Source organism: Amycolatopsis sp. WAC 04169 (assembly GCF_003947535.1).
Taxonomy (GTDB): domain Bacteria; phylum Actinomycetota; class Actinomycetes; order Mycobacteriales; family Pseudonocardiaceae; genus Amycolatopsis; species Amycolatopsis keratiniphila.
The window spans coordinates 56,606-510,882 of the sequence record NZ_QHJI01000005.1 but is presented as its reverse complement, the minus strand read 5'-3'; the positions used below and the strand labels follow the sequence as shown (position 1 = coordinate 510,882).

The following is a 454,277-nucleotide window of genomic DNA, read 5'->3' as shown; positions in this document are numbered from 1 at the left end:
TCGGGATTCAGGAAGTCGTGGACGGCGAACCCCTCGCGCAGGAATTCGGGATTGGACACGACCGCGACGTCGGCGCGGTCGATCAGCGCCGAGACGTGGGCCGCCGTGCCGACCGGGACCGTCGACTTGTTCACCACGACGCATCCGTGCGGCAGCAGATCCCGCACCTCGGTCACGACGGATTCCAGCGCGGTCAGATCCGCCGCGCCGGTCGGACCCATCGGCGTCGGCACGCAGAGGATCACGATGTCCGCGCCCGCCGCCGCCGCGCTCGCGCCGAGCACGAACTCCAGCCGCCCGGACGCCAGCCCGTCCACCACGAGTTCGCAGATTCCCGGTTCCCTGATGGTCGCCTCGCCGCGCCGCAACGCGTCGACCTTCTCCTGGTCGACGTCCGCGCAGACGACGTGGTGTCCCAAGGACGAAAGGCACGCGGCCGTGGTCAGCCCCACGTAGCCCGCGCCGATCACGGCGACCGTGACCCCCGATGTTGCACCCATTCTCTTACCCTCCAGTTTCGATGCCGCCGGGCGGCGCGGAGTCGCCCCGCCCGGCGGCATCGCGAGATACGGATTTGGTGTTCAGCCGGAAAAGCCGTGTGTCACTTGGCGTGCGGGATGGCGCGGATCCCCTCGTACGGGGTCTCCTTGCCGAGGTAGTCCACCGTTTCGAACAGACCGATCGCGTGCATCGGGTACCGGGCGCCCGCTTCCGCCGCGAAGACACAGGGAAGGATCTGCTTCCGCTCGGACGCGGCGGCCTGGCCGCCCTTCCGGATGTGCTTGTGGGTGTGGATCAGGATCGGCATGTAGCCGCCGCCGAGGAACGAACCCGACTGCAGGACCGCACCGCCGACGCAGTCGATCACGCAGCCCTTGCCCAGGATCGCGTCGCGGCCCTGGTAGTAGTACGACGGCGTGGCGAGCGTGCCGTGCTCCACATGGAACACACCCGCCGAGAGGCCGATGATCGAGCGGCCGCAGGTGCGCAGCACCGAGCGGTAGAAGTCGACCAGGATCGGCCGGACGGTCGTGTCCGGAAGCGAGAACTCACCGCACATCAGGGTGATGCGCACCAGTTCCGCGAGCGTGAGGCCGGAGCCGTGCTCGCCGGGGAACTCCTGGTCCCACGGCACCAGGTAGTCCGACGGCGCCACCATCGTCGTCCCGACGTCCTCCAGGATCAGCCGTTCCGCGTCGCCGACCTCCTCCGCCGGCACGACGCCGTTCGCGAGGACACGCACGGCGAGCAGATGCCTGCTCTCCAGCGTCTTCGCCCGGCTGGCGGCGATCAGCAGGTTGAGCCTGCCGGTCACGGTTTCCGGGATGTCGAAGAGGTGGTCGATACCGTCGGTGGGGACGGCGATCTTCGCCTGCAGGCCGCGTTTGGGCAGCGGCTCGTAGGAATCGACGACGTCCTGGAGGGCGCCGGTGAACTCGCCCGCACCGACCTGCACGAGCCTTTCCGCGGCCAGCGCGCGGTAGTCGAACGGGATCGACGTCGACGTCGACAGCACGACGTCGGCGAGCAGGGCGCGATAGCGGTCGTCGTCCAAAGAGGACGCCGCCAGTTCCAGGGACAGGTAAGGGGATTCGTCGCCGGGCCCGTGGATCCAGCTCGCGGTGTAGGGCGCCTCGAACCGGCACGCCTTCGCGAACAACGCGCGGGCGGCGTCGTCGTTCTTGACCTGGCCGGTGACCTCGGCCAGCGCCACGTCGCGCTCCGCGACCTCGGGCAGCATGTCCTTGGCCGGCCGCAACAGTGTCGAAAGATCCTCGATGCTTCGCGTCATGCTTCGCTCCCAATTCGTGCGTACTTCTCGGTTTCCGTTGTCTGCGGGAAGGTTCCGGTGAACATCGCCGAACCCAGCGCGGCGAGGAACCGGTGCTCCGCGGGGCGGACCACCGTGGTGCCCTCGTCGAGGTGCCGCAAAAGGTCCAGCTGCGTCAGAAGCGCCTCCTTGAAATGATTGACGGCGATGAGGAAATGGCCTGCCGGTGCCGTGTCCCGGACGTGGACCGCGTGGATGTTCTTGTAATCGGGGTCCGCGCCGAAGAGGGGCTCGAAGACCAGCGTGGCGTGTTTCCCGGACTGGAGCTCCACGTCCGCGAAGCGGTACCGGAACTCGGAGCCGTACGGGATGGCCGCCGGGGTGATGAAGTTCCTCGAAACGCTTTCGGGGAAAGCGAATCCGGCCAGTTCGGGGAAGGCGATGGCGCCGGTCGACGACGTGTAGAGCTCGACGTCGGGCAGGCCCGGGGCCGCGGTCCGCACCCGCATCTCCGCCGTCACCGAGGAGGGCACCGTGCGCAGATAGGCCCGGTACTGATCGGCGGGGAGGAGCGAACGCAGAACGCTCAACATGTGGAAGCCCTCGTAGCCGGCTTCGCCGTACTGGGTGTCGACGAACCTGCCGTTCGCGACGTCGAGTTCCCGGTTCTTGGTGAATTCGATGGTGATCTTCCGGATGGGATCGGACTCGCGGAGCTCCCGCACTGACGCCGCGAAGCGCTGCACGGCTTCGCTGTGCGAATACACGTCGTTGACGATGATCCGGGCGCGAGGATGGCGCCGGACCGTGCGGCCGAGACCCGCGAGGTCCTCCGGGTAGCAGGCCGGTTTCTCCAGCAGGACACGGGCATCGGGCTGCCGCCGCAGGATCTCGTCGACGACCGCGAGATGGGTCGCCGTCGGGGTGGCGACCACCCAGGCGTCGACCGACGCCGGATCCGGCACCTGGGCGACCCGCACCCAGTCGGCCCCGTCGCCGATGTCCACGGTGCGGATCCGGTGTCCCGCTTGGCCGTAACAAGCGGCGTACAGCGATCCGATCTTGCCGAGCCCGACGATGACGATCGTCTTCTCAGCCAGCGACGGTGCCGACACGGGCTTCTCCTTCCCGTGCTCGGATGGCGTGGCGGGCGGCGGACGTACCCGCCGCCCGGCCGAGCACGGCGCCCGCCATCAGGCCGGTGCCGCCCGGATAGCCCTGGTCGTAAAGGCCGCCGACGATCACGCCCGCGGCGTAGAGGCCGCTGATCGGCTCGCCGCCGCCGCGCACTTCGGCGTCCGGGGTCACCGAGAGCCCGCCGTAGGTGAAGGTGAGCCCACAGACCACCGGGACGAACAGGTACGGCGGGGTGTCGAGCCGCTTTTCGTCCTGGTCCGCGTGCAGCCGCTCGATCTCGGCGGTCAGGTTCGCGGCGTCGATCCCGAGCCGCCGGGCGCCTTCCTCGATGGAGGAGACGGTCACCGACGCGGGATCGCCGACATAGCCCTTGGGGAGCGCACCCGCCGAGACGACCTTGTCGTCGAAGATCTGGAAGGCCGTCCTCCCCGGCTGCTCCTGGATCTTCTGGCCCAGCGTGACGTAGGTGAGGTTGCTGTAGCCGCCGGATTCGTCGAAGAACCGGCGTCCCTCCCGGTTGACCACGACGCCCAGCGGATAGGCGTACCGGGCGAGACCGTGGGATTTGTGCATCTGCCCCGGCAGCATGTGGTCGGGCAGCTCGATGCCCTGCGGTGTGGTGTGGCACTTTTCCCAGTTGCCCGCCGTGTCCGCGCCGAGTCCGACGGCCGCCGTCAGGGGAGCGCCTTCGTTGAAGGGGACCCCGCGCAGCTTCACATCCCGCCAGGCCTCGCCGAGGTGACGTTCACGCAGCCGGTCGTTCGCCTCGAAGCCCGCCGACGCCAGCACGAGCGCGTCGGCGATCGCCGGGAACGCGGGACCGGAACCGTGGAGCAGGTACCGGCCGTCGGCGGTCCTCTCGAAGCCGGTGACCGCGCTGTCGTAGGAGACCGCTCCGCCGAGCCGTTCGAACCGGTCGAAGTTCCGGTCCTGCAGGCTCTGGCCGCCGCCGTCGAGGACGATCGGCACGTCACCGGGAAGCGGCGTCGGTCTCGGCGCCCAGCGCTGCCCGAAGTCGCGCATCCAGGCGATCGTGTCCGTCGAACGGCGGATGATCGACTCGATGAGCGCGACGTCCACCTGGTCGCCGGACACGCGCAACCAGTCTTCGAGGTACTGCTCGTCGCTGTAGCCGGAGCGGCCGGACAGAATCTCCTCGACCCGGTCCTTGTCCGCCTGCCGCAGCAGTCCGGCGATGAAAGGGCTTCCCTGCCAGGAGAAACGCATGGTCCTGGTCAGGGAACTGTTCCCGCCGCGCAGTTCTTTCGGCGCGGCTTCGAAGACGCCGACCGAGGTCGCGCCCGCCTGCAATGCGGCTATCCCCGCGCAGAGCCCCGCATTACCCCCGCCGACGACGGCTACCTGCCATTCGGCCGTATCATTTTGACCGTTTCGCATCAACAACGCTCCACAATCCGGTGTTCGCCATTCAGGGACGACCGCGTTCGAACAGGACCGATCCATATCGCCGGAGGACAGCGCGAATGCTTATGTCGACGCACGGTCATCGGGCGAATACAGATTTGGTCCGTGAACAAGTGGTCTGCTGCTGGATTCGCAGCTTTCGTTCCTCGCGTGTGCTCAGACAGGCGGCGCACGAGGATGATTCTTCGGAATCGGTGGCCGACGCCGGATTCAGGCGGCGGCAGACGTCATCCGGTCTTCAGTACAGAGATTTCAGTGGACGCCTTCCGAGATGAACCAGGTGTTTCCGCCGGGTTCACCGTCGCCCTCGACGATGGTCGTACGGATTCCTCTGGTTTGCTCATTTTCTCCGACCCGGCATTCCCGGGCCTCCCCAGTCTTGGCCGGCTTGGTGACCGGCTGAGGCCAGCCTGACTTCCTGACCAGCGCAGGGGCAACCTTCGGGTAGTTCGGCCTTGTTCGAAATCGTTCGAGTGGCCCGAACAGCAGATTCCGGCGCCGCTGAATGGCGGTATCGCGGCTCAGATCGCCTCAGTCAATCTAGAGCGATGATCGTTGAAGAGGGGGACGGCGACGGGGAGTCGCCGACGACGGTTCACCCACCGGACTCCACGGCTTCACCGGCTGAGTTCACGGCGGCACTGCGTGTATTGAGAACGTGGTCCGGATTGACTTATCGGCAGCTGGCCGGACGGGCTAAAGAACTCGGGGGAACACTTCCGGCGAGCACGGTCGCGACCACCCTCGGCCGCACCACACTGCCGCGCGAGTCGTTCGTGGAGACGTTCACGCGCGCGTGCGGGTTGAACGACGAAGAAGTACGGCGGTGGCTCGACTCCCGGACACGGATCGCGATGGGGGCTCCGCCGCGGCCGGCCGACGAGACGAAAGTGGAAGCCGTCGCGCCGCCGGAACCCGAAGCGGCACCCCGCCGCCGGCGCTGGCGGGCGCCGATGATCGTGGCCGCGTTCATGAGCGTCGTCCTCGTCGGGACCTTGGGCTATCTGACGCGCTCCTTCGGGGCGTCCTCCAAGCCGAAGGAGACCGCGGTCGTGGTGCCCGGGCTGGACGTGCGGGAGGTGGGCAGCTGGGTGCGGATCCGGCCCGCGCGCTCACCCGAGTTCTGCCTGGCCGAAGGGACGGACCGGACCCGCCTCTACCCCGGCAAGATCGTCGCCCAGCAGATCTGTGGCGGTGACGCGTCGCCGCATCTGTTCCTCGACCCCGTCGGGGAGGAGAACGCCGTGCAGATCCAGTGGCACCATCCGGAGACCGGGGTCGGCTGTGTCACGGTGGTGAACCAAGGCCTGGGACACGACCTGCTCGAACCCCGCGACGACTGCGACGACGATGGTATGGACCAGCTGTTCACCATCGGCTCGGCCGGTCCGGCGGAACCGGGGCGGTTCGTCATCCGGCCCGCCGGCACCAGCCAGTGCCTCGGCCTGCGCGATCTGGACACCGTGGCGGGGACCGAGGTCGTGCGGGAACGCTGTTCGGGGGCGCCGGACCAGACGTTTCTCATCGATTTGATTCCCCCTCCGTGAGTGCCTGGCCGGGTCTCGTGAGTGGTTAGGACGGTTCTAACCGTCTTTCTCACTCACGAGGATTTGGCGAAGCCGGGAACCGAAGACGACCTTTCGACGACTTGTGGGGCTGAATCGTGCGGCCCGGCGAGCGGAGAGAGATGCACTGGTACGAGGACGACGACCTGTGGGTCGGCTTCGCGGACGTGATGTTCCCGCCCAGCCGGGCCGAGGAGGCCGAACGCCTGACGGCCACGTCGCCGCTGCTCGAAGTCGCCGACGGCGCGAGAGTGCTCGACCTGGCGTGCGGACCGGCGATCCACGTCGTGCCGCTGGCCAGGAGGGGCGCCGACGTGACCGGCGTCGACCTCAGCCCGGCGATGCTCGAACGCGCGCGTGAGGCCTGTGAGAACGCGGGAGTCGCCGCGAAGCTGATCCAGGCCGACATGCTCGAATACACCGAACCCGGCGCGTACGACCTGATCATCAACATGTACACGTCGTTCGGCTACTTCACCGACCCCGGCGACAACCTCACGGTGCTGCGCAACGCCCACGCCAGCCTCGCGCCCGGCGGCAGGCTCCTGATCGACGTGCTCGGCAAGGAGGTGCTGGCCGGCTGGATCGGCAGGCCGAAGGCGGTCGACGTCGACGGCGGGACGGTGTTCATGCGCGACACCATCCTCGACGACTGGACCCGTCTCGAAACCGAGTGGACCCTGGTTCGCGGCGGCGAGGCGAAGCAGGCGTCGATCGTCTCCTTCCTCTACAGCGCCGCGGAACTGAAGGCGCTGTTCGAGACGGCGGGCTTCACCGGCGTCGAATGCTTCGGCGACTTCGACGGCTCGCCGTACGACAACCACGCGCGCCGCCTGATCGTGCGTGGTGAACGTGCCTGAGCCGCTCCGCCTGTTCGCGGAACCGGACGACGCTGGGTCCGACGAAAGAGCCGCGCGGCCACTCCGGCTCACCGGTCCGGTGCTCCTGCTTTCGGTCGCGCTCGCGCTGTCGCTGATCGCGGGCATCGCGCTCGGCCCGTCGAACGTCGCGCTCGCGGATGTCCTGCGCTACCTGGGAAAGGCGATCACCGGCGGCACCATCAGCGGCGACGAGGTCACCGGGTATTCGATCGTCTGGCAGGTCCGCACGCCGCGGGTGCTGCTGGCGGCCGTGGTCGGCGCGGGACTCGCGGTGGTCGGGGTGGCCGTGCAGGCGCTGGTCCGCAACGCCCTCGCCGACCCGTTCGTGCTGGGGATCTCGTCGGGCGCCTCGGTCGGTGCCGCGGCCGTCGTGGTGTTCGGCCTGTTCGCCGGGCTCGGCGTGCTGGCGCTGTCGACGGCCGCGTTCCTCGGCGCGCTCGGCGCGACCGCGCTGGTGTATCTGGCCGCCCGCAGCAGATTCGGCCTGACGCCGTTGCGTCTCGTGCTCACCGGGGTCGCGCTCACGTATGCCTTCCAGGCCGTGATGAGCGTGCTCGTGTACCTCTCGCCGAACGGTCAGGCCGCGCAGACCGTGCTGTTCTGGCTGCTCGGCAGCCTCGGCTCCGCGACGTGGGCGTCACTGCCGCTGGCCGCGCTCGGCGTGGCGGTCGCGGTCGCGGTCCTGCTGCGCTACGGCACCGCGCTCGACGTCCTGTCCATGGGCGACGAGACCGCGATGAGCCTCGGCACCGACGCCGCCGCCTTGCGCCGCTGGCTCTTCCTGCTCACCGCGGTCGTCACCGGGTTGCTCGTGGCGGTCAGCGGTTCGATCGGCTTCGTCGGGCTGGTCCTGCCGCATGTGGTGCGGATGATCGCCGGTTCCGGGCATCGCCGGGTGCTGGCGCTCGCGCCGCTGGTGGGCGCGGTCTTCCTGGTGTGGGTCGATCTGCTGGCCCGCACGCTCGTCGCCCCCGAGGAACTGCCGCTCGGCGTGATCACCGCGCTGATCGGCGTTCCGGTGTTCCTCGTCGTGATGCGGCGCCGCGGCTACGCGTTCGGAGGCCGCTGATGCTGTCGCTGCGCGAACTTTCCGTCGAGGTGGCCGGGACGACGTTGCTCCGTGAGCTGCGTTTGGACGTCGGCTTGGGCGAGGTCGTCGGCCTCCTCGGCCCCAACGGCAGCGGCAAGTCGACCGCGTTGCGCTGTGTCTACCGCGCGCTGGCCCCGTCCGGCGGCGCCGTCCTCCTCGACGGGACCGACATCTCGGGGCAGGGCCTGCGCGACACCGCCCGCCGGATCGCCGCCCTCACCCAGGACAGCCGGGCGGATCTCGACTTCACCGTCGAAGAGGTCGTCGCGCTCGGCCGGTCGCCGCATCAGCGCGGCAACCTCCGGCTTTCGGCCCGTGAGCGCGCGCTGTGCCGGGAAGCGTTGCGGCGGATGGACATCACCCATCTCGCGCAGCGCAGTGTGCTGACGCTTTCGGGCGGCGAACGGCAGCGGGTGCTGGTGGCGAGGGCGCTCGTGCAGGAACCGGAGGTACTGGTCCTCGACGAGCCGACCAACCATCTCGACGTCCGTCACCAGGTGGAACTGCTGAAATTCCTGCGCGACTGCGGGCTCACCGTGCTCGTCGCACTGCACGATCTCAACCTCGCCGCCGCCGTCTGCCACCGGATCGCGTTGCTGCGCGCCGGATCGCTCGCCGCCTGCGGCACGCCGGCCGAGGTGCTCACACCGGAAACGGTCCACGCCGTGTTCGGCGTCGAGGTCACCCCGGTGACCCATCCCGTGACCGGCGCGCTCCAACTGCTCTACGACCTTCCCGCCGACGAAACCGAGGGGATCTCACGATGAAGCCGTCCAGGGTGACCGCGCTCTTCGCCGCGGCACTGCTCCTGAGCGCCTGCGGTGCCCAGGTCGAGGCAGGTCCGGCCGCACAGGCACAGGCCACGGTGACCAACTGCGGCGCGCAGGTCACCTTCCCGGCGCCGCAACGTCCGGTGGCCTACGACGTTTCCGGCGCCGAGAAGCTGTTCGCGCTCGGGCTCGCCGGCCGGATGCGCGGCTACGTGATGAATTCGCTCGGCGACCCGTCGATCGCGGGTTCGCCGTGGAAGGACGACTACGCCAAGGTCGAACGGCTCGGCACCTCGCGGGTCACCCGCGAGATCCTGGTGAACGCCAAGGCGGATTGGGTGATCGCGGGCTGGAACTCCGGATTCAGCGAGGAACGCGGCATCACGCCGAAACTGCTGGAGCAGGTCGGCATCCGCAGCTACCTGCACACCGAGACCTGCTGGGAGTATCCCACCGCGAAGTCGGAGGTGACGCCGCTCGAAGCGCTCTACACCGACCTGCGCAACCTCGGTGACATCTTCGGCGTCCGTCAGCGGGCCGACGAACTGGTCGCGGAACTCAAGGGACGCTTCGACAAGGTCCGCGCCGGAGCGCCGAAATCGCCGCCCGCCAAGGTGTTCGTCTACGATTCCGGCACCGATCAGCCCTTCACCGCCGGAAAACACGCCGCTCCCAACGACATCATCGACGCCGCGGGCGGCACGAACGTCTTCCGCGAGTTGCGGGACGGCTGGGGCAGTGTCGGCTGGGAAGCGGTGGTGAAGGCCGAGCCCGAGGTAATCGTCGTGGTGGACTACGCCGACCGGCCCGCGCAGGACAAGATCGCGTTCGTGAAATCGTCGCCGCAGCTGAAGAACACGCCCGCCGTGCGCGACAACCGATTCCACGTCATCTCCTACGGTGACCTCGTGAGCGGACCGCGCAACGCGGCGGGTGCCGAATCGCTGGCCGCGTACCTGCGCTCGATCGGCCGGTGACCGCGATGTCCGCGCTGGTCCACGAACACGTCACCGACGCGATCAAGACGCCGTCGCTGATCCGGCTCGAACCGAACGTCGTGCTGATCCGCTTCGAAACGCTGAAGGTCTACGCCGCGCTCGGCGCCGTGCGGTCGTTGCTCGCCGACGGATCCGTCCGAAAAGGACAGACGCTGATCGACAGCTCCAGCGGGATCTACGCGCTCGCGCTGGCGATGGCCTGCCACCGCTACGGCCTGCGCTGCCATATCGTCGCGTCCACCACCGTCGACCTCACGATGCGTTCGCAGCTGGAGATCCTCGGCGCGACGGTGGATCAGATGCCGCCGTCGGACGATCTCCGCCTCGACCAGCGCCGCCGGGTCGCGCGCGTGCGCGAACTCCTGGACCGGCATCCGGACATGCACTGGATGCGCCAGTACCACGATCCCGTGCACTACCTGGGTTATGCCGAGGTCGCCGACCTCGTCGCCCGCGCCCTGCCGTCCGGGCCGCTCACCGTCGTCGGCAGCGTGGGCACCGGCGCGTCGACCGGCGGGATCGCCCGCTCGTTGCGCGAACGCGATCCGGACGTCCGGCTGACGGGCGTCCAGCCCTTCGGCAGTGTCACCTTCGGCAGCGAACGGTTCACCGATCCGGACGCGATCATCGCGGGGATCGGCTCGGCCATCCCGTTCGACAACGTCGACCACGAGCTGTACGACCGGATCCACTGGCTGGATTTCGTGCACGCCATGGCCGCGACCGTCGGCCTGATGCGTGAGCACGCCGTGTTCGCCGGGTTGTCCACCGGTGCCGCGTATCTCGTCGCGGGCTGGGAGGCGGCGCGGAATCCGGACCGGACGCATGTGGTGATCGGCGCCGACACCGGGCACCGTTACACGGCAAGGGTCTTCTCCCGGCATCGGGAGGCGGTCGACCCGGCTTCGCTCGCGCCGCGCGAGATCGCGTCGCTGGACGACCTCGCCCTGCCGTGGGCCACGATGGACTGGCGGCGCCGCCGCTTCGGGAAACCCTCGCTGCCGTTGTACCGGAAGGAGCGGGCGTCGTGACCGTCGTCCTGTTGGAAGCACTCACCTTCGGCCTGGGCAGGCTGGCCGACGCGGCGGCGGAGGCCGGGCGGAAACTGGTGCTGTTCACCGGAAACCGCGACATCTATCGCTACGAACTCGGCATGCTCGGGCCGGACAGGGTCGAGGTCGTCGACATCGACACCACCGACATCGAGGCCTGCGAAGCCGCCCTGCGCGCCATCCCGGACCTCGCCGGGATCATCAACTCGACGGACACCTGGGCGTTGCCGGGCGCGGAACTCACCGCCCGGCTCGGCCTGCCCGGTCCGGACGCGGCGGCCGTCCGGGTACTGCGAGACAAGGGCGCGGTGCGTGATCTGCTGTACGAACACGGGCTCACCCGCGGCAGGCCGGTGCCCGTGATGGTCGCCGAGGAGCTCGGATTTCCCTTGGTGGTCAAGGACTCTTCGGGAACGTCGTCACGTGGCGTGTGGCTCGTCCGCGATCAGGCGGAACTCGACCGGGCGCGGCTGGCGGCGAAGGAAACGCCGCTCAAGGGGCACCTGATCGCCGAACCGTATTTCGCCGGGCCGCTCTACAGTGCGGAAACCGTGACCTGGCAGGGAAGGACACGGCTGCTCGGGATCCTCTCCCGTCAGCTGTCGCCGGAACCCGTCCGGCGGGAGGAAGCCGCGGCGTTCCCGGTGGCCTTCCCCGAAGCCGAGTACGCCGGGCTCGCCGACTGGATCGGCCGTGTGCTCAAGGCCGCCGGACACGAGCAGGGCTTCGCGCACACCGAATTCGTGCTCACCGCCGACGGCCCGGAGGTCGTCGAGATCAACATCCGGATCGGCGGGGCGATGCTCGGCGAGGCGTTGTGCCGGTCGTTGGGCACCAACGTCTACTCCGCGATGATCGCCATGGCGCTGGGCGAGGAGCCCGCCCTGCTCACCCAGCGGATCGGTGGAGGGCCGGGGATCGGGTTCGTCCTGGCGTACCCGGCCGCGGAAGGCGTGCTGAAGGGCTGGTCGGGACTCGACAGGCTGCCCGGTCTGCCCGGCGCGCCGGAGTGGTACCCGACGGCGAGCCCCGGCGACGAGATCCGGCATCTCACCGATCAGCGTTCGTGCACCGGGATCGTCCTCGCCGAAGGGCCGACGGCGGAACTGGCGCTGCATCGCGCGCTCGCCGCGGCGGGCGGGATCACGCCGGAGCTCGATTCTTGAGAGGTCTCTCAGATGGATAGTCCTACTTTCTGTTGTGGAAAGTCTGACTATCCATCTGGAGGGAACTGTGGGCGAAGCAGTGGGCAGGCGCGCGGTGCTCGGGGGCGCGGCGGCGGCCGGTGTCGCGATGCTGGCGGCGAACACGGCCACGGCGGGGGAAGACCGGCGGCGGTTCGCGGGCAAGGTCGTGATCGTCACCGGGGCGACGTCGGGAATCGGCCGTGCGGCGGCCATCGCCTTCGCCGCCGCCGGGGCCAAGGTCGGTTTCTGTGGCAGGCGGGAAGAACTCGGCCGCGGGGTCGAACGGGAGATCCGCCGCGCGGGCGGGGAGGCGACCTATTTCCGGGCTGATGTCCGGGTCCCCGAACAGGTGCAGGCCTTCGTGGACGGCGTCGCCCGCCGGTACGGCGGGCTCGACATCGCGTTCAACAACGCCGGGATCCACCTCGGCAAGCCGCTGCACGAGATCTCCGTCGACGAATGGGAGGACGTGCAGCGCACCAACGCGCGGGGCGTGTTCCTCGCGATCAAGTACGAGGTGCCGCATCTGCTGAAGGCGGGCGGCGGGGTGATCGTCTGCACCGCTTCGGCGCAGGCCGACCAGACCAGGCCGGGGCACGCCGCCTACACGTCGAGCAAACGCGCCGTGCAGGGTCTCGTGCGCGCGGCGGCGCTGGACTACGGCGCGAAGGGCATCCGGGTACTGTCGATCGATCCGGGCACGACCGACACCCGGCTGGTGCGGCCGCCGGGTATTCCGGACGATTCGTGGGCACAGTTCAAGAAGGCTTGGGGGCCGTTGAACGTCCATGGCCTGCCGCGGATGGGGGAGGCCGGTGAGATCGCTTCGGCCGTCCTTGCTTTGGCGTCGTCGGATTTCGGCTACCTGACGGGGGCTTCGGTTCTGGTCGACGGTGGGTTGAACGCCGGGCGGCCGATGGTGATGCCGCCCGGTTTCACTCCGCCCGCCTGAATGGTGCGGTGAGGCAAAGGTGAGCCGTGTCGCGAACGGGCCCGAAAAGCCTTAAGCGGGCGAGCACTTCTTGGCCTCCGCGGCGGCGGCCATCAGCTCCTGCGTGTCGATTTTGAGCGCCGGCATGAGGTCGGGGGTTTCCGTGATCGGTTTCTGCGTGGCGTCCATCGCCTTGATCGCAGCGTCCATGGCGGCGTCGTTCCCCGACTTCTCCAACTGCTGCTTGCCCGCGGTCGCCGCGTCCCTCGCGGCGGCGTATTGGTCCACAAGGGACTTCCTTACCGCGTCGCCGCCGGGAATCGGCGACGGGGGCAGCGCGGTCAGGTCGTCGACGACCTTGCCCGCGAGTCCCGCGCGGACCCCGAGTTCTTCCTTCAGCGCGCCGCGGGTGACCTCCGTGCCCGATCGCTGCTTACTCGCGTAGTCGTTGGAAGCCTTCATATAGCCGTACACCGCGCCGCATACTCCGTCGAGCCAGGCGACGGTCTTGGCGTCCGGCCCGGTGGGCGCCGAGGACGACGGGGTGGCGGTGACCGTCGCGGGAGCCGGCGGTGGCTCCCCGGAACAGGCCGTCGTCACGAACAGGGTCAGGGCGATGAGCAAGAGTTTCGTCTTCATGGTTCCCCTCCGGGGTGTACACGCGCCGGAGGGGCGGAGGGTTGCCTTGGCGGTCACCGCCGGAAGTCACTCAGCCGCAGCCGCCCATGATGCGGGCCAGTTCGGCGGGCCGCAGCGGGGGCTCCGGTAGCGGGTTCGCGGCGGGCGCCCGCATCCCGTCGAACAGCAGCGCGAGGTGGCGTCGCCAGACCTCCGGCCGGACGGTCGCGGTCGCTTCCACGGTGCGCGCGATGCCCCAGGTCACGAAGGCCATGTCCTCGAGGGTGAAGTCGTCGCGCAGGGCGCCGCTTTCCTTGGCGCGTTCGACGATCCGGGTCATGAGTTCGTAGCCGCGTTCGAGGTCTTCTGCCTGCGGTGGCCGCGTCGAGGCCAGTTCGTTGTAGCCGCGGTCGGCGGCCTGCAGTTCGCAGACCCGTTCGACGAACGACGTCAAGCCGATCCAGGCGTCGTCGAGGGAGAGCGCGTGTTCGGCCAGTTTCGCGACGGTCTCGGTCCGGTCGGCGAACACGGCGTTCACCAGATCCGCCCGCTGCGGGAAGTGGTTGTACAGCGTGCCGATGCTGACGCCCGCGGTCCTGGCGATCTCTTCGAGCGCGACGTCGAGGCCGCGCTCGGCGTAGAGCCCCCGGGCCGCCTCGATCAGCAGGTCGCGGTTGCGCTGAGCGTCCTTCCGCAGGGGTTTGGTCATGACGGCATCGTAGCCAAGTTGAAGGCATCCTCAAGTTACGGGTATAAGTTGAGGAAGACCTCAACTTAACTCTGGAGGACATATGACCAAGACACTCGCGATCTTCGGCGCCGGACCGGTGCTGGGGCTCTCGCTCGCCCGCCGGTTCGGCCGCGAGGGCTTCCGGATCGCCCTCGTCGCGCGCACCACCGAGAACCTCGACGCGCTCGTCGCCGAACTCGCCCGCGACGGCATCGAGGCGAGCAAGTTCGTCGCCGATGTCTACGAGCCGGCCCAGATCGCGTCCGCCGTCACCGCCATCGGCCGGATCGACGCGGTCGCGTTCAACCCCGGCGGCGGGACCATGGGCGAGGGCATCGTGCCGGTGCTCGACGTGGATCCGGAGAACCTCCGGCTCATCCTCGACCGGTTCCTGGTGTCCGCGGTGGCACTCGTGCGGGCCGTCCTGCCGGACATGACCGAGCGCGGCGACGGCGCGATCCTGTTCACCGCCGGGCAATCCGGGCTGTACCCGGCGCCCTTCCTCGGCAACGTCGGGATGGCGCAGGCAGCGCTGCGGAACTACTTCCACAACCTGAACGCGGTGCTCGCGGAGAAGGGGATCTACGCCGGGGCCGTCAACGTCGGCGCGCTCATCGAGGGCAGCGTGCCGCACCGGGCACTCACGGCGAGCCCGATGGACTTCGAGCCCGAGGTGATCCACCCGGACGTCTTCGCCGACGCCTTCTGGAAGCTCTACTCGACGCGCGAAGCTCCCGAAGCACTGGTCGGGTCTTTCGGGAGGTGACCGTCATCCCCACGGGGTACGGCCGGATGTACCACTGTGGACGGATGTGTGCGCCCGCCCCCGTGCCCACAATCGGGGAAACGGACAAGGGAGGCCCCGGTGGGGAAGACGATCGTCGACATCAGCCCGTCGCTGGACGGATACGTGGCGGGCGAAGGCGTCGGTGTGGACGCGCCGTTCGGCACCGCGGGACAGCGGCTCACCGCGTGGAGCATGGAGGATCCGGACGACGTCGACAAGGCGGCGGCCCGGGTGATGTTCGAGAACACCGGCGCGTTCGTCATCGGCAGGACACTGTTCGACGTCGGCATCGGGCTGTGGGGAGAGGACGGGACCTGGGGGATGCCGGTGTACGTCGTCACCCATCGGCCGGGACCCGATCTGGTGAAGGGACCGACCCGGTTCTCGTTCGTCGCCGGGGTCGAGGAGGCGCTCCGGCGGGCACACGAAACGGCGGCCGGGCGTGACGTCGTGATCGCGGGCGGGGCTTCGGTCGTCCAGCAGGCGCTCGCCGGTGGCCACGTCGACGAACTGCGGCTGCACCTGGTGCCGGAGATGGTCGGCGGCGGCACCCGCTTGTTCGAGGGCGTGAGTCCCGCGTCCCTCGTCCAGGTGAGCGCGGCCGCGGGCAGGGGCGCGGTCCATGTGACCTACCGGGTCTAGTTCACCGGCCGGGCTCGGGTGGGCTGACCAGGCCGTGTTGATAGGCCATGGCGACCAGCTGAGCCCGGTCGCGCGCGCCGAGTTTGCTCAGCGCGCGGCTGACGTGGGTCTTGGTCGTCGCCATGCTGATGAACAACCGGGCGGTGATCTCCGCGTTGCTCAGCCCTTCGGCGACGAGCGCGACGACTTCCCGTTCCCGCACGGTGAGTTCGGCGAACACCGTGTCGTCCACCGTCGCCCGCGCGGGGGTGACGAGCCGCGCGATCAGCCTGCGGGTCAGCCCGGGGGCCAGCAGCTCCTCACCACCCGCCACCACCCGGATGCCGTGCAGGAGCTGGGCGGGCGCGGTGTTCTTGAGCAGGAAGCCGCTCGCGCCCGCGGTGATGCCCGCGACCGCGTACTCCTCGGTGTCGAAAGTGGTGAGGATGAGGACGCGCACCGCCGACAGTTCCGGATTCGCGGTGATGCGCCGGATACCCTCGATCCCGTCGGTGCCGGGCATCTGCACGTCCATCAGGACCACGTCGGGGCGGAGCCGCTCGGCGAGGGCGGCCGCGGTGGCCCCGTCTCCGGCCTCGCCGACGACCTCCATGTCGTCCTCGGATTCCACCAGCACGCGGAAACCCGCCCGGACCAGGGACTGGTCGTCGGCGATCAGCACCCGGATCGGCATCAGCGGTCCACTGCCGGCGTGGGGAGCGTGGCCGTGACCTCGAACGTGTCCCCGGTCCGCGTCGCGTGCAGGGTGCCCCCCAAATCCGTGGCCCGCGAGCGCAGTCCGGTGATCCCGTTGCCACCAGCCGGAGACGGGGCGCTTTCGCCCGCTCCGTCGTTGCGAACCCCGATCTCCAGCACGTCGTCACCATAGAGCAGGGAGACCCGGATCGACGTCGGCCGCGCGTGCCGCCGCGCGTTGGTCAGCGCTTCCTGCACGGTCCGGAACGCGGCCAGGTCCACCTTCGGCGGCAAGGAGCGGCGTTCGCCCCGCACCACCAGTTCCACCTGGACGCCGGTCGCCCTCGTCACGTCCAGCAGGGTGTCCAGCCGGGCGAGGCCGCCGCGGTCGGCCGCGGTCCCGTCGACGCGAAGCATGCCGAGCAACGCTTGGACTTCGGCCAGCCCCTCGTCGCTGATCGTCTTGATGGTGCGCAGTGCCGCGGCACCCTGATCGGGGTTCCGTTCCAGCACATGGGTCGCGACGCCCGCCTGCACGCTGATCGTCACCATGGTGTGGCCGACCACGTCGTGCAGTTCGCGGGCGATCTCCAGCCGCTGTTCGGTTTCCCGCAACCGGAGCCGCAGTGCCTCTTCCCGTGCGCCCTTGGCGTACGCGCGGTGGTAGTGGACGGCGGAACCGAGCGCCACCGCGGCCAGTTCCAGCGAAAGCGCGTTCACCGCCCGGTCGTCGAACCACGCCACGTCAAGGGTTCCGTGCACCACGACGGTGGACACCGCGGCGGTGACCGCCCAGGCCGCCGCGCCGAGCCGCCAGCCGCGTTCGGCCGCGACGGTGTAGCAGGCGAACAGTGCCGCCACCGTGATCAGCCTGCCGGGGCAGTCGAGGACGAACCACGCCGCGACGACCGCGTTGACGGCCACCAGCACCCCGAACGGGAAGATCCGGCGTGCGGTGATCAGCGCGGCCAGCAGGACGAGCAGGACGGCACCGGACGGGCCGAGCGTTCCTTCCGGCCCGCTCGGCCCGATCCGCGTCACCGCCGAGACGGCCACGAGCGCCGCGACGCCGATCCCGGTCGCGGTCTCGGCGGTCGTGGGTCGTCTCACGCTCATCAGGACCTTTGTGATGTCAGGCAACGCGCACCAGGGCACGTGCGCCGCGCAGCGCCAGCGGTTCCCCGGTGCGCAGGTCGCGCACCCAGGTGACCAGCGCGTACTCGCCGGGAGGGAGCGCCGTGGTGAGTATCGCCGAACGCCATGGCGACAGCGGCACGACCCCCGTCGGCCGTCCGGTGAACGGGCTCGGCCCGGTGCGGGCGAAGAAGGCGTCGAGGTCGGCGAGCGCGGTCCCCGGCCGCACCGGCAGCAGCATGGCTTCGGTGAACTGGCCGGACGCGTTGAGCACGAACACCGGCGCACCGGAGGCGAGGGTATGCGGCGCGAGGAATCCGTTGTCGGTCGCGATGATCGCCGCCGTCGCCTTGGTCGCGTTCGGCGACGTCCCCGGGCCGATCCGCAGCGGCCGGATCCGCGAGAGGAAGTCCGGCTCGGCGACGTCGCGGAAATCCACCAGGTGGTAGTCACCCGGGGACACGGCGATCTCGGCCGCCGCCGGGACGGTGATCACGGCGACGCCGCCGAACATCTCCGCGTCGGCGGTGACCGCCCTGCCACCCGCCATCACGTCGGCGGGGTCGTCGGACATCGCCTGTTTCAGGTGCCGCGCATAGGTTTCGAGCGCGACTCCCGGGCGCAGCCGCACCAGGCCCACCCACGCGCCCGCCGGATCTTCCGACCGCACCGCCAGGGTGAGGACGCCCGCACGGACGGTCGATGGTGCGGCGAAACCCGCTTGGGTGACGGTGAGATCGAGTCCGCCCGGCTCGGCCAGCGCGGGGGAACCGGTCAGGAAAGCGGTGACGGCGATCGCCGTCGTGACGAGTTTTCTCATGGTGCAGACTCTGGCCGAGCCCGCCCCGCCGCGCGTCCGCCCTTGACGGGCAACGGGTCTACCGCACCGGGATGACGTACCGCGCGGGTCGGATTTCCCGGATTACCGTTCCCGGCCGACGCGCCGGGCGCCCGCTCGCCGAGATCATCGCGGCATGGACCGACGTTCCTTCTTGAAGCTCGGCGCGCTCGTGGCCGCCGGTACCGTCGTCGCGGGCTGTTCGTCGGGGACCGCTCATCGGCCCGGAGCGTTCGCCAATCGCCTGCGGATACCGCCGCTGCTGTCGCCGGACCTGGACGCCTCCGGCATCCGCCGGTTCGAGCTCACCCTCCGCACGGGAAGTACCGAACTGATCCCGGGCCTGCGGGCGAGCACGTGGGGCATCAACGGCGATTACCTCGGCCCGACGCTGCGCATGCGCCGCGGTGACCGGGTGGCGATGGCCGTCACCAACCGGATCGGCGAGCCGACCACCCTGCACTGGCACGGGATGCGCCTGCCGGCGCGGATGGACGGCGGTCCACATCAGACGGTCGCTCCGGACGCGACCTGGCGTCCGGAGTGGACGATCGACCAGCCCGCCGCCACCGGCTGGTACCACCCGCATCCGCACGAACAGACCGCCCGCCACGTCTATCGCGGCCTGGCGGGGATGATCCAGATCGTCGACCCCGAGGCGGACGCTGCCGGTCTGCCGTCGGACTACGGCGTGGACGACATCCCCCTGATCCTCCAGGACAAGCGGCTCGACTCGGACGGACAGCTCGTGGAGGACTTCGACGGCACCTTCGGGCTGATCGGCGACACGATCCTGGTCAACGGCACGTTCGATCCGTTCGTCGAGGTACTCGCCGGCCGGACCCGGTTCCGGGTCTTGAACGCGTCGAACGCCCGGATCTACTTCCTCGAATTCGCCGACGGCCGCGAGTTCCACGTGATCGGCACCGACGGCGGTCTCCTGCCCGGACCGGCGGCCGTCCGGCGCGCGGTGCTCAGCCCCGGCGAACGGCTGGAGATCGTCGCCTCCTTCTCCTCTGGGGAGCAGGTGGTCCTCCGAAGCGTCGGCGAGCGCACCGACGCGGCGACGGACATCGAGGAGGGCGACTTCGATCTGCTCAAGATCATCGCGGCGGGCCCGCGACGGGACGTGTCACCGTTGCCCGCGCGGCTCTCCTCGGCCGCTTTGCCCGAGGCGCCGCCCGGAGCCCGGGTCCGGCGCATGACGCTGACCGGTTCGGAGATCAACGGCAAGGACATGGACATGACGCGGATCGACGAGGTCGTCGCGGCGGGCGCGCGTGAGATCTGGGAGATCCACAACACGACCTACACGCACAACTTCCACATCCATGAGGTCGCGTTCCGGGTACTGGAGATCAACGGCGCGCCGCCGCCCGCCTATCTGAGCGGCCCCAAGGACACCGTCTACGTGCCGAAGCAGGCCACCGTGAAACTCGCCGTCGAATTCGGGCGCCACGCGGATCCGGCGGCGCCCTACATGTACCACTGCCACATCCTGCGTCACGAGGACAAAGGGATGATGGGCCAGTTCGTCATCGTCGCCCCCGGCACCGAAGACCGCGTGTCACGGTTGCTTCCGATGCCGGGCCACGACCACGGCGGTTGAGCTACTTCTCGATGGCGTAGGCCTCGATCTCGACCTTCATCTTCGGGTCGAGCAACGCCGAGACCTCGACCATGGTGGCCGCGGGCAACACGTCGCCGAAGGCTTCCCGGTGCGCCCGTGCCACCAGGTCGGCGTCCTTGATGTCGGTGACGTAGGTGACCGTGCGGACCACCGCGACCAGGCTCGAACCGGCGTCCCGCAGCGCGGTCTCGATGATCGAAAGCACGGCCACGGCCTGCTCGTACGCGTCGCCCGAGCGGGCGGGTTCACGCGCCGTGGTCCCGGAAACGTGGATGTGCTCGCCGACGCGCACCGCCCGGCTGTAGCCGAAGACCGTCTCGTAGTCGCCGCCGGAGGAGATGTTCACCCGTTCAGTCATGACCCGAACGAAAGCACAGGCGGCCCTGTCCCGGAACACCGGTACAGGGCCGCCTGCCCCTTACTGCTCTTCCTTGTCCTCAGGCGGTGTCTCTTTTGTGGCGGGCGGGATGGCCTTCGTCAACTCGACGATGGTCTTCCCCGCCATGCCCGACGCGCCGTAGGTCGGGTCGCTGAGGATTTTGAGCCCCTTTTCGAGCTTGTCGAGCGCGTCCGCCGCCTTCGGGAACCTCGTTTTCAGGTCGCCGATCGGGAAGCTGTTCCAGTAGTCGTACCTTTCCAAGATCTTCTTGGCGTCGGGATGCCCCTCCAGCTCCTTCGCCAGCTTCTCGCGCACCACCCTCGGGGGTATGTCGCTGAGCTTCTCCGGTTTGGGCTTCGGAGCGTCGGGCGTCGCGTCCGGAGTGCTGTCGCCCGGCTTCGGGGGCGGGCCTTCGATCGGCTTCTTGCCACCGGGCATCGGTGTCCCGCCACCGGGCTTCGGCTTGGGCAGGGTGATCTTGCCGCCGCCGAGGGTCAGCTTGACGACGTCGTCGGCCGCGCCGCGGGTCTTCGCCAGGATCTTGAGCATCTCGGCGAGCTTCTTGGCGACGTCGGCGATCTGCTTGGCGATCTTGGCGATCGCCACCGCGACCGTGCTCATGATGGAGGTGATCGCCGCGATGATCGAACCGCCGAAGGTGACCGGCGCCAGCGCCACCGCGACGATCGCCGCCTTGAGGATGCCTGCCAGCGTCATGGCGATGATGTCGCGGACGATGCCGCGGACCGCGCCGATGACCGCGCCGGCGATCCCCATCTGCTTGCCCGCGAATTCGATGTATCCGGCGAGCGCCTCGATCTGGGCGGCGACGCCTTCCATGTCGGCGCGGAAGGTGTCGGCGGCCTCGCCCGTCCACTTCTCCGCGAACTTGGCGGTGGCGGCGGCGTGGTCCTTCGCCCACTCCCGCACCTCCGCGCCCTCTTTGTAGATCGCGGTCTTGGCCGCCTCGATGCCCTTCGGGTCTCCCAGCAGGAAGTCCAACGGCCAGCGGAAGATGACGATGTGCTCGATCAGCCAGCCGATCCCGGCGGTGAGCAGCGAGCCGATCGGATCGGCGACCATGCCGAGGATCTCGATCGCCATCCCCGCCGAGGCCAGTCCGATGCTGAGGCTGTCCCCTTCGTCGACGGCCTTCTTCAGCGAGAACGCGGAATCGAAGAAGCCCGCGCCCGTGGTGTCGCCGCTGCCCGCGAGGAAGCTGTTCTTCTCGTCCTTGAAGTCGCTGGCCTTGGTGCCGGTGTTGTTCCCGAAATCGTTGCGGTGGTACTCGTCGCTCACTTGACCTTCACCTCGTCGATCCCCTTGCCGGCTTCGGTGATCAGCCTCTCGGTCTCCTCCTCGTTGGCGTTGTACTGCTTCGCCGCCTCGCGCACCCTGTCCGAGAACTCCTGCACGTTCTCCGAGTACTTGTTCAGCTGGTCCCGCGCCTTCCCGCAGTGCATGCTCGCGCCGGCGCCGTAGATCTGGCCGCCGAAAATGCCGAAGATGCCGGGGTCCGCCACGCAACTGCCCACCATGTCGGCGCTCTTGCGCAGCGCGTCCTCGAGCCTGCCGAGGTGACCGGTGAACTCGGTCAGGTCCTCCGTCTTGACACCGAATCCGGTCACCAGGGGCTCATTTCATCGTCGTCGGGGGAGGCAGGCCGCCGGGTTCGCGGCGCCGGGGGGTTCGGCGGCCGCACGGGACGGCCGGGCTGCGGCGGGCCCGCCTGCGGGGGTGGCGGCGGCCGGTACCCCGCCTGAGGACGCGGCGGCTCGTTGTGCGCCTCGGGCGCCCACTTGTCCTGTTCCGGGTTGTCCGGCGTCTCGTCCTCGACCTTGGGCAGGAAGGTGCGGACCAACTGGGCGGCTTCGTCTTCGCCGTTGATCTCGGTGTAGGACTCGGTGACCTTCTCGACGGTCTTGCGCTGGGCCTGGCGCACCGTCTGCATGACCAGCGAGGAGAGCCGCGCGGGCCCCAGCGAGGTGGCCCGGTTGCCGAACTCGATGGCGCTCAGCGAACCGTTGGCCTCGACCGTCACCGTCACCGAGCCGTCGGGGGAGGTCACCGTGGACGCCGAGGCGGTGAACGCGGCCGTCAGTGCTTGGGCCTTTTCCTCGAGTTTCCTGGCCTCTCGCTCCAGAAGGAGTGCGAAGTCCTCACCTGCGTCGAAATTGGGTTGCATGCGTCGCCTTGGCTCGATGGGCTGGGTCGCGATTCGGGGGAAATTGCGAGAGGTCGCGAGGTGCGATCGCCCGTATCGTTACCACCGGACGTGCACCGGGACAAGCCTGATGATCAGAGAGTGCCCGAAAGTGCCTCCGGGGTGGCGGATCGGGGCAGGCGAGGGAAAACGGCGGGTGAGGTTCGCCCAGGCGTCACCGGTGCTCGGCGGCCTTCTTGAGGTCCTTCAGCCAGATTTCGAGGCCCTGTCCGAGCATCGCGGTGGAGCCGGGCACGTCCTTGTCGACCTGCGGGCCGGTGTGGCTCTCCTCGGTGCGGACGATGACGCCACCGGGCACCTTGACGAAGTTCCAGACGTGGACGCCGTCGATGTGCATGCCGCCGGGGCCGTCGAGCGGGCCGGTCCAGCGGATGCATTTGCCGAGCTGGAGTTGCCGGACGGTGGAAACGATGGTCACGTCACCGGGCGGGTAGGGCATGCCGGGCGGGACGGGGATGGTCCACTGGAAGCGGGAATGCTTGCGCAGCGGGCCGTCGTCCAGCCGCTTCATGGTGACGGGGATGACCGGGTTCTGCCAGGACGGCCAGGCTTCCACGTCGGTCTGCAGGTTCCAGATCGTGCGCAGCGGCGCCTTGATGAAGGTCTCGGTGCGGTAGTGCACCTTGGCCGATCGGTCGATGCCTTTTCCTTGGCAGGTAAGCGAAGTCGGTTTGGTGTGGTGGGCGGGGGCGGCCTGGGCCGGCGCCGTGACGCCGAGGACGCCCGCGATGGCCAGCGGGATGGTGAGCAGGGCCGCGCGCTTTCCGAACATGGTGCTTCTCCTTCGCTCGTTGTTATCGCTTGTTGCGATAGTTAGAGGCTATAGCTGTGCCGCTGTGAGCGTCAAGGTGAAGGTGAGAACCTCTAACCGAACGGGCAGAGGTCCGTGAAGGGCCCCGGGATCGGGGCGACGCCGACTGTGTGGATTTTGGGGCGTTGGATGACCAGAAATCCACACAGTCCCGGCGTGACAGGTCCGGTCATGAGGGGGTGTGTGGAAATAGAGACGTTGAACGTCCCTATTTCCACACACCTCTCAACGAGACGTCACAGCCATTCCGCATCGGTCGCGATACGGATCGCGTGCACCCGGTTGCGGGCGTTGAGCTTCGTGACGATCGCCGCCAGATAGTTCCGGACCGTGCCCGGCGACAGGAACAACTCGGCCGCGATGTCGGCGACGGTGCGCCCGCGCGCGGTCACCCGGAGGATCTCGATCTCGCGGGTGGTCAGCGGGCAGTCGTCGGTTTCCCAGGCGGCGAGCGCCAATTCGCTGTCGATCACCCGGCGGCCGATCGCGACCGAGCGCACCGCGTTGGCCAGTTTGTCCGACGGCGCGTCCTTGAGCAGGAAGCCGTTGACCTTCGCGTCCAGCGCGCGCCGGACCGTGCCGGGGCGGCCGAGGCTGGTGAGGATCAGCGTATGGCAGCCGGGCAGGCTTTCGCGGATCTCCATGGCCGCGGTCAAACCGTCCTTGCCCGGCAGGTCTATGTCGAGGATCGCGACATCGGGCCGGACGGATTTCGCCGTCGGAAGGATCTGGTCACCCGCGGCGACTTGGGCGACCACTTCGATATCGGATTCCATGTTCAGCAGGGCGACGAGCGCCCCGCGAACCATGTGCATATCTTCGGCAAGCAGCACTTTGATCACCACGAAGCACCTCGCACCCCAGTTCAGTGGCTCCGTCGCCATCCTACGGGATTCGCAGTGCTCAGAGCACGTCCATCTCTCGCGGCCAGTCGACGGGTTCCCTGCTGAGGCCGAGCAACTCGAATTCCGAACGCCCCCAATCGATCCGCACCCGGATCGCCAGCGCGGGCGCGACGGTCAACAGGAAGCAGCCGGGGCCGCCGCCGACTTTGAAAACACCGTAGGTCAGGAAAGCGGATCCGTCGCAGACGGCGAACAACGCGGTGAAAACCGTCGCGCGTTCGCTTTCCGGAATCGGATCCAGGCATTCCAGCCCGCCGGTCAGTACCAGCCGCACCGCCATCCGTGCCTCCTCGCCGCACCGGCTTCCAGCTTGGCCGCCGCCGAGGGCATGGGGCGTCTCGGATCCTGCGCCGAACGCGATGAAGGGGACGCCCCGCGCGGGACGTCCCCTTCATCGAAGAGCCTGCTGTCAGCCGGCTTGCTGGTAGCGCTTGAGGTACTCGCCGGTCAGTGAGCTTTCCGCGGTGAGGAGCTTCTCGGGCGGGCCGGTGAAGACGATCTCGCCGCCGTTCTTGCCGCCGCCGGGCCCGAGGTCGATGATCCAGTCCGCCTGTTCGATCACCGCCAGGTTGTGCTCGATCACCACCACCGTGTTGCCCGCGTCGACCATGCCGTTGAGCAGACCGAGCAGCATGTCGATGTCGGTCATGTGCAGACCGGTGGTCGGCTCGTCGAGGATGTAGACGTTGCCGCCGCCGGAAAGCCGGTCCGCCAGCTTGATCCGCTGACGTTCACCGCCGGACAGCGTGCTCAGCGCCTGGCCCAGCCCGAGATACCCGAGCCCGGTCTCGATCAGCGCGTTCACCTTCGCCAGCACCGGGGCCTCGGTGAAGTACTCCGCCGCCTGTTCCGCGGACAGCTCCAGCACGTCGGCGATCGACTTGCCCCGCAGCTTGTGCGCGAGCACCTCGTCCTTGAACCGGCGCCCGTCACAGCTCTCGCAGTGCGTGGTGATCGGGTCCATATAGGACACTTCGGTGATCAGCACGCCACGGCCCTGGCATTCCTCGCAAGCGCCCTGGGAGTTGAAGCTGAACAACGCCGCGTTCGCGCCGCTCGCCTTCGCGAAGAGCTTGCGCACCGGGTCCATCAGGCCGAGGTACGTCGCCGGAGTCGAGCGGGACGATGCCGCGATCGGCGTCTGGTCAACGAAGATCGCGTCCGGATGCGCCTCGCGGAAGACACCGGAGATCAACGAGCTCTTGCCCGAACCCGCGACACCGGTGACGGCGGTGAGCACACCGGTCGGGATGTCGACCGACACGTTCTTCAGGTTGTGCAGCGAAGCCCGCTTGATCGACAGCTTCCCCTTGGCCCGCCGAGGATCCTCCTTGACGACACCCGAACGCGCCAGCCCGGCCCCGGTCAACGTCTTGCCGGCGCGCAGCTGCCGGTACGTCCCCTGGAAGACGACCTCGCCGCCGTGCACGCCCGCGCGCGGCCCGATCTCGACGATGTGATCGGCGATCTCGATGACGTCCGGGTCGTGTTCGACCACGAGGATCGTGTTCCCCTTGTCCCGCAACGCCCGCAGCAGATCGTTGAGCCGCCCGACATCGCGGGGGTGCAGGCCGACACTGGGCTCGTCGAAGATGTAGGTCAGCCCGGTGAGGTCGCTGCCCAAGTGCTTGACCAGCTTGAGCCGCTGCCCTTCACCACCGGACAGCGACGTCGTCGCCCGGTCCAGCGAAAGGTAGCCGAGGCCGATCGCCTCGATGCGTTCGAGCGCGGCCAGCACGCCCTGCGCCATCGCGGCGGTCTGCTTGTCCTTGATGGACTTGATCAGCTCGATCAGATCGGTGATCTGCAGCTCGCACCACTGCGCGATGTTCTTGCCGGCCAGCTTGGTCGCCAGTGCCGCCTCGCTCAGCCGTCCGCCGCGGCAGGCCGGACAAGGCCCCTCGGTGATGAACTTCTCCGCCTGGGCGCGGGTCTTCTCGCTCATCGACCCGGTGTCACGCTTGAGATGGCGGCGGGTGAAGTTCGCGACCAGGCCCTCGAACGTCAGGGTCTGCGTCTTGCCGTTCTTGAAGGTGAGCTGGACCTTGCCCTCTTTGCCGTGCAGGAGGGTGTCCATCTCCTTCGCGGTGTACTTGTTGAGCTTCTTGGCCGGGTTGATGGCGTCGTGGTTGGCGTAGAACTGCCAGCCGGGGCTGCCGACCGGATAGCCCGGCACCAGGATCGCGCCCTCGTCGAGCGACTTCGTCATGTCGAGCATCAGCTCGGGGTCCGGGCGCAGCGCACGGCCGATGCCCTCGCAGTCGGGGCACATCCCGTTGGGGTCGTTGAACGAATACAGCGAAGGATTGCCCGCGCTGGGTTTTCCCTGACGCGAGAACAACACCCGCAGCAACGGGTGGATGTCGGCGACCGTGCCGACCGTCGAGCGCGCGTTCCCGCCGAGCGGGCGCTGGTCGACGATCACCGGGGTGGTCAGGTTTTCGATGCTGTCCACGTGCGGGCGTTCGTGCTTGGGCAGCTGGTTGCGGATGAACCAGGGGAAGGTGGCGTTCAGCTGACGCTGCGCCTCGACGGCGATCGTGTCGAACACGACGGAAGACTTCCCGGAACCCGAAACCCCGACGAAAACCGTGATCTGGTTCTTCGGGAGTTCGAGTGAGACGTCCTTCAGGTTGTTCTCGTGAGCGCCGGTGACGCGGATTCCCTCACCCGCCGGTTGCTTGGTCTTGCGGGCTGCGGCAGTCACAGAATTTCCTTTCCTCGCCGGTGCGCGTCAATGATCGCGCCTGCTCACCAGTATCGCAGCGCCGCCGAATGCCCGGTAGTCGATTCGTGTGTGATCGGGCCATGATCTCGTCACGACGGAACAGTGAAATTTTCATGGTCCCCGTGAATTCAGGCGCGGGTGTAGACGGCGCCGATGACGCCGGTTTTCAGCGCGTTCGCGCGGGTGAGCTTCAGCGGGATCTCCTTGCCCGTGCCGTCGAACAGTTTCGCGCCCTCGCCGGCCACCAGTGGCATGATGTTGAGCGCCAGTTCGTCCAGGAGTCCTTCGGCGAGCAGCCATTGGACGAGTTTCGGGCTGCCGGGCACCCGGATCGTCTTGCCGGGGCCTTCCTTCAGCCGGGTGATCTCGCCGGCGATGTCACCGGTGATCAGGCTCGTGTCCGGCCAGGTCAGCGAGGCTTCGTCCAACGTCGAAGAAACGACGTATTTGTGCGTGCCGTTGAGGAACGCCGCCATCGGGTTGCTGTCACCCTGCGGCTTCCACATCTCTTCGAAGGCGAGGTACGTGTCCTTGCCCATCAGAATGGCGTCCGAAGCGGCGAGGCTCTCGGCGATGCCTTCGCTCATCTCGTCGGACCAGTACTGCCCCATCCAGCGATCGGGCCGTTCGGCCACCCCGTCCAGGGACATGAACAATCCCGCGGCGATTTCACGCATGACGAACTCCTTCGTTGTCCTTCAGGCCTGTGTTCAGGCCGCGGGCCGATCTTCCCACCGCCGCGCGCGACGCTCCAAAGGATCGAGCACACCGGAAGAAGTCCAGCGGACCGGCAGCGCGGACAATGCGCGCATCGTCGGGGAGACGGTCCATTCCAGGGAATCTTCGGGTACGGCGAGGCAGAGTTCCGGCGCACGACGGGAAAGCGCGCGCAGCGCCGACTGGATCTCGACCCGCGCGAGGTGGGCGCCGATGCAATGGTGCGTCCCGTGCCCGAACGACAGATGCCTGCCGTTCCGGTCCATCGCGAACCGGTCCGGATCGGCGAAGACCTCTTCGTCGCGGTTGACCACCGGCAGCAGCGCGGTCATCAGATCGCCGGGCTCGATCCGGGTGCCCGCGATGGTGACCTCCTCCGTCGCGACCCGTGTCATGCTGAAGTTCACCGCGGGGCTGTACCGGAGCGTTTCCTCGACGGCCGCGTCCAGCAGCGCCGGGTCCGCGTCCAGCGAGGCCAGCAGGCCCGGCCGCGAGATCAGGCAGAACACCGCGTTGGCGATCTGCGCGGCCGCCAGCGCGTGCCCGTCGAAGAACAGCGACGCCGCCAGCCCGGTCAGTTCCGTTTCGTCGAGCGCCCCCGAGCGGTGTGCCTCGATGAGCTCGGCCATCAGCCCGGACGGCGGGTCTTCGGTGTCGGCGAGCATCATCGCGACCTCGTCGTGCAACAGCAGTTCGCCCTGGTAGACGGCGGATCGCGGGGAGCCCGGCTTGCCGAGCCGCGCGTTCGCGCGTTTGCGGACGGCTTCGCGCCGCGACGGCGGCACACCCAGCAGCTCGGCCTGCGCGGTGAAGGTCAGCGGGGCGCAGAAGTCGGCGATCAGATCCGCGGTGGGATCCGTGTCGATCAGCCTGTCGAGCAGCCCGACGGCGGTGGTTTCGACGTAGTCGCGCAGCTGCTCCGCACGGCGGGCGGAGAACGCGCCGCCGATCAGCTTCCGGATCCGGGTGTGCCTCGGCGGGTCCAGGTCGGTCACCGACATCCGGGTGGCCGGACCGCGCGGATGGGTCGTCTCGGCCAGCACGGCCCGGCTGAACCGCTTGTCGCGCAGGAAATCGCGCGTTTCGGAATAGCCGCTCACCAGCCATTCACGGCGCCCGTCGCGCTGTCGTGAACCGAACGGGCAACCGTCGGGGATGTCGTCCCCGACGAGCTGCCGTCGCTGCCGCCCTTCGGCGAAGTCCGAGCCTCCGCGACCCCCTGTTACGTCGCCCATCGGGTCCATCCTCCGATCATCGATTCCGTGCGGGCACGCGCAGCGCGAGCAGGCAGACCGCGACCGAGGCCACGGACAACGCCGCGATGGCGACCCGCAGGTCGGTGTGCCCGGCGATCTGGCCGACCACCGCCGGGCCGAGTAAGAGGCCGACACTGGCCAGTGACGCCGCCGAGCCGATCACCGCGCCGCGGTCCTCCGCGGTCGCGCCGCGCCCGATCAGCCCGTAGACGGTGGGCGTCGACACCGAGATCGCACCGCCGACCACGGCGGTGCCGAGCAGGCCGTGCACCGGCGCGTCGGCCATCGACAGCATCAGCACGCCCACCCCGGAAAGAGCGCCGGAAGTGAGCAGTACCAGGCGATCCGACACGCGGCCGGACAGCCAGTGCCCGCCGAACCGGCCCAGCGCCATACCGGCGGCGAAGATGCCGGGCGCGGCCGCGGAGATCCCGACCGGCGCACGGGTGATGTCGGCGAGGAACACCGCGCTCCATTGCTGGACGCCGCTTTCCACGACCATCGCCAGCGCCGCCAGCAGGCACAGCAGCAGGACCGCCGGGCCGAGCCGCAGGCGCCGTCCCGGTTCGCGCCCCTGCCGCACCAGCCGCCCCGGCACGGAATTCCGTGCCGCGATCGCACCGAGCACGACCAGTGCCGAAAGCGTCAGCGCGATCACTTCGGCCGGCACTCCCGCGGTCCGGGCCGCCCCGGTGCCGAGGCTGCACGTCAACAGGCCGATGCTGAACAACGCGTGCGCGCGATTCATCACGCGGGGCCCGTCGCCCGCTTCGGCGGACGCCGCCAGCGCGACCACGACGACATTGCAGGCACCCGAACCGAATCCGAACAATCCCAGGGTCAGGAACAGGGCCGGAACGGATCCGGCCAATGCCGGTGTCGGCGCGATGAGCGCGAATCCGGCGAAGGTCGCGACCGCCACCGGGCGGCCGAACCGGTCGAGCAGGCGGCCGATCGCGAACATCGCCGGCATCGCGGCGAGCGCGCCGATCAGCAGCGCGGCGCCCAATTGCGCTTCACCGGCGCCGGTGGCGTGGCGGACGTCCGGCAGCATCGAAAGGTACGGGCCCCACAATGCGCCGTACGCGGCGAATCCCGCGAAGACCGTGCTGGTCCGCGGGGCTGCGGTGACGACGGCGACCATGAGACGTGACGGTCCTTCCCGTGCTGATCTGCGGTATTTCGCCGAGAGGCGGACATTCGCAGGTTAGCAGCGGTATTCGGGAACGGGCCACGATTATTTACCGCATTTATGGAGAAGGACGCCGGGGCGTCCGTCGGTATTCTCGGCGAAGGTGCGGTTTTTTCACGATGGGACAATCATCCCAAAAATGAAGAATTCATACCCGGAAGGTTAACCATTCACTGCTCCCACGCCGCACTTCCTCGCATGATGTAACCGCACGAGAGTGTCTCCGTTGTGAGGAACAGGAAGGTAGTGCGTCATGTTGCAGAACGTCGAACCCGCGACCGCGTCGAGGGCCGGCCCGCGGGGGACCGAGACTGAATTCGCGATCCACGCCGAAGGGCTGGTGAAACGGTTCGGCGAGACGACCGCGCTCGACGGGGTCGACTTGACCGTCCGTTCGGGCACCGTGCTCGGGGTGCTCGGCCCGAACGGCGCCGGGAAGACCACCACGGTCCGGGTCCTGTCCACGCTGGTGACACCGGACGAGGGCCACGCCACCGTGGCCGGGTACGACATCGAGAAGGACGCCCACCAGGTGCGGCAGCTGATCGGCTTGACCGGTCAGTACGCGTCGGTGGACGAAAGCCTGACCGGTGTCGAAAACCTATTGCTGATCGGACGGCTGCTCGGCCTCTCGCGGCGGGCGGCCAAGGCCCGCGCGCACGAGCTCCTGGAGCGGTTCTCCCTCACCGAGGCGGGTGGCCGCGCGGCGAAGGGTTACTCGGGCGGTATGCGCCGTCGGCTCGACCTGGCCGCCAGCCTGGTCGGGGACGCGCGACTGCTGTTCCTGGACGAGCCCACCACCGGTCTCGACCCGCGCAGCAGGCTCGAGCTGTGGGACGTCGTACGCGGCCTGGTCGCCGACGGCGTCACGGTGCTGCTGACCACGCAGTACCTGGAGGAGGCCGACGCGCTCGCCGACGAGATCGTGGTCGTCGATCACGGCAAGGTGATCGCCAAGGGCACCCCGGACGAGCTCAAGGCCAGCACCGGCGCCCAGCGCCTGACGGTGCGCGGCGCCCAGGCGGGCGACCTCGAGAAGGTCGTGCGGCTGGTCGGCGAGATCGCCGGCGCGACGCCGGACGTCTCGGGCCAGGTCGTCAGCGTCCCGGTCACCGACCCGGCGGCCCTGCCCGGCGCGGTCCGGCGGCTGGAGGAGGCGGGCATCGTCATCGGCGAGCTGTCCCTGCGCAGCTCCAGCCTGGACGAGGTGTTCCTGAGCCTCACCGGGCGTCCGGCCGAGGAGCCCGCCGAAGAGACCGAGGAGGAGATCCGATGACCGCCGCGACCACGACGCTGCCGCCGCGGCAGTTGTCGGCCAGGGTCGGGTTCTTCCAGGGCATCTCGCAGATGTTCACGCTGGCCTGGCGCAGCACCGTTTCGGTCAAGCACGAGCCGAAGCAGCTGGCCGACATCAGTTTCCAGCCGATCATCTTCACGCTGCTGTTCACCTTCGTGTTCGGTGGCGCGATCTCCGGTGACCGGAGCGCGTACCTGCAGTTCATGATCCCCGGCATGCTGGTGATGAGCATGCTGTTCGCGACCATCAACGTCGGTATCGGCCTCAACACCGACCTGTCCCAGGGCGTGTTCGACCGGTTCCGTTCGCTGCCGATCGCGCGCTGGGCGCCGCTGGCCGGCCGGATCATCGGCGACCAGTTCAAGCAGGTCTGGTCCGTGCTGCTGGTGGTCGGTGTCGGGCTGCTGCTCGGCTTCCGGCCGGAGAAGGGTTTCCTCGGCGTGCTCGCGGCCGGGTTGCTGCTGCTGGTGTTCGCGATCGCGTTCTCCTGGGTGCCCACCCTGGTGGGTGTCGCCGCCGATCAGGCGGAGAAGGTCCAGGTGTTCGCGTTCGCGGTGATCCTGCCGCTGAACTTCGTCAGCGGGGTGTTCGCGCCGGTCGAGACGATGCCGTCCTGGCTGCAGGCGTTCGCCGAGGTCAGCCCGGTGGCGATCCTGCTCGAGGCGTGCCGCGGACTGATGAACGGTGGCGACGACGTCACCTCGGCGGTGATCTGGTCCCTGGTCTGGGCGGCCGTTATCGCGATCGTGTTCGGGGCGCTTTCGGTCCGTGCCCTGAAGAAGCGGATCTGACCAAACGCCGCTCGATCACCGGAGCCGTGACGCGTGCGCGCGCCACGGCTCCGGTGTTTCGGGGGCACTGCCCGGGGAGCGCCGATGGACGAGCTGGACTACAACACCTGCAACGCCACCTTCCGCAGCCTCACCGACCAGCAGCGGCTGATGGTCGAGGAGACGTCGAGGCTGATCGGTGCGGACGCCGATCTCGAACTGACGTCGTACGGCTGCGGGTTCGGCATGTTCGAACTGGAGCTCATCGCGCGCGTGCCGCGGAGAACGGTGTGGTTCCAGGGCGTCGACACCAACGGCGAAGCGGTCGAACGACTGCGCGCGACACTGGCGGAGCTCCCGAAGGTGCGGGGCCATCGTGTCCTGACGGCGAGCATGGCGGACGTCGCCGACCTCCGGATCACGCCGACCGAGTACGGCCTGTTCGTCCAGTCGCTGTGCTATCTCGGCGCGGACGAGGGCATGGCGGTGCTGAAGGAGGCGCGCAACCGGCACCGGCGGCTGGTCGTCGCGGTGCCCCCGCTGAACCGGCTGAACGGCCCCTTCGCGGAATCCCTTGCGCGGCAGGGCATCGTGCGGCCGTTGTTCGCGCGGACACTGGCGGAGGAACTGACGCGGTTCGGCGTCGAGTTCCGGTCCGCCACGGTGGGCGCGGAGATCACGGTGCCGGTTTCCGAGCCGGCGCACCGTCTTCTGGAGTTCCTGACCTTCGCGCGGCATCAGCCCTGGCGCGGCGGGACCGGGCGGGCCGAGCTGCTCGACGCGGTCGCCGGGCTGGGCACGGTTACCGCGGGGTGCGTGCGGATTCCGCATCCGGTCGAGGTTTTCAGCATCGGCTAGGTGCGCGGTGCCGGCCATCGGTGGTGGTGAAGGCCTCCTTCCCTACTTTCAGGGTAGGGAAGGAGGCCTTCACGGACTCACCTTGCGCAACCCCGCCCACCGCGCAGCCGTAACCCGAAGCACGACCCACCGGACAGGGCGGAACCCGGGCCCTGAGGAGGGGAGGCCCGGGTTCCGAATGGGGGAGGGGCTCAGACAGTGCCCGGCTTCGGCAGCTGCTGCTTGGCCGGAGTGTTCTGATAGGACGCCAGCTGCCACGCGCCGTCCCGCTTGACGACGGTCCACGAGGCGCGGATCGACTGGGAGTCCGCGACCTCGGTCTCGCCGGGGCCGAGCACCCCGCCCTGCGTGATCAGGACGCCGGAGTCCGGGGTGAAGAAGCGGATCTCCAGCGGACGCCCGGTGACCTGCGTGCCCTTGTAGTTGCCCGCGAACGATTCCACCAGGAACGCCCGGATGTCGTCGCGGCCCTTCTTGAACACACCGGGAAGGATCATCGTGCCGTCCTCGGTGAAGACGCCGGCGAAGGCGTCGGCGTCGTGGTACGCCCACGCGGCGATCACCTTCTGGGTCAGCGCCGCGATCGCCGCCTGGTCGGCGGCCGTGCCGGTTTCGGTCGTGGTCATCGGAGGATCCTCCTAGATGTAGAGGGTGTTGGGCTCGAGCCCGCAGAGCACGCGGCCGTACAGCTCGGTGTTGGTGTTGGGGTGCATCAGCGCGTGGAGGTTGACCGCGGCGACGTCGCGGGCGATGCGCTGGATCGGGATGCCGTGGTAGATCGACGAGCCACCGGAGGCGGACGCGAGGATGTCGATGCCCTCCTTGGCGCGGCGGACCACGGCGCCGAGGTCGGCCCGCGCGATCGCGCGTTCTTCGAGTTTCCACGGGGTGCCGTCCTCGGTCTTCGTGTCGACCAAAGTGGACAGACGGTGCGCGTGGAACCCGGCCTCGTCGATCTTCAGCGCCGCTTCGGCCACCTGGTGGTGCGTGATCGGGGCCTCGCGCTGGGAATCGTAGGCGGTGTAAGTGATCTTGCGGTCCGGCAGGCGCTTGAGGAAGGTGTCCTGCGCGCTCCGCGCCATCCCGACCAGCGTGCCCACCGAAGACGCCGAGGCGACCGGGAGCAGCGGCGCCCGGTAGATCGAGGACGACGCCCCGCCCTGGCCTTCGAGCACCGCCGGCAGCGGGAGCACCCGCTCCGCGGGGATGAAGACGTCCTGGGCCACGGTCGAAACGCTGCCGGTGCCGCGCAGGCCCGAGGTGTCCCAGTCGTCCACGATCAGCAGGTCCGAGATCGGCACCAGCGCCATGATCGGGTACGGCTCGCCCTCCGGCGGCACGAGGATCGCGATGATCTCCTGCCACTGCGCGTGCAGGGCCCCGCTGATGAAGCCCCATTTGCCGTTCACCACGACCCCGCCGTCGACCGGCGCTGCCATCGCGGACGGGCTCAGCGTGCCGCAGACGCGCACGTCCGGGGTGGCGAACACCTCGTCCTGCACCGCCTCCGGGAACTGGCAGGCCATCCAGGTCGGGATCCAGTACACCGAGGCCACCCAGGACGTCGAGCCGTCGGCCCGGCCGATCTCGGTGGCGACGTCGACCAGGGTGCGGGTGTCGGCCTCGTAGCCGCCGTAACGCTTGGGGCGGCGCAGCTTGAAGACGCCGGCCTCGGCCAGTGCTTCGATGGATTCCTCGTGTACCCGCCGGTTCTGTTCCTGCCAGGCCGAGTGCTTCTTCAATGCGGGTGCCAGTTCGGCCACGCGGCGAACCAGTTCCTCCCGCGTCGGAACATCGGTGCTCGACACCTTGACCTCCTAGATCGTCGACTGGTCCAGCTTCGCAGCGGGCGGACGCCGGGTCGTCTTCCCGTTTGCCGGTGCGTCAGGCTGCCGCACGTTCGGAGGTGCGGCCGACGAAATCCACCACGTTCCGGCCGTCGCGGCGGGCGAACCAGGTCGCCAGCGGCGCCGCCATCGCGGTCGAGACCAGCGCCATGATCACCAGCATGGTGAACAACGTCGGGGACAGCACGCCGAGGTCGAGCCCGATGTTGAGCACCACCAGTTCGGTCAGGCCGCGGCAGTTCATCAGCGCGCCCACCTGCAGCGACCGGTTCCAGTTCTCGCCGACCGCCCGCGCGGCCAGCGCCGAGCCGCCGAACTTGCCGGCGACGGCCACGAGCAGGATCGCGGCGCACCAGAGCCACGCACCAACGCCGGAAAGCAGGCCGAGGTCGGTGCGCAATCCGCTGTAGGCGAAGAACAGCGGCAGCATCAACGCCGTCGTCAGACCGCCCGCCTTGTCGTGCAGCCAGGTCGCCATCGGGTTGTCCCGGGGGAACACCACGCCGAACACGAACGCGCCGAACATCGCGTGCACGCCGATCCACTCGGTCGCCATGGCGCACAGCAGCACCCCGACGACCGAAAGCGGCGCGACCCGGTGCAGCCGCGCCGCCGAAGCCCCGGCCACGAACTTCCGCAGCAGCGGCCGGACCACCAGGCCGAGCAACGCGACGAACACCGCGGTCAGCACGACCGTCAGCACCACCCCGACCAGTGACGACGCCGTGGTCAGCGCGATCACCAGCGCCAGCAGGCTCCACGCGGTCACGTCGTCGACCACGGCGCAGGTCAGCGCCACCACGCCGATCTCGCTGCGGAAGAGCCCGATCTCGTGCAGGATCCGCACCAGCACCGGCAACGCCGTGATGCTCATCGACACCCCGAAGAACAGTGCGAACGGCAGGAATCCGCCGCCTGTCCCGAACCGGGTGTAGGCGAGCATCGCGAGCCCGACGCCGAGCAGGAACGGCAGCGCGATGCTGACGTGACTGACGACCAGCGCGAGCCGTCCGCGGCCGCGCAGCAGCCTGGTGTTCAGCTCCAGCCCGGCGAGGAACACGAAGAAGATAACGCCGAGCTGCGCCACGACATTCAGTTGCGGTACCACCGCCTTCGGGAGCAGCACGGCCGCGCCCGAAGGCCACAACGCGCCGAGCACCGACGGGCCGAGCAGGATGCCCGCGGTGATCTCACCGATCACCGCGGGCTGCCCGATCCGCTGGGCGAGCCACCCCACCACCTTGCAGGCACCGATCACCACGGTGATCGCCAGCAGCAGCTGCACCAGCGAAGGTCCGGTCGCCTCCTTCGCGGTGGCCGCCCCGGCGCCGCCTTCGCCCTGCCCCAGCAGGACGATCGCGGCCACGACGGGGACCACGACCAGTCCTATGTAGACCAACAGCGCCCGGCGGCCGGGACGGCGTTCGATCTCCACCATGTCCCTTCCGCTCAGGGTTCGGTGACGTTCGCGACCAGATCGTCGAGGTTGATCTTCAACAGCGGGTGCTTGCCCGACAGCCCGGAGATCAGCGTGACGAAGTCGGTGCTGGGGGCGTGGAGCTGCTCCGGGTCGACGATTTCCTGCGCGAGGTCGTAGTAGTACTCCTTGTACTTCGTCCGGTCGTAGAACCGCTCGACGAAGTTGCGGATCTCGTCGAAGAAGGCCCGGTAGTTCCCGGCGTACCGGTCGAGCGCCTTCTCCTCGATGGCCGGGTGCTCCAGGATCCGGTTGACCACTTTGGACAGTGAGCTGCCCGCCAGCGTGGCCAGCGCGACCCCGGTGGAGAACAGCGGGTCGACGAACGCGGCCGCGTCACCGACGAGCACCCAGCCGTCGCCGTAGAAGGTTTCGTTGGTGTAGGACCAGTCCCGCGCCGTCCGGTACCCGGCGTGCTGACGGGCGTTGGCCAGCAGCCCCTTGAGCCGGGTGGTCTTGTCCCGCTCGCGCAGGAAGAGCTGCTCCAGCGACTGGTCGTCGGCGTTCGCGAGATCCGACTTGGTCACGTAGCCGACGCTCATCGTGCCCTTGTCGATCGGGATGCCCCAGAACCAGCCGTCGGCGGTGCCTTCGATGAGGATGTTGGTCCACTCGTCACCGGGCAGCCGGTCGCAGTTGTCGTAGTAGGTCCAGACCGCGACGTTGCGGAGCTCGTTGTGCCAGGTGATGTCGCTGAACTTCCGGCCGATCACCCGCGACTGGCCGGACGCGTCGACGACGAGCGACGCGCTGGCCTCGTAGTCGCCGGCCGAGCCCCGCAGGGTGAACCGGACGCCGGTGACGCGGCCGGTGTCGGACTGGATCACGTCCTTGACCGTCGTCTCCTCGACGACGTACGCGCCGAGCTCACGGGCGCGGTCGAGGATCAGCGTGTCCAGGTCGGCGCGGCGCGTGTGGTAGGCGTAGGTGCCTTCCGCGGCCTTCATGAACGAGAAGTTCCATGGCACGTCCCGGTTTCCCCACACCAGGCTGCCGCCGTACTTGCGCTCGAAACCGCGTGCCTCCATACGGTCGAGCAGGTCCAGCTCCTGCAACGGGCGCATGCCGACCGGGATCAGGGATTCGCCGATGTGGTAGCGGGGAAAGCGTTCGCGTTCGAGGACCAGGACCGTACGCCCCTCCTTCGCGAGGAGACCGGCGCAGGTCGCGCCCGCCGGGCCGCCGCCGATGACGATGACGTCGAACCGCTCGGGCATACCGTGGAGCGTGGCTGACATGAGAAACCCTTCCTGGGCCGATGGAGGAGTGGAGGCGCTCACGCGCGCCGGATGCCGATGTGCGGCTCGTAGCTCAGGTACAGCCCGTTGATCGCCTTCTCGGGCTTCTCCGGAGCCTGCTTGTGCTCGTGGACGCGGTTGAGGTTGTCCAGCGGGTTGTGCTTGCCGCTCTCCTCGCCGAACAGGTGGCCCTGGATCCGGCGGTAGACCTCTTCGGTGTCCTCGAGGTCGGCGATACCGGTGACGAACCGGTCGAACGCCGCCTGCACGTCCATCCCTTCCCAGTCCTTTTCGGACAGTTGCTGTGCGCGGAAGAAGTGGTGCTCCTTGCCGCGGTAGCTCTCGTAGAAGGTGGACACCAGCACCAGCAGCCGCTCGTAGGCGCGGCGGTAGACGACCTCGTAGAAGTCCCAGGCCTCGCGTTCGCCGATCTCGCCGCGGATGACGCTGCTGATCGCGGCGGTGCCGATCAGGGCGCTGTAGGTGCCCAGGTGCACACCGGTCGACAGCAGCGGGTCGAGGAAGCAGGCTGCGTCGCCGGCGAGCAGGAAACCGGGGCCCTGGAACCGCTCGGCCGCGTACGAATAGTCCTGCTCGACCTTGACCTCGGTGACCTGCTCGGCCTCGATGAGCAGCTGCTGTATCGCCGGACAGTCGCCGATCGCCTTGTGGTACACCGGATCCACGCCGCCGAGTTCGTTGCGCGCGGCGTTGAAGGAATCCCTTCCGGTGACCAGCCCGACGCTCATCGTGCCGTCGGGCAGCGGGATCCCCCAGAACCACCCGTCGCCGACCGAGGCGACGGTGATCGCGCCGCTCGGCCCGCGGTCGAGCTGCTTCGCGTCCTTCCAGTACGACCAGGCGGCGACGTTGCGGAAGACGTTGTGGAACTTGCGGTTCTTCAGGTACTTGGTGGCCATCACGCCGCCGCGGCCGGAGGCGTCGACGAGGTAGTCGAACTCGATCCGCCCGCTGTTGGCCGGGTTCTTCGCCTCGGCCCAGTGCGCCGCGACGGGGCGGTCGCCGTCGAAGTCGAGCTTCTTCACCGCGATGCCCTCGGTGACGTCGACGCCGACCTCGCGCGCGTGGTCGAGGAGGATCTTGTCGAAGTCGGCGCGGATGACCTGCCACGCGCTGGTGCTGCCGTCGCGGCCGTGCGGCCGGAAGCGCACCTCCCATTCCTCGGGACCCCAGAAGTAGTAGGCGCCGCCCTTGGGCTGGAACCCGGCCGCGGCGATCTTGTCCCAGACCCCGAGCCGCTCCAGGATCGGACGGCACGAAGGCAGCAGCGATTCGCCGATGTGATAGCGCGGGAAGTGATCCCGCTCGAGAAGAGTGACCTCGAAGCCCTCTTTGGCCAGAAGCCCGGCCGCGGTGGAGCCCGCCGGTCCACCGCCGATCACGAGGATCTGGGTCGTTGCGCGCATGACACCTCTCCAACTACGCCGACAGCCGGAATTACCTGCCCGAAGCTAACAACCGCGAATGGAGATCCACTCAAGAACCGGTTGCCCTGCAACGCTTTCCCGGAAAAGCAGTCGAAGAGACGCTGCCGGCCGGAAGGCGGACGACGATTCTTCCCGTGTCGGACTCCGACGGCCCGGCCGAAGACCTAATGGAGGAATCCCGCGATGGGCGAATACCTTGGCGAACGCGCCGTCGTGCTCGGCGGCGGCATGGCCGGCCTGCTGACCGCCCGCGTACTTTCGGAACGCTACCGCTCCGTCGTGATCGTCGAGCGTGACACGATCGTCGGCGTCACCGGCACCCGCCGCGGTGTGCCGCAGGCGCATCACGCGCACGCGCTGCTCGCACGCGGCCAGCAGATCCTCGAAGACCTCTTCCCCGGCCTGCAGGCCGAGCTGACCGCCGACGGCATCCCCAGCGGTGACCTGTCCGGCAGCCTGCGCTGGTACTTCAACGGGAAACGCCTGCAGCAGAAGAAGTCCGGCCTGCTCAGCGTGTCCGCGACCCGCCCGGAGCTCGAAGAGCACGTACGCGGCCGCGTCGTCGCATTGCCGAACGTCGAGGTCCGCGAGCGCACGGTGATCCAGTCGCTGGTCGCGACCGGCGACCACGCGCGCGTCACCGGTGTCCGCGTGACCGGTGAGGACGCCGAGCCCGAGACGCTGCTCGCCGACCTCATCGTCGACGCCACCGGCCGCGGCAGCCGTTCGTCGGTGTGGCTGGAGGAACTCGGCTACGAGCGCCCGGCCGAGGAGAAGATCAAGATCGACCTCGCCTACACCTCGCGGCTGTTCGAGCTGGACACCGACCCGTTCGGCGACGACCTGGCGATCAACCCGGTCGCCTCGCCCGCCAATCCGCGTGGCGCGTTCTTCGTGAACCTGCCGGGGAACGTGGCCTTGCTGTCGCAGACCGGACTGCTCGGGGATCACCCGCCGCGTGACGCCAAGGGTTTCCTCGAATTCGCCAAGACGCTGGACGCGCCCGAGATCTATCGGGCCGTGCGCAACGCGAAGCCGATCAGCGAGATCGCCAGCTTCAAGGTACCCGCCAGCGTCCGGCGCCGGTTCGACAAGCTGCGCCGCTTCCCCGAGGGCCTGCTCGTGATCGGGGACGGCGTCTGCGCGTTCAACCCGGTGTACGGCCAGGGCATGACCGTCGCGGCCATGGAGGCCGCCCAATTGGCCACGCATCTCGACGCGGGCGGCGTGCGGCCGTTGCGGTTCTTCAAGGAGATCAGCCCGATCATCGACGTGCCGTGGGACATCTCGGCGGGCGGCGACCTCGCCTTCCCCGGTGTCGAGGGCCCGCGGCCGCTGAAGGTCAAGATGGGCAACGCCTACATGGCGAAGCTGCACTCCGCGGCGACCGTCGACGGCCGGTTCACCGAGGCGTTCTTCCGGGCCGCCGGCCTGGTCGACCCGCCGACCGCGCTGATGCGGCCGAGCCTGGTGGTCGGCGTGCTGCGCACCGCGCGGCGCGTCAAGGCGGCGCCGCTCACCCCCACGGCCACGATCGGTCAGGCCCCGCCCGCGTCCGACGACCTCGCGGCCTGAGCACCAAGGAGCCATGGTCATGAACGAACCCGTCGGCAAACGCGCGGTGGTGATCGGCGGCAGCGTCGCCGGCACCCTGGCGGCGAGAGTGCTTTCCGAGTTCTATCGCGAGGTCGTGGTCGTCGACCGCGACGAGGTGCTGGGCGTGGACAAGCCGCGGCGCGGCACCCCGCACACCTGGCACGCGCACGGACTGCACGCGCGCGGCTACTTCATCCTCGAAGAGCTCTTCCCGAACCTGCTCGGCGAACTGCGGGACTCCGGGATCCCGGTCGGCGATCTCGCGCGGATGAAGTGGTACTTCAACGGGAAGCAGGTGGAACCGGCCGACAGCGGGCTGCCGTCGATCACCGCGCTGCGCCCGGTGCTGGAGCATCATCTGCGCGAGCGCACCGCGGCACTGCCGAACGTCACCTACCGCGAACGCACCGACGTCCACGGCCTACTCGCCACGCGCGCGGGCAACCGGATCGTCGGGGTCCGCGTGCAGGCGCGCGACGGTTCGGCGGAGGAACGGCTCGGCGCGGACCTGGTCGTCGACGCCTCCGGACGCGGTTCGCGGACGCCGGTGTGGCTGGAGGAACTGGGTTTCGAACGGCCGTCCGAGGAACGCGTGAAGATCGGGCTGGCCTACACCACCCGGATGTTCCGCAAACGGCCGGAGATGTTCGACGGCTGGCAGTCGATCAACCCGGTCGCCTCGCCCGAGCATCCGCGGGGCGCGTTCTTCGGGCAGGTGAACGAGAACGAGTGCATCCTTTCGCTCACCGGGATCCTCGGCGACCACCCGCCGACCGACGCGCGCGGCTACCTCGACTACGTGAAGTCGTTGCCCGCACCGGAGATCTACGAAGCGGTGAAGGACGCCCAGCCGTTGATCGAGCCGGTGACGTTCAAGTTCCCGGCGAGCTCGCGGCGGCGTTACGAACGGCTCAAGCGGTTCCCGGAGCGGCTGTTCGTGCTCGGGGACGCGTTCTGCAGCTTCAACCCGGTGTACGGCCAGGGCATGACGGTCGCGTCGATGGAGGCCATGGCGCTGCGTGCGCATCTTTCGCGACGGTCCGAACCGGACTCGCGGCGGTTCCTGCGCGAGATCGGCAAGGTCGTCGACAACCCGTGGGAGATCTCGACCAGTGGTGACCTCGACTTCCCCGGTGCGGAAGGGAAGCGGACGCTGAAGGTCAAGATGGGCAACGCGTACATGGCGAAACTCCAGTACGCGGCGACGATCGATCCGGACGTCACGGCGGCGTTCATGCGGGTGGCCGGGCTGGTCGATCCGCCCACCGCGCTGATGAAACCGGGCCTGATGCTGAAGGTGCTGCGGGCCAACCGGCGGCGTCCCGCCCCTCGGGCGACGGTGACCGAGCTGCCGCGGGCCGACCGGGAATCGCGCGCCGCCTGAACAACCTCGTGAGCGGTAAGGACGGTTAGAACCGTCCTTACCGCTCACGAGGTTTCTTTTTCTTTCCTCCGCAAACAGCGAGATGCGTCGGCCTGCTCTTCCGGCTGATCATTGAGGTGTCAATGACCATTTCCCTGGCGGTGGGAGAGAAATTCATGCGCAAGTTCAAGAGGGTCATGACCGCGCTGGCCGCGGTCGCGGCGGTGGTACTGCTGGGGGGAACGGCGACGGGGGCGGCGGCGAACACGGGGTGGAGGCATTCGGACGCGGCGCTCGCCCGGTCCCTGCCGGGCGGGTTCCAGAGCTCCTACGCCGACGTCAACGGTGTCCGTCTGCATTACGTGGCAGGTGGTTCCGGCAGCCCGGTGGTGCTGCTTCCCGGCTGGCCGCAGACCTGGTGGGCGTTCCACAAGGTGATGCCGGCGCTGGCCGAGCGCCATCGCGTGATCGCCGTCGACCTGCGGGGGATGGGCGGATCGTCGAAGCCGCAGTCGGGCTACGACAAGGAGACGCTGGCCGCCGACATCCACGCGCTGCTCGCCAAGCTCGGGTACGCCAAGGCGGATCTGGTCGGTCACGACATCGGCGCGATGGTCGCGCACAGCTATGGGATCAAGTACCCGCAGGCGGTCGGGAAACTGGCGCTGATGGACGTGGTCGCGCCCGACAAGAGCCTCTACCAGCTGCCCTTGCTGCCCAGCGCGCACGGCCAGTTCTCGCCGTGGTGGTGGACGTTCAACCAGCTCCAGGGCCTGCCGGAACAGCTGGTCTCGGGCCGCTCACGGTACATCGTGGACGCGATGATCGACCAGCTCTCGGTGGTTCCGTCGGCGGTGGACGACTTCGACCGGAGCGTCTACGCGCGGGCCTATTACACGCGTGAGGCCGTCCGGGCCGGGAACGGCTGGTACCGGACGCTGAACCAGGACATCGCGGCCGGCTCGGCGTACGGGAAGCTGACCATGCCGGTGCTGGGCCTCGCCGGGGAGTTCAACCACCAGTACTTCGTCCAGGTGATGCCGTCGAAGGCGGTGGATCCGCAGGTGGTCAAGATCGCCGGGGCGGGGCATTACCTTTCCGAGGAACAGCCCGCTCAGGTCATCGGCGCGCTGACGAAGTTCCTGGGCTGAGCCTTCTTTCGGGGCAGTATTGGAGGCGTCCGGGAAGAGCCGCCGATGGGATTCTGCGAAAAGGAAAAGTCCTGGAATTCCCAGCCTATCGGGAAAAGGTGGCTAAAATGAAGGTTGGTGTTACCGGTGGCACCGGGTTCATCGGGCGCTACGTCTGCGAGGAACTCGCCGCACGAGGGCATACGCCGGTCGTGTTCGACCATCGCGGCGAGGGGGACGGCGGGCCGTGGGAGGTCATGCTGGGCGACATCCGCGACGCGACGGCGCTGACCGAGCTCGCCGCGCACTGCGACGGGATCATCCACCTGGCGGCCGTGCTGGGCACCCAGGAGACGATCACCAATCCGCGGCCCGCGGTGGAGACCAACGTCATGGGCGGCCTGAACTTCCTCGAGGCCGTCGCCCAGTACGACCTGCCCGGCGTGTACATCTGCGTCGGCAACCACTGGATGAACAACAGCTATTCGATTTCGAAGACGACGGTCGAGCGGTTCGTCCGCATGTTCAACGCCGACCGCGGCACCCGCGTGAACTGCGTCCGCGCGGTGAACGCCTACGGCCCGCGCCAGAAGGCCGCGCCGCCGTTCGCCGCGGGGAAGGTCCGCAAGATCACCCCGGCGCTGATCTGCCGGGCGCTGTCCGGGATGCCGGTGGAGCTCTACGGCGGCGGACGGCAGATCTCGGACATGGTGTGGGTCGGCGACGTCGCCCGCACGCTGGTGGCCTCCCTGGAGGCCGCCGCCGAGGGACGGGTGCTGGAGCACACGGTCGAGATCGGGCCGGCCGATTCGGTCACCATCCGCGAGGTGGCGGAGCTGGTGATCGACCTGTGCGAGCAGCGCGGTCACTCGCGGGTGGGCATCACCGACCTGCCGATGCGGCCCGGTGAGACGCCGAATACGCCGGTCACGGCGGACGTCTCGACCCTGCTCACGGTCGGCATCGAGCCGGAATCCCTTGTCACGCTGGAAGAAGGCATGGCGAAGACGGTGGACTGGTACCTGGAGCACCGCGGTACCGCCTGGGACGTCCCTGGGCCCGGTCTTCGGGCTGCCTGAGCGCCTGGCGCCTTGCCGCGAAAGCCACTTTCGCAACGTTCAACGTTGCGAAAGTGGCTTTCGCAACGTCCAGGACCCTGAAGCGCGTGAAGGCCCCCTTCCCTCGGCTCAGCCGAGGCAAGGGGGCCTTCACGCGCAAACCGTCAGGGCTTGTGCGCCTTCAGGATCAGCGAGACACCGCGCCGCGAGCGGGTCGGCAGGTAACGCTCGGCCGTGACGATCGCGGTCAGGGCCCGGTTGACCAGCCAAGGAGTGTGCTCGTTGAGCTCGTTGCCGCGCGCCGTGCGCCGCCGCAGCGCCACCACCGGCCGCAGCAGGACGTTCCAGCTCCACAGCTCCTCGACGACGAAGCCGGCGTCCTCCATGACCTTCCGCAGCGAAGCCCGGTCGTACCGCCGCACGTGGTGCACCGCGACGTCGTGCGCCGACCACAGGTCCATTCCGGACGGGACGCTGATCAGCGCGGAGCCGCCGGGCCGCAGTACCCGGAACAGCTCCGCCGCGGCCTGGTCGTCCTCCTGGATGTGTTCGAGGATCTCGAACGCCACCACCAGATCGAACGACGAGGACGGCAGCGGCAGGTCACGGGCGTCGGCGTGGATCGCGTCGAGACCGCGTGAGCGCGCGATCTCGACGGCGTTCTCGTCGTAGTCCGTGGCGACGACGTCCCAGCCGCGCGAGCGCAGCACCCGCGTGTTGCCGCCGCCCGCCGCGCCGATGTCGAGCGCGCGGCCGGGCGGCCCGAGCCGCTTCAGTTCGTCGGCGAGCAGATGCCGCTTTTCCCGGAACCACCAGTGGCGGTCCTCCATCTCGGTGATCCGGGCGACGTCCTCCGTCTTCACCGGCTCTCCTTCCGATGCCGGGCGAAGACCCAGCGGTCGAGGGCCACGAACCGCAGCAGCGTCATCAGCCCGTAGGCGACGATGAGCACGAGCAGTTCGACGACCGGCCCCGAGCCGGGGGCGATCAGATGCAGCCCGGTCACGGCCAGTGTGGTCAGCAGATACGTGGTGGCGAACAGGATCGCGGCCCGGGTGTGCAGGCCGAGCCGGTGCCCGCCGCCGCGGTTGAACGTCCAGCGCCGGTTCGCCTCGGTGTTGGCCACGCCGACGAGCACCAGCGCGACCAGGTTCGCCCCCGCCGGCGTCAGCGGGACACGCAACGGGAGGTACAGAAGCGTGTACAGCACTGTCGAGATCACGCCGATCACCGCGAACCCGAGGAACTTCGCCAGGGTCGCGGCCCGCGGCTCGGCCAGTACGGCGTCCGGATGGGTGGCGCGCAACTGCGGGATCTCCGGCACGTCCACCCGTCCTTTCCCGGCGGCGATCGCCCGGCCCACGCGGACCAGGCCCTTCAGGTTCCCCATCGCGGTCTGGGTGACCTTGACCCGCGAATCGACGTCCTCGACCCAGTCCAGCGGCACCTCGTGCACCCGCAGGCCGTTGTGCTCGGCCAGCATCAGCATCTCGGTGTCGAAGAACCAGTGGTCGTCCTCGACCGCCTCCAGCAGCCCGGCCACCGCGTCGCGCCGGGCCGCCTTGAAGCCGGCGGACGTGTCGGTGCTGCGCAGCCCGAACACATGCCGCGTGATCGCGTTGTAGGTACGGGACACGATCTCGCGTTTGAGGCTGCGGCGGATGCGCGAGCCGCGGCCGAGCCGGGTCCCGATGGTGATCTCGCAGTGCCCGCTGACCAGCGGTGCGATCAGGGGGAGCAGGCTTTCCAGGCCGGTCGAGAGGTCGACGTCCATGTAGGCGACGATGTCGGCGGTACTCGACCCCCACGTCGCCTTGATCGCCGCGCCCCGGCCGCGGACCGGGATCCGCCGCGCGGAGATACGCGGATTCCGCTCGGCCAGTTCGGTGGCGATCTCCCAGGTCCGGTCGGTACTGCCGTTGTCGGCGATGGTGATCGACCAGGGGAACGGGAAATCGTCGCCGAGGTACGCGCTCAGCGTGGTGATGCAGCCCAGCAGGGCGCGTTCCTCGTTGAGCACCGGGATCACGATCTCGACGGTCGCCGTCGTGCGGCCTCCCGGAACGACGCGGGGTGCCGCGGTGAGTTCAGCCGTCATGGGGCATCACGCTCCCGGCTTGCAGTCGAACAGGGCGGAGGTGAAGCCCATCCACGGGTTGGCGGTGTAGGCGGGCGGCGGGATCCGCACGCAGTTGCGCACCACCCAGTCCTTGCGCGCCAGTGCGGTCGGGCTGTCGTAGGCGAACCCGCCGAACAGGACGTACCTCAGCTGTCCACTGTGGACGGCGTCGGCGAGGCCGTCGGCGGTCGGCATCGGCATGGTGCCGACGAAGCCGCCCATCGGCATCACGGACAGGCCCGCCCGGATGTAGGGAGAGGCACCGGTGCCGCCGACCGTCGCCAGATCGAAGCGCTCGCCGCGCTTGTTGGCCTTGAGGAAACCGAGAAGCTTCGGGTCGGCGTCGGAGGGCATCATCTGGAACATGATCGGCGGGGGCAGTGGCATGGCCTGGCCGCCGGCCGCGCCGGGCTTCGGGCCGCCCGCCATCAGCTTGGTGAGGTCGATGCCGGTGGAGAGCGCGTTCGGGTTCGGTCCGGCGAGGGGGTTGAAGTTCTGGAACATCGCCGTGCGCGGATCCGTCGGCGTCTGGAAGGTGGGCGCCGCCCAGGCGACCGGCCCGGCCAGCAGCGCGACCCCGGCGACGGCGCCGGTCACGACGGCGAACTTCCCGGTGCGGCGCACGAGCACCAGCACCGCGGCGGCGACGGCGGCGATCGCGACGACGGGACGCAGCCACGGCACGTAGTCGCTGGAGCGGCTCATCAGCACGAACGCCCAGGCGCCGGTGGCGAGCAGGCCGACCGGCAGGGCCCACGCGAAGCGGCGATCCGTCCAGGCGAGGTGCAGGCCTGCCGCGGCGATCGCGGCGATGGCGGGCGCCAGGATGCTCGTGTAGTACGGGTGGATGCTCTGCGAGAAGCTGAGCGCACCGGCGAAGAGGACGAGCCAGCCACCCCACAGCAGCCAGCCCGCGCGCGCCTTGTCGGTGCGCGGCGCGCGGCCCGCGGCGACCAGGCCGACGACGACCAGCAGCACGGCCAGCGGCAGCAGCCACGAGATCTGGCCGCCGATCAGGTCGTTGAACAGCCGGAAGACGCCGGTGTCGCCGCCCTGGTCGACCGGCGTGACCTTGCCGTCGGGCAGGACGGGCAGCTCGGCCGACTTCCCGGCCTTCGCGGCGTCCGCGCGGTCGAAGAGGTTGTAGGACCAGACCATCTGCCACACCGAGTTCGAGGTGCTGCCGTCCATGTACGGGCGGGAACCCGCCGGGGTCAGCCCGACGATCAGCATCCAGATCGACGACACCGCGGCGGTGACCGCTCCGGCGCCGAGCAGGTGCAGCACCCGTCGTCCCGGCGAGGCCGGCGCGGCGACGAGGTAGACGATCCCGAGCACCGGGAGGATGGCCAGTGCCATGGCGAGCTTGATGTGGAAGCCGACGCCGACGAGCGCGGCGGTGAGCAGCAGCCAGCGCGGGGACGCCTTCTCCAGCGCGCGCCAGAAGGCGTAGGTCGCGACGAGCAGCGTCAGGATCAGCGTCGAGTCGGGCAGGTTGACCCGGGTGCCCGCGATCGTGATCGGGGTCGCGGCGAGCAGCACCGCGGCCAGCGCGGCGGGCGCGTGCCCGGCCCAGCGGCGCACGAGCACGAACAGCACGTACACCGAGACGGCTCCGGCGATGACGCCGGGCAGCAGCAGCGCCCAGGTCTCGTAACCGAAGACACGGACGGAAAGCGCCTGGAGCCAGAGCGCGCCGGGTGCCTTGTCGACACTCATGAACCCGGCGGGATCGTAGGCGCCGTAAAGGAAGTTGTGCCAGTTCGCGGACATGCTGCGCACCGCGGCGGCGTACGCGTAGTGCGCGGCGTTCCCGCCGATACCCCACCCGTAGGCGACGCCGGCGACGAGCGCGCTCAGGACGGCGATGCGCTTGGCGGCCAGTGCCGACAGCCCCGTCTTGGTCTTCTTCTTCGGCGTCCGCGCGGGCGGGGCGGCGCCCCGTGGCGGGGCGCTCGTGACCGGGGTGCCTAGGTCTTGGGACACGTTCTACTCCCTTCCCAGGAATAGGAGATGACGCGGCTCACGGACGTGAGATACGCACCGCGAATTCGTGATCGTCTCAAAAAGTGTCGCACCACGGTTTCGCGCGCGTCTTATCCCAGCCTGCTGGTTTTCGGCCGAACGGTCCTTTGAGGACAGTTCTCAGCGCAGGCGGACGGGAAGGGATTCGAGGCCGTGCATCACCATGCTGACGCGCCAGCGGAGACTCTCCGCGGGGACGGCCGCGCGCAGTTCCGGGAATCGCGTGAGCAGGGCCGAAAGCGCGATCCCGCCTTCGAGCCGGGCCATCGGCGCGCCGAGGCAGTGGTGGATGCCGTGTCCGAAGGCGAGCTGCGGATTGTCCGCGCGGTCGAGCGCCAAGGCGTCCGCGCCGGGGAACCGGGCGGGATCGCGGTTGGCGGCCAGCAAGGACACGATGACCAGCGAACCGGCCGGGATCGTCACGCCGCCGAGCTCGACTTCCTCGTTGGCGTAACGCATCGCCGCGTGCACAGGGCTCTCGTAACGCAGGAATTCCTCGACCGCGGCGGGCATCCCGTCCGGGTTCGCGCGCAACGCGGCGAGCTGTGCCGGGTTCTCGAGCAGGGCGAGGGTGGCGTTGCCGATGAGGTGGACGGTGGTCTCGTGCCCGGCGATGAGCAGGAGGAAGACCATCGACGTCAGCTCGTGTTCGGTGAGCCGGTCTTCGCCGTCGTGCACCGTGACGAGCGCCGAGAGCAGGTCGGTGCCGGGGTTCGCGCGTTTCTCGGCGAGGAGTTTCCTGACATAGCGCAGCATTTCGGCGGCGGTCGCGTCGAGTTCGTCGACGGGCAGCGCGCTGGCGGTGAGGATCTCGGTCCAGCCGTGGAAGGCGCCCGCCTCGTCGTCGGGCACGCCGAGCATCTCCGTGAGGATGCGGATCGGCAGCGGAAGGGCGAGCGCCTTGATCAGGTCGACCTCGTCGAAATCGGCGACGGCGTCGAGGAGTTCGGCCGTGATGGCCTCGATTCTGGGGCGCAGCTGGGCGATCCGGCGCACGGTGAACGCGGCGGACACCAGCTTCCTGAGCCTGGTGTGATCCGGCGGATCGAGGTTCAGCATATGCGTGTTCATGCCGAGCCGGACGTCCTCGGACAGCCCGCGCCGATCGCCGACGGCGCCCGTGCGCCCGCTCAGCCCGGGATGCGCGAGTGCCTGGCGGACCTCGGCGTAGCCGCTCACCAGCCAGCCGGCGGTGCCGGAGGAAAGGGTGATCCTGCGGACCGGGCCGCTTTCGCGCAGTGCGGCGTAGGCGGCGTGCCTTTCTGGCGCGCCCCCGAACAGGAAATCGGAGCTGGAAGAGGTCACCGAATCAGGTTCCCGTGCGCGCCGCCGTGCCTTCTTCTCCTGACTTGCCCGCCGCCTATGAATAACGCACGAAGCGCGCGAGTTTATTGCACCTTTTTTCTTACGGCCTACTCGAAAACTGCTCGAAGAAATGGTTGACGATCTACGTTCGATGATCGTAACGTTGTTACCAGGACGCCGGGGGGCAACGGAACCCGCGCCTGGTGAAGTCGGAAAATTCCCAGCAATGAATCGGAGTTGATTACTGTGTCCGCAAAGCTTGCCGCCAAGTTCGCCGGTTCCGCCATCGCCGCTCTCGGCCTGATGGCCGTCGTCGCGCCGGGCGCCTCGGCCGCCGCGGCCGTGACGGTGACGCCGTCGTCGGGGCTCTCGGACGGTGCGGTGGTCCAGGTGACCGGAACCGGGCTGACGCCGGGTGCGACCTATCGCGTCGGCGAGTGCGCCCAGGACGCGACGGGCCAGTTCCCTTGCAGCCCTTCGCAGCAGTCGCTGGTCGCTGACGCGGCCGGCAAGATCTCGGCCTCGGTCACCGTGCAGAAGAACTTCACCGGCGTGCTGCCCGACGGCAGCAGCTACGGCGCGGTGGACTGCACGGCCATCACCTGCGTCGTCGGCCTCGGTGACGCCGCCGGCAACGGCGGCGGCGTGATCATCAGCTTCAGCTGACGCCGACGCGAAAGCGGCGATGAAGGAATTGGGACGTCGCGTGTCCCAATTCCTTCATCGCCGGGTAAGCCTACTTCAGATGTCGCGATCGCGGAACTCGCGTGTTTCGCCTCCAATCACGCGAGTTCCGGCTTCAATCACGCGAATCACGCCGACGAGCACGGAACCTCAGAGCGTTTCCGCGAGCAGCCCCCGCTTACGCAGCAGCGGCATGACACCTTCCCCGAAGGTATATGCCTCTTCGAGATGCGGCTGAGCGGAAAGGATCAGGTGGTCGAGACCGAGCGCGTGGTACTCCTCGATCCGCTCGGCCACTTCCTCGTGGCTGCCCACCAGCGCCGTGCCGACGCCGGGGCGCACCAGGCCGTAGCCCGCCCAGACGTTGGGGTGGATCTCCAGCGAGTCGGTGCGGCCGGCGTGCAGGGCCGCCATCCGCCGCTGGCCCTCGGATTCGGTGGCGGCGAAGCGTTCCTGCGCCTGCCGGATCCGGGCCGGGTCCATTCCGGCGAGCAGCTGGTCGGCCACCTTCCAGGCTTCGGCGGAGGTGTCGCGGCTGATCACGTGGAAGCGCGAGCCGAAGCGCAGCGAACGCCCCAGTGCTTCCGCTCGTTCCCGCGATCGGGCGAGGTGCGAGGCCATCGCCGACGGCGTCTCGCCCCACATCAGCAGCACGTCCGCCTGCGCGGCCGCGACCTCCAGCGCGGCCGACGAAGAACCGCCGAGGAACAGGGTCGGCCGCACCGGATGCGGCCGCGCGACCATCCCGGCCTTCAACGTGTAATGCGTGCCCGAGAAGTCGAACCGCGAACCCGGCCAAGCCTGCCGGAAGACGTCCATGAACTCGCCGGTGCGCGCGTACCGCTGGTCGTGGTCGAGCCAGTCGCCGTAGCGGCGCTGCTCGTCGGGGTCCCCGCCGGTCACGATGTTCAGCAGCAGCCGCGAATCGGAGACGCGCTGGAAGGTCGCCGCGGTCTGCGCGGCCAACAGCGGCGAGATGAACCCCGGCCGCAGCGCGATCATGAACTTCACCGACCGCGTCGCACCCACGAGTGCCGAGGCGACCACCCACGGGTCCTCGCAGAACAACCCGAACGGTGTAAGCATCCCGGTGAACCCGAAGCGGTCCGCGGCGAGCGCGACCTGCGTCAGGTATTCGAGGTCCGGTTCGCGGCGGGCGCCGGGGGCCGCGACACCGTCGGCGGTCTTGGCGATCTCCCGTCCGTCGCCGTGTGACGGCAGGAACCAGTGCAGTTGCAGGCTCATGAGTGCTCTCCGAACAGTGAGTGCGCGATCGCTTCCAAACCTCCCGAGGCGAGTTCCGCCTCCAGCCACAGCGCGCGCCGGAACCAGCGGTGCAGCGGGAACTCCCAGGTGACGCCCATTCCGCCGCAGACCTGGATCGCCGTCTCGCAGACGGAGACCGCCGCGCGGCTCGCGGCGTGGGCGGCGCACGCGACCGCTTCGGTGCTGGGGGTGACAGCGGCGCGGTAGGCCAGCGAACGCGCGAGCTCGACCTCGGCGTAACCGTCGGCGAGCTGCTGGCTCACCGCCTGGAACGACCCGATGGGGCGATCGAACTGCGACCGCGTGTTCGCGTGGTCGACGGCGATCGCCAGCGCCCGGTCGGCGACGCCGATGGCCTCGCCCGCGAGCAGCGTGGTCGCCCGGCTCCGGATCGCGGCGAGCAGCGGCGTGGCGGCAGCCGGCCCGGCCAGCAGCCTGCCCTCGGCACCGGCCAGCGCGACGTCCGACGTGGCCCGGAGCGGATCGACGCCGTCGCGCGCGGAAAGCGAAACAGCAGCCGGGTCGACGCCGAACAGTGCCACCCCGGCCGGAGTGCGGGCAGCGACCACGATCTCGGCGGCGACGTCGGCGTGCAGGACGGCCTGCACCGCGCCGTCCAGCCGCCAGCCGTCGTCGCGGCGGGTCGCGCGGCAGGTGCCGGAGCCGTCGGCGAGCGTCGCCGGGTCGGGGAGTCCGACTCCCGCGGCGCGGTACACCGGCAAGGCGAGCCCGGCCGTGGCGAACCAGGGCACCGGATGCAGGACGCGCCCGCCCTCCTCGGCCAGCAGGACGAGTTCGGCCAGGCCGAGGTCCGGATCCAGCCAGCCCTGCCGGACCAGCTCCGGCCAGGCGGCGAGGTCCTGCCCGCCCTCGTCGGCCAGCGACGCGATCCGCTCGAAGCCGTACGTGTCCTCGAGGTAGGTGCGGGCAGCCGCCTTGAGCCCGGCTTGATCCTCGGTCAACGCGAAGTCCATCGGTCGCCCCTCCCTGTATTGGTGAACCCGCGTCCGCGATCGACGTCGGCAGGGCGCGGCTCGGTCTTCCACCTCACGAGGGCCGGCACGGCGCCCTGCCACCGCGATAGCGGGGCCTTCGGCCGGGCGGGTTCACGCGTTTGGTCACTTCTCTCGTCCATCTTCAGCTCCGCCAACTGGCTCTAACGTGATTTCGGCAGGCCCAGGACCCGTTCCGCGACGATGCCGCGAAGGATCTCCGACGTCCCGCCCTCGATGCTGTTGGCCCGGCTGCGCAACCGCTGGTGCTGCCAATAGCCGCCCCAGAAGGCGTCGGTCCCGTCGGCCGCCGCGCCCGCGCCGAGCAGCCGCAGCGCGAGCGCGCTCACCCGCTGGTTCGCCTGCGACCAGCGCAGTTTCAGGATCGAGCTCTCCGGTCCCGGCTCACCGGTCCGTTCCATCGCGGCCAGCGCGCGGTAGCCGGTGAACCGCAGGCCCTGCAGGTCGACGTACAGCTCGGCGATCTCGGCGCGGACGCGGGGGTCGGCGCCGCAAGCCTTGGCGGTCTTGACCAGCCTGTCGAGCTGCACGGACAGCCGGGCGGTGAGGGTGATGCCGAACGTGCCGCGTTCGTGCGCGAGCGTGGTCAGCGCGACCCGCCAGCCCTGTCCTGGCTCGCCGAGTACACAGTGGTCGGGGATTTCGACGCCGCTCAACAGGATCTGGTTGAAGTCGGTGTCGCCGGAAAGCTGACGCAGCGGCCGCACCTCGACGCCGGGCGCGCGCATGTCGAGCAGGAAACAGGTCAGGCCGCGGTGTTTGGCCGCGTCCGGATCGGTGCGGGCGAGCAGCAGGCAGTGGTCGGCCAAATGGGCGTAGGAGGACCAGACCTTTTCACCGTCGACGACGTAGCCGCTCTCGACTCGGCGGGCCCGGGTACGCACCGAGGCGAGATCCGAGCCCGCGTCCGGCTCGGAGAAGCCCTGGCAGAAGATCGTTTCCCCGGAAAGGATCCGGGGGAGGTGCTCGGCCTTCTGCGCGTCCGTTCCATAGTGGACGATCGCGGGGCCGACCATGCCGAGCCCGATCACCCCGGCGTGGTCCGGCGCCTCGGCCAGCGCGCTCTCCTCGGCGTAGATGGCTTGGTACGACGGGGAAAGACCGCGGCCACCGTGCGCGGCGGGCCAGGTCAGACCGGCGTATCCGGCCGCGTGCAACGCCTTGCTCCAGGCACGCAGTTCGTCGGCGGACCACGCGCGAGGCGCGCTCGGCGTGGCTTCGGGTAACTGTTCGGCGAGCCAGGCTTTCAGGCCCGCCCGGAATGCCGCTTGATCTTCGCTGTCGTCCAGCCGCATGTACGCACCATAGCCAGCGCCGATGATCGTGAGGGGGTGCGCGAACCATTCCCGCAACTACGGAGAACCCCCGGTCGGCACCGCAATCCGAGAGACGTTCCCCCGTCGTGGGCCGCACCACGATGGGGAAGCCGGGCACCGCGTCCGGTGGAGAGGCAGGTACCCGCGTGGCCGCGCTGAACGACCGGACCCCGGTCATCGTCTCCGCCGTCCGCACCCCGCTCGGCAAACGCGGCGGGGTGCTCGCCGGGCTCAAGGCCGTCGAGCTGATGCGGCACGTCCAGCTGGAGGTCATCGCCCGCGCCGGCATCGAACCCGGCGACGTCGAGCAGATCATCGGCGGCTGCGTGACCCAGTCCGGCGAGCAGAGCCTCAACGTCACCCGCAACGCCTGGCTCAACTCCGGGCACGACCCGGCCGTCGGTTGCTCCACAGTGGACGTTTCCTGTGGCTCGGCCCAGCAGGCGAACCATCTGATCTCCGCGCTGATCGCCGCGGACGCCATCGACACCGGGATCGCCTGCGGCGTCGAGTCGATGAGCCGGGTGCCGATCGGGACGAACCTCTACCAGGGGCCCGGGCACTACAAGACCGCCGACTACCCGTGGGAAGACCCGCCGAAGGCACAGTTCGGCGGTGCCGAGCGGATCGCCGCACGAGAGGGCATCGGGCGCGCGGACGCCGACGACTACGGCCTCCTTTCCCAGCAGCGGGCAGCGCGGGCGTGGGAAGAAGGCCGGTTCGATCGCGAGGTCTCCCCGGTCGGTTCGGTCACCCGCGACGAAGGCGTCCGCGACACCACGCTCGAAGGGCTCGCCGCGTTGCGCCCCAACGTCGAGGGCGCCGTGCACACCGCCGGATCGACGTCGCAGATCTCCGACGGCGCCGCCGCCATCCTCTGGATGTCGTACGGGAAGGCCCGCGCGCTGGGCCTGACCCCGCGGGCACGGCTCGTCGGCCAGGTCGTCACCGGCGCGGATCCGTACTACCTGCTCGACGGGCCCGTGGTCGCCACCGAACGGGTACTGCGCAAGACCGGGCGTCGACTGTCCGATGTGGACATCTGCGAGGTCAACGAGGCGTTCGCCGGGGTGGTGCTGAACTGGGCCAAGGCGCACGGCGCGGACATCGACCGCGTCAACGTCAACGGCGGCGCCATCGCCCTCGGCCATCCGCTCGGCGCGACCGGGACCCGGCTGCTGGTGACGGCGCTGCACGAACTCGAACGCACCGACACCTCGACCGCGCTGATCACCATGTGCTGCGGCGGTTCGCTCGGCACCGCCTCACTGCTGGAAAGGCTTTGACCATGCGCGAAGAAGACTTCTTCCGCCGGGCGCGCGCCGGTTCGGTGGGCCCGCTGGAAGGCGTGCGCGTCCTGGACGTGACGAAGGTCTGGTCCGGCCCGCTCGCCACCTGTGTCATGGCGGACATGGGCGCCGACGTCGTCCGCATCGAACTCGCCGACGGTCACGACGGCGAGGTGCCGCCGAACATCCCCGGCACCGGCCTGTCGTGGTTCCGGGAGACCGTGCACCGCAACAAACGCAGCGCGGGGCTGGATCTGCGTGACGACGTCGACCGCGCCCGGTTCCTGGAACTGGTGGCGCACGCGGACATCGTGGTCGAGAACTACAAACCCGGGACGCTCGACGGCTGGGGCGCCGGATACGAGGCCTGCCGCGCGGTGCGCGAGGACATCGTGTTCGTGTCGGTGTCCGGCTTCGGGCAGTACGGCCCGAAATCGCATCTGCCCGCCTACGATCCCGCGATCCAGGCCGCGGCCGGCTGGATGTCGCTCAATGGTCTGCCGGAAGGCCCGCCGATGCGCGCGCCGACGTTCCTCGCCGACGAGCTGGCCGGCCTGCACGCGGCGATCGGTGGTCTCGCCGCGCTGGCGCACCGAAACAGGACCGGTGAGGGACAGCACGTCGACGTGTCCATGGTGGACTGCCTGCTCGCCAGCAGCAGCGGCTTGCCGACGCTCGCGGCGACGGGCGCACCGCCGCAGCGGCTCGGCAACGAGACGGACTTCGTCGTCCCGGCCAACGTCTACGCGTGTGCCGACGGCCATTTGTACCTCGCCGTCGCGATCAACCGGCATTGGCGTGCGCTCGCCGAGATCATCGGCAGGCCGGAGCTCGGCCGCGCCGAGGGATTCGGCACGGCGCCCGAACGGCTGGCCAACCGGGACGCGGTCAACGCGATCGTCGCGGGCTGGTGCGCGGGGCGTCCGCTGGCCGAGGCGCTCGAAGCGCTGAACGGCCGCGGCCTGGTCGCCGCGCCGGTCCGCACGCTCACCGAAGCTGTCGCCGACGAGCACGTCAAGGCGCGGGCGATGTTGCAGGAAACGGTGCTGAGCAACGGATCCGTCGCACCGATCGTCGGGCCCGCGGTGAAGTTCTCCCGTACTCCGACGAAGGTCCGCCGTGGTGCGCCGCGCCCGGGCGCGGATACCGAAGAAGTGCTTTCGGAGCTCGCGGCAAACGATGAGAAGAACAGTTTGCGCCGCGCTTCATAAAATGAAAAAAAAGTGTGCTGGAAAACGAGGAGGCGTCGTGGCGGAGCACCACCGGGCCCTGATCACCGGGGCTTCACGAGGGATCGGCCGGGCCGTGGCGCTGCGGCTGGCCCAGGAGGGCTACGCCGTCGCCGGCTGTTTTTCGAAAGCGAGCGCGGCGTCGGCGGAAACCGAAGAGGACATCGCCGCGATCGGTGTTCCCTCCTATTTCGCGGAATGCGATGTCACCGATTCCGAAGCCGTCGAGCGATTCGTGAAGGACGCCGAAGAGAAGCTCGGCACGATCGATCTGCTGGTCAACAACGCCGGTATCACCAAGGACAGCCCGCTGGTGCTCGCCAACGCCGAGGACTGGCACGCGGTGCTCGACACGAACCTCACCGGCACCTGGAACTTCTGCCGTGCCATGGCCTTCCGGTTCATGAAGAACCGCGGCGGCGTCGTGGTCAACATGTCCTCGGTCGCCGGCGTCTACGGCCACGCGGGCCAGACCGCCTACTCCGCCAGCAAGGCCGGGATCATCGGCTTCAGCAAGTCGCTGGCCAAGGAGGTCGCCGGGCACGGCGTCCGGGTCAACGTCGTCGCGCCCGGCTTCATCGAGACGGACATGACCGGCGCCCTCGGCGACAAGCAGCGCGCCAAGGCGCTGACCCAGATCCCGGTCAAGCGGTTCGGCACCGGGGAGGACGTCGCCGAACTGGTCGCGTTCCTGGTCTCCGACCGCGCCTCCTACATCACCGGACAGGTGCTGCAGGTCGACGGGGGGATCACGCTGTGACCGGGCTTCCCGACTACGCCGCGCCGTTGCGGGCGGTCGACCTGCTGGACGTCCGTGCGTGCGGGGACGACCTCGAGCTGGTCGCCCAGATCACCGTGGACGGCAAGGAACCCAACCTGCGCGGGCATTTCCCCGGCCAGGCCGTGTACCCCGGCATCTTCGTCATCGAGACGCTGGAACAGGCGATGCGCGAGGCCGCGAACGCCCGGCTGCGCACCGTCCGGTCCGTCCGCTTCCTCGCCCCGGTGCTCGACGGCGACCGCATGGTCCTCACGGCCACCGCGAAGCGCACCGAGGACGGCTGGGACGTCACCGGGAAGGCCGCGCTCGGCGAGACGACGACGGCCAAGATCCGGGCGACCTTCGAGGAGGACGCGGAATGACCGAGCACCACGACATCCGGGTCCTGCTCCCTCAGCGGTATCCACTGCTGCTGGTGGACCGCGTGCTGGAGCTGGTCCCCGGCGAGTCGATCGTGACGATCAAGGCGGTCACCGGCACCGAGCCGTGCTACGCGGGGATTCCCGACGGCGCGCCGGCGAGCCGGTACGACTACCCGAAGTCGCTGATGATCGAGTCGTTCGGGCAGAGCGCCGCGCTGCTGTGGCTCGAAGGCCGCGCGCCGGTCGAGGACGACGACACGACGTTGATGTTCATCGGTGCCCGTGACTATCGGTTCACGGGTGCCGCCCGCCCTGGTGACGTGCTCCGCCACGAGGTCCGCCTGGAGTCGGTGCTGGCCGACACGGCCTTCGCCACCGGCCGGACCTGGGCCGGGGACCGGCTGATCGCCACCGTCACCACCCTGACCGCGACGCGGCGCCCTGTGCGGGCCGCGGCGTGAGAACCGCACGGGACAACGAAACCGGAGGATCGTCATGACGCAGACCGACACCCAGCTCGAGGAGCTCCGCGAGCTGGTCGCCGAGGTGCTCGAGCTCGAGCCCGAGGAACTCGAGGACAACGGGGACTTCATCGACGACTACGAGGCCGACTCCCTGCGCGCCATCGAGATCCTCGCCCGGATCGACAAGCAGTACAAGATCGAGATCCCGCAGGCCGAACTGCCCGAGCTGCGCACGCTCAAGGCGGTCAACGACGCCCTGATCCGGCACTCCGTCAAGAAGGGATGAACCGTGGCCCGCGTCGTCGTTACCGGGGTCGGCCCGGTGTCGAGCATCGGGATCGGGATCGCCGCGTTCGCCGAGGCGCTCCGCACCGGCCGATCCGGGATCTCGCCCATCACCAGCTTCGACCCGGCCGGGTTCCCGCACCGGAACGCGGGCGAGGTCCAGACCTTCGATCCGGGTGCCCAGCTCCGCCGGGTCGACCCGGCGAGCTGGGGCCGGTCCAGCCAGTTCGCGGCCAGTGCCGCGCGGCTGGCGGTGGCCGACGCCCGGCTCGACCTGACGTCGGTGACGCCGGGACGTGCCCACGCGATCATGGGCACCACCAGCGGTGAGTCCGCGGTCGCGGAGGCGCTCACCGAGCAGATCATCGACGGCGGGTTCGCCGCGCAGGACCCGGCCCTGCTGACCCAGCTGCCCGCCAACCGGCTGGCGAACGCGGTCAGCGAGGAGCTGGAGCTCGCCGGGGAGTCGCTGACCATCGCGACCGCCTGCTCGGCGAGCAACTACGCGATCGGCTACGCCTACGACCTGCTGGCCGGCGGCGAGGCCGACCTCGTCTTCGCCGGCGGCGCCGATTCGGTGTGCCGCTGGGCGCACGCCGGGTTCTACCGGCTCGGCGCGCTGGCGAAGGACGCCTGCACCCCGTTCGACAAGGACCGCGCCGGCATCCTCACCGGTGAGGGTGGCGCCGTGCTCGCATTGGAGACCTTGGAGCACGCCACGAAACGGGGCGCCACGATCTACGCGGAACTGCTCGGGTACGGCGTCAACTGCGACGCCATCCACCCGGTCACGCCGGACGCGCCGACGGTCGCGGAATGCATGCGCATCGCGCACCGCAATTCCGGGATCTCACCGTCCGATGTGGACTACATCTGCGCGCACGGCACCGGCACGCAGGTGAACGACCTGGTCGAGAGCAAGGCGGTGCTCGAAGTGTTCGGCGAGCGTCCGCCGCCGATCAGCTCGATCAAGTCGATGCTCGGCCACACCATGGGCGCGGCCTGCGGGTTCGGGGCGATCGCCTCGACCATCGCGATCGACCGCGGTTTCCTGCCGCCCACGGTCAACTGGACCACCGAAGACCCGGAGCTGGGTGTCGACCCGGTGCCGAACGCGGCCAGGGCGGCGAACGTGCGGGTGGTCCAGAACGACGGTTTCGCCTTCGGTGGCAACAACGCCATCGTGATGTTGGGAGCGCCAGAATGAGCGGTGTGGTGGTGACCGGCTGGAGCGCGCTGACCTCCGCGGGCGTCGGCGTGGACGCGCTGGCGAAGCGGCTCGAGCTGGCCGAGGCCGGTCAAGTCCAGAAGGGCCAGGAGATCGGCGATCTCTACGAGGAGCCCTTACCCGCGGCGAATGGGCACTTCCTGCCGAGCTTCAGCCCGCGGGAACATCTGGGACGCAAGGGAACCAGCACCTACGACCGGGCCACCGGGCTCGCCGTGGTGTGCTGCCAGGAGGCGCTGCGCGAGGCCGGGGTCACCCTCGACGACGAGGTCCGGCCGCGGATCGGTGTGGTGCTCGGGACTTCGCTGGGCAGTTTCAAGTCCACCAGCGACTACACCCGCGAGACCCTCGTGCAGGAGAAGCCGTACCTGGTCAACCCGATGCTGTTCCCGAACACGGTGATGAACTGCGCCGCCGGCCAGGTCGCCATCCGCTTCGGCCTGCGCGGGGTGAACACCACCATCGCGGGCGGCACGCTCGGTTTCCTCAACGCCCTGCGCTACGCGGGCAACGCCATCGACCGGGGCCACGTCGACGTCGTGGTCGCCGGCGCGGTGGAGGAGTTCACGCCGCACCGCGCGTGGTCGACGCATCTGACCGGGGCGACCGAGGTCGTCGCCGCCGGTGAAGCGGCCGGGATGTTCGTACTGGCCAAGGAGGACACGCCGGAGTGGGCGGGCACGCGGCAGCGCGCCGGCGTCCTCGCGGTCGCCACCGCGTACGGGCCAGGCGGTGGTGACGCCGCCGAAACCGCGCTCGCCGGATGCGTGCACCGGGTGCTGGCGAAGGCGGGCGCGGATCCGTCCGAAGTGTCCACTGTGTACACGGGCGAGGCCGACGACGGCGACCGGCGTGAATACGGCCCGATCGTCCGGGCACTCGGCCACCGTCCGGAACGGGTCATGGTCAAGAGGCTGTTCGGCGAATGCGACGCGGCCTCCGGCGCGGTGGCGCTGGGTGTCCTGCTCGCCGAAGAGCGCGATGCCCGGCCCGACGGGCTGTGCCTGCTCACCGCGCGGGGCGCGGACGGTGCCGTCGGCGCCGCCATCGTGAGGAGGTACGCCGATGGCGGTCCTGATCGCGGGTAGCGCGGTGCGCACCTGCCTCGGTTCGGGAGCGGAGACGTTCGAGGGCCTGCTTCGCGGCGCCTGCGGCGTCTCACCGCTCCGGTACGGCGATCCGGAGAAGCTGAATGTCGCCTACGGCTACCACGCCGACCTGGCCGACGAGCCGTTCCGCGCGGGACGGCTCCTCGCCGAGTGCCTGAAGGAAGCCGTCACACAGTCCGGTGTGGACACCGCCACCCAGCGGGTCGCCGTCCTCGTCGGCACGGGGCTGCGTGAGCTGTCCGCGGTGGAACGGCTGGCGCTCACCGGGGAGACCGTGCCCGCCGCTCGGCTGGACTTCGCCGACGTCGTGGCCGGGGCACTGCCCGGCGTCACGGACGTGACCACGGTCGTCAACGCGTGCAGCGCGGGCGGCCATGTGCTCGCGCTCGCGCAGGATCTGCTGGAACTGGGCGAATGCGACGCCGTCGTGGTCGCCGCCGCCGACGCGATGACGCGGTCGATGCTCGCCATGGTCGGCCGGGTCGCCGAGGAACCGACCGAGCGGGTGCGCCCGTTCGACCGCGACCGCACCGGCGTGCTCCTCGGCGAGGGCGCGGCGGTGCTCGTCGTCGTGCCCGAGGCATGGGACGGCCCGGCGCTCGGCAAGGTCACCGCGACCGGCCTCTCCTGCGACGCCTACCACGCCACGGCGCCGGACATCGAGGGCATCGCCCGCGCGATGTCCGACGCCTACACGCGTGCGGGCCGCATACCGTCCGATGTGGACCTGGTGGTGGCACACGCGACCGGCACCGCGCTCAACGACCCGGTCGAATGCGACGCGCTGCGCAAGGTCGTCCTCGGTGGCGGCGGGAACCCGTTCGTCACCGCGGTCAAGGGCGCCACGGGGCACACCTCCGGCAGCGCCGCACTGGTCAATGTGGACGTCGCGCTGCGGATCTTCGCCTCCGGCGAGATTCCCGCGGTCACCGGCCTTTCCGAACCGCTCGACGAGGCGACCGGACTGCGCCTGGTCATCGGCGAAGCCGTCGCCGCCCGGCCGGAACTGGTGCAGGTCAACGCGTTCGGCTTCGGCGGGGTCAACGCCGTCACACTGCTGGAGCGGGCATGACCGGCCGCGCGGGGGAGACCCGCCTGCTCCTCACGGGCTGGAGCCTGCACCTGCCGGGGATCGCGGAGTTCGACGGCGCGCCGCCGGAGAAGGCCGCCACCGTCCTCGGGCGGAAAGGCCTGCTGTACAAGGAACCTTCGACCCGGTTGGCGTTGTGCGCGGTCCATCGCGCGCTCGGCTACGAGCCGGGGCAGCGGGCAGGCGGGCCGATCGAAACCGGCACCGCGGTGGTCGCGTGCAGCAACCTCGGCAACGTCGAGACGGTCGCGAAGGTCACGCGCGCGGTCGAGGCGGAGGGCGGCCGGGCGGTGAGCGTGCTCGACGCGCCCAACGTCTCACCGAACGTCGTGGCCAGCACGGTCGCGCTGTGGTTCGGCTTCGGCGGCCCGAACCTGATGCTGTGCTCCGGCAGCACGGCCGGGCACGCCGGCCTGCGGATGGCGAGCCTGCTGCTGCGCTCCGGCCGCGCCACGCGGGTGGTGCTCGTCGGGGCCGAGCCCGAGGACGAGATCGCCTCGATCCTGCACGACGGGCCGCTGCGCGCGGGGAGCGCGTGCGCGATCCTCGAGCCCTGGCGCGAAAACTCCGGGCACGTCGTCGTCGACGTCGCCCCAAGCGAGGCCGTGCGGCGCACGGTCGGCCCCGGTGGCTTCGACGTCAAGGAACGGTGGGGCGACTTCTACGGCGCGCACGGGGTCGTGGAGCTCGCGCTCGCCGCCCACCTCGCCGTCACGGAAGGCGAAGGCCGCGTGGGCATCGGCCCGCGGCGTCCGGACGGCGGGCCGTCGGTTTCGGTCACCGTCACCGAGCAGAGCGATGAGATGGGGTTCCGGTGAACGGTTCGGCGGTGAAGGCGCACACGCTCGCGCCCGGCAGGCCCGGTGCGCCGCTGGTGCTGTTCGCGCACGGGATGGAAGGCCACTGGAAGAGCTGGACGCCGCTGGCAGCGCACCTCGATCAGGGCTACCGGATCGTTTCGCTGGAGCTGCCGTGGAAGGCGGGCAACGACTTCCGCTGGCGCAACCGCTCCTTCGGCAAATGGCTCGGCGACGGGCTGGAGATGGTCGGCGCCACCCCGGACGTCCTCGTGGCGCATTCGTTCGGTGCCAACGCCGCATTGGAGCTGATGTGCGCGCTCGACCCGCGCGTCGGTTCGTCGGTGGCGTTGTTCTGCCCCTTCTACCGCCTGCCCCGCTACGAGGTGACCTGGCGGATGTTCGAACGCTCGCGCGAGACGTTCACCGCCCACGTCGGCGAGGGCGTCCGCGCCCGGCTCGGCAAACGGGCGGCCTCGCTGGACCCCGAGGTCGTCGACGGCATGGTCAAGATCGCGCTGAACCGCGCCGGCCCACTCGGCTTCGCGGCGGTGTTCGACCGCTACGCCGCGAGCGCCGACCTCCAGCTCGGCAACGTCGAGATCCCGACGAAGGTGCTGGTGGGCGGCCTGGACCCGACGCTGCCCGCCGAGTCCGCGCGCGTCCTCGCCGACGGCATGCCGGGCGCGACGCTGCACACGCTCGACCGCGGTGACCACTTCTTCCACGTCCGCTACGCCCGGTACGCCGCGGCCGAGGTGACCGGCCTCGTCGAAGACGTCCGGACCCTTCCGAAGGTAGGTGAACTCCGATGACCGCAGTCCTGCGGCCGAACCGGACCGTCACGCACGGCCGCCCCGCGTTCGAGGGCGCGAACATCCGCACCTGGATCGGTTTCAAGCACTTCATGTACCTGGTCGAGCAGGGTGTCCTGCAGTGGCTGCGCGAACAGGGCAAGAGTGCGCGCGATCTGTTCCTCGAGCACGGTCTCGGCGCGGAGATCGTGGACTGCTCGGTGCAGCTGCCCGCGGTGCTGGAACTCGACGACGAGGTCGAGGTCGAGGTCACGCCCGGGCGCGGCGACAAGCTGAACGTCCAGCTCTCGGTGGTCCGCGGCGGCGAGAAGGTCACCGTGCTGCGCGGCAAGGTCACGGTCGCGCTGGTCCGCGAACGGGCGGCCGACGCGAGGGCCGCCGCTCCCGAGGCACTGGCGCATCTGGAAGTCCCGGCGCTGAAGTCTGCTGCCGCGCGGATCGCGATCCCGGCGGGGGAGACCGCCGAGTCGGTGCTGACCGCGTCGCCGGGCGCGTTCCTGTGGTCGTGGCGTGCCCCGTACTTCTACTGCCACTACTCCGACCGCGTCCAGCACTCCGGCTTCGTCCGGACGCTGGAGGAGGTCGTCGACCGGTACCTGGCCGATCGCGGCATCTCCGTCGGCCGCATGCTGACCGAACGCGCCTGGATCCCGGTCGTCTCCCGCGCCCGCGTGCGACTGCTGGAGGACGCGCGGATGGAGGAGACGGTGCACACCGTCTTCACCGTCACCGACATCCTGCGCGGGGTCATGTTCGACGGCCGCATGGACTGCTATGTCCAACGTGGACAGGAGCTCGTCCCGGTCGCCACCGCCCAGATCCTGCACGGCTACGCCATCGCGGCCGGGCCGGGCGCGGGCGGCATGGCCGAACTGGACGAGGGTGTCGTGCACGCGCTGATCGGGGACCGGACGTGAGCCGGCCCGCCAAGCTGTACTTCTCGCTGCGCAGCCCGTACAGCTGGCTCGCGATCAACAAGCTGCGCGACGAGGTGCCCGGCGCCCTCGAACAGCTGGAGTGCTACCCGTACTGGGATCCGGACACGGTGACCGGCGCCGGCCTCGACGAGCGAGGCGGCGAGTTCCACTACGTGCAGATGAGCCGCGCGAAGCATCTGTACATGCTGATGGACACCAAACGGATCGCCGAGGCGCAGGGCCGCAAGATGGCCTGGCCGATCGACATCGAGCCGTGGTGGGAGCTGCCGCATCTGGCCTGGCTGCGGGCACGTCGCGAGGGTGTCGAGTGGCCGTTCTACGACGCGCTGAACGAGGCGCGCTGGGGCCGCGGCGACAACATCTGCGAGCCCGGCGTCGTGCGGGCGGCGGCCGAGCAGGCCGGGCTCGATCCGGAGCTGGCCGTCGGCGCGGTCGAAGACCCGGAGATCCGCGCCGAGGGCGTCGACTGCCTCTACCAGGCCTATCTCGACGACATCTTCGGCATCCCCTACTTCAAATGGGGCCGCCACCGCTACTGGGGATTCGACCGGCTGGACGGCTTCCTCGGGGTCTGGCGGCCGACGGTGCGAGAGGAGCGAGCGGCATGAGCGAGGACCAGGAAGCCACGGTCACCGAACTGCCCACCGATCAGTGGTACGGCGTGCCGTCCGAACTGCTGGACGAGGGCGCCGCCTACGACTGGGACAGCCCGGGCGGCTGCGGATGAGGACCGTCGAAGAGGAGCGGCTCTACCGCAAACAACGGCTGGCGGCGACCATGCGGCTGTTCGCGGTACGCGGTTTCGACGAGGGCGCGGGCGGCCACGTGACCGCCCGCGACCCCGGCGACCCGGACCGGTTCTGGATCAACCCGTTCGGTGTCCACTTCGGACACGTGCGGGTCAGCGACCTGCTGCTGGTCGACGGCCGGGGTGAGATCGTCGAGGGCGACGGACGGATCAACCCGGCCGGGTTCGTCATCCATTCGCACGTCCACGCCGCGCGGCCCGACGTCGTCGCGGTCGCGCACGCGCATTCCACCTACGGGCGCGCGTGGGCGGCGCTCGGCCGCAAACTCGACCCGATCACCCAGGACGCGTGCGCGTTCTACGAGGACCACGAGGTCTTCGACGAATTCGGCGGCGTGGTGCTGGATTCCGACGAGGGCAAGCGGATCGCGGTCCGGCTCGGCACGGGCAAGGCGGTGATCCTGCGCAACCACGGGCTGCTCACGGTCGGCGGCACGGTGCAGGAGGCGGCCTGGTGGTTCACCACCATGGACAGCTCGTGTCACGTGCAGTTGCTCGCTGAGGCGGCCGGGAACCCGGTGAAGATCGAGCCCGAGGTCGCGCGGCACACCGCGACGACCATCGGGACACCGGGGATGGGTCGGCTCAATTTCCGGCCGTTGTACGCCGATCTGGTGCGCCGCCAACCGGATTTGTTGGACTGAGGGGAAGGTCATGCCGGCTCTACTGAACGACTACATCGCCGAGGGCGGTGCCGGGACCGCGATGCGCGGCGAGGCGGGCGCGGTCGGGTGGCGCCTGCTGGGGGAGCGGGTGAACCGCTGGATCGCCCTGCTGCGGGACCGCGGGCTCGGCGAGGGAGACCGGCTGGCCTGTGTGCTCGGCAATCGCCGCGAGACCTTCGAGGTCCTGCTGGCGTGCCTGCATTCCGGGATCACCGTGGTGCCGGTCAACTGGCATCTCACTGATCCCGAGATCGCCTACATAGTCTCGGATTCCGGCAGCAAGGCCCTGGTCGTCGAACCTTCGTACGCCGAAACGGCGGGCCGCGCGGTGGCCCGGTCCACCGGGGAATGCACGACGCTGCTGGTCACCGGCTCCGCGGCCGAGTCCGGGTTCGAAGCGGTGGAACCGTTGCTGGCCCTGATGTCCGCGGCCGAGCCGGAAGGACAGACCTGCGGTGCCACGATGTTGTACACGTCGGGGACCACCGGGGCGCCGAAAGGCGTGGTGAACGGCCTTTTCGTGGTCGGCGCGCCGTTCTCCAGGGTGGCGAAGCTGACGCGGTACGCGCACGTCGTCCTCGACGTCCCGTCACGCGAACGGTGCCTGCTCGACGGACCCTGGTACCACTCGTCCCAGCTGTTCTTCTCGCTGCTCGGGCTCCTGCTGGGTTCGACGCTGGTGATCCGCCGGTCCTTCGATCCCGAGTCCACTTTGGACATCATCGACCGGGAACGGATCACCGCCGCGCATCTGGTGCCGACCCAGTTCATCCGGCTGCTGCGGCTGCCGGCCGAGGTCCGTGAGCGGTTCTCGGGGGCGAGCCTCGGGCGCGTGTGGCACGGCGGCGGGCCGTGCTCGCCGGACGTCAAACGCCGGATGATCGACTGGTGGGGCCCCGTTCTGACGGAGTACTACGGCGCCACGGAGGGCGGCGCCGTCACGCTCACCGGCTCGCGGGACTGGCTCGCGCACCCCGGCAGCGTCGGCAAGGCCGTGCCGCCGAACGAGATCGTGATCCTCGGCGAGGACGGCACTCCGCAACCGCCGGGCGCCACCGGGCAGGTGTTCGTCCGCCGGGTCAAGGGACAGAGCTTCTCGTATCACAACGCGCCCGAGAAGACGCGGTCCGCGCATCTGGAGCCGGGCACCTTCACCTTCGGCGACGTCGGCCACCTCGACGAGGACGGTTTCCTCTATCTCACCGGGCGCGCGCAGGACATGATCGTCTCCGGCGGCGTGAACGTCTACCCGGCCGAGATCGAGGCCGTGCTGATCAACCATCCCGCGGTCCAGGACGTCGCGGTCATCGGCATCCCCGACGACGAGTTCGGTGAGCGCGTCGCGGCCGTCGTCGAGGTCACCGCCGACGCGCCCGAAGACCTGTTCGCCGTGCTGGACCCGTTCTGCCGCAAGTCGTTGGCGGGGTTCAAGACACCGAGGTCGTACCACGTCATCCCGCGGCTGCCCCGTGAGGCGACTGGCAAGCTCCGCAAGGACGTACTGCGCAAGAGCTTCGCGGCGATCGGGATCGAGCGGCCCGACATCGCGCACCCCGCTACGTTCGCCGACGGCGTGCCGCACGCGGAGTTCGCCCGCCGCCGGGAGACCGAGCCGGTGGCGTGGACTCCGGAACCGTTGCTGACCAGGCATTCCAGCGCCGGCAGCACCACCCAGCGCGGTTCCGGCTACTGGGCGGTGACACGCTACGACGACGTCTACTCGGTGTCGCGGCGCCCGGAGGAATTCTCGTCGGCGGCCAAGGGCGCCTTCCTCCCCGACCCGCGCACCCCGGGCGATCTCAAGCAGACCCGGCAACTGCTGGTCAGCATGGACGGCCCCGAGCACGTCCGGATCCGCCGTCTCGTCGCGACGGTGTTCACCCCCAAGTCGGTCCGCGGGCTGAGCGACAGCATCGCCGGGCACGCCCGGCGGCTGGTGGAGAAGGTCACCGACGGCGCGGAATTCGACGCCGTCGCCGACTTCGCCGCCGAGCTGCCGCTTCTGGTCCTCTGCGACCTGCTCGGATTCCCGCCGGAGGACCGGCACCTGCTCTACCGCTGGAGCAACGCGCTGGTCGGTTTCGACGATCCGGAGTTCGGTGGCGGAGATGTCGAGGCCTACCGCCGGACGTTCGCGGAGGCGTTCGCCTACGCGATGAAGCTCGGCCTGAACCGGCGCGAAACCCCGACCGACGATCTGATCAGCCGCCTGGTCAACGCCGAGGTCGACGGGAAACACCTGTCGGACCGGGAGTTCTGCAGCTTCTGGCTGTTGCTGGTGGTCGCGGGCAACGAAACCACCCGTCACCTGATCTCCGGTTCGCTGGAAGCACTGGTGAACAACCCGGCCGAACGCGACCGGCTGGTGTCCGGCGAGGTACCGGTGGCCACCGCGGTCGACGAGCTGATCCGCTGGGTCACGCCGATCATGCAGTTCCGCCGCACCGCCGTGCGGGACACCGAGATCGCCGGGCAGCCGGTGGCCGAGGGCGACAAGGTCGTCGTCTACTACACCTCGGCCAACCGCGATCCGGCCGTGTTCACCGACCCGGACCGCCTCGACCTCGGCCGCGACCCCAACCCGCATCTGTCCTTCGGGATCGGCCCGCATTTCTGTCTCGGCGCGCATCTGGCCCGGCTGGAGATGGCGACGCTGCTGACCGAACTGCTGCCGCATCTGCCCCGCCTGCGCCTGACCGGGCCGGTGACCCGGCTCGAGTCGAACTTCGTCAACGGCGCCAAATCCATGCCCGCCCGCTTCGGATGAGTCCACGAGAAAGGGAGGCCGTCGTGCCCTCGAAACCTGTCCAGCCGAGCCGCGCGGGGACGGTCCCCTGGCCCGCCGACCTCGTCGAGCGTTACGTCGCCGAAGGGCACTGGAAGGGCCAGGCGCTCGCCTCGCGCTTCGTGGCCGCCGCCGACGCGACCCCGGACGCCGAGGCACTGACCGACGGCGACTTCCGGCTGACGTATGCCGAACTCCTGTCCCGTGTGGACGGTGCCGCCCAGCGGCTGCGGGCGCTCGGACTCCGGCCCGACGACCGGCTCCTGGTCCAGCTGCCCAACGGCTGGGAGTTCGTGGTGCTGACGCTGGCGTGCTTCCGGCTCGGTGTCATCCCGGTGATGGCGCTGATCCAGCATCGCAGGCACGAACTGTCCTACCTCGCCGAGCTGTCCGAGGCGCGCGCGATCGCCGTGCCGGACCGGGTGAAGGACTTCGACCACCAGGAGCTGGCGGCCGGGATCGCCGCCGGGGCCGAGACCATCGAGCACGTCATCGTCGCCGGTGACGTCCGCGACGGGCACGTCGACCTGCGTGCGCTGTGCGCCCCGGCTTCGGATCCGGCCGCGGCGCGCGCCGAACTGGACGCGCTGACGCCCGACCCGCGATCGGTCGCGCTGCTGATCCTTTCCGGCGGCACCACGGGGCTGCCGAAGCTCATCGCACGCACCCACGACGACTACGCCTGCTATGTCGACGGATCCGCCGACGCGTTCGGTTTCGACGCGTCGTCGGTTTATCTCGCCGTGCTGCCGTTCGGGCACAACTACCCGCTGAGCGCGATCCTCGGAGTGCTGTGGGCAGGCGGGCGCGTGGTCGTCTCGCCGTCGCCGTCCCCGCGGGACTCGCTGGGTGCGATCGAAGCCGAACGCGCGACCGTGACGTCGGTGGTGCCGGCGATCGTGGTGCGCTGGCTCGAATACCGCGAGGCCGACAAGCACCACGACCTGTCGTCGTTCAAGGTGCTGACGCTGGGCGCCGCGCGGCTGCAGGATCAGCTGGTCCGCCAGATCAGCACGGTGTTCGGCTGCACGCTGCAGCAGGGTTACGGGATGGCGGAGGGGCTGACCAACCTCACCCGGCTGGACGATCCGTTCGACATCACCTGCGACACCCAGGGCCGCCCGATCAACCCCGCCGACGAACTGCGCGTCGTCGACCCTGACGGGAACCCGGTCCCGCCGGACGAACAGGGCGAGCTGATCACCCGCGGCCCGTACACGATCCGCGGCTACTACCGCGCGCCCGAACACAACGAGCGCGCCTTCACCCCAGACGGCTGGTACCGCACCGGCGATGTCGTGCGGCTGCGGCCCGACGGCTACGTCGTCGTCGAAGGCCGCACCAAGGACGTGATCAACCGCGGCGGCGAGAAGATCGCGGCCGAGGAGGTCGAATCCTTCGCCTACCAGCTCGATTCGGTGGAGATGGCGGCCTCGGTCGCGATGCCGGACCCGGTGCTCGGTGAGCGCGGCTGCCTCTACGTGGTGCCGACGCCCGGCACCTCCGTCGCCCTGCAGGACGTCATCGACGTCATGGAGACGGCGGGGGTCGCCCGGTTCAAACTCCCCGAACGGCTGGTGATCGTCGACGCGATGCCGCGCACCCCGATCGGCAAGATCGACAAGAAGGTGCTGCGGGCGGACATCGCGCGACTGCTCGAAGAAGAAGCCGCCTGACACCCGCTCGTGAGTGGTAAGGACGGTTCTAACCGTCCTTACCACTCACGACCTTTTTACGTCGCGCATTCTCGCAGAATGGAATAAGACGAGCCCGTCCCCACAATGCGAAGCTTGCAGTGCAGCCGGTTTCCGGCCCGGGTTCCGCCGCGTGACGTGGAAATGCTCGAACGCGGTTCACCCCCATCGCTTTGGGAGAAAGGACGCACAATGAGCGTTACCGCAACGCGGCAAGGCGGGCCGCCCGCAGCCGCGGAAAAGCCGGCCAAACAACGCTATCTGGCCGTCGACGGCCTGCGCGGGGTCTGCGCGCTGGCCCTGCTCTTCACGCATGTCGCGATGATCGCGGGGGTGCTGGGCACCAAGGAACTCGGCGGCACGATCGCATCGACCAGCGCCGTCGGCGGGTTCTTCACCGGCGGCCTCCAGATCTTCGCGGGCGTTTTCTTCGTGCTCACCGGCATGTTCGTCTACCAGGGGTTCGCGAAGTCGGTCATCAACGGAACCCCGCGCAAACGCGAAGGCACGGTCATCCGCCGTGTGCTGCGCCTGCTCCCCGCGTACTACGCGATGTACTTCGTGGTCCTCATCGCGCTGAACCTCCAGCAGATCGACAGCGTGTGGGACGTCTTCCGGCCGTTGGCGCTGCTGCACATCTACGACTGGGACGGCTGGAGCAACGGCATGGAGATCACCTGGACCGTGCCGGACATGGCACAGTTCTATCTCCTGCTGCCGCTGCTGGCCTGGGCGACCTTCAAGTTCGCCTCCCGCGGCAAGACCGCCCGGGCGCGGGCGTACCGGATGATGCTCCCCGTGCCGCTGCTGTTCGCCGCCGGTATCGCCTGGCTGCTGTACTCGCAGATTAACGGTCTCGGCACCCGCGCGCTGTTCTGGTACCCGATGGGCCTGATGCCGGAGGTCGCGATCGGCATGGTCATCGCGATCTGGCTGGAACTGCAGAAGGCCTCGCCGAACGAGGCACCCAAGCTGCTCACCTTCGCCGGCCGCCACCGCGTCCTGTTCCTGGGTATCGCGCTCACCTGCCTGCTGATCAACTGTGCCCGTCCCGGCAGTGAAATCGGCATGGACGATTACTACAGTCTCACCGCACTAGGGATCTTCTACGGTCTACTTGCCATTCTTTCGGCGAGCCTGTTGCTTTCGATGGTCGCACCCGGCCCCGAGTCGCGCGTGATCCGCGCGGTGTTCACCAACCGGGTGATCCTGTTCGTCGGCAAGATCTCCTACGGCGTCTACCTGTGGCAGTTCGCGGTGATGCACTTCTACCTGCAGAAGCCGAACGCCTACTTCAACGGGGAACCGATGCCGTTGATGCTGATCCGCGCCGGTACCGGCTTCTGGGAACTGCAGCTGGTCACCCTGGTCGGCACGATCATCCTGTCGACGATCTCGTACTACGTGCTGGAACGTCCGTTGATGAACTGGGGCGAGCGGGTCATCAAGCGCCGTGCCGCCCGCAAGGCCGCTGCCGCGCTGCCGCGGCAGCGTGAGGAATCGGTTCCGGTCTAGTCCCTTGCTCCTCGATCCGCCGGCCTGGTGTCCGCCACAAGCGGACGCCAGGCCGTTCCAGCATGGAGGTTCGCCCGTGTCGTTTTCCGCGCCCTTGAAGGGTTTCCACGCCCAGCTCCCCGGATCCGGCCCGGTCGTCGAGACGGTTCTCGACCGGCTGCGGATGCTGGATGCCGACGTCGGTGGCGGGCCACCCGGTCTATTCGGCCTGAGCGGGCCGGGCGTCTCGGTCGAGGCTTGTCCGCGCGAGCCGTTCCCGGAGAACCTCGTGCAGGCCGATTGCGGGATCATGGCGCTGCACGGTCGTTCCGAGGCGCAGCCGCGGCCACTGGGTGTCGACTATGTTTCGATCCTCACCGGGATCGCCACCGTCCAGGGCATGCTGGCCGCGACGTTGGCTCAACTGCGCGGAAATCCCGTGTCCCGTATCGAGCTCGACGCGGACGGCGTCGCGTTGCTCGCCGTCGGGCAGTACATCGCCGCGGCCACCGCGGACGAGGATCCCGAGGGCTACGAAGACCTGCCGTCGACGGCGCGGCCGCCGTTCGTCTCGGCCGATGGGATCGCGTTCGAGGTCGAGTCCTTCAGCGGTGAGGCCTGGCAGGGATTCTGGTCCTCGCTGGGGGCGCCGGAGCGTGCGATCGCGCGTGGCTGGCGGCCGTTCCTCCTCCGGTACGAGCGCGCGTCGGCGGTGCTTCCGCGCGAGCTGCACGAGGCGATCGAGTCCACGTCGTTCGAGGAGATCCGCGCGATCGCCGTGTCGACCGGGATGCATGTCTGTCCTGTTCGGACAGTGTCGGAACGGCGCGCCGACCCGGACGCGGGCTTGCCCCCATGGACACTTCGCGCCGGGCGGGCGTCGGCGCCCGGACCCGGCGCCGACGCCGGTCTGCCGCTCGCCGGGATCCACGTCGTCGAGTCGACCCGCCGCGTGCAGGGCCCGCTGGCGACCCGGTTGCTGTCGTTGCTCGGCGCCACCGTCACCCGGATCGAACCGCCGGGCGGCGATCCGTTGCGGGGTATGCCGCCGATGGCGGGCGACTGCTCGGCGAAGTTCCGCGTGCTCAACGACGGCAAGCGGATCGCCGAGATCGACTTCAAATCGGCGGCGGGCCGCGACGAGGTCATGGACCTGATCCGCGACGCCGACGTGTTCCTGCACAACTGGGCACCGGGCAAGGACGTCGAACTCGGTCTGGACGCGGCGGCGATGCACGCGGTGAACCCCGGGCTGGTCTACGCGGCCGCGTGCGGCTGGGGCGACGCGCTGGGGACGCGGCCGCCAGCCGGTACGGACTACATGGTCCAGGCCTACTCCGGGGTGGCCGACGCGCTGACGCCCGCAGGCGAACCGCCGCGCCCGACGTTGATGATCATGGTGGACATCGCGGGCGGATTCGTTTCGGCGGAAGGGATCCTGGCCGCGCTGGTGGCCCGTCAGCGCACCGGCCGGGGCGGCTCGGTCACGACGTCGCTGCTCGCGGCGGCCGACGCCCTCCTGCGCGAGCCGTCACCCGCCGCCGTCGACGGTGTCTTCGCCGCGGCCGACGGGCTCCTCGCGATCGTGACCGAAGACGTCGAAGCCCTGTGCTCGAAGCTGGACATCCCCGTGCCGCCACCGGAAGAACTGGCGGACGCGATCACCAAGGCGCTGGGCACGCGGCCGGTGGGGGACTGGGAAGGCAGGCTGGGCTCGATCGCGGTGCCGGTCCGGCGGGATCTGGGCAGCCTCGTCTCGCGCCATCCCACGCGGTTCGAACGGAACGGCTGCGCGATCGCCGTTTCGCCGTGGATCTTCGGAGGAGCTTCGTCATGAGTGGGAACACACTGGGTGTGCTGGGCTCCGACGTCAAGGTGGGGCTTGCCGACGGGACGAAGATCGCCTACGCCAACCTGGACTACGCGGCCAGCGCGCCCTGCCTGCGCGAAGTGGCAGACGTCGTGGGAGAACTGCTCCCGCTCTACGCGAGCGTGCACCGGGGCGCGGGCGCGCTTTCCCAGCTGTGCACGGCAAAGTACGAACTCGCCCGGGCGTCCGTCGCCACGTTCCTCGGCTGCCGCGCCGACGACGTGGTCGTGTTCACCCGCAACACCACCGACGCGCTGAACCTGCTGGCCCACGCCGTTCCGCCGGACACCGTGGTCGTCACGTTCGAAGGCGAGCATCACGCGAACCTCCTGCCATGGAACGAAGTCGTCCGGCTCCCGGCACCCGCTTCACCGGCGAGCGCGGTTTCCGCCGTCGAGACCGCCCTCGCCGCGCAGACCGCCGGACATCCGATCCTGCTGGCCGTCACCGGCGCGTCCAACGTGACCGGCGAGGTCTGGCCGCTCGCCGAACTGGCCGCCACCGCCCACCGCTTCGGCGCCCGCATCGCGGTCGACGCCGCCCAGCTCGCGCCGCACCGGCGGATCGACGTCGCCGCACTCGGCCTCGACTACGTGGCCTTCTCCGGCCACAAGCTGTACGCCCCCTTCGGCGTCGGCGTACTCGCGGGCCGCGCCGACTGGCTGGACCGCGCGCGGCCGTACCTCGCGGGCGGCGGGGCCACCGCCCACGTCGGGGACAGACCCGGCGACGTCGACTGGGCGACCGGCGCCGCACGACACGAGGCAGGCTCCCCGAACGTCATCGGCGCGGTGGCACTGGCGGCCGCGTGCGATGCCCTCGCCGCGGCGGACCTGGCCGCGCTCCGAGCCGACGAAGACGCACTCACGACCCATCTGCACGACGGCCTGGCGGAGATCCCCGCGGTCCGGATCCTGGGCCGCGGCTGGCCGGACAGGCTGGGAATCGTGTCGTTCACCGTCGACGGCGTCGAGACCCGCACCGTGTCCACCCGGCTGGCCGAGGAATTCGGCATCGGCGTGCGCGACGGCCTGTTCTGCGCCCACCCGTTCACCCGGCGGCTGCTGGACCAGGCGGGCGCGACCGCGCCGACGGCGGTGCGGGCGAGTATCGGCATCGGCACGACGTCCGAGCACATCGACCGTCTGATCGCCGGCGTCCGGGTCATCGCCGGTTCCTGAGCGCCGGACTCGATAGGGTACGCGTCGTGATCGAGGCGAGAGAAGTGGCCGAGGCTCTCTCTGTTCATGGGGTCATCGGCTGGTATCGCATCGCCGTGGGTCGAAGTGTCCTGAGTGGTCTCGTTATCCCGCCGATGATCGTGTGGCGCTATCTTGAGCCGTCCGCGGCCGTTCGGAGAGGTATTTCCGAATGTGTGGAACGATTTTCCGGCGCGCTGGAGTGGGTATTCGATTGCGAATATCGAAACTGGACACTGATGCCGGCCAAGGTTCGTGACGCCTACGCGAAGGCTGATCCGACGTATGTCAACGTTTTGGCGGATCTGGCCGCCTCCGACCAGGATTTCTGCTTAGCGGCCAATGTCGAGCTTGTCTCTTTGCTGGACTCGATAAAAGATATCGAGTCCGATTCAGGACACTGGATGTGAACGATATGAGCCCTGCTCACCGAGCGGTCGAGATGTGCGACCTTCCGCTGCTTCGTGAACTCCTCGACGGCGGCGCCGACATCAACGAAGAGCATGGCGGCCTCACGTTGCTGCACCATGCCATCGACGTCGAGATCGACAGTCATACGCAGACGGGCGAGCCGCTGCACGTGGACGTCACGGCTTACTTGCTGGCGCGAGGAGCGGACCCGAAGCGTCGTTCCGATGGCGGTTGTGGCGTCAGCGCTGAGCACTTGGCCTTCGTAAGCCGTCACTGGCTGGCGGCGGCCCTCTTCGAGGCGTGGGCGTCCAGGCCCTGAAGCTCGAGTGCAGCTGATAGTGGATGCCGCACCCCGTCAATGCGTGTCGTGGGCCCGCTGCCGCCGTTCTCGGATGGTTCGCTCGAGTGTGGTGACGTCGGTGAGCCAGTCCGGGGCGTGTGGTTCGGTCGCTGTCGAAGTGTGGCCGCTGGCGTATTCTGGTGCGCGCCAGAATTGGATGAGGAACTTTTCGATGCCGCGGATGGGTTGGTCGCCGGCGGTCGTCGCGGCGTGGTCGATCATGCGTCTGGTGCGGTCTCGGTCGGTGGTGTGAGCGCGTACGTGATACGAGCCTGGTGTCTCCAGGTCGAAGGTGCCGAAGATTTCTTCGCGTGCGGGATTCAGGATGTTGAGGGTGCCGCTGGAGAAGTGGCACCGCCGCTGCTGGTGGACTTCCCAGCCGGGCCCGGGAGAAGGCGGCGTGGTGGTCCACCGCTGAAGCAGCGCTTCGGGGACGTGCCATTCCCCCGAAGCGCTGCAGACAGCGATCTGGTTGTGGGTGGTGAGCAGCCAGTCGTCAGCCTCCTCGAAGGCCGGGAAAGCCGGCGGGTCGATGTCTTCGTCTTCGATGAGGAAGTGCCCTTCGACGATCCTGACCTGGATGGTGGCCTGAGCGATCGGCTGGCTCATAAGCTCAATCTATGATGTCGACGTAGGAGCTGTCCGTCGCATTGTTCGTCAAAGCGTCCGGAGTGAAGTGGAGAAGCCAAGAACAAGTGCGGTCAAACTCGGCGACATGATCAACTGAAGTACCGGCGTCCCGGAAAACGGTGGCATAACTCCGGCATCACCGGCACGATGCAGCCATGTACCGTCCCGATGACACCGCCGCGCTGACGGAACTGATCTCGCGGTACGTGACACCGGGACGGCGTTACCTTCGACTTGGTGGAGGACTGCTACGACCCGAGATCGCCGACCGAGTCGCGTTCCTGCGGGAGCTGTCGGAGGCTGCCTCGCGCGTCACCGACTCGGAACTCGAGGTATTGCTGGACAAGGGCGGGTGGCGCGAGCGCAAGACCGCCGCATGGTTCATAGCGGTAAACGGCCGGATCCGGTTTCGCGACACACTCGGTGCTCTTCTCCTCGCCAGCGAAAGCCCTAACGCCGGCCGGGCGTACTGCGTCGCCCTGACCTGCCTCGGCACCGAAGCCGACGCGGCCTACCTCATCGCCTACCTCGACCGGTATCTGCTGCGTCCGGACTTCGACTACGACCAGAGCGAAGCACTGGGCGCGCTCTTGTGCCTTGACGAGGCACTCGGAACCGACCACGCCACACGCTTCATCGAACCCCGCGGCCTCTGGTGGCAATTCTGCGCCGACGTCCCCGCGGGAGTCGTCGTACCTTCACCGCGACACGCACAGCGGTTCATCGACCAGATGTGTGCACTCGCCACGGAAAGTGCTCGCTCCGGATCACCTTGAGGCCACAACGCCCGCCTCGACCCCTGCCGCAGTGGAAGTGAACATCGGCACTTGCCGACGAGCGTGTCGCTGAGCTGCGGCGGCGCACGTGAAGCTGGCTAAATGCGCGAGACAACCATTAGCGAGTTCATGTCATGAACGACGTAGGTCGACAGCTGAAAACGCCGTCCAACTGTGTGCCCTCGGCAGGATTCGAACCTGCGACACCTGCCTCCGGAGGGCCGTTAAGTGCCTTAACTATGGCCTCTACCAGCGACTATAGTATCACTTGGAACCGCAGAGGCCTCAGAGATCCCACCAGATCACTCTGGTTCATGTCATGATCCATGTCATGAAAACTCGGCTTGATTAGCTCGCGGAAATCACTCAAGCGGGGGAGGGGTCGGGATTTCCTTGGCAGGCGGACGCTCAGCTCTTTCGGAAGCTGGTGGCATGGCACTGCCTGGAGGTAACCTCGCGTTGGACAGTTGGACATGCGGCTAACTCCCTGTCTGGTGGCGACTGTCGGTCACGTGCTCTCGTGCCGATGAATGCACGCTCGGCTTACCGTCGGCAGTTCCGTGACGACCACGTGATGCAACTTTAGGTCGATCGCACGCTATCGAGGTTCGACCGGATGATCTCGGTTGTGGGGTGGTCGGGGCCTAGTATCCGTTGGCTGTCGGTGAGGGTGGCTTCGTACAGTGGGATTGCCCGGCCAAGGTCACCCGCCGACCAGTAGGCGCTAGCCAGGTTGTTGCGCGACATCAATGTGTGGGGGTGGTCGGGGCCTAGTATCCGTTGGCTGTCGGTGAGGGTGGCTTCGTACAGTGGGATTGCCCGGCCAAGGTCACCCGCCGACCAGTAGGCGCTCGCTAGGTTGTTGCGCGAGGTCAGCGTGTTGGGGTGGTCGGGGCCTAGTATCCGTTGGCTGTCGGTGAGGGTGGCTTCGTACAGCGGGATTGCCCGGCCAAGGTCATCTGCCGATCGGTAGGCGCTCGCTAGGTTGTTGCGCGAGGTCAGCGTGTGGGGGTGGTCGGGGCCTAGTACCCGTTTCCGATCGGTGAGGGTGGCTTCGTACAGCGGGATTGCCCGGCCAAGGTCACCTGCCGATTCGTAGGCGCTAGCCAGGTTGTTGCGCGACATCAATGTGTTGGGGTGGTCGGGGCCTAGTATCCGTTGGCTGTCGGTGAGGGTGGCTTCGTACAGCGGGATTGCCCGGCCAAGGTCACCTGCCGATTCGTAGGCGCTAGCCAGGTTGTTGCGCGACATCAATGTGTGGGGGTGGTCGGGGCCTAGTACCCGTTTCCGATCGGTGAGGGTGGCTTCGTACAGCGGGATTGCCCGGCCAAGGTCACCTGCCGATCGGCAGGCGTAGGCCAGGTTGTTGCGCGACATCAGTGTATCGGGGTGATCGGGCCCCAGTATCCGCTCGCTGTCGGCGAGGGTGGCTTCGAGCAGCGGGATCGCCCGTGTGAGATCACCCGCCGACTCGTAGGCGCTAGCCAGGTTGTTGCGCGAGATCAGCGTGCTGGGGTGGTCGGGGCCCAGTACCCGCTCGCTGTCGGCGAGGGTGGCCTCGAACAGCGGGATCGCCCGCGCGAGATCACCTGCCGACTCGTAGGCGCTAGCCAGGTTGTTGTGTGAGGTCACCGTGTTGGGGTGGTCGGGGCCGTCGAGCCGTTGGAAGCTGTCGCAGGCGCGGGTGTGGTAGCTGATGGCGGTGCCGACGTCGCCCTGCCCTGCAAGGTAGCGACCCAACCGGTTGAGCAGGTGGCTGGTCTGCGTGGTGTCGGTGTCGGACGTGGCGTGGTCCAGCAGAGCCCGCGCATGTGGCAGGACCATTCGATAGGCCGGCCAGTCTTCGGGTGTGTGTGGATCCAGCTCGAGGAGGGCGTTCGCCAGGAGGGTCGCGGTGCTGTCGCGGGCGGTAGTGATGTCAAGGGGTTGGCGGTGTGGGTCGGTCGGGTCGGGTGTGCGGGTGACTGCTTGAACCAGGCGATGCACGGCGGCGGTGTTTCCGGTGAGGGTGATCATGCTGTAGGCGGCCAGGCGGCCCAGCGCCTCGGACAGCTCCGGCTCCCCCACTTCACCTTCCAGCAGCCCCCGGGGGATCCCGTCCGGGGCGAACCAGGCCAGCTGCCTCAGTACCTGCCCCGCGGCCGGGGTGCTGGTCAGGTGGTCGAGAGTGACGTGCCAGACCCTCGCCATCGTCCGCTGTGCGTCACCGCCCTCCGCCGTCGCGGTGAACATCCGCGCCGGAAACCGTGCCAGCAAATCGAGGTAGGCGGCGGGGCTGGTCCGGGTTTGAGCCAGGTAGGCGCCTGCCTGCTCGATCGCCAGCGGCAGCCACCCCAGCTCCCTGCACAACTGCGCGGCGCCGGTCAGGTCTGCGTCTGCCCAGTCCGACCGCACGATCCGGGCCAGTAACACCACCGCCTCGTCCTCGGCGAGTACGTCCAGGGACACCGTCTCCACCGTCCGCCACCCCCAGCGCTGACGACTGGTGATCACCACTGTGCCGCTCCGCACCCGCTCCAACAGGCCTGCCACATCCCGCGGGCTTGCCACGTTGTCCAGCACCAAAAGCCAGTCCTCATGGGTTGCCAGCCACCGGGCCCCCAGCGCACTGCGCTGCGCCACGGGGAGTGTTCTGGTCGCGGGCTGGAGGGTTTCGGCGAGGTCGGCGAGGCCGGCGTCAACGGCGGCGAGGGAGTCCGCGGTGATCCACCACCGGAACCCGAACCGGCCTGCGTGCAGGTGCGCGAACCGGGCCGCCAGCGTGCTCTTGCCCACCCCGCCCAAACCGTGCACCGCGACCACCGTCGCTCGCCCGGACTCGCACAACACCTCGTCGAGCCGGTCCAGCTCATCGGAGCGGCCCACGAACAGGGCTGCATCCAGAGGGACCCGGGACAGAGCCGGTACCGGGGGCACTGACTCGATCGCGGGCAGTGGAGTCTGCCTGACGGTGCTGTAGTTGTGCTGGATGTTGTTGTCGCCGACCTGCACGCCGCGGCTGTTGTTCACCGCGTGCACTGGCGGCACTAAGCCGACGGGGTCGGGATGTTCCGAGTGCGGGGGCGACTGGTCGGTGGGCATTGAGGGCCCGTTCAGTGGAAGGTGTTGGTCTGGGTGTTGTGGTCGCCCACCTGCACGCCCTTGTTGCCGTGCAGCAGAACCCGGTACTTACCCGCATGGGCTCCGTCGGGATCGGTCAGCTCAAGCACCTTCAGCGCAGCCGCCACCAGCTCCTCATCGTCCTCAGCGCCGGCTGCGGTCAGCGCAGCGGCGAGCTCACGCCTCCCCACGCTGCCGCTCCCGTCCCCGGCCTGTGTGATCGCGTCGGATTCCACCAGTTCCATAACCTCGGCCGGCGCTGCCTTCTCACCCGCACCCGCCGCAGCACCAGCCGCCAGAGCAGCCACCACCAACTCCACCGACTCGATCACACCAAACCCCTCACCTGAACGCAGGACCCTCAGCCACCAGTATCAACCCAATCGAGCAGACCGCTACATGCCACACCGAACCACCCACATCGCCAACGTCCGCACATGCCGATGAGCGGACGTTCGGTGTCGAGGTCCGCCAGGTTTGTGACGGCCGCACGGTGGTGGTTCAGGTCGGTCGCGCTCTGTCGAGGTTTGAGCGGATGATCAAGGTCGCAGGGTGGTTAAGCCCCAGGATCCGCTCGCTGTCGGTGAGGGCGGTCTCGTACAGCGGGATCGCCCGGCTCAGATCACCCGCGGACTGGTAGGCGCTCGCCAGGTTGTTGCGCGAGGTCAGTGTGCTGGGATGGTCGGGGCCGAGCGCCCGCTCCCGATCGGTGAGGGTGGCCTCAAACAGCGGGATCGCCCGGCTCAAATCACCCGCCGACTTGTAGGCGCTCGCCAGGTTGTTGCGCGAGGTCAGTGTGCTGGGATGGTCGGGGCCGAGCGCCCGCTCCCGATCGGTGAGGGTGGCCTCAAACAGCGGGATCGCCCGCCCCAGATCACCCGCCGACTCGTAGGCGCACGCCAGGTTGTTGCGCGAGGTCAGTGTGCTGGGATGGTCGGGGCCGAGCACCCGCTCGTAGTCGGTGAGGGCGGTCTCGTACAGCGGGATCGCCCGGCTCAAATCACCCGCCGACTTGTAGGCGCTCGCCAGGTTGTTGCGCGAGGTCAGTGTGCTGGGATGGTCGGGGCCGAGCGCCCGCTCCCGATCGGTGAGGGTGGCCTCGTACAGCGGGATCGCCCGGCCCAGATCACCCGCCGACTTGTAGGCGCTCGCCAGGTTGTTGCGCGAGGTCAGTGTGCTGGGATGGTCGGGGCCGAGCGCCCGCTCCCGATCGGTGAGGGTGGCCTCAAACAGCGGGATCGCCCGGCCCAGATCACCCGCCGACTGGTAGGCGCTCGCCAGGTTGTCGCGCGAGCCCAGTGTGTCGGGGTGGTCGGGGCCCAGCACCCGCTCGTAGTCGGTGAGGGCGGCCTCTAACAGCGGGATCGCCCGCCCCAGATCACCCGCCGACTCGTAGGCGCACGCCAGGTTGTTGCGCAAGCTCAGTGTGTTGGGGTGGTCGGGGCCGTTGAGTCGTTCGTGGCTGTCGCAGGCTCGGCTGTAGTAATCAATGGCGGTACTGACGTCGCCTTGTCCGTTGAGGTAGACGCCCAGTTCGTTGAGCAGGAGACTGGTCTGGCTGGTGTCGGTGTCGGGCGTGGTGTGGTCCAGCAGAGCCCGCGCATGGGGCAGAACCATCCGGTAGGCGGGCCATTCCGCGGGAGTGTGGGGATCCTGCTCGGTGAGGGTGGTCGCCAGGATGGTTGTGGTGGTGTCGCGGGCGGTGGTGATGTCGGCGGGTTGGCGGTGGGGGTCGGTGGGGTCGGGTGTGCGGGTGACCGCCTGTACCAGGCGATGCACGGTGATGGTGTCTGCGGTGAGGGTGATCATGCTGTAGGCGGCCAGGCGGCCCAGCGCCTCGGACAGTTCCGGTTCGTCCACGGCGCCGGCCAGCAGGTGCCGGGGGATGCTGTCCGGGGCGTACCAGGCCAGCTGCCGCAGTACCCGCCCCGCAGCCGGGGTGTCGGTCAGGTGGTCGAGGGTGACGTGCCAGACCCTGGCCATGGTCCGTTGCGCGTCACCGCCCTCCGCCGTCGCGGTGAACGCCCGCTCCGGAAACCGTGCCAGCAGCTCGAGATAGGCGGCGGGGCTGGTGCGGGTCTGGGCGAGGTAGGCCCCGGCTTGTTCGACCGCGAGCGGCAGCCAGCCCAGCTCTTCGCACAACTGGTCCGCTCCGGCCATGTCCGCCTCGGGCCAGTCCGACCGCACGATCCGGGCCAGCAACGTCAAGGCCTCGTCGCCGGTAAGCACGTCCAGCGGCACGGTTTCCACCGCCCGCCACCCCGAACGCTGACGACTGGTGATCACCACCGTGCCCGTCCGCACCCTCCCCAGCAACCCTGCCACATCCCGCGGACTGGTCACGTTGTCCAGCACCACAAGCCAGTCTTCGTGGGTCGCCAGCCACCGCGTCCCCAGTGCACTGCGCTGTTCCACCGGCAGGCCCGCCGTGGCGGGCTGGAGGGTTTCGGCGAGGTCGGCGAGGCCGGTGTCGATAGCGGCGGGGGTGTCCGCGGTGATCCACCATTGGAGCCCGAACCGACCAGCGTGCAGGTGTGCGAACCGGGCCGCGAGTGTGCTCTTGCCCACCCCGCCCAGACCATGCACCGCAACCACCATCGCCCGCCCGGACTCGCTCAGCACCTCGTCGAGCCGGTCCAGCTCATCAGTACGGCCCACGAACAATGCCGTGTCGAAAGGAATCCGGGACAGCCCCGGCACTGCGGGCACCGACTCGATCGGGGGCAGCGGAGCCTGCGTGACAGTGTTGTAGTTGTGCTGGATGTTGTTGTCGCCGACCTGCACACCGAGGCTGTTGTTCACCGCGTGCACGGATGGCGCCGACCCGGCGAGGTCGAGAGGCTCTGGGTGCGGGGGCGGCGGGTTGGTGGGCATCGGGAACCGGGTCAGTGGAAGGTGTTGTGCTGGGTGTTGTGGTCACCCACCTGCACGCCCTTGTTGCCGTGCAACAGGATCCGGTACTTGCCCGCGTGGGTCCCGTCGGGGTCGGTCAGCTCCAGCACCTTCAGCGCCGCGGCCACCAATTCTTGGTCGTTCCCGGCGCCGGCTGCGGTCAGCGCGGCGGTGAGCTCACGGCGCCCCACGGTGCTGGCCTCGTCCCCGGCTGGCGCGACCTCGTCGGCTTCCACCAACTCCACCACCTCGGACGGCACCGCCTTCGCGCGGCGCAGCACCCGCACAGCCAGCGACTTCACCCCGGTATAGGCGTCTTTCACTGCCGTCGATGCCGTCTCACCCGCACCCGCCGCAGCACCAGCCGCCAGCGCGGCCACCACCAGCTCCACCGACTCGATCACACCAAACCCCTCACCTGGACGCACGAACCTCAACCTCCAGTATCGATAGAACCGAGCAGACCGCTACAAGCCACACCGAACCACCCGCAACGCCAACGTCCGCTCATGCCGCAGAGCGTGCGTCTCGGTGAGCCACTCTCAGCGGCACCTCAAAGCGGGAGAAACCTTCTCGAGCAACGCCACTCATGACAGTGACCTGCTGCACGGCAGGGCCCGGTTTGATCCTGCCCGGGTAGATTCAAGCCCAGGTTGCAGCCCGCTGCGCCAGATGTTCAAACCGAGCGCGCCGCAGTCCTCTCACTAATTTGCTTGGGCACAGCTGAGGCAAACCCCCGCCGCAGCTACTCTCAAGAACCACCCAAGTGTCGCAAATGTGCCCCATCCCTGTCCCCGAACTGGCTATCTCCTGCGGTACCCAGGCCGCCGCACCCCGCCCGTCAACGTTCGTGCCGGAGCGCGTCCGGTAGCCCGTACGCCCCGACGTCGGCCAGCTTGTCCACGACGTCGAGACATCTTTCACGCATTGCCGCGTCGCCTTGCCGGTAGAGCCGGAGTACGACGGTGACGATGTCACGGCTGATGGCAGCGGAGGCCCGGCTTAGATCGCCGAGTTCGACGCCGGCATGCTCGACGGCGCGTTCGCAGGCGATGATCGTGGTCGAGGGCAGAAGTCTCAGGCTTTGCTCGAGCGCGTGGAAGAGGTCACCGAAGTTGTCGGGGAAGGCTCGGCTGGCTGCGTATGCCGCCACAACGCGTTCGCTGATCGAGGCGGAGTCAGACTCGTGGAGGACTCGGATCGCAGCAGCGGCGGCTTTGCGGACATCCGGGTCATCGTCGTCGAACAACCTTACGAGCACTTCGTGGGCACGCTGCGGCGCCGTGGCCATGGTTTGCGCAGCACCCTGCCGAGCCCGAACAGGTAGGTCGGCGACGTCGGAGGGGCATGCCTCCGGTAGCAGGGCATTCAACGATGCGTTGGCCCAGATATGGCCAGCTTTCACCGCGACGTTGCTGTCCGCGTCGAGGGCGCGGTTGAGATGCCTAGAGAAACGGGCACCTGCACGATAGATGGAGTGCTTCAACAACCTGCTAGCTGCGTTGGAATGGTAAATCTCGATATCGGTGCTGGCGAACAGAGCGTCAGCGACGTCGAGAGCCTGATCGAGATGGCTGCTGAACAGGGCTAGAACTGGACGAGTGGCCGCCGCGCGTACTGACAGGATCGGATCGTGCGCGAGTAGAGCCACAGTCGGAAGCAGTCGGAGTGCGTACTTGTCGCCAGCGAACAGAATCTGCCCGATTGCTGCGGCTGCAACTCCCCGTATCGAGTTCATTCCTTTCGTCTCGAGGTCGAACTCGCCATCGCGCCGCCAACTTGCGCGTTCCTCCCCAAGGTCGGACGCACGGGCGTAGTGCTCAAGTAAGGCGATCAGCGCGTCCGTGGCTTCTTCGGCGGAGTTCGCGATGGCCCGGCATACGGCTTGGCCAGCCGCTTCGCCCGAGATACACCGTGCGTGCTCGCACAGTTCAGTTAGCTTCGCGATGCTGATCTTGTCAGCCACAGCATTAACGACTTCGATGATGTTGGACGCGGGCGTCTGATCATCGAAAGTCAAGGCGAGTTCAGTGAATCGTTCCGGGGCGACCGCAGCACGGCGACCAAGCACTCCGGCAAGTTCCCGTGAGCCACCGGCCGCGTAGTTCCTACGCGGGCGGTCTTTTGCGGTCGCGTACTTGCTGATGGCTCGAGACCAGTCCCCGTCGGTCATGTGTTCACCGGCGCTTTCGGGCACCGGAGAGCCGACGAAGTGGGCTTCGAGCGGCTCGGGCGGCTGGATGGCGGCCCGAGTGAATTTACGCTCGAGTTCGCCAAGTCTACGTCGGACCGCACCTGGCAGCCGGCTCTCGGGCAGCGCGGACATGAGCATGTATTGCGTGTAGCCCCAGGCTTCGCCCCCACCGGGCCGCTTCTCCCATGCGGGGTAGAAGGCGAGAAGTTTTGTGCATAGAGCGTCGAGATGGGCCTTGCCGCAGTGCGGTGCGGCCGCTTCGATGAGTTGACGTGTTGCCCAGACGCTGCTTCCCTGCCAGCCCAGCCGAAGGTTGCGGTCGTCCGATCGCAGCCAGTCGATGGCCTCATCCGCTGCTTGCTCGGCGATTGCTGTATAGGCACGGCAAGCGAGAAATCGTACAACCTCGTACTCGCTGCTGCGCAGATCCTCGAAGATTGTGCTCGGCTCGCTCCAGAGCTCATGTGCGGTTGCGCGCAGAGCGATCTCGACGCCTTCCAGGACAGCGTCATCGACTTCGTGCGACCCGTAGAACCGGTACGCCCATGGGCCGCCGGTCTTCAGCCCATCACGGTCGTTTGTGGCTGTGTCGCTTGACACCGCGAATACGAAGGGAAGAACTTGCTCCAAGTATTGCTGAGGTGCTGCAGTTGCGATCTCGAGGATCGTCGTGTCACCGCCAGTACCTCCCGAGTGGTCAATGTAGTCCGGAAACGGGTCTGCGACGCCGTCGGCTCGCGCTCGGTCTCTGGCACGGTCCAAGTAGGCGCCTACGACCCGTGCTGCTCCTGCGGAATCTTCGTCGCTGAGGCCGGCGACGATCGACCAGAAATTGCTGTTGACCGCGATGGGGCCTCGAGCTCCGTCGAGCAGGCCGAGGCGGAGCAGCTCAACGGTCAGGTCAACCAGGCCTGGAGAGAGGAACCACTCGACCATGGACCGCAGTCGAAGCGTCCACTCGTCAGAGCTGCCGATGAACGGCTTGACCAGTTCAGCAACGCGTCGCCCGCGCTCCCTGGCCGCCCTGACCAGTACTTCGGCCGTGGGTGTAGCTGTCGAGGTCTCCGTGAGCAAAGGTTCCCAGCGACCGGCTGAGTCGGCGGCATCGAACCACGCCGGCACCATCAGGAGGGCGAGGAGCCGCCCACTACGACGTGAGCCGCCGAACGCGAACGGTTCGATCGCCAGCCAGTCCTCCGCCCCGGCCGGCAGGGAGCCGAGTACCCCGATCACGACGTCGAGCAGGTTCGAACGAATCGCGTCGCTGGTCAAGAGCCGGACGGTGTCCGCCCGGAACCGCCGCCGATCCACGCCGATGAGGTGTTCGAGGACCTGCCGCACCTGAGCGCGCCTGAACAGTTGCTGGCCCGAGCTCACCACGAAGTCGTGCAGGTCTTGTCCTTGGGCGACGAACTCTCGTGCGAACAAAAAGTCGAAGTAGGTCTCATGGAAGAACTGGACGGTGTCGCCGTCATCGCGAATGATCCCCGCCGAAGCCAGCGTCGGGCGTGCGCGTGGTGGAAGCCGGTCGAGGAGCGCAGCCGGCGCGTGCAAGGTCTGGTGATCGCTCATGTAGGTCACGAGAGGTGCGATCGCCCCGTGCCATCCAATGGGTCCCAGGTCGCTTTCAACCAGAGGGCGGAGCTCCCGGGTCATCTGCTGGTACAGGTCTGGGAGTGTCCGATACGGCAGCTCGCGCGACTTGGCTTCCAGCCGGAAGAACACCGCCAGGTGCAAGGGCACCCGAAGCAAGTCAAGCGTATCCAATGCCAGCGAGTTCGCATCGACGTTGAAGGTCGTAAGGGCGGCCTGCACAGCCGCGGTGTCGAGGTGACCGACTTCGACCTGCTCGACCTTTTCCTCTTCGGAGAGCAGGGACCTCATCCTCGGATCAGCCGAAAGATCAGCAGTGCGCACGACGAGGACGACCTTCACATGCCCATGCTTGCCAGCCTGTTCGAGGACCTCGTCGACAGCCTCGAAGCTATCTGGGATGCGACCGCTGTACGTACTCACCGCATCAAGCTGGTCGATGACGAGTACCGCCCTCCCACCGTCAGCAGCCGAAGCAAGGACGTCGACCGGGGACGACCGCAGCTCAGCCGCCTCTCCCAACGCTATGGCGCTTCGGCAGACACTGTCGATCGCGTCCATACGCACTACCGCGGCCGCCCAGCCCGCGTCGGTCAATTGCTTCACAGCTTCGGCAGCAACCGTGCTTTTGCCCGAACCTGCACGACCGTGCATCACAACAACCGGACGGCCATCATTTGCAGTCAACCGATCGGCTAGAAGCGAAACTCCAGGATGCGCAGCCATGACCTGTGGCCGCGCCATCCGGTTCCGCCGGTAGTTCCGGGCCACGGTGCCGCTGATTGCCTCATCATCCCGAGCTGGCGCGGTGACGCCGTTGCCATCGCGGCGAATTATGTAGTTGATCTGCGTACTGTGGTCACCAACCTGCACGCCTTCACTTTGGCTGACGTCGACACGCCGCACCGGCTCAGGCGGTGTCGAGCCGCGATCCTGTCGATCTCGGAAGAACACGGTTGCCTACCGGTCGCAGTGGTTGGTCTGCACGTTGTCGTCACCGATCTGGACACCGCGGCCATCGCGAACATCGACCACATACTTTCCGGCCGAGTTGGATGACGGGCGCAGAGCAGCCCTCTCTTCAGCTGGAGGGTGGCTGCGTAGCTGGCGCAGCGAGACGACCAGGGCGACCATCCCAATAATCAGTCCGACGATGCCAGCAACCCAGCTCGAGGCTTCAACCGCAGGGCGGGCTGGATGGTTTTCCTCCCACAACCAGTTCAATGTGCCAAGCTGCCACGCTCCCCAGAGTGCTAGACCAACAGCAGCCAGGCCTCTCAAGCACCAGATGCGACGACTACGCCCGCCCATATAACCTCCCCAGCCGACACTTCGTCGCCAGCTTTGTTCCAGATTAATCGTCGACGGCGCGAAGATCGCTACGGGTGTTGCCAGACGTGGTTCCCGCCGCTGCGGGAGAGCATCAGCACCTTGTACAACGACCGCGCCCGAGGCCGCGATACCGGCAACCACTGGGAAGAGCTGACGATCAACGGCTAGCCCGCGGTGATCGTGGACGTCGAGGAGAACATCTCGACAAAGCGGGGCGGAGGGCCTCTGGCGTGCAGGCTGGTTCTCGGCGTCGATGACAACACGCTGGTACACATCAAGACCAACACCCGGGGAAAGCCGGAAGCGGGTCCGTGGCAGAACGATCCTTGTGGTGCGGTCACGAAGATCGCCAAGTTCGTCATCGACAACCTCCGCGGCTAGACGCGATGGCCCGGTCCTGAACCAGGAAACGGAAGCCGGCTGGGGCCGTGACGCTGGGCGGCGAAGCCGCTCGTAGCCTCGGCACCGTGACGGGCCTGCCAGCATCAGCGTGCTGCCCTCTAGGAACGTCTTACCACCGTGGGAATGCGGGTAGCCGGGGAGAGGGAGGTTTCTGCCGCGCAGGTTTACGTCGGTGACGTCTGTGCGCTGGATGGCCAGGCCTGGAGCAGCCATCGCTCGTGCCGATAGTCGAGATCCGGGAAGTCGGCGTTCGCGGTGGGGGTGCTGCTGCGGAACGCGCGTAGCTGGAAAGGGCCGGGGACCGGAAGGTCGATGACGACATCCGCCGGCGAGCCGGTGATGGAGCCGAGGACGACGCGACCTGTGTCCACAGTAAAGGCGCCGTCGAACCGATCTTCGAACGGTGACGTGGGCGGCGCGGGTTCTGCTGTCCAGAGCTCGAAGTCCACCACGACATCCGTCATCTCACCCAGGGTGAAGAATTTGCCTCCGCCGTGGCCGCTGACAGCGATAGCCCCGTCCCCTGCCGGGGCAAGGTTCGCCGGCCGGGCCTCGGTGGACTCGACGTCGAACAACATGAACTGCTGGTAATCGATCCAGGGGCTTCCGGTCTCGCGGAGCAGGAGAGCGGCGTCGGTCATCGTGGTCCTTGCTGTGCGTGGGTGATGGTAAGGATATCCACCATCACCCACGCCCAGCAAAAGCTACTTGTAGGCCTCGACGAAGACACCGTCACCGTCGAGGATGTGGTCCTCGGCGAGGAACAATCCCCACCGAGCCCCGGTCTCTTGGTTGTGTTCCTTCAGCACGGGGCGGACCGCCACGGTCCGCAACATGTCCGGGGTGATCGTGAACGAGCCTTCGTATGTTGTTTTGAAGGGAAACTCGTCACATTCGTTGACCTTGCCGTCGGGACGAACCTTGTAACCCGTCCCCCACTTGTCCTTGCAGAACTTCACCGACGTGTTGTAGTTGTTGTTCTGCAACAGCTTGTCGTAGAAGTTTCGGCGAATTGGTTCGGTTCTGTTCGCCCACGCGGGTACACCGATGTTGCCGGGTACATACTTTCCCTGTCCGCCACCGGGGTAGGTTTTGCCGAAATCCTGATGGGCGTCGTAGTACAGCTGCGCGGATTCCGTGATCGCCGGATCGTTGACGTTGAACCTCAGCCAGCCCGTGGCGCCGTGAAACACGCAGTCGCTGCTCTTGGCGTAGTTGGGGTTGGTGCTGCGTGCGACGTCGCAGCGCAACGGCCACGACACCGGCTGGGTCTGGCCGATGTTGTCCCACGGTCCGGGGCCTCCGTAGCCGTAGGCGTAGCTGGAGATGCTGTACAGCGTGCGTTTCTCAGGCTTGATCTGGTCGGGTTCCTGGGGGTTGGGGGGATCCTCGCCCTGGAACTGGAACGTGTAGTCGGCCTGGGTGATGGCCTCCCAGCCGGTGATCGACTCCGAGTGACCCCAGGACGGCGTCTGGCAGCGGGCGCTGCTGCTGGGCAGGGCCTTGTTGCAGGCCACCTCGACACCGACGACCTGGCTCTTGTTCACGTCACCGACGAACTTCCAGTTCGCGATCCGTGTGGTGACCAGGGCCTGCCGGGCGTTCCATGACATGTTGACCGTCAAGGCCCATTCCGCGTGAGCCCGGCCGATCGGGAGCGTGCTGTTCTTCTTGTAGTAGTTGACGACAAGGAACTCGGCGTGGCAGGAGGCGAACCGGCTCTTCAGCCAGATGCGGTCCGGCGGGTCGTCATGGTTCATGAAGTAGTCGACACATTCCCGGGGCAGCACGGGATCGCCAGGATTTGCCATGGCCTTGCGTGTCGATGCGTATCGCGACGAGTCGACCGAATAGACATGCCTGTCGGGATTGAGGGCTTGCCTTGTCTGCTCAGGCGTCGGTTCGCCCTGCTTGCGCTCTGGCCCCGCTGCGCGACTCTGTCGAGTGTTGGCGGGAGGAGGTACGTCGAACGGGTTGACCCCACGTTCCATGGGAACGGTTTGAATTATCGCGTACACGTCGTCTGCGGAATCGGCCGCCGCAGTATCGGTGAATACCGTACTGATGAACATGACAGATATGCCAGCCATTGCCAGCAGGCTAGATCTGAACGAGCTTCTTTTGCGCAACAAAAGATCCCCTAGTGAGCTCGAGTGCTGACCGCACCCCTCAGTGCGAGCTCCACCAACATATTGCACGATCGGTTGACGGTTCACTAGAACGATATGGTGATCACTACAGTACGTACTGGTCGCTGTGGGTAGTACCAGGAGGTGTTTCCGGGTGTGTTACACGTGATTGCTGCACCATCTGGGTGGCCTCACGTCGAGTCTCTTTCTATGTGAAGCCCGGCGCAACAAACGCGTGTCCTGTCGGCACCTGATCGGGCACGGTCGGGGCAGCGCCAGGTTGCTCCGTCTGCCGAATAGGGCCTGCGGCCTGCTTCGACGAGACGTGCCGAGGTCGTTGTGACGAAAGGTGGCCGATCGAGGCAAAGGCGGCACCAGGGCCTCCCGTGTGTTTGCCGCGCTCGCTTGCGACGCCAATCGCTGCCCGCAGTGGCTAGCCACTGGATCAGGCCAGTGTTTTCCTTGCCAGCGCAAAGGTGTGGCGTTCGGCAGGGTGCGCAGCGCGATTCTGTCCGCCCAGTCAGGCCGATACGGGGGAGCATGAGAACAAGGCGCTCAGCCATGGCCCGTGCCATCGCATCGAACCAGTTCGCCGAAAGGAGGCTTCTCGGTGAAGGTCCCCCGCCGCATGGCCGCGCGGACTGGCTGTGCTGCCGGTCCTGCCCGCGTCCTGGGGTGCCTATGCGGACTCGTCGATGAGCCGATGGCACCGATTCCGGTGCGGGGCGGGTGCGGAAGCCCTGTGAACCCCTAGCGCGGCGCCCTGGCGATTCTTGGGACGCTGGCTGGATGTCTTTAGGGCCAGTGGAGCATGCCCTCGGTGGTGACCGTTGGGTGTTTTTCGCCGTAGGGAAGTTCGGTTCCGTGGGCGTAGGAGTCGAGTCGTTCGGCGATCTCGGTGAGCATGTCGGTCACGCTGCCCCAGTGGGTCGCGCTGAAGCCGTCACCGGGTGCCATGATCATGATCATGCCGTGGTCGTCGCCGCTGCGCAGGTCAACGCAGAGGGCGGCTCCGGTGCCGTCGGTGCTGATGGGGACCAGTGCTGAGCAGAAGGGACTGCCGTCGTCGCCTGCTTGGTTCTGGTGTGTTTGGTCTGGGCCGCAGCATGTCGGGTCTGTGGCAGTCGACTCGGAGAGTCGTTGGTATTCCTCGCGGGCGCGGCTCGCGGAGAGGGGGACGAACCGGTTCGGCACCAGAGTCCCGGCTTGTTGGTCGTGTCGGTCGTCGACGCCGTCTGTGAGTGTCCACCAGTCGACGAGATCCGCTGGCAGGGACAGTCCGACGACGCGCTCGAGACCGCGGATCTCCTCCGCGGGACCTGCGGGGCGGATCGCCCGGGAGGTTGCTGGGGCGTGTTCCTGGAGCAAGGTCGTTATCTGCTGCCATAGCTGGTTGACCGGTGCAGTCACAAATGCCCACCTTCTCGTCGTCGTGCATCCGGATGCGGTGCGGGCGGGGTGCGTCCGGCCGCACCGGGACGCACCCCGCCTGGTCAGTCAGGCGACCGTGGCAGTCTAGGGGGTGATGGGAACCCAGAAACGTTCTTGGTCGTTCGGGTCCAATTCCTGATTCCACGGTGGGATGAGGCGATCCACGTCGAGAATCCGGTGGGTTTGGTAGAAGGAGTTCAGCCGGTTGCCGGCCTCCTGATTGTGTGACCTGTTCACGAGCCGTACGGCGAACTCATCCCGGTACTTGTTCGGGTCGAAAACGCCGCCCGGGTCACGCCAGCCGGCGGCTCCTTCGTAGGTGGTGGCGTAGGAGTACTCGTCGCAGTCGACGTCCGGGCCTTCTTCGGGGAGCGCTGGGGGCATGTTCGGCCGTGTGTAGCACACGTCGCGTGCCGTGGCGCGGTTTCGGTCGCGGATGATGTCGTGGCCTTTCGCCACGGCCACGCGGTGCAGGGAGTCGGCATGCAGTGGACTGCCGCCGAGCAGTCGCTTGCCTGCTTTGGGGGGCCAGGAGGCTCCGGGGTTGGCGCGTGCCTCGTCGACGAACACTGCGTGGCGTGCGACCTTGGGGTCGCTCTTCGAATAGGCGATGCCCGGCACGGCACGGTCGAAGATGCTGCCTTGTTTGTCCCACAGGTAGTACGCGCTGTCGAAACGCAGTCCACCCTCGTAGGTCTTCTTGGTCGGGTCGGTGTTCACGCCGGGGAAGTCGAAGTCGTACTCGAAGTGGAACACGCCCTGGGCGAGCTGTTCGCCGTACTGCACGCTGGGGGTCTGTCCTTCGGAGAAGAGCTCGTAGTGGGCTTGGGGGTCGAGGCCCCAGCCGATGAAGCTCTTGTCGTGGCGCTCCAGGGCACTGTTCGGGTAGCAGGCCCGGTCGTTGTCGATGCCGATGTCGACCCGGTATTCGCCGGCGCATTTGACGGCGATCTCCATCTCACTGCGCGGGTCGAGGAAGATCCCGTTGGGTTCGAGGACCTGGGCGGTGAAGCGGAAGTCGGCGAAGCGCCGCGTGGGATTGCCGGGGTATGGGCCGATCTTGCCGTACCCGATGATCGTGTTTTGGATGGTCGCTGTGCTGGTCAGGCCGGTCGTGACATCGTAGTACGAGATCGGGAACAGGAACTTCTGGCAGTATGAGAACCTGTTCTTGATCCAGCCGATCGGCCGGGCGGCGTCGTCGTTCGCGCGGCAGTCGGGGTATTCGATGTACTGGTAGGGGTTCTCGGGCTTGGCGCCACGATCGAATTGGGCGCTGTCCACGCCGTAGCCGGGGTCCTCGGTCGCCGCTGTCCGCCGGGTTGATCTGTCGACGTTCTCGGGATCGGGTCTCAATCCGAGAGCATCCAAGTTGCCATCGCGCTTGAGAACCTCAGTGACCTTGGTCGGGTTGTTCACCAGATCCGGATCGGTGATCATGTATGTCAGAAGTCTGGATTGTTCCCCTGGCCCCTGAGTTGCGGTCGAGGCATAGGCTGGTGCCGAACCGGCAAGCAGCGCCACAACAGCCGTCGCGGCAAGCGCCACGCGCCGCCATCCATGCGTTCTCATCAAGCTCCCCTCACAGTGGAAATCGGATAGGTGGACGCGCAAATGGGCGGTATCCAACGCTAGGGTTCGCCTGACGATGAATACGGCTCAATAGACATACGCGAGAACGATCAACTAAATTGTTCGCGGCAATGACCCTGCCGCAGCGGGACGTCGGTATCGTTCGCGACTTGTGTGCCACGTAGCGATAATCGCTATAGCTGGACGAACATAATCAGGAAACCCGATCCCGCTTGCTGCTGGGTGGTATGCAGTAGTGCCGGTGGTTTAGTAGTTCGAAACTTTTCGAGTATTTCACGCTCAAGTTCGAGGTTGTGAACCCTTGGTCACGTTCCTGGATCGCATCGAGTGCTGTCGATCTTGACGTGAGCTTCTCGTGCAAGCATTGAAACGGAAAGTATCTCGCCCAGTTCCCCCTAGGTTGAGAGTCAACGACACCTGTCTACCAATCAGAAAGTCTCGCTGTCAATCCTCTGTACTCGCAGCAAAATCAGGCGCCGATGCCGGCTGCGGATTCCGTCAGCCTGAAACCGTCGTGGACAGAAATCTGCACTTCAACAGCGCTCATTACCGCAGTGGTGTCCTAGGCATCCTGAATATCCTTCCTCCTGCCAGTCGGCGGGGCCGGCGGTGTGACATGCGGGCCACTGGACCCGTTCGATCCGTCGACCGTTTGCCGCTCTCACCCGTACGTCGATCGCGCGGCGCCGGACTTGACAACAGGTCCGAGATTCCCTCCACAGATGGCCGGCACTCCGGCCGCATGAGGCGCGGCGACCTGCCCAGGGCTGTGACCCGATCATCGGGTGACTCCCCCGCGGCCACGGCCACGGCCGGGCGTGGGCTTCGCTGATGGTGTCGTGCAGTTCACGTGTTAGCCGCAGATTCTCCTGAGCGTGGTTCAGGGCGTCGGCGTTCTCGTCCTGGCGGCCGGGTGCCCAAGCCAGGGCACGATGAGTGTGCGAGAGCTCCTACCGATCCTCCGACTGTTCGGCCAGAGTGATCGCTTCCCGCAGGTGTGTCATGCCCTCTGGATCCCGGTGGGTGCGGGTGGAAGCCTTGGCCGAGGCGGCTGTGAGTGGCGACCAGGGCAGGTTCCGGTGGACGCGCGCGGAGTGCGAGTCCTCAGGTGCGGAAGTCGGCGTCGGCGTGATTTCGTCGGTGGTGGTATGTCGTCAGTGTTCGCTCCAGGTGCCAGACGACGTCGCGCCATCTATGGCCTGCGGCGGTGTCGACTGCGGTGAGCAGGCACTGGTGTTCCGCGTCGAACCAGGCTAGCGCCGCCTCGAGGCTGGCGTGCGCTTCCGGCTGACATCCCGCGCCACCGACGGCAGGACCGCGGGCGGACCGCACGGCTGGAGGTGACGGTCGGCCGCGTGGGCTGAATAGAGGTAGTGGTCGGTCACCCGCCGCATGGCTACGTCGACGCGACGGCAAGCACCCATGGCGCGATCTCCCGGTAGTTCGCCAGGAAGGTCAGCGGCTTGATCGTCGCCACCGTGCCTCTCGCGACGGTCCTTACCTGGTCTGCGCTCGGTCTCCTGCTCCCGGAATACCTGAAGCAGTGGTTGACGGGATTCGCCATCGAGTGGTCATCGCGAGGGGTCTCCAGTTATCGGACCCGACCCCCAGAAAGACCTGGGAACAGGTTCACCCCATGTTGGGCTCTCCTCAGTAATCGTCAGGCAGACCGTGACCGACCTCGGTGTGCGAGGTCGCGGTGCGCGAGCGGCCGACGCGTAGGATCCACTGGATGGGCAGTCGCGAGGACGTGCAGCAGAGAATCAACCTGACGGCGGCCGAGTCACTGTCAGTCTTGGATAGTGCCGTCGCCGAGATCGTGCTCGACAACGCGACGGTCGGCGCAGCATCCTTCACGCGAATGTCGGTCGTTGACGGCATCAACTTCCGCAAGGGAACCGTCACCGGCGCAATGAACTTCGACAACGTCGAGTCCGTCGAGGTCGTTACGTTCGATCGCAGCACCGCTCAGGGGCCGTTCCGCTTCGCCAACTGCATTTTCCGGAAGGATGTCTCTTTCGTAGCGGCGACCCTGGCCGGGCCGCTGGAACTCTCCGACTGTGTCTTTGGCGGGAAGCTGGCTCTCGACAACGTGACGGCAACGGATTCCGTCGTGTTCAGCCGGTCCAAGACTGAGCGCGAGTTGTCGCTCAGCGCCGGCACGTACACCGACCTCATACTCCGCACGCTCGACGTCGGCGCTGAGGTCCGCCTCCAGGACGCATTCGTCTCTGGTCCGCTCGTGATCGAGGACTCCACATTCCGCAATGTGCTGAGTCTTGAGCGGATGCAATCCATGGCGGCTGTAGAGATCCGGGATGTCGCCTTCGAGGGGCCGGTGAGCTTCCACTCGGGGACCTATGCTGGCCGTATTGTAGTGAGTAACGTGGATTTTCAGCGCGAGGTCACCTTCGACTCGGCGCAGTTCCACTCCGACGTCGTATTCCGCGACGTCCGGTTCCTCGGGCCGGTCAGCTTCCGCGGCGCACGGTTCGCAGATCGTCTGGAGTTTGAGCACGTCCGGTTCAGTGGGCCTGTGGATCTGGATATCGAGGCAAACAGAGTGGACTTGGTGAACACTACGTTCGCCGATCAAGCCTCCCTCGTGCTGGAGAACGCTGATCTGATCATGCGGAGGTGCCGGTTCGCCGCGCCCGCCACGGTGGACAGTAGGTCTGCTTGTCGGGTGCGATCGCTCACGGATACGGACGCCACCAACCTCACACTCGCCAAGGTCAGCTTGGCTACGTGTCAGCTCAGCGACGTCTACAATCTCGACAAGCTGCGTGTCGAGGCAGCGGTCTTTCCACTGGCCCCGTATCGTCTCCAGTTTTCGTGGCGGTGGCCTTGGGCATTGAAGCGTGCGAAGCGCCGCGTAGTCGTAGAAGAGGCCCTCGTCCGTGGCACAGCCGCTCCCAGCGGCGGTTGGGCGGTGTTCCTGCAAGACACCAGCGCACCTGCACGTCGGGTCTACGCCAACGATGTGGCGCGGGTGTACCGGCAGCTTCGCAAGGCTCGTGAAGATACGAAAGACGAGCCCAACGCCGGTGACTTCTACTACGGCGAGATGGAGATGCGCCGCCGCGCGACAACGCGGTTCAGCGCCGAGGGCCTGATCTTACGGCTGTACTGGCTGACCTCAGGGTATGGCCTGCGCGGGTCACGATCAGTGGTCTGCCTCGCTGCGCTCATCCTGGCCTGCGCGACGCTGATGAATCGCTTTGGCTTCGCAGACCCGCACACCTGGTCATCGTCTCTGGTCTATGTCGTCGATGCCGCCACCAAGCTGATCGGCGCGAGCGCATCCGACCGACTCACCGGATGGGGCGTCGTCCTTCACATTTTCGTGCGCTTGGGCGGCCCTATCCTGCTGGCGCTGGCGATCCTGTCCGTACGTGGACGGACCAAGAGATAGCCAGAGCGCCAACGTCGACCTACCAGCCGATCAGCCAGTTTCGGCAGTAGCAAGTCGACGCGACCGAGCAGCTAGTTGCAATTGCCTTCGGCTGGCGGGGCGGGTTTGTCAGGCCTCTGAGGACCGGGTCTCGAGGTGCGGCGCAGATGGTGCATCCAAAATCGCCATGATGATTCGCTAGGCGGAAGTCGTGGCCATCCAGGTGGTGCTGGCCATCCTGCTTGAGATGGCCAGCACCACGTCGTGCGGTGTCGCAGACTGCGTTGTGTTGTGTGAGTGCGGTTACCAGGATTGGCGGCCGTCGAGCAGGACGGCGACGACGCCGAAGGGGTCTCCGTCGAGGATGCGGGTGGAGTTGTAGTAGTTGCTCATGATGCCGCCTTGGGAGTCGTTGGAGGCTTTGGGCACGGTGCGGGTGGAGTAGTCGTTGGCGGCGACTCTGGAGGCGCCTTGGTATGTGCTGGCCAGGGCGAACTCATCGCAGCTGACAGGGCTGCCGGAGGGGCAGGCTTTGTCGCGGTTGGCGTCGATGATCTTTTGATTGGTGGTGCGGGTGAGGTAGTTGTAGCGCGGGTTGCCCCAGTGGCTCGGCAGGCTGGCCTGGGCGTCGAAGACGTGCTGGGACACCGCGGCGATGGCGGGGTTCTTGACGGGGTCGTAAACGACAGCGGTGGTCGCGGTGGGGTTGACGCAACCGGTGCGGATGGTGGCGCTGTCGCAGCGGGCGTCGAGTGAGGCGTCGGTGTGGGACCAGGTCAGCCCGCCGGCGTTCTTGAGGGTGATCCCGATCAGGCCGGTGAACTTCTCGATGGCTCCGGCCGTGCTGAGGTTGTTGGCGTATTGGCTCCAGGTGTGCTCGACGGTGGTATTCGGGGTGAGCGACACTTCCTTGGTGGGCAGGACGGTGCCGGTGCCACATTTGGAGGTGTTGGTCAGGCACGGGGTCGCGAGGTGAGCGCGGGTACCGCCGGCCAGGCTTTCCTGCCCGATGCCGACGTCGATCTTGGCGTCGAGTTTCCAGGCCGCGTTCCCGCTGTTGAACTGGGTGACCTTGTCGAACTCGACGGACAGGGTCACGGTATAGGGGAGGCGGCCGATCTCCCGGAGGGTGCCGTTCTCGCTGCGGCGCTCCTTGAGCAGCCAGCCCTTGCGGGAGCAGGCGGTCCAGCGGTCCGGGTTGGAGATGTTGCCGTTGCACCGCGGCGACAGCGCGGTCGGTGTGAGGTCGGGGCTTGGGCGCGGCCCGATGTCGTCCATCGCGGTGGGGTCGGTGGTGCTGTCGCTGGGATTGATCCGCTGTGGGGTGGTGCTCGTCGTGTACTGCTGTGGACCTGATTCGGCGTCGATGGTGTGGACGTTCCAGTAGAGGGAGCCGCGTTCGAAGTCCTGCCGTCGGCCGCCACCGAAGTCGTACTCGTCGCTGACCGGGAAGCCGTAGGTCCCTGTCTCCCAGTCCGCTTGTGCCCAGTAGTCCCGGATCGCGCCACGCACGATGTAGGCCGCGGCCGTACCGTTCTTCCAGTAGATCGAGCCGCCCTCGAAATGGTTGAACCGTCCACCGTTGACCGGCGTCTCCGAGACCAGGGGATAGCCCAGGGTGCCTCGCTCGTCGCCGTTGGTCAGCCACTTCTGCAGGATCAGACCGCCGACCTGATTCGCTTTGCCGCCGGCGACGTTCGGGTGCCAGTAGATGCGGTTGGTGTCGACGCCGAAGGCCTGCCACCTGCCGCCACGCGCGGCGTCGAGTTCGTCGCTGTTGGGTTCCCCCACCGTGGGCGGACCACCCGGCCACAACGTGCCGAGGCGAATGAACTCCTGCTCGATCGCCCCGCGGACCCAATGCCCGTTGCGGAACTGATCAGCGGAAGCTGTACCCGCCGTCGTCACGACCGCCGCGGCCGCCACGATCAGGCACAGCGCGTAGCGCAGCCACCCTCGCTGAAGGATGCCTCTGCCAGAGGACCCGGCATCCAGTCTCCGAACTCGCATCTGCCTGTCACCTTTCGCCCATCGCTGCACCGCATTCCGGCGATCGACGTTAGCGATTCACGATGAAATCCTGATGACACGGCAACCCTCGCCCTGTCAACCGCGGGAAGCCCCGACAGCGGCGGTCGGCTCGACGCCCCACGGCAGCGGTTCCGCTGGCAGCGGATCGTCGCTAGAAATAGGCGTATGGAGCACCTGTGGTCTGAGATCGGGTCTTGCGCGGGTGGCGCGCGCTTCGAGCTGACGCTACGCGGTACCACCGCGAGGGTCTGCTTGATGAACGCCGAGAACTATCAGGCGTATCTCGACGGCGACCCGTACGACGTCTGGTACGGCGGCTTCTGGGACGCCAGCCCGGTCGAGCTGGTGCTACCCCACGACGACTTCTGGTACCTCGTCATTGACAGCTATCCAGGTCACGTTCGCTTCTGGCTCGAGGGGCCTTTCGACTGATCGTCCTCGACGCCGGCTGGCCGAGAGCGCAGGTGACCGGGTGAATGCGTGACAGTGCTGGAAGGGCGGAGGCGGATCCGATGCCTGGGTGCCTGCTGCCTGGTCCGGCCGTTGGGGCCGGTGCTGGCCCGTGTGCGCATCACCTCAGACCGCGTTGATCGCGGCACAGGAGCGTGGATTGCTCATTGGCGGTCCACCACTATCGTCAGGAATATTCCCTGGTAGTAGCGGTCCGGAAAGTACTCGAACCCGTCTTCGTCGACCATTTTCCAATGTATCTGCGCTGTGCCCGGGAGCATGTGTGCTTTCAGTGGTACCGAAATGTCGACCAGCTCTCCGGGCATGGTGTCAGGGATGCGCACTTCGACAGGTGAGCTCGGGATACCTAGGCCGCTGGGAGCTCCGAGGCGACGTAGGTACCGTCCTATCCATGGCACCGTGCCGCTGTTGCGCAGGCGCCACACCTTCACAAACTTCTGTCCTGGCGCCATGACAGTTCCGTCGGGAACGCTGACATCGGCGACGAAAGTGCCGGAATCGCCGGCTACCGGGTAAGCGGGGCGGCCATGTTCGTTCGGCTGTGGTCGGCGGGGTCTCGTCACAGCTGCGACATAGGTCGACCACAGTTGTCCGTCACCGGCGTAGGCGTTCTCGTAGTGGTCGATCAGTTCCCAGCTGGGTGTATCTCGTCCTCGCTCGACGTTGCTGAGGTGGCCCTTGCTGACGCCGGCTTGCTGTGCGGCCTCGGTTAGCGAGACGTCGTGAGCTGTTCTCAGGTGCCGCATCGTCTCGCCCAGAGTTTCCAGCGCACTGCCGCGGCTCATGCGATCAGCATGGTTTGGGGTTCGCCAAACCGCAAGAGACCGACCTAGCGTCGTGCTTCCGTTCGCGCCGATACCCGAGGAGTCCGCCGCCATGGCAACGAAACCCAAGGACGCCGACCTTGCATACTCGCTGAGGCTGGCCCGCGCGCTCAATGAAGCACGAGGAAGCTTGCCGCGGTTGGCGCAACTCGAGCAGCTTGATCAGGCGGCATGGCAGGCCGTACTTGAGATGCAGAGATCTTCATTTCAGCCGGAAGAAGGCTACAAGCGTCTGCTCCTGCCCGCTCAGCGTGTGAGAAAGCTGGGCCTGCGCTTCACGAGGCCGCCAGTGGAGACCCTGTTGTACCAGCGTCGTGGCTTGCCGTCGAACAGCGATGACTCCGCGCGGGCAGTGGTCGAGGACCGTCTCTCCGTGCCGGAGTTCCGGGCCGCGCTGCAGGATCGGAGGTACGTGTGGTGTGGCGCGGCAGGGCTCCGTAACTGCTTCGCTTTGGTCTTGGCTGGCTAGGTCTCGTCCGGCGCCTTTGCGTGAGAGGGCCAGGTGGGCGGGCCGGTGTCTGGGTGTTGGTGGACTTTGGAGAGTGCTGGGCATGTCAATTGCTGGGGTGCGGGAAGGTCCACTGGAAGCCGACGATGCCTTCGAGGGTGTCGAGGTAGCGGTGCACCGTGCCGTCAGGCTCGACGGGGATCGGTTCTAGAGATATGGGGCGGCTGTCGTCGAGGTGGTCCCAGACTGCCCACCAGACTTGGTCGGGTAGTCGGCGGGGGGAGAACTGGACGTGGATCTCCACGTTCTCCACCCGTCGGCGGCTGGCCCGTCGGAATTCCGGTGGTGGCGGTGTGGGGTAGCGCAACGTGGTGCTGTACTCGAGGGAGACTGTTTCGCCGGGTTTGCGTGGCCGGTCGAACGTAATGTCGACAGCGTAGACGCCGGCCTCGCCGGTGGAGTAGATCTCGCCCGCGGTGCCGCCCCGGTGTACGTCGATTGCTGCGGCACTGGTGTCGAACCGGTACCGATAGCTCGAGATCTCATCCTGTGCGCGGATGATTTGCATGGTGCGGTGATGGGACGGCAGACCGTGCTCGTTGATGACGTGGTGTTCATGCAGGGCGACTGTCTGGTACCGCGGCCGTGTTCGGTTGTCATGGTCGTCTGGGGATGGCCGGACAATGGCGATCCGGCTGGGGTCGTCTCCAGAACGGAGTGCTCGTAGCTGGTCGGCGTGCAGGTCGGTCATGTGGAACGCCGCGATGAACAGTTCGAGCGTTTTGGTTGACAGGATCGTGCCGGACAGTGCCCTGCTCACTACGTCCTTGAGTGAGCGGGCCTCGCGGACCTGCGAGTCGCGGCTCCATAGGTGGTCGCTCAGGACATGGCAGACGGCTCTCTGGTGTATTCCCGCGCCCTTGTGCTGGAACGCTTCCGGGTGGCGTTGCCAAATCGCCCGGTAAGGCTGGTAGCCCAGCAGGAGTTCGGCCAGGCGCCCTGCAGCATCCTTGACTCGCTCGGACTCGGTTCGTGAAGGGGGCCGTGGGGCCATGATGCGTCCTCGAGCCTTTCCTGGCAGGTACTTTGTCAAGCGCAGCCAACGCTGGCGAGACTGCGACGCGAGTGCGACAACGGTGCGCTAGAACAGCAGCACCGTGCTGGGCCAAACCAGCCACGCCGCGTCATGAGGAGAACTTGATGTTGCCGGTGAGCAAGAATCACCACGCGAAGCGTGTGGTAGCGCCGCGGGGCGACTTTGGCCGAGCGGACCCAGAGTCGCAGGCCTCACTGCGGCATGCGGCTGTTGCCGAACACTGACGCGCCGGCGATCTTGGAAGAGATGGGTTGATGCAGGGTCCTGTCACGTCGCTCTCTCCGTCTTCCGAATGTGGTCAGTGCCGTGCAAGCACGGTACTGCGTCGCGTGACGCCCAGGTGAACTCCGCGCCTACGAACAATTTACGACGCTCCTTCGAGGATAGTCGAGTGGCGTGTTCGTGAAACGCTAGTCAACGTGAAACAGTCTCACAATTCGTTTGCTGTACCGTTAATTTGCTTAGGCTTCGAAAGTTCCTGGTGTGCATGCCAGAACCTTAAGTCATTACTAAGTTCATTGCCTGCGAACGTGTCTAGGGCAAGACTTGATCGCAGATGTCCATCGGCAAAGATGAGAGGAACCAGTGTTTGATAAGGACGATCAGCAGATGATCAGTCGGCCAGTCCTGGGCTATGAGAGTCCTGCGGAGAAACGGGCAGAGGTCATAGAAGGGGCGGTCTTTCTCCCGGTGCACGCGGTGGCGTCGCCCGGCTGCGCAACCTACGCGGAGACGCGCGTGCTCGCTGACGGTGCGACCGCCTTGTTCGCCTATAGCTCACTGTCCACTCTGGTGAACTGCTGTGGAGAGCAGCAGGCGTGGGCTGCGGTGAAGAGCCGGGAGCTGAGTGAGATCCAGGCTGGAAGTGAGGTCGATGTCGTCCTGTGGGACACCCAGCTGCCGGAACAATTACGACGTGACGCGGAGAATGATTAATGTCGGGCTATCAGGTCGACCCCATTGCCTTGTCTATGACCTCCGCATCACTGCGGAGCGCCGAAGAATCGGCCACCGGCGCGGCGAGTGCAATCAGCGAGATCAGTGCCGTCGACGCCGGAGGCAGTTCTGATGCGGTCAAAGCCGCAGTATCCGCGCTTCGCGCTCTGACGGACCCGATCGCGGCAGGCCTCAGTGCCACCTCGGACGCCTTGAAAATCGCAAGCACCAGATATCTTGACAACGAATGCTCGGCTCGTGATGACATACTGCGGATCTTGAAAGAGGAGCCATGAACACGTCTATCAACACGGTAATCCGCGGTAGCAGCGCGCAGTGCCGCGTTGCGAGTGCCGCGCTCACTCGCGCTTCGCGGCAGTTGACACAGGCAGGCGACCGTTGCTCCAGTGCTATCGGCAGCCTTCGGCGGACCTGGAAGGGTACAGCCAGCGTATCTGGGTTGACTGCTGTGGCGGAACAACGAGACGCCGTCACTGGCGTTGCAAACAAGATCAGTAAAGTTGCCTCGGCCCTGACCGAATTCGCTGGCGAAATCGACAGGCTAGACCAGAGCATGCGGACCATACGGCAGGACGCGCGTACCGAGAAGATGGTGGTGACCCCGGACTGGATTCACGCAAAACGTCCAACCGATGCGGTGGAAGTGCTTGCAGGGGTGCAAGCAGTACAGCGCATCACCCACCGGATCACAGAGGTTCGTCGACGTGAGCGCGACGCGCATGACCGCCTGCAGTTCGCGTTGAGTGAGTTCCGTTCCTTCGTCGATCACGCACTCAATCCGACCCCTGCGGCGTTTGCAGGATACGTGCGCAGCGCCGCCGCGGTCGGCGTCCGAAAGCAGTTCGAGACCCGTGACTTCGTGGCGCGCACATCGATGTTCGCTGCGAACGGCGGTATGACCGACCCCGCGGATCAGCTGCACGCCGCCAGATCGCTGGTGAGCAACCAGGAGGCCGCCGGCCGACTGACGCCGGTCAAGAACATCCTCACAGCTGGTGTTGGCCCCCGCGCGTTCAACGTCACGGGCAGCGGTGGGGCACTGGCCGCTTTCGGCGTCGGCGCCGCCATCGCCAGCGGCAAACCGGCCGACAAGGCAATCGCATCAGGTGCGGCCGGCTTCGCCGGCGGGACCGCGGCGACCGGGTTGACGGCGATCGCTATCGGCACGGGCCCTCCTGGCTGGATCGCGATCGGTGTGGGGGCGGTCGTGTCGATGGGGGTCGGCTACGTCGTCGACCAGCACTGGGACGACATTAAGAACTTCTTCACCACATCTCAGCCATGAACTGGCAGCTCGGTCACGCCGGGTTAGGCGTGTGGCGGGCCACTCCTCGTGGCATGGGACGAGCTAACGGGGCTCAGTCAACCATCCCTGGGCGCGATGCATTCTCACATCAGGTCGCGATCACACTGTGAATCCGCCAGTCCGCTGTGGTCCAACGATGCGGCCACGCCTGCACTGTCCAGGAATTCTCGTAGATGTCGTAGATGTACTTGACCGAGAAGTTGCCGTCGCCTTCGTCCGTACGGCGGTTGCGTCGCGCATCCCGGTGTAACAGCCATCCGCCAAGTGGCGACTCTGTTCTTGCAATCCGCCTTGATCGGCCGGTCATAAACGAAAGCCGCCGGATGACATTCCTTTCGATCGAGTCGAATGTCGCACCCGTACGCTCGAAAGTAAGGGGAGGACAAGTGTCGAACGAACCCGGGCCAGTCGGCTGCCTCGACGCAGCAGGCACGGCAAGACCCAACTACCGGGCGTGCAACATGGCCGCGCGCACCCCGACGTCCCCCGGAGCCCGAACTGCCAGAAGGTGGCTTGTTTTTGGCACGTTGACCGTTTCGGCTCGCACTGCTGACATGCTGACCCGGTGCCGAAAATGGATCAAGTAGTCATCGAGGTCAGAGACGAGATTCGTCGTCTGAGAGCGGGACGCGGCGTTTTCACAACCAATCTGATCGACCGGTTGGGTCCGCGTCTGCAGGCCTGGTGCGGAACGCACCACGACTCCTCCCAGCTTCGATCGACTCTGACCCAGCGCTTGCTCACCAGTGCCGGAGCGTTGTCCAGCGACCGTCAAGACGCCCTTGTCGTCAGCTTAGCCATCGATCCCGAGGTCGAACATCTCGTCAGGTTCAAGGACCGGGTCGACCACCTCGCCGCCCAGTTGGCCGTGAGCGCCCGCACCGCGTTGCGCAGGATCGAGTCGGCCGAAACGGAGCTGGCCGGCGAGATAGCCGCCGAGTCGGCAGGCGCCACGGCGAGTGGGCATTTCGTCAAGTCCTACTACGTCCGCCAATACCAAGCCATTGTCGACAACACGGGCGCCCACGGCAATCCGGCGACCGTGTCCGTCCACCAGGAACGTGAGATCGTGTGTGTCCAGGATCGGCTGACCGAGATACCGATCCGTTTCGAGATCCCGGATCATCCCGACACAGCCGAACCGTTGTTCACCGCCCGGGTGCAGCACGGCGGCCGGTTACGGTCTCAGCGTCGGCTTTCTCCGACGGGCTTCGAGCTCACCCTCAGCCTGCCGTCCGCGATCGCTCAGCGAGAGGCCCACCGCTTCGCGTTGAGCTTCGTCTTCCCCGCCGGTTTGATCCGCGCTCACCACGTGATCACTGGTGAGGTCCAGATCCAACGGTACCGCCTCATCGTCAAGTTCCATCCCGACCACCTGCCGGCCTGGATCCGGAAAGTGGACGGCGAGGACATCAGGACCCTGGACGCGTTCGCCCGCAAGGCTGCCGCTCCGCCAGGAGCGTTCCCGCTCGACGCGGTGGGAGAGGCGCACCTGGAGTTCCGGCGGCTCGCTCCACACCTGGCATACGGCTTCCAGTACCGCTGGGCCGACTCACCGGGAAGCCTTGGGTGAGCACCGACCGGGTGGACCCCCGAGCCCGAGAGCCCACCCGCGCCGATCACCTCCGTGAACTGTCAGTCACGCGTCTGGCTCCCCGACTGCCGCAGCAGAGCCGCCGCCCGATACGCGGCTTTGAGACGCGCGACGACCGATGTGAGCATGGCCCGGAACAGGAACGCGAACGTCGCGCCCTGGATACAACCGGCCAGGTAAAGCAAGCCATATGCAACAAGAAGGTATGCGCTCATGTCGCCGTTTCCGGCCGTGGCCAGGAAAGGAAGAGAGGTCTTGAACTCCATGGCTTCACCTCGTTTATCGAATTGATCTGACGAGGCCCAGAATTCGTCGAAAGCAATCGGCCCACTTGTCCCGGCGGGACAGAGATCCATCAGCGCAGTTCGCCGGTATGAAAATAGTGTCCGACCACTCGGACACTCGGACACTCGGACATCTCAGGATCAGCAGAGCGCGAGGAGTAGCAGTTGAACAGCCCAGGTGTGACGCCCGATCAACTCCTGCATGACTTCCGAACCCTGGTCGGTGCGCAGAAGAGAAGCCTCCGGGGACTGGCCATCGCATCGGGCATCGGACATGAAACCATCCGAGGCTGGAAAGACGGGAACCGGTTTCCTCGGAACACGGACGACTTCCTCAAAGTAGTGCGGACCTGCCTCAACTCACTCAAGGAAGATGTGCCAGCGCCTCGCTGGAACTTTCTGGAATGGGAAATCCGCTACCAGGAGGCGAAACGGGCCTGGGAGAACCAAGCTGACGACAGCCGCTCCACAAAGACCGCTCCCCGCCTGTCCGGCGGACCGTCACTGCCGCCCACGATTCAGGTCCACGGCGGCGACTACGTCGCCGGAGTCAAAAACTCTATTCATTTCGGAGACGTGAACCACAACCACAACCCGCAGTAGAAATAGAAATTTTCCGCCATCGCGCGCAATGAAAGGAATTTCCATGGACGACGGTGAGATCAGGATCGAAAACGGGATCCTGTGGATTGACAGCGAGGCATACCCCCTGCGCAATATCTCGCGCGTCGGTTCGCGCTGGATCGACCCGAAGCCGATCAAGGCAGCGGCGGTGAAAGCGTTCATCGTTCGGACGTTGCTCTGCATGATCGTGTCCGGGGTGGTGGGCACCGGCTCCACGGCTGGCGGGATCATTCTCTTCCTGGCCGTCATGGCGGTGCTGATCTGGCGGCTGTCGGTGGCGCTCAAGCTAAGCCCGATCTACGGGCTGGTCCTCAACACCTCAGGTGTTCAACAGGACGCCATTTGGAGCTACGAGCAGAGCGAGATCCACAAGCTCGTCAGGGCGGTCACCGATGCGATCGGCCATCCCGACACGGCCCAGATGATAGTCAACCTCAACCATGTCGTGGGCGGCGACGTCATCCAGCAGTACGGCGCGAAAAGCACCGGCAAGCAGGTTGGCGCGGGAGCGTGAAGGTGCTCAATGAACAGTGATGACCGGTTCGAAATCCACAACTACAATCAGGTCCAGGACGGCGACATCATCCAGCAGTTCGCCCCGGGAAGTATCGGAAAACAGGTGAGCGCGGGCGTCGGCGACAACCACTCGGTTGCAGTTCACGGTGGCGACTACGTTGTCGGCGACAAGCCGGCCGAGCACCGCGGCGATGTCAACCACGACTACCGGCTGGGCACTGTGACCTGAGTGGAAGCGGTCCGTAGGGCAGCATGCCGAGCCGTAGTCACTCTGCGGCTCGGCATGCATGGTGACTGCGGTCAGACGGGAAACGCCGAAGGCCTGCGCGGTGTGCCGTTGCAGTCCCGGATCTGCATCGCGGGGTCTCTGTGGCTCGCCCTCCGGGGGAGGTCCATCGTTCGACGGGGCAACGGTGAACGAGAGGTCTATTTGTCGCACAGCTTTGACTCATAGCTGCCAGGGCTCTGGCCGGCCAGACTGATCCGGGTGCCCGGAAATCGGGACGGAGCGACTATTGGCTCGGCTCAACGCGGTTTCGTCGCTCGTCGGCGGCGTATGCGGCGCAGGCTGCCGTATCCCAGCCCGCCGGCGGCCACGGCTCCTGCGGCGATCTGCGTGATCGTATCCGTGGTCACCTGGCGTAGGAGCGGCTCGGTCCAGCCCGTCACGGCGCCCACGGCACAGACGAGCGCAATGAGCACCATGCCCAGACCGATCAGGACGTCGCGGCGCACCCGCGGGTCGCGGACCCAGCCGTCGACGAGCACCCAGATCGCGGCCAGCGAGGTCGTGACGGCGGCGGGTTCCCGGCCCATGGCGGGTGCTCGCACGGCCTGCTGGGCTCTGGAAGACTCGGTCGGTCCGTTCCGGCGGCGCCCGCGGTTGTCTTGGTCGGTCATGTCTGGTCTTTAGGCTCGAATGTGCTGCTCAGCCCACGGAAAACTTTCCCGGAAAAAGTCGTGGGGTCGCGAGGGCGGGGGGACCTAGAAGAAATCGTGTCTGTGGTTCGCGGGAGCTGTCCGACGAAGGAGGACAGGCCGGGAGAACCAGGACGACCGGGCAGAGCGAGGAGATGCGGGTGGTGGAGGACGGGCAGGGCGCCGGCGTGACGCCGCCGCGCGGCTCGATCGCGCGCCTACAACCCGAGAAAGGTCCCGCGAACTTGTGGGACTTCGTGGCCGACCTGCTGGAGTTCGTCGACTCCGCCGAAGGCGGTCCTTTCACCAACGACGACGTGGAGGCCGCCGTTGCCCGAACCCGACTGGAGTCTCACGGCGCCGACGCACTCCTGGTTGAGCGCCTCGCCGCGCAGCAGTTTCATGGAAGCGAGTTCGAGATCTTCCGCGCCGAGCTGGCGGCTTACGCCTATCCGGTGCTGCGGTCCTGGATCCGCCGGAAGATGATCTACGATCTGTGCGCGCGGATGGGGCGCCCGGTGGCCTCGACCGACAAGATCCGCGAGCACCTGGCGCACTCCCTCGACGACCGGATCGAGTTGGCGTCCGACGCGATCGCGGAGGGCCTGCGTGTCTTCCGTCGCTACGCCCTCGTCGGCGGCCGCTGGTCTGCCGAGGGTGGGGCCTCGCTCAAGACCTACTTCGTCGGGGCCTGCCTGCGTGCGTTCCCCGCCGCGTACCGGCGCTGGCTCAAGGAACAAGATTCCCTCAGCGGCTACGGGTTGAGGCCTGAGACCGCTGAGGGGCGGCACCTCGGAAGGCGGATCGATTCGCCCGCCAATGTCGACGTAGCGGGAGCGGTCGTCAGCGAGATGATGGTGCTGGACCGGCTTGCCGCCATGGACCCCAAGACCCGAGTCCTCGCAGCGCGGGTCGTGTTCCGCACCGACACCCATGAGGAGGCCGGTGAGCCGGACGGCCTGTCGGCTCGCGCGGTGGAGGGCCGGTTCTACCGCCATCGCACGGAGTGGAAACGACGGGAACAGAACCGAGGTGAAGTATGACCGACGACCGCATCGAACGGCAGTGGCACGAGACCGTGCTGCACCTCAATGCCGTCCTAGACCGCTTGGGAGACGGCGTCGAGCGGCTCAACCTCGGCGAGAAGGAGATCGCCGCGCTCCGGGAACTCCGCACCCGCATCCAGCGCGGCTACCATTTGCCCGAAACCACGGCGGCCGACCTGAACGACGACGTCGACCGGATGGTCGAGTACCTGCGCCTGCTCGAACAGTCCTCCCTCGGCTCCCCGGGGGCGGGCGCTGTCCGCCGCCGCAGCAGCCCGAAGGCCGTGGCAGACATTCTCGCCCGTAGCAAGGTCGGCACCTCTGCTCCGTCGCCGAGCACACCGGGCGGCCTGACCGTCTTCGTGCTGGACGACCACGAGATCATCCGTGACGGACTGCGCGCGCGATTGGAGCAGGAACCGGACATCACGGTGATTGGCGAAGCCGCCACCGCCACCGAAGCGCTCGCACGGATTCCGCAGCTCACGCCGGATGTGGTGATCCTCGACATCCAGCTTCCCGATGGAGACGGCATCACTGTCTGCCGAGAAGTCCGGTCGACCATGAAGCCGCCGCCAGCGTGCCTGATGCTTACCTCCGACACCGACGACGATGCGCTGTTCGGCGCGATCGTGGCGGGGGTGTCCGGATACATGCTCACGCGAGCCTCCAGCGCATCGATCGTGAGCGCGGTACGGACGGTCGCCGCCGGCGGGTCGTTACTGGACCCGACTCTGACAGCGGGTGTGATGAATCGCCTCCGACGCGGCGCCGGCGGCGTTGACCCGCGGTACGAACAACTCACCCCCCAGGAGCGTCGAATTCTTGACCACATCGCGGACGGCATGACCAACCGGCAGATCGCCGACCGGCTCTTCCTCGCCGAAAAGACCGTGAGAAACTACGTCGCCTCACTGCTGGCAAAGCTAGGGCTCCAGCGCCGCTCCGCGGCCGCGGCATACGGCACCGAACGCCGCCTGAGGCAAGAAAGCTGACGACATAGGCGGCGTCAGCTGGCGCCGCCTCACTCAAGCGGCACCGCCCGGATACAGGGCCGGATCGCTCCGGCAGCCCAAGCGGAAACGTGATCTCCGCAGACTGGCCACCGACCCAAAGCCGACCTCGAGGACTCCTTCACCGCCAACCGAGCAAACAAGTGCGCCGCACGCGCCTCATCCGCCACCCGGACGCGAAAGCCGGAACCTGCTGGTCATCACCCCCGTCCTGACAGGCACAGCGATCTCGTACCGGGACCCGCCTAGCGCTCGTGGCGGACCAGCCGCGGTGTCCCGACGCGTTCGGCAGGGGGTGACGCTGTTCAAGTCCGCCGGCTCGGACGGGCGTGCCCATCGATGACGACCTCAACGACCTGTAGGTGCCTTTCATGCAACCTGCTATGGCGTGTGTGACGTGCTCCGGTGGCCACTATCGAGTCGGGCAAGAATTGAACATCAACAATTGGCTGACTGGCATAGATCAGGTCACGCAAGCTGTGAATCCGGCGACCGCTCACGTCGTCGGCAAGGTGGTAGCCTGTTTCGATGGGAGCCGATGACGCACTCAGCAATCGCGAACATAACCGCGGGAAAGTGGGTCTATCCGCGGATCTTCTCGAGTTCACGATGCCCAACCCGACAGGAGACAGGCCAGGGGACATGGCATCATTTACCGTCGATGCCTGCCTCGCACTAGCAAAGGCATCAAAAACCTTCAGTGCGACCGCAGCTACCGGCGCGGGAACTGTGCTTTTTGTCGGCATCGGAGCGGTGGTCAAGAGGATCGCCCGGGACGCCGTCTTCGAGGCGGGGATTTCGAACACGCTGGCCATGTTCGCGGACGGCCAGATTGACGCGGCGAAGCAAGCACTTTCCGATGCGCACAACGAAACCTGCGAACAGCAGCGCCATGACCGCCTGCTGGTAGCCGAAGCCCACCTCACCGGCGCATATGCGATGCTTGTCCGAGACATCGAGAAGAACGCCGGCAAAAAGATACCGTCCAGTCCGAACAAGAACGCCGACGCTCTCCGTGTACTGTACGTCAACGCCATGGCCGCCGCGGCGACCACTGCCTCAATTCTCAGAGACCAAGGATCTCGCAATGTGGCGAGATGGGTCGATAATGCAGATAAGCACCTCGCGGCTTTCGGTGACTTCACCGCGCACCTGTACCGGCAGGACAGTGATTCGCTAGGGGATGCGGAGCGAGAATTCGAAGCGACCAGGATGACGCCGGGAAAGGTGGCCGCCGATATAGGCAAGGCGGGTATTTCGGTCGCATCTTTCTTTCTGTCGAGGGGGCGACATGTCATGCCGCCGCCGCAGCTGAATTTCGACCGGGCAACAAGTGCGAGCATTCGGCTGGAAACCTGTCGTGTTGCCAAGAAGGAGATGGATATCCTGGCCCGAATCGGCTCCCCCTACACGGAGCTCAGAGCATGGTGGCTGGAGTCAGCGTAGAGAACCGGATTCGGTTGGCTATGGCGGTGTCGAGCCAAAGCTCGAAGACAAACACCCCGGCCACGCGCGGTGTGGCCGTAACCAGGAACATCAGTGTTCAGATCAGACCGCCGAAGCTACTCGGTGGTGTGGAAAGGGTCGCCGGGCTTCGAACGCCATCGTTGGTGGTGATGTTGGCGCGAAACCGGGCCCTGGCTCAGGCAATCTGCGGGGGCCTTTCCTATGGTCGGCGTTTACTGTGCCGAGGGGAGGGCGGTGAGCGCGCTGATGTGATGTGCGAGTGCGTTGATCTGGTCGAGTAGGTGGTCGAGTTCGACGTTCAGGTCGAGGTGCCGGACGTGGATGCGGATTCCGGCGGTGGGCAGGACATGGGTTGTGCCGTGGCGGGGGCCGTCGGCGTAGATGAGGGTGGCGTCGGGCAGGTTCGCCGCGGTCGCGTAGGCCAGCGTTTGGTAGAGGTGCTGCGCGTCGCCGTGGCCGGCGTCGAGGCGGTATTTGAGCTCGCCGACGAAGCGGCAGTGGCCGTCGACCCAGCGGCTCAAGTCCGGCTGGACGTGCAGTGCTCGCTTGTGGTCAAGGTGAAGTGCCGAGTCAGCACCCGTGGGGAAGTCGTGTTCGTCCAGGCCGAGCACCCGCCGCGTGCTTGTGCGGACGAACTTCTCGAACACCTCGGTCATTCTGACGGCGAACCCGGGGACGGTGATTCTTCCTGGGCCGAACTCGGGTTCGGTGCCGGTGAGGATGAGCCGGGCGAGCTCGACCGCCGGGCGGTAGTGCTCGTTAAGCCGGGTCCATCGGACTGCCGGTAGTGACCCAAGGTTGCGGGGGAGCGGCGTGACCGATTCGAACATGCGCCGTAGTCGGATGATCGATCGGCGGACGTCGTTCGAGTTGATCGGGACCTGTGCGAGCAGGTCGAGTGCCGTGCGCAGCAGCTGGTTCTCGGGGATGTCCTCGTCGTGTGATTGGTAGGTCACCGCGATCGGGAGGTCACGTCCCGGGGACACCCGCAGTTGTTCGGCGAAGTCGATGCGGCCGCGGACGGTGTGGAGCCGCTCTCGATGGTCGCGGTATCCGCGGAGGAGGCCGGTGCGCACGGCCTGGTCGCACATGTGCGTGAAGACCGCTGACATGGCGTCGGTCAAGGATTCGGCGGTGCCGAGTGCGGCCTCGTTCGTCCACGACGGATCCACGGCATGGGTGATCAGGAACAGGACGCGGGCGATGGGTAACTTCGGGGCCACGACGATCGCGGTGTCGCCGACGATGACCGTGCCGACCCGGTCCTGGGCTCGCACGTTGTACCGTCCATCGCCGTTGTCGGTTCGGGTGACGAGGCATTTGAACGTCGTACGCAGGACGGTGACTTCGGCCGGCGTGAGCGGCACGTCGCGCCGCTCCCGGTACTCATGAAAGTGGAGTGTCTTCATCGTCGCCGCCTGTCACCTCCTTGCGGAGAGCCGCGAGTGAGAGTTCGTCCAGTTTGTGTGTCCGGCCGTGGAAGTGGTCGCGCAGTGTCGGGAGGACAGCGTGGTCCCAGATCAGTTCGAGCCAGGCGTCGTCGATCGGCGTGTCCCGGAAGAAGTGGCTCGGGCCGATGGCCGCGTCCGGGTCGGCGATCTTCTCGTTGGCCTTCTCGACGGCGTCGGCGATCCACCGGTAGTCGTGGTGGTGCTTGTCCAGGTAGCGGCGCAGTACTCCGGCCACGGGTTCGGTGTGGGGGGCGAAGTCGACGAAGTAGAACCGGCGCCGCAGCGCGCTGTCGAGCAGGGCGATCGATCGGTCCGCGGTGTTCATCGTGGCGATCAGCAGCAGGTTGGGTGGCAGTGTGATGGGCTGCTGGCGGTAGATCAGGTGAGCGGACTGGTCACGGTATTCCAGGAGGAAGTAGAGCTCGCCGAACACGCGGGCGACGTTGGCGCGGTTGAGCTCGTCGATGATCAGGACGTGGTCGTGGTCCGGGTTTGTGTGAGCCTGCTCGGCGATGGTGAGCAGTGGACCTGGGATGAGGGTGAAGCCGTTTCCGTCCTGGCGGGGGCGGTAGCCCTCGACGAAGTCCTCGTAGGAGTAGGTGGGGTGGAACTGCACGAGCCGCACCCGGTCCGCTGAGCCGGCGAGCCACTCGGCGAGTTTCCGGGCGACGTAGGTTTTTCCGGTGCCTGGGGTGCCTTGGAAGATCACCTGCTTCTTGTCCTTCAGCAGCGCGACGACCTTGTCGAGGAACGCTTCGTCCAGATACATGCGCTCAGCGACTTCACTCAGCGGGCTGTCAGGCTCCTCGGCGGAGACCTGCTCGGCTTCGTCATCGGTGTCCGGTGTGGCAGGGAGTTGCGGCGGCATTGCGCCGGTGCCGCGGCGCCAGTCGCGGAACGCGGCGGTCTCCTCCTCTGTCCAGGTCTCGGGAGGGTCGTAGTTCGTCAGAGCCCAGATGATCGATTGTGCGTCAAGCCGGTCGGACAAGGGGCTGCCCTGGCGGCGGAACGCGTCCATGACCTGATCGAGGAAGACCAGGAACGCCTCGTATCGTTCGCCATCGGTCGCGGCCGGCTCAGGTTTGGTATAGCCGGTGAGGCGATACGCGAGATCGACCGCCCGCGCCCGCCATGGCGGGTACTGGCTGACGTCGTCCGCCCCCAGTAGCACGGACGCCAGGCTGAGCCGTGCCCCGGCGCCGTCCGCGGCGGATCGGGGAAGGTCGGCCAGGAAACGGTCCACTGACTCGGGGCCGGCGTCAATCCAGAGGCCACCGAGGATCTCCCAGCCGTCCTCGGCGTCGTTGAGCCAGGGCAAGAAGCTGTCGGCGGTACGCCAGTCGACCAGGTTGTGCCGCCGGAGAAACGTGAAGGCGGAGGTGTCACGGGATGCGCGGGCGGCCATCACCGCCGATGCGCCGTCGATCTTGTAGTCGCGCTCCTGGCCCTCGAGGTCGATCGACCGTTGCATCCGCTGTCCCCACAGGACCAGAGCGCGCCAGCGGGCGTTGGGTTTGCCCCAATCCCACACGTAGGGCGACCGGTAGAAATTGACGAACTCGTCAGTGCCCCAACGCCCGTTCGGGCTCAGGCCGTGGGCTATGGACGCGATACGGAACGACCCCGGATCGGATGCCGGGCCAGCCAGGTGAGGCCACGTTGCCTGGATCTTGTCGCGGTGCTCGCGGCTCACGACCGGGGCGAACACGTCCGGGAAGAGCAGATGCTCCAGGGAGAACCGCTGGATCGCCGCACCATTGTCCTCAAGACCGTCCAGAAGCTCAACGAACGCACGAGACTCCTCCAGCACGCGACGACGGTCCGGGACAGACAGTCTCTTGAGTGCCGCGACCGCCTCGATCAGATACGCGTACTGGCGCCACCGGTAGTTGTTGTAACCCTGGCCGGGGTTGATCAGACCGGAGTCGAGCGTGCGGGCGAGATCCTCGGGGACATCCTGCCCGCCATCGACGAAACCGAGTACACCGCGGACCAGTTCCAGCTTCTTCTGGCCGCCGATCGCGGAGCTACGCGCGACCAGCAGGTGCACGTACAACAATTCCGCGGCCAGCCGTACAGCACCCGGTGGCGACGTCGCGAGCTGCCCCCTCAACTTGCCGAGGAACGTGCCCTCACCCAGGTCCGGCTGGTTCACGTAGTCCCGGACCAGGATCTCCGCATTCTCCAGCGTGGAAACGCGGTCATCCTCGAAGAGACTGAGATCGTCGAGCAGGCATCGGTCTCGCCACAGCTGCGCCGCCGCGTACACCGGTTGAGCGGAAGGGTAAGGAAGCCTCGTCCGGGTCATACCCGCCATGAGATCAGAAATGTCGTTCCACTGCGACCTTGCCGAATTTGGTTCCAGCGCTAGGTCCTGTACTGCCGTTGGCGCGTTCACCAGCCTCTTGGTGTGCCCGGATCCAGCGGTATCTCGTGGTTGGGGAAAGTGGTCGATAGCGCTGTGGCGGCTGGCCGCGTCGGTGACAGAGAGAAGCTTTGCTGATGGTTGCGCTGTCCAGGTTGGTTCGCCGGCGATCTGGTGGGCGTGCTTGGGCGGGACCCGGCTGGTAGGGGTAAACATAGCGGTGCCGAGGATGATGCGTGTATCGGCAAGGTCGGTTTCCTCGGTGAGGACTGGGATGTCGAGTTTGCGGGCGGCGTGCAAGAGAAGTTCGAGCGCGGTGTGGCTCGCGGTGTCGTGGTTGCGGTTGCGGAGTAGCTCGAAGGCGGGCTTGGACAGCGTCACCAATGCCCATGCGGCGCGGGTCGGCGGGTGTGTCGTCGACGGCGCGGAGGCTCAGTGCGAGCCGGGCGCCGCTGTTGGTGAGCTGGGCGAGTCGTTTGTCGATTTCAGGGATCTATTTGAGGGCTGCGGCCGGGATGCCGAGAAGGAGCAGGCTCGCGACGCCGCTGTGGTCGATGAGGTCGTGCAGGCGACACAGAATCGTTGACTGCGCAAGAGAGGGGCTGACAGCGTGCCCGCGGCCAATAGCCCAGTTCCCTCGTCTGGTGGCGCCCATCGAATACGCACTCTCATGCCGATGAACGCACGCTCGGCTTATCGTCGGTAGTTCCGCGACGACTGAGTGATGCAGCTTTAGGTAGATCGCACGCTATCGAGGTTCGACCGGATGATCTCGGTTGTGGGGTGGTTGAGTCCCAGCACCCGTTGGCTGTCGGCGAGGGTGGTTTCGAGCAGTGGGATTGCTCGCGTGAGGTCACCCGCCGACTGGTAGGCGCTCGCCAGGTTGTTGCGCGAGCGCAGTGTGTCGGGGTGATCGGGACCCAGTACCCGTTCCTGGTCGGCGAGGGTGGTCTCGTGCAGTGGGATCGCCTGGTCCAGATCGCCCGCCGACTGGTAGGCGCTCGCCAGGTTGTTGCGCGAGCGCAGTGTGTCGGGGTGATCGGGACCCAGTACCCGTTCCTGGTCGGCGAGGGTGGTCTCGTACAGCGAGATCGCCTGGTCCAGATCACCCGCCGACTGGTAGGCATAGGCCAGGTTGCTGCGCGAGGTCAGTGTGTTGGAGTGGTCGGAGCCCAGTACCCGCTTCCGGTCGGCGAGGGTGGCCTCGTACAGCGAAATCGCCCGGTCCAGATCACCCGCCGACTGGTATGCGCCCGCCAGGTTGTTGCGCGAGCGCAGTGTGTCGGGGTGATCGGGACCCAGTACCCGTTCCTGATCGGCGAGGGTGGCCTCGTACAGCGAGATCGCCTGGTCCAGATCACCCGCCGACTGGTAGGCATAGGCCAGGTTGCTGCGGGAGCTCAACGTGTTGGGATGATCGGGGCCGTTGAGGCGTTGGAAGCTGTCGCGGGCGCGGCTGTAGTAGCCGATGGCGGCGCCGGCGTCACCTTGTCCATTGAGATAGCGGCCGAGTCGGCTGAGCAGGCGGCTGGTCTGGGCAGTGTCGGTATTGGGCGTGGCGTGTTCAAGCAGAGCGCGTGCATGGGGCAGGACCATTCGGTAGACAGGCCAGGTCGCGGGAATGTGTGGATCTAGTGTGGCGAGGGCGGCCGTCAGAAGGGTTGCGGTGCTGTCGCGGGCGGTGGCGATGTCGGCGGGCTGACGGTGCGGGTCGGTGGGGTCGGGTGTGCGGGTGACCGCCTGCACTAGACGATGCACGTCGACGGTGGTTCCTGTAAGGGTGATCATGCTGTAGGCACTCAGGCGGCCCAGCGTCTCTGACAGCTCCAGTTCCCCTGCCTCACCGGTCAACAGGCTCCGGGGGATGCCTTCCGGGGCGAACCACGCCAGTTGACGCAGTATTTGGCCGGCAGCGGGTGCGTCGGCCAAGTGGTCGAGTGTGACGCGCCAGACTCTCGCCATCGTCCGTTGCGAGTCGCCGCCCTCCGCTGTCGTGGTGAACATCCGCTCCGGAAACCGTGCCAGCAGCTTGAGGTAGGTGGCAGGGCTTGTGCGGGTTTGGGCTAGGTAGGCGCCTGCCTGCTCGATCGCCAGCGGCAGCTGCCCCAGCTCGCTACACAACCGGTCCGAACCCGACAAATCCGCGTCCGGCCACTCCAACACCACGATCCGGGCCAGCAACGCCACCGCCTCGTCCCCGGTGAGCACGTCCAGCGGCAGCGGCACCGTCTCCACAGCCCGCCACCCCGAGCGCTGACGGCTTGTGATCACTATCGTTCCGGTCCGCACCCGCTCCAACAACCCCACGACATCCTGTGGACTGGTCACGTTGTCCAGCACCAGCAACCAGTCTTTATGGGTTGCCAGCCACCGCATCCCCAATGCGCTGCGCTGCTCCACGGGAAGGTCTCTACAGGCGGGTTGGAGGGTTTCGGCGAGGTCGGCGAGGCCGGTGTCGATCGCGGCGGGGGAATCCGCGGTGATCCACCACCGGAACCCGAACCGGCCTGCATGCAGATGTGTGAACCGGGCCGCCAGCGTGCTCTTGCCCACCCCGCCCAAACCGTGCACCGCGACCACCGTCGCCCGCCCAGACTCGCTCAGCACCTCCTCGAGCCGGTCCAGCTCAACGGAACGGCCTACGAACAGTGCTGTGTCGAGAGAGATTCGGGACAAGCTCGGCACGGCAGGCACCGACTCCATCGCGGGCAGCGGAGCCTGCATGACGATGTTGTTGTACTGGGTGTTGCTTTCGCCGGCCTGCACACCCTGGCTGTTGCTCACGGCGTGCACCGACGGCGCCGAGCCGACAGAGTCAGGCGACTCCGGTCGTGGGTCCGGCGGGGTGGTGGGCATCGAGGGCCGGTTCAATGGCAGGTGTTGGTCTGGAAGTCGTGGTCATCTACCTGCATGCCCTTGTCGCCGTGCAGGGGCACCCGGTACTTACTCGCATGGGCCTCGTCGTGGTCGGTCAGCTCCAGCACCTTCAGCGTGGCCGCCACCAGTTCTCCGTCCTCGCCGGCATCGGCTACGGTCAGCGCAACTGTAAGCTCACGGCGCACCGCGGTGCTGGTCTCGTCTGCGGCCAACGTGCCCGCGTCGGCTTCCGTCAGCTCCATTGACTCGATCACACCAAACCCCTCGCCTAGACGCAGGCCCCTCAGCCTCCAGCATCTACCAAATCAAGCAAACCGCTACACGCCACACCGAATCACCCACGTCCCCCTAACGGCCGCTCATGCCGCGATGAGTTTGGGACGCGCATACCGGATGAGTTCAGATTCGGTTCTCTGTGGCTAGGTCGTCGATGATCCAGCGCAAGGCGCTTACTGCGATCGAGTACCGCAGATACCTTGGGTTCTGGTTCGACTTGGGCTCGCATTGCTCCCGCATCCGCCTGAGTTCGTCGATCATCTCGTATAGCCGGTCCGCGTCTGTCATGCCAGCAAGCTTGGAGGGCCGGCGGGGACGCGCGCAACGCCATCTCCTGGGTGGCCTAGGTGTTCGGCGCGTCCGTGCTCAGCCTGAGTGGTCATGGAGCTTCAGAACTCAATGACCCTATGTTACGAATAGCGGCCCTTGCCTACCTCGGTCACTGCTCCGGTGTCTCTCGGGTGCAGTTGGAGTGTGCAGTTGGAGTCGGACCTGCGGATCTTCTTCGTTTGGTGTCAGGAGCGCGAACTCGTGCCGCTGGCTGGCTGCGGCGCGGGCACAGATTGAGCTATACATACGCTGGATGCAGGAAGTCCGGCGAGGAGCTAACTGTGGAAGGCGTGGAGTCGTCCGTCGGCGTTGGGTACGACGACGATGTTTTTGGCTTGGTCGCCTGGGTTGCTGAGGTAGTTCCATCCGGTCCAGGTCCCGCCGGGTGCGGGGTTGAGTTGGTCGTTGTGCCAGATTTGGTCGTCCATGCCGATCATGAAGGCGTGGAGTCGTCCGTCGGCGTTGGGTACGACGACGATGTTTTTGGCTTGGTCGCCTGGGTTGCTGAGGTAGTTCCATCCGGTCCAGGCTCCGCCGGGTGCGGGGTTGAGTTGGTCGTTGTGCCAGATCTGGTTGTCTAACAACACAGTGCTGCTGTTGAGTTTTCCGGCTCCCCACTCATTGTTGGGGACTCTTGAGGTGAAGTCGTCCGCGCGAGCCTTGTTGCCCAGATAGCTGATGATCTGTTGCTGAGTCAATGTCGGTTTCGCCTGGAGTAACAGGGCCACGGTTCCCGTGACATGTGGAGCCGCCATGCTGGTGCCCCGCATCGCAACGTACTGCGCTGACGCTGTCCCCGCTCCAGACCGGGCGGAGATAATGCTGTCGCCAGGTGCTGCGATCGTCGGAGCATTCCGCCCGTCCCTGGTCGGTCCCCTGCTGGAGAACGTCGACAGATTCCCGACTCCAGCACCCTTGGTGATGTAACTTGCCGCAGTGATCACCTCAGCGCTTGTGCCGGGAACAGAGATGGTAACCCGGTCGTTTCGATGGGAGCCGATGAACTGCGGGACCGTCGTACCGCGCTCAATCCAGGCGTGCCAGCCACCGTCGGTAATGGTCGCGCCGGTGAGGGTCACGGTCCACGTGCCCTGTTGTATCGTTGTGCTCGTACCTCGCTGGAGCTGCACGAAGATCCGATTATCGCCGTTGTTGGGATGATCGGTGACTGAGTCGACGAAAACCCGGTTACCATTAGGCAGCACAAGTGTGGTGCTTGTACCAGGAGAAACAGAGGGGCTCGCGACACCGTTGGGTGGCGCGATGCTGAAGTCGATCCTGTCGGCGGCGCGATACCAGAAGTCGAAGGTGTCAGGGGTGACATCGTTCGCTGGCACGTCGAACTGCGGGGTATCAGTGCCACCGGCTGTCACTGCTCCGCTGGCATGGGCCCCGGAACCGGCGGCGTTGCCCGCGGACTTCACCATCGATCTTCCGGCGGCTCCGAGCAGATTGTCGATGCCGCGTTCGAGCAGGCTGGTGCCGTCGTGCGGTCCGAGGTTATCTCCCTGGCTCAGGTTGATCACAGCCGGACGGCCGAGCGTGTCCGCCAGCGCGAAGATGTACTGCACCGCGTCGAGTGTGCTCGCTGAGTCGCCGACAGCATCAGTCGTGACACGATTGGCTACGACGACGATGTCCGCCTCTGGAGCGACCCCGATGAAAGTGAACGGTGGCCGCCCGTTGCCCGAGGGGGAGCCGTCACCAGCCGCGATACCTGCCACGTGCGTACCGTGTCCAACAGCATCGTCAATACTGCGTACGACCGTCAAGGGGTTCGGCGCCGCGAGCGCCGCGTCGATCTGCCCTTGCTGGTACTCCACGCCGTAGCCAAACGGCGAGGGAGAGGCCTCGCCCGCCTGGGGAACGAGGCTCTGGTCCCAAAGCCGGATCACGCGACTGTTTCCGGCAGCGTTGAGGAAGCACTCGTGGCGCCAGTCGATTCCGGAATCGATGATGCCCACGATCACGCCGGCTCCCCGCAGTCCGGGCTGTCCGGTGTGCACGAGGTTCGCGCCGGTCTCGGGGAGGCTAATGTCCAGCTCGGCGTCCATCGCCCGCGCAGCCTCGACAAGGAGGACGTGCTCAGCGGCGTCCAGGCTCTCGACCTGCGAGAGGGCGACCTCTCCAGCGACGATGTCGCCGGCCCTGGTGGTGATCTTTAGCCCTCGTTCTGTGAGATCCGCGTCATCATCGGTGCCGGCGTGGACCAGGACGTGTACCTGAGGTTCGAGCACGTTCTCGACGTACAGGCCGAACCGTCCCGTCGTCTCCAGCGCTGCCAGGTCGCCATCATCGCCAGCCTCACTCAGGAGAAATTTCAACCGTGGGTCGAGCATGATTTCCTCCCCGCGTAAACGTATGTAAATGGTCCGTGGCTGTCATGGCTGTTCAGATGCGGCCTGGGATTGCCCGTCGGAAGGCCGGGCCTGCTCGGGTGCGAGCGGACGGCTGATCTCCACGTAGTTCACGACCTCGCGCTCTGCTAACTCGGCCAGGCGGTCGATCGGTACGCGGGCGGTCAGTAAGTTTCCCGCGACGGTTCGCACAGTGACGTCCAACGAGTCAAGTAAGGCGCGGTCATCGCCAGTCACCGTTCTTGTCGTACTTATCAAGACATCAATCTCACGATGTGCGAGCGCCAGTTTTTCGTGATCGGGGGCCATGGCGGCAACGAGTCGCCCGAGCTCCGGGCTTAGCTTACTTTGAACCACGGCCTCACCACCCTGAACAGCCATTTGGTCCAAGGACTCTGTCAGCTGTCCTGGACGCTAGTCCGCGTAGTTGGGTCTCGCTACGGGCTTTCGGCACTAACCTCAGTCCTCGCTAGAGCAGCAACGTACTGGGCTCAGTGTCGTGCAGCGTTCGCCTCGGTGGGATAGCAGGAAATTCGCGACAGAACACAAGGAATATTTCTAACAATTGTCATGTTAGAAGATGAATCACGGATTTTGACGGTCGCGGTCCGGGAAGTGCTCGAACCCGTCTTCGCCGACCGTTTTCCAATGTACCTGCGCGGTGCCTGGCAGCATGTGTGCCTTCAGCGGTACCGAGGTATAGAGCAGTTCTCCGGGTATGGTGTCAGGGATGCGCACCTCGACGGGTGAGCTCGGGATCCCCAGGTCGCTGGGGGCTCCGAGACGACGGAGGTACCGTCCGGTCCATGCCACCGTGCCGCTGTTGCGTAGACGCCACACCTTCACGAATTTTTGTCCGGGCGCTATCACGGTTCCCTCAGGAACGGTGATAGCGGCGACAAGGCTCCCGTGTCGCCGGTAAGGGGTATTCGGGGCGAGCATGGCCGGCCGGTTGCGCTCGGCGCGGTCTCGTCACGAGCTCGACGTAGGCCGACCGCAGCTGCCCATCACCGGCGTAAGCGTTCTCGTAGTAGTCGATCAGTTTCCCAGCCGGGTGCATATCGCTCTCGCTCGACGTTGCTGAGGTGCCCCTTGCTGACGCCGGACTGCAGTGCAGCCTCGGTCAATGAGACATCGTGAGCTGTCCTCACGTGCCGCATCGTCTCGCCCAGAGTTTCCAGCGCACTGCCGCGGCTCATGCAATCAGCATGGTTTGGCGTTCGTCAAACCGCAAGCGATCACCTAGCCTCGTGCCTCCTTCTGCGCCGACACCCGAGGGGACGGCCGTGGCAACGAAACCCAAGGATGCTGACCTGGCCTACGCATTGAGGCTGGCACGTGCGCTCAACGGAGCTCGAGGGAGCCTGCCGCCGTTGGCGCAACTCGAGGAGCTTGATCAAGCGGCATGGCAGGCTGTGCTCGAGATGCAGAGACCTTTATTCCAGCCGGACGAAAGCTACAAGCGATTTCCGTTGCCGGCCAGCGCGTAAGGAAGCTCGGCCTTCACGTCGCAAAGCAGCCGGTCGAGACGCTTCTGTACAGGCGAAGCGGCCTACCATGGAACAGTGACGCCGCGGCACGCGTGGTAGTGGCCGACCGTCTCGTAGTCGCGGAGTTCTGCTGCGCACTTCAAGATCGCGCGTACATGTGGCGCGGAGTTGTTGCGCTCAACCGCAGCGTCGCCTTCATCTTGGCCGGGTAGACCCTGCATAGTATCGTTGTGGGGCAGTTGATCACATAGGCTCCCGGTTCTCGCGCACGCTAGTCCCTGGGATGCGCCGGCTTCTGGCGATCCATGTTGGTTCATAACAAACTTCCCGGCCGGCGGGCACGTCAACAAGGGCGCTAATCGGAACTCGTGGCTGGAATGTTCGGTGACGCGGCATATAGTCGCTCCCTGACGTGTTACCAAGCTGAACGAGTTACTAACGTGGATGAATCACCCGCAATGACTGAGTGACCATGCGGCCGCGCGAGTGGCACGGTCTTCAACCTCTTGGTGAGACCGGTGTGACGTAGCGGTACGCACTGGATGCTTGTGCTTCGCGGGATTAGGGGTCTATGTGACGGTCAAGCGAAGTGGTGTCTGGAAGATAGCTGGCGGTGTCGTGATCGTCGGTGCTGCGGTGTGGGCCGTACTGCGGTTTGGCGTACCCGCGGTGCTGAACGATCCGCAGCATCCCGCCAGGCCAGCCCTTGAGGCGTCGAGCTGGATCGCCGGGATCTTAGGCATGGCAGTGGCGGTTGCCGCACTGGTGTTGCCGCGACGACAGGAGCGCAGACGGATTGCTACCAACCAGCAGGCACCTCCAACCGTAGTGCAGCCCGGTGTCGGCGGCGGTGTGAACTTTCACGGCAACGTGAGTGGTGGTTCGGGGGCCGGGTCGGCTACGGGGGTGCACATCGAGTACGTGGAGGGTCCGTCGGACCCTCCAAAGCCGACGCGGCAATAGGCCATGCCGCGTCGGCGCAGGCGCAGGCTCCAGCAGTACCTGTATTCTTCCGGGGAGACGTCACAGCCCGCGGTGGAACAGCGGTAGGTTTGGTGCAGGGTGACCTCAACATCAGTGGGCCGGGTGTGCCTGCGATGGAACGGGTTCCGGTGCCGCCGGGGCTGGTAAATATTCCGGCAGGTTCGAAATTCTTCGTGGGCCGACTAAGCGAACTTGACCAGCTGGACGCCGCTCTATGCACTTCGGTCCGGACAGCGGTGGCAGCGATCCACGGGCTCGGCGGTGTCGGGAAGACCGCATTAGCCGTTCATTTTGCCCACCTGCATCGTGATCGCTTCGAGCTGGTCTGGTGGATGAACGCAGACTCCCGAGCGGCGCTCGAGAGTGGCTTGGCCGACCTGGCCGCCGTTTTGGCTCCCGAGACGGTGGCGCTGCCGCCTGACCAACGGTCCGAACTTGGCCTGCGGTGGCTGGCCGCGCACAAGAGTTGGCTGGTGATACTGGACAACCTGACAGCGCTGGACGACGCGGCGATATTGTTGGACCGGATACAAGCTGGCACGGTCGTGATCACTTCACGACAGAGCAGCGGGTGGCGCGGGCTCGGCACGGTACACCTCAAAGTCCTTGCCGAAGACGATGCCGAAGCCCTCCTGTCACACCTCGTCAGGACGCACTGGGCAGACGCAACGTTGACCGGAGCCCGCCAACTATGCGAAGAGTTAGGTTGGCTGCCTCTGGCCATCGAGCAAGCCAGCGCCTACCTTGCACAGAGCCGCATCACCCCGGCTGTCTATCTAGACCTGCTGACGAAATACCCGGCGCAGATGTTTGCGGCCACGTCGGAAGGCAGCGATGAACGACGTGCTGTAGCCCGCGTCTGGCACCTGACGCTCGACAAACTCAGCGACACTCCGCTGGCGGGCAAGTTGTTGCGACAGTTTGCCTGGTACGCCTCATCCGGTATTCCCCGTCAGCTTCTGGGTTCCGGCGCATCAGAGCCGGACCAGCATCGGGCGCTGGGCAGGCTCGCCGCCTACAGCATGATCAGCCTCGACGCGACGTCGATCACAGTCCACCGCCTTGTCCAAGCAGTTTCACGCACCCCAGACCCCGAGGACCGCCACCGGCAAGCCGTCGACATCGAACAAGCCCACCATGACGCCGTCACTGCACTCACGGCAGCGGTCCGGGACGCGGACTATTATCTGCCCACCAATTGGCCGGCGTTCACGATGGTCCTGCCGCATGCGTGGGCACTGTTTGACCGCACCGCCGACACATCCGACACGGAACAAATTTGCGCTCTCGCCGACCGGCTCGGCCACTTCCTCGATGAACACGGTGACAACACCCGTGCCGTCACACTGTTCACTCGTGCCGTCGCGGGTCGACTTCGGCTTCTTGGAGCCGACCACCCAGACACTCTGTCCGCGCAAGACCACCTGGGGCACGCCTACCTGTCGGCAGGTGATCTCAAACACGCCATTCCCCTGCTCGAAGCCAACCTTGACGCTCGCATACGGATACTGGAATACAAGGATCCCGATATCCTGACGTCCCGCCAAAACCTCGCCAACGCCTATGCGGAGGCTGGTGATCTCCCGCGGGCAATTCGTCTCGCCAAGGTGAATCTAGACGCTGCCAAGGAGGTCCTTGACCCTGACGACCCCGAAATCCTGATCACTCTCAGCAGCCTCGCCTACCTCTACATGTTGATGCGTAACTACGAAGGCGCCATCCGCCTGTACGAAGAGGTCCTCCAGAGGGCCGAACGTAAGCTGGACGTCGACCATCCTGACCTCCTTACTTACCGCAGTAATCTTGCTGGTGCCCACGCGTCGGCCCGCCACTACAGGCGCGCACTCTCATTGAATCTGGAAGTCTTGGCCGCCCGCCAACGGATACTGAGTCCTAAGCACCCGGCCACTCTGGTTTCGAAAGACAACCTCGCACAGGTCTACCTGTCGCTTGGCAAGCACGATCTCGCTATCTCCATGAGCTTAGAAGTAGCTGCCGACCGTGAGGAGAACCTGGGTGCTGACCACCCTGACACTTTGATGTCCCGAAACAACGTCGCCGGTGCCTACGAGAAAGCCGGAGACGTTGAACGGGCACTACGCTTCTTCAGGGAAACTCTGAACGATGCCGACCGTGTTTTGGGCCCTCGTCACCGGGTCACTGCGGTAATCCGGTCGAACCTTAGGAGAGTTGCTGCTCGGCACAGCTGATCTGCGGCGCTCACTGCGCCGCAATGGCAAGCTGATCGACTCAACATGTCCACGCGTGGACAGAGGCTGTAGCTGACATGGTCCGGTGCACGCTGGTGGGCGTGCGCGCCGACCTCGAAGTCGATGTGAAGCAACCGGGAAGCACGCTGCTGAGAGCTGAGAGAACTCGGTAACGCCGCTTGCTCCGGGCGGTTGCAGAAGACAATTCGATCACCAACGCATCCTGCAGGGGGCAGGGGTGAAGGGCTCTGGCTGAGCCCGTCCTTCCTCGGCTTGCCTAGGAAGGACGGCCCTGAACCGCGTGGGATAAGGGCTGTTGGTCGGTGCGGTGTCGCGCCACACGTATCGTTCGGTTATCACCGGCTCGGTCCCCAGCCAGTACTGGTTCGTGCGTGTCCCGCGGTGTCTCGTGGCAGCGGGAAGTAGTCGGTAGCGGGGCTGTGTGGTGGCGGGTCAGTCACAGTGAGCAGTTGTGCTGATGGAGGTGCTGTCCAGGTTGGTTCGTCGGCGATCTGGTGGGCGTGCTTGGGCGGGACGCGGTTGGTGGGGGTGAACATGGCGGTGCCGAGGATGATGCGTGTGTCGGCGAGGTCGGTCTCTTCGGCGAGGACTGGGATGTCGAGTTTGCGGGCGGCGTGCAGGAGAAGTTTGAGAGCGGTGTGGCTCGCTGTGTCGTAGTGCCGGTTGCGAAGTAGCTCGAAGGCGGGTTTGGGAAGAGTCACCAGAGACCACGAGGCGCGGGTCAGTGCGTCGGCCGGCGTGTCTTCAACGGCGCAGAGGCTCAGCGCGAGTTGGGCGCCGCTGTTGGCGAGCTGGGCAAGCCGCTTGTCGATGTCAGGGATTTGGCTGAGGGCAGCGGCGGGGATGCCGAGCAGGAGCAGGCTTGCGATGCCGCTGTTGTCGATGAGGTCGTGCAGGTGGCTGCAGAAACGTTGGCTGCGCACGAGCGGGGCGGGCAGGTTGACGTGTGCGAAGGGTGTCGTAGCGCGGAGTTGCGCGGTCCAGCTCGCTAGCGCGGTGCAGGTATCGGCGACGGTGTTCTCGATCATGAGGTGCGCGAGCCCGGTGACGCTGGCGAGGTCGCCCAGGTCGGCGAGGGTTCGGTGTGCGCCATCGTCGTCTATCCAGCCTGGGACGGCTTGTACTCCGACGACACCGGGGGAATCGGTTTGCGAGATGACCTGGTAGCTGACGTTGAGACGGCCGTCGTCTGCGGCGTCCCAGGCGTGAGGCAGGAGCGTCAGCGGTGACGTCTTGTCGGGTTCGGGGGGCAGTTCGTCGATGGGCGTGCGGCGGAGGTGAACGCGATCGGGAAGCCCGCGGCGGGCTTGCGCGATGAGCTGGGCGGGCGTGGAGATGGGATCCAGCGGTGTCACGCCGATGCCGGCTTCAAGTTCGATGAGCCACCCGGGAACCGGGATCGGTGCCGCGAGCTGCTCGGACAGGCTGGTGAGCGTGACGGCGAGGTCAGGGTTCGGGTGGCGAGGCAGCAGGACGGCGAGCAGGTCGGGGCCCTCAGAAGTGAGCGTGACATCCCAGAGGTCACCGAGAGCAGTGGTCACGCGGCGAGTGGCGGTCGCTGTGAGTGTGAGTTCGGGTTCTTCAGCGGCGTCGACCAGGTCGCCACGGTCGTGGAGCCGGATAGCGACCAACGCCCCATGTGCTTCGCGTGAGGCGGCGAGTGACGCACCCATCGCCAGGCTCGCGAGGAAACGGGACGTGAGCCCGCTGCCGATCGGGGGCGGGGTCGCCTGGTAGGCGAGGTAGTCGAGTTCCCGTGTGGTGGCCTGAATGACGTGTACTTCGCGCGGGTTCGGTGGAGCGGTGAAGGCTTGGCCGAGAAGCAGTACGGGATCGTTCCGGCTGCGCCGAGGTTGGTGGGTGGATGACATCAGGCCTCATTTCCCTGACCGGGAGACGGTGGTGTGGGATGCGGATAACCACCCCAGGTCCGCATCCGTCGTTGCGCGCGAGCCCGGTATTTGCGGACAGTGTCGGCTTTGACTCCGAGTTGGGCAGCGATTGCGGCGGTGTCCTGCCCGGCCGCGGAGAGGACGAGGGCGATCTGCTCCTGCTTGGGCAGGCGGGGAAGTAACTCGAGTGCGTTCTGCAGGTCGAGCCGTTGATCGGCGGATGCCGGCGCGGTCGACCATAAGGGTATGTCGTCGTCGTCAGCGGTCGCGGCGTGCTCTCGTTGTCTACGGCGCTGGGTCAGCGCGTTGTGCTTCGCTACGGTGGTGACCCAGGCGACGCGATCTGCTGTGATCGTTGGCCAGTGCCGGAACAGGGTGAGAAGCGCTTCGCTGGCGGCGGATTCGTAGTCACCGTCGGGGATGATCGAGCGGACGAGCGCGACGAGCCGTGCGCGATGTTCACGCACGATCGCGGTGTAGGCGATGACGTCGTCAGGGGAGTGGGGACGAGGAAGCGGGCCATCATTGCTCACGCCGGCGGAACCCTGTCCGACCGTCGCTTGCGGACCCGGATCTCGATATCGGCCGAGTAAATGTGGCAATCCATGTCCAGACTATCTGTGGCCTCGATGGCCTGGACGACCATTCGCAGGCAGAGCAGCCGCGAAACAGTTCTCAGGCACGCGCGGCCGAGGCCCGACAGAACGCCGCGACCCAGGTTGCCTGACAGTGTCGACGCTGTCAGGGCCGCGGCGAACGCAGTGACCAGGTAGTACACCGGAATGGCTCCCGATCTTGTCCATACACGGGCACCCGATGTGCCCGCTCTACTGGCTTCACTCCAGTTCTCCTCAGACCGGGACATCAGTTCACCTGATCGGGGAGGGTTCGGGTTCCTGCTGTAACGCGCGGTCCACGCCAGTTTGTCGTGTCAAGTGAGCGCGTCCAGCCAGTCCTTGACTTCGTTCGCCCAGTGGGCGTCGCCAACGTCATGAAACGCAGCTAGGGCACGCTGTGCGGCAGCTTTCGCGGCTTCTAACCGGCCTGCAGCCTCGAATGTGGCGGCGAGGTTGTTCAGCGCGCCGCCTTCGCCGACCCGATTGCCAATGTCGCTCTGGATCGCGACGGATTCTTGCAAGGTGGCGATGGCCTCATCGAGTCGCTGCGCTGTGGCGAGGGTTAGTCCGAGTCCGTTCAAGGCCAAGGCTTCGTTTGCCCGGTCGCCGGTTTCACGGTGGATGGCTATCGCTTCCCGATGAGAGCCTGCGCTGTCGTGTAGTCGGCCCGCCATCTGTAGTGCGACTCCCAGGCTCGTCAATGCCTTGCCTTCGTTGTTTCGGTCGCCGGCGTCGCGGTGAATGGCGACAACGTGCTTTAGGTCGGTGATGGCGTCGTCGAATCGCCCTGCTTCCCTAAGCGCGGCGCCGAGATTGATCAGTGCGTCGCCTTCGCCGTTCCGGTCGCCGATCTCGCGGAAGATGGTGACAGCGTTCTGAAGGGTGATGATGGCGTCGTCGAAGCGCCTCATGGAAATTAACGCGTGGCCAAGGTTGTTCAACGCCATGACCTCGTTGACTCGTACACCAAATGAGCGGTAGGTGGTGACCACATGGGTCAAGGCAGAAATGCCGTCATCAAACCGTCCTGCTTGCAGGAACACGGTTCCGAGGCCTAGCAGTGCTGCAGTCCAGAGCTCAGGCGAATCGAGGAATCGGAGTTGGCTGGCGCGGGCAGCTTCGGCAGGTTCTGGACCTGTGCGACTCGGCCGACGAACAGGTCTCGCGCATCCCTTGTACTGCCGGCGAGTGTGCTGACAACCGCTGCGGCGCCGCTCGTGATTGCCTGCTGAACGATGAAATCCCCGCTGACACCACCCACCGCAATACCGCCGTGCGCGGTACGTACCTGGGTGGGGTGGGGAAGAGCTGCGGTGGTTCCGGCCGCGGGGTGCTCTAGGCCCGCTCCGGATTGTGAGGGCCCGGCGGCTGCCATACGTTCGCGTTGCCGCCGACCGAGCCAATTGCGATACCGTGCCCGCTCGCCGTCACTGGCCCGCTGACCACGGTTCCGCCGACACTGGCGATCGCGCCGCTCCTCTCCGCTTCCGCGAGCGCTGCTTTCAAATCTGTGGCGAAGTCGGCGTCCTGCTCGGCTGCATCCTCCAAGGCCAACGTCACCCGCTGAGTCGTTCGTTCGCTGACTCCTTCTGGCTGGCCAGCTTCCAATCGCAGCCGCTCGAAGGCGGAATCCGCGCCGAGCTTACGCAACACCACATCCCGTAACCGCGCCGCGGACGCGTCCACGACTTGATCGGCAACCCCGTCCAATTGCTGGCCTGCCCGCCGTGCTTTCCCGACCGCCCACGCGATCAGGAACCCAACGACTACTTCCAAACCCATACTTGGCTCCTCTCCGGAGCAGATGTCCTGCTTGTTCCTGACTATGGCTCGACTGCGTCGAACGTTTGCGGGTTCTGCCGTGACGAGTGCAGTCCTGTGCACAGCTGACGTTCCCTGGTGTGGCGTACATTTCTGCGCCACGGTGTTATGGCTGGCGCTGGATGATGCTCGCCCAGTGCTCGGTCGCGTCCTCGTCGCCGAGCGCGCTTGCTGCACGATGCGCGAGACGGGCGAGTTCGTGTTGCGTGTCAACGGTTTCATGTAGCTTCAGCCCGTGCGGGCCAGGGCGCCACAATGAGGCCCGTTTCCCTTCTCCCAGTGGCCATGCCGCGCTGATCATGTCGAGGCAGGCTTTGAGGTCGCCGAGGAGCATTTTGCACAGGGCGCGGTTGTAGAGGTTGATGGCTCCGTGTTCGTAGTTTCGTCGCGCGGCTTCCTCGAGCTTGTTCAATGCACTGCGCGGGTCGTCGGGGATCAGGCAGAAGCCCAGGTTGTTGAGAAGTTCGGCGTCGTCGGGTGATCCGTGCAAGGCGAAGGCGAATAAGGCGGCTGCTTCGCTTGTGCGGCCGATGCGAAGCAGGTCGAGGGCGCTCATGCCAAGCTTGGCGAGCATGGTGCGGTTGAGACCCGTAGGCCCGCCGGCTGGCTCTCGTGACGATTCGGCGTTCACGGCACGCCGCGCGATCTCGGCGTTGAGTTCGTGATCGACGACGTCGCGGTCGGTCATCAGCGCTTCCGGGCAGGGGGCCGCGCAGTTTCCGGAGCGCCACCTGTGCTCGTGATGCAGGGAGGTGGTGCTCCAGTCGGTGAGATGGGTCTCGGCGAACCGGTTGATGATCCATCGGTACTGCTCGAGCACCGCTGTCTCGGGGCGTGGCTCCAGTCGGGCGGCCTGCAACTGCTCGATGGACGGTGGTTTGAGTGCGAGCAGGTCGTCGAGTGGAGCTGACAGCGTCCACGGGTATACCGCGTTCATGATGGCGCCGACGACCTTCTTGATGTTTGCCTGAGAAACGTCGAGGTTGGGTGTCAGGCCATTCTCCGCCTCAAGCAGCGGGCCCAGCACATCTTCCCATGTCTGCGGGTGGGCCACGGCGGCGCAGGTTCTGGATCGGGATCGTGCTCGCTGGCTGGTCCGGGCAGTACTCGGAGTGTGGGTAGCCAGTACGGCATGGCCTGGCCGACGACTGCGGCAGCTATCTCCGGTCCTAGGCCGTAGCGGACGATGGTAGCCCCGTCCATTCCCCGGTTGGTGAGCTCGTGGGTGATCTGCCGAAGGTAGGTGGCTTGATCATGAGCCTCGGGACTGGTGGACACCCCTTCGCGCAGCAATGCGACGCGTAGCGCGGTGATGAGGCTGACGGTCCGCCGGTTCGCGAGGGGGTGCTCGCGGTCACTGAACATGACCTTGCGTGCGTCGAACGGGTCGTCCACCGGCACCTCCGAGTACGTCTTGTTACAATCATACCTAAGATCCTGGCTTGTCGACAGCTACGATGATGAGTACGATAATTTCAGGTGATGCGACTATGACTGGACCCGATGAGATCTTCCAGGCCAGCGACCTGGCCAATAAACGATTGCTTGTGCTGGAAGCTGCTCGCGCTGGTGGTGCGCGAGTGCGTGACAAAGATGGCACCGGGCTGGTCATGCTCCCGGAAGGTGATCTGGACGTACTGAAAGAACTCTCCCGCTGGAGTTCCGCTCATCTGCGGCTCGAGTCTCTGCTCAGACGCAGTGATCGCCCTACGGTTGCCGAGCTGGGTGACCTGGCGTGGCTGCGAGTGTTCGATCGCGATGACCTCGACGAGTTTCTTGTCGAACTGCATGAGGTCCTGATCGCCGCACACGCTGACGGTTCAGTGAACGCGCTGAAGGAATGTATTCATGCCTGGCGCGTCACCGCCTCCCAGCTGGAGGACCCACTGCGTCGCGAGGTGCTGCTCCGCGGTCGGCTCGAGGCGCGCGACCTGGTGGAGGCTGAGAAGCCGGCAGAGGTGGCATCGCCGGATGCCCCCTGACAGTGCTTACCAGCCGTTGGAACCAGCCCGGCGGCCTGGTGGCAAACCTGAGCAGGCACCGCTATACCGGGTTCTCGTGCACCGCAGATACCGCGACCACTGGAACGAGATGGTGGACAGGGTCGGCCTGCAACAAGCCGAGCAACTCTGGGACCACTTGGCCCACAGTCCTGGGCGGCCTCCGGCGATTGGGTCGACCTGCTTCCTGCGAGGGAAGGCAGGCAAGCCACAAGGTGACGGGTGGTCGCGAACGGTTCACTATGAACTGAGCTCGATGGCACGGGTCGACTTCCAGTTCCATGACAAGTTCGATCAGGGCGCAGACGGCGATGAACATCCTGTCGTGGCGATCCTGACCATTAACTACAGCAGTCATTGAGCTACTGCTCAGCCTGCAGGGTGATGACTCTGCGGCGAGCACCGCTGTACATTGAGTGAGCTCTCCCTGGGGAATGAGAGGATCACATGTACGTTGAATCGATTGTCGAGCTGGCATCCCAGTTCGGAGCTGGTCAGCTTTCGGGCGACGAGTACCTGCGCCGTGTGGACCTTGAATGCACTGACAGCTTGCCTGCGGGGATAGCCTCTCCGGCCTAGATGCCGCTTCTGGCGTCTCCTGGTTGTGACAGTGGGCTGAAGAACCAGGGCGCCGCAGACGGGCACTTGCCGGCGGATCGCTGGGTGCCATCAGCTATTCACGTCATACCCCCCAGTGCCGTGCGAGGGTGCCAGCTGGTCAGATGCAGTGCGCACTTCACGGCGGGGTTGCCTGAACCTGGCCCAAGGGCGCTCACTGTGGCCATCGCGGCATGTGACGTTTGGTTTGCTGGTGTGCGCCTGGCTTTCGGTCCGGTTGCGGACTGCGGGGATTAGCTACCTCAAGATCTCAGCAGGGTAGGCGAGGCCTAGTCGTTGCCTGCCCTGCTGGGCTGATGGAGCGTCTCGAGGCGCCGTTGTGGTAGCAGCGGGCCGAATAGCTCGACTCCGCGCTTACCCATCACCTGCCTGCTGTGACGGTGGATGCTGCCCAGATCGACGCCGGATCAGGTTCAAGTGGCTTACGGGTCCTGTGTTAGTGAAGGGCGATCTGATCAGGCTGCGGCAGTGTCTCTGAGTGGTTAGCGGGCCTAGGGCAGCGCTGGGGCGCATTCGTGAGGCAGCCCTCGCCGCTTCTGGCTGTGTCCGCAGTAGCGCCTGGTGCAGGGCATATTTGTGCTGGCTATCTCGGCGTGGGGTGTTCGGCAAGTTGGGGTGGGAGAGTCAGCTGGCTAGCACTAGGGTAGCGACTGCGCTAGTCTTGTGTATGTGAGCGAGGTCAGTGTGACAATGGCTGCTGAACGGCTGGGAGTGAATGTCAGCCGTGTGCGTAGCTTGCTCAACTCGGGCCGGTTGGCGGGGCGCCGTGTTGGATCGGTGTGGCTGGTCGATAGCTCTGATGTGGAGCGTCGCCGCGCTGCGACGAAGGGCGTAAAAGGGCGGCCTTTGTCTGCGCGGGTGACGTGGACATCCGCGGCGCTCTTCGACGGCCTGGGCACTGATTGGCTGTCCTCGGCTGAACGCTCACGCCTGAGCGCGCGGTGGCAGACCAGTGGTGGTGCCGCTCAGGTGTGCCGGTGGTGGATGCAGTCCCGTGCCACGGCGACCAGGTACAGGATCGCGCCGGATGACATTGCTGAGCTGCTGAAGTTCGAGGGTGTGGTGGCCGGCGGGATCAGTGCTGCCAGCCACTACGGGACCGGGCTGGGACACAGTGCCGAGGCGGAAATCTATGCCAGCACAGCGACGGCCAAACGCCTGGTCGACGAGTTCTTCCTGCTTGCTGATCCCCAGGGCAATCTGACTGTGCATGAGGTCACCGCGGACACGCACTGGCACTGCAGGACAGCCAGGATCGTCGAGGGTGTACAGGTCGCTCCGCGACTGATAGTCGCAGCTGACCTGCTGGACAGCGATGACACCCGCAGCCGCAGCGCGGGCGCAGCGCTCCTGACGGACGTCCTGTCCAGCCATCGAGAGCGACAAGGGCAGCTGGTTGCCAGCTGAGTCGCCGCACGAGCTGCTCGCGGCCGCGCTGGCAGCGTATGCCGGTCACACGATCGCAGAGATAACCCGGCTGCATGAGGAAGCGATGGCACCATCGCCTGCCGTCGCTTCCTCGAAGCCGTGTGACGGCCCGACAGCTATCGACACCGTGGCGCGGCGCCTGCGGATGGCACCGATGGATCACACGGCCAAGGAACCGCATCTCACCGCGCTGAGTGACCTGCTGGCTGCCGCGCCGTCGATGACCACGGCTGAGGCCACTGCCTGGCAAACGGTCGCGCGCAGCCTGATGCCGGTGATAAACACCCTCGACCTGCCCCCGGTGCAGATGCCGGACATGCCTGCACCGCAGGTGATGGCCTGGCATGCCGTTCTCGACCTGGACGAGCACCTGAGCACCCCGTGGGTCCTGGTCGGTGGGCAGATGGTCGCTCTGTGGTGTGCTCAGTGCGAGGTCGCCGTGTTCCGCCCTACTGAAGATGCCGACGTGGTACTCGACGTCTGGGTTCAACGCAGCGCCCTCAGAGATGCCTCTCGGCTGCTCAGTGAGCGTGGCTTCAGCGAGGCTGACACAGGGGATGGCTACGGATACCGGTACCAGCGAGACGATGCTTGCGTTGACCTCATGATCCCGGATCATATGGACCGGCAGGCTAAGCAGCCGGCCACCGCCACGGGCCGTTTAGGGGTCCAGGCTGCCGGCGGCAATCAGGCACTGATCAGGGCTGAACGGATACCTGTGCGGGTGGACGGCAGGGACAGTTACGTACGTCGGCCGAACCTACTGGGCGCGCTCGTCGCCAAAGCCGCCGCCGCGGTAGCAGACACCCGCGAACGTGACCGGCACCGGGACGACATCGCCGTCTTGGCGCAGATCGCCCTGGCCACATCCGCTCATCGGGCCATGAGAGCAACATGCAACCCGAAAGACCGCAAGCGTTTGCGCCTTGCCTTGGACGCGATGCCCCCAACTCACCCCGCGTGGCAGAGAATCACTGACCCCGACTTAGCTCAAGCGGCGTTGCACAGACTTGCACAAGACCGCAGCGGTTGACCGACGCATTGTCGTCATCCTGAAGAAGTCAGCTGCCGTCCAGCGCGCTAAAGCTGGGCAGCTCCTCTAGCGTCAATCTCTGACGCCCTCAACGGGACGGGCGCCCGCTGGCGGGCTTGACGGCAGTGGCCCCCGTTCGACGCCTGGTTCGCGGCGGTGGACGCGATCAGATCTCCGCTTGGCTCCAGCGCCAGGCTGTACGAAGAGCAGCGATCAGGACTTCGTCTTCGGCGAAGGTGACATCTCGGTCTCCGACCGGCACCCAGATCTCGTATGCGAGTTCAGCGCCACGATAGACGAGAGCGAGCCCGGGGTAGGCCAGCACTTCCGCCTGCTCTGTATCGGCGTCGACGAGGATCGCTGTCCGATGATCCCATTTCAACAGCACAGTTCGATCGGCGCTCATCTGGTCAGCCTCCGCCCACGGGCCCGTCGTGGTTATGTCGCATCACTCTCTACGCATGTAACAGACTGGATTCACGATCCAGATGCTATGTAGCAAAGTCAGGCTGCCCGCCGACACCCACGAGGTGACAGGCAGAGATTGGCAGCAGGAAGATCAGCGACCTCACGCGACGGAGGTCGCTGTCCGCGATTCCGTCGGAGTACAGGTCGGGTCCCACAACCTGTTGCAGGTCTTCACCGACCCGCGCAAGCGCCAGTGGCTGATCGCCATCACCGTGGGCGTTGTGCTCACTCTTGCCGGCGTGTTCGTGTTGCTCTACCGAACGGTTCCTCGCACGGATCTGAAGGTCTCGGACTTCTCGGTGCAGCCGCCGTCGAAGGTCGCCGCTAAGCAGCACGAGGTGTACAGCTCCGGCAGTGAAACCAAAGAAGAGGTGCACGGACACGATTCGATCGACGCGACGGCCATCGATATGACACTGAAGAACAGCGGAACCGCCCCGGCAGTGCTGCTCGGCTCCGATGCCAAGATTCTGTACGCCGAGCAGCTCGCTGACTGTAATGACCGCGGCGGCGAGATCACGGTAGCCGCCGAATACTCCATTAAGCTTCCTGACAACATGCCAGATCGACCTTTTGTGATCCCCCGAGACATCCGCTTCGAAGTCAGGGGTGGCGCCACCGACAGGTTCACTCTGTCGATCGGCCCACAAGAGCAAACGGGATCGTCCACCGTGCCTTGGGTCATCGTCGCCGAGGTCAATTTGCGTCACGACGACGGCGCGACCACGCGGGCAGGCACAGCTGCATTAGTCACCTTTGCTGGGCAGGGTCTCGAGAATCTTGAGGTGGCTCCACTGTGGAACCGGGACTGTATACGCGAGAACGGCGACAAGGTTGCGAAAGCATTGTCTCTGCAGGCGGAAGCTCAAGCCGACGAGCTCAGGGAACTTGGGCGCCGCTACAACATACTGCAGCGCGGCGCCGGAAGTCCGGCAAAACCATCGTGCACCACAGGCGTCGTAGGCGAGATCAACACGTTGTGCGGGACTTTCGCTGGCGATCGACTGACAGTCGAGCTCGAACTTCGGTCGCCCCCGGTTCCAGGATCGACTGCTTTCGATATCGTCATCTCGGGCCCCAACGGAAAACCTCGATACGTCACACCCATGGCATATACCTACAACAGTCAGGGTGTGCCTGATTGGCAGATCGACTACCCCTCGGACGGAAAAACGCACGGGGGAATCGGTTTCGAAGACATTACGATCCACGGCAACAGTGTCAAAATGTGGAAGTACGCCACAACCGACCTTCTCCTCGCCGGCCAAGGACGTATCGAAGTGCGTCCGCGAGGCGAGAAGACTACACAATCTGTTCCGATTACTCGGGGAGCCTGACCGGCTGACCCGATCACTCGCTGGACCCGCTGACCATACGTGCGCAGCGGTTGTAGCAGTTCGCTCAGAGCTGCCGATAGTGGTGTTTGACGGTTATGGACGCGTGAGGAGCCTAGGTGTGATTGACTCGGTGGAGTTGGTGGTCGCGGCGCTGGGTGCGGGAGCGGCGGTGGGGGCACGTGAGACGGCGTCGACCGCAGTGAAGGACGCGTACGCGAGTGTGAAGACACTGGCCCTGCGAACGTTGCGTCGTGGCGAGGGTGTTTCCCCCGCAGCGGTGGCCGCGGTTGAAGCCGATGCGATCACGCCTATCGATAGTGACAGCGGAGTCGTGCAGCGAGGCGAGCTCGAGGCCGCCCTCACCACGGCGAACGCGGGTGCGGATGAGGCGCTAGTGGCGGCGGCGCTCAAGGTTCTTGAGCTCACTGATTCCGTTCAGGCGGGGAAGTACCGCGTGTCGCTGTACGGCAACAAGGGAGTGCAGGTAGGCGATCACAACACCCAGACCAACAACTTCAACTGATCACCGCCATCGATGTCCTCGACACCGGACGATGTGGCTGGAGCAGCTGACTCTTCACAGCCGGAGGGGCAGGTGGCTGCTGCGTACGAGATGCGCGGCAACAAGGGCTTGCTCATCGGCAACGAGAATGTCCAGAACAACACCTTCGAGCAGCATGTGCACGCACCGGCGGCGATCACGCCCATGGAAGAGGTCAACGCACCTGTCGGCCTGATCAACCTGCCTGAGCGGTCGGCGCTGTTCGTGGGGCGTGAAGGGGATTTGCGTCGGTTACGGGACGCGATGACAGCGCCCGCGTCGGGATTAGTGGTCGTGACCGCGGTGCATGGTCTGGGTGGGATCGGCAAAAGCACGCTGGCCGCGCACTATGCCGAGACGCACCGCGGGGACTACACCCTGGTGTGGTGGATTACCGCGGACACCCCGACCGCGATCGAGACCGGTCTGGCGCGGCTGGCGATCGCGCTGCAACCCGCAGTCCAGACCCTGCCCCTGGAACAGCAGATCGAACACGGCCTGCGCTGGCTAGCTACTCACCACGACTGGCTGCTGATGCTGGACAATCTCAGTCAACCCGCCGACGCGGCAGCTGTGCTGGGGCGAATCCGCGGCGGACATGTGCTGATCACCAGCCGGCGCACCACCGGATGGCACACCGTCGCCACGCCACTCGCCGTCGACGCCCTGGAGCCCGACCGGGCTGCTGAGATGCTCGCTCGGATCCTGGCCAACTCCAGCACGAGCGCTCAGGACGCGGACATGGTGTGCGCGGAACTGGGGCATCTGCCCCTAGCCATCGAACAGGCCGGAGCGTACATGGCCGAAACCCACACCACGCCTGGCAAGTACCTGCGGCTGCTCAGGCAGTCTCCGGCCGCCATGTATGGCAAGACGGCCGAGGGTGCGCAAGCGCAGCGAACCATGGCCCGGATCTGGCGCATCACCCTCGACCGGCTCGCCGACGCACCACTGGTGGGTGCGCTGTTGCGTGTGCTGGCCTGGTATGCCTCCGACAACATCCCCGCCTACTTGCTGGATGGCCTGGCTGACGAGCTCGCCGTATCCGAGGCGCTGGGACGATTGGCTGCCTACGCCATGATCACCCGCAGCAGCGAGACGATCAGTGTGCACCGGCTCGTCCAAGCCGTGACCCGCACTCCAGACACCGACGACCCCCACCGCACTCCTCACGACATCAACCATGCACGCAACCATGCCGCCCACACTCTCGCTCAGGCACTCGAAGGGCTGAACTACGAGGCGCCGCAGGACTGGTCGAGGCTACGGATATTGCTGCCTCACGTCGAAGCCCTCGCTAGTCACACTAAGCCCGACGACGACACCATCGACACGGTCGTTGCTCTCGATGGCATCAGCCGGTTCTTGAAGGCCCAAGGAGCAGTAGCGAGCGTCACGGTCTACCTCAGGCGATGTCTCTCCAGCAGTCAACGAATCCTTGGCCCCGATCACCCCGAGACCCTGGCCTCCCGTAACAACCTTGCCTCCTCCTATCAGGAGGCGGGTGATCTAGACCAGGCAATCTCGCTGCATCAGGCGACACTCGCAGACCGCGAACAGGTGCTGGGACCTGAGCATCCGGAAACCCTGGCTTCCCGCAACAATCTTGCATCTGCCTACCGTGCAAAAGGCGATCTCGGCCGGGCGATTCCGTTGCTCGAATCTGCAGTGGCTGACTATGAGCGGGTGCTGGGGTTTGCGGACCCTGGCACGCTTGCCTCCCGCAACAACCTGGCGACCGCCTATCAGGCGGCGGGTGATCCCGCGCGGGCGATTCCGCTGTTGGAAACCACTCTCGCCAACTATGAGCGGGTGCTGGGGACCGAGCATCCTGGCACGCTTGCCTCCCGTAACAACCTCGCGACCGCCTATCAAGAGGTGGGCAATCTCGAGCGGGCGATTCCGCTGTTGGAAACCACTCTCGCCACCCGTGACCGGGTACTGAGTCCTGACCATCCCAGCACGCTCGCCTCCCGTAACAACCTTGCGTACGCCTATCAAGCGGCCGGTGATCTCGAACAGGCGGTCCCCTTGTATGAGGCAACTCTCGCTGACCGTGAGCGGGTGTCGGGCCCCGACCATCCCGACACGATTGCTTCTCGTAACAACCTCGCCTATGCCTATCGGGCGGTGGGTGATCTCGAGCAAGCGGTTTCGCTCTACCAGGTGTCGCTCATCGACTGTGAGCGGGTTTTGGGACCGGTCCACCCGACCACGCTGACTGCTCGCAACAACCTGGCCGGAGCGTATGAAACAGCAGGTGATCTCGGGCTGGCGACAAAGCTGTACAAGGCGACCCTCGCTGACTGTGAGCGGGTTCTGGGACCGGTCCACCCGACCACGCTGACTGCTCGCAACAACCTGGCCGGAGCGTATGAAACAGCAGGTGATCTCGGGCTGGCGACAAAGCTGTACAAGGCGACCCTCGTCGACCGCGAGCGCGTCTCTGGGCCCGACCACCCTGACACACTGATTTCTCGCAACAATCTTGCTTGGGCCTATCTGGCTTCGGGGCGAAGCAGGCGAGCAGTCCCGCTTCTGCGGGCGACTCTTGCGGCCTGCGAGCGGGTCCTGGGAGCCGACCATCCTACGACCCATGCCGTACGTGCTAACTTGCGCCGCGCTAGCAAAACGTGACCTCAACCCCGACCGTTGTCCGAAGTAGAGCCCTGGTGACAGCAGAGGGCGAGAGCGGCAAACATCGGAAATACTTGAAATGGGAGAGGCATCGGCGGACTCCCAGAGCGGGCTAACCCAAGACCTGGCCCGGTAGGCCGTCGTCACCCGCTGAAGCGTCGCGGCACGTCGACCGGCTACGACAACCGGCAAGGCACCCAGGTCCACACCGCCTCGCGATGTGATTTCTGGCTTGGCCGAGAACGAAACGCTCTGCCAGGCAGCGATGACCGTGTCCTACCTGCAGCGGGCTATGGGTTCCACGGAACGTTCTCGACCTGGCCGGCGAAGTGCACCTTCACCGCCGGGTCGCGGTGGGTGCCTTGGTATCCAATGTAGCCGAGGATGCTGAGTTGGAGGTAGTGCCTGGCCAGGCACCAGGCGTCGTACCACTCACCAGTACTGAACTTCGGCTTCGTCCGACTCGGGTGCATGACCCCGTTTCGCATGCGGGTGAGTACTTCGGGGCCATCACCCACTGCGAGACCGGTGAGCTTCGCAGCCACCGACGCGAGCTCGGTGAGTCCAGGCGGGAACTTCTCGCTGATCGAGTGCAGGGCTAGCAGTTCGCGCATGGACTCGTGCGCTTTTAACAACCTGTAGGTCTTTGCAGTATGGATTTGGCGGTCTTCGACGAGTTCCGACCACGCAAGTAATTCCAGTCCGGACTGAGCCGACGAGACGGCAAGTTCGAGCGGATGGGGATCGTTCGCGTCGATCAGGTAGTAGATGGCCCGCTGAACGACTTCTTGCTTCAGCGGATCTGCCCAGGTCGCTGCTATACGTTCGAAAAGCTCCTGGAGTTGTTCAGGATGAAAGCCGTCGACAAGGCCGAGCGAGGGGCGCCACGGTGAGACAAGTGGAGACGTCCATTCTGACCAGACTGGCTCGGCCGCGTCGTTGTACGCCACCGGCAGAACGGGAGAGGTCCAGCGGCCGCAAGCGAGGCTCAGTACATACCGCAGGACGTGGATGACGTCCTGAAGGTCTTCAGTACTGAAGTCGGTGCCGTCCTCACGCTCGACGCGGCCCGAATGAGTGACCGCATGGCCGCCGTTGTCACGCAGGTCAACTTCAATCTCACGGTAGTTCCGCGAAGAGTCAATCGTGACCTTCCAGCCGGCACCGGTCAGCACGGTACGGCCTAGGTACCACGTCGTTTCGTGTCGCAGTTTCGCGCCAACCTGCATCGTGGGCAGGTTGGCCAGGATGAAGGTGGCCTGCGTAAGGTCTTTAGCCTCAGGGTTGCCCGCGACAACCCGGCCCAGCGGCCCGCGGCCCTTCCATCGAATGTTGTCGGTCGGAGCTTCGTCACCGGAAGCGTCCTGAAGCGAGTGCTTGTTGAGAAGCTCGACGTGAGGTTCTTCGAGCGTCAAGCTTCCGGTCGTGAGGTCGATGCCGACGTCGACCTCTTTGGATAATCCGGACCATTGCAGCATCGGTGTCGGGGTCCAGCGCAGGGCGATGGAACCGGTGACTGCGAACTGGCGTGCGCCGGAGTGGCCGACGAGCGGGCCGCGGTAGACGGTCAGTTCACTTCGCGGCGTCTCCGGTGAGTAGAAGTGTGTGATGGCTGCCGGAGGGCTGTCGTCGGAATCGGATTTGTTTTTGCCCATCGGGGATTTAGCGTCCTTTGCGGATGAGGGCGGTGACTCGTTCGCCTTCATCTAACGCGAGCGGGCCGACGCTATCGTTTTCGGCGACGCCCAGAGCGATCGCGAGGGTGCGTCCGTGGAGATCGAGGGCAGCTTCGGATAGGGCAGACAGGTCGGCGATCGCCGCGCGGGCACGAACCCAGCCGGTGATACCGATAACGATGGCAATCAAGGCTGCGGGCCACCACAGAGTCGCGAGCAACAGGTAAGGCCAGGCCCAGGTTGCAGTGGCCACGGCGGCGGCGAATGCGGCGTTGACCGTGGTGATCTCAGTGCGGACGGTGTCGGGAAGCACCAGCCACAGGCGGGGCCAGGTGAAGGCGAGGTCCAAGCCGTGGCGGTGTTGGGCGATCTGTTCGAGGGCGTGGGTGCGGTCGCCCATCCAGGTGGGCCGGCCGGGCTCGGTCCAGGCGATCCGGTTCGCCCGCTCTGCTGCGGTGTTGATCTGCTGCTGGTTTTCAGGGGTGCGAGAGGATCGGGGATGTTTCTGTTCGAGGGCTCGGCGTCGCTGGACGCGAACATGCCAGCGTCGGCGTCGGCTGGCCACGCGCCACCTTTGCACTGGCATCAGAAGTCGAGGCCACATGCCGAGGAAAAGCGCGCGTGTAGGGCCGGCTAGAGCCTGCGCCGCCAGGCCGGTGCAGGCAGCCGCCAACAGTGCTGCGGCGACCAACATCGCCTGGGCCCCCGCGGACTGGCGGGCAATCAGGGTGCTGACACCGGACACGGTCGCAGTAAGGCGAGAAGGGTCTAGTGCGTGTCGTTGCCCCAACTGGGCGCCGATCACCGCGGCGGCGGCGAACAGAGCGCCGGGGATCAGCAGTAAGGTGACCCACCGGTCGGCGAGCTTCTTTGCCAGTTCAGTGAAAAAGGTGCCCACAGGTCTCTACCACCGGGTCATCGGTTGGCCGGTGAGCTGGCAGCGGGGGATCGGCCCGGCCGGCAGCGTGGTGCCGACCCGATCACACGCGGCGTCGGGGCAGCGGAAGGATTCCTCGTCGGCTTGACCGGGACTGAGCCCTGGTAAGCCGCCGCTGAGCATCTGCCGGGTCTCTTCCCCGCTGGTGCCCTGTAACTGGCTCAGGAGGTCCACGATCGGACGCCGTGCGCTGGCTTCGGTTTCGATCTGAGCTAACAACCGTTGTCGAGGCTCGGGCTGCAGGGCACATTCCGTCCGTAACTCGGTCAGCTGAGCACAGATCATCGTCAGCGCCTGTCGCTCGGCCTGATCCACTGGCGTTCCCTTCCGCTTAGCGACGCCCGCCGCGGTCGGCGCGCGGTAATTAACAGTGAGGTAGCACTCTTCACCTGGAATGCGATACTTCCACAACGCACATGAGGGATCTAACGCTCGACACTCACCGCAGGGGGCCAGGGTGTTGTTCGACCAATTGCTGCATCAGATGGAACAACGCGTCGACCACTATCTGCGCTCACACGACGCCGACGTCGTGCTCGGCGAAGAAGCAGTAGAAGCGGCCCGCGAGTTGTTCCAAGCCGCGCGTCCAGCCAACATTGAACAGCCCACTCCCGACGAGGACCAGCGGATGGCCCTGGCTATGTACGGCGTCGGGCGGCTATGCCTCGCGCGCCACCAGGCGCTGCCTGCAGGCCCTGAAGGTCTCTCGGAGCTGGCTCGGGCCATCTTCAATCTCGCACCTTGGGTCCACGACCCGGACTTGATCCCCGAGGGACTCCACGGTCTGTTGGGCGCCACTGCCGATGCCGGCAGCCAAGCGGAGCTTGCCGCAGTGTTGCTGGAGCAATCTAGGAATACCATCGATCCGGCGCTTCTTCACGCCGGCATCTGGCTGCTCACGACGTCGCTGGCGACCACACCCCGAGAGCACCCCAGCCAGGCAGGGTGGTGGGCGAACCTCGGCCTCGCCTATCGGTTGCGGTTTGAGCGTGGTGGGGTGTTGGCTGATCTTGACCACGCCATTGAGGCAGGCAACCAGGTGGTAGCCGCCACACTGGACGATGACCGCAACCGGGCCAGTCAGCTGTCGTACCTCTGCGACGCCTACCTGAGCCGGTTTGAGCATCGCGGGGAGTTGGCTGATCTTGACCACGCCATTGAGGCAGGCAACCAGGCGGTAGCCGCCACACCGGACGATGACTCGAACCAGGCCGGGCGGTTGGCGAACCTCGCCCTCGCCTACCGGCGCCGCAGTGCGCACGGTGAAGTACCGACTGATCTTGACCACGCGATCAAGGTGGGCAAACGGGCCGTAGCCGCTGCATCCAGCGACGACCCCAACAGGGCCGGCGTCGTAGCGAACCTTGGCGTCGCCTACCACAGTCGGTTCGAGCACGGTGGGGAGTTGGCTGATCTTGACCATGCCATCGAGGCAGGCGAACAGGCAGTGGCCGGCACACCTGCTAATCACCCTGACCTGGCCGGCCGTTTATCAAATGTCAGCAACTTTTACCACTTGCGGTTTCGGCATGGTGGACTATCGGCTGATCTTGACCACGCCATCGACGCGGTTGAACAGGCGATAGCCGCCACACCCGATGATCAACCTGACCGGGTCGTGCGGTTGTCGAACCTCGGCAGTGCCTATCACAGCCGGTTTGAGCACGGTGGAGTACCTGCTGATCTTGACCGCGCTATCGACGCGGGTGAGCAGGCGGTTGCCGCCGCATCCCACAACCACCCCGACTGGGCTGGCTTTCTGTCGAACCTCGGCGCCACCTACCGGAGTCGGTTTGAGCATCGGGGGGAACCGGCTGATCTTGATACGGCCATCGAGGTGGGTGAGCAGGCGGTAGCCGCGGCGCACGACAATGATCGCAACCGGGCCAGCAAGCTGTCGAACCTCGGTATCGCCTACCGGAGTCGGTTTGAGCATCGGGGGGAGTTAGCTGATCTTGATAGGGCCATCGAGGTGGGTGAGCAGGCGGTAGCCGCCGCATCCCACAACCACCCCGACAGGGCAGGCTTCCTGTCGAACCTCGGCCTCGCTTATCAGAGCCGGTTTGAGCGCGGTGGAGTGTCAGCTGATCTTGACCATGCCATCAAGGCAGGTGAGGAGGCGGTGATCGCCACTCCTCATGATCGTCCTGAACGGGGTGGCATCCTGACGAACGTCAGCAACGTATATCGCATGCGGTTTGAGCGCGGCGGGGAGCTGGCTGATCTTGACCATGCCATCGAGGCAGGTGAACAGGCGGTGTCCGCTACACCCGATGATCACTCTGACCTGGCCGGGCGGCTGTCAAACGTCAGCAACGCCTACCGAATGCGGTTTCGGCACGGTGAAGTGTCGGCTGATGTTGACCAGGCCATCATGATCGGTGAACAAGCGGTGGCCGCCTCACCCGATAATCACCCTGAGCGGGCAGGCTTCTTGACGAACCTCGGCCTCGCGTACCAGATGCGGTTTGAGCGTGATGGAGTGTCGGCTGATATTGACCAGGCCATCATGATCGGTGAACAGGCAGTGGCCGCCACACCCGATGGTCACCCTGACCTGACCGGGCGGCTGTCGAACCTCGGCCGCGCCTACCTGATGCGGTCGGATGTCGACGGACGGCGTATCGGCAGGGAAGCCTTGCGGGCGCTGGCTGGGCAGGTCGCTGCGGCTGGGCCGGCCTCGCCGGTGGACCGGGTGCGGGCAGGACAGATAGTGGGATCACTGGCGCATGCGGAGGGCGAGCATCACATCGCGGTGGAGTTGCTGGATGCCGCTGTGAGCGGGTTGCCCTCGGTCGCGCCGCGGGAGGCTGGGCTGGCGGACCAGGAACATCGTCTCGGTGGATATCTGGGTTTGGTGGGGGAGGCCGTGGCCGCACATTGTGCGATCGGCGACCATGCAGGCGCGGTGGAGACAGCTGAGCTGGGCCGAGGCATTCTGCTCGCCGCGCAGTTGGACTCCCGCTCGGACCTCACCGACCTCGAGTACGCACACCCGATGTTGGCCGCGGAGTTTCGCGCGGTTCGTGACCAGCTCAACGCGCGGCAGACCGCTCGAACGGCACCAGGCCAATTAGGCAGCGATCCGATTGGTGAGATCGAGCACCGCAAACGCTTGTGGGCCAAGTATGATCGACTATGCGCCCGGATCCGCCAGCACGCCGGTTTCGCTCGCTTCCTCTTGCCACCTCGTCTGGCCGACCTCCAACTTGCCACCACCGGGGGCGCGGTGATCCTGGTCAACACCGGACGGCGACGCGGCGACGCGATCATTCTCACCAACGAGAACGCTCCCGTGCACGTACCGTTACCCGACGCTGTGCTCGAGGTGTCGTCCTACGCGGAGGCGTTGATACGGGCAGTGCGCGAGGACAACGTGGTAGGGATCCTGCGGCGACAGCGTGTGGTGCCCGAGATCCTGAGCTGGCTGTGGAATGCCGTCGTGGGCCCCGTCCTCAAGGCCTTGCCGCCCACAGTCGAGGAGACATCCACCCCGCGGCGGGTGTGGTGGGTGCCAACCGGGTTGCTCGGTCTGTTCCCGCTGCATGCTGCCGGCCACCCGGAACAACCAGGTGCGCTCGACGCCGTGATTTCCTCCTACACCCCGACCCTGCGGACACTCGTATATGCCCGCAACCGCCCACCAGCGACGATTCGCCGCCAACTCACCGTCGCCCTGCGCCGCACCCCTGGCCTGCCCGACCTGCCCGGCACCGTCGCCGAAGCCACCACCCTGCATACCCAGCACCCCGACACCCCCCTTCTTCTCGACGAGGAGGCCACCACCAGCCGCGTCCTGGACGCTCTCCCCGACGCCACATGGGCACACTTCGCCTGCCACGCCAGCGCCGACCTCACAGCCCCTTCCCAGGGCGGCTTTGCTCTCCACGACGGCATCCTGGCCCTGCCGCAGATCAGTCAAATGCGACTCAGCCACGCCGAACTGGCCTACCTCTCGGCCTGCTCCACCGCAGACCGCGGATGGCGACTCGCCGACGAATCCCTCCACCTGGCCTCCGCCTTCCAACTAGCCGGGTTCCGCCACGTCATCGCCAGCCTCTGGCCGCTGAACGACCACGTCGCCGCCACCGCCGCAGCTGCGGTCTACCGGCACCTACCCGATACGCCCAACGCCGACCACGCCGCAACCGCACTCCACCACGTCGCCCGTGAACTTCGCGCCGATTACCCCGGCCGCCCCGACCTATGGACAGCACTCATACACAATGGCCCATAGCTAATCATCAACTACGACCAGAAACCTGGGACCGAAAACACCCACCTAACGGTGCGTGCGGATGCAGTCATCACCAGGACCGGTCTGCACCACAGATCTGGATGGAACACGTTCTCTTGGCAGATCGCCTGCCACTGGCAGTCTTACAAACGACCACGACCGCCCTCTTCTCGACTGATGAAGCTTGGCCCCAGCGCTAGAACATCGGCTCAGCACAAGTCGTGCCCGACACTTCGTCCAAGTGCCGGTCAGCGTTACTGCCAGGCGGTGCTCCAACATCCATGGACACGCCAAAAGGGTTTCAACGCTCCCCGTCGAGCGCGTCGGGCAGAGCGGCGTCGCGGTGAGACGTCACCAGGACGTCTAGTCGGATCATCCACAGGTGGCTGCGTACCCAGGTACGACACCGTGCAGACGTGGTCTGTCGGCGGCCAGCGCTCTCTTTGGCACCTGCGGACGTTCCCGTTCAGTAACACGTGTGGTTGGTACGGAAACGTCGAGGATGCGCGCTGCGACCACATGACCATGGGTAGGGACAATCGAGACGCTCTGGTCCTGCAGGCGAGAGCCGCGCTGGTCATGGCCGCGTTGCGCCGGTCGATCGTGACCTACAAGGAACTCGGGCTTGCGATCGGGCTGAAGGACATCGAGCTGCGCAATGAGATGCCTCGTGTGCTGGAACAGCTGGCCAACGATTGTCACAACGCCAAAGAGCCTCCGATGACGGCGCTGGTCGTGAACTCGCAGAGCGGAGCGCCTGGCGCGGGCTGGCACGGCAACGGCGAGCCATGGCATACAGATGTCCAACGAGTGTTCCGGCATTGGGCTAACCGATCCTGATCAGCCGGACCTGTTCTGTCGGCCTGCTGAACACCTAGGGCCTAGTGCTCCATCAGCGGCATGAGCGGACGTTCGCCTGTCGCTTGAGACTCACCGTGTGGCGAGTGACGCGCTATGACGGCGGTTCGACCGGGGAGACGATGCGGGCCAGCAGGTCGACGAGCTGGTCACGCTCTGCCGGCGTGAGCGCAGCGGTCAGTTCGTCGTTGGCTTCATCGCCCAGCTTTTCGGTACGGCGCAGGCGTCGGCTCCCGGCAGTCGAGATGGATATGGCGTTCTTGCGCCGGTCGGCCGGATCTGGGGTGCGAGCAATCAATCCCTCTCGGTGCAGATCGTTGACGATCGCGACCATGTCTTTGGGATCGACGCGCAGGGTTCGGCCAAGATCCGCCTGAGACACTGGCCCCAGCTCGGCGACGGAGGCCAGCACCGCGTGGTGCATCATTCGCAGGCCTTCGCAAGCCAGCGCCTCTGCCACCAGTCGATGACCGCGGGCCGCAGCGCGGCCGAGGAGCCAACTCGGGAGAGCGCGAATGCGGGCAGGGGCGTACGGGCCGTCGACCATCCCGTCAGGCTACCGAAAATCATTGGGAATACCCAACCGAATCCACTATCGTTGGGGCTACCCAACAACCTGGAGGTAGCCATGCGCCGAGTCCGCTTCTACGACTACGGCGGCCCGGAGGTACTCCGCCTCGAAGAGGCCCCGACACCCGAACCGGGGCCCGGTGAGCTCCTGGTGCGGACCGAAGCCATCGGCGTGACCTTGCCGGCGGTGCGCAAAGTACGCGGCGAAGGTGACCGCGCGCCGCTACCGGGTGTGCTCGGCGGCGAGATCGCCGGGCAGATTGTCGCTGTCGGCCCGCAGGCGACCGGCTTCACGGTCGGGGACCGGGTCACGTCGCTGACCTTCACCGGCTCCTACGCCGATATGGTCCTCGCTCCCGCCCCCATGGCGAGCCGCATCCCCGACGACGCCAGCTGCGTACAGGCTGTCGCGCTGGTACGCAGCGGACACGTCGCGCTCGGCGCGCTGTCGACCGCCAAGGTCACCGCGGCCGAATCCATACTCATCACCGGCGCGGCTAGCGGCGTGGGACACCTCGCGGTCCAACTGGCGAAGATCCAAGGAATCAAGCGGGTCGTGGCAGCCGTCAGCTCACCTGACAAGGTGGACTTCCTGCGCGAACTCGGAGCCGACGAAGTCGTCATCTACGACAGCGACCATTGGGGCGATCCGGTCGACGTGGTGCTCGACGGCGTCGGTGGCGAGCTGCTTACCCGCGCTGTCGAAGCGCTGCGGCCCGGCGGACGGCTGATCTTCTTCAACTCCGGTGGCGGCACAGTACCCGCATTCGATCTGCTCTCTGGCTCCAAGACCATCACCGGCCTCACCATGGCCCGGTTCGCCAGCACCCAACGCGCCCTCTACGACCGTCACCACGAGCAACTATGGCAACTCCACCAGACCGGACAACTACGAGCCGTCGTACACGCCGAAATCCCCTTGTCCAACGCCGCGGCAGCACACGAAATCATCGAGGGTCGCGCCAACATCGGCAAAGTGGTCCTCCGCCCCTGATCCGCCGCGTTAGGAGACCTCAGCTCATCGGCAAGACAGTGCGTTAGGTGTCAGGTTGCGGACGCCATGTACGCCGCGAGAATGTAGTTCGGGTGCCGGTCGAGGTTCTTGCGAGCGCGGTCGTAACGCATGGTCGTACGTGGGTCGGCATGGCGGGCTGCGATCTGGACGTCGCGTAGGTCGACGCCCGCGTCGAGCATTGTGGTGACGAAAGTGTGGCGGAGCATGTGCGGGTGCATCCGCGGCAGCCGCACCACCGTGGCCTCGGCCAGCCGGCGTAGTCGGCGGGTTGCGCAGTGCCGGTCCATGCGGACGCCTCGTTGGTTGAGCAGGATCGGACCGTGATCGCGGTCGCCAACGGCTCGGTCGATAGCCCGTCCGATCGCAGGCGGTAGGGGCACCAGCACGACCTTGTTGCCCTTGCCGACCACCCGCAGCACCCGATGTCCATGTTCCTCGCCGAGGTCGCCGATGTCTGCGCCGCATGCCTCGAATACACGGAGGCCGAGCATCGCGACCAGTGCGAAGTCGAACGGGTTGACCGATTCCCGGGCCGCGCTCAGCAGGGCCTCGAACTGCAGGTGTGACAGGCCGAGGGTCGGCGACTCGTTGGGCACCATGGGGCGCCGGACGTACTCCGCCAGCGAGTGCTCGAGCACGGCGTCGATGACGCAGGTGCGGTAGAAGCCGGTGACCACTGACATCCTGCGCGAGACCGTGGAGGGCTTGAACCGTCGCACCTCCTGCATCCAGCGCACGTACAGCTCAACCTGTGCCCGGCGCGCTGCCAGTGGAGCGAGGTCGCGTTCGCCGCACCAGGTGAAGAAGATCCGCAGGTCCGACTCCGAATGCCTCCGCGAGACACCCGAGTAGCGTCCGAGGTACGCCGCAGCCGCCAGTCGTAACACAGTTTCGTCCAAGTCTGAGGGCTCCATGACCTCCGATGCTGGGTGAAATCGCTCCTTACACAAGACCGGAGAGCGCTCCACCCGCGGCATGAGAGTGCGTTCGCCAACGGCCGGGGTTGGCGCTGGTGTAGCACTGAGCGGCTGATCTACGACTAGTCCGTGCACGATGGTTGTGCTGTGGGCGTGGGACTTAGGGGGTTGTGTGGCTGGTCGTGGGCGGGGTTGGTGGTTGGCCGCTGCCGGTGGTGCGGCAGTGGGTGGCGTGGTTGTGTGGGCGGTGCTGCGGTTCGGGCTGCTTGCCTGGCTGGGTGATGAGGGCAGTAGGGCTCGGCCGGTGGTGGAGGGGTTGAGCTGGGTCGCGGGTATCGGTGGTGTGCTGGCCGGGGTGGCGGCGTTGGTGGTCGCGGTGCGGCAGGGGCGTGCCGCTGCGGCCGATGGCCCTGTTGTCGCTGAGCCGGTGGCGTCGCAGACTGCGTCGAACCAGGGCGTGATTATCAGTGGTGGTGTGTCGGGCGGTTCGGGTTCGGGGCCGACGGTGGGGGCGAACTTCGGGCAGATCGGTGAGCCGCCGGACCCTCCGTCGCCGGCGCGGGGATAGGCCATCCCGCGTCGGAGGCGGCGGCAGCCCGGCCGGCGTCGGTCGAGGGCGGCGTAAGTAGCGCCGGTGGTCCTGCTGTGGGCGTTGTGCAGGGCGACTTGGTGGTCAATGGTTCGGGGGTGCCGGTGATGGAGTCGCTTCCGGCGGTGCCGGGGGTGGGTCGTATCCCGGAGCGGCCGGATGTGTTCGTGGGCAGGGCACAGGAGTTGGCTCGGTTGGAGGCCGCTGTGGCCGGGTCGGGTGGTCGTGCGGTGGTGGTGGCGGTGCAGGGTTTGGGTGGGGTCGGTAAGAGCACCCTGGCCGCCCGGTTCGCCGAGCTGCACGCCGACTGGTTTTCCCCGGTGTGGTGGGTGACGGCGGATTCAGCGGCGGCGCTTGAGGCCGGGTTAGGTGAGCTGGCCGGCGCGCTGGCGCCAGAGACGGTGGTACTGCCGTCGGAGCAACGGGTGGAGCTGGCTGTGCGGTGGCTCGCGACCCACGAAGACTGGCTGCTGGTGCTGGACAACGTGACCAGCCCACAGGATGTGGCGGGGTTCTTGGGGCGGGTGCGGACGGGCACGGTGGTGATCACCAGTCGTCAGCGCTCAGGCTGGCGGACAGTGGAAACGGTGCAGCTGGACGTGCTAGCCGAGGACGAGGCGGTGCGGTTGCTGACCCGGATCGTGCGGTCGGAGTGGCCGGAGGCGGATCTGGTGGGGGTGGATCGGTTGTGCGGCGAGCTGGGGTTGCTGCCGCTGGCAGTCGAGCAGGCCGGCGCCTATCTGGCCCAGACCCGGACCAGCCCAGCTACCTACCTCGAGTCGCTGGGCCGGTTTCCGGCGCGGATGTTCACCGCGACGGCGGAGGGCGGTGACGCACAGCGGACAATGGCCAGGGTCTGGCACGTCACCCTCGACCAACTGACCGACACCCCGGCCGCTGGCCAACTGCTGCGGCAGCTGGCCTGGTACGCCCCGGACGGAATCCCCCGGCACCTGCTGGCCGGTGACGTGGAGGAACCGGAACTATCCGAGGCGCTGGGCCGCCTGGCCGCCTACAGCATGATCACCCTCACCGCAGACACCATCACCGTGCACCGCCTGGTACAGGCGGTCACCCGCACACCCGACCCCACCGACCCCCACCGCCAACCCGCCGACATCGCCACCGCCCGCGACACCACCACAACCATCCTGGCGACCACCCTCTCCACGCTGCATCCACACACACCCGCAGACTGGCCCACATACCGGATGGTCCTGCCCCACGCGCGGGCCCTGCTGGAACACACCACACCCGACATCGACACCAGCCACACCAGTCTCCTGCTCAACGAACTGAGCCTCTATCTTGGGCAGCAAGGCGACGTCAGCAGCACTATTAGCTACTACACCCGTGCCTGCAACAGCTATCAACGCCTCTACGGCCCCAACCACCCTGACACGCTGCTCTCGCGCAACAACCTGGCGGGTGCCTACGAGTCGGCGGGTGATTTGGGCCGGGCGATCCCGCTGTACGAGGCCACCCTCGCTGATCGGGAGCGGGTGCTGGGCCCCGACCACCCCGACACGCTGAGCTCGCGCAACAACCTGGCGGGTGCCTACGAGTCGGCGGGTGATTTGGGCCGGGCGATCCCGCTGTACGAGGCCACCCTCGCTGATCGGGAGCGGGTGCTGGGCCCCGACCACCCCGACACACTGACCTCGCGCAACAACCTGGCGAGCGCCTACTGGTCGGCGGGTGATCTGGGCCGGGCGGTCCCGTTGTTCGAGGCCACTTTCACCGACTAGGAGCGGGTGCTGGGCCCCGACCACCCCCACACGCTGCTCTCCCGCAACAACCTGGCGAACGCTCACCAGTCGGCGGGTGATTTGGGCCGGGCGATCCCGCTGTACGAGGCCACCCTCGCTGATCGGGAGCGGGTGCTGGGCCCCGACCACCCCGACACGCTGAGCTCGCGCAACAACCTGGCCTACGCTCACCAGTCGGCGGGTGATTTGGGCCGGGCGATCCCGCTGTACGAGGCCACCCTCGCTGATCGGGAGCGGGTGCTGGGCCCCGACCACCCCGACACACTGACCTCGCGCAACAACCTGGCGAGCGCCTACCAGTCGGCGGGTGATCTGGGCCGGGCGATCCCGCTGTACGAGGCCACCCTCACCGACAGCGAACGAGTGCTGGGCCCCGACCATCCCACAACCCAGATCATCCGCTCGAACCTCGACAAGGCGCGAACGACCTGAACCGACACGGTGCGGATCGTTACGAACCGGCCGACAGTGGCACTGAACATCCGCTCGTCGGCATGAGGGCGCACTCGGCGGGGCGCGTGTCGTACGGAACGATGATCCAATGCTGGTTCAGGTGGAGCGGTTCTTCCGGAATCCCGGCGATGCCGTGTTGGACACCGTGAGGACCCCGGTCGGGACCGTGGCGGCGTCTTGGGGCGGAAACCTAGAGTCCGCAGCAGGCGAGCACCACGTCGAGTGGGACCTCGACGAGGAGTTCCGGTGGAGGTTCAACTGCTCGCTGGCCACAGTCGAGGAAGCGTGCCTCCACCAGGACGAACGCGAAGTCTTCTGCCGAGGACGGCTTGGCCTCACCGAGGTTGAGGCGGCGCCGCCGTTAGCGCACCTGGAGCTGGCCGGAGCGATAATCGACCTCGGCCAAGTCGACAGCCTGCCTCAAGGGATGGCCGGCGCATGGGTCGAGATCAACCTAAGACCTGAGAAGATCAAGATCTATCCCTACGAGATATGACCCGCCAGTCGCTCATCGGCATGAGCGCGCGCATGGTCATTCTTCGACCGTACTGCCCTGCGCTCGCGTGGCGCAGAGGTGCCGAGCCAAAACCATGGCCTCTACCAGCGACTATGGCATCACTCCGGACCGCAGAGGCCTCAGAAATCCCACCAGATCACGCGGGTTTGTGTCACGAACCATGTCATGGAATCTGGACTGAGCAGGGACGTGAAGACCACTCAAGCGGGGGAGGCGTTGCGGGCTCTGGTGGGCGGTCGAACACCCGGCTCTTCATGGGTGGTACGTCGGTGCTGCGTCGGAAGACCGGACCCTTGTAGGTGGGCAGGTGGAAGCGTGTCCGCGGTCAACAGAGCAAGCACCTCCTCTGGGTAGAGCCCATCGATTACGCAGTCTCATGCCGATGAGCGGACGTTGGCGGAGCTTGCACTCCGGTGCCGGGGCGGTCACAGCACTGGTGGTTTGACCTGAATCGGGGCTTGGTTCGCGCGGACCCGATGCATCTCGACTCTCGCCGTCACTCTCGTTGGTTCTTGATATGGTTGACCAGCGAGGAGGGTGTGGCGTCGGTCAGCAGTTTTTCGCGCGTTGTTCCATGGAGCGGGCCTCTTCGGTGAAGCCTGCATCGGACAAGGCGGCCATGTGGCGTATTAAGACGGTCAGTTCCCCGTCGGGGACAGCGCTTACTTCGTATGCTCTTGCCGCAACCGCGAAGGCATGGGCACCAAGCTCCGTCCTACCTAGTTTGTAGGCGAGTTCTCCCACAGATGCCACCGCCGAGCCGATGGTTCTGCCGCTAGTGCGGCTATCGACTCGCTGTAGTGCGTGGATGAGGCAGTGTGCCGCATGCGAGGCGTTCTCGATGCCGAGGCTCATGAGATTGTTCGCGATGCCGACGAGAGCAAGCGCGGCTCCTTCCGCATCTCCCAACGACTCGCACAGCTTGAAGTCGGTGTGGTGATGTTGGCATGCTTCGCCTTGACGACCTTGCATGTGCAGGACGAGCGCGAGGTCGTTTAGCGCGGCACCTTCGGCGATGGGAATGCCGCATGATGCAAATGCCTTTGCCGAATCAGCCAGCGAGGCTTCAGCGTCGTCGAGTTGATTGTTTGCTTTCTGAGCGAGGCCGAGAGAGTGCAAGGACTGGGCGATTTCCGCGGTGTCACCGTGGCGGCGGGCGAGTTTGAGGTCTTGCACTAGGTAGGGAATCGCTTCAGATGGGCGGCCCATCTCCGTGAGAGTGAGGCCGATGTCGTGTGCGGCGGCCCTGGCGTTGTATTGGCTGTGGTGTCCTTGGGAGTGCCAGCTGCGGTGAACTTCGAGGAAGAGCTCGAGGGCTTCTTCGTATCGGCCTTGCAGGCGCAAGCTGGATGCTCTTGCTTGCTGTATCAACGTCTTCTGGAACCGTGGTGCGTTGTCGGGCACGGTAGGCATCACGCTCTTCGCGGCGTAGAGGCTGGCTGCGCGGCGATCGTGCCGCGCGGTCGCGCTCTCGGCGACAAACGTGGTGAACATTGACTCGGCCATAGCCGCTTCTTCGGCGTCGAGAACCTCGTGCTTCCGTGCCCTCTCGGTGATGTCGAGTCCGAGTCGCGCGAACTCGTCGAGCCGCCTCCAGTCGGACTGGGCGGTTGCGTAGAAGCAGAGATCGCGGCAGAGGCCGCCGGCTGTGCCGTGTGCCCCGAGCTGATCCACTTCGTGCAACACAGCCGTGACATTGAGAATGTTCGCGGCGAACCAGCGGCGGACCTCGCTGGGGTCCACATCGGTCGGCAGGACATCTCTACCGGCACGCAGAAGTGCGAGCGATCGTTGGGCATGGCTGACGAGGTGCCGGCGGAGGCGGAGACTCGCGGCCGGTGACTGGTAGGCATCCAGGCCCCGGTACATGATCTCTTTGCCGAAGAGACGGACCAAGTCGTGCAGTCGGAACCGGCCCTGGGCGTCCGACGGCTCGGCAAGACAGCGTTCGACGAGCCTGATCATGAGCAGCTCGGCATCGTCCTCGTCGGCAGCAACGGCAACACCGGCAAGTTCGCACCCGAATGTGGGTCCTGGAATAAGGCAAACCTCACCGAACACGGTCTGTTCCTCGGGCGTCAGCAGGTCGTAGGAGAGCTGGAGGCTGGCTCGTACCTCTACATCCCCAGCGCGCAGCCGGTCGAGCCTTCGCTCGTCCTTGAGCTTGGCGGCGAGGCGCATGAGAGACCACGAACTAGGCTCTGCCATCGCACCACTCGCAACAATGGCCAGCGCGAGTGGCAGACAGCCACAAAGGGTGGCGATCTCATCGAGCGCGTCAGGTTCTGCGGTTGGCCGTTCGTCTGTGATGCGGCTGCGAAGCATCTGGACGGCTTCCTCGCTGGTCATCACGCCTAGCTGGATCCGATGGGCAGCGTTCAAGCCCTTTAGTTGATTGCGACTGGTGATGATCACTTTTGACTGTGACTCACCCAGCAGGAGCGGCCGCACTTGCTCCTCGTCCCTGGCGTTGTCGAGCACCAGAACGAACTTCGACCGGGAGGCCTCAGTGCGGTAGAGAGCTGCCAGTTCGCTAGTGGACCGCGCCCTGCCGAGGTCAGGTACGCCCAGGCTGCTCAGCACCTGCCAGAGTGCGTCAGCCGGTGCGACCGCGTCCGGATGAGTCCCACGCAAGTCGAGGTAGAGTCGGCCATCCGGATAGTCGCTGGTTGTGTTCCCGGCAGCGTGCACAGCGAGCGTGGACTTGCCAATGCCTGGCTGTCCACAGATCACGACTAATGATGCTGGCCCGCTGGCGATGGCGAGCTCGTCCTCGCGACCTACGAACGAGGGAACTCCCTTCGGCAGTTCCGCCGGAACGGCGCGGTCCGCGGGTAGGTACCGCGCGATCTCGGTGGACAACCATTGGTGCACCTCTGGCTGAGAAGAGAGCCAGAGGTGCAGGTCGCCGCAGTCGAGTACACGAACGTCCGCCCAGACTCCTTCGGCGCGCTTCTTGGCCGCCCATTCGTGTTTCTTCTCCCAATGCCGCATCGTGACGAAGACGAGCGTCGTAGTACGTGTGTCCGCGAGTGCCTCAGTCCGCTTGCGGTATTCCCCGTTGGCCTTGATCCAGGGCTTGGCCGAGTTGCTCATCTCCCAGCGTGAACGCCCATACGGCACCATCGGATGCATACCGTGGAAAGTGATGGTGGCGTCTGTCCCATGTCGCGCGACCCCTGACTTCACCGGAAGGTCCAGCTCCGTCATCTGGTCCAGCAGCGGGAGCACCAGTTTCTGGACGGTTTCAGGCAAGGCTCGCCACGATGTGGACATCATCGCGAATTTCTTGAGATCGTCGACATCGGCCAGAGCAGCTTTCGGCACCACAGAAATCACAATGCCAGATGGGGCTGACAGCCTCATTGACCGGGGGACTTACCCAAGCCCGCATAGTTGGGGATTCCCGCCGCCGTCAAGGCCTCCACGACATGACAACGTTCCCAACCTATCCGCGCAAGGATGCCAAGGACATGCGAAGTGATGTGACAGGGTCGCCCGGTTGGCGTCACCTGCGCCCATGCACGCTTTCGAGAACGTCGGCAGTTCACGTTGTGTGACGACACGCCGGACAGGTGAATCGAAGAACAGGATGATTACGGTCCGGCGGCACAGCGCGGTCGGCGGTAACGTGCCGCACTAGTAAGTCGATGTTGCGATGGGCAACAGAGCACGTCAGTGGCGGTTTTGGAGCGATGGAGGCAGGTGGTCAGGTTGTCGCAGGGTACGGCTGCGGCGACGAGCTCGCCTTCGGGGGTGGCTGCTGGCGGTTCACCTATCAATTTCCGTGCGCACGAAGTTCGCGCGAATACCCACGGCGCTCGTCAAGACTTCGAGGAGATGATCGGTCAGCTGGTCCGCGCCGTCCGGCCAGGGGTGGCAGCGATGGTTGCCGCCAACCCTGGTGACTGGGGCATCGATGTGTTCATCGGCGACCTTGGCGGTCACATCACGATTTGGCAGTCGAAGTACTTCATGCCCGAGGTCGCGGGCAGTACCCATCAAGCGCAGATCCGGGAGTCCTTCAACTCGGCGGTGAAGAACGCGGCCAACGAGAAGTTCGTATTGCACCAGTGGGTTCTCTGCGTACCGTCCAGCATGGACGCGCCTACGTCGAAGTGGTGGTCGGGCTGGAAGAAGCGGATGGAGAAACAACACGGGGTCTTGATCGAGTTGTGGGACGAGAACGAGCTGCGAGGACTTCTGCTCTCACCTGACGCGGAGGCTGTGCGCAGGCACTACTACGAGCCCGCTTGGTCTGCGCGCACGGTCGCCCAAGTCGTGAGCTTGGCCGATGAGGACTCCGACCGGCTAGATTCAGCGTTGTTCGTGCGTCAGCTCCGTGAGGCAGGCCATGTGGAGGTCTCCGCGTCCAAGCACCAGTTCTTCAACGCCGAGTTGATGGCGAGAGAAATCGTGGACAAGGGAGTCGCCTCAGAGGTCGCCGCACTGTCCCACGCCGACGCGGCGGTGCATGGCCTGTGGGAGGATCATTTCAACGACGCGTGCCAGATCCACGGGGGCTCGCGCCTGCCAGGCCTGCAGAAGTCGGTAATGGGTGAGATCAGGGCCCAGCACGAAGCCCTGGGAACTGGGCTTCCTGCAGGTGCGGTCCACACGTCCGGTCTGATGCATCGAGTCGTTGACGACCGACGGGCCGGGTGGGTCCGCCACTGGCGGCAGGTCGCGGAGGACCACGTAAATCCTGCCGAGACCGGGCAAACAGGCGAGGCGCCTGACACCGCGGCCACAGCGGAGTCGTCGTGACCAGCCCGACCGATGCCCCAACGAGTTCGGGCACTCGGCCGCCGGTCGTGGTGCCGGAGGACGACGTCGTCTTCAGGCTGGCGCAGCTGGTGCTGTTACTTGCGTCGCTACGTGAGTTCAATCTTCCCGGAGCATCGATCGAGCGGTTGGGCTACTACGACTTTCTCGTGGCCAACCCGATGCTGGTGCTAACCGATGAGGAAGACCGGGACCGGAAACGGCTGCTGATGGCAGGCTTCGACGGCCGGGCATTGAGCTACGCCAGCCCGGCGCACCGCTTCACCACCCGGCGGGAGCGTCTCCAGCATGACCTGGCCCTGCTGGTGGCTTACGGCCTGGTAGAGCCGGCGGTGGACAAGAGCGTGCTGTACGCCGCGACCGCCGAAGGCGTCGAACTCGCTGGGAGGTTCAGCGCCGTCTACGCAAGGTCATACCGGCTGTCTGCAGAGATTCTGCTCACCAAGCTGCGCCGCTATAGCGATTCCCGTCTACGCGACGCCGTCCAAACCTGGACCACGACAGCACGCGATTCCGCGCGTCCAGAAGCGCTTGACCTCCTCGACGCCATCCACCTGGTGGAGGAGAGCCCGGCAGTCTCCGACTTGCTCCTTGACGACACACCTGTTCACCCGCCCTACAATGGACGCCGCACATGAGCACCGAGAATGACCCTGTCAGGGCTGTTCAGGGCAACCCGCCCACCGCGGGTGGCTCGTCCGAGCCGATCCTCGTGCCTCGTGGCATCCGGCTCGTGCGCCTCCGGCTCAAGGGCATCGACCGCGACTATGAGGTCGATTTCCGGGACACCGATACAAAATTGCGGTCGCTATCTGTCATCGCCGGGGCGTTCAGCACGGGCAAGTCCTCAGTGCTGGAGTTTGTTGTTTACTGCCTTGGCGGAAAAGATCACCCACAGCACCCGGAGATCCTCCGCAAGGTCAGGTCGGCGCTTCTGGAAGTCCAGCTCAACGGACAACCTCACGTCATTGAGCGAGCTGTCGGTGAGCCATCCACTGCCGCGTTCGTCAGGACGGGACGTCTTGGGGATATCGAGACCCCACCCCTCGACAAGAAGATGATCAAGCCTGCCGGTGCTGCGGACAGCCTCTCGAGTTTCCTCCTGTCCTACTGCGGTCTCGAAGGCGTAGAGCTGCGCGAGGCGCCCACCCAGGCGGAGTCCGGAACCGATCCGCTCAGCATCCGCGACCTGCTGTGGCTCAGCTACATGCCCAACGAGCGACTCGACGACAAGCACCTGCTGTTCGAAAGCTCTCCCATGAAGCGCCTCAAACTCGGCCAAGTGGTCGACGTCGTGTTCGGTGTCCACGACGACAAGGCAGTCGAACTTGGCCGCCGAATCAGAGAGCTGGAGAACCGACTGGCCAAGGCTCGCGCCGAGTACACCACCACCCAGGCGTTCCTCGACGAGCAGGAATTCGGCACGCGCATTGAGATCGAACTCGTCCGTGGGGATGCCGAGCAGAAAGTCGAACAGGTCACGCGCGCGCTCGAAACCCTGGACACCCAGATCCACGCTGCGTCCACCTTTGCTGCGGACCTGCGCGCGAGGCACCGCGATGCGTCTCGGCAAGCACAGCAGACCGCGGCGCTCGTGCGCGACCGTGAGACCCAGCTACGTCGCCTAGTTCCTCTCCGCGCCCAGTACGCCGCCGACATCACCAAGCTGACAATGCTCGCCGAGGCGCGCATGTTGTTCGATCCTCTGCAAGTGAAGGTCTGTCCCGCTTGCTTGACTGTGCTCCGGGACACCCCGCACATCGCGGACGGCCACTGCACGCTCTGTAGCTCTGAAGTCAACTTGGCAGCAACAAAATCTACCGGCACCACCGCGTCCACCAACGGCTCATCTGCGAACAACACCGCACCGGGCACTGCAGGCACCGAAACCGAGGCGAAGTTCGACGTCTCCACCGAGCTGCGAGCCACCAAGGCACGCTTGGCGGAAATCACTACATTTGTCGAGGAGCTCGAATCAGAACTCGGACGTCTGCGTGTCGAGGCCAAGCAAGCCAACGACGACGAGGCCGGCCTCGCGCACGAGGTGGACGCTGCGACCAACGCCGCGGTGAGCCCCTACCTCAGCCATCGCGACGACCTGATGCGCCAGCAGCAGGCCGCCGCGGCCAGCCTGGACCGGGCGAAAACCGCGATCAGAATGCTCGACAGCCTCGACCGACGCGGAGTAACAGTTACTCGCCTCGAATCCAACGTTGACGCCTTGCGGGCCGAGATGAACGAAGCCGCCATGCAACCGGACCGCAACGACGTTATTCACCGCATCAGCGAGCGCTATGTCGCCATCCTCACCTCCTGGCGCTACCCCAAGTTGGACCAGGCGTTCATCGACGGCCGCCTCGTCCCTCACATGCGCGGTATGAGCTATACCAACGCTTCCTCTGGGGGGCGTACCCTTATCTCTCTGGCCTGGATACTGGCAATCTTCCAGATCGCATGGGAGACCGGCAGCGCTCATCCTGGTTTCCTCATGATCGACAGCCCGCAAAAGAACCTCGGTCAGGGCGGCGACCGCGACGCCGAATTCGCCGATAGCATCGCCGTTACGGATTTCTATCAGCACCTGCACACGTGGCTCGCGGGCGCGGGTAAAGGTGCCCAGATCATTGTCGTTGACAACGCGCCTCCGAGTTCCACCGAACCCGATGTCGTTGTTCGCTACTCTCGACGAGAAGACCAACCTCCCTACGGGCTCATTGAGGATGAAGTCTCCTGAAGCAGCCCGCGGCCAGAGTCGGATCTCAGCCTGCGTAGCTTGGTCAGACCAGCCAGGGAATGCCGGGAGAACGTCGCTTCCTCGCCCTCGGCGAGGTCGGCCGCGTTGAGAAGTGCGTAGGCGGCCGCTACGTCGAGATTCTGCTCGACGAATACTTGACACCGTTCCAGCACTTGTGGCCGAAGCGGCGGAGGAGGGCGAGGAGCCATCCGTTGGCGTCCGGCCTCAATGCCGGATAGACATCGGGCGTCATTAGAAGTGCCTGGGTGAGTTCGAGGCCGGTCTCGGTATTGCTGCGACGAGCGCAGTTGCGAAGGACTTCTCGGTTGGCGAACCTCGCTCCTTGCGCCGCGATACTCAGCATGATGGGCTGTCCGGCCCAGGTTTGATGGAGACATCTCATGTACTCGGGACTGTTTTGTTGACGCGGGCTCGGCAGCCTCGGGTGACGGTGATGAGGTGCTGGCGGGTGAGCTGGGCTATCGCACGGTGGGCGGTGCTGGGGGCAACGTGGTGGATGGTTGCGAGTTCCTGGATGGTGGGGAGAGCGGAGCCGGGCGTGAGAGTGCCGTCGGCGATGGCGGTGCGCAGTTCGGCGGCGATCGTTTCGTACGGGCAGCGTGGTCGGCGGGTGGTGGTGCGAGTGTCGGGCTTGGTAGCGAGGGGACGCCGGGGTGTGGGGAGTCGGGAGATGAGGATGTTGCTGGCGCGTTGGTCGGCTTCGCGGACCCAGGCGGCGTAGTAGGCGAGGGTGGTGCCGCCGTCGGAGTGACCGAGTCGGCCGGCGACGGTACGCACGTCGACGCCGGCGGCGATGAGTTCGGTGGCCGAGTAGTGGCGCAGCTTGTGCAGGGTGGTGCGGATCCCGAGGCGGGTGACCAGACGCCGGTACTGGCGGGTGAGGGAGTCCGGCGGGCGCCAGGTGGCGCCGTCGGCGCGGGAGGAGAACACGAAGCTGTCCGGTGTGAGAGCAGCACCGACCGAGGCGGCGCGGTGCTGCTGGGCGTGGTGGTACTGCACGAGCATGGCGGTGGTGTCCGCGTCGAGGGCAAGGTGACGCCGTTGGTGCAGCTTGGTGTCCTTCTCCCAGGTCGTGGTGCCGACTTGGGCGATGCTGGCCCGGATGACCAGGACGCGGTGGACCGGGTCGAAGTGGCGCCAGCGTAGTGCGCAGAGTTCGCCGCGGCGGGCGCCGGTCACCATGGCCAGCCAGACCAGCGGACCGAGGTTGGGGTGCCGCGCAGCGGCGTCCATGATCTGGGCGGCCTCGGCCGGGGTGGGTGGTTGGGGTTCCAGATACGCCTTGGGCGGTGGCGCGGCATCCATGGTGGGGCTGCGGTCGATCCAGCCCCAGCGGACGGCGCGGTGGTAGGCCCCGCTGAGCAGGTAGTGGATCTTGCGGACCGTGGCGGGGGCGAGCGGTCGGCAGCGATGGTTCTTCTGCGGGCGCCGGCAGTGGTCGCGGCAGCGACGGAGTTCGGAGTAGTAGTGATCCAGTAGTTCCGGGGTGATCGCGGAGAGCCGCAGGTGTCCCAGCAGCGGCTGCACGTGCTTGGTGACCATGCACTGGTACGAGTGCCGGGTAGTGCCGCTGGCGTGCAAGAGGGCCAGGTGACTGGCGAGTAGTTCGGTCAGAGTGACGTCGGTACGGAGTTCGCGGCGCTCGCGGACCTGCGTCAGCATCCGCCGGGCTGCCGCCTCCGCGTCATCGAGAGCCGTCGGTCCGGCGGGGATGGTCTGGCTGAGCATGTGTGCGCGGTGCGTGAACGGATCGGTGCCAACGTAGACCCGCACCCGGAGTGAGCCGCTGGGGAGGCGGCTGATGGAGCCGCGGGGGCCGCGACGGAGGACGGTGTTACCGCGACTCACTGTCGCGGAGGTCTTGTCACGATTCTTGCCACATAACCGTCCAGTCTAGACTGGCGGACGGTGTTTTGCCTGGTCAGAAGTGTGCCCTCGGCAGGATTCGAACCTGCGACACCTGCCTCCGGAGGGCAGTGCTCTATCCCCTGAGCTACGAGGGCGTTGCCGCCTGAGCGACGTTGAAAGCTTAGCGCATGTCCCCGGGGGCTCTCGCGAGTGGTGGTCGTTAACCGGCGTGCTGCTCGCCGATGCGGCCAGGGACCCGTCTGACCAGGTCTTTCGCAAGAGCGAGCCGACGGGCAGCCGAAATGCGTAGCGTTGGTGGCATCGACGAACTGGGAGGACCTGGTGATCGAACCGTTCGAGGTGAGGATCCCCGAATCAGCCATCGAAGATCTGCGCACCCGGCTGCGCGCGACGCGCTGGCCCGACCCGGCCACTGTCGACGACTGGGAGCAGGGTGTCCCGCTGGAGTTCGCACGGGAGTTGTGCCGGTACTGGGCCGAGGACTACGACTTCGGGCTGGCCGCCCGGGTCAACGCTTTCCCGGGCTTCAAGACCACTGTGGACGGTCTCGGGATCCACTTCCTGCACGTTCGCTCGCCGGAGCCGGACGCGACGCCGCTCGTGCTCACGCACGGCTGGCCGGGGTCGGTCGTGGAGTTCCTCGACGTGCTCGGGCCGCTGACCGACCCCGCCGCGCACGGGGGCGATCCCGCGGACGCGGTCCACGTCGTGGCGCCGTCGCTGCCGGGGTTCGGCTGGAGCGGCAAACCGTCGTCGACGGGCTGGAACGTCGAGCGCATCGCCCAAGCTTGGGACGAGCTGATGGGGCGGCTCGGGTACGAGCGTTACGTCGCGCAGGGCGGCGACTGGGGCTCTGGCGTGACGAACTTGCTCGCCAAGATCGTCCCGGAGCGACTGATCGGCGTCCACGTGAACATGGCGGGCGTCCCGTACGACGAGTCCGTGCTGGGCGAGCCGACGGCGGAGGAGAAGGCGGCGATCGGTGACCTCGCGCGGTTCCGAGCCGTCGGGTCCGCGTACGCGCAGCAGCAGGCCACGCGTCCGCAGACGGTCGGCTACGGGCTCACCGACTCGCCGGTGGGGCAGGCCGTGTGGATCGCCGAGAAGTTCCGGGAGTGGACCGACAACGACGGCTCGCCGGAGAGTGCGCTGTCCTGGCGGCAGATGCTCGACGCGATCTCCGTCTACTGGTTCACCGGCACGGCGGCCTCGTCGGCGCGGATCTACTGGGAGAGCAAGGAGCGCGACGTCTCGGCCGTTGAAGTTCCTTCGGGTATCTCCATCTTCCCGCGCGAGATCATCCGGCCGTCCCGGCGCTGGGCGGAGCTGCGCTACACCGATCTTCGCTGGTACGAGGTGCTGGACAAGGGTGGGCATTTCGCCGCGTTCGAGCAGCCGGAGGCCTTCGTCGGCCAGTTGCGGGGGTTCCTCCGGTCGCTTCGGTAGCGGTGCGTGGCGGTTTCAGGTTTCGGGAAGGCCCTCCTGGGGGATGGCTTCCTTGTGTGGCTTAGGACATGGTGAACTTAGGCTCACCTGTATTGCACATATGCGCATGTGACAATATATTCGGCCTGTCGACTTCACGAGAGGCGGAGCAATGGGTCACGGGCACGGGCATGGAACGGCCTCGCCGTCGAGCGCGTCAGGCCGCTACCTCAAGAGCCTGACGATCGCGCTGGTCATCGGCGCCGGCTTCATGGTCATGGAGTTCGTCGTCGGGTTCGCCACCGGCTCGCTCGCGCTGATCTCCGACGCCGCGCACATGTTCACCGACGTCCTCGGCGTCGGCATGGCGCTGGCGGCCATCCTGCTCGCCCGGCGCAGCGGCCCGACGCTGACCAGGACATTCGGCTTCTATCGCGCCGAAGTGCTCGCGGCGCTGGGCAACGCCATCCTGCTCTTCGGCGTCGCGGGCTACGTCCTGGTCGAGGCCATCGGCCGGATCAGCGACCCGCCCGCCGTGCCCGGTCTGCCCGTCCTGCTGGCCGCGGCCGCCGGCCTCGTCGCGAACATCGTCTCGTTCATGGTCCTGCGCAAGGGCGCGGAGGAGAGCATCAACGTCCGCGGCGCGTACCTCGAAGTCCTCGCCGACCTGATCGGCTCCGTCGGTGTGCTGCTGAGCGGCGCGATCACCCTGCTGACCGGCTGGCGCTACGCCGACCCGATCATCGGTGTCGCGATCGGCCTGTTCGTCCTGCCCCGCACGTACGCCCTCGCCCGGCGCGCGCTGCGGATCCTGTTCCAGCACGCGCCCAAGGGGGTCGACGTCGCCGGGATCCAGGCCGAACTCGGCGGGCTGAAGGGCGTCGAGGACGTCCACGACCTGCATGTCTGGACGCTGACATCGGGGATGGAGGTCGCTTCGGCGCACCTCACCATCGCGCCGACCGTCGAGCAGGCCGAGGTGCTCACCGAGGCGCAGAACCTCCTGGCGAACCGCTACTCCATCGAGCACGCGACCCTGCAGATAGAAGTGCCCCAGTGCGCGCAACGCTGCCGGGAGCTCTCCTGGTAGACCCCCCTCCACGCATTTCGTCCTCTGGGTGCGGTAGTTGGCAAAGCGAACTACCGCATCCAGAGGACGAAATGCGTCAGGCGGGGAGGGGAGCGGCGCCGCGCTCCTGGAGCATCCCCTTCATCAGGGTGATCTCGGCGCCCTGCGAAACGAGCATGCTCTGCGTCAGCGATTTCACGTCCGCGATCGACGTGTGGTCGTGGCCGTACTGGGCCATCGCCGTCCCGCCTTCGTGGTGCCGCAGCATCAGCTGAAGGAAGAAAACGTCCATCTCCTTGCCGGTCAGCGACCGCAGCTTGGCCAATTCGGCCGACGTCGCCATCCCCGGCATCGGCGCACCGTTCGACGGCTTCATGTCGCCGCCACCGTGCCCGCCGTGGCCGGACATCGGCTCGGTCATCCAGGTCATGTAGGCGCCGGTCGCCTGCTCGGGCTGGCCCCACAGGCCGAGCCAGCCCTTCATCCGGCCGACCTGGCCGGTCTGCGTGCGCTCGATGTCGAACGCGAGGGTCTTGATCGCTGGATCGGTCGTGTGGTCCCGCGCCCAGCCCGCCATGGTGACGGCCTGGAGATGGTGCACCGACATGTCCTGCGCGAAGCCGACCTCGACCGAGCCCGTGCCCGGGGTCTTCTGCTCCGGCTCGGCGTCGATCAGCCTGGTCGTCAGCGCGCCGAGGCCGAAGCCGAGGATCAGCATGACGACCAGGGCGGCCCCGATCACCAGCCATCGGCTCTTGGCCGATCGTGAGACGTCTTCCTGGAGATCGGGGTCCACTTGGCTCACTACTTGCTCGCGGGCGCCGAGGGCTGGGTCGCGGGCGCGGACGGCTGACCGGCACCGGGCTGGTCCGGCTGTGTGCCCGCGCTGCCCTTGTAGTCCATCGGCTTCGCGTCCGGCCCCGGCGGGGTCGGGTCGAAGTCGCCCGGCTCGATCTGCGCGTCGCAGGTGGCGTCACGCTCGGGGTACGCGCCGAAGGGGTTGGTGCGCAGCGCGGCGACGAACTGGTCGATCCGCTCGTCGGAGGCGGAGTCCAGCTTCAGCTGGTGGCCCCACGACTGCAGCGAGATCGGCTTGTCCAGGTTCGGGTACGGCGACATCACCATGTACGGCTTGCCCTCGACACGCACCTTCAGCAGGTCGAGCGCCTCGCCGGTGATCTGCGCCGGGTTGTAGGCGATCCAGACCGCGCCGTGCTCGAGACCGTGGACCATGTTCTCGTTGCGGACGGCCTTCTCGTAGACGACGCCGTTGCACGCGGCCCAGGCCTGGTCGTGCGGGCCGCCGAAGGGCGGGGTCTTGTCGTAGGCGACGCGCTCGGCGGCGCTGACGTGCACGGAGCCCTCGTAGGTGGCCGTGGTCACGCCGGCGATCCGCTTGGAGGGATCCGGGTCCTGCTGCGAGGGGGCGAAGGCGGCCGCGTTCTCTTCGCGGGTCTTCTGATCGCGCTTGGGCGCCGAAGCGACCATGTAATAGGTGACCACCGAGGCAGCCAGGACGACGATCGCGACGACGGCGATGATCGTGCCCCAGGGCGTGCCCTTCTTGGACACGACGGAACTACGGGCGGCCTTCATGGCGTTCTTCGACGACGCGCCCTTTTTTCTGGTTGTCCCGTTAGCCATGGCTCCTGCGTTCTCCGAAGGGGGTGGTCCCTGCGCGGGCCAGTGTAGAGACCGCGCGTCTGATCACCGTGAACAGTTCGAAGATCACCGGCTTGGCTCACACCTTCCGGCGGTCGCTGCGAAGCCCGGACCAGGTCACACCTAGAATTCCGCGAGTGACTCCCGCAGCTCTCGCCGACCTGGTCCGTAACTCCGCCGTGCAGGTTCTCACCGCGCGCGGCCTCGACGATTCCGTGCTGCCGGAGAAGGTGACGATCGAACGTCCCCGCAATCCCGAGCACGGCGATTACGCGACCAACCTGGCGCTGCAGGTGGCCAAGAAGGCGGGCATGAAGCCCCGTGACTTCGCCGACGCGCTCGCCGACGAGATCTCGGCCACCGACGGCATCGACTCGGCCGAGGTCGCCGGGCCGGGCTTCCTCAACCTGCGGCTCGCCGCCGACGCGCAGGGCCAGATCGTCCAGCAGGTGCTCGACGCCGGCGAGAAGTACGGCCTCGGCGACGCGCTGGCGGACGTCAAGATCAACCTCGAATTCGTTTCGGCGAACCCGACCGGCCCGATCCACCTCGGCGGCACCCGCTGGGCCGCGGTGGGCGACGCGCTGGGCCGCGTGCTGTCCGCGCAGGGCGGCCTGGTCACCCGGGAGTACTACTTCAACGACCACGGCGCGCAGATCGACCGCTTCGTGCGTTCCCTGATCGCCGCCGCCAAGGGCGAGCCCGCCCCCGAGGACGGCTACGCGGGCGGCTACATCAACGACATCGCCGCCGAGGTCATCCGTCAGGAGCCGAGCGCGCTCTCGCTGCCCGACGACGAGCGGGCCGAGACCTTCCGCCGGGTCGGCATCGAGCTGATGTTCACCGAGATCAAGCAGAGCCTGCACGAGTTCGGCACCGATTTCGACGTCTACTTCCACGAGAACTCGCTGCACGAGTCCGGCGCCGTGGCGTCCTCGGTCCAGCAGCTGAAGGACTCCGGGAACCTGTACTTCGAGGACGGCGCCTGGTGGCTCAAGTCCAAGGAGCACGGCGACGACAAGGACCGCGTCGTCATCAAGAAGGACGGCAACCCGGCCTACATCGCCGGTGACCTCGCCTACTTCCAGGACAAGCGCAAGCGCGGTTTCGACCTCTGCATCTACATGCTCGGCGCGGACCACCACGGCTACATCGCCCGGCTCAAGGCCGCGGCGGCCGCCTTCGGTGACGACCCGGCCGTCGTCGAGGTGCTGATCGGCCAGATGGTCAACCTGGTCTCCGAGGGCAAGCCGGTCCGGATGAGCAAGCGCGCGGGCACCGTGATCACCATGGAGGACCTCGTCGGCACCGTCGGTGTGGACGCGGCCCGCTACGAGCTGATCCGCTACTCGGTCGATTCCACTTTGGACATCGACCTCGACCTGCTTCGCAAGCACTCCAACGACAACCCGGTGTACTACGTCCAGTACGCCCACGCCCGGCTGGCCTCGTTGCAGCGCAACGCCGCCGACCTCGGGCTGAAATCCGATGGCGCCGTCGACTTCGGCCTGCTTACGCTGCCCGCCGAGGGCGATCTGATCCGCACGATCGGCGAATTCCCGACCGTCCTCCGCCGGGCCGCACAGCTGCGCGAACCGCACCGCGTCGCCCGGTACCTCGAAGAACTCGCCGGCGCGTACCACAAGTTCTACACGGTCGGCCGTGTTCTCCCCCAGGGCGACGAGGAGGCCACCCCCCTCACGTTCGCCCGGCTCGCGCTGTGCCAGGCCGCCCGCCAGGTGCTGGCGAACGGCCTCAACGTGCTCGGTGTCTCTGCTCCGGAACGGATGTAAAAGCAAATGGCTCACCCCGCGGGCCCCCGCCACGCCGACGTCTACCCCCACGCCGACGCCTCCGGTTTCCCGCCGTCGAGTCCCGAAGAACTCGACAGGCTGTACCCGAAAGTCTGGCCCCGCAACACTTTCCGCGGCGGTGACGGCGTCGTCCGCATCGCGGGCGTCGACGTCCGCGAACTCGCCGAGAAGTACGGCACGCCGCTGTTCGTGGTCGACGAGGCCGACTTCAAGTCCCGGTGCGCCGACTACGCCGAGGCGTTCGACGACCCGGCGCTCGTGCACTACGCGTCCAAGGCGTTCCTGTCCATCGAGATCGCCCGCTGGGTGGCCGAGCAGGGGCTGAGCCTGGACGTCTGCAGCGGCGGCGAACTCGCCGTCGCGCAGCGCGCGAACTTCCCGGCGGAGCGGATCACCTTCCACGGCAACAACAAGTCGCTGCCCGAACTGGAAGCCGCCGTCGAAGCGGGCGTCGGCACGGTCGTCGTCGACTCCTACTACGAGATCGCGCGGCTGGCCGACGTCGCCGCCCGGCACGACGTCGTGCAGAACGTCCTCATCCGGGTCACCGTCGGCGTCGAGGCGCACACGCACGAGTTCATCGCGACCGCGCACGAGGACCAGAAGTTCGGTTTCTCGCTGGCTTCCGGTGACGCCGCCGAGGCCGTGCGCCGCGTGCTCAACGCGCCGTCGCTCAAGCTGATCGGCCTGCACAGCCACATCGGTTCGCAGATCTTCGACGCCGACGGTTTCGAGGTCGCCGCCCGCCGCGTGGTCGGCCTGCTGGCCGAACTCGCCAAGGAGCACGGCTCCGATCTGCTCGACCAGCTGTCGATCGTCGACCTCGGCGGTGGTTTCGGTATCGCCTACACCGACAAGGACAACCCGCCGCCGCCCGCGCAGATGATCACGCAGATCCGCGAGATCGTCCGCAAGGAATGCGAGTACGCGGGCCTTCCGGTGCCGAAGATCGCCGGCGAGCCCGGCCGCGCCATCGCCGGCCCCGGCACGATCACGCTGTACGAGGTCGGGACCATCAAGGACGTCTCGCTCGGCGACAAGGCCGCCCGGCGCTACGTCAGCGTCGACGGCGGCATGAGCGACAACATCCGCACCGCCCTCTACGACGCGGTGTACGACTGCCGTCTCGTATCCCGGTCGGCCGACGACGACGGGGACGGCCAGGCGAGCGCCGCGCTGTCCCGGGTCGTGGGAAAACACTGTGAGTCCGGCGACATCGTCGTCCGTGACTGCTGGCTCCCCGACACCCTTGCTCCCGGCGACCTGCTCGCCGTGGCGGCCACCGGGGCGTACTGCTACTCGATGGCCAGCGGGTACAACCGGCAGCCGCGGCCCGCGGTGGTGGCCGTGCGCAACGGCAGCGCCCGCGTGCTGCTGCGGCGGGAGACGACGGACGACATGCTGCGCCTGGAGGTCTAGCAAGTGTCTACTGTGGACGGACGCGTGATCAAGGTCGCCCTGCTGGGCTGCGGGACGGTCGGTGGCGAAGTGGTCCGGCTGCTCACCGAGCAGGCCGAGGAGCTGGCCGCCAGGGCGGGCGCCAGGGTGGAGCTGGCGGGCATCGCGGTGCGGCGCCCCGACAAGCACCCCGAACTGCCGCCGGAGCTGGTGACCTCCGACGTGACGAAGCTCGTGACCTCCCCGGACGTCGACGTCGTCGTCGAACTGGTCGGCGGCATCGAGCCGGTGCGGGAGTGGCTGCTCGACGCGCTCAAAGCCGGGAAATCCGTTGTCACGGCGAACAAAGCGCTGCTCGCCGAGCATTCCGCGGAGCTGTTCGAGGCCGCCGACGCCGCGGGTGTCGACCTGTACTTCGAGGCGGCCGTGGCCGGGGCGATCCCGCTGCTGCGCCCGCTGCGCGAATCGCTGGCCGGTGACCGCATCACCCGCGTGATGGGCATCGTCAACGGCACCACCAACTACATCCTGTCCGCGATGGACTCCACCGGCGCCGGCTACGCGGAAACGCTGGAAGAGGCCAGCAGGCTCGGCTACGCGGAGGCGGACCCGACGGCCGACGTCGACGGCTACGACGCGGCGTCCAAGGCCGCGATCCTCGCCTCGCTCGCGTTCCACACCCGGGTGACCGCGTCCGACGTGCACCGTGAGGGCATCGCCGACGTCACCGCGTCGGATCTCGCCGCGGCGAACGTGCTGGGCCGCACGGTGAAACTGCTCGCCATCTGCGAGCGCGTCACCGCCGACGACGGCACCGAATCCGTTTCGGCGCGCGTGCATCCGGTGATGATCCCGCGCGGTCACCAGCTCGCCGGGGTGGGCGGCGCGTACAACGCCGTCTACGTCGAGGCCGACGCCGCCGGTGAGCTCATGTTCTACGGTCAGGGCGCCGGTGGCGCGCCGACCGCGAGTGCCGTGCTCGGCGACCTCGTCGCGGTGGCTCGAAACCGGGTCGTCGGCGGCCGTGGCCCGCGCGAATCCGCGCACGCCGCGCTCCCGGTCAGGCCGATGGGCCAGACGCCGACGCGGTACCACGTCAGTCTCGACGTGGCCGATCGAGCGGGCGTCCTCGCCCAGGTGGCCCAGGCGTTCGCCGGGCACGGTGTCAGCATCGCCGCCGTGCGCCAGCGCGACGCGAACGACACGGCCAGCCTGGTCGTGGTCACCCACCTGGCGCCGGACGCGGCATTGCGGTCCACTGTGGACGACATTGCCGAACTCGATGTGGTGAACCAGGTCGTCAGTGTGATGCGGGTGGAAGGCGAAGACCAGTGATTTCCCAACCGTGGCCGGGGATCATCCAGGCTTATCCGGACCGGATCCCGGTCCCCTCCGGCGCGAAGGTGATCACGCTCGGCGAAGGCAACACGCCGCTGCTGCCCGCCCCGCACCTCTCGGAACTGACCGGCTGCGAGGTCCACCTCAAGGTCGAAGGCGCGAACCCGACCGGGTCGTTCAAGGACCGCGGGATGACCGTGGCCATCACGCACGCGCTCGCCAGCGGGCTCAAGGCGGTCATCTGCGCCTCCACCGGCAACACGTCGGCCTCGGCCGCGGCGTACGCGGCCCGCGCCGGGCTCACCTGCGCGGTACTCGTGCCGCAGGGCAAGATCGCGATGGGCAAACTCGCCCAGGCCGTCCTGCACGGCGCGCGGATCCTGCAGGTGGACGGCAACTTCGACGACTGCCTCGAACTCGCGCAGAAGACCGCGATCGACTATCCGGTGACCCTGGTCAACTCGGTGAACCCGGTGCGCATCGCCGGCCAGAAGTCGGCCGCGTTCGAGATCTGCGACGTGCTGGGCCGGGCGCCGGACATCCACTGCCTGCCGGTCGGCAACGCGGGCAACATCACCGCCTACTGGGCCGGGTATTCCGAGTACGCGGGCGACGGTGTGGTGAAGAACACCCCGCGGATGTTCGGGTTCCAGGCGGCCGGTGCCGCGCCTCTCGTGCACGGCGAACCGGTGGCCGATCCGGACACCATCGCGACCGCGATCCGCATCGGCAGCCCCGCGTCCTGGGACGGCGCGATGAAGGCGAAGAACGCGTCCGCCGGGCTGTTCGACGCGATCACCGACGAGAAGATCCTCGAGGCGTACCGGCTGCTGGCCCGCAAGGAAGGCGTGTTCGTGGAGCCCGCCTCGGCGACCAGCGTCGCCGGCCTGCTCGCCACGGCCGCCGACGGCCGCCTGCCCAAGGGCTCGACCGTTGTGTGCACCGTCACGGGACACGGTCTGAAGGATCCGGCCACGGCGCTGGAAGGCAACGTCGAGGTCGAGCCGCTCGCCGTCGACCCGACCGCCGTCGCCGCCGCGCTGGACCTGCGATGACGCTGCTCAAGATCAAGGTCCCGGCGTCTTCGGCGAACCTCGGCCCGGGGTTCGACGCGCTCGGCCTGGCGCTCGCGCTGTACGACCGCGTCGAACTCCAGATCACCGACGCCGGGCTCAAGATCGAGGTGACCGACGTCGGCGCGGGCGGCGTGGACGACGTCCCGACCGACGAATCGCACCTGGTCGTACGGGCCTTCCGGCGCGGTTGCGAGCACCTCGGCCTCCGGCCGCCCGGCCTGCACCTGCGGTGCTTCAACGCCATCCCGCACGCCCGCGGCCTCGGCTCGTCCGCGTCCGCCGTGGTGACCGGGGTCGCGGCGGCGTACGCGCTGGCTGAGAAGCCCCTGGACGACGACGCCCTGCAGCTGGCAGCCGGGTTCGAAGGACACGCGGACAACGCCGCGGCGAGCCTGCTGGGCGGCTTCGTGGTGGCGTGGAACGAGGGCGAGCGGTTCCGCGCCGAACGGCTCCAGCCGCATCACGACATCCGGCCCGTGGTCGCCGTCCCGGCGCTGCGGTCCTCGACCGACGCCACCCGCGGGCTGCTTCCCGACCGGGTCCCGCACGCCGACGCGGCGTTCACGGCCGGTCGCGCGGCGCTCGCGGTGCACGCGCTGACCGCGCGCCCGGACCTGTTGCTCTCCGCGACCGAAGATCGGCTCCATCAGCATTACCGGGCGTCCGCGTACCCGGCGAGCAGCGAACTGGTGCGCGCGCTGCGGGCCGAAGGGGTGGCCGCGGCCATCTCCGGGGCCGGTCCGACGGTGCTCGCGCTGACCACCGGGGGAATACTCCCGGCGGGCGTCGACGTTACGTCTTTCGACGTCACCGAGCTGCCGATCGATCCGGGCGGCGTTCAGGTTGCGGCTCAGTAAAGCCTCGGTCACATGCCGGAGCCCCATCCCGCCACGCGGGGGGTGGTTGTTGCACCGGACCGTGGCGCGGTCTACCCTCGGGGGCGTTCGATCACCGTGCGTTTCCGCACCCGGTGCCGGTCCAGGTGACCAGTGTCATCCTTGGCCCGCATCCTTCGTTGATCCGCCAGTTCCGTACACCGCCTGGCAAGCGGGGAGTAGCGGATGGACGCAGGCGGGTTCCCGGTTCCGGCGGTGCCGAATTCCGCTTCCTCCGTTTGGAGGACGCAAATCCCTGTGCTGGAGGCCTTCTAGCTGTGTTCAACACGGCCGAGGAGCTGATCGCCCGTATCGGGGGCCAATTACGCCGTTTCGCAATCGGACGCGAGCGGCGGTCCGCTGATCCACCTGGAGGCGTGGATCGGTCAGGAAGGACATTTGTGAGCAACACCGATCTTTTGAGCGACGTCGAAGGTGGCGCCGCCGAGTCGAACGGCGTCGTCGCTCCCAAGCGCACGGTCGGCGGATTGACCGGCAAGACCGTCGCCGAACTGCGCTCGATCGCTGGGGACCTTGGCATCGGCGAGACGACGGGCATGCGCAAGGGCGATCTGATCGCGGCCATCCGCGAGCGCCAGGGCAAGACCAAGCGCAAGACCCCCGCCGCGGCGAGCGAAACGCTTCCGCTCGAGGGGATCGACGCACCGCGCAAGGCCCAGAAGGCCGAAGCGCCCAAGACCGAGGCCCCGAAGCAGGAGGCCCCGAAGGCGGAAGCCGCTCCGGCCGAGGCTCCTCGTGCGGAGAAGGCCGAGAAGGTTTCGGAGAACGGCTCCGCGCCCGCCGCCGAGCGGCCCGCGCAGCAGGACAACGGGGCGCCGCAGGACGGCCAGCCGCAGCAGGAAGAGGGCGGCCGCAGCCGTCGTCGCCGCGGCTCCAACCGCGCCGCGGGTTCGCCCGAGCAGGGCGGCCAGCAGCGTGAGCGCGGCGACCGGGGTGACCGCAACGAGCGGGGCGACCGTGGTGACCAGGGCGGCAACCGCCAGGGCAACCGCGACGGCCGTGGCCAGGACAACCGCCAGCGCAACCAGCAGGGCGGCGGCCAGGACAACAGCCAGCGCCAGGGCCAGGGCCCGCAGGGTGACGACGACGAGGAAGGCGGCCGTCGCGGCCGTCGCTTCCGCGACCGTCGCCGCCGGGGTTCTGGCGGTGGCCGCGAACAGGGCGGCTCGCCCGACACCGAGATCCGCGAGGACGACGTTCTGCTGCCCGTGGCGGGCATCCTGGACGTGCTCGACAACTACGCGTTCGTGCGCACCTCGGGCTACCTCGCCGGGCCGAACGACGTGTACGTCTCGCTTTCGCTGGTCCGCAAGTACGGCCTGCGCCGCGGTGACGCCATCACCGGTGTCGTGCGCCAGCCGCGTGACGGCGAGCAGCAGCGGCAGAAGTTCAACCCGCTGGTGCGCGTCGACTCGATCAACGGCCTGGAGCCGGACGAGTCCAAGCGCCGTCCCGAGTTCACCAAGCTGACCCCGCTGTACCCGAACGAGCGGCTGCGCCTCGAGACCGAGCCGCACAAGCTCACCACCCGTGTCATCGACCTGGTGATGCCGGTCGGCAAGGGGCAGCGTGCGCTGATCGTTTCGCCGCCGAAGGCCGGCAAGACGACGATCATGCAGGACATCGCGAACGCGATCTCGACGAACAACCCCGAGTGCCACCTGATGGTCGTGCTCGTGGACGAGCGTCCCGAAGAGGTCACCGACATGCAGCGGTCGGTGAAGGGTGAGGTCATCGCCTCGACCTTCGACCGCCCGCCGTCCGACCACACCTCGGTCGCGGAGCTGGCCATCGAGCGGGCGAAGCGCCTGGTCGAGATGGGCCACGACGTCGTCGTGCTGCTCGACTCGATCACCCGTCTGGGCCGTGCGTACAACCTGGCGGCCCCGGCGTCCGGCCGGATCCTCTCCGGTGGTGTCGACTCGACGGCGCTGTTCCCGCCGAAGCGTTTCCTCGGCGCGGCGCGCAACATCGAGAACGGCGGCTCGCTGACGATCTTCGCCACGACGATGGTCGAGACCGGTTCCACCGGTGACACGGTCATCTTCGAAGAGTTCAAGGGCACCGCGAACGCGGACCTCAAGCTCGACCGGAAGATCGCCGAGCGGCGCGTGTTCCCCGCGGTGGACATCAACCCGTCCGGTACCCGCAAGGAAGACCTGCTGCTTTCGCCCGACGAGCTCGCGGTCACCCACAAGCTGCACCGGGTGCTGCACGCGCTGGACTCGCAGCAGGCCATCGACCTGCTGATCTCGCGTCTGCGCAAGACGAAGACCAACATCGAGTTCCTCATGCAGGTCTCGAAGACGGCCCTCGGCTCGAACGACGACGACTGAGTTTCAGTAGCTGAACCGAAGGGGCCCTTCACCGCATCCGATGCGGTGAAGGGCCCCTTCGCTGCGTCTGATGGGGGAAGCATGGATTCGGTGCCGGGACGGATCGTCGTGTACGGAGTCACCGGTTCAGGTAAGACGACCTTGGCCGGGAAACTGGCCGAGCGGACCGGGCTGCCTTGGCATTCGGTCGACGACGATCTCGCCTGGCAGCCGGGCTGGGTCCCCGTTCCGGACGAGGAACAGCGGCGTCGGGTCGCTCTCCTGGTCGCCGAGGACCGCTGGATCATCGACGGGATGTTCGCCAAATGGCGAGACATCGCGTTGCCCCGCGCCGAACTGATCGTGGCGCTGGACTATCCGCGCTGGGTTTCGCTGAGCCGTCTGGTGCGCCGGACCGTGGTGCGCTGCGTCACCCGCCGCCGGATCTGCAACGGCAACGTCGAAACGCTGCGGGGCATGATCTCCGGCGATTCGATCATCGTGTGGCACTTCCGCTCGTTCGCGCGTAAACGGCGCACGATCCGCGGCTGGGTCGCTGACCCCGGGGTGCCGGTGGTGCGGCTGACCTCGCCGCGCGCAACCGAACGCTGGCTGGCCCTCGTCAGTGGCAATCGGGGGTGAGAAGGGCGATCACGCGTGATCAGAGACGTAACTCGCGTGATCAGACGGCGTTCACCGTGTTCGCCGTCCGATCACGCGAGATGCGTTCCTGATCACGCGAGTTACGTCTTAGCTCACGAGAGCGGAGGAGATCAGCGGTGCGGAACGGCCGCAGGGGTCCAGCCGCGGTAGTTGTTGAAGTAGTGCACGCTCGACGCGTGGCCGATCTTGCCGCCGATGCTGGAGGCGTAGATCCCGCCGGAGCCGTCGGCGATGCCGACGTGACCCCACTGGCTGATGTTCCAGTACACGAAGGAGCCCTTCGGCGGCGTTCCGGTCGTGTGCTTCGGGCTCGCGCCGTTCCAGTGCGCGTTGGCCGAGGCCCAGACACCGGTCGTCCCGTAAGCGTTCTCGACGGCCTTCTCACAGAGGCCCTGGTACGCGGTGGAGCCCATGTGGTTCTTGAACCACTGGACGGCGCCGGCGGGCGTGCCGTCACCGGCGCCCTGGATGGCCAGGTCACCGTCGGACAGGGTGGTGAACGTTCCCGCGGCCGGGTTGATGTCGGCGGCGGTGATGGTGGCGCCCGTTTCAGGGGCCGCCCCGGCGGCCGGAGCCACGGCGAGGGCCGCGATGGCCAGCGCGGCGACGGACGCCGGCTTCGCCACCTTGGCGAGGATGCTGCGCATGATCAATACCTCCTGTTGAGGAATCACCAACAGGAAGACGGTCCCGTGATCAAGTACAAATTTTGTACAACTCACCGTCGATAGTTGATAACTCAACGTGCTGGAATATGCCGGGGGAGGGGTGCGTTGACGCCACTGCCAGCACATCTGGCAAAATCATCCGCTGAAGTCCGGCGCCGGTTCACCCCGCTCGGGGACCCGGAGCCAACGAGAGAGGACACCATGAAAAGCGGTATTCACCCCGAGTACGTCGTCACGCACGTGAACTGTGACTGTGGCAACGAATTCACCACGCGCAGCACCAAGACCTCCGGCAACCTCCACGTCGAGATCTGCTCGAACTGCCACCCGTTCTACACCGGCAAGCAGAAGCTCATGGACACCGGCGGCCGCGTCGCGCGCTTCGAGGCTCGCTACGGCAAGCGCAAGAAGGCCGAAGACGCCAAGTAGCTTGAACGACGGCGCCTACCCGCATGTCCGGGTGGGCGCCGTTTTTCATGGTTCTGTCCGGGTCCGTTGAGAGGTGGAGTGGTGGATTCGAGTTCGCTGAAGGGTCTGCTCGAAGAGCACGCCCAGCTGGAAGAGCAGCTGGCCGACCCGTCCGTGCACGCCGACCAGGCGCGTGCCCGCAAGCTCGGCCGCCGGTACGCGGAGCTGAGCCCCGTCGTCAAGACGGTCCGCGAGCTCGACACCGCCCGCGAAGACCTCGAGACGGCGAAGGAACTGGCCGCGGAAGACGCCGCTTTCGCGGCCGAAGCCGAGGAGATCTCCGCCAAGATCCCCGTGCTCGAGGCCAAGCTCACCGAGCTGCTCCTGCCGCGTGACCCGTACGACGGCTCCGACGTGGTCATGGAGATCAAATCGGGTGAAGGCGGCGAGGAGTCGGCGCTGTTCGCCGGCGACCTGCTGCGCATGTACCTGCGCTACGCCGAGCGTCACGGCTGGAAGGCCGAGGTGCTCGACTCGGTCGACTCGGACCTCGGCGGCTTCAAGGACGTCACCGTGTCCATCAAGAGCCGGTCGGCCGAGGCCGACGGCGTCTGGGCACGGCTGAAGTTCGAGGGCGGGGTGCACCGCGTGCAGCGCGTGCCCGCCACCGAATCGCAGGGCCGCATCCACACCTCCGCCTCGGGCGTGCTCATCTACCCCGAACCCGAGGACGTCGAGGTCGAGATCGACCCCAACGACCTGCGGATCGACGTCTACCGCTCGTCCGGCCCCGGCGGCCAGAGCGTGAACACGACCGACTCGGCCGTGCGGATCACGCATATCCCCACCGGCGTGGTCGTCTCGTGCCAGAACGAGAAGTCGCAGATCCAGAACCGCGCCCGTGCCCTGCAAGTGCTGCAGGCCCGCCTCCAGGCGATCGCCGAGGAAGAGGCCGCCGCGAAGGCGTCCGACGCGCGCCGTTCGCAGGTCCGCACCGTCGACCGCTCCGAGCGGGTCCGCACGTACAACTTCGCCGAGAACCGCATCGCCGACCACCGGGTGAACTACAAGGCGTACAACCTGGACCAGGTCCTCGACGGTGACCTCGACGGCGTGCTGGACGCGCTCATCACCGCGGACCGCGAGGAGCGGCTGGCCGCCCACGCCGGCTGATCCCCGCCGTCCTAAGGAATCTCGAAGTTCTTGGAAACCGACAGCAAATAGTCGCCCGGTCGTACTCCCAGGTCCTTTTCGTCGAATCTGCCGAACATCGCCGTCACCGCCGTGTCGGCGGCACGTATCACGGACTGGCGATCGGTGAGGTACAGCTCTTCGATCGAGTACCCGACATGGGCATCGTCGAGGGCGGCTCGGAACTCGTGTTTGGTCACGGTCGACTCGTGCGGCCCGCCCTTGGGTGCCAAGACGGCACGGAAAAGGTGTGCCCTGGCCATGTTGCGAGTTTGATGGACGAAACCCGGTCGCGGGTGACGTCCAAAGACAGGTTGTCCCAGCGGTAGGGATATCCATCGGCTTTGCCGCCGAGCAGACGGAACGCCGGATGGGGATGACCCGGACCCAGTACGGCGGAGGCCGCTGCCAGCGTCATACCGCCGTGGATCGGCCCGACGCGGCCGGTGCTGACGAACTCGATCAGCAGGTTCATCATGCCGCGATGCTAGCCGGAGCCGGGTTTCTCCCGGTCACCTAACCCGGCTCGGTGGAGAACGGATCGTCCTCCAGCGCGGTATGGATCGCCCGCACGGACATGCTCACGTGCGAAAGCCTGTCGGTCACCTCGCGCGTCACCCGGCTGAGCGCCTCCTCGCCGCTTTCCCCGGCGAGTGCGGGAAAAGCCGACAGCAGCACCGCTTCGCACGGGCCCGCGTCCGTGCTGATCCGGACCAGCGACGCCGAAAGATCGGTCGCGGGGCGGCCGCACAGGTCCACGGCCAGCCGCAGGTCACCGGTGGGGACGTAGAGATGCACCCGCGAAATGACATCGGTTTCCGCGCGCGGGGTGAAATCGTGCCTGGTGACGTACGCGGGCTCGCGGGGATCCGTACCGCCGACGGACGCCATCAGCGAATAAAGCGTGAATCCGTCCGCCGGGACGTCGTAGGCGTCGTAGCTACCGTATTGCCCGGTCTCCGGCGTGCCGTGGATTTCGAAGAATTCCGCATTCAGGCCGAAGTGGAAAAGCGCGGGTACCGCGGCACGATGCAGTGTTTCGGCGGGATCTTCGCCGTCGGCGGGCGGCGTGCGATAGCCGACGGAGACCAGGTATCCCGTCCAGCCGCCTTCCGGATCCGCCCGGCAGATCTCCAGCTCGGTGGCCTCGAACTCGCCGATGAGACGTTCGCCCAGCATGGCGGCCGCGGCGAAATCCTCGGTTTCGATATTCGCCGATATCCGCGTGACGACCGTCGTTTCCCGGAGATCCATGACTGTTTTTGAGCCCTTCGGCGCGTACAGGTTCGTTCAGCCTACGGGTGGCGGTGAGTGGCGTCCGATCGGGCCTGTCGTCGATTCCCCGCTTCCGCTACGTTCCCTGGTCGATAAGGGAAGCCCTCCCGGGAGAACACGAATGGAAAGATCGTTTCCGGCGGCCCGGAAACGTGTTCCGCGAGCCCTCGTTCTCGTCGCCGGAACGGGACTGCTGAGCGCTGCCGTCGTCGCGAGGATCGGCCGGTTCGGGTTCAACCCGACCGACCAGGGCTTCGTGCTCGCCCAGGTGTGGCGTGTCCTGCACGGCGAGATCCCGCAGGTGGACTTCCTCGGGCCACGGCCGTTCGGTTCGGCGTACCTGCATCTGGTCGATCATCTCGTCCCCGCGCCGCTGATGATCGGCTCGGGGTTCGTGATGATGGTGCAGCTGACCGTCGCCACGGTCGCCCTCGCCGCGTTCCTGACCGGGACCTCGCCACTGGACTGGGGCCCGCTGCGGCTCGGGCTGGTCTTCACCGCCGTGCTGATCGGCCTGAACACGTATCCGGTGATGGCCTGGCACACCGTCGACGGCGTCTTCCTGGTCGCGGTCGGCTGGTGGCTGCTCGACAGCGGGCTGCGTTCGGGCTCGCGGTGGCGGCGTCTGTCCGGCCTGTTCTGCCTCGGGTTCGCGGCGATCGTCAAGCAGAGTTTCCTGTTCGCGGCCCCGATCGGGGTGCTGATCCTGCTGTTCCACCCGGCCGCGCGACCGAGGCGATGGCCGCGCCTGCTCGGTGACGTCCTCGTGCTCGGCGCGGCACCTTTGCTGTACTTCGGCATGGTCACCGTCGCCGGCGGCCTGCGGTCGGCGATCGCGCAGCTCTCCAGCGGCACCCAGACGTGGGGTGAAGGCCTTTTCCGGTTTTGGACGGCGGAATTCGCGGGCCGGGCGGATCCGCGGACGTACTTCTTCCCGGTGCTGCTCGGAGTGGGCGTGCTCGCCGTGGCGTGGTCGGCCCGCGACCGGTTCGGCGAGCCGGGCCGATGGCTCCGGGGCGCGACGGGCTTGTGCGTCGTGGCGGTCGTGGTGTTCGTCGTGGCCGACGGCGGCTTCGAGCACGCGGGCGGCTGGCCGGTCACGCTGCTGTGGCTCTTCCTGGCGGCCGCCTTGCTCGACGCCGTCGTCCGAAGACGGTTGCCCTGGCGGTACCTGGCGATCGCCGCGCTCGGCTGGATGGCCAGCCTGTCCTGGGGCTACCCGCTTCCCGGCCTGCTGGCCGGGATCTTCGCGCTGGGCGTGCTGGAAGCGGTGCCGCCGCCGCGTCCGTCCGAGTCCGCGGGTGGGGTCTTTGCCGCGGTCGCGTTCGTGCTCGCCGGGCTGTTGCTGATGTCCGCACACGACAAGGCGCCGTACGCGGACCGGCCGCAGGGCGAACTCACGAAGGACCTCGGGGACATCGCCCCGGCACTGCGCGGTGTCCGCACGAATCCCAGCGTGTACACCTACGTGGCCCAGATCCGGGGCTGCCTTGACCGCTATCCGGCGTCGAAGGTCGCGGTCCTGCCGGACAATCCGTTCGTCGCCCCGGTGTTCGGGGTCCGCAACCCGTTCCCGCTCGACTGGCCGCTGCCGATGGAACTGACCGGCGACAGTCCGGAAAGGATGGTCGAGGCGGCGGAAAACCTTGCCCGCGAAGGGGATTACCTCGTGCTCTTCCAGACGGTCAAGGCCGTTTCGCTGACGGCGGGCGCGCCGGTCCCCGAAGCCGTCGGCCCCGACGCGCGGACGATCGCGTACGGCGGCGTGGAAAAGCGGATCCAGGACGAGCTCACGGGCGCGAGGGTCGCGTGCGGCAGCTTCGCCGGCTTCTGGGAACCGGCGCGCTGATCCCTCAAGCGGAAAGGGACGCCGTCTCCGGCTCGCGCTCCTCGGCCGCCGGCGGTTCTTCCTTGCGCTTCGGCAGGAACGAGAGCGCGGCGAAGGCGGCGGCGAGCAGCGTCGGGTAGATCGTCAGCTGCTGGTGCTTGACGTTCTCGATGCCTTCCGCGAGGCCGGACACCAGGATCTGGCCCATCGCGAAGAGCAGGAACATGAGCACCACGATGCCGACGTCGCGGCGTCCGGTGCGGTTGCGGAAGGCGCGGAGCCCAGCCCAGCCGATGAGCAGCCAGATCGGCAGCAGGGCGAACAGCCCCAGCGGCGCGATCCAGCCGGTGATCCCGGACAGCACCGGGATCCGGTACTCCTTGGCGAGCGGCGGCTGCCCGGCGTGCTCACCGAAGCTGCCGAGGTTCGGCACCCGCGCGGTCAGCGTCTCCTGCGCGGACCGGTGCAGCATCTCGACGACGCGCACCGGGTGATCCAGGTAGTACTGGGCGACGTTGCGTCGGCTGATCTTGTCCCGGTACTTGGCGTACTCGGGGTCGCGCCAGGCCGCGTTCGCGCTCCACCAGCCCGTGCCGACATACTTCGCGAACTCGGGCGGCAGGCCCAGCGCGTCGAGGTCGGCGGTGGTGTCGTGTTTCCCGTCCACGATCCCGTTGAACACGACGTGGTACATGTTGGCCTCGCGGTACTCCGCGTTGGCCGAGTCGCCCGCCCCCTGCACCAGCGCGGTACCCGTGCCGACGACGGCGAGCACGGCCAGCGGCAGCGCCCACCGGGCCAGGCCGCGACTGCCTTCCGGCCGGACGAACAGCAGCGCGATCGCGAACAGCGGGATCAGCAGCAGCGTCTGCGATTTCGCGTTGATCCCGATCATCGCGCCGAGCACGGTGACCACGGCGCCGGTGTAGCGCCACGGCCCGGTGCGGTGCATGAGCAGGAGCCCGCCGGCGAGCAGGAGCATCCCGAGGAAGGCAGCGCCCTCGCTCAGCACGGAGGCGAAGTACCCGAAGAAGGCCGAGTCCGCCGCGACCAGCAGCAGCGCGGCCGTGGCGATGACGCTGTTGCGGACCGAAAGGCGCAGGCCCACCACGATCGCGGCGATCCCGCCCGCGACCAGCAGACAGCCGAGCACCCCCAGCACCAGCAGGTTCAGGATCGCGGACGAGCCGAGCAGCTGCCCGATCTCGCTGGCGATCTTGTCGATCCAGCTCTGGCTGGAGATGTACTCGCTGTTGCAGGCCGGGGCGGGGCCGTAGGAGAAGCGGACGAAGTATTCCGAAGGCCGGTCGAGCTCGCGGGCGCCGAGCTGGCACAGGATGCGCCAGCCGTCGCCGTTGTCCGCCATGCCGATCGGACGTGGCACCAGGAAACGGACGAGGAGCACCCCGAGCGCGGCGAAGAAGACGCCCAAGGTCAGTCGGATTTCCCGGATCTTCACCCGCGTCACCTTAGAAGATTCCGCAGGGTGATCAGTTCGTACCCTCTCCAACACTTGCGGAGAGGAACTTTCGGATCACGCCGAGCCATTCGCCGGGCGCCTCGGCGCCGATACCGTGCCCGGCCTCGATCTCGACCAGCTCGGCGCCGGGGATCCCGGCCGCGAGCTCGCGGGAATGGGCAGGCGGGACGAACCGGTCGAGCGCCGTGGCGACGACGAGGGTGGGGACCGAGATCCCGGCCAGTTCGGCCCGGGTGTCGACGTTCGCGACTAGGTCCACGTGTTCCGGGCTGCCCTCCGGGATGAACTCGACCAGCCCGTCGATGGCGGCTTCGAGCTCCGCGGGTGTCAGCGCGTTCAGCTGCTTCTCCCCGGTGCCGGCGAAGGTGAGGAACTTCGCCAGCAGCCTCCGGTCGCCGCGCAGCAGTTCGCGCCAGACGTCGAGACCCAGCAGGAGCCGGTTGTCCGGTTTCGCGAGCCCGGCGGTCAGGATGAGCCCGGTGACCCGATCGGGGTGCCGCGTCGTGGCGCGGACGGCGACCGCGGTGCCGAGCGAGTAGCCGAGGATCGCGAAGCGTTCGAGACCGGCGTCGACGGCGATGGAGACCAGTTCGTCCGCGACGGCGTCGAGGTCCAGCGGCTCGGTGCTGCGCGGCGTGGCCCCGGAGCCGGGGTAGTCGGGGCCGACGACGGTGTGGGTGCGGGCGAGGTCGTCGAGGATGCTCCCGAAGTTGCCCTCGACGCCGCCGCCGGCGCCGTGGGCGAGCAGGAGGCCGGGACCGGAACCGCGGACGACGTGCGCGAAATGATTCGTCATGCCGGCGACGTTAGGTACTGACATCGATGTGAAGGTCAAACTCGGATGACGGGGGTCACATGCTGATCGGCGAGCTGTCCCGGCGGACCGGCGTGAGCCAGCGGCTGCTGCGTTACTACGAGGAGCAGGGGCTGCTGGTGTCACGGCGCGATTCCAACGGCTACCGCACCTTCGACGACGACGCGGTCACCACGGTGCGGCAGATTCGCGCGCTCCTCGCGGCCGGGCTGAGCACGCAGGTCATCGGCAAGATGCTTCCGTGCGCCACGGGTGAACTGCCCGAGCTGGACATGTGCCCGACCGTGGTGGCGGAGATCCGGCGGGAACTGGCCGAAATGGACGACCGCATCGACACGCTCCGGCTGCGGCGCGGGACACTGGCCGGATATCTCACCGTCGACGCGTAGGAGAACTGTGGAAGCCCTGGCCAGATTCGGATTCGAACTGGGTGTGCTCAAGCGGATCCGGCGGGCGGGCTGGTGGCAGGCCGGAGTCCGCGATCCCGAATCGGTGGCCGAGCACACCACGCGGGTCGCGCAGCTGGCCGGCCTCCTCGCGGCCGAGGGCGGCGCGGACCCGGCGCGGGCGGCGTACCTCGCGCTGTGGCACGACACGCAGGAGACGCGGACCGGGGACCTCCCGCACACGATCAAGGGGTTCGTCGAAAAGCCGGATCCGCGGGCGATCACCGCCGCGCAGACGTCGGCGCTCCCCGGTGCCGCGCGTGACTCGGTGCGTGACGCCGTCGACGAGTACGAGTCCGCCGAAAGCCCTGAAGCGCTCTACGCGCGCGACGCGGACAAGCTCGAAATGCTGCTTCAGGCCGTCGAGTACCGCGACGTCGGTGTACGGAACGTAGACGAATGGATCGCCTCGGCGACGAAGAGCCTCCAGACCGACCTCGCGCGGCGGGTGGCCGAAGCGGCGCTGACGTTGTCTTCGCTCTCGTGGCGGGTGCGCTGAAAGGAATCGATACCCTGAGCCCGCGTGTATCGACCCCGGCACGCGTGCCTCGTGTGTCAGGCTTGACTCTGTGAAGGAACACCAGTGAACCGGCAGCCGTTGCGCCTCGCCATCATGGAAGCGACCCGCATCCTCACCGAGGCCGGAGTGGCGTCACCGCGTTCGGACGCGGAACTGATCGCCTCCCACGTCCTCGGTGTCGAACGCGGCCGCCTGCCGATGGTGCCGCTGGTGGACCCACCGGTCATCGACGCGATCGGCCAGCTCGTGAACCAGCGGGCCAAACGGATCCCGCTGCAGTACCTCACCGGCTGGGCCGCGCTCGGCGACATCACGGTCAACGTCGGCGCCGGGGTGTTCGTCCCGCGCCCGGAGACCGAGCTGCTCCTGGAATGGGGCCTCAAACTGCTGCACGGACGCGAGTATCCGGTGGTGGTCGACCTGTGCACCGGCTCCGGCGCGCTGGCGCTGGCCGTGCAGCACGCGCGGCCGGACGCGGTGGTCTACGCCGTCGACATCGACGCGCAGGCGCTCGCGTGGGCCCGGCACAACGCCGACGTGCACGCCGACGCGGGGGACACGCCCATCCGGCTGTACTCCGGCGACGTCGCGGACAGCACGATGTTCGCCGAACTCGACGGCCTCGTCGACCTGGTCCTGTGCAACCCGCCGTACGTCCCGGAAGGCACGCCGGTGCCTGCGGAGGTCGCCGAGCACGACCCGCCGCGGGCGGTGTTCGCGGAGGAGAGCGGGCTGGCGGTGATCCGGCACGCGATCGCGGCCGCCGCGCGCCTGCTGCGGCCCACCGGCGGGATGGCGATCGAGCACGACGACACGCACGGCTCGGCCGTCCCGGCGCTCGTGCGGGCGCGACGGGTGCTCACGGACGTGCAGGGTCACCTCGACCTGGCCGGACGGCCGCGTTTCGTCACCGCCCTGCGCGTCTCCTGACCCCTCGCGTTTCGTCCTCTGAATGCGGTAGTTCGTGGTGCGAACCACCGCATTCAGAGGACGAAACGCGGGATGGGGCAGGCGGATAGTTAGCGAGACTCACGACTTCCGGCGGTGCCGAGGGCAAAGCCCACCTCCTAACGTCGATCACGGCCGCCTCATCGGCGGTCCGACTGGGAGGTGTACCCCGATGCGATCGTCTCTCCGACGAGCCCCACTCAGAACACTCGCCGTCCTCGCCACCGTCGCGCTACTGCCGGGTCTGGTCGCCCAGCCCGCGTCCGCCGAGGCGCCGGTGAAAGGCTGGCCCGCCCCGATCGACGGGTCGACCTGGGAGAACCAGGACCACATGACGTGGGACGACTACCGCAAACCGCCCGGCACGAACTGGGCCGATCCCGCGCTGAAGCCGACGAAGCGGACCTTCAAGGGCGCCGTGGTGCTCGCGGACTACCCCGATCAGGAGTTCGCGGTCACGCAACCGACGCACTCGACGGTGTTCGGCAACCCCGGCCCCGCCGCCAGCAACATCCCGCGGGCGGACGTCGCGAAGTTCTACCAGGACTTCCTCAACAAACCGCAGGCGATCAACCGCGGCCACACCATCAACGAATACTGGATGGAGGACTCCGGCGGCCGGATGGGGGTCGACCTGACCGCGTTCGGGCCGTACCGCCTGCCCGGCAAGTCCTTCGAATATGGCATGGAGTTCCAGCCCGACGCCTGTCCGCCGGACGCGAACTGCAAACGCGACCTGCGCGCCGACGCGGGCGCGGCCTGGCGGGCGGACGTGGGTGACGTCGCCAAGCAGTTCGACTTCATCTTTTATCTCTCCGCCGGCCAGGACGAGAGCGCGACCTGGCAGGAATTCGGCGTGATGAAATTCGGCGAGCCGGGGAACGTGCCCGACGAATTCGGCCCCGGTGTCGCCGGAATGCCGAACGCCGCGTCCACCCGCTACGTTCCGTGGACGTCGTGGAAATCCGCCGCGAGTATCTGGCCGAACGCCGTCACCGGTTCCTCGACCCAGGCCGAAAGCTCGGGCCAGGCGGTTTACGCGCACGAATTGAGCCATATTCTCGGCATCGGCGACAATTACAACAACCCGTTCGGCACTCCGCCGTCCAGGACCTACACCGGTCCGTGGGAGATGATGTCGCGCGGCAGTTTCAACGGTCCCGGCGGACCGCACACGCGCTGGCAGATCCCTGCCACGCAGGGCGGCTCGATGGGCTCGCACCACATGCTGCGCACCAAGATGAAGCTGGACATCATCGATCCCGAAGACGTCCTGAAGCTCGACCGGAACCAGTTGGCCAAGACCGGCCCGGTTTCGGCGAGGATCACGGCGCGTTCGGTCCTGCCGGGCCAGGGTGCCTACAGCGGCATCAACATCGCGCTCACCGGTGGGGACCTTTCGCCGAAATGCGACCGCTCGAAGGATCCATTCTGCGACGGCGGCGGCTACCACAATTACACCGTCGAGGTCGTCGACCGGATGGGCAGCGATTCCTTCGCCCCCGATTCCGGTGTCCTGATCGCGAAGACGAAGAACCAGGACAACGCGCCGTTCGAATGGATCATCGACGCGAACCCGGCCGACATCGGCATGACCGACTACAAGAAGCCGGACGGCACCCCGGTACCGATCCCGATCGGCGACTACCGCCAGCTCAACGACGCCGCGTTCAAGGCGGGTACCGGGGCCGCGAGCAAGTACGAGTACACCGACGAGGCGAACAGGCTGAAGTTCCTCGTCTCCGACATCGAACGCGACCGCAAGGGCGTGCTGTCCTACGTCGTCACGGTGGCTTCGCTCGACGGAGGGGGCTCGCAGGCCAGGGGCGTTTCGCTGTGGCCGTCGGCCCCGGCGTTCGCCAAGCAGGGGCTCGCGAGCTGCTCGTTCCCGGTGCTCAACACGGGCAACGCGAAGGGCGCGGTGGCGCCGTACAACACCGACACCTATCGCCTGAGCGCGTCCACCAGCGCGAAGGGGTGGGAGGTGCGGCTGCCGAACGAGCTGTCCACCGTCCCGTTCGGCGGACGGTCTTCGGCGACCGCGCACGCCAAACGGGCCGCGGGCGGTGACCACGTCGCGCACATCAAGCTGACCGCGACGTCGATCGCGGACCCGGCGAAGACGGCGACGTCGTTCTGCACCGCTTTCGCCTTCTGACGCTCGCTCCGCATGTCATGAAAGGGTCGTTCAGGACGAAAAACGTCCTGAACGACCCTTTCATGACACCTCGGGAGGTGAGGTTCGGCCCCGCCACACCGCAGCGCTACGCTCATTGCCCATGAGCGCGGTGTACGACTGCAGCAAGCACGAATCCCGGGCCGACGGGCTCGCCGCGGCGGCGAGCGCGGTGCGCTCCAGCCGCCTGGTCGTCCTCCCGACCGACACGGTCTACGGCATCGGCGCGGACGCCTTCGACGGCGGCGCCGTCCAGTCCCTCCTGCGGGCCAAGCACCGCGGCCCCGACATGCCGGTCGGTGTCCTGGTCGGCTCCTGGTCCACTGTGGACGGACTCGTGCTCGGCACGCCGCCGCAGGCCCGCGCGCTCATCGAGGCCTTCTGGCCCGGCGACCTCTCGATCATCCTCCCGCACGCCCCGAGCCTGCAGTGGGATCTCGGCCAGTCACGCGGAACGGTGATGCTCCGGATGCCGCTGCACCCGGTCGCGCTGGAACTGCTGCGCGACGTCGGCCCGATGGCGGTTTCGAGCGCGAACGTGTCCGGCCGTCCGCCCGCGACCACCGCGCAGGAAGCGGTCGACCAGCTCGGTGACAGCGTGGCGGTGTACCTCGACGGCGGCTCGTCCGGCGAGCCCGTTCCGTCCACGATGGTCGATCTCACCGGCGACGACCCGGTCATCCTGCGGGAGGGCGCGGTCAGCCGTGCCGCCGTCGCGGAAGTACTGGGTGTGCCCGCGGAGTCACTGGCCTAGGACCGTCGGCCGCCGTATCCCCCTGACGCGGTAGCGTGTTCGAGTGACTTGGACCTCGGCGGCGTAACGCACCATGCCTCCCACGCAAGGCCTCCCGATCCGGGAATACATCCTCGTCGCCCTCACCGCGGCGGCCGTGACCTTCCTGCTCACCGGTGTCGTGCGCCGGGTCGCCATCCGGATCGGCGCGATCGCCAACCCGCGGGCCCGCGACGTCCACGTCACCCCGATCCCGCGGATGGGCGGCATCGGCATCTTCCTCGGTGTCGCCGCCGCGATGGGGCTCGCGCACCAGCTGCCCGCGCTGAGCCGGGGCTTCGACTTCTCCTTCGACTCGCTGGGTGTCCTGCTCGCCGCCGGGGTGATCTCCCTGATCGGCGCGCTCGACGACCGGTTCGAGCTGGACGCCTGGACGAAGCTCGCGGGCCAGGTCATGTGCGCCGGGATCCTGGTGATCTTCGGTGTGCAGTGGGTGTCGTTCTGGGTGCCGTGGGGCGGCGGTGGCGATTCCTTCGGCCAGGTGCTGGTGCTGGACAAAAACCAGGGCGCGCTGCTGACCGTCGTGCTGGTGGTCGTCATGGTCAACGCGATGAACTTCGTCGACGGCCTCGACGGTCTCGCCGGCGGCCTCGGCTTCATCGCCGCCGCGGCGACCTGTTCCTTCTCACTCGGCCTGCTCGACTCCTCGGGCGGTGACGTCGGCGCGTACCCGCCCGCCCTCATCGCCGCCACGCTCGCGGGGGCCTGTCTCGGCTTCCTGCCGTACAACTTCCAGCCCGCGAAGATCTTCATGGGCGATTCGGGCTCGATGATGATCGGGCTCATGCTGGCCGGTGCGACGACGTCGGCGTCGGGCCGCGTGCCGTACCCGCAGTTCAGCGGTAAGGACGCGCTCGCGCTGCTCTCGCCGCTCGTGGTGGTCGCGGCGGTGCTGTTCGTGCCGTTGCTCGACCTGATCATGGCGGTCATCCGCCGCACCCGCCGCGGCGAGAGCCCGTTCGCGGCCGACAAGATGCACCTGCACCACCGCCTGCTGGAGATCGGCCACTCCCAGCGCCGCGCGGTGCTGCTCATTTATTTGTGGGCGGGCCTGCTCGCGTTCGGCGCCGTTTCGGTGACGCTTTTCGACAGTGTCGCGGTTTTCTGGATCGTCGGATTCGGCTTCCTGCTGGCGACGCTGGTGTCGATCGTGCCGAGACTGCGGTCGCGGAACCGGACTGCCTGAAGGCCCGCATCGGCACGGGCCTACACTGGCGGGCTGAGACGACCAGGGAGTTTTCTGTGAGCGAGACCGAGAAGACCGTCGAGGCGGAGGAGAACCCCCACGCCAAGGTGGTTCTGCAGGCGGCCAACGCGATGATGAAGGCCTCCCTGAAGCTGGTGCCGCCGGCGGTGCTGATCTGCATCGTGGTCTTCACCATCCTCAATGGACTCCCGGGCCTGCTCGGCTCGGTCATCGGTGGCGTGCTCGCCATCGTGTCCGCGCTCGCGACGCTGGGCCTGATGCGCTTCAGCGCGGGCATGGACCCGATGTTCGTGATGGTGATCGCCCTCGGTGGCTACGTGCTCAAGGTCGTCGTGCTGTTCGCGGCGCTGAGCCTGCTCCGCGGAGTGACGTCGATCCACCCGATGGCCCTGGGTGTCACCATGATCGTCGCCATCCTGGTGGCCGCCGCGGTGGAGTTCGCGGCCTTCCGCAAGACCAAGATCCCGACGATCATCCCGGCCTCCCGCTGATTTCGGGACCCAGGTCCTGACCTGGGACGGGACCTAGGTCCTCGGCCGATCAGGGGCAATGTAGTACGCCTGTACGGCCCGTCGGTACCTGCTGATATGGTCCGCGTATGGGCGGCGGCCTCGGCTGCCGGCTCCTGATGACGAACCCCGAACAGCAGTGTGGCGACGGCGTTGAATCGTCCCTCATTACCCGCTGGTAGGCGTCTGTCTCCCGGGAGCACTGCATCGAGAATCCTCGTGTGCGGAACGTGAAACCGTGTTCAGCACATCGTGGGGTGGCCGCCTCCGACGGCCCGATACGTGTCGGGTACGTTAAGTCCAGATCGTGACGATTCCCCCGGCGGAGTGAACGCCGGCCGGGAGAACCGGAAGGAGCCCAGTGGGCGCGCTGGTACTAGCCGAGGGTGCGGAGTTCGCGCCGCCTGGTGTCAAAGACTTCAACCTGCCGCCGTTGTTCGGTTCCGGCTATTGGTTGAGCTTCACCAAGCCGATGCTGCTGGTGGTCATCTCCCTGATCATCATCATCACCTACTTCATGGTGACGTCGCGCCGGCTCAAGGTCGTCCCCGGCAAGGGACAGTTCATCGCCGAGTCGATTTACAACTTCGGCCGCAACAACATCGCGCGTGAGCAGATCGGTTCGGCCGACTTCAAGCCGTTCATTCCGCTGATCCTCGGGTTGTTCAGCTTCATCCTGGTCAACAACCTCTTCGGGATCATCCCGTTCTTCCAGTTCCCGACGATGGCCCGATTCGGCTTCCCCGTCGCTCTCGCGTTCCTCGTTGTTTACCCGGTGTACCACTACGTCGGCATCAAGCGCCACGGCTTCGGTCACTACATGAAGAAGGAACTGGCGCCGCCCGGCATCCCCGGATTCGTTCTGCCGCTGTACTCCACCATCGAGTTCGCGCAGAAGTTCTTCATCGCGCCGGCCACGCTGGCCATCCGGGTGTTCGCCGCGATGTTCGCCGGTCACCTCATCATCATGGTCTTCACGCTCGGCGGGAGCTTCCTGCTGACCGAGGGCGAAGGCATCGTGAAGGTCGCGTCGCCGGTGGCGTTCCTGTTCGCCATCGCGATGACGTTCCTGGAGGCATTCATCCAGGTCCTGCAGGCATACATTTTCGCACTGCTGTCCGCAGGGTACATCGGCGCCGCGCTGGCGTCGGAGCACTGAGAAACACCAAAAGCCCCCGATCCGCGTGAGTCGCGCGGACCGAGTTTGAAGGGAAACGCACGTGAGCAACATCGTTCTTGCGCAGGCTGCCGAGGCCGCTTCCAACATCAACCCGGGTCTCGCCGCCATCGGCTACGGCCTCGGTGCGATCGGCCCCGGTATCGGTGTGGGTCTGATCTTCGCCGCGGTCATCAACGGCACCGCCCGTCAGCCGGAGGCGCAGGGCAAGCTGCAGAGCATCGCCTTCTCGACCTTCGTGCTGACCGAGGTGCTGGCGCTGATCGGTATCGTTATCTACTTCCTCGCCTCCGTCGGCTGAGTTTTTCCTGGCTCATCTCGCTTAAGGAGACGTTGTGCTGAAGACCGAATTGGTGTTGGCCGCCGGAGACGCGCCCAACCCGATCGTGCCGCACGTTCCCGAGCTCATTCTCGGGTTCATCGCCTTCCTTCTGCTGCTGTTCGTTCTGAAGAAGTACGTCGTTCCCCGTTTCGAGGCGACCTACGAGGAGCGGACCAAGCTGATCGAGGGTGGCATCGAGCGGGCCGAAAAGGCTCAGGCCGAAGCCGAAGAAAACCTTGCGCAGTACAAGGCGCAGCTGGCGGAAGCCCGTTCCGAGGCCGCGAAGATCCGCGACGACGCCCGGCTCGAAGCCGAGCAGATCAAGGCGGAGCTGCGGGCCGAGGCCGAAGCCGAGTCCCAGCGCATCGTCGCCCAGGGGCAGGCTCAGCTGCAGGCCCAGAAGGCGCAGATCATCGCCGAGCTGCGCGCCGAACTCGGCCGTAACTCCGTCGAGCTGGCCAGCCGCATCGTCGGCGAGTCGCTCGCGGACGACGCGCGCCGCCACGGCACCGTGGACCGGTTCCTTGCCGAGCTGGAGACCGCTGGTGCCTCCAACGGAGCGGGGAAGTAGACCAGAATGACGCTGCATGCTGCGAGCCGTGAAGCGCTCGACCTCGCCGAGAAGCGTCTCGGCGAGGTTCTGGCCGCCGCGGGTACGGACCCGGCGACGGTCGGCGACGAGCTGCTTTCGGTCGTCGCCCTGCTGGACCGGGAGATCGGCCTGCGCCGGGCCGTCGCCGACGGTTCGGCCTCGTCCGAAGCCCGGATCGGCCTCGCCCGCGGGGTCCTCGCGGGCAAGGTTTCCGAACCGGCCCTGCAGGTGCTCGACTCCGTGGCGGGCAGCCGCTGGTCGAGCCCGCGCGAACTGACCGACGGGCTCGAGGCCCTCGGCCGCTCGGCGCTGCTCACCAGTGCGGAGAAGTCCGGGAACATCGACGCTGTCGAAGACCAGCTGTTCCGGGTCAGCCGTATCGTCGCGGGTGAGCCGGAGCTCGAACGGGCACTGTCCGACCTGACCGCACCCGCCGAGGCGAAGCGGACCCTGGTCCGCACCCTGTTCGCCGACAAGGTGGACGTGGTCACCAAGACCCTCGTCGAGCAGGTCGTACTGCGCGCCAAGGGCCGCGGGGTCGGCAACGCCCTCGAAGAGCTGGTCCAGCTGGCCGCGGAACGCCGTGAACGCTCGGTCGCCCGGGTGACCAGCGCGAGCGCGCTGTCCGACGAACAGCAGGCTCGGCTGAGCGAGAAGCTCAACGCCCTTTACGGGCGGCAGCTCGCGCTGCACGTCGAGGTCGACCCGTCACTCGGCGGCGGGCTCGTCGTCCGCGTCGGCGACGAGGTCATCGACGGCAGCACCGCGGGGCGGATCGACGCCCTGCGTCGCCGGCTGGCCGGCTGACCCCACAACAACGACTTTGCACACTGGCACGAACGAAGCGAGAGCGGGAACGAAATGGCGGAGCTGACGATCTCCTCGGATGAGATCCGTAGCGCGATCGAGAACTACGTCTCGAGTTACGCCCCGGACGTGAGCCGGGAAGAGGTTGGCGTCGTCGTCGACGCCGGTGACGGTATCGCCCACATCGAGGGTCTTCCCTCGGCGATGGCCAACGAGCTGCTCGAGTTCCCCGGCGGGGTCCTCGGCGTGGCGCTGAACCTGGACGCGCGCTCCATCGGTGCCGCGATCCTCGGTGACTTCGAGACCGTCGTCGAAGGTCAGGAAGTCAAGCGGACCGGTCAGGTCCTCTCGGTTCCGGTCGGCGAGGGTTACCTCGGCCGCGTCGTGAACCCGCTGGGCGCCCCGATCGACGGCCTCGGCGAGATCGAGACCACCGAGCGTCGCCCGCTGGAGGTCAAGGCCGCTTCGGTGGTCGAGCGCCAGCCGGTGGCCGAGCCGCTGCAGACCGGTATCACCGCGATCGACGCGATGACCCCGATCGGCCGTGGCCAGCGCCAGCTGATCATCGGTGACCGCAAGACCGGTAAGACGGCCGTCGCGGTGGACACGATCATCAACCAGAAGGCCAACTGGGAGACCGGCGACCCGAAGAAGCAGGTTCGCTGCATCTACGTCGCGGTCGGCCAGAAGGGCTCCACGATCGCCGCGGTCAAGAAGTCCCTCGAGGACGCCGGCGCGATGGAGTACACCACCATCGTCGCGGCCCCCGCGTCGGACTCCGCCGGCTTCAAGTGGATCGCGCCGTACACCGGCTCGGCCATCGGCCAGCACTGGATGTACGAGGGCAAGCACGTCCTCATCGTGTTCGACGACCTGACCAAGCAGGCCGACGCCTACCGCGCGATCTCGCTGCTGCTGCGTCGCCCGCCGGGCCGTGAAGCCTTCCCCGGCGACGTCTTCTACTTGCACTCCCGTCTCCTCGAGCGTTGCGCGAAGCTCTCGGACGAGCTGGGCGCGGGCTCGCTGACCGGTCTCCCGATCATCGAGACCAAGGCGAACGACGTGTCGGCCTACATCCCGACCAACGTCATCTCGATCACCGACGGTCAGTGCTTCTTCCAGTCGGACCTGTTCAACGCCGGTCAGCGCCCGGCCATCGACGTGGGTATCTCGGTTTCCCGCGTGGGTGGTGCCGCGCAGGTCAAGGCGATGAAGTCGGTTTCGGGTTCGCTCCGTATCGACCTGTCGCAGTACCGCGAGCTGGAGGCCTTCGCGGCCTTCGCCTCGGACCTCGACGACGCGTCGAAGGCGCAGCTCGAGCGCGGTGCCCGCCTGTACGAGGTGCTCAAGCAGCCGCAGTACTCCCCGATCCCGGTCGAGGAGCAGGTCGTCACGGTGTACCTCGGCACCAACGGGCACTACGACTCGGTCCCGACCGAAGACGTGCGCCGCTTCAACCACGAGTTCATCGAGTCCGCGCGCCGCAAGAACGGCGAGCTCCTCAAGGACATCCGCGAGTCGGGCAAGTTCTCCGACGAGACCGCTTCCGGGCTGGTCGACGCGGTGAACGAGTTCAAGAAGGAGTTCACCACCGCCGAGGGCAAGAGCCTCGTCGAGGTCTCCGACGCGATGGACGCCGAGAAGGTCGGGCAGGAGACCGTCAAGGTCAACAAGCCCGCCCCGAAGAAGTGAGCTGATAGCTCATGGCCGCACAACTCCGAGAACTCCGGTCGCGTATCAAGGCGACCAAGTCCATCGGCAAGATCACCAAGGCGATGGAGCTCATCGCCACCGCGCGCATCACCAAGGCGCGGGCGAAGGTCGCGGCGTCCCGGCCCTACTCGGACGAGATCACGAACGTGCTCTCGGCCCTGGCCGGCGCCTCGGCCAACCTCGACCACCCGCTTCTGGTCGAGCGTCCGAACCCGAAGCGCGCGGCGGTCCTCGTGATCACCAGCGACAAGGGTCAGTGCGGTGGATACAACTCCAACGTGCTGAAGGCGACCGAGGAGCTCCTCACGCTGCTGCGTGAGCAGGGCAAGGAGCCGGTGCTGTACGTGACCGGCAACAAGGGCCTGAGCTACTACCGGTTCCGTGGCCGCGAGGTGGCCGAAAGCTGGACGGGCTTCTCCGACCAGCCCGGTTACGTCAACGCCGCGGAGGCGGGCGAGCTCATCGTCGAGTCGTTCCTGAACGGCGCCGACGACGAGGCCGGCAACGCCGACGGCATCCTGGGTGTCGACGAGATCCACGTCGTCTACACCGAGTTCGTCTCGATGCTCACCCAGCGTCCGGTCGCCAAGCGCGTCGCGCCGCTCGAGGTCGAGTACACCGAGGGCGAAGAGGAGAAGCCCGAGAGCCTGCTCCCGAGCTACGAGTTCGAGCCCAGCGCCGACAAGCTGCTCGCCGCGTTGCTGCCGAAGTACATCAACACGCGGCTCTTCGCGGCGATGCTCGAGTCGGCGGCATCCGAACTCGCGGCCCGCCGGACCGCGATGAAGGCGGCGTCGGACAACGCGAACGAACTGGTGAACACGCTGACGCGGGAGGCGAACCAGGCCCGCCAGGCGCAGATCACCCAGGAGATCTCCGAAATCGTCGGTGGGGCGAACGCTCTCACCGCAGCAGGAAGTGATGACTGATGACCAGTACTGAAGCCCGTGCCAAGGGGCGCATCGTCTCGGTGACCGGCCCGGTCGTCGACGTCGAATTCCCGCGCGGTTCCGTTCCCGACCAGTTCAACGCGCTCAAGGTCGAAATCGAGTTCGAGCAGCTGCGCAAGACGGTGACGCTCGAGGTCGCCAGCCACCTCGGCGACAACCTCGTCCGCACCATTTCGCTCCAGCCGCAGGACGGTCTCGTCCGTGGCGCCGAGGTCACCGACACCGGCGGCCCCATCACGGTCCCGGTCGGCGACAAGGTCAAGGGCCACGTCTACAACGCGCTCGGCGAGTGCCTGGACGAGCCCGGCTACGGCGACGACCTCGAGCGCTGGGGCATCCACCGCAACCCGCCGTCCTTCGACCAGCTCGAAGGCAAGACGGAGATGCTGGAGACCGGCCTCAAGGTCGTCGACCTGCTGACCCCGTACGTGCAGGGTGGGAAGATCGGCCTGTTCGGCGGTGCCGGCGTCGGCAAGACGGTGCTCATCAAGGAGATGATCACCCGTGTCGCCCGGAACTTCGGTGGTACCTCGGTGTTCGCCGGTGTCGGCGAGCGCACCCGTGAGGGCAACGACCTCTTCCTGGAGATGTCCGAGGACGGCGTCATCAACGACACCGCCCTCGTCTTCGGCCAGATGGACGAGCCGCCGGGCACCCGTATGCGGGTCGCGCTGTCCGCGCTGACCATGGCGGAGTACTTCCGCGATGTGCAGAACCAGGACGTGCTGCTCTTCATCGACAACATCTTCCGGTTCACCCAGGCCGGTTCCGAGGTGTCGACCCTGCTGGGCCGCATGCCTTCGGCCGTGGGTTACCAGCCGACGCTGGCCGACGAGATGGGTCAGCTCCAGGAGCGGATCACCTCGACCCGTGGTCGTTCGATCACCTCGATGCAGGCGATCTACGTCCCCGCGGACGACTACACCGACCCGGCCCCGGCGACGACGTTCGCCCACCTGGACGCCACCACCGAGCTTTCGCGGTCGGTGTTCCAGAAGGGCATCTTCCCGGCGGTGGACCCGCTGGCGTCGACGTCGACCATTCTCGACCCGGCCATCGTCGGTGAGGACCACTACCGCGTGGCCTCCGAGGTCATCCGGATCCTGCAGAAGTACAAGGAGCTGCAGGACATCATCGCGATCCTCGGTATGGACGAGCTCTCGGAAGAGGACAAGCTGACCGTTCAGCGCGCGCGCCGCATCGAGCGGTTCCTGTCGCAGAACATGCTGGTCGCCGAGGCGTTCACGCAGATCCCGGGCTCGACCGTGCCGCTGTCGGAGACCATCGAGTCGTTCGACCGCATCACCAAGGGCGACTTCGACCACTACCCGGAGCAGGCGTTCCTGGGTATCGGTGGCCTCGAAGACCTCGAGAAGAAGTACAAGGAAATCACCAAGAAGTGATGTTCCGATGAGCGGCGGGATCAGTGTCTACTGTGGACGCTGGTCCCGTCGTTCGCATACCGGAACCTTTGACTATTACACTCGGTGCCAGCACCTGAGGTGAAGGGAAGCTACGTGGCTGAGATTTCTGTCGAGCTGGTAGCCGTCGAGCGCCGTCTCTGGTCCGGTACCGCCACGTTCGTGGTGGCGCAGACCACCGAGGGCGAGATCGGCATCATGGCCGGTCACGAGCCGGTTCTCGGCCAGCTCGTCGAGGGTGGTGTCGTGAAGGTGACGACCACGGACGGCGAGACCGTGACCGCCGCGGTGCACGGCGGGTTCCTGTCGGTCACCGCGACCGGCGTGAGCATCCTCGCCGAGAGCGCCGAGCTCTCGGACGAGATCGACGTCGACGCGGCCAAGAAGGCGCTGACCGGCGAAGACGAGCAAGAGCGGGCTAGGGCGACCGCCCAGCTTCGCGCGGCCGGTCAGTCGGTCTGACCGGGCGAAGGACAGGGGCCGGGCCGTGGAAATCGCCGTGGGTGTTCTCGGGGCCCTGACCGTCCTGGCCGTGCTCGCGGCCTGGTATTCGTTGCGGTGGGTCCGGATGCGCCGCGGTGGCGGGGTGAGCGTCGCCCTGCGGTGGCGTCCGGACGAGGCGCGGTCCAGCTGGCATCTGGGGCTGGGCCGCTACGAGGGCGAGAAGTTCGTCTGGTTCCGCGTGTGGAGCCTGCGGACGGGCCCGGATCGCGTCTTCGAGCGCGAAAGCATGGAGATCGCGGACCGGCGTGACCCCTCCGGCACGGAGGCGTACGCCGTCCCCGAAGGTTCGATCGTCCTGCGGTGCGAGTCCGCCAAGCAGGAGGCGATCGAGATCGCGATGGGTCCCGGTGCCCTCACCGGCTTCCTGTCCTGGCTGGAGTCGGCCCCGCCGGGCCGCCGCCTCCCGCGCGCTTCCTGATCACGCGTGTCGTCCGTCTGATCACGCGTGTTCCGCCTCCAATCACGCGTGTCGCGCCTCTGATCACGCGAGTTCGCCGTTCGGGCACGCCGTATGCTCACGCCGTGACCATCGTCGACATCCCCGGTTCGAAGTCGATCACCGCCCGAGGCCTGTTCCTCGCGGCCGCCGCCCACGGGACGACCGTGCTGAGCAGGCCGCTGCGTTCGGACGACTCCGAGGGCTTCGCCGAAGGCCTCCTCAAGCTCGGCTATCAGGTCTCCCGCGCTCCCGGCGAGTGGACGATCGAGGGCAGGCCCGAAGGCCCCGCCGTCGACAGCGCCGACGTCTTCTGCCGTGACGGCGCCACCACCGCGCGGTTCCTGCCGGCACTGGCCGCCGCCGGACACGGCACCTTCCGCTTCGACGCCTCCGAACAGATGCGCGCGCGGCCGCTGGGGCCGCTCACCGACGCGTTGCTGGAACTGGGCGTCGACCTGACCTTCGAAGGCTCGCCGGGCCACCATCCGCTGGTCGTGCGGGCCGCCGGGATCAAGGGTGGCGAACTGACCCTGGACGCGGGGCTCTCCTCGCAGTTCCTGACCGCGTTGCTGCTGGTCGGTCCCCTGACCGCCGAGGGGCTGCGGATCACCGTCACGGACCTCGTTTCGGTGCCCTACGTCGAGATCACCATCGCGATGATGCGGCGCTTCGGCGTCGAGGTCGTCCGTGACGGCGACACGTTCGTCGTGCCGCCCACGCCGTATCAGGCCTGTCGCTACGAGATCGAGCCCGACGCTTCGACGTCCAGCTACTTCTTCGCGGCGGCCGCGTTGACCGGTCACTCGGTCACCGTGCCGGGGCTCGGCGAGGGCGCCCTGCAAGGGGATCTGGCCTTCGTCGAGGTCCTGCGGCAGATGGGCGCGGACGTCGAGGTCGGTCCGGACGCCGTGACCGTGACCGGGACGGGCGGCCTGCGCGGTGTCACGGTGAACATGCGCGACATCTCCGACACCGTGCCGACGCTCGCGGCCATCGCGCCGTTCGCGGACGGGCCGGTGCGGATCGAGGACGTCTACAACACGCGCATCAAGGAATGCGACCGGCTGGCGGCGTGCGAAGAGAATCTGCGCGCGATGGGTGTTTCGGTGGAGACCGGGCGAGACTGGATCGAGATCCGGCCGGGCACGCCGTCCGGGGCGCTCGTGAAGTGCCGCCGGGACCACCGCATCGCGATGGCGTTCAGCGTCACGGGGTTGCGGACGCCGGGGATCACGCTGGACGACCCCGGTTGCGTGAAGAAGACCTTCCCGGGCTTCCACGACGCGCTCGCTTCGCTCCGGACTTCCTGGGGCATTTAGTCCTCTGAATGCGGCATTTCTACCGGGCTCCGGACGTGATCCGCGTCTATTCTCGGTCCATGACTCAGAGCGAGGACACGAACCGCTGGAGCCACCTTCCCGAGCCCGTGTCCCTGGAGGACACGATCACGATGAAGGCGATCGACCCGGGCAAGGACGGCACGCCCGACGTCGACCTCGAGCGTTATTGGGCAGCACAGGAGCAAGGCCGATTGTGAGCCGAAGGACGCTTTCGTCGCATCGGATGCGGTGAAAGCGTCCTTCAGTCCGCCCCGCCGGGCTGCCACAGGATGTCGCCGTCCGGATTCGCCAGCCGCGACAGGATGAACAGCAGATCCGAGAGCCGGTTCAGGTACTTGATCGCCAGCTGGTTCGTCGCGGCCTGCTCGGCCTCGAACAGCGCCCAGCCGGACCGCTCGGCCCGCCGCGCGACCGTGCGGGCCTGATGCAGGAAAGCCGCCCCCGGGGTGCCACCCGGCAGGATGAACGACGTCAGCTTCGGCACGCGCTCGTTGAACTCGTCGCACCAGCCTTCCAGCCGTTCGATGTACCGCTCGGTGATGCGCAGCGGCTCGTACGGCGGGTTCTCCACGATCGGCGCGCACAGATCCGCGCCGACGTCGAAGAGATCGTTCTGCACCGCACGCAGGACCTGCGTGATCTCCTCGGAAAGCCCGCCCATCGCGAGCGCGAGCCCGATGACGGAGTTGGCTTCGTCGACGTCGGCGTACGCGGCCAGCCGGGGCGAGGTCTTCGGCACGCGGGAGCCGTCGCCGAGCGCCGTGGTGCCGTTGTCGCCGACCTTCGTGTACACGCGGTTGATGCGAACGACCATGAAGCCGACTCTACCGGCCCGGCGTAAGGCAAATCCGGGCGAGAGGGCATGATTGGCGCCCATGAGCGAGCACTTCGACGTGCACGGCGGAGCACGGCTGGTCGGCGAGGTCGACGTGGTCGGCGCCAAGAACAGCGTGCTGAAACTGATGGCCGCGGCCCTGCTGGCCGAAGGTACGACGACCATCACGAACTGCCCCCAGATCCTGGACGTCCCCCTGATGGGCGACGTCTTGCGCAGCGTCGGCTGCGACGTCGTCATCGACGGCGACACCGCCAAGATCACCACCCCGGCCGAGCTGTCGCACCGGGCCGATTCGGCCGCGATGGGCAAGCTGCGCGCGTCGGTGTGCGTGCTGGGTCCGCTGGTCGGACGGCTCAAGCAGGCCGTCGTGGCGCTGCCGGGCGGTGACGCCATCGGTTCGCGGCCGCTGGACATGCACCAGAACGGCCTGCGCAAGCTGGGCGCCACCAGCACCATCGAGCACGGCTGCGTCGTGGCGAAGGCCGACGGGCTGCGCGGCGCGCAGATCTGGCTGGACTTCCCGAGCGTCGGCGCCACCGAGAACATCCTGATGGCCGCCGTGCTCGCCGAGGGCACCACGGTCATCGACAACGCCGCGCGCGAGCCCGAGATCGTCGACATCTGCACGATGCTGACCGAGATGGGCGCGAAGGTCGAAGGCGCGGGCACCTCGACCCTCACCGTCGAGGGCGTCGAGAAGCTGCACCCGACCGAGCACCGCGTGATCGGCGACCGGATCGTCGGCGCGACCTGGGCGTTCGCCGCCGCGATGACCCGGGGCGACCTGACCGTCCGCGGCGTCAACCCGCACTACCTCGACCTGGTCCTCGACAAGCTCCGCCTGGCGGGTGCCGAGGTCGAGACGTTCGACGACAAGGGCTTCCGCATCGTCCAGAACGAGCGCCCGAAGGCCGTCGACTGGGTGACGCTGCCGTATCCCGGTTTCGCGACCGACCTGCAGCCGTTCGCGGTGGCGCTGTCCGCGGTCTCCGAAGGCACTTCGATGATCACGGAGAACATCTACGAGGCCCGGTTCCGGTTCATCGAAGAGATGATGCGGCTTTCCGGCGACGCGCGCACCGACGGGCACCACGCCGTCGTCCGCGGTGTGGAGAAGCTCTCGAGCGCCCCGGTGTGGGCCGCGGACATCCGTGCCGGCGCCGGGCTGGTGCTGGCCGGGCTGTGCGCGGACGGTGTCACCGAGGTCTGGGACGTCTTCCACATCGACCGCGGTTACCCGCATTTCGTGGAGAACCTGAACCGGCTCGGTGCCCGCATCGAGCGTGTCGCGGGCGAACCCGAGCGGGCTTGATCAGGGCAGGGCGACGAACGGCGCGAGGAAGTCACGCGACGTCGGCGAGTCCAGCCGGTAGGTGACGTTGGTGGCGTAGCAGGGGCTGTCACCGGTGATGGTCGTCGACACGAGGACACGCTTGCCGTCGATCGTGGCGAAGTTCGGCCCGCCGGAGTCGCCGTAGCAGGCGCCGCCGTTGCCCTGGGGCGCCGTCATCGCGAGCCGCACCCAGGTCTTGTTGAGCGCGTCGAAGGTGACGGGCGCCTTCATCCGGACGCCGCCGCCCGGATGCGTGTGCCCACCCGGCCCGTTCACGGCTTCTTGCGTGCCGTAGCCGGCGACCACGAACGGCGTCGAGTTCAGCCCCTGCGGGCCGAGTTTGTCGAGCTGACCGGCACTAGGCAGCTTCGCGGGGGTGAAGCTCCAGCGTGCGGCGACCTGCTTCGCGGGCAGTTGGACGACGGCGATGTCGTGCGAGTCGGCGGAGTTGCCGGGGTAGCCGGGTTCGTTGTGCGCGACGCCCTCGACGGCGACGGCCTTGGCGACCGCCGCCGGGTCGCCGGGGTACTTCTTCGCGGCCGCGTCGAGACCCGCTTGCACGTCCTGGTCGAGCGAGACGAAGAACCGCACGTTGGCGGGCCAGCCGGTGGTGCAGTGCGCGGCGGTGAGGAAGGTGTCGGCGTCGACCATGGTGCCGGAGCACACCCAGTCGACCCGGTCGGGCGTGGCGGGGTCGCCGTCGTCGTCCCAGGTGGCGACGAGCGCGCCAACCTCCGTGCGCTCGGGCGCCGGGGTGGCGTTGTAGGAGTTGATCGCGGTCGCGGCGGTGGCGCCGCCCAGCAGCAGGGCGGCGGCCATCGCCGTGACGGTGGCGGCGGGGGTGAACCTCACGAACGGCCTCCTCGGCTAGGTGCTTCTGGAGACGGGATTCAACGTGGTGGACGCCGGAAAGTCACCCGCCGAAAGTAGTCAGGCGTCCCTGCGCCGCCGCGTTCCCGCGTAGACCGCGGCACCGCCGGCGGCCAGCGAACCCAGCCCGGCCAGCAGGACCGGTTCGAGATCGAAACCGGTCTTGGCCAGTGACGGCGGGCTCGCGACCGCGACGTCGGCGCGGGGCGCGGCGGCCGCGGCGACGGCCGCCACCGGCACGACCGCGGCCGGAACGGCCTCGGCCCGTGGTCCCCCGGGCGGGGGAGTCTGGACCGGCGGCTTCGTGGCGGGCGGCGTCCGGTCCGGCACGCAGGCGGTGTGCGCGGGGTTGCCGCGCCCGACGCCGTGGTTGCGGTCGCACTCGTAGCCCGCGTTCGCGTCCGAGCCGCCGGGAAGCTGCCCGGGCGGGTTCTTGTTGTCGGCCTTGCCGACGCAACCGGCGCAGGGTTTGCCCGCGGCTTCGCCACCGCCGTTGCCGTTGGCCGACGGCGAACCGTCCCTGGTGGAGTCGTACGGCCCGTGCTTGTTCGCGCCGTGCCCGGAGAAGTCCGCCTTGGACGGTGGCTGCGGTTTGGTGGTGTCCTTCGCGTGGCCGGGCGGGTTGCCGGAGTTGCCGCGCTCGCCGGCGTCCGCGGGGCCCGCGCCGAGAAGAATGAGGGAGAAGGCGGCTCCGGCGAGAACGCCGTAGGTCTTCTTGTTCATCGAAGCCTCCTTGAGGTCGCGCCATTGCGACATCCGGAGTATCGCGTGAACGACCGAAGGGGTTACTCCAGCACGAGTGCGGCGCCGAAGCCGACCAGCGCGGTGCCGGTGACGCCGTCGAGCGCGCGGCGCACCTTGCGGCGTTCGAGCCAGGTCCGCACGCGGTGCACGAAGAACAGCAGCAGGAGCTGGGCGACCGTGCCCGCGGCCGCGATCGTGTACGCCAGCAGCAGCGCGTCCCCGGTGCCGGTGACGCCCGGGGTCAGGAACTGCGGCAGCACCGACAGGTACAGCACGAGGACCTTCGGGTTGGTGACGTTGGAGAGGAAGCCTTCGCGCCAGCGGCGGAATCCGCTCCGCCGGGCGGCGGCGGTCTCGGCGAGCCCGTCGTAGTCGCCGCGGAAGGCGCCGATCAGGGCCCGGACGCCGAGGTAGCAGAGGTAGGCCGCGCCGGCCCATTTCACGGCCTCGAACACCGGCCGCGAGTTCATGATGACCGCGCCGAGACCGAGCGCGGCCGCGGTCGCCTGCGCGAGGTTCGCGGCGCCGACGCCGAAACAGGCCCAACCGCCGCCGCGGACTCCGCCGGAGAGCGCGTTCTTCAGCACCACCATGTTGTCCGGGCCGGGGACGAGCGCGAGCGCCAGCATCATCAGCGCGAAACCGCTGTACACACCCCAGGTCATGACTCGAACACCAGAGCCGCGCCGAAGCCGACCAGCGCGGTGCCGGTGACGCCGTCGAGCGCCCGCCGGACCTTGCGGCGTTCGAGCCAGGCCCGCACGCGGTGTACGAAGAACAGCAGCGTCAGCAGCCAGATCGCGCCGAGCACGGCGACCGTGTACGCGAGCAGCAGCGCGTGCCATGCCGACGTCGTCACCGGGTCGAGGAACTGCGGCAGCACCGACAGGTACAGCACGAGCACCTTCGGGTTGGTGATGTTGGAAAGGAAGCCCTCACGGAAGCGGCGGAACCCGCTCGACCGTTGCTGCTTCACCGCCGTGACACCGGAGTAGTCGCCGCGCCACGCGCCGCGCAACGCCTGGAAACCGAGGAAGACCAGGTACGCGGCGCCGACCCATTTGAGCGTCACGAACACCGGCTGCGACTGCGCGATCACGACACCGAGGCCGAGCGCGGCGGCGGTGCCCTGGACGGCGTTGGCCACGAAGATCCCCGCCGTGGTGAGGAAACCGCCGCGGGTGCCGCCGGAGAGCGAGTTCTTGAGCATCACCATCGTGTCCGGCCCCGGCGCGAGGACGATCAGGACGACGATGACCAGATAGCTGCTGTACGAACTCCACGTCACGGTCACCCACGCTAGACGCCGGGCGCGGGCGAGTCTCGCGGATTTCGGTCACATGTCCACGGCGTGGTCGGGCACCTGAAGCGCGTGAAGGCCCCCTTCCCTCGGCTCAGCCGAGGGAAGGGGGCCTTCACGCGCAGCCGCTGTGACTGCTGGTGTAACTGGGGCGAGTGTGGCGAGCCGCAGGTAGTGAAGGAGGCCTTCACGGACTTAGGCTGGCGGCACCTCGCCAGGTCCGTTCGGACCGCTGGGAGACCGACGAACGGACACTCCTCGCGCGTCCCCCGGACGGGTAGTGTGCCGTGGCATGCATGAGGGGCAGATCGACCTCCTTCCAGGCGAACGGGTCATCTGGGCCGGGCAGCCGGTGCGCAGGCCCCTCTTCAACCCCGGCGACTACTTCAACGTCCCTGTCGGCCTGCTCTGGCTCGGCGCGGTCACAGTGTTCTTCGCGGGCAACCACGACACGGCGTTCCACACGGGCGCGTGGATCGTGCTCACCGTCGCGGGCGTACTGCATCTCGCCGGCAGGCCGCTGATCCGCTACCTCAGGCTCGCCTCGACCACGTACGCGGTGACGGACGGCCGCGTCATCGCGACCAGTTCGCTCGTCCGCCGCAAGGAGGAGTCCGCGGCGCTGGCCGGGTTGGCGGACCCGGTCGTCACCCCCGGGCCGGGCAAGACCGGGACGATCACCTTCGGCAGGCTCGGCGTGCTGGCGTGGGCGTCGGCGAATTTCGGCGCCGGTACCGGGAAGGACCGCAAGCCGCCGATCATCCTGGTGGGTGTCAGCGACGTGGCGAAGGTGCGGGAGAAGCTGGCGAAAGCCGTCGAAGACGCGCGCGAACGGAATCTTTAGCGGCCACAACACCTTCACAACATTTCCCGGTGGTGCCGGATGTGAATCTCTCCTCGTTGGCACGGTTTCCCGACAGGAGAGAGAGAAATGCGCAAGCTCTGGAGCAGAAACCTCGCCCTGCTGGTCGTGGCCGGGCTTTCCGTCGCCGTCTCCCCGGCGGTGGCGGAAGCGGCACCGCCCAACTTCAGGATCGGTATCCAGCTGGCCGACAATGGCGGCCGAGGCGGATTCGGGGTCGAGCAGTTCACCGGATTCGCCAACTTCGGCACCAGCGTGTCGCAGTGGGCCGGTGACAGCAACAACTTCGACCCGGACGGCGCCAGGATCGACCTCAACCCCGCCTTCGGTGGCGGTCAGCTGAACCAGATCGACTTCCGGATCGGCGGGCAGGCCCGCGACGGCGGACGGGAACTCGGCGCCGTCGCCTACACCCCTTGGGCGAGCCAGGGCGGTGGCACCACCGACCTGATCACCGACAGCAACTCCTTCGACCCGGACCAGTACCGGCTGTTCCTGGAGACGCGCCCGCTGCCGCCCGGCGTCCAGATCACCGACCTGCGCCTGTCCATCCTGGCCGTCGACCGCGGCGAGCCGGAGGGCGTGCCCACCTTCACCCGCTGGGCCAGTCAAGGCGGGGGCCACAGCGACTTCGCCCTGGACGCCAACGCCTTCGACCCGGACGGGTTCCGGATCGGCCTCGAAGTCGTCTGATCCCGGTGCTCGGGTCCTGTGTCGTCCCCTCCGGGGCCCGGGCACCTTCCAGTCGCGAAGAATGACCCGACTGTGTTCGATTCAACTGCGCATCGCATGTTACCGGCCGGTACACTCAGGCGGTCGTCCAGCGCCGGAGGTATGCCGTGCCCTATCCCACGGACCGTGAACGGGACCGCCCCTGGGTGATGCGGACCTACGCGGGTCACTCGTCCGCGGCCGCGTCCAACGAGCTATACCGCCGTAACCTCGCGAAGGGACAGACGGGCCTCTCGGTCGCTTTCGATCTGCCGACGCAGACCGGTTACGACCCGGATCACCAGCTGTCCAAGGGCGAGGTCGGCAAGGTCGGTGTCCCGGTCTCGCATATCGGCGACATGCGGCGCCTCTTCGACGGCATCCCGCTCGCCGAGGCCAACACGTCGATGACGATCAACGCGCCCGCCATGTGGCTGCTGGCGCTCTACGTCTCCGTGGCGCGTGAGCAGGCCGAGGCCGAGGGCCGCGACGTGGACGAGGTGCTGGCGAAGCTCACCGGCACCACGCAGAACGACATCATCAAGGAATACCTCTCCCGCGGCACCTACATCTTCCCGCCGGGCCCGAGCCTCCGCCTGATCACCGACATGATCGCGTGGACCGTGCACCACGTCCCGAAGTGGAACCCGATCAACATCTGCAGCTACCACCTGCAGGAAGCCGGCGCGACGCCGACGCAAGAGGTCGCGTACGCGTTGTGCACCGCCATCGCCGTGCTCGACGCGGTCCGCGATTCCGGTCAGGTCGAGCAGGCCGACATGGCCAAGGTCGTCGCGCGGATCTCCTTCTTCGTCAACGCCGGGGTGCGGTTCGTCGAAGAGATGTCGAAGATGCGCGCGTTCACCGCGCTCTGGGACGAGATCACCCGGGATCGTTACGGCGTCACGGATCCCAAGGCGCGGCGGCTGCGCTACGGCGTGCAGGTCAACTCGCTGGGCCTGACCGAGGCACAGCCGGAGAACAACGTCCAGCGCATCGTGCTGGAGATGCTCGCGGTCTCCCTTTCCCGCGGTGCCAGGGCCCGCGCGATCCAGCTGCCCGCGTGGAACGAGGCGCTCGGCCTGCCCCGGCCGTGGGATCAGCAGTGGGCGCTGCGGATGCAGCAGGTGCTGGCGTTCGAGACCGATCTGCTGGAGTACGAGGACATCTTCGACGGCTCGCACGTCATCCAGGCCAAGGTCGACGAGATCATGACCGGTGCGCGCGAGGAGATCGCGCGGGTGCAGGATCTCGGCGGCGCGGTGGCGGCCGTCGAGAGCGGCTACATGAAGTCGCAGCTCGTCGCGTCGCTCGCGGAGTACCGGCGTGGCATGGAGAACGGCGAGCGGATCCTGGTCGGGGTCAACAAGTTCGAGACCACCGAGCCGTCTCCGCTGCAGGCCGAAGGCGCGAAGGCGATCGAAACGATCGACCCCGCTGTCGAGAAGCAGGCAGTCACCGCGATCGAGGAATGGCGGACGCACCGCGACAACGCGGCCGTCGAGTCGGCGCTGGAGAAGCTGAAGTCCGTCGCGAAGACGTCGCAGAACCTGTTCGAAGCCACCATCGAGTGTGCTCGTGCCGGGGTCACCACCGGCGAATGGTCGGGTGCGCTGCGCGAGGTGTTCGGCGAATACCGTGCTCCCACCGGGGTTTCCGCGTCGGCGGCCGCGGGTGAGGGCAACGAGGAGATCCGCCGCGTCCGTGACCGGATCAAGGCGACGAACACCGAAATCGGCGAGCGGCTGCGGATCCTGGTCGGCAAACCCGGTCTCGACGGGCATTCCAACGGCGCCGAGCAGGTGGCCGTGCGGGCGCGTGACGTCGGGTTCGAGGTGGTGTACCAGGGCATCCGGCTCACGCCGGAACAGATCGTCGCGGCCGCCGTCCAGGAGGGCGTGCACGTGGTCGGGCTTTCGGTGCTCTCCGGTTCGCATCTCGAGGTCGTGCCGCAGGTCGTGGACGGATTGCGGGCCGCGGGCGCGGGCGACATCCCGGTCATCGTCGGCGGCATCATCCCGCCCGACGACGAGAAGCTCCTGCTGGAGCGGGGAATCGCGCGGGTGTTCACGCCGAAGGACTACGAACTCACCGACATCATGGACGGGATTGTCGGATTGGTACGGGAGCGCCACGGTCTGAGCACCTAAAGTCACCGTAAATCTCGGTACCGTAACAGCGGGTGGTTCGTCACCCGCTCACACTGCTCGCGTCTGGGTACCCACCTACGTTTCGATTAAACCGATTAATCGAAAAGAGGTGCCGCGATGGCGCACGGCGAATGGTCGAGGCGAGAGTTCTTCCGGCGGTCGGCGGTCCTGGGAGCGGTGACGATCGGCGGCCCGGTGCTGTTGTCCGCGTGCACGTCGACGTCTTCCGGGGACGCGTTGCAGGCCGCCAAGGACGCGAAGAAGATCAAGATCGGGATCGCGAACGAAGCGCCGTACGGTTTCACCGACCAGAGCGGCAAGGTCACCGGCGAGGCGCCCGAGGTCGCGCGCGCCGTCTTCAAGGCCATGGGCATCGACAATGTGGAAGCCGAAGCGGTCTCCTTCGACCAGCTGATCCCCGCGCTCAACGCCAGGAAGTACGACATCGTCGCGGCCGGGATGAACATCAAGAAGGAACGCTGCGACGCGGCTGCCTTCTCGATTCCCGACTACTCGGCGCTGACCGCTTTGCTGGTACCCAAGGGAAACCCGCAGCAGGTGCTGAAGTTCGAGGATATCGCGGCGAAGAAGGTCAAGGTCGCCGTGCTCTCCGCGGCCGTGGAGAAGGGATACGCCACCGACTCCGGCGTCGCCGAGGACCAGATCGTCACCCTCGACTCGCAGGACAACATGCTCCGCGCGGTCACCGACGGCCGGGTCTACTGCGCCGCGCTGACCGACATCTCCCTCAAGGACGTCCTGGCGAAGAGCCCGGGCGCCGCGGCGGAGGTGACGCCGGGCTTCGACCCGGTCAAGGACGGCAAGCCGGTCGTCTCCGCCGGCGCGTTCGTCTTCCGCAAGGACGACAACCCGTTGCGCGAGGCCTTCAACACCGAGCTCAAGAAGCTGCAGGACAGCGGCGAATGGACCAAGATCGTGACGCCGTTCGGCTTCTCGGCGGACAACCTGCCGAAGGCCGACGTCACCACTGAGAAACTCTGCGCGGTGTAGGTGGGGCTGACGTCATGTCGTCGTCGGTATCGCATATCATCACGACCGTCCTCAGTGGACTGACCGCGACCGTCACCGCCGCCGGCGGGATCGCGCTCACCGTGGTGCTCTCCCTGATCGCCGGGCTCGCGCTGGGCTCGCCGTCGCGGACGGTGCGGGGGATTTCCCGTGTCTACGTCGAGATCTTCCGTGGTACCTCGGAAGTCGTCCAGCTGTTCTGACTGTATTTCGTGCTCCCGGTGCTGGTCGGCTTCCAGCTGGTGCCGATGTTCGCCGGGATCCTGGTGCTGGGCCTCAACCACGGGGCCTACGGCGCGGAAATCGTCCGCGGCGCGGTGAATTCGGTGCCGCGCGCGCAGTTCGAGGGCGCCGTCGCGCTCAACCTGACGCCAGCCCAGCGGATGCGGCGGGTGATCCTGCCGCAGGCGTTCGCGGAAATGCTGCCACCGTTCAACAATCTCTTCATCCAGTTGCTGAAGAGCACCGCGCTGCTTTCGTTCATCGCCGTCCCGGAGATGGCGCGGCAAGGTGAACTGCTGCGGCCGGTGTTCGGTGCCGAGCTCGGCTGGATCTACGGCACCGAACTCGTGCTCTACCTCCTGCTCGCGTTGCTGATCACCAGCGGGATGCGCCTGCTCGAACGGATCGCCGCGCGGCGCCTCGGCCGGGCCCCGGCGAAGATGACGGCCACCGCGGGAGGTGTGTGATGGACTGGAGCTGGGAATCCGCCGCGAAATCGGTTCCCCTTCTGCTGGAAGGGCTTCTCGTCACCGTCGAGATCACCCTGCTGGCCTCGGTGGTCGCGTACGCGCTCGGCCTGGTGTTCGCGCTGATCCGCCGGACGGGGATTCCCGTGCTGTCCCAGGCGGTTCTGCTGTTCATCGAGTTCGTGCGCAGCACGCCCTTGCTGATCCAGGTGTTCGTGCTCTACTACGTGATCCAGCCGGTGGGCGGGATGACGTTGTCCCCCTTCGCCACCGGTGTCATCGCGCTCGGCGTGCATTACGCGACCTACGCCGCCGAGGTCTACCGTGCCGGGATCGAAGCCGTCCCGAAAGGACAGTGGGAGGCCACGACCGCGCTGAACCTGCCGAGGTCGCGGGTGTGGACCGCGGTGGTGCTGCCGCAGGCGGTGCCGCGGGTGCTGCCCGCGCTCGGCAACTACACGATCTCGATGTTCAAGGAAACCCCGCTGCTGCTGGCGATCGGCGTCGTCGACGTCCTGGCGAGGGCGAAGGAGGTCGGCGCCGACACGTTCCGCGTCACCGAGCCGTACACCCTGGCCGGGGTGCTGTTCCTGCTGGTGAGCCTGCCGGCTTCGATTCTGGTGAGAAGGTTGGAGCGTCGTGCCGCCCACAGTTGATTCCCCGATGATCCGGTTCTCGCAGGTGGTCAAGTCCTTCGGCGACCACGTCGTGTTGCAGGACCTCGATTTCACCGTCGCGCCGGGGGAGTTCGTCTCGCTGATCGGGCCGAGCGGCTCCGGGAAGACGACGATCCTGCGGCTGTTGATGACGCTGGAGAAGGTCGACGGCGGCACCATCGAGGTCTGCGGTGACTACCTGAGCCATATGAAGCGCGGTGAGAAGCTGGTGCCCGCGGACGAGAAGTACCTGCGGGAAGCGCGCAAGCGGATCGGCATGGTGTTCCAGCAGTTCAACCTGTTCCCGAACATGAACGTGTTGCGCAACATCACCGAGGCGCCGATCCACTCGCTCGGTGTCTCACGGGACGAGGCCGAGGCGCGGGCCGTCGAATTACTGGAGATGGTGGGGCTCGCCGATAAAAAGGACGCGCACCCCACCCGGCTCTCCGGCGGCCAGCAGCAGCGCGTCGCGATCGCCCGCGCGCTCGCGATGCGGCCGGACGTGCTGCTGCTGGACGAGGTGACTTCGGCGCTCGACCCGGAACTGGTGGCCGACGTGCTCCGTGTGCTGCGCGAGATCGCGACGTCCACCGACATCACGATCCTTTGTGTCACGCACGAAATGCAGTTCGCGCGGGACGTTTCGGATCGGGTGATGATGTTCGACCAGGGGCGGGTGCTGGAGGACGCCGCGCCGGACAAGCTGTTCAACGATCCGGAGCACGACCGGACGCGGCGGTTCCTCAAAGCGGTGATCGACCGCGCCTAGAGCGCGCTCAAGATCTCCTTCGTCGAGGTGACCGTGGCGAATCCGCCTCCGTGCAGGTTCGTCGCGGTCGCCCGGTACAGCTCGTCCGCGGTCAGGACGGCACCGTCCGGCCCGGCGAGGTCGAAGGTGAAGGTGGCGTCGAGCGCGAAAGTCACGTCGTAGCCGAGGTTCCCGCCGACGCGCGCGGTCGTCTCGCAGCAGAAGTTCGTCTGGATCCCGGCGAGCACGAACGAGGTGATGCCGCGGATCTTCAGCCAGCCGTCGAGATCGATGTCGCCGTGGAAGGCCGAGTTGACCTTCTTGCCGAACACCAGGTCCGCGCGCACGCCGTCGAGTTCCGGCTTGAAGTGGTTGCCCTCCTGCCCTGGCCGCAGCGACGAGCCGGGTTTCACGGAATCGTGATGCACCAGCACGATCGGCAGCCCGCGCTCCTGCCAGGCGTCGACGAGCGCCTTGATGTTCGCCTCCGCGCCGGGATTGTTGCGCGGGCCCCAGACGGGTTTGTCGAAGCCGCGCTGGACGTCGATCACGATCAAGGCCTTGGTTTCAGTGGTCATGGCATCGAGTCTCGTGCGCGGAGCGGCCGTCGAGGGAGTGGCAGAAGACGCGCGATGCGGTACTTTTCTGCCATGCGAACCGTGGGCGTGCTCCTTCTGCCGGGCAGTCGGTCCTTCGATCTGGGCGTGATCGGCGAGGTCTGGGGCGTGGACCGGACCGACAGCGGCATCGGCCCCTTCGAGGTCCGGCTCTGCGCGTCCGGCCGCGGCCGGGTCGCCATCCACCCGTTCGGCCAGGTCGAGGCGACCCATGGGCTGAGCGGGCTGGCGGGCTGCGATCTCGTCCTCGTGCCCGGCCGGGTCGATCCGCACGCCGAGGTGCCCGCGGCCGCCGTCGCCGCGCTGCGCAAGGCGCACCGCGCCGGGATCACCGTGGCGTCGCTGTGCTCCGGCGCCTTCACCCTCGCGGCGGCCGGGCTGCTCGACGGCCGGTCCGTCACCACGCACTGGCGGCTGCTGGACGACCTCGAAACCGCCGCTCGCGACGCGGTCGTCCAGCGGGACGTCCTGTTCACCGACGAGGGTGACGTCCTGACCTCCGCCGGGGTGGTCGGCGGGCTGGATCTCTGCCTGCATCTGGTGCGCCGCGACCACGGCGCCGAGGTCGCGGCCGCCCTCGCCCGCCGGCTCGTGATGCCGCCGGCGCGGGAAGGCGGCCAGCGGCAGTACGTCGACAACCCGTTGCCGCCCAAGCCGTCGCGGCCGAGCGTTTCGTCCACAATGGACTGGGCGCTGGAGCGTATCGCCGACGACATCGGCGTCGACGACCTCGTCGGGCACGCCGGGCTCAGCGAGCGGACCTTCCATCGCGAGTTCGCGGCGGCCACCGGGGTCACGCCGGGACGCTGGCTGCGCGCGCAGCGGGTGCGGCTCGCGCGGCGGCTGCTGGAGACCACCGAGCTCCCGGTCGAGCGGGTCGCGCAGCGGTCCGGCCTCGGCACCGCCGCCAACCTGCGGCGACGGCTCCGGGCCGACGTCGGTGTCGGGCCCGATTCGTATCGCCGGACGTTCCGGTCGGTTACCGTCGAAGCATGGCCGAGTACGAGCACATCCTCGTGAAGCGGGACGGCGACACCGTCACGATCACCATGAACCGCGCCGCGCGGCGGAACTCGCTGTCCGCCGACCACCTCGCCGAGCTGCTCGCGGCGTTCCGCGAGGCGGGGGACACCGACGCCACCGGGATCGTCCTGGCGGGCGCCGGACCGGTGTTCTCGGCGGGACACGACTTCGGCGACGTCGCCGCCCGTGACCTGATGGGTGTACGCGAGCTGCTGCGGCTGTGCACGGACCTGATGGGCACGATGCAGTCCGTGCCGCAGGTGGTCGTCGCGCGGGTGCACGGGCTCGCGACCGCTGCGGGCTGTCAGCTGGTGGCGTCGTGCGACCTCGCCGTCGCCGCGGAATCCGCCGGGTTCGCCCTGCCCGGGGGCAAGGGCGGCTGGTTCTGCCACACGCCCGCGGTGCCGGTTGCCCGCGCGATCGGGCGGAAACGGCTGATGGAGCTCGCGCTGACCGGCGACGTCGTTGACGCCGCGACCGCACTGGACTGGGGCCTGGTGAACCGCGTCGTCCTGGACGACTCGCTGGACGAAGCCGTGGCTTCGCTGCTCGGGCGCGCGACGCGAGGGAGCCGGGCCAGCAAGGCGATGGGCAAGCAGACCCTCTACGCGCAGCTGGACCGGCCCGAGGCCGACGCCTACGCGCTCGCGCTGGAGGTGATGGCTTCGGCGTCGCAGCTGCCCGGCGCCCGCGAGGGGATGGCGGCGTTCCTGGAGAAGCGCTCCCCGGTGTGGCCGGACTGAGCGGCCGTCACAGCACGCGTTCGCGCACGAGTAGGAGCGCGTAGGCCGCTAGGGTCTGCGCGTCGGTGATGTCACCCGTGGCGATCATCTTCTCGAACTCGTCGAGGTCGAACCAGGCCGTCCGCATGTCCTGCTCTTCGACCTCGCGCTGGGCTTCACTCTGCGTGAGATCGGTGGCCAGGAACACGCGCCCGCGCTGGCTCGACATACCGGCGGCGACGTCCGTCACGCCGAGTTCGGTCATCGACCCCGCGACCAGACCGGTCTCCTCGCGCAGCTCGCGGGCGGCGAGTTCGAGCGGCGGGACGTCGGCCAGTTCGGGAGCGGTGCCCATCGGGAATTCCCAGCGCCGCAGCCCCAGCGGATAGCGGAACTGCTCCACCAGGTGAAACCTGGCCCCGTCGAAGGGGATCACGACGGCGCAGGTGGGTTTGTCGACGACCGCGTAGATCCCCTCGGAACCATCGAGCCGCCGGACGTCGTCCTCGCGCACGGTCATCCAGTTGTTCCGGTACACCTCACGCGAGCTGACACGCTGAACGGGGTCCATGCACACAGTATCGCCGTGCTTGTCCTACCCTCGCGGGGTGCGCCTTGTGATCGCTCGCTGCCAGGTCGACTACGCCGGCCGTCTGACCGCCCATCTGCCGATGGCCACCCGGCTGCTGCTCGTGAAGGCCGACGGCTCGGTGTCCGTGCACTCGGACGACCGCGCCTACAAGCCGCTGAACTGGATGAGCCCGCCGTGCTGGCTGATCGAGGACGGCAAGCTGTGGATCGTCGAGAACAAGCAGGGGGAGAAGCTCGTCATCACGATCGACGAGATCTTCCACGACCACGCCCAGGAACTCGGCGCCGAGCCGGGCCTGCAGAAGGACGGCGTCGAGGCACATCTGCAGGAACTGCTCGCCGAGCACATCAAGACCCTCGGTGACGGCTACACCCTGGTGCGGCGGGAGTTCCCGACCGCGATCGGCCCGGTCGACATCATGGCCCGCGACGCCGACGGGGCCAGTGTCGCCGTCGAGATCAAACGGCGCGGCGAGATCGACGGTGTCGAGCAGCTGACGCGGTACCTCGAACTGCTCAACCGCGACCCGCTGCTGGCGCCGGTGCAGGGCGTGTTCGCGGCGCAGGTCATCAAACCGCAGGCGCGGGTGCTGGCCGAGGACCGGGGGATCCGGTGCCTCACGCTGGACTACGACGCGCTGCGCGGCATCGAGTCGGACGAGTTCCGCCTCTTCTGATCTCTCCCCGCTCGCGTTTAGTCCTCTGGATGCGGTAGTTGCGCGCGCAACTACCGCATCCAGAGGACTAAACGCGGCAGGTTCGGGGCTGAACAGCCGATACCGAATCGAGTCCATGATTCGGGTATCTGCATTCTTTCTCGCGCCACAGAATGCCCTAAAGGGCGGCGGGAAATTAACGAACTCGCGTTCATTCGCAAAAGAACCAGCTGTTTCCGGGCCATTCGGGTGAACGCCGGATTCCTCGGTCTCGCGCTGTGTCACACTCGATTTCCGCGAGGGGTACCGCCGACATACGGCGGTCGCGGGTGCAGAGGTGAAGTGCCATGGCTGATTCTCCGAAGTGTGTCGATCTGGTGCTGGAAGGCGGGGGCGTCAAAGGCATCGGGTTGCTGGGCGCGGTGCTGGAGTTGCACGAAGCCGGTTATTCGTTTCCCCGGATCGCCGGGACGAGCGCCGGTGCGATCGTGGCGGCATTGGTCGCCGCTTATCAGAAGGCGGGGAAGGATCTCGGCGGCCTGGAAGCGGTGATGAACGACCTGGACTGCCGCCGTTTCCGGGATCAGTCCCTGTTCGACAGGGTCACCGGCCCGCTCGGGGACGGCGTGGATCTGCTCCTGCACGACGGGATGCACTCCGGCGACTATCTCGTGGAATGGCTCGCGCCGTTGCTGGAAGAGGTGGGCGTGCGCACTTTCGCCGATCTCGCCATTGATGATGCGGAAAGTACTTTGCTTCCGTACCAACGGTATTCCCTCGTCGTCCACGTCAGTGACCTGACGCGCCGTGTGCTCGTCCGGCTGCCTTGGGATTATTCCCAGTACGGCCGCGATCCCGGTGCGGAGAAGATCGTCGACGCGGTCCGCGCGTCCATGTCGATCCCGCTGTACTTCCGGCCGGTGCAGTTCGACGTCCGTCCCGAGGGCACCGTCACCTGGGTCGACGGCGGGCTGCTGTCGAACTTCCCGATCACCGTCTTCGACCGCACCGACACGAAGAAGCCGCGGTGGCCGACGTGGGGCGTGAAGCTTTCCGGCGAACCGGTGGGCGGCAGGGACGAACCGGTGAAGAGCGCGTTGCGGATCGCCATCGGTTCGCTCGAAACCCTGCTGTCGGACTGGAATCGTTACCGGTTGCACGAGGAGGGTGTGAACCGGCGGACGGTGTACGTCGACACGACCGGGATTTCCGCCGTCGACTTCGGGCTCGGCGAAGAGGAGAAGAAGCGCCTCTTCGAAAGCGGGCGGGAAGCCGCGCGGCGGTTTCTGGAAAAGATCGTGCAGCAGTGAACTCGCCGGCGGTATTCCGGTGGGATGAGGGATAGGAGGATCCCATGCGTTATCGCCCGATCGGTAGCGACCCGGCGGACGGCAGGCTCGGCAGGTTCGTCCCGGACGACTGGCGCCACGTCGAGCGCTATCCGCTGACCGCGCTGGCCACCGAAGACCGGCCCACCCGGTCGCCGGTCGTCATCGGCGTCAACTGGTACAAGGAATTCGACGTACCCGAGAAGGACGAGAAGTCCGGCGAGTTCTTCGTCGCGAAGGGCGGCGCGAAATCGCTCACCAGGATCCGCGGCGGGCACTGCGTCTGCCTCGAACCCGGTGAATCGACGGACGGCGAAAAACAGTACGCCTTCTACGACCAGGGCAAGGAAGGCGCCTGCGTCGGCTTCGGCTGGTCGCGCTGCATGACGATGTTCAACGGCGACCTGTATGCCGCGCGGTGGCTGTGGGACCAGTCGAAGATGCGTGACGAATGGGGCGAGACCAACCCCGGCGACAACAACGGCACGTCCGTCCGCGCGGCGGCCGAGGTCCTGCTGGAACTGGGCCACGTCCCCTGGTCGGAGACCTACGCCGACGACGATCACGTCAAGCGGGCCGCCTACACGCCCGACGTCAAGAACGGCCTCCAGGCCTATCGCTGGGCGACGTCGGTCGACGAGGTGCACGAGGTCCTCGGCAACCCGCGTGCCGACGAACTCGGCGCCGTGCCGTTCCTCAATTCGTGGGGCTCGGGCTACCCGCACCGCACCTACCTGCCGGACGACGTCCTCGCCCGGTTGATCAAGGAGGACGGCGAAGTGGGCCTGCCCACGGACCGGTAAACCCCCACCGGTCACGGGAGAGGGCCGTTCTCGGCGGAAACGCCGGGAGCGGCCCTTTTTCGTGCCCATTTTTCCCGGTGCCACAACACTTCCACAACATCCCCACTGACGACGGCGCGCACCATCGGCTTTCGGTGAAAGGGGAATGAAATGGCTACCTCCCATCTCGCTCGCCGCCGGCGGGCGAATGTCTCGGTCTTCATGGCCGGGGCGATGGTGCTCGCGAGCGCCCTCGCCGCCCCGGCGTCGGCCTCCAGCCACCGGGAAGCCCCGTTGATCTCGGGCGACCCGGCCGTGGACAACACCGACGTGTACGCGTTCGTCAGCCCCGACAAGCCGGACACCGTGACCCTGATCGCGAACTGGTATCCGTTCGAGGAACCCAACGGGGGACCGAATTTCTACCCGTGGGCCACGGACGCCAACCACGACATCAACATCGACAACAACGGTGACGCGAAAGCGGACCTGACCTACCGGTGGACCTTCCGCACCGAAGACCGGCGCGGGAACGACACCTTCCTCTACAACGACGATCCGGTCACTTCGCTGGACGACGAGGACCTGCTGTTCCGCCAGTTCTACACGCTCTCGGTGATCGACCGGGGGACCGGGCGGACCACGAACCTGGTCACCAACGGGAGGGTCGCGCCGTCGAACGTCGGCCCGGCGTCGATGCCGAACTACGGCGTGCTCCGGAATCAGGCGATCACCCCGGTCCCCGGTGGCGGGCAGACGTTCGCCGGCCAGGCCGACGACCCGTTCTTCCTGGATCTGCGGATCTTCGACCTGCTCTACGGGAAGAACCTGTCCGAGGTCGGACAGGACACGCTGGCCGGCTTCAACGTGAACACCGTGGCGTTGCAGCTGCCCAAGAGCGCACTGACCCTCGGAGGCGACCCTGCCAGGAACCCGGTGATCGGGGTCTGGAGCGACACCGAACGCAAGACGATCACGCTGCGCACCCCCGGCGCGGAGCGGGCGCTCGGCGCCGACGTCCAGGTTTCGCGCCTGGGCAACCCGCTGGTGAACGAGGTCGTCGTGCCGGCCGGGCTGAAAGACCGGTTCAACTCGCTCCTGCCGGAGCAGGACCGGACCGTGCCCGCGCTGGTGAACAGGGTGACCAACCCGGAGGTGCCGGACCTCGTCCAGCGGATCTACGGCATCCCCGCGCCCGCCAAACCCCGCGATGATCTGACGGAGATCTTCCTGACCGGGATCACCACGAAATCCGGCGCCAAGCTCAACCTGGATCTCAACTCGCAGCTCGACAACGCCGACGTCGACCCGGCGCGGTTCGCGCCGTCGGAGCAGCTGCGGCTGAACACGTCGACCCCGGTCACCGCGCGACCCAACCGGCTCGGCGTCCTCGGCGGCGACCTCCAGGGGTTCCCGAACGGCCGGAGGCTCGCCGACGACGCGCTCGACATCAGCGTCCAGGCGCTGGAAGGCGCGGCGGTCAGCGGCATCGTCAAGGCACTCGCGGCGGGCGACCGGGTGGACCGGAACGACGTCCCGTTCGGCGCGGTGTTCCCGTACGTGGCCCTGCCGAACAACAAGGCGGTCAACTCGACCGTCCGTTGATCCCCCCTCCCCCCTCGGTGGCCGCCGCCGACCCCCTGCGGCGGCCACCACCCTCATCTCCGCGGAAGGCGGACCCGATGTCCCACGACGTCCCCGAAAGCACGACAGGTATCCGATCCGGGAAGCGCACACGCCGGTTCGCGCTCCTGGCGGTGTTCGGCGCGAGCCTGCTCACCGTGGGTGTCGCCGCGTTGATCCCGCCCGAACCGGACCTCGACGAAGGGCCGCAGGGTGGAGTGAGCACTCTCGACAGGGCGGTCCGGACGGCGGAAGCCAAGCTCGCGAAGCATGAGCAGGATCCGCGGGCCTGGGCCGAACTCGGCGCCGCGTATGTCGAGGTGGCCAGGGTCAAGGCCGACCCTGCCTACTTCCCGAAGGCCGAAGAGGCTTTGCGGAAGTCGTTGGGGCAGCAGCCCGAAGGCAACGGGATCGCGTCGGCGGGCATGGGTGCGCTCGCCAACGCGCGGCACGACTTCGCCGGCGCTCGTGACTGGGGCGAGAAGGCCAAGGCCGCGCTTCCGGACAACGCCGAGGTCCACGGTGTACTCAACGATGCCTACACCCAGCTCGGGGACACCGCCGCGGCCACGGCCGCGCTGCAGCGGATGCTCGACCTGAAGCCGGGGGTCGCCTCGTTCACCCGCGCCGCCTACGAGTTTGAAATACACGGTCGCGTCGACGACGCCCGGCACGCGCTCGATCGCGCCCTGGCGGATGCCGTCGATCCCCACGACGTCGCGTTCTGCCGCAACCTCCTCGGCGAACTCGCCTTCGACAACGGGGATCTCGACACCGCGCAGCGGCATTTCGAGGCGGGCGAGCGCGCGGCGCCACAGGAAACCTCGCTACAGCAAGGAAAGGCCAAGGTCGCGGCGGCACGCGGGCAGACCGCCAAGGCGCTCGCCGGTTACCGGGATCTCGTGGCCCGTCAGCCGAACGTGGGGAACCTGCGCGAGTACGCCCTGTTGCTGTCGACATCGGGGGCGCCGGAATCCGCCGCCCGTCAGTACGAACTCTTCGAGGAGCAGCGACGCCTCGAAGTCGCCTCGGGCGCGAACGTCGATCTCGAGGCGTCCTTGGTCGCCGCGGACCGAGGCGACGCCGTGCAGGCGCTCCGGTTCGCGCAGGCGGAATGGGAGCGCAGGCGACCCGTGTTCGTCGCGGACGCCATGGCCTGGGCACTGCACCTCAACGGCCGGAACGCCGAGGCCCTCACCTTCGCCGACCGCGCGATGAGCACCGGCTGGCGCAACGCGTCGTTCTTCTACCACCGCGGCATGATCCTCGCCGCGCTCGGACGGCCGGGCGAAGCCGTCAAGGCGCTCGCCGAAGCGCTGCGCATCAACCCGAACTTCTCCTTGACCGACGCGCGGACGGCACGCACCACGCTGGTGAACCTCGGCGGTGCCGGATGAGTCCGCGACGGCGGGAAGACGACCGGAAAGGCGGCCGACCCCATGCGTAATCTGCCGACCGAAAGGGCTCCGCGCCGGTTGCGCGGAGCGGCCCTGAGCACGCTGGTCTTCCTCGCCGTCGTCGTGGCGTGCTCCGAGAAGGCTCCCGATGCCGGGCCCCGGTTCGACGACGAGACCACCGACGGCGTCGTGACCGAGTTGACCTGTATGAAGCATCAGCCGGAGGCGCCGGGGCCCCGCTACACCGACGACTCGCTCCGGCGCACCGACGAGGCCCTCGCCCTGCTTCGCTACTACACGGCGAACGGGACCAAACCGTACTGCGACGGCAACGACGTCACCGGCATCGATCGCCAGTGGATCGACGTCTACCTCGCTCTGGGCGCGGACGAGGAAAAGGTGAAACGCCCCTGAGCCTCGGCCCGACAGGACAGGAATTGTCAAGAATTGCCCTCGAACAGACACTTCAGGGCAGTCGTAACCCACCCGCACTGCCGTTCCTGAATCCATGCAGTATGGTCCGCGATTGACGTGATCCAGGCGTTTCTCGTGGACATTTTCACTATGGAGGTGGGTCGGTTGCACGTGCTGGCCGATGCGAACCTGCGGCTCGACGCAAGTCCGATCGACTACGTCCTGCTCGCCTTCTATTTCGCGCTGGTGCTCGGCATCGGGTACATGGCGCGAAGGTCGGTTTCGAGCAGCCTCGACTTCTTCCTCTCGGGCCGGTCTCTGCCCGCCTGGGTCACCGGTCTCGCCTTCATTTCGGCGAACCTCGGCGCGGTCGAGATCATGGGCATGTCGGCCAACGGCGTGCTCTACGGCCTGCCGACCGTGCACTACTTCTGGATCGGCGCGATCCCGGCGATGCTGTTCCTCGGCATCGTGATGATGCCGTTCTACTACGGCTCGAAGGTCCGCAGCGTCCCCGAGTTCATGCTCCGCCGGTTCGGTAAACCCGCCCACCTGGTCAACGGCATCAGCTTCGCGAGCGCGCAGATCCTCATCGCGGGCGCGAACCTGTTCCTGCTCGCCAGCGTGGTGAACCTCCTGCTCGGCTGGCCGCTGTGGGTGTCGATCATCGTCGCGGCCGCGGTCGTGCTCTCCTACACCGCGCTCGGCGGCCTCTCCGCCGCGATCTACAACGAGGTCCTGCAGTTCTTCGTGATCGTCGCGGCGCTGCTGCCGCTGACCATCGTCGGCCTGGTGAAGGTCGGCGGCTGGCAGGGCCTGGTCGACAAGGTCACCGCGAGCCCCGGCGGCGAAGCGCAGCTGCACTCGTGGCCGGGTGACAACCTCACCGGCTTCGGCAACAGCTTCCTGTCGATCCTCGGCCTCGTCTTCGGTCTCGGGTTCGTGCTGTCCTTCGGCTACTGGACCACGAACTTCGTCGAGGTCCAGCGCGCGATGGCGTCGAAGAGCATGTCGGCCGCGCGACGGACGCCGATCATCGGCGCCTTCCCGAAGATGCTGGTCCCCTTCATCGTGATCATCCCCGGCATGATCGCCGCGGTCACCGTTTCCGAGTACGTGCAGGACAAGCAGATCCTGCTCGACGGCGGCGACGCGCCGAGCGGCGTGACCGCGAACAACGCGATCCTGCTGCTGATGCGCGACCTGCTGCCCAACGGCATGCTCGGCGTCGCGCTCGCCGGTCTGCTCGCCTCGTTCATGGCCGGGATGGCCGCGAACCTGAGCTCGTTCAACACCGTGTTCACCTACGACATCTGGCAGTCGTACGTGAAGAAGAACGAGTCGGACGGCTACTACCTCCGGCTCGGCCGCCTGGTCACCGCCATCGGCACCGTGCTCGCCATCGGCACCGCGTTCATCGCGTCGAACTCCGGGAACATCCTGACCTACCTGCAGGACCTGTTCTCGTTCTTCAACGCGCCGCTGTTCGCCACCTTCATCCTCGGCATGTTCTGGAAGCGGATGACGCCGACGGCCGGCTGGGTCGGCCTGGTGTCCGGTACCGCCTCGGCGATCACCGTGTGGCTGCTGTCGCAGGCCGGGGTCCTCGGGCTCACCGGGCAGGGCATCAGCTTCGTGGCCGCCGGTACGGCGTTCGTCGTCGACATCGCGGTCAGCGTCGGGGTCTCGCTCGCCACCGCGCCGAAGCCGGAGGCCCAGCTGGTCGGCCTCGTCTACTCCCTCACCCCGAAGGAGTCGCTGAAGCACGACGAGACCGGCGACGACGCGGGCTGGTACCGCAAGCCGGGCCTGCTCGCGGGCATCGTGCTGATCCTGACCATCGTGCTCAACATCATCTTCTAGGAGGCCGGAGATGGCTGCTTCGCAAGCTCCCAAGAAGGCCGGCGTCTTCGACATCCGGCTGATCATCGCGCTGCTCATCGGCGGTTACGGGCTGGTGCTCACGATCATGGGCATCGGCTTCACCACCGAGGAGGAGCTGGCCAAGGCCGCCGACGTCAACATCAACCTGTGGGCGGGCATCGGCATGCTGGTGTTCGCGGGGTTGTTCGTGCTGTGGGCGAAGCTGCGGCCCATCGTGGTGCCGCCGAGCACCGACGGCGAGAGCGGCGAATAGCCGGGTTGTCCGGACAGCGCCGAGGGGCTCCGGCTACCGTGCATCTCGTGCTGCTCAACGCTCGACGTCGCCGGATCGCGTCCGTGCTGGCCCTGGTCACCGCACTGGGCGTGCTCTCGGCCTGCGGTCAGAACCTCGGCAAGTCCAACTTCGCCCGTACCACCGTCGCCGCCGAACCCGGCTCCGGTTCCGGTTCGGTGCCCGACGGGGACATCAACGATCCGGCGGTCACCCCCGCGGTGCTGCGCACGATCGACCCGTGCGGGCTGGTGAACAAGGAAGTGATGAGCGGCCTCGGCACGCCGGAGGACCCGACGGCGAACCTCACCTCGTTCGGCACTTGCCGGGCGAAGGCCGTCGACGCCGGAGGCAAGGCCCTCACGGTCAGGGTCGAAATCGGCGCGTCGACCTACTCCTCGATCAACGGCGTCACCGTTTCGGCGGTCGACGGGCTGCCGCAGATCGAGCGGAAGGACAAGGACGGGAAGAGCTGCGACGTCGGCATCATGACCTTGCGCAAACCCGAGCGCGGGATCAACTTCTCGGTCACCTACGACGGCGGCGACCCGTGCGCGACAGGCCGTGCGGTGGCCGCGAAGGCCGTGAAGAGCCTGCACGCGTCACCGGCGAAGTACCAGGCGGGTACGGGCACGCTCACCGCGGTCGATCCGTGCACCATCGCCGACACCGGCGTCCTCAACGAGGTGGTACCGCACGGCGCGGCCGAGCTGACCTCCTTCCACTCCTGCGACTGGACACCGGGCTCCAACCCGCGGATCTCGATCAACTTCCGCAAGGGTCTTCCGCCGGAGGAACGCGACGGGACCAAGAAGGTCGACCTCGACGGCGTCGCCGGGTACCAGAAGGTCGGCAGCGGCAACGCCGCCGAGTGCAAGATCGAATGGCAGCACAAGCCGTGGGTCGATGACGATGTCGAGATCGTCAGCGTGATCTACAAGAACTACGACGAGAAGTCCGACGAAGCGGTGTCGTGCGGGAAGACCGCGAAGATCGCCAAATCGGTGATCTCCAAGCTGCCGAAGCCCTGACGCTGGCGGCATCCGGCCGGGAGAGGTAGGAAGGGGACACCCCACCCGCCGACGTGCCGGAGGCCACCCTTGAAGAAGATCATCAACGACCCGAAGACGGTGGTCGCGGAATCGTTGCGCGGACTCGCCGCGGCGCACGCGGACGTCCTGCGTGTGGAGGACGACCCGGCGATCGTGGTGCGCGTGGACGCGCCTCTGGCGGGCAAGGTCGCGGTGATCTCCGGTGGCGGCTCGGGGCACGAACCCCTGCACGGCGGCTTCGTCGGGCAGGGCATGCTCGCCGCCGCCGTCCCGGGCGCGGTGTTCACCTCGCCGACGCCGGACGCCGTGGAAGCCGCGGTCAAGGCCACCACCGGGGACGCGGGCGCGCTGCTGATCGTGAAGAACTACACCGGCGACGTGCTCAACTTCGAGACCGCCGGGGAACTCGCCGCCGCCGAAGGGCTGGACGTGCGCAGCGTGGTGATCGACGACGACGTCGCGGTCAAGGACTCCACCTACACCGCCGGCCGTCGCGGTGTCGGCGGCACGGTGCTGCTGGAGAAGATCACCGGCGCCGCCGCCGAACGGGGTGACACGCTCGACGCGGTGGAGGCCTTGGCCCGCAAGGTGATCGGCCAGGTGCGGTCGATCGGCGTCGCGCTCACCGCGCCGACCGTGCCGCACGCGGGCGAGCCGAGTTTCGACCTCGCCGACGACGAGATCGAGTTCGGCATCGGCATCCACGGCGAGCCCGGTATCGAGCGCACCGCCGTGACGACGGCCGACGAACTCGTCGCGCGCATGGTCGAAGCGGTGGTCACGGACCTGCCCTTCGCCGAGGGCGACAAGGTCCTGCTGTTCACGAACTCGATGGGCGGGACCCCGCTGGTCGAGCTGTACCTCGCCCACGGGATCGCCGAGCGGCTGCTGGCCGAGCGTGGGATCGTGGTCGAACGGCGGCTGGTGGGGCCGTACATCACCAGCCTCGAGATGCAGGGGATGAGCCTGACGTTGCTGAAACTGGACGACGAGCTGACCGAGTTGTGGGACGCGCCGGTGAACACCCCGGCCCTGAGGTGGGGAGTCTGATGGCCTGCACCGCCGAGACGCTCGCCGCCGCCTTGCGGGCGGCGGCCGCGGTGATCGCCGAGCATCGCGCCGAACTGGTCGACCTCGACCGCGCGATCGGCGACGCCGACCACGGCGAGAACATGGACCGGGGTTTCACCGCCATCGTGTCCGCTTTGGACTCCGCCACGCCCGAGACCCCCGCCGCGGTCGCGAAGCTCGCCGCCACGACGCTGATCTCGAAGGTCGGCGGCGCGGCGGGTCCGTTGTACGGCACGGCTTTCCTGCGCGCGTCGGTCAAACTGGGCGACGCGGCCGAAGTGGACGGTCCGCTGCTGGTCGAAGCCCTGCGCGCGGCGCTCGAAGGAGTGCAGGCCCGCGGCAAGGCCGTCGGGGGAGACGCGACCATGGTCGACGCCCTGATCCCCGCCGTCTCCGCCGCCGAGGAGGCCGTGGGCGACGGCGTCGCGGCGATCCTGGCCGCGGCCGCCGACGCCGCGGACAAGGGCGCCGAGTCCACTGTGGACCTCGTGCCGCGCAAGGGCCGGGCGTCGTACCTCGGAGAGCGGGCGAAGGGACATATAGATCCCGGTGCCCGTTCGACGGCCTTGCTGCTGCGCGCGTTCGCGGAGGCCGCCAAGTGAGCGTCGGAATCGTGCTCGTCTCCCACAGCGCCAAACTCGCCGAAGGGCTCGCGGAACTCGCCGCGCAGATGGCGCCGGACGTCACCATCGCGGCGGCGGGCGGCCTGGCCGACGGCGGGATCGGAACGGACTACGACGAGGTCGTCGCCGCGACGCAGCGTGCCGATTCGGGATCGGGCGTCGTCCTGCTGTACGACCTGGGCAGCGCGCAGATGACCGCGGAACTGGCGGTCGAATCGCTCGCCGACCCGTCGGCCGCGGTCGTCGTGGACGCGCCGCTGGTCGAGGGCGCGATCGCCGCCGCCGTCGCGGCACAGGGCGGGGCGGACCGCAAGGCCGTCGCCGAAGCGGCCGCCTCGGCGGGAGCACCCCCGGACCTCACGTTCGACGATGGCGCGCAGGACGGCGAGAGCAGTGTCGAACTCACGCTGCGGAACGACGTCGGGCTGCACGCGCGGCCTGCCGCGGTACTGGTCCGCAGCATCGCGGGGCTGGACGCGCAGGTCACCGTGCGGCTGGGCGACGAGACCGCGGACGCCAACAGCGTGCTCGCGCTGATGGCGCTCGGCGCGCGCCAGGGCGACCGGATCGAGGTCCGCGCGAAGGGGGCGCAGGCCGAGGAAGCGCTCGCCAAGGTCAAGGATCTGGTGGACCAGAACTTCGGCGAGTGAGCTGAAGGGGACTTTTAGCGCGTGAAGGCCCCCTTCCCTCGACTCAGCCGAGGGAAGGGGGCCTTCACGCGCTAGGCGCTTCTCCGATTGTTCACAGAGGACGCCTGCCGTGTCGAATTGCCCGGTTTGTGGAGATTTCTCCATGTTCTCAAGTCTGTGAAGGCCTCCTTGAGGGACCCAGAGTCCCTCAAGGAGGCCTTCACAGACTTGAGAAGCCTCGTCGGCGAACCATTGGTGCCCGAACTCGGCCGGTGGTAGCAAAGGTCCCTTGATCCGGCCATCGGCGCCGGAAACAAGGCACCCCGCGTGCCCTCGTCCGCGAGTGACACTTACTCGATTCGGAGGGTGACAGCCGCTGCTTTCCGCGCCCCGGCGTGGCACGATCGGAGAAACTACCAGCGAGTAACCTCCGGAGGCCGGTTGTGGCGCGGGAAATCTCGAGTGTGGGAGTCATCGGTCTCGGCACCATGGGCGCCGGGATCGCCGAGGTGCTCGCGCGGAGCGGCGTGTCGGTCGTCGCGGTGGAGATCGACGACGACGGCGTCCACCGCGGCCGGGGTCATCTGGAGCATTCGACCGAACGGGCGGTGTCCGGCGGCAAGCTCGATGCCGACGGCCGGACCGCGCTCCTGGACCGGATCCGGTACACCACGTCGCTGACGGAATTGTCCGATGTGGACCTGGTGATCGAGGCGATCCCGGAGAACCTCGAAGCGAAGTCCGACGTGTTCGCGCAGCTGGACAAGATCACCGGCCCGGACACGATCTTCGTCTCGAACACCTCCTCGCTGTCGATCACCGAGATCGGCGTGCACACCGCGCGACCGGGCAAGGTCGTCGGGATGCACTTCTTCAACCCGGCGCCGATCCTCAAGCTGGTCGAGGTCGTGCGCACCGTCGTCACCGAGCCCGACGTGGTCACCGACGTCGTCGCGTTCGCCGAACGGCTCGGCAAGACCCCGGTGGTGATCGGCGACCGCGCCGGGTTCATCGCCAACGCCCTGCTCTTCGGCTACCTCAACCACGCCGTGCGGATGTACGAGCAGCGCTACGCCACCCGCGAGGACCTCGACGCGGCGATGCGGTTCGGCTGCGGATATCCCATGGGGCCCTTGGCTTTGCTCGACCTCATCGGGCTGGACACCGCGTACGAGATCCTCGACACGATGTACCACCAGTCGCGCAACCGGCTGCACGCGCCGGCGCCGCTGCTCAAGCAGATGATCACCGCCGGGCTGCTCGGCCGGAAGACGGGCCAGGGTTTCTACACCTACGACGAGCCCGATTCGCCGACGGTGACCGACGCGATCACGGCGTCCACAGTGGACACCGCGACGGCACGCGAGGTGCGCAAGGTCGGCGTCGTCGGGACCGGGACCATGGCGACGGGCATCGTCGAGGTGTTCGCGAAACGCGGCTACGCGGTCATCCTGCGGGCGCGGAGCGCGGAGAAGGCCGCGGCGTCGGTCGCGCGGGTGAAGAAGTCGCTGGACAAGGCCGTCGTCAAGGGCAAGCTGTCCGAGGAGGACGCCGCCGCCGCGCTCGGCCGGATCTCACCGGCGGTGGAGTTCGAGGAACTGGCCGACGTCGATCTCGTCATCGAGGCGGTGGCCGAAGACCTGGCCGTCAAGCAGGCCGTCTTCGCCGCGCTCGACGACGTCGTGAAGCCGGGCGCGGTCCTGGCGACCACCACGTCTTCGCTGCCGGTCATCGAATGCGCGGCCGCCACCTCGCGGCCGTCCGACGTGGTCGGCGTGCACTTCTTCAACCCGGCGCCGGTGATGAAACTCGTCGAGGTCGTCTCCACGATCGCGACCGCTCCCGACGTGATCGCGACCGTCGACGCCGTCTGCGCGGCCGTGGGCAAGCACCCCGTGCACTGCGGCGACCGGGCCGGATTCATCGTCAACGCGCTGTTGTTCCCGTACCTCAACGACGCGGTGAAGATGCTCGAAGCGCACTACGCGGAGGCCGACGACATCGACACCGCGATGAAGGTGGGCTGCGGGTTACCGATGGGTCCGTTCGAACTGCTCGACGTCGTCGGGCTGGACGTTTCGCTGGCGATCCAGCGGACGCTGTACAACGAGTTCCGCGAAGAGGGCTTCGCGCCCGCGCCGCTGCTGGAGCACCTCGTGACCGCCGGACGGCTCGGCCGGAAAACGGGAAAGGGTTTCAAGGACTACTCGACGCGGTAATTTGGGCGCCATGCCGGTTTCCGCGGGGGTCAGGAAACGGATCAAGGAACTCCTCGATCCGGACGACGAGATCCACTACGTGTTCCCAGCCGACGTCCTCGGCAGCACCAACCCCAGCGTGTTCTTCGCGGTGACCCGCAAGACGATCACGATCCTGACCACCGGGTACCTGAGCCGGAAGATGCCGAAACGCGTCGTCGCGACGACGTTGCGGAACCACCGGATGGGGCCGGTCGACACCTCGACCGTCCCGTGGTTCAAGTTCAACGGCGTCGACTACGAGATCGACGACGAGTACATCGCCGTCGTGCACGCCGCCGACGCCGAGATCATGCGGGCAAAACCTGAAGATCCGCTGCCGGACCTCTAAGCTCCCGGGAGTGCGTCAGCTCACATACGACGGGGTGCCCATCCCCGGTCTGAACGACCTGGTCCGGACGGCCATCCGGCTGCACCCCGCGCCGGGATTGCCCCGTCCGGACGAAAGCCATTTCGGCGGCCCGCTGCTCTGGCCGTCGGACGAGCCATGGCCGGAGTGCCCGGCGACCTGGCCGCCGGACCCCGACGCGTCCGACGACGCGTGGCCGGGCGGGCATCCGCTCGACGAGCCGGTGCCGGCGATGGTCGGCGCGGCGCAGTTCTTCCGCGACGACTTCCCGGAGCTGCCCTTCCCGGAGGGCACCGACGTCCTGCAGATCCTGTTCTGCCCGCTGGAGCACGACAACCCGTACCACCGCGGTCCCGCCGTCCGGCTGGTGTGGCGTGATTCCGGCGAGGTGGGGGACATCGCGGAGCCGCCCCCCGCCCCCGAGGACGCCGAAGCCGCCTACCTGCCGGAACCCTGCGTCTTCGAACCGTGCTCGATCGACGAACTGCCCCGGCTCTGCGATTTCCCACCGGAGACCCGCGCCGCGCTCGGCGTCCCCGAAGGCGCGAGCGAAGACCCGGAGGGCTGGCCCGAGCTGGACCACTACGCGAAGATCGGCGGCTGGACGGCCTGGCACGCGGCCGAGCGCGTCGACCTCGGCTGCCGGGAATGCGGTGCCGAGCTGAGACAGACGCTCGCGCTGGCCACGGAGGAGCACGAAGTCGGCTGCGGTTGCGGGGTCGACGAGGAAGAACCGGCGGGCTGGGCTTTCGGCGACCGGGGAGTGCTGAACATCTTCACCTGCCCCACCGATCCGCGGCATCCGTTCAAGGTCCGCATCGCCTGATCAGCCGGGTGGTAGCAAAGGTCCCCCGCTCCAGTGCTGGAAGACGAGGTTCGTGTGCACCCGGGCGACCTCGTCGCGGGCGGTCAGTTCGTCGAGCACCAGCCGTTGCAGCTCGGTCGCCGAAGCGGTGGCGACGTGCGCGAGGAAATCGTCCGGGCCGGTCAGGTGGTAGACGGCGCGGACCTCGGGCAGGGCCAGCAGATGCTCGACGAACGAATCGACCAGCGCGCGCCGGTGCGGGCGGACCTGCACGAACAGGAGCGCTTCGAGCGGGCGGCCGAGCTTGGCCGCGTCGACTTCGGCGCGCTGGCCGATGATCACTCCGAGCTCGCGCAGCCGGTTGACGCGATCGAGACAGGTCGAGGGCGCGACGCCGACCTCGGCCGCCAGATCCTTGTTCGAGATCCGGGCGTCGTTCTGCAAGAGCCGCAGAATTCGAAGATCAACCGTACTCAGTTCGACGGAATCCGACATCGGCGAATGATATCCGAGGATATTGCGGCCATTCCGGAGAAAATCGCACCATCTGGAGTATGACCGCAACGCTGCGCACCCGAGCCGTCCACGCCGGCCGTGACGATCTCACGGACCTCGGCGTCCACGCCGCTCCGCTCGACCTGTCCACGACCTACCCGTCGCGGGACAGTGTCGAGGAGGCGGGCCGCATCGACGAATTCGCCGCCACCGGCTCGCTGTCCGGGCTCCCGGTCTACGGGCGCCTGAGCAACCCGACCGTCGAGCGTTTCGAGAAGGCGCTGGCCGAACTCGAAGGGTTCGAAGACGCCGTCGCGTTCGCCACCGGCATGGCCGCGGTTTCGGCCTCGCTGCTCGCCGCGGTGGCGCAGGGCAAGCGGCACGTCGTCGCCGTCCGGCCGGTCTACGGCTGCACCGACCACATGCTCACGTCCGGCCTGCTCGGCACCGAGGTGACCTGGGCCGATCCGGCGGATGTCGCCTCGGTGCTGCGCCCCGACACCGGGCTGGTGCTGCTCGAAACCCCGGCGAACCCGACCCTGCGCGAGGTCGACATCGCCGAGATCGTGCGTGCCGCGGGCGAGGTCCCGGTGCTGGTCGACAACACCTTCGCGACGCCCGTGCTCCAGCGGCCGGGGCGGCACGGTGCCCGCTTCGTCTTGCACAGCGCGACCAAGTTCCTGGGCGGGCACGGCGACGTCATGGGCGGCGTGGTGGCTTGCAGCGCCGAAGACGCCGGGATGCTGCGGCAGATCCGCTTCGCCACCGGAGGCGTGCTGCACCCGCTTGCCGGGTACATGCTGCTTCGCGGTCTCTCGACCCTTCCGCTGCGCGTCAACGCCGCATCCGCGACGGCCGCCGAACTCGTCGAGCGGCTTCGCGGCCACGCGAACGTGAGCGCCGTGCACTACCCGGCCGTCGGCGGCCCGCTGATCGCGTTCGAGGTCGACGGCGATCCGCACGCGCTCATCGGCGCGGTCCGGCTGATCACCCCGGCCGTCAGCCTCGGCAGTGTGGACTCGCTCATCCAGCATCCCGCCTCGATCAGTCACCGGATCGTCGCCGAGGACGACCGGCGTGGCGCGGGGGTCACCGACCGGCTCATCCGCATGTCGGTGGGGCTGGAGGACGTCGAGGACCTGTGGCACGACCTCGATCAAGCACTTAAAGCGTGCTGAGTTCTTGTCGGTGAACCCGCGTCCGCGATCGACGTCGGCAGGGCGCCGCCAGGTCATCCACCTCACGGACGTGGATAAGGCGCCCTGCCACCGCGATAGCGGGGCCTTCGGCCGGGCGGGTTCACGCGTCTGGCCGGCTCCCGGATCAATGCTCAGCTCCGCCACCAGGCGCGGAGTTCTGCGATCGTCATCACCGGGATGTCGACAAATCGTCCGGCCTGGCTAACCTGGTCGGGTGAAAGATCTGGTCTCGTCCTGGGTGGAATCTTCGGCTCGTAGCACGCTTTCCCGGCTGCACCAGCAGATCGGTGTGGCCGGGCTCGCCGCGGCGGCGGCCGTGCCCGGGCTGTCCGCCGTCTTCGATCAGCACTCCGCCGCGGTGCGCGACATCCTCGCGGTCGGGGTCGAAGGCTCGGCGGCGGTGGCCGGCGTCGTCCTGCTCGCCGGCTACACGCGCGGGCTGCTCGACGAGGCGAAGGCCAAGGGCTGGACGTTCCGTGCTCCGGCCGATCTGACCGCGTGGACCACCAGCGACTGGTTGACCGCGCGGCTGGTCGGCGTGTGTTCGCTGGCCGCTTCGATGGACGACCGGCGGACCCAGCCGACCGGGAACGGGTAGGGCGGCCGGACGCCCCACCCGCTCCCGTGGAAGGTCAGCGGTACTCCGGCGGAGGGGGCATGTTTCCACCGGGGGGCCGCTGGCCGGGATCCTGGTGCTGCGGCACCTGACCCTGGCTGGGCGGGAACTGCTGGTGCTGGGTCGGCGCGTCCGGGTTCGCGGCGTGATGCCCGGCGGACACCGGCTGGTGGACCGCGGGCCGCTCCGTCGGCACCTCACCCGAGCGGCCCGCGTCCTCGCGACCGCGCTGGTAGGCCTCGGCCTGCGCCTTCGCGGCGGGGATCTCCGCCTCGGCCCGGCCGAGCCAGGTCTCCCAGCGCTGCTGCATCGGCTTGATGAGACCACCGCCGACACCGACGACGGCGATACCGCCGACCGTGGCGAGCACGGCGATCAGCACCGGCATCGTGACCGCGGTGGCCACGCCGATCTGGTTCAGCGCGGCGATCGCACCGAGACCCCAGATGAACACCGAGGCGATGGTGGCGAGCACCTTGCCGTAGGAGACACCGCCGAGGGCGTTCCCGATCAGATCCTTGACCGCCTTGGCGACCGCGCCGGCGATCACCACGATGACGATCGCGACGATGGCGCGCGGCAGCCACGCGACGATGTCGTTGAGCAGCGCGCTCACCGGGTTCGGGCCGAACACGCCGAACGCGAACTGCAGGGCGATCAGCAGGATCGCGTAGTAGACGATCTTGCTGATGATGCTCGACGCGTCGAATTGGCTACGCGCGAGCATCTGTTTGAAGCCCCCACGTTCGAGGAGCCGGTTGAACCCGACCTTCTCGAGCACCATGCTCACGGCCTTCGAGAGCGCCTTGGCGATCAGCCAGCCGATGAACAGGATGACCAGGAACGCGAGCAGTTTCGGGACGAAGGTGGCGACCGAACTCCAGGCGCTCGACACGCCCTGACCGAAGTCGACGGCCGCCAGTGCTGATGTGGCCACTGGACTTTCTCCCTTCCCACCACTGGAGCTTCCAGACTGGTGGGAAGGGGGTACCCGCCATTCGGGCGATCACACGTTACGCCACCCGAACGGGTGGGTCAGCCGCAGCAGCCTCCGCCGCAACAACCGCCTCCACCTGCGGGAACAGGGGCGGGGCCGGAAGCGGACCCGGTCAGCGCGACGGTCGTCAGCAGCTTGACGGTGTCCTGGTGGCCCTCGGGGCACGGCGCGGGCGCTCCGGACTCGCTCATCGGCCGCAGCAGTTCGAAGGTTCCGGCGCATTCGCGGCAGCGGTAGGCGTAGGTCGGCATTTCGCCATTATCCCATCTCCGACCCGGCTCCGGGATGGCAAGCTGGCCGGGTGGAACTGCCTGTCGCGGCGCATGTGCCGCATCTCGGCCAAGTCGTCCCGTCCGTGCTTTCCGCCCTCGGCGCCGAGGAGTTCGCCAATTCGCTGAGCCTGGCGGAGGCGTCGAGCGCCTGTGTCCTGCTCATCGACGGTCTCGGCTGGGAACTGCTGGCCGAGTACGCCGCCGACGCCCCCGTGCTCACCCAGCTGGCGAAGTCGCCGCTGCGGGTCGGTTTCCCGGCGACGACGGCGGCCGGTCTCGGCGCGATCGGCACGGGGCTGGAGTCGGGGGAGCACGGCCTGGTCGGGTACAGCTTCGAGGTGCCGGGCACCGGCGTCCTGAACGCGCTGCGCTGGAGCAGCCACGTGGACGGCGGCGATCTCCGCGGGGCCTTGCCGCCGCGCGAGGTACAGCCGCTGCCGACGACGTTCGAACGCGCGGCCGCCGCCGGGATCACGACCAGCGTGGTGTCTTCGGCGAAGTTCGCCGACACCGCGCTCACCCGGGCGACGCAGTCCGGCGCGCGCTACGTGGGTGTCCACGCGCTCGGCGACCTCGCCGCCTGCGTCCTGCACTGCCTCGAAGCGCGGCCCGCGTTCTGCTGGGGCTATCACAGCGAACTCGACATGATGGGCCATATCTACGGCCCGGGTTCGGCGCCGTGGCGGATGCAGCTGCGGCAGGTCGACCGGCTGGTCGAGTCCCTTGTGGACGGTCTGCCGCCGGGCGCGCTCCTCGCCGTCGTGGCCGACCACGGCATGGTGACCGTCGAGGGTGCGCTCGACATCGACGAGACACCCGCGCTGCTCGGCGGCGTCCGGGCGATCGGGGGCGAGGTCCGGGCGCGGCACGTCTACAGCGAAGCGGGCGCGGAGGCCGACGTCCTGGCGGCGTGGCGCGAGGTGATCGGAGACCGGGCGTGGATCCTCCCGCGCGACGAGGCCGTCGAGGCGGGCTGGTTCGGGCCGGTCTCCGATCGGGTCCGTCCGCGTATCGGCGACGTGGTCGCGGCGGCGAAGGGGCGTTTCGGGCTCGTGCGGGAGCTGGCGGAGGCCGTCGAGTCCTCCCTGGTCGGCCAGCACGGCTCGCTCACCCCGGCCGAGCAACTCGTCCCGTTGGTCCTCGCGCGCGGCTAGCCGCAGAACTCGGCGAACATCGCGCGCAACACGGCCGAGCGCGCGGTTTCGGAGGTCAGGTTCGTGGTGACGCCGACCGTGATCTGCCTGGTGCCGTCGGAAGTCCGCATGCTCCAGGTGTTGTAACCGGGCACCGAACCGTTGAAGCCCCAAGCCTCCGGCGCGGCGCATCCCTGCGGGAGCCGGAGCCGCATGACGCCGAGGCCCGAGTCCACTCCGGGAACGCCGCTCGGGACGGTCTTGCGCATCTCGGCGAGCTGCGCGGCGGGGAAGAGCCGTCCGGTGAACAGAGCGCCATAGAACCGGTTCAGATCGTCGGCGGTGGAGATCAGGTTCCCGGAACCCCAGAACCGCGACATCTCGTAGTCGGTGACGTCGGTCAGCGGTGCGTCGGGACCGTACAGCCGTTCATAGCCACGGGCGGCCGCGTGGTGGACGTAGGGATAGCGGTACGGGAGGGAGCTGTCCCGCATGCCCGCCTTGTCGAGAACCCGTCGCTGCAGCACGGAATTCAGCTCGTCACCGGTGAGCTTTTCGACGAGTTTCCCGAGCACGGCGTAATTGGTGTTGGAGTACACCATGCCCTGGCCGGGCGGGAAGGCCAGCGGCTTGCCCTCGGTCCCCTTCCGGATGGTCTCGTCCGGTGACTGGTGCTGCCAGCGGGTCGTGTCGATCTCCGGGAGGCTGTTCCACCGGTCGGTCGCCGGGATCCCGCTGGTGTGCTGCAGCAACTGGCGAACGGTGATCGGCTCGGTGTACGGCAGCAGCCCGGGAAGGCGGTCCTGGACGCGGTCGTCGAGGCCGACCTTGCCCTCACCGGCCAGTTGCAGGACGGCGGTGGCGACGACGCTCTTGGTGATGCTGCCCGCGCGGAAACGGCCGCGGGGGTCCGGCGCGCCGCCCGTCGTGACGTCGCCGACGCCGCTCCGGCCGTACCAGCCGCCGTCCTGGTCGAGCACCGCTGCGTACGCGCCGGGCGCACCGGCGGCGACGGCGTCGTCCAGCGCCTTTTGCAGGCCTTCCCTGGTGGGGGCGGCGACGGCCTGACCGGTGGCGAGTGTTCCGGAGAACAACAAAGTGCCGGCGACGATCGCCGCGATACCGCGAGACAGACGATTCATTGCCCCGACGCTAGGACGCCCCAGGGGTCCGGACAGCCCCTAAGACCCGGGCTTTTCGTGATCGAACCCCTAGCCGGTCAGGCGGGCTTCCTTGCGGAGAACTTCACGGAACGCTTGGGCACGTGGTCGACCTTGATGTCGGTGAATCCGGCGTCGGTGAGCCGGGGCCAGAGCGAGACCGGGTCGAGCGCGTTCATCGTGTCGCCGAGGTGGAGGAGCCGGAACGGCACGTTCGCCAGGCTGTCGATCGCACGCAGGACACCGCCGGGGCGGAGCACGCGGAACGCCTCGGCGAAGATCGAGTCCTGCAAGGACGTCGTCGGCACGTGGTGCAGCATCGTGAAGCAGACGACCGCGGAGAACTCGCCGTCCTCGAAGGGCATCGCCGCTCCGTCGCCCTGCACGATCCGTACCCGGCCGTCGAACTCGCGCTTGAGGAGGTCCGCCGACGCCTCGTCGATCTCGACGGCGGTGAGCCGGGGGACGAGCCCGACGAGCGCGCGCGTGGTCGCCCCGAAGCCGGGTCCGATCTCCAGGACGGAGTCGCCGAGGTCGAAGCCGGCGACGTTGCCCGGCATCTCGGCGGCGACGGCCTTCGCCCACAGCGCGGAACTGCAGAGTTTGCGGTGCACCAGGTTCATCGGCATGAATCCGAAGCTAATGGTGACCGGTAGGCGATAGGCTGCCAATCGATGTCGAATATCGGACTCCTGCCGCCGATGTCCACGGCGATGGTGCTCGGCGAGATGGACCTGCCGGCGGGCACCTGGCTCCCGTGGCACGAACACGACGGCCACCAGCTCGCCTGGGCGGCGCGGGGGATCCTGAGCGTGAACGTCGGCGAGCGGTACTGGGTGCTGCCGCCGACGCGGGCGCTCTGGATCCCGGCCGGGGTCGTCCACCGGACCGGTGCCACCGCGCAAACCGTGCTGCGGGGGATCTACGCCGCCCGGGACCGATGTCCGGTGCGCTGGCCCGAGCCGACGCTCGTCGCCGTCCGCCCGCTGCTGCGCGAACTGCTGGAGCATCTCGGCGCGGCCGACCTCGGCGACGACGCACGCCGCCGGGCCGAGGCGGTCGCGTTCGACCTGCTCGAACCGGTGGACGTCGTGCCGATCACCGTGCCGATGCCGTCCGACGAGCGTGCGCTGGCCGTCGCGAGGGCGGTGATCGCCGATCCTTCGGACCGCCGCGCCCTCGCCGATTTCGTCCAGCACGCGGGCGCGAGCGAACGCACCCTCGCGCGGCTGTTCCTCACCGAGTGCCGCACGACCTTCGGCGCGTGGCGGGTTCAGGCGCGCCTGCGCGCGTCCCTGCCGATGCTGGCCGAGGGCATGCCGTTGACCGCGGTCTCCCGCCGGATCGGCTACTCCTCGCCGAGCGCTTTCGTCGCCGCCTTCCGCCGCGCGGTCGGTGTGACGCCGGGTGCCTACTTCGGCGGCTGATCTCGCGTGTTCCGCCTCCGATCACGCATGATCCGGCTTCAATCACGCATGATCGGCCTTCCAACACGGGTGATCCGGCGGACGACACGGGTGATCCGGCGGACGTCATGCGTGATCAGACGGACGACACTCGTGATGGAAGGCGGATCTCGTGTGATTGAAGGCGTAACACGCGTGACTGAAGGCGGATCTCGTGTGACGCCGCGCGCCTACGTCGGCAGTTGACCGGGCCCGCCGTATACCGTCTCGGGCGTGCCACGACGTAACCGGCCCGAACGCGGTGGACGCCCCGACCTCGGCGCGTCGACCGGCTGGGCGCGCTCCGAATCCGCCTCCGACGGCGAGTGGCTGGTGCGTACCGTGCCCGGCGCGCAGGCCACCAAGGACTACCGCTGTCCCGGTTGCGACCACGAGATCCGGCAAGGGACCCCGCATGTGGTCGCCTGGCCCGCCGACGACACCGGCGGGGTCGCCGACCGCCGCCACTGGCACAAGGCGTGCTGGAGCGCGCGATCCCGGCGCCGTCCCGGCCGCTGGTGAGCTTCAGCGCCGCAGGTGCAGCGAAGGTTCTCCCTCGTACTCCTCCTCCGTGTGGACCGTGAAACCGAGCCGCTCGGCGACCCGGATGGACGGTTTGTTGGACGCCATGATGTTGGCGATCACCGGGACGTCGGGGATCTCCCGCTCGGCCCACTCGACGACGGCGGCCGCCATCTCCGTCGCGTAGCCCTTGCCCCAGGCGAACGGCCAGAAGCGATACGCGAGGTTCAGCACGCGCTCGCCGTTCCATTCGTGATACCGGACGCCGCCGAACCCGACGATCACCTCGGGTTCGTCCAAAGCGGACACCGTGAGATAGCCGAATCCGTGCTCGGCCCACTGCTTCATCCAGGCGTCGTACAGCTCCCGCGCACCCTCGACGGTGTGCGGCACGACGTTGAACTTGTTCGTCTCCGGATCCGCCTGCAGCGCGACGATGTTCTCGCGATCCGCCTCGCGCAGCCTCCGCAGCAGCAGCCTCTCCGTCTTGATCTCTGTCAGCACGGTTCTGACGGTAGCGCCGGGGTGCGACAGAATTATCGCCATGAAGGATCTCCCGCTGGTATTGCTGCACGCCTTCCCCGTCGACGCCCGCATGTGGGACGCGGTCCGCGCGCCGCTCTCGGAACGTCTGCGGCTGATCACCCCCGACCAGCGCGGTCTCGGCCGTAGCCCGCTGCCGGAAACCGACCGGGAGCCGGACCTGGACGACGCCGCCCGCGACGTGGTCGCGCTGCTCGACCGGCTGGAACTCGACAAGGTCGTCCTCGGCGGCTGCTCGATGGGCGGCTACCTGACGATGGCGGTGCTGCGTCTCGCGCCGGAACGCGTGGGCGGGCTCGTGTTCATCGACACGAAGGCGACCGCCGACACCCCCGAGGCCGCGCAGGCCCGGCACGACGTCGCGGCCCGGGTCGAAGCGGAAGGCGCCGGCTGGATGCCCGAGGCCGTCACGCCCGGACTGCTGGCCGAGAAGGCACGTCCGGAAGTGGCCGAACGGCTTCGCGAACTGATCACGACGCAGCCGCCGTCCGGGATCGCGTGGGCGGCGCGCGCGATGGCGGCCCGGCCCGATTCGCTCGAAACGCTGCGCTCGGCGGATGTTCCGGCGCTGGTCGTGGTCGGCGAAGAGGACGGCCTGACCCCGTTGGAAGCGGCGAACACTCTGGTGGAAACGCTGCCGGACGCGACATTGGTGGTGCTGCCGGAGGCGGGACATCTGACGCCGCTGGAGGATCCGGCCGGCGTCGTCGAAGCGATCTTGGGCTGGTATCCCGCGTAAGAAAAGGGTTCCCCTCGCCCCTTTAAAGGTATAGCCGACCCCGGGGCTTGCGGCAAGCCCCCATTCCCGGTCCACAATTCGTGCCTTCACGTTTTTTGCCGGAGGGGGATTCCCATGCGTGTACTCCTGTCCACTATCGGGACGAGGGGCGAGGTGCAGCCGCTGGTGGCGCTGGCGGTGCGATTGCGGGAACTCGGCCAGGAGGTCCGGCTTTGCGCGCCGCCGGATTTCCGTGCGTGGGCCGAAGGTCTCGGGATCTCCTTCGCGCCGTTGGGGCCGGAACTGCGGTCGACGGCGAAACCGGATTCCGCGATGACCAAGGCGATGGCCACGCCGGAAGGGCGGCGCGCGATGGCCGAGGCCATGGTGGTGAACCAGTTCGAGACGATGCCGGACGTGGCCGAGGGCTGCGACGCCGTCGTCGCGGGAATGGCCTTGAACATCGCCGCCCATTCGGTGGCCGAGCGAAAAGGGATTCCTTATTTCTTCACCGCTTACTGCCCGATAACGCTGCCTTCGCTGCACCATCGTCCGCCCGTTTTCCCGGGATGGGCGCCGAAGAATCCCGACGCCGACATCCCGGCCTTGTGGGCGGACGACGCGGAACGGTGGAACGCGCAATGGGGCGACGTGCTCGACGCGCAGCGGAAACTGCTGGGCCTGCCACCGGTCGACGACGTGCGCGGGCACATCTTCACCGAGCGCCCGTGGCTGGCCGCCGATCCGGTGCTGGCGCCGTGGCGGGGCCCGTCGGCGCTGGACGTCCACCAGACCGGTGCCTGGCTCCTGCCGGACCACAGCCCGCTGTCGCCGGAACTGGAGGCGTTCCTCGACGACGGGGAACCGCCGGTCTACTTCGGATTCGGGAGCATCCGGGCTCCTGAGGAGATCGCGAAGGCGATGATCGAGGCGGCGAGGGCGCATGGTCGGCGGGCGATCGTGTTCCGCGGCTGGACCGGGCTGTCGCTGATCGACGACGAACCCGACTGCATCGCGATCGGGGACGTCAACCAGCAGGCGCTGTTCCCCCGGGTCGCGGCCGTCGTGCATCACGGCGGTGCCGGCACGACCACGGCGGCGACCCGGGCCGGGGTGCCGCAGGTGCTGGTGCCGCAGATGTTCGACCAGCCCTACTTCGCGCAGCGGGTCCGGGAACTCGGGGTGGGGACGTCGATCACGGGGGAACCCTCCGCCGAAGCGCTGACGCTCGCCCTGGGCGAGGTGCTTCGCCCCGAAGTCGCCTCGCGGGCCGGGCAGGTCGGCGGTGAGGTGCGGACGGACGGCGTCGATTTGGCGGCTCAGCTCCTGCTTTCCGGCATTTAGTCCTCTCGATGCGGTGCTTGCGCGTGCAACGACCGCATTCAGAGGACTAAACGCGGGAGGAGAAGTAGCGCTCCAGGGCGGCTTCGGCCTCAGGGAGCCGCTCCGGGAACCGCTGCGCGATCACGAACCGCCACGGCACCTCGAACAACCGCCGCAACGCGATGAACGGCTCCAGCGAAGAAGGCGCCACGTCCGCCGGGTACGCGTCCAAGGTCGCGCGCCCGGCCTCCGCGTAGAGCACGCCGAGGTCCCAGCCGAGCGGCCCGCGCCAGGTGTCCTCGAAGTCGAGCCAGCACGGCCCGGCCGCGGTCGCGACGACGTTCCCCCGATGGGCGTCTCCGTGCAACGGTCGCGGCTCGAAGTCCGGAAGCGCCGCCGCGACCCGTTCGAGTTCGTCGTACAGCCGGGGTGCCGCCTCGCCCAGGAGGGCGCCGTGCCGGTCGAGCACCGTCCGGAGTTCGCGGACCGGCCCGAGTCCGGGCAGTTCACCGGGGTAGTCCGCGAGCGCGTCGTGCACTCGGGCGAGGGAAAGCGCCACCTCGCGCGGCGACAGCGTGTGCCCCGGCTCGTGCGGCGTGTAGTGCCAGAGAGTGACCGGGAGTCCGTCGGCGAAATGCGGTCCTGCCGGGGGATCCGTGGTCGGTGAGACGACGAGCACACCACGTTCCGTGAGGTACCTCGACAGCTCGACGTCGCGCGCGAGCCAGTCCTCGGGCGAGGACCGGGCGAGCCGTGTCGTGCCCGGCACCCGTGCCACCACCGGACCCAGTCTCACCAGCACGTTCGACTTGAAATGCAGGACCTCGGGACGGCCGGTCGGCAACCCGTACCGGGCACCGACGGCGACCGCCGCGGCCACGCCCGCGCGTGTGTGTTCGTCGGTCACGGCCCGATCTTGCCAGCCGGTGCGCGCGACTGTCGGTAGTGAGGGCTACGATCCCCACTAGCCGCCGGATTGGGTCCCGAGCCCGCCCGGCGACCGCAAATTGACCACCACAAGGTTTGAGTGTTGGAGGCAGGAGTGACGGCCGTAGCCCCCAAGCCGATCGCCACGCGCCCGTATCCCGCGCGCGAGTCGGTTAAGGGTTCGTACCTGCTGCGGTTGTTCCGCACGACGGACCACAAGCAAATCGGCATCATGTACCTGGTCACGTCGTTCGCCTTCTTCATGGTGGGCGGCGCGATGGCGATGCTGATCCGCTCCGAGCTGGCGCGTCCCGGGCAGCAGTTCCTCTCGCAGGAGCAGTACAACCAGCTGTTCACCATGCACGGCACGATCATGCTGCTGCTGTACGCGACGCCGATCCTCTTCGGCTTCGCGAACTTCATCCTGCCGCTGCAGATCGGTTCGCCCGACGTCGCGTTCCCCCGGCTGAACGCGTTCTCGTACTGGCTGTACCTGTTCGGCGGCCTGATCGTGATGTCCGGCTTCCTGACCCCGGGTGGCGCCGCCGACTTCGGCTGGTTCGCCTACACCCCGCTGTCGGACGCCATCCACTCGCCCGGCGTCGGCGCCGACCTGTGGATCTCCGGTCTGGTCGTGTCCGGTCTCGGCACCATCCTCGGTGGCGTCAACATGATCACCACGGTGGTCTGCCTGCGCGCCCCCGGTATGACGATGTACCGGATGCCGATCTTCACCTGGAACATCCTGGTCACCAGCATCCTGATCCTGCTGGCGTTCCCGATCCTGACCGCGGCCCTGATGGGCCTGCTGGCGGACCGGCATCTCGGGGCGCACGTGTTCGACCCGGCCAACGGCGGCGTGATCCTCTGGCAACACCTGTTCTGGTTCTTCGGCCATCCAGAGGTCTACATCGTCGCGCTACCGTTCTTCGGGATCGTGTCGGAGATCTTCCCGGTCTTCAGCCGCAAGCCGATCTTCGGCTACAAGGGCCTGGTCTGGGCGACGCTGGCGATCGCCGCGCTGTCGGTGGCCGTGTGGGCGCACCACATGTACGCGACCGGCGCCGTGCTGCTGCCGTTCTTCTCCTTCATGACCTTCTTGATCGCGGTCCCGACCGGCGTGAAGTTCTTCAACTGGATCGGCACGATGTGGAAGGGCCAGCTGTCCTTCGAGACGCCGATGATCTTCTCGATGGGCTTCATCGTCACGTTCCTCTTCGGCGGTCTGACCGGCATCATGCTGGCCGCGCCGGCGATCGACTTCCACGTGTCCGACAGCTACTTCGTCGTCGCGCACTTCCACTACGTGCTCTATGGCACGATCGTGTTCGCCACGTTCGCCGGGATCTACTTCTGGTTCCCGAAGATCACCGGCCGCATGATGGACGAGAAGCTCGGCAAGTGGCACTTCTGGACCACGTTCATCGGCTTCCACGCCACGTTCCTGGTGCAGCACTGGCTCGGCGCCGAAGGCATGCCTCGCCGGTACGCGGACTACCTGCAGTCCGACGGGTTCACGACGCTGAACACGATCTCCACGATCGGCGCGTACATCCTCGGTGCCTCGACGCTGCCGTTCATCTGGAACGTCTTCAAGAGCTACCGGTACGGCGAGATCGTCACGGTGGACGACCCGTGGGGCTACGGCAACTCGCTCGAATGGGCGACGTCCTGCCCGCCGCCGCGGCACAACTTCACCGAGCTGCCGCGGATCCGGTCCGAGCGTCCGGCGTTCGAGCTGCACTACCCGCACATGATGGAGCGCATCCACAAGGAGGGTGAGATCGGCTTCTTCGGGAAGCAGAAGGTCAACACCCACCGGGCGCCGTCCCAGGTGCTCACCGAGGCGGCCATGCCGGGTGATCACTCCGAGGACAACTCCAGCGAGAAGTGACCCGATAAGCGGAAATGGCGCGTGCCTTGCCTCACACAGGGGCAAGGCACGCGCCTTTTTCGTGGCGTGCTGAGGGAGACTGACCCCGTGACGCAGACACCAGTTCTCATCACCACCACCGGACCCGACAAGCCGGGTGTGTCCTCGGTGCTGTTCGCCGTGCTGTCGCGCCACGACGTGGACGTCCTGGACGTCGAGCAGGTCGTGATCCGCGGCCAGCTGGTGCTCGGCGTGCTCGCCGGGGTCTACCGCGACCCCGAGGGCCTGCAGGAGTACGTCGAGCAGGCGATGGCGTCGGTCGGGATGCAGGTCGACGTGAAGATCGGCTCGGCCATCGGCGCCGACCCGTTCGCCATCGGCCAGAAGGATTCCACGCATGTCCTGCTGATGCTCGGCCGCCCGGTGACCGCGCGGGCCTTCTCCGACGTCGCGCGCCGGCTCGCCGCGCTGGACGTCAACATCGACTCGATCCGCAGCGTCGCCGACTACCCGGTGACCGGGCTGGAGCTGTACGCCTCGCTCGCCCAGGACACCCCGGAGGCCGACGCCGCGCTGCGCACCGCGCTCGCGGACGCCGCCGTCGAGGCCGGGATCGACATCTCGGTCGAGCGGGCCGGGCTCGCCCGCCGCGCCAAGCGCCTGGTCGTCTTCGACGTCGATTCCACGCTCATCCAGGGCGAGGTCATCGAGATGCTCGGTGCGCACGCCGGGGTCGAACCGCAGGTCCGCGAGATCACCGAGGCCGCGATGCGCGGCGAGCTGAACTTCGGCGAGTCGCTGGAGCGCCGCGTCGCGCTGCTGGAAGGGCTGCCGGAGACGGTGCTGGACGAGGTCGCCGCGTCCATCGAGCTGACCCCGGGCGCGCGCACGACCATCCGCACACTGAAGCGGATGGGCTTCCGCTGCGGGGTCGTCTCCGGCGGGTTCACCAAGATCATCAAGTCCCTCGTGGACGACCTCGGCCTCGATTTCGCCGCCGCGAACGAGCTCGAAGTCGTCGACGGCAAGCTCACCGGCCGGGTTGTCGGGGACATCGTCGACCGGGCGGGCAAGGCGACGGCACTGCGCCGCTTCGCCGAGGAGTACGAGATCTCGCTGGAACAGTGCGTCGCGGTCGGTGACGGGGCGAACGACATCGACATGCTGTCGGTCGCCGGGATGGGTGTCGCCTTCAACGCCAAGCCCGCGCTGCGCGAGGTCGCCGACACCGCGCTTTCGCATCCGTACCTCGACGCCGTGCTGTTCCTGCTCGGGGTCACCAGGGCCGAGATCGAGGCGGCCGACGCGGCCGACGGTCTCGAGCTTTCCCGGCCATGAGCGTGCTGGAGCCGCTGGCCGCGCGTTACGCCCATTGGCTCGGCCTCCCCGCGGAAAGCACGGTGGACACCTCGGACGAGGATCCCGCCGAGGTCCGCGCCATGCCGGTGATCCTGCGGATGGAACGGGCCGAACCGCCGTCGCGGACCGCGTTGCTGGAGGCCGCCGCGGCGGCCGCGGTCGCGGTCTGTCTCGACGAACGCGCCCAGCCCGAAGGCGAATGGCACGAGCCGCTCAAGGCGTGGGTCGACGGCCGGATCCGCAAGGTCGCCCGGCGGGCGCGCGGCGCGCATTGGCAGGCGGTCCAAGAGCTGCCGGGTATCACGATCGAGGTCGACGGCGCCGAGGCGCGGGCGTTGCTGCCCGGCAGGGTCGTGGAGGCCCCGAAAGAGGTCTCGCGGCTGCAGATCTCCGGGAGCGAACTCCCCGCCGACGAGCCGGGACCCGCGCCCGACGGTCTCCCGCGGTTGCTGCTGAACCCCGAGGTCACGATGACCGTCGGCAAGGGCGCGGCCCAGGTCGGGCACGCGACGATGATCCTGGCCTCACTGCTCGACGAAGCCGAACTGGCCGCTTGGGCGGCGACGGGTTTCCGGTGCTCGGTGCGGACTCCGCCGGTCGCGACCTGGAAGGCGCTTTGCCCGGTCGAGGACCCCGAAGGTTCGTGGCGCCGTGACGGTGTCGTCGCGGTCCGGGACGCCGGGTTCACCGAAGTCGATCCCGGGACCGTCACGGTCATAGCCCAAAGGGCTTAGCTCCTATACTCCCCGCATGGGTGATCGGTTGATCGCCGGGCGCTACCGCTTGGAGGAGCGGATCGGCGCCGGGGGTATGGGTGTGGTCTGGCGTGCCACCGATCTGGACCTCGGGCGGGTCGTCGCTCTCAAGCGTTCACAGGCCGGGGACAGCGGTCAGATCCGGCGCGAGGCGCGGATCGGCGCGGGTCTGCATCATCCGAACGTGGTCACCGTCTTCGACGCCGTGATCGACGGTGACGATCGCTGGCTCGTGATGGAGTACCTGCCCTCGCGCAGCCTCGCCGACGTCATCGACTCGGACGGACCGCTGCCGCCCGGCAAGGTGGCCAAGATCGGCGTCCAGCTCGCCGCGGCGCTCGCGGCGATGCACGAGAAGGGCATGGTCCACCGCGACCTCAAACCGGGCAACGTCCTGGTGGCCGACGACGGCACCGCCAAACTCACCGACCTGGGCATCGCGCAATGGGCGGAGGTCACCCGCACCGGTGGCGGCCTCGACGTCGGCACCCCCGGCTACGTCGCGCCCGAGATGGCCGAAGGACGGCAGGCCGGTGCCGCGGCGGACGTCTTCTCGCTCGGCGCGACCCTGTTCGCCGCGGTCGAAGGCACGTCGGTGTGGGGAGACGCGAGCGTGGGACCGTTCGTGCAGCTCCGGCGGGCGACGGCGTACACCTTGGAGCCGCTTCGGCGGGCGGGGCCGCTGGCGCCCGCGCTGACGGAACTGTTGCGGCGCAAACCCGGCGGGCGGCCGGACGCCGTCCGCGCCGCCGAACTGCTGTCCGACGTCGCGGACGTCAGCGTTCCCGTACGGACGCGAAGGTTCCGGGTGAACAGGCGTGCCGTCGCGATCGCGGCCGTCGCGGCGGTGTTGATGCTGACCGGTGGCCTGCTCTACGCCACGAGGGAATCCGCGTCGATCGCGGCGGGCCCCACCCCCATGAACTCGGTCGGCGATCCGCGCACCGCCGACCCCTGCGCGCTGGTGGATCCGTCCGCGCTGAACCACCTCGGGACTCCGCGGCTCGACACCGCCGGCGGCAACTTCAACGCCTGCGGTGTCCTGGTGAGACTGACCCCGGACGAACAGGACGTCGTCGACGTCCGGCTCGAACTGACCATCCCGGGGTCGCCGATGCTGGAGAAGCCCCCGCCCGGGCAGCTGCGCGTGCGTGAATGGCCGAGCGACACTGAAGAGAAGTGCCAACGGGCCATCGAGTTGCCGGACGGCAACCAGATCTGGGTGCACTCGCGGCATGTCCAAAACTGGCACGCACACCTGTGCGACTACGCCGACGCGGTCGCCTCGCACGCCGCCGGGGTGCTGAACCGCGGACCGCTCGAACGTCGTCCGGCCCCGTTCCCCGCGGGTTCGCTCGGGACCCTCGACGCCTGCGCGCTGGGCGGGAACCTGCCGCAGGCGATCATCGGCGGCCCGGCGACGCCGGATCCGGTCTTCGGCAACTGGGAGTGCTACTGGAACCATCGCGAGACCGCGGTGACGATCCGGTTCGAACGGGAACGGGCGCCGTTCGAGGACGACGGCAGACGCGTCGCTCTCGGATCGCGGGAAGCGTTCGTCGAGGTGTCTACCGAATGGAAGGCTTGTCAGGCGGAGATCCCGCACCGGGGCTTCACCGGCGACGGTCGTGCCATGATCGAGACGGTGGAGATCTACGTCGCGAGCAAGGTCAAGCCGCCGCAGGAGATGTGCCCGGCCGCGGAACGGCTCGCCGGCGAGATCGCCCCCAGGCTGCCGCCACTCTGAAAGGGAAGACCGTGTCTTTGGAAGTCCAGCGCGACGGTGAGCATCGCTTCATCGGCCGCAACGAACGCGGTGCCGAGGTCGTGATCGGCCGCAAGGGCGCCGAGGGCGCCTTCTCACCCGCCGAACTGCTGCAGATCGCGGCGGCGGGCTGTTCGGCCGTCACCGCCGAGAACCTCATCACGCGCCGGATCGGTGAGGACTCGAAGTTCCGGGTCGGTGTGACCGCGGATCGGCGCGAAGACGCTTCGGAGCTCGACGCGGTCCATGTGGCTTTCGACGTCGATGTGTCTTCGCTGTCCGCTGAGGATCGAGAGGCGCTCGCGGGGGCGGTGGATCGCGCCATCGAGCGGTTGTGCACGGTGAGCCGGACGCTGAAGAAGGGCATTCCGGTCACGGAAAGCTTCCCCGTCGAGTAGCCGCCTCCGGATGCTATGAAAGGTCCTTTCCTTGCAAAATTTGCAAGGAAAGGACCTTTCATAGCACTCGGCTCAGTGTTTGGCGGCGTGGCCTTCGGCGCTCCAGACCACGTACGCCTCGTCGGCGTCGGTGGTCATGGCCTCGATGAACTTCTCGTTGTCGAAGCCGGGCAGCGTCTGCAACCGCTCGATCAGCGCGTCGGCGGCCGGGTCACCGCTGGGGATCGCGGTGCCCTTCCCGTCGGCGCCGGCGAGCATGAAGAAGACGTCTTCCTTCCACGGGCCTTCAGGGATCACTCTGACCACCACCGCGGACAGCTCGGACCACGTGACGGCTTCTTCGCTGCCGTCCGCGAGCTGGCGCCGCACTCCGGTGTCATCGACGCTGACGGTCCGGGATTGTGCGTTGGGCGACTCCTGGGACAACCGGTTCTCCCTGTCTTCGGCGTTCCGTTAACGGTACTCGGCCGTGTTCCAGGCCACTCAGGCCGGGGCGGCCGCGTCGAGGCGGCGCAGCGCGTCGCGGGCGACTTTCGGGTCCATGGTCGGCCAGAACGGCGGCAGCGAGGCACGCAGGAAACCGCCGTAGCGGGCGGTGGCCAGCCGCGAATCCAGGATCGCCACGACCCCGCGATCGGTGACCGAACGGTGCAGGCGTCCGGTGCCCTGCGCGAGCAACAGCGCGGCATGCGTGGCCGCGACGGTGAGGAACCCGTTGCCGCCCCTGGCCTCCACGGCCCGCTGCCGGGCCGACGAGACCGGATCGTCCGGGCGGGGGAACGGGATCCTGTCGACCACGACGAGCTGGAGCGACGGCCCGGGCACGTCGACGCCCTGCCACAGCGACAGCGTGCCGAACAGGCAGGTGCGCGCGTCCTCGGAGAACTTCTGCACCAGCAGGCCGGTGGCGTCGTCGCCCTGGCAGAGGATCGGCAGGTCGAGCCGCTCCCGCATCTCCTCGGTCGCCTGCTTCGCCGCGCGCATCGAGGAGAACAGGCCGAGCGTGCGCCCGCCAGCGGCCTCGATCAGCTCGGCCAGCTCGTCCATGGTCGAGGGCTGCAACCCGTCCCTTCCCGGCGGTGGCAGGTGTTTGGCCAGGTAGAGGATGCCGTTGCGTTTGTGGTCGAACGGCGAACCGACGTCGAGGCCGGTCCACTTCGGGCCGTCGGCGTCGTCACTGTCCGCGGGGGCGGCCTTGTCCGTCGCCGCGCCCGGCGCCTTCTCGACCCTGGCCCCGCCGGGCGGGAGACCCCACTGCCGGGCCATGGTGTCGAACGTGCCGCCCAAGGTCAGCGTCGCCGAGGTGAGGACGGTCGTGTGCTGGTTGAAGACCCGCTCCCGCAGCAAACCGGCGACACCCAGCGGAGCGACCTTCAGCGCGGGCGGGCGCGGGTTCGTGGAGAAGCGGTCCCCGGTCAGCCAGACGACGTCACGCTGATGCGCCTTGTCGTCGTCGAAGGCCTCGAGCAGCCGGACCGCGGTGTCGTGGACCTCTTCGAGCAGCGACCGCGCGAGTTTGCGTGCAGTGGCCTCGTCGACGTCCTCCTTGCGGTCCTTGCCGAGCGAGGTGAGGCAGCGGTGCGCGGCGTCGCGGACCGCGGGGATGGCGCCCGTGAGGGCCTGCGGCAGCGAGTCCATGCGGCCCGAGGGCAGGTCGTCGAGGATCAGGGCCAGCCCGTCGCTCGCCTCCAGCAGCTGATCGGCGACCTCGTCGTCGACCAGTTTCCCGCAGCGCCGGGCGGCGGCGGAGACCATGCCGCTGGTCAGCTCGCCGGTCGCCACGGAGGTCACGCGGTCCACCAGGTCGTGCGCCTCGTCGATGATCACCAGATCGTGCTCGGGGAGCACTTGATAGCCCTGCAGCGCGTCGATCGCCAGCAGCGCGTGGTTGGTGATCACGAGGTCGGCCTTGCCGGCCTCGGCGCGGGACCGCTCGGCGAAGCAGTCCGTGCCGATGGGACAGCGAGACGCGCCCAGGCATTCCTTGGCGGTGACGGACACCTGGCGCCACGCCTGGTCCGAGACGCCGGGGACCAGCTCGTCGCGATCGCCGGTTTCGGTGTCGGACGACCATTCCCGCAGCCGGGTGACCTCCTTGCCGAGCCGGGAGACGGCGAACGGGTCGAACAGCTGCTGGTCCTCCGGCTCGTCCGGGGCGCCGGAATCGAGCCGGTGGAGGCAGAGGTAGTTACGGCGGCCCTTGAGGATCGCGAAGGTGGGCTCGCGGCCGAGGGGCTTCTTGAGCGCCTTCGCCAACCGGGGGAGATCCCGGTCGACGAGCTGGCGCTGCAACGCGATGGTGGCCGTGGAGACCACGACAGTGGCCTCCTTCTCGACCGCGTGCCGGATCGCGGGGACGAGGTAAGCCAACGACTTCCCGGTGCCCGTGCCCGCCTGGACGGCCAGATGCTCGCCGGTGCGGATGGCGCGGCCGACGGCGTCCGCCATCTTGACCTGGCCCTCGCGCTCGGCACCGCCCACGGACTCGACCGCGTGGGTCAGGAGTTCGAGGACACCGGGGAAATCAGCACGGGAGGGCACGGGACAAGACGATAGCCGGGGGCACCGTCAAGATCGTCCGCCCCGTGCAATGAACGGTCCGTTCCTTGCCAAATTTGCAAGGAACGGACCGTTCATGGCAGCTCGTGGGGCGGTGAAAGGGCCGGTCACGACTCCTTGCGGAAGCGCGAGACGAGCGCCCAGGTGCCCGGAAGCAGCGCCGCGGCGACGGCGATCTTCAGCGCGTCCCCGATCAGGAACGGCACGACGCCCTTCTCGAGCGCGGTCGACAGGCCGAAGCCGGTCGACGCCATCAGCCACGGCACGCCGACCGAGTAGATGGCGAGGTTGCCCAGCACCATCGTCCCCGCCGTGCGCAGCGGCGTGCGGTCACCGCCGCGGCCGGCGAGCGCGCCCACCAGGGCGCCCGCGAGCACGAAGCCGACGATGTAGCCGGCGCTGGCGCCGAACAGGCCCGAAGAACCGTTCTGGAACCAGCCGAACCCGGCCGCGCCGACGGCGAGGTACAGCGCCATCGACAGCGCGCCGCGCTTCCAGCCGAGCGCGGCGCCGACCAGCAGGGCGGCGAACGTCTGGCCGGTCATCGGCACCGGCGAGCCGGGCACCGGGATCAGGATCTGCGCGGCCGCACCGGTCAGGGCGGCACCACCGGCGACCAGGACCGCGTCACGGACCAGGGCGCCGGGAACGAGGTCGGCGAGAACCGGGCGGGTGCCGGTCACGGACAGCGAAGACACTCAGACCTCCTATGAGTACACGAATGTGAACCGAGGTTAACGTCAGATGGCGGGCCGCGGACCGAATGTCGGGCACCTCACGATCCACTCGACCGGGTGGCACGACCCTGCACGGGGCAGGCGGTTGGTGGAGGCTTCCGGACATGAGGAAACCCGTTTCGAGGCTGTTGTCGGTGACGATGCTGACCGGGGCGCTGGTGACGGGGGGACCGGCGATCGCGTCGGCCGAGCCCGCGCCCGCCACGGCGGCCGCGTCGGTCGGTTCGCTCGACGTGGAGATCGACGGCGAACACGTGGTCACCGGCGAGCTGGCGCCGTGCGACGTCGACGGTCCCTTGAACGCGAAGACCCAGGGCGGGTCGACCGGCGACTTCGCCCGGTTCGGCGGCGGTGAGTCGCGCTGCGGCCGGAACGGCGCGGTGGCGATCGGCGAGGCGGCCGGGCGGCGCTTCGAGACCACCCTGCTCAAGCGGTTCGGCGGCCCGGTGATCAAGGTCCGCACGTTCATGGCCAAATGCAGCACCACCCAGGACGGCAGCCTCGGCTACATCGAGTTCGGCGACGTCAGCGGGTTCACGCTGCCGGAGAACATCCCGCAGAACTACCGGCTGACCATCGCCGGCGGCAAGGGCGGGACGGCGCTGGCGTCGCTCACGGTCAACGAGACCGTCACGCCGACGCCGCCCGACGGCAGCCTCGTGACGCACATGCTGCACATCAAGCTGTTCCCCCAAGGCGGCGGACCGGCGAAGGGCGACATCTACCTCGGGACCGCGCGCTGCGACCCGTACGGCAAGAAGAAGCCCTGACTCTCCCGCGTTTCGTCCTCTGAATGCGGTCCTTGCACACGCAAGTACCGCATCCAGAGGACGAAATGCGTCAGGTGCGCGAGACGTACTTCGCGGCCGCGGCGACGAACTCGCCCGCACGGGTCGCGAGGTCGGTCAGCGAGCCACTGGAGGTGAGCGCGTCGCCGACCAGCGGCGTGGCGGCCGCGACGGCGATCGAGCCGGCCTCGAGGTACTTCGCGACGTCGGCCAGGTGCACGCCGCCCGTGGGGACGAGCGGGATGTCCGGCATCGGCGCCCGGATCGCCCGCAGGTAGGCGATGCCGCCGACGGCCGCGATCGGGAACACCTTCACCGCCGCGGCGCCGAGACGCCATGCCTGGTCGATCTCGGTCGGGGTCAGCGCGCCGCAGATCACCGGCAGCCCGCGTTCGTGCGCGCGCTCCATGACCAGCGGGTTCACCGTCGGCGTGACCAGGAACGTCGCACCGGCGTCCGCCGCTTTGTCCACATCGGACACCTCGCGCACGCTCCCGGCGCCGACGTACGCGTCGTCGCCGAGCTTCTTCCGGATGGTCGAGATGGCGTCCGTGGCGCCCGGCGTGGTCAACGCCGCTTCGAGCACCCGCACGCCCGCCGCGTGCAGCACCGTCGCGGCGTCGGCGAACCGGCTCGCGTCCGCGGCCCGCAGGATCGCGACGAGCCGGTTTTCGATCAAGGTGTCCTGGAGGTCGTGCTGGATCATGCGGCGGGGACCGGCGCCTTCCCGGTGTAGGTCACGCCCGCCTCGTCGAAGTCCTTGAGCGCGGCGTCGACCGTCGGCTGCGAACCGCCGACCGTGAGGTCGAGCAGCACGCGCACGGTGAAGCCCGCCTTCGCCGCGTCGAGCGCCGTCGCGCGGACGCAGAAGTCGGTCGCGATACCGACGACGTCGACCTCGGTGACGTCGTGCTCCTTCAGCCACGCGTCGAGCGTCTTGCCGTCGCGGGCGTTGCCCTCGAAGCCGGAGTACGCGGCGGTGTACTCGCCCTTGGAGAAGACCTCGCTGATCGGGACCACGTCGAGCGCGGGGTGGAACGACGCGCCGGAGGTGCCCGCGACGCAGTGCCGCGGCCAGCTGTCCTTGAAGTCCGGCGTCTCGCTGAAGTGGTCGCCCGGGTCGATGTGGTAGTCGCGAGTGGCGACGACGTGCGCGTAGCCACCCTCCGCGGCCTGCTTGGAGATCGCTTCGGCGGCGGCGGCGCCACCGGGCAGGCCGAGCGACCCGCCTTCGCAGAAGTCGTTCTGCACATCGACCACGATCAAGGCGGTCCCCATGTGTTGCTCCTGAGTCTCTTTAGACGAATACGGTCGGGATGGCGGGCTCCCCGTGCGAGAGCTTGAGGCCTTCCCACGGAAGGCTCACCAGCGCCCGCCGAAGCCGCTGGCGCGCGTCGTCCAGCGTGGGCAAATCATCCACCGTCCGGCCGTCCCGGACCAGCGGAATCTGCAATTCGTGGTCGTTCGGTCCCCGTTCCGGGACCGGCGAGGCGGCCGTCCAGATCACCTCTTCGACGGCGGTGCCGGTCTCGCGGTGCCGCCGCAGCGCGGATTTCCGTCCGCCGCGGGATTCCTTGTGCGCGCTGCGCTTGGCGACCGGTTTGCCGTCGACCTCGACGAGCTTGTAGACCATCCCCGCGGTCGGCGCGCCGGAACCGGTGACGACCGACGTCCCGACGCCGTACGCGTCGACGGGCTCCGCCCGCAGCGCCGCGATCGCGTGCTCGTCGAGGTCGCCCGACACCACGATGCGGGTGTCCTTGGCGCCGAGGGCGTCCAGCTGCTCGCGGGCCTTGCGCGCCAGCGGGCCGACGTCGCCGGAGTCGATGCGGATCGCGCCGAGTTCGGTGCCCGCCACCCGGACGGCCGTTTCGATGCCCTTGGTGATGTCGTAGGTGTCCACCAGGAGGGTGGTGTCGGCGCCCATCTTGTCCACCTGCGCGCGGAACGCCTGCTCTTCGCTGTCGTGCAGCAACATGAACGCGTGCGCGACCGTGCCCCGCGTCGGGATGCCGTAGCGGCGCCCGGCTTCGAGGTTGGACGTCGTGGCGAACCCGGCGAGGTACGCGGCCCGCGCGGCGGCGACGGCGGCGTACTCGTGCGTGCGGCGGCCGCCCATCTCGATGATCGGCCTGCCGTGCGCGGCGCCCGACATCCGCGCCGCCGCGGACGCGATCGCGCTGTCGTGGTTGAGGATCGAGAGGATCAGCGTTTCCAGCACGACGGCCTCGCCGAAGGAACCGGTGACGGTCATGATCGGGGAGCCGGGGAAGTACAGCTCGCCCTCGGGGTAGCCGTCGACGTTCCCCGAGAAGGAGTAGTCCGCGAGCCACGAAAGGGTGGCGTCGTCGACCACGGCCGTCGCTTCCAGCTGGCTCAGCTCGGCGTCGGTGAACCGGAAGTCCGCGATCGCGTCGAGGACCCGGCCGGTGCCCGCGACGACGCCGTAGCGGCGGCCGTCGGGCAGACGACGTGCGAAGACCTCGAAGACGCAAGGCCGGTCCGCCGTCCCGTCGGACAGGGCGCTGGCCAGCATGGTCAGCTCGTAGTGGTCGGTGAGCAGCGCGGTGCTGGCGCCAGTGGCCGCCTCGGGGAAACCCATGGCACCAGCCTATTCACCCACATGGCCGGACCTGCCAGCCCGTACCGGATCGGGCCCGTGACACCATGGAGTGCATGTCCACGCCTGTCGCATCCGAGCAGACGCAGGTTGATCCACAGGGAGTAGAAGTCGTCTCTGAGGACAAACCCTGGCGGACGGTCGTCTGGAACGATCCGGTGAACCTCATGTCGTACGTGACGTACGTGTTCCAGAAGCTGTTCGGTTACAGCCGGGACCACGCGACGAAGCTGATGCTCGACGTGCACCAGAAGGGCAAGGCGATCGTGTCCTCCGGTTCCAAGGAGAAGGTGGAGACCGACGTCGCGAAACTGCACGCGGCCGGCCTCTGGGCGACCATGGAGCAGCCTTCATGAACGGATGGCGCCGCAAGGGCGAGACCATCGTCGCCGGGTTCGAGCAGCAGGAGGCCGCGGTGCTGCGCGGCCTGGTCAGCCAGCTGGAGGACATGCTCACCGCGCGCGCCGAGGAGGCGCCGCAGGACGAGCTCGCGGAACTCACCGGCATCCGCACCGGCCCGACCGAATCGCCGGACGACCCGGTGCTTTCGCGGCTGCTGCCGGATTTCCACAAGCTCGACCCGGACAACCCGACCCGCGAGGACATCGACTCGGCCGCCGCGATGCGGTCGATCCACGAGCCCGAGCTGCTGGACAAGAAGGTCGGCGTCGCGAAGATCGTGCTGGACACCCTGCCGCGTGACGGCGGGAACGTGCGGCTGACCTTCGAGCAGGCCGACGCGTGGCTGGGCGCGCTCAACGACGTCCGGCTGGCGCTGGACGCGGCGCTCGACGTCACCGAGGACATGCCCGACGAACTGCCCGAGGACGATCCGCGCGCGCCGCATCTCGGCGTCTACCACTGGCTGACCTGGGTTCAGGAGACCCTCATCCAGTCGCTGACCTCGTGATCACCGACGTTCCCGGCGTGCTGGTCGGGCACCACGAGCGGGTCGGCGACGGCTGGGCGACCGGGACGACGGTCGTGCTGGTGCCCGGCGGCGCCGTCGGGGCCGTCGACCAGCGCGGCGGCGCGCCCGGTACGCGGGAGACCAACCTGCTGGAGCCGGAGAACCTGGTCCAGCACGTCAACGCGATCTGCCTGTCCGGCGGCAGCGCGTACGGACTGGCCGCCGCGGACGGCGTCATGCGCTGGCTCGCCGAGCGGAACCAGGGCATCCCGGTGGGGACCCAGCCGTACGAGGTGGTGCCGATCGTGCCCGCCGCGGTGTTGTTCGACCTGCCGCGAAGTGACTGGGGAAACCGCCCGGACGCCTCCTTCGGCTACGCGGCGTGCCAAGCGGCCAAGGACGGCCCGGTGCCGTCGGGGACCGTCGGCGCGGGCGCCGGGGCGAAGGCGGGATCACTCAAAGGCGGGATCGGGACGGCCTCGGAGAAGGTCGGGGAGTTCACCGTCGGCGTGGTCGCCGCCGTGAACGCCGCCGGCGAGGCCGTCGACCTTTCGACTGGCCGCGCGTACGCGGCGGATCACGAGGTCGACGGCGAGTTCGGTGTCCGCTGGCCCGACCGGCCCGGCGACGTCGAGGCGAAGGCCGCGGGACTCAACACCACCATCGGCGTGGTCGCGGTCGACGCGGCGCTGTCCAAGGCGGAGGCGCGACGGCTCGCGGTGGCCGCTCAGGACGGCCTCGCCAGGGCGGTGCGGCCCGCGCACACGATGTTCGACGGCGACACGGTGTTCGCGCTGGCGACCGGCGACCGGGAGCTTCCCGGTGGAGCCGGTCCCGTCGCGGCGGCGCGGCGCGCGTTGGTGCTGGACAAGCTGTGCTCGGCGGCGGCGCGGGTGTTCGGACGGGCGATGGTGCACGGTGTGCTCTCCGCCACCGCGGCGGGCGACATGCGCGCGTACCGGGACGTCTGGCCCGAAGCCTTCTCCTGACCGTTCGAGGTGCCGAGTGGCGGCAATCTCAGAGTATGGACCGGCTCTGTCCAGCACCTAAGATGGGCGACGTGCTCCGGATCCGCCGTGAACTCGTCGACGAGATCGTCGCCCATGCCCGTCGTGACCATCCCGATGAGGCGTGCGGGGTGATCGCCGGTCCCGAGGGATCGGACAGCCCCGAGCGGTACATCCCGATGCTGAACGCGGCGCGCTCGCCCACGTTCTACGAATTCGACTCGGGTGATCTGCTCAAGCTCTACCGCGAGATGGACGCCAACGACGAGGTGCCGGTGGTCATCTACCACTCGCACACCGCGACCGACGCCTACCCGTCCCGCACCGATGTCTCGTACGCCTCGGAACCCGACGCGCACTACGTGCTCGTTTCCACCAAGGACCCCGATTCGCATCAGTTCCGGTCGTACCGGATCGTGGACGGGGAGATCACCGAGGAGCCCGTCGAGATCATCGGCTGAACCCGCCACGTCCGGGAATAACCCGGACCGGCCCGAACGTCTGCGTTGCAGAGAACCCACCGGAGGTAGAAAACCATGGCCGTGACCGTGTCCATCCCGACCATCCTGCGTACGCACACCGGCGGCGAGAAGTCCGTCGAGGCGACCGGCAAGACCGTGCTCGAGGTGATCGACGACATCGAGTCCCGCCACGGCGGCCTCAAGGCCCGCCTGGTCAAGGAAGAGAAGCTGCACCGCTTCGTCAACGTCTACGTCAACGACGAGGACGTCCGCTTCGCCGGTGGCCTCGAGGCCGAGGTCAAGGACGGCGACACCCTGACCATCCTGCCCGCCGTGGCCGGTGGCTGATCGATGGCTCGCTTCGAGTCGCTGCTCGACGCGCTCGGCGGCACGCCGCTGGTCGGCCTTCCCCGGCTTTCGCCCACCCACGACGTGCGGTTGTGGGCGAAGCTGGAGGACCGCAACCCGACCGGTTCGATCAAGGATCGCCCCGCGCTGGCGATGATCGAGGCCGCCGAGCGTGACGGCACGCTCCGGCGCGGCTCCACGATCCTGGAGCCGACGTCGGGCAACACCGGGATCGCGCTCGCCATGGCCGCGAAGCTCAAGGGCTACGGCCTGGTGTGCGTGATGCCGGAGAACACCTCCACCGAGCGCAAGCAACTGCTGCAGGCGTACGGCGCGCGGATCGTCTTCTCCCCGGCCGCCGGCGGGTCCAACGAGGCCGTGCGCCGGGCGAAGGAACTCGCCGAGGCCAATCCGGACTGGGTGATGCTCTACCAGTACGGCAACCCGGCCAACGCCGACGCGCACTACCGCGGCACCGGGCCCGAACTGCTCAAGGACCTGCCGACGTTGACGCATTTCGTCGGCGGCCTCGGCACCACCGGCACGCTGGTCGGCGTCGGGCGCTACCTGCACGAGGCGAAGCCGGACGTCCAGATCATCGCGGCCGAACCGCGCTACGGCGAGCTGGTGTACGGCCTGCGGAACCTCGACGAAGGCTTCGTCCCGGAGCTTTACGACGCGAGCGTGCTTAACGGCCGGTACTCCGTCGGCGCGTACGACGCGCTTCGCCGGACGCGTGAGCTGCTGGAGCACGAAGGCATCTTCGCGGGGATCTCGACCGGTGCCGTGCTGCACGCCGCGCTGGCCGTCGCCGAGAAGGCCGCCGCCGCGGGGAAGCCCGCCGACGTGGCCTTCGTGGTCGCTGACGCGGGGTGGAAGTACCTCTCGACGGGCGCGTACTCCGGCTCGCTCGACGAAGCGGCTCAGAGGCTCGACGGGCAGCTCTGGGCCTGACCCCCTCTGCACGCGCTATGAACGGTCCGTTCCTTGCAAAATTTGCAAGGAACGGACCGTTCATAGCATTGGGGGCACGGCACACGCGGCGCTGGCACGATGGCGGACATGAAGACCATCGGCCTGCTGGGCGGGATGAGCTGGGAATCGTCGGCCGAGTACTACCGGCTGGTGAACGAGCGCGTCCGTGAGCTGCGCGGCGGGTACCACTCCGCGCGCACCGTGCTGTACTCCGTGGACTTCGCCGAGATCGAGGCGATGCAGGCCGAGGGCCGCTGGGACGACGCGGGGCGGGAACTGAACCGCGCCGCACGCGCGCTCGAAGCCGCTGGGGCGGACTTCGTCGTCCTCTGCACCAACACGATGCACAAGGTCGCCGACCGGCTCACCGACGGTCTGGGCGTCCCGCTCCTGCATCTCGCCGATACGACGGCCGCCGCGATCAAGGCCGCCGGCGTCGAGCGCGCCGGCCTCCTGGGCACCGGTTTCACCATGGCCCAGCCGTTCTACCGCGAACGCCTCGCCGCGCACGGCCTCGACGTGCTCGTGCCGGACGAGGACGACCGCGAGACGGTGCACCGGGTCATCTACGACGAACTCGTCCACGGCGTGGTCACCGAGGAGTCCCGTGAGCGGTACCGCGAGGTCATCGCGAGGCTCGTCGAGGCGGGTGCGGAAGGCGTGATCTACGGCTGCACGGAGATCGAGCTGCTCGTCGGTCCCGAAGACAGCACGGTGCCCACCTTCCCTACGACGAGGCTGCACGCCGAAGCGGCCGTGGACTACGCGCTGGGCAAGGCCTCACTCCCTCCCGCGGTGTGACGTTCGTGCTGGGCGACCGCCTGCCGCCACAGCCTGTCCTGTTCGTCACCGGTGAATCCGCCACGAGCCACGCCGAAGACGTCCTCGATCGCCGTCCACCACTCGGCCGGTGATTCCAGCACGGTCTTGCCGCCCGGCAGACCGCTCAAGGTCAGCGCGCGCAGCGAATCCACTCCCTCCGCGTCACGCCGCTGCACCACCAGCGTGCGGACGAAGCCGGAAGTCGGGGACGTCGACAGCTCGACGTGCTTTTCGGCGAAGTCGGCCATCACGGCCGTCTCCGGCGCGAAATCCATCCCGGCGAAACTGCCCTGCGGGTCGTGGTCGAACCGCCAGCCGCCCGGCGTGATCTCCGAGGGCCGGAGCCGGAACACCAGCGGGCCTTGTTTGTACTCGCCCTCACGCAGCGGGAGCGGCTGGTGGATGCCGTCCCCGAGCCCGACGTCGACCAGCCAGCCGACCTCGGGCGCCTCCGGCAGCCCGGTCACCGTCAGGGCCAGGTGGTTGAGGTGGATCCCGGCCGCCTCACCATGGCCCTGCACCCCGCCCGGATGCCGGGTGACCTGGTAGCCGAGTGCCCGCAGCAGGACCGAAAACGTGCCGTTGAGGTGATAGCAGTAGCCACCGCGGCCCGCGGCGATCCGGCTGAACGACACCGCCGGATCCAGCGAGGTCACCCGGCCGAGCTGGACTTCAAGATCTTCGTACGGCACGCGTTCGACATGGGCCGCGTGCAGGCGGAAAAGGGCATCGAGGCTGGGCGGCTCGTGCTCTAGGCCGAGTCGCGCGAGGTAGGCGGGCACGTCGACGTGCTCGGAAGAAGGGAACCCCATGTGATCGACCGTAGCGGGCCCCACCGACAAATCAGGGTTCTCACGGAGGCGATCCCGCCGATCCGCGACGTAGCCTGAGGAGGTGACCACTTTGCCTCCCCAGCCGGTCCCGGCGAGCGAGTCGTCCGGTACGGATCCGGCCAAACGCGTCCTGCCGCCGAACCCGAGGGCCGCCGCGATCGTGGCGCTCGCCTTCACCGCGCTGCTCTACTTGGTCGAACTGGTCGACGTCGTGCTGCCGGCCGACCTCGATCAGAGCGGGGGCATCGTCGCCCGCGAGGTTTCCGATCTCGACGGCGTGCTCTGGGCGCCGCTGCTGCACGCGGGCTGGGGGCATCTGTTCTCCAACACCGTCCCGGTGCTGGTGTTCGCCTTCCTCGCGATGTCCGCGGGGATCGGCCGGTGGGTGCTGGTCACCGCGATCATCTGGGTGCTCTCCGGCCTCGGCGTCTGGCTGATCGCGCCGGGCGGCACGGTCACCGTCGGAGCGTCCGGCGTCGCCTTCGGCTGGCTGGCGTTCCTGCTGGTCCGGGGCATCTTCAACCGCGCGGTCGGGCAGATCCTGGTCGCCGTGGTGCTGCTGGGCATCTGGAGCGGGATGCTCTGGGGACTGCTTCCGGGTGACACGGGCATCTCCTGGCAGGGACACCTGTTCGGCGCGCTTTCCGGGGTCTTCGCGGCCTGGTTGATGGCGCGTGCCGACAGGTCCCGAGCCAGGAAAGCGACCGGCCCCGGTAGCCTCGCCGGGTGACCAAGCCGAGCGCCGACGCCCCGATCGGGGTCTTCGATTCCGGGGTGGGCGGGCTCACCGTCGCCAGGGCGATCCTGGAGCAGTTGCCCGGTGAGCAGCTGCGCTACGTCGGCGACACCGCCCGCAACCCGTACGGTCCGCTTCCCATCGCGACGGCACGCCAGTACGCGCTGGAAGCGCTGGACGACATCGTCGAAGGCGGGGTGAAGGCGCTGGTCATCGCCTGCAACACCGCCTCCGCCGCCTGCCTTCGCGACGCGAGGGAGCGCTACGACGTCCCCGTGATCGAGGTCGTCCTCCCGGCCGCGCGCCGTGCCGTGTCCGCCACGCGTTCGGGGCGCATCGGCGTGATCGGCACCGAGGGCACCGTCCGGTCCCGCGCCTACGACGACGCCTTCAACGCCGCGCAGGACGTCGAGATCACCAGCGTCGCGTGCCCGCGGTTCGTGGACTTCGTCGAACGCGGGATCACCACCGGGCGCCAGGTGCTCGGGCTCGCGCAGGGCTATCTGGAACCACTGCTGGACGCGCAGGTCGACACGCTGGTCATGGGCTGCACGCACTACCCGTTGCTGTCCGGGGTGCTGCAGATCGTCATGGGCCAGGACGTCACGCTGGTGTCCAGCGCCGAGGAGACCGCGCGTGACCTCGTGCGCGTCCTCACCGAGGCCGATCTCCTCGCCGAGCGCGACACCCCGCCGCGGCACGAGTTCGTCGCCACCGGATCCGCCGAGCCGTTCACCAGACTCGCTCAGCGGTTCATGGGCTTCGCTCCGGGTGTGCTGGCTCCCACCAGCGCCTAAAATCGCCGATTCCGTGCTTAAGGTGTCACAGTGCGTCTCACGATCCTCGGCTGCTCCGGCAGCATCCCCGGGCCCGACGCCGCCGCGTCCGGCTACCTGCTCGAGGCGGACGGGTTCGTCCTGGGGCTCGAACTCGGCAACGGGACGCTCGCCAGGCTTCAGGCCCTGCGCGACCCGTTCGACCTGGACGCGCTGATCCTTTCGCACCTGCACCCCGATCATTGCGCCGACGTCAGCGCGCTCACCGTGCTGCGCCGCTACCACCCGGCGCTGCCGTATCCGGCGAGGCCGCGGCGGCTCCCGGTGTACGGGCCGTCGGACGTGCACGAGCGGCTCGCCCACGCGTACGCCGCGAACGAGGACGAGCGGGCGATCACCGACCTTTCCGACGTCTTCGCCTTCGAGGCGCTGCGAGCCGAGCCCATGGAGATCGGGCCCTTCGAGGTCACCGCGGTCCCCGTCGACCATCCGACCCCTGCGTTCGGCCTGCGGTTCTCATACGGCGGCAAGACCCTCGCGTACACCGGTGACACGGGCGTCTGCGACAACCTGACCGATCTCGCCTGCGGAGCCGACGTCCTGCTGTCCGAAGCGTCGTGGACCGACTCGCCCGACAGGCCCGCCGGGGTCCATCTGTCCGGTAAGGAAGCGGGCGAGCTGGGACGCAAGGCCGGGGTGGGGCGCCTGCTGCTCACCCATGTCGCGCCCTGGACCGATCGCGACGCCGTCCTCGCGGAGGCGGCCGTCGCGTTCCCCGCGGCCGAGCTGGTCGAGCAGGGCGCCGTCTACCACCTCTGACGCGGGGTTCTAGAGTGGCGGCCGTGGCGAGAAAAGACGGCAGGAACGACGACCAGCTTCGCGACATCAAGATCACCCGCGGCTTTCAGCGGTGGCCGGCGGGATCGGTGTTGATCGAATTCGGCGACACCCGGGTGCTGTGCGCGGCGAGCGTCACCGAAGGCGTCCCCCGCTGGCGGGCCGGTTCCGGCCTCGGCTGGGTCACCGCCGAGTACGCGATGCTGCCGTCGGCGACCAACACCCGCAGCGACCGCGAATCCATCAAGGGCCGCGTCGGCGGCCGTACGCACGAGATCTCCCGGCTGATCGGCCGGTCCCTGCGCGCCTGCATCGACCTGGCGGCGTTGGGGGAGAACACGATCGTCATCGACTGCGACGTCATCCAGGCCGACGGCGGCACCCGCACGGCCGCGGTGACCGGCGGCTACGTCGCGCTCGCCGACGCCGTCACCTGGCTCGGCGCCGCGGGCCGCCTCGCCGACCCGCAGCCGCTTTCGTCTTCGGTGGCCGCGGTGAGCGTGGGCGTCGTCGACGGGCGGGTACGCCTCGACCTGCCCTACGAAGAGGACTCGCGCGCGGAGGTCGACATGAACGTCGTCGCCACCGACGCAGGCACCCTGATCGAGGTGCAGGGCACCGGCGAGGGCGCCACCTTCGCGCGGTCCACTTTGGACACCATGCTGGACGTGGCGCTCGCGGGTTGTGAGGAACTGACCCGTTTGCAGACCGAAGCGCTCGCGCTGCCGTACCCCGGCGAGCTCCCCGAGCCGCGTCCCGACAAGAAGAAGGGCGCCAAGTGACCAAGCTGCTCCTCGCCACCCGCAACGCGAAGAAGCTCGGCGAGCTTCGGCGAATCCTGGTGGCGGAAGGGATCGAGGGCGTCGAGGTCATCGGTCTCGCCGACGTCCCCGAGTTCCCCGAAGCCCCTGAAACCGCCCCGGACTTCGAAGGCAACGCGCTCGCGAAGGCCCAGGACGCGGCCGCCGCGACCGGTCTCCCGGCCGTCGCCGACGATTCGGGCATCGCCGTCGACGCGCTCAACGGCATGCCGGGCGTGCTCTCGGCGCGCTGGTCCGGCAAGCACGGCGACGACGACGCGAACCTGGATCTCGTGCTGGCGCAGCTGTCCGACACACCCGACGAGCGCATGGGCGCCGCCTTCGTCTGCGCGGCCGCGCTGGTCGTGCCCGGTGGCGACGAAACCGTGGTGCGCGGGGAATGGCGCGGTTCGCTGATCCGGGAACGCCGTGGTGCCAACGGATTCGGCTACGACCCGATTTTCGTGCCCGAAGGGGGGACGCGGACCTCGGCGGAGCTGGAACCGTCCGAAAAGGACGAAGCGTCGCACCGGGGGAAGGCGTTGCGGGCGCTGGTGGGAGAGCTGCGGAAGCTGGCGGGTTGACCGTCAGAGGATCTTCACGCCGGGCCCGAGTTCGTCGAGTCCGGTTACGCGCCCTTCCGGTTTTGCGTAGAGATTGATTTCGAGGTCTGCCAACGGCCTGACGTCGACGGCATCTCCCTCGTCGTCGGCGTAGATGTAGAGCGTCTTGAGCGTGGGGTGCGAGGCGAGTGGACCTAGGTCTCCAAGAGCGCACGACGAGAGAAAGAGCGACGTCAAGGGAAGACCGGCCAGCGGGGTCAAATCCTTCACGTCGGCGAAGCTTACGAAGAGGTACGTCAGGTTGGGGAATGACTCGGCGATCGACCGTGCGGTGATTCCCCCCTTTGGGTCACTGTATAGGCTTAGTGAGGCGATTCCGGGTATCGGCGGTGTGGCGGCCAATGCGCGACGAGAACAATCCCACATAGTGAGCCTGGTCAGCGAAGTCATCGAGATGAGTGCCTTGAGACTCGCGACCGATTGCAAGTGATCGAGTGACAGATCCTGCACTCGTGTTAGGCGGCCGAATCCACCCAGGCCGCGCCAGGGCGACGACCGGAAGATAGTCAGCACTTCTAGTGCTTCCAGATCTTTCAGAGCTTGCAGACCGGTGTACTTTTTGGCGAAGTACAGGCTGACCTCCGTCAATGCCGGATGGTCGGTTAATGAGGTCACGTCCACAACGGCGTTGTCGTCGAAGCTCATATTGAACGACTGGAGCGCAGGCAATCCCGAGAGCAGGCTGAGATCCGACTGTTCCTCGGAGCCGGGCAGCCTGACGGACAGGGCGTCGAGATGCCGAAGCCGTCCTGCGTACGGCACCAGCCTGCCGGCGTTGACCTCGAACTTGCCATTCTGCAAAGGCGAATCGGCCAGTACTTCCTCGGCGAAGCGTTCCGGATCGAAGTATTGCCAAGCCTCGCTGAGCTGCTTCTGGACCTTCTCACGGGGATCCTGGGCGTAGCTGCGCAGAAGCGGCAGAGCGTCATCTCCCGCGGTGAGGGTGGCCGCCCGGACGGTCGCGGCGGCGGCCGCTTCGCTGAGCCCGGCGGTGGCTTCCGGGAGATAGCGCAAGAGCCGAGGGCCGACAGACGCGAGCGATTGGGTTTCGCGAAGGTCGCGCGGCGGGACGAGGTGTTCCCGGATGACCTGTTCGACCCGTTCGATCACGGCCGGATCGACGTTGCTGACCGTTTCCAGGCAGGCCGCGGCGAGCAGGCGCAAGCGACGGGTGTGCTGCTGTTCGGAGTCCGCGCGGTCGAGGATCTCGGTGAGCAGCTTGTCGGCTTGGTGGTGCTTCGCGTGACCGCAGGCCATGATCACGGTTTCTCGCCAGGTGTCCCGATGCGCGTTCGCGATCAGGGCGTCCAGGTGGCGTGCCTCGGTGGCCTCGTTCGCGGCGAGGAATTCCTGGAAGGTCCGGTGCACGAAGTCCACCCGGCCACTCGTCGGCTCCCGTAGCACGCCGCTGCGTTCGAGGAGATGGTTCAGCACTTCTTCGGCGTCGTGGTCGACGTGCGGTATCCAGCGCAGCCGGTAGGCGATGTGCTCCAGGACTTCGTCCTTCGGCAGCTCGACTTTCCCACCGGAGGTGAGCCGCCAGGCGAGATGTCCGAGCAGGATCAGTTTTTGCTGTTCGGTGAGTAGCACGATGATGCTGCGCGCGGTGTCGCGCAGGTGCAGCAGCATCGACAACGCCTTGCGGTACAGGTCCATCCGGTCACGCGGTAGCTCCGAACGGTGTGCCCAGTTCAGCGCGCACAGCATCGAGCAAAGCAGCGGACTCGACGCCAGCGTGCGCAGATGCGGACGGTTGTTGAGCTGATTCAGCAACCGCCGCCGGGCGTCGTCGAGATCGTCGTCGGGGCGGACCGAAACCGCGGCCTCGTGCCATTTTCCGACGAGCGCGTGGATGTCGGTCGCGCTCATCGGTTCCAGCAGAACGGAGCCGAAACCTTCCTGATACAGCCACCGCTGATCGGCCGCCGCGCTCCGGGAGGTCACGACGAAACGTGCTTCCGGATAGGTCAGACCGAGTTCGTGGAGCCAATCCTTGACCTTCCGGCGGCGGGGAGGCTCGACCTCGTCGACGCCGTCGACCAGGATCATCGCCTTTCCGCTTCGCAGCACGCGGTCCGCCCAGTTCGCGGGCGCCCGTCCGGCGAGCGTTGGGGCGGCGTGCGCCACGAAGTGCTCGGCGCCGGGAAGATCGCCGGAGGCGAAGCTCCGCAGCCGGATCGGGAACGGGACGAATCCGTTCCAGGATGACAGCTTCCCGGTGAACCGGTCGCCCGCGGCGCTGATTGCGAGCCAGTTCAGGAGGGTGGTCTTTCCCGATCCCGCCTCGCCTCGGACCAGGGTCCGGTGCTCTTCCCCGATCGCGCTTTCCGCCCGCATGGTCGTCCCGTCGCGGCGGCTGGGGTGTTTCTCGAACCAGTCCTTCGGCCGGTCGTCTCGGCGCGAGCTCTCCGACGACACGGAAAGGCTGAGGTAGGCGACCGTCAGCGGCAGCGTCGGCTGGTCGTCTTTGGTCAGCCCGAGCAGATCGAGCCTGTCCAGCTTCCGGGCGATCAGGCTCAGGTACTCCGCCTTGAACTCCGCGTCGTGGTCGGTCCCAGCAGGTGCGGTGAGGCTCGTTTTCGGGATTCGAGCAAGGAGCTGGTCCAGCTGATCCGACTGTCGGGTCAGGCGTCCCAAGATCTCGGCGAGTGTCGTCGGCTGAAATGACGGAAGATGTCGCACCACCATCACCAGGTGGCGGCACGCTTGATCCAGCGCCAGTTCGTACAGATCCGCCGCCCGCTCGGCGAGCAGGGCCGAGCGAGCGGGGAACTGCTCGCGGACGCGCCGGGCCAGGAGTTCCGGGTCGGCGTCGTCCGCTAGGAGGGCTTCATCGGAGAGGTCGACCTTGCCGAGTGTGTCTTCTACGGCGAGGAACGCGGCGTTGATCTCGTTCTCGGGCAGAGTCGAGAAGCGTGCGGCGAGAACCGGCTTCAGCTCCTCAGCCACCTGTAGGCCGATCGTCTCCACCAGGTTCTCGAGCTTGCGATTCTCCAGCGGCCCTTTGAGTTCGTCCGCTGCCAGTTCGGCGAGGCTCGACTCGCGCTCAGTCTTCTTGCGCCGTCGCTGCAGCCACGACTTGGCCGCGTGCATGGCGATATTGCCGCCCAGTTTGAGAGCGGGTCCCTCCAGTCCCGTCATCCCGACGACATTACGCGAGCGAGAGGTCCCGCAGCAGCTTCGCGACGTGCCCCGTCGCCCGCACGTTGTACTGCGCCACCGCGATCTTGCCCTCCGGGTCGACGACGAACGTCGAGCGGATGACGCCTTCGTAGACCCTGCCGTAGTTCTTCTTCTCGCCGAAGGCGCTGTATGCCTTCAGGACGGTCTTCTCCTCGTCGGACAGCAGCGGGAACGTCAGGCCCTCCGCCTCGACGAACTTCGCCAGCTTCGCGGGCTTGTCGGGCGAGATGCCGAGCACCTGGTAACCGGCGTCGTTGAGCTGCGCGAGGCTGTCCCGGAAGTCGCACGCCTGCTTCGTGCAGCCCGGCGTGCCTGCGTTCGGGTAGAAGTACACGACGACCGACTTGCCGCGGAAGTCGCTGAGCTTGACGTCGTTGCCCTCGCTGTCGGGGAGGGTGAAGTCGGGCGCTTTGTCGCCGGGAGAAAGTCGCTGCTCGGTCATGACGCACACGGTAGCGAACCGGCGGCGTCAGACCTTTCCGCAGTACTTCGCGGCGACGGGCTCCGACTGGCTCGGCCGCACCTGCAGGCGCAGCCGCACCGGCCGGTCCGGAACGGCGAACGCCAGGTTCAGATGCACCGACCGGCCGGGCGCCACGTCCTTGCCGGCGTCCGCGACGCCGTTGTAGCCCTGCACCGGGTCGACGACCTGTTTGACCGACGTGGTCTCCCCGTCGACCTCACCCGTCACGGACAGTCCGGAGAGCCGGTATGTGCCCTCGCCCGCGTTGGTCACCTCGATGCCGAAGGCCACCGCGCGCGGGCTCTGCGGATACGCCGACGCGCTGGGGCGGAACGACTTCGGCGCGGAGACGGAGATCGTGACGCCGGTCGCGAACCGGTGCGGGGCGCCGAACGCCAGGTCGCCCTCGGCGTGTGTCGCGGCCAAGCCCTGCGCGGGGGCGTCCGCACCGAGCACGGCGGCACCTTTTTCCGGTGCCGGGACCCCGCACGCGGCCGCCAGCATCAGCGAGCAGGCGGCGATGAAGAGCTTCGGGGTGCGCGGGGGCGCCATGTGCGGTTACTCCAGTCGGAGGTGCGGGTGGGCCGTTCGAGGTAGGTATTAGTGCCGAAGAGTCCAGAGTGACGGTCTTCCGCAGCCGAGAGGAGCGGCACGGCCGGGTTGAGGCGCACCTGGTGTACAGCCGTGGCCGATCCGTGATCGGAAGGGCACGGCTAGTGACAGCCGTCACCTCGATGGCACATCCGCGCCGGGTCAGACGGCGAAGGCGAAGAACAGGATGAAGATCGCCAGACCGGACACCCAGGCCACGATCAGCCAGCCGAAATCGCGCATCGGATCGACCGCCCGGCTCTCCTCGCCCGGGACGTAGACGCCGCGCTCTTCGAACCAGTCCGCCCACCGGGTCAGCCAGCGAAAGGGGCTTCGAGACGCCATGGCTGTCACAGTACGGGCATGGGTGAGCCGAGTCAGCCATGGAGGGGCCGCCCGAAAGGGCGAACCGGACGAACCAGTTATCGCCCGCTAGGCCCTTTTGTCCAACTAGTTCACCCGTCAGGCTGTAAAGATGGCGCTGGGAATAGATATCTACAGTCGCTTTCAATCCGTTACCAATTGGCAGGCCGTCAAAAACCACGGCGTGACGTTCGTCTTCGTCAAGCTGAGTGACGGCGGCGGCCTCCCCAACGGCGGCCGCAACACCGGCGACGCGCTGGTGGCGGGCGCGAGATCCGTCGGAATCCCGGTGGGGGGCTATCACTACGCCCAGGCGAGCCCTTCGCCGGAGGCACAGGCGGACGTGCTGATCGGGGAGGTCCGGCGACTCGGGGCGACCGGATGCGTCCCGATGCTCGACCTCGAGGACAACCCGCCGGGTTCGGGGGCGCCGAACATCCCCGACTCGCGCAAGCGGGACTTCTCGATCAGGTTCTGCAATCGCGTGGCCGGGCACGGCTTCCGGCCCGGTATCTACATGAACAACTCGCTCGCCAAGATGCTGCGCCCGGATCAGTTCGGCGTGTCGAACCTCGTCATCTGGATCGCGCGCTACGGCGCGAAACCCGATCCGGCCGCCGGTCGGTACGACATCCACCAGTATTCGGACGCCGGCCACGTCCCCGGCATCCGCGCGAGCGCGGTCGATCTCAACGAGTCCTACACGAACGCCCACTTGACCGGCGGCGGCGCCGCCCCGAAACGGAAGGCGACGACAGAACTCATGGAACGCAGGACCATTCCGGCCAGCCCGTCCGTCACGTCCGTGCGCTTGTTCCTCTCCGGCAGCGAGACGGCCGCGATCATCGTCCGCCCGCGGGTCGACGGGGACGGCATCACCGACGCGCCCGTGTGGCAGGGCAACATCTACGCCTGGGGAAGCGACAAGGTCGGCGTCGGCGGGAATCCCATGCAGACGCCCGGATTCAACCCGAAGACGGTTTCGCACCGGCGGTACCACCTGCCGGGCGCGGTGTGGGCCGACTTCGAATACAGCTCGAACGTGGAGTTCGAAATCGACATCGTCGGCTGAGGCCGCAGTACATGAAGGCCCCCTTCCTTGCGCCTGGCTACAGGAAGGGGGCCTTCATGTCATGATGAGCGCATGACGAGCTTCCGAAAGGCCGATGCCGCGTAAGCCGCCCGCTCGGGTCCGGCAGGAGTTCTCGCCCGCGCTGCGGCGTCTGGGAGTGTTGCGGCGATCCCTGGCAGGCGAGGGAAATGCTCGAAGGCGTGCTTCTCGCCCTCCCCAGGCGGTCCGCCGCGGAGCTGCGGCGGCACATCGACGACGAGTGGTGACCCCTCACCGGGCCGCGTCACGGACGGCGTCCACGATGAACTGGTAACCCGTGCACCGGCACAGATTCCCCGAGATCGCCTGCCGGATCTCGGTGTCCGTCGGGTCCGGATTCTCCTTCAGCAGTTCCGCAGCCGTCGCCAGCATCCCCGGCGTACAGAAGCCGCACTGCAGCCCGTGGTGCTTCCGGAACGACTCCTGCAGCGGATGCAGTTCGCCGTCCGACGCCAGCCCCTCGACCGTCACGATCTCCGAGCCGTCCACCTGCACCGCCAGCAGGCAGCACGCACGTGCGCTCGCCCCGTCGAGGGTGATCGTGCACGAGCCGCAGACGCCGTGTTCGCAGCCGACGTGCACCCCGGTGAAACCCAGGTCGTGGCGCAGGAAATCGGCCAGCGTCCGCCGTGGTTCGCAGTCGGCGCGGTAGGTCCGGCCGTTCACCGTCAGGGTGACCGTGATCATGCGTCCTCCTTGGCTCGCGCGAGGGCCCGCCGGGTGAGTACCGCGGCCATCTCGCGCCGGTAATCGGCTGGAGCGTGGAGGTCGCCGGGCGGATCGGTCGCGGCGGCCGCGAGGTCCGCGGCGCGAGCGATCGCCTCGCCGGTCATCGGGCTGCCGGTGAGCGACTCTTCGGCGGCGGTGGCCCGGATCGGTGTCGGACCCGCGCCCGCGATGGCGATTCGCACGGATTCGCAGACATCGCCCGTCATCGTCACGGTCGCGAAGACGGCGACCAGTGCGAGATCGCGACTCCGCCTGCTCAGTTCTTCGACGGCCCAGCCGCCTCGATGCGACGGCACCGAAATCCGCGTCAGCAGCTCGCCCCGGCCCAACGCCGTCCGATGCGGGCCGAGGAAGAAATCCCGTGCCGCGACGATCCGTTCGCCGGCCGGTCCGTGGACGGCGAAATCGGCGTCGAGCGCGACCATCACCGCGGGCAGTTCCGCGGCCGGATCGGCGTGCGCGAGACTGCCGCCGATCGTGCCCCGGTTCCGGATGGCCACGTGCCCCACGTGGCCGAGCGCCTCGGCGAGAAGGGGGACTTCGGACCGGACGACGGCGGACGTCTCGACCGACCGGTGCCGGGTGAGCGCGCCGATCTCCAGCCGCTCGTTCTCCTTGCGCAGGAAGGAAAGTTCGTCGAGCCGGTTGATGTCGACCACCAGCGAGGGCCGCGCCTGACGCAGGTTCAGCAACGGCACGAGACTCTGTCCGCCTGCCAGCACCCGTGCGTCCGGGGTGCCCAGAGCTTCGATGGCCTCGTCGAGCGACGAAGCCCGCAAGTACTCGAACGGCGCGGCCTTCACCGGGCCGCTCCCCGCTTCAGCGCGGCCAGCAGCCGCGGCGGCGTGATCGGCAGCGAGGTGATGTCGACGTCGTGTTCGCGCAGCGCGTCCTCGACGGCGTGCGCGATCGCCGCGCCGCCGCCGATCACGCCCGCTTCCCCCATCCCCTTGAACCCGCCGGGAACGTGCTCGGCGGGAGTCGACATATGCGACACGGAGAACGGCGGGATCTCGGTCGCGGTCGGCAGCAGGTACCCGGTGAACGACGTCGTCTCCATCCGCCCGTCGGCGCCGTAGATGAGTTCCTCGTACAGCGCACCGCCGATCGCCTGCGCCGCGCCGCCGTGCAACTGCCCGTCCACGATCTTCGGGTTGATGACGGTGCCGCAGTCGTGCGCGATCAGGTAGTCCAGCAGTGTCACGACGCCGGTCTCCTTGTCGACTTCGGCGAGGACGGCGGTGCAGCCGAACGAGGTCGCGACGTTGACCGGGTCGTAGACCTCGCGTTCCTCCAGCGTCGGCGTCTCGTCCTCGGGCCAGACGCCGTTCAGCCGCCGGTAGGCCGCGTCGCCGATCGCGGCGAGGGTGACTTCCCTGCCGGGTACGCCCTTCACCGAGACGACACCGTCCTGAATGGACAGATCGTCGGGCGAGGCCTCCAGGATGTGCCCGGCCACCCGCAGGATCTTCGCCCGCAACCGGGTCGACGCGTTCAGCACGGCCGCACCACCGACGGCCGCCCCGCGGCTCGCCGCCGTGCCGTAACCGGTGTACGGGCAGCTTTGGGTATCCCCGGAGAGCACCGTGACATGGTCGAGCGGGACACCGAGTGTATGCGCGGCCACCTGCGCCAACGTCGTGTGGATGCCCTGCCCGATCGCGGACAGTCCGGTGTGGACGGTCACGTGGCCGGTCGAGTCGACCCGCACGACCTCCTCGTCGAACCCGGAATGCCCCAGTCCGGCGAGGTTGATGATCCTGCTCGGCCCGAACCCGGTCAGTTCGTTGTGGAACGCGTATCCGATGCCGACACCGTCTCCGCGCCGTTCCGCCCAGCCCGCGTCTTCGACGGCCTTCAGGCAAAGATCGAGGCAGTCCTCGTAGCGGCCGCTGTCGTAGACGAACACCGGGCCCTGGTACGGGAACGCTTCCGGTGGGATGAAGTTCTTGCGCCGCACCGCGTGCGCGTCCATGCCGAGCCGTTTCGCCAGCTGCTCCACCAAGTGTTCGTGCACGAAGTTCGCCTTCGGCAGCCCGTAACCGCGGAACGATCCGTACGGCGACCGGTTCGTCATCACGGCGACGAGGGTCAGTTCCGCGTTCGGGATGGCGTACGGCCCGGTCAGCAGCGCGGTCGTCGTCCAGCACGGGCTGGCACCGACGGTACCGAGCACGCCGCCGAGGACGCCGTACACGGTGGCACGCAGGCCCGTGATCGTGCCGTCGTCCTTGGCCGCGAGTTCGACGTCGATCTTCTGCTCGCGAGAGTGCGCGTTGGCGACGAAGCTCTCCGCGCGGTCCTCGATGAGCTTGACCGGTTTCCCGGTGCGCCGCGAGAGGATCGCCGCGACGACTTCCTCGGCGTAGAAGTCGAACTTGTTCCCGAAGCCGCCGCCGACGTCGGGCGTGCGCACGCGGATCCGGTCCATCGGAAGCCCGAAGACCTCGCCGAACAGCTCGCGCGCGAGGTTGGGCGCCTGCGTGGCGAGCCAGACGTCGAGCCGGTCGGTGAACGGGTCCCAGGTCGCCACCACGCCGCGCGTTTCGATCGGCGTGCCCATCTGGCGGGCGAACCGGAACGACTCGGTGAGCACGACGTCGGCCTCGGCGAACGCGGTGGCCACGTCACCCATCGGGATGGTCCCGGTGCCGGCGATGTTGTCCGGCCAGTCCTCGTAGAGCTTCGGCGCGTCGTCCGCCAGCGCCTGTTCGAGCGTGCCGGCGGCCGGGAGTTCCTCATATTCGACTTCGATCAGTTCCAGCGCGTCTTCGGCGGTCGCCCGGTCCTTCGCCGCGACGGCCGCGACGCCTTGGCCGTGGTAGCGCACCTTGCCGATGGCCAGGGCGTGGGTCTCCGGCGTCCGCATGTCCGGCAGGTTCGACCAGATCACCGGCTGGGGTGTCTTCGTGAGCGCCCGGACGTCCTCGCCGGTGATCACGGCGAACACGCCGGGATGGGCTTCCGCCGCCGTGGTGTCGACGCGCAGGATCCGCGCGTGCGGCAGGGGACTGCGGAGGACGGCCGCCTCCAGCATCCCCGGCGGCCGTACGTCGTCGATGTACTGCGCCCGCCCGGTCAGCAGGCGGACGTCCTCCTGCCGGGTCACGCTCGCGCCGATCAGCCCCATGGCCTCACTTTTCCGTACCGAGGGCCCCTCGCGCATCGTGCACACGGGTCATGGCCTCCCGATCGGACACCGGGAGCCACTGCCGCTCCGGATCGAAGGGCCGGTACGTGGAGCGGACGTGCTCGATCAGCCGCGGCAGCGTGGGATGCCGGTTCTCGTGCCGCCACAGCAGCGAGAACGGGTACACCGGCGTCGGATCGACGAGCGGGATCTGGACGACGTCCGGATGCCAGGGCAGGTGCATCTTCGCGCCGACGAAGCCCAGCCGGTCCTTCGACTCGCTGAGCACCTCGATGTGATGTTCGAGCCCGAAGTTCGGTCCGTCGGTGTCGACCAGGATGCCGAACGCCGGGCACAGCTCCGCCCAGAACTCCGCCCACTCGCTGGCCCGCGCGTTGTAGGGCATCCAGGCCGTCAGTCCTTCGAGTTCCGCCATCGCCACCCGTCGCCGCCGTGCGAGCGGGTGCCGCCGCCCGACCAGCAGATTCGCCGGTTCCAGATAGGCGGGCGTGCGACCGATCCCCGGGGCAGGCGCGGTGCTGACGCGCGCGAAGGCGGCATCGACGGACTCGGGCAGCACGGACCGGCGCACCGCGCCCAGCCCGGGCGTGACGAGTTCCAGTTCGTCGTCGTGGCCGGCGTGGAACGCCCGGATGACCTCCATGGTCGCCAGCCGCGTGCCGAGGACGTCGACGCGCAGGGGACGCCGCCTGCCCTGAAGACGCTCGACGGCTTGGTCCGCGAGGCTGATCAGCGCCCGGGCGTGCTTGAGGAACTCCTCGCCGTCTTCGGTCGGCTCGGCGCCTCCGCGCGTGCGCGATAGCAGCCGCACGCCGAGATCGGTCTCGAGCTTCGCGACGCGTTTGGAGACCGCCTGCTGGCTCATGTCCAGCCGGATCGCGGCCTCGCTGAAGTACCGGTCCTCGGCCACCGCGACGAAAGCGCGCACCGCGCCCAGATCCAGTTCCACTGTGCTCCCTACAACTGCTGGTTGTCACCGATCGCGTGTCGCTTGTTGGACTACACCAGCCCCGCACCGGTCCAATCGCCGCGTCGGACCGGAATCGTACAACCGTGGGGAGTGACCGGTGGACTCCTTCGTGCACCTGCACGTTCATACCGAGTACTCGATGCTCGACGGCGCCGCCAAGATCGCGCCGCTGTTCGCCGAGGCCCGGCGGCTCGGCATGCCAGCCGTGGGCATGACCGACCACGGGAACATGTACGGCGCGGACGAGTTCTACCGGCAGTCCGTCCGGGCGGGGCTCAAGCCGGTGATCGGCATCGAGGCCTACCTCGCGCCCGAGTCGCGTTTCCACAAGAAACCCGTGTTCTGGGGGCGGCGTGGCGATGGCGGTGACGTCTCCGGCGGCGGCGCCTACACGCATATGACCATGCTCGCGGAGAACGCGACCGGCCTGCGGAATCTGTTCAAGCTGTCTTCGCTGGCCAGCTTGGAGGGCTACTACCGCAAGCCCCGGATGGATCGCGAACTCCTCGCCCGGCATCACGAAGGTGTCATCGCCACCACCGGCTGCCCGTCCGGCGAGGTGCAGACCAGGCTCCGGCTGGGCCAGCCGGACGAGGCGATCCAGGCGGCTTCGGACTATCGCGACATCTTCGGCGCGGACGGCTTCTTCCTCGAACTGATGGACCACGGTCTCCCGATCGAGCGCTCCGTGCGGGACGGGCTGCTGGACATCGGGCGCAGGCTGGACCTGAAACCCCTGGCCACCAACGATTCGCATTACGTCACCCGGGATCAGGCCCCGGCGCATTCGGCACTGCTGTGCGTCCAGTCCGGCAAGACGCTCGACGACCCCGGCCGGTTCAAATTCGACGGTGACGGCTACTACCTCAAGTCCGCGCGGGAGATGCGGGAGTACTGGGACAAGGAGGTTCCGGGCGCGGCGGATTCCACGCTGCTCGTCGCCGAACGGGTCGAGCCTTACGACGACGTCTACCGGCACGTCGACCGGATGCCGGTCTTCGAAGTCCCCGAAGGACACGACGAGGAATCCTGGCTGCGGGAGGAGGTCGCGGCCGGGCTCCACCGCCGTCTGCCGGACGGCGTCCCCGAGGCGTACCTCGCCCGTGCCGACTTCGAGATCGGCGTGATCGCCGACAAGGGTTTCCCGGCGTACTTCCTGATCACCGCCGACCTGATGAACCACGCCCGCCGCGTCGGCATCCGGGTCGGCCCCGGCCGAGGTTCGGCGGCAGGCTCGCTCGTGGCGTACGCGCTCGGCATCACGAACCTGGACCCGATCGACCTCGGCCTGCTCTTCGAACGGTTCCTCAACCCCGAACGGGTCTCCATGCCCGACATCGACATGGACTTCGACGACCGGCGCCGCGGCGAGATGATCCGGTACGCCACCGAAAAGTACGGCGCGGAGCACGTCGCCCAGGTGATCACCTTCGGCACCATCAAGACGAAGGCGGCCATCAAGGACGCCGCCCGCGTCCACTATGGACAGACCGGGTACGCGATCGCGGACCGGATCTCGAAGACGCTCCCGCCGCCTGTCGCGGCGAAGGACATCCCGCTCGCCGGGATCGTCGAGCCGGACCACGAGCGGTACGCCGAAGCGGCGGAGGTCCGCGCGCTGCTGGAAAGCGACGGCGAGGCGGCCAAGATCTTCGAGACCGCGCGGGGCCTCGAAGGACTGATCCGCAACGCGGGTGTGCACGCCTGCGCCGTCATCATGTCGAGCGAACCGCTGCTCGACGCGATCCCGTTGTGGCGCCGGGACGACGGCGCGGTCATCACCGGCTGGGACTACCCGTCGTGTGAGGCCATCGGCCTGCTGAAGATGGACTTCCTCGGCCTGCGGAACCTTACCGTCATCGGCGACGCGCTCGACAACATCAAGGCCAACCGCGGCGAGGACATCGACCTCGACACGCTCGGCGTGGACGATCCGGCGACCTACGCACTGCTCGCCCGCGGCGACAGTCTCGGTGTCTTCCAGCTCGACGGCGGGGCGATGCGGGATCTGCTGCGCCGGATGGGGCCGACCGGGTTCGGCGACATCATCGCGGTGAACGCGCTGTACCGACCGGGACCCATCGCGATGAACACGCACAACAACTACGCGGACCGCAAGAACGGCAGGCAGCCGATCGAGTCGATCCATCCCGAACTGGCCGGGCCGCTGCGCGAGATCCTGGCCGAAACCCACGGCCTGATCGTGTACCAGGAACAGATCATGCGGATCGCGCGCGACGTCGCCGGCTATTCCATGGGCCGCGCCGACGTGCTGCGCAAGGCGATGGGCAAGAAGAAGAAAGAGGTGCTGGAGAAGGAGTTCGAAGGCTTCCGGGACGGCATGCTCGCCAACGGTTTTTCCCTCGCGGCCGTGCGGGCGCTCTGGGACGCGATCCTGCCGTTCGCCGGGTACGCGTTCAACAAGTCCCACGCCGCCGGCTACGGTCTGGTCGGTTATTGGACCGCGTACCTGAAGGCGAACTACCCGGCCGAGTACATGGCGGGCCTGCTGACTTCGGTGGGGGACAACAAGGACAAGTCGGCGGTCTACCTCTCGGAATGCCGTCGGCTGGGGATCGAGGTGCTGCCGCCGGACGTCAACGAATCGGGGCTCCGGTTCGCCGCCGTGGGCGACGCGATCCGGTTCGGGCTGGGCGCGGTGCGCAACGTCGGCGCGAACGTCGTCGATTCGATCATCAAGACCCGGCGGGAGAAGGGGAAGTACGCGTCGTTCACCGACTTCCTCGACAAGTCGGAACTGCTGGCCTGCAACAAACGCGTCATCGAATCACTGGCCAAAGCGGGCGCGTTCGACTCGCTCGGGCACACGCGGCTCTCGGTCGTGCGGGTGCACGAGGACGCGGTGGACGCCGTCGTTCCGTTGAAGCGCAAGCAGGCCATGGGGCAGTTCGACCTCTTCGGGTCCGGTGACGAACGCGAGGAGGACACCTCGCCGCTCGCACATCTCAGGTACGGCGTCGAGGAGTGGCCGCGCAAGGAACTGCTGGCCCACGAACGGGAGATGCTCGGGCTCTACGTGTCGGCGCATCCGCTCGACGGGGCGGAACACGTCCTGCGCGCGCACGCGCCCCGGCCGATCGCCGCGATCCTCGACAATCCGCCGCGGGAGGGGGAACTGATCGTCGCCGGGCTCATCACGTCGCTGGAACGACGGGTGAACAAGAAGGGCGAGCCGTGGGCGATCTGCACGATCGAGGATCTGGACGCCGCGCTCGAAGTGCTGTTCTTTCCGAAGGCGTACGCGCTTTTCGCGGCGGATCTGGCCGAGGACAACGCCGTCCGTGTCAGCGGCCGGGTGAACTGGCGGGAGGACAAGATGTCCGTGTTCGGTGGCGGGCTCGTACCGCTCGACCTTTCCGCGGGGGAACCGCCGTTGACCCTGCACGCGACCGCGGAGCGGCTGACCGAGGACGCGGTCCTCGAACTGAAGCGGACTCTGCTGGTACACAAAGGACGGACGCCGGTCCGGGTGAAGCTCGCCGAGACGTGGTACGCGCTCGACGACTACCCGGTCACCGTCAGCTCGACGCTGCTGGGCGAGCTGAAGTCCATTCCCGGCATCACGCCGCGCGCCGCTGCATCCTGAGCTGCCCGATCTCCGACACGTTCTTCATCAGTTCGGCGTTCACCCAGGCGACGGTGTGGGCGAAGGTCAGCCCGGCTTCCTCGCCGAACGGGTACGCGGAGGGCGCGTCGAGGTCGGCGTCGGTCGAGCGGTCCAGCACGGCCAGCCATTCCTCGCGGAGGCCGCCGAGCCAGGCGACCACGGTTTCCGCGCCGGGCCAGGTGATTTCCGTGCGCTCGCGGGGAGCCCGCCCGTTCGCGTGGTCCAGTGCGACGCTCCACCACCAGCCGATATGCCAGGTGAGCCAGGCGATCGTGGGGACCGGGACGGGATCGGGTTCGGCGTCGGCCCAGTCGGGGGTGCCGTCCGGCCGGATCGTCCAGCAGAGGGCCGCGGGTTCCCAGAGGAAGTCTCCCGGCTCCAGATCGGCCAGGTGGTACTCGAACAACGACCAGGTCAGAACGAACTGCCAGCGGGACAGCTCCGAACGCGATACGGACACGCGCCGGATCCTCCCTTCGGGGCACCGCGGTCGCAACCGGTTTACGGTGCGGGCATGAGTCCCTATGTCGCGCAACGGAACGGCCGGACGGCGACCGCCGAAGACCTGGCGCCACTCGCCTTCGCCGGCTTCGCGCACTTCACGGCCATGCAGGTGCGTGACGGCCGGGTCCGCGGTCTCGACCTGCACCTGGACCGGCTCCGGACCGCCTCGCTGGAACTGTTCGGCGACGCCCTGCCGGATGATCGGATCCGCTCGTACGTGCGCGAGGCGCTGAAGTCGGGGCCCGCCGACGTCTCCCTCACCGTCACGATCCACCTGCCGGGTGATCTCGAAGTCCTGGTGCGCACCCGGCCCCCGGCTTCGGGTCCGGCCGGGCCGCTGGCGCTGACCGCCGTCGAGCACGAACGCTTCCTCCCCGCCATCAAGCAAACGGGCGAGACGGCGAAGACGTACTTCCGACGGCAGGCCGTCGCCGAAGGGTTCGACGACGCGGCGTTCGCCGACCGTCAGGGCAGGTTGAGCGAGGCGACGATCTGGAACCTCGCCTTCTCCGATGGCGATACGGTGGTGTGGCCGGAAGCCGCTCTGCTGCGGGGAACGACGATGGGCATCGTCCAGCGGCGTCTGGAGGGGCTCGGTGTGCCGCAACGGGTCCAGGAGGTCACCCGCGCGGACCTGCCGGGGCTCGGCGGCGCGGTGGTCATGAACTCGTGGACGCCGGGGATAGCGGTGCGCCGGATCGGCCCGGCGCCGCTGCCGGAGGCGCCGTCGTTCGTCGAGACGCTGCACCGGGCCTACGAAACAGAACCTCTCGTGCGACCTTGAAAGGGAAGAAATCGATGAAGATCCTCGTGGTCGGTGCCACCGGGACGATCGGGGCCGCGGTCTCGTCGGCCCTCACCGCGCGCGGGCACACGGTGCTCGCCGCGTCCCGCTCCGGCGAGGTCGGAGTGGACGTCGAGCAGCCCGCCACGCTCGACGCGCTCTTCGCCGCCGAGCCGGGTATCGAGCATGTCGTGTGTTGCGCGGGGAGCGGCTCGCTGGTCCCGGTCGACGGCGGCAGCGACGAAGAGTTCACGCAGGGCCTGCAAGGGAAACTGCTCGGGCAGGTGTTCCTGCTGCGGCACGCGATCCCGCATCTGCCGGACGGCGGATCGGTCACGCTGACCGCGGGCCGGATCCCGGAAACGTTGCGCGGCAGTGCTTTCAGTGTCCTGACCAACGCCGGTCTCGAAGCCTTCGTCGCCGCGGCGGCCCGCGAACTGCCTCGCGGGCTCCGCGTCAACGCCGTCAGCCCCGGCTGGGTGCGCGAAACGCTCGCGGCACTCGGTGAACCGGAAGGCGGCACCCCGGCGGCCGACGTCGCGCGCAGCTACGTCGAGAGCGTCGAGAACGCGGACCTCACCGGACGGACGTTGACCCCGTGACCACCCATGACAAGGACAGACAGGAATTCCTCCGGCTGGCCGGGCTCGCGACGCCGATGGCGCTGCGCGTCGCGGTGACACTGGGGCTGCCGGACCGGTTGTCCGGTGACGGCGCGGCCGCCGGCGACCTGGCGGCGGAACTCGGCCAATCCCCGCTCGCGCTCGATCTGCTGCTAGGGCATTTGACCACGCTCGGCGTCCTCGAACGGACGTCGACCGGCTACCGCACCACCGAGTACGGCGCGAAACTCCGGGCCGACGCGGGAAACGGCCTCGCCGGACTCCTGGACATCAACGCCGCCGGCGGGCGGGGCGAACTGGCGTTCGTCGAGCTCGCGCACAGCATCGCCACCGGCGAGCCGGGCTACGTTCGCCGCTACGGCAAGGACTTCTGGGCCGATCTCGCCGAGAACCCCCATCTCCGGGAGACGTTCGACCGGCAGATGACCCAGCGGTATCTGACGCAGGTGCCGCGGTTCGTCACCGGGTTCGACTGGTCCCGCTTCGGCACGCTCGTCGACGTCGGCGGCGGTCACGGCAGCCTGCTCGCCGCGATCCTGAAGGCCAACCCGTCGATGCGTGGTCACCTCGTCGATCTCGCGCCCACCGCGGCCGCCGCCGAAGCGGAACTGCGCGAGCAGGGGCTCGGAGACCGGGTCGAGGTGAGCGCGGGGAGCTTCTTCGACCCGCTCCCGGCCGGGGCCGATGCCTATCTGCTGTCCGACATCCTCCATGACTGGGACGACGAGCACGCTCATCGCATCCTGGCCCGATGTGCCGAGGCGGCCGGTGCCGGAAGCCGGGTCCTCGTCATCGAGGCGGTCGGCGGACTCGGGGCCCAGACCGAGTGGGACCTGGTCATGCTCGTGCTCTACGGCGGCCGCGAGCGGCGTCTCGACGAGCTCCGCGAACTCGCCGCCGCGCACGGCCTGGTCTTCGACTCGGTCACCACGCTGACCGAGCAGCGCAGCCTGCTGGAGTTCCATCGCGAAGATATTCCTTGACAAGAATATTCTGCCAAGTGAATACTTCTCGGCATGGAGCAGATCGCAGCAGCACTGGGAGACGGAGCGAGGTGGCGCCTCGTCGAACTTCTCGCCGAGCGGCCCCGGTCCGTCGGTGAGCTCGCCGAGCTGACCGGCCTGCGGCAACCGCAGACCACCAAGCACCTGCAGACCCTCGCCCGCGCCGGGCTCGTGACGGTGTTCCCGCTCGGGCAGCGTCGCGTCTACGCGGTCGAAGCGGGTCCGATGAAGGACCTCGAAGGACGGCTGCGGACGCTGATCACGACCATCGAGGCGAACGCGGGCGAACGAGACGTCCTCACGCGCTATCAGGCCGCGATCGGTGCCGATACCGAGGTCGCGAAGCAGGACCGGTGGGCGGACGGACGGGCGTTCTCGTTCGACCGTCTGCTCACCGCGCCTCGGGGCGAAGTCTGGCGGCACTGGACCGAGCCCGCGCTGCTCGCGTCCTGGTGGGCGCCGCCCTCGATGACCGTCACCGACTGCGTCATCGAGCCGTGGGCCGGCGGCCGGGCCGTGCTCGACTACCGGGACGCCGAAGGGCGCTACCGGTCCGCGGGGAAGGTCCGCGCCGCGGCCGAACCCGGACACCTCGAATTCGACCTCTCGGTGCTGACCGCCGAGGGCGGCACCTTCTTCACCGGTCACTACGACCTGAAGTTCACCGAGGCGCCGGGCGGGACCCGGCTCCAGCTCGATCTGCGCATCACCGAAACCACCGTCGAGGCCGTCCCCTTCATCGCCGGTATCGAAACCGGGTGGGGCCAGGTGCTCGACAACCTCGCGACCACGCTGACTCAGGAAAAGGACTGAACGACATGACGAACCACACCGCCCGCCGCGTCACCGCCAACATCAGCCTCACCCTCGACGGCCACTACAGCGGCCCCGGCGGCCCTGGCGACCTGGGCGCGATCGTCTCGTACGCCACCACCGACGTCGCCCGTGCCCACCTCGCCCGTATCCACGAGACGGCGACCACCGCGGTGCTCGGCAGGCTGAACGCCGAGGGCTTCCTGGGCTTCTGGCCGACCATCGCCGCCGACGAGAACGCCGACCCCCGCGACCGCGCCTACGCGAAATGGCTGATGGACGCCGAAAAGGTGGTCTTCTCGACGACTTTGACCGAAGCGCCCTGGGATCGCGCCCGCGTCGTGAACGCCCCGGCCGGCGAGGTCATCGCCGACCTCAAGGCGAACGGGGAAGGCGACATCCTGGTCAACAGCAGCGCCAGCGTCATCAAGGCCCTGCTCGCGGACGACCTGATCGACCGGCTGTACCTGATGATCTGCCCGGAGATCACCGGCGGCGGACGGCGGCTGTTCGCCGACGGCCTGCCCGCGTCGAAGTGGTCGCTGGCTTATCAGGAGGTCGGAGAGCTGGGCGAGATGGCGCTGGTCTACGACCGGGTGCGCTGATCCGCCGGGAGGTCGTCGCCTTCATGTATCGCAGGCGAGCTCGCCAGGAGTCCACTATAAGACAGGTATGTGTACTATAGTTGGTGTTCCGGTACTATAGTTGTCTGGGAGACAGGCAAGTGGACTTGAGCAGGCCGTTGATGACGGTCACCCCCACCGTCGACGGCGATGTGCTCGCCGTCCTCGCAGGCCATGACGGCATCTTCACGACCGGGCAGTTGCATCGCCTGCTGGCCCGGCATTCGGAGGAGGGCATCCGCAAAGTGCTGCGGCGCCTGACGAAGCAGGGTGTCGTTGAGGCCGACCGAGTCGGCAACGCCTTCGCGTACCGGCTCAACCGCGACCATCTCGCGGCGGAATACATCATCGGGCTCGCCCGGATTCAGAAGACGCTCCTGGAACGCATCGAAGATCGGCTGGAGTCCTGGCAGGTCCCACCGGTGTACGCCGCGGTCTTCGGCTCGGTGGCACGTGGCGAGATGACGGAGGACAGCGACCTTGATCTGCTGCTGATCCGGCCAGATGACGCGGATGACGACCGTTGGGAAACGCAGGTCGATGAGCTGGCGGTCGAGGTGACCCGCTGGACCGGTAACGACACGCGGCCTCTGGAGTTCACCGAAGCCGAACTCGTCAGCCACGCGTACGACGAGGCTGTTCTGCACGATGTGGCACGAGACGGACTGACTGTGGCCGGGAGTCGGGCGTGGCTGACCGGGCGTCTGCGAAAGAGAAAAGGCTGACGTGCGGATCAGAAGATGCGACGCGAGCGTCCAACGAGGTCGTATGCACAAGGCGACCCAATTCAACGAGGCGGCGGACATGATTCGCGAACTTGCCGACGAGCACGAGGACATCGCCGACGCGTACGTGACCTTGTGTGTTCACGCCAGCATCGCGGCGTCTGACGTCATCTGCTGTGCCAGGTTGGGCGAACACGCACAGGGCGAGAACCACGACGAAGCGATCAGCTTGCTTTCTCGGGCCGACAAGGAAATCGCGAAGCACTTGAGAACTCTGCTCAAGCTGAAGACCAAGGCGGGTTACAGCCACACTCCGGCCACGGTGGATGAGTTCAAGCGTGCGGGCCGGGCGGCTCAGACGCTGGTCGAAGAAGCTCGCCGGGTGGCCACCGCACGCTGAGGCCACGCGTCTCGACCAGCTTGGTGGCGTACGGAGAGACTCGAACTCTCACTCCGTACGTGAGCCCCCTTGCCGTGTCGAATTTGCCGTCGCCGAGGTTGTCAACCCTCAGCCCCAATGACGGTCCGGGACCGGCACTGCGGCCGGATATGCCGGGTGTCTCGTTGCCGAGTCGGGGGCGAAGGTGTTCGGCGGCTGCGTAACGGCGACCAGAGCTGGCAACGACCTCACTCTCGACAACGTCAACATGGCGGTCGAGCAGACGGTGAACATCGCCAGCCTCACCAACCGGAACCTGAGAGGAACCGGACCATCCCGGCGCCACTACCGGCGAGAGCTGGACCGGGATCCATTGAACTGTCCGGCTGGGGCATCACCGCTAACTGGGCAGGAGCGTGACCCATGCCTGAGATTCGCAGCATCCTCGAGTTCCGGGGAGTGAACTCCGGAACGCGCACCGTCCCCGCGGGGGAGTTGGACGAGTACGACTTCTATCCCGATCCCGAGTGGGACCTGGTGAGCTGGGGCGTGACCTCGCTGGACGACACGGTGAGACTCCAAACCGCCACTATCACGCCGGGCAATGACGAAGTACTTCGATTCGTCGGCCGCGTACACAACACGGATACCGTGTCTCACTCGCACCGATGGACGTTCGTCTTGGTGAAGAAGTAGTACATGGTCAACTTCGGCACGGTCGCGGGATGAAGTGCGATCGGCGGGTCCGCTACCTGCCGGGGGCTTCTTCGTGTTCGGGTGTGGCATATCTGTGGCACGTGCCCTGCGGGGCGGCTCCAAGCGGAGCGCGCCGCCGTAGGTCAGGCGTGCAGGGTGGGCCCGGAGAGACTCGAACTCTCACTGGCACGGACCTAAACCGTGTGCCTCTGCCAATTGGGCTACGGGCCCCCAGTACTGCCCTGAAATCGTAGCGTGCGACACGTTCGGCGTTTCTCGGCGTGGCCGATGCCACGGCGCGGGGTGGCGTCCTCTAACGTGGGCTACCAGCAAGTCCGTCGCGGCGAGGAGGACACGTGGCTCGCGATCCCGAGACCATCGAGCGTGAGATCGAGCAGGCCAGGAACGCACTGGTGGCCACGCTCGACCAGCTGGGCACGAAGGCGAACCCCGCGAAGCTCGTGGATTCCGCGAAGACCGGTCTGCGCGCGAAGCTGGACGAGCCCAAGGTGAAGTACCCGCTCATCGGCGGGGCTGTGCTGATCGGCGTCCTGCTGATCCGCAAACTCCTGAAGTAGGTCTCAGGAGGTCTGGGCCGCCTTGGCGGGTGTCTTGGCCGGCTCGGACTTCTCCTTGGACTTCGCCTCGTCGACGGCCTTCGGGAGCTCCTTGCCCTGGGGCACCGGGGGCTTGCCGCCGGTCTTCTCCTTGGCCTTGCCGTTCGACGGCGGGGGAACCTCGAGCGGCTCGATCTCCGGGAGAGTCAGCCTCGCCGTCATGTAGGCGGCGGTGAACTCGAGTGCACTGCCGTTCAGCAGGTGCACCACCGTCGAATGTTCCGGCGGGGACAGTTTCTCGACCAGCTGGTCGGCCCGGTCCCGTGCCGCGATGATGCCCGGCGCGCGACCGGTCAGTTCCTTGCCGGAGCCGCTGACCGTGACCTTCCAGTCGTCGTCCTCTTGGACGTACGACGCGGTGATCGGTTCGGTCATCCGCCTCACCCCTCTCCTCGCGAGCATGCGTCACTCAATGGACTTCGTCACGCCGCCGTCATGACGCCACTTTCGGGTGGTGGCGCCCCCTCCTGAGGGTGGTCGCGACTGTCCATCAGACTTTCTACAGTGTCATCGATACAGTAGGACAACTCTGTGTCACAAGACACTGGCGGCAATGTGCTCTGAGTGACGACCGAATGGCCTAATGCACGAGCATCTTCACAGTCGTTTCAGCGGGCCCTCGCCGACAGGCCCGACCAGAGGATGTCCATCGCGTATCCGGTCGCCGTTTCGGGGCTGACGTCCTCATGCCGTTCGCACCAGATCGCGAGCCGTTCGCACGCCCCGACCACGAACTCCGCGGACGCCTCGACGCGGAGGTCGTCGGCCTGGTCGAGGTGGTCGCTCATCAGCGCGGCGATCAGGTCGGTCTGCTGGCGGCGGGTCTGCTCGATCTCGTCCGCGGCGCCGGTCCCGATCAATGCCATCTCGTGGCGGAGCAGTGACCAGGCCTGCCGCTGTTCCCGGATGAAGACGAAGAAGGCGAGCAGCCCGCGCCGCAGCGCGTCCTCGGCGGACGTCGCGCCGACGGTCGCCCGTTCGGTGACCTCGCGCAGGGCCGCCCGCGACTGCTGGATGCAGGCGAGCAGGAGCCCCTCTTTCGAGTTGAAGTACTCGTAGAGCATCGGCTTGGAGACCCCGACGCGTTCCGCGATGTCGTCCATCGACGCCGCGCTGTAGCCGCGATCGGCGAAAACTTCCTCAGCGATTTCGATCATCTGCCGCATCCGCTCTGCTCGTGGCATGCGTTTGCGCTTCGCCGTCGTCACCACAACACTCTACCGAAGGTAACCTACTTCGAGTAAGGTGAACTCCCGGTAACAGGTAATTCGAACGAGAGGTCGGGTCATGGGCAACCGCACCGAGACCGGTGTCGTCATCGTCGGAACCGGCTTCTCCGGCCTGGGCATGGCCATTCAGCTGCGGAAAGAGGGCCGCGAGGACTTCGTCATCCTGGAGAAGGCCGACGACGTGGGCGGCACCTGGCGCGACAACACCTACCCCGGCTGCGCCTGCGACATCCCCTCGCACATGTACTCGTTCTCGTTCGAGCAGAACCCGGGCTGGTCCCGCGCGTACTCGCCGCAGCCCGAGATCTGGCAGTACATGCGTGACGTCGCCGCGAAGTACGACCTGCACCGCTTCATCCGCTTCGGCCAGGAGATGACCGGTGCCCGCTGGGACGCCGACGAGAACCGCTGGCACGTCGCGTCGAAGACGGGCGACGAGTTCGTCGCGCCCGCGCTGGTCGCCGGGGTCGGCGCGCTGCACCTGCCGCAGATCCCGAAGCTGCCCGGTATCGAGCGTTTCAAGGGCCGCGCGTTCCACTCGGCGCAGTGGGAGCACGACTACGACCTCACGGGCAAGCGGGTCGCCGTGGTCGGCACCGGCGCGAGCGCGATCCAGTTCGTGCCCCAGATCGCGAAGGACGTCGCCGAGCTGACGCTCTTCCAGCGGACGCCGCCGTGGATCATGCCGAAGCCGGACCGCGAGATGCCCGAAGCGCTCCGGAAGACGTTCAGCTCGGTGCCGCTGCTGCAGCGCGCCTTCCGCGACGTTCTCTACTGGGGGCTCGAAGCCCGCGCGATCGGCTTCAACGGGCAGCCGTGGGTCATGAAGATCGGCCAGCGCATCGCGAAGCGCAACATCTTCAAGAGCGTCAAGGATCCCGAGCTTCGCCGGAAGCTGACGCCGGACTACACCATGGGCTGCAAGCGGGTCCTGGTCTCCAACGACTACTACCCGGCGCTCGCGCGGGACAACGTCGACGTCGTCACCGACGGCGTGAAGGAGGTCCGCGAGCACAGCGTCGTCGACGGCGCCGGCGTCGAGCACGAGGTCGACGCGATCATCTACGGCACCGGCTTCCACGTCACCGACGCCTTCGACGATCTGGAGATCATCGGCCGCGACGGGCGCAACCTCGGCAAGGAGTGGGCGACCGAGGGGATGCGGACCTATCAGGGCATCACCGTGTCCGGGTTCCCGAACCTGTTCTTCCTGCTCGGCCCGAACACGGGGCTGGGGCACAACTCCGTGGTCTTCATGATCGAAGCGCAGATCTCGTACGTCGCGCAGGCGCTGCGGCTCGCGCGCGGCAAGGCGCTCGACCCGCGGCCGGAGGCGCAGGAGCGCTTCAACGGCGAAATCCAGCGCAAACTCGCCAAGGGCATCTGGACCCAGGGCGGCTGCAAGAGCTGGTACCTAGACGCGAAGGGCGTCAACCGCACGATCTGGCCGGGTTTCACCTGGCGGTACTGGCTCGACACCCGCAAGGTGCGCCGCGAGGACTACGAACTCCTCGGCTGAGGAAAGAGGGAGGGTCCGTGAAAGCCAAGATGGGGGGCATGGCCTTCACGGACCGGGGAATGCCGCGCTCATGAGGGGTTGAGCCGGCGAAGCCTTCCGATGAGATCGACGGTGGGGATGCCGCAGAGCTCGGCCATCCGTTCCAGCGCCGCGAAATCGAGATGGACCTCGGCCGAGCCGTTGTCACTCGATCTCTTGAGCCGGTCGTCCGCCCACCGTCGCAGGGGGAGCAGTTCCTCCTGGTCGTCCTTGATCACCAGGCGCAGGTCGATCCGCACCCGGCCCGGTTCGTCCACGAACACCCGGCGATGCACCTTGGCCAGCAGATCCTGTGGCAGCTCGTCCATCGCGACGCACAGTTCGACCAGCCGCACCACGGAACAGTGGCGGGTGCCCAGCTCGTAGGTGGCCAGCGTCTGGAGCGAGATCTCGCTCTGCAGATGCTGGTTCAGTTCCTTGCGTGTCCAGCCACGTTTACGGCGGAGCTTGCGGAGCTCGTCTCCGAGTATCCGCTGATAGCTCTCAGCGTCGATCAGCACTCCCCATCCCCTGCCTTGCCAACCTTCTCCACCGCCCGCCCCATGTGACAAAACCCGGGACGAGCGCGCTCACGTGTATGAAAGTCGGCAGGGGCGCCGCTCTTACGCGGTTTCGGGGGTGGTTTTCCTATCGATTTTGGCTCGCTGGGCCGAATGGGTGAACGAACGGCGGGTGGAGGGGCCGTTTCGGTGGCTTTCGCAACACCTTGAGCCTCGCCAGGACGAGCGGCGCCGCGTCAGTTGACGCAGGGCACGCCTTCGGCGGTGATCGGCTTCTGGTCGGACTGCTCGGGCGGCGGCGCCGCGGCCGACGAACCGGCGGCGTTCTGCGAGGAACCGGAGCCCTCGGCGCCGCTCGGCGCCTTGAAGTCCGAGCCGAGGAACACCGTCACGTGCCCGGCCTCGACACTCTTGTCCTCTTGGACGGTCGGGTTGCCACCGAGTGCGTCGGCGACCGCCTGGCCCGCCGCCTTCTCGCCCTTGGCGACCCAGACCACCGTCTTCTTGCGCGCGCTCGCGGTGGCCGTGTCGCCCGCGGTGAAGCCCTTGTCGACGAGCTGCTTCAGCACCGACGAGGCCAGCCCGTCCCGGTTCGTGGAGTTGCGGACGTCGACCGTGGTCGCCTTGTTCGGCGACTCGGCGGGCGGCGCCTGCTGCTGTTCGCCGGGCTGCGGGCCGGCGAGCCCCTGGACGAAGCTCTTGACCTGTTTCGGGTCGACCTGGATGGCGACGCCGTCGTTCGGGGTCTTGTACTCGATGTTGACGATCGGGATCGTCCGGAACTCGAGCTGGCCGCCGGTCAGGCTCTTCATCTGCTGCGCGAACCCGAAGACGTCCCAGTTCTGGTTGAGCACGACCGACTTCTTGATGGCCGTGATCAGGTCGTTGAGCTTGCCGGGGTTCGCGAGCGTGCCCGCCGAGAGCACTTTCCGCGCCATCCCGGCCATGAACACCTGCTGCCGGACGACCCGGTCGAGGTCGCCGCGCGGCAGCCCGTGCCGCTGCCGGACGAAGCCGAGCGCCTCGACCCCGGAGATGGTGTGCGGGCCCTTGGTGAACTTCGCGCCGGAGAACTGGTCGTTCACGTCGTCGTTGAGGCAGACGTCGACCCCGCCGATGGCCTGCGTGATCTCGCTGAAGCCCAGCAGGTTGATGGCGGCGTAGTTGTCGATGGTCGAGCCGGTCAGCTGCTCGACCGTCTTGATCAGCGTCTTCGCGCCGGCCTCGTTGGCCTTCTGGTCGAGTTCCTTCGGGTCGGAGACGCCGTCTTCCTGCAGCTTCTTGCGCTCGTCGAGCATCGCGCGGGCGTAAGCGGAGTTGATCTTGTGCTTGCCGAAGCCACCGGGGATGTCGACGTAGGAGTCGCGCGGGAGCGAGATCGCGACGGCCTTGGAGCCGTCGTTCGGGATGTGCACGAAGATCAGCGAGTCGGTGTTCAGCTCACCGTCGGCCTGCCCCGCGCGCAGCTGGGCCAGCACTTCCTTCGACAGCGGGTTGCCCTGCGCGTCCGTGCGGCTGTCGAGGCCGACGAGCAGGATGTCGCGGGCGCCGTCGGCGGGCTTCTCGCCTTCGTCCGCGCCGATGCCGACGTTCGCGAAGGTCAGGCCGTCCATCGCGGCCCACGCGTACCCGGTCAGGCCCATCACCAGCAGTGAGACGAGGCCGAGGGCGATCTTGGGACCGCGGAAAGACCGTCGTCGCGAGGCCGGGCGCCGCGGCGGCTGGCCCGCGGGCTGGCGGGCGGGCACCGGGCGGGCACCACGAGGCGGGGCCGGGCGGGAAGGAACGCGTCCGGGCGCGTCCTGCCTAGGCCGGGCGGGACGTCGATCCCCATGCCCATTCCGAGGCGGGTACTCCACGCGGTCTGCTCCTTCTGTTCGTTACCGGTTCGACGGTCTCTTCAAGGGACGCATGGTGCCTGTTGCGGGTTGTCGCAGGATTACACATCCCCCCGAAGATGTGGCACGCACCACCGGTTTCCTCTCCAGGGTACGGAAATCGCCTGGTCAGCGCCGTGTGGTTCAGGGAAGGACACGCCGGGCCGCGCGGGCGGGGACCAGCGTGGCGGCCGCCGCGAGCATCGCGACGACGATCGTCGCCACCGGCAGCGCGACGGAGGCGGCGCTCACCCGCTCGCCTTCGAGGGCGGTCATCAGGGGCGGCGCGCACGCGATCGCGCAGACCAGCCAGGTCCCGGTCATCCGGCTCGTGCCGTTGCGCACGGTGTGCAGCAGGTACACCCCGAGCAGCAGGTTGACCAGGCTCTGGACCGGGCCGAACCGGATTCCGAGGAGGTCGGCGTCGGCGGACGCGCCGCCGAACCGGGTCAGCGCGAACCCGAACACGCCGAGCATCGCGTACGCCATCCCGACCGTCGCCGCCGCGCGGCAGAACACCATGGCGCGCAGGCCGGGCTCGTCGACCGTCCGCTGCTGCGGCCCCGAATGCCGCTCGAACCACCAGAAGACGAGCACGGCGGGTACGGCGAGGAGGGCCATCGCGAGCAGGACCCTCGGCCGGGCCAGCCATATGAGCCCGTCCACGAACGGCCCCGGCAGGTAGACGACCGCCACGAGCAGCAGCATCGCGGACAGGAAGCCGAGGTACAGGCTCATCGGGGCACGCAGGACGAGGCGCGCGGCCGCGGCGACCGCCGGACGTTCGCCGAGCCGGGCCAGCGGCCGGGCGAGCAGGCCGAGGAGCGCGAGCTGCACCAGGCCGAGCAGGAGCACGCCCCACGGCGGGCCCGACAACGCGGCCGGGGCGCCGGGGCCGCCGAGCAGCATCGGTCCTTCGCCGCGGACGGCGACCGTGAGGCCCAGTCCAGTGGCGCCGGTGAACGCCGTCGCCACGAGGGCGGCGCGCGACAGGCGGGCACCGTCGGCGTGGGCGAACGCCAGCTGCTGGACGAACAGGGCGAGGAACAACGTCTCCGCGTAGCGAGGGATGGCGGAGCCCGACCACTGCGCGGCCGCCTCGCTCGCCAAGGTCAGCGCCAGCAGTCCGGCGACGGAGACGGCGCGTGTCCGGTGATACAGCGTCAGCAGCGCCGGCGCGAGGACGACGGTCAGCAGGAAGACGCCGAGCAGCCAGAGCGGGTGCAGCGCGATCCGCATGACCGTGGCGTTCGTGCCCGTCGGGATCCCCAGCACCTCCAGCGCGAGGGGGACGACCAGCGCGACCACGGCGAAGATCAGCGCCGGGCGCAGCAGCGGGCTCGCCCGGTCGGCGAGGTATTGGGGGTAGCGGCCGCCGCTCGCGCGGATCGATCGCCAGCCCGCCTCGTTGATCCGGCCGACCGCGAAGAAGATGAGCGGACAGAGCTGGGCGAGCCAGGTGAACGGCCACAACGACCGCTCCGGCGCGCCCGCCCAGTGCGCGAGCGCGACGGCGGATTCGCCGAGCACCATGAACACGACTCCGGCGACCCCGAGTAACGCCCATCGGCCGACCGGGACGACCGGCCGCGGTTCGCGCGGGAGCGTGACGGCGGCCCGGCGGTTGCGGACCCAGCCGCGGAGGCGGAACACCAGCAGCGCGCCGATCACCAGCACGCCGACGATCATCGGGCCGAGGGGGTCGCCGACCGGCGGCCCCCAGCGTTGATGCCACGAGTTGAGCACCAGCCCGGCGGTATAGAGGGAGGCGACGACGTCGCAGGTGCCGCGTGAGTCCATCGGGTTGAGGACGCAGGCGTTGTGCATGTCGGCGGAGAGCCGGTCGTCGAGCGCGGCCCTGGCCTCCTGTCCGAGTGGATGTCCCTTGCGCTCGGCGTAGCGGAGGATGTCGTAGCCCAGGTCGTGGGCCTTGCAGGGGACCGCGTAGTCCCACTTGGTGTTGTCGTCGCCCCAGGGTGCCGAGCAGCCGCCGTCGGTGTGGACGGCGCGCACGGTGCCGTCCCGCGCCGTCATCACCCCCGGGGTGATGCCGCTGACCGCGGTGAAATCGGCGGGCAGTTCGGCGATCACGTTGTCGACCGGGCCCGGCCGCACCAGCGCGTCGACCGCGTTCTGCGCGGCGAGGAGATCACCCGTCGGTGGCCCCTGGTCCGGCGGCGAGGCAGGCCGTGACGCGATCAGACCGAAACCGAACACCAGCACGGTGACCAGCAGTAACCAGCCCGAAGTCGACCATGGCCGCCGGATCCGGGCAGGACGAGCGGCGGCGTCGGCTGTCGCTGGCATGGCGTCAAGGGTGCCATCCGCCGATCGGGGCCGACATCCGGATAACCCCCGGGTTCACCCACCGGGTGTCCCTGAATCAGGTGACCGGCGGGGGAGCGGGCCGGTCGACGTCCTGGGCGAAGCGCACCTGGTTCCGGCCGTTCTCCTTGGCCACGTAGACGGCGGCGTCGGAGGCGTGCAGGAGTTCCTCCAGCGATTCACCGTGACGAGGGAACAAGGCCGCCCCGATCGAGGTGGTGCGGCCCGAGATGGTGACCCGGCTGCCCCTTTTGTCGGTAGTCACTATATGCAGTTCGGCGATAGCGCTGCGCACTCGCTCGGCGGCGAGTTTGGCCGCCGTTTCGTCGATATCCGGCAGGAGTACGAGGAATTCCTCGCCGCCGAACCGGCCGATGACGTCGGCGGGCCGGGTGACCTCGTCCAATTTCCGCGCCACATCGCGGAGGACGTCGTCACCCGCCGGGTGTCCATATGTGTCGTTAATCCACTTGAAGTGGTCGAGATCAATCATCAGTAGTGCCAGGTTGTCGTCCGATCGGGCAGTCCTTCCGAGCGCCCGTTCGGCCGACTCCGACCATCCGCGCATGTTGAGAACACCGGTTTTCGGGTCCGTGCGCGCGTCGTTTTGCAGTTGGTCGATCTCCGCGAGGCGATTGAACACCACCGTCACCACGGCCATCACGATCACCATCGGCGGCATGATCAACAGCAGCACCGCGGTGACCGCGCCGAGGCCGATCGTGATGGCCTCCAGCAGGTTGTCGGCCGCGTTGCCGAGCACGGTGGACATCGACGGCCGCTTCGGCGAGCCGATCGCGAGGATGCCGCCGATGTAGGCGATCTGCACCGCTTCGAAGACCATCCCGGCGACGATCAGGACACCGAACTCGCCGAGGGTGTCCCAGCCGGAAATCCTTCCCCATTCATGCGGTCCGAATGCGGCGAAGGTGAGCGAGGCCAGGGTCACCGAAACGCCGTGGGTGACCGACGAGAACACGAAGTTGTGCGCGGGCCGCCGGGCGATGAACCAATGCTGGATCCGGACGATCGCGATGATGGAAAGCGTCAGTGAAAGCGGCAGGATCACCGCGGCCGGAAATGTCCATACCGCGGTGAGGTCGATGAGAACGGTGCGGCTCCGGTCGCGCCGCCTTTCCTCTTGTCGCTGGGTGAGCTGAATATGCGCCGTGGCGCCGACGGCGAGAATGGCGAAACGGACCCAGTCGATTCTTCCCGGATTCGTGGAATTCATCGTCGCGACGACCATGATCGCGATTCCGATGGCCTCCATCGCGAAAAGGAACACGATGAACCGCTTGGGCCGCTGCCACAGCGCCCACGCCCTGGGATCGTAGGGATGGCGCCGCGGAGGTCCGGCCTGGTCACCTTCCGGGCTTGCCTGCCCGCGTTCGGTCACCGGTGCACCGCTGTCCGCGGCGGCCGTCGCCGTTGCGTCGTCAAGGTCGCCGGTGCCGTCACCGTGCTGGCGACGGTCGCCGGTCTCGGCTGGCAATTGCTACCTCTTTTCCGCCCGGACGGCACGGCTGAGTAATCTCACCGGTACCGACTGATACACCGTTCGTATTCCACGGCCGGTATCATCCCATCGCAACAGTTGTCCGACACCGGCAAGGGTGCCCGCGAACACGGACCGGAGGTGGCAATCGTGTCCCGTGATTTCTGATCTTGGTTGCTGAATGTTTTTCGAGACGCGTCGCGGAAGGGGTGACGGATAGTGTCCAGTCGTGACTTCTGAGCCCGGGCAAGGTATTAGTTCGCAGCAACGAGGTGGCCGGGAGGTGTCGGACAGTGTCGAGCCGTGACTTCTGATCGAGAGTCGTTTCTTTTCGTCCATGTGCCGAAGGGCCGAACGTGGAAGCAGTGTCCCTTGTGGATTCCTCATGACGGCAACGGTTCCGGACTGGTTCCGTTGATGTGCCCCCAGCTGAGCGCGACCAGTACGGCCAGCAGCAGGCCGACCACGCCTGCCAGCGCGATGGCCGAGGTCGCCGCCCCGAGCCGATCGGCGGCGAGCCCGCCGAGTCCCGCCCCTATCCCTTGAGCCACCCGCAAACCCGTGCGGTACACCCCACCCGCACCGCCCCGGAGTTCGTTCGGGACCCAGGTGATGAACGTGGCGCTCACCGTGATCAGGTACGCCCCCGCGGCACCCGCCGCCGCCAGCAGCAGCAACGCCGGAATCAGCCCCGGTTCGAGCGCGAAACCGATCAGAGCGACCATCGGTAGTGCGGCCAGCACGCCGAGCAGCTTCCGCCGTTGTTCCGCGGAGACGAACCGGGACAGCAGGAACGCCCCGATCACGAATCCCAGCGGATCGGCGGCCAGCAACCAGCCGACGGCCTGTTTCCCCACGCCCATCTCCGCGGCGAGCGGCGCGGCCAGCCCTTCGGGGATGACGGCCAGGCCGACCAGCCACGAGAACCAGATCAGCACCCGCAGATGGCGGTTGCCGAAGACCTGCTTCACCGCGCCGAACCAGCTGCCGGTGCCGTCGGACGCCGCCGCCCGCCGGGAGACGGAGAAGCGGACGACGGCCGCGCTCAGCAGGAACGTCGCGGCGTCCAGCGCCAGCGCCCAGCTCACCCCGACCTGAGACACCAGCAGACCGCCGCCCGCGAGGCCGAGCAGCATCGCGGTGTTGGTGGAGATGCCCCGGATGTCCTGGCTCTTGAGGTAGAGGTCGTCGTCGGTGAACACCTCGCGGGTGAGCGCGTTCTGCGCCGCGTTGCCGGGCGCGTTCACGAGCCGCGCCAGCACCACCAGCCCGCACAACAGGGCGAGCGGGGTGCCGGGGATCGCCATGATCGCGATCAGCACGCCTTGGATCAGGGACGAGACGACGAGGACGGTGCGCCTCGGATAGCGGTCGGCCAGCTGGGAGAGGCCGAGGCCGCCGGCCAGCGCGGGCAGGAAGGTCAGGGAGTAGACCACCGCGGAGAGCAACGCGGAGCCTGTCCGGTCGTAGACGAGGATCGCCAGCGCGACGATGGTGAGCTGGTCCCCGATGAGGGACTGCACCTCGGCGAGCCAGAGTGCGCGGAACTCGCGGTTCGCCAGGGCGGCGGTCATCCGCGGCGCCGCGTTCATCTTCACTGCGTGACCACCTCCCCCCGATCGGGTGAACTTGCTTTCCTCGCATTCTTGCCTGCCGTGTTACGTGGTCAGCGAGGGAGTCACAGTTGCCGTCCCGCCGGACAACGTTCAGTATGCCTCCGGCTACAGGGAGACGAACAGAAGACCGGCCGATCCTTCCCCTGTTGGGCCGATCGGGCTACGCCGTCTGACCGGTGGGTGACGACGGCCTGACTCGCCCGTGGGTATCTGCGCGCCTATCGCCCCGCCCTCGCTCGGCGCAGCCGGGCCGCCGTTCGCCGCCGTCGTCGCTCCGGTTGGGCCGAATGGGCCAACACTGAGTAGAGACCGGCCTGGAGGTGGAGGCCGGCTGGGTCAAAGGGGTGAAGGCGATGAACGGTTTGCTCGACGACAAGGCCGTCGTCGTGACCGGGGCGGGACGGGGCCTCGGCGAGGCGTTCGCGGTGCACGTCGCGAGGGCGGGCGGGGCCGTCGTGGTCAACGACATCGACGCCGAACTGGCCGAACGGACGACGGAGAACATCCGCCGGTTCGGCGGCAGGGCGGTCGCCAGCGGGCACAGTGTCGCCGACCCGAAGCAGGCGCAGGAGATCGTCGACCTCTGCCTCGCGGAGTTCGGTGCGATCGACGGGCTGGTCAACAACGCGGGGCTGAACTACGAGGCACTGCCGTGGGAGGACGACGTCGAGCAGGCCCGCGAACTGGTCGAGGTGAACGTCCTCGGCGTCATGTACACCGGGCTCGCCGCGATCAAGGCGATGGTTTCGCGGGGCACCCCGGGCTCGATCGTCAACATCTCGTCGGGTGCGTCGCTGGGTCAGCGCAAGCTCGGCGTGTACGCCGCCAGCAAGGGTGCCGTCGCTTCGCTGACCTACTCCTGGGCGCTCGACCTGGAGGAGAGCGGGATCCGGGTGAACGCGGTCTGCCCGCTCGCGCACACCCGGATGGTGTGGAAGTCGGAACGGTCGCTGCGGGCCTGCCCGCCGGACCGGACGCCGTCGCGGATCGCGCCGGTCGTGCTCTTCCTGCTCGGCTCCGGATCCGACGGGATCACCGGGCAGATGATCCGCTGCAACGGGCCGCAACTGCACGTCATGGGCCAGCCGTACCTGAAGCAGCCCATCCTCGAACGGCCGGTGTGGGACACCGAGACCGTGCAGCGCGCCTTCGACGAGGTCTTCAGCGCGCACCTGGAGAACTACGGCCTCGAAAAGCGTGTCCCGCCCCGGCTGCGCAAGTGGACCGAGTCGACCCGCACGGCCTGACACACGTGATCAAACGGACGACACGCGTGATTGGGAACGTAACTCGCGTGATCAGGCGGCGCACTCACGTGATTGGAGGCGTTCCGTCTCCAATCACGCGAGTTCGCCCTCTGATCACGTGTGTCGTCCGTCTGATCACGCGTGACGTCCGGTTCAGCCGATGACGAAGGGCAGCTTCGCGGCCAAGTCGCCGAGGGTGGCCTTCTCGGCGTCCGTCGGCTGACGGCGGCCGGTGCCGACCAGCAGCGCGTCGGTGTCGGAGAACGACGCCGGGAACGTCTCCCCGGTGCGACGCTCCATGATCCGGCGAGTCTCGGCGAGGGCGTCGGGGGCGGGGCCGTCGAGCTGCGGGAGGTGCGCGACCAGGTCGAGGTGGTGCAGCGTCCACTCCAGGACGTACGCGGAAAGGAAGTCGCCCGCGGTCAGGACGATGTCGCGGGTGGCGACCCGGGCCGTCGGGTCGGCGAGGGTGGCGGCCCGGCCGGCGGCGGAACCGACGTCGTCGAGGTGGAACTTGAGCAGCCGCGGTTCCTGGTACGCGGCGGCGAGCCGCACGATCAGCGCGTCGAGGTCGTCCTCACCGGTGGGCGGCTTCTCGGACACCTCCCAATAGGTGACCTCGTCGCGCGTCGGTTCCGTGTCGGCGGGGGTGGCGAGGGTGATCAGCACGTCCTGGGCGTCGATCACCAGGTGACACGCCAGATCCCGCACCAGCCAGCCGGCGCAGCCGGACGGTTTGTCGAAGTCTTCGTCGGGGGTTTCGGCGACGGCGGCGAGCAGCGCCGCCCAAGATCGGGAAAAGAGATCCACGGCGGCAAGCTAGCAGCGGTCGCTTCCCGGTCGCGACTCCTTTCGGCCCGGTCCGCGTGCAATGAACGGTCCTTTCCTTGCAAATTTCGCAAGGAAAGGACCGTTCCTGGCACGCGCGAGGGATCAGGAACCGGCGGCCGGGGCGGGTTCGGGGGTGGCGGCCGCGTACAGGTCCGCGATGGTCGGCGCGTACCGGTCGTTGATGATCCGCCGCTTCAGCTTCAAGGTCGGCGTCACCTCGCCGCTTTCCGGTGTCCACGCCTTGGGGATCACGTGGTACCGCTTGATCTGCTCGATCCTGGCCAGCCGCGCGTTCGCCGCCTCGACGGCCTTCTCGATCTCCGCGCGGACCTCGGCGTTGTCGGCGAGCGATTCGCCCTCGGCGAGCTGGATGCCGTTCGCGGCCGCCCAGCCCGGCGCGATCTCGTCGTCGACGACGATCAGCGCCGTGACGTACGGCCGTTTCTCGCCGATCGCGACGGCCTGCCCGATCAGCGGGTGCTCCTTGAGCAGCCCTTCGATCTTCGTCGGGGCGATGTTCTTGCCGCTCGAGGTGATGATCAGTTCCTTCTTGCGGTCGGTGATCGTGACGAAGCCGCGTTCGTCGATCGTCCCGATGTCGCCGGTGGCGAGCCAGCCGTCGGCGTCGACGTCCGGTTTGATCGTGCCGTCCGCCTGCAGGTAGCCGAGGAACACGATCGCGCCGCGGACGAGGAGCTCGCCGTCTTCGGCGACCTTCACCTCGATGCCTTCCAGCGGGCGGCCGACCGAACCGGCCTTGAACGCCGTCGGCGTGTTCGACGTGACCGCGCCGGTGGTCTCGGACAGCCCCCAGACCTCCTGGATCTCAACGCCGAGCCCGGCGATGAAGTACAGGATCTCCACCGGCAGCGCGGCGGCGCCGCTGGAGGCGACCTCGATCTGGTCGAGGCCCAGCATCGCCCGCACCGGCGCGAGCGCGGCCGCGTCGGTCTGCGCGATCTTCTCCGCGAGCTCCGGCGGCACCTCCTTGCCGTCACTGCGGAGTTTGTAGCCCTGCTGCAGCAGTTCGTTCGCGCCGATCAGGCCGTTCCGCTTCTCCTCCGGCAGCGAGCCGAGCAGGTTCTTCAAGCCCGCCACCATCTTTTCCCACACGCGCGGGACACCGAAGAAGCTCTTCGGGTGCACCTGGCCCAGCGCGCCGACGACGCCCGTCGGGTCGGCGACGGTGTGCACGTGCCCGGCCCACACGATCGGCATGTAGATCGACAGTTCGCGTTCGGCGATATGCGCGAGCGGCAGGTACGCGATGTTCGTGGCGTGCATCGGGGAGTCGTGCAGCTTCTGGACGGCGACGGCCTGGTAGATCGCGTTGCGGTGCGACAGCACGACACCCTTGGGGTCGCCGGTGGTGCCGGAGGTGTAGATCATCGACAGCGGGTCGTCGGGGGTGATCGCGGACCACGCCGTCTCGAACGCCTCCGGGTCGGCCGCGTGCGCTTCGGCGCCCGCCGCGCGGAGCTCGGCGAAGGACAGGAATCGCTTGTCGTCCTGGGGAATCACGGACGCGTCGAGCAGCACGATGTGCCGCAGCGCGGGCAGTTCGTCGAGGACCTGGGACCAGCGGCCGAGTTCGTCTGCGCCGGCGAGGACGACGACGCCGGCGGCGCTGTGCCGGGCGACGAACCCGATCTGCTCCGGGCTCAGCGTCGCGTACGCGGTGCAGGGGATCGCGCCGAGATGGGCGGCGGCGAGGTCGGCGATCAGGTGTTCCGGGCTGCTCGGCGCCATGATCAGCATCCGGTCGCGGACGCCGAGCCCGAGCCCGGCGAGCCCGCGGGACACCTCCGCGATGGCGGTGCGGAATTCGGCCCAGGTCAGGGTCGGTTTGCCCTCGATGTCGAGTGACGTCACCGCCGGCAGGTCACCGAACTCCTGGGCGTTGCGGTGAAGCAGGGCGGGGATGGTCTGGCCTTCGATCTGCTCGGCGACGGTCGGCTGGGTGGTCAACGCTGGCCTCCTCGATGCTGCCTGATCAGGCACACTGTAAGGGCTGTCGGCAGCACTGGATAGAGAATCGCGGCCACGGTTGCGCTACGCGAAATGTCCACCTTTCCGTTTTCACCGCGTCAGTCATGGACTTCCGGAACGCCCTCGCCGACGATGGTGGCCGTGACTGACCTCGTAGCCGAGGCCGCGGCGCTGGACGCGGCCGATCCGTTGGCGCACAAGCGAAACGAATTCGACCTCGACACCGATGTCGCCTATTTCGACGGCAACTCGCTGGGGGCCCCGCCGAAACACGTGGCCGGACGGCTCGCCGCGGTCGTCCGTGAACAGTGGGGCGGACGGCTCATCCGGTCCTGGTCGGAGGGCTGGTGGGAGGCGCCGGTGCGGGTCGGCGAGCGGATCGCGCCGCTGGTGGGCGCCGCGCCGGGTCAGGTCGTCGTGGCGGACTCGACGAGTGTCGACCTGTTCAAGGCGCTGGTCGCCGCCACCCGGCTCCGGCCCGGCCGGGACGAGATCCTCGTCGACGCCGACACCTTCCCGACCGACGGCTACATCGCCGACGAGGTCGCCCGGCTGACCGGGCACACGGTGCGCCGCGTCGTCGCCGAGGACATGCCGGCCCAGGCGAGCGAGCGGACGGCCGTCGCGCTGATCAACCACGTCGACTACGTCACCGGCCGCGCGCACGACATGGGCGCGCTGACCGCGGCACTGCATCGCGCCGGGGCACTGGCGCTGTGGGACCTCTGCCACAGCGTCGGCGCGCTGCCGGTCGAGTTGGACGCGGCGGGCGTCGACCTCGCCGTCGGCTGCACCTACAAGTTCCTCAACGGCGGCCCCGGATCGCCCGCTTTCCTTTACGTGGCGGCGAAATGGCTGGACCGGTTCGACCAGCCGCTGGCGGGCTGGGCCGGCGACCGCGACCCGTTCGCGATGCGGGGAGCGTACGAGGCGCACGCGAGTATCGCGCGCGGCCGCGCGGGCACGCCCGACATCCTTTCGCTGCTCGCGCTCGACGCCGCCCTCGATGTCTGGGACGGCGTGGATCGCGGACTGCTGCGGGAGAAGGGCCTCGCGCTCGGCGACTTCCTCTTCCGGTGCGCGGACGAGCTCCTCGACGGCGCGAAGATCCCGACCCCGCGCGGCCGGGACCGCGGGCACCAGATCTCGGTACTCGACGACGACGCGGCCAAGACGATGGCGACTTTGATCGACCGCGGGGTGATCGGCGACTTCCGCCCGCCCAACGTGCTCAGGTTCGGGCTCGCGCCGCTCTACACCACGTACGGCGAGGTGCTCCGCGCCGTCACGACGCTTCGGGAGCTGCGGGCGGAGTGATACCCGGTGTGGCGAAAATGGTGAACCGTATTCGGAAATGGGTGGCAAATAGGTGATCGCCTCGCCCCGGCGGGGGAGATCCGGAGATCCTCCGCGAATTCGCTGTTAGGCTCGTCATTCGCTCTCGCCGCGAGTGTGACGTAGATCCTTCCCCTGTGGCGTAAGGAAAACCCGCGCCACCCGTCTCACCGGCGAGGCGCGGGCCACGGCGCCTGGAGAAGGAGGGGATCGTGTCGTTCGCCTATGTCGTCGTCGCCGTTTTCGGTGTCGCCTCCGGTTTTCTGCTCAACGAATTCGGCTCCCGGTACCCGATGGAGACGGTTCTCGTCGCGATCCTGATCTGCGGGGTCGCGACGCTGTGCTGGGCGGGCGTCCGGATGCTGCGGGACGCGTCCGGACGGGTCGAGGCGCTCATCGACGACGAGCTCGGCCGCGCCGAGGAAGATCATTTCGCCGATTCCCCGGTGATAGGCGTCGGTAATTCTCGATTCCGTGGCGCGAAGGGTGTTACGACGGCGTTCCTCCGCGGTGATGTCGTTCGCAAACCGAACGGTATGTGGAGCCCTGATCCGAAAGCGTGAGCGACGTCACGGCGAGTAGTTTTCGTCGACTTTTCGGCCAAGGCGCGGGCGTTACGAGGAGTGACTCGATCGTGTCGGAAGAGCGTCGATCAAGCCGCTGCCTGCGCTAAACCGCCAGGTGATCTACTGGTGAGTCACTTAGCCGGGTGCCCTGTCCCACGTGGTGGACTTTCCGGGTCCGGTCGCCTCTTGTCAGCAGGTCACGGCCATATGCGACTACCCTTCGCGTCCGGACTTGACTCACCCGTTTGGGTCTCCTAGCGTCTTCGCGGGCGGAGCGGACCACGCTGTGTTGATCCGGCTATCGGATCCCGCGGGTATGAGATCCCCGGCGACCCGACACCAATAACTGCCGGAAGGAAAACGGACCACGGTGAAGCAGATTTCCCTTCGACGAGGCCGCGGCTCTTCGATTCGTTCGCGCGTTCTGACGATCGCGCTCATTCCGAGCATCGCGCTGATGCTGGTCGGTCTGGCGATCGGCGGGTACCTGATCTTCGACGCGGTCAACGGCCGTGACTACGCGCAGCGGATCCGTGACTCGGAAGCCCCTTCCCTCCCCTTCTTCGTCCAAGTACAGGAAGAGCGGCGCCTGGCGCTGCGCGAGCTCGCCGGCGACCGGTCGCAGCACGCCACGCTCACCGAGCAGCGCGCCAAGACCGACGCCGCCGCCCAGGGTGTCGCCGCGCATCTGCAGAAGTTCGTCGGGGACTCACCCGACAGCGTGCAGCGCAACATCGCCACGCTGAACGGGCTCCTGCAGAAGATGCCGCAGATCCGGCAGTCGGCCGACTCCGGTCAGCTCCCGCTGCTGGACGCCTTCACCTTCTACAACCAGATCCTCGACCAGTTCGTCGACGGTCTCACCGGGCTGGCGCAGGACGCGCCGAACGCCGAGAACGCGTATCAGCGGATCACCGCGGTCCCGCTGTTCACCGCGATCGACCAGATGCAGCGCGCGAACGCCCTCGCCGCCGCGGCCGTCGCGGGTGGCGGCTTCACCGACGAGACCTACCGCGCGTACGTCACGGAGGTCGGTTCCTACCGTTCGCAGCTGGAGTCTTCGGTCTCGCGGATGCTCCCGGACGTCAAGGCGAAGTTCGACCAGCTCGTCGCGAGTGATCCGTGGAAGGCCGTCAACACGGTCGAGAACACCTTCCTGCAGAACAGCAAGGCCACGCTCCCCATCCCCGAGCAAACGTGGCTTCAGGCCGCGCGCGGCGTCAGCGACGCGATGATGCGCGGCTTCGTCGAGCAGAGTGGTACGGCCACGACGCAGGCGGTCGACGACGCCGACCGGACGCTGATCACGTCGGCCATCGCCGCGGCCGTCGCGCTGCTGGTGGCGATCGGCGTGTTCGTCATCGCCCTGCGGCTGTCGAACCGGCTCATCGGACGGCTGGCCCGGCTGCGCGAGGACACCCTCGACGTCGCCGAGATCCGGCTGCCGGAACTGGTGGACCGCGTGCGGGCGGGCGAACCCGTCGACCTCGACGACAAGGGTCACTTCCTCGACCACGGCGACGACGAGATCGGCCAGGTCGCCGAGGCCTTCAACAAGGCGCAGCAGACCGCCATCGCGGCCGCCGTCGAAGAGGCGAGGACCCGTGAGGGCACCAAGACGGTGTTCCTCAACATCGCGCACCGCAGCCAGGTCATCGTGCACCGCCAGCTCAAGGTGCTCGACCAGGCCGAGCGCAAGCAGGAGGACCCGGAGCAGCTGGACACGCTCTTCCAGCTGGACCACCTCTCCACCCGCGCCCGCCGCAACGCCGAGAACCTGATCATCCTCGGTGGCGGCCAGCCCGGCCGTCAGTGGCGCAAGCCGGTGACGCTCGCCGAGCTGACCCGCGGCGCCTCGGCCGAGACCGAGGACTTCGCCAGGGTGAAGACGGCGAAGATGCCCGCGATGGCGGTGCAGGGCCCGGTCGTCGGCGACCTCGTGCACCTGCTCGCGGAGCTGATCGACAACGCGACCTCCTTCTCGCCGCCGCAGTCGCGCGTCGAGCTGCGGGGCAACGTGGTCGGCAAGGGTGTCGTGATCGAGGTCGAGGACCAGGGCCTCGGTATCGAGGCCGAGCAGGCCGCCGAGCTGAACGCGATGTTGGCCGATCCGCCGGACTTCGGCATCATGGCCTTGTCAGCCGAGCCACGGCTGGGCCTGTTCGTGGTCGCGCGCCTCGCCGCACGGCACGGGATCTCCGTGCACCTGCGCGAATCCGCGTACGGCGGCACCAGGGCCATCGTGCTCGTCCGCACCGACCTGCTCGCGCCGGTCCCGTCTGATGAGCCGGAGGACGAGGTGGACCCCGAGAGCACCGAGGTGCCGGAGGCCGCGCCGCTGCTTCCGGGCCGCCGTGCCCGCCACCGCACCGAGTTCCCCGCGGAGCGGCCCGAGCTGCCCGTGCCCATGCCGGTCGCGCCGCAGCCCCAGCCGCAGGCGCAGCAGGGGCCGGAGCAGCCTGGAGGCGCGTTGCCGCCGCTGCCCCCGCGCCCGCCGCGCGTGCCCCGGCCGGAGACGCCGCGCCCCGAGCCGATCCGCCCGGAACCCGCGCGTGCCGAGGCCCGTCCGCAGCCGGTGCAGCCGCCGGCGTGGCCGCCCGCCGACACCCGGCCCCAGGACGGCCGTCCGCCGCAGACCCGGCGGCCCGGCCCCGAGGCGCCCGGCAGGCCACCGCTGCCGCAGCGCCGCCGCCAGGCGAACCTGGTCCCCCAGCTGATGGAGGACCGGCCCGCCGCCCAGCGCGAGGAGGTCCGCGAGGACACCCCCGAGCTGGCCAGGAACCGGCTCGCCGCGTTCCAGCAGGGCACGCGCCGCGCGCGGGACACCGAACCGACCGACGACTACACCGACCTCGACATGTACGGAGATCGTGACTAGATGGCCAACGCGGGAGTCAGTGAACTCGACTGGTTGCTGGATGACCTGGTCAAGCGCGTCGCCGGTGCCGACAGGGCGGTAGTCCTGTCCTCCGACGGCCTGCTCATCGGACGGTCCGGGAACCTGTCGGAGCAGGACGGCGAGCACCTGTCCGCGGTCGCGTCGGCGTTCCAGAGCCTCGCGCGGGGCACGGGACGGCACTTCGGCGGCGGCAACGTCCGCCAGACCATGGTCGAGATGGACCACGCCTTCCTGTTCGTCACCGCGGCGGGCCGCGGCGCGTGCCTCGCGCTGCTGGCGAAGGAGGACGCGGACATGGGCCTCGTGGCCTACGAGATGAACCTGATGGTCAAGCGGGTCGGCGCGGTGCTCACCTCGGCGCCCCGCGCCGCGACTCCCACTTCGCCATGAGCGGGCGGCACGAGTCGTGGTTCGAGGAGGAGGCCGGGCCGCTGGTCCGGTCGTACGCCGTCACGGGCGGGCGCACCCGCTCGGACACGCTCGGCCTCGACCTGATCACCCTGGTGGTCGCCATGCGCTCCTCGCACGAGGTCGCGGGCTTCGAACCGGAGTACGGGCGGATCCTCAACCTGTGCCAGAGACCGACGTCCGTCGCGGAGGTCGCCGCGCGCATCGATCTGCCGTTGCCGGTGGTGAAGGTGCTGCTGAGCGACCTCATCGAGCAGAACCTCGTGCTGTTCCGCACCGCGACCCCGGTCACCGACACCCCCAACAAACACGTACTCCAGGCGGTTCTTGATGGCATCCGGAAACTCTGAGCCCCGGCGATCCTTGACCGCGAACGCGGTCAAGGTCCTCATCGCCGGCGGGTTCGGGGTCGGTAAGACCACGATGGTCGGTTCGGTCAGCGAGGTTCCCCCGCTGCGCACCGAGGAGGTCATCACCGCGGCGTCCGAGGGCGTCGACGACCTCACCGGTGTCGAGAAGAAGACGACCACCACGGTGGCCCTCGACTTCGGCCGCATCACCATCAACCCCGAGCTGATCCTGTACCTGTTCGGCACGCCCGGTCAGGACCGGTTCTGGTTCATGTGGGACGAGCTGGCCGAAGGCGCGCTCGGCGCCGTCGTGCTCGCCGACACCCGGCGGCTCGACAGCTGCTTCGCGGCCGTCGACTTCTTCGAGCGCCGCGGCCTGCCGTTCGTCGTCGCCGTCAACTGCTTCGACAACGCGTACCGCTACGGCACCGAGGAGGTCCGGCAGGCGCTCGACGTCGGCATGGACGTCCCGCTGCTGCTGTGCGACGCGCGGGAACGCGAGTCGACGAAGCAGGTGCTGACGGTGCTGATGGAGCACGTGCTGGCGCTTTCGGACCTGGCGGCCGGGTTGCCACAGGGCCGCTGACGCCCCTTTGGAGTGCTAGGAACGGTCCTTTCCTTGCGAAATTTGCAAGGAAAGGACCGTTCCTGGCATCTGCGGGGGTTCAGGACTTGCGGCGGCGGCGCCACGTGTCCAGCGCGTAGGTGCCCGGACCCACCACCGCGAACAGCAGGAAGATCCAGGAGTACAGCGCGGCCGTCTCGCCCTTGTTCTGCAACGGCAGCAGCGCGTCGGGCTGGTGTACGACGAAGTACGCGTACGCCATCGTGCCCGAGAGAAGCACCGCGACCGGGCGGGTGAACAGCCCCGCCAGGACGAGCAGCGAACCGACCGTTTCGATCACCCCGGCGTACCAGCCCGGCCAGGTGGCGAACGGGACGGCGGGCTTGTCGAAGAGTCCCATCTTCTGCAGACCGTGGCAGAGGAAGAGGAACGAGACCACGACGCGGACCACTGAGAGGGCCAGTCCCTGCCACTTGGGAGCGGCCGGGCCGATCTCCGTGGTCGTGGCGGCGGCTGTCTGGGTCATGACGCATCCTTCCGGCTCAAGGTGGTCTAAACCATTGATAGGACAGAGGATGCCGGATACCCCCGTCGGCAGGGAACTTTCTTTCGGGGGGTAATTCCATGTTATGCCCGTATTTATTGACAGCGAATCGACAGGTACGCGATAAAAAGGCCCCTTTCCTGGAATGAATCCAGGAAAGGGGCCTCGCGATTCCCGTTCAGCGGCGGCGGCGCAGGGTGTCGAGGGCGTAGGTGCCCGGGCCGATCGCGGCGATCAGCAGGAAGATCCAGCAGTAGAGGGTCGACAGCTCGCCCATGTTCTGCAGCGGCAGCAGGCCTTCCGGCGCGTGCACGGTGAAGTAGGCGTAGGCCATGACGCCGGAGAGGAGTACCGCGACCGGCCGGGTGAACAGGCCGACCAGGACGAACGCGGCGCCGACGAGCTCGATCACGCTGCCGTACCAGCCGGGCCAGGAACCGAGCTCGACCGAACCGCCCGCGCCGTCGACGCCGCCGAAGAATCCGAATCCCTGCAAACCGTGGCAGAGGAAGAGGAACGAGACGACGATCCGGACGGCGGACTGGATCGCGCCCTGTGCCTTGGCGGCACGCGGGGTGGTGGCGGTGGTCTTGGCGGGGGCGGTGGTCTGCGTCATGGTTCCGGTCCTTCCGGGAGTGTCTGCCGGGGCGGCTTCTGACAACGCGTCGGACGGCCTCGACGCGAATCGACATCCACGCGGAAACTTTTTTCGCGGGCCGGTCACATCACCCGTTCGGAGCAAGGCCAGACTGGACGGCATGGCGGGTAAGACGAGTGCCGGGATCCTGCTCTTCCGCAGGTCGGGCGAGACGACCGAGGTGCTTCTCGGGCATATGGGCGGGCCGTTCTGGGCGAAGAAGGACGCGGGCGGCTGGTCGGTGCCCAAGGGCGAGTACGAACCGGACGAGACGCCGGAGGCCGCGGCGCGGCGCGAGTTCCAGGAGGAGCTGGGGCTGCCGGCGCCGGAGGGGGAGTACCTGCCGCTCGGCGAGGTGAAGCAGTCCGGCGGCAAGGTCGTGACGGTCTGGGCGGTGGAGGGCGACTTCGACCCGGCTCAGGTCGTGCCGGGCGTCTTCGAGATGGAGTGGCCGCCGCGGTCGGGCCGGACGCAGGAGTTCCCGGAGGTCGACAGGGTCGCCTGGTTCGGGCTCGCCGAAGCCGAGGAGAAGTTGCTCAAGGGCCAGCGCCCGTTCCTCGTCCGGCTGGGCGACCTGCTCGACGGCTGAGCACCTGTGGGCCGGGGCGGACCCGGCACTCGCGTGATCGAAGGCGTAACTCACGTGATCAGCGGCGGAACACCGAGTGCGCGGCTTAGCGGTTGAGTAGTTCGCCGAGTGGTTTGTCGGCCAGCGAGCCCAGCACGAGGTCGGCGTGGTCGAAGTTCAGCACCGCGGTGATCGCGTTCGGCACGGCGACGCATTCGAGTCCGGCGGCCTTCGCCGCGGTGACGCCGTGCGGTGAGTCCTCGAACGCGATCGCCTCGGCCGCGGGCAGGTCCAGCGCGGCGAGCGCGGCCAGGTACAGGTCCGGGCTCGGCTTCGCCTGGTGGAGGTCGCCGGTGAGCACGGCCTCGAACGCGTCCGTCAGGCCCAGCCGCTCCAGATGCGTGGTGACCCAGTCGCCGGTCGAGCTGGACGCGATGGCCAGCCGCAGGCCCCGCTCCTTCGCGTCCGCGAGGTACTCCTCGACGCCGGGACGCGGCCCGACGGTTTCCAGCAGTTCGGTGACCCTGGCGCGGACGCCGGTGCGGACCGCGACCCGGTCGAGGTTCTCGTCGTTCTTTTCCAGTAGTTCGAACATCGCGACGGCGGTGTTCTGCGTGCCGATCACGGTGTGCCAGACGTCGAGGGGGAGTTCGTCGCCGCGGGCGCGGAAGGTCTCCTGCCAGGCCACGAGGACGGCCGCCTCGGTGTCGACCAGCGTCCCGTCGAAGTCGAAGATCAATGCGCCGGTCATGGGACGAGTCTACGTCTTGACTCACTGAGTGGTACGGATTACCGTACGCATTCGTTAGGAAACTTACCAAACGAACACGTGTACTCGAAGTGAACGCCGCGCACCCGTCCCTCTCAACCCGCCGCCACGGATTCCCGGGGAGATCGATGTGAAGGCCCGAACCCGACTACTACCACTAGGCGCGGCCGCCATCCTGTTGCCGACGCTGCTCAGCGGCAACGCGCAAGCCGCTGATGTCCTTTTGTCCCAAGGAAAACCCGTCCTCGTCTCCTCGGTGGAGTCGTCGTCCTACGGCGGCCCGCTCGCCGTCGACGGCAAGACGAGCACCCGCTGGGCGAGCACGGAAGGCGTGGACCCGCAGTTCATCCGCATCGACCTCGGGGGCCCGTCGGCCATCAACCGGGTCAAGCTGAACTGGGAAGCCGCGTACGCCTCCGCGTATCGCCTGGAAGTCTCCAACGACGGCTCGGCGTGGACCCCGATCAAGTCCGTGACCAACGGCAACGGCGGGACCGACGATCTCACCGGGCTGTCCGGCCGCGGCCGGTACCTGCGCCTCGTCGGCACCAAACGCGCCACCAGCTACGGCTACTCCCTTTGGGAGATGCAGGTTTACGGAACGTCGGACTCCTCCGGTGACACGCAGGCGCCCACCGCGCCGGCCAACCTCAAGGCCGGATCGGTCACGGCGTCCACTGTGGACTTGACGTGGACCGGTTCGACGGACAACGTCGGCGTCAGCGGCTACGAGGTGCTGCGGAACGGCCAGGTCGTCGGCACTACGGAAAGCGCTTCCTACACCGACAGCGGGCTGAGCGCGTCGACCGCGTACACCTACACCGTCCGGGCGAAGGACGCCGCCGGCAACGTCTCGGCGGCCAGCAACCAGATCCAGGCGACCACGCAGGCGGGCGGCTCGTCGTTCGTCCTCGCCGCCTCCGGTGACATCGCCGAACAGTGCACCGCCTCCTCGTCCTCGTGCGTCCACCCGAAGACCGCCGCGCTGGTCGGCCAGATGAACCCGGCCGCGGTCATCACCATGGGCGACAACCAGTACGACGACGCCCACATCGAGGACTTCACGAAGTACTTCGACAAGACCTGGGGCAAGTACAAGAGCATCATGCACCCGGTCCCCGGCAACCACGAGACCTACGACCACACCCCGCTGGGCGCCTACAAGCAGTACTTCGGCAAGATCGCGACGCCGAACGGGAAGACCTACTACAGCTGGGAAATGGGCAACTGGCACTTCGTCGCCATCGACAGCACGGAGTTCTCGCCCGGCCTGGCCGCGAACGCGATCAGCGACGAGCAGCTGAACTGGATCAAGCAGGACCTGAAGAGCAACACCAAGCCCTGCGTCGCCGCGTACTACCACCACCCGCGCTACACCTCGGGTGACCACGGCGACAACGACAAGATGGCCACGCTCTGGGAGACCCTCGTCCAGAACAAGGTCGACCTGGTGCTCAACGGGCACGACCACCACTACGAGCGCTTCTACCCGCAGAACGCCGACGGTGACAAGGACCCGGCGGGTCCGGTGCAGATCATCGGCGGCGGTGGCGGGGCGACCCTCTACCCGGTCAAGACCGAACACCCGGCCACCGCGAAGGCGATCTCGACCTACGGTGTGCTCAAGCTGAACATGTCGGACAACGCCTTCTCGACCCAGCTGATCGGTCTCGACGGCAAGACGATCGACTCCTCGCCCACCTACACCTGCCACTGAGTCCCGTGAGGAGGTGCCGCGTCGCACCGCGGCACCTCCTTCCGGCGCTGGAGGTCTCCCATGTACATCGCGACCAGTAGGGGAGCGGACGCCGCGGCGGATGTCCCGAAGAGCGGCGTCAAACGGGCCGTCACCGGGAACGTCGTCGCGCTCGGCCTGGTCAGTCTCGTCACCGACATCTCGTCGGAGATGGTGACCGCGGTCCTCCCGCTCTACCTCGTCCTCGGTCTCGGCCTGAGCCCGCTGCAGTTCGGTGTGCTCGACGGCCTCTACTCCGGTGTCACCGCCGTCGTCCGGCTCGTCGGCGGCCATCTCGCGGACCGCTGGCAGAAGCTCAAGGCGGTCGCCTGCTTCGGTTACGGCATCTCGGCACTGGGCAAGATCGGCCTGATGCTGGCGGGTTCGTCCACCGTGGCGATCGGCGCCGTGCTCGCGGCCGACCGCACCGGCAAGGGCGTCCGGACCGCTCCGCGCGACGCGCTGATCACCTTGAGCAGCGACCCCGAGCACCTCGGCCGCGCGTTCGGCGTGCACCGCGCGATGGACACCTTCGGCGCGTTCCTCGGCCCGCTGGTCGCGATGGCCGTGCTCTGGCTCAGCCTCGGCAGCTACGACTCGGTGTTCTTCACGAGCTTCTGCATCGCCGCGATCGGCGTGATCATCCTGGTGGTGCTGGTCAAGGACCACCAGCCGAAGCCACGAGCCGAACGGCCCAAGGTCTCCTTGCGGGAGACCGCGGGCCTGATCCGGCAGGCGTCGTTCCGGCGGATCTGCGTCTGGGCGGCGCTGCTGGGCCTGGTCACCCTCAGCGACTCGTTCCTCTACCTCGTGCTTCAGCGCCGCTGGGAACTCGGCGCGGTGTTCTTTCCCTTGCTGCCGCTGGGAACCGCGGGGGTGTACCTGCTGCTCGCCGTTCCGCTCGGCAGGCTTTCGGACCGGATCGGCCGCTGGAAGGTGTTCCTCGGCGGGCACGTCGCGCTGGTCGTCGCGCTGCTGGCGCTGCTCGGCCCGGTGGACGGCGGCATCCTCGCGGTGCTGGCGCTCGTGCTGCACGGTGTCTTCTACGCGGCCACCGACGGTGTCCTGATGGCCGCCGCCGGGCCATTGCTGCCCGAACACCAGCGGGCCGGAGGGCTGGCGCTGGTGCAGACCGGGCAGGCGACCACGCGGATGCTCGCGTCCGTCCTTTTCGGACTCGCCTGGACCACCTGGGATCTGCACGCCGCGGTCTTGGTCGCCGCGGGCGCGCTGGCCGTGGTGGTCGTGGCGGCCGCCGTCCTGCGTCCGTTGCGGACCTACGCATGAGGGCGCGGATCCTAGGCGTGGTGGCGGCGGTCGTCGTGCTGATCGCGGCGGCAGTCGGCTACGGCGTCCTGTCCCGGGACCGCGGGCCGGACGTCAACTCCGTCGCCGTGGTGACCGGGCAGCCGGTTTCGGTGCAGGCCAAGGGACAACTGCTGTTCCGCAACACCGCCGAGGGCCCCGACTTCGGCCATCTCGCCACCGTCCCGGCCGATCGTCCCGGCGAACCGCGGAAGGTGTCCGGCCTCAGCTGCGACCGGTTCGCCACCTCGGCGGGGACGGCGTTGTGCCTGTCCGCGCAGCCCGGCGTGCTGCCGCCGATGACCGACGTCATCGTGCTGGACAAGGACCTCAAGGAGATCCGCCGGATCGAACTTCCCGGCACCCCCAGCCGCGGCCGCGTCTCGCCGGACGGGAAGCTCGCCTACTGGACGCTGTTCGTCAACGGTGATTCCTACGCGGAGACCGGGTTTTCGACCAGGGCCGGAATCTTCAACCTGAAGACCGGGAAGCTGATGAAGAGCATCGAGGAGATGGGGCTCCTGCTCGACGGCAAGCCGTACTACTCGTCCGACGTGAACTACTGGGGGATCACCTTCGCCCCCGACGGCAAGAAGTTCTACGCGACGGTGGGGACGAAGGGGAAGACGTACCTGGTCGAGGCGGACTACGAAAAGCTCGTCGCGAGGATGATCCGGGAGAACGTCGAATGCCCGTCGCTCTCGCCGGACGCGAAGCGGATCGCGTTCAAGAAGAAGGTCTCCGCCGATCTCGCGGCGCCGTGGCGGCTGGCCGTCCTCGACCTGGCGTCCGGCAAGGAGACCTTGCTGGCCGAGACGCGGAGCGTGGACGACCAGGCGGCCTGGCTCGACGACCGGACCGTGGCGTACGGCGTGGATTCGGCGGTGTGGTCGGTGCCTGCGGACGGGAGCGGGGTGCCCCGGGAACTGGTGACGCAGGCCGCTTCACCTGCCGGTGTGTAGGCCCATCGCTTCCGCCTGCTCCCGGAACACGTCGTAGGCGTCGGTCCCGAAGAGCACGAACCGCACCAGTTCCACCGAGCAAGACCCGGCCGAGAGCGTGTTCGTGACGGTCTCGAGGGCGATTTCCGCCGCGGATTCGAGGGGCCACCGGTAGATCCCGGTCGAGATCGCGGGGAACGCCACGGTGTGCGCGCCGAGGTCGGCGGCGACGTGCAGCGAGTTGCGGTGGCACGCGGCCAGCAGCGCCGAGCGGTCTTCGGAATCGGACCACACCGGCCCGACGGTGTGCACCACCCAGCGCGCCGGAAGGCGGCCCGCCGTGGTGGCGACCGCCTCTCCGGTCTTCAGTCCCTTGCCGTAGTGCCCCGCGCGCAGGGCCCGGCATTCGGTGAGGATCTCCGGCCCGCCGCGGCGGTGGATCGCGCCGTCCACCCCGCCGCCGCCGAGGAGCGACGAGTTCGCGGCGTTGACCACGACGTCGACCTGCTGTTCGGTGATGTCGCCTTCGACCAGTTCGATCATCGTGATCGCTCCGTCAGTCGGTGAAGTACTCGATCAGTACCGGTGCCACGGCCTTCGGCTTGAGCATATGCGTCTGCCCCTCGATCGTGCGGTGCTCGGCACCGGGCACCGCCTTCGCCAGCGCGGCGACACCGTTGCGGATCCAGGCGGGGCTCTTGCCGCCGTCCATGACCAGCGTCGGCACGGAAACGCCCGCCCAGCGGCCTTCGGGCAGCGGGGTGCCGTCGTGCAGGCCGTCGAACAGAGCGGCGTCGTAGCGCAGGGTCGGCGCGACCTTCTTGAGCTTCGGCCACGCGGGCATGAACTGCATCATGAAGACGACCGGAGCCGGGACGCGGACGCCTTCCCGCATGAAGGTCTTGATCGCGGTGCCGGGACGCCCGTCGGCGATGGCCTTCTCCAGCCGCTCGCCGTAGTCGGCCGGGACCGGCGGGCGAGTGTCGTCGACGACCAGCGGGAATTCGTAGACCGCCAGTTTCGTGATCGGCAGCCCGGCTTTCGCGGCTTCGAGGGCGAGCGCGGCGCCGGACGAGATCCCGTAGACGTGGGCCGTCCCGCCGGCTTCCTTGATCAGTGCCGCGATGTCCTCGACTTCGCGGGCGACGGAGAACGGCGCGGTGTCCCCGCTCTCGCCGCGGCCGCGGCGGTCGTAGGTGTAGACGGTGAAGTGCGCGGCCAGTTCGGCGGCCAGCGGCTTGGCCGGGCCGAACTCGCGATGGCACATCGCGCCGTCGACCAGGATGACGGCGGGGCCGGAGCCGGTGCGGGTGCGGGTGTAGGCGATGGTGGTGCCGTCTTGCGAGGTCACGGTGCTCATGGCGGGAATTCTCCTGTAGTCGTTCAGCGGGTGGTGCGGAGGATGACGGCGGTGACCCAGCCCCAGGCCAGCATCACGGCGGCCCAGAAGGCGAGCATCACGACGGCGTTCGCGTTGCCGGAGCTCATCGTGGCGAAGGCGGCGAAGAACGCGATGCCGGTGGCGCGGGAGTAGACGGCCCAGCCGCGGTGGCCCTCACGGGAGAAGCGGCTCGCGAACACGAAGGTCGCGACGATCAGCGAGAGGAAACCGACCGAGCCGGCGGCCATGTGCAGGATGCCCGCGGTGCTGATGGTGGCAGGCCCGGAGCCGGCCGGGAAGCCGTTGCCGGGGTCGGCCTTGAAGACCGCGGCGAAGAGCAGGCTGACGCCGAAGACGCCCAGCAGCCGTGGCCCCCACGTGCTGCCTCTCCCCGGTTCGAGCGTCCGGCTCAGGCCGATCGCTCCCGCGATCATCAGGACACCGGTGACCAGGAAGTTCGTCACCTGGACCCAGCCGGCGTCGCCGTTGCTCAACATGCTCGCCGGGTGCTTCGTCAGGTCGAAGCCGTCGCGTACGGCGGCCTGGGTGAGCGAGGTCAGGAAGTACAGCGGGCCCGAGACGGCGCCGCAGGCGAGCAGGGCACGGGCCGGGAGCGCGACGTGGGCGCGGGTGGCGGTGATGGTCATCGGTTTCTGCCTTTCGGGGCGGGGTGCGTTGGCACAACTCTGGCTCCGAAAGTCTCGATTGTCAAGACAAAAAAATTTGTCGGTGGTGCCGATGGGACACCGCGAGGTGTCGCAACGGGGTGGCTACTTGGCGTTTCGCAAGGTCAGGAGGGTGATCTCGCTCGGCGCGAAGACGCGCAGCGGCGGCCCCCAGAAGCCGGTGCCGCGGCTCGTGTAGAGCTGCGTGCGCTCGCCGTGGCGCGAAAGGCCGGCCAGTACGGGCTGGTCGAGCCGGACCAGGAGGTGGAACGGCCAGATCTGGCCGCCGTGCGTATGCCCGGAGATCTGGAGGTCGATACCGGCCTCCGCGGCCTGCTTGACCTGCTTCGGCTGGTGGGCGAGCAGGACCACCGGCGTGCTCGCGGCGACGCCGTCGAGCGCGGCGGGAAGGTCGGGGCCGTGGCCGGGCAGGCCGGAAGCGGCGCCGGTCGGGTCGTCGATCCCGGCGAAGACCAGCGTGTCTCCGCCTTGGCTGACCGGGAGATGCCGGTTGTGCAACGGCTCCCAGCCGAGGTCGCGCATGTGGTCGAGCCAGGCCTGCGCCTCGCCGAAGTACTCGTGGTTGCCGGTGATGTAGAACTTGCCGAGCTTCGCCCGCACCTTCCCGAGCGGCGCGACCTGCTCCCGTCGCTTGGCGACGGTGCCGTCGGCGAGGTCACCCGCGTGGGCGACGACGTCGGCGTCGAGTTCGTTCACCACTTCGACGACCTTCTCCGACCACTTCGTCCGGTTCAGCGGGCCGAAATGGGTGTCGGTGATGATCGCGAAGCGGAGACCGTCGAGCCCCGCGCCGAGGCGGGGGAGCACGACGTCGAGTTCCTTGAGTCTCGGCACGCGCCGGGCTTCGACCATCCCGTACGCCGCCAGCGCCGCGAAGGCCACCAGGACGACGCCGGATACGATGCCGGCCGCACTGTCCACTCCGGACACGGCAAGCACGAGCCGCAGCACGTTTCCGAGTACGGACAACGAGAACAGCAGCCAGATCAGCCCGAGGGAGAGGTCGCCGATCTTCGCCGCGAGGTCGCGCTGCCACGGCCCGTGACCGAGGACCATGCACGCGGGCACGGCGAGCGCCGCGACGGCGAACACGATCGTTCCGAGGACTTCGAGCGCGGCCGGGAGCTCGGGGGAACCGACGATCGTCCACCACGGCACACCGAACAGGAGGGCGAGGACGGTGATCAGCGCGGCGACGCGGACAAGGATGCGGGGCATGATGTCGGCCAGAGTAACAGCCCATTGGTCTCTACCGCCGTCTTCGCTGAGGGGCGTCTCAGGTACGTAGGCGGACGTACGCGAGATGTCGCCTCACGGCCGACGCTTTCCGCATCGCCGCGAAAGACACTCGACGGCATGATTCGGACGATCGAACGTGTCGCCTACGCGACCGGGGCGCTCCTGTTCCTCAGCGGTCTCGTGCACGCGGTCGTGCTGGTCGCGTCTGGTGGCTCGTGGACGGGGCCGCTGTCGATGCGGAAGGCGGTCACGTTCGGCTTGTCGTTCGGGCTGACGCTGGTCACCGTCGCGTGGGCGACGTCGTACGTCGCGGTGCGGCCACGCGTGCGGAACGCACTGCTCGGCGTCTTCACGGGGGCGAGTGTCGTGGAGACGGCGCTGGTGACCATGCAGGCCTGGCGTGGAGTCCCGTCGCACTTCAACTTCGAGACCGGCTTCGACAACGCCGTGTCGACGACGCTCGCGGCGGGCGGCGGCGTGATCATCCTGACGGCGGTGACGTTCACGGCCGCGGCGATGCGCGGCGAAGGGGAGACGACGGCGAGCATGCGGCTCTCGGTGCGGTTCGGGCTCGTCGCGCTGCTGGTGGCGCTGGGCGCGGGCGCGGCGATGATCGCGAGCGGCGTCGTCGAGGCGCGGGGCGGGAACCCGCAGCTCGCGTACACCACCGCCGGCACGCTGAAGCCGCTGCACGCGGTGGCGATGCACGCGATCCTCATCGTGCCGGGGCTCGCCTGGCTGCTGCGGTTCGCGGACTGGACGGAGCGGCGGCGCGTGCGGCTGGTGTGGGCGGCGATCGGTGCGTACTCGGTGCTGACCGCGGTGGTGGGGGTGGAGTCGGTGACCGGGGTTTCGCCGCTGGCGGCCTCGCCGGTGGAGATGGTGACTTCGGGGCTGGCCTTGGTGGTGCTGGGGCTTATCGGTGCAGTCGCTTTCCGTGAAGCGGTTCGGCGTCGGTCCCGGCTGCAATGAAGGACTCCTTCATCGCAAAATTTGCGATGAAGGAGTCCTTCATTGCACGCGCTAGCGGCCGACGTAGGTGCGAAGGTGCCGCGCAGTGAGCGTGTCGCCCGAAGCGACCAGATCGGCCGGAGTCCCCGTGAACACCACCTGGCCCCCGTCCGAACCCGCGCCCGGCCCGAGATCGACGATCCAGTCCGCGTGCGCCATCACCGCCTGGTGGTGCTCGATGACCACCACCGTGTTCCCGTCGTCGACGAGCCGGTCGAGCAGGCCCAGCAACTGGTCGACGTCGGCGAGGTGCAGGCCGGTGGTGGGCTCGTCGAGGACGTAGGTCGCCGACTTCTCCGCCATCCGGATGGCGAGTTTGATCCGCTGCCGCTCCCCGCCGGACAGCGTCGTGAGCGGCTGCCCGAGCCCGAGGTAGCCGAGGCCGACGTCAGAGAGCCGGTCCAGGATCGTCCGCGCCTGCCCCGACGGCAAGAATTCGCGCGCCTCGGCGACCGGCATGGCGAGCACCTCGCTGATGTCCTTGCCCCGCAGCTTGTAGGTCAGGACCTCGGCGGTGAACCGCTTGCCCTCGCATTCCTCGCAGACCGTCGCCACCCCGGCCATCATCGCCAGGTCGGTGTAGATCAGCCCGATGCCCTTGCACTTCGGGCACGCGCCTTCGGAGTTCGCGCTGAACAGGGCCGCCTTCACGCCGTTGGCCTTGGCGAACGCGGTGCGGATCGGGTCGAGCAGGCCGGTGTAGGTCGCCGGGTTGCTGCGCCGGGAGCCGCGGATGGCCGACTGGTCGAGCACCACCACATCGTCCCTTGTGGACAGTGAGCCGTGGATGAGCGAGCTCTTGCCCGAACCGGCGACCCCGGTGACGACGGTCAGCACGCCCAGCGGGATGTCGACGTCGACACCGCGCAGGTTGTGCCGGGTCGCGTTGCGGATCTCGATCTGCCCGCGTGCCGTGCGGACGTCCGTGCGCAGCCGCGCCCGGTGGTCGAGGTGCCGTCCGGTGAGCGTGCCGGACGCCCGCAGGCCGGCGACGTCGCCGGTGTAGCAGATTTGCCCGCCGTTCGGCCCCGCGCCGGGCCCGAGGTCGACGACGTGGTCGGCGATCTCGATCGTCTCCGGTTTGTGCTCGACGACGAGCACCGTGTTCCCCTTGTCCTTCAACAGGAGCAGGAGACCGTTCATCCGCTGGATGTCGTGCGGGTGCAGCCCGACGGTCGGCTCGTCGAACACGTAGGTGACGTCGGTGAGGCTGGAACCCAGGTGCCGCACCATCTTCACGCGCTGCGCCTCGCCGCCCGAAAGCGTCCCGGACTCACGGTCGAGGCTCAGGTAGCCGAGCCCGATCTCCACGAGCGAGTCGAGGGTCCCGCGCAGGGTCTGCATCAGCGGCCCGACCGACGGATCGTCGATCTTGCGGAGGAAGTCGGCGAGATCGTTGATCTGCATCGACGAGCAGTCGGCGATGTTCAGTCCCTCGATCTTCGAGGACAGCGCCGCCTGGTTGAGCCGCGCGCCGTCGCACGCCGGGCATCGCCGGAAGGTGATCGCCCGGTCCACGAAGGCCCGGATGTGCGGCTGCGTCGCTTCCTTGTCCTTGGACAGGAACAGCCGCTGCACCTTCACCAGCAGACCCTCGTAGGTGGTGTTCATCCCGCCGAGCTTCATCTTGGTGGCGGGTTTGTGCATGAAGTCTTCCCACTGCTGCGGGGTGTAGTCCTTCAGCTTGACCGCCGGATCGACGAACCCGGCCTCCGCCAGCCCCTTCCAGTACCAGCTGCCGGGCGCGAAGTTCGGGACGGTGATCGCCCCTTCGTCGAGCGAAAGCTCTTTGTCGACGAGCTGGTCGATGTCGATGCTGGAGACCTTCCCCAGCCCCTCGCAGTCGGGGCACATCCCCTCGGGAAGGTTGAAGCTGAACGCGCCCGACGTCCCGATATGCGGCGTTCCCAGCCTGCTGAAGACGATCCGCAGCATCGTGTGCGCGTCGGTCGCGGTGCCGACCGTGGAGCGGGAGTTGGCCCCCATCCGCTCCTGGTCGACGACGATCGCGGCGCTCAGGTTCCGCAGCGCGTCCACGTCCGGCCGTCCGACGGGGGCCATGAAGGACTGGATGAACGCGGTGTAGGTCTCGTTGATCAGCCGCTGCGACTCGGCGGCGATGGTGCCGAACACCAAGGACGATTTCCCCGACCCCGAGACACCGGTGAAGACGGTGAGGCGGCGTTTGGGGATGTCGACCGAGACGTCGGCGAGGTTGTTCTCTCTGGCTCCGCGCACCTGGATCATGTCGTGGCTGTCGGCGGCCGAAGGCATGGCTCTCCCCTGGTTGGAACTCTTTAGCCTGTAAAGTGAGGGTAGCAGAGGTTAGTTTATGCTGTAAGGAGTTGGCAAGTGGTCGTCTACGCGGCGCAAGGAGACCCCCGGCGGTCGATGGCCCTGCTGTGGCGGACCGAGCCGCCGGACGCCGAGCGGCCCGGCCCCAAACCGGGGCTTTCGGTGGACCTGATCGTCGACACCGCCATCACCATCGCGGACGCCGAAGGCATGGCGGGCCTCTCGATGCGCGCGGTCGGGGACAGGCTCGGCCGCACGGCCATGGCGCTCTACACCTATGTCCCGAGCAAGAGCGAACTGGTCGACCTCATGTACGACAAGGCGCTCGCCGAGCTTCCGGCCACTTACGACGGAGACGGGTGGCGTGCGGAGGCGGCTCGCTGGGCCGAGGATCTCTGGGATTTCTATCTGCGGCACCCGTGGGTCCTGCAGGTCTCGCAGGCGCGGCCGGTGCTCGGGCCGAACGAGTACGTCGTGCTGGAGGCGCTGGTGAGGATCCTGCGCCGGACCGGATTGCGCCCGGCGGCGCTGCGGCGGCTGGTCAGCGCGCTGTATTCGTGCGTGCGCGAGCCCGCCAGGACGGCTTCGGAGGCCAGGCTGGCCGAAAAGGTGACAGGGCAGTCGGACGACGAGTGGTGGTACGCGAGGTCCGCGCATCTGAAGGAGGTCTCGCCGGACTTCGCCGAGCGCTTCCCGACGCTGACCTGGATGGAGGCCGAGCAGGCGTTCCGGATGGAGGACGAAACGGTGTCCTATCTGGAGCAGGAGGCGAGGGAGGCGTTCGAGTTCTCGCTGTCCGTCTTGCTGGACGGAATCGAAGTCGCGACCAAAGCGGAGTAGCCTTCTCCGCATGCCCTCCGATTTCGCCTTGAAGACCATGAACGCCGTCCACCGCGTCATCCAGAAGGTCAGCGGCGGCCGCGCCGGCTGGCAGGTCGCCGGGATGACCGTGCTGGAACTGACCACCATCGGCCGCAAATCCGGCCAGCCGCGCACCGTGCTGCTGACCTCGCCGCTGCGCGAGGGCGACGCCTACGTCATCGTCGCCTCCCGTGGCGGCGACGACCAGCACCCGGCCTGGTTCCTCAACCTCCGCGACAACCCCGAAGTCCAGGTCACGCTGAAGGGTGAGACCGCGAAGCCGATGGTGGCGAGCGTCGCCGACCCCGATCTGCGTGCCCGCCTGTGGCCCAAGATCACCGCGGACTTCAAGAACTACGCGCAGTACCAGACCAAGACCGAGCGGGAGATCCCCGTCGTCCTGCTCTCGCCCAAGGCGTAGGCGCGTTTTCGGTCCGGTGGGTCGTGAGTGGCGATTCGGGTTAGAACCCGAATCGCCACTCACGACCCACCGGACCGGCATCCCCCGCACGGGCCGGGTCCATCGGCCCTACCGGCGAGTCGGTAAGCCGGGGACCGTGGACCTCGACGCAGAGGAACTACGAGAACGCGGGGATGCCGATGTCCGACTCCTTGGGTCTCGAGACGCTCGACCGCGAGCAGTGCCTGGCGCTGCTCGCGGGTGCCGGGCTCGGCCGGGTGGTGTTCACCTCGCGGGCCATGCCCGCCATCCAGCCGGCGCGGTTCGCGCTGCACCACGGCGCGATCGTGGTGCGCACGCCGTCGCAGAGCGCGTTGTTCGCCGGGGTGCTCGACAGTGTGGTGGCGTTCTCGGTCGACGAGTTCGCCAAGGACCTCGGGGCCGGCTGGTTCGTCACCGTCGTCGGCCGCGCCGCCGAGGTGCGCGATCCCCTGGTGATCGCCGAACTCGAGACCTTGCCGCTGGGCTGCTGGACCGGCCGGACGGACTCCCGGTATCTCAGGATCCCCATCGAGTCGGTAACCGGTCGAAGGATCCTCGGCGCTTGCAGTAACGAAGCCCTGTCCGTGATCGACGCACCTGATGAGCGATCCGGGCGCGTTTGTCATTCCTGACCCCACTGCCCGGGGAGTTACTCCGGGACGGTGACGGCGGTGCGGCGGGTGAGTGCGGCGGGTGACGCCAGGGCGCCGAGGATTCTGGACGCGGTGGCGGGGATCGCCCACGATCTCAGCCTGTCCGACGTCCTGCGGCGGATGGTCGAATCCGCCTGCGAGCTGACCGGTGCGCCGTTCGGTGCGCTCAGCGTGCTCGATTCGGACGAATTCATCCGCTTCGGCGACGCCTGGGAGCGGCCGCCGTCCGACGACGAGGCCCGCGTGGTGCCCATCCGGATGCGCGGCCGCATCTTCGGGATCCTGTACCTGGCCGGCAAACCGGACGGTGAGGAGTTCACCGAATCCGAGGACGACCTGCTCGTCGCGCTCACCGCGGCGGCGGGTGTGGTGATCGAGAACGCCGCGCTGTTCGACCAGGTGCAGCGGCGCGAGCGCTGGCTCGAAGCCTCCTACCATGTCACCGGGGCGCTGCTGGCCGATCAGGATCTGACCGCGACCCTCCGCCTGATCGCCGAACGCGCCCGCGTCGTCGCCGGTGGTACCGCGGGCGCGGTGGCCCGGCCGCGCGGCGACGGGCAGCTGGTCTTCGAGATCGTCGAGCCGCCGGGGCCGGACGCCGACCGCCTCGCCGGGATCGTCGTGCCGACCGAGGGCACCGCGACCGGGATGGCGTTCACCACCGGAAAACCCGTCGTGGTCCGGGATTACGGCGAGAAGGTGGTCGAGTACCAAGGCGGTCGCGGCGCCGTGATGCCCGCGGCGGTCAAGGACCTCGACTCCACGGTCGCCGTCCCGCTGATCGTCGGCGAGGAGAAGCTCGGGGTGCTGCTGGTGGCGAAGTTCCGCGACCGGACCCCGTTCTCCGCCTACGACGTCCAGCTGGCCGAGACCTTCGCCGCGCACGCCGCGCTCGCGGTCGAATTCGCCCGCGCGCAACAGGACAGGCAGCGCCTCGCCGTCTTCGAAGACCGCGACCGGATCGCCCGCGACCTGCACGACCTGGTGATCCAGCGGCTCTTCGCGATCGGGCTCGGGCTGGAGGGGCTCAGCAGGCTCGCGAGCGAACCCGCCGTCGCCGACCGGGTGACCGGCTTCGCGCACGAGATCGACCGCACCATCCGCGAGATCCGCAACAGCATCTTCTCCCTGCAGGAACCGGCGGAGGCACAGGGCAGCCTGCGGTCGGAGCTGCTGCGGGTCGCGCTGGACGCGGGCTGCGCGTCCGAACCCCGGGTCGGGTTCGACGGGCCGCTCGACTCGACCGTGCCGGACACGGTCCGCTCGGACCTCATCGCGACGCTGCGCGAAGCACTGTCCAATGTGGTCAGACACGCCGCGGCGACGACGGTCTCGGTCGACGTCGCGGTCGACCGCGACGGGCGGTGGCTCGAACTCTCGGTGGTGGACGACGGCGTCGGCATGCCCGCCGAACCCGGCCATCGCAGCGGGGTGGCGAACCTCGCCGAACGCGCGGCCCGCTGGAACGGGACGTTCCGCGTCGAAGCGCGCCCCGAAGGCGGCACGAGGCTCGACTGGTCGGTGGAACTGCCGGCCCGACAGGGGAGTGTGGGATGACGATTTCGGTGTTCCTCCTTGACGATCACGAACTCGTGCGCACCGGGCTCAAGACCGTCTTCGAGGCCGAGGACGATTTCACCGTGGTCGGCGAAGCGTCCACGGCCGCCGAGGCGTACGTGCGGATCCCCGCGGTCAAGCCGCAGGTCGCGGTGCTCGACGTCCGGCTGCCGGACGGCGAGGGAGTGAGCGTCTGCCGGGAGATCCGGGCGTCCATCGACCCGCCGCCCGCCTGCCTGATGCTGACGTCCTATTCGGACGACGACGCGTTGTTCGGCGCGATCATGGCGGGCGCGGCGGGCTACATGCTCAAGCAGGTCTCCGGCGGCGCGCTCGTCAAGGCCGTCCGCACGGTCGCCGCGGGTGGATCGCTCCTGGACAGCACGCTGACGGCGTCGGTGATGAACCGGCTGCGCGGCGAGACCGACCTCCCGGACCCGCGGTACGAACAGCTGAGCCCGCAGGAGCGGCGGGTGCTCGACCACATCGCCGACGGGCTGACCAACCGCCAGATCGCGGAAAAGCTGTACCTGGCGGAGAAGACGGTCAAGAACTACGTGTCGTCCCTGCTGCACAAGCTCGGTTTCGAACGCCGCACCGCCGCCGCGGTCTACGCCACCCAGCGTCGCAAGTCCACTTCCTAGAAGAAGGTGAACCCGCCGGCGAAATCGGGGTCCTCGCGCAGCACGCGGCGCAGTTCGTTGAGGGCCCGGTGCTGGGTGACGCGGACCGCGCCCGCGCTCGCCATGCCCAGCGCGACGGCGGTCTCCTCGGCGCTGTAGCCGTGGATCACGCGCAGCACCAGCACGTCGCGCTGCTTCGCCGAAAGGACCTCGAACAACCGGGACAGCCGTCGGCGGCGATCGGCCCTCTCGACCTCTTCGAACGTCGGGTTCCACGGTCCGTCCTGGTCGGGCTCCGGATCGGGAACGGGCGCGGACGGGTCGCGCGCGAGGTTGCGGCGGACGTCGGCGACCTTGTGCGAGGCGATCCCGAAGACGTACGGCAGGAAGCTGTTGTCCTGGTAGCTGTAGCGCGGCAAGGCGACGAGGACGGCCATCAGGACCTCCTGCGCGCAGTCCTCGGCGTTGGAGACGCCGCGTACCGTCCCGCCCAGCCTGCCCGCGCAGTACCGGAACACGATCGGCCGGAGGAGGGCCAGCAGGCTCTCGACGGCGCGCCGGTCACCGCCGATCGCCGCGCGGATCAGTTCGCCGTCCGGTTCTCCCGGGCGGGGCACGTAGGTGGGGCGCACGGCTTCGGACACGGTCATCACGCCGGATCGCCCGTTCTCGGCACGCTCCTGTGCGTTCCCATCATCCCCACCTCCCGAAAGCCCCCAGCCCTCTTTGGCCCTTCCGACGTTACGGAGCGCGGCCGCGCGTCACACCGGTATAGGAGCCCGGAGTAGTCGGGTCTTTGGACCCTGGTGGGCCCGGGGTATGGACTTTCGCCAGATTGGTCTAGACAATTAGCCCAGCGCGGCGGCAGGCCGCCCTTTCACGGAGGAATCGCGATGAGGCGTTCCAGATCCTTGGCATTTCTGGCCGTTTTGGTGCTCACCTTCACCGGCCTGATCACGGGCGGTGGCACCGCGAACGCGGCCAACCTGCTCCTCAATCCCGGTTTCGAGGCGGGCTCGACCTCCGGCTGGTCCTGCGCGGCGGGCGCGGCCGTGAGCACACCGGTCCGTTCGGGCGGTTACGCCGTTTCGGTCACGCCCGGCTCGACGATCGGCAAATGCGCACAGACGGTGTCCGTCCGGCCGAACACGACCTACGCGGTTTCGGCCTGGGTGAACGGGAACCCGGTGTACCTCGGCGTCACGGGCGGGCCGTCGACCTGGACCGCGGCGACCTCGTACACGCAGCTTTCGCTCTCGTTCACGACGTCGGCCACGCAGACGACGGCCGAGGTGTACGTCCACGGCTGGTACGGGTCGGGCACCTTCTACGCGGACGACATCAGCCTCGACGGACCCGGCGGTGGCACCCCCGGCGCGCCGCCGACGCCGGGCAACCCGGCCGTGGGCACGGTGACGAACTCGTCGATCGCGCTCTCGTGGGGCGCTTCGGCGGGGACGGTGACCGGCTATCGCGTGTACGAAGGCGGCACCGTGGTCGCGACGGTGACCGGGACTTCGGTGACGATCTCGGGACTGACGGCCTGCTCGTCGCACAACTACTCGGTGGCCGCGTACAACAGCGCGGGCGAATCGCCGAAGACCACCGAAGCGGGCGCCACGACCTCCGGCTGCGTCGACACCGGCCTGCCGAAGCACGCGCTGATCGGCTACCTGCACGCGAGTTTCGCCAACGGGTCCGGCTACACGCGGATGGCCGACGTCCCCGCGGCGTGGGACATCATCAACCTGGCCTTCGGTGAGCCGACGTCGGTGACCTCGGGCGACATCCGCTTCACGCGGTGCCCGGTCGCGGAATGCCCGACCGTGGAAAGCGACGCGGACTTCATCGCCGCGATCCGCGCGAAGCAGGCGCAGGGCAAGAAGGTGCTGATCTCCATCGGCGGCCAGAACGGCCAGGTCCAGCTGACCACGACCGCGGCGCGCGACGCCTTCGTCAATTCGGTGTCCGCGATCATCGACCGGTACGGGCTGAACGGGCTCGACATCGACTTCGAGGGACACTCGCTGTACCTCAACTCCGGGGACAACGACTTCCGCAACCCGACCACGCCGGTGATCGTCAATCTCATCTCGGCGCTGAAGACGCTGAAAGCCCGCTATGGCGCGGGATTCGTGCTGACGATGGCGCCGGAGACGTTCTTCGTGCAGACCGGATACCAGTACTACGGCGGTCTCGGCGGTGCCGACAACCGGACGGGCTCGTACCTGCCGGTGATCCACGCGATGCGGGACGCGCTGACCGTGCTGCACGTCCAGGACTACAACTCCGGACCGGTGATGGGCCTGGACAACCAGTACCACTTCATGGGCGGCGCGGATTTCCACATCGCGATGACCGACATGATCAAGGCGGGATTCACGGTGTCGTCGACCGGATTCCGGTTCCCGGGGCTGCGTGAGGACCAGATCGCGTTCGGCCTGCCCGCCGCGGTGAGCGCGGGCAACGGGCACACCGCGCCGGCGGCGGTGCATTCGGCGCTGAACTGCCTGGTGAAGAACTCCGGGTGCGGGTCGTATTCCCTGCGGGGCGGGGCTTCGCCCGCGTTGCGCGGGCTGATGACGTGGTCGATCAACTGGGACCGGTACTACGGGTGGGAGTTCCAGAACGCCCATGAGCCGTTCCTGAACGCTCTGCCCTGATCGCATTCAGAGGACTAAATGCGGCGGTTGTAAGTACGGCTGCGGGCGTTGGGCTTTCCGTGAAGGCCTCCTTGAGGGACCCAGAGTCTCTCAAGGAGGCCTTCACGGACCGATTCGAGGACTGCAGTGACCAATGAGGTTGCTGAGGTTTTCGTTAGTACGTGAAGGCCCCCTTCACTGCGCTAGACGCAGTGAAGGGGGCCTTCACGTACTTGCGGGCTTGCGTGTGTCGACCACGGGGCCGAGAAGCGTTGCGAAAGCCACTTTCGGGACATCAGACGTCGCGAAAGTGGCTTTCGCGACACTCGCCCGGCCGCAAGACCCAGCGAAAGCCCGCATTCAGTCCTCTGAATGCGATCGATGCACACGCAAGGACCGCATTCAGAGGACGAAACGCGGGCGAAAAGGAGCGGGCCCGCACCGTGCAGCATCGGTGCGGGCCCGCAGTTCGGGGAATCCCCGGGCGAGGGGACGTCAGAAGGCCGCGGTGATCCGCGTGAAGTCCCAGTCGTTCTGTGCGATACCACTGCAGTTCTCGGCGACCCCGCCGTTCGGGCAGCCGCGGTCGCGGTTGGTCGACCAGAACGCGAGCCTGGCGATCTTGTTGGTCTTGGACCAGTCGGTGATCCGCGTCCAGGTGTCGAGACTCGTCAGTTCCCGCTGGTCCGAAAGACCGTTCATGCCGCTGATGCCGAGGTGGCTGTACGCCGTGGCGTCGTTCCACCCGAAGGTCGACTTCAGCTTGTCCCGCAGGCCGTTCGCCGCCCGGATGGTGTTGCCGTACATGTCCGCGCCGCCATTGAAGTCGAACGGCATGATCGTGTAGACGTCGATTCCGGCGTTCAGCGCCTTCGACTGGTCGATGAGCCGGTTGCCCCAGGAGTTCGGGCCGCTGGTCGTCGTGCCGAAGGTGAGGATGGTCTGGATACCGGGGTTGTTCGCCTTCACGATCTTCAGCGCGTTCAGCACGCGGTCCTGCACGACAGCGTTCTCGAACTCGTCGGTGTTCTCGATGTCGATGTCGATCGCCTTGAGACCGTAGGCGTCGATCACCTTCTGGTAGGCGCCGGCGAGCGCTTCCGGCGTCGAGCAGTTCGGGCCGAGCTTGTTTCCGCTCCACCCGCCGAAGGACGGCACGATCTGCCCGCCCGCGGCCTTGATCTGCGCGATCGCGTTCGCGTCGACACCGCCCTGCAGCGGACGGCTGCCGTCCCAAGCCGGGTTGCAGCCACCGGACGACAGGATGAACGCCATCGTGAACCACTTGATCCCGGTCGCGTTCATGACCGTCTGCGGATTCGGCGGGCTGCCCCAGCCCATGTACAGATACGGCGCGCCACGGCCGCCGGGCAGCGGCGGGTTGCTCGTGGTCGTCGTCGGGGAGGACGTGGTCGTCGTGCTGGTGGGGGTGGTCGGCGTCGTGGTCGTGCCGCCGCCCGGATCGCACGAACCACCGTTGATCTTGCAGTTCGCCGGGGCGACGTAGCCCCCGGAGTACTTGACGTTGAACCCGAAACTGGTGCTGCCACCGTTGGAAAGGTTGCCGTTCCAGGTGTTCTTCACCGTCACGTGCTGCCCGGAGACCGAATAGCTGCCGTCCCACAGCGAAGCGATCGAGTGCCCCGCGGGGAGGTCGAATTCGACCGTCCAGGAGGGAAGGCTCGAACCCGAGTTGTTGCTGATCGTGTACTTGCCCTCCCAGCCCGAGCCCCAATCGGAGCCCTTGCTGAAGGCGGCGCCGACGCCGCCGGCCGCGGAGGCCGGCGCGATCACGAGGACCGCGCCGGCCGTTGCGGCAGCGGCGGACAGGCCGATGGCCTGGATCCAAGTCCGCTTAGCCACTGTCAACCTCTCAGTTCAGGCCGTTGCGCATGGCCGTGACGAGCTCACCGTTGGAGGTGTCACCACTGAGTTCCCAGAAGAACGCGCCGCCGAGACCCTGGTTCTTGGTCCAGCCCATCTTTCCGTTGATGGTCGCGGGAGTGTCGTAGCTCCACCAGTTGTTGCCGCACTTCGCGTACGCGGTGCCCGCGATCGTGCCGGTCGACGGGCAGCTGTTCTTGAGGATCTTGTAGTCCTCGATGCCCGCCTCGTACGTGCCCGGTGCCGCACCGGTCGCGGTGCCGCCCGGGGCGTCCTGGGTGACGCCGGTCCAGCCTCGGCCGTAGAAACCGATACCCAGCAACAGCTTGCTCGCCGGGACACCCTTGGCCTTGAGCTTCTGGATGGCGTCGTCGGAGGTGAAGCCCTGCTGCGGGATGCCGGGATAGGACGTCAGCGGCGAGTGCGGGGCCGTCGGGCCCTGCGCCGCCCAAGCACCGAAGAAGTCGTACGTCATGACGTTGTACCAGTCGAAGTACGCCGACGCGGGGCCGTAGTCGGCGGCGTCGATCTTGCCGCCGCTGCTGGCGTCCGCGGTGATCGCGGCGGTGACCAGGAACGAGGAGCCGAACTTGGTGCGCAGCGCCTGTGCCACGTTCTTGATCGCGGCGGGACCGCTGGTGTCACAGGTGAGACCGCAGGCGTTCGGGTACTCCCAGTCGATGTCGATGCCGTCGAAGACGTCGGCCCAGCGCGGGTCCTTGATCAGCTTGTAGCAGGATTCCGCGAAGGCGGCCGGGTTCTTCGACGCCTGGCCGAAGCCGCCGGACCAGGTCCAGCCACCGAACGACCACAGCACCTTCAGGCCCGGGTACATCTTCTTCAGCTTGCGCAGCTGGTTGAAGTTACCGCGCAGCGAACCGGCGTCCCACGAGTCCGCGACACCGTCCACACTGGACGCGGCGTCGTAGAACTTGTCGTAGTCGGCGTAGGTGTCGTCGTTCGCGGTGCAGGAACCGTTGGTGACGTTGCCGAACGCGTAGTTGATATGCGTCAGCTTGGCCGCGGAACCGGAAGTGTGAATGTTCTTCACGTGGTAGTTACGGCCGTAGACGCCCCACTGCACGAAGTAGCCGAGGTTCTTCTTCGCGCCCGGGTTCGGGTTCGAAGTCGTGGTGGTCGGCGGGTTGCTCGTGCTGGTCGACGTCGGGGGATTGGACGTCGTGGTGGTCGGGGTGGTCGGCGTCGTGGTCGGGTTGCCGCCGCCCGGGTCGCAGGAGCCGCCGTTGATCTTGCAGTTGGCGGGCGCGGTGTAGGCGCCGGAGTACTTGACGTTGAATCCGAAACTGGTGCTGCCACCGTTGGAAAGGTTGCCGTTCCAGGTGTTCTTGACGGTCACGTGCTGGCCGGAGACGGTGTAGCTGCCGTCCCACAGCGAAGCGATCGAGTGGCCCGCCGCGAGGTCGAACTCGAGGGTCCAGGAGGTCAGGCTCGATCCCGAGTTGTTGGTGATCGTGTACTTGCCTTCCCAGCCGGACCCCCAGTCCGAACCCTTGGTCAGGGTGGCTCCGACGCCGCCCGCCGCGTTCGCGGGCACGGTCACCAGACCGACGGCCAGCGCCGCGACGGCCGTGAACAGGCCGACCAGATGCCATCTTTTTCTCGACATTTCACTCCTTACAACCCGGTGCCGGGAAATGATCTTGGAGATGATTTCGTCAAAGGGAAATCGGCGACATCGCGTTGCCTCGGCCGAAACCGGGCAGGCGGGGATGAGTCTTCATCGACCACCTCCATGCGGAACGCTTTGTTGCGGGAGACGGTACGTGGTCTGGACCAATATGGGAAGCATCACTACGTAGAGTGGTGATTTTCCTGCGAACGGCCTAATACGTTCGACAGCGTTAATCGTTCACTGGTCCGCCGCCGTTCAGCGGCGGAATTCGTCCATTTCGCCGAGCCGGGCGATATTCGCGGATTCGTCGGGGTCGGGCGCGACACCGGAAAGGAACACGTCGGTGATTTCGACGGCCACGTCGGGAGCGAGGCGCTTGAGGCTCAGTGCCAGCACGTTCGCGTCGTTCCACTTGCGCGCGCCCGCGGCGATCCAGGTGTCCCAGGCCAGCGCCGCGCGGACCCCGGGCACCTTGTTGGCGGCGATGGCCGTGCCGGTCCCGGTCCAGCACATCACCACGCCGAAATCGGCCTCGCCGTCCGCGACCGCCCGGCCCACCGCCGCACCGAGTTCGGGCCAGACGTCCGACACCGCCGGGCGCAGCACCTCGTGGCCCGCCTCGGCGAGGTAGGCCTGGACGGCGTCCGTGGTGGCGTTCCGGTCGTCGGCGGCGAAGGCGATCCTCATGTCCGGATCGTAACGCCGCGTCGACAGGTGACGAACCCGAAGTCATGGGAGGATCGCGGCGTGGACTCGTCTGCGGAGGAGCACCAGGTCCAGCGTGACCAGGAGATCGCACGGACACGGATTCTCGAAACCGCCGCCCGCCTGATCGGCGAGGCAGGCTTCGCCCGGCTCAAGATCGGCATGATCTGCGCCCGGACCGGCTATCCCAGCGGCGTCGTCTACCAGTTGTTCGGCTCGAAGGAGACGCTGGTGCAGCGGCTCGTCGAGTTCGCCGCGGAGAAGTTCGCCGACGCTTTCAGCGCCGCCGTCGCCACGCGGACCGGCGGGCTCACGCCCAGCCCGATGGACATGCTGCGTGCCCTGCTGGACATCTTCTTCGAGCTGCTCACCGACATGCCGCCGCTGAACCGGGCGTTCGTGGTTCTCTGGACGGACGCGACCGTCGGCGATCCGGCGGTGCGGTCGGCGATGACCGAGGCCGATCGGCGCTACCGGTTCGCCATCGCGCAGACCGTCGCCGCCGGGCTCGCGGACGGGTCCATCAGCGGCGTCCGGGACCCGGACGCGTACGCGGCGGCGCTGGTCGGGCAGCTGCGGGGGATCGCCGTGGCCTCGATCATCGACCCCGGTGGCATCGATCTACGCGCTGTTCGCGCGGAGATGGAATACGCCGTGGACCGGCTCGCCTAAACGGTTTTGGCCAGCTCGGCCGCGCCGAAGGACACGTTGAACCGGTCGCACCAGATCGTCACGCTCGAATAGCGCGCCAGATCGGTGCCCGCCGGCAGCGTGTAGTTCTGGCTTCCCTTGTTGCCCTTGAGTTTCCCGGCGCTCACGTACGCACCGTCGTCGAACACGGACCAGCCTGCCTTGCCGGGGATCACCGGCGCGTCGGTGAGCCAGACCCGCAGATCCGGGCCGTTGCTCGTGTCGAGGTTCTCGAGGCGCAGCACCAGGGATCCGTCGGCCGCGCGCAGGATCCGGACGTCGCCGGTGGTCGCGTGCTCGTGGCTGATCAACGCGCCGGTCGCCACGACCGTGGGCTCTTTCGGGGCGGGCGTGGCACTTCCGGCGGTTTGGGTGGTGGGCTGGGCCGTCGTTTCGGCGACGGGTAAGGCCTCTTGGACCGTTTCGTTCACCCAGAGCTTCCACGGCTGGAACCAGTAGAGGCCGGCGGCCACCGCCACCACCAGTCCGGCCGCCACGACGGCGAGCACCCGCTTGCGTTTCATGCGTTCATTGAACCCCGTGCGGGGCCCGAAGCGCGGTTACCGAACTCTTACGGGTCACGTCTGGGTTGCGGTGGCTTGACCGGGTTCACGCCGCTTGACACGATTGCCGATCTGAAAAGGGCATATCGGACGGAGGCCCGCGATGGGTTCGGCGATGTTTTCCATCCTCCTGCCGGTAGCGCTGGCGCTCGTCATGTTCGGGCTGGGGCTGACCCTGACCGTCGGCGACTTCACGCGCGTGCTGAAGTACCCGAAGGCCGCGGTCATCGCGCTGGTGTGCCAGATGATCGTGCTGCCCGTGATCTGCGTCGGCCTCATCGTCCTCTTCGGTCTCGAAGGCGTGCTCGCGGTCGGCATGATGCTGCTCGTCGCCTCGCCCGGCGGAACGTCGGCGAACCTGTTCAGTCACCTCGCCGGCGGCGACGTCGCCCTCAACGTCACACTGACGGCGATCAACTCGGTGCTGGCCGTGTTCACCCTGCCACTGGTGGTGAGCCTGGCGATGGCCGAATTCCTCGACGGCGGCGCCTCGGTCGGGCTCCAGCCCGCGAAGTTCGTGCAGGTCTTCGCGATCGTGCTGATCCCGGTCGTGCTCGGCATGATCGTGCGGAGCCGGTTCACCGGCTGGGCCGAGCGGATGCGCAAACCGGTCAAGATCGGCTCCGCCGTGGTGCTCGTGCTGGTGATCGCGGCCGCGATCGCGCAGGAGTTCCGGACGCTGGTGGACAACATCGGCACGCTCGGGCCGGTGGCGCTGGCGCTTTCCGTGCTCAGCCTCGCGATCGGGTACTACGTGCCGCGACTGTTCCGGGTGGACCGCGGCCAGGCGATCGCCTCCGCCATGGAGATCGGTGTCCACAACGCCACCCTCGCGATCGCCGTGGCGTATTCCGTGCTCGGCGACAAAGCAATGGCCGTACCCGCCGGGGTCTACGGCGTGCTCATGTTCTTCCCCGCCGGGATCGCGGCCTTCCTGTTGTCCCGCAGCAGGGAGCACGCGCAGGTCTGAGCTAGTTTGGGGGCGTGGCTCGTTCCCCCATCGGCGACATCCTCGACGTGAACGGTGCCGCCGTCCATGTGCGTCAGGACGGCGCCGGGCCGCCGGTGCTGTTGCTGCACGGGTATTGCGGGTCGGTGCACTGGTTCGACCGGCTCACCCTCGGCCTGTCCGCGGCGCATCACGTGATCCGGGTGGATCTGCTGGGGCACGGATGCACCGGTGGTTCGTCCGGGCTCGACGCGGCGTCGCAGGCGCGCATGGTGGCCGGTGTCCTCGATGCGCTGGGCGTCGAGGATGTCTTGGTCGCCGGTCACTCCTTCGGGGCGGATGTCGCCTTGGCACTGGCCGAGATCTCGCCGAGGGTGGGTTCTTTGGTGGTGATCGGGCAGGCGCCGGACTACAGCTACGCGTCCTTTCCGCCGGGAAGCCCGGTTCTGCTGCCGATGGTCAGCGCGCTCGTGCGGCGCATCGCGCATCGGCGGTGGATCCGGTCCGTCTCGCGGTTCCGCCGGTCGGGCTGGTTCGGCGACCCCTTGCAGGACCTGGCCGATCACGCGGTCACCGCGCCCGCGATGGCGCGCGTGGTACTCGTGGACCGCGCGCGACTGCTTGCATTTCGTCCTCTGGATGCGCAAGTGGCGGCCCTGGGGTTGCCGTGCCTGGTGATTCTCGGGCGCCGGGACCGTTTTTACGACTGTGACAAGACTTTCGCGCGGTATTCGGCGGTCGGGGCCCGGGTGGAGGTCGTGGAGGGTGCCGGGCACTCGCCGTTCTTGGAGCGGCCGGGTGAGGTCGTTCGGTTGCTTCGGGAGTTCAGGGGGTCGTGAGTGGCGTTTCGGGTTAGAACCCGAAACGCCACTCACGAGGCTTGCCTCACGACCAGCGCGCGCTTGCGTCCCCGATCGCCTTGTCCAGCACCTCAAGTCCCTCCGCCAGCTCGTCTTCGGTGGCCGTCAACGGGGGAGCGATCCGGAAGACCCCGCCCATCCCCGGCAACTGCACGATGTTCATGTGCAGCCCCAGTTCGAGGCAGCGTCGCGTGACCAGCGCGCCCAGTTCGTCGGAACTCCGTTTCGTGACACGGTCCGCGACGAGTTCGACGCCGACCAGCAGCCCACGCCCGCGGATGTCGCCGACGACGGGGTGACGGGCGGCGATGTCGTCGAGGCCGCGGCGGAGGAAGGCGCCCAGTTCGGTGGCGCGTTCGTCGAGGCGGTCGCGGGTCAGGACGTCGAGCACGGTGTTCCCGACGGCCGCCACCAGCGGGTCGGCGACGTGCGTGGTGAAGAACAGATAGCCGCGGTCGTGCGCTTCCTGCTCGATTTCCGCGCTCGTGATCACCGCCGCCAGCGGGAGACCGGCGCCCAGCGTCTTGGACAGCGTGAGGATGTCGGGGACGACGCCGTCGCGTTCGAAGGCGTACCAGTTTCCCGTGCGGCACAAGCCGGTCTGCGCCTCGTCGAGGATCAGCAGCATCCCGCGTTCACGGCATTTCTCCTGCAGGGCGGCGAAATAGCCCACCGGAGGCTCGATGATCCCGCCCGAGCTGAGGATCGGTTCGACGATGCACGCCGCGAGGCTGCCGACGGACTGGGCGTCGATCATCTCGAATCCGAAGTCCAGCTGGCGTTTCCAGTCCAGTTCCCCGTCCGGGCCGACGAAATCCGGCCGATACGAGTTCGGCGAGGGAATGGCGAAGTTGCCGGGCGCGGTCGGGCCGTAACCCTTGCGGCCCGCGCTGTAGGTCGCGTTCGCCGCCGCTTGCGTCATCCCGTGCCACGACCGGGCGAACGACACGATCTCGTGCTTCCCGGTCACCAGTTTCGCCATCCGGATCGCGGCCTCGTTCGACTCCGCGCCGGTGGTCAGCAGCAGCGCCTTCTCCAGCGGCGAGGGCAGGGTCTCCGCCAGCCGTCGCGCGAGGTCGACGACGGGGCGGCTCAGCATCCCGCTGAACAGATGGTCCAGCGAGCCGATCTGCCGCCGCACGGTCTCGACGATCTCCGGATGCGAATGCCCGAGGATCGCGCTCATCTGCCCGGACGTGAAGTCGAGGATCCGCCGCCCAGACTCGGTGAACAGGTAGCTCCCGGCGGCGTGGTCGATGATCTCGCGGGTGAAATCGCCGGCCCCGGCGTAGCGCACGAGGTGCCGGTCGGCGTCGGCCCAGAAACGGTCGGTGGTGGACAGGTCGGTGAGGGGAGCAGCCATGTTCCGACGGTAAGCCGGTGCCGAGCGACACGTCCAGCTCACAATTCCGGCTATCCTGTTCGGCTGATCCGTACAACAATGGGTGCCATGCTCAACCCGTGGAGGCTCAGCCTGCTGAGCAGGCTCGACACGCTCGGCACCGTCCGCGCGGTCGCGAAGGCGGCCAACCTGAGCGCGTCGAGCGTGTCCCAGCAGCTCGCGGTCCTGGAGGCCGAGACCCGCACGCAACTGCTGGAACGCACCGGCCGCCGCGTCCGGCTGACCCCGGCAGGGCGCATGCTGGCCCGCCGCGCGCGAGCGATCCTCGACCACATGGACACCGTCGAGGCCGAGTTGCGCGGTCTCGGCGAGGGGCCCGCGGGGCACGTCCGCCTCGGCGCCTTCCAGAGCGCGATCCACACCATCGCCGTCCCCGCGGTGAACCGGCTGGCCCGGTCGCATCCGAGCCTCCAGATCGAACTGCTCGAACTCGAACCGCACGTCAGCATGCCCGCGCTCCGGGTCGGCGACGCCGACGTCATCATCACGACCACGGACTTCGTCGAGCAGCCGCTCGGGCCGGACATCGACCTGGTGCCGCTCGCGACCGATCCGATCGTGCTCGTCGTCCCGCCCGGTCATCCGGCCGCGGGCCGGGGGCCCGCCGACCTCGCCGCCTACGCGAGCGAGCCCTGGGCGTTCGACATCCCGCAGTCCTACATGGCGAACCTCGCCACCCGGCTCTGCCGCGAAGCCGGTTTCGAGCCGCGCGTGATCGCCCGGTTCAGCAACTACATGATGACCTTGCAGCACGTCGAGGCCGGGCTTTCGATCGCGCTCCTGCCCGGCCTCGCCGTCGACAAGCGTTACCGCGTCGCCACCCGCGAGCTCGCGACGCCGGTCGATCGCTCCATCGCCGCGGCGATCAGGCGCGGGTCCGCGCCTCGCGCCGCGGTCGACCTGGTTCTCGAGGCGATCCGGAGCCATCCGGAACTGCCGCTGTGAACCCGTGCCTTCGCGCCACCAGCACCACGGCCAACGTCGGCACGAGCAGCACCAGGACACTCCAGGGGAACGACTCGGCACCGAAACCGTCGAGGAGGACGCCACCGGCGATCCCGCCGCCCGCCATCGCCGCGTTCCACAGGGTGACCAGCATGGCCTGCGCGATGTCCGCCGCGCCGCCCCTGTCGCCCGCCCGCGCGGCGGCGGTCTGCAGCAGTGTCGGGATGCCACCCCAGCCGAGCCCCCACAGCGTCACCGCGAGGTAGACCAGAGCCGGATTTTCGCCCAGTAGAGCCAAAATGGTCGCCCCGAGCGCCACGAGCACGGTGCCCGCGACGGTCAGTGCCCGCAGCCGCCGGTCGATGTGGACGCCGACAAGCCAGATGCTGACCATCGAAGCCAGCCCGAACACCAGCAGGATCCGATCGACCGAGCCGCCCATCGACACGTGTTCGAGGAAGGTGGCGATGTAGGTGTAGAGGATGTTGTGCGCCAGCACGAAGGTCAGCGTCACGAACAGCACCGCGGCGACGCCGGGCACGGCGAGGGTCTTGCGCACCGGGAGCCTGCCGCTCTTGTCCTGCCCGGGGAAATCGGGGACGCCCACCGCGATCCAGCCCAGCAGGCCGAGCGCGAGCACCGACATCAGGGAGAACGTCATCTGCCAACCGAAGACACCGCCCAGGAACGTGCCGGCGGGGATGCCAAGCGAGAGCGCGAGCGGGATACCGGTCATCACGATGGCGATCGCCTTGCCCTGCACCGGCTCCGGCGCCAGCCGCCGGGCGTAACCGGCCAGCAGCGCCCACACCACGCCCGCCGCGATCCCGGCGACGAACCGCGCGCCGAGGGTCAGGGGATAGTTCGTGGACAGCGCCGTGACCGTGTTGGCGACGGCGAACCCGGCCACTCCGGCCAGGAGCAAGCGTTTGCGCCGCCAGCCCGCGGTCGCGGCGGAAAGCGGGATCGCGGTCAGTGCGGTGCCGATCGCGTACACCGTCACCAACTGCCCGGTCGCCGCTTCGCCGACGCCGAGCCCGGCGCTCATCGCGGGCAGCACACCGGCGGGCAATGCCTCGGTCAGGACGGTGACGAACGCCGCCGTGGTCAGCGCGAGCAGCGCGCCGAGCGGGAGTTTCGAAGTCATGGCCGTATGCTCGAACCATCACATAGATGTGAAGGTCAAGTCGGCCGGGGTGAGGTGGCGCACATGCGGATCGGGGAGCTGGCGGAGCGGACGGGGACGTCGCGCCGTCTGCTGCGGTACTACGAAGAGCAGGGTCTCATCGTCTCGGAGCGGCTGGCCAACGGCTACCGCGACTACGCCGAGCCTTCGGTCGACCGGGTCATCCAGGTCCGCGGCCTGCTCGACGCCGGGCTGCCGACCAGGATCATCAAGCAGATCCTGCCGTGCCTGGACAAACCCCGGCAGATCTACTTCCCGGACGCGACCGCGGAGATGCTCGAAACCCTGGAGGCCGAGCGGGACCGGATGACCCGGCGGGCCGAATGCCTGCTCCGCAACCGGGACGCCATCACCGAATATCTCGACGCGGTCCGCGCCTACGATCCCGCTTCCTGAACCGGAAGGGACTTTCCTCGCATCGGTCTTGACAGGCTGAGAAAGCGCTTTCAGGATGTGGGCAGGAAAGCGCTTTCAAAGGAGAACGGATGACCACGCGGAAACTCGGCGTCGTGATGAACGGCGTCACCGGGCGGATGGGCTATCGGCAGCACCTGGTGCGCTCGGTCCTGGCGATCAGGGAGGCCGGCGGGGTCGAGCTGGCCGACGGTTCGCGGGTCCAGCTGGAGCCGGTCCTGGTGGGGCGCAACGCGGACAAGCTCGAAGAGATCGCCACCCGGCACGGGCTGACCCGCTGGACCACCGACCTCGACGCCGCGCTCGGCGACGAAGACCTCCCGCTCTACTTCGACGCGCAGCTGACCGCGGTGCGCGAGAAGTCGATCGTCCGCGCCATCGACGCGGGCAAGCACATCTACACCGAGAAGCCGGTGGCCGAGTCGGTCGAAGGCGCGCTCGCGCTGGCGAAGCACGCCGAGACGGCCGGGGTCAAGAACGGTGTCGTCCACGACAAGCTGTACCTGCCCGGCCTGCTCAAGCTGAAGCGCCTGATCGACAGCGGCTTCTTCGGCGAGATCCTTTCCGTGCGCGGCGAGTTCGGTTACTGGGTGTTCGAGGGCGACTGGCAGGCCGCACAGCGCCCCAGCTGGAACTACCGCGCCGAAGACGGCGGCGGCATCGTCGTCGACATGTTCTGCCACTGGAACTACGTGCTGGAGAACCTCTTCGGCGCCGTCAACGCCGTGACCGCGAAGGCCGTCACCCACATCCCGGAGCGCGTCGACGAGAAGGGCGACCGGTACGCGGCCACGGCCGACGACTCCGCGTACGCGATCTTCGAGCTCGAAGGCGGGGTCATCGCCCAGCTCAACTCGTCCTGGTGCGTGCGGGTGCACCGCGACGAACTGGTGGAGTTCCAGGTCGACGGCACCAAGGGCAGCGCGGTCGCCGGTCTGCACAAATGCGTCATCCAGCCGAGGGAGGCCACGCCGAAGCCGGTGTGGAACCCGGACCTGGCGGAGACGCAGTCCTATCGGTCGCAGTGGCAGGAAGTGCCGGACAACGAGGACTTCGGCAACGGTTTCCGCGCCCAGTGGGAGCAGTTCATCCGCCACGTCGTGGACGACGCCCCGCACCCCTACGACTTCATGGCGGGGGTGCGCGGCATCAGGCTCGCGGAAGCCGGTCTCGAGTCCTCACGCGAGGGCCGCCGGATCTCGCTGGGCTAGTGCCCGAAAACCGCCCTCGGGTCCTCGGCGATCAGCACCGAGATCTCCCGGATCTTGCGGTTCGTGTGCTGTGACGCCTCGGTGAGCCAGCGAAAGGCCTCGTCGGCGTTCAGCTCCAGACGTGCCATCACGATTCCCTTCGCGGTGGCGATGGCGTCCCTGGTCTCCAGCGCGGCGACCAGGGTCTCCGCCTGCCGTTCGGCGGCGGCCCAGCGTGACGCGGTGAGGATGATCGCCGAGATCGCCGAGGTGAACATCGCGACCAGGGCCGCCTCCACCGGATCGAAGGCGTTCTCCTGGAAGCTCCAGATGTTGAGCGCGCCGGACAGCGGCTCGGTCTCACGCCGCTGGAAGTGGGACTCGTCCGGGACGAACAACGGGCAGGACAGCGAGGTCCGCACGCCGAGCTGGTCGGCGGTCGCGGTGAAGTCCGGCCAGCGGGCGGCCGCGTCGGCGTCCAGCAGGGTCCGGACGATCGTGCCGCTTTCGGCGGCCTTCAGGCACGGTCCCTCGTCCGCGCTGTACTGCGCCTTGTCCAGGGGGAGCAGGGATTCGTCGGTGGCGGCGACGGTACTCGGTTCGCCGTCGGAGTACAGCGTGACCGTGGCCGCGTCCGCTCCGGGGAGCAGACCCACCACCTTCTTCGCCACCCGTTCCAGCAACTCGTCGCGGGGCTCGTCGAGCCGCATCGACTCCGTGAGTTCCCGCAACGCCGAAGCGGTGTCGCGAAACTGATCCATCGTGGCCCTTTCCCTCGGACGGCGGATTTCGCCGTCCACCAAGAACGTACTCGTTCCGGCTAGCCGGGCATTGGCCGATTCGGGCTAACCCGGGGCCGGTAACCCGCCGGTTCGGTGGTCATCAGGCCTTCACCGTGGGTGAGCCCGGGCAGGTGCTGCTCGAACCGGGCGACCTCGCCGAGCGGGAGCAGGCCCGTCAGCTCGGCCCGGTCGCCGCGCACCGCCGAGCCGGTGACGGTCCCGCCGCCTTCGACCAGCCGGGAAAGCGTCGCGGTCACGGAGCCGGCGGGCAGTTCCACCTCGATCCGGCTGACCGGTTCGAGTACCTCGGTCCCCGCGTCCCGCAGCGCCTCTGCCAGCACGAACGGGGTGACCTTGCGGAAATCGCCCGCCGCGCTGACCGGGCTGAAGTAACCGGTATGGGTGACGGTCACCACGCAATCGATCACCTCCCTGCCGGTCGGGCCGCGCCGCAGTGTCGCGTCGACCGTCTCCTCGATGGCCTTGTGGAAGGCGAGCGGGAGGGAGCCGAGTTCGACGTCGAGGCCGAAGGTCAGGCCCGACCCCGGGGCACCGGGGCCGACCCGCAGGCCGACCGTGGCGAAGTACGGATTCCGCTTCTCCGTGATGAACCACACCGAATGTCCCGTGCCGATCGGCCGTTCGACGCAGACCGGCCGGGTGAGGCTGAAGCCGACGTCGAGGCCGTGCTCAGCGGCGAGCGTCTCCGCGATGATCTCCTTCTGCACTTCGCCGTAGAGCCGCACCGAGATCCGGCGGGTCTCGTCGTCCTGCCGGACGGTGATCAGCGGATCCTGCTCCGCCAGCTCCTGCAGGGCGGTGAACACCGAGGCCGTCTCGGCGGGTTCGGCCGGGATGACCACGGTTTCCAAGGCGGGCGGCGGAAACTGCGTGGACGCGCGCTCGTCTTCGGGGACGCCGACGAGGTCGCCGATCCGGATCTCCTTGAGCCCGGTGACCTTGGCGATCTGCCCGGCCCGCGCGCGGCCCTCGACGGTCTCGTCGCCGAGTTCGAAGACGCGCACCGCGCTCACCTTCGCCTCCGCCGTGAACGTCCCGCCCGGGCGGTGGAACCGGACGTGGTCCCGTGCGCCGAGCTCGCCGGAGAACACGCGGACATAAGCGATCTTCTCGTGTGCGCGGCCACGTTCGATCTTGAACACCGCGGCACGCAACCGGTCGTCCGGCGCTGCTTTTCCAGCCCCGCCAAGGAATTCGCGGATACCCGAAGTCAGCTCGGCGATCCCTTCGCCGCTGCGCGCGGAGCCGAAGAAGACGGGGGAGACCACGCCGAGCCGGGTCTGGCGGACGATCTCGTCCTGGTAGTCCTCGACCGTCAAAGTGTCTTCGAGATACGCGGTGAGGAAGGCGTCGCTGTGCTCGGCGAGCTGCTCGGCCTGCCCGGACGACGGCGAGAGCGGCCGGACCTTCGCGGTCGCCGTACCGATGCCGTCGACTTCGGACATCGGCACGCAGGCGACACCGAGGCGTTCGGCGAGGTCGGCGAGGAGGCCTTCGTGGCGGGCGCCCGCCCGGTCGATCTTGTTGACGAAGATCAGCACGGGGATCCGCAGCCGCTTGAGCGCGCGCATGAGCACCCGGGTCTGTGCCTGCACGCCCTCGACGGCGGACACGACGAGGACGACCCCGTCGAGCACCCGCAGCGCGCGTTCGACCTCGGCGATGAAGTCCGGGTGGCCGGGGGTGTCGATCAGGTTGACGCGCAGGTCGCCGACGCGGAAGGCCACGACGGCCGAGCGGATGGTGATGCCGCGACGGCGTTCCAGGTCCATCGTGTCGGTGCGGGTGTCCCCGGCGTCGACGCGGCCGAGGGTGCCGATGGCACCGGTGTGATGGAGCAGGCGCTCCGTCAGGCTCGTCTTACCGGCGTCGACATGGGCGAGGATTCCGAGGTTCAGGTACTCCATGGATGAACGGCTCCAGGGCTGTCGAAAGGTCCATACGGCTCGGGGACTCGACAGCTCGGCGCACGCCGTTCTCCTTCTTTCCGGGAAAGCACCTGGTCGGGCCGGACGTTAGCAGCGGGTTTCCGGCCGGTCACGCGATTTAGCGCCGGCCGTTGACTTGCGGCGGCCCATGGGCTGTAATTCTTGAACATTTCAGCGCAAGAACATGACAAGAGTCAGGAAGATTCCGCTCAGTCCCCTCCCGGAACAGAGGAATGTCATGAGAACGAGGCGCCTTCTGACGTACGCCGCCCTATCCCTTCTTCTGGCCCCACCGGCCGTGGCCGCCAGCGAAGCCACGACGGCTTTCGCGACTCCTGCCGCCGCCGAAGCGGCCGATGCGACGTACACCGCCAGCAGCCAGCTGCCCGGCTACGCCGTTTCCAACGTCGGCGACGGGAACCAGGCCACCTACTGGGAAAGCACGAACAACCAGTTCCCGCAATGGATCCAGGCCGACCTCGGCGCGACCACGGATATCGCCCGGCTCGTGCTCAAACTGCCCTCCGGCTGGGAAGCCCGCACCCAGACGTTCTCCGTGCAGGGCAGCGGGAACGGCGCGAGCTTCAGCGATCTCGTCCCGTCGGCGGGCCACCGGTTCGATCCGGCGACGGGTAACACCGTCACCCTCGACGTCACCGGGAACACCCGGTTCGTGCGGCTGAACATCACCGCCAACACCGGCTGGCCCGCCGCCCAGCTCTCGGAGTTCGCGGTGCACGGCCCGGCGGGCGGCGATACGCAACCGCCGTCCGCGCCCGGGAACCTCGCCTACACCGAGCCCGCGAGCGGCAAGATCCGGCTGACGTGGTCGGCTTCGACCGACAACACCGGCGTCGCGGGGTACGACGTCTACGCCAACGGTCAGCCGCGCGGCAGTGTCGCCGGAGACGTCCTGACCTACACCGACGACCAGCCGGAGAGCGCGACGGTCGCGTATTCCGTGCGGGCCCGCGACGCGGCGGGCAACCAGTCGCCGAGCAGCGGCACGGTGACCAGGACGGGGACGCGCGCCGGCACGAATCTCGCGCTGGGCAAGCCGATCACGGCGTCTTCGGTGCAGCATTCCTACGTCGCGGCCAACGCCAATGACGACTCCGTGACCACGTATTGGGAGGGCGCGGCGTATCCGAACCTGCTGACCGTGGCGCTCGGGTCCAACGCCGACCTCGATCGTGTCGTGGTCAAGCTCAACCCCGATCCCGCTTGGGCACAGCGGACGCAGACGATCGCGGTCGAAGGGCGTGACCAGGGCGCGGGCGCGTTCACCACGCTGGTGCCCGCGCAGACGTACACCTTCACCCCGTCGAGCGGCAACACCGTGACGATCCCGGTGAGTGGCCGCGCCGCCGACGTCCGGCTGCGGATCACCGCCAACTCCGGCGCACCCGGCGGCCAGGCCGCGGAGTTCCAGGTCTTCGGTGTGCCCGCCCCGAATCCCGACCTCACGGTTTCGGGTGTTTCGTGGTCGCCGGAAAACCCGGTGGAGACCGACGCGATCACCGTGTCGGCGACCATCCGCAACGCCGGGACCGCGGCGTCGGGCGCGACGAACGTGAACCTCTACCTGGGCACGGCGAAGGTCGGCACGGCACCGGTCGGCGCGCTGGCCGCGGGAGCTTCGGCGACGGTCTCGGCGAACATCGGCGCCCGGGAAGCGGGCAGTCACCAGATCACCGCGAAGGTCGACGAGGCCAACGCCGTCGTCGAACGGGACGAGGCCAACAACTCCTACACCGGTGCGACGGCGCTCGTCGTCAGCCCGGTCCAGAGCTCCGATCTCGTCGCGGCCACCGCCTGGTCGCCGAACAACCCGACGGCGGGCGGCACCGTGACCTTCTCCGCGACGGTGCGCAACCAGGGCACGATCGCCTCGGCGGGTGGGGCCCACGGCGTCACGGTGACGATCACCGACCAGAACGGCGCCGTCGTCAAGACGCTCAGCGGCTCGTACTCCGGCGCGATCGCCGCCGGGGCCACCGCGCCGCCGGTGAACGTCGGCACCTGGACCGCCGGGAACGGGCGGTACACGGTCAAGACCGTCGTCGCGAACGACGCCAACGAGTTGCCCCTGAAGCAGGGCAACAACACGAGCACGCAAGCGCTGTTCGTCGGCAGGGGCGCGAACATGCCCTACGACATGTACGAGGCCGAAGACGGCGTGGTCGCCGGCGGCGCGTCCGTGATCGGCCCGAACCGGAAGATCGGCGATCTCGCGGGGGAGGCGTCGGGCCGCAAGGCGGTGACGCTGAACTCGACCGGGGCGTCGGTCGAATTCACCACCCGCGCGGCTACGAACACCCTGGTGACCCGGTTCTCGATGCCGGACGCCGCGGGTGGCGGCGGGCAGAACTCGACGCTGAACGTCTACGTCGACGGCACGTTCCTGAAAGCCATCGACCTGACTTCGCGTCACGCGTGGCTTTACGGTCCCGAAGCCTCTCCGCAGAACTCTCCGGGAGCCGGTCCCGCTCGGCACATCTACGACGAGGCCAGCCTGCTGCTCGGCACGACCGTGCCCGCCGGGCACAAGATCAAGCTGCAGAAGGACGCCGGCAACGGCTTGAACTACGCGATCGACTTCGTGAACTTCGAGCTGGCCACGGCGGCCGCGAATCCCGATCCGGCGCGCTACGCCGTCCCGGCCGGGTTCACCCAGCAGGATGTGCAGGCCGCGCTGGACAAGGTCCGCCAGGATCCGAACCTCACCGGCGTCTTCCTTCCGCCGGGGCAGTACCCGATGACGAGCAAGGTCACCGTGTACGGCAAGCCGATCACGGTGCTCGGCGCCGGGCCGTGGTTCACGAGGTTCACCGCGCCCGCCTGGCAGGAGAACACCGACATCGGGTTCGACGCGCAGGCGAGCGCCAGTGGTTCGACGTTCCGCGGATTCGCCGTGTTCGGGAACTACACGTCCCGGATCGACGGTCCGGGCAAGGTCTTCAACTTCACGAACGTCACGAACATGACCATCGACGACATCTGGGTGGAGCACCAGATGTGCCTGCTGTGGGCGACCAATGTGGACAACACGACGGTGAAGAACTCGCGGATCCGCGACATGTTCGCCGACGGGGTCAACTTCACCAACGGCAGCACGGGAAACCGCGTCACCGATAACGAAGCCCGCTCGACCGGCGACGACAGTTTCGCGCTGTTCGCCGCCACGGACCTCAACGCGGGCAACCAGTACGACAACGTGTTCGAGAACCTGACCGTGCTGCTTCCTTGGCGCGCGGCCGGTCTGGCGGTGTACGGGGGGTACGGCAACACCTTCCGGAACCTGTATATCGCGGACACGTTGACGTACTCGGGGATCACGATCAGCTCGCTCGACTTCGGCTATCCGTTCCTCGGGTTCGGCCCGCAGCCGACGACCGTCCAGAACGTCTCACTGGTCCGCACCGGTGGTCATTTCTGGGGGCAGCAGACGTTCCCCGCGATCTGGATGTTCTCCGCCTCCAAGGAGTTCCGCGGTATCCGGGTGTCCGATGTGGACATCCAGAGCCCGACCTACAGCGGCATCATGTTCCAGACCAAGTACACCGGGAACCGCCCGGAGAACCCGGTCGAGGACACGGTGCTGACGAACGTGTCGATCACCGGCGCGCACCGCAGCGGTGACGAGTTCGACGCGAAGTCGGGGATCGGGATCTGGGTCAACGAACTACCGGAACCGGGCCAGGGCCCGGCCGTCGGCTCGGCGACGTTCACCGGGCTCACCCTGAGCGACAACGCCGAGGACATCCGGAACACGACGAGCACGTTCACCATCAACCGGAATTGAGCGCGTGAAGGCCCCCTTCCCTCGGCTCAGTCGAGGGAAGGGGGCCTTCACGCGCCACCGCCGGATCGCCCGTTGCTGAAGAGCGGAATCCGTGCTTCACTCCTTGACATGCCGTACCGACGCACCCCGAAGACGCAGGCCAGGCTGGACTCGCAGCGCGGCGAGATCCTGGCCGCGGCCATCGCGCTGCTGGCCGAGACCGGCTACGCGGGCTGCTCCATGGCCGCGGTCGCCACCCGGGCGGGCGTGGGCACCGGCAGCGTGTACCGGCAGTTCCCGTCCAAGGCCGACCTCGTCGTCGAGGTCTTCCGCGAGGTCGTCTCCCGGGAGGTCGACGCCGTCGAGGCCGCCGCTTCCCAAGGCGACGTCCGCGAGCGGGTGGTCGCCGTGATCGAGACCTTCGCCGGGCGGGCGTTGAAGGCGCCGAGGCTGGCGTACGCGTTGCTGGCCGAGCCGGTCGACGCCGTGGTGGAGGCCGAACGGCTGGTCTTCCGCCGCGCGTTCCGCGAGGTCATCGCCAGGAACATCGCCGACGGGGTGAGAAGGGGGCTGCTGCCTTCGCAGGACGCGGAAGCGACCGCCGCGGCGCTGGTCGGCGCGGGCGCGGAAATGCTGGTCGGGCCGCTGGCGGGCGAGAGCGGACCGGACACCATCCCGCATCTGGTCACCTTCACCCTTCGCGCGCTGGGGGGCTCCGATGGTGTTTGAGACGCTCACGTATCGCGCCCAAGACCGGAAGGCCTACCTGACCCTGAACCGCCCGGAGCGGCTCAACGCGATCAACGACGTCATGCCCGGCGAGATCCGGCAGGCCGTGGAGCGGGCGAACGAGGACGACGCGGTCCGCGTGATCGTGGTGCGCGGCGAAGGCCGGTCGTTCTGTGCGGGCTACGACCTCAAACAGTTCGCCGAGGGAGACGCGGAAGGCCGCTGGAACCAGGGCCCGGTCTGGGATCCGATCAAGGATTACCGGGTGATGAAACGCAACACCGACGACTTCTTCACCCTGTGGCGGTCGCTGAAACCCACCATCTGCCAGGTGCAGGGACACGCGATCGCCGGCGGCAGCGACATCGCGCTCTCGTGTGACGTGCTGATCATGGCGACCGACGCGCGCCTCGGCTATCCGCCCGCCCGCGTCTGGGGTTGCCCGACGACCGCGATGTGGGTCTACCGCGCCGGCGCCCAGCGCGCCAAGCGGATGCTGCTCACCGGCGACACCATCGACGGCGCCACCGCCGCGGAATGGGGACTCGCGCTCGAGGCGGTGGAACCCGAAAGGCTCGAAGCCGCGGTCGAGGAACTGGCCGACCGGATGGCGGGCGTGCCGACGAACCAGCTGGTGATGCAGAAGCTGATGATCAACCAGGCCTACGACAACATGGGCCTTTCCGGCACCCAGACACTCGCGACGCTTTTCGACGGCATCACCCGGCACAGCCCGGAAGGCCGCTGGTTCCGCGAGTTCGCCGAACGCGATGGTTTCCACGAGGCGGTGGCCTACCGCGATTCCGGGCAGGTCATCCCGGACGGCGGCGGACCGCTGCCGGAGCACACGGATCCGAGGAGGTCGTCTTGACCGCGAACACCGAAAGCGAACGGGTCGCCGAGCGTCTGCAGCGCTCCTCCGCGCGACACTCCTACGACCCGGACGTCGACGTCGACTGGCAGGCACCGTTGGTCGAAGGCGCGTACGGCAAGGCGCCGGAGCGCTGTTCCTTGTACGGCACCGCTTTATGGGAGCGGCTCGACGACGGGCAGCGCGCCGAACTGAGCCGTCAGGAGGCCGCGGCCGCGGCGGCGTCGGGGATCTGGTTCGAGCTGATCCTCATGCAGGGCCTCGTGCGTCACGTCTACAACAGCGACCCGACGACCCACAACGCGCAGTACGCGCTCACCGAGATCGCCGACGAATGCCGTCACAGCACCATGTTCGCCCGCTCGATCGAGAAGAGCGGCGGCGTCGTCCGGCGGCCGAGCCGCACGGCCCACCGCTCGGGCAAGATCTTCGGCGCGATCTGCGGTCCGGCGTTGCTGTTCGCCGGCGCCATCTACGTCGAAGAACTCGCCGACGGCATGCAGCGCGAGATGATGCGCGACGACAGCCTGCAGCCGATGATCCGGATGATCTCCCGCATCCACGTGATCGAAGAGGCGCGCCACATCAGCTTCGCCAAGGACGAACTGGGCCGGGCCTGGGCCCGTCACGGCCGCGTCGGCCGCGAACTGATCCGATGGGCGATCGCCGGGATGGCCTATGTCGCGACGTCGGAGTTGTTGCACCCCAAGGCATACACCTCCGTCGGCCTCGATCCCCGCGAAGCCCGCCAGGTCGCCACCGCGAATCCGCATTGGCGCCGGACCAAGGCGGCGTGGGCGGCCAAGGCCGTCGACTATTTCACCGAGATCGGCCTCATCAGCGGCCCGAGCCGCCGGCTTTGGCGCCGCGCCGGCGTCCTTGACTGAACAAGAAAGGCACTCCATGTCCAAGCTCCTCGGCCTCGGCATCGCCGCGACCGGTCTCGCCCACTTCGCCGCTCCGGCGGCCTTCGAACCGGTGACGAAGATGGCGTTCGCCGACGACGTCCGTAACTGGACCTACCGCAACGGCGCCACCGAACTCGTCATCGGCCTGGCGATCGCGGCGCGTCCGACCCGGAAGGCCGGGGTCGCCGGCCTGGCCGTCTACGCCGGATGGCTGGGCAAGCGGGTCCTCACCCGGCGCTGATCCCGAAGCGCAACAAGTACGTCCACGTAGGCTCGCGGCCGGATTCCCGGCCGCGAGCCACTTTGCTCCAAGCAGGTGAACTCTTCACAAGGCGGTTGCCCGCCCTCGGAGTCGGTCAATACGGTCAAGATCGCGGGCGGACCTGGGGGTCGGCGTCCCGTGTCCTGCGCTCCGCGGAAACTGTCGCGGCGGGCGCCTTCATTCATTTCCGATTGCTCGAAATGCGGGTATTCCGTCGTAATGCCGCATGCCGCATGCCGCGGATCGATCCGAAGAGTCTGTTGCGGGCGTGAATCCGCCGTGCTAGCTTGACTCGAGACGTACTGGGGAAGCAAGCCGGTCAATTCGCCGGTGAGAAAACAAAGAATTACTGGGGAAGGAAGCACGGGTGTCCGTCGGGCGCCCGTGTGCGGTGCTCGCCGAATACTGGGGAAAGGCGCGCCATAGTGACGAACTGGGGTCCTTTCGTGCCCGAACACGCCTTGTCCGAAGGTGTGCCGGGGTAAACGCTGCTTTTTCTGTTCGACGTATTCGCGTTCGCTCCGCCTTTCTCGTATTCGCACGCCTGGAGCTCTGTTCGGCGTGCGCGAAAAAGCTTGGGGTCCGACCGTCGGTACCTCATGTAAAAAGGAGGAAAGAATGCCCAAGGTGACTATCAGTGCCAAGCTCGGCGACGGAATGCTCCAGCACCTCTACGCGGAGCCGACCGTGGTCGAGGAGGCCTGTGGCATGCCGGGCGACGGTTGCGCCTGGGACTCGCAGTGCTGCCCCGGCCACCTGTGCAACTGGTTCCACTGCCAGCAGATCTGAGCCGGTCGAGCCTGACGTGAGTTGACGGGGGGCGCGGATCTCGGGTCCGCGCCCCCTCTCCCGGACGTATCACGACGGAAAGATGAAGGCAGTGAGAGTAAAAGAAGCAGGACGGCGAGCAGGGGAATTCGTCGAGTCCGTCCGTGATCCGGCGGGCGGATATCGAATCGAGCGGTGGCCCGCTGTCGAGGGGCGCCGCGCCGGACGTTTCGATCTCGCGCGAGCGGTCGCCGGATTGCGTACCTGTCAGCGGGAGAAATTCGGCTTTCTCGACCCCGTCGACGACGCACTGTTCCTCACCGCCGGACTGCGTGCCATGGGGGTGCCCGCGTCGTTCAATCTCGGCCGGGAGATAGTGCCCGCCAAGGCTCCCGCCAGTTTCTTGGCCTGGGTTTCCTGCGAGGAAACCGTGGTGAGCACTTCCGTCCCGGTTCGCGAAGAGTATGTCGTCGTCTTTCGGTCCGAGGGGGTCGAGTAGGCCGTGCTGAGGCAAATAGAGCTCGACGACGGGAAAATCGTCCACCGCGGCGGGGAAATCGACCCGGGTTCCGGTCTCGCCGTGCGTTCCACCGGTTCCGAATTCGAGATCGGCCGTCCGGAACCGACCTCGCGCGAGATCTTCTACCGCATCGGCGCCGGACGCATCGAGTTCAGCGAGGACGTCGAGGCGTTCCGCGCGCGATCCGACGCGGACCTCGACCACGGCCGGCTCCTCGCCCTCGTCGAAGGCCTGCCCGAACCACCGGACGGCAGCCCGATGGCGGGCGTGTACCGCCTCATGGTCGGTTCGTACCTGACCCTCGGCGTCGACGGAGTGTCCGTCAAGCAGCGCGGATCCGACGTCGTGCCCACCCGGAAACCCCTGCACAAGGCCGTCACCGCATTCCTCGCGGGACTCGGCGGGGACTACGGGCTCGCCTTCAGCGGCGGCCTGTCCTCGACGTTCCTCGCGACCTGCGCCCGTGCCGCCGGCCACGCGCCGGTGCTCTTCCACGCCGATCTCCACCGTGACGGCGTTCCCCGGCCGCCGCTCCCGGCGCCCGCCGGGCTGCGCATCGAGCACGTGCCCTGTGCGCTGTCCGAGGTGCTCGACCAGGACACGATCACCGGTGAGGAGCTGGTGCCGCCCACACCGGAGCTGGCGATGCGCCGCCACCTGGTCGATCGCCTCACCGATTTCGCCCAGCGGCCGCTCGTGCTGGGTTCACTGCTCGAAAGCCTGGTCACGACGACGCTGTCCGAGGTCGAGGTCGGTCGCGGTGGACGGCACCTGCTGGCCTGCGAGCCCTTTCACACCACCGGCGTGCTCCCCGACGTCAGCGCCGCGCTCGCCGCGCTCAAGACCAGGGGCGCCAACGCCGCGGCCGCCCGCGCGGCCGAGGCACAGCCGGGGCTCACCGCTCCCGCCACCGGGCACGGCGGGCACGGTCTGCCGGGTCTCACCGAGGAAGGGCGTGAAGCGCTCAAGTCCGCGCAGCTGGCGACGGGCGCACTCTGGCGGGCCCACCTGGACGACCTTCCCGCCCCGGTCGGGCGGGCTCAGGCCCGGCTGTGGGAGAACGGGGCGCTGGCCGTGGCGGGCGACCGGACGATCGTGCCCGGTCTCGACGCCGGGGTGCTGGCGTCGGTCGCGGGCTACGAACCCCGGCGGCTCGGCCATATCCGCGATGGCCTCTTCGTCAACCAGGTCCCGATGCGCGAGGCGCTCGCGAAGGACGCGGGGCCGGTGCGCGAGTCTTCTTCGGCGTTCGCCCTGCGTGCCGCCGCTGCCCAGCACCTGCACCGCGAGCGCAAGAAGGTCGCCATCGAACTCTCGAACGGCAGCGTGCTCGCGGACCTGGGGCTCCTCGACATCCGGCCGGTGCTCCGGATCCTCGACGACGCCGTGCTGACCGCGGACCGCGCGCCCATGCTGTTGCGCCTGACCTGGCTGGAGAGGTGGCTGAGGAAGCGATGACCAAAGACGTCCATGGCTACGAACTCGCCGAGGGAGTCGTGTTCACCCGGCTCCCGTTCGGGGGCGGTGTGCTGGTCGAAGGCGCCACGCTGGCGCTCGCCGAATGCACCGAATCCCAGGCCGCGGTGGTCCAGGACCTGCTGGATTCCCCGGTGAAGAAGCCGGAGCAAGGCTTCGCCCGTGACCTGCTCGAATCGGGCTGGCTGGTCGAACGAAAGGACGTCCGTTGATCGCCGCACTCGGTCAGGCCGTGTTCGGCCTGCTGGCCGCGCCCCTGCTGGTGGCCGGTCTTTCCAAGCTGTTCGTACCCGCCACCGAGCTGTCGTGGCCGTACGATTCCCGTCTCCTCGCCGCTCCGCACGGACCACGGCTGGTCGGTGCGGCGGAGATCGTCGCCGCGGGCCTCGTCATCGCGCTGCCCGGCGGCCTCGCCGCCCTGGTGGCGCTGGTCTCCTACGCCGCGCTCGCCTTGGTGGCCTATCAGTTGCGCGGGCAGAAGTGCGCCTGCTTCGGAGCCGCGCGGCTCGCCGCCGTCGGCAGCGCGCATATCGGCGCGAATCTGGCCGGCGCGCTCGTCTCGGCCGCCGCGCTGCCGTTCCTCGCCGAACCTTCGCCGTGGCCGCGGCTCATGGCCTGTGCCGCCGGGTCGGTGGTGCTCGTCGTCGTGCTGCGTCATTTCGACCGGCGGGCGGCCGAGGGAACCGACGCGCCGCCGTGCCTGGAACCCGTGCTCGGGGTTCGTCTTTACGTATCCAGTTCCTGCCCGGCGTGCCGGTCTTTGCACACCCTGATCGACCGGATGGAGCCCGCGCGCCGGGACTCGATCACCACCGTGGTGCTCAACCCCGGTGACGAACGTCCGGCCGGTTTCGACGGGCTCGGGGTGCCGTCCGCGACCGGCCTCGACGCCGCCGGGGAGCCGGTGTGCTCGCCCGTGGCGGGAATCGGCGACGTCAAGGCGCTCATCGACCGCATCGTGGTGCGTCTGCCCGGAGGGACGCATGCCGGCTAGCCACCCGAACGGCGACGGCTCGCTCTCGGTGCTGACGACGCTGCCCGGGCGGCCGAGCCTGTCGGCCCACCGGGACGACCTCGGCGACTGGTGCGGTCTCGATCTCGACCCTGCTCTGGCCGGGCTCGCGGTCGATCGCGCCGAACCGCTCTCGGTCGCCGTGCGGTTTTCCGACGGGGAAGAGTGGCATCCGCCGGTGTCGCGGATGACCGGGTTCGGTTACGCGTGGCATCCGGATCTCCCGTTGCTCGCCGGTCTGGCGCACGGCCCCGGCGGGCTCCACCCGTGGATCGCGGACTGCGCCGCGCGCACGGTGACGGAACTGGCCGAGATCAGGATCGCCGCCTCCCTCACCACCTTCGGCAACGCCGGTGGCGCGCCTCTGTGCTGGCTCGACCGTGATCGCCTGCTGGTGCTCTGTCCCGAAATCCGCGAAGAGACCGAAGCCGCCGCGGCGACCGAGCCGCTCGTCTACGACGCCGCCGGCCCTGGCTACGTGTCCTTCGAACCCGGTATCGAAGCCTTGCACGCGGCGGCGGGGGCGCGGCTTTTCGAGCTCGACCTGACCAGCGGCACCGGACGCCCGCTGCTGCCCGATTCCTTGCTGGTGCGGCATCTCGAGCGTGGGACCGACGGCTCCGTGCTCGTCGATCACGTCTCCGGACTGCGGCCGAGCACGCGTGCGGGCACCGGCGCACAACGGCTGGCCTGGGCGGTCGGCAGGCTGACCGAAGCGGGCTTGGAGCCTTTGGAGGACAGCGCCGCACTCAGGCAGCCGAGGCCACGTCCGGTCCGTCCTTCGAGGACACCCCGGGCCGGGTCCGTCGAAGAGGTCGTCACGATTCCGACGGGGTTCCACGACGCGGTGCTGACCGTGTCGCCGCCGGGTGCCGTCGACGCGACGGTGCTCTGGCTGCGTGCGACGTCCGGCCCGCTCCGTGCCGAACTGCCCGGACCGAACGGGTTCGTGGGGGCGGATTCCCGTCAAGCCGTCCTCGACCTGCCGCTGCATTGGCCGGGCGACGTCACCCTCGAACAGCTGCACGGGCAGCTGGAGCGTGCCATCGGGGCGAGCGTCGAACACCTCGGTGACCGGGTCGTCGTCGGCGGACACAGCTTCGGGGCCACTCTCGCGCTCTACGCGCTGGCGCATTTTCCCGCTCTCGCGGCGGGTATCGCGCAGAGCGGTTGCTACAACCGGACCCGCGTTTGCGGTGGCTTCCAGTACGAGAAACGGCCCTACTGGGCGGTTCCCGAGATCTACCACGCCTTCAGCGCGCTCTTGTTCGCCGACCGGATCCGGCGGCCGGTCCTGATCGCGCACGGCCTCGACGACGCCAATCCCGCGACGCATCCCGACCAGGCCGTCGAGTTTTATCAAGGGCTCGTCGCCGCCGGGGGAGAAGCGAGGCTCGCCCTGTTCCCCTGTGAGGGCCACACTTTCCGCTACCGCGAGACCCACGACCGGCTCCAGGAGATCCAAACCGCATGGCTCGCGAACGTGCTCGAACGAACGCCGGCGTTGCGGTGACCGCCGCGAAGGGGCTCTCGACCAGGAGCCTCGCCGGAACGACGGTCTTCGCTCTGCGCCTGATCTGGGCGGCCGACCGGAGACGGTTCACCGCGATCCTGGTCCACCAGCTGTTCTCCGCCGCCACCCTCAGCCTCATGATGCTGGTCACGAAGGAAGTGCTCGGCGGCCTCGGCGGAGACGCCCGCGACCTCTGGCCGAAACTGATCCCGCTGCTGATGGCCGTCATGGTGCTGACTTCGATCAACGGCGCCTTCCGCGGCCTCGCCCAGTCGTGGCAGCGCGTTCTCGCGGTCAAGACGGATCGGCACATCCTGTCCCTCGTGCTGCGGTCGACGATCAAGACCGAACTGCTGACCTTCGAGGACCCGGCCTTCTACGACCGTCTCCAGCGCGCCGTTTTCGCGTCTCGCGTGCAACCCATCACGCTGGTCTCCTCCGCCGTCGCGATCATCCAGGCGTCGTTCAGCCTGATCGCGGTCGGAGCCACTTTCGCGGCCATGACCTGGATCCTGCTGCCGCTGTGCCTGCTCGCGCCGATCCCGTTGTTCCGTGCCGCCAAACAGGAACGCGACGCGCGCTACGGGCTCAACGGGAAACTCGCCGAAAACCGCCGTGTCCGCGACTACCTCGAACGGCTGCTGACCGGCCGCGACGAGGCGAAGGAGATCCGCGCGTTCGGTATCGGCCCGGTCCTGTTCGACCGCTGGAACTCCCGCTACGACGAGGAAATCGCGGATACGACGGTGCTGTACCGGCGGCATGCCCGGCGCAAGATCGCCGCCAGGCTGACCGGCGACCTGATCACCGTGGCGATCATCGGCGGCGTCTGGCTCTACGCCGGCTCCGGCGGGATCGACGTCCCCACCGCGATCGCCGCCCTGCTGGGACTCTTCCTGCTCAACACACGCGTTCAGGCGATCACCTTCCTGTTCAACGCGCTGGGCGACGTCCTGCTCTACCTGGCCGATCTCCGGCTCTTCGCGGCTGCGTCCCCGGCGGAGCCGGTCGAACCGGCTCGGCGGGCGCATGGCTCGCTGACCGCCCGCGATCTCGGGTTCCGCTATCCCGGCGCTTCCGAGCCGACCCTGCGTGACGTGGACATCGATCTGCCCGCCGGCGAGATCGTCGCGTTGGTCGGCACCAACGGATCGGGGAAGACGACCCTCGCGAAGGTGCTCGCGGGACTGTATCCGCCGAGCACCGGCTCGCTGTCGATCGACGGGGAACCCGTCCGGGAGCCCGAGGTGCTTCGCGATCGCACGGCGGTGTTGTTCCAGGACTTCGTCAAGTATCGCCTGACGGTGACCGACAACATCGAGTTCGGCAGGCCTGGGGCGGAAGATCCGGCGCGGCGGCTGGCCGAAGCCGCGCGCAGTGCCGCCGTCGACACGATCGCCGAGCGTCTCGACCACGGATACGACACCGTGCTCGGCGCGGAATTCTCGGGCGGAACCGACCTCTCGCTCGGGCAATGGCAACGGCTGGCGCTGGCACGCGCGTTCTACCGCGATTCGCCGTTCGTCATCCTCGACGAGCCGACGGCGTCCCTCGACGCCCAAGCGGAAGCGGAACTGTTCGACAAGCTCCGCGATCTGTTCAAGGGGCGTACGGTCCTCTTCGTCTCGCACCGGATGTCGAACGTGCGCGGGGCGGACCGGATCTACACCCTCGACCGGGGGCGGATCGTCGAATCGGGTGACCACGAAAGCCTGCTCGCCGCTGACGGCATCTACGCGAAGCTGTTCCGGTTGCAGGCGGCCGGATACGAAGACCGTGATACCGGGGTAGGGGTGCGCGACCCGGCGATACCGGGGTAGCGGGGCCGAGACGGGTCCACCGGGCGATGTGCCGCGGCCTCGGAACAGAGATCATTCTCCCATGCTTCGGATCAACGCCCTGCGCGCCAACGCGACGGTGCTCGCCGTCGGCTTCGCGGTCACCGTACTCGTCGCGATCGCGCTGATCTGGTGGCTTTCGGGCACTCCACTCGGGGTCGACTCGGCCGTCTACCGCGCCGGAGGATCCGCGGTGCTCCACGGAGAGCCGCTGTACGACCACCTGACCGCGCTGCCCGGCTGGGCGCCGGAACTGCCGTTCACCTACCCGCCGTTCGCCGCGCTGCTCTTCGTCCCGCTGACCGCGCTCCCGGCGCAATGGTGCTGGGGCCTGCTGGCGATCGCGGCGGCGCCTTCGCTCCATGTCGCGCTCCGGCCGTTCACCGAGCGCGCGTACCTCCCGCTTTTGCTGCTCGGTGCGTTCGCCCTGCAACCGGTGTGGCAGACGATCGGACTCGGCCAGGTCAACCTCCTCCTGATGGCCGTCGTGGTCGCGGATGTGCTGCTGCTGCGCGAATCGCGGTTCCGCGGTATCGGGATCGGGCTCGCGGCGGCGGTCAAACTGATCCCGCTGATCTTCATCGTCCACCTCGTACTCGTCCGGCGGTTCGCCGACGCGGCCCGCGCCCTGGCGGCCTTCCTCGGTGCGACGACGCTCGCGTTCGTGGTGCTGCCGAAGGATTCCGTGCGCTATTGGACGTCCGCGATCTTCAACGGCCACTTCGCGGAGATGAAAGGCTGGGTGGGAAACCAGTCGTGGCAGGGATTCGTCGCCAGGACACTGCCGGAGGGCGGCGTCGCGACAGTGCTGATCGGCTGCTTCGGCGTCCTCTGCGCGGTGGTGATGATGTGGCTCGTCCGGCGTCTTCACCGCGCGGGCGACGACCCCGGCGCTCTGCTGGTGACGGCGGGTTGTGCCTTGCTGGTCAGCCCGATCTCGTGGACACATCACTGGGTGTGGGTGGTGCCCGCCCTCGGCTACCTGTGCGCCAGGCGGCCGGCGATGGGCATGGCCGCCGTCGTGTTCACGGGCTGGACCGTCGCCGTGGTCCCGGGTGGAGGCGGCGCCGAACGAACATGGAACCTCGGGCAAGCCGTCGTCGGCAATGCCTATCTGATCGCGGCGCTCGTGCTGCTCTTCGTGCTCGGCCGCCGCTCAACGGAGAGCTCCGCCGAGGTCGTCCGGTCCGACGCCGAGCCCGGTGCGGGCGATGTCCGGGTCGAGGACCATCGCGGTGGAGTGCAGTTCGCTCCAGTGCGCCGGGTGGAAACCGAGGGTGAATCCTTGGCGGCGTTGACGAATCCCCGCCCAGCGGAGCAGAAGCTCGATGGCGCGGGGAGACAGTTTCCAGATGCGTTCCGGCGGCCGACCGGCCGCGGTGGCGAGGCGGGAGAAGAGGTCGGCCCACGGGAGATTGGCCGTGACGATCGGGTAGTTCCCCTTCGCTCGGCGTTCCAACGCCGCGACAGCCGCTCGCGCGGTCTGGGCGACGGTGACGACCGCGGTGGTACCGGGGTAGGCGAGGATGTCCGCGTCACCGATGGACATGCTGCGCAGCATGGGTTCGAGAGGTGATTGCCGGCCGGGAGTCTTGCCTGCCACGTAAGGGAGTTCGAGAACCGCCACAGAGGTTTCCGCGTCGACGGCGGCGCGGGCGTGCTCGGCCTGTTCGATCCTGCTGGCGATGTACGGGCTGAGCTCGGCCAGCCGGAGTGACGGCTGTTCGCGTTGCAGGGTGGCGTAGAAGCTGCCGAGGACGACGGCGCGGTCGGTCTGCGCCCGGCAGCCGGCGGCGAGCAACCTGGCGACGGGGGTGACGTTGGCGTCGTGGAAGAACGTGGGGATGTCGGTGCCGAGCGGTGCGGCGACGGCGGCGGCCGCGCGTCAGGAGTTCACGCACGACGTGCTGTCCGATGAAGCCGGTTCCGCCTGCTACCAGGACCTTCATGGGCTTTCCTTTCATCCGGTGAACCCGCCGAGGGACAGGACGATCTGGGCCAGCAGAGCCGAGGTGAAGAAGGAGCCCGCGAAGACGAGCAGGGTGACGACGACCGCGCGCCAGCTCAGCGTCCGCAAGATCCTCAGCTGCCGGATGGTCACGCACAGACCTACGCAGCTGAGCACGGCCGTGGCCAGCGTCAGCAGATCGACAGCGGACAGGATCGGCAGCATGGTGGCGGACCACGGAAGTCCCGGAACGGTCAGCACCGCGCCGACGAGCGCCGCCCACAGCACGGTCGGCACGAACCGGCCGGTCCGGTCGCCGAGCATCCGCACCCCGAAAGCGAGGGCCAGCAGCAAGAGCATTCCCGGCGCCGCGTGCCATCCCGAGGTGACGAGAAGGAGCACGGTCACGGCCAAGCCACTCACCAGCCGGGAGGGGACGACGGCCGCCTTCGGCTCGACCGTGTTCCCGGACACCAGCCGATTCCGTACCGCGGTGGGGGAACGGTAGAGCCGCTCCAGCACCGGAAGGACGACGAAAGCGCCCAGCAGCACGGTGGTGACGTAGGTCAGCACGTCGCTGGCCGTCGCCAGTGCGAGGATGTCGTCCTGGGGCAGGTCACGGGAACCGTGCGCGAGTGAACCCGCGCAGGAGATCGTCATGCCGCCGCTGCCGACCCCGCAGGCCATGGCCAGCGCCGTGGAACTGAACAGGGGAATCGTCGACCCGATGCCCGCGAGCACGGAGAAGAACAAGGACCCGAAGAGCGTTCCGCTGATGTAGGTGGCGAGAACGCCGGACCCTTCCGGCCCAGCGATGCCGTACCGCTCGGTCACCAGGGCGATGCTGGGTTCGCGGCCGATGGAGAAGGTGGCGCCGATACTCGCGCGTCCGAAGCCGAGCAGCAGGGCCGCCGGGAAGGCCAGCAGCGCGGTCCCCGCCTTTCCGAGGCTCTGCACGAGGATCGCCGGCCCGGCCTCGACGATCGTGGGAAGCGCCGTCCCCAGCACGACCCCGGCCCGCACCACGAAGACCACCGTCAGCAGTTGCAGAAGCTGCCCGGCGCAGGACCAGATCGGCGCGGCCGCGTCCGGACGCCGCCAGGACAACGAAAGATTGAGGGCCACCGTGATCACGAAGGCGAAGAAAAGCGGAAGCAGGACGAGCGCGAACGAGCCGATCCGTAGTTCCAGCGCGCCCGCGTACTCGGTTCCCACGGTGACCAGCGCGCACAACGCGGTGACCCCGATGACGACCGCCGTGCCGGTCTTGGCGCTCGACCACTCGGACATGACCACCCCCGGAACCCACCATGCCCGATTCCCGGCGGGCGTGGTTGTTTCGTTTTCCGGATGGTCCGGCCCTTGAGCAGCGCGGACACGGGTTCGCCGGGCGTGCTGTGCCTGGCGGCGCGAAGAAGGAGCATGGGTTGTCCCGACTCCCCGGTGGCCCGGACCCCGCCCCGGTGAGCCGGCTCCGGGCGGAGACCCCGCCGCCCGGAGTCACGGCACCGGTACGCAACACCGGAGTTTCACGCGGTGTGGACCCCGCGTACCGGTGCCGGAACCCAGTCTTCGCCGCCCCTCTGATCGACTCAAGGAGTCATCGGCCGTCGCGCCGCAACGTCCGGTACGGCGGGCAACCGTAGGCGGCGCGGTAATGCTGGGCGAACCGGCCGGGATGGAAGAAGCCCCAGCGTGCCGCGATCTGGGTGACGGTGAGGCCGCCGGCCGGATCGGCGGTCAACAGGTCGCGGTGTGCCTGCTGGAGGCGGGCCTGGCGGAGATAGCCCATCGGAGTCGTCCCGCGGTTGCGGCGAAAGGCGTACTGCAGCGCACGGATGGTGACGTGGCTGGCGGCGGCGATGTCGGCGACGGTGATGTCCAGGTGGGCGTGGTCGTCGATGAACGCCATCGCCCGCCGCAGGGTGACCGGATGCGAGTCGCGCCGGTCCTCGATGGTCGGGTCGGTCAGCGCGGTGTTGGGAAAGGCGGCCAACGCCGCGGAAGCCAGCAGCCGCCCCGCTTCACCGGCCACGAGCGGTTCCGCCATGCACTCCGGGCGATCGCGGACGCTGGTGGCGAGGTAGTCCATGGTGGCGATCAGGTGACGGGCGGTGTCCTGGCTCGTCGTGCGCAGGTCGGTGAAGCGGACCGGCTTCGGACGGCGCGTCTCCGCCGTGGCGGCGACCTGGTCGAGCAACGGGAAGGGGAACGTGACGGCCTGAACCGCGCCGTCGTGCCATCGCGCCTGGATGGGCGGATGGTCCTCGGTGGTGTTGGACAGGTGCACTTCGCCAGGGCGGAAACAATGCGCGTCACCGCCGTACCGATAGTGCACGGGCGCGGTGAGCGGACGGGCGAGCATCAACATCGGCACGGTTTCCAGCGTGTAGCCGATCTCGGCGCTGTGCACGGCGGTGATGAAGGAGAAGCTGTCGGTGAACAGCCTGCTGAAATGGACCGGGGAGCCTTTCCGCCCCGCCCCCAGCCGGAAGCTTCCCCCGTAGACGTCGGTCAGGTACTCCCCGGCCTCGTCGTGGTCGGTGGTCTCGAACAGCACGTGCCGGGACGGTGCGGGGGCGGCGGCCATCGTCAGGACTCCTTGGCAGGACGAAACACTGGCGCCGTGGGGTCCAGCCGCCGCCACCAGTACGGCGGAAATCATCCTCTTGTCCGCGCGGAAACAGGAGATCCGTCACGCGGTCGGAGTAAGCCTCGTCAGCCGTCCGCGGCCGGTGCGGGGTAACCTGTCTGCGGTTTTCCGCCCTGGCGCAAAAGTCTCGCCCGGTCGGCGAGGCGGGCGGCAAGCTGTTCCCAAGCCCAAGGGGAGGGGAACGATGATCCGGAAAATGATGCTTGTCGGCGGCGCGGTGATCTCGGCGCTGGTACTGGGGACTTCAGGGGCGGCGGCGGCGACCGGCCACACCATCTGGCAGGGACACGACTACGCGCAGTACGACACCATCCGCGACGCCGCCGCGGTGTGCGACGAGGAACAGGACGGTAACGGCGTCTACGCCGAGTACAACCACAAGAACGGGGCGAAGCTGACCATCAACGACGGCAATGGTTCGAAGATCGGCTGCGGCAACGCGAAGATCCCGGACGTGACGTCGTTCCGGGTCTGCGAGGACGACGCGGGAGCCGACAGTTGCACGCCGTGGCGGCTCGTGCGCTGAGGGCTCAGCCCAGCAACGCGGCACCCATCGGCGTGAGATTGTGCAGCACCACGGCTCCGTGGCGACGGCTGGCGATGAGCCCGGCGTCGCGGAGCACCGTGGTGTGCCGCGAAACCGCGGCCGCCGAAATGCCGAGCCGGTCGGCGAGTTCGCCGCTGGTGGGGCGGCCCGCGACCGCGTACAGGACGGCGGCGCGGGTCCGGCCGAGCAGGATGGCCAGGTGTTTCGGCAGGGGAGCGGGCTCGTTCTCGTGGGACACCGGGAAGACGAGGACCGGTGGAAGGTCGTCGTCGGCCAGGGCGACGGGGGTGTCCCAGCAGAAGTAGGACGGCACGAGCCGGATACCGCGACCGCCGAGGTGGAGGTCGCGGTCGACGGGGTAGCGCACGGTCAGGACCGGCGCCTCCCAGCGAAAGGCGGGCCGGAGCGACTCGAGCAGGCCGAGGGTGCCGTTTTCTCCTGCGAGGCGTGACCGCAAGGCCCGGTCGATGTCGACCTGGGTCCGCACGTTCGTCCATTGTGGAGCGACGAGGGTGTCGTGGGCGAGCTGGAGCGCCCCGGCGACCTGATCGAGCGCCGCGCTCGCCCCCGCCGCCAGGCCGTGTGTCCAACCGGGCAGACGGTGATGCTTCGCCATCAGCCCGACTTCGCGGCCGAGCTGATCCGCCGGCGTCCCACGGAGCGCCGCCAGGCCCGCCTTCAGCCCGCACGCGGACTCGGCGGGGGTGAGGAAATCCGGGAAGTACCGGGCAGGCGGCGCGATCGTCTGCAGGAACCGCACCGCGGTCCGGGCGTCACGCTCACGCAGTCCTTCCCGCACCCGCCGCCGCCAGCGCGCGAAGGCGGGAACGCCGTCGAGCGTGAGCTTCTGTATGGCCAGAACCGTTTCCCACAGCGGATCCGGTGCGGCCGCGACGCGGACACGGGCCAGGTCACGGTCGGTGAAGTGAATACGAAGCATGACGCCTCCCCCATGGAGTCGTCATTCATTTATCACATCGGAGGGGACCATGAAGGGGATTCTGAGCAGGAACCTGCGGCGGGCGGCCACGGCGATCGCCGTGGCGTCGGCGGCGACACTGGCGTTCACGGGCACCGCCTCGGCCGCGACCGGCGCGGCCACCGCGTCCGGGAGCGAGGTCTACGGCTCGGCCAACTGGACCTGGACGTTCAGCGGGATGAGCGGCATCAACATGGCCGTGCGGGACACCAAATGCGACGGCAACCCGGTCTACGTGTTCTTCGAGGCCGACCTCGGCATGGGGACCATCGACCCGACGCCGTACCGCTGGAACGAGAGCGGATGCGGCACCACGAGCTACTGGAGCAACCTGAAGTACAACTCGGGCACCAAACTCGGCAAGGTCCGCGTCGTAACCTGCGTGGACGACGCAGGCTGGGACACCTGTTACCGGAGTGGATGGCAGTACAACCGCTGAGTCGTCACATGTGGACAAAGCCCACCAACGGCATCCGAGATGAACCGTTGGTGGGCTTTGTGCCGGAACCATTGTTTGTGCCATCGCCGCTCATCGGTCGTTTCGGCTGATCGGCTCGAGCGCTTGGGCTTGCTTCACGAGATCGACCAACTCCGCTACGAAGTCGTGGACTTCGTCGTCGCCCGGATACCATTCGGCAACCGCGGGCAGGAGCGATTCCCGGATCACGGTCATGATCTCTTCGGCTTGCTCGCTTGTGTATGTGCTTAGGGAAAAGTAGCCGTACTCGCCTTTGACGAAGTGATGCAGCTCTTCGGAAAGCTCATCGTCCGCGACTTCTCCGGCGATGAATTCGACCACTCGGAGCAGCAGGCCCCGCGAGGGCATCCATGACAGCATCCGCGGTGGCTGAACGCGCCCCCGAGGGGCCACGATGAAATCTCCGGACAAAATCGTTTCACCTCAGGACGAACACGAATGGTTTGGATCTGCCTTGACGCGGACATCATCGTCGATAAAGGTCGCTTCGGGGCCGCTCGTCGGTACCCGGGCCTCTTCGGCAAGGGCGCCGTGGGGTCATCTCGGGCTGTGACGTCGTTGTCGTGAGTCCCGGCAGCGGGTCCCATGATCCACCGCTGCTCGGTGGCGGGTCCGACGCGGATGCTGCCCGGCTGCGGCGGGCTCCCGTCCCTGGCCCGGCCCCACACGAACGAAGCCCACCGACGGCACCCGGAAAACCGGGACAAACCGCTGGTGGGCTTCGCTTGGAACTGTGCGCCATCAGGGACTCGAACCCCGAACCCGCTGGTTAAGAGCCAGCTGCTCTGCCAATTGAGCTAATGGCGCCTGCTTGTTCCGCCGCCTTGGTGTTCCCTCGGCGACGTGGAAAACATTAACACAGGGTTGCTGGGGCCCGTTTCAGGGGGGTCCCCTAACGCCGGGCCGGGACGTATTCGGCCATCCGGCCGCGAGCGTTGCGCCCGGTCAGGCAGACTATAGCCAGACGTAGGGGTTGGTACCACGCGAAACGGGCGGTGTGCATGAGGGTCTGGGGAGCGACGGGGCGGTCGCGGGTGGCTTTGGTGGCTTTGGTGGCCGGGTTCACTCTGGCCGGGTGCACCAGTACACCGTCGGGTGAACAGCCGTCGCCGGGTGGCGCCCCCGGGGGCTCGCAGCAGAGTGGAGCGCCCGCGCCGGAGCCGAAGCCCGCCGTGATGACGCTGACCCCGGCGCAGGGTGCGGCGAACGTGGCACCCGGCGAGCCGGTCACCGTGGCCGTCGCCGACGGCAAGGTGGGCGAGGTCAAACTGACCGGTGCCGACGGCAAGGTCGTCGCGGGCAAGCCGAAGGAGGACGGTTCGGGCTGGGAGTCGGCGGAGCCGCTCGGCTACGGCAAGAGCTACACCGTCACCGCGGCCGCGACCGGGACCGACGGCAAGCCGGTCACCGCGACCTCGACGTTCACCACGGCCAAGCCCGGCCGTCAGATCGGTGTCTCGATCAACCTCGTCGAAGGCGAGACGGTCGGCGTCGGCCTGCCGTTGATCTTCACCTTCACCGGCAACGTGCCCGACAAGACCGCGACCGAGAAGGCGCTGAAGATCGTCACCGAGCCGCCGACCGAAGGCGCGTTCCACTGGTTCGGCGAGAAGACCGTGATGTGGCGGCCCAAGGAGTACTTCAAGGCGGGCACGAAGATCTCGGTCAACGCGGCGATCTACGGCAAGAACCTCGGCAACAACACCTTCGGCCGCGAGGACAAGCCCGCCAAGGTGGTCGTCGGCGACAAGCTGGTCGCGACCGCGGACGGCGGCACGCACCAGATGAAGGTCGTGGTGAACGACCAAGAGGTCAGGCAGATGCCGATCTCGATGGGCAAGCCGTCGAGCAGCACCCCGGCCGGGACCTACACGGTGATGAGCGAGCACAACGGGTACACGATGGACTCCAGCACGTACGGTGTCCCGACGGACAGCAAGGCCGGCTACCGGACGTTCGTGAAGTACGCGGTTCGCATGTCCAACAGCGGCATCTTCTACCACTCGGCGCCCTGGTCGGTCGGTTCGCAGGGCAAGCGGAACGTGAGCCACGGCTGCATCAACCTGTCCACCGAGAACGCGCAGTGGCTGATGGAGACTTCCAAGAAGGGCGACATCATCACGGTCACCAACTCGGGCCCGCAGGTGCTGGAGCCCACCGACGGCTGGTCGGTGTGGCAGATGTCGTGGGACGACTGGAAGACCGGCGGCGACCGGAACTGACCTGTTCTTCATGAGGGTCCTGTCAGGACGGTTTCGTCCTGACAGGACCCTCATGGCGTTTCGGGCGGCAAGGGGCCGTAGAGGTGCTCCCACTGCACCTCGCCGCTGGTCTTGTAGCGGCACTTCTGGGATTGGGCCTTCGCGCAGTCCGGGTACCCCGGTTCGCATCGCCACGGTGACTTCTTGACCGAGGTCGTGGTCAGGCGCCGGCCGCCAGCAAGAGTCCCAAGACCAGCCAGCGTCTCATGGCATCCTCCGCGCGAGTTCCCTCCTGAACTCGCGCGAGCGCCACGCCGCGTTACCGATACCCGGAAAAAGCGAAACCCCAGCCTGCCGGAAGAACCGGCCGAACTGGGGTCGATGGGGTGAGCGACGGGTTTCGAACCCGCGACCTCCTGGACCACAACCAGGTGCTCTACCAGCTGAGCTACGCCCACCATCGCCGGGCTCGGGGAACCCCCCATCACCTCGGCCGCACTATATTAGCGTGCCCGTTTCCGGGGCTCGCAACGGGTTACCGTTCGTGGCGTTCCTGCACTTCAGCGGCCGCGGCCTTGGCCTGTTCGGTGGTCGGGCCGGGCTGCGGCACGAAGGCGACGCGACGGTAGTAGTCGAGCTCGCCGATGGATTCCTTGATGTCGGCGAGGGCGCGGTGCGCGAGGCCCTTCTCGGGCTTGGCGTAGTAGATCCGCGGGTACCAGCGCCGGACGAGTTCCTTCACCGACGAGACGTCGACCATGCGGTAGTGCAGGTGCGCGTCGAGCAGCGGCATGTCGCGGGTGATGAAGCCGCGGTCGGTGGCGATGGAGTTGCCGGCGAGCGGGGCGACGTTGGCCTCGGGCACGTGCGCGCGGATGTACTCGAGCACGCGCTGCTCGGCTTCTTCCATGGTGACCGTGGAGCGCCGGACCTCTTCGGTGAGGCCCGAGCGGGCGTGCATTTCGCGGACGACCTCCGGCATGCCGTCGAGGACTTCGTCGTCGGCGTGGATGACGATGTCGACACCTTCGCCGAGGACGTTGAGCTCGGCGTCGGTCACCAGCGCGGCTATTTCGATCAACGCGTCCTTGCCGAGGTCGAGCCCCGTCATCTCGCAGTCGATCCAGACTAGGCGGTCGTTCACCCCGAAACCCTAACCCGACCCGGGGATTCGTGGCGCGCGACGTGCGGGTTCGGCGCGTTGCTGGCACCGTGTGCATCCTCAGGTGAGTCATGTCACAGATCGGGGAGCGACAGTGGCCGAACAGGGTCCAGCCCAGGAGATCGCGCAGGGGTATGTGAGCGAGGGGGCGGCGGTGGAGCTCGGCGCCGTCGTGATCGACGGCAAGGCCGACGCCGCCGCGGCGGTCCGCCTGCCGCTGGCGACGCTGAACCGGCACGGGCTGGTCGCGGGCGCGACCGGTACCGGCAAGACGAAGACCTTGCAGCTGATCGCCGAGCAACTGTCGGCCGCCGGGGTCCCGGTGGTACTGGCGGACGTGAAGGGCGACCTGTCGGGGCTCGCCGCGCAGGGCGAAAGCAACGACAAGATCGCCAAACGCGCGGAAGAGCTGGGTGACTCCTGGGAGCCCGCCGCCTTCCCCGTGCAGTTCCTGTCGCTGGGCACGGGTGGCAAGGGATCGCCGATCCGGGCGACGATCACGAGTTTCGGCCCGATCCTGCTGTCGAAGGTGCTGGGACTCAACGAAACCCAGGAGTCGACGCTCGGCCTGATCTTCCACTGGGCCGATCAGCGCGGTTTGGCGCTGCTGGACACGAAGGACCTTCGCTCGGTCATCACGCACCTGACGAGTGACGAAGGCAAGGAAGACCTCAAGGGCATCGGCGGCGTCTCGGCCGCGACGGCCGGGGTGATCCTCCGGGCGCTGTCCAATCTGGAGGCTCAGGGCGGCGAGGACTTCTTCGGCGAGCCCGAGCTGGACGTCCACGACCTGATGCGCGAGGCCGACGGCAAGGCGATGGTGACCTTGCTGGAACTGGACAACCTCCAGTCGAAGCCCGCGCTGTTCTCGACGTTCCTCATGTGGCTGCTGGCCGAGCTGTTCGAGGAACTGCCCGAAGAGGGCGACCTCGACAAGCCGAAGCTGGTGTTCTTCTTCGACGAGGCGCACCTGCTGTTCAACGACGCGTCGAAGGCGTTCCTCGAGCGCATCGAGCAGACCGTGAAGCTGATCCGGTCGAAGGGCGTCGGCGTGTTCTTCTGCACGCAGCTGCCGACGGACATCCCGAACAACGTCCTGTCCCAGCTCGGCGCGCGCGTGCAGCACGCGTTGCGCGCGTTCACGCCCGAGGACCAGGCGGCGCTGACGAAGACGGTGAAGACGTACCCGAAGACGAAGCACTACGAGCTGGACTCGGCGCTGACGTCGCTCGGTATCGGCGAAGCGATCGTCACCGTCCTTTCCGAACGGGGCGCGCCGACGCCGGTCGCGTGGACCCGTCTGCGCGCGCCGCGTTCCAAGATGGGCTCCATCGGCGCCGAAGCCATCTCCGCGGCGACGACGTCTTCGGACCTGCACGCGAAGTACGCCGAGACGATCGATCGTGAGTCGGCCTACGAGAAGCTCGCCGCGAAGGTGGCCGCACCGCCTGCCGGTGAGGCTCCTCCGCCGCCCGAAGCGCCCGCTCCGAAGCCGGAGAAGCAGGAGCCGGGGATGGTGGAGCAGGCGATGAAGAACCCGGCGGTGAAGTCGTTCCTCCGCTCGGCGGCGAGCGCGCTCGGCCGGGAGATCACCCGCGGCCTGTTCGGGAACCGGCGGCGGTGAGGAATACCTGACGCGATCTGTCAGGTATGCCCGGCAGACTCGGTGGCATGACCAAGAGCGCGACAGCGTCGTTCACTGTGGACGGCTGGGATCCCCAAGCCACCGAGAAGGCCGAAGGCACCGAGTTCTCGCGGGTGCTGCTGACCAAGACGTTCACCGGTGACGTCGAAGGCACCAGCGCCGTCGAGATGCTCACGGCGGTGAACGAGACGTCGTCGGCGTACGTCGCCTTCGAGCGGCTGGCCGTCTCCGTCGGCGGGCGTAAGGGCGGCTTCGTCCTGCATCACTCGGCGGGGGAGAACGGACATCACCTGATCGTCTTGCCGGGCTCTGGCCACGGTGAGCTGACCGGCATCACCGGAACGGCGGAGATCGTCCAGGACGACGAGGGCAACCACACCTTCACCCTCACGTACGAACTCTGAAGCCCGTGAAGGCCTCCTTTGCGAAAAGGAGGCCTTCACGGGCTGTGCCTGCTGGGCCGCCCCCTGACAGCGGTCCAGACGGCGGGTTCAGCCGACGATCTGCTCGACGATCTTCTTCGCGTCGTTGATCGGGATCGCGAAACCGATACCGATGCTGCCGGTCGAGGCCGGGTTGTACAGCGCGGAGTTGATGCCGATGACGTTCCCCTGCGCGTCCACCAGCGCGCCGCCCGAGTTGCCCTGGTTGATCGGGGCGTCGGTCTGGATCGCGGTGTAGCTCGGCCCGGTTTCGTTCGTGGTCCTGCTGTAGGGCGAACGCCGCTCTTGCCCGCTGCTCAGCTCGTCGAGCTTGCGGTTCAGCGCGCTCACGATCCCGGTGGTCACGGTGTTCTGCAGCCCGCCGGGCGAGCCGATCGCGACGACCTGCTGGCCGACGGCCAGCTTGCTGGAATCGCCCAGCGAAGCCGGGGTCAGGCCGCTCGCGTTCTTCGCCTGGAGCACCGCGATGTCGGCCTTCGTGTCGGCGCCGACCACGCTCGCCTTGTACTGCTTGCCGTCGGACAACGTCACGGTCACGTCGCCCTCGGCGTCCGCGACGACGTGGGCGTTGGTGAGGATGCGCCCGTCCGCCGTCAGGATGACGCCGGAGCCGACGGCCTCACCCTGCGCGGTGGTCACGTTCACCTGCACGACGCTCGGCGTCACCTTCGCGGCGACCCCGCTGACGTCACCCGAAGTGTTGTTCCCGACCAGTTGCCCGTTGGCGACCGCGGACGAACCCGTGCCCGACGCCGACGACGTGGAGCCGAGCCCCATGATCGCGGCGCCGCCGACCCCGCCGACGAGTGCGGCGGCGAGTGCCGTCGCACTGACGAGGACGGCGACCCGGCCGCCCTTCTTGCGCGGTGTCGGGGTGACGAGTGGATTCGGCGCGGCCTGCCAAGGGGTGTAACCGGGGTACTGCTGCTGGTGCGGCGGCTGGTGCCCACCGGTTGAGGCGGGGCCTGGCCGACTCTCGTTCTCGGTCATGGAACAAGATTCGCGCCCGTACTTGTGAACCGCCTGTGGAATCCCCCTGTGCTTTCCTGAGAAGAATTACCTGAGAGAACTCAGTCGAAGAACGCCGGCACGTCCAATGCTCCGCCCGACGCCTCGAACTCTTCGTGCACCGCGGCGCGGAGCTTCGCGTCGGCCAGGTAGTCGACGGCCGTCAGAGCCAGCCCCAGCGCGCCGTCGACGACCGCGCGATCGCCGTCGGGCGAACCGGCGGCGGCCGCGAACTCCTTGGTGTGCAAGGCGGTCGTCGGTCCGGCGATGGCGATCATCGGGTGGATCGCGGGCATCCGGTACGAGAGGTTGCCTAGGTCGGTGGAGCCGGTGAGGAATTCGGGCACGATCCCCGGCGGCAGCGGTTTGCGGCCGGCGTCGACCTGATGCACCGACCAGCGTCCGGCGAGCGTGGTGTTGAACCGGATCGGCAGATACGCGGGCTGGGCGTCCCAGCGGAGTTCGACTCCGCAGCCGGTCATCTCCGCCGCGCCGCGCGCGATCGCCGAAACCCGCTCGGCGAGGTCGCGCAGTGTGTCCGGCTGCGCGGACCGGAGATAGAACAGCAGCGCCGCGCGTTCGGGGACCACGTTCGGCCGCGCGCCGCCGTCGGTGAAGACGCCGTGGACGCGGTCGCTGGAGGGAAGATGCTGCCGAAGCGCCGCGACACCCTGGTATGCCGCGACGGCGGCGTCGAGCGCGTTGCGCCCCATGAACGGCTGAGCCGACGCGTGCGCGCCGACGCCGTGGAACACCATCTCCAGCTGCCGCCTGCCGAGGAACGGGTGCATGGCGATGTCGTGGCTGAACGGATGCAGCATGAGCACGGCGTCGACGTCGTCGAAAACGCCGGCGCGGGCCATGGTCTCCTTGCCGCCACCGCCTTCCTCCGCCGGCGTGCCGATCAGCGAGACCCGGCCGCCCAGCCGTTGCGCGACCGCGGCGGCGCCGAGGAAACCGCCCGCGCCGGCGGTGCAGATGACGTTGTGCCCGCAGCCGTGGCCGAGCCCGGGGAGCGCGTCGTACTCGGAGAGGACCGCGATATGCGGGCCGCTGCCGGGGGTCGTCGCGACCAGGGCGGTGTCGAGCCCGCCCGCGCCGATCGTCACCTCGTGGCCGTGCCGTTCGAGCAGGTCACCGAGCGCCCGGACCGAGCGGTGCTCGGCGAAACCCTCTTCGGGGTGAGCGTGCAGGTCTTGGCTCAACTCCACCAATTCCGCCTGCAGCGCGCGGATCTCGGAGCTGACGGCGTCCCGTGTCGCGGCGTCCGCGCCGTCATGGGGCGAACCGAGGGGTTCGGCCGCGGCGACGGCGTCCGCGGTCGCTTCGACCAGCGAGCGGAGGTAGCTGTCGTCGGGAGGAATCGGCGAAGCGTGCTCAGAGCGGATCATTTCCGGATGTTAACTCCTAGCTCGCCCGTGACGATCTGCGTGACACCGGAGTACCGCTCGCCGATGTGGTCGAAGCCGCGCCGGACCAGTTTCCTCGCGATCTCGCCGCGATCGAACATCCGCTGCCCGCTCAGCCTGCCGAGCACGGTGTCCGCCAGCCGCCTCGGCTGATCGCCGTGCCGGGCGCTGGTCAGCAGCACCAGCGAGCCGCCGGGTTTCAGCACGCGGGCGAACGAATCCAGGGCCGCGTCCGGGTCGGCGAACATGTGCAGCGCGGCGAAGCAGCAGACGGCGTCCACAGTGGAATCGTCGAGCGGCAGATCGACGGCGTCGGCGCGCAGGTACGTCACCGAGGCGGGATTGGTCGCGGCGAGGGCCTTCTCCAGCATGGTGACCGAACCGTCGAGGCCGATGGAGAGCCCGTCCGGGCCGACGGCCTCGCCGAACGCGCGGGTGAACCGGCCGGTGCCGCACGCGACGTCCAGCGCGACCTGCCCGGGGCGCAGGCCGAGCGCTTCGGTCGCGATGCGAACTTCGTCCGCCATGCTCGGGCCGGTCAGTCCTTTCGCGACCCTGCCCAGCGTCGGACGCCAGTACCGCTCGTAGATCATCGGCACGGCGGAGGTGCGCATCAGCCACTGCGCGAGCCCGGTCGGCGGCCCCGCCTGCGAGATTTCTCCCAGCAGATCAAGGAATCCCTTGCCCTCGGCGGTGGACGTGGTGCCCGGCCGCAGCAGGCTCTTCAGACGTTCGCGATGGTCCGGCATGGCTGCTCCCTTCACGATGTTCACCCGAGAATCTGCCATGACCGGCCCATTCGCGACATTCCCGCCGCCGCGACCCGAAACTGTCGGTGGCCCTCTCTAACGTCGGAGGAAGTCGCCGTTCCCCAGCCGAAGGAGCCCGAAATGACCGGCTCGATCCTGCAGCACACCGCCTCGACCACGCTTCGTATCCCGGTGCGCGGCCCGTTCGATCTCGACAAGTCCATCCGCTTCCTGACCGATTTCCCGCCCGCGTGCCGCGCGGACGCCGCCGCCGAGCCCGGCACCCTGCGCTTCGCCTTCCCCGCCGAAGCGGGTTGGGAGCACGTCGGTGCGGCCGTCAGACAGAGATCGCCCGGCACGATCGAGGTGGAGGTCTTCGCCGAAGAAGGGCTCGCCGTCGAGGTCGGCGCCCAGGTCCGGCGGATCCTCTCGGTGGATGTCGACGGTGTCGGCTTCGCCAAGATCGGCACGGCGGATCCGGTGGTGCGCCGCCTGCAGCAGGAGCATCCCGGGTTGCGCCCCGTGCTGTTCCATTCGCCCTACGAAGCGGCCTGCTGGGCGATCCTCAGCCATCGGACGCGGATGTCGCAGGCCGCCACGGTGAAAAGGCGGCTCGCCGAGGAGTTCGGCAGGCCGGTGGACGTCGGCGGGCACGTCCTCAGGTCGTTCCCCGGGCCGGACGTGCTGGCCGGGCCCGAAGCCGGGCGCGGTCTGCCGGAGGTGAAGGCCGAGCGGTTGCGCGCGGTGGCCAACGCCGCCAAGGACGGTCTGCTCGACGCCGCGTACCTGCGCGCGATGCCGGTGCCGGACGCGTTGCGCTGGTTGCAGCTCCTGCCGGGGATCGGCCCGTTCTCGGCGCAGCTGATCCTGATCCGGGGCGCCGGGCATCCCGACGTCTTCCCCGCCGGCGAGCCGCGGCTTGAGGAGGCGATGCGCGCCGCGTACGACCTGCCGGAGGCGCCGCCCGAGGAGTTGGAGGAGCTTTCCGCGGTCTGGCGGCCGTTCCGCAGCTGGGTGGCCTTCGCCCTGCGCAACGACCCGGAGTTTCGCACGCGGGGGATCGGAGGTTCCATGACCGCCTGACACAGGACATATCCGGCCTGTGGTGAGCTGGTGAGGTGAGCTCGTCTCCCGCCGAAACGGTTTCCGACATCGCCCAGTCCACTCCGCCCGGCACGATCACCCTGGTCACCGGTGGTCTCGCACTGCTCGTGGTGCTCTCGGGCAGGCCTTGGCGGATCGCCCGCAACCTGATCACGCTCGTCCACGAGGCAGGCCACGCGCTGGCGGCGGTGCTGGTCGGACGACGGCTGCAGGGCATCAAGCTGCATTCGGACACCTCCGGCGTCACCGTCTCCCGCGGCAAACCGGAGGGGCCGGGGATGGCGTTCACCGCGCTGGCCGGGTATCCGGCGGCCGCGGTGCTCGGGCTGGTGTTCGCGGGGCTGCTCTCGTCGGACCTGATCACCGTCGTGCTGGTCGTGATGGCCCTGATGCTGCTGGGTGTGCTGGTGATGGTGCGCAACACCTACGGCGTGTTCACCGTGGTCGCCACCTCGGTGGTGCTCGGGCTGGTCGCGCTGGTGGCGCCGTCGTGGTTCCAGGCGATCTTCGTCTACCTGCTGACCTGGTTCCTGCTGTTCGGTGGCGTCCGGCCGGTGGTCGAGCTGCAGATCAAGCGGCGCCGGGGAGCGGCGAGGGATTCCGACGCCGACCAGCTCGGCAGGCTCACCGGAATGCCCGCGGTGCTGTGGGTGCTGGTCATGGCCGTGCTGACGGTGAGCTGTCTCTTCGCGGGCGGGCTGTGGCTGCTGGAGCCGACCGTCGCCTGAGCGGGGCGGTACGGCAGACTGATGGCTCGTTCCGCGCGGAAGGAGTCAGCAGATGGACGAGGTCGCCAAGGCCGTCGAGGAATGCGCTCGATCGGCGAAACGGGCCGCGCCGTCGCTGGCCGCGGCCTCCCCGGAAGCGATCGACGCCGCGCTGAACGCCATGGCGGACAAGCTCGTCGAGCACGCCGACGTCGTGCTGGAGGCGAACCAGGCCGACATCGCCAAGGCGCGCGAAGACGGGATGAGCGCGGGCCTGCTCGACCGGCTCACCATCACCCCCGAGCGGCTGACCGGCATGGCCGAACAGCTCCGTCTCCTGGCGGGAGCGCCGCATCAGGAGCGCTCCGTCGACGTGTCCACTTTGGACGGTGGGCTGCGGCTGGTGGAGCGCCGCCGCCCGGTCGGCGTGATCGGCGCGAACTACGAGGCGCGCCCGAACGTCACGGTCGACGTCGCGTCGCAGCTGGTGAAGTCGCGCAACGGCGGCGTGCTCCGCACGGGCTCCGCCGCGCTCGGCTCGGCCAAGCGCCTGCGCGAGACCGTGATCGCGCCCGCGCTCTCCGAGGCGGGCATCGACCCGGACGTCATCCAGCTGGTGCCGCGCGCCGAACGGGAAGCGGCCTCCGCGCTGGTCCGGTTCCCCGCGCTCGTGCCGCTGGTCATCCTGCGCGGCAGCGGTGACAGCACCAGGGCGCTGGCGACCGAAGCGGCCGTCCACGGCGTCCGCACGCTGGCCCACGCCGACGGCGGCGGCGTGCTGTACGTCGACGAAGCGGCCGACACCGACAAGGTGCGCGACCTGGTCTTCAACAGCCTTGACCGGCTCGGCGTCTGCAACCGGCTGAACCTGCTGCTGATCCACGAAGACGCGCACGACCGCGTGTGGCCCGGCATCTCCGGCGCGCTGGCCGAGCGCGGTGTCACGCCGTCGCTCGCCCCGCACGAGCACGCCATCGGCTACGAGTGGGCACTCGACTCGGACCGCGAAGCGACCGTCACCGTCGCGAAGGTCTCCGGCCTGCCCGAGGCGGCGGAGATCGCCAACGAGCGGACCTCGGGCCTGGCCGCCGGCATCGCGACCGAAAGCAGCGAAGCCGCCGACGCGTTCTTCGACGCGTACACCGGCACCGGCGTCTTCTGGAACGCCCCGACCCGGCTGCTCGACGGCTTCAAGCTCCTCGCCGTTCCCGAGACCGGCATCAACCTGGACAAGGTCCCCGGCCCGCGCGGCCCGGTCACCTACACCGACCTCTACGTGCGGCAATACGCCGTGCTGCCCGTCTGACGGGCTTCGCTCCCTTCCCAGATGTCATGAAAGGGTCGTTCAGGACAAAAAATGTCCTGAACGACCCTTTCATGACACTTGGCCACGCCGGCCCGCAAAAGTGGTAGCAAAGGTCCCTTGCTCTCCCCGGCAGGGGATCAGCGCCGCCGCCGCTTCGACCGAGGCCGGGGCGGCAACGAGTCCGCGGTGGCGTCCTCGACCACGTCCGAGGCGGGCTCCGGAGTGGGGTCGGCCAGTCCCAGCATCTCCGCCGCGAGCTGCTGCGAAGACGCGAACATGCCCGCGGGCCGGTCGCGCGCCCGGCGCAGCGACGAAGGCCGCAGCCGGTTGTACCCACGCACCGACACCGGCCGCCGCGTGCGGACCTCGAACTGCGGGAATTCCGAGAGTTCGGTGGCGAGTTCCTTGTCCACCAGGATGGTGCCCGGCCGCGCGGTCGAGGTGAGGCGGGCGGCGAGGTTCACGACCGAGCCGTAGACGTCGCCGAACCGGCTGAGGATCCGGCCCGAAGCCAGACCGGCGCGCACGGAGGGCAGGGCTTCGTCGGCGTCGGCGCGTTCGGACAGGGCGAGGGCGATCTCGGCGCCGTCGACGGCGGAATCGGCGACGAACAGGACCTCGTCGCCGATCATCTTCACGATCCGCCCGTGGTGATCGGCGATCACCTCGGTGGCGACGGATTCGAACCGGTCGAGGATGTCGGTGAGCTCGTCCTCGTCGACCTGCCTGGTCAGCCGGGTGTAGCCGACCATGTCGACGAACCCGACCACCTCGGTCCTGGCCTCGAGGTCTTCGTCGGGCTGTGCCATCGCGCGGCCCGCGTAGGCGGCGAGGTGACGGCGCCAGACGAACTCCTGCACCTTCTCCAGCTCGGGCAGCAGCCGTTCGACGAGCCGCCCGATCTGGCGTTCGCTGCTGCCGATCTCCTTGTTCTCGGTGATCATCGTCCACAGCATGTGGACCTGCCATTCCGCGAGCCGCGAAAGGTGCTGGCCCAGCGCGCGGGTCACGGCGAGCTCGATACTCGGGTCGATCAGCCCCGAGTTCATCAGCTGGTCCGCCGTGCGGATCGCTTCGATGTCGGCGTCGGTGAAGACGACCTCGTCGTCATCGACGGTCGCGAAGCCCAGCGCACGCCAAAGCCGCCGAGAGCGTTCCTCGGGAACGCCTGCCTTCTCGGCGACTTCGAGCCGGGTGTACTTGCGTTTTCCGCCGAGCAGGATCCGTTCGAGGCGCTGTTGAAGCGCGTCGGGCGAGATCTCGCCGGGTTCGGGCATCAGGTGGTGTGGACGATGAGCACGTCCACCCCGGACTTCCGCGCGACTTCGGACGGCACGGAGCCGAGGATGCGGCCCGCGAGCGTGTTCAGCCCGCGGTTGCCGACCACCAGCAGGTCCGCGGAGCGCTCGGCGACGACCTTGCGCAGCGAGTCGACCGGGTCACCGACGACCGCCGCGGTCTCGATGGTCTTCGCGCCGGCCTTCGCCGCCCGGTCGCGGGCGGACAGGAGGGTGTCTTCGGCCGGCGCCGAGCCCACCACCTGGTACGCCTCGTCACCGAGGACGTCCTGCGCCTTCTCCACGTCGCCCTTGTTGGCGGGGTAGTAGGCGCACACGATGACCAGGGTCGCTCCGGAGTCCCCGGCGACGCCCGCCGCGCGGTCGACCGCGGCGAACGAGGAATCCGATCCGTCCGTGCCCACGACCACGGTCCGATATGCAGCCATCCGCAACCTCCACCGATCTGACAGCCCGCACCTGCGTGCGAGCAGCGACGATAACCGCTCGTCGGCGGCCCCGCAGGTCCGTCGTGAGCACGGTCGGGTGAAAAGGTTACTCGCCAGTCGGTTTCTGCGCTGCCGCAGGTCGCGGTGAAGGCTTCGCGCCGGATGTGGCCTTCGGCACATCGGCCGTCCGGAGCTGCACGGTGGCTTCCGCGTCGGGCGACGGCTTCGCCTTCAGGTCCGCCGGGACGTGCGGCTCGTCGCCGAGCACGTGCGTCGCCTCGGCGAGCGCGGTCCGCGCGGTGCGGACCTGCTCGGCCAGGCTGGAGCGCACCTTGCGGAGCGCTTCGACCCGTTCGGTGGCCTGTGTGATCCGCCGGTTGGACTCTTCGGTGGCCTGCCGGACGCGGCGGCGTGCCTCGTCGGCCGCCTCGGCGAGCCGGGCGTTGGCCTCGGTGATCGAGTCCTGCTTGCGCTTGTTGGCGTCGGCGACGGACTCGCGCTGACGGCGTTCGATGTCGGCCTTGGCCGCCGTCTCCTCTTCGAGCACCTTCGCGCGGATGGCGGCGGCGTCCTCGGTGGCCTCGCGGACACGGCGGGCGGCTTCGGCCTTGCTCGCGGCCTCCTGCTCGGCCAGCGCGTGCATGGCTTCGGTGCGCCGCGACGCCATCGCGATCTCGAAGTCCTCCTCGACCTGCGTGCGGCGCTGCTGCGCCTCGGCGTCGAGCTTGTCGCGCTCGGCCTTCGCCTTGTCGGTGATGTCCTTCGCCTCGGCGCGGGCCTTCTCCAGCACGCCGCGGTGCTCGGCCTCCATCTCCTTGCGACGGAGGTCGAGCTCGTTGAGCAGCTGCTCGTAGCGGGCCCGCATGGCGCTCGCGTCGGTCTCCGCCTTGGCGCGGATGTGCCCGGCTTCGGCTTCCGCGCGCGCCTTGGTGTCGGCGGCCTCGTCCTGCGCGAGCCGCAACATCCGCTGCAGGCGCTCGGAAAGGCCTTCGACACTCGTCGGCGGCTGGGCGAGCCGGTCGACCTGCCCGCGCAGGTCCGCGATCTCGCCGCGTGCGATCTCCAGCTGCCGTGCCAGGTCGCCCGCCTGTCCGATGGCGGCATCGCGATCGGCGGTGAGCATCTTCAGATCGGCGTCAAGCCGTTCGAGATGTTCGTCGACCTGCGCACGGCTGTAACCGCGCTTCGCCACGTCGAAGCCGGCTCCCAGCGGCACTAGCTCCCGTTCCTCGCCAAGGCTCATCCTTCTACCGTAGTCGAGCTGGAGTCACGGAAGGGTGAGCACCCACGCAACGCGCGGCGAAAGCGCGTTCTGGCGCGCTAAACGTTCCGGAAGGCGTTGATCCCGTCGATGTGCTTTTCGCGCAGCTCGTGGTTGCGGACACCCAGACCTTCTTCCGGCGCAAGGGCGAGCACGCCGACCTTGCCTTGATGTGCGTTGCGGTGGACGTCCAGCGCGGCCTGTCCGGTGTCCTCGAGCGCGTAGGTCTTCGACAGCGTCGGGTGGATCAGACCTTTCGCGATCAGCCGGTTCGCCTCCCACGACTCGCGGTAGTTCGCGAAGTGGCTGCCGATGATCCGCTTCAGGTTCATCCACAGGTAGCGGTTGTCGTACTGATGCATGTAGCCCGAAGTCGACGCACACGTGACGATCGTGCCGCCCTTGCGCGCGGCGTACACGGAAGCACCGAAGGTTTCGCGGCCCGGGTGCTCGAAGACGATGTCCGGGTCCTCGCCGCCGGTCAGCTCGCGGATCTTCTTGCCGAACCGCTGCCACTCCTTCGGGTCCTGGTTGTGCTCGTCCTTCCAGAACTTGTAGCCCTCACCGGTGGCGCTGCTGCGGTCGATGATCAGCTCCGCGCCCAGCTTCCGGCAGATCTCCGCCTTCTCGGGGCTGGAGACCACGCACACCGGGATGGCGCCGCCGTTGAGCGCGTACTGCGTCGCGTAGGAGCCGAGGCCGCCCGAAGCGCCCCAGATCAGCACGATGTCGCCCTGCTTCATGTCGGCGCCGTTGCGCGACACGAGCTGGCGGTAGGCCGTGGAGTTCACCAGACCGGGGGAGGCGGCCTCTTCCCACGTGAGGTGGTCCGGCTTCGGCATCAGCTGGTTCGACTTCACGAGCGCGATCTCGGCGAGCCCGCCGAAGTTCGTCTCGAAACCCCAGATCCGCTGCTCGGAGTCGAGCATCGTGTCGTTGTGCCCGTCCGGGCCTTCGAGTTCCACGTTGAGGCAGTGCGCGACGACCTCGTCGCCCGGCTTCCAGTTGTGCACGCCGGGCCCGGTGCGCAGCACGACACCGGACAGGTCCGAGCCGACGACGTGATAGGGCAGGTCGTGGCGCTTCGACAGCGGCGAGAGCCGCCCGTAGCGCTCCAGGAACTTGAACGTCGACACCGGTTCGAAAATCGAGGTCCAGACGGTGTTGTAGTTGATCGCGCTCGCCATGACCGCGACCAGTGCCTCGCCCGGGCCGAGCTCCGGCACTGGGACCTCGTCCACGTGCAGCGACTTGCGCGGGTCCTTGTCCCGGCTTTCGAGGCCTTCGAACATGTCGGCCTCGTCCTTGTGCACGGTCACCCCGCGATAGGTCTCCGGCACGTCGAGCGACGCCACGGCGCCGAGGTCATCGTTCAGAATGGCCTGCTGGATCTCGCCGAGCTGCGACATCGAAACCTCCGCGAATGGGGGGACGGCGTTTGGCGGCACTGCGCCGATGTGGGCTCACCGGCAAAGAGTGGTTCGCCCAAATTACTCATGGGTAACCAGGTCCACAACTGTACGAGACGTGGAGCACGTCCACATCCCGAAGTGTTATCGACCGGTCTTGACCGGCCGGCCAACCAAGCGGACCATCGGACGTGGAGATCTCTCCGACCTGCAGGTTCAGCCGATATTCGGAGGTGAGCACGCATGAATGAACCCACGACGCGCCCTTGGAGCCGTCCCCATGACTGGGCGGAGGTGGTCATCGGTGTCGTCGTCGCGCTTTCACCCCTCTGGATGACCACGGACAACACCGCCATGTGGACGCTCGTCGTCCTCGGCGCGCTGATCGCCCTCGACGGTCTCGCGTCGCTTGCGATGCCTGGCATGGTCTACGGCGAAGGCATCCAGATCGTCCTGGGCGCGTTGCTGTTCATTTCGCCCTGGGTGATGGGATACGCCGACTTCATGGGCGCGTCCTGGACCGCTTGGATCGGTGGCGTCCTGACCGTGGTGGCCGGGGCGGCGGCGATGCCGATCGCCCAGGCGACGCATAAGACGGCGGGACAGCACTGACCCGGGAGGGAACGGCGTGAAAGAGGATTCGGCGAAACAGCGCATCCTGCGAGCCGCGGAGGCGCTCTTCGCCGAATCCGGTTTCGACGCCACGCCCACTTCGCGGATCGCGGAGCGGGCGGGCGTGCCGAAAGGCCTCGTGCACTACTACTTCCGGCGCAAGTCGGATCTGCTGGCCGCGCTGGTCGCCGAACTGCCCGACGCCCGGATCGAACCGGCCGTCGTGGTGGTCCCCGGCGACCTCGCGGGCAGCCTGCGTGGCCTCGTCGTGGAACTCGACAGGCGGTTCAACCGGTCGCTGGCGCTCTCACATCTGCTGTGGCGGGAGGCCGATACGCACCGCGCGGTCCGCGACGCGCTGGCCGAACGGTTCCAGCAGCTCGTCCGGCAGGTGAGGGCGGTGATCGTCGCCGCGACCGGAGGCAAGGTCGCGACCGCCGACGTCGATTCGGCGTCGGGACTGCTCGCGCGGGCGGTCAGCCACCGTCACGCGACAGCGCGGCACACCGAGGACGGGGACCCCGCCGAGATCGACCGCGAGGTCCTCTTCATCGCCTCGGCGTTGACGCGTGGTCAGTGACCGTCCTTCGCGGGCTCGACCAGTTCCACCAGCACCCCGCCCGCGTCCTTGGGGTGGACGAAGTTCACCCGGCTGTTGGACGTGCCGCGCTTCGCCTCGGCGTAGAGCAGCCGAAGTCCCTGCGCGCGCAGAGCCTCGGCGGCGGCGTCCACATCGGACACTCGATACGCCAGCTGCTGCAGCCCGGGCCCGCTCTTCGCGAGGAACTTGCCGATCGCGGAATCCTCACGCAGCGGCGCGAGGAGCTGGATCGCGGTCTCGGTCCCGGCGGTGCCCGGCGCGCGCAGCATCGCCTCGCGGACACCCTGCTCCTCGTTGATCTCCTCGTGCGCGACCTCCAGGTCGAAATGCTCGGCGTGGAAGGCGATCGCGGCGTCGAGATCGGGTACCGCGATGCCGACGTGGTCGATGGCCGTCACGAACGGTTTCAGCGCCTGGTTCATGCAGAGCAGGATAGGTCCGCGGGCGGGCGGACCGGCGTGCGCCGCCTCACACTGGCTCCATCAAGAGGCCCGCGACCCGGGTATGGTCGCGAAGACCCCCTTTGCCCTTGCGCCGATGCTTGGAGGACGCCGTGTCCGGTTCCGTGATCCTGGGTGCCGCCCGTACACCGATCGGGCGATTGCTCGGTTCCCTGAAGGATTTCTCGGGCGCGCAACTCGGCGGCTTCGCCATCAAGGCCGCGCTGGAGCAGGCCGGTGTCTCGCCGGACGCGGTCCAGTACACGATCATGGGCCAGGTGCTCACCGCGGGCGCGGGCCAGATCCCCGCCCGGCAGGCCGCGGTCGCCGCCGGTATCCCGATGAGCGTCCCGGCGCTGACCATCAACAAGGTCTGCCTCTCCGGTCTCGACGCCATCGCGCTGGCCGACCAGCTCATCCGCGCGGGTGAGTTCGACCTGATCGTGGCCGGTGGCCAGGAGTCGATGACCCAGTCGCCGCATCTGCTGCCGAAGTCCCGCGCCGGGTTCAAGTACGGCGACACCACGCTCGTCGACCACATGGCCTACGACGGTCTGTTCTGCGCCTTCGACCAGGTGGCGATGGGCTCTTCGACGGAGAAGTACAACGGCCGCTACGGGATCACCCGCGAGCAGCAGGACGAGTTCTCCGCGCGGTCGCACCAGCGTGCCGCCGCGGCCATCGCCGAGGGCCGCTTCGACGCCGAGATCGCGCCGGTGTCGATCCCGCAGCGCAAGGGCGACCCGGTCGTCTTCTCCCAGGACGAGGGCGTCCGCGCCGATACCACCGCCGAGGGCCTCGCGAAGCTGCGCCCCGCCTTCGCCTCCGATGGCACCATCACCGCCGGTTCGGCGTCGCAGATCTCCGACGGCGCGGCCGCGGTCATCGTCGCGAGCAAGGCCAAGGCCGAGGAACTGGGCCTCACCCCGCTCGCCGAGATCGGCGCGCACGGCGTGGTCGCCGGTCCGGACGCCAGCCTGCACGAGCAGCCGTCGAACGCGATCCTGGCCGCGCTGGCCAAGGAGAAGCTGACCGCGGACGCGCTCGACCTCGTCGAGATCAACGAGGCCTTCGCCGCCGTCGGCCTGGTCTCGGCCGACAAGCTCGGGCTCGACCCGGAGAAGGTGAACGTCGACGGTGGCGCCATCGCCCTCGGTCACCCGATCGGCGCGTCCGGCGCGCGGCTCGCCGTGCACCTGGTCCACGAACTCCGCCGTCGTGGCGGCGGCCTCGGCGCGGCCGCCCTCTGCGGTGGTGGCGGCCAGGGCGACGCGCTGCTCATCCGCGTTCCGTAAAGCCCTTGCCGGTACAGCTGGACATCGACGAACTGGTCGGTCGCGCGCGGGACGGCGTCCCCCGCGCGATCGCCCGGTTGCTGTCGCTGGTCGAGGACGCCCATCCGCGGTTGCCCGAAGTCGCGGCGAAATTGACGCCGCACACCGGCAACGCGCGGGTCGTCGGCCTGACCGGACCGCCCGGTGTCGGTAAGTCGACATCGACTTCGGCGCTGCTCACGGCCTTGCGGGCGAAGGGCCTGCGCGTCGGCGTGCTGGCGATCGACCCGTCGTCGCCGTTTTCCGGCGGCGCTCTGCTCGGCGACCGGATCCGGATGACCGAACACGCCACCGATCCCGGCGTGTTCATCCGGTCGATGGCCACGCGCGGCCACCTCGGCGGGCTGTCGTGGGCGACGCCGCAGGCCGTCCGGGTGCTCGACGCGGCCGGGTTCGACGTCGTGCTGATCGAGACCGTCGGCGTCGGTCAGTCCGAAGTGGACGTCGTGAAACTGGCCGACACCACGGTGGTCCTGCTCGCGCCGGGAATGGGCGACGGGATCCAGGCGGCCAAGGCGGGCGTGCTGGAGATCGCGGACGTGTTCGTGGTCAACAAGGCCGACCGCGAGGGCGCGGACGCGACCGTGCACGACCTCAAGCAGATGATCTCCTTGGTACGCCGGGAGATCCGCGGTCCGAGCTGGCGTCAGCCGATCGTGCGAACGGTGGCCTCGCGCGGCGAAGGCGTCGACGACGTCGTCCAGGCGTTGGACGAACACCACGATTGGCTGGTCGGGCGCGAAGAACTGCCCCGCCGTCGTGCGGCGCGGGCCCGGGACGAGGTCGAGGCGATCGCCGTGCAACGGTTGCGCGCGGAACTCGTCGACCTGCGTTCCGGGGACCGGCTCGCCGAACTGGCCGAACGCGTGGTCGCGCGGAAACTCGACCCGTTCGCGGCGGCCGAAGAACTCATCGCGGACCTTCGCGGCTCGTGAGGATCAGAATTCGACGTACATCTTGATGTCGCCGAAGTCGCTGTCGAGATTGTCCAGATGGGCGATCGCGTCCTCTTTCCAGACTTCGAGCTGGTTCGTCTCGCCGTAGGTGAGCTCTTCGCCGTCGGCCACCTTGTGGGCGTAGTTCGTGATCGTGACGGTCTGCCCCCGGCAGAACTCGACCCGCTCCAGGAACCTGTCCGCCATGTCGGGATCGAAGACGCGGCCCATCCGGACGTAGCCGTTGTTGATGTGCTCCTCGCAGTAGAAGTGCGCCGCGGCCGAGGCGATCCACTCGGTCAGCGTCGGTTCGCGGGGCGGCCACTTCTCCCGGACGTGCGACTTGATCTCCCTGGCGAGGCGGATGACGCGGCGCCGTTCGAGGTCGCTCAGCCCGTCCTCCTTGCGGAAGTCGAGGATCATGTCGTCGACGACCTTGGCGAGCCTGAGCATGCGCGGTTTGTCGAGTTCGGCCGGCTTCTCCGGCGGCAGCCCCGCCATGACCCGCTCGTGCACGAGGACGTACTGCGTGTACGCGTACAGGAAGGTCAGGGCGTTCAGCTGCCATTGGTGTCGTTCGGCGATCTCCACGGCTTCGACCCTAACCGCGGACCTACTTCCGGACCTGTGTGAGCGCCGGGGATTCACCCTATGCTCTCTTCTTCGTCCACGGCTGGGAGGCAGGAACCGTGCAGAGGATCGCGAAGGTCTTTGTGGCAGTGCTGGGAGCCGGGCTGATGCTCGCGGCCGGCACCGGAACGGCGTCGGCGGAAAGCGAGCCGCCGAAGGTCACGAAGGGGCCGTGCCAGTACACGCAGACGCCGGACGAGCCGGCCGCACGCCCGGTGCCGCTGCCGCCGGACCCCCGTCGTACGCCGGACCGGGGCAAGGTCCCGGTGCAGCTGAAGACCAACCAGGGCAAGATCGACCTGACCCTCGATCGGGCGAAGGCGCCCTGCACGGTGCAGAGCTTCCTGCACTTGGCGAAGCACCGCTTCTACGACCGCACGACGTGTCACCGGCTGACCGCGTACCCGACGTTGAAGGTGCTGCAGTGCGGTGACCCGAGCGGCACCGGCGAGGGCGGGCCCGGCTACAAGTATAAGGACGAACTGCCCGTCGGCCTGCCGCCCGCGCCGACCGACCCGACCGGTGAGCGCAGGGTGTATTCGCGCGGTGTCCTCGCGATGGCCAACGCGGGCCCGGCGACGAACGGGAGCCAGTTCTTCGTCGTGTACGGCGACTCCGCGCTGCGGCCGAACTACACGATCTTCGGCACCGTCGGTCACGAAGGTCTCGAGACCCTCGACGACGTCGCCGCCGGCGGCATCAAGCCGACTCCGGAGAACCCCGCCCCGGTCGACGGCGCCCCGATGCTGAAGACCGACATCCTCCGCGCCCGCGCCTGGTTCTGCTGACCCCACGCATTTAGTCCTCTGGATGCGGTGGTTGGCAGTGCGAACTACCGCATTCAGAGGACGAAATGCGGGAGTCAGGTGATTTCGAAGATGGCCTCGCGCAAGGCCTGGGTGGCGCCGCCGAAAGCGTGCTTCGCGGCGGCGCCGTACCCGATGATGAGCCCTTCGCGCTGCGGCTCGCCGATCCAGTAGCCGCTGAGGCCTTCGAGCCCGATCGCGCGACGGCGGCAGGCGGCCAGCACCTCCATCTCCCGGGGAAGGTCGCCGGGGAATTGGAGCACCAAGTGCAGCCCGGCGGAGATCCCTTGCGGCAGCACGGAATCCGGTAGGGCCGCGAGCAGTTTGTCCCGCCGGGAGCGGTACTCGATCCGGCAGCGGCGGATGTGCTGGTCGTACGCGCCGGATTCGATCAGTTCGGCCATCGCCAGCTGATCCAGCAGTGCGGGCCGTGCCCCGCTCTCGGCCAGCGCCGCGCGCACCGGTTCGACCAGGAATCGCGGCAGCACCATCCATCCCAGGCGCAGCGACGGCGCAAGCGTCTTGCTCGTCGTGCCCACGTACACGACCCGTTCCGGCGCCAGCGCCTGCAACGCGCCGACCTGCTGGTGGTCGAACCGGAACTCGCCGTCGTAGTCGTCCTCGATGACGACGGCGCCGGTCTCCTCCGCCCATCGGGTGAGTTCGGCCCGGCGCGCCGGAGCGAGCGTGACACCCAGCGGGTACTGGTGCGCCGGGGTGACCACCACCGCCGGGCTGTCCAAAGAGGACACCGTGATCCCGTGGTCGTCGACGGGGACGCCGACCACGCGGGGACCGTTGGCGGCGGCGATGTTCCGGTAGATGTGCAACGACGGGTTCTCGAACGCGATCTCGTCCGCGCCGCGCGCGTGCAGGACCCGCGCCAGGATCGCGATCGCGTGCGAGAACCCGGAGCACACCAGGATCCTCGCGGGGTCGGCGATCACGCCGCGGCTGCGCGCGAGGTACGCGGCGAGCGTCTCCCGCAGTTCCGCCGCACCCGACTCGGCCGTGTAGTCGAACGCCGTCATCGGTGCCCGGTGCAGCGCCCGCCGGGTCGCCGCGAGCCAGGCGGCGCGGGGGAACGCGGACAGGTTCGGCCTTCCGGGACGCAGGTCCCAGCGCGGCGCCGGGTCGCGGGGGACGGGCCTCGGCGCCGACGCGGGCAGGGCGCCCGCCGTCGCGACGCGGGTCGGCGCGCCCTGCGCAGTCCGCAGGTAGCCCTCGGCGGCGAGATCGGCGTAGACGCGGGTGACCGTTCCCCTGGCGACGCCGAGGTCCTGCGCCAGTGCCCTGGTCGAGGGCACCGCGGCCCCCGCCTGCCAGCGCCCTTCCCGGATGGCCGCGCGGATCGCCGTCGCGAGCCCGGTCCGGCCGCTTTCGGGACGCCAGTCCAGGTGGACGTCTATTCCCGAACTGGACCACGAATCTGTCATGACACTGGACCATACTCGTGGGCCAGTCGCCGCTAGATTCACAGTCATGACCGAGCGAATCCACGTGGGCAAACGAGTGCCCGAGATCTACCAGGCCATGGCGAAGCTCCAGGCCGAAGTCGAAAAGTCCGCCGCCAACGCCGGTGTCGACCAGAAGATCCTCGAACTGGTGAAGATGCGCTCTTCGCAGATCAACCACTGCGCGTTCTGCCTCGACATGCACTCCCACGACGCGTTGCAGATGGGCGAGTCGCCGCGACGGCTGTTCGTGCTGCAGGGCTGGCGGGAGACCGAACTGTTCACCGAGCAGGAGCGTGCCGCGCTCGCGCTCACCGAGGCGATCACGAACGTCGCGACCCTGCACGACGTCCCGGACGACGTCTACGAAGAGGCCACCCGCGTCTTCACCGAGGAGCAGTACCGCGCGATCGTCTGGGAGGCCATCGCGATCAACAGCTGGAACCGGATGTGCGTGACCAGCCACGCGCCGCTGCCCGAGCGCGCCGAATGACCGCGGCGCGGCTGCGGGAGCTGCACGTCGCGGGCGAGCCGCTCCTCCTGCCGAACGCGTGGGACGCAGACAGCGCGCGTCTCGTGGAGGCCGCCGGGTTCCCGGTCGTGGCGACGAGTTCCTTCGCCGTGGCCAAGGTCCTCGGGTACGAGGACGGGGAGGACGCGCCCGCCGAAGAGATGTTCGCGGCGGCCGCGAGGATCGCGCGGGCGGTCTCGGTGCCGGTGACCGTCGACGCGGAAGGCGGATACGGGCTCGGAGCGGGAGAACTCGCGGCGAGGCTGGCCGAGGTGGGCGCCGTCGGCTGCAACTACGAGGACACCGACCACGCCTCGGGCGGGGTGCTCCCGCTCGAAGCGCAGGCGGGACGGGTCGCGGAGTTGCGCGAGGCCGCCGGGGACGCGCTGGTGATCAACGCCCGCGTCGACGTCTTCCTCGGCGCGTCCGACGAGCGGGCCGTGCTGGGCGACGCCATCTTGCGGGCCAAGGCGTATCTGGAGGCCGGCGCGGACTGCGTCTACCCGATCATGGTGAAGTCGCCGGAAGTGCTGGGCGAGTTCGTGAAGGCGGTGGCACCGGGGGCGGTCAACGCCGCTCCGATGCCTTCGGGCCCCGACCTCTCCGCGCTCGCCGCACTGGGGGTGGCGCGGATCTCGCTGGGCACCGGGCTGTGGAAGTCGGCAAGGGCCGATCTCCGCGCGAAGCTGGCCGAACTGACGGCGGGGAAACTGCCGTACTGAGGGAAATGGGAACCGGGACGGTGCGGCCGGGGGCGTTGGATGCCGGCCGCACCGTCCCGGCGATCAGTGGGCGACGGCCTTCTCGGCGCCCGCTCCGGTGAGGGACCGGACCTCCATCTCGGCGTACTTCTTCTGGTTGTGCTCCTTGGACAACACGGTCCCGAGCCAGCCGAGGAAGAACGCCACGGGGATCGAGACGAGACCCGGGTTGTCCAGCGGGAACCAGTGGAAGTCGACACCCTGGATCATCGACGCGCTCTTGCCGGTCTTCGGATCGACAGGCTTCCCCGAGACAGCGGGCGAGAACACGATCAGCACGATGCAGACCGCGAGACCGCCGTAGATGCTCCACAGCGCGCCCTGGGTGTTGAACCGCTTCCAGAACAGCGAGTACAGGATGGTCGGCAGGTTCGCCGACGCCGCCACCGCGAACGCGAGTGCCACCAGGAACGCGATGTTCTGCCCGTTGGCGAGGATGCCACCGAGGATCGCGACCGCGCCGATCACCAGCGCGGTGATCCGGGCGACCTTCACCTCCGAGGCCGGGCTCGCCTTGCCCTTCTTGATCACACTGGCGTAGACGTCGTGCGCGAACGACGCCGACGCGGTGATCGTCAGCCCCGCGACCACGGCGAGGATCGTCGCGAACGCGATCGCCGCGATCAGGCCCAGCAGGATCGGGCCACCGAGTTCCAGCGCCAGCAGCGGGGCCGCCGAGTTCACGCCACCGGGCGCGGCCTTGATCTTGTCCGCACCGACCAGCGCGCCCGCCCCGTAGCCGAGCACCAGGGTGAAGAGGTAGAAGACGCCGATCAAGGCGATCGCCCACACCACGGAACGACGGGCTTCCTTCGCCGTCGGCACGGTGTAGAAGCGCATCAGGACGTGCGGCAGGCCCGCGGTACCGAGCACCAGCGCGATGCCCAGCGACAGGAAGTCGAGCTTCGTCGTGCCGGTCTTGCCGTACTGGTTGCCCGGCCCGAGCAGTGCCTCACCGGCCTTGCCCGCCTTGTCCACGGCGCCCTGCAGCAGCGCGGAAAGGTTGAAGCCGTACATGCCCAGCACCCACAGCGTCATCGCCAGCGCGCCGACGATGAGCAGCGCCGCCTTGATGATCTGGACCCAGGTGGTGCCCTTCATCCCGCCGATGAGCACGTAGGCGATCATGATGATGCCGACGATCACGATGATCGCGGCCTGTCCCGCCTTGCTCTCGATCCCGAGCAGCAACGCGACGAGACCACCGGCACCCGCCATCTGCGCGAGCAGGTAGAAGAACGAGACGGCCAGGGTGGACGTCGCCGCCGCGGCCCGCACCGGGCGCTGCTTCATGCGGAACGCCAGCACGTCGCCCATGGTGAACTTGCCGGTGTTGCGCAGCAGTTCGGCGACCAGCAGCAAGGCGACCAGCCACGCCACCAGGAAGCCGATGGAGTAAAGGAAACCGTCGTAGCCGTAGATGGCGATGGCGCCCGCGATCCCGAGGAACGACGCGGCGGACAGGTAGTCGCCCGCGATGGCGACGCCGTTCTGCGGACCGGTGAACGCGCGGCCGGCGGCGTAGTAGTCCGACGCCGTCTTCGTGTTGCGGCTCGCCCGGAACACGACGAACAGCGTGACCACCACGAACAGGCCGAAGATGGTGATGTTGAGTACGGGGCTGCTGCCCTCGACTCCGGCGGCGAGGTTCATTTGGCTTCACTCTCGATGTCCGTGCGGATCTTCTCCGCGATGGGGTCGAGTTTCTTGTTCGCGTAGCGGACGTAGAGCCCCGTGATCACGAACGTCGAAACGAACTGCAGCAGCCCGAAGACCAGGCCGACGGTGATGTTGCCGACCAGCTTCGTGCTCATGAAGCCGTGCGCGTAGTCGGCGAGCAGCACGTAGAGCAGGTACCAGAGAAGGAACAACGCCGAGACGGGGAAGACGAACCGGCGCAACCGAGCCCGCAGTTCCTTGAACTCCGCGCTGTCATGGGCTTTGTCCCAGTCCGTTTCCGGCGGACTGGGAGCGTTCGTTTCGGTACTCATCGTGCTCTCCTCGCACCGCGAATGTGTTCCGCGACACGTTAAGGAGAGGTCAAGGAGACCGGAACCTTCAGCGGTTCAAACGCCTGCCGAGACGACGAACGGTCGACGAACGGTAGTCCGACCACGACGAGGGGGTTTCGGCTGTGCGATCGTCCAAATGCAGCCGCAGCATGGCTGCCGTTGACCAGGCTGGAGGCCTGCCCCGCCAGGAAACCACGATCATTACTCCGAATGCCAGCGGAACCGACCAGGGAGCGGGCTGCGACACCAGGATCGCGGGCAGACCGCTCAGGCTGGGCACGAAAAGAGCCACCAGGATCGAGCCCGAAGACGCGACGAGCCCGGCGAGCACACCGCTGATCGCGCCTGCGGCGGTGAGCCGGTTCCACCAGATGCCGAGCACCAGCAACGGGCAGAAAGTGGACGCGGCCACGGTGAAACCCCAGGTGACGAGGACGCCCGCGTCCAATCTGGCCGATGGCAGCGCGAGCAGGACCATCACCGCCGCCGCGCCGAGCACTGACCACCGCAGCCTCCGCAGGCCGCCGGGCGCGAGGTCGTGCGCGACCGCGCCGGAGATCACCAGAAGCAGCCCGAGCGACGTCGCCAGGAACGCGGCGAACGCCCCCGCCGTCAGCAACCCGGTGAACAGCGACCCCGCCCAGCCGTCGTCGATCTGCGCCGGCAGCGCGACGACGACCGTGTCCGTCGCACCGGAGACGTACAGTTCGGGCACCAGCACCCGGCCGAAAACGCCGTAAACCCCTGGGAACAGGTAGAAGACGCCGAGCAGGGCGACGGTGATGGCCGCGGTCCGGCGGGCGGCGCGGCCGTCCGGGCTGGTGTGGAAGCGCATCAGAACGTGCGGCAGGCCCATCGTGCCGAGCATGGTGGCGATCAGGATCGCCCACGTGCCGAGCAGCGGGTAGCCCTGGTCGCCGAGGTCGAGCAGCGGCCGTTGCCAGTCCGGCCCGCCCAGCGGGGCGCCGCCCCGGACGGCGGGAACCGGTGTGCCCTCGGCGAATTCCAGCGTCTCGCCGCTCCTGGCGACCAGCTCACCCGGCGGCACGACATGCTTCTCCGGAGTGAGCAAGGTGGTCGGCTCGCGAAGGGTGAGTGTCACGTCGATCTCGAAGGACAGCTGGGTATCGCGGGCGAAGTGGGTGAATTCCACCGGATGCACCGAAGCCGACCGCTGTTCCGGGGAGACCTGGGAGACCAGCCAGATCGCGGGGACGATGAACAGCAGCAGTTTCAGCACGAACTGGAAGGCCTGGACGTAGGTCGCCGCGCGCATCCCGCCGAGCGCCAGTGTCGCGCTGACGGCGGTGCCCGCGATGACGACGCCGACCCAGTACGGCGTCCCGCCGACGGCGGTGAGCACGAGCCCCGCGGTCCGGAATTGCGGTACCAGGTAAAGGGTTCCGATCACGAGGACGACCACGGCGGCGAGGCGGCGCAGAGCGGGGGAGGCGAGCCGCGCTTCGGCGAAGTCCGGGACGGTGAGCGCGCCGGAGCGCCGCATCGGCGCCGCGACGAGCACCAGCATCGCGATGTACCCGGCGGTGAAGCCGACCGGATACCAGAGCGCGCCGATGCCGTCCTTCACCACGAGCCCGGCCACGCCGAGGAACGACGCCGCGGAAAGGTACTCGCCCGAGACCGCGGCGGAGTTGACCAGCGGCGAGATCCGGCGCGAGGCGACGAGGAAATCCGACGTCGTGCGCATGGCGGCCACCCCGCGCAAGCCGATCAGCAGGGTGACCAGCACGACCGGGGCCACCGAAAGCGCCGTGACCACTAGTCGTCCTCGATCTTTTCCGCCCGGCGCAGTTGCCACCACGACAGCAGTGCCATCGCCGGGTACGGGAGGATCGCGATCATCAACCAGGACAGCGGGATACCCAGCAGCCGCACCGAATCCAGCCCGGGGAACAACCCGAACACCAGCGGGAGCCCGAAGACCAGCCCGAACATTCCGGCCAGCGCGGGGAGCCCGCGGCGGCGCTGGGCCCGGTACAGCGCGTCCGCGCGTTCGGCGTCGCCCGCGGCCAGCCGGGGGACGCGCCAGCGGCCGCGTGCCCGGGGCCTCGATCGTGCGAGGCGGGTCTGCGGGCTGGTGACGGCGACCCGTTTGACGCGGCTCACGGGCGGCCGCCGCGGCCGAGTTCGCCGCGTTGCGCGGCGGCGAGCAGCCGGTCCCGCAGGTCGCGCGCGTGGCGGCGGCTCACCGGCACGTCACCCGCCTCCGTATGCGCCAGCAGCCCGCCGGTGGTGTCGCTGCGCAGTTCGAGCACCGCGTCCACGGCGAGCAGGAATCCCCGATGCACGCGGGTGAATCCCGTTCCCTCCCAATACTCTTCGAGCCGGGAGATCGGCATCCGCGTGACATGCACGCCGGATTTCGTGTGCAACCGGACGTAATCGCCGTGCGCCTCGACGAACTGGACATCGTCGCGCCGGACGTAGCGGGTGCGCCCGCCGGATTCCACCGGCAGCGCGGACATCGCGTCCGGCGCGGGTTTCGGCTCGTCGGGCTGGTTGCCCGCCATCCGGACCACTTTGGACAGTGCGGCGGACAGCCGTTCCGCGCGGACCGGTTTGAGCAGGTAGTCGACCGCGCCGATACCGTACGCAGCCACGGCGTGCCCGTCGTGCGCGGTGACGAACACGATCACCGGCGGTTCGCTGAGCCGCGCCAGCAGGGACGCGAGCTCGAGCCCGTCGAGACCGGGCATGGAGATGTCGAGGAAAACGGCGTCGAAATGACTGCCCTGCAACAGTTTGAGCGCGTTGACCGCGTCACCGGCGGCGACCACCTCGGCGACTTCCGGGGCTTCGCGCAGCAGGCTGCACAGCTCGTCGAGGGCGGGCGGGACGTCGTCGACCGCCAGCACCCGCAGCCCGTTCGTCACGGCAGCACCCCCGGTTGGAATCGGGGCACCCGCACCACGACCCTGGTGCCCGCGCCGGTCTCGGTCTCGACCGTCAGGCCGTACCAGGGCCCGTAGACGCTGCGCAGCCGCCTGTCCACATTGGCCAGTCCGACGCCGCCGTCGTCGCCACGCCCGGCCAGGATCGCCGCCGCGCGGGCGGGGTCCATGCCGACACCGTCGTCCTCGACGCTGATCACGCAGTCGTTCCCTTCCGCCATTCCCTGAACCTGGATGAACCCCGCCTCGGCGCGTGGCTCGATCCCGTGCCGGATCGCGTTCTCCACCAACGGTTCCAGCACGAGGTACGGCACCGCGACGGCCAGCACCTCCGGCGCGACGCGCACCTGAACGCGTAGTCGTTCGCCGAGCACGGCACGCTGCAACGCCAAGTACGTCTCGATGGCGCGGAACTCCTCGGCGACCATCGTGTACTCGCCGTGCCGCGCGAGGCTGTAGCGCGTGTACTCGGCGAAATCGAGCATCAGGTCGCGGGCGCGGTCCGGGTCGGAGCGGACCAGTGAGGAGATCACGGTGAGCGCGTTGTAGACGAAATGCGGCGAGATCTCGGCCCGCAGTGCCCGCAGCTCCGCCTCCGCGGCCTGCTCGGCGGAGGCCTCCAGCCTGCCGCGTTCGAGCGCGTGGACGACCAGCTCGGCGGCCTGGCGGGCGACCGCGTTCGTGGTTTCGGTGACCAGGAGGACGCCGGCCAGTTCGTCGTGGACGTGCAGGGGCAGCGCCAGCAGCCCGGGCTCGGACACCGGCGTCTCGGAGTGGAGGACCTCGTCGAGCGCCGCGATCACGACGTCGTCGGCGGCCGGTCTGCCCGACCAGATCAGCGAGCCGGAGAGGTCGGTCAGCCCGAGGCCGGGAACGTCGAACAGCCGCCGGAGGCCGTGCGCCGCGTGGCGGGCGCGGGGCCCGGCGAGGCCGTCCATGAGATCGTCGGAGACGCGCTGGGCGGCGGCGAGCACCGGCACCGGATCCGCGCTCGCGGCGGGGCGCCAGGGCAGACGGGTGGTCATCCGGCCTCCTCCACGACGTCGGGGCCTAGATCCTAACGTCGGTGCGTGGTTTCGCCGGTTACGCTCCGGGCATGGTCCCCGGTGATGCCGTGATGATGCGCTTGGACGTCGTGATGCGGCGGTTCGCGATGGTCGGTTTCGTGGTCTTCGGCGCCGGTGGCGTGGTTGCCGTCGTGCTGGCGTTGTTCTCCGGCTCGGTTTCCGGGGTGGTGTTCAGCCTGCTCAGCGTGGCCTTCGCGGGGCTGATCCTGATCGCTCTGCGGCGCTCGGCGAGTTCGTTGGTGATTTCCGCTGTGGGGTTCTCGGTGCCGGGGGTGTTCGAGGTCCGGTGGACCGAGGTGACGCGGCTGCGGGTGTACCGGGAGAAGCGGCGGGTGGGGCGGTGGATGCACTGGTGGCACTACCGGCTCGACTGGAGCGGGTCGGGGCCCGAAGTGCTGCTTGAGGACGGTGAGTACGTGTACGCGCTGGGGCACCTTGGTGGGGGTGCTCGGCTGTACGCGGCTCTGACGCGCTTCGCGCCTGCTGGGGTGGTCGAGTTCGCCGAGTGAGTGCGCTCCGGATGTCATGAAAGGGCCGTTCAGGACGAAATATGTCCTGAACGGCCCTTTCATGACATCCGGCCTCGCGCGAGGGAAGCTGGGCGAGCCGCGGGAGTGAGCCGCGGTCCCGAACGCTATGAACGGTCCGTTCCTTGCAAAATTTGCAAGGAACGGACCGTTCATAGCAGCACCAAAGCGCGTCAGCAGCTCTGCTTGTAGAAGTACTGCGCGTTCGCGTCCATGTTCGCCTTGGTGATCGAGTGCAGCGAAGCGGTCAGGTTCCGCGTCACCGGCTTGCCCTCCAGCGCCGCGATGGCCTGCTGCACGCCCTGCTGCCCGATGGCGGCCGGGTCCTGCGCGATGAGGCCCTGGTACTCGCCCTTCTTCAGGCCCTCGATCTCCGACGGCGAGGCGTCGAAGCCGATCAGGTTGACCGCGCCGATCTTGCCCGCGTTCCGCAGGCCGGTCGCGGCGCCCTCACCGGTGTTGAGGTTGGTCGCGAAGATGCCGATCAGGTCCGGGGTGGACGCCAGCGCGGCGGTCACCTTGGACGCGGCTTGGTCGGGCTCGTTCTGGGTGAACTGCACCCCCGCCGACTTCAGGTTCGGGTAGTTCTTCAGCTCGTCCTCGAAACCCTTCGCGCGGGTGTTCGTGGTCGAGGTGCCGGCGATGGTGTCGAGCACCAGCACCGAGCCGGTCTTGCCCGCGGCCAGTTCCGCCATGGTCTTCGCGGCGAGCTTGCCGCCCTCGGCGTTGTCCGACGAGATGGACGACTCCGCGACACTGGTGTCCTTCAGCGCGGTGTCGACCTCGATGATCTTCGAGCCGCGGTTCTTGACCTGCTGGATCGGCGCGAGCATCGCCTGGGCGTCGGTCGGCGCGATGAGCAGCGCGGCGGGCGGGTTGGAGCCCAGTGCGTTGACGAGCTGGGTCTGCATGGCCGCGTCGAACTTCTGCGGCGCCTGCGTGGTGAGCTCGTAGCCCGCCTTCTTGGCCTCGGCCTCGGCGCCGCACTGCATCGAGATGTAGAACGGCTCGGCCTGCACGCCCGGGATGAGCGACAGCTTCTTGTTGTTCGTCTTGGCGCCGGAGTCGCCCGACGGCGCCTCGCCGACGGTCCCGCCACCACAGGCGGTCAGCAGGAGAGCCGCGGACAGGGCCGCGCCGGTCAAGAGCAGGGTCTTCTTCATGGGGATAGCACCTCTTTGTGCGTAGGGGATCAGCGAGAGTTGCGGCGACGACGGCGCCGCTGGTCGAACCAGACCGCGGCGATCAGCACCGCGCCGACCGCGATCATCTGCCAGAAGTCCTGGACCTGCGTGATGTTGAAGCCCTTCTTCAGCACGGCCGGGATGAACACGCCGATCACCGTGCCCAGCACCGAACCGACACCGCCGAAGAGACTCGTCCCGCCCATCACCGTGGCGGCGATGGCGTTGAGGTTGTCGGTGGTGTGCGCCGAAATCGTCGTCGACGCGTAGTACGCCAGCGAGAGGAAACCGGCGACACCGGCGAGGAAACCGGTGAGCGTGTACACCTTCAGCAGATGCGCGGTCACCCCGATGCCCGCCCGCCGCGCGCCCTCGGCGTTGGAGCCGACGGCGTAGGTGTAGCGGCCGAATTTGGTGGTGTGCAACAGCCATGCGCCGATCAGCGTGATCACCACGGCGACCAGCACCAGGTTCGGCACGCCGCCGAACGACGTCCCGTAGCCGAGCGTCTTGTTGAGCTCGGTCGGCACGCTGCGCACGTCGGACCCGTTGTTCAGCAAGTACGCGGCACCGAGCGCGGCACCCATCGTGCCGAGCGTGACGATCAGCGGCGGGATGTTCGCCACCGCGATCAGGAAACCGTTGATCAGGCCCCAGATCGTACCCGCGACGACGGCCGCCACGAGCCCGGCGGTGATGACGCCCCAGCCCGCCTTGGTCGCGTCACCGTCCGGGCTCAGCGCCTCCATCGTCTTGCCCGCCACCATGCCCGCGAAGATCAGCACCGAACCGACCGAGAGGTCGATCCCGGAGGTGATGATCACGAACGTCATGCCGACCGAGAGAACCAGCAGCACCGACGTCTCGATGAGCAGCGTCTGGAAGGTGAACAGCGTCGCGAATTCGGCGGGCGCGATCGCGGTGAACACGATGATCAGCGCCAGCAGCACCAGCGCGATCCAGAACGTGTTGGCTCCGATCAGCCGCTGCCCGATCGAGCGCTTGCCGAAGCCACCGTCCACTGTGGTCTGGATCTCGGGGCCGTTCTTCGTCGGAGTGGACACGGTCACGCCGCCTCCTCTTGTACGAGGGCGCCCGTCATCGCGGCGACCAGGTCTTCCAGTTTCGTGTCCGCGCCGGTGAACCGGGCGACGCGCTTGCCGAGCCGCAGCACCTCGATGCGGTCGGACACCGACAGCACCTCCGGCATGTTGTGGCTGATCAGCACGACGGCGATGCCCTTGTCGCGCACCTTCTTGATCACGTCGAGCACGCGTTCGCGCTGCACGACACCGAGCGCGGCCGTCGGCTCGTCCATGAAGACGACCTTCGACGCCCAGACGACCGACCGCGCGACGGCGACACTTTGCCGCTGCCCGCCCGAAAGCGAGCCGATGGGGACGTCGGTGCTCTGCAGGGTCACGCCGAGCCGCTGGAACTCCTCCACGGCCTGGCGTTTCATCTCCTTCTTGTCCAGCATGCCGAGCTTGCCGAGGATCCCCTTGCGGTGGATCTCCCTGCCGAGGAACAGGTTCGCGGCCGGGTCGAGTTCCGGTGCGACCGCGAGGTCCTGGTACACCGTCTCGATCCCCAACCGCCGTGCCGTGGTGGGGGAGTCGAGCACCACCTCGGAGCCGTCGAGCAGGATCTTTCCCGACGTCGGCTGCTCGGCGCCGGACAGGCATTTGACCAAAGTGGACTTCCCGGCGCCGTTGTCGCCGATCAGCGCGGTGACCTCACCGGCGCGCGCCTGGAAGGAAGCGCCGCGCAGCGCCTCCACCGAGCCGTAGCGCTTGACGATGTTCTGTGCGTCGAGCAGGAGTTCGCTCACGATCGCCCCCTCTTCTCGGGTGCGGGCGGCCGGCAGCGGATGACCGTGAGCTCACCCTCCACAGTGGATTGACCGGCGTCGTGCGGGACCACGTAGGTCTCGCCCTTGCGCAGCGCGTACTCGCCGCCGTGCTCGGTGCGGAGTGTGCCCGCGCCGTCCATGACGACCAGTACCGCGAACGACGGGTCGAGTGACAACGTTGTCGACCTACCGGAAACGGCGGGACGGAGCTGGTCGGCGCGGAAGAACGCGTCACTGCCGTCGGCGAGCAGGTCCACAGTGGACGCTTCGTCGCCGGCGGTGCGCTTGACGATCGAGCCGAGCCGTTCTTCGTCCCAGCCGGAGGTGTCCAGCGTTTCGATGGCGGTCTCGAAGCCGATCCCGAGGTGCGCCTTCTCCGGGTTCGCCAGGAAGTCGCGCCATTCCAAGGTCAGCGAGAAATCGGTCGGCTGCTGGAGTTCGACGACGAACACGCCTTCGCCGATCGCGTGCGGCAGGCCCGCCGGGATGTAGACCGTGTCGCCGGGGGTGACCGCGACGCTGTTCAGCGCCCCGAGCATGGCGGGCGCGTCCTGGGTGCGGGCCCATTCGTTGACCGTCGCCTTGTCGACGGTCTCCTTGAAGCCGGGGTAGACGCGCGGGTCGTCGCCGTAGGTGCCGACCACGATCCACGCCTCGGTCTTGCCGAAGTGCGAGTCGAAATGCCGCTTCGCGAACGAGTCCGACGGGTGGAAGTGCACGGGCAGGCGCTGGCCCGCGTCGAGCAGCTTCACCAGCAGGCCGGTCGAATCGCCGAGCGCTTCGACGTGCTTGGCGCCGAGCCAGGCGGCCGGGTTCTCGCGGACGGCGTCGCGCAGCCAAACCCCGTCGGGCAGCTTGGTCAGGCCGTTGGTCTCCTGGCCGAACATCGTGGTGGCCGAGCCGACCCAGTCTTCCGGGCCGTACTTGGACTCCGACGAAGCGCCCCGCAACGCGGCGATGGCGTCGCCGCCGCGGTAGAACTGCGGCGGCTGGTTCGCCGGCAGGCGGATCGGTTCGAGGTGGCCGCTCATGAAGGCGCGACCTCCCCGGAACCGCGGGCTACGAGATGCACGGGCAGAACTACCTTTCTCGGTGCGGATTGATCTCCCTGGACCCGGGCGAACAGCAGTTCCGCGGCCGCCCGGCCCAGCGCGCTCACGTCGTGCGCGATCACGGAGACCGGCGGATCCAGCAGATCCGCCAGTTCGAAGTCGTCGAAGCTGATCATCGCGGGCCGCCGCTCGGCGTGGGCCAGCGCGCGCAGCAGGTGCACGGCGACCCGGTTGTTGCCCGCGACCACGGCGGTGGCCGGGTTCGCCCCGGTGAGCAGCCGTTTCACGGCGTCGCCGACGCTCTCGGCGGTCGGCGTCCGCATCACGACGAGGCCGTCGTCGAAGGGGATCCCGTTGCGCAGGCAGCCTTCCCGGAACCCGCGCAGGCGTTCGCCCGCGGTGAAGATGTCGGGACTGTCGGCGAGGAACGCGATCCGGCGGTGGCCGTGTTTCGCCAGGTGGGCGACCGCTTCGACGGTGCCGCCGATGTTGTCGACCAGCACCGTGTCGGCCATGATGTCGCCGGCGGGCCGGTCGAGGAACACGACGGGCGTGCCCGCGCGCATCTCGGGGACCAGGTAGCCGTGCTGCATTCCGGCGGGGACGACGAGGATGCCGTCCACCCGGCGGGAGCAGAACTCCAGGACGAGTTCGCGCTCGCGGTCGGAATTCTCCTCCGAGGAACCGGTCAGCACCTGGCGGCCGAACGAGGTCGCGATGCGTTCCACGGCCCGGTTGAGCTCGGAGTAGAAGGGGTTTCCGACATCCTCGACGATCAGGCCGATCGTCCCGGTCGTCGAGCCGCGCCGCAGGTTCCGCGCGCCGAGGTTGCGCCGGAACCCGAGCTGCTCGATCGCCGCCATGACGCGCTCCGCCGTGTCCGGATGGACGGCGGGCTCGTCGTTCACTACTCGCGAGACGGTCTTGATGCTCACGCCCGCGAGCCGGGCCACGTCACTCATCGTGGCCCGGCGGCCGGTGGTGCGGTGGCCGTTGTCCGGTCCGCTGGAAGACAACGTTGTCATAGTGGCGGGAATTGAACGCCAGCGACGCCGCCGTGTCAATGCCCGGTTCGTCCTCGGTCCGCTTTCCGAGTTCGAACCGTTACGGCCCTCCGGGTCGCTGTCCTGAATCGGACAGGGTTTGGCGGACCTCTTGACCAGGTGGTCTGTTCTTGTCGAAGGTGAGCAGGCAGCGACAACGTTGTCAGGAGGCGGCCTTTCCCATGCCTGCACGCACCTCGACCCGCGTCGCCGGGTTGCTCACCGCGCTGGTCGTTCCCGCCGGGCTTCTCACGCCCGTCGCGGCGGCGGCGCCCGGCGGCGACCCCGTGGACGCGGTCAACACCTTCATCGGCACCAAGGACGACGGCAACACCTTCCCCGGCGCTTCGGCCCCGTTCGGGATGACGCAGGTCAGCCCGATTTCCTCGCATTACGCCGGCTATCGCTACGACGACACCGCGATCCGCGGCTTCGGGCACTTCTTCCTGTCCGGGGCGGGCTGCTGGGAGCAGGGCGGCCTCGTGTCGACCCTGCCCACCACCGGCGCGGTCGGGCCCGGCGCGGCGTTCGACACGACGAAACCCGGGACGTTCGACCACAAGAAGTACGCCTCGCCGTACACGCACGAGGGCGAGATCGGGAAGCCCGGCTACTACAAGGTGCGGCTCACCGGCTACGGCGGCGTCGACGCGGAGACCACCGCGACCACGAGGACCGGTGTCGAGCGGTACACCTTCGCGAAATCGGGCGACGCGAACGTTTTCGTCAACGTCGGGCAGGCCAACGACAAGGAACCGGTGACGGCGAGCCAGATCCGCGTCGTGGGCGACCGGACGGTCGAAGGAATGGTGGAGTCGCAGGCCTTCTGTGGCGGGAAGCCGTACAAGACCTGGTTCACCACGACGTTCGACAAGCCGTTCAAGTCCTTCGGTACCTGGTCGCCGACGGGCGGCACGCCGGGCTCGAAGGAGTCCGCAGGTGGTGAAGGGCTGCGCGGCGCGTGGCTGACCTTCGGCGGCGGGCAGGTCACCGCGACGACGGCGATCTCCCATGTGGACGCTTCCGGCGCCAAGCTCAACCTGGCCTCGGAGAAGGGGCGTTCGTTCGACGCCGTCCGCGACGGTGCCCAGCGCGCCTGGCGCAAGGAACTGTCCTCAGTGGACATCAAGGGCGGTACGAAGGACGACCGCACGGTGTTCTACACCTCGCTCTACCACGCGCTGCTGCAGCCGCTGACCGGCAACGACGCCGACGGCCGCTACCGCGGGTTCGACGACCGGATCCACCGCGCGCTGGGCTGGACGTACTACGAGTTCTTCTCGTTGTGGGACACCTATCGAACGCAGAACCAGTTGCTCGCCCTCCTGCGTCCATCGCGGGCGAAGGACGTCGCGAAGTCGGTGCTCGCCATCCACGACCAGGGCGGCTGGCTGCCGCGCTGGGCGTACGCGAACCAGGAGACGAACACGATGACCGGCGATCCGGTCACCCCGTTCCTGGTCGACCTGTGGCGTTTCGGCGCGCTGTCCGGGCAGGAGCTCAAGGCGTACCAGGCACTTCTGCAGAACACGCGGGAGATCCCGCCCGCGTCCTCGCCGTTCCAGGGCCGCTCGGGGAACGCGAGCTACCAGAAGGACGGCTTCGTCCAGTACGACAAGGGCTTCCCGAAGAAGGGGCAGGACACCGACCCGAACCACGGCGCTTCGGCCACGTTGGAGTACGCGCTCGCGGACTGCTCGCTGTCGATCATGGCCGCCGCTCTCGGCAAGAAGGACGACGCGAAAGCCCTGTCCGACAAGGGACGCAGCTATCGCACGCTGTGGGATCCTTCGGTGACCGATCGCGGCTTCACCGGGTTCTACCGGCCCAAGGTCGAAGGCGGCGCATGGTTCAGCCCGGCGGACAAGCCGTACACCCCGCAGAGCCCGGACGGGTTCCACGAGGGTACGTCGTGGCAGTACCAGTGGCTGACCCAGCAGGACGTGCCCGGCCTCGTCGAGCGGATGGGCGGCAAGGAGAACGTCGGCAAGCGGCTCGACGATTTCTTCGCCTACGGGGATCTGCTCAAGGATCCGGCGAAGACCGTGCGCGAGGAATGGGTCGTCGGCCCGTACAACTACTACAACCAGTTCCGCTACAACCCGAACAACGAGCCGGATCTGCACTCGCCCTGGATGTACACGCTGACCGGGCAGCCGTGGAAGACCCCCGCCGTCGTCCGCGCCGCGCACACGTTGTTCACCAACGCGCCCAACGGTGTCACCGGCAACGACGACCTCGGGACCATGTCCGCGTGGTACGTCTTCAGCGCGCTGGGGCTGTATCCGGCGGTACCGGGCACCGGGCAGTTCCTGCTGAACGCACCGCGGTTCGAGAAGTCGGTGGTGCACTTGGAGAACGGCCGCGACATCACGATCAAGGCCGACGGCGCCGACGGGTCGAAGCTCCAGTACGTCCAAGGGCTGGGATCGGGCTCGCAGCGGGCGTATGTCGGATTGGAACAGTTGACCCGAGGGACCACTTTGGACTTCAAGCTGACCGGGGATGTGGCCGAGGCCACCTGGGCGACCGGCCCGGAAGGCGCGCCGAAATCGCCCTGCGCGGGGTGATCCGAGTGGTTTAGACCGGTTCGCACCGGGGGTCGTGAGCAGCATCACGACCCCCGGTGTTCCGGTGAGGGCCGTCACGCCTCACACTGGTATTACCACGTCCGACAGCGCTGTTGACGTTCTTGGCGAGTCCGCCTTGGACAGTGCTCGTCGGACGTAGTCATGTGTATACGCATAGTGGTGAGACCCCACAGGAGGAGAAAGTGTCCAGCAAGGCCGCTCTAGTATTCCGCGTGGCCGCGGTAGCCGAAGCCCTCTCGTGGGCCGGGCTGCTGGTCGGGATGTTCCTCAAGTACGCCGTCAAGCTCGGCGAGGGCGGCGTTCCCGTCCTCGGCATGGTGCACGGCGTCGTGTTCGTCCTCTACGTGCTGGTCTCCCTCTCCGTGGCGAAGCCGCTCGGCTGGCGCCCGAAGACCCTGATCCTCGCGCTGCTGTCCAGCATCCCGCCGCTGTTCACCTGGCTGTTCGAGGCCTGGGCGCTGCGCAACGGCAAGCTCGACGGCCCGCAGCGGCTGTCACACGGTGGTGTCGGCCTCTTCGCGGCCAAGTCCGCGGAACCCGCCGCCGTCTGATTCTTTAGCGCGTGAAGGCCCCCTTCCCTCGGCTCAGCCGAGGGAAGGGGGCCTTCACGCGCTTCGGGGGTTATTCGGTGAAGTCGCCGGTGGCCTTGCGGACCTTCGTGAGCAGGTCGGTCAGCTGCTCGGTCTGCTTGCCGGTGAGCCCGGTCAGCCCGAAGTCGATTTCGGTGACCGCCTTCGTGGCCTCTTCGCGGCGTGTGCGCCCTTCGTCGGTGATCTCGACCAGCGTGGTCCGGCGGTCGGTCGGATGCGGCACGCGTTTGACCAAGCCGTCCTTCTCCAGCCGGTCGACGATGTTGGTGACGCTCGTGGGATGCAGTTGCAGGCGCTCGCCCATCACACGCATCGGCAGATGGGACGCGCGGGCGAAGGTCAGCAGGACCAGTGCCTCGTACCGGGCGAAGGTCAGCCCGTGCGGTTTGAGCGCGCCGTCCACCGCGGACTGGATGATCTGTTGCACGCGCATGATCCCGGTCACCGCGGCCATGGTTTCGGACGGCCCGATCCGGGCCTCCCACAGCTGCGCCGCGCGGGCGATCGGGTCGAACGGCAACGGACGGCTCATGGCGCTCGAAGTTACCAGCGGGTACCCGTGCCATGCCGCACCACCGGGTGTTATGCGTGGGAAAAGCGTCTGAACGAGGAGCAGAAGATGATCGTGGCATTCAGTGTCAGCCCGTCCGCGGCCGAGGAGGACGGCGGGGTCAGCGAGGCCGTCGCCCGCGCGGTGAAAGTGGTCCGCGAGTCCGGCTTGCCCAACTCCACCAACGCGATGTTCACGAACATCGAGGGCTCGTGGGATGAGGTCATGGACGTCGTGAAGCGGGCCGTCGAGGCGGCGGGCGAGGGCTCGTCACGGGTCGGGCTGGTGCTCAAGGCCGACATCCGGCCGGGGTACGAAGGCCAGTTGACCGCGAAGGTGGAGCGCGTCGAGAAGCACCTGAGCGACTGAGTCAGGGGAGTGGCGGGGTGAACGAGACCAGCCACAGCTTGTCCTTGACCGCGATGGCGAGCGGATAGCCGAAGGAGCGGCCGTCGGCGAGCTTCCCGCTGACGGTGGCCGACGTCGGCGCGAGATCGTCCGGCGCGAACTTCACTGTGACGTCGTGGGCGCCGCGGCCCGCCAGCGTGTCGATATAGGACTTCGCGAAGTCGCCCGCCGAAGCGGGCGGGTAGTCGATGAGTTCGGAGAGGGCCTCGACGTCGTGCTCGTTGAGTGCGGCGGTGAGGTCTTCCCGGAGCTGCCCGGGACTGGCGACACCGGGGTCGGGCTGGTGGGCGATGAGGACCGTGATGACGCTCACCCAGACGATGGCGATGCTGATCGCGACGGCCACGGTGGCCGTCCTGCGGGTCGGAATGTCGATCACCCCCTCGTGGCGAGCCTGCCGGAACACCGACGTCCTGCCAAGCGGGCAGCCGGGGGCATGCGGTGAAACGCTCGGGGATGCGTGCCAGGATGGAACCCGTGACACACCCACGCGGATCAGCATCGAAGACGGCGGCCCTCTCCGCCGCGCTTTCCGGCGCGGTCGACCTTTCCGCGCTCAAGGCGCGTGCCGAGGCGCCCCAGAAACAGCCTCCTGCCCCACCTCGTCCGGCGGACGGTGCCGCCCCCGCCGCGGGTGGTGCCGTGATCGACGTCACCGAGGCGACCTTCCAGACGGAGGTCGTCGAACGCTCCTTGCAGCAGCTGGTGGTCGTCGACCTGTGGGCCGAATGGTGCGGCCCGTGCAAACAGCTCAGCCCGGTGCTGGAACGCCTCGCCGCCGAGTCCGGTGGCGCCTGGGTGCTCGCGAAGGTGGACGTCGACGCCAACCCGCGCATCGCGCAGCTCTTCGGCGCGCAGTCGATCCCGACGGTCATCGCCATCGGCGGCGGCCAGCCGGTCGACGCGTTCTCGGGCGCCCTGCCCGAACCCGAGATCCGCAAGTGGCTCGGTTCGCTGCTCGACGCCCTGCGCGACCGGCTTCCCGGCATCAAGGCGGCCGAGCAGAACGGCGGCGGTGTCGAGGTGCCGGAGGACCCGCGGTTCACCGAGGCCGAGGAGGCCTTCGAACGCGGTGACTTCGCCGCGGCGCAGGCGGCCTACGAGCGCATCCTCGACGTCGAACCGGCGAACGAGGAGGCCAAGACCGCGCTCGCGCAGGTCAAGTTCACCGCGCGCGCCGAGGCCGCCGGCCCGGACGCGATCGCGAAGGCCGACGCCGACCCGGCCGACCTCGACCCGCAGCTCGCCGCCGCCGACCTCGAAGTCGCGGGGCAGCAGCCCGAAGCGGGCTTCGCGCGGCTGATCGCCGTCGTGCGGCGGACGGCGGGCGACGACCGCAACAAGGTGCGGGAGCACCTGGTGGCGCTGTTCGAACTGTTCGACTCGGCGGACGAGCGCGTCATGAAGGCGCGGCGGGATCTGGCGAGCGCTCTTTACTAAGCTTTCGGGCGCGTCGCGGACCCTCTCGCTATGTCATGAAAGGGCCGTTCAGGACGGAATATGTCCTGAACGGCCCTTTCATGACACTCGGGCCGGGCCGTGGCGCTCCGGTCCCGTCGGTGGAGACGGTCCGCAACCCCGAACGCCATGAACGGTCCGTTCCTTGCAAATTTTGCAAGGAACGGACCGTTCATAGCACTTCAGGGAGCGATGACCGGACCGATCAGCCGTACTGGGTCGAGCACACCGACGAGCTCTCCAGGTAGCCCTTCCGCAGCGCCTCGAGCCGCTCGAAACCGTTGTCCACGCGCTTGCCGTTGACGTCGGCCGAGACCAGGCTCTCCGGGCTCAGCAGATCCGAGATGGCCTCGTCGAGGTCACCGGAAGAGAGCCGCAACGTCGCGCCGGGCACGGTGCTGGCCTTCGCCCACGCGCCGACCAGGCAGGCGGTGCGCAGTCCGGCGTTCGCGTTGTCGATCGACGCGCCGACACCCTTCTGGATGCCCATCGCGTACCGGGACGCGATTTCCGAGAACGCGGCGAAGTCGCCCTTGCCCTCGCTGTGCCCGCTTTCCCATTCCGCCTGCTGATCGACCGGCTGGGCGAGTTCGCGCAGCTTGGCCATGTCGATGCTGACGGTGTTGTTCGACGGGCAGTACGACGCGGGCGGGGTGCTGGGGCCGCCGGGGCAGCTGCCGTTGCCGTCCTCGGTGATCTCCGGGCCGGGGACACCCGCGCCCTTGAAGGCCTCGTCGAGGCTCTTCTTCAGGATCCCGATGATCTCGGCGTCGAGCTTCTCGTCGCCCTTGCCCTTGTCACCCTTGTCGAACGGGCGCTCGGTGATCCGCGCCTTGATGTTCTCCTCGTTCATCGCGGCGCATTCCTTCGGGCCCTTCTCGAACCCGACCTGGAACGCGTACGTGCGGTCGAACGCCGTGCCGTGCGCGCCCTGCTTGGTCGCGCTGGTGCCCGCCTGGTCGCGGATCAGGAAGAGCGACGCCATGACCTGGTTGAGGCCTTCGGACGTCGAGACCCGGTAGTACTTGCTCTTGTCCTCGGCGACCCAGCGGAAGTAGCCGCCGGCGAAGCAGTCGGCCTGCTGCTCCTTGACGATCGACGGGGTGTTCTTCTTGATGCTGGCCTTCTCGCCGAGCCGGTACTGCACGGCGTGCCCGAGTTCGTGCGCGAGCACGACGGCGCCCGCCATCTTCCCGAACCGCTCGCGCAGCATCGGCAGCAGCACGCCCCGGTCCCACGCCACCAGGTCACCCGGCGGGCAGTAGAACGCGTTGACGAGCTTCTTGACGCTCCCGCATTCGGTCTCTTCGTCGTCGGTCTTCGCGCTGTAGGACAGGAGCGCCTTCAGCGGCTCGTACGGCTGCCCGAAATCGCGCGGCATGACCTCGGTCCAGTAGGCCTGTGCGTCGGCGATCGCGGCGATGGCGAGCTGGTCGTCTTCGGAGCCGTCCTCGTTGCGGACCTGCAGGTCCGGCTTCGGCGCGTTCGGCTTGAGCCCGCTCTCGAAATGCGTGACCGGCAGGCCCGCGATGTCGCCGGCGCCCGGCTGGCTGCCCTGCTGGCCGGTCGAGCTTCCCTTGTCGCTGCAAGCGCTCAGCCCGAGGGCCAGCACCGTCACGACCGCGATCAGAGCCGGGCGTTTGAAGCCCCGCGCTCCCCCTTGGATCATGTTCACTCGCTTGTCGTCAGGGCCCCGACCGGGCCGCGTACTCCGGCAAGCAGGGACCCTACCCAGCGCTTATGGCCCGCGTGCAGGTAATCCCCGAAGTGGGTCTTGAGCGGGGCGGGGGCGGTGCCGATATGGTCGCTCTCCATGAGAGCAGTCCGCCGGTTCACCGTCCGCGCGAGCCTGCCGGAGTCGCTCTCCGGCCTCGGTGAGCTCGCCACGAATCTGCGCTGGACCTGGCATCCGCCCACCCGCGACCTGTTCGCGTCGATGGACGCGGAGCTGTTCAACCGCGTCCGCGACCCGCTGCGGATGCTCACCGCCCTGCCGCCGGCCCGGCTCGACGAGCTCGCCGTCGACGACGCGTTCCTCGCCCACGCGCGCGAGGCGGTCGCCGACCTGGAGCGCTATCTCGCCGAGCCGCGCTGGTACCAGAAGCAGGACGACCCCGACCTCCCGCCGGCCGTCGCGTACTTCTCGATGGAGTTCGGCGTCACCGAGGCACTGCCGAACTACTCCGGCGGCCTCGGCGTGCTCGCCGGTGACCACCTCAAGGCGGCGTCGGACCTCGGCGTGCCGATGGTCGGCGTCGGGCTGCTCTACCGCGCCGGGTACTTCCGGCAGGCGTTGTCGCTCGACGGCTGGCAGGTCGAGCACTACCCGGTGATCGACCCGAACGCCTTCCCGCTGGAGCTGCTGACCGACGGCGGCAAGCCGGTGCTGGTCGACGTCGCGATGCCCGCCGGGCGCACGCTGCACGCGCAGATCTGGAAGGCCCGCGTCGGCCGGATCCCGCTGCTGCTGCTCGACACCGACACCGACGCCAACGACGAGGACCTGCGCGCGGTCACCGACCGGCTGTACGGCGGCGACGCCGACCACCGCATCCGGCAGGAGATCCTGTCCGGGATCGGCGGTTTCCGCGCGGTGCGGCGCTACTGCGAGCTGACCGGGCATCCGCAGCCGAAGGTGTTCCACACCAACGAAGGCCACGCCGGATTCCTCGGGCTGGAGCGCGCCCGCGAGATCATCCAGGCCGACGGGCTGGCGTTCGACGAGGCGCTGCCCGCCGTCCGCGCCGGCACCGTGTTCACCACGCATACGCCGGTCAGCGCCGGGATCGACCGGTTCCCCGTCGATCTGGTCCAGCGGTACTTCACCGACGGCAGGCTGGTCCCGGACGTCGATCCGCGCCGCGTACTCGCCCTCGGCGCGGAGGACAACCCCGGCCTGTTCAACATGGCGCATATGGGCTTGCGGCTGGCCCAGCGCGCGAACGGCGTCTCGGCCCTGCACGGCCGCGTCTCGCGGCGGATGTTCTCCCGGCTGTGGCCCGGATTCGACTTCGACGAGGTGCCCGTCTCCTCGGTCACCAACGGCGTCCACGGGCCGACCTGGGTGGCGCGTGAGCTGAGCGCGCTGCTCGGGCGCAACCACGAGGAGCTCGGTCTCGACGGTGCTCAGGGCAAGCCGCTGCGGGACGGCGTCACCGACGAGCAGCTGTGGGCGCTGCGAAGGGAGCTGCGCGAGAAGCTCGTCGCGGAGGTGCGGCGCCGGGTGCGGGCCGCCTGGATGCAGCGTGGCGCGTCCGCGCTCGAACTCGGGTGGACCGACACGGTCTTCGACCCGGACGTGCTGACCGTCGGCTTCGCGCGCCGCGTGCCGACGTACAAACGGCTCACGCTGATGCTGCGCGACCCGGATCGCCTGCGCGCGCTGCTGCTGGACGAGCGGCGCCCGATCCAGCTCGTCGTCGCTGGCAAATCGCATCCGGCCGACGAGGGCGGCAAGCAGCTGATCCAGCAGATCGTCCGGTTCGTCGACGATCCCGAGGTCCGGCGCCGGATTGTGTTCCTGCCGGACTACGACATGTCCATGGCGCGCTACCTCTACCGCGGCTGCGACGTCTGGCTGAACACGCCGGTGCGGCAGCTGGAGGCGTGCGGCACCTCCGGGATGAAGTCCGCGCTCAACGGCGGCCTCAACCTGTCCATCCGCGACGGGTGGTGGGACGAGTGCTACGACGGCAGCAACGGCTGGGCGATCCCGACCGCGGACGGCGTCACCGACCCGCTGCGCCGCGACGAACTGGAGGCCGCGGCGCTCTACGACCTGCTGGGCCACCAGATCGCGCCGTTGTTCTACGACCGCGGCGCCGACGGCGTGCCCGGTGGCTGGCTGTCGATGGTGTGGCACACGCTGGAAACCCTCGGGCCGCGAGTGCAGGCTTCGCGCATGGTGCGGGAATACGTCGAATCGGGTTACCTGCCCGCCTCGCGCATGGTCGCGGAGGCCACCGGCGACGGCTATCGCGGCGCGTTGTCGCTGGCCGACTACCGGACCAAACTGGACGTCTCCTGGCCGCGCGTGCGGATCTTCGACACCGAACTGCTCGTCGAGGACTCCGCGCCGATGGTCACCGGCACCGAGGTGACCATCCGGGCGCGGATCGACCTCGCCGGCCTCGAACCGTCCGAAGTGGACGTCCAGGCCGTCGTCGGGAAGGTGGGTGACGGGGACGAATTGAGCGACCCGGTCACCGTCGGCATGTCGGGCGACGGGATCGGCGCGTTCGCGGCACGGCTGAAACTGCCGCATCCGGGCTCGATCGGCTACACCGTCCGCGTGCTGCCGAAGCACCGTCTGCTGGCCACGCCCGCGGAACTGGCCCGCGTCGTCCACGCCTGAATCACCTCAAGAACGGCGCACCGGTCCCGTGCGGGTGCCGGTGCGCCGAGACGTATCCGGCGTACCGCGCGTATTCCCAAGCCTGGGCGAACTGGACGAGTTCCGCCTGGCGACGCTGATGCCAGCGTGCCGAAACAAGCCAGCCCGCTCCCGCGCCGAGCAGCATCGCCAGCCCGGCGATCACGACGAGTTCCATTCCGTACTCCTGGTTTCCCGGCCGCTCGATCGGCGGCTGTCGCATCGACGCTAAGCGGAATGATCGTCTTCGCGCAGCACCTGCCGGACCTTGGTCAGGAAGTGGTCAGGAGACGTACGTACGGTTTTCGTATGCCACGGATTGGTCAACCCGCCCGTTGTCAAGTCGGTGGCAAACAAAAGGCGAAACCGGGCCCGGATGGTGTCCAATAAATGGCAAAAGTGCAGGTGGGAGTCGCTTTATCGGACGATCGGGGGTGATTCGTGCGGCGCATTGTGATCGCCTAGGCTCTTCGTCCTTGAGGTCGCATAGGGGAGGAATGGTGACTTCGACGAGGAAAAGAAAAAAGCCCGAGGACAGCGTGCTCGGCATCCACAAGCGCAACGGCATCTGGCAGGACGGGCTCGCCACGGTGATGGGGCCGGAGTTGCTCGAGCGCTGGGGGATCGCGGAAGACGCCGAGGCGTCACGCGTGCGGGAGATCGTGCTCGTGCGCTTGAACCGGGTACTGGACCAATTCCGGAAACCCGAACTGCCCGTGATCGTCTGGACCGCGTACAACCTCGGTGCGGCTTCGCCGGGCGAGGAAAGCGGCGTCGTCCGGCGGCTCGAAAGACTGGTCGGCCAGGGCGGCGTCGAATGCAGTGTCCGAACCTGCACCCGCCGATTCAACGACGTTTTCCTGCCGGCCGTCGTGAAGAGCTTGAGCGCCGGGCAGAGCGCGATCACCGGCGATGACCTCGCCCGGGCTTCGCGCTGGCTGGCCGCGAACATCCGGCCCGGCGCGCCGGAACCCGCGGTGGACGCGGGCGGCCTGTCCACCGCCATCCGAAGGCTCCGTGCGCCGATGGAGCCGGTGCTGAAGATGTTCCTCGACGGTCCTGTCCACGGCCCCGCGGACGGTGAGGGGGGACCGCTCGCGGCCAGGCTCGGCCCCCGGGGCGAGTGGCTGTGCGTCTTCACCGGAGAACGGCTCCTGACCGCCTATCGCGAATCCACCGGTGCGGGCTGGACGCGGATCGGCCGATGGACGGGCCGGGACGTCGTGCGGACGGCCGCGGGCCGGATCTTCCCGACCGGGATCCTGATCGATCCGAGTCCGGTGATGGGCGCGGGGGCCGACGCCACCCTGCCCCTCCCGCCGGAGGAGATCGCCCGGCTCGCCCGTGAATGCTGATCCGAGACGAGGACATCGGACATGATCGATTTCGAGGCCGTTCCCGACGAACTGAGCCGGGCGGGCGACCGGCTCCACGACATCACCGAGCTGATCACCAGGCAACCGGCGCTGAAATTCAAGGCAACGGCGAGCGAAGCGGGAGATCCCGTGCTCGTGGCGGCGCTGGAGAGCTTCCAAGAGGCTTCCGCGCACAGCGTCACCGTGCTCGCCGAGGACGTGCGGCGCCTCGGTGATCGGCTGGACAAGGCCGCGCGCGACTACCGGAACGGCGAAGAAGCGGCGGTCGAGAAGGTCAACATGATCGAAGCCGCCGAAGATCGCGCCCCGCGGGCCGCGGCGTTCGACGCCGGGAGTGTCAACACCATCCAGGCCGTTCTCGGCTGAAGCGAAGAGGACGGACGATGAAGCCGGAAGAACCGGACGGGCCGAGTGCGCCCTGGACGGCTGGGACGGTGAGCGTGCTCCGAAGCGAGGCGGAACGCTTGCGAGCGGTTTCCCGGTCTTTGGAGGACCAAGCCGTCGAGGTGCGCCAGATCGATCCTCGGGGCTGGGCCGGTCCTGGGCACGACGCGTATCTGGGTCGCCGGACCGAACTGGCCGCCCGGTGCCGGACGGTCGCGGAGGAGCACGGCCGCGCCGCGCGGGCGCTGGACGATTTCGTGGCCGTCCTGGAGCAGCTGACCAGGAACGCGCGGGACACCGCGGATCCGTCGCTCATCCGGAGACTGAACGCGCAGCGGACCGAGGCGGCGGCACGGGCCGCGGCCACGCTCACCGAAGTGGGCAAGGACCTGGCCGCGTTGAAAACGGTGCTCGGCGAGGTCGACCGGCGCGTCGTCCCGGAATCCCGGCCCGCGCGTGACGCGAAGCCGATTTCACCGACGCCCGACACGGTCACCGGTCAGACTGGGCTCGCGCCCGCGTTGCTCCTGGCCGACCCGGCCGAATTCGACCGGCGGACACAGGGGCTGAGTGACGCCATGTGGCGATTCTGGTCGATGCCGCCGCTTGTCAAGCCGGTGGCGAACAAAGGAAACCCCTGATCTTCGATTTCCGCCGAACAATGCGGAAAGGCCGGGTGAAATAGACTTTGCCGGGCCGATCGCGAATCGCGGAGGAATGGTGGCTTCGGCGAAAGAGACGAAAACATCGCGCAGGGCTAAGGACCGGTTGCACCATGTCCACGCCCGCGCCGGGATCCGGCAGGACGGCCTGCGCAATGCGCTGGGGCCGGAACTGCGGGAAATCTGGGGAATCGCCGAAGACGCCGAGCCGGGCCGGGTGCGCGAGATCGTCCTTCTGCGGCTGAACCGCGTTCTCGAACGGTTCGCCGACCCGCTCATGCCCGAGATCGTCTGGACCGCGTACAACCTCGGCGTCGATCCGGTGCACGGCGGGGCGGGCATGGTCGGCCGGATCAGGACGATGGTCGGCCGCGGCCGGGTCGCCGTCTCCGAGCGCACCTGCACCAGGCGGTTCTACGACTTCCTGGGGAGTGTCAAGAACAGCCTGGACGGTTTCCAGGAAGACCTCACCGGCGAGGACTTCAGGCTCGCTTCGCGGTGGATCGCCGAGAATGTCCGTCCCGAACGGGAGCAGAATCCGCGCGACCCCGTGCCCTCGGTCATGCGGATGTTCCTCGACGGCACGGTGTGCGGTCCGGCGGACGAGGCGGGTGCGCCGATCCCGGCCCGCCTCGGCGCGCACGGCGACTGGCTCTGCGTCTTCACCGACGAGCGGCTCCTGGCCGAGTACCGCGCGGTCACCGGCGCGGGCTGGGCGCGGATCCGGCACCGGACCGGCCGCGAGGTCGTGCTCGCCGCCGCCCGGCGCGACGCGGCGACCGGGGTGCTGGTCAACCCTAGGCCGACGCGCGGCGCCGGGATCCACGCCGCGCTGCCGCTCTCCCCGGATTCGATCGCCCGGCTCGCGGTCCGCCGCTAGGGGACGGCGGGAGAGCCGCCTTCCCGGATCGGGAGGCCGGCGGAACGCCAGGCGCGGAACCCGCCTTCGAGGTCGGTGGCGCCCGGCAGGCCGAGCCGTTGCAGGTCGGCCGCGGCGAGGCTCGACGAGTAGCCCTCGTTGCAGACGACGATCACCGTCGAGTCCGGTTTCACCTGCGGCAGCCGCCACTCGCTGTCCGGCGCGAGCCGCCATTCGAGATGGATCCGCTCGACGACCACCGAGTCCGGGATCTCGCCCTCTTCGAGCCGGTTGACGTGCGGGCGGATGTCGACGATCAGGGCGCCGTCGCGCTGAAGCCGCAGCGCCTGCTCCGGCGCCGCCCGGTCCAGTCCGGCCCGGGCGGTGGCCAGCAGGTTCTCGATCGCGCTCATCGGCCCAGTATCGGGGCCAGCGAGGGGATCTCGGCGGGAACGTCGGCGAGCGTGGCGTATTCGCGGGTCGCGACCAGCGGCGGCGAGTAGGCGTGGACGCTCGCGGCGGGCTCGGTGCCGATGCCGGTCACCTGGTGCGCGCGGCCCGCGCCGAAGCCGATGCCCTCGCCCGCGACGTGCGTGCGGCGCCGGACCGGGCCGCCGGGGTAGCGGTACTCCTCGCCGAGTTCGCCCTGCAGCACGGTGAACGAGCCGGACGCGCCGCCGTGGTCGTGCGGTTTGGTCTGCTGGCCGGGCAGCCACGACAGCAGCCACAGTTCGACGCCGTCGGTCAGCGCGAGCCGCGCCCACCAGCGCTGGTCGGCGTCGAAGCGCAGCAGGCCGCGCAGGCCGGAGGTGAGTTCGGTGGCGACGGTGGAGGTCAGGTCGGCCAGTTCCCGGGGCGTCCAGAGCAGACGGTCGGGGTGCAGCAGTTCCGGCAGCAGCGGGTCGGCCAGCCGCGGATGGATCTCGAAGTCCTGGCGCGGGGTGATGGACGTGGTCACGGTGAGGCTCCTCGTGAAGGTTCGCGGGCGCGGAAGGCAAGGCGCGGCGCGACACGGGAGTGCCGTCGGAAAGGGAACTCAGCCGTGTCGCGCGGTGGTACACCCGCACGAGGCGACGAGGAGCAGGTCGATGGCCCGGCGGCGCCAGAAAGAGCCCCCGATGACGGGGAAGGCGGCGGACACGGACCTGATCACGCGCTCGATGCTGCCACAACGGCCGCGTCCGGGTCGTCTCGTCCCACTCCCTGGACCAGCCGCTTTCCGCCGACCGGCGGCCCGGTGCACACACGCGCGCGAGTGCGGACACAATGGGCGCGTGAGCGAGCCGATCCAGCCCAGCGAACTTGACGACCTCGTGGTGAGGATGACCGGTGTCGGGGTCCGCCGAACAGGCAACGACCTCCTCGCCGACCTCGATTGGACCGTGGAACTGGACGAGCGCTGGGTGGTGCTCGGCCCGAACGGCGCGGGCAAGACCACCCTGCTCCGGCTGGCCGCGGCCGAACTCCACCCGACCTCGGGAACGGTCGACCTGCTCGGCGACCGGATCGGCAAGGTCAACATCTTCGAGCTGCGCCCGCGGATCGGGTTCACCTCGGCCGCGATCGCCCAGCGTGTGCCGGGTGAGGAGCGCGTCGTCGACGTCGTGGTGAGCGCCGGGTACGCCGTCGTCGGCCGCTGGCGTGAGGAATACGACAGTCTCGACACCGACCGCGCCATGGAGCTGCTCGGCGCCCTCGGCATCGCGCACCTGGCCGAGCGCACTTTCGGCACGCTGTCGGAGGGCGAGCGCAAGCGGACCCTGATCGCGCGTTCGCTGATGACCGACCCGGAGATGTTGCTGCTCGACGAGCCCGCCGCCGGGCTCGACCTCGGCGGCCGCGAGGACCTCGTCGCCCGCCTTTCGGAGCTGGCCCTCGACCCGGAGGCGCCCGCCATGGTGCTCGTCACCCATCACGTGGAAGAAATCCCGCCGGGGTTCACCCACGCGCTGCTGCTGCGCGACGGCCGCACGGTCGCGTCCGGGCTCGTGGACGACGTCGTGACCAGCGACAACCTGTCCAAGACGTTCGATCAGGACCTCTTGCTCGAACGGTCCGGTGATCGCTTCTTCGCCCGTCGCCGCTGACGGGTCGTACTGACCGGTAGCCTGCAATCTGTCTTGGACGGTTAAGGAGGACGGCGTGGGAGAGTTCGTAAGTCTCGAGGTCGAAGGCGGGGTCGGCACGATCCGGCTGGACCGCCCGCCGGTCAACGCGCTGAACAACCAGGTGCAGGCCGAGCTGGCCGAGGCGGCCCGTGAGGCCTCCGAGCGCGACGACGTGCGCGCCGTGATCCTCTACGGCGGCGAGAAGACCTTCGCGGGTGGTGCGGACATCAAGGAGATGGCCGAGCGCACGTACCCCGAAATCGCGAAGTTCGGCGCCGCGCTGACGGCGTCGCTGGCCACCATCGCGAACATCCCGAAGCCGGTCGTCGCGGCCATCACCGGCTACGCGCTGGGCGGCGGCCTCGAACTCGCGCTGACCGCCGACCGCCGCGTCGCCGGCGACAACGTCAAGGTCGGGCAGCCCGAGATCCAGCTCGGCGTCATCCCGGGCGCGGGCGGCACGCAGCGCCTCGCGCGGCTCATCGGCCCGAGCAAGACCAAGGACCTCGTGTTCACCGGCCGGTTCGTGAAGGCCGAAGAGGCCCTCGCGCTGGGCATCCTCGACGAGGTCGTGGCGCCGGACGACGTCTACGCCGCCGCGCACAAGTGGGCCTCGCAGTTCGCGAACGGCCCGGCTGTCGCCCTCCGCGCCGCGAAGGCAGCCATCGACGGCGGTCTCGACACCGACCTCGCGAGCGGCCTCAAGCTCGAATCCCACCTCTTCGCCGCGCTCTGGGCGACCGAGGACCAGCGCAACGGCATGAAGTCGTTCATCGAAAACGGCCCCGGCAAGGCCACCTTCGAGGGGAAGTAACCCGATGACCCAGGTGAACGACCCGGCGCCGAATCCGCACGCCACCGCCGAAGAGGTCAAGGCCGCCTTCGACGACCCCAAGCTCGCCAACGTGCTCTACCACGACTGGGAAGCCGGGACCTACGACGAGAAGTGGTCCATCTCCTACGACGAGCGCTGCATCTCCTACGCGACGGACGTGTTCAACGCCGTCGCCGGTGAAGACGGCCAGCCGTACCCGACCGCGATGGAACTGGGCAGCGGCACCGGTTTCTTCCTGCTGAACCTGATGCAGGGCGGGGTGATCAAGAAGGGTTCGGTCACCGACCTCTCGCCGGGCATGGTGCAGGTCGCGCTGCGCAACGCCGAGAACCTCGGCCTCGACGTCGACGGCCGGGTCGCCGACGCGGAGCGGATCCCGTACGAGGACAACAGCTTCGACCTCGTCGTCGGGCACGCCGTGCTGCACCACATCCCGGACGTCCGCGCGGCGTTCGCCGAGGTGCTGCGGGTGCTGAAGCCGGGCGGCCGGTTCGTCTTCGCGGGCGAGCCGACGAAGGTCGGCGACTTCTACGCGCGCAAGCTCGGCCAGATCACGTGGTACCTCACCACCAACCTGACCAAGATCCCGGTGCTGAACGGCTGGCGCCGTCCGCAGGAGGAACTCGACGAGTCCTCCCGCGCGGCCGCGCTGGAGGCCGTGGTCGACATCCACACCTTCGACCCGTCCGAACTCGAGTCGATGGCCCGCGGCGCGGGCGCGCAGGACGTCCGCGCGGTCACCGAGGAGTTCGCCGCGGCGCTGGCGGGCTGGCCGATCCGCACCTTCGAGGCCGCCGTGCCGCAGGAGAAGCTGACCCTGCGCTGGCGTCTGTTCGCGTACCGGCTGTGGCTGCGGCTGTCCGCATTGGACAAGAAGCTGCTCGCCAAGGTGCTGCCGCGCGAGCTGTTCTACAACGTGATGATCACCGGTACCAAGCGTCCGTAGGTGTCGTATCGGTTCACGCTCGACGACGTCGCCTTCCTGCGCTCCGGCGCGGGAAGCGCGGCGCTCGCCGAATGCTCGTCCCTGCCGCTGACCGACAAGACCCGTATCGCCGACGTCGCCGCCGTGCGCCGGATCGCCCCGGACCACGCGGCCGCCGTACTGGAAACGGTGGTGCTGCGGCGGAAGTCGTCGTTCAAACTGGACTCCGCGGGCTCGTGGCTGTTCACCGGCGACGCCCTCCAGCAGGCCAGCGCCACGCTGGTCGCGCGGCACCGGGCCGCGCGGCTCGCCGGCCGCGACGTCCACGACGTGACGTGTTCCGTCGGCGCTGACCTGGTCGAGATCGCCCGCGTCGCCTCGAAGGCGCTCGGTTCGGATCTGGACGAGGTCCGGCTCGCGATGGCGCGGCACAACGCTTCCGAGGCCGGTGTTTCGCCCGCGTTGCTCAGGGCCGACGCGCTGCGGCCGGTCAGCCGGACTTCGGTCGTCGTCGCCGATCCCGCCCGTCGTGACTCTGCCGGACGCCGGGCGTGGAAGCCCGCCGATTTCCTGCCGCCGCTGGACGGCCTGGTCGATGCCTATCCCGGTCGCGAACTCTCGGTGAAATGCGCGCCGGGTCTCGATTTCTCCATCGCGCCCTGGGCGGACGAGGTCGAACTGGTCTCTTTGGACGGTCAGGTCCGCGAGGCGTGCCTGTGGCGCGGCGTGGGCTCGACGGTGTCCCGCCGGGCGACGGTGTTGCGTTCGGACGGTACACAGTGGACGGTCACGGATGCCGACCCCGACGAGATTCCCGTGCGTGAGCCGGGTGAATGGATCGTCGACCCCGACGGTGCCGTGGTCCGGGCCGGACTCGTGCGGCATTACGCGGCACGGCACGGTTTGTGGCAGCTCGACGAACGTATCGCGTACCTGACCGGGGACACCCCGCCGCCGGGAATCCGGGCGTTCCGGGTGTTCGAGCACGGACCGTACAGCGAGAAGAATCTTCGTGTATTGCTGAAAAAACACGATATCGGTCGATTGGAAATCCTCGTCCGCGGTCTCGATATCGACCCGGATGCCTTGCGGCGCAAGCTGAAACCTCGCGGAGGTGAAGAAGCTACTTTGGTACTGACCAGAATCGGTCGTTCTGGAGTAGCGTTCCTTTGCCGCGCACAGCTGACGTGAGGAGCATTTCCATGAGCCGGTTCGCCGGTCTGCTGAAACTGGCCGCCGCCGCGGCCGCCGGGGCCGTCCTCGCGGGTGGCGCCACCGCCGTCGCGAACACCGACGACGCCACCTGGCGGCGCGGTCACGAGCCCGCGAACATCGGCCAGGTCAAGCTCGACGTGAAGGCCTACTACGGCGATGTCGTCGGCACCGACGGCAAGCACGGGTACTCCGAGGGCAGCCGGTTCGTTTCCGACACCAAGCGCCAGGTCGAGGACGCCAAGCGCTATCTCTCGCGGCGGCTGGACCGCGGTGTGAAGAATCCCGCCGTCGTGTTCGACGTCGACGACACCGCCGAGGTCACCTACGGCTGGGAAGCGGACAACGACTTCGGCTTCGACCCGAAGAAGCAGCAGGAAGCCATCGACAAGGGCACGTTCGTCGCGAACAAGCCGGTGCTGGAACTGGCGAACTGGGCCGCTCAGCGTGGCGTGAAGATTTGCTTCCTGACAGGGCGCAACGAGTTCCAGGGCCCTCAGTCGCTCAAGAACCTCGCGAACGAGGGCTACCCGGCGCCGGCGGGGGCGTTCTTCAAACCGAAGATCACCGCGCCGGACTACCTGCCGTGCGGGCTGACCTGCACCACCGTCCAGTACAAGGCGGGTACGCGGAAGCACATCGCCTCGACCGGCGCGACCATCCTGGCCAACTTCGGCGACCAGTTCAGCGACCTCGAAGGCGGCTACGCCGAGTTCCCGGTCAAGCTGCCGAATCCGATGTACTACCTGCCCTGAGGAGGGAATATCCGCGCGTTCGGCGTCGCTGTGCCCGGTATGGCTGACAAAAAGGTGTTGAAGCCCAGCGCGGACCACCCGATCACGGTGGCGCCGAACGAGTCGCGAGTGGTCGTCACGGTCGGCGGCAAGGTCGTGGCGGACAGCGCGAACGCGCTCACCCTGCGGGAGGCGAACTACCCGCCCGCGCAGTACATCCCGCGTGCCGACGTCGACTTCGACCTGCTGGAGCGGACGGACCACTCCACGTACTGCCCGTTCAAGGGCGACGCGTCGTACTACAGCATCCGCACCGGCGACGGCCTCGCCGAGAACGCGGTTTGGACCTACGAGGCACCGCACGACGCGGTCGCCGAGATCAAGGACCACGTGGCGTTCTACCCGACGAAGGTCGACTCGATCGAAGAGCGCTGACCCTCACGGGAGCTGGTTGATCCGGTCCCCGTCGGCCGCGAGCGAGGTGTCGGACTCGATCCGCCAGGCCTCCAGGCCAGGCGCGTCCAGCAGCGCGTCGATCAGGGCCTCGTCGCCCGCGACGAGGGTCGAATCGAAGTCGACCTCGGTGGCGACGCACCATGCGCGGTCGTCCGGCCAGAACAGGTTGGGCGACTGCGCCTCGAACCAGTTCGGCCGGGGCCGCCAGCCGAGTTCTGTCGCGGCCGTCAGCGGCCCGTGGAACAGCAGGTAGTCCCGGCCGGGATGGCGCAGGCGCGGCGCGGCGAGGTGTTCGCGGGACAGCGTCGCGTCGGCCCAGCCGTAGCCCTCCCAAAGGCAGAACCAGGCGTTCGGCGTGCTGGTGTGCCGGCCGAGCACGGCCAGCAGCGCGGTGAGGCTGTGCGACGGCAGCGTGCCCCGGTCCGGCGGGGAACCCCGCCAGAGCGAACCGGTGAGATTCACCGGATCCGGGGAGCCGACGAGCGCGTGCCACTGCATGGCCGCATGTGCCCGGCGTCCCGTCTCAGCCGCGGCTTCGCGCCAGCTCGCCCAGCCGCCGCGATCGCGCTCGGCGGGATGGCAGAGGCGCGCGTACGCGGTGTAGCCACGCGGAACCGTGCGACCTGCCGCGCCGAACGCCCCACCGAGCCTGGAGGAGATCCACTCGGCGGGCGAAGGGTCGAGCACCGGCTGCAGCACGACGGCAAGTCTTCAGCAAGATCAAGTGAAGCGCATCTTGTCGGTGGGCGGGGGCATACTGCCTGGCGTGGGTGTTCCGCTGCGTCGACGGTCAGGTCGTTCGGTGTACCGCGAAAGCAGGCCGGTCGCGGCGGTGGCCGGCGTCGTCGAGAACGTCTGGACGGGTTTGGTGGGCTGCCGTCGTCCGCTGAGGGTGTTCCCGGACGGCTGTGTCGATCTCGTCTGGGACGGGACGGTGCTGGCCGCGGTCACCACGGTGCGCGGGGTGCTGCGGCACGAACTGCCGTCGGCGGTGTGGACCGCCGGGCTCCGCCTGCGGTGCGGTGTCGGCGGTGCGGTGCTGGGCCTGCCGATGACGGAGCTACCGGCGGGTGCCACTCCCTTGCGAGACCTGTGGGTCGCTGAGGCACGCCGCGCGGAGTCCGAGCTGGCCGCGTGCAAAACACCGGGCGAGGCACGGCCGGTGCTGGAAGCGCTGGTCGCCGAGCGACTCCGGGACGTCGAGGTGGACGGGCTGTCGGTCGCGGCCGCTCGTGCCCTGAGCGCGCCCGGCGCCCGCACCGATCGGGTGGCGGCGGAGCTGGGCGTGAGTGAGCGCGGCCTTCGCCGGCATGTCCGGCACGACGTCGGCGTCGGCCCCAAGGAGTTGCAGCGGGTGCTGCGTTTCCACGGGTTCCTCAAGCGGGTCGAGGCCGTGGCGCGCGACCACGCGTCGCTCGCCGACGTCGCCGCCGATATGGGCTACGCGGACCAGTCGCATCTCGGGCGGGAATGCCGCCGGCTGTCGGGCGCGTCGCCCGGCGCGCTCGTGCGGTCCTGGACTGGCCGAAACGTTCCAGACTGAGGGGCCCGCAGGGGCGAAGATCGGGCGGTGCTCGAACCTTTCCGCGTCACCATCGACATCCGTACGGACGATCTCGACCTCAACGGTCACGTCCGCGGCCCGGCCTACCTCGCGTACGCCGATCACGCGCGCTGGGAATGCGTGTGGGCGGCAGGGGTGGACCCGTTGGCTTTGAAGGCCGGGAACCTCGGCCCGGTCAACCTCGAAACGACGATCCGGTTCCGCCGCGAGCTTCGCGCCCGCGCGCGGATCGACGTGCTGACCCGGTTCGCCTGGGAGCCGGGCAAGGTGTCCCGCGTCGTCCAGGAGTTCGTGGCGCCGGACGGTGCCGTCGTGGCCGAGGTGGAGAGCGTCTCCGGGCTGATGGATCTCGAATCGCGGCGCCTGGTCCCGGATCCGGGACGGCATTGGCGGAAATACGCTTCACGGCCGGATGTCCTGGGCTTGTCGTGACTGGGACACCCGCTTTTCGTAGAGGCTGGTGGGCCATTGCGCTTCAGGCGGATCCGCCACGTGCTGGAATCCCGCGCGTTCGTAGTACCCGCGCAAGGCCGGGTTGTCCCTCGTGGTCGCCACGCGGACGAAGGTCTTGTGGTGAGCCGCGGCCTTCGCACCGACCCAGTCAATGATCCTGATCCCGAGCCCGGCCGCTTCCCGCGCCACCGCGAGGCGGCCCAGATAGTAGGCCGGTTCCGTGGTTTCGCCCCAGAGCCCGGGATCCGCCTCGGCCACCGCACAGGTCGCGATCGGCCCGCCGGGCCCGACGATCAGCAGCGCCTCGCCCGCCTGGATCTGGCGCCGCACCGAATCCACGGGAAAGCGTTGCGGCCATTGGTGAATCCCGCGCGCGGCCAGCCAGGCCGCGGCTTCGGCGAGAAGGTCGAGCACGACGTCCTCCTCGCCCGCGCGGGCCGGGCGGATGGTGATGTCCGGGGTGAGCGGCTCGGGACCGGCGAGGATCGGCATGTCCCGATGATGCCCCCGGCGGTGGTTGGATGTCCGTCATGGTCGACGAGAACCTCGTACGGAAGCTGATCGCGGAACAGTTCCCTCGATGGGGCGGGCAAGCGATCGCACGATGGCCCTCCGGCGGCACGGTCAACGCCATGTTCCGGCTGGGCGAGGACATGGTCGTGCGGTTGCCACTGACCAAGAGCGGCGCGAAGGACGTCGCATTGGAACAGAAGTGGCTGCCCCGGATCGCGCCGCGGCTGCCCACGCCGATCCCCGAGGTGCTCGGGGCGGGAGCGCCCGCCGATGGGTACCCGTGGCCGTGGTCGGTGTACCGCTGGCTGCCGGGCGAGAACCCGCTTCCGGAAACGCTCGGCTCGCCCGTGCCATTGGCCCAAGACCTGGCCGAGTTCGTGCTGGCGATGCGTCGCGTCCCGCCGGTACCCGCGCCTGCCCTCGCGCATCGCGGCGGACCGCTCGCGACATTGGACGCGGAAACACGGTCGGCGATCGAAAGCCTGCGCGCGATTCCGGAAGAGAACGTCGACTGTGACGCCGTCCTCGCTCTCTGGGACGAGGCTTTGCGGATCCCGGCTTGGGACGAGGCACCGGTGTGGCTGCACGCCGATCTGATGCCGGGCAACCTGCTGGTGGACGAGGGCCGGCTGTCCGCGGTGATCGACTTCGGTTGCATGGGCGTTGGCGATCCGGCCTGCGACCTGTTCCCGGCGTGGAACCTGTTGCCCGCCGACGCGAGAGCCGTCTTCCGGGAGGCGCTGGACGTGGATGACGCCACCTGGCGCCGCGGCCGTGGCCGGACGCTTTCGCAGGCGCTGATCGCGCTGCCGTACTACCGCATGACCAACGAGGCCATGGCGGGCAACGCCCGGCACGTGATCCGGGCGGTGCTGGACGAGGCGGGGTGATCCACCGGTTTCCGGTTGGCGGGAGAACAGGCGTTGGCTTGGGGATGCCGGGATCCATCGTTGGGCAGGGGCGATCACGGCCGGTTGTGGGTTTGGATCCGGAAGTTTCGCGGGGGCGGCCTATGTTCTGAGGTGCATGGTGTTCCTCCTTGGTGTTCCGGTGGAGTCGAGGTAGGCAGGCGGCGTGAATTCGGGGAGTCCGTCTTGGGCGATCTGGACTTTCCATTCGCTGCGGTGGATGAGCCGGTGGTGCTTGGTGCAGAGCAGGACGAGGTTGTCGATTTTGGTTTCGCCGTGATGCCGCCAGAAAACAATGTGGTGGGCAGTGCAGCGGGGTACGGGCATGTCGCAGCCGGGGAAGGCGCAGCCTCCGTCGCGGAGGGTGAGTGCGTATTTTTGTGCGAGCGAGACGGTGCGTTTGGAGCGGCCGATGTCGAGGGGTTCGCCTGCGGTGCCGAGGACGCCGGGGCGGACGCGGGCGTCGCAGGCGAGGATCCGGGCGTCGGTCGCACTGATCGGCCCGACGAGGTCGAGGTGGGCTTCGCCGATGTCGCGGATCAAATCCTCGTAGGACATGGTGACGAGGATGTGCGTGGCTTCCCCGGCTTGGCCGGGGAGGTTGCGGCTGGTGGTCTTCAATCGCACATAGTCGGTGAAGGCGTCCCCGTAGCGTTCGTCCTGGGTACGGGCATCCCGGACCCCGTCGATGGCCTTGTGGGGTTTGGCCATCGGATCCAGGTCGGACTTCAACCGGGCATAGGTTTCCAGATCCAGGCGAGCCTTGAGGCCCAGGGTGCCGTCGCGGTGCTTCACGAACCGCAGCTCCGGACGGGTCTCTTTTGGGTCCTCATTGCGGGGTTCTTTGCCGTCGGGGTCGAGTTCGTCGAGCAGGCGGCGTCCGGCGCGGGCGATCTGCCTCGGCCCGGCGTGCCGGGCCAGCTCGACGAGGATCTTCTCCCCGGCACGGACCTCTTCGTCGGGGACGGTGGAGGGGATGCGGGCGAGAGTCTTGATGATGGCGTCGATCTGGCCACCGCCAATCGCGCCCTCCGCGGCGGCTTCGGCAGTGAGTGGCGCCAGAGGTGGTTCGGGGTCTCCGCCGATCGAGGGGCCGGGATGCAGAGCGAGGACGCGGTCGGCGCGGGCCTCGGCTTCTTTGTCTGAGACTAGGAAGTCCTCGAAAATCAGCCCCGCCAACGTGGAATGACCCGAGCAGCCACGGATCCCGCGGGAATTGATTTCGGCGAGGATCGCGTTCTGCTCGGCATCCAACTGTCGTTTCAGGACTTCGAGTTCTTGTTTGCGGGTGTGCAGCGTCGCGATGTCGACGCGCCACCACTCGGTGGTCGTCTTCGGGGATGCATCATCGCTGGACACAAGATCAATACTACGCCGAATCGAACACCTGTGCTATGACATATTCAGACTATATCGAACGATGTAGGACGCCTAAAGGTAATGCGGAGGGCGAGGCTGGCTGCAATTAGTCGACTAATTGCGGCCAGCCCCGTCCGGTCCGCAGAGAAGGCGGTTAGGCGGGTGCGCGCCACCCCGGGCTCGTGCTAACGTCGTGCTTGAGCCCCGTATGGGCCTACACATGGAGGTAGCGGCTACTCGGCCACCAGAGATCGGCACACACCGTCTCTCCTTTCGCTCATCCCCGCGTCGTGGGATGACGCCTCCATGTGGTGCGCCCGAAAATCGGGTGTATGTGTGCTCCTTCGGTGACGGTTCCGCGCCTCCTGTCGACGCATCGATGGGAAAGGAACGCATTGACCTTCAACGACCAGGTGATCGAAGAATTCAGGCACGGTAAAGGAGGCATGTCCGAGGGCTGGAAGCTGATCCTGCTCACCACCACCGGCGCCAAGACCGGCAAGCGGCGGACGAATCCGTTGGGGTACCTCGAAATCGACGGCATGACCGTCGTCGTCGCTTCGAACATGGGAGCGCCGGCGCATCCGGGCTGGTACCACAACATCCGGCGTGACCATCGGGTCACGGTCGAGACGAGGGGCGAGACCTACGAGGCGATCGCGGCCGTTCCGCCCGCGGCGGAGCGTGACGCGCTGTTCGCGAAGATCGTCGCCGAGGAGCCGGGATTCGCCGAGTACCAGGCGAAAACGACGCGCGAGCTGCCGGTCGTGATCCTGCACCGGATCGACGAGCGGGTGCGAGGGTTGGGCGACTTCCTGGTGGAGGTCCACGAGTGGTTGCGGGAGGAGCTCAAGTCGCTGCGTGCCGGGGTGGAAGACGTCGTGGCCGGTCGTGCGGACGCGCTCATCATGGAGAAATCCTTGAAGGCGCACTGTGTTTCGTTCTGCGAGGCGCTGACCAAGCATCATACCGGCGAGGACATGGGCGCGTTTCCCATGTTGGCGCAACGGTTTCCCGCGCTCGCACCGGTGTTGGTGAAGCTCGGGGAAGACCACGTCGTCGTCGCGGCGACGCAGAAGCGGATCCGTGACCTCGTGGAGGGTTACGTGCACGGCGAGAGCGATCCTGTGCGCTTGCGCGACGAGTTCGACGCTCTCGCAGGGAAGCTCGAAGCACACTTCGCTTACGAGGAGCGAACCATCGTGACGGCGCTCAATGTGACGGCGCCCGGCTGATCGGGTGGACGCCGCCCTGGGGTTTCGGCCCCGGGGCGTGTACCGTGAGAGGTGGCGACGCCCTCGGCGTGACGCCGCGAGGCGGGCGGAAATCGTCCCCGGCCTCGCCGAAGACCGCAAAACAGCGGTCCCCCTCGAAAGGTTTCACCGTCAAAACTCACAGCACGGACAGTGCGCTGTTCAGTCACCCGCTCGCAGCTCAGGACGAGCCCCACGAGCCGGCCGCTCCTCAGAGTGATCGATACATGGATCTTTTTCGCGAACCTTCTTACCCCGCACCGGACCCCTCGGCCGAAGTCGTTCGTTGAACTGACAGTCCAACGTTTTGGGTGTCGTGTTGTCCCAGCACGCTCGCGCAGAATTCGTCGCGGGCATGCCTTTCGTGCGCCGCGTCGTGCCTCAGGCTCCAGCAGCCGGCACATGCCTCGGCCATCGACAAGAAACGGCGACATGACCTCAGTTCTCAGACCTCCGGACAGTGAGGAGCGGCAGGCGCCGCAACCCCTCCTGGCGGGGGAGCAGTCCCGCACCGAAAACCTTCTCGTCAAGCTGTTCGCGGTGGTGCCCTTGGTGGCGCTGGCCGCCTCCGTCCCCTTCGCGTGGGGCTGGGGCCTCGGCTGGGTGGACCTCGGCCTCGCCGCCGGGTTCTACTTCCTCACCGGCCTCGGCGTGACCATCGGATTCCACCGCTACTTCACCCATGGCGCCTTCAAGGCCAATCGCGGCCTGCGGATCGCCCTCGCGGTCGCGGGCAGCATGGCCATGCAGGGCCCGGTCATCGGCTGGGTGGCCGACCACCGGCGGCATCACGCCTTCGCCGACCGCGAGGGTGACCCGCATTCCCCGTGGCGGTTCGGCACCACACCGGCCGCGCTGGCCCGCGGCTTCTGGCACGCCCATATGGGCTGGCTGTTCGAACGTGAGAAGACCAACGCACGGCGATTCGCCCCGGATCTGCTCACCGACCGCGACATCGCCCGCATCGACCGGCTGTTCCCGCTGCTCACCGTGGTGACGTTGCTCGCGCCCGCCGTCCTCGGCGGCGTGATCACCTTGTCCTGGTGGGGCGCGGTCACCGCGTTCTTCTGGGCGAGCCTCGTCCGGGTGGCGCTGCTGCACCACGTCACCTGGTCGGTGAACTCGCTGTGCCATCTGATCGGCGACCGCCCGTTCGCCGCCCGCGACAAGTCCGCGAACTTCTGGCCGCTCGCCATCGCATCGATGGGCGAGTCCTGGCACAACTCCCACCACGCCGACCCCACCGGCGCCCGGCACGGCGTCCGCCGCGGTCAGCTCGACATCTCCGCACGGCTGATCTGGCTGTTCGAAAAAGCGGGCCGGGCAACGGACGTCCGGTGGCCGAAGGCCGACCGGCTCGGTCGCAAACTCAATCCCGGCCACTCGTTGTCACTGCGCCGTCGTGCGCAGCGGGCCTGAACCGTCAGCGGATCGCGCCCGCGATGGCGTCGATCAGCTCCGGACCATCGGCGAACACCGGGTCGTTGTGATCCGCGCCGGGGACTTCGATCGTCCTGGCACCGGCGGCCCGGGCCACTTCACGGCTCTGCTCGGCGGGGACGATCGAGTCCTCGGCGCCGAACACGACGGTCACGGGCGCCTTCACCTGGGCGACGGTGTCCTTCGTCGGGAACTCGTCCCGCAGTAGCCAGCGGACCGGCAGGAACGGGTAGTGCCGTTGCCCGACCGACGCGAGGTCGACGAATGGCGAGCGCAACACGAGCGCGGACGGCGGACGTTCGGCGGCCAATTCGGTGACGACCGCCGAGCCGAGGCTCTCGCCGAAGTAGATCAGCGGCGCTCCGGCCTCGCGTACCAGGAAATCCTGTGCGGCGCGGACATCCAGCGCGAGCCCGTCCTCGGACGGCTCGCCGGGATTGCCCCCGTAGCCGCGATAGTCCAGGAGCAGCACCGAGAGCCCGCGCGCGGTCAGCGCGCGGGCCAACAGCGCGCGGTACGCCCGGTTCCCGGCGTTGCCCGGCGCGACCAGCACGGCCGCCTTCGCGTCGGCGACCGGGAAGTACCAGCTCGACAGGCTCAGCCCGTCCGAGGTGGTGAGCGTGACGTCCCTCCCGCCGGGCAGGACCGTCGCCGCACCGGGCGGCGGACCCGCCTCGGGGAGGTAGATCAGCTTGCGCTGGAAGGCGAACGCGCCACCGAAGACCACACCGACGAGGGTGACGGCCACCGCCAGCGCGATCAAGACCTTCTTGCGCATGCTCATGGCTTCGCCGGGGGAAGGCCGAACCTCGCGAACAGGTCCGCGTCGAGGAACGAGGTGATGTCGCGGATCCGATCGTCGCGAAGGGACAGCACGGTGATCGACCAGGGGTGATGGACGGCTTCCGCCGCTTCGCCGAGGTAGCAGGCGACGGCGGGTTGCCCGTTGGCGGTGACGACCTCGGTGCGCCAGCTCGGGCACCTGCCGAGCGGGACCTCGACGGCGAAACCGGTGACCGCTTCGATGCCGCTGTACCACTGCGCGAGCGGCGGCATGGACCAGGTGACGTCCTCGGTCAGCAACGCCACGAGCGCGTCGGCGTCGCCGCGCTCCAGAGCTGAGGCGAAGCCCGCGGCGATCTCACGTGTCCGGGCGTCGTCGAGTTTCGGCTGCTCGCCGGGCGGCGCGACCTTTTCCGCCACGATCGCCCGCGCGCGTTGCAGCGCGCTGTTCACCGCCGCGACCGAAGTGTCCATTGTGGACGCGATTTCGGCGGCGGAGAAGCCGAGGACGTCGAAGAGCACGAGCGCGGCCCGCTGATTGCCCGGCAGGTGCTGCAGCGCGGCGACGAACGCCAGCTCGATGGCCTCGCGCCGCTCGTACCGGGTCTCCGGGCCGTCGGGGTACGGGCCGAGCCACGCCACCTCGGTCAGCGGGGCGTGTTCGAGTACGACCCGCTCGCTCGACGGGCCGAGGTCCATCGGCAGCGCCCGTTTCCCGCGCGCCTCCGCGATGTCGAGGCAGGTGCGGGTGGCGATGGTGTAGAGCCAGGTGCGCATCGAGCTCCGGCCCTCGAACCGGTCCATCGCCCGCCACGCCCGCAGAAGCGCGTCCTGCAGGGCGTCGTCGGCGTCGTGGGCCGAGCCGAGCAGCCGATAGCAGTGGGCGTGCAGCTCGCGGCGCAGCGGCTCGACCAGGCGATCGAACTCCGCGTCGTCGGTGCGCACGACGGCTACTTGGCGCGAAGCGCGGTGACGGCGGGGGTGAACATCGTGGTCTTGATCGCGGACAGTGTGCCGCGGTCCTTCCCGGCCAGCGGGCGGACGAGATCGGCCGCGTACTCCAGCAGCGCGGGCTTCTCGGCGACGGCGTCCACCAGCCCGAGATCGCGCGCGTCGGTGCCGCCGAACCGTCGTCCGGTGGTCATCGACGCGATCGCGGCGGCGGGGGTGAGCTTGCCCTGGATCAGCGCCGCCATCCCGGGCGTGAACGGGATGTTGATATCCGCCTCGGGGAAGCAGAAGTACCCGCGGTCGGCACGCATCACCCGGAAGTCGTGCGCCATCGCCAGCATCGCCCCGGCGCCGAAGGCGTGCCCGTTGATCGCGGCGACCGTGTGCACGCCGAGGGTGAGCACGCGGGCCAGCAGTTCGTGGACGTCGGCGACGTACTGCGCGGCCTTGGTGGGGTTGCTGGTGAGCCAGTCGAGGTCGAGGCCGTTGGAGTAGAACTTCCCGGAGCCGACGGTGACCAGCACCGCCGGATCCGGATAGGCGACGACGGTGTCCAGCTGGGCGTGGACGGTTTCCAGCCAGGACGGCGAGAAACGGTTCTCGTCGTCCCCGAGGTCCAGCAGGAACACCGGGGCGTCGTGGCGCAGAGTGGGCATGTCAGTCCTTCCGTGGGGGTGGGAGCAGGAGTATGGCGTGGACCGCGGCGGACAGCCGGGCCCGGGAGTCGTCGGAGATCGGCTCGCCCGCGGTGAACGCGCGGCGGAACAGGGCCGTCGGCAGGTCGACGACGCAGGTTGTCAGCACTTCGACGGCCTGGGCGTCCCGCCTGCTCCAGAGCCGTTCGGCGAGCGTGACGAGGAGCTGAACCAGACGTTTGTCGAGTGCGAGGAGATCACCGGCGAGATCTTCGGGGACCTGCGGGTCGAGCAGATGCTCCTTCTTGACGGTGATGAGCAGGCGGGCCGCTTCCGGACGGCGGTCGGCGAATTCCGCCGGCGCGTCCGCCGCGGCCGCGACCGCCGCGGCCGGGTCTTCCGCCTGATCGGCCAGCTCGGTCTGGAGGTCGAGAAAGGCGCTCGCGGCGCGGAGCCAGACGCGGGCAAGCAGCGCGCCGAGCGAGCCGAAAGCGTGGTAGATCGTCCCGTTGGACACTCCCGCGGCGGCCGCGAGGGACCGCACGGTGACGCCACGGGCGCCGACTTCCACGACGAGGCGCTCGGCCGCGTCGAGCAGCCGATCCAAGTCGTGCACGCGGGGCCGGGGCATGCGGCGAGGATAACAGAGCGCTTGCTCTAAAACGACGGAACCCTGTGACGTGCTTCACCCGGCGGGCTGTCACATCGGGTCGGTGGCCGGGGTCAACCCCGCGAACCACCGAGAAGCCAAGGAGAAACCGAAATGACCACTGCCTATGTCATCGTCACCGTCGTCGGAGCGTTCATGGCCGCGTTCTCGGCCGCCTCGATCTTCTTTCGTGCCAAGTGGGTCGTGCAGCCGCTGGCGGACTACGGCGTTCCGCGCGCCTGGTGGACGCCGCTCGGGGTCGCCAAGGCGGCGGGCGCGCTCGGCCTGATCGCCGGCCTGTGGGTGCCCGCCCTCGGTGTCGCGGCCGGGATCGGCCTGGTGCTCTACTTCACCGGCGCCGTGATCACCGTGCTTCGCGCGCACTGGCCGTCGCACGTCGCTTTTCCGCTGATGTACATGGCGCCTGTCGTCGCTTCGCTCGTGCTGGGCTTCGCGGCCTGATGTCAGGAGTCCGGGGACCACACCGCGAGTTCGGCGCCGCCGGGCTCGCGGAAGTGGAACCGGCGCCCGCCGGGGAACGAGAACGGCTCGGCCGTGACGATTCCGCCCGCGGCCTCGACGGAAGCCCTCGCCCCGGCCAGGTCGTCGGTGCGGATCGTCACCAGCGGCGCGGCCGTCTGCTGCGCGGTGTCCTGCTGGAAACCGAACGAGACCGTGCCGCCGCTCTGGACGTCGGTGTACGCCGGGCCGTACGCCGTCGCCGTCCATCCGAAGGCCTTTTCGAAGAACGCGCTCGAGCCCGCCGCCGAACTCGACGGGAACTCGACGAAGTCGATTTCGTACATGGGGCCGGAAGCTACTCCGGCCCACCGACAAAACCGGATCAGACGCTGCGCAGCACCGAGACCACTACGCCGAGCACGCTCGCGCGGTCCCCGTCGATGACCTCGTAGGCGGGGTTGCGCGGTTCGAGGTACACGTGGCCGTCGCGGCGGCGGTACACCTTGACCGTGGCCTCCTCGTCGATCATCGCGGCGACGATCTGGCCGGAGTGCGCCTCCTGCTGCTGCTTCACCACGACGATGTCGCCGTCGCAGATCGCCGCGTCGATCATCGAGTCTCCGCGCACCCGCAGGCCGAAGACGTTGCCCCGCCCGGTGAGTTCACGCGGAAGGGTCATCACGTCGTCGACGTGCTCGACGGCGGAGATCGGCGTGCCCGCGGCGATGTCACCGACGACGGGGACCGGCACGGAGTCCTCTGTGGACTCCTTCGACGCGGTGCCGTGCAGGAAGGCGCGCACGTCGATGGGGCGCGAGATCGAGCTGCTGCGGCGGAGGAAACCCTTCTCCTCCAAGGCCGCCAGATGCTTCGACACCGACGACGTCGAGCGCAGCCCGACCGCTTCGCCGATCTCGCGCGTGCTCGGCGAGTAGCCGTACTCCACCACCCATTCGCGGATGGTCAGCAGGATCTTCTGCTGCCGCTCCGGCAGGGAAGCGGCTTCCTCGAACAGCTCAAGATCGTGGTAGGCGGTCATCAGCGGAATGGTAGTTCGTGCAGGCCGCCGCGATCGCCGCGGTGTCCCAGTAGAACGGCCGGACCTCGGTGATGCGCCCGTCCGCGACGGTGATCGTCTGCAGGATCGGGAAATCCAGCTCGCGGCCGGTCGCCCTGGCCCGGGCGTGCACGTGGGTCAGGATCACCAGCGGATCGGTCTCGCTCAGGAAGCTCTGGTCCACCATGTCGAAGACGTCCCAGGTCTCGCTCATGGCGACGAAGAACCGCTCCATGCCCTCGTGGCCGCGCCAGATCCCGCCGTAGGGCAGGGCGTCCGCCTGGTGCAGCACCACATCAGGGGAGAAGAACGGGGCGAGCGGCGCGAAGGACGCCTTGCCGGGGCCGCCCGCCGCGAGGTACTCGGCTTCCGCCGCGTACATGCCTTCGAGTACGGACAGAGCGTCTGTTGTCGTCGTCACGACGACCACTGTGGGGCCAGGCATCGCCGATCGCTGGCGGTTATCGGTCGTCGAGATCGGCCGGATGGCGGCGCGGCCGGGCCGAAAGTCCGATCCCGCGAGCGTTTCCGCGAGGTTGACTCGATCGTATGAACACGAAGATCACCGCGGCGGTGCTCGCCGCCGCGACGGCAACGGTCGCCCTGTCCGGCTGCGGGCTCAGGGAAGGACTCACCGAAAAGGCGAACGGACACGTCAAGACGGTCGGCTACGCGACCGGCGCGGAGGGCAAGCGGGACAGGGACGCCCGGTTGCCGGAGTGGGTGCCGGACGCGGCGTCGTCGGTCACGGAGGTCATCCGGACGACGGGTTCTGAGCGGCTCCTGAAATTCACCGGCGGGACGCTGCCCGCCCTCTGCGTGCCGGGGGCGCCCGCGACGCAGGCGGCCACCCTCGCCGCCCAGTGGTGGCCGCAGGGTCAGGAGAGCAGGACCGACAAGGTCTGCGGTGAATGGCACGTGCTGGTCCAAGGCGCCGACGTGTACGCGTTCAAGCCGGAGACGCTGGTGAGCACGAGGTCCTGAGTCACTCTTCGGGGGTGAGCGCGTCGGCGCAGGCGGCGAGGTCGTGCACCAGCCGCTCCCGGCCGGCTTCCGAAAACGGTGCGAGCATGCGGTCCTGGACCTCGCGAACGAGGCCGCTCGCGGCGCGGAGCCGTTCGCGCCCCTCGGGGGTGAGCGTGCTGGGCAAGGCGCGGCCTTGCGGCGCCGTCGCCGGGCGGGTGACCAGTCCGCGATCCTGCAGGCCGCGCAGGACCAGGTTCATCGACTGGCGGGTGACGAACACGGCCCTGGCCAGTTCCGCGTTGGACAGGCCCGGTCGCTGCGAGAGCACTTCGAGACAGGAGTACTGCGGCACCGTCAGGTCGAGGGGGCGCAACGCGGTCTCCATCGCCGTCCGGAGCGCCGTCGCCGCCCGTTTCAGCAGATATCCCGCCGATTGGTCCAGTGGTCCGACCGTCATGTCAGCATCATGACATATACGCGACCTGGCGGAGCAGCGCGAGGGCCTGCTCGTCCGGCGAGCCGGCCGGGGTCGTGCACACGATCAGCGACTGGTCCGGCGAACGCGCGATCGACAACGTCTGCTGGGTCACCCGGACCGAGCCGACCACCGGATGGCGCAGTTCGTAGGACTCGGCGTCACAGGGCCGGACACGATGGTCGCCCCAGAGTGCGACGAACTCGGGGCTCTTCATCGTCAGCTCGCCGATCAGTTCCGCGAGCAGCGGGTCTTCGGGATACCTGCCGACGGCGATCCGCAGACTGCCGACCACCGCGCGGATCTTCCGCTTCCAGTCGGCGTAAAGCTCCCGGCAGTGCGGGTCCAGGAACAGCATCCGGCTCGTGTTCGGCCGTCGTGCCGGGTCTTCCGGGGCGTGGAACTCGAGATGCCCGCCCAGCAGGGCGTGGCCGAGCGCGTTCCACGCCAGGACGTCGGAGCGGCGGCCGAGCACGAGCGCCGGAGCGTCGACGGTGCGCAGGAGATCCCGGGTCTCGTCGTGGAGCTTCTCGGGCCGCGGACGGCGCGCCCGTGGGGTGCGGCGGGCGGCGCCGGCGAGCCGGTCGAGGTGACCGCGTTCGTGGTCGTCGAGCCGGAGGGCGCGGGCGATGGCGTCCAGCACTTCGGCCGAGGCGCCGCGGGACATGCCCTGTTCCAGCCGTGCGTAGTAGGAGACGCTGACCCCGGCGAGCTGGGCCAGTTCCTCACGCCGCAGCCCCGCCACGCGGCGGCGCGACCCGAAGTCGCGCAGGCCGACGTCTTCCGGCCGCAGCCGCGCCCGTCGTGCCTGCAGGAAGTCGCCGAGTGGGCCAGGTCCGTCCATGGGCCCGAGTATCCGGGGCACGATCCGCGTCAGCCACACCCTGCCGGTGGGAGGACAAGCGGGGCGTGGTCCGCGTCCGGCCGGGGCCTCAGGCTCGGGGACATGGACGAGATCACCATCGGAGACGTCACCGTCACCCGGGTCAAGGAGTTCTACGGTTCGCTCGGCATGACACCGGCCGAGTTCATGCCGGACAGCCCCGGTGGCGCGTGGGACGAACACCGCGACTGGCTGGCGCCCGACTTCTGGAACCCCGAGACGAACGAGTGCAACACGGCACTGCAGTCCTGGCTGATCCGCAGCGAAGGACGCACGATCCTCGTCGACACCGGGGTCGGCAACCACAAGGACCGGCCCTACGCGGCGGTGTGGAACCGCCTCGACACCGCCTACCTCGACAACCTCGCGGCCGCCGGCGTGCGGCCCGAGGACGTCGACGTCGTGGTCAACACCCATCTGCACATCGACCACGTCGGCTGGAACACGCGGCTCGACGGCCGCACCTGGGTGCCGACCTTCCCGAACGCCGAGTATCTGATGCCGCGGCCCGACTTCGACTTCTGGAACCCGGCCGAAGCCCACGATTCCGTGCTGGGGCGGGGAAATCAGAATGTCTTCGAGGACAGTGTCGCGCCGGTGCGCGAGGCGGGGCTGACCCGTCTGTGGGACGGCACGCACCGCATCGACCGGAATCTGCGGCTGGATCTCGCGCCCGGCCACACTCCCGGCTCGTCCGTGCTCACCCTGGAATCGGGTGGGGAGCGGGCGTTGTTCGTGGGCGACCTCGTGCACACCGCGGTGCAGATCGTGGAGCCGGACACCAATTCGCCCTATTGCGAAGACCCGGCGGGATCCCGCGCCACCCGGCACAAAGTGCTCGGCCAGGCCGCCGACGACAACGCTCTCGTCTTCCCCGCGCATTTCGGTGCTCAGGGCGCTCTGCGGGTCGAGCGCCGAGGATCGAAGTTCGCGATCGCGCGGTGGGCCGGGTTCTCCGCCCTCTCTTGAGGAGTTTTCGTGTACGTACAGGCAGAAACCCCGTCCGGTGTCGTGCGCGGCCGGCGCGACTCCTTCGGCGAGCTCTACCAGGCCGTCCCGTACGCGGCGGCGCCGATCGGGCCCGGCCGCTTCCTCGCGCCGTCGCCGCATCCGGGCTGGCCCGGCGTCCGCGACGGCACGCGGCCCGGGCCGACGGCTCCGCAGCCGGTACGCGACTTCGGCGGGCTCGACATGACCCCGTATTTCGGACCCGGCTGGGTGCGCGGCGACGAGTACCTCACCGTCGACGTCCGGACGCCCGCGGCGGACGGCGGCCGCCGCCCGGTCATGGTGTTCGTGCACGGCGGCGGCTTCGTCACCGGTTCGGCCCGCGCCGCGCTGTACGACGGAAGAGCGTTCTCGCGCGACGGCGTCGTCCTGGTGAAGGTGAACTATCGCCTCGGCGTCCCCGGATTCCTCGATCTGGAGGGCGCTCCGCCCAACCGCGGGCTGCTCGACGTGCTTGCCGCGCTCGGCTGGGTGCGGGACACGATCGCGGTGTTCGGGGGCGATCCGGGCGACGTCACCGTCTTCGGGCAATCCGCGGGGGCCACGCTCACCGGCGCACTGCTCGCGACGCCGGAGGCCAAGGGCTTGTTCCGCCGGGCGATCGTCCAGAGTGGCAGCGGAACCGGCGCTTTCACACCGGAGCAGGCCGCCCGGGTCGCCGCGGCGGCCGCTTCGGCGCTGGGAGCGGAGCCCACCGCGCGAGCGTTCGGAGAGATCCCGGACGAGCGGTTCGTGGAGATCCTGCCCGCGCTGGCCGGTCTCGACCTGCGAACCGAAACGGCCGAGGATCCGCTGGCCGGGTTGAGCCCGTTCAGCCTCGTGTCGCCGGTCCAGCCCGCCGACGGTCCGCTCGACGGTGGCGTCTCGCTGCTCATCGGCACCAACACCGAGGAAGGAAACCTTTACGGTCGAACAGATCTCGGGCACACACTGTTCGGCGCCGGTACCGAGCGCCTGGCGCGGGCGCACGCGCGGATCTCGGGCGGCCACACCCACCGGTACTCGTTCGGTCATCGCTCGACGGCGTTGAACGGACGGCTCGGCGCCGCGCACACCGTCGAGTTGCCGTTCGTCTTCGACGTCGCGGGCGAGCCATGGCTGCACGGGGAGGCGGGCTTGCTCGGGCCCGGTCCCGCCCCGGAAGGTCTCGCGGCCAGGATGCACGCCGCGTGGGTCGCGTTCGCCAGGAACGGCGATCCCGGCTGGCCGGCGGACAGCGTCGAATTCTTCGGCTGACAGCGCCTGCCAGACCGGTGCCAGTGGCGCGTGCGGCGTCTGCCAGGGACCCCCGAGACCCTCTGGAATGTCATTCCAGAAGCGACCGAGGGGTCACCATGAACACACCTGTCACGATCATCGGCGCCGGTCTCGGCGGGCTCACCCTGGCGAGGGTCCTGCATGTCCACGGCATTCCCGCCGAGGTCTACGAAGCCGAAGCGTCACCGACCTCGCGCCTGCAGGGCGGGATGCTCGACATCCACGACTACAACGGCCAACTCGCGCTCGAAGCCGCGGGGCTGATGGACGAGTTCCGCGGCATCGTCCTGGAGGGCCGTCAGGCGTTGCGGGTGCTCGACTCGGACGGGATCGTCCTGTTCGAGCGGGGCGACGACGGCACGGGCGGCCGCCCCGAGGCGCAGCGCGGGGACCTGCGGCGAATGCTGCTCGACTCGCTCCCCGGAGGCACTGTCCACTGGGGACGCAAGGTCGTCGGCGCCCGGGCGCTCGGCGATGGCCGCCACGAAGTGACCTTCGACGACGGCTCCACTGTCGTCGCGGGTCTCCTGGTCGGTGCCGACGGGGCCTGGTCGCGGATCCGGCCGCTGCTCACCGACGCCGTTCCCGAGTACTCCGGCACGTCGATCGTCGAGACGTACCTGTACGAAGCCGACACCCGGCACGCCGCCGTGGCGAAGACGGTCGGCGGCGGATCGATGTTCGGGAGCGGGCCCGTTCAGGGGGTCAGCGTCAATGCCCACCGTGAAAGCGGCGACACCCTGCACGCCTACGTGGAGCTCGGCAAACCGCTGGAGTGGTTCGACGCCATCGACTTCTCCGACGCCGAAGCGGCCAAGGCGCGGCTTGTGGCGGAGTTCGACGGCTGGTCGCCGGAGCTCACCGCACTCATCACCGAAAGCGACGTCGCGCCGATCCACCGTCCCGCCTTCGCCCTGCCGTTCGGGCTCCGCTGGGAGCGCGTGCCCGGCGTGACCTTGCTCGGCGACGCCGCGCATCTCGCGCTGGCGAACGGGGAAGGCGCCAACCTGGCGATGCTCGACGGCGCCGAACTCGGCAAGGCGCTCGCCGCACGTCCCGACGACGTCGAGGCGGCACTCGCCGAGTACGAACAGGCCATGTTCGTGCGCTGCGAGACGCCCATCGACGAAGACTTCCTGCTCGAAAGCATCTTCGGCGACGACATCCCAGAGCGGTTGCTGAACCTGTTCGAGGAGCGGAACGCCTGAGTCAGGCGGTGCCGCCGGCGAGGGCCTTCAGGCCGCGGACGATCGTTTCCGCGCTGGGGGCCCGGTCCGGGGCGACGAGGTGCTGCATCATCACGCCCGCGATGAGGGCGAACTGGACGGCGCCCGCCGCGTCGGCGTCGGTGGCGGACAGGCGTTCGCCGAGGACCTTCCTGCCTTCGTCCTGGGCGTCGGCGAGCCGTTCGCGCAGTTCCGGGAAGCGGATGGCCTGGGTGGCGGTCTCCAGGACGGCGGTCCACAGGTCGCGCTGCTCGGTGAAGGAGTCGACGAGGCCCTGCCAGGTGGAGGTGAGCGAAGCGTCCTCCGGCTCGCGCAGGCGCTCGACCACTTCGGTGGACAGCTCGATCATGGCCTCGTTCATGAGGGCTTCTTTGGAGCCGAAGTGGTACCCGATGGAGCCGAGATTCGCTCCCGAGGCAGCGGTGATGTCCCGCGCGGTGGTGTGCGCGTAGCCGCGTTCGATCAGGCAGCGCTTGGCCCCGTCGAGGAGGTCCTCTCGTTGTCCCATGCGGCGATCCTAGCGGCAGGCTGTGACAAGCGTCTTATACAAATGTATTATACAAATGTTCAAGACGTCTCGTAGCAAGGGAACGACGATGAATCGCTATGTCCTCGGCAACTTCGCCCCGGTCACCGAAGAGATCACCGCCTTCGATCTGCCCGTCACCGGGAAGATCCCGGACGACCTCGACGGCCGCTACCTGCGGATCGGCCCGAACCCGCTCGGCCTCGAAGACGCGTCGGCGCATATCTGGACCCTCGGGGAGGGCATGGTCCACGGCGTGCGCCTGCGCGACGGCCGCGCCGAGTGGTACCGCAACCGCTGGGTCCGGTCGGCCTCCGTGGCCGACCGGCTCGGGGAACCGCGGCGCGGGCAGGTGGCCGACGAGCGCCTGGACTTCGCGCCGAACGTCCAGATCGCCGGACACGGAGGCCGTCTCTACGCGCTCATCGAAGGAGGCCTCGCTCCGTATGAGCTGACCGATGAACTCGACACCGTCGGGCCCGCCGCCCTCGGTGCGACGGAACAGGGTTTCTCCGCCAACGCGCACAGCAAGTACGACCACGCGACCGGTGAGCTGCACTCGCTGGCCTTCCGGTACGGCGCGGATTTCGTGCAGCACATCGTGATCGGCCCCGACGGGCGCAACCGGAGCGTCACCGACATCAAGACGCCGACGTTGCCGTACATGCACGACTTCGCGCTCACCGAGCATTACGTGGTGTTCTACGAATCCCCGATGGTCTTCATGCCCGAGCGCCTGGCGACGGGCGTGCCGTTCGGCTGGAACCGGGAACTGCCGTCACGGCTGGGACTGCTGCCGAGGGCGGGCGGGTCGGTGCAGTGGTTCGAGACCGCGCCCGTCATGGTCGGTCACACCCTGAACGCCTTCGAGGACGACGGAACCGTGGTGGTGGACGTGGTCGTGCATCCCCGGCCGATCGACTTCGCCGACGTCGGCGCTTCGAAGCCCGTGCTCGAACGCTGGACGGCGGATCTCGCGGTAGGCCGGGCCACGCGCACGCTGCTGCACGACCGCCCGCAGGACTTCCCGCGCCTCAACGGCCGGTTCGGCGGAAAGCCTTACCGCTACGGCTATTCGGCGGCGGCCGAGCTGTACGCCACCCCGAGCGCCACCGAACCGGACCGCCCCGACGAGGGTTTCAGCAGCGCTCTGCTCAAACACGACCTCCTGACCGGCGTCACCGAAGCCCACGAGTTCGGTCGCGACGCGAGCGCGGGGGAGACCGTGTTCGTCCCGTCCGCCCGCGCGGCCGCGGAGGACGACGGCTACAACCTCGTCTACGTCCACGACCGCGACCGGGGTGCGGCGGATCTGGTGATCCTGGCGTCGCAGGACTTCACCGGAGAGCCCCTGGCGAGGGTTCACCTGCCCGCCCGTGTCCCGCTGGGACTGCACGGCAGCTGGATTCCCGCCGCCTGACACCGGCGCGATGGCTAATCTGGGGCAATGCCGACCGGTGCGCGCGACGTCGAGGTGTTCGAGGCGGCCCGTGGCCGGCTGGAGGCGATCGCGTATCGCCTGCTGGGGTCGGCGACCGACGCCGAGGACGCGGTGCAGGACACGTTCCTGCGCTGGCAGTCCGCCGATCGCGAGTACGTCGAGACGCCCGAGGCGTGGCTGACGAAGGTGCTCACCAACCTCTGCCTCAACCGGCTCACCTCGGCGCGGGCCCGGCGGGAAACCTATGTGGGCCAATGGCTCCCCGAGCCGGTCTTCGCGGGGGACCGGATGCTCGGCCCGTCCGACACCGCCGAGCAGCGTGAATCGGTCTCCATCGCGATGCTCACGCTGATGGAACGGCTCTCGGCCAAGGAACGCGTCGTGTACGTGCTGCGCGAGGCGTTCGGGTACTCCCACGCCGAGATCGCCGAGTTCTCGACGTCACCGAGTCGAACTGCCAGCAGATCCACCGGCGCGCCAAGCGGCATCTGGCCGCCGACCGGCGCCGCGTGGAGGTCGACACGGCCGCGGCCCGCAAGATCGTCGAGGAGTTCCTCGCCGCGGCGCTCAGCGGCCGGACCGACGCGCTGGTGCGGATGCTGGCCGACGACGCGATCAGCGTGGGCGACGGCGGCGGCGTGCTCTTCTCGCTGCCGCGGCCGGTCACCGGCGCGGTCCGGGTGGCGAGGTTCCTGCGTGGTCTCTTCAAGCCGAGCGCGGCCAAGTGGTCGTTGATCGGCGGCAAGCCCGAGCTGTTCTCCACCGTCGTCAACGGCGTGCCCGCGCTGGTGCTGACGGTGGAGGACAGGCTCGTCGGCGTCGTCTCCCTGGAGGTCACCGCCGACGGCATCGCCGCGGTCCACGCACAGGTGAACCCCGCGAAACTCGACCGCGCGGCGGGTCAGTGGGGCATCTCCGAGCACGGGGAACCGCTCACCGTCCCCTGGTGACCCGGATCACAGTCCACCGCTGTCAGGTTTCGTGTCGCTGCCCGGTTCAGGAAGCGAACACCGACCGGACAGGAGTGGGACCATGAAGCACCGAATCGTCGTTCTCGGAGCCGGATACGCCGGAGCCAACGCGGCCGGGCGGCTCGCCAAGCGGCTGCACCCCGCCGACACCGAGATCACCCTCGTCAACGCCGACCCCGAGTTCGTCGAGCGGGTCCGCATGCACCAGCTCGCGACCGGCCAGGACCTGAAACCCCGTCTGCTGACCGACGTTTTCGCGGGCACGGGGGTGCGGGTGCGGACGGCGCGGGTCACCGCGGTGGACGCCGAGCGCAAGACCGTCGCCCTCGACGACGGTGAGATCGCCTACGACACGCTCGTCTACGCCCTCGGCAGCGCCGCCGCCGACAGCGGCGTCCCCGGTGTCGCCGAGCACGCCCACCACATCGACGGCAAGGGTTCCGCGCTGCGGCTGCGGGAACGTCTCGCCGGTCTCGCCGCGGGCGGGACCGTGCTCGTCGTCGGCGGTGGGCTCACCGGTATCGAAGCCGTCACGGAAATCGCGGAAGCCAGGCCGGATCTCGACGTCGCGCTCGCGGCCCGCGGCGGTCTCGGCGACTGGATGAGCGAGAAGGCCCGGCGCCACCTTCGCGGGACCTTCGAGCGGCTCGGCATCACCTTGTACGAGGACACCGACATCACGCGTGTCGGTCCGGACGGCGCGACGACCGCCGACGGTCGCGGGATTCCCGCCCAGGTGACCGTCTGGACGGCCGGTTTCGCCGTCCACCCCATCGCCGCCGCGACGACTCTGGACGTCTCCGCGACGGGACAGATCGTCGTCGACGACACGATGCGGTCGGTCTCGCATCCGGACGTCTACGCCGTCGGCGACGCCGCGTTCGCGACGGGCGCGAACGGGACGCCACTGCGGATGTCCTGTGCCTCGGGGGTTCCCACGGCCTACCGCGCGGCCGACGCCATCGTCGCCGGTCTGACCGGCGGCACACTCCCCGAGAACAAGATCGGCTACACCGGCCAGTGCGTCAGCCTCGGCCGCCGCGACGCCGTCGTGCAGTGGGTGACCCCGGACGACCGGCCCAAGGACTCGGCGCTCACCGGCAAGACGGCCGCACGGCTCAAGGAGATCATCTGCAAGGCCGCGGCCTGGAGCGTCTCGCACCCGACGTCGATGCTTCCCGTGCGGCGCCGCCGGATCGTCAAGGCCGTGCGGCCCGTCAACGTGTGACCACCCGCCCCGCCGAACGAAGGAACGATCATGATCCTGCTCACCGGAGCGAACGGCGTCGTGGGACGTCAGGTGAAGAATGTCCTGCTGCGCCGAGGTGTCGACGTCACCGCGGTCACCCGCGGCGACGGGGACCTGTTCAGTCCTGCCTGGATCGAACCGGCGCTGGAAGGTGTCGAAGCGATCCAGATCAGCCCGCGGGCGACCGGCCCCGGCCTCGGAGAACTGCTGAAGCTGGCGGCCGGACGAGGGGTGCGGCGGGTGGTGCTGTTGTCGGCCACCACCGTCGAGTACCCGGCCGGGGAGGCGCGGTTCGCCGCCCAGTTCAAGAAAGCCGAAGAGCTCGTCACGAGTTCCGGTCTGGAGTGGACGGTCCTGCGCCTGGCGGATTTCGCCGCCAACGCGCTGGCCTGGGTGCCCCAGGTCCAGGCGGGTGACGTGGTGCGCGGCGCGTACGGACGCGCCGCCACCTCCCCGATCCACGAAACCGACATCGCCGCGGTGGCCGTGCGAGGCCTTCTCGGCGAGCTCCCGGCGGGGTCGGTGTACACGCTGACCGGTCCGGGATCGGTGGACCAGCACGAGAAGGTGCGGCTCATCGGCGCGGCCATCGGCCGGGCACTGTCCTTTCAGGAGCTTCCGCCCGAGCGGGTGCGGCAGGGGATGCTCGCGCAGGGACTGCCCGAGGAGGTCCCCGCCCGCCTGCTCGGTTCCCTGGCCGACTACAGCGAGCGTCCGGGCCCCACGACCACCACGGTGGAAGAGCTCCTCGGACGGCCCGCGCTCACGTTCGCGGACTGGGCGCGCGACAACGCGCCGTCCTTTCAGGCCCAGCCGATCCGCTCGTAGAACGGCGTGATCCACGCCCGGAACCGATCCCCGTGGGCTTCCTGGGCGGCGGCCACGACGGCGTCCGGATCCTCGGACGGCGTCAGGCCCCGCCCTCGGAGCCACTCGACGAACAGTTCGTGCGAGCCGCTGTGGTCGTCGTCTTCCGCGCGGTAGTAGTAGGCCGAATCGTGGTCGACCATGATCTCGGCGTCGAAACCCAGCAGCCGCAGGAAATCCGTGAAGTCGCGGGCGATGACGTGCTCGCCGCCCTCGTCGCCGAAGACCACGATCGGCTCCGTCGCGTCGTCGGCTCGCCAGATCGCGTAGGTCGAGCCGCTCCCGTTCGCCTGGGCGAACGGGATCAAGCGCGAGAGGAACTCGGGGTCGTCCAGCTCCTGGGGGAAGCGGCTCTTGTCGTCGTAGTCGGACAGCTCGAAACCGTCGGCGAGGTAGTCGCCGGTCGAGTCGTAGAGGTCCTTCAGCTCGTTCAGGACCGGAATCGGGGAGTACACGCGATCACCTTATGTCGCCACGGGCTTCGGCGGCGTCGAGTGCGGGAACGAGGGGGGCGAGCGCGGTGCGGAGCAGGTCGGGCAGCGAGCCGGAAGGGACGACGAGCCCGCCGGTCGTGAGCGGCTGTAGCCATCGCTCGAGTGCGATGCGCACCGCGGCGGTCACGCTCGCCGCGAGCACATGGGCGACGTGTGACGGGATGTCGCCGAGGCGTTCGGTGATCGCGTCGGCGAGGGGGAGTTCGATCGCGCTGGTGGTGTCGGTGAAGGCGGCGCGCAACGCCGGACGGGTGGTGATCAGCAGCAGCGCGTCGCGATGGTGCTCGCCCGGGTCGGTGTAGAGCTCGACGATCGCTTCGATCACGGCGTCGGCGAGGCGGGTTTCAGCCGGCCGGGCCGCCACCGCCGCCGCGATGCGTGCTTCCCGTTCGGCGGTGACGGCGGCGACGATGGCCTGCTCGCGGCTGGAGAAGTAGTTGTTGTAGGTCCGGGGCGAGACTCCGGCGGCCTCGGCGATGTCGTCGACGCGCACGTTTTCGGGGCCACGCTCCAGGGCCAGCCGCAGTGCCGCCTCGCGCAAGGTCTTTCGGGTGGCCTGCTTCTTCTGATCGCGCAATCCGGTCACGGGCCGAGTGTCCCAGCAAACTTGCGCGAACGCAAACTTGCGTGCACGCAAGTTTCTGCCTAGCCTCGGGCACCACATTCCGACACGAAAGGACCGAACCCATGCGTGCCAAAGGCATCGCCTACGACACCGGCTTCGTCAGGGGCGGCGAGAACTCCCGCGAGAACTTCGATCTCGACCTGGTGAAACGGGAGCTGGCCATCATCCGTGACGACCTGCACTGCAACGCCGTGCATCTCGTCGGCGGCGATCCGGAACGGCTGGAACAGGCCGCCCACCTCGCGGCCGAACTCGGGCTGGAGGTCTGGTTTTCGCCCTACCCGCTGGAGCTGACGCCCGAGGAGATGCTGGCGTTGTTCGCCGACTGCGCGCGGCGGGCGGAGCGGGTCCGGCGGACGGGAGCCGAAGTCGTGTTCGTCACCGGCGTCGAGCTGAGCCTCATGGACCACGGATTTCTGCCCGGTGACGACATCGCCGAGCGGCTCGAACGACTCTTCGGCAGGCCGGAGAGCCTGGGTGAGCGAGTCGCCGAGGCGAGCGCGCGGCTCAACGATTTCCTCGAGGAGGCCGTGGCGGCGGTCCGTGAGCGCTTTCTCGGGAAGATCACCTACGCCTGCATCCCGTTCGAGCGGGTCGACTGGACCCTCTTCGACATCATGTCGGTCGAACTCATCCGGTCCGCGGAAGTGGCCGACCGGTTCCAGGAAGGGGTACGCGCCCTTGTGGCGCAAGGAAAGCCGCTCGCGATCACCGGCTTCGGCACGGCCACCTGGCGCGGCGCGGGCGAGCTGGCCCCGCGCAGTATGGAGATCGTCGAGCACGACGAGATCGGCCGCCCGGTCCGGCTGAACGGCGAGTACGACCGCGACGAGGCAGGGCAGGCCGGGTACCTGCGCGAGCTGCTGGAGATCTTCGACGCCGAAGGTGTCGACGCCGCCTTCGTCTACCTTTTCGCGCTCTCCAACTACCCGCACCGTCCCGACGACCCTCGCCGTGACCTGGACCTGGCCAGTCTCGGCATCGTCAAAGTCCTCGAAAACGGCGACGGCGAAACCTATCCGGGCATGCCGTGGGAACCCAAGGCCGCGTTCGCGGCACTCGCCGAGTACTACCGCGGCTGAACGCGGCGGCCCCGCTCCCTGCCGGGAACGGGGCCGCCGGTCACGCGGTCAGTTGACGTACACCGGGTAGCCGACGCCACCCGACTTGGTGCCGTCGGCCGTGTTGCCCCGCACGTGGACCGAGTAGACGCCCCGATCCGGTGGGGTCCACGTCATCGTCCCCGTCCCCGAACCGTCCGCCGGTACGGTGATCTCCCCCGTCACGGCACCCCAGTCGTTCCGGATGGAGTAGGTGTACGAGACCATGCCCGGCATACCCGGCGTGAAGGTGAACGTCCCCGGCACACCGGCACCGCCCGACCACTCGCTTTCCGGGTATTCCTTGGAAGACACGTACGGCGCGCTCAGAATGTTGAAGTAATACGCCTTCTCCTGCGAGGAGACGTTGTCGGCGGTCACCGTGCGCACCCGCAGGTTGTGGTAGGCCGAGCCTTCCGGCGGCAGCGGGGGAGTCCACGCCAGCACGGCGCGCCCGTTCTCGGCGGCCGTCCGCTGGAACGGACCCCAGTCGAACGAGTACTCGAACGCCACCGCGCCCGGCTGGCGGGCGTCGAACGTGAAGGTGCCGGGGAACACCCGCCCGTTCATCTGGAATTCCTTCGAGGTCACCGCCGGATCGTTCGTCGCCATCCAGGTGATGTTGCCCGTCGACGACCACACGCCCGCCGCGTTCTTCGTGCGCACCAGCATCTCGTAGTCGCCGATCCTCGGCAGGGTGTAGTTCACCGTCGCGGTGTTCCCGCTGACCGGCACGGTCCACCTCGTCGCCGGGTCCGCCGCCAGCCAGTACTCGAACTCCACGGCGTTCGGCATCGGGGTGGTGAACGTGAACGCGATGGCCGCACCCTCCGTCCCGATGTCGCCCACGTAGTCGACGGTGGGCCGCCAGGTGTTGAGCCACAACCGTTTCTCCGTCACCGGGGACAGCCCGCCGGACGCGTCGCGGGCCTGGACCCGCAGCAGGGTCTGCTCGGTCGAGGTGACTTCGACCGGCAGCGCGGCGGTTCCGTCGGCGTTCGCCTTGACCGTCCACTTCGTACTCTCGGCACTCGCGAACCAGTAGTCGTACTCGACGATGTGCGGCATCCTCGGTTTCGCCGTGTACGTGACCGAGGTGCCGAGGTCGACGTTTTCGGGCCCGCTCACCACCGGTGACGCGTCGACGAGGAAGCGGTACTCCCGTTCCGGCGACTTCACGCCCGAGGCGTCGGTGCTCCGCACGAACAGCACGTGCTCACCGCCGGTGGCCGGCGTGATCGTCACCTCGGCGACGCCGTCCTGGCCCGCCGTGACCGTGGCGGACGCGCCGTCGATCAGCCGGTAGTCGTACGCCACGACGTTCGGTGCCGCCGGCGCGAACCGGAACACGCCAGGCACACCGATGCCGCCGTCCGGGCCGCCCTGCGGCGGGTAGCGGTCGGACGTGACCGTCGGCCGTGTCTCCTTGACGATGAACGAGTGGTAGGTGCTGAGCGAGAGGTTGCCCGCCCGGTCCCACGCCCGTACGACCACCGAGTCCCAGCCGTTGGTCGTGGGGGTGAAGCTGATGGTGGCCGTGCCGTCGGGACCCGCGGCGATCTCCCGCATGTCCCCGCCGAAGTCGTAGTCGTAACGCACGACGTCGGTGGAACCGTTGGGGGAGAAGGTGAACTCACCCGCCACACCGACCCCGCCGCCCTCGGTGTCCGCCGGGTACGTCGCGGAGGCGACGGCGGGCGCGTTCGGATCCGTGCGGTCGACGGTGAACCGGCACGAGCCGGCCGTGGACGACTTCGCCCCCCAGCTGTCCTGTGCGTACACCTCCCACGCGTAGGTACCGTCGGCGAGGCCCCAGGTGTCCACGTACGCCTCGGAGCCGGCGGCCGTACGCCGTTGTGACGGGTCCGCCACCGGCCACCACGTGAACTGCCCGAACGTGGTGTCGCCGTTCGGGTCGGACAGCCGTGCGCTCAGCTTCGCCTGGTGATTCACCAGCGGTCCGGTGCCGTCCTTGGCGCAGGGTTCGTCGTTGGTGCGCAGGTCGGCCGGCGTCGCGGGCGGAGCGTTGTTCACCACCCGCAGCGTCGCCGGGGACTCGATCCTCCGATAGAACGCGGGGTCCGCCTCGTGGGCTTCGGCGACGCGGATGCCCAGTGTGAGGTGACGGACCTTCTGTGCGATCGCGTCCCGCACCGCGGCGGTGACGTCGAACGTGGCGTGGTTGTCGATGCAGGTGTTGTCGGCGCCCCTGGACGCCACCCGTGTCCGCTCCGCCGGGCGGCTCTGCCAGGTCGACTGCTTGGTGTAGGCGGAGGTCCGCCACACCTCGGTGGCTCGGCTGTCGCAGTCGACGTAGTGCGTCTCGCCCGCCGACAGCAGCACCGTCGTGAACGGCACACCCCGCAACGAGCCCAGGTCGAAATTCACGTAGGAGCGTTGAAGGTGCGGTGTGGTGTCCCAGGTGCCGACCGGCAGGCTGCCGGACGGCTTGAAGTAGGCGGTGGCCGGTGTCGCCGAGTCGACGTAACCCCAGGACGTCGCGGACAGCGTCACTTCCGAACGCTGGTGATCGGTGGCGGCCGCCGTCCCGCCACCGGTGACGGTGAGCGCGGCGGCGAGCGCGACAGCGGGCATTGTCAATGATCTTCGTAAGGTCATGCTGGCCCTCCCCTTGTGGCATGCACGACGTACACGCCTCAAGGGGAGGGTTGGTTGCCCGTCGTCCTAAGCCGTCGGGCGGCCCGCTCCGGCGTAGTCGTCGCCCTGCTTCCGGTAGGTGTGCACCTGCACCGCCTGCCCGGTCTGCGGGGCGTCGATCATCTGCTGGTTCCCGATGTACAGCCCGACGTGGTGGATCTTGGTGTTCGGCTCGCCGTAGAAGATCAGGTCGCCCAGCTGGGGATCGGTCACCTTGTCCACGCTGTGGTACTGCGTGTGGGCGGTGCGCATGAGCTTGACGCCGGCGCTGGCGTACGCGGCCGTCGTCAGGCCGGAGCAGTCGAAGCCGGGGTCGCTGCCGCCGGTGCCGTTGCCGCCCCAGACATACGGCAGCCCGATCTTGTCGATGGCGAAGTTGACCGCGCTCAAGGCCGCCGCGTTCGGCGGCTGCGGGCTCTGGCCGACCGTGCCGTAGACGTTCACCGTCGCGAGCGTGCGGTGCATCAGCAGCGGCGCGGGCTGCAGTGTGCTCACCGCGTTCCACCACGTCTGGCCCTGGCCGAGGTCGCGGCCGCCCGCGCACAGGGCGCGCCCGGCGGTGAGCGTGGCGTCGTCGATGTTCTGCGGATCCGGTTTCCCGCCGCTCGCCGAAGCCTTGAACCGGTCCCACACCGACGGCGTCAGCTGCAGCGGGCCGCTAGCGTTCGCGGACGAGACGACCTTGTTGTAGAAGTCGCGGACCTCGACCGCGCCGAGCGGCTTGGTCAGCACGCCGTCGGCGTTCAGCCCCGATCCGGCGGCGCGGCCGTGATCGGAGGCGATCTTCCCGAGCGCGGCCAGCGTCACCCAGGACAGGCGGCAGCCCGGCGTTTCCTTGCTCAGCGCCACGGTGGTCTTCGCGTACCCGGTCATCGCGCGCAGCGGGATGTCGAGCCAGCCGCTGGTCTTCGACACCCAGGCGTCGAACTCCTGCCCCATCTGCTGCGGGACCTTCGGCTGTTCCTTCGGCATCTCCGCCGGGGCGGACGAGGACGGCGGCGGCGTGGGCGGGGCCGACGACTCGACGGCCGCGGCCTCCGTTTTCGGCTCGTCCTTCGGCGCGAAGGTGATGGCGGCGACCAGCGCGGCCCCCGCGACGACGACCGCGGCGGCGATCACCGGGAGCCTGCGGCGGCGCGAGGTTTCCTGTTCCATCACCGGCCTCCGGTGATGGAGCCGAGGACGAACTCGCGGAAGGCGTCCACGTCGGTGGTCAGCGCGACGTCGATGGTACGGCCGGGCACGGCCTGCGGATCGGTGCTTCGCAGCCTTCGCCGGTCCACCAGCGTCGCGCCGCGGGCGGGGCCGAAGCCGCACTCGACGTCCACGGGGTACGACTCGACGTCGAGGATGCCCGGCCGGATCGCCTCGGCCACCGCGACCGCGTCGTGCATGACCATCCCGGGGAGACCGAGGATCGGGGTGTAGTGCTCGACGTAGGTGGGCGTCAGCGCTTCGAGCGCCGCGCCGAGCGGCCCGGACGCGGCGAGTTTGCCGAGCCAGTCCGTGTCGACCGAGCACTGGTGCGTGATGTCGAGCGGGACCAGCACCGTCGGGATGTCCTCGTCGACCAGCACCCGGCGCGCGGCCTCGGGGTCGCTCCAGATGTTGAACTCGGCCGCGGTGGTGGAGTTCCCCTTGGTCACCCCGCCGCCCATGATGACGATCCTGCCGATCTTCTCGCGGATGTCCGGATGGGCGGCCAGCAGCAGCGCGATGTTCGTGAGCGGGCCGATCGGGGCGATGGTCACCGGCTCGTCGGCGGCTTCCAGCAGATCCACCAGCAGGCGGACGGCGCCGCGTTCGTCGAGCGGGCGTTTCGCCTCCGGCAAGGTCCCGGCGTGACCGGACAGGCCGTCCTCGCCGTGGACGAACCCGGCGGGTTTGGCGTTGTCGTAGACCATCGGCCGCGCGGCACCGGCGGCGACGGGGACGTCGTCACGGCCGAAGAGCTGCAGCAGACGGCGGGCGTTGGCGGTGGTGTGGCTCAGCGGAACGTTGCCGAACACCGTGGTCACGCCGAGCAGGTCGACGTCCTCGGCCTGCGAGGCCAGCGCCAGCGCGAAGGCGTCGTCGACCCCCGGGTCGGTGTCGATGATCAGCTTGGTCCCCATGCGCGTGCTCCCCTTTGCGGTCGACGGCCTGTTCACAGGTTACGGTCACCGGTATGACGTCCATGTGGGGTGCGCCCGCGTTGTCGCGGCTCCGTGCCTGGGGCCAGGCCCGTCGTGATCCGCGTCAGGCGAAGTTCCTGACCAAGGACTCGCTGCGCTGGGTGCTGCGAAACCGCGCGTACACGCCCTGGTACCTGGTGCGGTATTGGCGGCTGCTGAAGTTCCGGATCGCGAACCCGCACATCATCCTGCGGGGGATGGTGTTCCTCGGCAAGGACGTCGAGATCCACTGCCGTCCCGGCTACGGGCGGCTGGAGATCGGCCGCTGGGTGCACATCGGCGACGGCAACGCGATCCGCTGCCACGAGGGTTCGCTGCGCATCGGCGACAAGGCCGTCTTCGGGCGGCAGAACGTCCTCAACGGCTACCTCGACATCGAGCTCGGCGCGGCCACGCTCGTCGCGGACTGGGTGTACATCTGCGACTTCGACCACGTCACCAGCGACATCACCGTCCCGATCAAGGACCAGGGCATCGTGAAGTCGCCGGTGCGGATCGGGCCGGACACCTGGATCGGCACCAAGGTCTCCGTGCTCAAGGGCACCCGGGTCGGCCGCGGTTGCGTCCTCGGCGCGCACGCCGTGGTGCGGGGCGAGATCCCGGACTACTCGATCGCCGTCGGCTCGCCGGCACGCGTCGTCCGGAACCGCCAGGACGACTACGCCGCCGACGCCGCCCGTCGCGAAGCCGTCGCGGACATGGCGCGCAAGGCGAACAAGGCACTCCAGAAAACCCTGGGCGTGGACTCGTAACTCGCGTGATCGAGGACGTGACTCGCGTGATCAGAGATGTGACTCGCGTGATCGGAAGCCGCACACACGAGTTACGCCTCCGATCACGCGAGTCACGCCTTCAAGCACGCGAGTTCGGTTTCTGATCACGCGAGAACTAGCCGCGCAGCTGCTCGCGGACCTCCATGAGCGCGAAGCCCAGGAGGTTCTGCCCGCGCCAGTAGTCGGGGCGGGTGGCGTTCTTGTCCTCGCGGGCGAGGCCGCTGCCCCAGACCAGGTCCATCCTCGACGCCTCGACGATCACCTTGTCGCCCGTGCTCAGCAGGAACTCGCGCTCTTCGGCGTGCTGGCGGAACTTTTCGAGGTTGCCGTCGATGACGATGTCGAAACGGTGCCGCTCCCAGACCTCGGCGTCGAACCCGGCGACCTCGCGCCCGAGGATCTTGGCGGTCTTGGGGTCCGGCGCCTGACGGATGTTCGCCGCCGCGGCGTGATCGCCGAACAGCTCGGCCTTGCTCGCCATCATGAAATGCTCGGCCGTCGGGTACCGCTCGCCGTCCACCACGAACGGCGCCAGCCACCACTGGCTCAGGCAGGCCGCGTTGACCCGGCCGCTCTTGAGCGGGGTGTGGCCGTAGAAGAGCTGGTACTCGGGCTCCGCGCCACTGTGGACCAGCTCGCGCAACGCATCGAGACTCCGGACTCCGTCGACCTTGCTCACCATGGCGACCAGTGGACCACAGGCCACCGACAACCCGGTGAAGCACCCACTGGACCACTCTCCGTCGTGGCCGGGGCCGGTCAGTACATTCAGCATTCGTGCAAGGGATCGAAACGGTGAGCGCCCGAACGGTCGAAGAGGCCGCCAAGCGATTGGCCGGGGTGGTGACCCGCACGCCGCTCGAACCGAACGAGCGGCTTTCGGCGCGGGTGGACGCCCGGGTCTGGCTCAAACGCGAAGACCTGCAGACCGTGCGCTCGTACAAGATCCGCGGCGCCTACAACTTCATCGTCCAGCTCGACGCGGAGCACCGGGAGCGCGGCGTCGTCTGCGCGAGCGCGGGCAACCACGCGCAGGGCGTCGCGTACGCGTGCCGCCGCCTCGGCGCGAACGGCCGCGTCTACGTCCCCGGCACGACTCCCCGGCAGAAGCGCGAGCGGATCGCGACGCTGGGCGGCTCGCATATCGAGGTGATCGTCGTCGGCGAGACCTACGAAGACGCCTTCAGCGCCGCGAAGCACGACGCCGAGAGCACCGGCGCGACCCTGGTCCCAGCGTTCGACGCGCCGGAGACGGTGGCCGGGCAGGGCACGGTCGCGATGGAGGTCGTCGCGCAGCTCGGGTTCGTCCCGGACGTCATGGTGGTGCCCGTCGGCGGTGGCGGTCTGCTCGCGGGGATCGCCGCGTGGGCCGCGGAACGCGCGCCGGAGATGCGGATCGTCGGGGTCGAGCCGGCGGGCGCGACCTGTATGGCCGCCGCGCTGGCGGCGGGGGCGCCGGTGCGGCTCGAAAGCGTCGACACCTTCGTGGACGGTGCGGCGGTCGCGCAGGCCGGGTCGGTGACGTATCCGCTGGTCCGCGACGGTGGCGTCGAGCTCACCGACGTCGCCGAGGGCGCGATCTGCACCGAGATGCTCGCGATGTACCAGTCCGACGGCGTGATCGCCGAACCCGCGGGCGCGCTCGCGACCGCCGCGCTGGGCACGACGGTGAAGATCGACCCCGGGCAGATCGTGGTGTGCGTCGTCTCCGGTGGCAACAACGACGTCAGCCGCTACGGCGAAGTGCTCGAACGGTCGCTGATCCACGAAGGACTGAAGCACTACTTCCTGGTCGGGTTTCCGCAGGAGCCCGGCGCGCTGCGGCGGTTCCTCGACGAGGTCCTCGGGCCGGACGACGACATCACGCGGTTCGAGTACGTGAAGCGCAACAGCCGCGAGACCGGCCCGGCGCTGATCGGCGTCGAACTCGCGCGGCCCGGTGACCTGGAAGGTCTTCTGCACCGGCTGGAGGTCAGCCCGCTCCAGGTGGAACGGGTGGAACCGGGCAGCCCGCTCTTCCACTTCCTGGTGTGACCTCCCGCATTTCGTCCTCTGAATGCGGTCCTTGCGCGTGCAACGACCGCATCCAGAAGACGAAACGCGCCTAGCGGAAGGCGGCCAGATGCGTCCGGGCCCAGGTCGCGAACGGCCGTGGCTCCCGTCCGGTCAGATCCTGGACGGCACCCGTGACCTCGGAGTCGTCGAACTCGCCCTCGGCGAAAAAGCGGAAGAAGGCGTCAACGTACTTCGCCGGCATCTCCGCGCTCATCGTCACACGGGCCTCGGCGTCCGAAAGCGGTTCCAGGCGCAGCTCCCGCCCCAGCAGTTCACTCAGGACGCGGAGCCGGTCGGCCGGCCGGAGCGAACCCGGGCCGGTGATGGCGTACGCCCGGCCTTCGTGTCCCGGCGTGGTCAGCGATTCCGCGGCGACGGCGGCGATGTCGTACGGGTCGATCGTCGCCACCGGCACGTTCGCGAACGGCTCGCGCACGACGTCCCCCGCGCGAAGCTGCGCGGCCCATTGCAGCGAATTCGACATGAACCCGCTCGGCCGCAAGAAGGTCCACGCCAGTTTCGAAGCGCGCACCGCGGCCTCGGCCGCCATGTGCATCCCGGCGACGGCGTTGTCCGCGTGCCCGCCGACGACCGAACGGGACGACAGCAGCGTCACCTGCTCGACACCCGCGTCGCGCATCACCGCGAGCGCGCCGGGCATGTCCTCGTAGCCGCCGAGCAGGAAGACCGCGCGGACACCGTCCAACGCGGGCTTCAGGCTCGTCGCTTCGTTGAGATCTCCCACCACCGCGTCGACGCCGTCCGGTAACGGCCGCGGTGTGCGGACCAGCGCGCGGACGGGATGCCCGCCGCGCGCCAGGATTCCGGTCAGTTCCGAGCCGACGTTGCCGCCTGCCCCGGTCACCAAGATCATTCAGTTCTCCCCAGTGCGGTGGCCGCCGTCACACCGGCGGCCGTCGACGGCAACCCTGCCAGGGAGATCGGGGCGGCTCAAGGCGACTTGGGCACCGCCGGATACGGGACGAAGGTGCTCGTGTTCTCGTCGACGGTGAGCTGCTTGCCGATCGTCGGGAACGCGCGCTGCGAGCAGGCCGGGCGTTCGCAGACTTTGCAACCCATGCCGATCGGCGTGGCGGCGGCGCGGTCGTCGAGGTCGAGCCCGGTCGAATAGATCAGCCGTTTCGCGTGCCGCAGTTCGCAGCCGAGGCCGACGGTGAACGTCTTGCCGGGGCTGCCGTAGCCGCCGATGTTGCGCGACACCGTCCGCGCGACCCAGAAGTAGCTCTTGCCGTCGGGCAGGGTCGCGATCTGGGTGAGGATCTTGCCGGGCTGGGTGAACGCCTCGTAGATGTTCCACAGTGGACACGCGCCGCCGACGCGGGAGAAGTGGAAACCGGCCGCGGACTGGCGTTTCGACATGTTCCCCGCCCGGTCGACGCGCACGAACGAGAACGGCACGCCGCGGTTCTTCGGCCGCTGCAACGTCGAGAGCCGGTGGCAGACCGTCTCGAAGCCGACGCCGAAGTGGTCGCACAGCCGCTCGATGTCGTAGCGGAAGCGCTCCGCGGTGGACAGGAACGGTCCATAGGGGAGGATCAGCGCGCCCGCGAAGTAGTTCGCGAGCCCGACGCGGGCCAGCGAACGCGCGGCAGGCCCGGAGAACGCCCACGAGTCGGCGAGTTCGGTGATCAGGTCGTCGTATTCGAGCAGCGCGATCTGTGAGGCCATCCGGAACGCCTGCTGCCCGACGCGCAGGCTCGGCGCCAGCCGCAGCACCCGCGGCCCCGGTTCGTACCGGTGCTGTTCGCCGTTGGCCTCGTCGATGCCTTCGCTCGTGACGTCGACGCCGTAGCGCTGGATCAGCGTCTCCTTCAGCGCCGCGAGCACCTGGCCACGTTGCAGCGGGATGTCGTGCGCCATGCGTTCGGCGCGTTCGTCCAGCTCGGCGACGTAGTTCTCCCGCTCGTAGAAGAAGTCGCGGACCTCTTCGTGCGGCAGGGCGGTGGCGGCGCTCCCGTGCAGGCCGAGGCCGTTTTCCGTGGTCAGCGCGGCGGTGTTCTCGACGGCGTTGCGGTAGCTGCGGTGCAGTTTGACCAGTGCCTGGGCGATCGTCGGCAGGTTCGTGGCCAGGTCGTTGAGCTCGCTGTTCGTGACGTCGACGCCGAGCATCTCGTCGAGCAGCGCTTCCTTCACATCCGCGACCAGCCGCGCGGTGTCGTTGTTCGCGAAGAACTCGGTGTCCACTCCGAACGCTTGCGTGATGCGAAGGAGCACCGGGACGGTCAGCGGACGCGAGTTGTGCTCGATCTGATTGAGATAACTGGGTGAGATCTCCAGCACACGAGCCAGATCCGCCTGGCTCATCGACCGGCTTTCGCGCAGATGCCGCAGCTTCGCTCCGGCGAAGGTTTTGTCCACTGAGGCCTCTCTGTCCGCAAGGTTTCCGGGCCTGAACGATTCAGTGAACGGTCAAGCACGTGAATTTTCGCTCCGCTTGCGAACCTGCGATTCGCAACCTTTGCAAGATGCTACGGAAGCTTCGCAGAAATTGGCAAATTGGAGGCCTGGATCGGATTTCCCCAGTCATGTCAGGGTCGAATCAGGAAAGGCGATCACTCGCAAACTTCGCAACACCGGGAGAATCCGATGACTCAGCACGCGCAGCAGCTGGAGCAGGCGGCCGCCGAACTGGCCAAGCAGTGGGAGACCGACCCCCGCTGGGCGGGCGTGAAGCGGTCGTACTCCGCGGCTGACGTGGTCAAGCTGCGCGGCAGCGTGGTCGAGGAGCACACGCTCGCTCGCCGCGGCGCCGAGAAGCTGTGGGACCTCCTGCACACCGAGGACTACGTCCACTCGCTGGGCGCCCTGACCGGTAACCAGGCCGTGCAGCAGGTGCGCGCCGGCCTCAAGGCCATCTACCTGTCGGGCTGGCAGGTCGCCGCCGACGCCAACCTCTCCGGCCAGACCTACCCGGACCAGAGCCTCTACCCGGCCAACTCGGTGCCCGCCGTCGTCCGCCGCATCAACAACGCGCTGGGCCGCGCCGACCAGATCAACTGGGCCGAGGGCAACACCGACATCGACTGGTACGCCCCGATCGTCGCCGACGCCGAGGCCGGCTTCGGTGGCCCGCTCAACGCCTTCGAGCTGATGAAGGGCATGATCGCCGCCGGTGCCGCGGGTGTGCACTGGGAGGACCAGCTCGCTTCCGAGAAGAAGTGTGGTCACCTCGGTGGCAAGGTGCTCATCCCGACCAAGCAGCACGAGCGCACGCTGAACGCCGCCCGCCTCGCCGCGGACGTGCTGAACGTGCCGTCGCTGATCGTCGCCCGCACCGACGCGCAGGCCGCCACGCTGATCACCAGCGACGTCGACGAGCGTGACCGCAAGTACGTCACCGGCGAGCGCACCGCCGAGGGCTTCTACAACGTCACCAACGGCATCGACCCCTGCATCGACCGCGGTCTCGCCTACGCCGAGTACGCCGACCTGCTGTGGATGGAGACCTCCAAGCCGGACCTCGAGGTCGCCCGCCAGTTCGCCGAGGCGATCAAGGCCAAGTACCCGGACCAGATGCTGGCCTACAACTGCTCGCCGTCGTTCAACTGGAAGAAGCACCTGGACGACGCGACGATCGCGAAGTTCCAGCGCGAACTCGGCCACATGGGCTACAAGTTCCAGTTCATCACCCTCGCCGGCTTCCACGCCCTGAACTACTCGATGTTCGACCTGGCGCACGGTTACGCCCGCGAGGGCATGACCGCCTACGTCGACCTGCAGGAGCGCGAGTTCGCTTCGGAGGACCGCGGTTACACCGCCACGAAGCACCAGCGCGAGGTCGGCACCGGCTGGTTCGACAACGTCGCGACCGCGCTGAACCCGGAGAGCTCGACCACCGCGCTCGCCGGTTCCACCGAGGCCGAGCAGTTCTGATCCCTCGCAAGTAGATGCCGGGTGGCGGTCTCCCGACTCCCAGGGGAGACCGCCACCCCCCCCATCCCCTTCCCTCTCTCTCGCGAAGCCCAGCGGAGGCACACCATGGTTGAGAAGCTGAACTACCGGATCGACGTCTGCGGACCCGCCGGTGACCGGTTCGCCGAGATCCTCACCCCGGCCGCGCTGGACTTCGTGGCCAAACTGGACAACGCGTTCGCCGGCCGCCGCCGCGAACTGCTCGACGCGCGCCGTCTGCGCCGCGAGAAGCTCCAGTCCGGTGAGGAACCGCTGGGCTTCCTGCCCGAGACGCACGCGATCCGCGACGACAGCAGCTGGTCGGTCGCCCCGTCCGCGCCCGGTCTCGAAGACCGCCGCGTCGAGATCACCGGGCCGACCGACCGCAAGATGACGGTCAACGCGCTCAACTCCGGCGCGAAGGTCTGGCTCGCCGACTTCGAGGACGCGACGTCGCCGACCTGGCACAACGTGATCGACGGACAGCTCAACCTGTTCGACGCGATCCGCCGCAACATCGACTTCACCACCGAGGCGGGCAAGCGCTACACGATCGGCGACGACCCCGCGACGATCGTCGCCCGCCCCCGCGGCTGGCACCTGGTGGAGAAGCACATCCGCATCGACGGCCGCCCGGTTTCGGCGAGCCTGGTCGACTTCGGTCTCTACTTCTTCCACAACGCGCGCCAGCTGCTGGCCCGCGGCAGCGGCCCGTACTTCTACCTGCCGAAGCTCGAGAACCACCTCGAAGCGCGGCTGTGGAACGACGTCTTCCTGCTGGCGCAACGGGAACTCGGCATCCCGCGCGGCACGATCCGGGCCACCGTGCTGATCGAGACGATCACCGCCGCGTTCGAGATGGAGGAGATCCTCTACGAACTGCGCGAGCACGTCGCCGGGCTGAACGCCGGCCGCTGGGACTACATCTTCAGCGTCATCAAGAACTTCTCCTCGCACGGCGCGGACTTCGTGCTCCCGGACCGCGCGCAGGTGACGATGACCGTCCCGTTCATGCGGGCCTACACCGAACTGCTGGTGCGCACCTGCCACAAGCGCGGGGCGCACGCCATCGGCGGGATGGCCGCGTTCATCCCGAGCAAGGACCCGGAGATCAACGCGACCGCGCTGGAGAAGGTCCGCCAGGACAAGGAACGCGAGGCGAACGACGGTTTCGACGGCTCGTGGGTCGCGCACCCCGGCCTCGTCCCGGTCTGCCGCGAGGTGTTCGACAACGTCCTCGGCGGCTGGCCGAACCAGCTCGGCAAGCTCCGTGAAGACGTCACCGTGACG

436 protein-coding genes, 5 tRNA genes and 4 pseudogenes (2 of these 445 running past the window's edge) are annotated in these 454,277 nt (G+C 68.0%); 253 read left to right on the top strand and 192 right to left on the bottom strand.

The annotated features are described in order from the left end of the window. The 4 genes from DMC61_RS15135 to DMC61_RS15120 all read right to left on the bottom strand — a co-directional run. Positions 1-500 carry the 5' portion of a UDP-glucose/GDP-mannose dehydrogenase family protein gene (locus tag DMC61_RS15135; RefSeq protein ID WP_125689806.1) on the bottom strand. It extends 850 nt beyond the left edge of the window, so the window shows 500 of its 1,350 coding nt (coding positions 1-500); it begins with the start codon at positions 498-500; the stop codon falls past the left edge of the window. Between the two features lie 101 nt (positions 501-601). Beyond that, positions 602-1,792: a hypothetical protein gene (locus tag DMC61_RS15130; RefSeq protein ID WP_063275822.1), complete on the bottom strand. Its 1,191-nt coding sequence runs from the start codon at positions 1,790-1,792 to the stop codon at positions 602-604. Continuing rightward, positions 1,789-2,886, bottom strand: a complete 1,098-nt coding sequence (locus DMC61_RS15125; protein ID WP_125689805.1) for a Gfo/Idh/MocA family oxidoreductase — start codon at positions 2,884-2,886, stop codon at positions 1,789-1,791. Before DMC61_RS15125 ends, DMC61_RS15130 begins: the two co-directional genes overlap by 4 nt. Then, a complete protein-coding gene (locus DMC61_RS15120; RefSeq protein ID WP_125689804.1) occupies positions 2,864-4,306 on the bottom strand; it encodes an FAD-binding protein in 1,443 nt (480 codons plus the stop codon). Before DMC61_RS15120 ends, DMC61_RS15125 begins: the two co-directional genes overlap by 23 nt. 575 nt (positions 4,307-4,881) lie before the next feature. On the opposite strand from DMC61_RS15120, the gene DMC61_RS15115 reads away from it, so the two are divergent. The 8 genes from DMC61_RS15115 (at position 4,882) to DMC61_RS15080 (ending at position 12,828) form a co-directional block, all read left to right on the top strand. Next, the gene (locus DMC61_RS15115; protein WP_255431508.1) at positions 4,882-5,880 is read left to right on the top strand and encodes an XRE family transcriptional regulator; all 999 of its coding nucleotides are present in this window, start codon (positions 4,882-4,884) and stop codon (positions 5,878-5,880) included. Positions 5,881-6,020: 140 nt separating this feature from the next. Then, complete coding sequence (locus DMC61_RS15110; protein ID WP_125689803.1) at positions 6,021-6,758, top strand: bifunctional 2-polyprenyl-6-hydroxyphenol methylase/3-demethylubiquinol 3-O-methyltransferase UbiG; 738 nt, start codon at positions 6,021-6,023, stop codon at positions 6,756-6,758. Next, positions 6,742-7,848: an iron ABC transporter permease gene (locus DMC61_RS15105; protein ID WP_125689802.1), complete on the top strand. Its 1,107-nt coding sequence runs from the start codon at positions 6,742-6,744 to the stop codon at positions 7,846-7,848. Before DMC61_RS15110 ends, DMC61_RS15105 begins: the two co-directional genes overlap by 17 nt. After that, the gene (locus tag DMC61_RS15100) at positions 7,848-8,636 is read left to right on the top strand and encodes an ABC transporter ATP-binding protein (protein WP_125689801.1); all 789 of its coding nucleotides are present in this window, start codon (positions 7,848-7,850) and stop codon (positions 8,634-8,636) included. The genes DMC61_RS15105 and DMC61_RS15100 overlap by 1 nt, the downstream gene beginning before the upstream one ends. Then, on the top strand, positions 8,633-9,616 hold the full coding sequence (locus tag DMC61_RS15095; protein WP_125689800.1) for an ABC transporter substrate-binding protein: 984 nt from the start codon (positions 8,633-8,635) through the stop codon (positions 9,614-9,616). The genes DMC61_RS15100 and DMC61_RS15095 overlap by 4 nt, the downstream gene beginning before the upstream one ends. Next, entirely contained in the window at positions 9,613-10,668 is a 1,056-nt protein-coding gene (locus tag DMC61_RS15090; protein ID WP_063275816.1) for a cysteine synthase family protein, read from the top strand. Before DMC61_RS15095 ends, DMC61_RS15090 begins: the two co-directional genes overlap by 4 nt. Then, positions 10,665-11,855: an ATP-grasp domain-containing protein gene (locus DMC61_RS15085; RefSeq protein ID WP_125689799.1), complete on the top strand. Its 1,191-nt coding sequence runs from the start codon at positions 10,665-10,667 to the stop codon at positions 11,853-11,855. The genes DMC61_RS15090 and DMC61_RS15085 overlap by 4 nt, the downstream gene beginning before the upstream one ends. Before the next feature lie 67 nt (positions 11,856-11,922). Continuing rightward, positions 11,923-12,828 carry an SDR family NAD(P)-dependent oxidoreductase gene (locus DMC61_RS15080; RefSeq protein ID WP_125689798.1) on the top strand — a complete coding sequence of 302 codons (906 nt, stop codon included), beginning with the start codon at positions 11,923-11,925 and terminating at the stop codon, positions 12,826-12,828. A gap of 51 nt (positions 12,829-12,879) precedes the next feature. Here DMC61_RS15080 and DMC61_RS15075 read toward each other — a convergent pair whose 3' ends face one another. Together DMC61_RS15075 and DMC61_RS15070 are read right to left on the bottom strand one after the other, a co-directional pair. After that, positions 12,880-13,446: a hypothetical protein gene (locus tag DMC61_RS15075; RefSeq protein WP_125689797.1), complete on the bottom strand. Its 567-nt coding sequence runs from the start codon at positions 13,444-13,446 to the stop codon at positions 12,880-12,882. A 70-nt stretch (positions 13,447-13,516) separates the two neighbouring features. Beyond that, positions 13,517-14,134 (bottom strand): TetR/AcrR family transcriptional regulator, encoded by a 618-nt coding sequence (locus DMC61_RS15070; protein ID WP_125689796.1) that lies wholly within the window; start codon positions 14,132-14,134, stop codon positions 13,517-13,519. Positions 14,135-14,216: 82 nt separating this feature from the next. On the opposite strand from DMC61_RS15070, the gene DMC61_RS15065 reads away from it, so the two are divergent. Continuing rightward, the gene (locus tag DMC61_RS15065; protein ID WP_125689795.1) at positions 14,217-14,921 is read left to right on the top strand and encodes an SDR family oxidoreductase; all 705 of its coding nucleotides are present in this window, start codon (positions 14,217-14,219) and stop codon (positions 14,919-14,921) included. A 99-nt stretch (positions 14,922-15,020) separates the two neighbouring features. Next, complete coding sequence (locus DMC61_RS15060) at positions 15,021-15,584, top strand: dihydrofolate reductase family protein (RefSeq protein ID WP_158634097.1); 564 nt, start codon at positions 15,021-15,023, stop codon at positions 15,582-15,584. A 1-nt stretch (position 15,585) separates the two neighbouring features. Here the strand turns inward: DMC61_RS15060 and DMC61_RS15055 are convergent, their stop codons facing one another. Genes DMC61_RS15055 through DMC61_RS15045 form a run of 3 tightly spaced genes read right to left on the bottom strand, consistent with a single transcriptional unit; the run spans position 15,586 to position 18,213 of the window. After that, entirely contained in the window at positions 15,586-16,257 is a 672-nt protein-coding gene (locus DMC61_RS15055) for a response regulator transcription factor (protein WP_125689793.1), read from the bottom strand. After that, the gene (locus DMC61_RS15050) at positions 16,257-17,375 is read right to left on the bottom strand and encodes a sensor histidine kinase (protein ID WP_125689792.1); all 1,119 of its coding nucleotides are present in this window, start codon (positions 17,373-17,375) and stop codon (positions 16,257-16,259) included. The genes DMC61_RS15055 and DMC61_RS15050 overlap by 1 nt, the downstream gene beginning before the upstream one ends. 16 nt (positions 17,376-17,391) lie before the next feature. Beyond that, the gene (locus DMC61_RS15045; RefSeq protein ID WP_125689791.1) at positions 17,392-18,213 is read right to left on the bottom strand and encodes a hypothetical protein; all 822 of its coding nucleotides are present in this window, start codon (positions 18,211-18,213) and stop codon (positions 17,392-17,394) included. Between the two features lie 154 nt (positions 18,214-18,367). Between DMC61_RS15045 and DMC61_RS15040 the strand changes: the two genes are divergently transcribed. Beyond that, positions 18,368-19,840, top strand: a complete 1,473-nt coding sequence (locus tag DMC61_RS15040; RefSeq protein ID WP_125689790.1) for a multicopper oxidase domain-containing protein — start codon at positions 18,368-18,370, stop codon at positions 19,838-19,840. Position 19,841: 1 nt separating this feature from the next. On the opposite strand, the gene DMC61_RS15035 is transcribed toward DMC61_RS15040, so the two are convergent. The 11 genes from DMC61_RS15035 to DMC61_RS14985 all read right to left on the bottom strand — a co-directional run bounded on the left by DMC61_RS15035 (position 19,842) and on the right by DMC61_RS14985 (position 30,025). Next, positions 19,842-20,219: a RidA family protein gene (locus tag DMC61_RS15035; protein ID WP_228688239.1), complete on the bottom strand. Its 378-nt coding sequence runs from the start codon at positions 20,217-20,219 to the stop codon at positions 19,842-19,844. A 60-nt stretch (positions 20,220-20,279) separates the two neighbouring features. Next, positions 20,280-21,539: a WXG100 family type VII secretion target gene (locus DMC61_RS15030; RefSeq protein WP_125689789.1), complete on the bottom strand. Its 1,260-nt coding sequence runs from the start codon at positions 21,537-21,539 to the stop codon at positions 20,280-20,282. Beyond that, a complete protein-coding gene (locus tag DMC61_RS15025; protein ID WP_125689788.1) occupies positions 21,536-21,871 on the bottom strand; it encodes a hypothetical protein in 336 nt (111 codons plus the stop codon). Before DMC61_RS15025 ends, DMC61_RS15030 begins: the two co-directional genes overlap by 4 nt. Further along, positions 21,865-22,425: a YbaB/EbfC family nucleoid-associated protein gene (locus DMC61_RS15020; RefSeq protein ID WP_043848356.1), complete on the bottom strand. Its 561-nt coding sequence runs from the start codon at positions 22,423-22,425 to the stop codon at positions 21,865-21,867. Before DMC61_RS15020 ends, DMC61_RS15025 begins: the two co-directional genes overlap by 7 nt. Positions 22,426-22,618: 193 nt before the next feature. Further along, a complete protein-coding gene (locus tag DMC61_RS15015; RefSeq protein ID WP_125689787.1) occupies positions 22,619-23,236 on the bottom strand; it encodes an SRPBCC family protein in 618 nt (205 codons plus the stop codon). Positions 23,237-23,511: 275 nt separating this feature from the next. Continuing rightward, positions 23,512-24,120 (bottom strand): response regulator transcription factor, encoded by a 609-nt coding sequence (locus DMC61_RS15010; protein ID WP_016336927.1) that lies wholly within the window; start codon positions 24,118-24,120, stop codon positions 23,512-23,514. A 58-nt stretch (positions 24,121-24,178) separates the two neighbouring features. Next, positions 24,179-24,460, bottom strand: a complete 282-nt coding sequence (locus DMC61_RS15005; RefSeq protein ID WP_125689786.1) for a DUF6235 family protein — start codon at positions 24,458-24,460, stop codon at positions 24,179-24,181. A gap of 129 nt (positions 24,461-24,589) precedes the next feature. Further along, complete coding sequence (locus tag DMC61_RS15000; RefSeq protein WP_016336925.1) at positions 24,590-26,887, bottom strand: excinuclease ABC subunit UvrA; 2,298 nt, start codon at positions 26,885-26,887, stop codon at positions 24,590-24,592. A gap of 149 nt (positions 26,888-27,036) precedes the next feature. Beyond that, positions 27,037-27,585 (bottom strand): dihydrofolate reductase family protein, encoded by a 549-nt coding sequence (locus DMC61_RS14995; RefSeq protein ID WP_072030178.1) that lies wholly within the window; start codon positions 27,583-27,585, stop codon positions 27,037-27,039. 33 nt (positions 27,586-27,618) lie between these two features. After that, positions 27,619-28,860 carry a cytochrome P450 gene (locus tag DMC61_RS14990; RefSeq protein ID WP_125689785.1) on the bottom strand — a complete coding sequence of 414 codons (1,242 nt, stop codon included), beginning with the start codon at positions 28,858-28,860 and terminating at the stop codon, positions 27,619-27,621. Positions 28,861-28,876: 16 nt separating this feature from the next. Further along, the gene (locus tag DMC61_RS14985; RefSeq protein WP_125689784.1) at positions 28,877-30,025 is read right to left on the bottom strand and encodes an MFS transporter; all 1,149 of its coding nucleotides are present in this window, start codon (positions 30,023-30,025) and stop codon (positions 28,877-28,879) included. Between the two features lie 301 nt (positions 30,026-30,326). On the opposite strand from DMC61_RS14985, the gene DMC61_RS14980 reads away from it, so the two are divergent. The 3 genes from DMC61_RS14980 (at position 30,327) to DMC61_RS14970 (ending at position 32,998) form a co-directional block, all read left to right on the top strand. After that, positions 30,327-31,349: an ATP-binding cassette domain-containing protein gene (locus tag DMC61_RS14980; RefSeq protein WP_125689783.1), complete on the top strand. Its 1,023-nt coding sequence runs from the start codon at positions 30,327-30,329 to the stop codon at positions 31,347-31,349. Next, positions 31,346-32,161, top strand: a complete 816-nt coding sequence (locus DMC61_RS14975) for an ABC transporter permease (protein WP_063272317.1) — start codon at positions 31,346-31,348, stop codon at positions 32,159-32,161. Before DMC61_RS14980 ends, DMC61_RS14975 begins: the two co-directional genes overlap by 4 nt. Positions 32,162-32,245: 84 nt before the next feature. Further along, complete coding sequence (locus tag DMC61_RS14970) at positions 32,246-32,998, top strand: class I SAM-dependent methyltransferase (RefSeq protein WP_125689782.1); 753 nt, start codon at positions 32,246-32,248, stop codon at positions 32,996-32,998. A 191-nt stretch (positions 32,999-33,189) separates the two neighbouring features. On the opposite strand, the gene DMC61_RS14965 is transcribed toward DMC61_RS14970, so the two are convergent. The 5 genes from DMC61_RS14965 to DMC61_RS14945 form a co-directional block, all read right to left on the bottom strand. Beyond that, positions 33,190-33,624, bottom strand: coding sequence for an SgcJ/EcaC family oxidoreductase (locus DMC61_RS14965; protein ID WP_016336918.1), 435 nt, complete (start codon positions 33,622-33,624; stop codon positions 33,190-33,192). A 12-nt stretch (positions 33,625-33,636) separates the two neighbouring features. After that, positions 33,637-34,806 carry an acyl-CoA dehydrogenase family protein gene (locus DMC61_RS14960; protein ID WP_016336917.1) on the bottom strand — a complete coding sequence of 390 codons (1,170 nt, stop codon included), beginning with the start codon at positions 34,804-34,806 and terminating at the stop codon, positions 33,637-33,639. Positions 34,807-34,882: 76 nt separating this feature from the next. Beyond that, a complete protein-coding gene (locus tag DMC61_RS14955) occupies positions 34,883-36,283 on the bottom strand; it encodes a cation:proton antiporter (RefSeq protein ID WP_125689781.1) in 1,401 nt (466 codons plus the stop codon). Between the two features lie 11 nt (positions 36,284-36,294). After that, complete coding sequence (locus DMC61_RS14950; protein ID WP_016336915.1) at positions 36,295-37,560, bottom strand: NAD(P)/FAD-dependent oxidoreductase; 1,266 nt, start codon at positions 37,558-37,560, stop codon at positions 36,295-36,297. Positions 37,561-37,598: 38 nt separating this feature from the next. Next, positions 37,599-38,987 carry an NAD(P)/FAD-dependent oxidoreductase gene (locus DMC61_RS14945; RefSeq protein WP_125689780.1) on the bottom strand — a complete coding sequence of 463 codons (1,389 nt, stop codon included), beginning with the start codon at positions 38,985-38,987 and terminating at the stop codon, positions 37,599-37,601. Between the two features lie 204 nt (positions 38,988-39,191). Here DMC61_RS14945 and DMC61_RS14940 point away from each other — a divergent pair, with 204 nt between their 5' ends. The 4 genes from DMC61_RS14940 (at position 39,192) to DMC61_RS14925 (ending at position 44,176) form a co-directional block, all read left to right on the top strand. Further along, a complete protein-coding gene (locus DMC61_RS14940; RefSeq protein ID WP_125689779.1) occupies positions 39,192-40,583 on the top strand; it encodes an NAD(P)/FAD-dependent oxidoreductase in 1,392 nt (463 codons plus the stop codon). Positions 40,584-40,602: 19 nt separating this feature from the next. Then, a complete protein-coding gene (locus tag DMC61_RS14935; protein ID WP_199749994.1) occupies positions 40,603-41,988 on the top strand; it encodes an NAD(P)/FAD-dependent oxidoreductase in 1,386 nt (461 codons plus the stop codon). A gap of 155 nt (positions 41,989-42,143) precedes the next feature. Beyond that, entirely contained in the window at positions 42,144-43,118 is a 975-nt protein-coding gene (locus tag DMC61_RS14930) for an alpha/beta fold hydrolase (RefSeq protein ID WP_233594809.1), read from the top strand. A 107-nt stretch (positions 43,119-43,225) separates the two neighbouring features. Next, a complete protein-coding gene (locus DMC61_RS14925) occupies positions 43,226-44,176 on the top strand; it encodes an NAD(P)-dependent oxidoreductase (RefSeq protein WP_125689776.1) in 951 nt (316 codons plus the stop codon). A gap of 143 nt (positions 44,177-44,319) precedes the next feature. Here DMC61_RS14925 and DMC61_RS14920 read toward each other — a convergent pair whose 3' ends face one another. The 4 genes from DMC61_RS14920 to DMC61_RS14905 all read right to left on the bottom strand — a co-directional run bounded on the left by DMC61_RS14920 (position 44,320) and on the right by DMC61_RS14905 (position 49,604). Beyond that, on the bottom strand, positions 44,320-45,018 hold the full coding sequence (locus DMC61_RS14920) for a bifunctional 2-polyprenyl-6-hydroxyphenol methylase/3-demethylubiquinol 3-O-methyltransferase UbiG (protein WP_037341322.1): 699 nt from the start codon (positions 45,016-45,018) through the stop codon (positions 44,320-44,322). Then, positions 45,015-46,253, bottom strand: a complete 1,239-nt coding sequence (locus tag DMC61_RS14915) for a glycosyltransferase (protein WP_125689775.1) — start codon at positions 46,251-46,253, stop codon at positions 45,015-45,017. Before DMC61_RS14915 ends, DMC61_RS14920 begins: the two co-directional genes overlap by 4 nt. Before the next feature lie 6 nt (positions 46,254-46,259). Then, the gene (locus tag DMC61_RS14910; RefSeq protein ID WP_125689774.1) at positions 46,260-48,260 is read right to left on the bottom strand and encodes a glycosyltransferase family 39 protein; all 2,001 of its coding nucleotides are present in this window, start codon (positions 48,258-48,260) and stop codon (positions 46,260-46,262) included. A 159-nt stretch (positions 48,261-48,419) separates the two neighbouring features. Then, a complete protein-coding gene (locus tag DMC61_RS14905; protein WP_125689773.1) occupies positions 48,420-49,604 on the bottom strand; it encodes a cytochrome P450 in 1,185 nt (394 codons plus the stop codon). Positions 49,605-49,850: 246 nt separating this feature from the next. On the opposite strand from DMC61_RS14905, the gene DMC61_RS14900 reads away from it, so the two are divergent. Beyond that, positions 49,851-50,270 (top strand): enediyne antibiotic chromoprotein, encoded by a 420-nt coding sequence (locus tag DMC61_RS14900; RefSeq protein WP_016336905.1) that lies wholly within the window; start codon positions 49,851-49,853, stop codon positions 50,268-50,270. Between the two features lie 168 nt (positions 50,271-50,438). On the opposite strand, the gene DMC61_RS14895 is transcribed toward DMC61_RS14900, so the two are convergent. From DMC61_RS14895 to DMC61_RS14885, 3 genes are all read right to left on the bottom strand, one after another. Further along, positions 50,439-51,533 (bottom strand): LLM class flavin-dependent oxidoreductase, encoded by a 1,095-nt coding sequence (locus DMC61_RS14895; RefSeq protein WP_125689772.1) that lies wholly within the window; start codon positions 51,531-51,533, stop codon positions 50,439-50,441. Next, positions 51,530-52,528: an acyl-CoA dehydrogenase family protein gene (locus DMC61_RS14890; protein ID WP_125689771.1), complete on the bottom strand. Its 999-nt coding sequence runs from the start codon at positions 52,526-52,528 to the stop codon at positions 51,530-51,532. The genes DMC61_RS14895 and DMC61_RS14890 overlap by 4 nt, the downstream gene beginning before the upstream one ends. A 182-nt stretch (positions 52,529-52,710) precedes the next feature. Beyond that, complete coding sequence (locus DMC61_RS14885; protein ID WP_125689770.1) at positions 52,711-53,862, bottom strand: acyl-CoA dehydrogenase family protein; 1,152 nt, start codon at positions 53,860-53,862, stop codon at positions 52,711-52,713. A gap of 167 nt (positions 53,863-54,029) precedes the next feature. Here DMC61_RS14885 and DMC61_RS14880 point away from each other — a divergent pair, with 167 nt between their 5' ends. From DMC61_RS14880 to DMC61_RS14780, 22 genes are all read left to right on the top strand, one after another. Continuing rightward, the gene (locus DMC61_RS14880; protein WP_072030188.1) at positions 54,030-55,169 is read left to right on the top strand and encodes a steroid 3-ketoacyl-CoA thiolase; all 1,140 of its coding nucleotides are present in this window, start codon (positions 54,030-54,032) and stop codon (positions 55,167-55,169) included. A gap of 2 nt (positions 55,170-55,171) precedes the next feature. Beyond that, the gene (locus DMC61_RS14875; RefSeq protein WP_125689769.1) at positions 55,172-56,383 is read left to right on the top strand and encodes a CaiB/BaiF CoA-transferase family protein; all 1,212 of its coding nucleotides are present in this window, start codon (positions 55,172-55,174) and stop codon (positions 56,381-56,383) included. Positions 56,384-56,420: 37 nt separating this feature from the next. Continuing rightward, positions 56,421-57,161, top strand: a complete 741-nt coding sequence (gene fabG, locus DMC61_RS14870) for a 3-oxoacyl-[acyl-carrier-protein] reductase (protein ID WP_016336899.1) — start codon at positions 56,421-56,423, stop codon at positions 57,159-57,161. Next, positions 57,158-57,544 carry a 3-hydroxyacyl-ACP dehydratase gene (locus tag DMC61_RS14865; protein WP_125689768.1) on the top strand — a complete coding sequence of 129 codons (387 nt, stop codon included), beginning with the start codon at positions 57,158-57,160 and terminating at the stop codon, positions 57,542-57,544. The genes fabG and DMC61_RS14865 overlap by 4 nt, the downstream gene beginning before the upstream one ends. After that, on the top strand, positions 57,541-58,005 hold the full coding sequence (locus tag DMC61_RS14860) for a 3-hydroxyacyl-ACP dehydratase FabZ family protein (RefSeq protein ID WP_125689767.1): 465 nt from the start codon (positions 57,541-57,543) through the stop codon (positions 58,003-58,005). The genes DMC61_RS14865 and DMC61_RS14860 overlap by 4 nt, the downstream gene beginning before the upstream one ends. A 34-nt stretch (positions 58,006-58,039) precedes the next feature. Then, positions 58,040-58,294 (top strand): acyl carrier protein, encoded by a 255-nt coding sequence (locus DMC61_RS14855; protein WP_005155526.1) that lies wholly within the window; start codon positions 58,040-58,042, stop codon positions 58,292-58,294. Between the two features lie 3 nt (positions 58,295-58,297). Next, complete coding sequence (locus tag DMC61_RS14850) at positions 58,298-59,500, top strand: beta-ketoacyl synthase (protein ID WP_125689766.1); 1,203 nt, start codon at positions 58,298-58,300, stop codon at positions 59,498-59,500. Next, entirely contained in the window at positions 59,497-60,609 is a 1,113-nt protein-coding gene (locus tag DMC61_RS14845; protein ID WP_125689765.1) for a beta-ketoacyl synthase N-terminal-like domain-containing protein, read from the top strand. The genes DMC61_RS14850 and DMC61_RS14845 overlap by 4 nt, the downstream gene beginning before the upstream one ends. After that, positions 60,587-61,702, top strand: a complete 1,116-nt coding sequence (locus DMC61_RS14840) for a beta-ketoacyl synthase N-terminal-like domain-containing protein (RefSeq protein WP_125689764.1) — start codon at positions 60,587-60,589, stop codon at positions 61,700-61,702. Before DMC61_RS14845 ends, DMC61_RS14840 begins: the two co-directional genes overlap by 23 nt. After that, positions 61,699-62,538, top strand: coding sequence for a beta-ketoacyl synthase N-terminal-like domain-containing protein (locus DMC61_RS14835; protein ID WP_125689763.1), 840 nt, complete (start codon positions 61,699-61,701; stop codon positions 62,536-62,538). Before DMC61_RS14840 ends, DMC61_RS14835 begins: the two co-directional genes overlap by 4 nt. Further along, on the top strand, positions 62,535-63,332 hold the full coding sequence (locus tag DMC61_RS14830) for an alpha/beta fold hydrolase (RefSeq protein ID WP_016336892.1): 798 nt from the start codon (positions 62,535-62,537) through the stop codon (positions 63,330-63,332). The genes DMC61_RS14835 and DMC61_RS14830 overlap by 4 nt, the downstream gene beginning before the upstream one ends. Further along, a complete protein-coding gene (locus tag DMC61_RS14825) occupies positions 63,329-64,249 on the top strand; it encodes a thioesterase family protein (protein WP_125689762.1) in 921 nt (306 codons plus the stop codon). The genes DMC61_RS14830 and DMC61_RS14825 overlap by 4 nt, the downstream gene beginning before the upstream one ends. Further along, positions 64,246-64,878 (top strand): 2-hydroxychromene-2-carboxylate isomerase, encoded by a 633-nt coding sequence (locus DMC61_RS14820; protein ID WP_125689761.1) that lies wholly within the window; start codon positions 64,246-64,248, stop codon positions 64,876-64,878. Before DMC61_RS14825 ends, DMC61_RS14820 begins: the two co-directional genes overlap by 4 nt. Then, entirely contained in the window at positions 64,875-64,997 is a 123-nt protein-coding gene (locus DMC61_RS41940) for a hypothetical protein (protein WP_255355367.1), read from the top strand. Before DMC61_RS14820 ends, DMC61_RS41940 begins: the two co-directional genes overlap by 4 nt. Further along, positions 64,994-65,722: a class II aldolase/adducin family protein gene (locus DMC61_RS14815; RefSeq protein ID WP_125689760.1), complete on the top strand. Its 729-nt coding sequence runs from the start codon at positions 64,994-64,996 to the stop codon at positions 65,720-65,722. The genes DMC61_RS41940 and DMC61_RS14815 overlap by 4 nt, the downstream gene beginning before the upstream one ends. A gap of 10 nt (positions 65,723-65,732) precedes the next feature. Next, positions 65,733-68,510, top strand: coding sequence for a cytochrome P450 (locus tag DMC61_RS14810; protein ID WP_125689759.1), 2,778 nt, complete (start codon positions 65,733-65,735; stop codon positions 68,508-68,510). 23 nt (positions 68,511-68,533) lie between these two features. Further along, positions 68,534-70,204, top strand: coding sequence for a (2,3-dihydroxybenzoyl)adenylate synthase (locus DMC61_RS14805; RefSeq protein ID WP_125689758.1), 1,671 nt, complete (start codon positions 68,534-68,536; stop codon positions 70,202-70,204). Between the two features lie 210 nt (positions 70,205-70,414). Further along, a complete protein-coding gene (locus DMC61_RS14800) occupies positions 70,415-71,737 on the top strand; it encodes an acyltransferase (protein WP_125689757.1) in 1,323 nt (440 codons plus the stop codon). Positions 71,738-71,813: 76 nt separating this feature from the next. After that, on the top strand, positions 71,814-73,553 hold the full coding sequence (locus tag DMC61_RS14795; RefSeq protein ID WP_125689756.1) for a CoA transferase: 1,740 nt from the start codon (positions 71,814-71,816) through the stop codon (positions 73,551-73,553). Continuing rightward, positions 73,550-74,767, top strand: coding sequence for an aminotransferase class V-fold PLP-dependent enzyme (locus DMC61_RS14790; protein WP_125689755.1), 1,218 nt, complete (start codon positions 73,550-73,552; stop codon positions 74,765-74,767). The genes DMC61_RS14795 and DMC61_RS14790 overlap by 4 nt, the downstream gene beginning before the upstream one ends. Positions 74,768-74,793: 26 nt before the next feature. Beyond that, positions 74,794-75,195 carry a hypothetical protein gene (locus tag DMC61_RS14785; protein WP_125689754.1) on the top strand — a complete coding sequence of 134 codons (402 nt, stop codon included), beginning with the start codon at positions 74,794-74,796 and terminating at the stop codon, positions 75,193-75,195. A gap of 5 nt (positions 75,196-75,200) precedes the next feature. Further along, complete coding sequence (locus DMC61_RS14780) at positions 75,201-75,515, top strand: ankyrin repeat domain-containing protein (protein ID WP_233594823.1); 315 nt, start codon at positions 75,201-75,203, stop codon at positions 75,513-75,515. Between the two features lie 36 nt (positions 75,516-75,551). On the opposite strand, the gene DMC61_RS14775 is transcribed toward DMC61_RS14780, so the two are convergent. Further along, entirely contained in the window at positions 75,552-76,145 is a 594-nt protein-coding gene (locus DMC61_RS14775) for a hypothetical protein (protein ID WP_125689752.1), read from the bottom strand. Between the two features lie 176 nt (positions 76,146-76,321). On the opposite strand from DMC61_RS14775, the gene DMC61_RS14770 reads away from it, so the two are divergent. Further along, a complete protein-coding gene (locus DMC61_RS14770; RefSeq protein ID WP_125689751.1) occupies positions 76,322-76,942 on the top strand; it encodes a DUF6000 family protein in 621 nt (206 codons plus the stop codon). 180 nt (positions 76,943-77,122) lie between these two features. Here the strand turns inward: DMC61_RS14770 and DMC61_RS41150 are convergent. The 7 genes from DMC61_RS41150 to DMC61_RS41415 all read right to left on the bottom strand — a co-directional run bounded on the left by DMC61_RS41150 (position 77,123) and on the right by DMC61_RS41415 (position 88,193). Then, positions 77,123-77,187 (bottom strand) — tRNA-Arg (locus DMC61_RS41150). Positions 77,188-77,524: 337 nt separating this feature from the next. Beyond that, the gene (locus tag DMC61_RS14765; RefSeq protein WP_125689750.1) at positions 77,525-80,023 is read right to left on the bottom strand and encodes a tetratricopeptide repeat protein; all 2,499 of its coding nucleotides are present in this window, start codon (positions 80,021-80,023) and stop codon (positions 77,525-77,527) included. A gap of 11 nt (positions 80,024-80,034) precedes the next feature. Continuing rightward, the gene (locus tag DMC61_RS14760; RefSeq protein ID WP_233594808.1) at positions 80,035-80,373 is read right to left on the bottom strand and encodes a hypothetical protein; all 339 of its coding nucleotides are present in this window, start codon (positions 80,371-80,373) and stop codon (positions 80,035-80,037) included. Between the two features lie 169 nt (positions 80,374-80,542). After that, positions 80,543-82,843, bottom strand: coding sequence for an FxSxx-COOH system tetratricopeptide repeat protein (fxsT, locus tag DMC61_RS14755; protein WP_199749993.1), 2,301 nt, complete (start codon positions 82,841-82,843; stop codon positions 80,543-80,545). A gap of 83 nt (positions 82,844-82,926) precedes the next feature. After that, positions 82,927-83,337 carry a hypothetical protein gene (locus DMC61_RS14750; RefSeq protein ID WP_125689747.1) on the bottom strand — a complete coding sequence of 137 codons (411 nt, stop codon included), beginning with the start codon at positions 83,335-83,337 and terminating at the stop codon, positions 82,927-82,929. Positions 83,338-83,774: 437 nt separating this feature from the next. Beyond that, positions 83,775-87,626: a hypothetical protein gene (locus DMC61_RS14745; RefSeq protein WP_125689746.1), complete on the bottom strand. Its 3,852-nt coding sequence runs from the start codon at positions 87,624-87,626 to the stop codon at positions 83,775-83,777. 54 nt (positions 87,627-87,680) lie between these two features. Then, the gene (locus DMC61_RS41415) at positions 87,681-88,193 is read right to left on the bottom strand and encodes a hypothetical protein (protein ID WP_199750010.1); all 513 of its coding nucleotides are present in this window, start codon (positions 88,191-88,193) and stop codon (positions 87,681-87,683) included. A gap of 39 nt (positions 88,194-88,232) precedes the next feature. Between DMC61_RS41415 and DMC61_RS41630 the strand changes: the two genes are divergently transcribed. Further along, positions 88,233-88,433 carry a DUF3558 domain-containing protein gene (locus tag DMC61_RS41630; protein WP_233594807.1) on the top strand — a complete coding sequence of 67 codons (201 nt, stop codon included), beginning with the start codon at positions 88,233-88,235 and terminating at the stop codon, positions 88,431-88,433. Positions 88,434-88,618: 185 nt separating this feature from the next. Here DMC61_RS41630 and DMC61_RS14730 read toward each other — a convergent pair whose 3' ends face one another. The 4 genes from DMC61_RS14730 to DMC61_RS14715 all read right to left on the bottom strand — a co-directional run bounded on the left by DMC61_RS14730 (position 88,619) and on the right by DMC61_RS14715 (position 93,562). Continuing rightward, positions 88,619-89,095: a hypothetical protein gene (locus tag DMC61_RS14730; RefSeq protein ID WP_125689744.1), complete on the bottom strand. Its 477-nt coding sequence runs from the start codon at positions 89,093-89,095 to the stop codon at positions 88,619-88,621. 63 nt (positions 89,096-89,158) lie between these two features. Beyond that, positions 89,159-90,526, bottom strand: a complete 1,368-nt coding sequence (locus tag DMC61_RS14725; RefSeq protein ID WP_125689743.1) for a hypothetical protein — start codon at positions 90,524-90,526, stop codon at positions 89,159-89,161. Between the two features lie 852 nt (positions 90,527-91,378). Continuing rightward, positions 91,379-91,993 (bottom strand): SMI1/KNR4 family protein, encoded by a 615-nt coding sequence (locus tag DMC61_RS14720; protein WP_125689742.1) that lies wholly within the window; start codon positions 91,991-91,993, stop codon positions 91,379-91,381. A 105-nt stretch (positions 91,994-92,098) separates the two neighbouring features. Then, the gene (locus tag DMC61_RS14715) at positions 92,099-93,562 is read right to left on the bottom strand and encodes a hypothetical protein (RefSeq protein ID WP_125689741.1); all 1,464 of its coding nucleotides are present in this window, start codon (positions 93,560-93,562) and stop codon (positions 92,099-92,101) included. A 1,777-nt stretch (positions 93,563-95,339) separates the two neighbouring features. Here DMC61_RS14715 and DMC61_RS14710 point away from each other — a divergent pair. Next, positions 95,340-97,022 carry a pentapeptide repeat-containing protein gene (locus DMC61_RS14710; protein WP_125689740.1) on the top strand — a complete coding sequence of 561 codons (1,683 nt, stop codon included), beginning with the start codon at positions 95,340-95,342 and terminating at the stop codon, positions 97,020-97,022. Between the two features lie 282 nt (positions 97,023-97,304). Here the strand turns inward: DMC61_RS14710 and DMC61_RS14705 are convergent, their stop codons facing one another. Then, positions 97,305-99,011 carry an LGFP repeat-containing protein gene (locus DMC61_RS14705; protein ID WP_125689739.1) on the bottom strand — a complete coding sequence of 569 codons (1,707 nt, stop codon included), beginning with the start codon at positions 99,009-99,011 and terminating at the stop codon, positions 97,305-97,307. Between the two features lie 186 nt (positions 99,012-99,197). Between DMC61_RS14705 and DMC61_RS14700 the strand changes: the two genes are divergently transcribed. Further along, positions 99,198-99,464: a DUF1883 domain-containing protein gene (locus DMC61_RS14700; protein WP_125689738.1), complete on the top strand. Its 267-nt coding sequence runs from the start codon at positions 99,198-99,200 to the stop codon at positions 99,462-99,464. Between the two features lie 182 nt (positions 99,465-99,646). Here the strand turns inward: DMC61_RS14700 and DMC61_RS14695 are convergent, their stop codons facing one another. Continuing rightward, positions 99,647-100,288, bottom strand: coding sequence for an NBR1-Ig-like domain-containing protein (locus DMC61_RS14695; RefSeq protein WP_125689737.1), 642 nt, complete (start codon positions 100,286-100,288; stop codon positions 99,647-99,649). Between the two features lie 91 nt (positions 100,289-100,379). Here DMC61_RS14695 and DMC61_RS14690 point away from each other — a divergent pair, with 91 nt between their 5' ends. After that, on the top strand, positions 100,380-100,796 hold the full coding sequence (locus DMC61_RS14690; RefSeq protein WP_125689736.1) for a hypothetical protein: 417 nt from the start codon (positions 100,380-100,382) through the stop codon (positions 100,794-100,796). An 85-nt stretch (positions 100,797-100,881) separates the two neighbouring features. On the opposite strand, the gene DMC61_RS14685 is transcribed toward DMC61_RS14690, so the two are convergent. Beyond that, the gene (locus tag DMC61_RS14685; protein ID WP_125689735.1) at positions 100,882-101,829 is read right to left on the bottom strand and encodes a hypothetical protein; all 948 of its coding nucleotides are present in this window, start codon (positions 101,827-101,829) and stop codon (positions 100,882-100,884) included. Between the two features lie 780 nt (positions 101,830-102,609). Between DMC61_RS14685 and DMC61_RS14680 the strand changes: the two genes are divergently transcribed. From DMC61_RS14680 to DMC61_RS14665, 4 genes are all read left to right on the top strand, one after another. Beyond that, on the top strand, positions 102,610-102,807 hold the full coding sequence (locus DMC61_RS14680) for an SAV_915 family protein (protein ID WP_125689734.1): 198 nt from the start codon (positions 102,610-102,612) through the stop codon (positions 102,805-102,807). Further along, on the top strand, positions 102,807-103,103 hold the full coding sequence (locus DMC61_RS14675; RefSeq protein WP_125689733.1) for a hypothetical protein: 297 nt from the start codon (positions 102,807-102,809) through the stop codon (positions 103,101-103,103). Before DMC61_RS14680 ends, DMC61_RS14675 begins: the two co-directional genes overlap by 1 nt. Before the next feature lie 164 nt (positions 103,104-103,267). Next, positions 103,268-104,113 carry a hypothetical protein gene (locus DMC61_RS14670; protein WP_125689732.1) on the top strand — a complete coding sequence of 282 codons (846 nt, stop codon included), beginning with the start codon at positions 103,268-103,270 and terminating at the stop codon, positions 104,111-104,113. A 586-nt stretch (positions 104,114-104,699) separates the two neighbouring features. Further along, positions 104,700-105,707: a hypothetical protein gene (locus DMC61_RS14665; protein WP_125689731.1), complete on the top strand. Its 1,008-nt coding sequence runs from the start codon at positions 104,700-104,702 to the stop codon at positions 105,705-105,707. Between the two features lie 62 nt (positions 105,708-105,769). Here the strand turns inward: DMC61_RS14665 and DMC61_RS14660 are convergent, their stop codons facing one another. Beyond that, entirely contained in the window at positions 105,770-105,994 is a 225-nt protein-coding gene (locus DMC61_RS14660; protein WP_125689730.1) for a hypothetical protein, read from the bottom strand. A 183-nt stretch (positions 105,995-106,177) separates the two neighbouring features. Here DMC61_RS14660 and DMC61_RS14655 point away from each other — a divergent pair, with 183 nt between their 5' ends. Genes DMC61_RS14655 through DMC61_RS14645 form a run of 3 tightly spaced genes read left to right on the top strand, consistent with a single transcriptional unit; the run spans position 106,178 to position 107,381 of the window. Next, complete coding sequence (locus DMC61_RS14655; RefSeq protein WP_125689729.1) at positions 106,178-106,615, top strand: hypothetical protein; 438 nt, start codon at positions 106,178-106,180, stop codon at positions 106,613-106,615. Between the two features lie 43 nt (positions 106,616-106,658). After that, complete coding sequence (locus DMC61_RS14650; RefSeq protein ID WP_199749992.1) at positions 106,659-107,150, top strand: DUF6232 family protein; 492 nt, start codon at positions 106,659-106,661, stop codon at positions 107,148-107,150. A 9-nt stretch (positions 107,151-107,159) separates the two neighbouring features. Next, entirely contained in the window at positions 107,160-107,381 is a 222-nt protein-coding gene (locus DMC61_RS14645; protein WP_125689728.1) for a hypothetical protein, read from the top strand. 296 nt (positions 107,382-107,677) lie between these two features. Here DMC61_RS14645 and DMC61_RS14640 read toward each other — a convergent pair whose 3' ends face one another. Beyond that, entirely contained in the window at positions 107,678-108,052 is a 375-nt protein-coding gene (locus DMC61_RS14640; protein ID WP_125689727.1) for a hypothetical protein, read from the bottom strand. Positions 108,053-108,231: 179 nt separating this feature from the next. Here DMC61_RS14640 and DMC61_RS14635 point away from each other — a divergent pair, with 179 nt between their 5' ends. From DMC61_RS14635 to DMC61_RS14625, 3 genes are all read left to right on the top strand, one after another. Beyond that, complete coding sequence (locus tag DMC61_RS14635; RefSeq protein WP_125689726.1) at positions 108,232-109,113, top strand: hypothetical protein; 882 nt, start codon at positions 108,232-108,234, stop codon at positions 109,111-109,113. Between the two features lie 353 nt (positions 109,114-109,466). Continuing rightward, complete coding sequence (locus DMC61_RS14630; protein WP_233594822.1) at positions 109,467-110,111, top strand: response regulator transcription factor; 645 nt, start codon at positions 109,467-109,469, stop codon at positions 110,109-110,111. 546 nt (positions 110,112-110,657) lie between these two features. Continuing rightward, positions 110,658-111,575, top strand: a complete 918-nt coding sequence (locus DMC61_RS14625) for a hypothetical protein (protein WP_125689725.1) — start codon at positions 110,658-110,660, stop codon at positions 111,573-111,575. Between the two features lie 233 nt (positions 111,576-111,808). Here DMC61_RS14625 and DMC61_RS14620 read toward each other — a convergent pair whose 3' ends face one another. Both DMC61_RS14620 and DMC61_RS14615 read right to left on the bottom strand, forming a co-directional pair. Beyond that, a complete protein-coding gene (locus DMC61_RS14620; protein WP_125689724.1) occupies positions 111,809-113,005 on the bottom strand; it encodes an McrC family protein in 1,197 nt (398 codons plus the stop codon). Then, the gene (locus tag DMC61_RS14615) at positions 112,983-115,793 is read right to left on the bottom strand and encodes an McrB family protein (RefSeq protein WP_125689723.1); all 2,811 of its coding nucleotides are present in this window, start codon (positions 115,791-115,793) and stop codon (positions 112,983-112,985) included. The genes DMC61_RS14620 and DMC61_RS14615 overlap by 23 nt, the downstream gene beginning before the upstream one ends. Between DMC61_RS14615 and DMC61_RS14610 the strand changes: the two genes are divergently transcribed. Then, positions 115,780-115,998 carry a hypothetical protein gene (locus DMC61_RS14610; RefSeq protein ID WP_125689722.1) on the top strand — a complete coding sequence of 73 codons (219 nt, stop codon included), beginning with the start codon at positions 115,780-115,782 and terminating at the stop codon, positions 115,996-115,998. The two genes, DMC61_RS14615 and DMC61_RS14610, sit on opposite strands and share 14 nt — an antisense overlap. 146 nt (positions 115,999-116,144) lie before the next feature. Here the strand turns inward: DMC61_RS14610 and DMC61_RS14605 are convergent, their stop codons facing one another. The 5 genes from DMC61_RS14605 to DMC61_RS42110 all read right to left on the bottom strand — a co-directional run bounded on the left by DMC61_RS14605 (position 116,145) and on the right by DMC61_RS42110 (position 122,194). After that, positions 116,145-118,196, bottom strand: a complete 2,052-nt coding sequence (locus DMC61_RS14605) for a tetratricopeptide repeat protein (RefSeq protein ID WP_158634096.1) — start codon at positions 118,194-118,196, stop codon at positions 116,145-116,147. Between the two features lie 83 nt (positions 118,197-118,279). After that, the gene (locus tag DMC61_RS14600; protein ID WP_125689720.1) at positions 118,280-118,531 is read right to left on the bottom strand and encodes a hypothetical protein; all 252 of its coding nucleotides are present in this window, start codon (positions 118,529-118,531) and stop codon (positions 118,280-118,282) included. 639 nt (positions 118,532-119,170) lie between these two features. After that, positions 119,171-121,234: a S8 family serine peptidase gene (locus DMC61_RS14595; protein ID WP_125689719.1), complete on the bottom strand. Its 2,064-nt coding sequence runs from the start codon at positions 121,232-121,234 to the stop codon at positions 119,171-119,173. A 42-nt stretch (positions 121,235-121,276) separates the two neighbouring features. Then, positions 121,277-121,633: a hypothetical protein gene (locus DMC61_RS14590; RefSeq protein WP_125689718.1), complete on the bottom strand. Its 357-nt coding sequence runs from the start codon at positions 121,631-121,633 to the stop codon at positions 121,277-121,279. A 204-nt stretch (positions 121,634-121,837) separates the two neighbouring features. Further along, on the bottom strand, positions 121,838-122,194 hold the full coding sequence (locus DMC61_RS42110; RefSeq protein ID WP_125689717.1) for an NBR1-Ig-like domain-containing protein: 357 nt from the start codon (positions 122,192-122,194) through the stop codon (positions 121,838-121,840). 1,645 nt (positions 122,195-123,839) lie between these two features. On the opposite strand from DMC61_RS42110, the gene DMC61_RS14575 reads away from it, so the two are divergent. Further along, positions 123,840-125,936: a tetratricopeptide repeat protein gene (locus tag DMC61_RS14575; RefSeq protein WP_125689715.1), complete on the top strand. Its 2,097-nt coding sequence runs from the start codon at positions 123,840-123,842 to the stop codon at positions 125,934-125,936. 356 nt (positions 125,937-126,292) lie between these two features. Here DMC61_RS14575 and DMC61_RS14570 read toward each other — a convergent pair whose 3' ends face one another. The 6 genes from DMC61_RS14570 to DMC61_RS14550 all read right to left on the bottom strand — a co-directional run bounded on the left by DMC61_RS14570 (position 126,293) and on the right by DMC61_RS14550 (position 131,341). After that, positions 126,293-127,828, bottom strand: a complete 1,536-nt coding sequence (locus DMC61_RS14570) for an EAL domain-containing protein (protein ID WP_125689714.1) — start codon at positions 127,826-127,828, stop codon at positions 126,293-126,295. Beyond that, the gene (locus DMC61_RS14565) at positions 127,828-128,382 is read right to left on the bottom strand and encodes an RNA polymerase sigma factor (RefSeq protein WP_158634095.1); all 555 of its coding nucleotides are present in this window, start codon (positions 128,380-128,382) and stop codon (positions 127,828-127,830) included. Before DMC61_RS14565 ends, DMC61_RS14570 begins: the two co-directional genes overlap by 1 nt. Beyond that, the gene (locus DMC61_RS41145) at positions 128,379-128,627 is read right to left on the bottom strand and encodes a hypothetical protein (RefSeq protein ID WP_158634094.1); all 249 of its coding nucleotides are present in this window, start codon (positions 128,625-128,627) and stop codon (positions 128,379-128,381) included. Before DMC61_RS41145 ends, DMC61_RS14565 begins: the two co-directional genes overlap by 4 nt. Before the next feature lie 153 nt (positions 128,628-128,780). Continuing rightward, positions 128,781-129,869 carry a tetratricopeptide repeat protein gene (locus DMC61_RS14560; RefSeq protein WP_370456406.1) on the bottom strand — a complete coding sequence of 363 codons (1,089 nt, stop codon included), beginning with the start codon at positions 129,867-129,869 and terminating at the stop codon, positions 128,781-128,783. Beyond that, positions 129,802-130,248, bottom strand: coding sequence for a chromosome partitioning protein (locus tag DMC61_RS14555; RefSeq protein WP_125689711.1), 447 nt, complete (start codon positions 130,246-130,248; stop codon positions 129,802-129,804). Before DMC61_RS14555 ends, DMC61_RS14560 begins: the two co-directional genes overlap by 68 nt. 145 nt (positions 130,249-130,393) lie before the next feature. Further along, positions 130,394-131,341, bottom strand: a complete 948-nt coding sequence (locus DMC61_RS14550) for a hypothetical protein (RefSeq protein WP_125689710.1) — start codon at positions 131,339-131,341, stop codon at positions 130,394-130,396. A 436-nt stretch (positions 131,342-131,777) separates the two neighbouring features. Between DMC61_RS14550 and DMC61_RS14545 the strand changes: the two genes are divergently transcribed. The 3 genes from DMC61_RS14545 to DMC61_RS14535 all read left to right on the top strand — a co-directional run bounded on the left by DMC61_RS14545 (position 131,778) and on the right by DMC61_RS14535 (position 135,366). Next, positions 131,778-132,269 (top strand): hypothetical protein, encoded by a 492-nt coding sequence (locus tag DMC61_RS14545; RefSeq protein ID WP_125689709.1) that lies wholly within the window; start codon positions 131,778-131,780, stop codon positions 132,267-132,269. Between the two features lie 1,305 nt (positions 132,270-133,574). Continuing rightward, a complete protein-coding gene (locus DMC61_RS14540; protein ID WP_125689708.1) occupies positions 133,575-134,312 on the top strand; it encodes a type IV toxin-antitoxin system AbiEi family antitoxin in 738 nt (245 codons plus the stop codon). Next, positions 134,302-135,366 (top strand): hypothetical protein, encoded by a 1,065-nt coding sequence (locus tag DMC61_RS14535; protein WP_125689707.1) that lies wholly within the window; start codon positions 134,302-134,304, stop codon positions 135,364-135,366. Before DMC61_RS14540 ends, DMC61_RS14535 begins: the two co-directional genes overlap by 11 nt. Positions 135,367-135,532: 166 nt before the next feature. Here the strand turns inward: DMC61_RS14535 and DMC61_RS14530 are convergent, their stop codons facing one another. Further along, positions 135,533-135,772: a hypothetical protein gene (locus DMC61_RS14530; protein ID WP_125689706.1), complete on the bottom strand. Its 240-nt coding sequence runs from the start codon at positions 135,770-135,772 to the stop codon at positions 135,533-135,535. Between the two features lie 223 nt (positions 135,773-135,995). On the opposite strand from DMC61_RS14530, the gene DMC61_RS14525 reads away from it, so the two are divergent. The 3 genes from DMC61_RS14525 to DMC61_RS14515 all read left to right on the top strand — a co-directional run bounded on the left by DMC61_RS14525 (position 135,996) and on the right by DMC61_RS14515 (position 140,349). Continuing rightward, on the top strand, positions 135,996-137,171 hold the full coding sequence (locus DMC61_RS14525; RefSeq protein WP_125689705.1) for a hypothetical protein: 1,176 nt from the start codon (positions 135,996-135,998) through the stop codon (positions 137,169-137,171). A 118-nt stretch (positions 137,172-137,289) separates the two neighbouring features. Next, positions 137,290-137,694 (top strand): hypothetical protein, encoded by a 405-nt coding sequence (locus tag DMC61_RS14520; protein ID WP_125689704.1) that lies wholly within the window; start codon positions 137,290-137,292, stop codon positions 137,692-137,694. A gap of 72 nt (positions 137,695-137,766) precedes the next feature. Then, positions 137,767-140,349 carry an ATP-binding protein gene (locus tag DMC61_RS14515; protein WP_158634093.1) on the top strand — a complete coding sequence of 861 codons (2,583 nt, stop codon included), beginning with the start codon at positions 137,767-137,769 and terminating at the stop codon, positions 140,347-140,349. Between the two features lie 290 nt (positions 140,350-140,639). Here DMC61_RS14515 and DMC61_RS14510 read toward each other — a convergent pair whose 3' ends face one another. Genes DMC61_RS14510 through DMC61_RS14500 form a run of 3 tightly spaced genes read right to left on the bottom strand, consistent with a single transcriptional unit; the run spans position 140,640 to position 143,277 of the window. Continuing rightward, positions 140,640-142,004, bottom strand: a complete 1,365-nt coding sequence (locus DMC61_RS14510) for a hypothetical protein (RefSeq protein ID WP_125689702.1) — start codon at positions 142,002-142,004, stop codon at positions 140,640-140,642. Positions 142,005-142,011: 7 nt separating this feature from the next. Further along, complete coding sequence (locus DMC61_RS14505; protein ID WP_125689701.1) at positions 142,012-142,923, bottom strand: hypothetical protein; 912 nt, start codon at positions 142,921-142,923, stop codon at positions 142,012-142,014. A 6-nt stretch (positions 142,924-142,929) separates the two neighbouring features. After that, positions 142,930-143,277: a hypothetical protein gene (locus tag DMC61_RS14500; RefSeq protein ID WP_125689700.1), complete on the bottom strand. Its 348-nt coding sequence runs from the start codon at positions 143,275-143,277 to the stop codon at positions 142,930-142,932. 142 nt (positions 143,278-143,419) lie between these two features. Between DMC61_RS14500 and DMC61_RS14495 the strand changes: the two genes are divergently transcribed. Together DMC61_RS14495 and DMC61_RS14490 are read left to right on the top strand one after the other, a co-directional pair. Next, positions 143,420-147,199: a CHAT domain-containing protein gene (locus tag DMC61_RS14495; protein WP_158634092.1), complete on the top strand. Its 3,780-nt coding sequence runs from the start codon at positions 143,420-143,422 to the stop codon at positions 147,197-147,199. A 519-nt stretch (positions 147,200-147,718) separates the two neighbouring features. Beyond that, positions 147,719-148,039: a hypothetical protein gene (locus DMC61_RS14490; protein WP_125689698.1), complete on the top strand. Its 321-nt coding sequence runs from the start codon at positions 147,719-147,721 to the stop codon at positions 148,037-148,039. A 112-nt stretch (positions 148,040-148,151) separates the two neighbouring features. Here the strand turns inward: DMC61_RS14490 and DMC61_RS14485 are convergent, their stop codons facing one another. After that, positions 148,152-148,604 (bottom strand): MarR family winged helix-turn-helix transcriptional regulator, encoded by a 453-nt coding sequence (locus tag DMC61_RS14485; RefSeq protein ID WP_125689697.1) that lies wholly within the window; start codon positions 148,602-148,604, stop codon positions 148,152-148,154. An 81-nt stretch (positions 148,605-148,685) separates the two neighbouring features. Here DMC61_RS14485 and DMC61_RS14480 point away from each other — a divergent pair, with 81 nt between their 5' ends. Beyond that, positions 148,686-149,621, top strand: a complete 936-nt coding sequence (locus DMC61_RS14480) for a zinc-binding dehydrogenase (RefSeq protein WP_125689696.1) — start codon at positions 148,686-148,688, stop codon at positions 149,619-149,621. Between the two features lie 50 nt (positions 149,622-149,671). Here DMC61_RS14480 and DMC61_RS14475 read toward each other — a convergent pair whose 3' ends face one another. Then, positions 149,672-150,541 (bottom strand): tyrosine-type recombinase/integrase, encoded by an 870-nt coding sequence (locus tag DMC61_RS14475; RefSeq protein WP_233594805.1) that lies wholly within the window; start codon positions 150,539-150,541, stop codon positions 149,672-149,674. Between the two features lie 241 nt (positions 150,542-150,782). Here DMC61_RS14475 and DMC61_RS14470 point away from each other — a divergent pair, with 241 nt between their 5' ends. The 3 genes and pseudogenes from DMC61_RS14470 (at position 150,783) to DMC61_RS14460 (ending at position 153,866) form a co-directional block, all read left to right on the top strand. After that, a complete protein-coding gene (locus DMC61_RS14470) occupies positions 150,783-151,127 on the top strand; it encodes a hypothetical protein (protein ID WP_125689694.1) in 345 nt (114 codons plus the stop codon). Between the two features lie 128 nt (positions 151,128-151,255). Next, positions 151,256-153,349: pseudogene (gene fxsT, locus DMC61_RS14465) on the top strand (FxSxx-COOH system tetratricopeptide repeat protein). Between the two features lie 109 nt (positions 153,350-153,458). Then, complete coding sequence (locus DMC61_RS14460) at positions 153,459-153,866, top strand: hypothetical protein (protein WP_125689693.1); 408 nt, start codon at positions 153,459-153,461, stop codon at positions 153,864-153,866. A gap of 570 nt (positions 153,867-154,436) precedes the next feature. Here DMC61_RS14460 and DMC61_RS14455 read toward each other — a convergent pair. Continuing rightward, positions 154,437-157,217: a tetratricopeptide repeat protein gene (locus DMC61_RS14455; protein ID WP_158634091.1), complete on the bottom strand. Its 2,781-nt coding sequence runs from the start codon at positions 157,215-157,217 to the stop codon at positions 154,437-154,439. 426 nt (positions 157,218-157,643) lie between these two features. On the opposite strand from DMC61_RS14455, the gene DMC61_RS14450 reads away from it, so the two are divergent. The 3 genes from DMC61_RS14450 to DMC61_RS14440 are packed head-to-tail and all read left to right on the top strand — an operon-like array spanning position 157,644 to position 161,406. Beyond that, the gene (locus DMC61_RS14450; RefSeq protein WP_199749989.1) at positions 157,644-158,654 is read left to right on the top strand and encodes a hypothetical protein; all 1,011 of its coding nucleotides are present in this window, start codon (positions 157,644-157,646) and stop codon (positions 158,652-158,654) included. Beyond that, positions 158,651-159,310 (top strand): ABC-three component system middle component 2, encoded by a 660-nt coding sequence (locus tag DMC61_RS14445; protein ID WP_125689691.1) that lies wholly within the window; start codon positions 158,651-158,653, stop codon positions 159,308-159,310. Before DMC61_RS14450 ends, DMC61_RS14445 begins: the two co-directional genes overlap by 4 nt. Next, positions 159,307-161,406: a hypothetical protein gene (locus DMC61_RS14440; protein WP_199749988.1), complete on the top strand. Its 2,100-nt coding sequence runs from the start codon at positions 159,307-159,309 to the stop codon at positions 161,404-161,406. The genes DMC61_RS14445 and DMC61_RS14440 overlap by 4 nt, the downstream gene beginning before the upstream one ends. Before the next feature lie 399 nt (positions 161,407-161,805). Here the strand turns inward: DMC61_RS14440 and DMC61_RS14435 are convergent, their stop codons facing one another. Together DMC61_RS14435 and DMC61_RS14430 are read right to left on the bottom strand one after the other, a co-directional pair. Next, complete coding sequence (locus tag DMC61_RS14435) at positions 161,806-163,200, bottom strand: tyrosine-type recombinase/integrase (protein ID WP_199749987.1); 1,395 nt, start codon at positions 163,198-163,200, stop codon at positions 161,806-161,808. A 157-nt stretch (positions 163,201-163,357) separates the two neighbouring features. After that, positions 163,358-163,430 (bottom strand) — tRNA-Arg (locus DMC61_RS14430). A 187-nt stretch (positions 163,431-163,617) separates the two neighbouring features. On the opposite strand from DMC61_RS14430, the gene DMC61_RS14425 reads away from it, so the two are divergent. Together DMC61_RS14425 and DMC61_RS14420 are read left to right on the top strand one after the other, a co-directional pair. Next, entirely contained in the window at positions 163,618-164,742 is a 1,125-nt protein-coding gene (locus tag DMC61_RS14425) for an epoxide hydrolase family protein (RefSeq protein ID WP_125689690.1), read from the top strand. A 151-nt stretch (positions 164,743-164,893) separates the two neighbouring features. Further along, a complete protein-coding gene (locus tag DMC61_RS14420; RefSeq protein WP_125689689.1) occupies positions 164,894-165,811 on the top strand; it encodes a cation diffusion facilitator family transporter in 918 nt (305 codons plus the stop codon). Positions 165,812-165,887: 76 nt separating this feature from the next. Here DMC61_RS14420 and DMC61_RS14415 read toward each other — a convergent pair whose 3' ends face one another. Together DMC61_RS14415 and DMC61_RS14410 are read right to left on the bottom strand one after the other, a co-directional pair. Further along, a complete protein-coding gene (locus DMC61_RS14415) occupies positions 165,888-166,586 on the bottom strand; it encodes a DUF305 domain-containing protein (RefSeq protein WP_125689688.1) in 699 nt (232 codons plus the stop codon). Between the two features lie 8 nt (positions 166,587-166,594). Further along, positions 166,595-167,386, bottom strand: a complete 792-nt coding sequence (locus DMC61_RS14410) for a DUF3105 domain-containing protein (protein WP_125689956.1) — start codon at positions 167,384-167,386, stop codon at positions 166,595-166,597. Positions 167,387-167,589: 203 nt separating this feature from the next. Here DMC61_RS14410 and argS point away from each other — a divergent pair, with 203 nt between their 5' ends. The 7 genes from argS (at position 167,590) to DMC61_RS14375 (ending at position 176,931) form a co-directional block, all read left to right on the top strand. Then, complete coding sequence (argS, locus tag DMC61_RS14405) at positions 167,590-169,245, top strand: arginine--tRNA ligase (protein ID WP_125689687.1); 1,656 nt, start codon at positions 167,590-167,592, stop codon at positions 169,243-169,245. Between the two features lie 6 nt (positions 169,246-169,251). Then, on the top strand, positions 169,252-170,685 hold the full coding sequence (lysA, locus tag DMC61_RS14400; RefSeq protein ID WP_125689686.1) for a diaminopimelate decarboxylase: 1,434 nt from the start codon (positions 169,252-169,254) through the stop codon (positions 170,683-170,685). A gap of 3 nt (positions 170,686-170,688) precedes the next feature. Then, on the top strand, positions 170,689-171,999 hold the full coding sequence (locus DMC61_RS14395; protein ID WP_199749986.1) for a homoserine dehydrogenase: 1,311 nt from the start codon (positions 170,689-170,691) through the stop codon (positions 171,997-171,999). After that, on the top strand, positions 171,996-173,057 hold the full coding sequence (gene thrC / locus DMC61_RS14390; protein WP_016336874.1) for a threonine synthase: 1,062 nt from the start codon (positions 171,996-171,998) through the stop codon (positions 173,055-173,057). Before DMC61_RS14395 ends, thrC begins: the two co-directional genes overlap by 4 nt. Further along, on the top strand, positions 173,054-173,935 hold the full coding sequence (thrB, locus tag DMC61_RS14385) for a homoserine kinase (protein ID WP_016336873.1): 882 nt from the start codon (positions 173,054-173,056) through the stop codon (positions 173,933-173,935). Before thrC ends, thrB begins: the two co-directional genes overlap by 4 nt. A 419-nt stretch (positions 173,936-174,354) precedes the next feature. Continuing rightward, the gene (gene rho, locus DMC61_RS14380) at positions 174,355-176,310 is read left to right on the top strand and encodes a transcription termination factor Rho (RefSeq protein WP_016336872.1); all 1,956 of its coding nucleotides are present in this window, start codon (positions 174,355-174,357) and stop codon (positions 176,308-176,310) included. A gap of 81 nt (positions 176,311-176,391) precedes the next feature. Continuing rightward, positions 176,392-176,931, top strand: coding sequence for an AAA family ATPase (locus DMC61_RS14375; protein WP_125689685.1), 540 nt, complete (start codon positions 176,392-176,394; stop codon positions 176,929-176,931). Between the two features lie 131 nt (positions 176,932-177,062). Here DMC61_RS14375 and DMC61_RS14370 read toward each other — a convergent pair whose 3' ends face one another. After that, the gene (locus tag DMC61_RS14370) at positions 177,063-177,599 is read right to left on the bottom strand and encodes a hypothetical protein (RefSeq protein WP_016336870.1); all 537 of its coding nucleotides are present in this window, start codon (positions 177,597-177,599) and stop codon (positions 177,063-177,065) included. Positions 177,600-177,821: 222 nt separating this feature from the next. Here DMC61_RS14370 and rpmE point away from each other — a divergent pair, with 222 nt between their 5' ends. Further along, positions 177,822-178,049 carry a 50S ribosomal protein L31 gene (rpmE, locus tag DMC61_RS14365; RefSeq protein ID WP_007028345.1) on the top strand — a complete coding sequence of 76 codons (228 nt, stop codon included), beginning with the start codon at positions 177,822-177,824 and terminating at the stop codon, positions 178,047-178,049. An 81-nt stretch (positions 178,050-178,130) separates the two neighbouring features. Beyond that, complete coding sequence (gene prfA / locus DMC61_RS14360; protein ID WP_016336869.1) at positions 178,131-179,201, top strand: peptide chain release factor 1; 1,071 nt, start codon at positions 178,131-178,133, stop codon at positions 179,199-179,201. Between the two features lie 11 nt (positions 179,202-179,212). Here the strand turns inward: prfA and DMC61_RS14355 are convergent, their stop codons facing one another. Genes DMC61_RS14355 through DMC61_RS14345 form a run of 3 tightly spaced genes read right to left on the bottom strand, consistent with a single transcriptional unit; the run spans position 179,213 to position 180,473 of the window. Then, a complete protein-coding gene (locus DMC61_RS14355; protein WP_125689684.1) occupies positions 179,213-179,419 on the bottom strand; it encodes a hypothetical protein in 207 nt (68 codons plus the stop codon). Continuing rightward, entirely contained in the window at positions 179,416-179,697 is a 282-nt protein-coding gene (locus tag DMC61_RS14350) for a hypothetical protein (RefSeq protein ID WP_125689683.1), read from the bottom strand. The genes DMC61_RS14355 and DMC61_RS14350 overlap by 4 nt, the downstream gene beginning before the upstream one ends. Positions 179,698-179,735: 38 nt before the next feature. Further along, positions 179,736-180,473: a hypothetical protein gene (locus tag DMC61_RS14345; protein ID WP_125689682.1), complete on the bottom strand. Its 738-nt coding sequence runs from the start codon at positions 180,471-180,473 to the stop codon at positions 179,736-179,738. A 142-nt stretch (positions 180,474-180,615) separates the two neighbouring features. Here DMC61_RS14345 and DMC61_RS14340 point away from each other — a divergent pair, with 142 nt between their 5' ends. Continuing rightward, positions 180,616-182,343, top strand: coding sequence for a hypothetical protein (locus tag DMC61_RS14340; protein ID WP_125689681.1), 1,728 nt, complete (start codon positions 180,616-180,618; stop codon positions 182,341-182,343). A gap of 4 nt (positions 182,344-182,347) precedes the next feature. Here DMC61_RS14340 and DMC61_RS14335 read toward each other — a convergent pair whose 3' ends face one another. Together DMC61_RS14335 and DMC61_RS14330 are read right to left on the bottom strand one after the other, a co-directional pair. Next, complete coding sequence (locus DMC61_RS14335; RefSeq protein ID WP_125689680.1) at positions 182,348-183,781, bottom strand: hypothetical protein; 1,434 nt, start codon at positions 183,779-183,781, stop codon at positions 182,348-182,350. 31 nt (positions 183,782-183,812) lie between these two features. Continuing rightward, positions 183,813-184,598: an alpha/beta fold hydrolase gene (locus DMC61_RS14330; protein WP_125689679.1), complete on the bottom strand. Its 786-nt coding sequence runs from the start codon at positions 184,596-184,598 to the stop codon at positions 183,813-183,815. Between the two features lie 59 nt (positions 184,599-184,657). On the opposite strand from DMC61_RS14330, the gene DMC61_RS14325 reads away from it, so the two are divergent. The 18 genes from DMC61_RS14325 to DMC61_RS14240 all read left to right on the top strand — a co-directional run bounded on the left by DMC61_RS14325 (position 184,658) and on the right by DMC61_RS14240 (position 200,677). After that, on the top strand, positions 184,658-185,005 hold the full coding sequence (locus DMC61_RS14325; protein ID WP_016336864.1) for a MerR family transcriptional regulator: 348 nt from the start codon (positions 184,658-184,660) through the stop codon (positions 185,003-185,005). 7 nt (positions 185,006-185,012) lie between these two features. Beyond that, on the top strand, positions 185,013-185,561 hold the full coding sequence (locus DMC61_RS14320; RefSeq protein WP_125689678.1) for an HD family hydrolase: 549 nt from the start codon (positions 185,013-185,015) through the stop codon (positions 185,559-185,561). 84 nt (positions 185,562-185,645) lie between these two features. Then, on the top strand, positions 185,646-186,512 hold the full coding sequence (prmC, locus tag DMC61_RS14315) for a peptide chain release factor N(5)-glutamine methyltransferase (protein ID WP_007028336.1): 867 nt from the start codon (positions 185,646-185,648) through the stop codon (positions 186,510-186,512). Positions 186,513-186,702: 190 nt separating this feature from the next. Further along, positions 186,703-188,688, top strand: a complete 1,986-nt coding sequence (locus DMC61_RS14310; protein WP_125689677.1) for a M6 family metalloprotease domain-containing protein — start codon at positions 186,703-186,705, stop codon at positions 188,686-188,688. A gap of 121 nt (positions 188,689-188,809) precedes the next feature. Continuing rightward, positions 188,810-189,460 carry an L-threonylcarbamoyladenylate synthase gene (locus DMC61_RS14305; protein WP_037341398.1) on the top strand — a complete coding sequence of 217 codons (651 nt, stop codon included), beginning with the start codon at positions 188,810-188,812 and terminating at the stop codon, positions 189,458-189,460. Between the two features lie 73 nt (positions 189,461-189,533). Further along, positions 189,534-190,685 (top strand): glycosyltransferase family 4 protein, encoded by a 1,152-nt coding sequence (locus DMC61_RS14300; protein WP_037341400.1) that lies wholly within the window; start codon positions 189,534-189,536, stop codon positions 190,683-190,685. 56 nt (positions 190,686-190,741) lie between these two features. Then, on the top strand, positions 190,742-191,197 hold the full coding sequence (locus DMC61_RS14295; protein ID WP_016336858.1) for a hypothetical protein: 456 nt from the start codon (positions 190,742-190,744) through the stop codon (positions 191,195-191,197). A gap of 379 nt (positions 191,198-191,576) precedes the next feature. Next, a complete protein-coding gene (gene atpB / locus DMC61_RS14290; protein WP_016336857.1) occupies positions 191,577-192,374 on the top strand; it encodes a F0F1 ATP synthase subunit A in 798 nt (265 codons plus the stop codon). A gap of 61 nt (positions 192,375-192,435) precedes the next feature. After that, on the top strand, positions 192,436-192,693 hold the full coding sequence (locus DMC61_RS14285; RefSeq protein WP_016336856.1) for an F-type H+-transporting ATPase subunit c: 258 nt from the start codon (positions 192,436-192,438) through the stop codon (positions 192,691-192,693). 34 nt (positions 192,694-192,727) lie between these two features. Further along, the gene (locus DMC61_RS14280; protein ID WP_016336855.1) at positions 192,728-193,285 is read left to right on the top strand and encodes a F0F1 ATP synthase subunit B; all 558 of its coding nucleotides are present in this window, start codon (positions 192,728-192,730) and stop codon (positions 193,283-193,285) included. Between the two features lie 6 nt (positions 193,286-193,291). After that, the gene (locus tag DMC61_RS14275) at positions 193,292-194,113 is read left to right on the top strand and encodes a F0F1 ATP synthase subunit delta (RefSeq protein WP_016336854.1); all 822 of its coding nucleotides are present in this window, start codon (positions 193,292-193,294) and stop codon (positions 194,111-194,113) included. Positions 194,114-194,167: 54 nt separating this feature from the next. Next, positions 194,168-195,805 carry a F0F1 ATP synthase subunit alpha gene (atpA, locus tag DMC61_RS14270; protein WP_125689676.1) on the top strand — a complete coding sequence of 546 codons (1,638 nt, stop codon included), beginning with the start codon at positions 194,168-194,170 and terminating at the stop codon, positions 195,803-195,805. 11 nt (positions 195,806-195,816) lie between these two features. Next, entirely contained in the window at positions 195,817-196,755 is a 939-nt protein-coding gene (locus tag DMC61_RS14265; RefSeq protein ID WP_016336852.1) for a F0F1 ATP synthase subunit gamma, read from the top strand. Further along, positions 196,755-198,179: a F0F1 ATP synthase subunit beta gene (gene atpD / locus DMC61_RS14260; protein WP_007028325.1), complete on the top strand. Its 1,425-nt coding sequence runs from the start codon at positions 196,755-196,757 to the stop codon at positions 198,177-198,179. The genes DMC61_RS14265 and atpD overlap by 1 nt, the downstream gene beginning before the upstream one ends. Positions 198,180-198,293: 114 nt before the next feature. Next, positions 198,294-198,659, top strand: a complete 366-nt coding sequence (locus DMC61_RS14255) for a F0F1 ATP synthase subunit epsilon (protein ID WP_016336851.1) — start codon at positions 198,294-198,296, stop codon at positions 198,657-198,659. Positions 198,660-198,684: 25 nt separating this feature from the next. Continuing rightward, positions 198,685-199,119, top strand: a complete 435-nt coding sequence (locus tag DMC61_RS14250) for a DUF2550 domain-containing protein (RefSeq protein WP_016336850.1) — start codon at positions 198,685-198,687, stop codon at positions 199,117-199,119. A 104-nt stretch (positions 199,120-199,223) separates the two neighbouring features. Further along, the gene (gene aroA, locus DMC61_RS14245; RefSeq protein ID WP_125689675.1) at positions 199,224-200,459 is read left to right on the top strand and encodes a 3-phosphoshikimate 1-carboxyvinyltransferase; all 1,236 of its coding nucleotides are present in this window, start codon (positions 199,224-199,226) and stop codon (positions 200,457-200,459) included. 59 nt (positions 200,460-200,518) lie between these two features. Then, positions 200,519-200,677 (top strand): hypothetical protein, encoded by a 159-nt coding sequence (locus DMC61_RS14240; RefSeq protein WP_228688237.1) that lies wholly within the window; start codon positions 200,519-200,521, stop codon positions 200,675-200,677. Between the two features lie 44 nt (positions 200,678-200,721). Here DMC61_RS14240 and DMC61_RS14235 read toward each other — a convergent pair whose 3' ends face one another. Further along, positions 200,722-201,294 carry a cob(I)yrinic acid a,c-diamide adenosyltransferase gene (locus DMC61_RS14235; RefSeq protein WP_125689673.1) on the bottom strand — a complete coding sequence of 191 codons (573 nt, stop codon included), beginning with the start codon at positions 201,292-201,294 and terminating at the stop codon, positions 200,722-200,724. Between the two features lie 61 nt (positions 201,295-201,355). Here DMC61_RS14235 and murA point away from each other — a divergent pair, with 61 nt between their 5' ends. After that, the gene (murA, locus tag DMC61_RS14230; RefSeq protein WP_016336846.1) at positions 201,356-202,630 is read left to right on the top strand and encodes a UDP-N-acetylglucosamine 1-carboxyvinyltransferase; all 1,275 of its coding nucleotides are present in this window, start codon (positions 201,356-201,358) and stop codon (positions 202,628-202,630) included. On the opposite strand, the gene DMC61_RS14225 is transcribed toward murA, so the two are convergent. The 4 genes from DMC61_RS14225 to DMC61_RS14210 form a co-directional block, all read right to left on the bottom strand. Next, a complete protein-coding gene (locus tag DMC61_RS14225; RefSeq protein ID WP_199749985.1) occupies positions 202,631-203,503 on the bottom strand; it encodes a trypsin-like serine protease in 873 nt (290 codons plus the stop codon). A gap of 78 nt (positions 203,504-203,581) precedes the next feature. Beyond that, positions 203,582-204,244, bottom strand: coding sequence for a hypothetical protein (locus DMC61_RS14220; protein WP_233594804.1), 663 nt, complete (start codon positions 204,242-204,244; stop codon positions 203,582-203,584). Positions 204,245-204,306: 62 nt separating this feature from the next. Next, positions 204,307-204,930, bottom strand: a complete 624-nt coding sequence (locus DMC61_RS14215) for a LysE family translocator (protein ID WP_073848271.1) — start codon at positions 204,928-204,930, stop codon at positions 204,307-204,309. Beyond that, a complete protein-coding gene (locus DMC61_RS14210) occupies positions 204,927-205,553 on the bottom strand; it encodes a LysE family translocator (protein WP_125689671.1) in 627 nt (208 codons plus the stop codon). The genes DMC61_RS14215 and DMC61_RS14210 overlap by 4 nt, the downstream gene beginning before the upstream one ends. Before the next feature lie 304 nt (positions 205,554-205,857). Between DMC61_RS14210 and DMC61_RS14205 the strand changes: the two genes are divergently transcribed. The 7 genes and pseudogenes from DMC61_RS14205 (at position 205,858) to ehuA (ending at position 212,434) form a co-directional block, all read left to right on the top strand. Further along, on the top strand, positions 205,858-206,409 hold the full coding sequence (locus DMC61_RS14205) for a hypothetical protein (RefSeq protein ID WP_125689670.1): 552 nt from the start codon (positions 205,858-205,860) through the stop codon (positions 206,407-206,409). Positions 206,410-206,496: 87 nt separating this feature from the next. Next, positions 206,497-207,120, top strand: coding sequence for a hypothetical protein (locus DMC61_RS14200; protein WP_125689669.1), 624 nt, complete (start codon positions 206,497-206,499; stop codon positions 207,118-207,120). 146 nt (positions 207,121-207,266) lie between these two features. Beyond that, on the top strand, positions 207,267-209,288 hold the full coding sequence (locus DMC61_RS14195) for a protein meaA (protein ID WP_125689668.1): 2,022 nt from the start codon (positions 207,267-207,269) through the stop codon (positions 209,286-209,288). Positions 209,289-209,405: 117 nt separating this feature from the next. Next, positions 209,406-210,299: an ectoine/hydroxyectoine ABC transporter substrate-binding protein EhuB gene (gene ehuB / locus DMC61_RS14190; RefSeq protein WP_125689667.1), complete on the top strand. Its 894-nt coding sequence runs from the start codon at positions 209,406-209,408 to the stop codon at positions 210,297-210,299. A 14-nt stretch (positions 210,300-210,313) separates the two neighbouring features. Continuing rightward, positions 210,314-211,006 (top strand): annotated as a pseudogene (locus tag DMC61_RS14185) (amino acid ABC transporter permease). After that, the gene (ehuD, locus tag DMC61_RS14180) at positions 211,006-211,662 is read left to right on the top strand and encodes an ectoine/hydroxyectoine ABC transporter permease subunit EhuD (RefSeq protein WP_125689666.1); all 657 of its coding nucleotides are present in this window, start codon (positions 211,006-211,008) and stop codon (positions 211,660-211,662) included. Before DMC61_RS14185 ends, ehuD begins: the two are co-directional and overlap by 1 nt. Positions 211,663-211,669: 7 nt before the next feature. Further along, positions 211,670-212,434, top strand: a complete 765-nt coding sequence (gene ehuA, locus DMC61_RS14175; RefSeq protein WP_125689953.1) for an ectoine/hydroxyectoine ABC transporter ATP-binding protein EhuA — start codon at positions 211,670-211,672, stop codon at positions 212,432-212,434. On the opposite strand, the gene DMC61_RS14170 is transcribed toward ehuA, so the two are convergent. After that, positions 212,431-212,991 (bottom strand): cysteine hydrolase family protein, encoded by a 561-nt coding sequence (locus DMC61_RS14170; RefSeq protein ID WP_125689665.1) that lies wholly within the window; start codon positions 212,989-212,991, stop codon positions 212,431-212,433. The genes ehuA and DMC61_RS14170 overlap by 4 nt on opposite strands. Positions 212,992-213,063: 72 nt before the next feature. On the opposite strand from DMC61_RS14170, the gene DMC61_RS14165 reads away from it, so the two are divergent. After that, positions 213,064-214,050, top strand: a complete 987-nt coding sequence (locus DMC61_RS14165) for a GlxA family transcriptional regulator (protein WP_125689664.1) — start codon at positions 213,064-213,066, stop codon at positions 214,048-214,050. Next, positions 214,023-214,796, top strand: coding sequence for an enoyl-CoA hydratase-related protein (locus tag DMC61_RS14160; RefSeq protein ID WP_125689663.1), 774 nt, complete (start codon positions 214,023-214,025; stop codon positions 214,794-214,796). The genes DMC61_RS14165 and DMC61_RS14160 overlap by 28 nt, the downstream gene beginning before the upstream one ends. A gap of 7 nt (positions 214,797-214,803) precedes the next feature. Here DMC61_RS14160 and DMC61_RS14155 read toward each other — a convergent pair whose 3' ends face one another. Beyond that, entirely contained in the window at positions 214,804-215,346 is a 543-nt protein-coding gene (locus DMC61_RS14155; RefSeq protein WP_125689662.1) for an NUDIX hydrolase, read from the bottom strand. A 37-nt stretch (positions 215,347-215,383) separates the two neighbouring features. On the opposite strand from DMC61_RS14155, the gene nucS reads away from it, so the two are divergent. The 15 genes from nucS (at position 215,384) to DMC61_RS14075 (ending at position 230,529) form a co-directional block, all read left to right on the top strand. Beyond that, on the top strand, positions 215,384-216,043 hold the full coding sequence (gene nucS, locus DMC61_RS14150; RefSeq protein WP_037341446.1) for an endonuclease NucS: 660 nt from the start codon (positions 215,384-215,386) through the stop codon (positions 216,041-216,043). Between the two features lie 326 nt (positions 216,044-216,369). Then, positions 216,370-217,332, top strand: coding sequence for a patatin-like phospholipase family protein (locus DMC61_RS14145; protein WP_125689661.1), 963 nt, complete (start codon positions 216,370-216,372; stop codon positions 217,330-217,332). Positions 217,333-217,376: 44 nt separating this feature from the next. Then, positions 217,377-218,153, top strand: a complete 777-nt coding sequence (locus DMC61_RS14140) for a hypothetical protein (protein WP_125689660.1) — start codon at positions 217,377-217,379, stop codon at positions 218,151-218,153. Positions 218,154-218,303: 150 nt separating this feature from the next. Next, positions 218,304-219,737, top strand: coding sequence for a DUF4331 domain-containing protein (locus DMC61_RS14135; RefSeq protein ID WP_233594803.1), 1,434 nt, complete (start codon positions 218,304-218,306; stop codon positions 219,735-219,737). Positions 219,738-219,814: 77 nt separating this feature from the next. Beyond that, positions 219,815-221,152: a tetratricopeptide repeat protein gene (locus DMC61_RS14130; RefSeq protein ID WP_125689659.1), complete on the top strand. Its 1,338-nt coding sequence runs from the start codon at positions 219,815-219,817 to the stop codon at positions 221,150-221,152. Between the two features lie 42 nt (positions 221,153-221,194). After that, entirely contained in the window at positions 221,195-221,566 is a 372-nt protein-coding gene (locus tag DMC61_RS14125; RefSeq protein WP_233594802.1) for a hypothetical protein, read from the top strand. Positions 221,567-221,731: 165 nt separating this feature from the next. Beyond that, positions 221,732-223,429 carry a sodium:solute symporter family protein gene (locus DMC61_RS14120; protein ID WP_125689950.1) on the top strand — a complete coding sequence of 566 codons (1,698 nt, stop codon included), beginning with the start codon at positions 221,732-221,734 and terminating at the stop codon, positions 223,427-223,429. 10 nt (positions 223,430-223,439) lie between these two features. Then, positions 223,440-223,703 (top strand): hypothetical protein, encoded by a 264-nt coding sequence (locus DMC61_RS14115; RefSeq protein WP_016336823.1) that lies wholly within the window; start codon positions 223,440-223,442, stop codon positions 223,701-223,703. Positions 223,704-223,750: 47 nt separating this feature from the next. Next, complete coding sequence (locus tag DMC61_RS14110) at positions 223,751-224,752, top strand: DUF3558 domain-containing protein (RefSeq protein ID WP_233594801.1); 1,002 nt, start codon at positions 223,751-223,753, stop codon at positions 224,750-224,752. A 69-nt stretch (positions 224,753-224,821) separates the two neighbouring features. Further along, a complete protein-coding gene (gene dhaK / locus DMC61_RS14105) occupies positions 224,822-225,823 on the top strand; it encodes a dihydroxyacetone kinase subunit DhaK (RefSeq protein ID WP_072030429.1) in 1,002 nt (333 codons plus the stop codon). Continuing rightward, a complete protein-coding gene (gene dhaL / locus DMC61_RS14100) occupies positions 225,823-226,446 on the top strand; it encodes a dihydroxyacetone kinase subunit DhaL (protein WP_125689657.1) in 624 nt (207 codons plus the stop codon). Before dhaK ends, dhaL begins: the two co-directional genes overlap by 1 nt. Continuing rightward, positions 226,443-227,117 carry a dihydroxyacetone kinase phosphoryl donor subunit DhaM gene (gene dhaM / locus DMC61_RS14095; RefSeq protein WP_125689656.1) on the top strand — a complete coding sequence of 225 codons (675 nt, stop codon included), beginning with the start codon at positions 226,443-226,445 and terminating at the stop codon, positions 227,115-227,117. Before dhaL ends, dhaM begins: the two co-directional genes overlap by 4 nt. 422 nt (positions 227,118-227,539) lie before the next feature. After that, positions 227,540-229,315, top strand: a complete 1,776-nt coding sequence (locus tag DMC61_RS14085) for a 3-hydroxyacyl-CoA dehydrogenase family protein (RefSeq protein WP_125689654.1) — start codon at positions 227,540-227,542, stop codon at positions 229,313-229,315. Between the two features lie 10 nt (positions 229,316-229,325). Continuing rightward, positions 229,326-229,685, top strand: coding sequence for a hypothetical protein (locus DMC61_RS14080; protein WP_125689653.1), 360 nt, complete (start codon positions 229,326-229,328; stop codon positions 229,683-229,685). Between the two features lie 10 nt (positions 229,686-229,695). Next, complete coding sequence (locus DMC61_RS14075) at positions 229,696-230,529, top strand: hypothetical protein (protein WP_125689652.1); 834 nt, start codon at positions 229,696-229,698, stop codon at positions 230,527-230,529. Here the strand turns inward: DMC61_RS14075 and DMC61_RS14070 are convergent, their stop codons facing one another. Beyond that, positions 230,530-231,003 (bottom strand): Lrp/AsnC family transcriptional regulator, encoded by a 474-nt coding sequence (locus tag DMC61_RS14070; RefSeq protein WP_016336815.1) that lies wholly within the window; start codon positions 231,001-231,003, stop codon positions 230,530-230,532. A gap of 59 nt (positions 231,004-231,062) precedes the next feature. On the opposite strand from DMC61_RS14070, the gene DMC61_RS14065 reads away from it, so the two are divergent. Both DMC61_RS14065 and DMC61_RS14060 read left to right on the top strand, forming a co-directional pair. Then, the gene (locus tag DMC61_RS14065) at positions 231,063-232,181 is read left to right on the top strand and encodes a PLP-dependent aspartate aminotransferase family protein (protein WP_125689651.1); all 1,119 of its coding nucleotides are present in this window, start codon (positions 231,063-231,065) and stop codon (positions 232,179-232,181) included. Positions 232,182-232,416: 235 nt separating this feature from the next. Continuing rightward, entirely contained in the window at positions 232,417-232,800 is a 384-nt protein-coding gene (locus tag DMC61_RS14060) for a DUF6401 family natural product biosynthesis protein (protein WP_016336813.1), read from the top strand. 34 nt (positions 232,801-232,834) lie between these two features. Here DMC61_RS14060 and DMC61_RS14055 read toward each other — a convergent pair whose 3' ends face one another. After that, the gene (locus tag DMC61_RS14055; protein WP_125689650.1) at positions 232,835-233,755 is read right to left on the bottom strand and encodes a hypothetical protein; all 921 of its coding nucleotides are present in this window, start codon (positions 233,753-233,755) and stop codon (positions 232,835-232,837) included. A 98-nt stretch (positions 233,756-233,853) separates the two neighbouring features. Beyond that, positions 233,854-234,066 carry an FmdB family zinc ribbon protein gene (locus DMC61_RS14050; protein WP_016336811.1) on the bottom strand — a complete coding sequence of 71 codons (213 nt, stop codon included), beginning with the start codon at positions 234,064-234,066 and terminating at the stop codon, positions 233,854-233,856. Between the two features lie 50 nt (positions 234,067-234,116). Here DMC61_RS14050 and DMC61_RS14045 point away from each other — a divergent pair, with 50 nt between their 5' ends. Further along, the gene (locus DMC61_RS14045; protein ID WP_125689649.1) at positions 234,117-235,241 is read left to right on the top strand and encodes an alkaline phosphatase family protein; all 1,125 of its coding nucleotides are present in this window, start codon (positions 234,117-234,119) and stop codon (positions 235,239-235,241) included. Here the strand turns inward: DMC61_RS14045 and DMC61_RS14040 are convergent. Next, positions 235,238-236,362, bottom strand: a complete 1,125-nt coding sequence (locus tag DMC61_RS14040) for a serine hydrolase (protein WP_125689648.1) — start codon at positions 236,360-236,362, stop codon at positions 235,238-235,240. The two genes, DMC61_RS14045 and DMC61_RS14040, sit on opposite strands and share 4 nt — an antisense overlap. 77 nt (positions 236,363-236,439) lie before the next feature. Continuing rightward, positions 236,440-237,003 carry a class I SAM-dependent methyltransferase gene (locus DMC61_RS14035; protein ID WP_125689949.1) on the bottom strand — a complete coding sequence of 188 codons (564 nt, stop codon included), beginning with the start codon at positions 237,001-237,003 and terminating at the stop codon, positions 236,440-236,442. A gap of 51 nt (positions 237,004-237,054) precedes the next feature. On the opposite strand from DMC61_RS14035, the gene DMC61_RS14030 reads away from it, so the two are divergent. Then, complete coding sequence (locus tag DMC61_RS14030; RefSeq protein ID WP_233594800.1) at positions 237,055-237,807, top strand: helix-turn-helix transcriptional regulator; 753 nt, start codon at positions 237,055-237,057, stop codon at positions 237,805-237,807. Positions 237,808-238,059: 252 nt separating this feature from the next. Continuing rightward, positions 238,060-238,347, top strand: coding sequence for a hypothetical protein (locus DMC61_RS14025; RefSeq protein ID WP_125689647.1), 288 nt, complete (start codon positions 238,060-238,062; stop codon positions 238,345-238,347). 3 nt (positions 238,348-238,350) lie between these two features. On the opposite strand, the gene DMC61_RS14020 is transcribed toward DMC61_RS14025, so the two are convergent. Then, positions 238,351-238,893, bottom strand: a complete 543-nt coding sequence (locus DMC61_RS14020) for a GNAT family N-acetyltransferase (RefSeq protein ID WP_199749983.1) — start codon at positions 238,891-238,893, stop codon at positions 238,351-238,353. On the opposite strand from DMC61_RS14020, the gene DMC61_RS14015 reads away from it, so the two are divergent. Both DMC61_RS14015 and DMC61_RS14010 read left to right on the top strand, forming a co-directional pair. Next, complete coding sequence (locus DMC61_RS14015; protein ID WP_016336804.1) at positions 238,892-239,629, top strand: alpha/beta fold hydrolase; 738 nt, start codon at positions 238,892-238,894, stop codon at positions 239,627-239,629. The two genes, DMC61_RS14020 and DMC61_RS14015, sit on opposite strands and share 2 nt — an antisense overlap. Positions 239,630-239,743: 114 nt before the next feature. Next, positions 239,744-240,952 (top strand): glycosyltransferase, encoded by a 1,209-nt coding sequence (locus tag DMC61_RS14010; RefSeq protein WP_125689645.1) that lies wholly within the window; start codon positions 239,744-239,746, stop codon positions 240,950-240,952. 46 nt (positions 240,953-240,998) lie between these two features. Here the strand turns inward: DMC61_RS14010 and DMC61_RS14005 are convergent, their stop codons facing one another. Beyond that, complete coding sequence (locus DMC61_RS14005; RefSeq protein ID WP_125689644.1) at positions 240,999-241,838, bottom strand: phosphotransferase; 840 nt, start codon at positions 241,836-241,838, stop codon at positions 240,999-241,001. Between the two features lie 135 nt (positions 241,839-241,973). Here DMC61_RS14005 and ctaD point away from each other — a divergent pair, with 135 nt between their 5' ends. The 5 genes from ctaD (at position 241,974) to DMC61_RS13980 (ending at position 248,008) form a co-directional block, all read left to right on the top strand. After that, on the top strand, positions 241,974-243,752 hold the full coding sequence (gene ctaD / locus DMC61_RS14000; protein ID WP_016336801.1) for a cytochrome c oxidase subunit I: 1,779 nt from the start codon (positions 241,974-241,976) through the stop codon (positions 243,750-243,752). Between the two features lie 87 nt (positions 243,753-243,839). Further along, positions 243,840-245,069, top strand: a complete 1,230-nt coding sequence (gene serB, locus DMC61_RS13995) for a phosphoserine phosphatase SerB (RefSeq protein WP_125689643.1) — start codon at positions 243,840-243,842, stop codon at positions 245,067-245,069. Next, complete coding sequence (locus DMC61_RS13990) at positions 245,066-245,824, top strand: peptidyl-tRNA hydrolase (protein ID WP_125689642.1); 759 nt, start codon at positions 245,066-245,068, stop codon at positions 245,822-245,824. The genes serB and DMC61_RS13990 overlap by 4 nt, the downstream gene beginning before the upstream one ends. 16 nt (positions 245,825-245,840) lie before the next feature. Beyond that, a complete protein-coding gene (locus DMC61_RS13985; protein WP_125689641.1) occupies positions 245,841-247,592 on the top strand; it encodes a serine/threonine-protein kinase in 1,752 nt (583 codons plus the stop codon). A gap of 11 nt (positions 247,593-247,603) precedes the next feature. Next, positions 247,604-248,008 carry an OsmC family protein gene (locus tag DMC61_RS13980; RefSeq protein ID WP_125689640.1) on the top strand — a complete coding sequence of 135 codons (405 nt, stop codon included), beginning with the start codon at positions 247,604-247,606 and terminating at the stop codon, positions 248,006-248,008. Positions 248,009-248,080: 72 nt separating this feature from the next. Here DMC61_RS13980 and DMC61_RS13975 read toward each other — a convergent pair whose 3' ends face one another. The 3 genes from DMC61_RS13975 to DMC61_RS13965 form a co-directional block, all read right to left on the bottom strand. Then, the gene (locus tag DMC61_RS13975) at positions 248,081-248,434 is read right to left on the bottom strand and encodes a hypothetical protein (RefSeq protein WP_016336796.1); all 354 of its coding nucleotides are present in this window, start codon (positions 248,432-248,434) and stop codon (positions 248,081-248,083) included. Between the two features lie 57 nt (positions 248,435-248,491). Continuing rightward, positions 248,492-250,549: an ATP-dependent DNA helicase gene (locus tag DMC61_RS13970; RefSeq protein ID WP_125689639.1), complete on the bottom strand. Its 2,058-nt coding sequence runs from the start codon at positions 250,547-250,549 to the stop codon at positions 248,492-248,494. Between the two features lie 125 nt (positions 250,550-250,674). Beyond that, positions 250,675-251,265 carry a biotin transporter BioY gene (locus tag DMC61_RS13965; protein WP_016336794.1) on the bottom strand — a complete coding sequence of 197 codons (591 nt, stop codon included), beginning with the start codon at positions 251,263-251,265 and terminating at the stop codon, positions 250,675-250,677. A gap of 143 nt (positions 251,266-251,408) precedes the next feature. Here DMC61_RS13965 and DMC61_RS13960 point away from each other — a divergent pair, with 143 nt between their 5' ends. Further along, complete coding sequence (locus tag DMC61_RS13960) at positions 251,409-252,074, top strand: choice-of-anchor P family protein (RefSeq protein ID WP_125689638.1); 666 nt, start codon at positions 251,409-251,411, stop codon at positions 252,072-252,074. 70 nt (positions 252,075-252,144) lie between these two features. On the opposite strand, the gene DMC61_RS13955 is transcribed toward DMC61_RS13960, so the two are convergent. From DMC61_RS13955 to DMC61_RS13945, 3 genes are read right to left on the bottom strand one after another with little or no spacing between them, the layout of a single operon-like run. Continuing rightward, positions 252,145-252,798 (bottom strand): bifunctional 4-hydroxy-2-oxoglutarate aldolase/2-dehydro-3-deoxy-phosphogluconate aldolase, encoded by a 654-nt coding sequence (locus tag DMC61_RS13955; protein WP_125689637.1) that lies wholly within the window; start codon positions 252,796-252,798, stop codon positions 252,145-252,147. After that, entirely contained in the window at positions 252,795-253,370 is a 576-nt protein-coding gene (locus tag DMC61_RS13950) for an isochorismatase family protein (RefSeq protein WP_016336791.1), read from the bottom strand. Before DMC61_RS13950 ends, DMC61_RS13955 begins: the two co-directional genes overlap by 4 nt. A gap of 19 nt (positions 253,371-253,389) precedes the next feature. Then, on the bottom strand, positions 253,390-254,694 hold the full coding sequence (locus DMC61_RS13945) for a nicotinate phosphoribosyltransferase (RefSeq protein ID WP_016336790.1): 1,305 nt from the start codon (positions 254,692-254,694) through the stop codon (positions 253,390-253,392). A 74-nt stretch (positions 254,695-254,768) separates the two neighbouring features. Between DMC61_RS13945 and clpS the strand changes: the two genes are divergently transcribed. From clpS to DMC61_RS13910, 7 genes are all read left to right on the top strand, one after another. Then, the gene (clpS, locus tag DMC61_RS13940) at positions 254,769-255,068 is read left to right on the top strand and encodes an ATP-dependent Clp protease adapter ClpS (RefSeq protein WP_005165655.1); all 300 of its coding nucleotides are present in this window, start codon (positions 254,769-254,771) and stop codon (positions 255,066-255,068) included. Continuing rightward, on the top strand, positions 255,065-255,622 hold the full coding sequence (locus DMC61_RS13935; RefSeq protein ID WP_125689636.1) for a DUF2017 domain-containing protein: 558 nt from the start codon (positions 255,065-255,067) through the stop codon (positions 255,620-255,622). Before clpS ends, DMC61_RS13935 begins: the two co-directional genes overlap by 4 nt. Beyond that, positions 255,619-256,611, top strand: coding sequence for a P1 family peptidase (locus DMC61_RS13930; protein WP_125689635.1), 993 nt, complete (start codon positions 255,619-255,621; stop codon positions 256,609-256,611). The genes DMC61_RS13935 and DMC61_RS13930 overlap by 4 nt, the downstream gene beginning before the upstream one ends. Before the next feature lie 62 nt (positions 256,612-256,673). Continuing rightward, positions 256,674-257,090 carry a Mov34/MPN/PAD-1 family protein gene (locus DMC61_RS13925; RefSeq protein WP_016336788.1) on the top strand — a complete coding sequence of 139 codons (417 nt, stop codon included), beginning with the start codon at positions 256,674-256,676 and terminating at the stop codon, positions 257,088-257,090. 75 nt (positions 257,091-257,165) lie between these two features. Further along, positions 257,166-257,438, top strand: a complete 273-nt coding sequence (locus DMC61_RS13920; protein ID WP_007028262.1) for a MoaD/ThiS family protein — start codon at positions 257,166-257,168, stop codon at positions 257,436-257,438. A 3-nt stretch (positions 257,439-257,441) separates the two neighbouring features. Next, complete coding sequence (locus DMC61_RS13915) at positions 257,442-258,392, top strand: PLP-dependent cysteine synthase family protein (RefSeq protein ID WP_016336787.1); 951 nt, start codon at positions 257,442-257,444, stop codon at positions 258,390-258,392. A gap of 108 nt (positions 258,393-258,500) precedes the next feature. Beyond that, the gene (locus tag DMC61_RS13910; protein ID WP_125689634.1) at positions 258,501-259,214 is read left to right on the top strand and encodes an aspartate/glutamate racemase family protein; all 714 of its coding nucleotides are present in this window, start codon (positions 258,501-258,503) and stop codon (positions 259,212-259,214) included. Here the strand turns inward: DMC61_RS13910 and DMC61_RS13905 are convergent. Continuing rightward, positions 259,175-260,047 (bottom strand): arylamine N-acetyltransferase, encoded by an 873-nt coding sequence (locus DMC61_RS13905; protein ID WP_125689633.1) that lies wholly within the window; start codon positions 260,045-260,047, stop codon positions 259,175-259,177. The two genes, DMC61_RS13910 and DMC61_RS13905, sit on opposite strands and share 40 nt — an antisense overlap. 82 nt (positions 260,048-260,129) lie before the next feature. Here DMC61_RS13905 and DMC61_RS13900 point away from each other — a divergent pair, with 82 nt between their 5' ends. The 5 genes from DMC61_RS13900 to rdgB are packed head-to-tail and all read left to right on the top strand — an operon-like array spanning position 260,130 to position 263,801. Then, positions 260,130-260,798, top strand: coding sequence for a rhomboid family intramembrane serine protease (locus tag DMC61_RS13900; protein ID WP_043848347.1), 669 nt, complete (start codon positions 260,130-260,132; stop codon positions 260,796-260,798). Next, a complete protein-coding gene (gene murI / locus DMC61_RS13895) occupies positions 260,795-261,601 on the top strand; it encodes a glutamate racemase (protein ID WP_007028257.1) in 807 nt (268 codons plus the stop codon). Before DMC61_RS13900 ends, murI begins: the two co-directional genes overlap by 4 nt. Positions 261,602-261,631: 30 nt before the next feature. Then, complete coding sequence (locus DMC61_RS13890; protein ID WP_125689632.1) at positions 261,632-262,399, top strand: MBL fold metallo-hydrolase; 768 nt, start codon at positions 261,632-261,634, stop codon at positions 262,397-262,399. Positions 262,400-262,422: 23 nt separating this feature from the next. After that, the gene (gene rph / locus DMC61_RS13885) at positions 262,423-263,199 is read left to right on the top strand and encodes a ribonuclease PH (protein ID WP_037342521.1); all 777 of its coding nucleotides are present in this window, start codon (positions 262,423-262,425) and stop codon (positions 263,197-263,199) included. Next, entirely contained in the window at positions 263,196-263,801 is a 606-nt protein-coding gene (rdgB, locus tag DMC61_RS13880; RefSeq protein ID WP_125689631.1) for an RdgB/HAM1 family non-canonical purine NTP pyrophosphatase, read from the top strand. Before rph ends, rdgB begins: the two co-directional genes overlap by 4 nt. A 3-nt stretch (positions 263,802-263,804) precedes the next feature. Here the strand turns inward: rdgB and DMC61_RS13875 are convergent, their stop codons facing one another. The 4 genes from DMC61_RS13875 to DMC61_RS13860 all read right to left on the bottom strand — a co-directional run bounded on the left by DMC61_RS13875 (position 263,805) and on the right by DMC61_RS13860 (position 268,422). Then, positions 263,805-266,981, bottom strand: coding sequence for an NACHT domain-containing NTPase (locus DMC61_RS13875; RefSeq protein ID WP_125689630.1), 3,177 nt, complete (start codon positions 266,979-266,981; stop codon positions 263,805-263,807). Positions 266,982-266,991: 10 nt separating this feature from the next. Further along, positions 266,992-267,465, bottom strand: coding sequence for a thioredoxin-dependent thiol peroxidase (gene bcp / locus DMC61_RS13870; RefSeq protein ID WP_016336780.1), 474 nt, complete (start codon positions 267,463-267,465; stop codon positions 266,992-266,994). A 27-nt stretch (positions 267,466-267,492) separates the two neighbouring features. Then, positions 267,493-268,038: a hypothetical protein gene (locus tag DMC61_RS13865; protein WP_016336779.1), complete on the bottom strand. Its 546-nt coding sequence runs from the start codon at positions 268,036-268,038 to the stop codon at positions 267,493-267,495. Positions 268,039-268,239: 201 nt separating this feature from the next. Further along, on the bottom strand, positions 268,240-268,422 hold the full coding sequence (locus DMC61_RS13860; RefSeq protein ID WP_007028251.1) for a hypothetical protein: 183 nt from the start codon (positions 268,420-268,422) through the stop codon (positions 268,240-268,242). A 130-nt stretch (positions 268,423-268,552) separates the two neighbouring features. Between DMC61_RS13860 and DMC61_RS13855 the strand changes: the two genes are divergently transcribed. Beyond that, the gene (locus DMC61_RS13855) at positions 268,553-269,512 is read left to right on the top strand and encodes a glycoside hydrolase family 25 protein (RefSeq protein ID WP_255431507.1); all 960 of its coding nucleotides are present in this window, start codon (positions 268,553-268,555) and stop codon (positions 269,510-269,512) included. A 270-nt stretch (positions 269,513-269,782) separates the two neighbouring features. Here the strand turns inward: DMC61_RS13855 and DMC61_RS13850 are convergent, their stop codons facing one another. Genes DMC61_RS13850 through DMC61_RS13835 form a run of 4 tightly spaced genes read right to left on the bottom strand, consistent with a single transcriptional unit; the run spans position 269,783 to position 274,380 of the window. Further along, complete coding sequence (locus tag DMC61_RS13850) at positions 269,783-270,238, bottom strand: (2Fe-2S)-binding protein (protein ID WP_125689629.1); 456 nt, start codon at positions 270,236-270,238, stop codon at positions 269,783-269,785. Continuing rightward, complete coding sequence (locus DMC61_RS13845) at positions 270,235-271,083, bottom strand: xanthine dehydrogenase family protein subunit M (RefSeq protein WP_125689628.1); 849 nt, start codon at positions 271,081-271,083, stop codon at positions 270,235-270,237. The genes DMC61_RS13850 and DMC61_RS13845 overlap by 4 nt, the downstream gene beginning before the upstream one ends. Then, complete coding sequence (locus DMC61_RS13840; RefSeq protein WP_125689627.1) at positions 271,080-273,410, bottom strand: xanthine dehydrogenase family protein molybdopterin-binding subunit; 2,331 nt, start codon at positions 273,408-273,410, stop codon at positions 271,080-271,082. The genes DMC61_RS13845 and DMC61_RS13840 overlap by 4 nt, the downstream gene beginning before the upstream one ends. Positions 273,411-273,414: 4 nt before the next feature. Next, entirely contained in the window at positions 273,415-274,380 is a 966-nt protein-coding gene (locus DMC61_RS13835; protein WP_125689626.1) for a LysR family transcriptional regulator, read from the bottom strand. Positions 274,381-274,498: 118 nt separating this feature from the next. Here DMC61_RS13835 and dnaE point away from each other — a divergent pair, with 118 nt between their 5' ends. Next, positions 274,499-278,008, top strand: coding sequence for a DNA polymerase III subunit alpha (gene dnaE, locus DMC61_RS13830; protein ID WP_125689625.1), 3,510 nt, complete (start codon positions 274,499-274,501; stop codon positions 278,006-278,008). Here dnaE and DMC61_RS13825 read toward each other — a convergent pair. Then, positions 277,983-278,489: a DinB family protein gene (locus DMC61_RS13825; RefSeq protein ID WP_125689624.1), complete on the bottom strand. Its 507-nt coding sequence runs from the start codon at positions 278,487-278,489 to the stop codon at positions 277,983-277,985. The two genes, dnaE and DMC61_RS13825, sit on opposite strands and share 26 nt — an antisense overlap. A 54-nt stretch (positions 278,490-278,543) precedes the next feature. On the opposite strand from DMC61_RS13825, the gene DMC61_RS13820 reads away from it, so the two are divergent. The 8 genes from DMC61_RS13820 to DMC61_RS13785 all read left to right on the top strand — a co-directional run bounded on the left by DMC61_RS13820 (position 278,544) and on the right by DMC61_RS13785 (position 284,180). Continuing rightward, positions 278,544-279,317: an aminotransferase class IV family protein gene (locus DMC61_RS13820; RefSeq protein WP_125689623.1), complete on the top strand. Its 774-nt coding sequence runs from the start codon at positions 278,544-278,546 to the stop codon at positions 279,315-279,317. A gap of 14 nt (positions 279,318-279,331) precedes the next feature. Next, positions 279,332-279,919, top strand: coding sequence for a short chain dehydrogenase (locus DMC61_RS13815; RefSeq protein ID WP_125689622.1), 588 nt, complete (start codon positions 279,332-279,334; stop codon positions 279,917-279,919). After that, on the top strand, positions 279,916-280,923 hold the full coding sequence (locus DMC61_RS13810; protein ID WP_125689621.1) for a methyltransferase: 1,008 nt from the start codon (positions 279,916-279,918) through the stop codon (positions 280,921-280,923). Before DMC61_RS13815 ends, DMC61_RS13810 begins: the two co-directional genes overlap by 4 nt. A gap of 33 nt (positions 280,924-280,956) precedes the next feature. After that, on the top strand, positions 280,957-281,757 hold the full coding sequence (locus DMC61_RS13805; RefSeq protein ID WP_125689620.1) for a metalloregulator ArsR/SmtB family transcription factor: 801 nt from the start codon (positions 280,957-280,959) through the stop codon (positions 281,755-281,757). A gap of 5 nt (positions 281,758-281,762) precedes the next feature. After that, positions 281,763-282,362 (top strand): dihydrofolate reductase family protein, encoded by a 600-nt coding sequence (locus DMC61_RS13800; protein WP_125689619.1) that lies wholly within the window; start codon positions 281,763-281,765, stop codon positions 282,360-282,362. A 140-nt stretch (positions 282,363-282,502) separates the two neighbouring features. After that, a complete protein-coding gene (locus DMC61_RS13795; RefSeq protein ID WP_125689618.1) occupies positions 282,503-283,105 on the top strand; it encodes a nucleotidyltransferase domain-containing protein in 603 nt (200 codons plus the stop codon). Positions 283,106-283,148: 43 nt separating this feature from the next. Continuing rightward, complete coding sequence (locus DMC61_RS13790) at positions 283,149-283,505, top strand: hypothetical protein (RefSeq protein ID WP_125689617.1); 357 nt, start codon at positions 283,149-283,151, stop codon at positions 283,503-283,505. A gap of 402 nt (positions 283,506-283,907) precedes the next feature. Further along, positions 283,908-284,180 carry a hypothetical protein gene (locus tag DMC61_RS13785; RefSeq protein WP_125689616.1) on the top strand — a complete coding sequence of 91 codons (273 nt, stop codon included), beginning with the start codon at positions 283,908-283,910 and terminating at the stop codon, positions 284,178-284,180. Between the two features lie 157 nt (positions 284,181-284,337). Here the strand turns inward: DMC61_RS13785 and DMC61_RS13780 are convergent. Further along, positions 284,338-284,411: transfer RNA gene (locus DMC61_RS13780), tRNA-Leu, on the bottom strand. 125 nt (positions 284,412-284,536) lie between these two features. Here DMC61_RS13780 and DMC61_RS13775 point away from each other — a divergent pair. Further along, positions 284,537-284,758 (top strand): DUF3618 domain-containing protein, encoded by a 222-nt coding sequence (locus DMC61_RS13775; protein ID WP_005165704.1) that lies wholly within the window; start codon positions 284,537-284,539, stop codon positions 284,756-284,758. Positions 284,759-284,761: 3 nt separating this feature from the next. On the opposite strand, the gene DMC61_RS13770 is transcribed toward DMC61_RS13775, so the two are convergent. Together DMC61_RS13770 and DMC61_RS13765 are read right to left on the bottom strand one after the other, a co-directional pair. Continuing rightward, positions 284,762-285,172 carry a hypothetical protein gene (locus tag DMC61_RS13770; RefSeq protein ID WP_199749982.1) on the bottom strand — a complete coding sequence of 137 codons (411 nt, stop codon included), beginning with the start codon at positions 285,170-285,172 and terminating at the stop codon, positions 284,762-284,764. Between the two features lie 233 nt (positions 285,173-285,405). Beyond that, positions 285,406-285,963: a TetR/AcrR family transcriptional regulator gene (locus DMC61_RS13765; protein WP_199750002.1), complete on the bottom strand. Its 558-nt coding sequence runs from the start codon at positions 285,961-285,963 to the stop codon at positions 285,406-285,408. A gap of 121 nt (positions 285,964-286,084) precedes the next feature. On the opposite strand from DMC61_RS13765, the gene DMC61_RS13760 reads away from it, so the two are divergent. Continuing rightward, positions 286,085-287,545, top strand: a complete 1,461-nt coding sequence (locus DMC61_RS13760; RefSeq protein ID WP_125689614.1) for an NAD(P)/FAD-dependent oxidoreductase — start codon at positions 286,085-286,087, stop codon at positions 287,543-287,545. 68 nt (positions 287,546-287,613) lie between these two features. Here DMC61_RS13760 and DMC61_RS13755 read toward each other — a convergent pair whose 3' ends face one another. The 5 genes from DMC61_RS13755 to DMC61_RS13730 form a co-directional block, all read right to left on the bottom strand. Next, positions 287,614-288,084, bottom strand: a complete 471-nt coding sequence (locus DMC61_RS13755) for a helix-turn-helix domain-containing protein (RefSeq protein ID WP_125689613.1) — start codon at positions 288,082-288,084, stop codon at positions 287,614-287,616. A 236-nt stretch (positions 288,085-288,320) separates the two neighbouring features. Further along, positions 288,321-289,727 (bottom strand): LCP family protein, encoded by a 1,407-nt coding sequence (locus tag DMC61_RS13750; protein ID WP_016336751.1) that lies wholly within the window; start codon positions 289,725-289,727, stop codon positions 288,321-288,323. Between the two features lie 378 nt (positions 289,728-290,105). Then, on the bottom strand, positions 290,106-292,268 hold the full coding sequence (locus DMC61_RS13745; protein ID WP_125689611.1) for a phospholipase A2: 2,163 nt from the start codon (positions 292,266-292,268) through the stop codon (positions 290,106-290,108). Positions 292,269-292,344: 76 nt separating this feature from the next. Further along, positions 292,345-293,781 carry a GGDEF domain-containing protein gene (locus tag DMC61_RS13740; RefSeq protein ID WP_125689610.1) on the bottom strand — a complete coding sequence of 479 codons (1,437 nt, stop codon included), beginning with the start codon at positions 293,779-293,781 and terminating at the stop codon, positions 292,345-292,347. Between the two features lie 386 nt (positions 293,782-294,167). After that, entirely contained in the window at positions 294,168-295,382 is a 1,215-nt protein-coding gene (locus DMC61_RS13730; RefSeq protein WP_125689608.1) for an MFS transporter, read from the bottom strand. A 371-nt stretch (positions 295,383-295,753) separates the two neighbouring features. Here DMC61_RS13730 and DMC61_RS13725 point away from each other — a divergent pair, with 371 nt between their 5' ends. Continuing rightward, a complete protein-coding gene (locus tag DMC61_RS13725) occupies positions 295,754-296,647 on the top strand; it encodes an SDR family NAD(P)-dependent oxidoreductase (protein ID WP_037342529.1) in 894 nt (297 codons plus the stop codon). Between the two features lie 153 nt (positions 296,648-296,800). Here DMC61_RS13725 and DMC61_RS13720 read toward each other — a convergent pair whose 3' ends face one another. Both DMC61_RS13720 and DMC61_RS13715 read right to left on the bottom strand, forming a co-directional pair. Continuing rightward, positions 296,801-297,457, bottom strand: coding sequence for a maleylpyruvate isomerase N-terminal domain-containing protein (locus DMC61_RS13720; RefSeq protein ID WP_125689607.1), 657 nt, complete (start codon positions 297,455-297,457; stop codon positions 296,801-296,803). 123 nt (positions 297,458-297,580) lie between these two features. Beyond that, positions 297,581-299,446 (bottom strand): long-chain fatty acid--CoA ligase, encoded by a 1,866-nt coding sequence (locus DMC61_RS13715; RefSeq protein WP_125689606.1) that lies wholly within the window; start codon positions 299,444-299,446, stop codon positions 297,581-297,583. 153 nt (positions 299,447-299,599) lie between these two features. On the opposite strand from DMC61_RS13715, the gene DMC61_RS13710 reads away from it, so the two are divergent. The 6 genes from DMC61_RS13710 (at position 299,600) to DMC61_RS13685 (ending at position 305,611) form a co-directional block, all read left to right on the top strand. Continuing rightward, positions 299,600-300,784, top strand: a complete 1,185-nt coding sequence (locus tag DMC61_RS13710; RefSeq protein ID WP_125689605.1) for a kynureninase — start codon at positions 299,600-299,602, stop codon at positions 300,782-300,784. A gap of 230 nt (positions 300,785-301,014) precedes the next feature. Then, a complete protein-coding gene (locus tag DMC61_RS13705; RefSeq protein ID WP_125689604.1) occupies positions 301,015-301,365 on the top strand; it encodes a hypothetical protein in 351 nt (116 codons plus the stop codon). A gap of 373 nt (positions 301,366-301,738) precedes the next feature. Further along, entirely contained in the window at positions 301,739-304,246 is a 2,508-nt protein-coding gene (locus DMC61_RS13700) for a nitrate- and nitrite sensing domain-containing protein (RefSeq protein WP_125689603.1), read from the top strand. Then, entirely contained in the window at positions 304,247-304,657 is a 411-nt protein-coding gene (locus DMC61_RS13695; RefSeq protein ID WP_016336740.1) for a roadblock/LC7 domain-containing protein, read from the top strand. Beyond that, a complete protein-coding gene (locus DMC61_RS13690) occupies positions 304,654-305,025 on the top strand; it encodes a DUF742 domain-containing protein (protein ID WP_016336739.1) in 372 nt (123 codons plus the stop codon). Before DMC61_RS13695 ends, DMC61_RS13690 begins: the two co-directional genes overlap by 4 nt. After that, entirely contained in the window at positions 305,006-305,611 is a 606-nt protein-coding gene (locus tag DMC61_RS13685) for an ATP/GTP-binding protein (protein ID WP_026466899.1), read from the top strand. Before DMC61_RS13690 ends, DMC61_RS13685 begins: the two co-directional genes overlap by 20 nt. A 79-nt stretch (positions 305,612-305,690) precedes the next feature. Here the strand turns inward: DMC61_RS13685 and DMC61_RS13680 are convergent, their stop codons facing one another. Together DMC61_RS13680 and DMC61_RS13675 are read right to left on the bottom strand one after the other, a co-directional pair. Continuing rightward, positions 305,691-306,116 carry a DoxX family protein gene (locus tag DMC61_RS13680; protein WP_016336738.1) on the bottom strand — a complete coding sequence of 142 codons (426 nt, stop codon included), beginning with the start codon at positions 306,114-306,116 and terminating at the stop codon, positions 305,691-305,693. A 196-nt stretch (positions 306,117-306,312) separates the two neighbouring features. Continuing rightward, positions 306,313-306,750 carry a DoxX family protein gene (locus DMC61_RS13675; RefSeq protein WP_125689602.1) on the bottom strand — a complete coding sequence of 146 codons (438 nt, stop codon included), beginning with the start codon at positions 306,748-306,750 and terminating at the stop codon, positions 306,313-306,315. Between the two features lie 142 nt (positions 306,751-306,892). Between DMC61_RS13675 and DMC61_RS13670 the strand changes: the two genes are divergently transcribed. Next, positions 306,893-307,360, top strand: a complete 468-nt coding sequence (locus DMC61_RS13670; protein WP_125689601.1) for an NUDIX domain-containing protein — start codon at positions 306,893-306,895, stop codon at positions 307,358-307,360. Between the two features lie 85 nt (positions 307,361-307,445). Here the strand turns inward: DMC61_RS13670 and DMC61_RS13665 are convergent, their stop codons facing one another. Beyond that, positions 307,446-308,090, bottom strand: coding sequence for an HAD-IA family hydrolase (locus tag DMC61_RS13665; RefSeq protein WP_125689600.1), 645 nt, complete (start codon positions 308,088-308,090; stop codon positions 307,446-307,448). A gap of 148 nt (positions 308,091-308,238) precedes the next feature. On the opposite strand from DMC61_RS13665, the gene DMC61_RS13660 reads away from it, so the two are divergent. From DMC61_RS13660 to DMC61_RS13650, 3 genes are read left to right on the top strand one after another with little or no spacing between them, the layout of a single operon-like run. Next, positions 308,239-309,825 carry a discoidin domain-containing protein gene (locus DMC61_RS13660; protein WP_233594798.1) on the top strand — a complete coding sequence of 529 codons (1,587 nt, stop codon included), beginning with the start codon at positions 308,239-308,241 and terminating at the stop codon, positions 309,823-309,825. A 60-nt stretch (positions 309,826-309,885) separates the two neighbouring features. Continuing rightward, positions 309,886-311,130 carry an MFS transporter gene (locus tag DMC61_RS13655; protein WP_125689599.1) on the top strand — a complete coding sequence of 415 codons (1,245 nt, stop codon included), beginning with the start codon at positions 309,886-309,888 and terminating at the stop codon, positions 311,128-311,130. Continuing rightward, positions 311,127-312,110, top strand: coding sequence for a PD40 domain-containing protein (locus DMC61_RS13650; protein ID WP_125689598.1), 984 nt, complete (start codon positions 311,127-311,129; stop codon positions 312,108-312,110). The genes DMC61_RS13655 and DMC61_RS13650 overlap by 4 nt, the downstream gene beginning before the upstream one ends. On the opposite strand, the gene DMC61_RS13645 is transcribed toward DMC61_RS13650, so the two are convergent. From DMC61_RS13645 to DMC61_RS13630, 4 genes are all read right to left on the bottom strand, one after another. Further along, entirely contained in the window at positions 312,093-312,632 is a 540-nt protein-coding gene (locus DMC61_RS13645) for an O-acetyl-ADP-ribose deacetylase (protein ID WP_125689597.1), read from the bottom strand. The genes DMC61_RS13650 and DMC61_RS13645 overlap by 18 nt on opposite strands. A 13-nt stretch (positions 312,633-312,645) precedes the next feature. After that, positions 312,646-313,449, bottom strand: a complete 804-nt coding sequence (locus DMC61_RS13640; RefSeq protein WP_125689596.1) for an alpha/beta fold hydrolase — start codon at positions 313,447-313,449, stop codon at positions 312,646-312,648. A gap of 23 nt (positions 313,450-313,472) precedes the next feature. Next, positions 313,473-314,117 (bottom strand): DUF998 domain-containing protein, encoded by a 645-nt coding sequence (locus DMC61_RS13635; protein ID WP_125689595.1) that lies wholly within the window; start codon positions 314,115-314,117, stop codon positions 313,473-313,475. 123 nt (positions 314,118-314,240) lie between these two features. Beyond that, positions 314,241-315,374 (bottom strand): metallophosphoesterase, encoded by a 1,134-nt coding sequence (locus DMC61_RS13630; protein WP_125689594.1) that lies wholly within the window; start codon positions 315,372-315,374, stop codon positions 314,241-314,243. Positions 315,375-315,512: 138 nt separating this feature from the next. Between DMC61_RS13630 and DMC61_RS13625 the strand changes: the two genes are divergently transcribed. Then, positions 315,513-316,367, top strand: a complete 855-nt coding sequence (locus tag DMC61_RS13625; RefSeq protein WP_125689593.1) for a hypothetical protein — start codon at positions 315,513-315,515, stop codon at positions 316,365-316,367. Positions 316,368-316,418: 51 nt separating this feature from the next. On the opposite strand, the gene DMC61_RS13620 is transcribed toward DMC61_RS13625, so the two are convergent. Next, positions 316,419-318,680 (bottom strand): excinuclease ABC subunit UvrA, encoded by a 2,262-nt coding sequence (locus DMC61_RS13620; protein ID WP_125689592.1) that lies wholly within the window; start codon positions 318,678-318,680, stop codon positions 316,419-316,421. Between the two features lie 78 nt (positions 318,681-318,758). Between DMC61_RS13620 and DMC61_RS13615 the strand changes: the two genes are divergently transcribed. The 5 genes from DMC61_RS13615 (at position 318,759) to DMC61_RS13595 (ending at position 322,858) form a co-directional block, all read left to right on the top strand. Beyond that, positions 318,759-319,541: a TetR/AcrR family transcriptional regulator gene (locus DMC61_RS13615; protein WP_125689591.1), complete on the top strand. Its 783-nt coding sequence runs from the start codon at positions 318,759-318,761 to the stop codon at positions 319,539-319,541. Positions 319,542-319,551: 10 nt separating this feature from the next. Beyond that, positions 319,552-319,983: a nitroreductase/quinone reductase family protein gene (locus DMC61_RS13610; RefSeq protein WP_125689590.1), complete on the top strand. Its 432-nt coding sequence runs from the start codon at positions 319,552-319,554 to the stop codon at positions 319,981-319,983. A 173-nt stretch (positions 319,984-320,156) separates the two neighbouring features. Next, positions 320,157-320,636, top strand: a complete 480-nt coding sequence (locus tag DMC61_RS13605) for a pyridoxamine 5'-phosphate oxidase family protein (RefSeq protein WP_125689589.1) — start codon at positions 320,157-320,159, stop codon at positions 320,634-320,636. Positions 320,637-320,666: 30 nt separating this feature from the next. After that, positions 320,667-322,214 carry a GAF domain-containing protein gene (locus tag DMC61_RS13600; RefSeq protein ID WP_125689588.1) on the top strand — a complete coding sequence of 516 codons (1,548 nt, stop codon included), beginning with the start codon at positions 320,667-320,669 and terminating at the stop codon, positions 322,212-322,214. Continuing rightward, positions 322,211-322,858, top strand: coding sequence for a response regulator transcription factor (locus DMC61_RS13595; protein WP_016336721.1), 648 nt, complete (start codon positions 322,211-322,213; stop codon positions 322,856-322,858). The genes DMC61_RS13600 and DMC61_RS13595 overlap by 4 nt, the downstream gene beginning before the upstream one ends. Here the strand turns inward: DMC61_RS13595 and DMC61_RS13590 are convergent. After that, complete coding sequence (locus DMC61_RS13590) at positions 322,855-323,487, bottom strand: sigma-70 family RNA polymerase sigma factor (RefSeq protein ID WP_125689587.1); 633 nt, start codon at positions 323,485-323,487, stop codon at positions 322,855-322,857. The two genes, DMC61_RS13595 and DMC61_RS13590, sit on opposite strands and share 4 nt — an antisense overlap. 243 nt (positions 323,488-323,730) lie before the next feature. Here DMC61_RS13590 and DMC61_RS13585 point away from each other — a divergent pair, with 243 nt between their 5' ends. Further along, positions 323,731-325,500, top strand: coding sequence for a chitinase (locus DMC61_RS13585; protein WP_125689586.1), 1,770 nt, complete (start codon positions 323,731-323,733; stop codon positions 325,498-325,500). 474 nt (positions 325,501-325,974) lie between these two features. Here DMC61_RS13585 and DMC61_RS13580 read toward each other — a convergent pair whose 3' ends face one another. The 3 genes from DMC61_RS13580 to DMC61_RS13570 form a co-directional block, all read right to left on the bottom strand. Then, complete coding sequence (locus DMC61_RS13580; protein ID WP_370456409.1) at positions 325,975-327,315, bottom strand: cellulose binding domain-containing protein; 1,341 nt, start codon at positions 327,313-327,315, stop codon at positions 325,975-325,977. A 37-nt stretch (positions 327,316-327,352) separates the two neighbouring features. Continuing rightward, on the bottom strand, positions 327,353-328,990 hold the full coding sequence (locus tag DMC61_RS13575; protein WP_125689585.1) for a glycosyl hydrolase family 18 protein: 1,638 nt from the start codon (positions 328,988-328,990) through the stop codon (positions 327,353-327,355). Positions 328,991-329,251: 261 nt separating this feature from the next. Next, on the bottom strand, positions 329,252-329,683 hold the full coding sequence (locus tag DMC61_RS13570) for an RpiB/LacA/LacB family sugar-phosphate isomerase (protein ID WP_016336715.1): 432 nt from the start codon (positions 329,681-329,683) through the stop codon (positions 329,252-329,254). Between the two features lie 60 nt (positions 329,684-329,743). On the opposite strand from DMC61_RS13570, the gene DMC61_RS13565 reads away from it, so the two are divergent. Continuing rightward, positions 329,744-330,373, top strand: a complete 630-nt coding sequence (locus DMC61_RS13565; RefSeq protein ID WP_016336714.1) for a TetR/AcrR family transcriptional regulator — start codon at positions 329,744-329,746, stop codon at positions 330,371-330,373. Here DMC61_RS13565 and DMC61_RS13560 read toward each other — a convergent pair. Next, positions 330,370-330,915, bottom strand: coding sequence for a DM13 domain-containing protein (locus DMC61_RS13560; RefSeq protein ID WP_125689584.1), 546 nt, complete (start codon positions 330,913-330,915; stop codon positions 330,370-330,372). The two genes, DMC61_RS13565 and DMC61_RS13560, sit on opposite strands and share 4 nt — an antisense overlap. 142 nt (positions 330,916-331,057) lie before the next feature. Here DMC61_RS13560 and DMC61_RS13555 point away from each other — a divergent pair, with 142 nt between their 5' ends. Both DMC61_RS13555 and DMC61_RS13550 read left to right on the top strand, forming a co-directional pair. After that, positions 331,058-331,924 carry a bile acid:sodium symporter family protein gene (locus DMC61_RS13555; protein WP_125689583.1) on the top strand — a complete coding sequence of 289 codons (867 nt, stop codon included), beginning with the start codon at positions 331,058-331,060 and terminating at the stop codon, positions 331,922-331,924. Between the two features lie 14 nt (positions 331,925-331,938). Continuing rightward, a complete protein-coding gene (locus DMC61_RS13550) occupies positions 331,939-332,742 on the top strand; it encodes an alpha/beta fold hydrolase (RefSeq protein WP_125689582.1) in 804 nt (267 codons plus the stop codon). 46 nt (positions 332,743-332,788) lie between these two features. Here DMC61_RS13550 and DMC61_RS13545 read toward each other — a convergent pair whose 3' ends face one another. Beyond that, a complete protein-coding gene (locus DMC61_RS13545) occupies positions 332,789-334,126 on the bottom strand; it encodes an aspartate aminotransferase family protein (RefSeq protein ID WP_125689581.1) in 1,338 nt (445 codons plus the stop codon). A gap of 87 nt (positions 334,127-334,213) precedes the next feature. Between DMC61_RS13545 and DMC61_RS13540 the strand changes: the two genes are divergently transcribed. Further along, positions 334,214-335,110 (top strand): LysR family transcriptional regulator, encoded by an 897-nt coding sequence (locus DMC61_RS13540; RefSeq protein WP_125689580.1) that lies wholly within the window; start codon positions 334,214-334,216, stop codon positions 335,108-335,110. Here DMC61_RS13540 and DMC61_RS13535 read toward each other — a convergent pair. Further along, positions 335,031-336,257 (bottom strand): MFS transporter, encoded by a 1,227-nt coding sequence (locus tag DMC61_RS13535; RefSeq protein WP_125689579.1) that lies wholly within the window; start codon positions 336,255-336,257, stop codon positions 335,031-335,033. The genes DMC61_RS13540 and DMC61_RS13535 overlap by 80 nt on opposite strands. 63 nt (positions 336,258-336,320) lie before the next feature. Between DMC61_RS13535 and DMC61_RS13530 the strand changes: the two genes are divergently transcribed. Next, complete coding sequence (locus tag DMC61_RS13530) at positions 336,321-336,692, top strand: MerR family transcriptional regulator (protein ID WP_016336707.1); 372 nt, start codon at positions 336,321-336,323, stop codon at positions 336,690-336,692. Between the two features lie 89 nt (positions 336,693-336,781). Then, positions 336,782-337,921, top strand: a complete 1,140-nt coding sequence (locus DMC61_RS13525; RefSeq protein WP_125689578.1) for a Gfo/Idh/MocA family protein — start codon at positions 336,782-336,784, stop codon at positions 337,919-337,921. Here DMC61_RS13525 and DMC61_RS13520 read toward each other — a convergent pair. Together DMC61_RS13520 and DMC61_RS13515 are read right to left on the bottom strand one after the other, a co-directional pair. After that, complete coding sequence (locus DMC61_RS13520; RefSeq protein WP_125689577.1) at positions 337,918-338,661, bottom strand: GAF and ANTAR domain-containing protein; 744 nt, start codon at positions 338,659-338,661, stop codon at positions 337,918-337,920. The genes DMC61_RS13525 and DMC61_RS13520 overlap by 4 nt on opposite strands. Before the next feature lie 59 nt (positions 338,662-338,720). Further along, on the bottom strand, positions 338,721-340,610 hold the full coding sequence (locus DMC61_RS13515; RefSeq protein WP_125689576.1) for a translation factor GTPase family protein: 1,890 nt from the start codon (positions 340,608-340,610) through the stop codon (positions 338,721-338,723). Between the two features lie 259 nt (positions 340,611-340,869). On the opposite strand from DMC61_RS13515, the gene DMC61_RS13510 reads away from it, so the two are divergent. The 13 genes and pseudogenes from DMC61_RS13510 to DMC61_RS42105 form a co-directional block, all read left to right on the top strand. Next, positions 340,870-344,436, top strand: a complete 3,567-nt coding sequence (locus DMC61_RS13510) for a discoidin domain-containing protein (protein WP_125689575.1) — start codon at positions 340,870-340,872, stop codon at positions 344,434-344,436. A 108-nt stretch (positions 344,437-344,544) separates the two neighbouring features. Then, positions 344,545-345,144, top strand: coding sequence for a TetR/AcrR family transcriptional regulator (locus DMC61_RS13505; RefSeq protein ID WP_016336701.1), 600 nt, complete (start codon positions 344,545-344,547; stop codon positions 345,142-345,144). Then, entirely contained in the window at positions 345,134-346,015 is an 882-nt protein-coding gene (locus DMC61_RS13500) for a crotonase/enoyl-CoA hydratase family protein (RefSeq protein ID WP_125689574.1), read from the top strand. Before DMC61_RS13505 ends, DMC61_RS13500 begins: the two co-directional genes overlap by 11 nt. Next, positions 346,012-346,902, top strand: coding sequence for a diiron oxygenase (locus tag DMC61_RS13495; RefSeq protein ID WP_125689573.1), 891 nt, complete (start codon positions 346,012-346,014; stop codon positions 346,900-346,902). The genes DMC61_RS13500 and DMC61_RS13495 overlap by 4 nt, the downstream gene beginning before the upstream one ends. Before the next feature lie 16 nt (positions 346,903-346,918). Beyond that, the gene (locus tag DMC61_RS13490) at positions 346,919-347,164 is read left to right on the top strand and encodes a hypothetical protein (RefSeq protein ID WP_125689572.1); all 246 of its coding nucleotides are present in this window, start codon (positions 346,919-346,921) and stop codon (positions 347,162-347,164) included. Positions 347,165-347,803: 639 nt separating this feature from the next. Next, complete coding sequence (locus tag DMC61_RS41140; protein WP_158509147.1) at positions 347,804-347,974, top strand: hypothetical protein; 171 nt, start codon at positions 347,804-347,806, stop codon at positions 347,972-347,974. A 91-nt stretch (positions 347,975-348,065) separates the two neighbouring features. Continuing rightward, on the top strand, positions 348,066-348,452 hold the full coding sequence (locus DMC61_RS13485; protein ID WP_125689571.1) for a hypothetical protein: 387 nt from the start codon (positions 348,066-348,068) through the stop codon (positions 348,450-348,452). Between the two features lie 3 nt (positions 348,453-348,455). Beyond that, positions 348,456-349,931 (top strand): hypothetical protein, encoded by a 1,476-nt coding sequence (locus DMC61_RS13480; RefSeq protein ID WP_125689570.1) that lies wholly within the window; start codon positions 348,456-348,458, stop codon positions 349,929-349,931. Continuing rightward, a complete protein-coding gene (adfB, locus tag DMC61_RS13475; protein ID WP_125689569.1) occupies positions 349,928-350,161 on the top strand; it encodes an actinodefensin-associated protein B in 234 nt (77 codons plus the stop codon). Before DMC61_RS13480 ends, adfB begins: the two co-directional genes overlap by 4 nt. Beyond that, entirely contained in the window at positions 350,158-350,943 is a 786-nt protein-coding gene (locus tag DMC61_RS13470; protein WP_125689568.1) for a hypothetical protein, read from the top strand. Before adfB ends, DMC61_RS13470 begins: the two co-directional genes overlap by 4 nt. Beyond that, a complete protein-coding gene (locus DMC61_RS13465) occupies positions 350,933-352,474 on the top strand; it encodes a S9 family peptidase (RefSeq protein WP_125689567.1) in 1,542 nt (513 codons plus the stop codon). The genes DMC61_RS13470 and DMC61_RS13465 overlap by 11 nt, the downstream gene beginning before the upstream one ends. Continuing rightward, positions 352,471-354,294: an ABC transporter ATP-binding protein gene (locus tag DMC61_RS13460; RefSeq protein WP_158634090.1), complete on the top strand. Its 1,824-nt coding sequence runs from the start codon at positions 352,471-352,473 to the stop codon at positions 354,292-354,294. The genes DMC61_RS13465 and DMC61_RS13460 overlap by 4 nt, the downstream gene beginning before the upstream one ends. 61 nt (positions 354,295-354,355) lie before the next feature. Further along, a pseudogene (locus DMC61_RS42105) lies at positions 354,356-355,234 on the top strand (glycosyltransferase 87 family protein); the annotation flags it as partial. Between the two features lie 234 nt (positions 355,235-355,468). Here the strand turns inward: DMC61_RS42105 and DMC61_RS42100 are convergent. From DMC61_RS42100 to DMC61_RS13445, 3 genes are all read right to left on the bottom strand, one after another. Next, positions 355,469-356,113, bottom strand: coding sequence for a hypothetical protein (locus DMC61_RS42100; RefSeq protein ID WP_370456408.1), 645 nt, complete (start codon positions 356,111-356,113; stop codon positions 355,469-355,471). Between the two features lie 159 nt (positions 356,114-356,272). Further along, complete coding sequence (locus DMC61_RS13450) at positions 356,273-357,550, bottom strand: DUF3100 domain-containing protein (RefSeq protein ID WP_125689564.1); 1,278 nt, start codon at positions 357,548-357,550, stop codon at positions 356,273-356,275. Between the two features lie 310 nt (positions 357,551-357,860). Continuing rightward, on the bottom strand, positions 357,861-358,850 hold the full coding sequence (locus DMC61_RS13445; protein ID WP_199749980.1) for a helix-turn-helix transcriptional regulator: 990 nt from the start codon (positions 358,848-358,850) through the stop codon (positions 357,861-357,863). A gap of 247 nt (positions 358,851-359,097) precedes the next feature. Here DMC61_RS13445 and DMC61_RS13440 point away from each other — a divergent pair, with 247 nt between their 5' ends. After that, entirely contained in the window at positions 359,098-359,439 is a 342-nt protein-coding gene (locus DMC61_RS13440; protein ID WP_125689563.1) for a hypothetical protein, read from the top strand. Positions 359,440-359,443: 4 nt separating this feature from the next. Here DMC61_RS13440 and DMC61_RS13435 read toward each other — a convergent pair whose 3' ends face one another. Further along, a complete protein-coding gene (locus DMC61_RS13435) occupies positions 359,444-360,400 on the bottom strand; it encodes a helix-turn-helix transcriptional regulator (protein WP_125689562.1) in 957 nt (318 codons plus the stop codon). Between the two features lie 49 nt (positions 360,401-360,449). On the opposite strand from DMC61_RS13435, the gene DMC61_RS13430 reads away from it, so the two are divergent. Beyond that, complete coding sequence (locus DMC61_RS13430) at positions 360,450-360,878, top strand: hypothetical protein (protein ID WP_125689561.1); 429 nt, start codon at positions 360,450-360,452, stop codon at positions 360,876-360,878. Between the two features lie 90 nt (positions 360,879-360,968). Here DMC61_RS13430 and DMC61_RS13425 read toward each other — a convergent pair whose 3' ends face one another. Both DMC61_RS13425 and DMC61_RS13420 read right to left on the bottom strand, forming a co-directional pair. After that, a complete protein-coding gene (locus DMC61_RS13425) occupies positions 360,969-361,265 on the bottom strand; it encodes a hypothetical protein (RefSeq protein WP_125689560.1) in 297 nt (98 codons plus the stop codon). Positions 361,266-361,651: 386 nt separating this feature from the next. After that, a tRNA-Lys gene (locus DMC61_RS13420) sits at positions 361,652-361,724 on the bottom strand. Between the two features lie 194 nt (positions 361,725-361,918). Between DMC61_RS13420 and DMC61_RS13415 the strand changes: the two genes are divergently transcribed. Then, on the top strand, positions 361,919-363,139 hold the full coding sequence (locus tag DMC61_RS13415; protein ID WP_197684745.1) for an Ig-like domain-containing protein: 1,221 nt from the start codon (positions 361,919-361,921) through the stop codon (positions 363,137-363,139). Positions 363,140-363,500: 361 nt separating this feature from the next. Here DMC61_RS13415 and DMC61_RS13410 read toward each other — a convergent pair. Both DMC61_RS13410 and orn read right to left on the bottom strand, forming a co-directional pair. Beyond that, a tRNA-His gene (locus DMC61_RS13410) sits at positions 363,501-363,576 on the bottom strand. 77 nt (positions 363,577-363,653) lie between these two features. Beyond that, on the bottom strand, positions 363,654-364,262 hold the full coding sequence (gene orn, locus DMC61_RS13405) for an oligoribonuclease (RefSeq protein WP_125689559.1): 609 nt from the start codon (positions 364,260-364,262) through the stop codon (positions 363,654-363,656). Between the two features lie 112 nt (positions 364,263-364,374). On the opposite strand from orn, the gene DMC61_RS13400 reads away from it, so the two are divergent. Both DMC61_RS13400 and DMC61_RS13395 read left to right on the top strand, forming a co-directional pair. Further along, the gene (locus DMC61_RS13400; protein ID WP_125689558.1) at positions 364,375-365,904 is read left to right on the top strand and encodes a helicase HerA-like domain-containing protein; all 1,530 of its coding nucleotides are present in this window, start codon (positions 364,375-364,377) and stop codon (positions 365,902-365,904) included. A gap of 47 nt (positions 365,905-365,951) precedes the next feature. Further along, complete coding sequence (locus DMC61_RS13395) at positions 365,952-366,329, top strand: DUF3224 domain-containing protein (protein WP_043849121.1); 378 nt, start codon at positions 365,952-365,954, stop codon at positions 366,327-366,329. A gap of 87 nt (positions 366,330-366,416) precedes the next feature. Here DMC61_RS13395 and DMC61_RS13390 read toward each other — a convergent pair whose 3' ends face one another. The 3 genes from DMC61_RS13390 to DMC61_RS13380 all read right to left on the bottom strand — a co-directional run bounded on the left by DMC61_RS13390 (position 366,417) and on the right by DMC61_RS13380 (position 369,534). After that, positions 366,417-367,358 carry a S1C family serine protease gene (locus DMC61_RS13390; RefSeq protein WP_125689557.1) on the bottom strand — a complete coding sequence of 314 codons (942 nt, stop codon included), beginning with the start codon at positions 367,356-367,358 and terminating at the stop codon, positions 366,417-366,419. Positions 367,359-367,438: 80 nt separating this feature from the next. Next, entirely contained in the window at positions 367,439-368,767 is a 1,329-nt protein-coding gene (locus DMC61_RS13385) for a M20 family metallopeptidase (RefSeq protein WP_125689556.1), read from the bottom strand. Next, positions 368,764-369,534 carry a class I SAM-dependent methyltransferase gene (locus DMC61_RS13380; RefSeq protein WP_125689555.1) on the bottom strand — a complete coding sequence of 257 codons (771 nt, stop codon included), beginning with the start codon at positions 369,532-369,534 and terminating at the stop codon, positions 368,764-368,766. Before DMC61_RS13380 ends, DMC61_RS13385 begins: the two co-directional genes overlap by 4 nt. A 141-nt stretch (positions 369,535-369,675) precedes the next feature. On the opposite strand from DMC61_RS13380, the gene DMC61_RS13375 reads away from it, so the two are divergent. The 3 genes from DMC61_RS13375 to DMC61_RS13365 are packed head-to-tail and all read left to right on the top strand — an operon-like array spanning position 369,676 to position 372,651. Further along, entirely contained in the window at positions 369,676-370,617 is a 942-nt protein-coding gene (locus tag DMC61_RS13375) for a DNA-3-methyladenine glycosylase (protein WP_125689554.1), read from the top strand. A 35-nt stretch (positions 370,618-370,652) separates the two neighbouring features. Next, a complete protein-coding gene (locus DMC61_RS13370) occupies positions 370,653-371,366 on the top strand; it encodes a M50 family metallopeptidase (RefSeq protein WP_016336662.1) in 714 nt (237 codons plus the stop codon). A gap of 52 nt (positions 371,367-371,418) precedes the next feature. Next, positions 371,419-372,651, top strand: coding sequence for an aldehyde dehydrogenase family protein (locus tag DMC61_RS13365; RefSeq protein ID WP_125689553.1), 1,233 nt, complete (start codon positions 371,419-371,421; stop codon positions 372,649-372,651). 137 nt (positions 372,652-372,788) lie between these two features. On the opposite strand, the gene DMC61_RS13360 is transcribed toward DMC61_RS13365, so the two are convergent. From DMC61_RS13360 to ccrA, 4 genes are all read right to left on the bottom strand, one after another. After that, positions 372,789-373,928: an adenylate/guanylate cyclase domain-containing protein gene (locus DMC61_RS13360; protein WP_125689552.1), complete on the bottom strand. Its 1,140-nt coding sequence runs from the start codon at positions 373,926-373,928 to the stop codon at positions 372,789-372,791. Then, a complete protein-coding gene (locus DMC61_RS13355; protein ID WP_007031721.1) occupies positions 373,928-374,377 on the bottom strand; it encodes a universal stress protein in 450 nt (149 codons plus the stop codon). The genes DMC61_RS13360 and DMC61_RS13355 overlap by 1 nt, the downstream gene beginning before the upstream one ends. A gap of 106 nt (positions 374,378-374,483) precedes the next feature. Then, entirely contained in the window at positions 374,484-375,620 is a 1,137-nt protein-coding gene (locus tag DMC61_RS13350; RefSeq protein ID WP_233594796.1) for a chromosome segregation protein, read from the bottom strand. A 77-nt stretch (positions 375,621-375,697) separates the two neighbouring features. Next, entirely contained in the window at positions 375,698-377,047 is a 1,350-nt protein-coding gene (ccrA, locus tag DMC61_RS13345; RefSeq protein WP_125689551.1) for a crotonyl-CoA carboxylase/reductase, read from the bottom strand. Between the two features lie 243 nt (positions 377,048-377,290). On the opposite strand from ccrA, the gene DMC61_RS13340 reads away from it, so the two are divergent. Both DMC61_RS13340 and DMC61_RS13335 read left to right on the top strand, forming a co-directional pair. Continuing rightward, a complete protein-coding gene (locus DMC61_RS13340) occupies positions 377,291-377,659 on the top strand; it encodes an SPW repeat protein (RefSeq protein WP_125689550.1) in 369 nt (122 codons plus the stop codon). A 16-nt stretch (positions 377,660-377,675) separates the two neighbouring features. After that, positions 377,676-378,239, top strand: coding sequence for a TetR/AcrR family transcriptional regulator (locus DMC61_RS13335; protein ID WP_125689549.1), 564 nt, complete (start codon positions 377,676-377,678; stop codon positions 378,237-378,239). Here the strand turns inward: DMC61_RS13335 and mce are convergent. After that, complete coding sequence (gene mce / locus DMC61_RS13330; RefSeq protein ID WP_125689548.1) at positions 378,233-378,682, bottom strand: methylmalonyl-CoA epimerase; 450 nt, start codon at positions 378,680-378,682, stop codon at positions 378,233-378,235. The genes DMC61_RS13335 and mce overlap by 7 nt on opposite strands. Positions 378,683-378,813: 131 nt before the next feature. Here mce and DMC61_RS13325 point away from each other — a divergent pair, with 131 nt between their 5' ends. Together DMC61_RS13325 and meaB are read left to right on the top strand one after the other, a co-directional pair. Beyond that, positions 378,814-379,995, top strand: a complete 1,182-nt coding sequence (locus tag DMC61_RS13325) for an acetyl-CoA C-acetyltransferase (protein ID WP_125689547.1) — start codon at positions 378,814-378,816, stop codon at positions 379,993-379,995. Between the two features lie 5 nt (positions 379,996-380,000). Further along, positions 380,001-380,969: a methylmalonyl Co-A mutase-associated GTPase MeaB gene (meaB, locus tag DMC61_RS13320; RefSeq protein WP_125689546.1), complete on the top strand. Its 969-nt coding sequence runs from the start codon at positions 380,001-380,003 to the stop codon at positions 380,967-380,969. Between the two features lie 3 nt (positions 380,970-380,972). Here meaB and DMC61_RS13315 read toward each other — a convergent pair whose 3' ends face one another. Continuing rightward, positions 380,973-381,560 carry a hypothetical protein gene (locus tag DMC61_RS13315; protein WP_125689545.1) on the bottom strand — a complete coding sequence of 196 codons (588 nt, stop codon included), beginning with the start codon at positions 381,558-381,560 and terminating at the stop codon, positions 380,973-380,975. 146 nt (positions 381,561-381,706) lie between these two features. Between DMC61_RS13315 and DMC61_RS13310 the strand changes: the two genes are divergently transcribed. Next, a complete protein-coding gene (locus tag DMC61_RS13310) occupies positions 381,707-382,387 on the top strand; it encodes a peptidylprolyl isomerase (protein ID WP_125689942.1) in 681 nt (226 codons plus the stop codon). Between the two features lie 74 nt (positions 382,388-382,461). Here the strand turns inward: DMC61_RS13310 and DMC61_RS13305 are convergent, their stop codons facing one another. Continuing rightward, a complete protein-coding gene (locus DMC61_RS13305) occupies positions 382,462-383,841 on the bottom strand; it encodes a PLP-dependent aminotransferase family protein (RefSeq protein WP_125689544.1) in 1,380 nt (459 codons plus the stop codon). A gap of 46 nt (positions 383,842-383,887) precedes the next feature. Between DMC61_RS13305 and DMC61_RS13300 the strand changes: the two genes are divergently transcribed. Further along, a complete protein-coding gene (locus DMC61_RS13300) occupies positions 383,888-384,352 on the top strand; it encodes a carboxymuconolactone decarboxylase family protein (RefSeq protein ID WP_125689543.1) in 465 nt (154 codons plus the stop codon). Continuing rightward, positions 384,349-385,092, top strand: coding sequence for an isocitrate lyase/phosphoenolpyruvate mutase family protein (locus DMC61_RS13295; RefSeq protein WP_125689542.1), 744 nt, complete (start codon positions 384,349-384,351; stop codon positions 385,090-385,092). The genes DMC61_RS13300 and DMC61_RS13295 overlap by 4 nt, the downstream gene beginning before the upstream one ends. Positions 385,093-385,155: 63 nt before the next feature. Here the strand turns inward: DMC61_RS13295 and DMC61_RS13290 are convergent, their stop codons facing one another. The 6 genes from DMC61_RS13290 to DMC61_RS13265 all read right to left on the bottom strand — a co-directional run bounded on the left by DMC61_RS13290 (position 385,156) and on the right by DMC61_RS13265 (position 391,080). Next, positions 385,156-386,784 carry a cation acetate symporter gene (locus tag DMC61_RS13290; protein WP_125689541.1) on the bottom strand — a complete coding sequence of 543 codons (1,629 nt, stop codon included), beginning with the start codon at positions 386,782-386,784 and terminating at the stop codon, positions 385,156-385,158. Next, the gene (locus DMC61_RS13285) at positions 386,781-387,122 is read right to left on the bottom strand and encodes a DUF485 domain-containing protein (RefSeq protein ID WP_037341746.1); all 342 of its coding nucleotides are present in this window, start codon (positions 387,120-387,122) and stop codon (positions 386,781-386,783) included. The genes DMC61_RS13290 and DMC61_RS13285 overlap by 4 nt, the downstream gene beginning before the upstream one ends. 67 nt (positions 387,123-387,189) lie before the next feature. Next, positions 387,190-388,923: a cation acetate symporter gene (locus tag DMC61_RS13280; protein ID WP_125689540.1), complete on the bottom strand. Its 1,734-nt coding sequence runs from the start codon at positions 388,921-388,923 to the stop codon at positions 387,190-387,192. After that, positions 388,923-389,270, bottom strand: coding sequence for a hypothetical protein (locus tag DMC61_RS13275; protein ID WP_125689539.1), 348 nt, complete (start codon positions 389,268-389,270; stop codon positions 388,923-388,925). The genes DMC61_RS13280 and DMC61_RS13275 overlap by 1 nt, the downstream gene beginning before the upstream one ends. Then, the gene (locus DMC61_RS13270) at positions 389,267-390,037 is read right to left on the bottom strand and encodes a LytTR family DNA-binding domain-containing protein (protein WP_125689538.1); all 771 of its coding nucleotides are present in this window, start codon (positions 390,035-390,037) and stop codon (positions 389,267-389,269) included. The genes DMC61_RS13275 and DMC61_RS13270 overlap by 4 nt, the downstream gene beginning before the upstream one ends. Beyond that, positions 390,034-391,080 carry a sensor histidine kinase gene (locus DMC61_RS13265; RefSeq protein ID WP_199749979.1) on the bottom strand — a complete coding sequence of 349 codons (1,047 nt, stop codon included), beginning with the start codon at positions 391,078-391,080 and terminating at the stop codon, positions 390,034-390,036. Before DMC61_RS13265 ends, DMC61_RS13270 begins: the two co-directional genes overlap by 4 nt. Before the next feature lie 71 nt (positions 391,081-391,151). Between DMC61_RS13265 and DMC61_RS13260 the strand changes: the two genes are divergently transcribed. Then, positions 391,152-391,631: a hypothetical protein gene (locus DMC61_RS13260; RefSeq protein WP_233594795.1), complete on the top strand. Its 480-nt coding sequence runs from the start codon at positions 391,152-391,154 to the stop codon at positions 391,629-391,631. A 191-nt stretch (positions 391,632-391,822) separates the two neighbouring features. Here DMC61_RS13260 and DMC61_RS13255 read toward each other — a convergent pair whose 3' ends face one another. From DMC61_RS13255 to DMC61_RS13235, 5 genes are read right to left on the bottom strand one after another with little or no spacing between them, the layout of a single operon-like run. Next, the gene (locus tag DMC61_RS13255; protein ID WP_072030507.1) at positions 391,823-392,812 is read right to left on the bottom strand and encodes an ABC transporter substrate-binding protein; all 990 of its coding nucleotides are present in this window, start codon (positions 392,810-392,812) and stop codon (positions 391,823-391,825) included. A gap of 29 nt (positions 392,813-392,841) precedes the next feature. Further along, complete coding sequence (locus tag DMC61_RS13250) at positions 392,842-393,903, bottom strand: ABC transporter permease (protein WP_063272711.1); 1,062 nt, start codon at positions 393,901-393,903, stop codon at positions 392,842-392,844. Next, a complete protein-coding gene (locus DMC61_RS13245; RefSeq protein WP_125689536.1) occupies positions 393,900-394,664 on the bottom strand; it encodes an ATP-binding cassette domain-containing protein in 765 nt (254 codons plus the stop codon). The genes DMC61_RS13250 and DMC61_RS13245 overlap by 4 nt, the downstream gene beginning before the upstream one ends. Continuing rightward, entirely contained in the window at positions 394,661-395,716 is a 1,056-nt protein-coding gene (locus tag DMC61_RS13240; RefSeq protein ID WP_125689535.1) for a class I mannose-6-phosphate isomerase, read from the bottom strand. Before DMC61_RS13240 ends, DMC61_RS13245 begins: the two co-directional genes overlap by 4 nt. Continuing rightward, the gene (locus DMC61_RS13235; protein ID WP_125689939.1) at positions 395,713-396,699 is read right to left on the bottom strand and encodes a LacI family DNA-binding transcriptional regulator; all 987 of its coding nucleotides are present in this window, start codon (positions 396,697-396,699) and stop codon (positions 395,713-395,715) included. Before DMC61_RS13235 ends, DMC61_RS13240 begins: the two co-directional genes overlap by 4 nt. A gap of 263 nt (positions 396,700-396,962) precedes the next feature. On the opposite strand from DMC61_RS13235, the gene DMC61_RS13230 reads away from it, so the two are divergent. Together DMC61_RS13230 and DMC61_RS13225 are read left to right on the top strand one after the other, a co-directional pair. Beyond that, the gene (locus DMC61_RS13230; protein WP_199749978.1) at positions 396,963-399,350 is read left to right on the top strand and encodes a GH92 family glycosyl hydrolase; all 2,388 of its coding nucleotides are present in this window, start codon (positions 396,963-396,965) and stop codon (positions 399,348-399,350) included. Positions 399,351-399,553: 203 nt separating this feature from the next. Further along, positions 399,554-399,922 carry a DUF3817 domain-containing protein gene (locus DMC61_RS13225; RefSeq protein ID WP_125689534.1) on the top strand — a complete coding sequence of 123 codons (369 nt, stop codon included), beginning with the start codon at positions 399,554-399,556 and terminating at the stop codon, positions 399,920-399,922. Positions 399,923-399,992: 70 nt separating this feature from the next. Here the strand turns inward: DMC61_RS13225 and DMC61_RS13220 are convergent, their stop codons facing one another. Continuing rightward, on the bottom strand, positions 399,993-400,493 hold the full coding sequence (locus DMC61_RS13220) for a MarR family winged helix-turn-helix transcriptional regulator (RefSeq protein WP_125689533.1): 501 nt from the start codon (positions 400,491-400,493) through the stop codon (positions 399,993-399,995). Positions 400,494-400,580: 87 nt separating this feature from the next. On the opposite strand from DMC61_RS13220, the gene DMC61_RS13215 reads away from it, so the two are divergent. After that, the gene (locus DMC61_RS13215; protein WP_016336630.1) at positions 400,581-400,880 is read left to right on the top strand and encodes a thiamine-binding protein; all 300 of its coding nucleotides are present in this window, start codon (positions 400,581-400,583) and stop codon (positions 400,878-400,880) included. Between the two features lies 1 nt (position 400,881). On the opposite strand, the gene DMC61_RS13210 is transcribed toward DMC61_RS13215, so the two are convergent. Then, positions 400,882-401,265, bottom strand: a complete 384-nt coding sequence (locus DMC61_RS13210) for a hypothetical protein (protein ID WP_370456405.1) — start codon at positions 401,263-401,265, stop codon at positions 400,882-400,884. A gap of 131 nt (positions 401,266-401,396) precedes the next feature. On the opposite strand from DMC61_RS13210, the gene DMC61_RS13205 reads away from it, so the two are divergent. After that, the gene (locus DMC61_RS13205; protein WP_125689531.1) at positions 401,397-402,359 is read left to right on the top strand and encodes a tetratricopeptide repeat protein; all 963 of its coding nucleotides are present in this window, start codon (positions 401,397-401,399) and stop codon (positions 402,357-402,359) included. Between the two features lie 223 nt (positions 402,360-402,582). On the opposite strand, the gene DMC61_RS13200 is transcribed toward DMC61_RS13205, so the two are convergent. Further along, on the bottom strand, positions 402,583-404,046 hold the full coding sequence (locus DMC61_RS13200; RefSeq protein WP_370456404.1) for a neutral zinc metallopeptidase: 1,464 nt from the start codon (positions 404,044-404,046) through the stop codon (positions 402,583-402,585). 144 nt (positions 404,047-404,190) lie between these two features. On the opposite strand from DMC61_RS13200, the gene glgP reads away from it, so the two are divergent. Next, complete coding sequence (glgP, locus tag DMC61_RS13195; RefSeq protein WP_125689529.1) at positions 404,191-406,731, top strand: alpha-glucan family phosphorylase; 2,541 nt, start codon at positions 404,191-404,193, stop codon at positions 406,729-406,731. A gap of 1 nt (position 406,732) precedes the next feature. On the opposite strand, the gene DMC61_RS13190 is transcribed toward glgP, so the two are convergent. Then, entirely contained in the window at positions 406,733-406,972 is a 240-nt protein-coding gene (locus DMC61_RS13190; RefSeq protein WP_233594794.1) for a hypothetical protein, read from the bottom strand. Between the two features lie 274 nt (positions 406,973-407,246). Between DMC61_RS13190 and DMC61_RS13185 the strand changes: the two genes are divergently transcribed. The 4 genes from DMC61_RS13185 (at position 407,247) to DMC61_RS13170 (ending at position 410,051) form a co-directional block, all read left to right on the top strand. Continuing rightward, positions 407,247-408,104, top strand: coding sequence for a hypothetical protein (locus tag DMC61_RS13185; RefSeq protein ID WP_125689528.1), 858 nt, complete (start codon positions 407,247-407,249; stop codon positions 408,102-408,104). Positions 408,105-408,125: 21 nt separating this feature from the next. Continuing rightward, positions 408,126-408,491, top strand: a complete 366-nt coding sequence (locus tag DMC61_RS13180; RefSeq protein WP_125689527.1) for a hypothetical protein — start codon at positions 408,126-408,128, stop codon at positions 408,489-408,491. Positions 408,492-408,508: 17 nt separating this feature from the next. After that, on the top strand, positions 408,509-409,150 hold the full coding sequence (locus tag DMC61_RS13175; protein WP_125689526.1) for a hypothetical protein: 642 nt from the start codon (positions 408,509-408,511) through the stop codon (positions 409,148-409,150). A 76-nt stretch (positions 409,151-409,226) separates the two neighbouring features. After that, entirely contained in the window at positions 409,227-410,051 is an 825-nt protein-coding gene (locus tag DMC61_RS13170; protein ID WP_125689525.1) for a hypothetical protein, read from the top strand. Here the strand turns inward: DMC61_RS13170 and DMC61_RS13165 are convergent. Together DMC61_RS13165 and DMC61_RS13160 are read right to left on the bottom strand one after the other, a co-directional pair. Next, entirely contained in the window at positions 410,048-410,443 is a 396-nt protein-coding gene (locus tag DMC61_RS13165) for a rhodanese-like domain-containing protein (protein ID WP_125689524.1), read from the bottom strand. The two genes, DMC61_RS13170 and DMC61_RS13165, sit on opposite strands and share 4 nt — an antisense overlap. Beyond that, complete coding sequence (locus DMC61_RS13160) at positions 410,440-410,988, bottom strand: cysteine dioxygenase family protein (protein WP_016336619.1); 549 nt, start codon at positions 410,986-410,988, stop codon at positions 410,440-410,442. The genes DMC61_RS13165 and DMC61_RS13160 overlap by 4 nt, the downstream gene beginning before the upstream one ends. A gap of 316 nt (positions 410,989-411,304) precedes the next feature. Here DMC61_RS13160 and DMC61_RS13155 point away from each other — a divergent pair, with 316 nt between their 5' ends. Genes DMC61_RS13155 through DMC61_RS13130 form a run of 6 tightly spaced genes read left to right on the top strand, consistent with a single transcriptional unit; the run spans position 411,305 to position 416,279 of the window. Next, positions 411,305-412,117 (top strand): ABC transporter ATP-binding protein, encoded by an 813-nt coding sequence (locus DMC61_RS13155; protein WP_016336618.1) that lies wholly within the window; start codon positions 411,305-411,307, stop codon positions 412,115-412,117. Between the two features lie 55 nt (positions 412,118-412,172). Next, positions 412,173-412,952, top strand: coding sequence for an enoyl-CoA hydratase/isomerase family protein (locus DMC61_RS13150; RefSeq protein WP_072030515.1), 780 nt, complete (start codon positions 412,173-412,175; stop codon positions 412,950-412,952). 4 nt (positions 412,953-412,956) lie between these two features. Next, positions 412,957-413,919, top strand: coding sequence for a class I SAM-dependent methyltransferase (locus DMC61_RS13145; protein ID WP_016336617.1), 963 nt, complete (start codon positions 412,957-412,959; stop codon positions 413,917-413,919). Next, positions 413,920-415,089 (top strand): class I SAM-dependent methyltransferase, encoded by a 1,170-nt coding sequence (locus DMC61_RS13140; RefSeq protein ID WP_125689523.1) that lies wholly within the window; start codon positions 413,920-413,922, stop codon positions 415,087-415,089. It begins immediately after the preceding gene. A gap of 11 nt (positions 415,090-415,100) precedes the next feature. Beyond that, positions 415,101-415,865: an HAD family acid phosphatase gene (locus DMC61_RS13135; protein ID WP_125689522.1), complete on the top strand. Its 765-nt coding sequence runs from the start codon at positions 415,101-415,103 to the stop codon at positions 415,863-415,865. A 39-nt stretch (positions 415,866-415,904) separates the two neighbouring features. Then, a complete protein-coding gene (locus tag DMC61_RS13130; RefSeq protein WP_043848334.1) occupies positions 415,905-416,279 on the top strand; it encodes a DUF427 domain-containing protein in 375 nt (124 codons plus the stop codon). Positions 416,280-416,282: 3 nt separating this feature from the next. On the opposite strand, the gene DMC61_RS13125 is transcribed toward DMC61_RS13130, so the two are convergent. After that, positions 416,283-416,999 carry a hypothetical protein gene (locus DMC61_RS13125; protein ID WP_125689521.1) on the bottom strand — a complete coding sequence of 239 codons (717 nt, stop codon included), beginning with the start codon at positions 416,997-416,999 and terminating at the stop codon, positions 416,283-416,285. Positions 417,000-417,066: 67 nt separating this feature from the next. Here DMC61_RS13125 and DMC61_RS13120 point away from each other — a divergent pair, with 67 nt between their 5' ends. Beyond that, the gene (locus DMC61_RS13120; protein ID WP_125689520.1) at positions 417,067-417,843 is read left to right on the top strand and encodes a helix-turn-helix domain-containing protein; all 777 of its coding nucleotides are present in this window, start codon (positions 417,067-417,069) and stop codon (positions 417,841-417,843) included. 27 nt (positions 417,844-417,870) lie between these two features. Then, positions 417,871-418,296 carry a thioesterase family protein gene (locus DMC61_RS13115; protein ID WP_125689519.1) on the top strand — a complete coding sequence of 142 codons (426 nt, stop codon included), beginning with the start codon at positions 417,871-417,873 and terminating at the stop codon, positions 418,294-418,296. Here the strand turns inward: DMC61_RS13115 and DMC61_RS13110 are convergent. Beyond that, on the bottom strand, positions 418,267-418,809 hold the full coding sequence (locus DMC61_RS13110) for an N-acetyltransferase (protein ID WP_125689518.1): 543 nt from the start codon (positions 418,807-418,809) through the stop codon (positions 418,267-418,269). The two genes, DMC61_RS13115 and DMC61_RS13110, sit on opposite strands and share 30 nt — an antisense overlap. Before the next feature lie 29 nt (positions 418,810-418,838). On the opposite strand from DMC61_RS13110, the gene DMC61_RS13105 reads away from it, so the two are divergent. Continuing rightward, positions 418,839-419,720: an aminoglycoside phosphotransferase family protein gene (locus DMC61_RS13105; RefSeq protein ID WP_125689517.1), complete on the top strand. Its 882-nt coding sequence runs from the start codon at positions 418,839-418,841 to the stop codon at positions 419,718-419,720. A gap of 120 nt (positions 419,721-419,840) precedes the next feature. Here DMC61_RS13105 and DMC61_RS13100 read toward each other — a convergent pair whose 3' ends face one another. After that, positions 419,841-421,097, bottom strand: a complete 1,257-nt coding sequence (locus DMC61_RS13100; RefSeq protein ID WP_125689516.1) for an HNH endonuclease signature motif containing protein — start codon at positions 421,095-421,097, stop codon at positions 419,841-419,843. 446 nt (positions 421,098-421,543) lie between these two features. On the opposite strand from DMC61_RS13100, the gene DMC61_RS13095 reads away from it, so the two are divergent. Together DMC61_RS13095 and DMC61_RS13090 are read left to right on the top strand one after the other, a co-directional pair. Continuing rightward, positions 421,544-422,332, top strand: a complete 789-nt coding sequence (locus tag DMC61_RS13095; protein ID WP_233594793.1) for a nitroreductase/quinone reductase family protein — start codon at positions 421,544-421,546, stop codon at positions 422,330-422,332. Between the two features lie 450 nt (positions 422,333-422,782). Then, positions 422,783-423,769, top strand: coding sequence for an acyl-CoA desaturase (locus tag DMC61_RS13090; protein ID WP_125689514.1), 987 nt, complete (start codon positions 422,783-422,785; stop codon positions 423,767-423,769). Positions 423,770-423,773: 4 nt separating this feature from the next. Here DMC61_RS13090 and DMC61_RS13085 read toward each other — a convergent pair whose 3' ends face one another. The 4 genes from DMC61_RS13085 to DMC61_RS13070 are packed head-to-tail and all read right to left on the bottom strand — an operon-like array spanning position 423,774 to position 426,790. Beyond that, positions 423,774-424,574 carry an alpha/beta hydrolase gene (locus DMC61_RS13085; protein WP_125689513.1) on the bottom strand — a complete coding sequence of 267 codons (801 nt, stop codon included), beginning with the start codon at positions 424,572-424,574 and terminating at the stop codon, positions 423,774-423,776. Continuing rightward, positions 424,571-425,518 (bottom strand): sigma-70 family RNA polymerase sigma factor, encoded by a 948-nt coding sequence (locus DMC61_RS13080; protein ID WP_125689512.1) that lies wholly within the window; start codon positions 425,516-425,518, stop codon positions 424,571-424,573. Before DMC61_RS13080 ends, DMC61_RS13085 begins: the two co-directional genes overlap by 4 nt. Before the next feature lie 5 nt (positions 425,519-425,523). Continuing rightward, positions 425,524-426,180, bottom strand: a complete 657-nt coding sequence (locus DMC61_RS13075; RefSeq protein WP_125689511.1) for an enoyl-CoA hydratase/isomerase family protein — start codon at positions 426,178-426,180, stop codon at positions 425,524-425,526. Position 426,181: 1 nt separating this feature from the next. Then, positions 426,182-426,790, bottom strand: coding sequence for a TetR/AcrR family transcriptional regulator (locus DMC61_RS13070; protein ID WP_125689510.1), 609 nt, complete (start codon positions 426,788-426,790; stop codon positions 426,182-426,184). 132 nt (positions 426,791-426,922) lie between these two features. Here DMC61_RS13070 and DMC61_RS13065 point away from each other — a divergent pair, with 132 nt between their 5' ends. Next, complete coding sequence (locus DMC61_RS13065; RefSeq protein WP_125689509.1) at positions 426,923-427,270, top strand: DoxX family protein; 348 nt, start codon at positions 426,923-426,925, stop codon at positions 427,268-427,270. A gap of 2 nt (positions 427,271-427,272) precedes the next feature. On the opposite strand, the gene DMC61_RS13060 is transcribed toward DMC61_RS13065, so the two are convergent. Genes DMC61_RS13060 through DMC61_RS13050 form a run of 3 tightly spaced genes read right to left on the bottom strand, consistent with a single transcriptional unit; the run spans position 427,273 to position 428,748 of the window. Beyond that, a complete protein-coding gene (locus tag DMC61_RS13060) occupies positions 427,273-427,614 on the bottom strand; it encodes a VOC family protein (protein ID WP_125689508.1) in 342 nt (113 codons plus the stop codon). Positions 427,615-427,652: 38 nt separating this feature from the next. Further along, positions 427,653-428,309 (bottom strand): transcriptional repressor LexA, encoded by a 657-nt coding sequence (gene lexA / locus DMC61_RS13055; protein ID WP_016336599.1) that lies wholly within the window; start codon positions 428,307-428,309, stop codon positions 427,653-427,655. Then, positions 428,287-428,748, bottom strand: a complete 462-nt coding sequence (locus DMC61_RS13050) for a nuclear transport factor 2 family protein (RefSeq protein ID WP_233594792.1) — start codon at positions 428,746-428,748, stop codon at positions 428,287-428,289. The genes lexA and DMC61_RS13050 overlap by 23 nt, the downstream gene beginning before the upstream one ends. 128 nt (positions 428,749-428,876) lie before the next feature. Here DMC61_RS13050 and DMC61_RS13045 point away from each other — a divergent pair, with 128 nt between their 5' ends. Then, the gene (locus tag DMC61_RS13045) at positions 428,877-429,311 is read left to right on the top strand and encodes a hypothetical protein (RefSeq protein ID WP_125689507.1); all 435 of its coding nucleotides are present in this window, start codon (positions 428,877-428,879) and stop codon (positions 429,309-429,311) included. Position 429,312: 1 nt separating this feature from the next. Here DMC61_RS13045 and DMC61_RS13040 read toward each other — a convergent pair whose 3' ends face one another. Further along, a complete protein-coding gene (locus tag DMC61_RS13040) occupies positions 429,313-429,750 on the bottom strand; it encodes a MarR family winged helix-turn-helix transcriptional regulator (protein ID WP_125689506.1) in 438 nt (145 codons plus the stop codon). A 7-nt stretch (positions 429,751-429,757) separates the two neighbouring features. Next, a complete protein-coding gene (locus DMC61_RS13035) occupies positions 429,758-430,612 on the bottom strand; it encodes a helix-turn-helix domain-containing protein (protein ID WP_125689505.1) in 855 nt (284 codons plus the stop codon). 102 nt (positions 430,613-430,714) lie between these two features. Here DMC61_RS13035 and DMC61_RS13030 point away from each other — a divergent pair, with 102 nt between their 5' ends. The 3 genes from DMC61_RS13030 (at position 430,715) to DMC61_RS13020 (ending at position 434,124) form a co-directional block, all read left to right on the top strand. Continuing rightward, complete coding sequence (locus DMC61_RS13030; RefSeq protein WP_125689504.1) at positions 430,715-431,620, top strand: MBL fold metallo-hydrolase; 906 nt, start codon at positions 430,715-430,717, stop codon at positions 431,618-431,620. A gap of 9 nt (positions 431,621-431,629) precedes the next feature. Next, positions 431,630-432,895 (top strand): carboxylesterase/lipase family protein, encoded by a 1,266-nt coding sequence (locus tag DMC61_RS13025; RefSeq protein ID WP_125689503.1) that lies wholly within the window; start codon positions 431,630-431,632, stop codon positions 432,893-432,895. Positions 432,896-432,993: 98 nt separating this feature from the next. Then, positions 432,994-434,124: an NAD(P)/FAD-dependent oxidoreductase gene (locus tag DMC61_RS13020; protein WP_125689502.1), complete on the top strand. Its 1,131-nt coding sequence runs from the start codon at positions 432,994-432,996 to the stop codon at positions 434,122-434,124. 1 nt (position 434,125) lies between these two features. Here the strand turns inward: DMC61_RS13020 and DMC61_RS13015 are convergent, their stop codons facing one another. Beyond that, positions 434,126-434,650 (bottom strand): TetR/AcrR family transcriptional regulator, encoded by a 525-nt coding sequence (locus DMC61_RS13015; protein ID WP_125689501.1) that lies wholly within the window; start codon positions 434,648-434,650, stop codon positions 434,126-434,128. An 88-nt stretch (positions 434,651-434,738) separates the two neighbouring features. Between DMC61_RS13015 and DMC61_RS13010 the strand changes: the two genes are divergently transcribed. The 5 genes and pseudogenes from DMC61_RS13010 (at position 434,739) to DMC61_RS12995 (ending at position 439,157) form a co-directional block, all read left to right on the top strand. Next, the gene (locus tag DMC61_RS13010) at positions 434,739-436,088 is read left to right on the top strand and encodes a carotenoid oxygenase family protein (RefSeq protein WP_125689500.1); all 1,350 of its coding nucleotides are present in this window, start codon (positions 434,739-434,741) and stop codon (positions 436,086-436,088) included. Positions 436,089-436,115: 27 nt separating this feature from the next. Beyond that, positions 436,116-436,496: pseudogene (locus DMC61_RS42095) on the top strand (sigma factor); the annotation flags it as partial. Between the two features lie 122 nt (positions 436,497-436,618). Beyond that, positions 436,619-437,059, top strand: a complete 441-nt coding sequence (locus DMC61_RS42090) for a hypothetical protein (RefSeq protein ID WP_370456411.1) — start codon at positions 436,619-436,621, stop codon at positions 437,057-437,059. An 82-nt stretch (positions 437,060-437,141) separates the two neighbouring features. After that, positions 437,142-438,308, top strand: coding sequence for an NAD(P)/FAD-dependent oxidoreductase (locus DMC61_RS13000; RefSeq protein WP_125689499.1), 1,167 nt, complete (start codon positions 437,142-437,144; stop codon positions 438,306-438,308). 30 nt (positions 438,309-438,338) lie between these two features. Continuing rightward, positions 438,339-439,157 (top strand): NAD(P)H-binding protein, encoded by an 819-nt coding sequence (locus DMC61_RS12995; RefSeq protein ID WP_125689498.1) that lies wholly within the window; start codon positions 438,339-438,341, stop codon positions 439,155-439,157. Here the strand turns inward: DMC61_RS12995 and DMC61_RS12990 are convergent. Together DMC61_RS12990 and DMC61_RS12985 are read right to left on the bottom strand one after the other, a co-directional pair. After that, a complete protein-coding gene (locus tag DMC61_RS12990; RefSeq protein ID WP_016336587.1) occupies positions 439,133-439,651 on the bottom strand; it encodes an SMI1/KNR4 family protein in 519 nt (172 codons plus the stop codon). The genes DMC61_RS12995 and DMC61_RS12990 overlap by 25 nt on opposite strands. Positions 439,652-439,655: 4 nt before the next feature. Further along, the gene (locus DMC61_RS12985; protein ID WP_125689497.1) at positions 439,656-440,276 is read right to left on the bottom strand and encodes a TetR/AcrR family transcriptional regulator; all 621 of its coding nucleotides are present in this window, start codon (positions 440,274-440,276) and stop codon (positions 439,656-439,658) included. A 101-nt stretch (positions 440,277-440,377) separates the two neighbouring features. Between DMC61_RS12985 and DMC61_RS12980 the strand changes: the two genes are divergently transcribed. Then, positions 440,378-441,397 (top strand): hypothetical protein, encoded by a 1,020-nt coding sequence (locus tag DMC61_RS12980; RefSeq protein WP_125689496.1) that lies wholly within the window; start codon positions 440,378-440,380, stop codon positions 441,395-441,397. Positions 441,398-441,445: 48 nt separating this feature from the next. On the opposite strand, the gene DMC61_RS12975 is transcribed toward DMC61_RS12980, so the two are convergent. The 3 genes from DMC61_RS12975 to DMC61_RS12965 all read right to left on the bottom strand — a co-directional run bounded on the left by DMC61_RS12975 (position 441,446) and on the right by DMC61_RS12965 (position 446,187). After that, on the bottom strand, positions 441,446-444,010 hold the full coding sequence (locus DMC61_RS12975; RefSeq protein WP_125689495.1) for a hypothetical protein: 2,565 nt from the start codon (positions 444,008-444,010) through the stop codon (positions 441,446-441,448). Positions 444,011-444,100: 90 nt separating this feature from the next. Further along, positions 444,101-445,228, bottom strand: coding sequence for a bifunctional lysozyme/C40 family peptidase (locus DMC61_RS12970; protein ID WP_125689494.1), 1,128 nt, complete (start codon positions 445,226-445,228; stop codon positions 444,101-444,103). Further along, positions 445,228-446,187, bottom strand: coding sequence for a nucleoside hydrolase (locus DMC61_RS12965; protein WP_016336582.1), 960 nt, complete (start codon positions 446,185-446,187; stop codon positions 445,228-445,230). Before DMC61_RS12965 ends, DMC61_RS12970 begins: the two co-directional genes overlap by 1 nt. Before the next feature lie 53 nt (positions 446,188-446,240). Here DMC61_RS12965 and DMC61_RS12960 point away from each other — a divergent pair, with 53 nt between their 5' ends. Further along, positions 446,241-446,999 carry an acyltransferase gene (locus tag DMC61_RS12960; protein WP_043848328.1) on the top strand — a complete coding sequence of 253 codons (759 nt, stop codon included), beginning with the start codon at positions 446,241-446,243 and terminating at the stop codon, positions 446,997-446,999. Positions 447,000-447,135: 136 nt separating this feature from the next. On the opposite strand, the gene DMC61_RS12955 is transcribed toward DMC61_RS12960, so the two are convergent. Continuing rightward, complete coding sequence (locus tag DMC61_RS12955; protein WP_016336580.1) at positions 447,136-447,702, bottom strand: NADAR family protein; 567 nt, start codon at positions 447,700-447,702, stop codon at positions 447,136-447,138. A gap of 95 nt (positions 447,703-447,797) precedes the next feature. On the opposite strand from DMC61_RS12955, the gene ilvA reads away from it, so the two are divergent. Continuing rightward, entirely contained in the window at positions 447,798-449,054 is a 1,257-nt protein-coding gene (gene ilvA / locus DMC61_RS12950) for a threonine ammonia-lyase IlvA (protein WP_125689493.1), read from the top strand. A 70-nt stretch (positions 449,055-449,124) separates the two neighbouring features. Here ilvA and DMC61_RS12945 read toward each other — a convergent pair whose 3' ends face one another. Further along, positions 449,125-449,949 carry an NAD(P)H-binding protein gene (locus DMC61_RS12945; RefSeq protein ID WP_125689492.1) on the bottom strand — a complete coding sequence of 275 codons (825 nt, stop codon included), beginning with the start codon at positions 449,947-449,949 and terminating at the stop codon, positions 449,125-449,127. A gap of 77 nt (positions 449,950-450,026) precedes the next feature. Further along, positions 450,027-451,454 carry a short-chain fatty acyl-CoA regulator family protein gene (locus DMC61_RS12940; RefSeq protein ID WP_125689491.1) on the bottom strand — a complete coding sequence of 476 codons (1,428 nt, stop codon included), beginning with the start codon at positions 451,452-451,454 and terminating at the stop codon, positions 450,027-450,029. A 228-nt stretch (positions 451,455-451,682) separates the two neighbouring features. Between DMC61_RS12940 and aceA the strand changes: the two genes are divergently transcribed. Both aceA and aceB read left to right on the top strand, forming a co-directional pair. After that, positions 451,683-452,969: an isocitrate lyase gene (gene aceA / locus DMC61_RS12935; protein WP_016336576.1), complete on the top strand. Its 1,287-nt coding sequence runs from the start codon at positions 451,683-451,685 to the stop codon at positions 452,967-452,969. A 105-nt stretch (positions 452,970-453,074) separates the two neighbouring features. Next, positions 453,075-454,277: the 5' portion of a malate synthase A gene (gene aceB, locus DMC61_RS12930; RefSeq protein ID WP_125689490.1), read on the top strand. 402 nt of this gene lie beyond the right edge of the window; the window shows 1,203 of its 1,605 coding nt (coding positions 1-1,203); its start codon is at positions 453,075-453,077; the stop codon falls past the right edge of the window.

What these genes read in the sequence shown, in the direction of transcription:
- DMC61_RS15130 (WP_063275822.1), bottom strand. Translation starts at nt 1,792, where the DNA reads ATGACGCGAAGCATCGAGGATCTTTCGACACTGTTGCGGCCGGCCAAG.
- DMC61_RS15120 (WP_125689804.1), bottom strand. Translation starts at nt 4,306, where the DNA reads ATGCGAAACGGTCAAAATGATACGGCCGAATGGCAGGTAGCCGTCGTC.
- DMC61_RS15115 (WP_255431508.1), top strand. Translation starts at nt 4,882, where the DNA reads ATGATCGTTGAAGAGGGGGACGGCGACGGGGAGTCGCCGACGACGGTT.
- DMC61_RS15110 (WP_125689803.1), top strand. Translation starts at nt 6,021, where the DNA reads ATGCACTGGTACGAGGACGACGACCTGTGGGTCGGCTTCGCGGACGTG.
- DMC61_RS15100 (WP_125689801.1), top strand. Translation starts at nt 7,848, where the DNA reads ATGCTGTCGCTGCGCGAACTTTCCGTCGAGGTGGCCGGGACGACGTTG.
- DMC61_RS15095 (WP_125689800.1), top strand. Translation starts at nt 8,633, where the DNA reads ATGAAGCCGTCCAGGGTGACCGCGCTCTTCGCCGCGGCACTGCTCCTG.
- DMC61_RS15075 (WP_125689797.1), bottom strand. Translation starts at nt 13,446, where the DNA reads ATGAAGACGAAACTCTTGCTCATCGCCCTGACCCTGTTCGTGACGACG.
- DMC61_RS15070 (WP_125689796.1), bottom strand. Translation starts at nt 14,134, where the DNA reads ATGACCAAACCCCTGCGGAAGGACGCTCAGCGCAACCGCGACCTGCTG.
- DMC61_RS15065 (WP_125689795.1), top strand. Translation starts at nt 14,217, where the DNA reads ATGACCAAGACACTCGCGATCTTCGGCGCCGGACCGGTGCTGGGGCTC.
- DMC61_RS15055 (WP_125689793.1), bottom strand. Translation starts at nt 16,257, where the DNA reads ATGCCGATCCGGGTGCTGATCGCCGACGACCAGTCCCTGGTCCGGGCG.
- DMC61_RS15050 (WP_125689792.1), bottom strand. Translation starts at nt 17,375, where the DNA reads ATGAGCGTGAGACGACCCACGACCGCCGAGACCGCGACCGGGATCGGC.
- DMC61_RS15045 (WP_125689791.1), bottom strand. Translation starts at nt 18,213, where the DNA reads ATGAGAAAACTCGTCACGACGGCGATCGCCGTCACCGCTTTCCTGACC.
- DMC61_RS15040 (WP_125689790.1), top strand. Translation starts at nt 18,368, where the DNA reads ATGGACCGACGTTCCTTCTTGAAGCTCGGCGCGCTCGTGGCCGCCGGT.
- DMC61_RS15035 (WP_228688239.1), bottom strand. Translation starts at nt 20,219, where the DNA reads ATGACTGAACGGGTGAACATCTCCTCCGGCGGCGACTACGAGACGGTC.
- DMC61_RS15020 (WP_043848356.1), bottom strand. Translation starts at nt 22,425, where the DNA reads ATGCAACCCAATTTCGACGCAGGTGAGGACTTCGCACTCCTTCTGGAG.
- DMC61_RS15015 (WP_125689787.1), bottom strand. Translation starts at nt 23,236, where the DNA reads ATGTTCGGAAAGCGCGCGGCCCTGCTCACCATCCCGCTGGCCATCGCG.
- DMC61_RS15005 (WP_125689786.1), bottom strand. Translation starts at nt 24,460, where the DNA reads ATGGCGGTGCGGCTGGTACTGACCGGCGGGCTGGAATGCCTGGATCCG.
- DMC61_RS14995 (WP_072030178.1), bottom strand. Translation starts at nt 27,585, where the DNA reads ATGCGTGAAATCGCCGCGGGATTGTTCATGTCCCTGGACGGGGTGGCC.
- DMC61_RS14990 (WP_125689785.1), bottom strand. Translation starts at nt 28,860, where the DNA reads ATGGGCGACGTAACAGGGGGTCGCGGAGGCTCGGACTTCGCCGAAGGG.
- DMC61_RS14985 (WP_125689784.1), bottom strand. Translation starts at nt 30,025, where the DNA reads ATGGTCGCCGTCGTCACCGCAGCCCCGCGGACCAGCACGGTCTTCGCG.
- DMC61_RS14980 (WP_125689783.1), top strand. Translation starts at nt 30,327, where the DNA reads ATGTTGCAGAACGTCGAACCCGCGACCGCGTCGAGGGCCGGCCCGCGG.
- DMC61_RS14975 (WP_063272317.1), top strand. Translation starts at nt 31,346, where the DNA reads ATGACCGCCGCGACCACGACGCTGCCGCCGCGGCAGTTGTCGGCCAGG.
- DMC61_RS14970 (WP_125689782.1), top strand. Translation starts at nt 32,246, where the DNA reads ATGGACGAGCTGGACTACAACACCTGCAACGCCACCTTCCGCAGCCTC.
- DMC61_RS14965 (WP_016336918.1), bottom strand. Translation starts at nt 33,624, where the DNA reads ATGACCACGACCGAAACCGGCACGGCCGCCGACCAGGCGGCGATCGCG.
- DMC61_RS14955 (WP_125689781.1), bottom strand. Translation starts at nt 36,283, where the DNA reads ATGGTGGAGATCGAACGCCGTCCCGGCCGCCGGGCGCTGTTGGTCTAC.
- DMC61_RS14950 (WP_016336915.1), bottom strand. Translation starts at nt 37,560, where the DNA reads ATGTCAGCCACGCTCCACGGTATGCCCGAGCGGTTCGACGTCATCGTC.
- DMC61_RS14945 (WP_125689780.1), bottom strand. Translation starts at nt 38,987, where the DNA reads ATGCGCGCAACGACCCAGATCCTCGTGATCGGCGGTGGACCGGCGGGC.
- DMC61_RS14940 (WP_125689779.1), top strand. Translation starts at nt 39,192, where the DNA reads ATGGGCGAATACCTTGGCGAACGCGCCGTCGTGCTCGGCGGCGGCATG.
- DMC61_RS14935 (WP_199749994.1), top strand. Translation starts at nt 40,603, where the DNA reads ATGAACGAACCCGTCGGCAAACGCGCGGTGGTGATCGGCGGCAGCGTC.
- DMC61_RS14930 (WP_233594809.1), top strand. Translation starts at nt 42,144, where the DNA reads ATGCGCAAGTTCAAGAGGGTCATGACCGCGCTGGCCGCGGTCGCGGCG.
- DMC61_RS14925 (WP_125689776.1), top strand. Translation starts at nt 43,226, where the DNA reads ATGAAGGTTGGTGTTACCGGTGGCACCGGGTTCATCGGGCGCTACGTC.
- DMC61_RS14915 (WP_125689775.1), bottom strand. Translation starts at nt 46,253, where the DNA reads ATGACGGCTGAACTCACCGCGGCACCCCGCGTCGTTCCGGGAGGCCGC.
- DMC61_RS14895 (WP_125689772.1), bottom strand. Translation starts at nt 51,533, where the DNA reads ATGAGCCTGCAACTGCACTGGTTCCTGCCGTCACACGGCGACGGACGG.
- DMC61_RS14890 (WP_125689771.1), bottom strand. Translation starts at nt 52,528, where the DNA reads ATGGACTTCGCGTTGACCGAGGATCAAGCCGGGCTCAAGGCGGCTGCC.
- DMC61_RS14885 (WP_125689770.1), bottom strand. Translation starts at nt 53,862, where the DNA reads ATGCGGCTGGACGACAGCGAAGATCAAGCGGCATTCCGGGCGGGCCTG.
- DMC61_RS14875 (WP_125689769.1), top strand. Translation starts at nt 55,172, where the DNA reads ATGCGCGAAGAAGACTTCTTCCGCCGGGCGCGCGCCGGTTCGGTGGGC.
- DMC61_RS14860 (WP_125689767.1), top strand. Translation starts at nt 57,541, where the DNA reads ATGACCGAGCACCACGACATCCGGGTCCTGCTCCCTCAGCGGTATCCA.
- DMC61_RS14855 (WP_005155526.1), top strand. Translation starts at nt 58,040, where the DNA reads ATGACGCAGACCGACACCCAGCTCGAGGAGCTCCGCGAGCTGGTCGCC.
- DMC61_RS14845 (WP_125689765.1), top strand. Translation starts at nt 59,497, where the DNA reads ATGAGCGGTGTGGTGGTGACCGGCTGGAGCGCGCTGACCTCCGCGGGC.
- DMC61_RS14840 (WP_125689764.1), top strand. Translation starts at nt 60,587, where the DNA reads ATGGCGGTCCTGATCGCGGGTAGCGCGGTGCGCACCTGCCTCGGTTCG.
- DMC61_RS14835 (WP_125689763.1), top strand. Translation starts at nt 61,699, where the DNA reads ATGACCGGCCGCGCGGGGGAGACCCGCCTGCTCCTCACGGGCTGGAGC.
- DMC61_RS14825 (WP_125689762.1), top strand. Translation starts at nt 63,329, where the DNA reads ATGACCGCAGTCCTGCGGCCGAACCGGACCGTCACGCACGGCCGCCCC.
- DMC61_RS41940 (WP_255355367.1), top strand. Translation starts at nt 64,875, where the DNA reads ATGAGCGAGGACCAGGAAGCCACGGTCACCGAACTGCCCACCGATCAG.
- DMC61_RS14815 (WP_125689760.1), top strand. Translation starts at nt 64,994, where the DNA reads ATGAGGACCGTCGAAGAGGAGCGGCTCTACCGCAAACAACGGCTGGCG.
- DMC61_RS14810 (WP_125689759.1), top strand. Translation starts at nt 65,733, where the DNA reads ATGCCGGCTCTACTGAACGACTACATCGCCGAGGGCGGTGCCGGGACC.
- DMC61_RS14800 (WP_125689757.1), top strand. Translation starts at nt 70,415, where the DNA reads ATGAGCGTTACCGCAACGCGGCAAGGCGGGCCGCCCGCAGCCGCGGAA.
- DMC61_RS14790 (WP_125689755.1), top strand. Translation starts at nt 73,550, where the DNA reads ATGAGTGGGAACACACTGGGTGTGCTGGGCTCCGACGTCAAGGTGGGG.
- DMC61_RS14780 (WP_233594823.1), top strand. Translation starts at nt 75,201, where the DNA reads ATGAGCCCTGCTCACCGAGCGGTCGAGATGTGCGACCTTCCGCTGCTT.
- DMC61_RS14775 (WP_125689752.1), bottom strand. Translation starts at nt 76,145, where the DNA reads ATGAGCCAGCCGATCGCTCAGGCCACCATCCAGGTCAGGATCGTCGAA.
- DMC61_RS14770 (WP_125689751.1), top strand. Translation starts at nt 76,322, where the DNA reads ATGTACCGTCCCGATGACACCGCCGCGCTGACGGAACTGATCTCGCGG.
- DMC61_RS14765 (WP_125689750.1), bottom strand. Translation starts at nt 80,023, where the DNA reads ATGCCCACCGACCAGTCGCCCCCGCACTCGGAACATCCCGACCCCGTC.
- DMC61_RS14730 (WP_125689744.1), bottom strand. Translation starts at nt 89,095, where the DNA reads ATGACCGACGCCGCTCTCCTGCTCCGCGAGACCGGAAGCCCCTGGATC.
- DMC61_RS14725 (WP_125689743.1), bottom strand. Translation starts at nt 90,526, where the DNA reads ATGTTCATCAGTACGGTATTCACCGATACTGCGGCGGCCGATTCCGCA.
- DMC61_RS14710 (WP_125689740.1), top strand. Translation starts at nt 95,340, where the DNA reads ATGGGCAGTCGCGAGGACGTGCAGCAGAGAATCAACCTGACGGCGGCC.
- DMC61_RS14705 (WP_125689739.1), bottom strand. Translation starts at nt 99,011, where the DNA reads ATGCGAGTTCGGAGACTGGATGCCGGGTCCTCTGGCAGAGGCATCCTT.
- DMC61_RS14700 (WP_125689738.1), top strand. Translation starts at nt 99,198, where the DNA reads ATGGAGCACCTGTGGTCTGAGATCGGGTCTTGCGCGGGTGGCGCGCGC.
- DMC61_RS14695 (WP_125689737.1), bottom strand. Translation starts at nt 100,288, where the DNA reads ATGAGCCGCGGCAGTGCGCTGGAAACTCTGGGCGAGACGATGCGGCAC.
- DMC61_RS14690 (WP_125689736.1), top strand. Translation starts at nt 100,380, where the DNA reads ATGGCAACGAAACCCAAGGACGCCGACCTTGCATACTCGCTGAGGCTG.
- DMC61_RS14685 (WP_125689735.1), bottom strand. Translation starts at nt 101,829, where the DNA reads ATGGCCCCACGGCCCCCTTCACGAACCGAGTCCGAGCGAGTCAAGGAT.
- DMC61_RS14675 (WP_125689733.1), top strand. Translation starts at nt 102,807, where the DNA reads ATGTCGGGCTATCAGGTCGACCCCATTGCCTTGTCTATGACCTCCGCA.
- DMC61_RS14660 (WP_125689730.1), bottom strand. Translation starts at nt 105,994, where the DNA reads ATGGAGTTCAAGACCTCTCTTCCTTTCCTGGCCACGGCCGGAAACGGC.
- DMC61_RS14650 (WP_199749992.1), top strand. Translation starts at nt 106,659, where the DNA reads ATGGACGACGGTGAGATCAGGATCGAAAACGGGATCCTGTGGATTGAC.
- DMC61_RS14645 (WP_125689728.1), top strand. Translation starts at nt 107,160, where the DNA reads ATGAACAGTGATGACCGGTTCGAAATCCACAACTACAATCAGGTCCAG.
- DMC61_RS14640 (WP_125689727.1), bottom strand. Translation starts at nt 108,052, where the DNA reads ATGACCGACCAAGACAACCGCGGGCGCCGCCGGAACGGACCGACCGAG.
- DMC61_RS14625 (WP_125689725.1), top strand. Translation starts at nt 110,658, where the DNA reads ATGGGAGCCGATGACGCACTCAGCAATCGCGAACATAACCGCGGGAAA.
- DMC61_RS14620 (WP_125689724.1), bottom strand. Translation starts at nt 113,005, where the DNA reads ATGAAGACACTCCACTTTCATGAGTACCGGGAGCGGCGCGACGTGCCG.
- DMC61_RS14600 (WP_125689720.1), bottom strand. Translation starts at nt 118,531, where the DNA reads ATGGAGCTGACGGAAGCCGACGCGGGCACGTTGGCCGCAGACGAGACC.
- DMC61_RS14595 (WP_125689719.1), bottom strand. Translation starts at nt 121,234, where the DNA reads ATGCTCGACCCACGGTTGAAATTTCTCCTGAGTGAGGCTGGCGATGAT.
- DMC61_RS14590 (WP_125689718.1), bottom strand. Translation starts at nt 121,633, where the DNA reads ATGGCTGTTCAGGGTGGTGAGGCCGTGGTTCAAAGTAAGCTAAGCCCG.
- DMC61_RS42110 (WP_125689717.1), bottom strand. Translation starts at nt 122,194, where the DNA reads ATGCTCGCCCCGAATACCCCTTACCGGCGACACGGGAGCCTTGTCGCC.
- DMC61_RS14575 (WP_125689715.1), top strand. Translation starts at nt 123,840, where the DNA reads ATGGAACGGGTTCCGGTGCCGCCGGGGCTGGTAAATATTCCGGCAGGT.
- DMC61_RS14570 (WP_125689714.1), bottom strand. Translation starts at nt 127,828, where the DNA reads ATGTCATCCACCCACCAACCTCGGCGCAGCCGGAACGATCCCGTACTG.
- DMC61_RS14555 (WP_125689711.1), bottom strand. Translation starts at nt 130,248, where the DNA reads ATGGGTTTGGAAGTAGTCGTTGGGTTCCTGATCGCGTGGGCGGTCGGG.
- DMC61_RS14545 (WP_125689709.1), top strand. Translation starts at nt 131,778, where the DNA reads ATGACTGGACCCGATGAGATCTTCCAGGCCAGCGACCTGGCCAATAAA.
- DMC61_RS14530 (WP_125689706.1), bottom strand. Translation starts at nt 135,772, where the DNA reads ATGAGCGCCGATCGAACTGTGCTGTTGAAATGGGATCATCGGACAGCG.
- DMC61_RS14510 (WP_125689702.1), bottom strand. Translation starts at nt 142,004, where the DNA reads ATGGGCAAAAACAAATCCGATTCCGACGACAGCCCTCCGGCAGCCATC.
- DMC61_RS14490 (WP_125689698.1), top strand. Translation starts at nt 147,719, where the DNA reads ATGACCATGGGTAGGGACAATCGAGACGCTCTGGTCCTGCAGGCGAGA.
- DMC61_RS14485 (WP_125689697.1), bottom strand. Translation starts at nt 148,604, where the DNA reads ATGGTCGACGGCCCGTACGCCCCTGCCCGCATTCGCGCTCTCCCGAGT.
- DMC61_RS14480 (WP_125689696.1), top strand. Translation starts at nt 148,686, where the DNA reads ATGCGCCGAGTCCGCTTCTACGACTACGGCGGCCCGGAGGTACTCCGC.
- DMC61_RS14460 (WP_125689693.1), top strand. Translation starts at nt 153,459, where the DNA reads ATGCTGGTTCAGGTGGAGCGGTTCTTCCGGAATCCCGGCGATGCCGTG.
- DMC61_RS14440 (WP_199749988.1), top strand. Translation starts at nt 159,307, where the DNA reads ATGAGCACCGAGAATGACCCTGTCAGGGCTGTTCAGGGCAACCCGCCC.
- DMC61_RS14420 (WP_125689689.1), top strand. Translation starts at nt 164,894, where the DNA reads ATGGGTCACGGGCACGGGCATGGAACGGCCTCGCCGTCGAGCGCGTCA.
- DMC61_RS14410 (WP_125689956.1), bottom strand. Translation starts at nt 167,386, where the DNA reads ATGAAGGCCGCCCGTAGTTCCGTCGTGTCCAAGAAGGGCACGCCCTGG.
- lysA (WP_125689686.1), top strand. Translation starts at nt 169,252, where the DNA reads ATGGCTCACCCCGCGGGCCCCCGCCACGCCGACGTCTACCCCCACGCC.
- thrB (WP_016336873.1), top strand. Translation starts at nt 173,054, where the DNA reads ATGACGCTGCTCAAGATCAAGGTCCCGGCGTCTTCGGCGAACCTCGGC.
- DMC61_RS14375 (WP_125689685.1), top strand. Translation starts at nt 176,392, where the DNA reads ATGGATTCGGTGCCGGGACGGATCGTCGTGTACGGAGTCACCGGTTCA.
- DMC61_RS14370 (WP_016336870.1), bottom strand. Translation starts at nt 177,599, where the DNA reads ATGCGCAGCATCCTCGCCAAGGTGGCGAAGCCGGCGTCCGTCGCCGCG.
- rpmE (WP_007028345.1), top strand. Translation starts at nt 177,822, where the DNA reads ATGAAAAGCGGTATTCACCCCGAGTACGTCGTCACGCACGTGAACTGT.
- DMC61_RS14350 (WP_125689683.1), bottom strand. Translation starts at nt 179,697, where the DNA reads ATGATGAACCTGCTGATCGAGTTCGTCAGCACCGGCCGCGTCGGGCCG.
- DMC61_RS14345 (WP_125689682.1), bottom strand. Translation starts at nt 180,473, where the DNA reads ATGGATCTCCGGGAAACGACGGTCGTCACGCGGATATCGGCGAATATC.
- DMC61_RS14340 (WP_125689681.1), top strand. Translation starts at nt 180,616, where the DNA reads ATGGAAAGATCGTTTCCGGCGGCCCGGAAACGTGTTCCGCGAGCCCTC.
- DMC61_RS14330 (WP_125689679.1), bottom strand. Translation starts at nt 184,598, where the DNA reads ATGACGAATCATTTCGCGCACGTCGTCCGCGGTTCCGGTCCCGGCCTC.
- DMC61_RS14325 (WP_016336864.1), top strand. Translation starts at nt 184,658, where the DNA reads ATGCTGATCGGCGAGCTGTCCCGGCGGACCGGCGTGAGCCAGCGGCTG.
- DMC61_RS14310 (WP_125689677.1), top strand. Translation starts at nt 186,703, where the DNA reads ATGCGATCGTCTCTCCGACGAGCCCCACTCAGAACACTCGCCGTCCTC.
- DMC61_RS14305 (WP_037341398.1), top strand. Translation starts at nt 188,810, where the DNA reads ATGAGCGCGGTGTACGACTGCAGCAAGCACGAATCCCGGGCCGACGGG.
- DMC61_RS14300 (WP_037341400.1), top strand. Translation starts at nt 189,534, where the DNA reads ATGCCTCCCACGCAAGGCCTCCCGATCCGGGAATACATCCTCGTCGCC.
- DMC61_RS14275 (WP_016336854.1), top strand. Translation starts at nt 193,292, where the DNA reads ATGACGCTGCATGCTGCGAGCCGTGAAGCGCTCGACCTCGCCGAGAAG.
- atpA (WP_125689676.1), top strand. Translation starts at nt 194,168, where the DNA reads ATGGCGGAGCTGACGATCTCCTCGGATGAGATCCGTAGCGCGATCGAG.
- DMC61_RS14265 (WP_016336852.1), top strand. Translation starts at nt 195,817, where the DNA reads ATGGCCGCACAACTCCGAGAACTCCGGTCGCGTATCAAGGCGACCAAG.
- atpD (WP_007028325.1), top strand. Translation starts at nt 196,755, where the DNA reads ATGACCAGTACTGAAGCCCGTGCCAAGGGGCGCATCGTCTCGGTGACC.
- DMC61_RS14240 (WP_228688237.1), top strand. Translation starts at nt 200,519, where the DNA reads ATGACTCAGAGCGAGGACACGAACCGCTGGAGCCACCTTCCCGAGCCC.
- DMC61_RS14235 (WP_125689673.1), bottom strand. Translation starts at nt 201,294, where the DNA reads ATGGTCGTTCGCATCAACCGCGTGTACACGAAGGTCGGCGACAACGGC.
- murA (WP_016336846.1), top strand. Translation starts at nt 201,356, where the DNA reads ATGAGCGAGCACTTCGACGTGCACGGCGGAGCACGGCTGGTCGGCGAG.
- DMC61_RS14220 (WP_233594804.1), bottom strand. Translation starts at nt 204,244, where the DNA reads ATGAACAAGAAGACCTACGGCGTTCTCGCCGGAGCCGCCTTCTCCCTC.
- DMC61_RS14215 (WP_073848271.1), bottom strand. Translation starts at nt 204,930, where the DNA reads ATGACCTGGGGTGTGTACAGCGGTTTCGCGCTGATGATGCTGGCGCTC.
- DMC61_RS14205 (WP_125689670.1), top strand. Translation starts at nt 205,858, where the DNA reads ATGCATGAGGGGCAGATCGACCTCCTTCCAGGCGAACGGGTCATCTGG.
- DMC61_RS14200 (WP_125689669.1), top strand. Translation starts at nt 206,497, where the DNA reads ATGCGCAAGCTCTGGAGCAGAAACCTCGCCCTGCTGGTCGTGGCCGGG.
- ehuB (WP_125689667.1), top strand. Translation starts at nt 209,406, where the DNA reads ATGGCGCACGGCGAATGGTCGAGGCGAGAGTTCTTCCGGCGGTCGGCG.
- ehuD (WP_125689666.1), top strand. Translation starts at nt 211,006, where the DNA reads ATGGACTGGAGCTGGGAATCCGCCGCGAAATCGGTTCCCCTTCTGCTG.
- ehuA (WP_125689953.1), top strand. Translation starts at nt 211,670, where the DNA reads ATGATCCGGTTCTCGCAGGTGGTCAAGTCCTTCGGCGACCACGTCGTG.
- DMC61_RS14170 (WP_125689665.1), bottom strand. Translation starts at nt 212,991, where the DNA reads ATGACCACTGAAACCAAGGCCTTGATCGTGATCGACGTCCAGCGCGGC.
- DMC61_RS14165 (WP_125689664.1), top strand. Translation starts at nt 213,064, where the DNA reads ATGCGAACCGTGGGCGTGCTCCTTCTGCCGGGCAGTCGGTCCTTCGAT.
- DMC61_RS14160 (WP_125689663.1), top strand. Translation starts at nt 214,023, where the DNA reads ATGGCCGAGTACGAGCACATCCTCGTGAAGCGGGACGGCGACACCGTC.
- DMC61_RS14155 (WP_125689662.1), bottom strand. Translation starts at nt 215,346, where the DNA reads ATGGACCCCGTTCAGCGTGTCAGCTCGCGTGAGGTGTACCGGAACAAC.
- DMC61_RS14145 (WP_125689661.1), top strand. Translation starts at nt 216,370, where the DNA reads ATGGCTGATTCTCCGAAGTGTGTCGATCTGGTGCTGGAAGGCGGGGGC.
- DMC61_RS14140 (WP_125689660.1), top strand. Translation starts at nt 217,377, where the DNA reads ATGCGTTATCGCCCGATCGGTAGCGACCCGGCGGACGGCAGGCTCGGC.
- DMC61_RS14135 (WP_233594803.1), top strand. Translation starts at nt 218,304, where the DNA reads ATGGCTACCTCCCATCTCGCTCGCCGCCGGCGGGCGAATGTCTCGGTC.
- DMC61_RS14130 (WP_125689659.1), top strand. Translation starts at nt 219,815, where the DNA reads ATGTCCCACGACGTCCCCGAAAGCACGACAGGTATCCGATCCGGGAAG.
- DMC61_RS14125 (WP_233594802.1), top strand. Translation starts at nt 221,195, where the DNA reads ATGCGTAATCTGCCGACCGAAAGGGCTCCGCGCCGGTTGCGCGGAGCG.
- DMC61_RS14115 (WP_016336823.1), top strand. Translation starts at nt 223,440, where the DNA reads ATGGCTGCTTCGCAAGCTCCCAAGAAGGCCGGCGTCTTCGACATCCGG.
- dhaL (WP_125689657.1), top strand. Translation starts at nt 225,823, where the DNA reads ATGGCCTGCACCGCCGAGACGCTCGCCGCCGCCTTGCGGGCGGCGGCC.
- DMC61_RS14080 (WP_125689653.1), top strand. Translation starts at nt 229,326, where the DNA reads ATGCCGGTTTCCGCGGGGGTCAGGAAACGGATCAAGGAACTCCTCGAT.
- DMC61_RS14070 (WP_016336815.1), bottom strand. Translation starts at nt 231,003, where the DNA reads ATGTCGGATTCCGTCGAACTGAGTACGGTTGATCTTCGAATTCTGCGG.
- DMC61_RS14065 (WP_125689651.1), top strand. Translation starts at nt 231,063, where the DNA reads ATGACCGCAACGCTGCGCACCCGAGCCGTCCACGCCGGCCGTGACGAT.
- DMC61_RS14050 (WP_016336811.1), bottom strand. Translation starts at nt 234,066, where the DNA reads ATGCCGACCTACGCCTACCGCTGCCGCGAATGCGCCGGAACCTTCGAA.
- DMC61_RS14040 (WP_125689648.1), bottom strand. Translation starts at nt 236,362, where the DNA reads ATGAATCGTCTGTCTCGCGGTATCGCGGCGATCGTCGCCGGCACTTTG.
- DMC61_RS14035 (WP_125689949.1), bottom strand. Translation starts at nt 237,003, where the DNA reads ATGAACCTGGTGCACCGCAAACTCTGCAGTTCCGCGCTGTGGGCGAAG.
- DMC61_RS14030 (WP_233594800.1), top strand. Translation starts at nt 237,055, where the DNA reads ATGTCGAATATCGGACTCCTGCCGCCGATGTCCACGGCGATGGTGCTC.
- DMC61_RS14015 (WP_016336804.1), top strand. Translation starts at nt 238,892, where the DNA reads ATGAAGGATCTCCCGCTGGTATTGCTGCACGCCTTCCCCGTCGACGCC.
- DMC61_RS14020 (WP_199749983.1), bottom strand. Translation starts at nt 238,893, where the DNA reads ATGGCGATAATTCTGTCGCACCCCGGCGCTACCGTCAGAACCGTGCTG.
- DMC61_RS14010 (WP_125689645.1), top strand. Translation starts at nt 239,744, where the DNA reads ATGCGTGTACTCCTGTCCACTATCGGGACGAGGGGCGAGGTGCAGCCG.
- DMC61_RS13990 (WP_125689642.1), top strand. Translation starts at nt 245,066, where the DNA reads ATGAGCGTGCTGGAGCCGCTGGCCGCGCGTTACGCCCATTGGCTCGGC.
- DMC61_RS13985 (WP_125689641.1), top strand. Translation starts at nt 245,841, where the DNA reads ATGGGTGATCGGTTGATCGCCGGGCGCTACCGCTTGGAGGAGCGGATC.
- DMC61_RS13960 (WP_125689638.1), top strand. Translation starts at nt 251,409, where the DNA reads ATGAGGAAACCCGTTTCGAGGCTGTTGTCGGTGACGATGCTGACCGGG.
- DMC61_RS13955 (WP_125689637.1), bottom strand. Translation starts at nt 252,798, where the DNA reads ATGATCCAGCACGACCTCCAGGACACCTTGATCGAAAACCGGCTCGTC.
- DMC61_RS13950 (WP_016336791.1), bottom strand. Translation starts at nt 253,370, where the DNA reads ATGGGGACCGCCTTGATCGTGGTCGATGTGCAGAACGACTTCTGCGAA.
- DMC61_RS13945 (WP_016336790.1), bottom strand. Translation starts at nt 254,694, where the DNA reads ATGGGTTTCCCCGAGGCGGCCACTGGCGCCAGCACCGCGCTGCTCACC.
- clpS (WP_005165655.1), top strand. Translation starts at nt 254,769, where the DNA reads ATGTCCACGCCTGTCGCATCCGAGCAGACGCAGGTTGATCCACAGGGA.
- DMC61_RS13935 (WP_125689636.1), top strand. Translation starts at nt 255,065, where the DNA reads ATGAACGGATGGCGCCGCAAGGGCGAGACCATCGTCGCCGGGTTCGAG.
- DMC61_RS13925 (WP_016336788.1), top strand. Translation starts at nt 256,674, where the DNA reads ATGGGCGACGTGCTCCGGATCCGCCGTGAACTCGTCGACGAGATCGTC.
- DMC61_RS13920 (WP_007028262.1), top strand. Translation starts at nt 257,166, where the DNA reads ATGGCCGTGACCGTGTCCATCCCGACCATCCTGCGTACGCACACCGGC.
- DMC61_RS13915 (WP_016336787.1), top strand. Translation starts at nt 257,442, where the DNA reads ATGGCTCGCTTCGAGTCGCTGCTCGACGCGCTCGGCGGCACGCCGCTG.
- DMC61_RS13910 (WP_125689634.1), top strand. Translation starts at nt 258,501, where the DNA reads ATGAAGACCATCGGCCTGCTGGGCGGGATGAGCTGGGAATCGTCGGCC.
- DMC61_RS13905 (WP_125689633.1), bottom strand. Translation starts at nt 260,047, where the DNA reads ATGGGGTTCCCTTCTTCCGAGCACGTCGACGTGCCCGCCTACCTCGCG.
- DMC61_RS13875 (WP_125689630.1), bottom strand. Translation starts at nt 266,981, where the DNA reads ATGACGGGACTGGAGGGACCCGCTCTCAAACTGGGCGGCAATATCGCC.
- bcp (WP_016336780.1), bottom strand. Translation starts at nt 267,465, where the DNA reads ATGACCGAGCAGCGACTTTCTCCCGGCGACAAAGCGCCCGACTTCACC.
- DMC61_RS13865 (WP_016336779.1), bottom strand. Translation starts at nt 268,038, where the DNA reads ATGGCGCCCCCGCGCACCCCGAAGCTCTTCATCGCCGCCTGCTCGCTG.
- DMC61_RS13860 (WP_007028251.1), bottom strand. Translation starts at nt 268,422, where the DNA reads ATGGCGTCTCGAAGCCCCTTTCGCTGGCTGACCCGGTGGGCGGACTGG.
- DMC61_RS13855 (WP_255431507.1), top strand. Translation starts at nt 268,553, where the DNA reads ATGGCGCTGGGAATAGATATCTACAGTCGCTTTCAATCCGTTACCAAT.
- DMC61_RS13850 (WP_125689629.1), bottom strand. Translation starts at nt 270,238, where the DNA reads ATGATCACGGTCACCCTGACGGTGAACGGCCGGACCTACCGCGCCGAC.
- DMC61_RS13840 (WP_125689627.1), bottom strand. Translation starts at nt 273,410, where the DNA reads ATGGGGCTGATCGGCGCGAGCGTGACCCGGCAGGAGGACGTCCGCCTG.
- DMC61_RS13820 (WP_125689623.1), top strand. Translation starts at nt 278,544, where the DNA reads ATGAGTCCCTATGTCGCGCAACGGAACGGCCGGACGGCGACCGCCGAA.
- DMC61_RS13815 (WP_125689622.1), top strand. Translation starts at nt 279,332, where the DNA reads ATGAAGATCCTCGTGGTCGGTGCCACCGGGACGATCGGGGCCGCGGTC.
- DMC61_RS13805 (WP_125689620.1), top strand. Translation starts at nt 280,957, where the DNA reads ATGGAGCAGATCGCAGCAGCACTGGGAGACGGAGCGAGGTGGCGCCTC.
- DMC61_RS13800 (WP_125689619.1), top strand. Translation starts at nt 281,763, where the DNA reads ATGACGAACCACACCGCCCGCCGCGTCACCGCCAACATCAGCCTCACC.
- DMC61_RS13795 (WP_125689618.1), top strand. Translation starts at nt 282,503, where the DNA reads ATGACGGTCACCCCCACCGTCGACGGCGATGTGCTCGCCGTCCTCGCA.
- DMC61_RS13790 (WP_125689617.1), top strand. Translation starts at nt 283,149, where the DNA reads ATGCACAAGGCGACCCAATTCAACGAGGCGGCGGACATGATTCGCGAA.
- DMC61_RS13785 (WP_125689616.1), top strand. Translation starts at nt 283,908, where the DNA reads ATGCCTGAGATTCGCAGCATCCTCGAGTTCCGGGGAGTGAACTCCGGA.
- DMC61_RS13770 (WP_199749982.1), bottom strand. Translation starts at nt 285,172, where the DNA reads ATGACCGAACCGATCACCGCGTCGTACGTCCAAGAGGACGACGACTGG.
- DMC61_RS13765 (WP_199750002.1), bottom strand. Translation starts at nt 285,963, where the DNA reads ATGCGGCAGATGATCGAAATCGCTGAGGAAGTTTTCGCCGATCGCGGC.
- DMC61_RS13760 (WP_125689614.1), top strand. Translation starts at nt 286,085, where the DNA reads ATGGGCAACCGCACCGAGACCGGTGTCGTCATCGTCGGAACCGGCTTC.
- DMC61_RS13750 (WP_016336751.1), bottom strand. Translation starts at nt 289,727, where the DNA reads ATGGGCCTGACCGGGTACGCGTGGGCCGCGATGGACGGCCTGACCTTC.
- DMC61_RS13745 (WP_125689611.1), bottom strand. Translation starts at nt 292,268, where the DNA reads ATGCCAGCGACAGCCGACGCCGCCGCTCGTCCTGCCCGGATCCGGCGG.
- DMC61_RS13725 (WP_037342529.1), top strand. Translation starts at nt 295,754, where the DNA reads ATGAACGGTTTGCTCGACGACAAGGCCGTCGTCGTGACCGGGGCGGGA.
- DMC61_RS13710 (WP_125689605.1), top strand. Translation starts at nt 299,600, where the DNA reads ATGGTGGCCGTGACTGACCTCGTAGCCGAGGCCGCGGCGCTGGACGCG.
- DMC61_RS13695 (WP_016336740.1), top strand. Translation starts at nt 304,247, where the DNA reads ATGGCCAACGCGGGAGTCAGTGAACTCGACTGGTTGCTGGATGACCTG.
- DMC61_RS13690 (WP_016336739.1), top strand. Translation starts at nt 304,654, where the DNA reads ATGAGCGGGCGGCACGAGTCGTGGTTCGAGGAGGAGGCCGGGCCGCTG.
- DMC61_RS13685 (WP_026466899.1), top strand. Translation starts at nt 305,006, where the DNA reads ATGGCATCCGGAAACTCTGAGCCCCGGCGATCCTTGACCGCGAACGCG.
- DMC61_RS13680 (WP_016336738.1), bottom strand. Translation starts at nt 306,116, where the DNA reads ATGACCCAGACAGCCGCCGCCACGACCACGGAGATCGGCCCGGCCGCT.
- DMC61_RS13675 (WP_125689602.1), bottom strand. Translation starts at nt 306,750, where the DNA reads ATGACGCAGACCACCGCCCCCGCCAAGACCACCGCCACCACCCCGCGT.
- DMC61_RS13670 (WP_125689601.1), top strand. Translation starts at nt 306,893, where the DNA reads ATGGCGGGTAAGACGAGTGCCGGGATCCTGCTCTTCCGCAGGTCGGGC.
- DMC61_RS13665 (WP_125689600.1), bottom strand. Translation starts at nt 308,090, where the DNA reads ATGACCGGCGCATTGATCTTCGACTTCGACGGGACGCTGGTCGACACC.
- DMC61_RS13655 (WP_125689599.1), top strand. Translation starts at nt 309,886, where the DNA reads ATGTACATCGCGACCAGTAGGGGAGCGGACGCCGCGGCGGATGTCCCG.
- DMC61_RS13650 (WP_125689598.1), top strand. Translation starts at nt 311,127, where the DNA reads ATGAGGGCGCGGATCCTAGGCGTGGTGGCGGCGGTCGTCGTGCTGATC.
- DMC61_RS13645 (WP_125689597.1), bottom strand. Translation starts at nt 312,632, where the DNA reads ATGATCGAACTGGTCGAAGGCGACATCACCGAACAGCAGGTCGACGTC.
- DMC61_RS13640 (WP_125689596.1), bottom strand. Translation starts at nt 313,449, where the DNA reads ATGAGCACCGTGACCTCGCAAGACGGCACCACCATCGCCTACACCCGC.
- DMC61_RS13635 (WP_125689595.1), bottom strand. Translation starts at nt 314,117, where the DNA reads ATGACCATCACCGCCACCCGCGCCCACGTCGCGCTCCCGGCCCGTGCC.
- DMC61_RS13630 (WP_125689594.1), bottom strand. Translation starts at nt 315,374, where the DNA reads ATGCCCCGCATCCTTGTCCGCGTCGCCGCGCTGATCACCGTCCTCGCC.
- DMC61_RS13625 (WP_125689593.1), top strand. Translation starts at nt 315,513, where the DNA reads ATGATTCGGACGATCGAACGTGTCGCCTACGCGACCGGGGCGCTCCTG.
- DMC61_RS13620 (WP_125689592.1), bottom strand. Translation starts at nt 318,680, where the DNA reads ATGCCTTCGGCCGCCGACAGCCACGACATGATCCAGGTGCGCGGAGCC.
- DMC61_RS13610 (WP_125689590.1), top strand. Translation starts at nt 319,552, where the DNA reads ATGCCCTCCGATTTCGCCTTGAAGACCATGAACGCCGTCCACCGCGTC.
- DMC61_RS13605 (WP_125689589.1), top strand. Translation starts at nt 320,157, where the DNA reads ATGCCGATGTCCGACTCCTTGGGTCTCGAGACGCTCGACCGCGAGCAG.
- DMC61_RS13595 (WP_016336721.1), top strand. Translation starts at nt 322,211, where the DNA reads ATGACGATTTCGGTGTTCCTCCTTGACGATCACGAACTCGTGCGCACC.
- DMC61_RS13590 (WP_125689587.1), bottom strand. Translation starts at nt 323,487, where the DNA reads ATGACCGTGTCCGAAGCCGTGCGCCCCACCTACGTGCCCCGCCCGGGA.
- DMC61_RS13585 (WP_125689586.1), top strand. Translation starts at nt 323,731, where the DNA reads ATGAGGCGTTCCAGATCCTTGGCATTTCTGGCCGTTTTGGTGCTCACC.
- DMC61_RS13575 (WP_125689585.1), bottom strand. Translation starts at nt 328,990, where the DNA reads ATGTCGAGAAAAAGATGGCATCTGGTCGGCCTGTTCACGGCCGTCGCG.
- DMC61_RS13570 (WP_016336715.1), bottom strand. Translation starts at nt 329,683, where the DNA reads ATGAGGATCGCCTTCGCCGCCGACGACCGGAACGCCACCACGGACGCC.
- DMC61_RS13560 (WP_125689584.1), bottom strand. Translation starts at nt 330,915, where the DNA reads ATGAAACGCAAGCGGGTGCTCGCCGTCGTGGCGGCCGGACTGGTGGTG.
- DMC61_RS13555 (WP_125689583.1), top strand. Translation starts at nt 331,058, where the DNA reads ATGGGTTCGGCGATGTTTTCCATCCTCCTGCCGGTAGCGCTGGCGCTC.
- DMC61_RS13545 (WP_125689581.1), bottom strand. Translation starts at nt 334,126, where the DNA reads ATGGCTGCTCCCCTCACCGACCTGTCCACCACCGACCGTTTCTGGGCC.
- DMC61_RS13540 (WP_125689580.1), top strand. Translation starts at nt 334,214, where the DNA reads ATGCTCAACCCGTGGAGGCTCAGCCTGCTGAGCAGGCTCGACACGCTC.
- DMC61_RS13535 (WP_125689579.1), bottom strand. Translation starts at nt 336,257, where the DNA reads ATGACTTCGAAACTCCCGCTCGGCGCGCTGCTCGCGCTGACCACGGCG.
- DMC61_RS13530 (WP_016336707.1), top strand. Translation starts at nt 336,321, where the DNA reads ATGCGGATCGGGGAGCTGGCGGAGCGGACGGGGACGTCGCGCCGTCTG.
- DMC61_RS13525 (WP_125689578.1), top strand. Translation starts at nt 336,782, where the DNA reads ATGACCACGCGGAAACTCGGCGTCGTGATGAACGGCGTCACCGGGCGG.
- DMC61_RS13520 (WP_125689577.1), bottom strand. Translation starts at nt 338,661, where the DNA reads ATGGATCAGTTTCGCGACACCGCTTCGGCGTTGCGGGAACTCACGGAG.
- DMC61_RS13515 (WP_125689576.1), bottom strand. Translation starts at nt 340,610, where the DNA reads ATGGAGTACCTGAACCTCGGAATCCTCGCCCATGTCGACGCCGGTAAG.
- DMC61_RS13510 (WP_125689575.1), top strand. Translation starts at nt 340,870, where the DNA reads ATGAGAACGAGGCGCCTTCTGACGTACGCCGCCCTATCCCTTCTTCTG.
- DMC61_RS13505 (WP_016336701.1), top strand. Translation starts at nt 344,545, where the DNA reads ATGCCGTACCGACGCACCCCGAAGACGCAGGCCAGGCTGGACTCGCAG.
- DMC61_RS13500 (WP_125689574.1), top strand. Translation starts at nt 345,134, where the DNA reads ATGGTGTTTGAGACGCTCACGTATCGCGCCCAAGACCGGAAGGCCTAC.
- DMC61_RS13490 (WP_125689572.1), top strand. Translation starts at nt 346,919, where the DNA reads ATGTCCAAGCTCCTCGGCCTCGGCATCGCCGCGACCGGTCTCGCCCAC.
- DMC61_RS41140 (WP_158509147.1), top strand. Translation starts at nt 347,804, where the DNA reads ATGCCCAAGGTGACTATCAGTGCCAAGCTCGGCGACGGAATGCTCCAG.
- adfB (WP_125689569.1), top strand. Translation starts at nt 349,928, where the DNA reads ATGACCAAAGACGTCCATGGCTACGAACTCGCCGAGGGAGTCGTGTTC.
- DMC61_RS13465 (WP_125689567.1), top strand. Translation starts at nt 350,933, where the DNA reads ATGCCGGCTAGCCACCCGAACGGCGACGGCTCGCTCTCGGTGCTGACG.
- DMC61_RS13450 (WP_125689564.1), bottom strand. Translation starts at nt 357,550, where the DNA reads ATGTCCGAGTGGTCGAGCGCCAAGACCGGCACGGCGGTCGTCATCGGG.
- DMC61_RS13445 (WP_199749980.1), bottom strand. Translation starts at nt 358,850, where the DNA reads ATGGCCGCCGCCCCCGCACCGTCCCGGCACGTGCTGTTCGAGACCACC.
- DMC61_RS13440 (WP_125689563.1), top strand. Translation starts at nt 359,098, where the DNA reads ATGATCCGGAAAATGATGCTTGTCGGCGGCGCGGTGATCTCGGCGCTG.
- DMC61_RS13435 (WP_125689562.1), bottom strand. Translation starts at nt 360,400, where the DNA reads ATGCTTCGTATTCACTTCACCGACCGTGACCTGGCCCGTGTCCGCGTC.
- DMC61_RS13430 (WP_125689561.1), top strand. Translation starts at nt 360,450, where the DNA reads ATGAAGGGGATTCTGAGCAGGAACCTGCGGCGGGCGGCCACGGCGATC.
- DMC61_RS13425 (WP_125689560.1), bottom strand. Translation starts at nt 361,265, where the DNA reads ATGCCCTCGCGGGGCCTGCTGCTCCGAGTGGTCGAATTCATCGCCGGA.
- DMC61_RS13415 (WP_197684745.1), top strand. Translation starts at nt 361,919, where the DNA reads ATGAGGGTCTGGGGAGCGACGGGGCGGTCGCGGGTGGCTTTGGTGGCT.
- DMC61_RS13395 (WP_043849121.1), top strand. Translation starts at nt 365,952, where the DNA reads ATGACCAAGAGCGCGACAGCGTCGTTCACTGTGGACGGCTGGGATCCC.
- DMC61_RS13390 (WP_125689557.1), bottom strand. Translation starts at nt 367,358, where the DNA reads ATGACCGAGAACGAGAGTCGGCCAGGCCCCGCCTCAACCGGTGGGCAC.
- DMC61_RS13385 (WP_125689556.1), bottom strand. Translation starts at nt 368,767, where the DNA reads ATGATCCGCTCTGAGCACGCTTCGCCGATTCCTCCCGACGACAGCTAC.
- DMC61_RS13380 (WP_125689555.1), bottom strand. Translation starts at nt 369,534, where the DNA reads ATGCCGGACCATCGCGAACGTCTGAAGAGCCTGCTGCGGCCGGGCACC.
- DMC61_RS13375 (WP_125689554.1), top strand. Translation starts at nt 369,676, where the DNA reads ATGACCGGCTCGATCCTGCAGCACACCGCCTCGACCACGCTTCGTATC.
- DMC61_RS13365 (WP_125689553.1), top strand. Translation starts at nt 371,419, where the DNA reads ATGGACGAGGTCGCCAAGGCCGTCGAGGAATGCGCTCGATCGGCGAAA.
- DMC61_RS13360 (WP_125689552.1), bottom strand. Translation starts at nt 373,928, where the DNA reads ATGCCCGAACCCGGCGAGATCTCGCCCGACGCGCTTCAACAGCGCCTC.
- DMC61_RS13355 (WP_007031721.1), bottom strand. Translation starts at nt 374,377, where the DNA reads ATGGCTGCATATCGGACCGTGGTCGTGGGCACGGACGGATCGGATTCC.
- DMC61_RS13350 (WP_233594796.1), bottom strand. Translation starts at nt 375,620, where the DNA reads ATGAGCCTTGGCGAGGAACGGGAGCTAGTGCCGCTGGGAGCCGGCTTC.
- ccrA (WP_125689551.1), bottom strand. Translation starts at nt 377,047, where the DNA reads ATGTCGCAGCTCGGCGAGATCCAGCAGGCCATTCTGAACGATGACCTC.
- DMC61_RS13340 (WP_125689550.1), top strand. Translation starts at nt 377,291, where the DNA reads ATGAATGAACCCACGACGCGCCCTTGGAGCCGTCCCCATGACTGGGCG.
- mce (WP_125689548.1), bottom strand. Translation starts at nt 378,682, where the DNA reads ATGAACCAGGCGCTGAAACCGTTCGTGACGGCCATCGACCACGTCGGC.
- DMC61_RS13310 (WP_125689942.1), top strand. Translation starts at nt 381,707, where the DNA reads ATGCTCGCGGCCGGCACCGGAACGGCGTCGGCGGAAAGCGAGCCGCCG.
- DMC61_RS13305 (WP_125689544.1), bottom strand. Translation starts at nt 383,841, where the DNA reads ATGACAGATTCGTGGTCCAGTTCGGGAATAGACGTCCACCTGGACTGG.
- DMC61_RS13300 (WP_125689543.1), top strand. Translation starts at nt 383,888, where the DNA reads ATGACCGAGCGAATCCACGTGGGCAAACGAGTGCCCGAGATCTACCAG.
- DMC61_RS13295 (WP_125689542.1), top strand. Translation starts at nt 384,349, where the DNA reads ATGACCGCGGCGCGGCTGCGGGAGCTGCACGTCGCGGGCGAGCCGCTC.
- DMC61_RS13290 (WP_125689541.1), bottom strand. Translation starts at nt 386,784, where the DNA reads ATGAACCTCGCCGCCGGAGTCGAGGGCAGCAGCCCCGTACTCAACATC.
- DMC61_RS13285 (WP_037341746.1), bottom strand. Translation starts at nt 387,122, where the DNA reads ATGAGTACCGAAACGAACGCTCCCAGTCCGCCGGAAACGGACTGGGAC.
- DMC61_RS13265 (WP_199749979.1), bottom strand. Translation starts at nt 391,080, where the DNA reads ATGACCACCCGTCTGCCCTGGCGCCCCGCCGCGAGCGCGGATCCGGTG.
- DMC61_RS13260 (WP_233594795.1), top strand. Translation starts at nt 391,152, where the DNA reads ATGGTCCCCGGTGATGCCGTGATGATGCGCTTGGACGTCGTGATGCGG.
- DMC61_RS13255 (WP_072030507.1), bottom strand. Translation starts at nt 392,812, where the DNA reads ATGAAGAAGACCCTGCTCTTGACCGGCGCGGCCCTGTCCGCGGCTCTC.
- DMC61_RS13240 (WP_125689535.1), bottom strand. Translation starts at nt 395,716, where the DNA reads ATGAGCGGCCACCTCGAACCGATCCGCCTGCCGGCGAACCAGCCGCCG.
- DMC61_RS13235 (WP_125689939.1), bottom strand. Translation starts at nt 396,699, where the DNA reads ATGAGTGACGTGGCCCGGCTCGCGGGCGTGAGCATCAAGACCGTCTCG.
- DMC61_RS13230 (WP_199749978.1), top strand. Translation starts at nt 396,963, where the DNA reads ATGCCTGCACGCACCTCGACCCGCGTCGCCGGGTTGCTCACCGCGCTG.
- DMC61_RS13220 (WP_125689533.1), bottom strand. Translation starts at nt 400,493, where the DNA reads ATGAGCCGTCCGTTGCCGTTCGACCCGATCGCCCGCGCGGCGCAGCTG.
- DMC61_RS13215 (WP_016336630.1), top strand. Translation starts at nt 400,581, where the DNA reads ATGATCGTGGCATTCAGTGTCAGCCCGTCCGCGGCCGAGGAGGACGGC.
- DMC61_RS13200 (WP_370456404.1), bottom strand. Translation starts at nt 404,046, where the DNA reads ATGATCCAAGGGGGAGCGCGGGGCTTCAAACGCCCGGCTCTGATCGCG.
- glgP (WP_125689529.1), top strand. Translation starts at nt 404,191, where the DNA reads ATGAGAGCAGTCCGCCGGTTCACCGTCCGCGCGAGCCTGCCGGAGTCG.
- DMC61_RS13190 (WP_233594794.1), bottom strand. Translation starts at nt 406,972, where the DNA reads ATGCGACAGCCGCCGATCGAGCGGCCGGGAAACCAGGAGTACGGAATG.
- DMC61_RS13185 (WP_125689528.1), top strand. Translation starts at nt 407,247, where the DNA reads ATGGTGACTTCGACGAGGAAAAGAAAAAAGCCCGAGGACAGCGTGCTC.
- DMC61_RS13180 (WP_125689527.1), top strand. Translation starts at nt 408,126, where the DNA reads ATGATCGATTTCGAGGCCGTTCCCGACGAACTGAGCCGGGCGGGCGAC.
- DMC61_RS13175 (WP_125689526.1), top strand. Translation starts at nt 408,509, where the DNA reads ATGAAGCCGGAAGAACCGGACGGGCCGAGTGCGCCCTGGACGGCTGGG.
- DMC61_RS13170 (WP_125689525.1), top strand. Translation starts at nt 409,227, where the DNA reads ATGGTGGCTTCGGCGAAAGAGACGAAAACATCGCGCAGGGCTAAGGAC.
- DMC61_RS13165 (WP_125689524.1), bottom strand. Translation starts at nt 410,443, where the DNA reads ATGAGCGCGATCGAGAACCTGCTGGCCACCGCCCGGGCCGGACTGGAC.
- DMC61_RS13145 (WP_016336617.1), top strand. Translation starts at nt 412,957, where the DNA reads ATGACCCAGGTGAACGACCCGGCGCCGAATCCGCACGCCACCGCCGAA.
- DMC61_RS13135 (WP_125689522.1), top strand. Translation starts at nt 415,101, where the DNA reads ATGAGCCGGTTCGCCGGTCTGCTGAAACTGGCCGCCGCCGCGGCCGCC.
- DMC61_RS13130 (WP_043848334.1), top strand. Translation starts at nt 415,905, where the DNA reads ATGGCTGACAAAAAGGTGTTGAAGCCCAGCGCGGACCACCCGATCACG.
- DMC61_RS13110 (WP_125689518.1), bottom strand. Translation starts at nt 418,809, where the DNA reads ATGCCGATCCTCGCCGGTCCCGAGCCGCTCACCCCGGACATCACCATC.
- DMC61_RS13105 (WP_125689517.1), top strand. Translation starts at nt 418,839, where the DNA reads ATGTCCGTCATGGTCGACGAGAACCTCGTACGGAAGCTGATCGCGGAA.
- DMC61_RS13095 (WP_233594793.1), top strand. Translation starts at nt 421,544, where the DNA reads ATGTCCGAGGGCTGGAAGCTGATCCTGCTCACCACCACCGGCGCCAAG.
- DMC61_RS13090 (WP_125689514.1), top strand. Translation starts at nt 422,783, where the DNA reads ATGACCTCAGTTCTCAGACCTCCGGACAGTGAGGAGCGGCAGGCGCCG.
- DMC61_RS13085 (WP_125689513.1), bottom strand. Translation starts at nt 424,574, where the DNA reads ATGAGCATGCGCAAGAAGGTCTTGATCGCGCTGGCGGTGGCCGTCACC.
- DMC61_RS13075 (WP_125689511.1), bottom strand. Translation starts at nt 426,180, where the DNA reads ATGCCCACTCTGCGCCACGACGCCCCGGTGTTCCTGCTGGACCTCGGG.
- DMC61_RS13070 (WP_125689510.1), bottom strand. Translation starts at nt 426,790, where the DNA reads ATGCCCCGGCCCCGCGTGCACGACTTGGATCGGCTGCTCGACGCGGCC.
- DMC61_RS13065 (WP_125689509.1), top strand. Translation starts at nt 426,923, where the DNA reads ATGACCACTGCCTATGTCATCGTCACCGTCGTCGGAGCGTTCATGGCC.
- DMC61_RS13060 (WP_125689508.1), bottom strand. Translation starts at nt 427,614, where the DNA reads ATGTACGAAATCGACTTCGTCGAGTTCCCGTCGAGTTCGGCGGCGGGC.
- lexA (WP_016336599.1), bottom strand. Translation starts at nt 428,309, where the DNA reads ATGACCGCCTACCACGATCTTGAGCTGTTCGAGGAAGCCGCTTCCCTG.
- DMC61_RS13045 (WP_125689507.1), top strand. Translation starts at nt 428,877, where the DNA reads ATGAACACGAAGATCACCGCGGCGGTGCTCGCCGCCGCGACGGCAACG.
- DMC61_RS13040 (WP_125689506.1), bottom strand. Translation starts at nt 429,750, where the DNA reads ATGACGGTCGGACCACTGGACCAATCGGCGGGATATCTGCTGAAACGG.
- DMC61_RS13035 (WP_125689505.1), bottom strand. Translation starts at nt 430,612, where the DNA reads ATGGACGGACCTGGCCCACTCGGCGACTTCCTGCAGGCACGACGGGCG.
- DMC61_RS13030 (WP_125689504.1), top strand. Translation starts at nt 430,715, where the DNA reads ATGGACGAGATCACCATCGGAGACGTCACCGTCACCCGGGTCAAGGAG.
- DMC61_RS13020 (WP_125689502.1), top strand. Translation starts at nt 432,994, where the DNA reads ATGAACACACCTGTCACGATCATCGGCGCCGGTCTCGGCGGGCTCACC.
- DMC61_RS13015 (WP_125689501.1), bottom strand. Translation starts at nt 434,650, where the DNA reads ATGGGACAACGAGAGGACCTCCTCGACGGGGCCAAGCGCTGCCTGATC.
- DMC61_RS13010 (WP_125689500.1), top strand. Translation starts at nt 434,739, where the DNA reads ATGAATCGCTATGTCCTCGGCAACTTCGCCCCGGTCACCGAAGAGATC.
- DMC61_RS13000 (WP_125689499.1), top strand. Translation starts at nt 437,142, where the DNA reads ATGAAGCACCGAATCGTCGTTCTCGGAGCCGGATACGCCGGAGCCAAC.
- DMC61_RS12995 (WP_125689498.1), top strand. Translation starts at nt 438,339, where the DNA reads ATGATCCTGCTCACCGGAGCGAACGGCGTCGTGGGACGTCAGGTGAAG.
- DMC61_RS12980 (WP_125689496.1), top strand. Translation starts at nt 440,378, where the DNA reads ATGCGTGCCAAAGGCATCGCCTACGACACCGGCTTCGTCAGGGGCGGC.
- DMC61_RS12975 (WP_125689495.1), bottom strand. Translation starts at nt 444,010, where the DNA reads ATGCCCGCTGTCGCGCTCGCCGCCGCGCTCACCGTCACCGGTGGCGGG.
- DMC61_RS12970 (WP_125689494.1), bottom strand. Translation starts at nt 445,228, where the DNA reads ATGGAACAGGAAACCTCGCGCCGCCGCAGGCTCCCGGTGATCGCCGCC.
- DMC61_RS12965 (WP_016336582.1), bottom strand. Translation starts at nt 446,187, where the DNA reads ATGGGGACCAAGCTGATCATCGACACCGACCCGGGGGTCGACGACGCC.
- DMC61_RS12960 (WP_043848328.1), top strand. Translation starts at nt 446,241, where the DNA reads ATGACGTCCATGTGGGGTGCGCCCGCGTTGTCGCGGCTCCGTGCCTGG.
- DMC61_RS12955 (WP_016336580.1), bottom strand. Translation starts at nt 447,702, where the DNA reads ATGGTGAGCAAGGTCGACGGAGTCCGGAGTCTCGATGCGTTGCGCGAG.
- DMC61_RS12945 (WP_125689492.1), bottom strand. Translation starts at nt 449,949, where the DNA reads ATGATCTTGGTGACCGGGGCAGGCGGCAACGTCGGCTCGGAACTGACC.
- aceA (WP_016336576.1), top strand. Translation starts at nt 451,683, where the DNA reads ATGACTCAGCACGCGCAGCAGCTGGAGCAGGCGGCCGCCGAACTGGCC.